Source organism: Pantoea sp. SGAir0418, from assembly GCF_043529865.1.
Genome location: NZ_CP027911.1, coordinates 3,199,057 through 3,660,429 on the forward strand (window position 1 = coordinate 3,199,057; position 461,373 = coordinate 3,660,429).

Below are 461,373 nucleotides of genomic sequence, written 5' to 3' on the forward strand. Positions count from 1 at the left end.
GGTGATGCCAGCCGCGCCGCCAGCGTCGCGCGCTTCTGGCAGCCGCAGCTTAACGTGCCGGTGATTGCGCTTAACGATGACTGGCTGAGCCGGCCGGGTCCGCGCCTGCTGCTGGCAGCAAAACAATTGTGCGAAGCTTTACATCCGACGAAAAATAAAGCATTACCAGACTAAAGATTCGACGATTCATGTCGAAAATCAAATAACAAGGCACAGCGGCCACGTATGCTCTGTGCCCTTTTAGCGCGTAGCGCATTTTGACATCACCAGGATTTCACCATGACCAGAGCGCTGCTGCTGGCCATAGGGCTGATCGTGGCTGCACCGATCGGTGCGGCAACCACCACGGGCTCTATCGCCGTCTCGCTAACGATTTTCTCCCGCTGCGATATCTCACGCCCGAGTGAGCAGACGCTGCCGTCTGTTGACTGCGGCCGACATTTCAGCGCGCAGCCGCGCGTGACACAAAGCGTATTGAACCGCGATGCGTTGCGCCGTGAAACGGCACGCCTGGTGACGATTGAGTGGTAAATCATGGCTGCCAGAACGGCAGCCAGCCCAGCATCAGATGCTGAAAGAGGAACCGCAGCCGCAGGTGGTTTTGGCGTTGGGATTGGTCACGATAAAGCGGGAACCTTCCAGACCCTCGGTGTAGTCAACCGATCCGCCCACCAGATACTGCAGGCTCATTGGGTCAACTACCAGCGCCACACCCTGCTTCTCGATGGTCATGTCGCCGTCATTCATTTGATCGTCAAAAGTAAAACCATACTGGAAGCCACTGCAGCCCCCGCCGGTGATATATACGCGCAGTTTCAGCGCCGGATTCTCTTCATCCGCAATCAGGTTTTTTACTTTTTTCGCTGCTGCATCGGTGAACTGCAGAGGCAGCGCGGCTACGTCGTCACTCATCTTTTACTCCAGGTAAACGTCCAGGTCAGAAAACGACCTCAATTTCGCTATTATCTGCCAGCCGTCCAGTGCAATCAAGTAGCGCCCTTGACACTGTGTGCCGCCAGTTATGGCATAAAGTATAGCAATGTCGCAGGCGCAAGCGGCCGCGCGCCTTTCTTCACCGGCCGCTCTTCCGTAGAATGGCGCCAGATTTTTTCCAGAACAGCAGGAGCCGAACCATGAGTAAGTCAGAAAACCTGTATGCCGAAGCACAACGCCTGATCCCGGGCGGCGTGAACTCCCCGGTGCGTGCCTTTACCGGCGTGGGCGGCGTGCCGCTGTTCATCGAACGCGCCGACGGTGCCTATCTGTATGATGCCGATGGCAAAGCCTATATCGATTACGTCGGCTCCTGGGGGCCGATGGTGCTGGGCCACAATAACGCCACCATTCGCAATGCGGTGATCGAAGCCGCCGCGCGCGGCCTGAGTTTTGGCGCGCCGACCGAGATGGAAGTGAAGATGGCCGAGCTGGTGTGCGAGCTGGTGCCGAGCATGGACATGGTGCGTATGGTTAACTCCGGCACCGAAGCCACCATGAGCGCCATCCGCCTGGCGCGCGGTTTCACCCAGCGTGACAAGATCATCAAATTTGAAGGCTGCTACCACGGCCACGCTGACTGCCTGCTGGTAAAAGCCGGTTCCGGTGCGCTGACCCTCGGCCAGCCCAACTCGCCGGGCGTGCCGGCGGATTTCGCCCGTCACACCCTGACCTGCACCTATAACGATCTCGACTCGGTGCGCGCGGCGTTTGAGCAGTATCCGCAAGAGATCGCCTGTATTATCGTCGAACCGGTGGCGGGCAACATGAACTGTATCCCGCCGCAGCCGGAATTCCTGCCGGGCCTGCGTGCGCTGTGCGATGAGTTTGGCGCGCTGCTGATTATTGATGAAGTGATGACCGGCTTCCGCGTGGCGCTGGGCGGTGCCCAGGCGTATTACGACGTTACGCCAGACCTGACCTGCCTCGGCAAGATCATCGGCGGCGGTATGCCGGTTGGTGCCTTTGGCGGCAGCCGCGAAGTGATGGCTGCGCTGGCTCCCACTGGCCCGGTGTATCAGGCGGGCACGCTGTCCGGCAACCCAATTGCCATGGCCGCCGGTTTTGCCTGCCTGTCGCAGATTGCACAGCCTGGCACCCATGCGACCTTAACCGCGCTCACCGACCAGCTGTGTGCTGGCCTGCTGGCGGCGGCAGAGGCGGAAAATATTCCGCTGGTGGTGAACCACGTCGGTGGCATGTTCGGTATTTTCTTCACCGACGCCGACAGCGTGACCTGCTACGCCGACGTGACGAAGTGCGATGTGGAGCGCTTTAAGCGTTTCTTCCATCTGATGCTGCAGGAAGGTGTTTACCTCGCGCCATCGGCCTATGAGGCCGGCTTTATGTCACTGGCGCACAGCCAGGAAGATATTCAGCGCACCGTCGATGCCGCACGCCGCTGCTTCGCGCAGCTGTAAACCTGTCGGGGCGCCATTCATAGCGCCCCGCTTCACTAAGCGCGCCTTAGCAGCCAGATAAAATACGGCGCGCCGAAGAAGGTCGCCATCAGGCCTGCCGGGATTTGATCCGGGAAGGCCAGCATACGGCCACACCAGTCGGCGAACACCAGCAGGCACCCGCCGAGCAGGCCAGCCATCAGCAATTGCGGCAGCGCGCGACGGAAGCCGAGCATGCGCACAATATGTGGTGCCATCAGGCCAATAAAACTCAGCGGACCGATAGTGAGCGTCGCGGTGGCGGTCAGCGCAGCCGCCAGCAACAGCAGGCTGAAGCGCGATCGGTTTAGCGCCATGCCGGCTGAGCGCGCCGTGGCACTGCCGAGCGGCAGCAGCGTCAGCCAGCGGCTGGCCAGCGGTGCCAGCGCCACCAGTATCATGCCCACGACAGTACTCTGCAGCGCCTGAGTCATTGAGATGTTATACGTCGAACCGGAAATCCAGCTCAGCAATCCGGCCATGCGCGGATCACCGCTCGCCAGCAACACCATCAGTAACGTGACAAACGCACTGTTCAGCGCCATTCCGGCCAGCAGCATGCGTTCCGGTGCAAAACCGCCGCGGCTGGCCACCAGCATAATCACCAGCAGCGTCAGCGCGGCACCCAGCACGCCGGCCGGCAGCAGCCAGGCGACCGCGTTGCCGGGCACAAAGAACAACATGACCACCACCCCGCAGGCCGCCCCGGAGCTGATGCCCAGCACTTCCGGACTGGCCATCGGATTACCAGTAAGGCGCTGAATCAGCACCCCGGCGACGCCCAGCATCGTGCCGACCACCAGTGCCGCCAGCACGCGCGGCACACGCCACGGCAGCAGCTGTTGCAGCATATCGCCGCTGACCCACGTCCAGCCGTGTGCGTCGCGCCCAAACGCAATGCCCGCCAGACTGCACAGCGCCAGAATCATCACGCCCGCCAGGCACCAGCGCAGCACGGCCTGCCGCTCCTGTGGCACTGTGTCGCCGGCATTCATCGCCGGCGGCAGCGAGCCCGTGCGCAGACGCGGCAGCAGCCACAGCAGAATCGGCACGCCAATCAGCGCGGTAGCCGTCCCGGTTGACACTTCACGCCAGTGCGCGGTCAGCCACAGCACGCACTGATCGGCCAGCCACAGCAGCAGTGCGCCAATCAGCGGCGCCAGCAGCAAGCGGCTCAGCAGACGACGCGCCCCCAGCATCTTCGCCAGCAGCGGCGCGAACAGCCCGATAAAGCCGATGATACCGGCGACGTTAACCAGCTGCGCACTGAGCAGGATCGCCAGCGCCAGCGCGGCAATGCGCGCCGCCGACAGCGCCAGACCGAGGTTTTTCGCCACGCCATCATCCAGCCCCATCAACGTCAGCGGACGCAACAGCGCCAGTGCCAGTGCGAACGCCAGCAGCAGGCGCGGCCACAGCAGCGCCACGTTGTGGCCGTCGAGCTGGTTCAGCGCGCCGGTGCTCCACAGAAACATGTTTTGCAGCTGATCGTGATTGAAGATGGCAAAGATTTGATTAACCGCGCCGGCATACAGGCTCAGTACCAGACCGGCGAGGATCAGCGTCACCGGCGACAGACGCTTGCCCCAGGCGATGCCAAACACCAGCACGCCGACCAGCACCGCCCCGCCCATCGCGGCAAACTGCTGCGTCAGCTCCCCGCCCGGCAGCTGCCACAGAGTGGCGACGGTCAGGCCAAGCTGCGCGCCGGAAGAGACGCCCAGCGTGGTCGGCTCCGCCAGCGGATTGCGCAGCACCTGCTGAAACAGCAGGCCCGCAAGGCCAAGTCCGGCCCCAACCAGCAGCGCCAGCGCCAGCCGCGACAGCAGGCTGTAGTGGAACACCACCTGACGGATGTTATCGATATCCGGCGCGAACATCGCCTGCTGCCACTGCGCCAATGGCAGCGCCTGGCGCAGGTTGATAAACGTGAGCGCCAGCGCCAGTAAACTGAGCACGCTGAGCAGCGCGACGGGAAACAGACGGTTGCGCATCAGTGCGACTCCAGCGCGCGTTCCAGCACGCGAATAAATTTGATGGCTGAGTAAGTGGCGCCGTAATACCACACCGCCGGCACCCGCCGGAAACGGCCGGAACGGACAAACGGCAGCGCCTGCCACAGTGCGCTTTGCGTCACCTGCTGCATATCGCGTTCGTTATCGTGATCGAAGCAGATCACCTCAACGTCACCGACCTCCGCCAGCCGCTCCAGACCGACCACCGCACTGCCCCAGAAGTTGGTTTCGCCCTGCCAGGCATTGCGCAGGCCAAGCTGCTCCATCACCTCGAGGAACAGGCTGCCTTTACCGAAGGTAATGGCGTGACGCGGATCCATCAGCGACATCAGCAGCAGCGGACGCTGCGCCCACCGACGTAACCGCTCACGCGCGGCCGCCACTTCACCATCCACCCAGTGCAAATGGGCCTGTGCCTGCGCTTCAAGGCCAAGCCGGGCACCCAGCGCATGCAGCGATGTGCGCGCGGTGGTGAACGGTTTGCCATCGCCGCTGTTGAGGTCAAAGCCCATTGTCGGCGCAATACGCTCCAGCTTATCGACCGCCGGGCCGTAACCGTTGGAGTGCAGGATCAGCGACGGTGCCAGCTGGGTCATCAGTTCCAGATTGGGTTCGGTGCGTAAGCCGAGATCAAGGGTGCCGGCCGGCAAGACCGGGTCACCCACCCAGATGGCGTAGTTGTGCAGATCGGCCACGCCGAGCGGTGCGACGCCGAGCGCCATCAGCAACTCCACCGGCAGCCACTCCAGCGCCAGGATGCGCTGGCTGTCCGGCGGCGCGGCGCGCAGCGGTGCAAGGTTCATCAGCGGTGAGAGCGCCAGCGCGGTCAGCAGACGGCGACGGGAAAGGTCGAACATCACGAGGCCTCAGTAGACAAAGCTGACGGGCGCGCCGCCCTGCGGATGCGGCAGAATGCCCATCGGAATGCCATAAATATCACCCAGCACCCCGGCCTGCATAATCGCTTCCGGTCCGCCTTGCGCGATCACTTCGCCCGCGCGCAGCGCCACCAGCTGGTCACAGTAGCGAGCCGCCATGTTGAGATCGTGCAGTACCGCTATCACCGTCAGGCCGCGTTCGTGGCTGAGGCGCTGAATCAGCGCCAGCACATCAACCTGATGAGCGATATCCAGCGCCGACGTGGGTTCGTCCAGCAGCAGACAGCGGCTGTTCTGCGCCACCAGCATCGCCAGCCACGCACGCTGCCGCTCGCCGCCGGACAGGCTGTCCACCAGCCGCCCGGCGAAGGGTTTCAGTCCAACCAGCGCAATCGCCTCGTCTACCCGATCGCGATCTTCCTGGCCGTAGCGCCCCAGCGCACCGTGCCACGGATAGCGCCCAATCGCCACCAGCTCGCGCACCGTCATGCCCTCTGCCGCGGGCAGCTGCTGCGGCAGATAGGCTACCTGACGTGCAAAAGCTTTACTGCTCCAGGTATCAACCGCTTCACCGTTGAGCATCACGCGCCCTTCGCTGGCGGCATGGTGACGGCCGAGCATCTTCAGCAGCGTGGATTTACCGGAACCGTTATGCCCGATCAGCGCGGTGACTTTGCCCGGGGCGAAAGTCAGCGACAGCGGATGCAGCAGCGTGCGGCCGGGTACACGGAAGCTGACGTTTTCCAGTGAAAAGGTGGTTTCTGCGTGGTGCGGATGCTGCATGATAATCCCTGGTTAACGGGCGCCGCAGCGCCCTGTGTTCAGTATCAGAAGCGGAAGGTGGCGGTACCGACGATCTGGCGCTCTGCGCCCCAGTAGCAGGCGTAGTCGCGGTAGCAGCTGGCAACGTATTCGCGATCGAACAGGTTGTTGATGTTGACGCCGACGGTTGAGCCCGGCAAGCCGAAGCGGCCCAGATCGTATTTCAGTGCGGCATCTACAGTGGTGTACGCGGCGACGTCAAAGTTCTGGTTGGATTTCACGCCATTTTGCTCATTGTCAGCGTACAGGCCTTTGCTTTCACCCACGTAGCGCACCCCGGCACCCACGGTGAAGCCCGACAGGGCGGTTTCATGGAAGGTGTAATCGCCCCACAGCGAGGCCATATGCTTCGGCACCTGCACCGGCGTACGGCCTTTGAGCAAGGTATCTTCGGTGTATTCCGCATCGGTATAAGAGTAAGCCGCCGTCAGGTTGATGTTGGCGTTAAGCGCCGCCTTGGCTTCCAGCTCGACGCCACGTGAGCGAATCTCCCCTCCCTGCACACTAAACTGCAGGCTGTTCGGATCTGCCGTCAGGTTTTTGGTTTTAGTCAGCTGATAAACCGCTGCGGTGACCACAATCGGGCGATCTTTTGGTACGTATTTTACGCCAGCCTCATACTGCTTCGCGCGGGATGGGTCAAAAGGTTTCCCATCAACCGTGGTGCCAGTCGTTGGGATAAAGGATTCGCTGTAGCTGAAATACGGCGCGATACCATTATCAAACACATAGTTCACACCACCGCGCCAGGTAAATGCCTGGTCGTGGTTTTTTACTTCGCTGTTACCGTTACGGTTCAGTGCGGAGGTCATCGCATAATCGTATCGCCCGCCCAGCGTCAGCACCCATTTATTCCATTCCATCTGATCCTGCGTATACAGGCCAGTTTGTTCCTGACGGTTCAGATATTGATAGGGGAAGGCGGCACCCACAGCATCATTACCGTACTGCGGATTAATCGCGTTGATTGGCGCTGCGGAGGCAAAGGCAGCATCAATATCATTACGGGTGCGCTGATAATCAACCCCCATCAGCAGCGTATGATCGACCGCACCGGTAGCAAATTTTGCCTGCACCTGATTATCGACGGCAAACTGATTCAGTTTCTCATCGGAAATGGCTGAACCACGCGTAATCTCTTGTGACTCAGGCAGATAGCCGTTGCCATAAATACTGCGATAATTCGTTTTCAGTTCGGCATAGCGCAGATTCTGGCGCACCGTCCAGGTATCGTTAAAGCTGTGCTCAAAGTTGTAGCCAACCATTTTGGTGTTGCGCGAGATCTTATTGCTGTCTTCGCCTTCATCAAAATTGGTGGGCAGCTTATAGCTGCTGCCGTCCGGCCGGGTGATGCCCACCACGGTGCCTTCGCGCGGCAGCCAGCCGTAATAGCCGGTTTCCGGTTCGTTCTGGAAGTAGGTCAGCAGGTCAAAGCGGGTATTGGCATCGGGACGCCAGCTGAACGAAGGCGCAAGGGTATAGCGCTTCTCTTTGTTCATCTCCTGTTGCGCATCGGCGCTGCGCGCCAGGCCGGTCAGGCGATAGCTGTAAACACCGTCATCATCCAGTGAGCCGCCAAAATCAAAGCCGGTGGAGAACAGGTTGTCGGTGCCCATCTGGAACTGGACTTCACGCAGCGTCTCCTGGGTCGGCCGCTTGCTCACCAGTGATACCACACCGCCCGGGTTGCTCTTACCGTACAGCACCGACACCGGACCGCGCAGCAGCTCCGCGCGCTCGAGGAAGTAAGGATCGATAGCAAATTCGGAGTAGTTGTCACCCTGCAGCTTCAGGCCATCCAGATACTGGTTGGTGTTGGTTTCGCTGAAGCCGCGAATCGACAGCGCGTCGATAACGTCCGAGCTGCCGCGGTTACCGGTCAGCACGCCTGGCGTGTAATTGAACGCACTTTTGACGCTGGTCACCGCATGCATTGACATCTCTTCCTGCGTGACCACCGACACCGACTGCGGATTCTTCTCGATTGGCGTATCGGTTTTGGTGCCGGTCGCGCTGTGTTTAGCGGCGATGGTCGGCGACGGTCCCCATGCGCTCTCCTGCGCGACGCCGCTGCCGCCATCAGCCGTCACCACCACGGTATCTTCGGCCAGCGCCTGCATGCTGAGTGTGCCCAGAGTCAGGGAAATCAATAACGCGAGCGGTCGACGGGTGGTCACCGCGCGCAGAGAACAAGGAAAAGTGTTTCGCGCATTCATAGTGGGATCTCATGAAAATAGAACAATGCAGGCGAATGGAAACGAGAATGATTATTAGACGCACGGATTTTAGGCGAAACCCGGCAAGCACCGCAAGATGTAATGCCTGCTGGCGGTGAGTTTGCCAGCGGATCGCACATATCCATGATCGCGGCTAAAAAAATGGCGGGCAAAGAAAAAGGCGCCGCAGCGCCAGAGGGAGTTAAATTCAGCTTTTATGCAAGGCTCAGGCTGGAGCGCCGCCATGTATCTGGCACCGCCACGTGGTGGTAAAACGCCGGCACTGTACAGGCTCTGAAGGTATAAAGCCGGTGCAGTGCCGGATGGCTTATTTACTGCCAAACATATCTTTAATCCAGCCCGCGACGCCGTCAGAGTCCTTCTGCTCGCCCTGCGGCTGTTGCTGTTGCTGCTGTTGCTGTTCTTGCTGTTGCTGCTGCTGCTGAATCTGCTGCTGTTGCTGCTGGCACAGCGCGTTCGGATCCAGCGCCCACACCGGCAGCGAACGCCAGGTGCTGCTGCCGCTGCCGCAGACAAAGTTACCGGCCGAATCGATATTCATCTGAGTGATATCTTCCGGTGGCGTCAGGACCAGTGGCATCGGCGCCTGGTTGTCGAGGTAGCGACGATAGATCTGCATCGCACCGCTGGCACCGTACAGCTTCGAGGTCTGGTTGTTGTCGCGGCCAACCCAGGTGATCGCCACTTCTTTGCCATCAATACCGGCAAACCAGCTGTCGATCAGGTCATTGGTGGTACCGGTTTTCGCCGCCAGATGCGCACCCGGGAAGCGTGCGCCCAGCGCCCGCGCCGTACCGTGATCGGCCACCTGCTGCATGGTATACAGCGTCAGATACGCCGCCTGCGCCGGCTCAACGCGCTGCGCCTGCGGGAAGCTCTGATACAGCACCGTGCCATCTTCCGCAATTACCGAGCGCACCGCCGACAGCGCAGCGCGGTTACCGCCGCTGGCAATTGACTGGAACGCCTGCGCCACTTCAATCGGCGTCAGATTAAGCGCCCCCAGCAGCATCGCCGGTACCGGATGCAGCTGATCTTTTGGCACGCCCAGTTTGGTCCAGGTATCCACTACCGCGTCGAGTCCCAGCGTCATACCGAGGTTAACGGTTGGCACGTTCATCGAGTTAGTCAGCGCATCCACCAGCATCACTTTACCGCTGAAGCGACGATCGTCGTTCATCGGCTTCCACACCGAACCGTTTGGCTGTTTCAGCGCGATCGGTTCGTCGGCGATCCAGCTGTTCAGGCGATAGCTGTTTGGCTGGCTGAGGGCGGTCAGATAGGTCGCCGGTTTTGCCAGTGAGCCAATCGAGCGACGCGCCTGCAGCGCGCGGTTATAGCCGGCAAACTGCGGATCGGCACCGCCGACCATCGCGCGCACTTCACCACTGAAGCGGTCGACCACCACCATCGCGGTTTCCAGATCTTTCAGCCCGCGCTGTTTCTTCAGCGTGGGAATGCCGTCTTCAACCGCTTTTTCCGCCGCATCCTGCGAAATCGGATCGAGCGTGGTGAAGATCTTCACGCCGGAGAGATCTTTGACCTTATCGCCCAGCTTCGCCTGCAGCTCATTACGCACCATCTGCATAAATGCCGGCTGCGGCGTGATCACCCCACCTTTCGGCTGAACGCCAAGCGGCCGCGCCGACAGCATGTCGTACAGCTCCTGGTCGATCACTTTCTGCTGTTGCAGCAGACGCAGCACCAGGTTACGTCGCTCCAGCGCCAGCTGCGGATTACGCCACGGATTGTACAGCGACGCACCTTTAACCATGCCGACCAGCATCGCCTGCTGATCAAGGCTCAGTTCGTCCACCGGGCGGCCAAAGTAGTACAGGCTGGCCAGCGGGAAACCGCGGATTTGGTCGTTGCCCGCCTGGCCGAGATACACCTCGTTCAGGTAGAGCTCAAGAATGCGATCTTTGCTGTAGCGCGCATCCATGATCACCGCCATATAGGCTTCACGCGCTTTACGCCACAGCGAGCGTTCGTTGGTGAGGAACAGGTTTTTCACCAGTTGCTGCGTCAGCGTACTGCCGCCCTGCACCGCTTTGCCGGCGGTGATATTGGCGAGGAAGGCGCGACCAATCGAGTACGGGCTGATGCCGTCATGCTCGTAGAAGTGGCGGTCTTCGGTGGCGATCAGCGTATCGACCAGCAGATCCGGGAACCCGGCGCGCGGCACAAACAGACGCTGCTCGCCGTTTGGCGACTGCAACATGGTGATCAGCCGCGGATCGAGGCGGAAGAAGCCAAAGTCGCGTCCGGTATCGAGGTTTTTAATCTCGCTCAGCTCGTTGTTGCTGAAGGTGAGACGCGCGTTAATCTGGCCCTCTTTGCTGTCCGGAAAATCAAACGGACGGCGCAGCAGGTCGATGGTGTTGCCTTTCACGCTGAACTCACCCGGACGGGTAATGCGCGACACTTCGCGATACTGCGTGCCTTCCAGCAGCGCAATCATCTCTTTCTTGTCGTAAGCCATGCCCGGTTCGAGGCTGACCATGCGCCCGTACACGGCCGCTGGCAGCTGCCACACTTTACCGTCAATGCGGCTGCGGATTTCCGAATCGAGATAGACGCCCCAGGCGGCCATCACCACGACAAACACCAGGAAGAGTTTAATCAACCAGCCTAACCAGCGGCGTTTGCCACGCGCGGGTCGTTTTCCTTTACCTTTGGGTGGCACCGGCGCACTCTCCTCATCATCTTCGTCAAAATCGTCCTGATCGATATCATCTTCAGGCTCCCTGCGGCGACCCCGGCGCGTAATGTTACGCGGCGGCTTTGGCGCTTTTCCTTTGCGCCCAATAGGTTCGCGATCGTTCCCAGACATGCTTTGTTTTCTCCAGGCATAGCTACGGCAGCGCCGCTACTCTAACTGCTTTCTCGTGCCGCGCATGGCAGAACCCTCTGAATTCGATCCACTGCGGGCTACGAGGAATATTTTTTGGTGCGCCTCGTCGGCAAGGCGCTGGCCGGATCGTCCGGCCACGGATGTTTGGGATAGCGCCCTTTCATCTCTTTCTGCACTTCAGGATACGCACCGCGCCAGAACGCCGCGAGGTCACGGGTGATCTGCAGCGGACGGTGCGCCGGCGAAAGCAGCTCCAGCACCAGCGGAACGCGCCCATCGGCAACCGCCGGGTTCTGCGCCTCGCCAAACATCTCCTGCATACGTACCGCCAGCGCGGGGGGCTTTTCCGCGTCGTAGCGAATCGGCAGGCGACTTCCGGTCGGCACAGTGTAATGAGTTGGCAGCACAGTATCCAGCCGCTGCCGCTGTGACCATGTCAGCAAATGTAATAAAGCGCTGACAAGATTAACGCTCTGCAGCCCTTTTAAATCGCGTACTTTGCCCATCTCCGGCAGCAGCCAGTGCTCCAGCGAGGCCAGCAGCGTGTCATCATCCAGCGTCGGCCACGCCTCTTCCGGCAGCCACTGCGCGGCGCACTGCAGGCGCAGACGCAGCTGCTCTGCCTCTGGCGTCCAGCCGAGCACCGCCAGCCCTTTTTCGCGGATCCAGCGCAGCATCGCCGGATGCAGGATCTCCGGCTCGGGCCGCGCCTGCGGCTGGGCCCGCAGGATCAGCGCACCAATCGCTTCCCGCTTCCACGCGCGCAGCGTGCCTTTGTCTTCATCCCAGTCCACATCGGTGCGCTGCTCCACCAGTTGCGGGCACTGCTGGCGCAGCGCATCCATCTCTACCGGCAGCGCCAGCAGCATGCGTGCATCGGCGCTGCTGGCCCCCTGCAGCAGGCTCGGGGCAATCAGCCACTCATAGCGGCTCAGACCGTCGTGCTCATCCAGCATCGCGCCGATACCATTGGCGAGCTGATAGCGCGCGCTGTCACCGCGACGCTGCGCTAGCCGGTCAGCAAATCCGGCGGCCAGCAGCGCCGGGAAGCGATCGGCGTCAACGTGACCTTCGCGCGCGTTCAGCCGCTGCTGCCAGTGCCGCGCGCGCCGCAGCCACTGCGGTTGTGGCTGGTTGAGCGCATCGCGCAGATCGACACTGCCGCTGCGCGGCGGATCCTCCAGAATCGCCACCAGCAGCGCCGCGCTGGCGATGGCGTGCACATCGTCGCTGGCGGCGCACAGCATCGCCGTGAGACGTGGATCGCTGCCGAGCTGCGCCATTTTACGGCCGCGCGCGCTGAGCCGCCCTTCGCTATCCAGCGCGCCGAGCCGCTGCAGCTGTTGACGTGCCGCCTGCAGGCTGCGCGCCGGTGGACTATCCAGCCATTGCAGCTGAGCCGCGTCCTGACAGCCCCACTGCAGTAAATCCAGCTGCAGCGAGGCCAGATCGCTGGTGAGTATCTCCGGCTCACTCTGCGCCGCCGCACGCAGCGCCTGCTCCTGCGGCAGCAGATGCAGGCAGATCCCCGGCGCCAGGCGACCGGCGCGGCCAGCGCGCTGCGTCATCGACGCCTGGCTGATGCGCTGGGTCAGCAAACGCGTCACGCCGCTGCGCACGTCAAACTGCGCCGCGCGCTCCAGCGCGCTGTCCACCACCAGGCGGATGCCTTCAATCGTCAGGCTGGTCTCGGCGATATTGGTGGCGAGCACCACTTTACGCCGGCCCGGCGCGGCCGGCAGGATGGCTCGCCGCTGTGCCTCCAGCGACAGCGCACCATATAAAGGAGATAAATCCACCTCATCACTGACGCGCGACGCCAGTTCACGCTTCACCCGTTCAATCTCCGCCACGCCGGGCAGAAACAGCAGCAGCGAACCGGGCTCATCCCGCAGCAACTGTGCCACCTCGCGCGCCACTGCCTCTTCAAACCGCTGCTGCGGATTGAGCGAGGCGTAACGTCGAATCACCGGAAAGCTGCGCCCCTGTGACGCAATAAACGGCGCGTCGGGCAGCAGCGTGCGTAGCTGCTGATTATCCAGCGTTGCCGACATCAGCAGAATTTTCAGGTCGTCGCGCAATCCCTGCTGCACATCAAGCAGCAGCGCCAGCGCCAGGTCAGCCTGCAAGCTGCGCTCATGGAATTCGTCGAGGATCACCAGCGATACGCCCTCCAGCAGCGGATCGCGCTGCAGCATACGCGTCAGAATGCCTTCGGTGACCACCAGCAGACGCGTCGCTGCGCTGCTGCAGTTTTCCCCGCGCAGCCGATAACCTACCGTCCCGCCCGGCTGTTCGCCCAGCTGTTCCGCCAGCCGCTGTGCCACGTTGCGTGCCGCCAGCCGGCGCGGCTCCAGCATGATGATTTGCCCCGGCAGCTGCGCCTGTTGCAGCAGCTGTAGCGGCAGCCAGGTGGATTTCCCGGCGCCGGTCGGGGCCGCCAGCAGCACCTGTGGCGACTGCGCCAGCGCGGCCAGCAATGCAGGCAGCACCTCGCTTACCGGTAACTCACTCACACTCAACTCCCACTCTGCCTGTGCTAAGATGGCGCGCATTGTACACCACCCGGCGCCAATTACCGGAGTTCAGCATGGCCACGCAACGACTGTTTTTTGCCCTCGAATTGCCTGATGCCCTCCAGCAACAGCTGGTGCAATGGCGGGCCGATTGCTTCGCCGCAGACGCGGGTAAACCGGTGGCGGCGGCGAATCTGCACCTGACGCTGGCGTTTCTTGGTGAGGTCAGCACGGAAACGGCGGGCCAGCTGCAGCAGCTGGCGGCACGCATCCGCCAGCCGGGCTTTACGCTGGATCTCGATGACGCCGGTCACTGGCCGCGTCCCGGCGTGGTGTGGCTTGGCTGCCAGCGCGCGCCGCGCGGTTTACTGCAGCTGGCCAACCTGCTGCGCGCCCAGGCCGCGCGCCATGGTTGTGCGCAGAGTACGCAGCCGTTCCATCCCCACATTACCCTGCTGCGCCACGCTGCGCAGGCCGTGGCGCTGCCGCCGCGCGGTTTTCACTGGCGCGTTGAGGTGAGCCATTTTGCGCTGTTTGCGTCCAGCTTCACGCAGGGACGCACGCGCTATCGCCGGCTGGCGCGCTGGCCACTGTTATCTGCCGCAGGAGCATAAATGCAGTTCGATCCGCCGTTACAATCAGCCCGCTTAATCACCCGCTATAAACGTTTTTTAGCCGATGTCATTACGCCGGAAGGTGACACCTTTACCCTGCACTGCGCCAATACCGGCGCGATGACCGGCTGCGCCACGCCAGGCGACACCGTGTGGTACTCCACCTCGGCCAGCGCGACGCGCAAATATCCGCACAGCTGGGAAATAACGCAAACCGCGCAGGGTCACTGGATTTGCGTCAATACTCTGCGCGCCAACCAACTGGTGCGCGAGGCGCTGCTGCGCGACGCAATTCCGGAATTATCCGCTTATAGCCACTGCCAGGCTGAGGTGAAATACGGCACGGAAAAAAGCCGAATTGACTTCCTGTTGCAAGCGGAGGGCAAAGCCAACTGCTATATTGAAGTCAAGTCCGTCACCCTTTTACAAAATGGTAAAGGCTATTTTCCGGATGCGGTGACGGCTCGTGGACAGAAACATCTGCGCGAATTAAGCACTATCGCGGCAGAAGGCCACCGGGCCGTTTTGTTGTTTGCTGTTCTGCACACGGGGATTGAGGACGTTTCCCCGGCGCACCATATCGATGCGCAATACGCAGAACTACTGGTACAGGCGCAGCGCTGCGGTGTGGAAGTGTTGGCGTATCAGGCTCAGATTTCACCGGCAGAAATGTTACTTACCCGGCCGTTAACGGTAACGATTAACGCACAGTTGTAATATTTAACGTTATTTGCTGTGATAAGAATGTTCTGAGCGGTGCGCTAAATACGCTGTTCCTCACAGGCTTGTCAAGGTGCGTTCATGAATAATTGCCAACCTTGATTGCTTCTGCTATTTATAGCGGCCTGTTTTTTTCCCTGATGGGAATCGATATGCCCCGCATGCGTCGGGTTGCAGGCAAAGGCTTTCGCAATCTGAAACAGAACGGGTAGTGCGTGTTATCCAGGAGAAACAACATGCAAGAAGGGCAAAACCGTAAAACATCGTCCCTGAGTATCCTCGCCATCGCTGGGGTGGAGCCGTATCAGGAGAAACCGGGCGAAGAGTATATGAATGACGCCCAGCTGAGCCATTTCCGCAAGATTCTGGAAGCCTGGCGCAACCAACTCAGGGATGAAGTAGACCGTACTGTGTCGCATATGCAGGACGAAGCTGCCAACTTCCCGGATCCGGTTGACCGTGCCGCCCAGGAAGAGGAGTTCAGCCTGGAGCTGCGTAACCGCGATCGTGAGCGCAAACTCATTAAAAAGATTGAGAAAACGCTCAAGAAAGTGGAAGACGACGACTTTGGCTACTGCGAATCCTGTGGGGTCGAAATTGGTATTCGCCGTCTCGAAGCGCGTCCGACCGCCGATCTCTGCATTGACTGCAAAACGCTGGCAGAAATCCGCGAGAAGCAGATGGCAGGCTAATGGCCGTTAACAGACTGTCGCCGCACAGCCGGGAAAACCACTGTTTTCCCGCCGTGCGGTGTACCACAGCATGATGTCCGCCACGCTTCCCTGCATCGGGCGTTTCGCCCCCTCTCCTTCCGGTGATCTTCATTTCGGTTCGCTGATAGCCGCATTAGGCAGCTACCTGAGCGCGCGCGCGCAGCAGGGCCGCTGGCTGGTGCGCATTGAAGATATTGATCCGCCACGTGAAGTCGCCGGTGCCGCAACGCGCATCCTGCGTCAGCTGACGCATTATGGGCTGCACTGGGACGGCGACGTGTTGTGGCAGTCGCAGCGCCACGAGGCCTATCGCGCGGCGCTTAGCTGGCTGCGCGAACATCGTCAAAGCTACTTCTGTACCTGCCCGCGCAGCCGCATTCAGCAGCTGGGCGGCTTTTACGACGGTCACTGCCGCGATTTACATCTGCCGCCGGCCGGCGCCGCGCTGCGGCTGCGTCAGCATGCGCCGGTGTATGGTTTTGACGATCGCCTGCGCGGCCATCTGCAGGCGGAGCCGCGTCTGGCGCAGGAAGACTTTATTATTCACCGTCGTGACGGACTGTTCGCCTATAACCTTGCGGTGGTGGTCGATGACCATTTTCAGGGCGTGACGGAGATTGTGCGCGGTGCGGATTTGATTGAACCAACGGTGCGCCAGATTGCGCTGTATCAGCAGTTTGGCTGGCCGGTGCCGGCTTATCTGCATCTGCCGCTGGCAATTAACCCGGACGGTAATAAATTGTCGAAGCAGAACCACGCGCCGGCCTTACCGGACGGCGATCCGCGACCGGTGCTGGTGCAGGCGCTGAGCTTCCTGGGGCAGTCGGTTTTGCCGGGCTGGCAGGACCATGGGCTGGAGGCGTTGCTGGACCATGCCGTTACACACTGGGATAGCGCATCGATTCCGCGGCATGATGCGCAACAACCGGATGAGACGACAACGCCATTCCTAAATGGTTCGCAACAGGCTATGATTAGCCGCTGATTTTATTCACACCCATTTTCTCACTGTCGAGGTGTCCCATTTTTACCCGAGTCGCTAATTTTTGCCGGAGAGTCCTCAAGCGTGATGAGGAGGCCCCTGAAGAGGTGGAAACCGTAAGTCTGATGACCGTTATCCCCCGGGAAAGCCACAATATCTCACGCAAAGATATCAGCGAAAACGCTCTAAAAGTGCTGTATCGCCTGAACAAAGCCGGATACGAAGCCTATCTGGTTGGCGGCGGCGTGCGCGATTTGCTGCTGGGTAAAAAGCCGAAGGACTTTGATGTGACCACCAACGCCACGCCGGAGCAGATGCGTAAGCTATTCCGCAACTGCCGCCTGGTCGGACGTCGCTTCCGTCTGGCGCATGTGATGTTCGGTCCGGAAGTGATTGAAGTCGCCACGTTCCGCGGCCATCACCAGGAAGAGAGCATCGACGATCGCAACGGTTCGCAGCGCGGTCAGAACGGCATGCTGCTGCGCGACAATATTTTTGGCAACATTGAAGATGATGCGCAGCGCCGCGATTTAACCATCAACAGCCTCTATTACAGCGTGGCTGATTTCACCGTACGCGATTACGTCGGTGGCCTGCAGGATCTGCAGGAAGGCATCATCCGCATGATTGGCGATCCGGAAACGCGCTACCGCGAAGATCCGGTGCGTATGCTGCGCGTGGTGCGCTTCGCCGCCAAGCTGGACATGAGCATTGCGGCGGAAACCGCCGAGCCGATTCCCCGCCTCGCCACGCTGCTGAATGACATTCCGCCGGCGCGCCTGTTTGAGGAGTCGCTGAAGCTGCTGCAGGCCGGTTACGGTTATCGCACCTATCTGATGATGCGCGAATACCAGCTGTTCCAGCCGCTGTTCCCGACGCTGGCGCGCAACTTCACCGAACAGGGCGACAGCCCAATGGAACGCATGCTGGCCCAGGTGCTGAAAAACACCGATACCCGCCTGCACAACGATATGCGCGTGAATCCGGCGTTCCTGTTTGCGGCGATGTTCTGGTATCCGCAGCTGGAGTCAGCCGAGCAGATTGCGCAGGAGAGCGGCCTGACCTATTTCGACGCGTTTGCGCTGTCCATGAACGAAACGCTGGATGAAGCCTGCCGTGCGCTGGCGATTCCGAAACGTATCACCACGCTGATTCGCGATATCTGGCAGTTGCAGCTGCGCATGTCGCGCCGTCACGGTAAGCGCGCATGGAAGCTGATGGAGCATCCTAAATTCCGCGCCGCCTACGACCTGCTGGCGCTGCGCGCAGAAGTCGAGAACAACGCCGAGCTGCTGCGCCTCAGCCAGTGGTGGGGCGAGTTCCAGTCGGCGGTGCCGACACAGCAGAAGACCATGCTCAACACCCTGGGTGACGATCCGGCTCCGCGCCGTAAACCACGCCGTCCGCGCCGTCGTCCAGCTGGCCCGCGCCGCGACAGCAACCACAGCGCGTCATGACGCGGGTCTATCTCGCCTTAGGCAGTAATCTCGCCGATCCGCTGCATCAGGTTGATGCAGCGCTGGCCGCGCTGGATGCCATTCCCGATACCCACCGCGTAGCCACCTCCGCGTTTTATCGCACGCCACCGTACGGCCCGCCGGATCAGCCGGATTACCTCAACGCCGTGGTGGCACTGGAGACCACACTGGCCGCGGAAACGCTGCTCGATCACACCCAGCGCATTGAGCTGGAGCATGGCCGGGTGCGCAAAGCTGAACGCTGGGGACCGCGCACGCTGGACCTCGATATCATGCTGTTCGGCAATGCAGTGATCCACACGCCGCGCCTGACGGTGCCGCACTACGATATGCACAACCGCGCCTTCATGCTGGTGCCACTGCTGGAAATCGCGCCGACGCTGCGCCTGCCGAACGGCCAGCCGCTGGCCGGCATTCTGGCGACGCTGGACCGCAGCAGCATCCGCTTGTGGTCCGCCTGACGCGGCAGAATCGCACGCCCGTCGTATCGCCTTTGCAATCAATCCAGTACACTGCGCGCATCAGAAAATGCTGGAGATTGCGATGAAACCCACCACCCTCTCTCACTTACGCCAGCTGAAAGCCAGCGGCCGCAAGTTCGCCACGCTGACCGCCTACGATTTCAGCTTCGCGCGCCTGTTTGCCGACCAGGGCATTCCGCTGCTGCTGATTGGCGATTCGCTCGGCATGACCGTGCAGGGCCATGATTCCACGCTGCCGGTGACGGTCGACGATATTGCTTATCACACCGCCGCCGTGCGGCGCGGTGCGCCTGACGCGCTGGTGATGGCCGACCTGCCGTTTATGAGTTACGCCACGCCGCAGCAAACCTTTGACAGTGCCGCGCAGCTGATGCGTGCCGGTGCCAACCTGGTAAAACTGGAAGGCGGCGCCTGGCTGGCAGAGACCGTGCGCATGCTGACCGAGCGCGCCGTGCCGGTGTGTGGTCATCTGGGATTGACGCCGCAGTCGGTTAATATCTTCGGTGGCTACAAGGTGCAGGGGCGCGATGAAGCGGCAGCCGAGCGCCTGCTGGCGGATGCGCTGGCGCTGGAAGCGGCCGGTATGCAGCTGCTGGTGCTGGAATGCGTGCCGGTCGCGCTGGCTGAGCGCGTCACAAAAGCGTTGTCGGTACCGGTGATCGGCATCGGTGCCGGTAACGTCACCGACGGCCAGATTCTGGTGATGCACGACGCGTTTGGTATTACCGGCGGCCACATTCCAAAATTTGCCAAAAATTTCCTTGCGGAAACCGGCGACATTCGTGCGGCAATTCGCCAGTATATGGCCGACGTTGAAGCAGGCACCTACCCTGCTGCCGAACACAGTTTCCAGTAAATCAGGAGATTTGCAGTGCTGATCATTGAAACGCTGCCGCTGCTGCGCCGTGAGATTCGACGCTGGCGCCAGGCAGGTAAACGCATCGCGCTGGTGCCCACTATGGGCAACCTGCATGAGGGGCATCTGACGCTGGTGGATGAAGCACGCCAGCGCGCAGATATCGTGGTGGTATCGATCTTCGTTAACCCGATGCAGTTTGATCGCGCCGACGACCTGGCGCGCTATCCGCGCACGCTGCAGGACGATTGTGAAAAACTCAATCGCCACAGCGTCGACCTGGTCTTTGCCCCGGCGCCGGCCGATGTCTATCCGCAGGGTCTCGACAGCCAGACGTTTGTTGAAGTCCCGGGCCTCTCCTCGCTGCTGGAGGGTGCCAGCCGTCCCGGTCATTTCCGCGGTGTGGCGACCATCGTCAGTAAGCTGTTTAATCTGGTGCAGCCGGATATCGCCTGTTTTGGCGAGAAGGATTTTCAGCAGCTGGCGATCATCCGCAAGATGGTGGCGGACATGGGCTTTGACATTGACATCGTTGGCGTGCCGACGGTGCGCACCAAAGACGGTCTCGCGCTCAGCTCACGTAACGGCTATCTTACTGCCGATGAACGCAAGCTGGCGCCCGTGCTCAGCCAAGTGATGAACAGCATGGCGCAGCGCCTCAGCAACGGCGAGCGGCACGTGGATGAGATTATTGAGCACGCCGAACAGACGCTGCGCGATCAGGGCCTGCGCCCGGACGGCCTGGCCATCTGCGATGCCGATACGCTGCAGCCACTGACGGTCGACAGCCAGCGCGCAGTGATTCTGATGGCCGCCTGGCTCGGCAATGCGCGTTTGATTGATAATCAGCAAGTGGATCTGACGGTTTAACGCCGTCGTTTATGGGCAGCATGTACCCGCTACACACTGCGCGGTGGAAACCGGCCGCGCACGGGTATAACAAAGGTATCACGCTATGATTCGTACCGTATTACAAGGCAAACTGCACCGCGTAAAAGTGACGCAGGCGGATTTGCATTATGAAGGCTCCTGCGCCATCGATCAGGATTTTCTTGATGCCTCCGGCATTCTGCAATACGAAGCCATCGACATCTATAACGTCACCAACGGCCAGCGCTTCTCTACCTATGCCATTGCCGCCGAGCGTGGCTCAAAAATCATTTCGGTCAACGGTGCAGCCGCGCGCTGTGCCTGTCAGGGCGATCTGCTGATCATCTGTTCTTATGTGCAGGTGGAAGATGAAGTGGCGCGCAGCTGGCAGCCCAAAGTGGCCTACTTCGACGGCGATAACGAGATGAAACGTATCGCTAAAGCGCTGCCGGTACAGGTGGCCTGATCATCCCGCGCGCTGTACTGACAGCGCGCCTTTCCCTTATACGCCCGCCAGCTGCGGCTGCCCTTTGCGCTTCAGCGTAAACAACCAGTCAAACCACCCTTTTGCCCGCAGTACGCACAGCGCCGTTGGCAACGCCAGCGCGACGCTGAACGCCAGCACAAAATGCAGGTCAGCCAGCCACGCAGAGTGGCCGTCGTGGCGCAGCAATTTACTGCACACCTGAATCGCCAGATAGTGCGACAGATAAAACACAATCGAATGGCGGCCAACGTAGTTAATCGCCCGCAGATTGATACGACAGGCCAGCGCAACGAACAGCGGGATGGAGGGCAGCGCCAGCGGCAGCAGCCACGGCGAATGCTGACGCAGCCCGCCCCACAGGCTGAACGCCGCAAGCAGCATAAAGGCGATCAGCGACAGCAGCAGCGGCGTACGACGCTGCGCGAACGCGGCAATATCAATATCCTGGCGCACCAGCCAGTCGGCGCTGTAGAAGAAGGCAAACAGCACCAGCGACTTGTTCAGATGCAGGTTGTCGAAACTGGCAAACAGCGAGTCAGGCGGCACCGGCGGCAGCAGCACCGCACCGGCAACGCACAATGTCAGCACCAGCGCCGCGGGCAGGCGGCGCGCCGGGATAATCAGCACAAAGAACAGAAACAGCGAGTGCAGAAACCAGGTGATATCGCCGCCGCTCAGATGGCCGAGCGCGATGGCCAGCGGCGACTGTGGGTGATTGGCCATCGCGCTGAAGGTCCACTTCAGCCCGCCGTAGATCAGCGCCCAGACGGCAAACGGATAGAGAATGCTGCTGACTTTGTTTCGCAGATAGCGCGCCTGCCCGTGGCGTAAACCGCTGGCGACGAACAGTCCGGAGACAAAGCACATCAGCCCCATACGCACCGGCGCCAGCAGCTGATTCACCAGCTCGTTAAAGGCAGTGAAGTGCCCGGCCTGCTGGTTCACTGCAATCATGCAGTGCAAAAAAATCACCGCCAGAATGCTCATGCCGCGTAAATTATCAATCCATGATACCCGATTCACTCTTCGCTCCCCCGCTGCTTTTTTGGTCAGCGGCCACTATGGGGAAAGCCACGGGCTGAAAGCACAAGACGCGTCTGGAACTGCGAAGAGCAGGTAAAAAAAAGCCGCCGCCGGACGACGCCGGCAGCGGCTTCTTATTCGGAGCTGCGCCTCAGGTGCGCAAGCCGCGTCCGCGCTGAATCAGCGCATACACCAGCACGTAAAACACCACGATAAACGCCACCAGCACTGACAGCGTCAACACCAGCGGAACATCGTTGATGCCAAGGAAGCCATAGCGGAACCCGCTGATCATGTACACCACCGGATTGAGCTTCGACACCGCCTGCCAGAACGGCGGCAGCAGCGCCAGCGAGTAGAATACGCCACCGAGGTAAGTTAACGGCGTCAGCACGAAGGTCGGGATCAGGCTGATATCGTCAAAGGTGCGCGCAAACACCGCATTCAGCAGGCCCGCCAGCGAGAACAGAATCGCTGTCAGCAGCAGCGTGATCGCCACCATCGGCCACGAGAATACGTGGAACGGCACGAAAAACAGCGACACCGCCGTCACCAGCACGCCCACGCACACGCCGCGCGCTACGCCGCCGCCGACATAACCGGCGATAATAATGTGGGTCGGCACCGGCGCCACCAGCAGCTCTTCAATGTTGCGCTGGAACTTGGCGCTGAAGAATGACGAGGCGACGTTGGCGTAAGCGTTGGTGATCACCGCCATCATAATCAGGCCCGGCACGATAAACTGCATATAGCTGAAGCCGTGCATATCGCCGATGCGTGAGCCGATCAGATTGCCAAAGATAATGAAGTACAGCGTCATGGTGATCACCGGCGGCACCAGCGTCTGAATCCAGATGCGGGCAAAACGGTTGATCTCTTTGCTCCAGATACTCTTGAGCGCCACCCAGTACAGATGCGTCATGCGGTTACTCCTGTTTTTCCCTGCGTCAGGCTGACGAACAGCTCTTCCAGACGATTCGCTTTGTTGCGCATGCTGAGCACCTGCACGCCCTGCGCGCTCAGTTGGCTGAATACGCTGTTCAGCCCCTGTTCACGCATCACTTCCACTTCCAGCGTTGAGGTATCAACCAGACGATACTGGAAGCCCTCCAGCTGCGGCAGCGGGCTGCGCGGCGCCAGGTCGAGGATAAAGGTTTCCGACTGCAGCTTGGACAGCAGCCCTTTCATTGAGGTGTTCTCCACCAGCTCGCCGCTCTGGATGATGCCGATGTTACGGCACAGCATTTCCGCCTCTTCCAGATAGTGGGTGGTCAGGATGATGGTGGTGCCTTTGGCGTTCAGCTCTTTCAGGAACACCCACATTGAGCGGCGCAGTTCGATATCCACGCCAGCCGTCGGCTCATCAAGAATCAGTAGTTTCGGTTCATGCATCAGCGCCCGGGCAATCATCAGCCGGCGCTTCATGCCGCCGGACAACATGCGCGCCCGTTCGTTACGCTTGCCCCACAGGTCGAGCTGATTGAGGTATTTTTCCGCGCGCTTGTTCGCTTCGGCGCGTTCCACGCCGTAATAACCGGCCTGATTAACCACAATCTGCATCACGGTTTCAAACGGGTTAAAGTTGAATTCCTGTGGCACCAGCCCAAGCTGCCGCTTGGCGTTGACCACATCTTTCTGCAGGTCATAGCCAAACACGCGCACGCTGCCGCTGGATTTGTTCACCAGCGAGCTGATAATGCCAATGGTGGTGGACTTACCGGCACCGTTAGGGCCCAGTAAGGCATAAAAGTCGCCTGCTTCCACGTTGAGATCGAGGCCTTTCAGCGCCTGTACGCCGCCGGGATAGGTCTTGGTCAGCCCGGAAAGTTCCAGTGCATAAGTCATTGCGAGTCCGTACCCTGTTGTAGTGACATCATAGCCATATGAAATGATAGTGCGCTCGCGTCGAGCGTGCGGGGTTATTCAGCGATAACGGTTGTGAAATCAAAGGAATTGCGCAGAGTGATAACCCACCACACTCTACCACTCTGCGTGCCGCAGGAAAACGCGTGCCGAGCCCGTAAGTCATTGAGTTACGGGCTGCGCATCTTATCGCAGGCGGAGGGAATCAGCCTTGGAAGATTGTGCGGTTATTCGTCCAGCAGCGTAACTTTGCCGATATACGGCAAATGGCGGTAGCGCTGTGCGTAGTCGATACCGAAGCCGACCACGAACTCATCCGGAATGGTAAAGCCGACAAACTCGACCGGCACCTCAACTTCACGACGCTCCGGCTTATCCAGCAGCGTGCAGATCGCCAGCGATTTTGGCTCACGCAGCTGCAGAATTTCACGCACTTTGCTTAGGGTGTTACCGGAGTCGATGATGTCTTCGACGATCAGCACGTCTTTGCCGCGAATGTCTTCATCGAGATCTTTAAGGATTTTCACGTCGCGCGTAGAGGACATGCCGCTGCCGTAGCTGGAGGCGGTCATGAAGTCGACTTCGTGCGCGACATCAATGGCGCGGCACAGGTCAGCCATAAACATGAAGGAGCCGCGCAGCAGGCCGACCAGCACCATTTCGCTGCCGCTGTTGCGGTAGTGCTCGCTGATCTGCTTGCCCAGTTCGGCAATACGGGTTGCGATCTCCTGCTCAGAGATCATCACGTCGACGGTGTGTTTCATTGCATTCGCCTAAGAAGGTTTTCAGAAAGCCGCGCATTCTATCATAGTCGACGCACAGGCTAACGCCGCGCACAGAACGCAAACGTTACCGTGGCGAAATTTATTGCGCTGGCGTTAACTGTAAGCATCCTGCCCGCTCTCTCTGGAGATCCCTATGGCCGCTTCATCGAGTAAAAAAACGCACATCGGCACGCGCGAACTGCATCCGGAAACCCAGATGCTTAATTACGGTTACGATCCGCGCCTGTCAGAAGGTGCGGTGAAGCCACCGGTATTTCTTACATCCACCTTTGTGTTTAACAGCGCCGAAGAGGGTAAAGAATTTTTTGATTTCGTTGCCGGCCGCCAGCAGCCGCCGGCGGGCAAAAGCGGCGGGCTGGTCTATTCCCGCTTCAACCACCCTAACAGCGAGATCGTCGAAGACCGGCTGGCGATCTACGAAGGTGCCGAAAGCGCCGCGCTGTTCTCTTCCGGTATGTCGGCCATCGCCACCACGCTGCTGACCTTTGCCCGTCCCGGCGAAGTGATCCTGCACTCGCAGCCGCTGTACGGCGGCACCGAAACGCTGCTGAGCAAAACGCTGCACGATCTGGAGATCAAAGCGGTGGGGTTCAGCGACGGCACCGACGAAGATAAAGTGTATGAGGCCGCGAAGCTGGCGTGGCAGCGCGGGCGCGTCGCGATGATTCTGATTGAAACGCCGGCCAACCCCACCAACAGTCTGGTAGATATCCAACTGATGCGTCAGGTGGCAGAGGTGATCACCCAGCAGCAGGGCTCCCGGCCGATTCTCGCCTGCGATAACACCCTGCTCGGCCTGCTGTTTCAGCGTCCGCTGCAGCACGGCGCGGATATCTCGCTCTATTCGCTGACCAAATATGTCGGCGGTCATTCCGATTTGATTGCCGGCGCCGCGCTGGGCAGCCGGGCATTAATCAACAAAGTGCGTTCGCTGCGCAGCGCGATTGGCACCCAGCTCGATCCGCACTCCAGCTGGATGATTGGCCGCTCGCTGGAAACGCTGTCGCTGCGCATGGAGAAAGCCGCCAGCAATGCGGAACAGGTCGCGGCATTTTTACGCGATCACGCGCAGGTGGCGAAACTGCACTGGCTGCCCTATCTCGACGCCAGCAGTCCGGCAGGAGAAACCTGGCAGCGCCAGTGCAGCGGCGCCGGTTCCACCTTCTCCTTTGATATCGAGGGCGGCCAGGCTGCGGCATTCCGCTTTCTCAACGCGCTGGCGCTGTTCAAACTGGCGGTGAGCCTCGGCGGCACCGAGTCGCTCGCCAGCCATCCCGCCAGCACCACCCATTCCGGCGTGCCGCAGGAGGTGCGGGAGCGCATCGGCATCACCGACGCGACGGTGCGCCTGTCGATCGGCATCGAACATGCCGATGATTTGATTGAGGATATCCGCCTGGCGCTGGAAGCGGCCGTCAGCTCACCGTAAAGCCCAGCATCATGCCGGTATCTTCATGCTCCAGCAGATGGCAGTGCGCCATATAGGCATTTTCGCTATCGGCGACGTAGTTGAAGCGCACCAGCACTTCACTGCGCCAGCCGTTGACGCTGACCATATCTTTCCAGCCGGCGCGATGCGCCGCAGGCGGCTTGCCGTTCTCGGACAGAATACGGAACTGCGTGCCGTGAATGTGGAACGGATGCAGCATGGCGTCGCCTTCGCCAGAGATGGTCCATTTTTCATATTTGCCCAGCGGCACGGCAAACATGGGCTTTTCCATGTTGAAGGCCTGGCCGTTGATTTTGTTGCCGTTGTGGAAATCATATACGGCGCTGCTGGCAGGGTTGCCCTGATCCATCGCCATATCGCCGTGCTCCATGTTGCCATGATCCATCGCGCCATGGTCCATGTTCATGCTGCCGTGATCCATCGCTTTGCCCGCGCCGTGCTGGCTGCCCATCGCTTTGGCACCGTAGCGCTGCTGCAGCGCCTGCATGCCCTGCTGATCCAGTTGCGGATCCATCATCAGCTGCAGCCAGCGGCTCTGCAGCCCTTCCGTTGCCGGCAGCGGCGGCACATCCACCAGCTGGTCCGGCAGCGTACCGCTGGCCATCACGCGCAGCGGCAGAATCTGCACCAGCGGCAGCGGCTGATCGAACGGCGCCAGCGTCATGCCCATCTGCGTGACCGGCAGCGTTACGATATCGAAGGTTTTGCCGTCTGAAGTATCCACCAGCACTTCAAAGCGCTCGCCCGGCAGCAGCGGCAGGCTCTCCACCTTCACCGGTTCAGCCAGCAGGCCACCGTCGCTCGCCACCACGTACAGCGGACGTTTATCGCTGGCGGCGATGTGCAGCGAGCGCGCGTTGCAGCCGTTGAGCAGGCGCAGCCGCAGCCAGCCGCGCGGCACCGCGTGCTGCGGATACGGCACGCCGTTGGTCAGCATCAAATCGCCAAACCAGCCCACGGCGGCGCGCATGATATCCAGCTGATAATCGATACGCGTGCCGTCCTGAGTGAGCTGCTTATCCTGGAAAATCAGCGGCACATCATCTTCGCCCCACTGCATCGGCAGCCGCAGCTTGCCGGACGCCTCATCTTCCAGCAGTACCAGCCCTGCCAGCCCCTGCGCCACCTGATAGCCGGTTTTGCCGTGCTGATGCGGATGGAACCAGCAGGTCGCCGCCGGTTGATCGGGGGTAAAACTCACCTGACGCGTGGCGCCGGGCGCAATCAGCGCCTGCGGACCGCCATCCACCGCGCCGGGAATTTCCAGCCCGTGCCAGTGCAGCGTGGTGGCTTCCGGCAGGCGATTATGAATATTGACGGTGACGCTTTTCTCACGCTGCAGCCGCAGCGCCGGGCCGAGCAGGCTACCGTTGTAACCCCAGGTTGGGACGGATTTGCCGTTCCACTGGCTGCTGCCGGTCATGGCGGTCAGCGTGTACTGGCCGTGTGCATCGGGCTCCAGCAGCGACGGGATGGGCAACAGCGGGCGCGTAGCGGCCATCAGCGAGCGGCTCCAGAAGGGCAGCGCGCCGGCTGCACTGAGGGCGGCGGTCAGCTTGAGAAAATGACGACGTTGCATATTCATATCCTTATCGTGAATAGGGGCACAGCGTAAACCTTTCCCCTGCGGGAGGGTCAAGCGATGAAAGCGCCCGCCGGGATAAAAAGCGCGCCAGTGGCCCATTTAGCCAAATTTAGCGGAATCCCGGCAATAACTGTGCTAACGTCATTAAATTGTCCCTTGTTGAGAACGATTATGACGAAAAGCATCAAGATCCTGCTGCTGGCGGGACTCCTTGGCTTCTCCTCCACCAGTTTTGCCCTGAGCGAATCCGAAGCAGAAGATCTGGCTGACCTCACCGCCGTGTTTGTCTATCTGAAAAATGATTGCGGCTATCAGGATCTGCCCGACGCGCAGATTCGTAAAGCACTGGTGTTTTTTGCCCAGCAAAACCGCTGGGATCTGAGCAATTACAGCGCTTACAACATGAAATCCCTCGGTGAAGAGAGCTACAAAGATTTGAGCGGTATCGCCATCACCAACGACAAAAAGTGTAAGTCGCTGGCGCGCGATTCCCTCAGCCTGCTTGCCTACGTGAAATAATCCTCCGCCCTGCGCTGCTGTTAACGCCCTGACCGTGCAAGCACGGTCATAATTCGTTATGCTTTTTTCTGGCATTATTGCGCGTTAACAGCATAAGGAGCGCTCCGGCATGGCCGACAAAGAGACCTGGCATGAGACGCTGCATAGCGGCTTTGGCCAATATTTCAGCGTAGACAATCTGCTATACCGCGATAAAACCGCGCATCAGGATCTGGTGATCTTTGAGAACGCCGCGTTTGGCCGCGTGATGGCGCTGGACGGCGTGGTGCAAACCACCGAGCGCGATGAGTTTATCTATCACGAAATGATGACGCACGTGCCGATTCTGGCGCACGGCAATGCCCGGCGCGTATTGATTATCGGCGGCGGCGACGGCGCGATGCTGCGCGAGGTCGCCCGGCATCAGCGCGTTGAGCACATCACCATGGTGGAAATTGATGCCGGCGTGGTGAATTTCTGCCAAACCTATCTGCCTAATCACAGCGCCGGCGCCTTTGACGATCCGCGTCTGCAGCTGGTAATCGACGATGGCGTTAACTTCGTCAGCCAGACGCAGGAACGGTTTGATGTGATCATCTCCGACTGTACCGATCCAATCGGTCCCGGCGAGAGTCTGTTCACCTCGGCGTTTTATGCCGGCTGCAAACAGGCGCTCAATCACGGTGGCGTGTTTGTCGCGCAGAACGGCGTCTGCTTCCTGCAGCAGGATGAAGCGGTCAACAGCCACCGCAAACTCAGCCACTATTTCGCTGACGTCAGCTTTTACCAGGCGGCGATTCCGACTTACTACGGCGGCATCATGACCTTCGCCTGGGCGAGCGACGATCCGGCGCTGCGCCAGCCGGACCTTACGACGCTGCAGTCACGTTTTGCCGCAGCCGGACTGCCCTGCCGTTACTACACGCCAGAGCTGCACATCGGCAGCTTTGCCCTGCCGCAATACCTTTTAAACGCGCTCAGCTGACCTCAGGAGGTGAACCCAATTGCAAAAGCTAAAACTACATGGCTTCAATAATCTGACCAAAAGCCTGAGTTTTTGTATCTACGACATTTGCTATGCCAATAGCGAAGCCGAACGTGATGGCTATATCGCCTATATTGATGAGCAATATAACGCCAACCGCCTGACGGAAATCCTCACCGAGACCTGCTCAATCATCGGTGCTAACGTGCTGAATATCGCGCGCCAGGATTATGAGCCGCAGGGTGCCAGCGTGACGATTCTGGTCAGCGAAGAGCCGATCAATCCGCAGGATATCGATAATTCCGAGCATCCCGGCCCGCTGCCCAATTCGGTGGTGGCGCACCTCGACAAGAGTCACATCTGCGTGCACACCTATCCGGAGAGTCACCCGGAAGGCGGTTTATGTACCTTCCGCGCCGACATTGAAGTCTCGACCTGCGGCGTGATTTCGCCCCTGAAGGCGCTGAATTATCTCATCCACCAGCTGGAGTCGGATATCGTAACCGTGGATTACCGCGTGCGCGGCTTCACCCGCGACGTCAATGGCGTGAAGCATTTCATCGACCATGAGATCAATTCCATTCAGAACTTCATGTCCGAGGATATGAAAGCGATGTACGACATGGTGGACGTTAACGTTTATCAGGAAAACATCTTTCATACCAAGATGTTGCTGAAGGAATTTGATCTGAAGTATTACCTGTTCAACACCAAACCTGAAGAGCTGAGCCCGCAGGAGCACAAGCGCATTACCAATCTGTTGTGGAAGGAGATGCGTGAGATTTATTACGGGCGCAATATCCCGGCGACGGGATTGAAGTTGTTGTAACTCAGCGCCAGCAGTGGGTGAAGGCTGCGCCGCGGTAGCGCAGCGCACGTCATTCACCCGCTGATGCGGGCGGCACATTTACGCGGTCAGCTGCAGGCCAATGCCGCGCTCGCGCAAATCACGGCATACCGCTTCATCAAGGCGGGAATCGGTCACCACATCGGTCAGGCTATCAATCGGTGCCGCGCAGTACAGCGACCATGAGCCATATTTACTGCTGTCGGCCAGCAGAATGCGCCGGCGCGCGTTGACCAGCAGATCCATCTTCAGCCCGGCTTTGTCTTCCGTCGGCGTGGTAATACCGCGCTCAATACTCCATGAGTTACAGCTGACAAACGCAATGTCCGGATTGATACTGCGCAGCAGGCGCCGGCCGTGCTCACCAATGCACGACTGGCTGGAGTCGTCGATGCGGCCGCCGATGATGGTGGTCTCAATCTGTTTAAACTCCGACAAAAACAGCGCAATGTGCAGATCGGCGGTGATCACCCGCAGCTGCAGATGGGTCAGCTGTCGTGCCAGTTCCAGCATGGTGGTGCCGGCATCCAGCACCACCGCATCGCCGGACTGCACATAGCTGGCGGCGAACTGCGCGATGGCCTGCTTCTCCGCCAGGTTACGCTGCATCTTCTCCAGCGTGGTCGGCTGCGTCGGGATAAAGCGGTTCAGCGTGACGCCGCCGTGGCTGCGGCTAATCACCCCTTCCTTGTCCAGCTTAATCAGATCGCGGCGAATGGTGGCTGGCGAAGCAGAAATGGCGCTCACCAGCTGTTCAACAGTGACCAGATTATGACTTTTGAGATAGTCCATAATCTGGTCGAGACGGCTTTGTCCCTTCATATTTCCCTATGCAAGCTGCATCGCGAGTTTAATCGAGATCGCCATGCTCGCAGAGTTCGCTTTACCTGTCCAGGCGATATCAAATGCCGTGCCGTGGTCGGCGGAAGTGCGGATAAACGGCAGTCCCGCCGTGATGTTGACGCCATCGTAAAATCCAAGCAGTTTCAACGGGATATGCCCCTGATCGTGGTACATCGCCACCACCATATCGTACTGCCCCTGCTGGCACTGTAAAAACACCGTATCCGGCGGGCACGGGCCATAGACATCAATGCCCTGCTGCTTCATTGCCTGGATCGCTGGCGTCACCGTGGTGATCTCTTCATCACCAAACAGGCCATTCTCGCCCGCGTGCGGATTGACCCCGGCGACGGCGATGCGCGGTTGGTCATAGCCCACGCGGCGCAGGAAGCTGTCAGCCATGCCGATCACCGTCTGAATACGTTCGCCGTTTAGCGTGTCGAGGAACTTACGCAGCGCGATGTGCGTGGTCACGTGGATCACTTTCAGATGGTCGGTATACAGCACCATGGCGTAATTTTTGGTCTGGGTCAGCTGTGCCAGCAGTTCGGTATGGCCGGGATAAAGGTGGCCCGCCGCGTGCAGCGCCTCTTTGTTCAGCGGGGCGGTGGCAATCGCCTGCACGTCGCCCGCCAGCGCCAGTTCGGTGGCGCGCTTCACGCAGCGCCAGGCCAGATCGCCGGCCTGCTTCTGTACCTTGCCCGGCTGCAGCGCGTCAGGATCGGCCAGCGGCTCATCGATGACGTTAATGATGCCCGGTGCGAAATGCGCATCCTGCACGCTGTCCAGCACGCGCAACTCAGCGTGCGGCGTAATGTTCAGCGCCAGCACCCGACGCAGCGTCGCGGCACAGCCGACCACCACCGCCGGAATGCCCGCCAGCTCCCCTTCTGCCAGCGCTTTAATGATGATTTCCGGGCTGATGCCCGCCGGATCGCCCATGGTCACCGCAATAGTGTTATTCACTCGACTTCTCCTCAATAAAACGAATGGCTTCCGCCAGGGTGTTTTCATCACCAAAGCCACCCGCTTTGGTCATCACCGGCAGGTGTAATTCACTGTTAAGCAGAACCCCGTGCGGCACACAGCCCGCCACCTGGCCCTGAATCTGAAAGCCGCTGGCCCCGAGCGCCTGCGCCACCGCGATGGCCACGTCACCGCCGGAAAGAAACAGGCCGGCAGGCTGAATGTGCGCGCAGACGGCGCGCGTCAGCTGCGCCAGAAACTGGCAGATGCGCTCGCCGAGCTGCTGGCGCGTAATCTGCTGCTGCTGACACAGCTGCGCAATCGCGTGGCGCTGGTCAGCCTGTTGCGTAGTGCGCACCACACAGTGCACGCCCTCGCGCAGCGCCTGGACCATCGCCTGCTGCCAGGCCGCCGCCTGCGGCCATGCCGGTGTGGCAAACAGCTGGCAAATATCAATATCAATCAAGCGGATGTCACGCTGGCTGGCGAGCCGGGCGATTTGCTGCTGCGCCATGGCGCTCATCGAACCGACAATCGCCAGCACCGGGCGAGAGGGCCGCGCAGCAAGATGCGCACCCAGCGCATCGCTTAACCCGGACGCGCCGACCAGCAGCGGACGTTCCGGCAGCGTCGCGGCCGCCGCGATAATAGTGTCGATATCCGCCTGCAGTTCCGCGTCCAGTACCAGCAGGCCCTGACTGGTCGCCAGCCGTGCGGCCAGCATGCCGCTGCGTACCGTGGCAAGATCGATCTGCTCGCCCGGCAGATCGCATTGCATCTGCAGGCGCGTCAGCACGTTACTGCTGGTCACCGGGGTTTTAGGATCGCTGGCAAATTCGGTGTCAGTCAGGCGCTGTTGATGGATCCACACTTCCCCGCCGCGCGTGATGCGGCCCAGCTTAGGCACCGCCGGCACCACCAGCGCCAGCCGTTTCGCGCTGACCTGCAGCGCAGCCGCCACCTCAGCGCCTGGATTGCCGCGCAGCGTTGAGTCAATCTTCTTAAACAGCCAGCCGTGCTGCGCTATCTGCTGATGCGGTTGCATGGCGGCATGCGTGCGGCTGGCGGCTTCCGCTGCGCTGACCGCACGGCTATCGGTGCTGATTACCAGCACATCCGCAACGCCGGCCTCCGGGGGCGTCAGGTTATTGAACAGCACGTGGACGCGCGCGCCAGCCAGCGCGAAGCCGCTGCCTGCGTCGTTGGCACCGGTAAAATCGTCGGCAATCACCAGAACGGGCGTTTTCCATGGCGATGAAGTCATTCTCTCTCCTGTCACGGCCCCTTGCCGTGCTGCATTTGATTATATTCAATCATGATTGATTATATGTGAGCAAGATCAAATTAATTGAAATCGATATCGCCTATAAATTTAGCCTCAGAAAGGGATACACCCCGCACAGCATTGAGCAAACCTAATCATAATGTGCAAAACCGTTATAAGGGCATGACATGAATATCAACAGCACCGTGATCAGTGGCTATCAGGCTCTGAACGATCTCAGCTATTTACTGCAGGATAAGCAGAAGGCGTTGCTGGTCACGGATAAAAACATTCTGGGTATTCCGGCGGTGCAGGCGCTTGTCGCCCGGCTGCAGCAGCAGATCGCCAGCCTGAGCCTGGTTGATACGGTGCCGCCCGAACCGAGCCAGCATGATGTGGCGGCGATTGTTGCGGCTCTGCCGCACGGCGACGTCGATCTGGTGATCGGCATTGGCGGCGGCAGCGTGCTGGATGTGGCGAAGCTGCTGTCCGTGCTGTGCGTGGCCGATGCGCCAACCCTGACGGCCCTGCTGGCCGGTGAGAAGCCGCACACGCGTACCGCTTCTTTACTGATCCCGACCACGGCCGGCACCGGCTCGGAAGCCACGCCCAATGCCATCCTTGCCATTCCGGAGAAAGAGACCAAAGTCGGTATTATTTCGCCGGTGATGCTGCCGGACTACGTGGCGCTGATTCCGGAACTGACCACCAGCATGCCGGCGCACATCGCCTCGTCGACCGGGATTGATGCGCTGTGTCACCTGATTGAGTGCTTCACCGCCACCGTGGCCAATCCGGTGAGTGATAACTATGCGCTGATCGGCATGAAAAAGCTGTTCGCCAGCCTCGAAAAGAACCTTGCCGAACCGGACAACCTGGAAGCACGGCTGAATATGTTGTGGGCGTCCTACTACGGCGGAGCGGCGATCGCCCATGCCGGGACACACCTGGTGCACGCCATGTCGTATCCGCTGGGCGGCAAGTATCATCTGCCACACGGCGTGGCCAACGCCATTCTGCTGGCGCCGTGCATGCAGTTTGTGCGTCCGGCGGCGGTGAGCAAGTTCGCGCAGGCCTACGATCTGCTGCCGGATGCCGATAGTGCACTGGATGAAGAGGCCAAATCGCACGCGCTGGTGGCCTATTTCGCCGCGCTGGTGCAGCGCCTTAAACTGCCGGCCAGCCTGGAAGCACTGGGTATCGGGCCGGATCATCTGCCGTATCTGGTCGAAGCCGCGCTGGACGTGCAGCGCCTGATGAAGAATGTACCGATGAAAGTCAGCGCCGACGATGTGCGCAACGTCTACCTGACGCTGTTTCCGGCGTTAAATCACTCAGCATGAGCGGGGAAATCATGAGCAAAAATATTCAGGGCGTACTGACCGCCATCGTCACCACTTTTGATCGCGACGGAGCCTACAATCCTGCCGCGCAGCGTGAACAGATTCAGCGTCAGCTGAGCGCCGGCAACGGTATTTTCTGCGGCGGCACCAACGGGGAGTTTTTCGTGCTGAACGAGCAGGAAAAGCTGGCGGTGACCGAGACCTGCGTCGACGAAGTAAACGGCACTGCACCGGTGGTGGCGCACATTGGCGAGATCTCGACGCGTGAGACTATCCGGCTGGGCAGGCAGGTGGCAAAGCTGGGCGTGGATGCCGTCTCGGTGATCACCCCTTACTTTGTGCTGCTCAAACAGGAAGAGCTGATTGATCACTACCGTGCCGTGGCCGACGCTATCGACGTCCCGCTGTTTCTCTACAACATTCCGGCGCGCACCGGTAATACGCTGCTGCCGGAAACCGTGCGCACGCTGGCAGCGCATCCCAACATCATTGGCATCAAAGACAGCGCCGGCAGCTACGAAAGCCTGAGCGGCTTTCTGCAGGCAGCGGCAGGTATTGCGCATTTCAACGTGCTGAACGGGCCGGATTCACTGATTCATCAGGGCTTCGTCGATGGCTGTTCCGCCTGTATTTCCGGGCTGGCTAACGTGGCGCCGAAAGAGATTAACGCCATCTGGGCGCGCTTCCATGCCGGTGACATCGCCGGATCGCGCGCCGCTCAGGAGAACGTCACCGGCCTGCGTACCGATCTCTACAGCATTGGTTTTTCCCCGGCGGCGGTGAAAAAAGCCGTGGCGCTGCTCGGCTATGAGGTCGGCGACAGCCGCTATGCGGTGCGCTTCTCTGCGGAGGAAGAGCAGAAGATCCGCCAGAGCGTGAATCAGTATTTGCAGTAAAGCCAGTAAATTCAAAGCACTTACCGCACGCAGCTGTGGTAGCGGCGCGATTCATCGCGCAATACAGGCGCCGCTCCCCCCTGCCGCCATCAGGGTTAGGGTTAATCTGACGGTGGCGGGGCGGATTCAGGCAGCGATGGCTGCTGTTATTAACACCGGGACGCATTTGCTATGAAAGTCATCTGTACTTCACCTTCGTTCGCCCGCTACGACGCCGCGCCGATCGACACACTGCGCCAGCAGGGCTTTGAGCTGATTACGCTGCCCGCCGACGCGCCGCTCAGCGCGCTGGCGCCGCATCTCGCCGACACCGTCGCCCTGATCGTGGCCTTTACCGAGGTCAACGATGCGCTGCTGTCGCTGGCACCGCAGCTGAAAATTGTCTGCAAGCACGGCGTAGGCGTCGATAACATCGACCTCAACGCGACGCGTGCGCGCGGTATTTACGTGACGAACGTGCCGGACGCGAACAAACACGCGGTTGCCGATTTCGCCTTTGCGCTGATTCTCAATAGCGCGCGCCAGATCACCACCGCCGCAATAGAGACCCGCGCCGGCCTCTGGCCGCGCATTTTTGCCACCGATGTCTACGGCAAAACGCTCGGCATCATCGGCCTGGGCAATATCGGTAAGCAGGTGGCACTGCGCGCTAAAGGTTTCAATATGCGCATCCTCGCCTTCGATTTTTACCCCGATGACGCCTTCGCCGCCGAACACGACGTGACGTTTGTCAGCCTCGATCAGCTGACGGAGCACAGCGACTTCATCACCTTACATATGCCGCTCACCGACCAGACGCAAAACCTGTTCGACGCCGCGCGCCTGAAGCGCATGAAGAAGAGCGCGTTTCTCATCAACGCGTCACGCGGTGGCGTAGTGAATGAGGAGGATCTCTACCAGGCATTGCAGGATAACGTGATTGCCGGTGCGGCGGCGGATGTCTTTGTGCAGGAGCCGCTGGCGCAGCATCCGCTGTTCACCCTGAGCAACTTTATCCCCACGGCGCACCTTGCCGGTTATACCGACGGTGCCATCAGCGCCATTGGTGAACGCTGCGTGACGCAGATTGTGCAGTGTATAAAACAGGGCGAACGCCCGATGAATGTCATGAACGGGCTGGCCTGACGCCGCCCTCCTCTGTCACCCTTTTCGCGTGGATAATGATTATGACCAACACCGCACGCTCAACACGCATCAGATGGTGGATCGCCGGCCTGATGTGGCTGGCCATTGCCATTAACTATATTGATCGTACCGTACTCTCTGCCGCCGCACCGCACCTGATCACCGAGCTCGACATCAATCCGGAGATGATGGGCTTTATCATGGCGGCGTTTTTCTGGTCTTATGCGCTGTTGCAGATCCCGGCAGGCTGGTTTGCCGACCGCTTCGGCCAGAAAAAAGGCCTCGGCATCGCTGTCGGCTGGTGGTCGATCGCCACCATGGCAATGGGGCTCGCCACCGGCTTTAAATCGCTGCTGGCGCTGCGTCTGGCGCTCGGCGTGGGTGAAGCAGCGGCTTATCCCAGCAACGCCGGTATTACCGCGCGCTGGTTCCCGGATCGCGAGCGCGCCACCGTCTCCGGCCTGTTCGACAGCGCATCAAAATTTGGCGGGGCCGTCGCCATGCCGCTGATCGTCTTTATGATCGCGCTGTTCGACTGGCGTCTGACCTTTCTGGCGATTGGTGCCGTCGGGCTGATTTGGGTCATCGCCTGGTACTTCATTTATGCCGAGAACCCGGAAGACCATAAAGCGATTAGCACCGATGAAGTGCGCCTGATCCGCGATGGCCAGGCGCAGAAGCACGGCGATAAGAACGTGCGGCCGATGAAGTGGTACAAGCTGCTGCGCTACCGCAACATCTGGGCGATGTGTATTGGCTTCTTCACCATCAATTACACCTCCTACTTCTTTATCACCTGGCTGCCAACCTACCTGGTGAAAGACAAAGGGATGGATTTCCTGAAAATGGGCATGGTGGCGGCGCTGCCGCTGATCTGCGGCATGGTGATTGAGGTGCTGGCGGGCTGGGCGTCGGACCGTATGGTGCATAAAAAAGTGCTGTCGCTGACCGCCACGCGCAAGCTGTTCCTGACGATTGGCCTGCTGATGGCGCTGTGCATCGGGTTCGCGCCGTTCACCGATTCCGTGTTCATGACGGTGCTGCTGCTGTGTATTGCTAAGTCCGGCACCACCGTCGCGGCATCTCAGGTGTGGGCGCTGCCGGGCGATGTTGCGCCCACCAACAGCGTGTCAATTGTTGCCGGGTTGCAGAATACCGTCTCCAATATGGGCGGTGCGGTCGGGCCAATCATTACCGGCGCTATCGTCGGTGCCACCGGCCACTTTACCTGGGCGCTGGTGTTCTCGGCGGTGCTGGTGGTGATCGGAATCCTTAACTACCTGTTCCTGCTCGGTAAGGTCGAACCGATTGTGGATGAGGAACCTTTATCCCACGCCCGTTCCGCCATTAACGGAGTGTAACCAGCGCAACGGCAGTGGCGCCCCGGCTGCGGGCGCCCGTTAACGGCCGGCCATAAACCGGCGATAAGCAGCAATCACCGCAAGAAAATCCTCCACGCCGCAGAACGACAGGCTCTCCTCATCGTAATAAGTCATGCCCTCTTCCAGGCCGTCATCCTCTAACGCCAGCTGATTGGCGCGGATCATCACCTCTTCCTCATCCAGCCACAGCGTATATTCGTGCCCGACGCGCTGCCACTGCTGCTGCGTGCCTTTGACTGCACGCACCGCGGCTTCGACTTCATCCAGCAGCGCAACGTTCTCTTTCACTTCTTCATTGAACCAGTGCCCCACCGCTTCGTGGTCCATCGACATGCGCACCCGGACCTGACCGGTCACGTCACGCAGAAATTCATATTCCATGTTGGCCTCATACCAGTGGCGCGCCAGACGGCACGCTTTCGTGCATTTTGTGCGCAGCGCGCGCAAGAAAGTGGGATCGCGCTCGCATTATGCCTGGAGACGGCGAGGGAAAAAAGCGCATAAAAAAAGGGACGATGCGCTCGTCCCTTTTTCACTGGCAGGGGTATTTTACACCGCAGTCTGGAAAATCACTCCATCCGCTTTTTCAGTGTACTGGCCCAGCTGATCGAAGTTCAGGTAGCGGTAGGTGTCGGCAGCGGTTTTATCCACCTGCACCATAAACTGCTGATACTCGTCCGGCGTAGGCAGTTTACCCAGCAGGGAAGCGACCGCGGCCAGCTCGGCTGATGCCAGGAACACGTTGGCACCGGTACCCAGACGGTTCGGGAAGTTACGGGTCGAGGTGGAAACCACCGTCGCGCCGTCTTTCACGCGCGCCTGGTTACCCATGCACAGTGAACAGCCCGGGATCTCGATACGCGCACCGCTCTTACCAAAGACGCTGTAGTAGCCCTCTTCTGTCAGCTGCGCGGCATCCATCTTGGTTGGCGGCGCTACCCACAGGCGGGTCGGCAGCTGGCCTTTGTGCGCGTCCAGCAGTTTACCTGCCGCACGGAAGTGACCGATGTTGGTCATGCACGAACCGATGAACACTTCGTCGATCTTCTCGCCCTGCACGTCAGACAGCCAGCGCGCGTCGTCCGGATCGTTCGGCGCACACAGGATGGGCTCTTTGATTTCCGCCAGATCGATTTCGATCACCGCTGCGTATTCCGCATCGGCATCGGCTTCCAGCAGTTGCGGATCGGCCAGCCATTTTTCCATGCCCTGAATACGGCGCTCCAGCGTACGACGGTCGCCGTAGCCTTCGGAGATCATCCACTTCAGCAGCACGATGTTGGAGTTCAGATACTCGATGATCGGCTCTTTATCCAGCTTGATGGTACAACCCGCCGCAGAACGCTCGGCCGAGGCATCGGTCAGCTCAAACGCCTGCTCAACTTTCAGCTTCGGCAGACCTTCGATTTCCAGCACGCGACCGGAGAAGATGTTTTTCTTGCCTTTCTTCTCAACGGTCAGCAGGCCCTGCTTGATGGCGTACAGCGGAATCGCGTGCACGAGATCGCGCAGCGTGATGCCCGGCTGCATTTCGCCTTTGAAGCGCACCAGCACTGACTCCGGCATATCCAGAGGCATTACGCCCGTCGCGGCGGCAAACGCCACCAGACCAGAACCGGCCGGGAACGAGATGCCAATCGGGAAGCGGGTGTGTGAGTCACCGCCGGTGCCGACGGTATCCGGCAGCAGCATACGGTTCAGCCAGCTGTGAATCACGCCATCGCCCGGACGCAGCGAGACACCGCCACGGTTCATGATGAAGTCCGGCAGCGTGTGGTGTGTGGTGACATCGACCGGCTTCGGATAAGCGGCAGTGTGACAGAAGGACTGCATCACCAGATCGGAGGAGAAGCCCAGACACGCCAGATCTTTCAGTTCATCACGGGTCATTGGACCGGTGGTGTCCTGAGAGCCGACCGAGGTCATTTTCGGTTCACAGTAGGCGCCAGGACGAATCCCTGCCACGCCACAGGCGCGGCCCACCATTTTCTGCGCCAGCGAGTAACCACGGTTGCTTTCAGCCACATCTTTGGCTTTGGTGAACACATCGCTGTGCGGCAGACCCAGCGACTCACGCGCTTTGGTGGTCAGGCCGCGACCGATAATCAGCGGAATACGGCCACCGGCGCGCACTTCATCCAGCAGCACGTCAGTTTTCAGCGCAAAGGTCGCCAGCAGTTCATTGGTCTCGTGATTGCGTACTTCACCCTTGTAAGGGTAAACGTCAATCACATCGCCCATGTTCAGGCGCTCGACGTCGAGTTCGATCGGCAGCGCGCCGGCATCTTCCATGGTGTTGAAGAAGATCGGCGCGATTTTACCGCCGAGGCACAGACCGCCGCCTTTTTTGTTCGGCACATACGGAATGTCGTCACCCATGAACCACAGCACTGAGTTGGTCGCGGACTTACGTGAAGAACCGGTACCAACCACGTCACCGACGTAGGTCAGCGGGAAGCCTTTCTGCTGCAGAGCTTCAATTTGTTTGATCGGGCCAATGTTGCCAGCATCGTCGGGTTCGATGCCGTCACGTGGGTTTTTCAGCATCGCCAGCGCGTGCAGTGGAATATCCGGACGTGACCATGCATCCGGCGCCGGAGAGAGGTCGTCGGTGTTGGTTTCGCCGGTCACTTTGAACACGGTGGTGGTGATTTTTTCTGCCAGCTTAGGACGCTTGAGGAACCATTCTGCATCAGCCCAGGACTGGAGGATTTTCTTCGCGTGGGGATTACCCGCTTTGGCTTTCTCTTCGACGTCGTAGAAGTTATCGAACATCAGCAGCGTGTGGGACAGTGCTTCAGCGGCAATCGGTGCCAGAGCCTCATCGTCAAGCGCCTCGATCAGCGCATGGATGTTGTAGCCGCCCTGCATGGTGCCCAGCAGTTCGACTGCTTTTTCACGAGTGACCAGAGGAGAGTGGGCTTCGCCCTTTGCGATAGCTGCCAGGAATCCGGCTTTTACATACGCCGCTTCATCAACACCCGGCGGGACACGGTTGACCAGCAGGTCAGTCAGGAATTCTTCTTCACCCGCTGGCGGGTTTTTCAGCAGTTCAACCAGCGCGGCCATCTGGGAAGCATCTAACGGCTTAGGTACGATTCCCTGGGCAGCACGCTCGGCAACGTGCTTACGGTATTCTTCTAGCACGACGTTCTCCTCGCTCTCATTGTATAGCTTTCCGGTGCACCTGTTGATGCTGTCAAACAGTAGGGTGAGGTGCCCGGTTCTGCGTCGGCCAGCATAGCAGGATTTCGGCTGATTGTTAATCCGTTTACAAAAAAGCAACATCCGCGCGTTATTTAGCAGATTTGTCTGCGCTTTGCGCCAGAAGAGAAGCCAGAGCGGCTCTGGTAGTGCCTGTTCGCGCCTGTGCCGGTAGCCAGTGGAGCCAGGTTTTAGCGCGTAATTTGTTGCATCCGGCCCTCACACAGCGAATCCATAACCTGCAATCCCCTTTCAGGCCGGTTCATTCACTTTTGGTTATGTGCTAATGCGCTTGCACTAAACGGCTACCCTTCAGCTTCCCGCACACGTTTTCCTGAGGAAAAATTAATACCACATCACCTGATAAATATTGAACGTGATGCCTTGCGCGTATTTAATTAATTATCAACGCAGTGCCGGTTTAAATTAACCTTTAAACTTAGTCACTCAATTAAAATACACCCTTAAAAAATAACTGCGATTTAAAAAAGAGATAAAAAAATAAAAGAGGAAATGATAAATAAATAGCGTAGACTGCCTGCGGGCGCTTGAGGCTATCTGCCTTAAGATCTGCAAAAGAAATTGAGGTGGATGGTGGAAGGTGAACCGTGCGATTAATTTTCATTAACCGCACGGGTGAGCCACTACCCTACACCCAGACAGTGTCAGGGTAATGGCTTGCTCGTGCTAATGCAAGGAGTAAGTGATTATGAAGGTGAAATTCAGCACGCTGATTATCAGCGGGCTCATCCTGTTAGGTTTATGCCTGGCAAATCGCAGTTCACTGTGTGAATTACGATTGCGGATATTCGCGGCTGAATTATCGGCTGTCATGGCTTACGAAGCACAACAGTAAACTTCAATAGCGGAGGGTCTCCTCCGCTATTCCGGCATCGTTAACGTGTTGCTCCTGCGCCCGCTTTTATCTATTCAACTTACGTTTTCGATTAATAAAAAAACGGCTCCTTACAGGAGCCGTTAATTAACCTAAGCCTCAGGCGAAATTATTTCTTTTTCGCTTTCGGATTTGGCAGGTCAGTAATGCTACCTTCAAACACTTCCGCCGCCAGGCCAACCGATTCGTGCAGGGTTGGGTGCGCGTGGATGGTCAGCGCGATATCTTCGGCATCACAACCCATCTCGATAGCCAGACCGATTTCACCCAGCAGCTCGCCGCCGTTGGTACCGACAATCGCGCCACCAATAACACGGTGCGTCTCTTTGTCGAAGATCAGTTTGGTCATACCGTCTGCACAGTCAGACGCGATAGCACGGCCCGATGCCGCCCACGGGAAGGTGGACACTTCGTAGCTGATGCCTTTCTCTTTGGCTTCTTTCTCGGTCAGACCCACCCAGGCCACTTCTGGCTCGGTATAAGCGATAGAAGGGATCACTTTCGGGTCGAAGTAGTGCTTCAGACCGGAAATCACTTCTGCCGCCACGTGACCTTCGTGCACGCCTTTGTGCGCCAGCATTGGCTGACCGACGATGTCACCGATAGCATAGATGTGTGGCACGTTGGTGCGCATCTGTTTGTCGACGCGGATAAAGCCGCGATCGTCCACTTCCACGCCTGCTTTACCAGCATCCAGACCTTTACCGTTCGGTACACGGCCAATCGCCACCAGCACTGCGTCGTAACGCTGTGGTTCAGCCGGCGCTTTTTTACCTTCCATTGATACGTAGATACCGTCGTCTTTCGCTTCTACCGCGGTGACTTTGGTTTCCAGCATCAGGTTGAATTTCTTGCTGATACGCTTGGTGAACACTTTCACCACGTCTTTATCGGCGGCCGGGATCACCTGGTCAAACATCTCGACCACGTCGATCTCTGAACCCAGCGCATGGTAGACGGTACCCATCTCCAGACCGATGATGCCACCGCCCATAACCAGCAGACGCTTCGGAACTTCTTTCAGCTCCAGCGCATCGGTAGAGTCCCACACGCGCGGATCGTTATGTGGAATGAAAGGCAGTTCGATTGGACGCGAGCCTGCAGCGATGATGGCGTTGTCGAAGTTGATGGTGGTTGCGCCGCCCTCTCCTTCCACTACCAGCGTGTTGGCGCCGGTGAATTTACCCAGACCGTTGACCACTTTCACTTTGCGGCCTTTCGCCATGCCAGCCAGACCTCCGGTCAGCTGAGTGATGACTTTCTCTTTCCAGGTACGGATTTTGTTGATGTCAGTCTGCGGCTGGCCAAACACGATACCGTGCTCTTCCAGAGCCTTAGCTTCTTCGATGACTTTCGCCACGTGCAGCAGCGCTTTTGACGGGATACAGCCGACGTTCAGACAGACACCGCCGAGGGTGCTGTAGCGCTCTACCAGTACGGTTTCCAGACCTAAATCAGCGCAACGGAAGGCTGCAGAGTAACCTGCAGGACCTGCCCCAAGTACCACGACTTGAGTTTTAATCTCTGTACTCATCATGACCTCTTGTTAGATTGCCGGCGGTCAAAAGCGACCCTTTCCCAGGCTCTTGATGCCCTATCTCCACCGGGACATTTCACCGCGAGAGTTTACAGAATTGTTAACAAACTGCCAACCGCGGCAACTCCGAATGCTTACAACAAGGCCGGCATTTGCCGGCCTTGATTAACGTCACATCACCAGACGGCGAATATCAGACAGCATATTGTTAATGATGGTGATGAAGCGCGCACCATCCGCACCGTCGATGACGCGGTGGTCGAACGACAGTGAAATCGGCATCATCAGGCGCGGAGCGAACTCTTTGCCGTTCCACACCGGCTCCATCGCCGACTTAGACACCCCGAGGATAGCCACTTCCGGCGCGTTAACAATTGGCGCGAAGTGCGTGGTGCCGAGGCCGCCAAGGCTGGAGATGGTGAAGCAGCCGCCCTGCATATCGCTGGCGGTCAGTTTGCCATCACGCGCTTTTTTCGACGTCGCCATCAGCTCACGCGACAGTTCAGTGATGCCTTTCTTGTTCACGTCTTTGAACACCGGAACCACCAGACCGTTTGGCGTATCCACCGCCACACCGATGTTGATGTACTTTTTCAGTGTCAGCTTCTGGCCATCTTCCGACAGCGAGCTGTTGAAACGTGGCATCTGCTCCAGTGCCGCGGCGACCGCTTTCATGATGAACACCACCGGGGTGAACTTCACGTCCAGCTTGCGCTTCTCGGCTTCCGCATTCTGCTGCTTACGGAACGCTTCCAGATCGGTGATGTCGGTTTTGTCGAAGTGAGTCACATGCGGAATCATTACCCAGTTACGGCTCAGGTTAGCGCCCGAGATTTTCTGGATACGACCCAGTTCCACTTCTTCGATTTCACCGAACTTGCTGAAGTCCACTTTCGGCCATGGCAGCATGCCCGGAATACCGCCGCCTGCGGCCGCAGCCGGTGCCGCTTCAGCGCGTTTCACCGCGTCTTTCACGTAAGCCTGCACGTCCTCTTTGAGGATGCGACCTTTACGGCCGGTGCCTTTGACTTTCGCCAGGTTAACACCGAACTCGCGCGCCAGGCGACGAATCACCGGCGTGGCGTGCACGTAAGCATCGTTTTCAGCAAATTCGCTCTTCGCATCGGCTTTCGCCGCTGCTGGCGCAGGTGCAGCAGCCGGTTTGGCTTCTGCAGCTGGTGCGGCTTCCTGTTTCGCTGCCGGTGCCGCAGCAGTCGGCGCAGCGCCTTCTACTTCGAACACCATGATAAGCGAACCGGTGCTGACTTTATCGCCGGTAGCCACTTTCAGCGCTTTAACCGTACCGGCAAACGGCGCCGGAACTTCCATTGACGCTTTATCGCCTTCCACCACGATCAGTGACTGCTCAGCCTCAACTTTATCGCCTACTTTGACCAGCACTTCGGTGACTTCCACTTCGTCGCCGCCGATATCCGGGACGTTAACGTCTTTGGCACCCGCAGCCGCGGCTGGCGCGGAGGCCGCCGCTTCTTTCACGGCAGGTTTGGCAGCCGCTGCTGGCGCCGCGCCTTCGGCTTCAAAGATCATGATCAGTGAACCGGTGTTCACCTTGTCGCCTGTGGCGATTTTGATCTCTTTCACCACACCGGCAAACGGTGCAGGCACTTCCATGGACGCTTTGTCGCCTTCGACGGTGATCAGCGATTGCTCTGCCGCCACTTTGTCGCCCACTTTAACCAGAATTTCGGTGACTTCTACTTCGTCGCCGCCGATATCCGGTACGTTAACGTCTTTCGCTTCGCTGGCGGCGGCCGCAGCAGGTGCGGCTTCCGCTGGTTTCTCTTCGGCGGCCGGTGCCGCAGCAGCTGCACCTTCGGCGTCGAAAATCATGATCAGTGAACCGGTATTCACTTTGTCACCGGTCGCGATTTTGATCTCTTTGACCACGCCGGCCTGCGGCGAAGGCACTTCCATCGAGGCTTTATCGCCTTCCACGGTGATCAGCGACTGTTCAGCTTCAACCTTGTCGCCCACCTTGACCAGAATCTCGGTGACTTCAACTTCGTCTGACCCGATATCCGGTACGTTAATTTCGATAGCCATTACTCTCTTACCTCTTAAGCCAGACGCGGGTTAACTTTATCGGCATCGATGTTGAATTTCGCGATCGCATCCGCCACCACTTTCTTCTCGATTTCGCCGCGCTTAGCCAGTTCACCCAGGGCTGCAACCACTACGTATGACGCATCCACTTCGAAGTGGTGACGCAGGTTTTCGCGGCTGTCTGAACGGCCGAAACCATCGGTACCCAGCACGCGATAATCGCTGGCTGGCACGTAGCTGCGAACCTGCTCTGCGAACAGCTTCATGTAGTCGGTCGATGCCACCGCCGGCGCGTCGTTCATCACCTGAGCGATGTACGGTACGCGTGGAGTTTCCGTTGGGTGCAGCATGTTCCAGCGTTCACAATCCTGACCGTCGCGTGCCAGCTCGGTGAACGAGGTCACGCTGTAGACGTCAGAACCGATGCCGTAATCCTTCGCCAGGATCTGTGCCGCTTCGCGCACGTGACGCAGGATAGAACCTGAGCCCAGCAGCTGCACTTTGCCTTTGCTGCCTTCTACCGTCTCCAGCTTGTAGATACCCTTACGGATACCCTCTTCCGCACCCTGCGGCATCGCAGGCATGTGGTAGTTTTCATTCAGCGTGGTGATGTAGTAGTAAATATTTTCCTGCGCTTCGCCGTACATACGTACCAGACCGTCATGCATGATGACTGCCACTTCGTACGCGTAAGACGGATCGTAAGAGATACAGTTCGGGATAGTCAGCGACTGAATGTGGCTGTGACCATCTTCGTGCTGCAGACCTTCACCGTTCAGCGTGGTACGACCGGACGTGCCGCCCACCAGGAAGCCGCGCGCCTGCTGGTCGCCTGCCAGCCACATCAGATCGCCGATGCGCTGGAAACCAAACATCGAATAGTAGATGTAGAACGGAATCATCGGCAGGTTGTTGGTGCTGTAAGAGGTCGCCGCCGCCAGCCAGGAAGACCCTGCGCCCAGCTCGTTGATCCCTTCCTGCAGAATCTGGCCTTTCTCGTCTTCTTTATAGTAAGCAACCTGCTCACGGTCCTGCGGCGTATACTGCTGGCCGTTCGGGCTGTAGATACCAATCTGACGGAACAGACCTTCCATACCAAAGGTACGCGCTTCGTCCGCGAGGATCGGCACCAGACGATCTTTGATCGACTTGTTCTTCAGCATCACATTCAGCGCACGCACGAAGGCGATGGTGGTAGAGATCTCTTTGCTCTGCTCTTCCAGCAGCGCACTGAACTCTTCCAGCGCCGGCATTTCCAGCTTTTCGCTGAACTCAGCCTGACGGGTTGGCAGATAGCCACCCAGCTTCTCGCGCTGGCCGTGCAGGTAGTTGTACTCTTCTGAGCCTTTTTCGAAGGTCACATACGGCAGCTGTTCGATCTTGTCGTCAGCCACTGGCACGTTGAAGCGATCGCGGATGTAGCGAACGCCATCCATGTTCATCTTCTTAACCTGGTGCGCGATGTTTTTACCTTCCGCAGTGTCACCCATACCATAGCCTTTAATGGTATGCGCCAGGATCAGCGTTGGCTGACCTTTGGTCTCCTGCGCTTTCTTCAGTGCCGCGTAGATTTTCTTCGGATCGTGACCACCACGGTTCAGGGCGAAGATCTCTTCGTCTGACCAGTCTTTCACCAGCGCTGCAGTCTCCGGGTATTTACCGAAGAAGTGCTCGCGCACGTACGCACCGTCGCGTGATTTGAAGGTCTGATAGTCGCCGTCAACGGTTTCGTTCATCAGCTGAATCAGCTTGCCGCTGGTATCTTTCTTCAGCAGCTCGTCCCAGCGTCCGCCCCAGATCACTTTGATCACGTTCCAGCCAGCACCGGCAAAGATGCCTTCCAGCTCGTTGATGATCTTACCGTTACCGGTGACCGGACCGTCGAGACGCTGCAGGTTACAGTTGATGATGAATACCAGGTTATCCAGCTTCTCACGGGTAGCGATGGTGATCGCCCCTTTGGATTCTGGTTCGTCCATCTCGCCATCGCCAAGGAAGGCGTAAACGGTCTGCTTAGAAGTATCTTTCAGGCCGCGGTGTTCCAGATATTTCAGGAACTTCGCCTGATAGATGGCGTTCAGTGGGCCGAGACCCATCGACACGGTCGGGAACTGCCAGAAGTCCGGCATCAGTTTTGGATGCGGATAGGAAGAGAGACCGTTGCCGTGGACTTCCTGACGGAAGTTGTTCATCTGCTCTTCAGTCAGGCGTCCTTCAAGGAACGCACGCGAGTAGATGCCCGGAGAAATGTGGCCCTGGAAATAGACCAGATCGCCGCCATCCTGCTCGCTACGCGCGCGGAAGAAGTGGTTGAAGCACACTTCATAAATGGTGGCAGAAGACTGGAAAGACGACAGGTGACCACCCAGCTCCAGATCTTTCTTCGACGCACGCAGAACCGACATAATGGCGTTCCAGCGGATTGCGGAACGGATACGACGTTCAAGAGAGGTGTTCCCCGGATATTCCGGCTCATCTTCGACCGCAATGGAGTTGATGTAGTTGCTGACGGCGTTGCCGCCCGCTGCCACTTTCACACCGCCTTTGCGTGCAGCACTCAATACCTGATCAATCAGATACTGCGCGCGCTCAACACCTTCTTCACGGATGACCGATTCGATCGCCTGTAGCCAGTCACGAGTTTCGATCGGATCCACGTCATTCTGTAAACGTTCTGACATGGGGTGTATTCCTTATCTGTGTCTAATACGTTGAATTATCAGGAGCCTGTCTGCTTGTGCTTTGCTTCTGATTCACAGCACAAGAAGACAGGCCCGTCGTTTATGTCGCACGTTCATTGCCGTGCGTTATTCCTTACGTTGCTGTAAACGACGCAGGGAGCGTTCACGACGGCTCTGCTCCCGACTTCTGTCCAGCAAGATTTCCTCAATGAACGCCAGGTGACGATGGGATGCCTCGCGTGCTTGTTCTGGCTCACGAGCCACAATCGCCTCAAAGATACTGGCGCGGTGACCGCTCACTTTCGCCAGCATTTCGCGGCGAGCGTAGAGCAATTCGAAATTCTGACGGACGTTCTGTTCCAGCATAGGGCCCATCGAACGCAGCAAGTGCAGCAGCACCACATTATGGGCGGCTTCTGTGACAGCGATCTGATACTTCATGACCGCATCGGCCTCAGCATCTAAATCGCCGCTGTCCTGCGCCTGCTGGATGTTGACGTGACAGTCGCGAATACGCTGCAGGTCTTCATCGGTGCCGCGCAGCGCAGCGTAGTAGGCCGCAACGCCTTCCAGCGCGTGGCGGGTTTCCAGCAGGTCAAACTGGGATTCAGGATGTTCAGCAAGCAGGCCGACCAGCGGGTCGCTCAGGCTTTGCCAGAGGTTCTGCTGTACGAAGGTGCCACCACCCTGACGGCGCAGCAGCAGGCCTTTGGCTTCCAGACTCTGGATCGCTTCGCGCAGCGATGGACGTGAGACATCAAACTGTTTGGCCAGTTCACGCTCGGGAAGCAGTTTTTCACCCGGCTGGAGCGTCCCTTCCATAATCAGGGATTCCAGCTGCTGCTCGATTGCATCGGAGAGCTTGGGTTGGCGAATTTTACTGTAGGCCATCATCCCTTCTTATGAGCCAAACGTCCGGAGTAAATTGGTAATACCAATTGAAAAATGGTGCCCGTAAAGTAACAAAGTATTCACCTTGTGTCTATATGGCCCCCCGCACACTTTCACCGCAGACACCGGTTACCGTGCGCTAACTTACCGGGATCTGGCAGAAAAGCGTCTCAGCGCGGCAAATGTTAACAGATTTCACTTTTACCAAACCTTACACTGCATTAGCGCGCATCAGGCTGCGTAGCCATAAGCGAATGCTATTCGTGTTTAAGCCTTATTCATGGCAGAAATAGCGCAAGGGAAGCGCAGAGGATGCTGCTGCTTTTTCAGCCATCTCTCAGCACAAAAAGCAAAAGCAGGTGCAAAGCGGCGCGCTTATCACTATTCTGGTCGCCAGGGTAGCTCAGGCTTGCACACAGCCCGCCGGATACCGTAAAGAAAAACGTACACAGATAGAACAGCCTTACAGTGCGCGCACTGCAGGTGCACAATAACAACATCATGAGGTTTGTATGGAACAACAGCATGGCGAAACGCTGCATCGCGGCCTGAAAAATCGCCATATTCAGCTGATTGCGCTGGGCGGTGCCGTCGGTACCGGTCTGTTTCTGGGCAGCGCATCAGTGATTAAATCGGCCGGTCCGGCCGTGATTCTCGGCTATGCCATCGCCGGTTTTATTGCCTTCCTGATCATGCGCCAGCTCGGTGAAATGGTGGTGGAAGAGCCGGTGGCCGGCAGCTTTAGCCACTTCGCCTATAAATACTGGGGCAACTTTGCCGGCTTTGCCTCCGGCTGGAACTACTGGGTGCTGTATGTGCTGGTGGCGATGGCTGAACTCACCGCCGTCGGCAAATATATTCAGTTCTGGTGGCCGGAATTCCCCACCTGGGCCACTGCGGCTATCTTCTTTGTGGTGATCAACGCCATCAACCTGACCAACGTCAAAGTGTTCGGTGAGATGGAGTTCTGGTTCGCGATTATCAAAGTGGTGGCGGTCATCGGTATGATCCTGTTTGGCGGCTGGCTGCTGTTTAGCGGCAACGGCGGCCCACAGGCCAGCGTCAGCAACCTGTGGAACCAGGGCGGTTTCCTGCCGCACGGCGTTAGCGGGCTGGTAATGATGATGGCGATCATCATGTTCTCCTTCGGCGGCCTTGAACTGGTGGGTATCACCGCCGCAGAAGCCGACAATCCACAAGAGAGCATCCCTAAAGCCACCAACCAGGTGCTGTGGCGTATCCTGATTTTCTACATCGGCTCGCTGGCGGTGTTGCTCTCCCTGCTGCCATGGACGCGCGTCACCGAAGAGACCAGCCCGTTTGTACTGATTTTCCACGAACTGGGCGATGCACTGGTGGCGAATGCGCTCAACGTGGTGATCCTGACCGCCGCGCTGTCGGTGTATAACAGCTGCGTTTACTGTAATAGCCGCATGCTGTTCGGCCTCGCGCAGCAGGGTAACGCGCCAAAAGCGCTGCTGAAAGTGGATCGTCGTGGTGTGCCGGTGGCGACCATTCTGGTGTCGGCGGTAGCCACTGCGCTGTGCGTGTTGATTAACTATCTGATGCCGGGCGAAGCCTTCGGCCTGCTGATGTCGCTGGTGGTCTCCGCGCTGGTCATCAACTGGGCGATGATCAGTCTCGCGCACCTGAAATTCCGTAAGAAGAAAGATCAGCAGGGCGTGACCACCCGTTTCAAAGCGGTGCTGTATCCGCTGGGTAACTGGATCTGCCTGCTGTTCCTGGCGGCCATTCTGGTGATCATGCTAATGACGCCGGGCATGGCGATTTCAGTGTGGCTGATTCCGGTGTGGCTGCTGGTGCTGGCCGTGGGTTATACCGTTAAAAATCGGGTACAGAAAGCCTGATGCTTCACCGGGCCCGGCACGCTGCTGCCGGGCCGATCCGCTTCACACTTTTCCCCGCCCGCGTATTTTGTCCATCATCCTGACCGATTGTTCCCCACCAGGTTACTGATTTAACGCTGATAATTTTTGCTCCACTTGTCGCAGGAGACGACTAATGAAAGGAGCAGCCCTCTCGTTCAGAGAAAAACTGGGATACGGCATGGGTGACGCCGGATGCAACATGATCGGCGGTGCCATCATGCTGTTCCTCAACTACTTCTACACCGACGTATTTGGCCTCGCCCCGGCGCTGGTCGGCACGCTGTTACTGTCAGTACGGGTGCTGGATGCGGTGACCGACCCGATAATGGGCGCAATTGCCGACCGCACACAGAGCCGCTGGGGACGCTTTCGCCCATGGCTGCTGTGGATATCGCTGCCCTACGTGCTGTTCAGCGTGCTGATGTTTACCACCCCGGACTGGAGCTACGACAACAAGGTGATCTGGGCATTTGTCACCTATTTCCTGATGTCGCTGACCTACACCGCCATCAATATTCCTTACTGCTCGCTGGGCGGCGTCATCACTAACGATCCCGGTGAACGCGTCTCCTGCCAGTCATACCGCTTTGTCATGGTGGGCATCGCCACGCTGATCCTCTCGCTGTCGCTGCTGCCGATGGCCGAGTGGTTTGGCGGCGACAACAAAGCGCGCGGCTATCAGCTGGCAATGAGCGTGCTGGCGCTGATTGGCCTGGTGATGTTTCTGTTCTGTTTTGCCACGGTGCGCGAGCGTATTCACCCGGCGGTACCGAGCAACGATGATCTGAAGAAAGATTTGCGCGATGTATGGAAGAACGATCAGTGGGTGCGCATTCTGCTGCTGACGTTCTGTAATGTCTGTCCCGGTTTTATTCGCATGGCCGCCACCATGTATTACGTCACCTGGGTGATGGGCCAGTCGACGCACTTTGCGACGCTGTTTATCAGCCTGGGCGTCATCGGCATGATGCTGGGCAGCACACTGGCGAAAGTCCTCACCGACCGCTGGTGCAAGCTCAAGGTGTTTTTCTGGACCAACATTGCGCTGGCGCTGTTCTCCAGCGGCTTTTACTGGATCGATCCACACGCCACCGTCACCGTGGTAATTGCTTATTTCCTGCTGAACATCCTGCACCAAATCCCGTCGCCGCTGCACTGGTCACTGATGGCTGATGTCGATGACTACGGCGAATGGAAAACCGGTAAACGCATCACCGGGATCAGCTTCTCCGGCAACCTGTTTTTCCTCAAGGTCGGACTGGCGGTAGCGGGTGCCATGGTCGGGTTTTTATTGTCGATGTATGGCTATGACGCAGCGGCGAAACAGCAGTCTGCCAGCGCGCTTAACGGCATTGTGCTGCTGTTTACCCTGATCCCCGGCGTCGGCTATCTGATCACCGCCGGCGTAGTGCGCCTGCTGAAAGTGGACCGCGCGCTGATGCGCACCATCCAGCAGGATCTCGCGCTGCGTCGCGCCAACTTCCATGACCTGTCCGCCCCTGTTCGCCGCGCAACCTCACAACCAGGAGAAATTAAATGAGCTGGCCTAACCCGTTTATTACGCAACGTGCCGATCCGTTTATATTGCGCCACGGCGATGGCTACTATTTTATCGCTTCGGTGCCCGAGTACGATCGGCTGGAGCTGCGCTATGCCAGCACGCTTAACGGCCTGATTACCGCCCCGGCCACAACCGTGTGGCATAAACCGGACAGTGGTCCCTGCAGCGCCCTGATCTGGGCACCGGAACTGCACCTGATTAATGGCCAGTGGGTGATTTACTTTGCCGCCGCGCCGTCCCGCGAAATCAAAGAGGGGCTGTTTCAGCACCGTATGTACGCGCTGGTATGTGACGATGCCGATCCGCTCAGCGGTCACTGGCAGCCGTGCCGCCGCGTGCAAACCCACCTCGATACCTTCGCCCTTGACGCCACCCACTTCGTGCATCAGGGTAAAAACTGGTATCTGTGGGCGCAAAAAGACCCGGCCATTCCCGGTAACTCCAACCTTTATCTGGCGGAATTACTGAATCCGTGGACGCTGAAAACCCAGCCGCTGATGCTCAGCCGGCCGGAGTATGAGTGGGAGTGTGCCGGCTTTAGCGTTAATGAGGGACCGGCGGTAATTCGCCATGGCGAGCGGCTGTTTGTCACCTACTCAGCCAGCGCCACGGATGAAAATTACTGCCTCGGCATACTGAGTATTGACGCGCAGGCCGATCCGCTCGACATCAGCGCATGGCATAAATCGGCGCGGCCGGTATTTGCCACCAGTTGGGATAATCATCAGTACGGTCCGGGGCATAACAGTTTTACCGTGGATGAAGCAGGACGGGATGTGCTGGTGTATCACGCACGGAATTACACCGAAATTGAGGGCGATCCGCTGTGGGATCCCAACCGCCATACGCGGCTTAAATATTTTGCCTGGCGCGAAGACGGCACACCGGATTTCGGCGTGCCGCCTGCCGATCACACTAACGTGCCGTAGATAGTCAGCAGCGCCACTACCACGACCAGCACCAGCGAAACGCGTTTGGCCAGCGCCACGGCAACCCGTGGCGTTTCCACTTTATCCAGATGCGGATCGCGCGCCAGCGAGAACTGCGCCAGGCTGGTCAGCACCTGATACTGTGGACGATGCACATCGCTAAGCGCGGCAAACCATGCCGGCAGCGCACGCTCGCCGTGGCCGAGCAGCGCATAAGCCACACCGGCCAGCCGCACCGGAATCCAGTCCAGCACGTGCAGAATGCGATCGATGCCGGACTGTGCGCGTTCCAGCGGGGAACGGTGTTTTGCCAGCCAACTCTGCCAGGCGCGCAGAAACGCATACCCCACCAGCAACACCGGCCCATACGGGCCACCGACCACAAACCAGAACAGCGGCGCAAGATAGAAGCGGAAATTAATCCAGATCAGCGCGTTTTGCAGCGCCTGCAGAAATTCGCGCTCGCTACAGTCAACCGGCACGCCGTGAATCAGCGTCAGCTCTGCCGCCATCGCCTGATGGGCCGCTTCATCGTCGTGGCTCGCCGCTTTAAGATACTGGTGGTAATGCAGCCGCACCGAGCCGGCACCAATGCACAGCAAACCGACCACAATCCAGAACAGCAGCTGCGCCACGCCAAACAGAATACCCTTCAGGCTCCACACCACCAGCCAGACCAGCAGCATGGCGATCACGGTCATCAGCAGCGTACGCAGCAACGAGAAGCGCTGGCGACCGCGAAACAGCGGCTCAAGCCGATGATCCAGCTGCCAGTGTTCACCTAATTTAAAAAGGCGTTCCCAACCCAAAACTAACAACAAACTAAACAACGTCATACCTGCTCCTGCGGTGTCAGGGGTGCTCCTGCCCGATAGCCTGTTTATAGCGTATCCAGTCAAATGCCGGACCGGGATCGGTCTTGCGTTCCGGCGCAACATCGCTGTGACCGGTGATACGCTGCGGCGTCAGCGGATAATGCTGCATCAGCAGGCGGGTAACCTGCTGCAGCGTAGCGTACTGGTCATCGGTGTAGGGCAGCGTGTCAGTGCCTTCCAGCTCAATGCCCATGGAAAAATCGTTGCAGTTTTCCCGTCCGGCAAACTGCGAAATGCCGGCATGCCAGGCGCGCTGGTCAAAGGAAACATACTGTACCAGCTCACCGTCACGGCGAATCAGACAGTGCGCCGCCACGCGTAACTGGGCGATATCCGCAAAATAGGGATGCGCATCAGCCGGTAGCGTACCGGTGAACAGCTGGTCGATCCACGGACCGCCAAATTCGCCCGGCGGCAGACTGATGTTATGAATGATCAGCAGCGACGGCGCTTCGTTATCCGGCCGCGCATTAAAGTGCGGCGACGGCACCTTGCGTGCGCTCGTGATCCAGCCGTGTTCCAGTTTCATGCCTGTTATCCTGAACAAAATCTGGCTGAGAATACCATGATTCCACCTCGCTGCTTGTGACTTAATGCGTTATGGCATCAGCAAGTTAAGGATACTAAACATTTCACCTGGCGTGGCTGGCAATAGCTGCAAAATCAGGCTAAGGTGAGCGCACGTAATCCGCAGGGTGGAGCCGCAAAATCATGGTGTCGCGTCGTTATAATCCCGAACATCGTCGTCAGGAATTGCTTAAACGTATTCAGCTGGATATCCCGGAAACCGTGGCGCGTGCGCTTCAGGAGGATTTAGGCGGTGACGTTGACGCTGACCGCGACATCACCGCTCAGCTGTTGCCGCAGGCGGCGCAGGCTGAAGCGCGCGTTATCACCCGTGAAGCCGGTGTTTTCTGTGGTAAACGCTGGGTGGAAGAGGTGTTTATCCAGCTGGGCAATAACGTTTCCATTATCTGGCACGTCGAAGACGGCCAACCGCTGGTGGCCGATCAGCTGCTGTTTGAATTAAAGGGACCGGCACGGTTGCTGCTGACGGCAGAACGCACCGCGTTAAACTTTTTGCAGACGCTCTCCGGCGTGGCGACGGCCGTGAACCGCTATGTGGCGCTCTTGTCTGGCAGCAATACCCAGCTGCTGGATACGCGCAAAACCCTGCCCGGGCTGCGCACCGCGCTCAAGTATGCGGTGCTGTGCGGCGGCGGGCAGAATCATCGCCTGGGCCTGTCCGACGCTTTCCTGATCAAAGAAAACCACATCATTGCCAGCGGTTCGGTCAGTAAAGCGGTGGAGAAAGCCCTGTGGCTGCATCCGGATGTGCCGGTCGAGGTGGAAGTGGAAAATCTCAGCGAACTGCAGCTGGCGCTGGCAGCCGGTGCCGACATCATCATGCTGGATAACTTCACGCTGACGATGATGCAGCAGGCGGTTACGCTGACGGCGAAGCGCGCACTGCTGGAGGTGTCCGGCAACGTGACGGAGACGACGCTGCCGCAGATTGCCGCCACCGGAGTGGATTATGTCTCGGTGGGCGCGCTGACTAAGCACGTGCAGGCGCTGGATCTGTCGATGCGTTTTCGCGAAGTCTGACGTAAGGCCATGCCGCCGGTGCTGGCGGCAAAATGAGAGCCGGCTTCCATCATCATGTGGCTTCGCCTGTAACGCGCTACATTGTCTGCGCGCCCCTTTCCGGGATTGAAACGCGCCCCCTTCCGCTTTTCCCCGCCCTTTCTTACCGTTGCGGCTCCACAACAAGGAGCCTCATTATGGATAAACAACGCGGTTTTACCCTGATCGAGCTGATGATTGTCATCGGTATCGTCGCCATCCTCAGCGCCATTGGCCTGCCCGCTTACCAAAATTATCTGCAACGTGCCGCGCTGACCGACATGCTGCAAACCATGGTGCCCTATAAAACTGCCGTGGAGCTGTGCGCCATTGAGCGCGGCGGACCGGCGCAGTGTCAGGCCGGCGAGCGCGGTATTCCCGCCGCCAAAGGCTCGCGCTATGTGGCGAACCTGAGCGTGGTCAATGGTGCCATTACGCTGACCGGCCAGGAGAGCCTGACGGGGTTAACCGTTGCAATGTTGCCGATATGGAATGCGGCGGAAGGCGCACTTAGCTGGCAACGCAGCTGCACCAGCGACAACACCAGCCTGCGCGACAGCTGTCTCGAGCAGTTCCGCTTTGCCGACAAGGAAGAAAACAATGGATAAGCCGGATAGCACCCTGCAGGCGCTGTGTGCCCGCTATCAGGCCGTGATACTGCACCATGACGCCACGCACTTGCGCGTGGCGGTCGCGGACGCGCCAGACCCGCTGTTGTTAGAGGCGCTGCAGTTTGCCAGCCAGTGCGCAGTCGAGGTCGAATGCTGGCCCGCCGCACGGCTGGAGCAGCTGCTGCACCAGCCCGAAAGCAGTGCGGCACCGCGCGAACAGGCCAGCGCCGAGTCCGCCATCCACGCGGTGGATCAGATTCTGCGCCAGGCCATACAGCGACGCGCCTCCGATGTGCACTTTGAACCGCAGCGTCACGGGCTGCGCGTACGGCTGCGGATTGACGGCGTGCTGCATCCGCTGCCGCAGTTACCGGATGCCCCACCCGCCGCCGTGCTGGCACGGTTGAAAATCCTCGGCGGTCTGGATATCGCGGAGCGTCGGCTGCCGCAGGATGGCCAGTTCAGTCTGGAGATGGATGACAAACCGGCGGCGTTCCGCCTGTCGACCCTGCCGGTCAGCCAGGGGGAAAAAGCGGTGGTGCGCCTGCTGCAAAGCGAAAACAGCGCCATTGCGCTCGATAAGCTGGGCATGCCGGTACCACAGCTGCGTCTGCTGAAAAACGCGCTGGCCAAACCGCAGGGGCTGATTCTGGTCACCGGCCCAACCGGCAGCGGCAAAACCTTTACGCTGTACAGCAGCCTGAGCGCCCTCAACGTGCCGGAGAAAAACGTCTGCAGCGTGGAGGACCCGCTGGAAATTCCGCTACAGGGGATTAACCAGACGCAGGTACAGCCACGGAGCGGTCTCGACTTTAACCGCGTCCTGCGCGCGCTGCTGCGGCAGGATCCGGACGTCATTATGATCGGCGAAATCCGTGATGCCGAAACCGCCAGCATCGCCGTAAAAGCGGCGCAGACCGGACATCTGGTGCTCTCAACCTTGCACACCAACTCGACGGCCGAAACCCTGACCCGCTTACGGCAGATGGACATTCCCGGCTATCTGCTTGGCCCGGCGTTACAGCTGGTGGTGGCGCAGCGGCTGGTGCGCCGTTTGTGCGTGCACTGCCGTCAGCCGGGCCAGGCGATTGCCCATCTGCCCGGCGACATGTGGCCCGGCACGCTGCAAACCTGGCGTGCGCCCGGCTGCGATCACTGCTTCTCGGGTTATTACGGCCGCCTGGCGCTGTTTGAAATCCTGCCGATGAGCAGCAGGTTGCAGAACGCCATCTCGGCTGATATGCCGCTGGAGCACCTGCTGACGCTGGCTGCGGAACAGGGAATGAAAACGCTGCTGACCGCCGGGCTGGAAGCGGTGAGCCGCGGTGACACCTCATTCGAGGAGATGCAGCGCGTGGTGGGCCTTGGCAATGGCTAATCGCTACCAGTTTCACTGGCAGGCACTGGACAGTATGGGCCTGCTGCAGGAGGGAGAGTCGCTGCAGCCCACGCAGGATGCCCTGCTCGGCCAGCTGGGCGATCGCGGCATGCTGGTGGTGAGCTGGCAGCGCGGGAAATGCTGGCGCGCGCGCGACTGGAAGTGGCAGCAGAAAATTGACCTGATGCGCCAGCTGGCGACGTTGCTGAAAGCCGGGCTGCCGCTGGCGGAGAGTCTGACATTGCTGGCCAGCGGCCATCCCCATGCAGGCTGGCGCGTGCTGCTGAGCCTTCTGCAACAGCGGGTCATGGCCGGAGAGCCGTTTTCTCAGGCGCTGCGCGCCTGGCCGGATATCTTCCCGCCGCTGTTTCCGGCACTGATGCAGGTGGGTGAGCTGACCGGGCAACTGGACGAGTGCTGCCGCCAGCTGGCACTACAGCAGAGCAGGCAACAGTTTCTGCGCCAGAAGGTAGTGAAAGCGTTGCGCTATCCGCTGTTCATCCTACTGGTGGCGCTGGCGGTCAGCGCCGGGATGCTGCTGTTTGTACTGCCGGAATTTGTTGCGGTGTACGCCAGTTTTGACGCACCGCTGCCGGCCTTTACCGCCGGCGTGATGGCGCTGTCGGCGCTGTTGCAGCAGGCGGCGCTGCCGCTGCTGTTGTGCGGTGTGGCGTCCGGGTGGCTGGCGCGTCTGACCTACCGACGATCCGTTGCGTGGCAAAAGCGCTGCCAGCAGTGGCTGCTGCGGCTTCCGCTGCTGGCCCCGTTGTGGCGCGGCGGTCAGCTCAGCCAGATATATGCGATTCTGCAACTGACGCAGCAGGCCGGACTGACGCTGCTGCAAAGCCTGCAGGCGGTGGAAGTGACACTGGCCGCGCGACTGTGGCGCGATGCCATCGTGGCATTACAGCAGCATATTGCCGCTGGCGCACCGCTGCATCAGGCGCTACAGGGACATCCGCTGTTTACGCCGCTGTGCGCTCAGCTGATCCGCGTCGGTGAAGAGGCCGGTGCGCTTGATGTGATGCTGGCGCGGCTGGCGGAGTGGCACGAAGCGCAAACGCTGACGCGCGCAGACAGCCTCGCCGCTTCGCTGGAGCCATTAATGATGGTGGTGATTGGCGGCATTGTCGGCACGCTGGTGATTGCCATGTATCTGCCGGTATTTGGTCTGGGAGACGCCATACGTTAAACGGGCGCACGCGGCGCCCGTTGCGGCACATCAGCGGTTAAAGACGCGGTTTTCCTGTTCTGCCACACGAATAAAGGTGGTGCGTTTGGTCAGCTCTTTCAGGCGCTCTGCGCCGACGTAAGTACAGGCCGAACGCAGCCCGCCGAGGATATCTTTCACCGTCTCCGCGACCGGTCCACGCAGCGGCAGACGAACGGTTTTACCTTCTGCGGCGCGGTAGCCCGCCACACCGCCCACATGACGTTTCATCGCGGATTCGGAGCTCATGCCGTAGAACAGCATAAACTGCTCGCCCTGCTCTTCAACAAGAGTGCCTTCGCACTCATCGTGTGCCGCCAGCATGCCGCCGAGCATCACGAAGTCAGCGCCGCCGCCGAACGCCTTGGCGATATCGCCCGGCACGGCGCAACCGCCGTCACTGACAATCTGCCCGCCGAGGCCGTGCGCCGCATCAGCACACTCAATCACCGCAGAGAGTTGCGGGTAGCCAACGCCGGTTTTGACGCGTGTGGTGCAGACCGAACCCGGACCGATTCCCACCTTCACAATGTCGGCACCGGACAGAATCAGCTCCTCGACCATTTCACCGGTCACCACATTCCCGGCGCAAATGGTTTTCCCCGGGAAGCTTTCCCTCGCGCGCTGCAGGAAGGCAACAAAGTGCTCGGAGTAGCCGTTTGCCACATCAATACAGATAAAATTGAGTTGGGGCGACAGCGCGAGGATCGCGCTTAACTTTGTGAAATCTGCTTCTGAGGTGCCGGTGGAGACCATCACGTGGCTGAGCACCGTGGCCGGTACGTGCTGGATAAAGGTCTGCCACGCTTCAACACTGTAGTGCTTGTGAACGGCGGTCAGCACGTTAAAGCCAGCCAGCGCTTCGGCCATGGTAAAGGTGCCGACGGTATCCATGTTGGCGGCAATCACCGGAACGCCGGACCAGGCGAGGCCTGAATGTTTGAAGGTGAACGTACGTTCCAGCTCAACCTCGGAACGGCTTTTCAGCGTGGAGCGTTTCGGGCGGATCAATACATCTTTAAAGCCCAGTTTTACATCTTCTTCGATACGCATAGCAGAGTGTCCTGGTTAGTGACGACGAACCGCAGTTCGGGTAGCGCTCACGGCTCCAGTGTCGTTATCATACGCGCCATTCGTTCCGCGACAAGACTGCGAATTTCACTTTATTTAAGCTACAATCCGTTAAATTTAGCTGAGAAAACCGATTGTGATCGGGCTCTCATCACGCTGCGGCAGATGAGAAAAATGTTGAGAGAACGCTATGCCTTTTACCGTTGCACTGACCGGCGGCATTGGTAGTGGTAAAAGCACCATTGCTAACGCTTTTGCCGCGCTGAACGTCGACATCATTGATGCCGATGTGATTGCCCGCGAGGTGGTTGAACCGGGCACACCTGCGCTCAATGCGATTGTGAAACGCCACGGAGAATCGATTCTGACCGCAGAAGGCACGCTTTATCGCGCGCGTTTGCGGGAAATTATTTTCCAGCAGCCGCAAGAGAAAAACTGGCTCAATCAACTGCTGCATCCGCTGATTAACGCCCGTACCCAGCAGCTGAAGGCGCAGGCGACTTCGCCTTACGTCATGTGGGTAGTGCCGCTGCTGGTAGAAAATGGTCTGCAGCATCAGGCTGATCGGGTATTAGTCGTGGATGTCGATGAGGCCACGCAGCTGCAGCGCACCCGCCAGCGTGATGGTATCTCTCTCAGCCAGGCGCAACGGATTCTTGCCGCGCAGGCCAGCCGTCAGCAGCGTTTAGCCTGCGCGGATGATATCATTGATAACAGTGGCACGCCGGAACAGGCTTTGCCGCGCGTTGCTGAACTTCACCAGCGCTATTTGCGCCTGGCAGCAACCGGACGGGATTAATATCATGAGCACAGTGGTTCTGTTTGAACACCCATTGAATGAGAAAATGCGCACCTGGCTGCGCGTGGAGTTTTTGATCAACCAGCTGCACGAAACGCTGCCGGTCAACAGCTCGGTTGCGGCATTGGGTGTGTTTCGTATTATTGGCGACCTGCTGGATATCTTCGAACGCGGCGATATGCGCACCGAGCTGTTAAAAGAGCTGGAGCGTCAGCAGCAAAAACTGCGTGCCTGGCTGGATGTGCCGGGTGTCGATGAACACACCGTCAGCCAGCTGCGCGAACAGCTGAAGCAGCAATCCAGCGAGCTGATGGCCGCGCCGCGCATGGGTCAGCAGCTGCGCGAAGACCGGTTGATTGCCTCCGTACGTCAGCGCCTGAGCATTCCCGGCGGCTGCTGCAGTTTTGATCTGCCGGGTTTACACATCTGGCTGCACCAGCCACAGGCGCTGCGCGATACCCTGGTGAATAGCTGGCTGGCCTCGCTCGATCCGCTGCGCAACAGCCTGACGATGATCCTCAACCTGATTCGTCAGTCAGGCGTGTTTCGCCATCAGACCAGCCTCAACGGCTTTTATCAGGATAACGCCGAAGGGTCCGACCTGCTGCGCCTGCAGCTGACGCTGGAAGATGCGCTCTATCCGCAGGTCTCTGGTCATAAAAGCCGCTATGCCATCCGCTTTTTACCGCTCGATAGCGAACGCGGTGAAGTGCCGGCGCGACTGAATTTTGAATTAGCCTGTTGTTAGAGGATGTTATGCAGGAAGAGATGATTACCGTACCTTGCCCCAACTGCGGTAAAGCCGTGATGTGGGATGAACTCAGCCCGTGGCGCCCGTTTTGCAGCAAACGCTGTCAGTTGATCGATCTGGGTGAGTGGGCCGCTGAAGAGAAACGCATTCCCAGCAGCGGAGACATGACGGAGAGTGACGACTGGAGTGAAGAGCAGCCGTAATCGGCAGGGGCACGCAGCCCCTGAGTTTAAATCTCGCCCGCCACTAAGCGGGCAATCAGGGCGTGGTTGGCAGGTGGAAATTCATCGGCCAGCAAATCACGCTGCTCGACCCAACGCTGCGGCTGACCTTCGCGTCCCCACGGCTCACCCTGCCAGCCCTCCACCAGGAAGAAATGCAGCGTAACACGCAGGTCATCGTAACTGTGGTCGGCCTGACCAATCGCTTTCGCCGCCGTCACTTCAATACCGGTTTCTTCCATCAGCTCACGTTTTAACGCCTGTTCTGCGCTTTCGTGCTGTTCAATTTTTCCGCCCGGGAACTCCCATTTGTTGGCCATGTGCGAGCTTGCTGCGCGCTGGGCAAGAAAGATCTGACGACTGGCATTGCGAATGATGCCCACCGCAACCTGCAGGTGTTTCATAAGCTGGATTCCGCTTGTAGTGAGTGAGCGCTGATTTTAAAGCAGACGCCGGACGATGTTAACTGCTGTCGGCTTCACCGCGATCCTGTCGCACAGATTCCAGTTATTAAGACAGGTCGTAATGATCGCACGGCGCCATGTTGGGAATACTCGCAGCCACTTTACTCTAGCCAGGCCGACTACACATGGAACGCAAACTAACAACGTTTCTGGCGCAAGACGCACAGAAACAGATGAATACCTTACGCCATTTGGTTTTTCACGACATCCTGACGCTCGACAGCGCGCAAAACACCTTAACCTGGTGGCCAGAACAGAAGACCATCCCGCTTAATGAAGCGCAGAAGCGCTTCTTCTCCTGCCTGCTGCTGCGCATCACGTCGAAACGGCAGATTATTGCCACGGTATGGAATGAGAGCTATCCGGGGATCAGCGACAACAACTATCACCAATTGCTGTTTCAGAGCCGGGCGTTGCTGAAACGCTATGGTTTGCCGGATGGGCTGCTGGTTACGCTGCCCTATCATGGCGTGCGGCTGAATGAGGAGAAGCTGATGGCGATTACCCGCTAATCAGCCAAAGAAAAAGGAGCCCGCGGGCTCCTTTTTGTTATCAGGCCAGACGACCGTGACACTGTTTGTATTTTTTACCTGAGCCGCATGGGCACGGATCGTTACGTCCCACTTTCCGCTCACCGCCCTGTGCCGCCAGTGCAGCGGCCGCTGCGGTGTCGTCATCGACGTGACTGAGCTGCTGCTGCTGTGCCAGGCGCTCTGCTTCTTCACGACGCTGCTGCTCCATCGCTTCCACTTCTTCCGGCATCCGCACCTGCACTTTGCTCAGGGTGCTGATCACTTCGTACTTCAGCGACTCCAGCATCGCGGCAAACATGGCGAAAGATTCACGTTTGTACTCCTGCTTCGGATCCTTCTGCGCATAGCCACGCAGATGGATACCCTGACGCAGATAGTCCATCGCCGCCAGATGCTCTTTCCACAGCGAGTCGAGCGTTTGCAGCATCACGCCTTTTTCGAAGTTGCGCATCATTTCTGCGCCGACCACTTCTTCTTTCGCCGCATAGTTTTCGCTGGCGCGGCTCATGATGCGCTCACGCAGCGTCTCTTCATGCAGATCCGGCTCTTTATCCAGCCACTCAGCAATCGGCAGATCCAGATCGAAATCATTGCGCAGACGCTCTTCCAGCCCCGGAACATCCCACATCTCTTCCAGCGACTGCGGCGGAATGTAAGTGTCGATAGTGGCTTTGAACACATCTTCGCGGATGCTGTTGATGGTGTCCGAAACGTCAGAGACATCCAGCAGTTCGTTACGCTGGCTGTAAATGGCGCGGCGCTGATCGTTAGCGACGTCATCGTATTCCAGCAGCTGTTTACGGATATCGAAGTTGCGGCTTTCCACTTTGCGCTGCGCATTAGCAATTGCTTTGGTTACCCACGGATGCTCAATCGCTTCACCCGGCTTCATACCCAACTTACGCATCATGTTGGACACGCGATCAGAGGCAAAGATACGCATCAGCGCATCTTCCATCGACAGATAGAAGCGCGAAGAACCGGCGTCACCCTGACGGCCCGCACGGCCGCGCAGCTGGTTATCGATACGGCGTGATTCGTGGCGTTCGGTACCGATAATGTGCAGACCGCCTGCCGCCAGCACCGCATCATGGCGCAGTTTCCACGCCGCCTTGATGGCTTCAATCTGCTCTTCCGTCGGGTTTTCCAGCGCGGCCACTTCCGCCTGCCAGCTACCGCCGAGCATGATGTCCGTACCACGACCGGCCATGTTGGTCGCGATGGTTACCGCGGCTGGCTGACCTGCCTGTGCCACGATATCCGCTTCGCTGGCGTGGAACTTGGCGTTCAGTACGCTGTGCTTAATACCCGCGCGCGTCAGCTCCTGAGATACCACTTCCGATTTTTCAATCGAGATGGTGCCCACCAGTACCGGCTGACCGTTAGCCGTACAGGTACGAATATCTTCGATAATGGCGTCGATCTTCTCTTTCTCGGTCATGTAGACCAGATCGGCCATATCTTTACGCACCATCGGACGGTTGGTCGGCACCACGATGGTATCGAGTTTGTAGATGGAGCTGAATTCAAACGCTTCAGTATCAGCGGTACCGGTCATACCGGCCAGTTTCTCGTAGATACGGAAGTAGTTCTGGAAGGTGATGGAAGCCAGCGTCTGGTTTTCATTCTGGATCTCCACACCTTCTTTGGCTTCGACCGCCTGATGCAGGCCATCAGACCAGCGACGTCCCTGCATGGTACGGCCGGTGTGTTCATCAACAATGATCACCTCGCCGTCCTTCACGATGTAGTCAACGTCGCGGGTGAACAGTGCATGGGCGCGCAGTGCTGCCGTCACGTGGTGCATCAGCATGATGTTGGTCGGCGAGTAGAGTGATTCGCCCTCATCCATGATGCCCTGACTGACCAGCAGCTCTTCCACTTTCACCAGACCGCGCTCGGTCATGTGCGCCTGACGGGCTTTTTCATCCACCCAGAAGTCACCTTCGCCCTGGAAGTTATCCGAGTCTTCTTTTTCCTGGCGCACCAGGTGCGGGATGATTTTGTTGACCTTGATGTAGAGATCGGAGCTGTCTTCGGCCGGACCCGAGATAATCAGCGGCGTACGCGCTTCATCGATCAGGATCGAGTCCACCTCATCCACCAGCGCATAGTGCAGTTTACGCTGTACGCGCTCTTCCGGACTGAAGGCCATGTTATCGCGCAGATAATCGAAGCCGTATTCGTTGTTGGTGCCGTAGGTGATATCGGCTGCATAGGCAGCGCGCTTAGCCACCGCCGGCATGCCCGGCAGGTTAATACCGACTGTCAGACCGAGGAACTCAAACAGCGGACGGTTGTTTTCGGCGTCACGCTGCGCCAGATAGTCGTTGACGGTCACAACGTGCACGCCCTTGCCGCTCAGCGCGTTCAGGTAGGCTGGCAGCGTCGCAGTCAGGGTTTTACCCTCACCGGTGCGCATCTCCGCGATGCAGCGTTCGTTGAGCACCATGCCGCCGATCAGCTGCACATCAAAGTGGCGCATGCCAAACACGCGCTTACTGGCTTCACGCACGGTGGCGAAGGCTTCGGGAATCAGGCTCTCCAGCGTTTCACCTTTTTTCAGGCGCTCGCGGAATTGATCGGTTTTCGCTTTCAGTTCGTCGTCAGACAGTTTGACGAACTCCGGCTCCATCTTGTTGATGACATCGACCACTTTACGCATGCGGCGCAGAGTACGATCATTGCTGCTACCAAAAACTTTCGTTAACAATTTGATTAACATAATAAATTTATCTCAATTCAGCCGTGACAATACGGGCTGCAAAAGCAAAAAACAGAAAAAGGAAAATAACGTTAGCGTTAAGCAATGAAAGGTCCGGCGCGGATGCCATGAATAGCAGCCTGCCAGTCAGCAGAAGAGTGAACGTTGGGCGAAACATGATGCGCTCGCGACGGCGGTGCCATCGCGGCTAAAGGTTGCGCGGGTGAAGTCAGCAGCGCCTGCAGCGAGTCAATCAGCGCCAGCTTTTGCGCCGCCAGCGGCAATGCATGCTCCGCTTCCGCGGTCGCGGGCGGCGTCATGCTGAATGAGAGATGGCGAATAACGGTGCGGATGGCGTGCTGATGCCAGTAGTCAACGTTGAAACTGGGACGGCGCGCGCTTTCCTGCAGGCGAATCAGGTGATCAAACCGCACCACCTTGCCGGTAAACAGGCTGCTGACCGGCGAATCGCTGCTGGTGGGTTCTGCGCTTTGTGCACAGGCAGGCAGGCCGAGACTGGCCGCCACCATTCCCAACAGGAGATGAGGCCAGAAATAGCGTCTGCCGAGTTGTCGCCAGCGTGAGAAAATCCCGATCACCTTTCGTCCATCATGCCAGTCATTAAGCGCTAAGCCAGAGTTGCGTTACGCACCCTGCTTACATGAGCGCCAGATAATAGCACTTATGTGGGGCTTCGACATCAGGGATTAAAGGGCTTACGGCGGATTTCACGTTTTTTTGCGCAGGGTTTGGTCGCTGGCAACAGGGTTTTGCGAGCGGGATTACAGCTTAGCGGCGGGCAATAAAAAACGGCGGGTTCCACTGACCGGAGAGGGTGTCAGGGAAGCCCGCCGTTTGATGGCTGACTAATTAAGCCAGCACTAAATTTGGCGCTTTGAAGGCCAGTGGCAGTTCAGCTTCGTCTTCGAAGGTCGCCCATTCCCAGGCTTCCTGCTTCGCCAGTACCGCCTGCAACAGTTTGTTGTTCAGCGCATGGCCGGACTTGAACGCAGAGAATGCGCCAATCACGTTATGACCACACATGAACAGGTCGCCGATGGCGTCCAGCATTTTGTGACGCACGAACTCATCTTCAAAGCGCAGGCCATCTTCATTCAATACGCGGAAGTCATCGAGGCCAATCGCACAATCTAAACTACCGCCCAGGCACAGGCCTTTAGACTGCAGATATTCGATTTCACGCATAAAGCCGAAGGTGCGCGCACGGCTAATCTGACGCACAAAGGATTCAGCCGAGAAATTGAGCTGGTAACGCTGCGAGCTTGAGTCGATCGCCGGATGTTTGAAGTCGATGGTGAAGTCGAGTGAAAAACCGTTGTACGGTTTAATCTCGGCCCACTTATCGCCATCTTCAACCCGTACCGTTTGCTTCACGCGCACGAATTTCTTCGCGCTGTTCAGCTCTTCGACACCGGCATCCATCAGCAAATAAACAAAAGGCGCGGCACTGCCATCCATGATCGGAATTTCTGGCGCATCGACTTCAACAATAATGTTGTCGATACCCAGACCTGCCAATGCAGCATTCAGGTGTTCAACCGTCGAAATACGCACGCCTTCATCATTCACCAGGCAGGTACTCAGCATGGTGTCGCGCACGTATTTTGCATCAGCCGGGAAATCAACCGGTGGATTCAAGTCAGTGCGACGATAGATGACCCCGGTATTAGCCGACGCAGGGCGTAAAGTCAGCGTGACTTTTTTGCCGGTATGCAAACCGACGCCAGTCGCCTGAACAATACGTTTTAATGTCCTTTGTTTGATCATCGCATTATCTCGCAATATTACCCATCCGACCGCCAGTATAAATTACCGGCGGGCGAATACTTTAGCACAAAGAGCGGAGAATCCCAATTCTCAGGATATTCTTAGTCTGCCTGTTTACGCAGGAAGGCTGGAATATCAAGATAGTCAGGCTCTTTGCTGGATGACGCTGGCTGGTCATTCACCACTTTCGCGGCCGGTTTCTGCTCCTGCGGCAGCGGCGCCATGCCGTGCTGCTGGTAGCGATGATCCATGACCGGCTGAGTCGCAGGCTTGTTAGTCACCAGGGTGATTTCCGGACGTTTGTCCATGCCGATACCGGTCGCCACCACGGTGACGCGCAGCTCGTCGTTCATCTCTGGATCCAGCGAGGTACCGATAACCACGGTCGCGTTGTCCGAGGCGAAGGCGCGGATGGTGTTACCCACGGTTTCGAACTCATCCAGACGCAGGTCGAAGCCCGCCGTGATGTTGACCAGCACGCCACGCGCACCCGACAGATCGATATCTTCCAGCAGCGGGCTGGAGATCGCCATTTCGGCCGCTTCTTCAGCACGGTCTTCACCACAGGCAACGCCAGAACCCATCATCGCGTAACCCATTTCTGACATCACGGTACGCACGTCGGCGAAGTCGACGTTCATCAGACCCGGACGGGTAATCAGTTCTGCGATACCCTGCACCGCACCTTTCAGCACGTCGTTAGCCGCACCGAAGGCATCCAGCAGAGAGATACCACGGCCCAGCACTTTCAGCAGCTTGTCGTTAGGAATGGTGATCAGTGAATCAACATGCTTGGACAGCTCAGCGATACCCTGCTCAGCAAACGCCATGCGTTTTTTCCCTTCGAAGTTGAAGGGCTTCGTCACCACCGCAACCGTCAGGATACCTAAATCTTTGGCTACTTCAGCCACCACAGGAGCTGCACCGGTACCGGTACCGCCACCCATGCCCGCGGCGATAAACACCATGTCTGCCCCTTCCAGCGCAGAACGCAGTGCTTCGCGATCCTCTTCCGCCGAGGTACGGCCGACTTCCGGGTTAGCACCCGCACCGAGACCTTTGGTGATATTGGTCCCGATCTGAATCGTCTGGCCGACCGCCGTTTTACGCAACGCCTGCGCGTCGGTATTCACAGCGAAGAATTCCACACCTTCGATACGCTCGCGTACCATGTGCTCTACGGCGTTGCCACCGCCACCGCCGACGCCGATGACTTTAATCACCGCGTCATTGGTTAATTCCATAGGTTCAAACATGATTTCTCTCCGTTATGTGCCTGTCGCCTGGAGATCATAAACATTGCCTGATGATCTCCTTTTTCAAAAAATTAAAACTCTTTCTTCAGCCAGCTGTTGATGCGTTTAAACCAATTGCCCACTGAAGCACGTTTTTCCGTTTCTGCATCACCGTTCATGTGTGACTCTTTGCCGTAATGCAGCAGGCCAACCGCCGTCGAGTAGTACGGCTCCTGTGCATAATCCGTCAGGCCGGTGATGTTAAGCGGCTGACCGATGCGCACCTGGGTGTGGAACACCCGCTGTGCACAGGCCGCCAGACCTTCAATCTGCGCCGCACCGCCGGTCAGCACAATACCGGCTGCCAGATGATGCTTCACGCCCTGCTGGCGCAGTTGCTCCTGCAGTTGCAGAATCTCGTCGTTCACCAGATTCAGCAGTTCGGTGTAACGCGGCTCAATCACTTCTGCCAGCGTCTGGCGCTGCAGGCTGCGCGGTGGACGTCCACCCACGCTCGGCACCTCGACGTTTTCGTCTTTGCCGACAATCGAACCCAGCGCACAACCATGACGCACTTTAATGGCTTCGGCGTCGGTTGGCGGTGTGCCAAAGGCATAGGCGATGTCGCTGGTCACCACGTTCCCGGCATAGGGAATCACTTTGGTATGACGCAGCGCGCCGCCGGTGTACACCGCGATATCCATTGTACCGCCACCGATGTCAACAACACAGACTCCCAGCTCACGTTCATCTTCGGTCAGCACCGAAAAACTGGATGCCAGTCCGGCAAAAATCAGTTGGTCAACTTTCAGGCCACAACGTTCAACGGCTTTCACGATATTTTTTGCCATATCGTTGTGGCAGGTGATGAGATGCACCTTGGCCTGCATACGCACGCCGGAAAGGCCAACCGGATTTTTAATGCCTTCCTGATAATCGATGGCGTATTCCTGTGGAATCACATGCAGAATACGATGTTCGTCGCGCACGCGAACGGATTTCGCCGTATGCACCACGTTTTCCACATCATCCTGAGTGACTTCCTCTTCGGAAATCGGAACCATCCCGATTTCGTTCTGACAACTAATATGTTTGCCCGATAAAGCAAGGTATACCGACGAAATCTGGCAGTCTGCCATCAATTCCGCCTGGTCGATGGCGCGCTGAACGCACTTCACCACCGACTCCAGATCGTTCACGCCGCCTTTGTCCATACCGCGGGACGGGCAGCTGCCGACGCCAATAATGTTGACCATACCATCGGGCAGAATTTCCCCAACTAGGGCGGCGACCTTCGCAGTGCCGATTTCAAGTCCTACTACCAGTTTTCTGTCCGTTGCCTTGATCATTGTGGTTTAGCCTGTGCCTGGTTTTGTTGCTGATTACTGTCCTGTGGCTCAATCGGTGCCGGTGCCCAGCCTACTGCGGCGCCGGAGTCATAGCGTAGATCAACATAGCTGATGCGCTGGTTCTGACTCTGGCCCTGCTGCTGCAACTCCGGATAGAGCTCAATAAAACGGTTCAGACGCTTCATGGTATCGCTGCGCCCCAGTTCGATGCGCACATCGTCGCTGGTCACCAGCTGCCACGAGCGCCGCGCCGTCATCGACGCGACCTTCAGGGTAAACTTACTGGCCCGCAGCACATCACTCATGGTGTGATAGCCAGCCAATACCTCTTTCTCACTGCCTTCCGGACCATACAGCATCGGCAACGTCTCTTTGCCGATGTGGCTGGCCGGGACGCTGAAGGAGACGCCATCGGCGTCCACCATGTGCGAGTCATTCCAGCGTGCCACCGGGACAAACTCCACCAGGTTTATCTTCAGCTCATCAGGCCACTGCTTGCGCACGCTAACCTGTTTAATCCACGGTAAACGCTCGATCTGCTGCTGAATAATATCCACATTCTGCGACATGAACGTTCCCGGCGCGCCGAGCGATAAAATCGCCTGACGAATATCATCGTGCGTGGTGTAGTGGGTTTCGCCCGTCACCACCAGCTTCGACAGCGGCAGACGCGACGCATCGTTCATCCACTTCAGCACCACCAGGCCGCCAGCCACCATGATGCCCATCACCAGCAGCAGGAACACGATGCCAAACAGCCGTGCTCCGTTGCTCCGTCCGGAGCGCGCACGCTCCTGAGGTTCGCGATTTCTAACGCGCAGTGCCGCCTGAGACATATCAGTCAGCCAGCTCCAGAATGCGCGCCACCAGTTGCGGGAAGCTGTATCCCGCCTGCTTTGCCGCCATCGGCACCAGGCTGTGGCTGGTCATGCCTGGCGAGGTGTTCACTTCCAGCAGCTGGAAATTGCCGTCACCGTCGACCATCACATCAACCCGTCCCCAGCCGCTGCAGCCTAACGCGCGCCACGCGGCCAGCACTAATGTCTGCAGTTCCGCCTCTTTCTCCGTACTCAGGCCGCTCGGGCAGAAGTATTGAGTATCGTCAGAAATGTATTTTGCTTCATAGTCATAGAACTCGCTGGCGGTCTGAATTCTGATTGACGGCAGAATTTCGTCGCCGACGATGCCCACGGTGTATTCGGCACCGCTGAGAAAAGCTTCCACCAGCACGTCATCATCATGGCGAAACGCCTCCTGCAGCGCGGCTGGCAGCGCTTCCGCCTGGTTCACGCGGCTGATGCCAACGCTGGAACCTTCACAGCTTGGCTTCACAAACAGCGGCAGTCCGAGCGCGGCGATCGACGCCTGCGCTGCAGCATCCAGCCCCTGCTCATACTGCTGGCGCGTCAGCCAGACAAATTTGCCCGCCGGCAATCCCCTGCCCTGCCACAGCAGTTTGCTGCGCAGTTTATCCATGGTGATGGCCGACGCCATGACGCCGCTGCCGGTGTAGGGCAGTTGCAGAAACTCCAGCAGCGCCTGCAGCGTGCCGTCTTCGCCACCGCGACCGTGCAGCGCGATAAACGCTTTGGCAAAGCCCTGCTGCCGGAGGTCCAGCACTGAGACGTCACGGGTGTCGACACCGTGCGCATCAATGCCCATCTCGCGCAGTCCCGCCAGCACCGCGCTGCCGGACATCAGTGACACCTCGCGCTCGGCGGAGGTACCGCCCATCAATACCGCGACTTTCTCAGCCATGGCGCGCCTCCGTGTTCAGAGCCGGCTGCAGCTGAATCTCAGCCAGCTTGCGGGCAATTTTGCCGATGTTGCCGGCGCCCTGCACAATCACCAGATCGTCGCCGGACAGCAGCGGTGCCAGCGCATCCGGCAGCGCTTCGTGCTCGGAGACCAGAATCGGATCGACCTTGCCGCGATTGCGGATGGCACGGCACAGTGAACGGCTGTCCGCGCCCGGAATAGCGGCTTCGCCCGCCGGGTAGACATCCAGCATCAGTAACACATCCACCTGCGACAGCACATTGGCGAAATCATCGAACAGGTCGCGGGTGCGCGTATAGCGATGCGGCTGAAACACCATCACCAGCTTTTTCTCTGGCCAGCCGGCGCGCGCCGCTTTGATGGTGACATCCACTTCGGTCGGATGATGGCCATAATCGTCGACCAGCATCGCGCTGCCTGGCTTACCGTTAACGGCTGCGGTGTCAAACTCGCCCAGCACGTCGAAACGTCGACCGGTGCCCTGGAAACTCTCCAGCGCCGCCAGAATAGCGTTGTCGTCAATGCCCTCTTCGCTGGCAACCGCCACGGCTGCCGCGGCGTTCAGCGCGTTATGGCGACCCGGCGCATTCAGCGTCACGTGCAGCACCGGCTTGTCCTGACGAATCAGGGTGAAGTGGCCCTGCGCGCCGCGCTGTTCGTAGTTTTCGACCCGCACATCCGCATCGTCGCTGAAACCATAGGTGGTGACCTGACGGCCCACGCGCGGAATCAGATCGCGAATCACCACATCGTCCACGCACATCACCGCGCGCCCGTAAAACGGCAGGTTGTGCAGGAAGTTAATAAACGTCTGCTTCAGGTTCTCAAAATCGCCCTGATAGGTATCCATGTGATCCGCTTCGATGTTAGTGACAATCGCCACCATCGGTTGCAGATGCAGGAAAGACGCGTCGCTTTCGTCCGCTTCCGCAATCAGATAACGGCTGCTGCCGAGGCGCGCGTGCGTACCCGCCGCTTTAACCAGACCGCCATTGACGAACGTCGGATCGAGACCGCCTTCCGCATAAATACTGGTCACCATCGCAGTGGTGGTGGTTTTACCGTGCGTGCCGGCAATCGCGATGCCGTGACGGAAACGCATCAGCTCAGCCAGCATCTCCGCCCGGCGGATCACCGGGATACGCTGCTCACGCGCCGCCACCAGCTCCGGGTTGTCCTGCGCCACGGCGGTGGAAACCACGACGACGCTGGCGTCGGTAACATTTTCCGGGCGATGGTTGAAGTAAATGGTCGCGCCCAGCGAGGCCAGATGCTGCGTAACCGGATTGGGCGCCAGATCGGAGCCGCTAATGTGATAGCCTTCGTTCGCCAACACCTCGGCAATACCGCCCATGCCGGCACCGCCGATGCCGACAAAGTGGATGTGCCGGACGCGACGCATCTCGGGCACAATAGAACGCAGTTTTGCCAATTGTTGTGTATTCATCTGTCTCTGTTACCTGTTTTCCCGTTTGCACCTGCATTCAGATGCGGGCCAGTCAAACTGACCGGTTAACTTACTTCGCGACGCGCGCAACCTCTTGTGCCACCCGTTCGGTCGCATCAGGAATCGCGACCTGGCGGGCTTTTTCCGCCATCGCCAGCAGCGTGGCGCGATCCCAGTGGCGCAGCGTGTCTGCGACGGCCGCAGCAGTAAACTGCGGCTGCTCGAAAATTTTGGCCGCGCCGGCTTTTTCCAGCGGCAGCGCATTCCAGTACTGCTGACGATCTTTGTGCTGGAACGGCACGAAAATCGCCGGTAAACCCGCCGCCGCCACTTCACTGACGGTCAGCGCGCCGGAGCGGCACACCACCACATCGGCCCACGCATAGGCTTGCGCCATGTCATCGATAAACTCGGTGACCTTGTGCTGCGGCTGGCCAGCGGCCTGATACGCCTGCTGCACGGTCTCCCGTGCACCTTTGCCGGTCTGATGCCACAACGTGATGGCGTCACCCAGTTCGGCGGCGACCTGCGGCACGATCTGATTGAGGATGCGCGCCCCCTGACTACCGCCAATCACCAGCACGCGAATCGGCCCGCTGCGGTGTGCCAGACGCTGCGCCGGCAGCGGCAGCGCCAGCACATCATTACGCACCGGGTTGCCCACCACCTCAGCAGTGGGGAACGCGCCCGGAAAGGCCTGCATCACTGTGGTAGCGATTTTCGCCAGCCACTTATTGGTCAGCCCGGCAATGCCGTTCTGCTCGTGCAGCACCACCGGGATGCCGCAACTCCACGCCGCAAGGCCGCCCGGCCCGGAAACATAACCGCCCATGCCCAGCACCACATCCGGCTGCCAGTTTTTCATGATGCGGCGCGCCTGGCGCCACGCATTGAAGATGCGCACCGGTGCCAGCAGCAGGGCCTTTACGCCTTTACCGCGCAGTCCGCTGATGCGGATGAAGTCGATATCGATGCCATGCTTTGGCACCAGATCGGCTTCCATCCGGTCTGCCGTTCCCAGCCAGCGCACCTGCCAGCCTTGTTCGATCAGATGATGCGCCACGGCCAGTCCGGGGAACACATGTCCGCCGGTACCCCCTGCCATGACCATCAGCCGTTTACCACTCATCGGGCACCTCGGGTAAACGCCTGGGCTTTTGCCAGACGCGTTTCATAATCTATGCGCAATAAAAACACGATGGCGGTCGACATAATGATCAGACTCGATCCACCGTAACTGATCAGCGGCAGCGTCAGGCCTTTGGTCGGCAGCATACCCGCCGCCGCACCAACGTTAACCAGCGCCTGGAAGCTAAACCACACGCCAATGGAACAGGCGAGGAAGCCGGAAAAACGCTGGTCGATCTCCAGCGCGCGACGGCCAATCGACATTGCGCGAAAAGCGACGAAGAATACCATCAACAGCGCCAAAACCACACCGACATAACCCAACTCTTCACCGATAATTGAGAAGATAAAGTCGGTATGCGCTTCCGGCAGATACTCCAGTTTCTGCACCGAGTTGCCCAGGCCCTGCCCCCAGAACTCACCGCGGCCAAACGCCATCAGCGACTGAGTCAGCTGGTAGCCGCTGCCGAACGGATCTTCCCACGGGTTCCAGAAGGAGGTCACGCGGCGCATACGGTAAGGTTCCGCGATAATCAGCAGCACCACGGCGAAAATGCCGGAGCCGATAATCGCCAGGAACTGCCACAGTTTGGCGCCCGCCAGGAACAGCATCGCCAGCGTGGTAACAAACAGCACCACCACGGTGCCGAGGTCCGGCTGGGCCAGCAGCAGCACCGCCAGCACCACCATCACGCCCATCGGCTTACAGAAGCCCCAGAAGTTGTTCCGCACCTCTTCCACTTTGCGCACCAGATAGCTGGCGAGATAGCAGAACAGCGACAGCTTGGATAACTCCGCCGGCTGAATACGCAGCGGCCCGAGCGCGATCCAGCGCGATGCGCCGTTAACCGAGCTACCGACCACCAGTACGATCAGCAGCATCGCCACCGAAGCCATCAGCATCGCGTTACTGTAGCGCTGCCAAAAATCCATCGGTACGCGCAGCGTCACTAACGCCATCCCCAGCGCCAGTGCGATATAAAAGGCATCACGTTTGGCAAAGTAGAACGGATCGTCGTTAAGACGCTGTCCAACCGGCATCGACGCCGAGGTGACCATGACAAAACCGATAATCGCCAGGCCAAATGTCAGCCACAGCAGCGTGCGGTCATATAGCACCACCGGCGCGTCGTCGTTGTCGCGCGCGCCCATCACCCAATCACGCAGGCGCAGCGAAATAAAACTGGCGATACTGGCTCCGGGAATACGCATCAGCTCAGCTCCTTCGCCAGTTGCGCGAAGCGATCGCCGCGCTGTTCAAAATTACGGAACTGGTCGAGGCTGGCGCACGCCGGTGACAGCAGCACCAGGTCGCCCGCCTGCACCTGCGCGGCAATCTGCGTCATCGCCTGTTCGAGCGTGTCGGTGCGCGTCGCCACTGCCGGACGCAGCGCGGCCAGCGAGTCGCCGTCACGGCCAAAGCAGAACAGCCGCACGTTGTCGCCCTGCAGATAGCGCGCCAGCGGCGTAAAGTCCGCCCCTTTGCCATCGCCACCCAGCAGCAGCCACAGCGTGCCTTTCACCTGCAGGCCGTTAAGCGCGGCTTCGGTGCTGCCCACGTTGGTGGCTTTCGAATCATTAATCCAGCGCACGCCATGCGCTTCGTGCACCAGCTGGAAGCGATGCGGCAGGCCGCTGTAGGTGGTTAACGCTTTCAGGCTGGAGGCGCGCGGGATATTCACCGCATCGGCCAGCGCCAGCGCGGCCAGCGCATTGGTGTAATTGTGCTGCCCGACCAGCTTCATCTCGTCGGTATTAAGGACTTTCTCGCCCTTCACCCGCAGCCAGGTACTGCCCTGCTGCTGGTTGAGGTGATAATCGCCAACGTCGATGCCAAAGCTGACGCAGCGGCGATCGGCGCCGCGCACTGGCATGGTCATGCCATCGTCAGCATTCACCACGCAGATATCCGCGTTTTCATAGATGCGTAATTTAGCGGCGCGGTACTGCTGCATGCCGAGCGGATAGCGATCCATATGATCCTCAGTGACGTTGAGGATGGTTGCCGCCGCCGCTTTTAGGCTGTAGGTGGTTTCCAGCTGGAAGCTGGAGAGCTCCAGCACATACAGCTGCGCCGGCGATTTAAGCAGCGTCAGCGCTGGCAGCCCAATGTTGCCGCCTACGCCCACCTGCCAGCCCGCAGCGCGCGCCATTTCGCCCACCAGCGTGGTGACGGTACTTTTGCCATTGGAACCGGTGATCGCCACAATCGGCGCCTGCGCTTCACGGCAGAACAGTTCGATATCGCCGACAATTTCAATGCCGGCGTCGGCCGCTTCGCTCAGCGCCGGGTGTGCCAGCGCGATGCCCGGGCTGGCGATGATCAAATCGCATGCCAGCAGCCAGTCGCTGTTGATACCGCCAACGTGGCGCTCCACCTGCTCTGGCAGTTTGTCCAGCCCCGGCGGTGACACACGGGTATCCATCACGCGGGGCGTCACGCCCTGCGCGAGGAAGAAATCAACACAGGACAGGCCGGTAATGCCTAATCCAATGATGACGACTTTTCTGCCCCGATAGTCAGCCATGATTAACGTACCTTGAGCGTTGCCAGGCCAATCAGCACCAGCATCAGCGAAATAATCCAGAAGCGCACGATCACGCGCGGCTCCGGCCAGCCTTTCAGTTCATAATGGTGGTGAATCGGCGCCATGCGGAAAATACGCTGACCGCGCAGCTTGAACGATCCCACCTGCAGAATCACCGACAGCGTCTCAACCACAAATACGCCGCCCATGATCACCAGCAAAAATTCCTGACGCAGCAGCACTGCCAGCGTACCCAGTGCGCCACCCAGCGCCAGCGAACCCACGTCGCCCATAAAGACCTGCGCCGGATAGGTGTTGAACCACAGGAAGCCGAGACCGGCCCCGACAATCGCGGTACAGACAATCACCAGCTCACCGGCGTGACGCAGATACGGGATGTGCAGATACTCGGCAAATTTCACGTTACCGGTCGCCCAGGCCACCAGCGCAAATCCCGCCGCGACAAACACCGTTGGCATGATGGCCAGGCCATCCAGACCGTCTGTCAGGTTTACCGCATTACCGGTTCCGACAATCACAAAGTAGGCCAGCACCACGTAGAACAGGCCGAGCTGCGGCATAACATCTTTGAAGAACGGCACCACCAGCTGTGTGGCAGGCGTATCTTTACCGGCGATGAACAGCGCGAACGCCACGCCGAGCGAAATCACCGACATCCAGAAATATTTCCAGCGCGCGATCAGGCCTTTAGTGTCTTTACGCACCACTTTGCGGTAGTCATCAACGAAGCCAATCACGCCAAAACCGACCAGCACCACCAGCACGCACCAGACGTAAGGATTGGACGGATAAGCCCACATCAGCACCGAAACCGTGATGGAGGTCAGAATCATGATGCCGCCCATGGTCGGCGTGCCGCGCTTGCTGAAGTGCGACTCCGGACCATCGTTACGTACCACCTGGCCAATCTGCAGTTTCTGCAGCCAGGCGATCAGGCGCGGGCCCATCCATAAAGAGATGAACAGGGCGGTCAGCAGGCTGACAATGGCGCGAAACGTCAGATAGGAAAAGACGTTAAAGCCGGAATAAAATGCGACCAGATGTTCGGCCAGCCAGACTAGCATGTTCCTTTCTCCTGTAAGCTCTGTACTACCTGCTCCATGGCGGCACTACGTGAACCTTTAACCAAAATAGTGATGTCCGCATGTTGGGACAGCAGCGTGCGTAAACGTTCAGTCAGTTCAGCTTTACTGGCGAAATGTTCGCCCCGGCCGCTGTTTTCACTAATCAAATGGCTGAGCCTGCCGGTGCTCAGCACACAATCAATACCGGCGGCTTTTGCCGCTTCGCCCACCTGACGATGACAGGCTTCGGCTTCGTCGCCCAGCTCACCCATGTCGCCGACCACCATGACGCGGAAGCCCGGCATATCGCCTAGCACCTGCGCAGCGGCGGTCATCGAACCGACGTTGGCGTTGTAGCTGTCATCCAGCAGCAGCTGATTACCGGCGAGGCGAATCGGGAACAGGCGCCCAGGAACGGGCTGTAAGGTTTTAAGGCCAGACTGGATAGCGGTTAACGGCGCGTCAACCGACAGCGCCAGCGCGGCAGCAGCCAGCGCATTAGCGATATTGTGCCGACCCGGCAGCGGCAGCTCGACGGCGATGTCACCGCGCGGCGTGTGCAGGGTAAACAGCGTGGCGTCAGCGCGCAGCACGATATCGCTGGCGCGGAACTCCGCGTCTGCCATCGGCTGCGGCGAAAAGCGCCACAGGGTTTTGTCAGCAAACTGCGGCTGCCAGTTGGGCAGATCGTTGCTGTCAGCGTTGATGATTGCGGTGCCGTGCACCGGTAAGCCGCCAAAGATTTCGCCTTTGGCTTTTGCCACGCCCGCCAGTGAACCGAAGCCTTCCAGATGCGCCGCCGCCAGATTGTTGACCAGCGCGGTTTCCGGACGCACCAGATTGGTGGTGTAAGCGATTTCACCCTGATGGTTCGCGCCCATTTCAATCACGGCATACGCGTGTTGCGGGGTAAGACGCAATAGCGTCATCGGCACGCCGTAATCGTTGTTGAGATTGCCGGCGGTATACAGCGTTTCACCGCACTGGCGCAGAATCGCCGCAGTCATCTCTTTCACGGAGGTTTTACCGGAGGAGCCGGTCAGCCCTACCACGCGCGCTTTCGCCTGCTGACGCACCCAGGCGCCGAGCTGACCAAAAGCGATACGCGTGTCAGCGACCACCACCTGCGGCACGTCAACCGCTAAACGACGGTTCACCAGCAGCGCCTGAGCGCCACTGGCGATAGCGTCGGCGGCAAAATCGTGTGCATCGAAACGTTCGCCCACCAGCGCGACAAACAGGCTGCCTGGGGTGACTTTACGGGTATCCGTGGTGACATCCGCAATAGTGAGATCGCTGCCGTGCAGTTGCCCACCGCTAATCTCTGCCAGGGTTTTCAGCGTAACCGGAATCATGCCATTACCCCCAGCAAACGGGCGACGGTGTCGCGGTCAGAGTAGTCAAGACGGCGGTTGCCGATGATTTGATAATCTTCATGGCCTTTACCGGCCACCAGCACGATGTCGTCGGCGCTGGCCTGCATCACCGCATGGGTGACCGCCTGCGCTCGTCCTGCAATGACGCGAGCCCGGCCCGGATCGAGCAGGCCGGTGAGAATGTCGTTAACAATCGCCGTCGGCTCTTCGCTCCGCGGATTGTCATCGGTGATCACCACGATATCGGCAAACTGTTCGGCAATCGCGCCCATCAGCGGGCGTTTGCCTTTGTCACGGTCGCCACCGCAGCCAAATACGCACCACAGCTGGCCCTTGCAGTGCAGCCGGGCCGCTTCCAGCGCTTTTTCCAGCGCGTCAGGCGTATGTGCGTAATCCACCACTACCGTCGGCTTGTGCGCGGCGGTGAACACTTCCATACGACCGCACACCGGCTGCAGCTGGCTGGCACTGGCCACCAGCGTGTCGAGCGGATAATCCAGCGTCAGCAGTGTCGCCAGCGCCAGCAGCAGATTGCTGACGTTAAAGGCACCCATCAGGCGGCTGTCAAACTCGCCGTTGCCCCAGCTTGAACTGAACTGCACGTGTGCGCCGCCGTCGTGATAATCGATCGCCGTCGCCTGCAGCCAGCGGCCACGACAGCCGGGCTGCAGATTGTTGCCCAGCGTAACGGCCACGGCATCCGGTAATTTTTCCAGCCAGCGGCGGCCCACTTCATCATCAGCGTTGATGATGGCCTCGCCTACCTGATGCTCAGAAAACAGCAGCCACTTGGCCGATTCGTAGCCCTGCATGTCACCGTGATAATCAAGGTGATCGCGGCTCAGATTGGTAAATACCGCAGCGGCAAACGGCAGCGCGGCCACGCGATGCTGCACCAGACCGTGCGAAGAGACTTCCATCGCGGCGACGGTAGCTCCCTGCCCGACCAGGTAGTGCAGAATATGCTGTACACCCACCGCCGAGCCGGTGGTGTTTTCACTCGGCACCAGCTGACCGTACAGGCCATTGCCCACCGTGCCCATCACCGCACCTGTTTCGCCCAGCAGGTTGGCCCACTGCGCAATCAGCTGCGTGGTGGTGGTTTTGCCGTTAGTGCCGGTCACACCAATCAGCTTTAATTTGTCAGCCGGCTGCTGGTAGAAACGCCCGGCCAGCGCGGAGAGGCGCTGCGGCAGTTGGGCCAGATAGATGAGCGGGACGCCGTGCATCTCGCGGATATCACCATCGCTGGCTTCACCTTCAGCCTCGGCAATGACCGCCGCCACACCCTGGGCGATGGCCTGTGGAATAAATCGACGTCCATCAGCATGATGGCCCGCCACGGCGATAAACAGATCGCCAGCAGCCGCAGCGCGGCTGTCCAGTGTCATGTCACGGAGTGGACGCGCCGGCGCGCCAGGCACCCACGGGGCCAGCAAGTCGCGCAGGTTACGATCTGTCACTTGATTCCTCACTTCTCTTATTCTTCACCAACTCGTTTTTATCCACCGTTGGCAGCGCATCCGGTTCAATGTTCATGGTGCGCAGCACACCGCCCATGATGGCGCCAAACACCGGTGCAGAAACCGCACCACCATAATATTTACCGGCCTGGGGATCGTTGATCACCACCACCAGCGCAAAACGCGGGCGACTGGCAGGCGCAACGCCCGCGGTGTAAGCAATGTATTTATTGACGTAGCGTCCGTCCGGCCCGACTTTTTTCGCGGTACCGGTTTTGATCGCGATGCGATAGCCCTTGATGGCGGCTTTAACGCCACCACCACCCGGCAGCGCCACGCTTTCCATCATGTGCATCACGGTTTTCACCAGGTCTTCCGGGAAAACGCGCTCGCCCGCCACCGGCGGGTCAACTTTGGTAATCGACAGCGGGCGGTTGATGCCGTAGCTGCCAATGGTTGCGTAGACTCGCGCTAACTGTAACGGCGTTACCATTAGCCCATAGCCGAAAGAGAAGGTGGCCCTCTCTATGTCAGACCACCGTTGTTTTTGAGGGTATAAGCCACTACTTTCCCCGACCAGCCCCAAATTGGTCGGTTTACCCAGGCCAAAGCGCGCGTAAGTTTCTACCAGCGCTGAGGAGGGCATCGCTAACGCGAGGCGCGAAACCCCGACGTTACTCGACTTCTGCAGAACCCCGGTAAGGGTCAATTCGTTATAGCGCGCCACGTCTTTGATCTCATGACCATTGACGCGATACGGCACGGTGTTCAGAACGCTGTTCTCTTTCACCACGCCGCGCTGCAGTGCGGTCATCACCACCATTGGCTTCACGGTGGAACCTGGCTCGAAGATGTCGGTAATAGCGCGGTTACGCATGACGTCTTTCGGCGTGTTGCTGAGATTATTGGGGTTGTAAGCCGGGCTGTTGGCCATCGCCAGCACTTCGCCGGTGTTCACGTCCACCAGCACCGCAGTGCCCGATTCGGCTTTGTTGAAGGCAACAGCATTGTTCAGTTCGCGGTACACCAGCGCCTGCAGGCGCTCGTCGATGCTCAGCGTCAGGTTGTGCGCGGCGCGGCTATCGACCGAGGAGATATCTTCAATCACCCGCCCGTAGCGGTCTTTGCGCACGGTACGTTCGCCCGGCTCACCGGTCAGCCATTTATCGAAGCTCTTCTCGATGCCTTCAATGCCCTGGCCGTCAATGTTGGTGAAGCCAATCAGGTGGGCAGTGACCTGGCCGGCCGGATAGTAGCGGCGCGACTCCTGACGCAGGTAAATACCGGGCAGCTTGAGCTTTTTCACGTATTCGCCAATCGCCGGGTTAACCTGACGGGCGAGGTAAATAAAGCGCCCTTTTGGGTTGGCATTGACGCGCGCCGCCAGCTGATCCAGCGGGATCGACAGCGCATCCGACAGCGCTTTCCAGCGACTATCGACGGTGACGCCGCCGTGCTCGGTCAGCTCTTTGGGATCGGCCCAGATGGCGTTAACCGGCACGCTTACCGCCAGCGGGCGTCCGGCGCGATCGCTGATCATGCCGCGTGCGGTAGGCACTTCCTGCACGCGCAGCGAACGTAAATCGCCCTCTTTGACCAGCTTATCAGGGCTGATGACCTGCAGCCACGCCACGCGCGACAGCAATCCGCCCAGCGCCAGAAGAATACAGCCGCACAGCAACGCAAAACGCCAGCTTACAAAGCTGGCCTTATCTTCCTGTTTTCTTAACTTCAGCGTTTTGCCTGCGCCGCTCATTGAGGTCTGCGATTCCTTATTTCTGCACCACAATATTTTCCTGTGAAGGATCAACATGCTGCAACTGCAGCTTATCGGTTGCTATCCGTTCTACCCGGCTGTGATCGCCCAGCGCATTCTCTTCGAGGATCAGGTTGCGCCATTCGATATCCAGCGCATCACGCTCCAGCACCAGCTGCTCACGCTGCGCCGTCAGCAGACGGGTCTTATGCGTGGTGGTCACCACCAGCACCGAAGAAACCAGCACGGCGATCAGCAGCAGCAGCGGGATCTTGCCAAAACGCAGCAGATCGCCACCAATGACGCCGGGCAGGCTGTGACGCTCATTGCCAATCACGATGCGGTTCTCTCAGCGATACGCAGGACCGAACTGCGCGCGCGCGGGTTGTCTTTGACTTCGGCTTCGCCAGGAATCAGCTTGCCGAGGGTTTTCAGTTCACGTCCGCCCAGCGCTTTCAGCTGGCTCTCGGTCATCGGAATCCCGGCCGGCACCTGCGGTCCGCGGCTCTGATCACGCATAAAGCGCTTCACCAGCCGATCCTCCAGCGAGTGGAAGCTGATGATGGATAAACGCCCGCCCGGTGCCAGCACCGTTAATGCCCCTTTCAGCGCGATATCGATCTCTTCCAGCTCACTGTTGATCCAGATGCGTATCGCCTGGAAGCTGCGCGTCGCCGGATGCTTAAACTTATCTTTTACCGGCGTTGCCGCCGCAATCAGATCGGCCAGCTCTTTGGTGCGCGTCATCGGCTGTTCCCGGTTGCGCTCGACGATGGCGCGAGCGATGCGTTTCGCGAAGCGCTCTTCGCCGTAGGTTTTCAGCACAAACGCAATATCTGCCTCTTCCGCGCTCTGCAACCACTCGGCTGCCGACTGACCGCGCGTCGGATCCATACGCATATCCAGTGGCCCGTCGCGCATAAAGGAGAAACCGCGCTCGGCGTCATCCAGCTGAGGCGAAGAGACGCCCAAATCCAGCAGCACGCCGTCGATTTTGCCGGTCAGCCCGCGCTCTTCGACATACTCAGCCAGCGCTGAAAACGGCCCGTGCACAATCGAGAAACGTGGATCTTTTATCTCAGCGGCTGCGGCTATGGCTTGCGGATCGCGATCGATCGCCAGTAACTGTCCGTGCGCGCCAAGCTGCGACAGGATCAGGCGTGAGTGACCGCCGCGACCAAAGGTGCCGTCAATATAAATGCCGTCTTCCCTGATATTAAGGCCGTTAACCGCCTCATCCAGCAGCACCGTGGTGTGTTTAAAATTTTCCTGCATAGCTATAGCGACAAGTCCTGCAACCGCTCAGATAAAGGCTCCTGAGCTGACTGTTCTGCGTCAATATCGTCCTTAACTTGTTGATACCAGGTCTGTTCATCCCACAGCTCAAACTTGTTGAACTGTCCAACCAGCATCACTTCTTTGGTCAGGCTCGCATGCTGGCGCAACGTGTTCGCCAGCAGTAAACGGCCTGCGTTATCCATCTGGCACTCGCTGGCATGACCTAACAGCAGACGCTGCACGCGACGCTCGTTCGGATTCATACTGGATAACCGGGCCAGTTTTTTCTCAATAATTTCCCATTCGGGCAGGGTATAAAGCAGCAGGCAGGGCTGATGGAGGTCAATGGTGCAAACCATTTGACCCTGAGACTCTGCGAGCAGCAATTCGCGATAACGCGTCGGCACCGCCAGGCGCCCTTTGCTGTCGAGATTGACTAACGTTGCTCCACGGAACATGCCAGCCCTACCCCTCAGTTACCCGTTTTCACCACTTTATCCCACTTTTTACCACGAAACGAGTTTACGGAGCCGATGAAATCCTTGTCAAGCCGCAACGGCAAGTGAATATCACTCTTTACACCGAATGAAATTAACCGGAGAGAAGAATAAGAGGAGAATGAATGGTCAATTTAAAATTAACCTGATGAATAACAGTATAAAAAAAATTTGCGTCAGATTTATCGGTGAAAATTAGCGCAATTTTACCGCTGCGATTATATTGCCCCAATCTGCGACGGCGGCGGCATTTTAGGGGATTTCTGAAAGGAAGCCCAGCACCATCGCGTCAGCTCTGCTATGCGTGATTGCTGAAGATGTAAACAAATAAGAAAATCCAGCGCCGATAATTCGTTAGCCGGGGCGATGATAATTTACGCTTTTTTACGCCCGTGTGCGTCTGGTTAAATATGGATGAGAGAAATTAGCGCGGGCGACGTCTCGCCCGACGCTTCATTTAGCGCGACGACTTAATTGTCCGCGGCGGAATAAATTACGGCGGATACGGGTTAAACCTGGCTTCGGTTTGCGTGGCTCATCCAGCGAAGCCAGCACCAGCTCGAGCACACGCTCAGCAACATCGCGATGGCGCTGCCCTACCGCCAGCACCGGGCACTCCAGAAAGTCTAATAATTCGTGGTCGCCGAAAGTTGCAATAGCCAGGTCTGTCGGCAAGCGGCCGTCACGCTTCAGCGTTACGTCCATCACCCCCTGCAGCAGGCCAAACGAGGTGGTAAACAGTGCTTCGGGCATCGCGTGGTCTTCGAGGTATTTTTCAAACAGCGTCGCCGCTGCGGCGCGGTCAAAGCTGTTGCAATAGATGAAATCGATCGGGCGCTCATCACCCTGCCACGCCTCGCGGAACCCCATTTCACGCAGGAAGCTGACCGACAGCTCCGGCAGCGCGCCGAGAAACAGCACGTTTTTCACCGGCAGCTGACGCAATTCAGCCGCCAGCGCCTGCGCGTCATCCTGATCGGCACCGACCACGCTGGTGAAGTGTTCACGATCCAGCGCGCGGTCCAGCGCGATAATCGGCAGCGGATCGTTGACCCAGCGCTGATAGAACGGGTGTTCCGGCGGCAGCGACGTGGAGACGATGATCGCATCCACCTGACGCTGCAGCAGGTGCTCAATGCAGCGCATTTCGTTATCCGGCTGATCTTCGGAACAGGCAATCAGCAGCTGATAGCCGCGCTGACGCGCCTGGCGTTCGAGATAGTTGGCGATGCGGGTATAACTGGTGTTTTCCAGATCGGGGATCACCAGACCAATCGAACGGGTGCGTCCGGCGCGCAGGCCTGCAGCCACCGCGTTGGGGTGATAGTTGTACTCACGCACCACCGCCATGACTTTCTCAACGGTTTTGTCGCTGACACGATACTGCCGCGCTTTGCCATTGATGACATAGCTCGCCGTGGTGCGCGACACGCCCGCCAGGCGCGCAATTTCATCCAGTTTCACGATGACACCTTAATTCTGATAAGCCAGGGCTGGCGAAAATGTCCGCAGAGTAGCTAAGGGTAAAAACATTTGTAACATCTAACCGCAGAACAGTACGCTGAGCAACCGCTTTTCATGCACAAGCGGCCGAAGCGCATAAAATAAAAAAACCCGGCATTCCGCCGGGTTAGCTTGAAAACCGATGATAACTTTGCGGTATTAACGCATTACGCGATCGCCGCGTGATACCCCGACGATGCCGGAACGCGCCACTTCAACGATTTCCGCCACTTCGCGTACGGTGTTGAGGAAAGCGTCGAGTTTATCGCTGGTGCCGGCCAGCTGAACCGTGTACAGCGTGGGTGTCACATCGATAATCTGCCCACGGAAAATTTCCGCGCTGCGTTTTACCTCTTCGCGACCGTACCCGCTGGCCTGAATCTTCACCAGCATGATTTCACGCTCGACGTAAGCGCCCTGCCCCAGTTCGCTGACGCGTAACACGTCCACCAGCTTGTGCAGCTGCTTTTCGATCTGCTCCAGTACTTTCTGGTCGCCCACGGTCTGAATGGTCATGCGCGACAGGGTAGGATCGTCGGTCGGCGCGACGGTCAGGCTCTCAATGTTATAGCCGCGCTGGGAAAACAGCCCCACCACGCGCGACAATGCGCCGGATTCGTTCTCCAGCAGAACTGATAAAATACGACGCATAATTAAGTCCTCTCCGTTTTGCTCAACCACATCTCATCCATCGCGCCACCGCGAATCTGCATCGGGTAGACGTGCTCGCTGCCGTCCACCGTGACATCCACAAACACCAGACGCCCTTTTGCCAGCGTATCGAGCGCCAGCTGCAGCTTCTCTTCCAGCTCAGCCGGATGCTGAATCGCGATGCCCACGTGGCCATAGGCTTCCGCCAGGCGCACGAAGTCCGGCAGCGATTCCATATAGGATTGGGAATGGCGGCCGGAGTAAATCATGTCCTGCCACTGTTTCACCATGCCGAGGAAGCGGTTGTTCAGGTTCAGCACCAGCACCGGCAGGTCATACTGCAGCGCGGTCGACAACTCCTGAATATTCATCTGAATACTGCCGTCGCCGGTTACGCAAATCACGGTCTCCTGCGGCAGCGCCATCTTCACGCCGAGCGCCGCCGGCAGGCCAAAGCCCATGGTGCCGAGGCCGCCGGAGTTGATCCAGCGACGCGGTTTATCGAACTGATAGTAAAGCGCGGCGAACATCTGGTGCTGGCCGACGTCCGAGGTCACATACGCCTCGCCGTGCGTCAAACGACAAATGGTTTCGATCACCGCCTGCGGTTTGATTTTGTCGCTGGTACGGTCAAATTCCAGGCACTTGCGGCTGCGCCAGCCTTCAATGCTCTGCCACCAGTCACGCAGGCTGTCGAGCTCCTGCTTCGCCTCGCTCTGTGCCAGCAGCTCCAGCATCTGCGTCAGCGTCTGTCTGGCATCGCCGACAATCGGAATATCGGCGCTGACGGTTTTGGAGATCGAGGTCGGATCGACGTCAATGTGCATCACGGTGGCATTCGGGCAATACTTCGCCAGATTGTTGGTGGTGCGGTCGTCAAAGCGTACGCCGATACCAAAGATCAGATCGGCATTGTGCATAGTCATGTTGGCTTCATAGGTGCCGTGCATACCGAGCATGCCCACACACTGGCGATGCGTGCCCGGGAACGCGCCCAGCCCCATCAGCGAGGTGGTGACCGGAATATTCAGCTGCTCTGCCAGCTGCAGCAGTTCCGCCTCGCAGCCTGAAGTAATGGCCCCGCCGCCGACGTAAATTACCGGCTTGTGCGCCGCCAGCAGCGTCTGCAGCGCGCGCTTGATCTGGCCTTTGTGGCCCTGCAGCGTCGGATTGTAAGAGCGCATGCTGACGGTTTCCGGCCACACGTAAGGCAGCTTGTTGGCCGGATTCAGAATATCTTTTGGCAGATCGATCACCACCGGCCCCGGACGACCGCTGGCCGCCAGCCAGAAGGCTTTTTTCAGCACTGTCGGAATCTCTTCGGTGCTTTTCACCAGGAAGCTGTGCTTCACCACCGGACGCGAAATCCCCACCATGTCGCACTCCTGGAAGGCGTCATAGCCAATCAGCGAGGACGGCACCTGACCGGAGAGGATCACCAGCGGAATGGAATCCATATAAGCGGTCGCAATGCCGGTGATGGCGTTGGTGGCGCCAGGACCTGAGGTGACCAGCACCACGCCGACTTCGCCGGTCGCGCGCGCCAGGCCATCCGCCATATGTACGGCGCCCTGCTCGTGGCGCACCAGCACATGGTCAATACCACCGACCGTTTGCAGCGCATCATAAATATCGAGCACCGCACCGCCCGGATAACCGAATACCTGCTTAACGCCCTGATCGATTAACGAACGGACGACCATTTCGGCTCCTGACAACATCTCCATTTTCTGCCTCCAGGCTTGAGAGCCAGCTGCGCCAGCAAACGCTATCCTGCGTGCCGCTCGCATCTGTCCCTTTATTGCCAATTAAGATCAAAACCTTATGTTTATGCTCAGAAGACGCCATTCATTTCGTCTTCCAGGTACAGGGAATCTACCTGCGTGGATTCTTTTGAGAGTAGGTCGATTACCATAACCGCAGAAAACCCGGCCTGCAAACGCCATAAGGCGGCACGGCGCTGTCAGTGGCAAAAAAGGCACTGACGCGTGATTATCGCCCGGGAGGAATAAACTAATGCGATGGCATAAGGACAGAGGAAAATGCTGGTTTGCAGATTATTTACAGCGTGTTGTAAGAAATATGATTTTCATATTGCCAGCGTGTTTAGCCCACAATTTTTTCCGTTACCGCGTTTCTGGCGTGATTAACTCTTAAATCCCTCTTCCACATCACAATCTGCTAAGCAACAAGCTTTATCTTGTTTTTCCACCTGACGAATAAGCCTTACTAAAAACATATAATTCAGCAACTTAAAATTATCCGCCTTTTTTAAAAGATTTTTTAAAGTGGCATAACGCGCTAAGCCACCGTTAATTAATGGCAATGCTCTGCGATGACCGATAATCCCAGCACATCGCCCTTTTCCGGCCAGAGAAATACCCTTTCACTTAGGGTTGACATCGCCAGGCGAATCCAGTACCAATATGTGCAGCACTCATTTTACGAGGTTTGATTCATGTCACGTTCTTTTCGTCTACTCGGTCTACTACTTAACGCATCCAGTTTGCGCGGTAGACTCGTGGGCGAAATCAACAACTGATTCGAACCTGCTGAAAGTTAAAAAACCCGCGCCACTGCGCGGGTTTTTTTATGCTCGTAGCACCGGCGAAGTCAATGCAAAAGGAAGATGATCATGAGCCAGCAAGTAATAATTTTCGATACCACTCTGCGCGACGGCGAACAGGCATTACAGGCCAGCCTGAGTGTTAAAGAAAAACTGCAGATCGCCCTGGCGCTGGAAAGGATGGGCGTGGATGTAATGGAAGTCGGTTTTCCGGTCTCTTCGCCGGGTGATTTCGAATCCGTGCAGACCATTGCCCGGACCATCAAAAACAGCCGTGTGTGTGGTCTGGCGCGCTGTGTCGAGAAAGATATCGACGCGGCCTACGAATCGCTGCGCGTGGCCGACGCCTTCCGTATTCACACCTTTATCGCCACTTCGCCGATGCATATCGCCACTAAACTGCGCAGCACGCTGCCGGAAGTGATTGAACGCGCGGTGCACATGATTAAGCGGGCGCGCAACTATACCGATGACGTTGAGTTCTCCTGCGAAGACGGTGGCCGTACGCCGATTGACGACCTGTGCCGCATGGTAGAAGCCGCGATCAACGCCGGCGCCACCACCATCAATATTCCGGACACCGTGGGCTATACCCTGCCAGGCGAGTACGCCAACATTATTGGTCAGCTGGTACAGCGCGTACCCAACATCGACAAAGCCATTCTGTCGGTACATACCCATGACGATCTGGGTATGGCGACCGGTAACGCCATTGCGGCAGTGCTGGCCGGTGCGCGTCAGGTCGAAGGCACGCTGAACGGCCTGGGCGAGCGCGCCGGTAACTGTGCGCTGGAAGAGGTGATCATGGCGATTAAAACCCGTCAGCAGATCATGAACGTGCACACCAATATCAATCATCAGGAAATCTACCGCACCAGCCAGATTGTCAGCCAGATCTGCAACATGCCGATCCCGGCCAACAAAGCGGTGGTCGGTTCCAACGCCTTCGCCCACTCCTCCGGCATTCATCAGGATGGCGTGCTGAAGAACCGCGAAAACTACGAAATCCTGACGCCAGAATCGATTGGCCTGCACAAAATTCAGCTGAACCTGACCTCCCGCTCCGGCCGTGCCGCCGTGAAGCACCGTATGGAAGAGATGGGTTACAAAGAGTCCGATTACAACCTGGATACGCTGTACGACGCCTTCCTCAAGCTGGCGGACAAAAAAGGCCAGGTGTTCGATTACGACCTGGAAGCGCTGGCCTTCATTAATAAGCAGAATGAAGAGCCGGAGTACTTCCAGCTGAACGAATTCAACGTGCAGACCGGCTCCAGCGTCACCGCGACGGCGTCGGTGCAGCTGGGCTGCGGCGAAGAGGCCAAAGCCGACGCCGCCACCGGCAACGGTCCGGTTGATGCCGTCTACCAGGCTATTAACCGTATCACCGGCTTCGATGCTGAGCTGGTGAACTACAAGCTGACCGCGAAAGGCCACGGCGAAAACGCGCTGGGTCAGGTCGATATCGTCGTTAACTACAACGGACGCAAATTCCACGGCGTGGGCCTGGCGACCGATATCGTCGAATCCTCAGCGAAAGCGATGGTGAATGCCCTGAACAACATCTGGCGGGCAAAGCAGGTCGAAAAAGAATTGCAGCGTAAATTTAAAGATCAGAAGGAAACGGTGTAACTATGACTCAGTCTTATCATATTGCGGTAATGCCAGGCGACGGAATCGGTCCGGAAGTGATGGCGCAGGCCATGAAAGTTCTCGACGCGATTCGCGCGCGCTTCGATATGCGCATCACCACCAGCGAATATGATGTCGGCGGTATCGCCATCGATCGTCACGGTGAACCTTTACCCGCCGCCACCGTGGCCGGTGCTGAGCAGGCCGATGCCATTCTGTTCGGCTCGGTCGGCGGTCCAAAATGGGAACACCTGCCGCCGGCTGGCCAGCCTGAGCGCGGTGCGCTGCTGCCGCTGCGTAAACACTTCAAACTGTTCAGCAACCTGCGCCCGGCGGCGCTGTACAAAGGTCTGGAAGCATTTTGCCCGCTGCGCAGCGACATCGCTGCCCGCGGCTTCGATATCCTGTGCGTGCGTGAGCTGACCGGCGGCATCTATTTCGGCCAGCCGAAAGGCCGCGAAGGCAGCGGCGCGCATGAACGCGCTTTTGATACCGAGGTCTATCACCGTTTCGAAATCGAGCGTATTGCCCGCAACGCCTTTGAAGCTGCGCGCAAGCGCCGTAATAAAGTGACTTCCGTTGATAAGGCTAACGTGCTGGCGACCTCGGTGATGTGGCGTGAAATCGTCAACGAAGTGGCAAAGGATTATCCGGATGTGCAGCTGAGTCATATGTACATCGACAACGCCACCATGCAGCTGATTAAGGATCCGTCGCAGTTTGACGTTTTACTCTGCTCGAATCTGTTTGGTGACATTCTGTCGGACGAGTGCGCGATGATCACCGGCTCGATGGGCATGCTGCCTTCGGCCAGCCTGAATGAAGAGGGATTCGGCCTGTTCGAACCGGCGGGCGGTTCCGCACCGGATATCGCCGGCCAGAACATTGCTAACCCGATTGCGCAGATTCTGTCGCTGGCGATGCTGCTGCGTTTCAGCCTGAACGCTGACGCCGCTGCGGATAGCATTGAGCGCGCGGTAAGCCGTGCGCTGGAAGCGGGCCATCGCACCCGTGATTTGGCCGGTGACGGCCCTGCCGTGAGCACCGATGAAATGGGCAGCATCATTGCCGGTTACATCAGCGAGGAAAAATAACAAAATGAAAAGCTTATACCAGAAGTTATTTGATGCACATGTCGTTCACGAAGCGCCAGACGAAACGCCGTTGCTGTATATCGATCGTCACCTGATTCACGAAGTCACCTCGCCGCAGGCGTTTGACGGTCTGCGTGCGCACGGCCGTAAAGTGCGCCAGCCGTCGAAGACCTTTGCCACCATGGATCACAACGTTTCCACCCAGACCAAAGACATCAACGCCTCGGGTGAAATGGCGCGTATCCAGATGCAGGAGCTGATGAAGAACTGTGCTGAGTTCGGCATTCAGCTGTATGACCTGAACCACCCGTTCCAGGGAATTGTGCACGTGATCGGTCCTGAGCAGGGCATGACGCTGCCGGGCATGACCATCGTTTGCGGCGACTCGCACACCGCAACGCACGGCGCCTTCGGTTCCCTGGCGTTCGGTATCGGCACCTCCGAAGTGGAGCACGTGTTCGCCACCCAGACCCTGAAACAGGGCCGGGCGAAAACCATGAAGATTGAAGTGCTGGGCGAAGCTGCGCCGGGTATCACCGCCAAAGACATCGTACTGGCGATCATCGGTAAAACCGGCAGCGCCGGCGGCACCGGTCACGTGGTTGAATTCTGTGGCCCGGCGATTGAAGCGCTGAGCATGGAAGGCCGCATGACGCTGTGCAACATGGCGATTGAGATGGGCGCCAAAGCGGGCCTGGTAGCACCGGATGACACCACGTTTGCCTATCTGAAAGACAAGCAGTTTGCGCCGAAGGGCGAGCAGTGGGAGCAGGCGGTGGCTTACTGGCGCACCCTGAAGTCCGACAGCGACGCGCAGTTTGACGCCGTTGTGACGCTGAATGCTGCCGATATCGCGCCGCAGGTCACCTGGGGCACCAATCCGGGCCAGGTGATGGCCGTGGATCAGGCCATCCCGAATCCGGCCTCGTTTGCCGATCCGGTTGAACGCGCTTCCGCCGAGAAAGCGCTGGCCTATATGGATCTGCAGCCGGGCATCAAACTGACTGAGGTAGCGATCGATAAAGTGTTTATCGGTTCCTGCACCAACTCACGTATCGAAGATCTTCGCGCGGCTGCCGCGATCGCCAAAGGCCGCAAAGTGGCGCCGGGTGTGGTTGCGATGGTGGTGCCAGGTTCTGGTCCGGTGAAAGCGCAGGCTGAAGCCGAAGGCCTGGACAAAATCTTCCTCGAAGCCGGTTTTGAGTGGCGTCTGCCGGGCTGTTCGATGTGCCTGGCAATGAATAACGACCGTCTGAATCCGGGCGAGCGCTGTGCCTCAACCAGTAACCGTAACTTTGAAGGTCGCCAGGGTCGCGGCGGTCGCACCCATCTGGTGAGCCCGGCGATGGCTGCTGCGGCGGCGGTAACCGGTCGTTTTGCCGACATTCGTGAATTGACTCAGGGAGCTTAAGCCATGGCGAACAAATTTACCCAACACACCGGGATTGTGGCCCCACTGGATGCCGCAAACGTCGACACCGATGCCATCATCCCGAAGCAGTTTTTGCAGAAAGTGACGCGCACCGGCTTTGGCGCGCACCTGTTCCACGACTGGCGTTTTGATGATGATGCCGGCACCCAGCCAACCGCCAGCTTCGTGCTGAATAAGCCGGAGTTCAAAGGCACCAGCATCCTGCTGGCGCGCGAGAACTTTGGCTGCGGCTCCTCGCGTGAACACGCGCCGTGGGCGCTGACCGACTTCGGTTTTCACGTGGTGATTGCGCCGAGTTTCGCCGACATCTTCTACGGTAACAGCTTCAACAACCAGCTGCTGCCGGTGAAGCTGAGCGAAGAGCAGGTCGATGAGATGTTCAAACTGGTGGCCGCGCAGCCGGGTATCCGCTTCACCGTGGATCTCGAAGCGCAGACCGTCACCGCCGGCGACAAGGTTTACCACTTTGAAATCGACAGCTTCCGCCGTCACTGCATGATCAACGGCCTCGACAGCATTGGCCTGACGCTGCAGCATGAAGCGTCCATCGCCAGCTACGAATCCAGCCAGCCAGCGTTTCTGCGTTAAGGTTTACCCGGTGCGCAGCAATGCGCACCCTACAGCAAACGCGTCAGTAATTTGGTCGCCATTTATGGCGACCTTCAATCTCCACACCGCCCTCACCGCGCATCGCGCACCCGCGCCGCCAGCACCAGCGCCACCACCGCCATCACCAGCGCCAGCCAGTAAACCGACTCATGGCCAAAGCGCTCACTCAGTATCCCCTGAATCAGGCCGGCGATAATCAACCCGGTTGAAATCGAGGTGGTGAACATGGTGGTCGCCGCACCGGCACGGCCCGGCATCAAATCCTGAAACCACAGCATACCTATGCCGGCGATGATGCCGATAAACGCGGCGTTAAATAGCTGCAGCACCATCAGCGCGGTTTGAGAACGGAACAGCACCAGCCCGAGATAAAACACAATCGCCGCTACCAGCGCCAACAGCATCAGCTTGCGCTTGCCGTAGCGCTTCGCGTAATGGCCGGCCAGCAGCATGATCGGAATCTCCAGCCCGGCGGCGGTGCCCATCAGCAGACCCGCCAGCTTCTCCGGCAGGCCAAGGGTTGCGCTGATATACAGCGGCATATCAATGATATACATGGTATTACACGCCCACATCACCACCGAGGCGATAAACAGCAGCCGCACCTGGCTGTCTTTCCACGGGCTGAGCTGCATCAGCACCTGCTCCGGCGTAGCGGCGATGCGCGGCACCGAGGGCAGCGTGCGCCAGATCAGCAGCATACTCAGCAGAAAAATCACCGCCGCCACGCAGAATAGCGTGACGAAGCCGTAGTTGAGCGCCAGCGCGAACGACAGCGGCGGCCCAATCACCCACGCCAGCGACAGCTGCGCGCGCATCACCGAACTGAACATCACTACTTCACGCGCCGACTGATCGGCATATTCACGCGCCAGCGCGAAGATCTGCGGAATCGCCACGCTGGCCAGCGCCGACAGCAGCACGCCGAGGGTGATGAGCGTCAGATAGTGACGGTTAAAGGCAAACAGTAGCGCGTTGGCCACCGCCATCAGGCAGCAAAACAGGACCAGATGACGGCGATCGCCACGGTTATCCGAACGCTTCGCCATCAGCAGGCTGATTACGATCCCGGCGACGGCGTTGATGGTAAAGAACAGGCCGACCCAGAACGGTCGCACCTGCACCTCGCGCGTCAAAAACAGGCTGAGCGTCGGCGCCTGTAACGCCCCCGCCACGCCGACCATAAACGACACCGCCATAAAGGAGAGGTAAACCGGATTCAGGCGGCGCGGCCGCGGTAACAGCGATTTCATGCAGAAATCCCTTTGAGGAAAAAGACCGGGAAAAAACAGCGTAGAAGATTCCACAGCAAAACGAAAAAAGCCAGCAGAGAAAAACTCCGCTGGCGGTGAAATTGCACCCTACTCAGAAAAGGTTCCACGTCGGCGGAACCGCTGGCAGAGCGCCATTCATTGCTGAATGCCTCCCGCTCTTCCATTGCCCGCCAGTATGCCTCTAATATGGGGCAGGAAAAACTGAGCGAAGTCGAGAAGGAGTTCCCCTTTTATGTCCTCTGCGCGTCTGCAACAGCAATTCATTCGCCTGTGGCAACACTGTCAGGGCCAGGATCAGGAAACCACGCTGAGCGAACTGGCCGAACTGCTGCACTGCTCACGCCGCCACATGCGTAACCTGCTGAACGCCATGCAGGCGGCGGGCTGGCTGATCTGGCAGGCTGAAGCCGGTCGCGGTAAACGCTCGCTGCTGAGCTTCTGCTACACCGGACTGGCGCTACAGCAGCAGCGCGCAGAAGACCTGCTGGAGCAGGATCGCATCGACCAGCTGGTGCAGCTGGTGGGCGATAAAAACCAGGTGCGGCAGATGATTGCCGCGCACCTTGGCCGCAGCTTTCGCCAGGGCAAGCATATTCTGCGCGTGCTCTACTACCGGCCCTTGCCTAACCTGCTGCCCGGCTCGCCGCTGCGCCGTTCAGAAACCCACCTGGCGCGTCAGATATTCAGCGGCCTGACGCGTATAAATGAGGAAAAGGGGGAAATCGCCGCCGACATCGCCCATCACTGGCAGCAAACCTCTCCGCTGCACTGGCGCTTCTTCCTGCGGCCGGCAATCCGCTTTCATCATGGCCGCGAGCTGGAGATGGAGGATGTCATCGCCTCGCTGGAACGGGTGCGCAGCCAGCCGCTGTTTTCGCATATCGACCAACTGCACTCGCCGGCGCCGTGGACGCTGGATATCCATCTCAGCCAGCCGGACTGCTGGCTGCCGTGGCTGCTGGCCAGCGTCAGCGCCATGATTCTGCCGCGTGAATGGCCGACACTGCGCCACTTCGCCCGTCAGCCCATTGGCACCGGTCCGTACAGCGTGGTGCGCAATCAGCAAACCCAGCTGAAAATCGCCGCGTTTGATGACTACTTCGGCTACCGCGCGCTGATTGATGATGTCTCGATCTGGGTGCTGCCGGAGATCAGCGATGAGCTGGTCTACGCCGGTGTAAAACTGGAAGGCGAAAACGACGACGAAAAATCGGAAGAGAGTCGCCTCGAAGAGGGCTGCTATTTTCTGCTGTTCGATCAGCGCTCTGAACGCGGGCGCGATGCCGGTTTCCGCCGCTGGGTGAGCGATCTGCTTAACCCTATCGCGCTGCTCAATCATGCCGGCGTCGGCTATCAGCGCTACTGGTTCCCGGCTTATGGCCTGCTGCCGCGCTGGCACCATCGGCGCGATATCACCCCAGCCCACAAGCCCGACGGCGTGACCCAGCTGACGCTCAGCTGGTACAGCCACCACGTCGAACACGAGGGCATCGCCAATGCGCTGCGGCCACTGCTGGCGCAGCAGGGCGTTGAGCTGATTACCCGTGAAGTGAGCTACGAAAGCTGGTTCGACGGCGCGGGCGAGAGTGACATCTGGCTGGGCAGCGTCAACTTTACCCTGCCGCTCGACTACGCCCTGTTCGCTCAGCTCTACGAGCTACCGCTGATGCATCACTGTATCCCGCTGGACTGGCAGGCCGACGCCGCGCGCTGGCGAGAGAAAGCGCTGCCGCTGGCGGAGTGGAGCAAACAGCTGGTAAACAGCGACTATCTGCATCCGCTGTTTCATCACTGGCTGCTGCTGGAGGGCCAGCGCAGCATGCGTGGCGTGCGACTGAACACGCTCGGCTGGTTTGACTTCAAGTCTGCCTGGTTCGCCCCGCCGGAGCTGTAAAAAGGGCAGCATCGGACAACACGACCGGCAGGTGAACCTTTCGCGTTGTCCTGTAAATGTCTAGAATATGTCGTTCTCAACGGGGTGCCGGTTAACTGGCTGAGAGAGACCCGTCGAACCTGATCCGGCTCGTACCGGCGTAGGGATTTGAGATGCTCCGCCCTCAGATCCTTTGCGACGCAACCTTACCTTCTTCTTAAGGAACGCAAAGTGTTAAATAAAGTTCTGCCCCTGTTGCTGCTGATCGCGGCGCCGGCTCTGGCGGCCAAACCCGTCCTCACCGTGTATACCTACGACTCGTTCGCCGCCGACTGGGGCCCCGGTCCGGCAGTGAAAAAAGCCTTTGAGGCCCGGTGCGGCTGTGAGCTGAACTATGTGGCGCTGGAGGATGGCGTATCGCTGCTTAATCGCCTGCGTATGGAAGGAAAGAACAGCAAGGCCGACGTGGTGCTGGGGCTGGACAATAACCTGATTCAGGCGGCGGAAAAAACCGGCCTGTTCAGCAAAAGCACGGTGGATACCCGTGCACTGCAGCTGCCGGACGGCTGGCACAATGACACTTTTATCCCGTTTGATTACGGCTACTTCGCGTTCGTTTACGACAAAAACAAGCTAAAGAATCCGCCGCACAGCCTGAAGGAGCTGGTCGAAAGCCCGGAAAAATGGCGGGTGATTTATGAAGACCCGCGCACCAGCACGCCGGGGCTCGGTCTGCTGCTGTGGATGCAGAAAGTGTACGGCGATGACGCGCCGGCGGCCTGGCAGAAGCTGGCCAGCAAAACCGTGACCGTCACCAAAGGCTGGAGCGAAGCTTATGGTCTGTTCCTCAAAGGCGAAAGCGATCTGGTGCTGAGCTATACCACCTCGCCGGCTTACCACATTATTGAAGAGAAAAAGGATAACTACGCCGCCGCGCCGTTCAGCGAAGGCCATTATCTGCAGGTAGAAGTGGGCGCGCAGCTCGCCAGCAGCAAACAGCCGCAGCTGGCGCAGCAATTCATGCAGTTTATGGTGTCGCCAGCGTTTCAGCGCACCATTCCCACCGGCAACTGGATGTATCCGGTGATCAAAAGCGATTTACCCGCCGGTTATCAGGCGTTGCCGGTGCCTGCGAATGCGCTGCAATACACCCCGACAGAGGTGGCTGACCATCGCGCGGCGTGGATTAGCGCGTGGCAGCGCGCCGTCAGCCGCTGATGCCCGGCTGGCTACTGCCCGGAGCGCTTAGCGCGCTGCTATTATGTGCGGTCGCGCTGCTGGCGCTCGGTGCCCTGCTGCTCGCCGCGCCGGCCACCGACTGGCGCGCGCTGCTCACTGACAGCTATCTGCACCATGTGCTGGCGTTCTCCTTTGAGCAGGCGCTGCTGTCAGCGCTGCTCTCGGTGCTGCCGGCCATTCTGCTGGCCCGCGCGCTCTATCGCCGCCGCTTTACCGGCCGCACGCTGCTGCTGCGCCTGTGCGCCATGACGCTGGTGCTGCCGGTGCTGGTCGCCGTATTCGGTCTGCTGAGCGTCTACGGGCGCAGCGGCTGGCTGGCGCAGCTGTGCACCACAGTCGGTATCGATTATCACTTCTCGCCCTATGGCCTGCAGGGTATTTTGCTGGCGCACGTGTTCTTTAATCTGCCGCTGGCGACGCGCATGCTGCTGCAGGCGCTGGAGAGCATTCCCGGCGAGCAGCGCCAGCTGGCGGCGCAGCTCGGTCTGCGCGGCTGGTCGCTGTTTCGCCTGCTGGAGTGGCCGTGGCTGCGCCGTCCGCTGCTGCCAACGGCGGCGCTGATCTTTATGCTGTGCTTCGCCAGTTTTGCCACCGTGCTGGCACTGGGCGGCGGTCCGCAGGCCACCACGCTGGAGCTGGCCATTTATCAGGCGCTTAGCTTTGATTACGATCCCGGCCGCGCCGCGCTGCTGGCACTGTTGCAGCTCGGCTGCTGTCTGCTGCTGGTGCTGCTTAGCCAGCGCTTCAGTAAAGCGATTCCGGCCGGTAGCCAGACGGTGCGCGGCTGGCGCGATCCGCAGGATTCCTGGCACGCACGCATCGCGGATACGCTGCTGATTACGCTGGCACTACTGTTACTGCTGCCACCGCTGGCGGCGGTGCTGGTCGACGGCTTACGCGGCGGCATTGCCGGCGCGCTGCAACAGCCCGCGCTGTGGCAGGCCACGTGGACGTCGCTGCGCATCGCACTCGGTGCCGGTGTGCTGTGCGTGCTGCTGACCATGATGCTGCTGTGGAGCAGTCGCGAACTGCGCCAGCGTCAGCAGCGCTTCGCCGCGCAGGCCATGGAACTCAGCGGAATGCTGATTCTGGCAATGCCGGGCATCGTGCTGGCGAGCGGGTTCTTTCTGCTGTTCAACGCCACCGTTGGCCTGCCGCAGCGTGCCGATGCGCTGGTGATCTTCACCAACGCGCTGATCGCCATCCCCTACGCCATGAAAGTGCTGGAAAATCCGATGCGCGATCTCAGCGCGCGCTACGCTCAGCTGTGCGCCTCGCTGGGCATCAGTGGGTTTACTCGCCTGCGGCTGATTGAACTGCGGGCGCTGAAACGTCCGCTGGCACAGGCGCTGGCTTTTGCCTGCGTGCTGTCGATTGGGGATTTCGGCGTGGTGGCGCTGTTCGGCAGCGCCGATTTCCGCACCCTGCCGTTTTATCTGTTCCAGCAGATTGGCGCCTATCGCGGTGCCGATGGCGCGGTAACCGCGCTGCTACTGCTGCTGTTATGCCTGCTGCTGTTTACGCTGATGGAAAAATTACCGGGTCGCCATGCTGACACTGAATAACCTTACTTATCTCTACCTGCATCTGCCGATGCGCTTCAGCTTTAGCGCACAGGCCGGTGAACGTCTCGCCATTCTCGGCCCGAGCGGCGCGGGCAAAAGTACCCTGCTGAGCCTGCTCGGCGGCTTTCTGCCGGTGAGTCAGGGCAGCCTGCTGATCGATGGCATCGACCACACCCGTAGCGTGCCTTCCGCGCGGCCGGTATCAATGCTGTTTCAGGAGAACAATCTGTTTCCGCACCTGACAGTGCAGCAAAATCTGGGGCTGGGCCTGCATCCCGGCCTGAAGCTGACGCGCGAACAGCAGCAGCAGGTACAGCAGATTGCGGAGCAAACCGGGCTGGAATCGATGCTGACGCGTCTGCCCGGCCAGCTCTCCGGCGGTCAGCGACAGCGCGTGGCGCTGGCGCGCTGCCTGCTGCGCAATCAGCCGGTACTGCTGCTGGACGAGCCGTTTTCGGCACTCGATCCGGCGCTGCGCAGCGAGATGTTACAGCTGGTGCGCGCGGTGTGCGAGGCGCGCACTATCACGCTGCTGATGGTGTCGCACAGTCTGGAGGATGCGCAGCAGATTGCGTCACGCAGCCTGGTGATTGTTGACGGTCGGGTGTACTGGGATGGCAGCACCGCCAGCCTGCTGCGCGGAGAAAGCCCGGCGGCCGCCATCCTTGGCGTATCACCGCGTTAAGCGAAGAACACTTTCCACAGCAGCTGCAGGAAAATCGGCATCATCGGGTGGAACAACAGTGCAATAAAGGCACCCACGCCGATGAGCGCCATCAGCGGAGCCAGCCAGCGCAGCCGCGCCAGTGGCAGATAAGGCGTGGCCCAGTCGACGCTTTTGCCGCTGCGCCACCAGCGCCACAGCAGCCAGCCGCCGATCCACAGCAGCAGCGCCACCGCCAGTAGCAGCCATTTGAAGCTGTCGCCCTGCGCCGCCTGCGGCACGTCGATCGCCACGCCCGCCAGAATGCCCGGCATCAGGTAAGCCGGCGGCCACAGGATGCAGCCGATAATGTTCGGCGGCAGGAATTTACGCACCGGCAGCTCCAGCATGCCGGCCGCCAGCGGAATCAGCGGACGCGTCGGTCCGACAAAGCGCCCCACGAGGATGGTAAACATGCTGTGCTGATGCAGCGCGTGCTCGGTTTTATCCAGCAGCCCTTTGTATTTTTGCAGGTATTTCCAGCGGTGCAGCGGTCCCTGGAATTTCCAGCCAATGCCGTACGACACCCAGTCGCCAATCAGACAGCCGGCCAGCCCGGCGGCCCACGCCGGATAGAGCCCGATTTGTCCGCTGCCCACCAGCGCGCCGAGGCTGGCCATCAGGACCGTTCCCGGCAGCAGCAGGCCGACAAACGCCAGCGACTCAAGAAAGGTCACCAGCGCCACGGCAATCAGCGCGTACTCCAGCGATTGCGTAAACAGGTGTTGGATCCAGGCTTCCATAACTATCCTCTGCGGAATATAGAGGCTGGATTGTCCTGAGACAGCCCCACAGCGTCAAGCAATTCCCCGCGCTGCCGCACGCCCGCGCCGCACAGACGACGGCACCACCGGCAGTACACTGTATAAACATCCATGATATACTGAAATGAATTCATTCTCCGGAGTTAACGTGACCGAACCGCGCGCAGGATTTTTGCTGACTCGCCACTGGCGGGATACCCCGACCGGCAGCGAAGTGGTGCTGTGGCTGGCCACCGACCAGGGCCCGCAGCGCCTGGTGCTGCCTGCGCAGGAGTCAGTGGCGTTTATTCCCCGGGAGTTTCAGGCGCAAACCGAAGCGCTGATTCGCGACGAGCGCCATACGCGCCTGCAACCGCTGGATCTGAAAGATTTCCGGCGCCGACCGGTGCTGGGACTCTATTGCCGCAGCCACCGACAGCTGCAAAGCATCGAAAAACGCCTGCGTGAAAACGGCATTGCGGTGTATGAAGCAGATATCCGCCCGCCGGAACGCTATCTGATGGAGCGCTTTATCACGGCACCGGTGTGGTTCAGCGGCGAGCCGCGCGGCGACAGCCTCGTCAACGCGCGCCTCAAGCCGCATCCCGATTACCGTCCGCAACTGAAATGGGTGTCGCTCGACATCGAAACCACCGAGCACGGCGAGCTGTACTGCATCGGGCTGGAGGGCTGCGGCCAGCGCCAGGTGTATATGCTCGGCCCGCCGAACGGTGATGCCAGCCAGCTGGATTTTGAGCTGATTTACCTCGACAGCCGGCCACAGCTGCTGGAGCAGCTTAACGCCTGGTTCGCCCGTCACGATCCCGATGTCATCATCGGCTGGAACGTGGTGCAGTTCGACCTGCGCGTGCTGCAAAAACATGCCGACCGCTACGGTATTCCGCTGCGTCTTGGCCGTCAGCAGCAGCCGCTGGAGTGGCGCGAGCACGGCTTTAAGCCCGGCGTGTTCTTCGCTCAGGCCAGCGGCCGGCTGGTGATTGACGGTATTGAGGCGCTGAAATCGGCGTTCTGGGACTTCGCCTCATTCAGCCTGGAAGCGGTGTCGCGCGAGCTGCTGGGCGAAGGCAAAGCCATCAACAATCCGTGGCAGCGCATGGAAGAGATCAACTGGCGCTTTGCCCACGACAAACCGGCGCTGGCCACCTACAACCTGAAGGATTGCGAGCTGGTTACGCGTATTTTCCAGCACACCGCCATCATGCCGTTTTTGCTGGAGCGCGCCACCGTCAATGGCCTGGCGGTGGATCGCCACGGCGGATCGGTGGCGGCGTTCAGCCACCTGTATATTCCGCGAATGCACCGCGCCGGCTTTGTCGCGCCTAATCTCGGCGAAGTGGCACCGGAAGCCAGCCCTGGCGGCTACGTGATGGATTCGCGCCCCGGACTGTATGATTCGGTGCTGGTGCTGGATTATAAAAGCCTCTATCCGTCGATCATCCGCACCTTTCTGATCGATCCGGTCGGGCTGGTCGAAGGCCTGGCGCATCCGGACGACGCCGATTCGGTTCCCGGTTTTCGCCACGCGCGCTTTTCGCGCCGCACCCACTGTTTACCGGCGATTGTCGGGCAGATCTGGCAGGGGCGCGAGGCCGCCAAACGTGACGGCAACCAGCCGCTGTCGCAGGCGCTGAAGATCATCATGAACGCTTTTTATGGCGTACTCGGCACCAGCGCCTGTCGCTTTTTCGATCCGCGCCTCGCCTCGTCGATCACCCTGCGCGGTCACGCCATCATGCAGCAAACGCGTGAGCTGATTGAAGCCGAAGGTTTTGACGTGATCTACGGTGACACCGATTCCACTTTTGTCTGGCTGAAAAGCGCCCACAGCGAAGCCGATGCCGCCGCGATCGGCCAGCGGCTGGCCGGGGTGGTCAATCGCTGGTGGCAACAGCATCTGCAGCAGACTTACGGTCTCGACAGCGCGCTGGAGCTGGAGTATGAAACCCACTTCAGCCGCTTCCTGATGCCAACCATACGCGGGGCCGAACAGGGCAGTAAAAAGCGCTATGCCGGACTGATTCGCCGCGACGGCGACGAACGGCTGGTGTTTAAGGGGCTGGAATCGGTGCGCACCGACTGGACGCCGCTGGCGCAGCAGTTCCAGCAGACGCTGTATGGCCGCATCTTCCGCGGTGAACCCTGGCAGGACTACATTCGCGACACGGTGGCACAACTGCTGGCCGGCGAGCTGGACGATCTGCTGGTGTATAAAAAGCGCCTGCGCCGGCCGCTGAAAGATTACGAACGCAACGTGCCGCCCCACGTGCGTGCCGCGCGCCTCGCCGATGAACATAACCGTAAACTGCAGCGTCCGCTGCAGTATCAGAACGGCGGATCGATCCGCTACGTCATGGCCACCGCCGGGCCGGAGCCGCTGGAAGCGCGCAGCACGCCGCTGGATTACGATCACTACGTCAGCAAGCAGCTGCAGCCGATCGCCGAAGGGATTTTACCGTTTGTCGGCGATGACTTTGCTACACTGATCACCGGGCAACTGGGGCTTTTTTGACAGGTGACGAATGCCCTGCCATCCAGTACCATAGCGCCCTTCCTGATTCTCACCGCGTGCACCAGCTGACCAGATAACTGTCTGGCGGTGGGGTATTGTCTGAGAGCAGGTGAACGTCTTTCTATCTTTTAGAGAATCGAGCAAAAAATATATGGTTTTTACACTGGGTCAACGCTGGATTAGTGATACGGAAAGTGAGCTGGGACTGGGGACAGTCGTGGCGCTGGATACGCGCATGGTCACACTGATGTTTCCCGCCACCGGCGAAAACCGCCTCTATGCCCGTAATGATTCTCCGGTCACCCGCGTGATTTTTAATCCGGGTGATACCGTCACCAGCCACGAAGGCTGGCAGATGCAGGTTGATGAAGTCCGCAACGAAAACGATTTAGTGACTTACATCGGCACGCGTCTTGATACCGACGAAAGCAACGTGGTGCTGCGCGAAGTGATGCTCGACAGCAAACTGGTGTTCAGCAAACCACAGGATCGCCTGTTTGCCGGCCAGCTGGACCGCATGGATCGCTTTGCCCTGCGCTTCCGCGCACGCAAATACCAGAGCGAACAGTATCGCCTGCCGATCAGCGGCCTGCGCGGCATGCGCACCAACCTGATTCCGCACCAGCTGCACATCGCGCATGACGTCGGTCGCCGCCACGCACCGCGCGTGCTGCTGGCCGATGAAGTCGGCCTCGGTAAAACCATTGAAGCCGGGATGATTATCCAGCAGCAGCTGCTGGCCGGACGCGCCGAGCGCGTGCTGATCGTGGTGCCGGAAACCCTGCAGCACCAGTGGCTGGTGGAAATGCTGCGCCGCTTCAACCTGCGCTTTGCCCTGTTCGACGACGATCGCTACACCGAAGCGCAGCACGACAGCGACAATCCGTTTGATACCGAGCAGCTGATTATCTGCTCGCTGGATTTTGTCCGCCGCAACAAACAGCGGCTGGAGCTGCTGGCCGAAGCTGACTGGGATCTGCTGGTGGTCGACGAAGCGCACCATCTGGCGTGGAGCGAAGCCGCGCCGAGCCGCGAATATCAGGTTATCGAACAGCTGGCGGAAAAGACCGCCGGCGTGCTGCTGCTGACCGCGACGCCGGAACAGCTCGGCATGGAGAGCCACTTTGCCCGTCTGCGCCTGCTGGACCCGAATCGTTTCCACGATTTCGCGCAGTTTGTGGCCGAGCAGCAGCACTACCGCCCGGTGGCTGACGCCGTCAGTACGCTGCTGGCCGATCACGCCATTAGCAAAGAGGAGATGAACCTGATCAACGACCTGGTCGGCGAGCAGGACATCGAGCCGCTGCTGCAGGTGGCGAACAGCGATCGCGACGGCAAAGACGACGCGCGCAAAGAGCTGATTTCGATGCTGATGGATCGCCACGGCACCAGCCGCGTGCTGTTCCGTAACACGCGTAACGGTGTGAAGGGCTTCCCGAAACGCGAACTGCATCAGATTCGCCTGCCGCTGCCGGCGCAGTATCAGACGGCGATTAAAGTCTCCGGCATTATGGCGGCGCGCAAAACGGCGGAAGAGCGCGCGCGCGACATGCTGTATCCCGAGCAGATTTATCAGGAATTTGAAGGCGACAGCGGCACCTGGTGGAACTTCGACCCGCGCGTTGAGTGGCTGATGGGCTACCTCACCAGCAACCGTAAAGAGAAAGTGCTGGTGATTTGCGCCAAAGCGGCCACTGCGCTGCAGCTGGAGCAGGTGCTGCGCGAGCGCGAAGGCATCCGCGCCGCGGTGTTCCATGAAGGACTATCAATTATCGAACGCGACCGCGCGGCCGCCTTCTTCGCTTCGCAGGAAGATGGCGCCCAGGTGCTGCTGTGTTCGGAGATCGGCTCGGAAGGGCGTAACTTCCAGTTCGCCAGCCGGCTGGTGATGTTCGATTTACCGTTTAACCCGGATCTGCTCGAGCAGCGTATCGGCCGTCTCGATCGTATCGGCCAATTGCATGACATCCAGATTCTGGTGCCGTGGCTGGAGAAAACCGCCCAGGCGGTGCTGCTGCGCTGGTACCACGAAGGGCTGGACGCGTTTGAGCACACCTGCCCGACCGGCCGCACCATCTACGACAGCGCCTACCCGCAGCTGATTGAGTATCTGGCCGCGCCGGACAACCCGCAGGGGCTGGACGACTTTATCGCCCAGAGCCGCAAACAGCATGACACGCTGAAGGCGCAGCTGGAGCAGGGGCGCGACCGTCTGCTGGAGCTGAACTCGAACGGCGGCGAAGCCGCGCAGGCGCTGGCTGATGCCATCGGCGAGCAGGATAACGACACCGAGCTGGTGAACTTTGCGCTCAACCTGTTTGATATCGTCGGGATCAACCAGGAAGATCGCAGCGATAACCTGATCGTCCTGACGCCGTCGGACCACATGCTGGTGCCGGATTTCCCCGGCCTGCCGGAAGATGGCTGCACCGTAACCTTTAACCGTAACCAGGCGCTGTCACGCGAAGATACCCAGTTCATTACCTGGGAACATCCGCTGATTCGCAACGGTCTCGACCTGATTCTCTCCGGCGATACCGGCAGCTGTGCGCTGTCGCTGCTGAAGAACAAGGCGCTGCCGGTGGGCACGCTGCTGGTAGAGATGATCTATGTGGTCGAAGCACAGGCGCCGAAACACCTGCAGCTTACCCGCTTCCTGCCGCCCACGCCGGTCCGCCTGCTGATGGATCGCGCCGGAAATAACCTCGCCGGGAAGGTGGAGTTCGAAAGCTTTAACCGTCAGCTCAACGCAGTCAATCGCCATACCGGCAGCAAGCTGGTGAACGCGGTGCAGCAGGATGTGCATCACATTCTGACGCAGGCGGAAAAAGTCATCGTGCCGGAAGCGCAGGCGCTGATTGCGGCGGCCAAAGCCGAAGCCGATGAGAAGCTGAGCGCCGAGCTGTCGCGCCTCGAAGCGCTGAAAGCGGTCAACCACAACATCCGTGATGATGAGGTTGATGCGCTGGAGAGCAACCGCGAGCAGGTGCTGGCCAGCCTCGGTGAAGCCGGCTGGCGGCTGGATGCGCTGCGTCTGATCGTTGTGACACACCAATAATCGCTGAGGCCGCGCTGAATCATGCTGATGGAACCCTACAATCCGCCGCTCGACCCCTGGCTGCATATTCTGTATCAGGACGAGCACATCATGGTGGTTAACAAGCCGAGCGGTTTGCTGTCGGTGCCTGGCCGCCTTGAGGAGCACAAGGACAGCGTGATGACGCGCATCCAGCGTGATTTTCCGCAGGCGGAGTCGGTGCACCGGCTCGATATGGCCACCAGCGGTGTGATTGTGGTGGCGCTGACCAAGGCGGCTGAGCGCGAGCTGAAGCGGCAGTTTCGCGAGCGCGAGCCCGCGAAGCAGTACGTGGCGCGCGTCTGGGGACATCCGGCAGCGGAACAGGGCATGATCGATCTGCCGCTGATTTGCGACTGGCCTAACCGGCCGAAGCAGATGGTGAGTGTGGAGCTGGGTAAGCCGGCGCAGACGGAGTATCAGGTGCTGGCGTATGACGCCGATAACAGCGCGCGGGTGCAGTTGAAGCCGATCACCGGCCGTTCCCACCAGCTGCGCGTGCATCTGCTGGCGCTGGGGCATCCGATTCTCGGCGATCGCTTCTATGCCCATCCCGAGGCGTTAGCCATGGCGCCACGCCTGCAGCTGCACGCCGAATCGCTGACCATTACCCATCCGGCGTTTGGCAACAGCATGACGTTTCGCCAGCCGGCTGATTTTTAAGGGGCCGCCGCCCCTTATTTAAAGCCCTTCTCTTTGCGAATCAGGTCGTACGCGGCCTGAATCTCCTGCGCTTTCTGCTTCGCCATCTCCATCATCTCCGGCGGCAGACCTTTCGCCACCAGCTTATCCGGATGGTGCTCGGCCATCAGCTTGCGGTAAGCGCGCTTGATGGTGGTGCTGTCGTCGCTGCTTTTCACCCCCAGCACGCTGCAGGCATCTTCCAGCGTAGGGCCACGTTTCGCCTGCTGATAAGCGCCGCCGCCATACGACGAACCGCCACCAAACTGCTGACCGCCCTCCATCATGCGCAGGAACTGATCGAACTGCGCGCGGGAAATCCCCAGCTCTTCCGCGATAACGTACAGCACCTGACGCTCGTTGGGATGCAGCGAACCATCAGCAAACGCCGCCTGGATTTGAATTTCCAGAAACATCCGAATCAGGTCAAAACGGCCAAAGCAGGCGCTGCGCAGCTCGCGCAGTTTATTACGTAACGGATATTCGCTCTGCTTACCTTCACGAAACGCACGCTGTGCCGCGGTGCGCGCCTCGCCATGCAGCTGCATGCGATCCATAAATAAAGAGGCAATCTGGATATCCGCTTCGGTGACGCGCCCTTTTGACTTGGTCAGATGGCCCATCACCTGGAACGTGGTGCTGAAGAACAGTGTCTGACGCGCCTGGTTATTGGCGAAGTAGCCCTGTCCTTTTACGCTGCGCACTTTGTCAAACAGATGACCAATGATCAGACCCAGTACGATGCCCCAAAAGCCTGCTCCGGAAAGTAAGCCGAGAGCCAGACCAATAACTTTTCCCCAGTAGCGCATAAACTCCTCAATTCGCCATGCTTGCGGCTGAAAATTGCATTATCATACCTGTCATTTATCTCCGCGCCTAACGGCAACGCAGGCAGAGCAGGATTAACACTGGCGCAACGCCGGGCGGTACGTTAGTCTCTGTCCGGATTGTCGGCATGATGCCAGTTTTCATGGAATTATCGAAACCGCGTATGAAAAAACGTATACCTACCCTGCTGGCTACCATGATTGGTGCAGCGCTTTATAGTCAGCATGCACTGGCCGACGATCTGATGTCGCAGTGTATGCTGGGCGTGCCGAGCTACAACCGTCCGCTGGTCAGTGGCGACGCGAATTCGCTGCCGGTAACCATCAACTCTGACTCAGCAAAAGGGAACTATCCGAACGACGCGGTGTTCACCGGTAATGTTGATGTGCAGCAGGGGAATAGCCGTCTGGTTGCCGACGAGATGCAGCTGCATCAGCGTCAGCAGGACGGACAAACGACGCCGGTGCGTACCGTCGATGCGCTGGGTAATGTGCACTATGACGACAACCAGGTCATCCTGAAAGGTCCGAAAGCCTGGTCCAATCTGAACACCAAAGACACCAACGTGTGGAACGGTAATTATCAGATGGTCGGCCGTCAGGGTCGCGGTGATGCTGACCAGATGAAACTGCGCGGTAATAACCGCTATACCATTCTGGAAAACGGCAGCTTTACCTCCTGTCTGCCGGGTTCCAACAGCTGGAGCGTGGTCGGTTCGGAAGTGATTCAGGACCGTGAAGAAGAAGTGGCGGAGATCTGGAATGCGCGCTTCAAGCTCGGCAACGTGCCGGTGTTTTACAGCCCGTATCTGCAGCTGCCGATTGGCGACCGCCGCCGCTCCGGCTTCCTGATCCCCAACGCGAAATACGGCAGCAACAACGGCTTCGAATTCATGCTGCCGTACTACTGGAACATCGCGCCTCAGGCCGATGCCACCATTACGCCGCACTACATGAGCAAGCGCGGTCTGCAGTTGCAGAACGAGTTCCGCTACCTGACGCAGTTTGGTGCCGGCCTGTTAGAGCTGGACTATCTGCCGTCTGACAATCAGTACAACAAAGATAAAGCCGCGCGACCGTCGGTGCAGAACGACAGCAACGACGACCGCTGGCTGTTCTACTGGCGTCACTCCGGCGTCTACGATCAGCACTGGCGCTTCAACGCGGACTACACCAAAGTCAGCGATCCTTATTACTTCAACGATCTTGATTCGAAGTACTACAGCTCGACTGACGGCTACGCCACGCAGAAATTCAGCGTAGGCTACGCTGATACCAACTGGGATGCGACGCTGTCCAGCAAAGACTTCCAGGTGTTTGGTAATACCAGCAGCCAGAACGTGTACCGGGCGATGCCGCAGCTGGATGTCAATCTGTACCAGAACGATATCGGGCCGTTTGACGGTCGCATCTATGCGCAGGCGGTGAAGTTCACTAACGTCAGTAACCGAATGCCGGAAGCGACGCGTTTGCACATCGAGCCAACGCTCAACCTGCCGCTGTCCAACGGCTGGGCCAGCCTGGATACCGAGGCAAAGCTGCTGGCGACGCATTACCAGCAGGATAACGTTAACTACTACAACGAAAATATCGATACCACCCGCACCAATCAGCTGAAAGAGTCGGTCAACCGTACCCTGCCGCAGTTCAAGGTAGATGGTCGCCTGGTATTTGACCGCAATATGGACTGGGCCGAAGGCTACACCCAGACGCTGGAACCGCGCGTGCAGTACCTGTATATCCCGTACCGCAACCAGAGCAACATCTATCCGTACGACTCCACGCTGCTGCAGACCGACTACACCGGCCTGTTCCGCGATCGCACCTACAGCGGCCTCGATCGTATCGCTTCGTCTAACGAAGTGGCGACCGGCGTGACCACGCGTATTTATGATAACGATCTGGTTGAACGTTTTAACGTTTCCGTGGGTCAAATCTACTCGTTTACCCCGTCTCGTACCGGCGTAAACCAGACGAATAAAGAAGATGATACCGGTAGCCTGGTGTGGGCGGGTGATACTTACTGGAAAGTCAGCGATCGCTGGGGCGTGCGCGGTGGCTTGCAATACGATACGCGGCTGGACAACGTTTCCCAGGGCAATGCCATTGTGGAATACCGTCGTGATGCCGACCGTATGGTGCAGCTGAGCTACCGCTACAGCAGCCCGGAGTATGTGGCGCAGGCGTTGAATAACCCCAGCTATGTCACTAACCCGATCTACAAAAACGGTATCTCGCAGGTGGGCGCCACGGCCAGCTGGCCGATTGCCGATGCCTGGTCGCTGGTGGGGGGTTACTACTATGACACCCGCAACAGCCGTCCGGCCGAGCAGCTAGTCGGTCTGCAGTACAGCTCCTGCTGCTACGCCATTCGTCTGGGTTACGAACGCAAGATCAACGGTTGGGAAAACAACGACAGCAAGTATGACAACCAAATCTCATTCAACATTGAGCTGCGTGGTCTGAGTTCTAACTATGGCTTAGGCACCAATGAAATGCTGCGTCAGGGCATCATCCCTTATCAGCGCGCTTTCTGATGTTGTGATATTTGACAGGCTATCCCGCAGTGCGGAAACAACAATGGATAAAGTATGAAGAACTGGAGAATGCTGATTCTTGGTGTGGCGATCACCGCTAACACTGCGTTCGCAGCCCCACAGATGGTCGATAAAGTTGCCGCAGTCGTGAACAACGGCGTGGTGCTGGAAAGTGACGTAGACAACATGCTGCGCACGGTGAAGTCACAGGCGCAGCAGGCTGGTCAGCAGCTGCCGGATGACAAAACCCTGCGTCATCAGATCCTTGAACGCCAGGTCATGGATGCCATCATTCTGCAGATGGGCGAAAAAGCCGGTCTGCAGGTGAGCGATCAGCAACTGGATCAGGCGATCCAGAACATCGCCGCGCAGAACCGCATGAGCGTTGATCAGCTGCGCAGCCGTCTGGCCTATGACGGGATGAACTACAACGATTATCGCGCGCAGATCCGCAAAGAGATGTTGATCTCTGAAGTGCGTAACAATGAAGTGCGTCGTCGCGTCACCATTCTGCCGCAGGAAGTGGATACGCTGGCTAAGCAGATTGGCTCGCAGAATACCCAGGGCACCGAACTTAACATCAGTCAGATTCTGCTGCCGCTGCCGGAAAATCCAACCCAGCAGCAGGTTGATGACCAGGAAGCGCTGGCGCGTCAGCTGGTGGGTGAACTGAAAGGCGGTGCCGATTTCGGTAAACTGGCCGTGACCTACTCTGCCGATCCGCAGGCGCTGAAAGGCGGCAACATGGGCTGGGGCAAAATTGAAGAGCTGCCAACGCTGTTCTCGCAGGCGCTGAGCAGCGCGAAGAAAGGCGACATCGTCGGCCCAATCCGCTCCGGCGTTGGCTTCCATATCCTGAAAGTGAACGATCTGCGCGGCGAGAGCAAAAACATTTCGGTCACCGAAGTGCATGCCCGCCACATTCTGCTGAAGCCGTCACCGATCCTTACCGACGATCAGGCACGTCAGAAGATTGAACAGATCGCTGCAGACATCAAGAGTGGCAAAACCACCTTCGCCGCTGCCGCGAAACAGTTCTCCGACGATCCGGGTTCCGCGAACCAGGGCGGCGACCTCGGCTGGGCGTCACCGGAAATCTACGATCCGGCGTTCCGTGATGCGCTGCTGAAGCTGCAGAAAGGCCAGGTCAGTGCGCCGGTGCACTCCTCCTTCGGCTGGCACCTGATTCAGCTGCTGGATACCCGTCAGGTGGATAAGACCGATGCCGCGCAGAAAGAGCGCGCGTACCGTCTGCTGTTCAACCGTAAGTTTGCTGAAGAAGCGCAAACCTGGATGCAGGAACAGCGCGCCAGTGCTTACGTGAAGATTCTGGATGGCAATGGTCAGTAATTATCGTGTGGCGATCACGCCCGGCGAACCCGCCGGGATTGGTCCCGATCTCGCCGTTGCGCTGGCTCAGCGTAACTGGCCGGTTGAGCTGGTGGTGTGCGCAGACGGCGACGTGCTGCGCCAGCGCGCGGCTCAACTGGGTTTGCCGCTGACGCTGCGTGACTATCAGCCCGGCGTGGCACCACAGCCGCAGCAGGCCGGTACGCTGACGCTGCTGCCCATCGCGACGGCGCAGCCGGTGACCGCCGGCGAACTGACGGTCGCCAACGGTCATTACGTACTGGAGACGCTGGCCCGCGCCTGCGACGGCTGCCTCAGCGGCGAGTTTGCCGCGCTGGTGACCGGGCCGGTGCACAAAGGCGTGATCAATGACGCCGGCATCCCCTTCACCGGTCACACCGAGTTCTTCGCTGAGCGCGCCGGTGGCGATCGCGTGGTGATGATGCTGGCGACCGAAGCGTTGCGCGTGGCGCTGGCCACCACGCATCTGCCGCTGAAAGATGTCGCGGACGCCATCACCCGTGACAGTCTGCATGAAGTCATCACCATCCTGCATCAGGATTTGCAGCAAAAGTTTGGCATTTCGCAGCCGCATATCTTTGTCTGCGGCCTCAACCCGCATGCTGGCGAAAGCGGTCACATGGGCCGGGAAGAGATCGATACCATCATCCCGGCGCTCGACGAACTGCGCCAGCAGGGCCTGCAGCTCACCGGTCCGTTACCGGCCGATACGCTGTTTCAGCCGAAATATCTGCAGCATGCCGATGCGGTGCTGGCGATGTATCACGACCAGGGCCTGCCGGTGCTAAAATTTCAGGGATTTGGTCGCGCGGTGAATATCACCCTCGGCCTGCCATTTATCCGTACCTCTGTTGACCACGGCACCGCGCTGGAACTCGCCGGTCTGGGCAGCGCAGAGCCGGGCAGCTTTATTACGGCGCTTAACCTCGCCATCACTATGATCAAGAGCAGTAATGAATAATCGCGTCCATCAGGGGCACTACGCCCGTAAACGTTTCGGGCAGAACTTCCTGAACGATCAGTACATTATCGACAGCATCGTCTCCGCTATTCATCCGCAAAAGGGTGAAGCCATGGTGGAGATTGGCCCAGGGCTGGGTGCGTTAACCGAGCCGGTGGGCGAGCGTCTTGATGCGCTGACTGTCGTCGAGCTGGACCGCGACCTTGCCGCGCGTTTGCAGACGCACCCGTTCCTCGGTCCTAAGCTGACGATTTATCAGCAGGATGCGATGACCTTCGACTTCTCTGCGCTGTCAAAGGAGCAGGGTCAGCCGCTGCGCGTGTTCGGCAACCTGCCGTACAACATCTCGACGCCGCTGATGTTCCACCTTTTCAGCTATACTGGTTCGATTAAAGATATGCACTTCATGCTGCAGAAAGAAGTGGTTAACCGTCTGGTAGCCGGCCCGGGCAGCAAAGCTTACGGGCGTCTTAGCGTGATGGCGCAATATTATTGTCAGGTGATTCCGGTGCTGGAAGTGCCACCACAATCGTTCACCCCGCCACCGAAAGTGGATTCGGCGGTGGTGCGTCTGGTGCCCTTTACCCAGCCACCGTATCCGGTCAGCGATGTGCGTTTACTGAGCCGTATCACCACCGAAGCGTTTGGTCAGCGACGCAAAACCCTGCGTAACAGCCTGGGACACCTGTTCACGGCCGGTGCGCTGGATGAACTCAACATCGACGCCTCGCTGCGGGCAGAAAATGTCACCGTGGCGCAGTATTGCCAGCTGGCAAACTGGCTGGGCAATCATCAGGCTGAATCTGCGGAGAACTGAGTGCATGAGTGAACTGGCCCGCGTTTGTGTTCAGGTACTGAGTCAGTATGTGGAATCGCAATCCTCTCCCGATGAGGATCGCTACGTGTTTGCCTACACCATCACCATCCGTAACCTCGGGCGCAACAGCGTGCAGCTGCGCAGCCGCTACTGGCTAATCACCAATGGCAACGGGCGCGAGACCGAAGTGCAGGGTGAAGGCGTGGTCGGTGAGCAGCCGCATATCGCGCCCGGCAATGAGTTTCAGTACACCAGCGGTGCGGTTCTGGAAACGCCGATGGGCACCATGCAGGGACACTATGTGATGATCGACGAAGAGGGCGAGACCTTCCACGTGGAGATTCCGGTGTTCCGCCTCGCGGTGCAAACCCACATTCACTAATTCCTCTTCCGCCCGGCCAGTCCGGGCGGCGCGTTTTGATCGGACTGACTTAATGAGTACATACCTGATTGGCGATATTCACGGCTGTTATGACGAATTACGTGCGCTGCTGGCGCAGGTCAATTTCGATGCGCAGCAGGACGAGCTCTGGCTGACCGGCGACCTGGTGGCGCGCGGTCCGGGTTCGCTTGAGGTACTGCGCTACGTCAGGTCGCTCGGAGACTGTGTGCGCATAGTGCTGGGCAACCATGACCTGCATTTGCTGGCAGTGTATGCCGGTATCAGCCGTAACAAGCCCAAGGATCGCCTGACGCCCCTGCTGGAAGCGGACGATGCCGACGAGCTGATTAACTGGCTGCGTCGCCAGCCGCTGCTGCAGGTGGATGAAGAGAAAAAGCTGCTGATGGCGCATGCTGGCATTACGCCGCAGTGGGATCTGGAGACGGCACAGCAGTGCGCGCGCGAAGTTGAGGCGGTCTTATCCAGCGACAGCTATCCGCTGTTTCTCGATGCCATGTATGGCGACATGCCGAACAACTGGACACCGGAACTGAGCGGACTGGCGCGCCTGCGTTTCAGCACCAATGCGCTGACGCGCATGCGTTTCTGTTTCCCCAATGGTCAGCTCGACATGATCTGCAAAGAGGCGCCCGCCTCAGCGCCGCCGCCGCTGAAACCGTGGTTCCAGGTGCCCGGCAAAATCAGCAGCGATTATACGCAAATCTTTGGTCACTGGGCTTCGCTGGAAGGAAAAGGCACGCCAGAGCATGTGATCGGCCTCGACACCGGCTGCTGCTGGGGCGGAACGCTGACCCTGCTGCACTGGGAGAGCGGCCAGTATTACACCCAGGTCTCGAACCGTGACCAGGCCATGGCGGAAAGCGCGGTGAATGCGCCCTCCCCCCTGAGCGATATGCAGTAAACAAAAAGCCCCGCGATGTTAGCGGGGCTTTTTTTTGGTCACCATAAATGGCGACCCTACAACGACCATCTGTACCGTGACAGCCATCAGCCTGATATTGCACGGGTTTATCGCGTCAAAAACAGCGCTTGATCCCTGCCTTTGCAGGCTGCGCATTCATGCGCACCTGGCCACTCTCAACGGCGGCGATCCAGAATCTCAAAGCAGTAACTGTGCGAATTCTGCGCATCGGCATCGTGGAACTCACTGAACGTCGACTGCCACTCGTCCGGCTCGTAATCCGGGAACTGGGTGTCGCCTTCCACTTCCGCATCGATATGCGTCAGATAGAGACGATCGGCGCGCGCCAGCATCTGCGCATAAATCCGGCCACCACCAATCACCATGATCTCTTCTGCCTCACCCGCTGCGGCAATTGCCTCTTCCGGCGACGTCACCCAGGTCACGCCGTCATGGTTGCCGGGCTGGCTGCTGACCACAATATTCAGACGTCCCGGTAACGGGCGACCAATCGATTCAAAGGTCAGACGGCCCATAATCACCGGTTTGTTCAGCGTGTTGCGCTTGAACCACGCGAGGTCGGCAGGCAGGTGCCATGGCATGGCGTTTTCCATGCCAATAATACGATCTGCTGCCAGTGCCGCGATCAAACTAATCATGTTAAAAGACCTACAGGAAAAAAATTGGCGCAATGATACGTAAAGGTGAAACTTTCGTCGATAGGACGACCGTGCTATTTACGTAAAGCCCGCTTGGCTCGGCGTTTTGTCTGACCGACAGAGTTTTACTCCGGCTTTGCGGCTGTTAGCGGAAAGAGCCGCCAGAATTCGCGGTGAAGGCGCTACAACTCAGGGTGATGCTCCGCGCTGACCGCGCGCTGTGTAAAGAAAAGCGCACTGTGCCCGCCCCAAAAAAAACGGCTCCCGCAGGAGCCGTTGATTTACGCATCAGAAATCGTAGCGCAGGCGCACCAGATTAACGTTGCCCAGTGATTTATCGGTACTGGAGGTGATCACGTACTCGTAGTCGACGCGGAAACCGTAGTCGAGCTGCGCGCTGACGCCCACGCCGTTATCGATACGCTTGTAGTTACGTCCATTGACGAACTCCAGGCGATCGCCCATGAAGTACGGCTGGATGCTCTTCACAGCATACTGGCCGATCGGGAATTTATAACCGGCGAAGTATTCAACGCCCCACGCATCATCCGCGAAGTAGTTGTTAACGGTGTTGAGTTTGGTTGGCGAGAAGTTCTGATACCAGCCTGCACCGGCGGACAGCGTCCAGTTGTCCGGCGTCCAGCTCAGCGCGGTGCCGTAGATATTCTGGTCGTAACGCTTGCTGTCACCATTGCCCGGATTGCGGATATCCGCGCGGGTGTAGTTCCACGCGGTGCCCCACGCCAGATCTTTGGTGATGTGATAGTTCACACCCAGCGAACCGCCGCCCTTACGCTTGTAGCGCAGGCCGTTGCCCGGCAGATAGTCGTCATCTTCAAACAGATAAGCGGCATAGACATCCGCATCGCCAAAGGTGTTTTTATACTTCAGCATCTTGCGCGAGCGGTAAGATCCGTCGTAGTCACCGTTGATGCCGTTGCCCGGTGCCTGGGCCAACATATCGTAGTCCCAGATATCGGTTTTAGCGCCGACGACATCGTAATAAACGCTGTTCTGCTGGCCAAAATAGAGCTCGCCCAGCGATGCGCTTTTGAAACCGGTATACAGCTGGCGACGCGTGGTGTTGTGGGCACCGTCCGCATAGTGGTTATCCCAGCCCCACCAGGCCGGGAAGTTAACGCCCAGCTCGTAGTAACCCACCCAGCTGACATCGTCAAACAGGTAGTAGTTGGCGCTGAAGCGGAAACGTGAACCGCCGTCGTAGCCGTTACGCTTATACGATTTATCGTTAACCCCGTTCTGATGCAGATACTGCGGACGAATACTGCCGCCCACTTTGAAATCAAGACGGCTAAGCGGATCGCCGGCCTGCGGATCCTGCTTCAGCAGGGTGATTTCCGCCTGACTGGCGAGAGGTGCAGCAACAAGTAACGCAGCCACTGCGCTGAGAGTGAAAGCACGCATTTTCATTTTTATATCCCGTAAAGGTGAGCGCTCTATGATTGAGCAGCGGAATAGTACGGTGCGCTTAGCGGAGAGGTATTTATAATTTTGTGCGGATGCGCCTGAATGTAACTGGTTTCGCATCAACTGATAAAAATTATGTCAAATCAATAGATTTGTAACGTATAACCTTATGCAGCACAGGCAAAACAGGCCAAAAAAAACGGCCCGCGCGGGGCCGTTTAGTCACAGAGCAGGCGGTTTAGCCTTTAATCTGCGCGTGCATTTCCTGCACCGAAATCACTTTTTCGGTCGGATCCGCATTCAGCGCCATCGCGGTAGCAAAACCACCGTTCAGCGTGGTGTCGTAATGCACTTTGTACTGCAGCGCGCTGCGGCGAATCAGTTTAGAATCCTCAATCGCCTGGCGTCCTGCGGTGGTGTTGACGATGTAGGTGTATTCACCGTTCTTCAGGCGATCCTGAATGTGCGGACGCCCTTCGTGCACCTTGTTCACCAGGCGCGGATTGATGCCGGCTTCACCCAGCACCACGGCGGTACCGTGCGTCGCATCCAGCTCGAAGCCAAACTTCTGCAGCTTCGCGGCCAGGTCAACAATACGTTTCTTGTCGCCTTCACGCACCGACAGCAGCGCACGCCCCTGCTTCTTCATATTGCTCTGCGCGCCCAGCATGGCTTTGCTGAATGCTTCTGCGAAAGTGCGGCCCACGCCCATCACTTCACCGGTCGAACGCATTTCCGGACCAAGAATCGGGTCCACGCCCGGGAATTTATTGAACGGCAGTACCACTTCTTTCACCGAGTAGTACGGCGGAATCACCTCTTCGGTCACGCCCTGTTCAGCCAGGGTTTTGCCAGCCATCACGCGCGCAGCCACTTTCGCCAGCGGCACGCCGGTGGCTTTGGAGACAAACGGCACGGTACGCGCGGCACGTGGGTTCACCTCAATCAGGTAAACTTCGTTGTCCTTGACCGCAAACTGCACGTTCATCAGGCCACGTACGTTGAGTTCGAACGCCAGCTTTTCCACCTGCTGGCGCATCACGTTCTGAATCTCAGTGCTCAGGGTGTACGCCGGCAGCGAACAGGCCGAGTCACCAGAGTGCACGCCCGCCTGCTCAATGTGTTCCATGATGCCGCCAATCAGCACGCGTTCGCCGTCGCAAATCGCATCGACGTCCACTTCCACCGCGTCATCGAGGAAGCGATCCAGCAGCACTGGCGCATCGTTGGACACGGACACCGCAGTCTGGAAGTAGCGCTTAAGATCCACTTCGTCATAGACGATTTCCATCGCCCGGCCGCCCAGCACGTAGGAAGGACGCACCACCAGCGGATAGCCAATCCCTGCGGCTTTCTCTACCGCCTGTTCCAGCGTCGCCACCGTGGCGTTAGCCGGCTGTTTCAGTTTCAGGCGATCCACCGCCTGCTGGAAGCGCTCACGGTCTTCCGCGCGGTCAATGGCATCCGGACTGGTACCAATCACCGGGACGCCAGCCGCTTCCAGCGCGCGCGCCAGCTTCAGCGGCGTCTGGCCACCGTACTGCACGATAACGCCTTTTGGCTGCTCGATGCGCACGATCTCCAGCACGTCTTCCAGCGTTACCGGCTCGAAGTAGAGACGGTCTGAGGTGTCGTAATCGGTTGACACGGTTTCCGGGTTACAGTTGACCATAATGGTTTCGTAACCGTCTTCACGCAGCGCCAGCGCCGCATGCACGCAGCAGTAATCGAACTCAATGCCCTGGCCGATACGGTTTGGCCCGCCGCCCAGGATCATGATTTTGTCGCGATCCTGATTAGGATTGGCTTCGCACTCTTCTTCATAGGTGGAGTACATGTAGGCGGTGTCCGTGGCGAACTCTGCCGCACAGGTATCCACGCGCTTGTAAACCGGATGCAGGTTGAACTGATGACGCAGCTTGCGGATTTCACTCTCCGCCACGCCCGCCAGCGTTGCCAGACGCACATCGGCAAAGCCTTTACGCTTCAGCGCACGCAGGAAATCCGCGCTCAGCGAGTTGACACCTTCGCGCGCCACCTGCTCTTCCAGGCGCACCAGCTCTTCAATCTGCACCAGGAACCAGCGGTCAACGTTGGTCAGGTTGAACACGCCGTCGACCGACATGCCGGCACGGAACGCATCAGCGATATACCAGATGCGGTCAGAACCGGCATCTTTCAGCTCGCGGCGGATACGGGTCAGGGCTTCGCCATCATCCAGATCCACTTTCGGGTCGAAGCCGCTGGCGCCCACTTCCAGACCGCGCAGCGCTTTCTGCATCGACTCCTGGAACGTGCGGCCAATCGCCATCACTTCACCAACCGACTTCATCTGCGTGGTCAGACGGTCATTGGCACCGGCAAACTTCTCGAAGTTGAAGCGGGGAATCTTGGTGACGACGTAGTCGATGGACGGCTCGAACGAGGCCGGCGTACGGCCGCCGGTGATGTCGTTCATCAGTTCATCGAGGGTAAAGCCCACCGCCAGCTTGGCCGCGACTTTGGCAATCGGGAAGCCGGTCGCTTTCGAGGCCAGCGCTGAAGAGCGCGACACGCGCGGGTTCATCTCAATGACGATCAGGCGGCCATCTTTCGGGTTCACCGAGAACTGGACGTTGGAACCGCCGGTTTCGACACCGATTTCACGCAGTACCGCCAGCGAGGCGTTACGCATGATTTGATACTCTTTGTCGGTCAGCGTTTGGGCAGGCGCCACGGTGATGGAGTCACCGGTGTGAATTCCCATGGCGTCAAAGTTTTCGATCGAGCAGACGATGATGCAGTTGTCGTTTTTATCACGCACCACTTCCATCTCGTACTCTTTCCAGCCAATTAGCGACTCATCAATCAGCAGCTCATTGGTTGGCGACAGATCGAGGCCGCGCTCGCAAATCTCTTCAAACTCTTCGCGGTTGTAAGCGATACCGCCACCGGTGCCGCCCATGGTAAATGACGGACGAATGATGCACGGGAAACCGACCTCTTCCGCTACTGCCAGCGCTTCTTCCATGGTGTGCGCGATACCGGAACGTGCGGTATCCAGGCCGATGCTCTTCATCGCCACGTCGAAGCGGCGACGGTCTTCGGCTTTATCAATCGCATCGGCGGTGGCACCAATCATGGTCACGCCAAACTCGGCCAGCACACCCTGGCGCTCCAGCTCCAGCGCACAGTTCAGCGCGGTCTGGCCACCCATGGTCGGCAGCACCGCATCCGGGCGCTCTTTTTCAATGATTTTACGCACCACTTCCCAGTGGATAGGCTCGATGTAGGTCGCATCCGCCATTTCCGGGTCAGTCATGATGGTGGCCGGGTTAGAGTTCACCAGAATGACGCGGTATCCCTCTTCACGCAGCGCTTTACACGCCTGCGCACCTGAATAGTCGAATTCACATGCCTGGCCAATCACAATCGGGCCAGCGCCAAGGATCAGGATAGATTTTATGTCAGTACGTTTTGGCATCGTGGGCTCCTGATTACTTCGCGTTAGAACGGTAAGCTTCGATCAGTTCGATAAAGTGATCGAACAGCGGCGCCGCATCGTGCGGGCCTGGGCTGGCTTCCGGATGTCCCTGGAAGCTGAACGCCGGTTTGTCGGTGCGGTGAATGCCCTGTACGGTCTGGTCAAACAGGGAAACATGGGTCACACGCAGGTTAGCCGGCAGGTTGGTTTCATCGACGGCAAAACCGTGGTTCTGCGCGGTGATCATCACGGTGTTGTTATCGAGGTCTTTCACCGGATGGTTGCCACCGTGATGGCCAAGCTTCATCTTCACGGTTTTCGCACCGCTGGCCAGCGCCAGCAGCTGATGGCCAAGGCAGATACCAAACACCGGAATGTCAGTTTTCAGGAAAGCCTGAATCGCGCTGATGGCGTAGTCGCACGGCTCCGGGTCGCCAGGGCCATTCGACAGGAAAATCCCGTCCGGATTCAGCGCCAGCACTTCATCAGCCGGCGTTTGCGCCGGGACAACCGTCAGGCGACAGCCGCGATCCACCAGCATGCGCAGGATGTTGCGCTTGGCGCCGTAGTCATAAGCCACCACGTGGAACGGCAGCGCGTCAGCGCTTTGCTGCTCGGGCAGGCCGCCTTTCAGCGCCCAGCTCCCTTGCTGCCATGCGTAGGTTTCCGCCGTAGTCACTTCTTTCGCCAGGTCCATGCCTTTCAGGCCCGGAAACGCCTGGGCTTTCTGCAGCGCCAGCGCCGCATCCGGGCTGTCGCCAGCGATGATGCAGCCGTTCAGCGCCCCTTTCTCACGCAGCAGGCGCGTCAGTTTGCGCGTATCGATATCGGCGATACCGACAATATTGTTGCGCTGCAGATAGGCTGACAGGCTCTCTTCGCTACGGAAGTTGCTGGTAATCAGCGGCAGATCGCGGATGACGAGGCCCTGAGCATGGATTTGACTGGATTCTTCATCGGCGGCATTGGCACCAACGTTGCCGATATGAGGATAAGTGAGGGTGACGATCTGGCGGGAATAGGAAGGATCAGTGAGGATTTCTTGATAACCGGTCATTGACGTATTGAAAACGACCTCCCCCACTGCCGATCCCGTTGCCCCGATGGCCCGACCGTGGAATTGGGTTCCGTCTTCCAGAACCAAGAGCGCTGACTTAATCAAAACATCCTCCAGGGAATAAACAGTCACAATATCTGCATATTAATTCAAAATGATGCGCTGAATCAATGCAAAAACCGCCTGACCGCTCGATTTTTGGCAAATTGCGCGCATTCTAATGATCGACCTGGTGATTGTCTACCCTGAGTGGTTATTTTTTTGTATATTTCGGGCTACTGAATGTTAAAAGTGAAGCAAGGCGACAAAATAGTGAGAGATCTCCGATAAATAATCGGTTGCCTGACGCAATTAATGGCAAAACACCGGCTGACTGCGTAAATTTTTGACCAAATGGTCAAAAAAAGCCATCTGACACGAGAAAACGCGCAGATAAATCATAAAAATAAGAACCAAAAACAAAAATAACAATCAGATCGCCATTTTACAGACAAAATAAAGGGCAATGAAAACATTGCCCTGTTCAATCAATATCTTACCGATTGAAATAACCACATCACGATGGTTCACAACACTCACAACATCGATAAATCCAGCACATCACGCATATCATAAAGGCCGGATTTTTTATCTTTCAACCATGCGGCGGCTTTAACGGCCCCATTGGCGAAGGTCATGCGGCTGGAAGCCTTGTGCGTAATCTCTACGCGCTCGCCGATATCCGCAAACATCGCGGTGTGCTCACCGACAATATCGCCCGCGCGCACGGTGGCAAAGCCGATGGTTTGCGCCTTGCGCTCGCCGGTATGGCCTTCGCGCGCGTAAACCGCGTGCTCATCCAGCTTCCAGTGCATGGCGTCGGCAATCGCCTCTCCCATCGCCAGCGCCGTACCTGATGGCGCATCCACTTTGTGGCGGTGATGTGCTTCCACAATCTCGATATCCGCATAGTCGCCCATCACTTTCGCCGCCTGCTGTAACAGGTTAAGCACCAGATTGACGCCGACGCTGAAGTTCGCGGCAAACACGATGCCAATCTCTTCAGCCGCTTCACGGATGGCTGCCTTACCGGCTTCATCAAAACCGGTGGTGCCAATCACCATCGCTTTTTGATGCTGACGGCAGAACGCCAGATATTCCAGCGTGCCTTCCGGACGGGTGAAATCGATCAGCACATCGAAATCATTCACCACCTGCAGCAGATCGTCGGTCACCCGTACGCCGGTTTTGCCGATTCCCGCCAGTTCACCGGCATCCGCCCCCAGCAGCGAGGAACCGCTGCGCGCCAGCGCCGCGCCTAACACCACGCCTTCCGCCTGCTGTGCGGCCTGAATCAGATTGCGTCCCATGCGACCCGGCGCACCAACAATAGCAATGCGGATTTCACTCATATTTATTCATTCCTGATACAAAACTATGCATGCAAAGCGTAAACAGGTTAACGGTCAGATAACAGTCACGCCACAATAATAACGGGATAATAAGAATTTTAGGCCAGCCGCGATAGATTATCAGTAAAAGCAATCCCGCCCGCTGGAAGTCACGGCTGAGGTGACAAAGGATAAAGAAAAGGCCGAACATTGTCGGCCTGTTTCTGTCAGCAAATTGAAGTGCTTACTGCACGTTGCGTACGTCGACGCGCAGCTCTTTCGGCACTTCAAACACGATATTCTCTTCACGGCCAATCAGCTCGATCGCCGCTTCGCCGCCCAGCTCACGCAGGCGCTGAATCACCTGCTGCACCAGAATATCCGGAGCTGAAGCGCCGGCGGTAACGCCGATACACTGCACACCTTTGACCCACTCTTCCTGAATATCATCCGCAGAATCAATCAGCTTCGCCAGCTTGCCGGCACGCTGCGCCAGCTCCGCCAGACGATTCGAGTTGGAGGAGTTTTTCGAGCCCACCACCAGAACCACCTCCGCATCCTGCGCCAGCACGCGCACCGCTTCCTGGCGGTTGGTGGTGGCGTAGCAGATATCATCCTTACGCGGTCCGATGATTGCCGGGAAGCGCTGACGCAGCGCATCGATCACGTCCGAGGTATCATCCACCGACAGCGTGGTCTGCGTCATAAAGCACAGGTTGTTTTCATCTTTTACCTGCAGCTTAAACACATCCTCTGGCGACTCCACCAGATACATACCGCCGTTCGGGTTGCTGTACTGACCCATGGTGCCTTCCACTTCCGGATGGCCGGCGTGGCCGATGAGGATCGCTTCCACGCCTTTACGGCTGGCACGTGCCACTTCCATATGCACCTTGGTCACCAGCGGACAGGTGGCGTCAAACAGCATGGTGAGGCTGCGCGCTTTCGCTTCGGCGCGTACCGCCTGGGAAACGCCGTGTGCCGAGAAAATCAGGATGGCGTTGTCCGGTACTTCACTGATCTCTTCAATGAAGATCGCACCGCGCTCGCGCAGACTGCTGACCACATAGCGGTTATGCACCACTTCATGACGCACGTAGATTGGCGCGCCATACATCTCCAGCGCCCGCTCGACAATGCTGATGGCGCGGTCGACGCCTGCACAGAAACCGCGTGGGTTAGCTAACAGGATTTGCATCGCTGGCCTCCAGCACCGGATCGATCTCCAGCACTTCAATCTCGAATTTAATGCGCTGACCCGCCAGCGGATGGTTGAAATCGACGGTAATCGAGTCACCGGAAATTTCACGAATCACGCCCGGCATTTCGCTACCGCCCATGCCGCTGAACAGCATGATGGCACCGACTTCCGGCTCGCCCGCGTCGATGAAATCACGGCGCGAGAAGTACTGGATCAGATCCGGGCTGGCAGCGCCAAAGGCGTCTTCCGGCTCCAGCGTAAAGGCGTGCTGATCGCCCACTTTACGCCCGACCAGCTCCTGCTCCAGCGCCGCCGACAGGCTGCCATCTCCCAGACGGAACAGCGCAGGCTTGCCGTTGGCGCGCGTGGATTCAGCCGTCGAGCCATCCTCCAGCTTCAGTGTAAAATGCACCAGCAGCGCGCTGTCGCGCTGAACGATGTCTGTCATCTGTTACCCTTATTTATTCGTGACCTGTTTGCCTTTCGGGCTGAGAAAGCCCTCCAGCACCACCAGCGCCGCACCGATGCAGATTCCGCAGTCGGCAATGTTAAAGGTGGCGAAGTGCCAGTCACCGACATAGAAGTCGATAAAGTCGACCACAAAGCCGTGCCAGGCACGATCAAACAGGTTACCCAGCGCCCCGCCAATAATCAGCGCGTAGGCAATGTTGGTTAATTTATTGCTGGCGCGATTGCGATACATCATTACCAGCAGCGACACCACAATGGCGATGGCGATACCGGCAAAGAACCAGCGCTGCCAGCCGCCTTTGTCTGCCAGGAAGCTGAACGCCGCGCCATAGTTGTGCGCGTAGAACAGGTTCAGGAACGGCATCAGCGGCTGAGTTTCATGCAGCATCATGTTGTTCATGACCCACTGCTTGCTGGCAAAATCGACCACGATCACCACCAGCACCAGCCATACCCAGCGCAGTCCGGTTGAGCACAGTTTACTCATCAGGCAAATTTCCGCACTTCACCGTTTCCGGCTACGTTGGTGTAGCAACGTCCACACACCGCAGCATGCTCCGGATTCTGGCCGACGTCAGTAGTGTAATGCCAGCAGCGCGGACATTTCTCGCCTTCTGCTTTATGCAGCGCGATTTTCAGACCTTTTAACAGCTCGCTCTGCTGCGCTTCGTCGCTGGCCGTCACGTAATCCGCCACGGTCGCGCCCGAAGTCAGCAGCACGAAACGCAGCTCATCGCCCAGCGCCTGCAGCTTCGCTGCCAGTTCCGGATCGGCGTACAGCGTGACGGTGGCTTCGAGTGCGCCGCCGATGCGCTTGTCGCTGCGCGCCTGCTCGATCACCTTATTCACTTCACCGCGCACTTTCAGCAGCTCTGCCCAGTACGCATCGTTCAGCGCTTCATCCTGCGCCAGACCAAACAGGCCCTGATACCACTCTTCGGTGAACACGTACTGTGGACGCTCACCAGGCAGATAGCCCCAGATCTCATCCGCGGTGAACGACATGATCGGCGCCATCCAGCGCACCAGCGCTTCAGCGATATGCCACAGCGCGGTCTGGCAGCTGCGACGCGCCAGGCTGTCGCCCTTCGCGGTGTACTGACGATCTTTGATCACGTCGAGATAGAACGAGCCCATCTCGATGGAGCAGAAGTGCATCAGACGCTGCACCACTTCGTGGAAATCGTAGTTCTCGTACGACTGCACGATGTCCTGCTGTGCCGCCAGCGCACGGCCTACGGCCCAGCGATCCACCACTACCATTTCTTCCGGGCTGACGCAGTCGGTCGCCGGGTTGAAGCCAGCAAGGTTCGCCAGCAGGAAGCGCGCGGTGTTACGGATACGGCGATAGCTGTCGGCGGCCCGTTTCAGGATTTCGTCAGATACCGCCATCTCACCGGAGTAGTCGGTTGAAGCCACCCACAGACGCAGAATATCCGCACCCAGCTTATCCATCACGTCCTGCGGTGCCACGGTGTTGCCGATGGATTTCGACATTTTGCGGCCCTGACCGTCGACGGTGAAGCCGTGGGTCAGTACCTGACGGTAAGGCGCTTTGCCTTTCATCGCCGTGGAGATCATCAGCGACGACATGAACCAGCCGCGATGCTGATCCGAGCCTTCCAGATACATATCCGGTGCGTGCCCGTCAAATTCTGGACGCGCATCCACTACCGAGAAGCTGGTCGATCCGGAGTCAAACCAGACGTCGAGGGTATCCGGCACTTTGACGTAGTGATCGGCGTCATCGCCCATCAGATCGCGCGGATCGAGATCCCACCACGCCTGAATACCGTCCTGCTCGACGCGCTGCGCCACTTTCTCCATCAGCTCCAGCGTATCCGGGTGCAGCTGCTCGCTCTCTTTATGGACGAACAGCGCCATCGGCACGCCCCAGGTGCGCTGACGCGAGATGCACCAGTCCGGACGGTTAGCGACCATCGCTTCGATACGCGCCTGGCCCCAGTCCGGGATCCACTGCACGCCTTTGATCTCTTTCAGCGACTGCGCACGCAGGCCTTTCTGATCCATACTGATAAACCACTGCGGCGTAGCACGGAAGATGATCGGCGTTTTATGACGCCAGCAGTGCGGATAGCTGTGCAGCAGTTTTTCCACGTGCAGCAGCGCGCCTTTCTCCTGCAGCAGCGCAACGATCATGTCGTTGGCTTTAAATACGTTAACGCCATCCAGGGTTGGATAGGTGCCCGGCAGATACGCGCCGTCCGGTCCGACCGGGTTAGCGGTTTCGATGCCGTACTTCTGGCCGATCACATAGTCATCCGGACCGTGGCCTGGCGCGGTGTGCACCGCACCGGTACCGGCGTCCAGCGTGACGTGCTCGCCCAGCACCACTTTCGACTGGATCTGCTCGAGGAACGGATGCTGGAACAGCTGCAGCTCCAGCGCGGCGCCTTTGCACTCGCCCAGCACCTGCCACTCGCTGATGCCCGCGCGTTTCAGCACCGATTCCACCAGATCTTTCGCGAGGATCAGGCTGCGGCCGGCAATCTGCACCAGCTGGTAGTCGAATTCCGGATGCAGCGAGATGGCGCGGTTTGCCGGCATGGTCCACGGCGTGGTGGTCCAGATAACCAGTGAAACCGGGCCTTCTGACGCCGCAACGCCAAACTTCGCGCGTACCGCATCGGCGTCCAGCGCGTTAAACATCACGTCGATAGAAGGTGAGGTTTTGTCGTAATACTCCACTTCCGCTTCCGCCAGCGCGGAACGGCAGTCCATGCACCAGTGCACCGGCTTGGCGCCTTTGTGCAGATGGCCATTACCGATGATCTTGCCCAGCGCGCGAATGATGTTGGCTTCGGTCTGGAAATTCATGGTCAGATAAGGACGATCCCAGTCGCCGAGCACGCCAAGGCGGATGAAGTCCTTCTTCTGGCCTTCAACCTGCTCCGCCGCGTAGTTGCGGCAGGCTGCGCGGAATTCAGCTGCGCTGACTTTCTCGCCCGGCTTGCCAATCATCTGCTCAACTTTGTGCTCAATCGGTAAGCCGTGGCAGTCCCAGCCGGGAACATACGGCGAGTCAAAGCCCGCCATGCCTTTCGACTTAACGATAATATCTTTCAGAATCTTGTTAACTGAGTGACCAATATGAATGCTGCCGTTCGCATACGGAGGGCCATCATGCAGGATAAAGGTTTTTTTCCCTTTTTTGGCTGCGCGGATGATGCCGTACAGGTTGTCATCATACCAACGTTGCAGCATTCCCGGTTCGCGTTTGGCCAGATCGCCACGCATCGGGAACCCCGTTTCCGGCAAATTCAGGGTAGATTTATAGTCACTCATCAGATTCTCGGTTCCGTATTTCGGTCATTAAACCGGTGTTTTTAGCCCAAAAAATTGGCGGGCCGTCACCACATCTTTCGCAATTTGTTCTTTCAGCGCGTCCAGCGAAGCGAAACGCTGTTCGTCGCGAATCTTCTGCTTCAGCACCACCTCAATGTGGCGCCCATAAAGATTCATATGTGTGTCGAGCAGGTGAACTTCAAGCTGCTGACGCAGACCTTTTACCGTCGGGCGCGTACCAATGTTTGCCACGCCGGGAATCGGCTGCTCGCCCAGCCCCAGCACTTCTACCGCAAAGACACCTTTTACCGGCGTCACGGTGCGACGAAGCGGGAGATTGGCGGTCGGGAATCCAATGGTGCGTCCCAGTGCATCACCGTGCACCACGCGGCCAGAAATACTGAACGGATGACCGAGCAGCTGCTGCGCCTGAGCAAAATCGTCCTGCGCCAGCGCCTGACGTACCGCCGTACTGCTGATACGTTTGCCGCCATCACAATAGGTCTGGGTGCTGATGACCTCAAAGCCATACTCCGCACCGGCTTTCTGTAATAACAGGAAATCCCCCTGGCGACCAGCGCCAAACCGGAAATCATCCCCCACTGCGAGGAATTTCACATTGAGCTTGTCGACCAGCAGTTCGCTGATAAAGCTTTGTGCTGAGTGTGCCGCAAAACGGCGATCGAAGCGCACGCACACCACGGCATCAACGCCGGCCAGTGCGAGATATTTGAGCTTTTCACGCAGACGCGTCAGGCGCGCCGGCGCTTTGTCGCCGGCAAACAGCTCCAGCGGCTGTGGCTCAAACAGCATCACCACCACCGGCAGGTTGCGTTTACGTCCTTCGGCAATTAACTCCGCCATCAGCGCCTGGTGGCCGCGATGCACGCCGTCAAAATTACCAATGGTCAGGACGCAGCCGCGATGCTGCTCTTTCAGATTGTAAATACCGCGGATAAACTTCATGGCTGACTCAAACCGGTGGAAATCGGCGGATTATACCCTTGAATAGCGTTCAGGTTAACCCGTCTGCGTGCCTTTCCTGCGCCTGATTCAGCGTCAGGCGCCCGCTGGCTGGCGGCTCCGGCCCCATCACAACAATTTTGTTGCGAAATACTGTATTCAGAGCGGTGTTGCTGGTAGAATCTTGCGCCATCAATTACGTAAGCGGGTGTCGTGGTTAAAACGACGCTTTATTGCACAAATCCATTGACAAAAGAAGGCGCAAAAGGCATAGTCCTCGGCCTTTGATTTGTCCATATAGAACACATTTGGGAGTTGGACCTTGGCTAATATCAAATCAGCTAAGAAACGCGCCGTAACATCTGAGAAACGTCGCAAGCATAACGCGAGCAATCGTTCTATGATGCGTACTTTCATCAAGAAAGTATACGCGGCTATCGCAACCGGCGACAAAGCTGCTGCGCAGAACGCATTCAACGAAATGCAACCAATCGTGGACCGTCAGGCTGCTAAAGGTCTGATCCACAAAAACAAAGCTGCACGTCATAAAGCAAACCTGACTGCTCAGATCAACAAACTGGCTTAATCGCCGTCTGTTTATCGCTTTGTTAAAAGAACCGGCGCTTCGCCGGTTTTTTTATGCCTGCGATCCGTGGCTGAACAGCGCGCTGAAGTCGCGATGGCAAATGCGCTGCACCGCCGGATGCTGAATCATGCGCCCGGCAAAAATAACGTGATACTCCTCCATCACCGTCTCCAGCCTGCCGATCTCGCGCACGCTATCGTCACGATAGACGTCATCCCCGTACAGCGTCGGTGCGACAAAGATCGCATTGTTCTGCGCGCCAAACGCCTTCATCAGCGCCGCATCATCAAATTCACCGAGAATCTCAACCTGTAACCCCTGGCTGTGGATCCAGTTCAGCAGCTTGCGCCCCAGCATCGAACGCCGGCCGGGCAACAGCAGGCGCCGCTGCTCCAGACAGGCCGGAAACGGCAGCTCAGGCAGTGGCGCATTACACCAGAAGCTAACCGGACATTCGCCGAGCTTGACCGAAAACAGCCCGGCCTGCTGGGTTGAATCTATCGGGCAGTCGGAGAGGATCATATCCAGCTTATGCTGGCTGAGCTGCTCCAGCAGCATTTCATGCGTTGATTCAAAGCAGCGCAGCTGAATTTTCTCGCCGGCCATCACCACCGTTTCCAGCACCTTGCTCACCAGCTGTTTTGACAGCGCATCCGCCACGCCAACATCAAACAGCAGATGCGACTCCTTGCGGTAGTTAACGATATCGAGCATTTCCTGGCTGAGCATAAACATGCGATCGGCATAGCGGAACACCAGCTGCCCCAGCTCGGTGGGCACCAGGCCGCGCCCCTGACGGCGAAACAGCACGCCATTCAGCTGCTCTTCCAGCGCTTTGATCTGGCCGGTTACGGTCTGCGGCGTGAGGCACAGCACTTCAGCGGCGCGCACCACCGAACCGGTTTTGCACACCTGCCAGAAGTAGTAGAGATGATTAAAATTGAGCTGATTCATACCATAAAGGAGGCTTGCGCCTCTCCTTATTAGCGCAGTTTGATGCGCAGCAGCGTATAACCTATCACCGCCGACAGCAGTGAACCGCTAAGAATGCCCAGCTTCGAGAACGTCACCAGCTGTTCATGCGCGGCGTCAAACGCCAGCGAGCTGATGAAGATCGACATGGTAAAGCCGATACCGCACAGCACGCCGATTGCCATAATGTCGCGAATGGTGGTGCTGCCCGGCAACGCCGCCAGCCGCAGCTTCACCGCCAGCCAGCAGAACAGCGTGATACCTAACGGTTTACCAATCAGCAGACCGAGGATAATGCCAAGCGGCTCCGGCGACAGCACATCGCCAAAGGTGATGCCGCTGAGCGAGATGCCGGCGTTGGCGAACGCGAACAGCGGCAGGATCAGCCAGTTCACCCACGGCATCAGCCCGTGCGCCAGGTGCTCAGCCGGTGAGTGTCCCTCTTTTTCCTCCAGCGGCACAAAGAAGCCCACCACGACGCCCGCCAGCGTGGCATGCACGCCGGACTTCAGCACCGCGGTCCACAGCACCACGCCCACCAGCATATACACCGCGATGTTGCGTACGCCGCAGCGATTGAGGATTGCCAGCAGCACGATGGCACCGGCTGCCACGCTCAGCGACAGCACCGACAGATCGCTGGTGTAGAACAGCGCAATAATCACGATGGCACCGAGATCGTCAATGATCGCCAGCGCCATCAGGAACACTTTCAGCGCCGCCGGTACGCGACTGCCAAGCAGCGCCAGCACGCCGAGTGCAAAGGCGATGTCGGTGGCGGTCGGGATGGCCCAGCCGTTGCGGGCAATGTCGTTATCGTGGTTGAACAGAAGGAAGATGAGCGCCGGTGCGACCATCCCACCCAGCGCTGCAATCACCGGGAAGATGGCACGATCGCGGCTGGCCAGCTCGCCGCTGATCAGCTCGCGCTTCACTTCGAGGCCAATCAGCAAAAAGAACAGCGCCATTAGCGCATCATTAATCCACAACAGCAGATTTTTGCTGATATCCAGCGCGCCGAAGCGAATTTGTACCGGCTCCGCCAGCAGGTTTTGATAGCCCTGCGCGGTGGCAGCATTATTGGCCAGCACCATCGCCGCCACGGCCGCCAGAATCAGCACCATGCCGTTACTGGCGTCACTTTCGATAAAGCTTTTCAGCAAGCTTCGAATACTACGGGGTTTGTTCACAACTCCTCCTGAGCAGAGACATTTGGTGGAGAAGTTTAGCGGCTGAGACACCTCGTTAAAAGCAGCTTATGTCTCGTTTATTACTCGGAATTTCCGAGCAAAGGCTTAAAACGGGAAATGAAGGGGTGCGCGGGCACGATAAATCGCGCCGCGACGGAATTGAGCGGCTGGCAGATTCTTTACTTAACCGGCGTGAAGGAAGCCAGGCGCGCCATCAGGCCTGATGGTTGGTGCAGGTCAGCAGCGTCACGTCATCGCTATGCTGCTGGGGCAGCGCATTGTCGCCGGCAATCTCGTGCTGGGCGCAATGCGGCTGATGCGGATGCAGGCCGCCTGGCGGTGAGAAAGGCTCAGCCATCTGGGCACTTGCCAGCGCGGAAAACGCCACAAGCGCTGTTGAAAGTAACAACGGTAGAAGTCGCATAATTTTTTGTCTTTTCACTATAACGGTCCGGAATGGACCAGGCATGCAGGTGATAATCCAGCCTGAGAGGTAGCAAACAGTGTTTTCCACGGTCAGTCAGGTTTCAGTGAAGGATTTTACGCCACTCAGGCGCAGGAATTTATAAAATCGTGCGGTTTATCACAGTTTACCGCACGATTTATGCATTATCCGACTTTGACCGGAATGTAAAAGGTGCCCTGCAGCAGATCCGGCGTGCTGTAGCGGAGATCGAGCTTAATCAGGTCCTTGCCCGGCCGCCGCGCCACGCCGAGCGCAGGCAGATGGTTGTAGTACACCTCTGCGGTGAACGCATTGATCTCTTCCGGCGCGCCGTGCCAGTCAATCTCCGCATACAGTCCGCTTTCACCGGTCCAGTTCTGTACATTGCCGGTCAGCACGTCGGCGTACTGGCTCTCCAGCGCCTGAAACAGGCTGATATGCTGCTGATCGCTGGAGTTAACCCCCGGGCTGAACTGAAAACCCAGCCAGCCACGCTGCACGTGCTGGCCGGCGAAGGCGATGAAATCACGCGTATGCTGCGCCACCACGTGATTGTGGTGGTCAATGTATTCGCCGAAGCGGCACTCCCACTCGATCACTTCTCCGCACAACTTCAGCTCCGGCTTCTCTGCCAGGCGCGCACTCACCCACTGCCGCTGAGTTGAGATGCGGCTGTGGAAGTCTTTCATCTGCATCTCAGGAATGCGGCGGTAAGCACCCGGCGTCATGGCGAAGTGGCTTTTGAACACCCGGGTAAAATTTTGCTGATTATCAAAGCCAAACCGCACGGCGATATCGATAAGCGGCATGCTGGTCAGGCGCAGCGCCATGGCAGCGAGCGTCAGGCGACGTTTGCGCGTGTACGAGGCCAGCGTCTGGCCGGTCATCTCTTTGAACATGCGCTGCATGTGCCACTTGGAGTAACCGGATTTCAGGGTAATCAGATCGATGTTGAGCTCGTCGGTCAGATTGGCCTCGATCCAGTCCACCAGATCGTTGATGTACTGTTTTTTCAGATTCAGGCTGAGCATTTTTTTTAATTGAATGGGTTGGGAAAGGCGGTGCTTTTGCGTAATCCGTCACATAAATATAACAAAATCGTATGGATAACGTAAGGAAGAGTAAAGACAGCGAGACGCGAAAAGCATTAATTGCTTAGGTAACTAACCTTTTATCGTCTTAACGGCATCGCATCATTGAGCAGTGATTTGCCTGCGCACCCTGTGAAAATCGTGCATCACCTTGTCAGGTCGCCATTGAGGGCGACCGATAATACCGGGCAGGCGTGCCTGCCCTCATCGACCACTCAGTGCGAACGCATGCCCGCTGCCGTCATCATCATACGAAACAGTGATGCCACCACGCCCAGTGCCAGCACGCTTGCGCCGTAGATGATTACTAACCACAGCACGCGCTTCCACCAGGGGGCTTTCGTTTCAGTGGGGTTGCTCATATTGCTGACCTCGGTTTGCATCTCAGTGGTATCCTTCGTCGGCTTTGATTTTTCCGCGGAACACGTAGTAACTCCAGAAGGTGTAACCCAGAATCACCGGAATAATCAGTAAGCTACCGACCAGCATAAAGGCCTGACTCTGCGGCGGTGACGCGGCGTCCCAGATGGTGATCGACGGCGGAATAATGTGCGGCCACACGCTAATACCGAGGCCGGAGAAGCCGAGAAACACCAGCGCCAGCGTCAGCAGGAACGGCGAGTAGTGCGCCTCACGCTTGATGGCGCGCACGATTCCCCACGAACACAGCAGCACCAGCACCGGTACCGGCAGGAACCAGAACAGGTTAGGACGGCTGAACCAGCGGTGCGCAATCGCATCGTGGGTGAACGGCGTCCACAGGCTGATGATGCCGACAATCAGCAGCAGCGCGATCACCAGCGGTGTCGCCAGCGCGGACATCTTACGGTGCAGCTCATGTTCGGTTTTCATGATCAGCCAGGTACAGCCCAGCAGCGCATATGCCACCACCAGACCGACGCCGCAGAACAGCGGGAACGGCGCCAGCCAGTCCATCGCCGAGCCAGCAAACTCGCGCCCTTTCACCGGGAAGCCGTCGATAATCGCACCGACCGCAACGCCCTGACTGAAGGTCGCCAGCAGTGAACCGGCGATAAATGATTTATCCCAGAACGCGCGGTGTTCTTCCGTGGCCTTGAAGCGGAACTCAAACGCCACGCCACGGAAAATCAGGCCAATCAGCATCGCGGTGAGCGGAATGGCCAGCGCATCGGCAATCACCGAATAGGCCAGCGGGAACGCACCGTACAGACCGGCACCGCCCAGCACCAGCCAGGTTTCGTTACCATCCCACACCGGCGCAACGGTATTCACCATCATGTCGCGCTCAACCGCATCTTTATTGAACGGGAACAGGATACCGATGCCAAGATCGAAGCCATCCATCACGATATACATCAGGGTGGCGAACACGATAATGGCGAACCAGATAATGGAGAAATCGATCATTTATTTACCCTCCTGCGGTTCGTTCAGACTCTCATGGGCCGCAGAAAGCGGACGCGCAGGTGTTTTATCCTGCCCCGGACCACCGTGGCGCACATCTTTGCCCTCGCCGGTCAGCGGACCTTTCTTGATCAGACGCATCATGTAAACGTAGCCGACACCAAACACCGACGAATAGACGAGGATGAAGGCCAGCAGGCTGATGCTCATATGCAAATCACCGTGCGCCGACACCGCATCAATGGTGCGCTGCACGCCGTACACCACCCATGGCTGACGACCAATTTCCGTGGTAAACCAGCCGGCAAGAATGGCGATCAGGCCGGACGGCCCCATCAGCAGGGCGAACCACAGGAACGGCCGGGAGTTATACAGCCGCTTTTTGTAACGCAGCCATAGGCTCAGCACGCCGAGGGTGATCATCAGCAGGCCCATGGCCACCATGACGCGGAACGACCAGAAAATCACCAGCGAATTCGGGCGGTCCTCTTTCGGGAAGCTCTTCAGCGCCGGGACCTGTTTGTCCAGGCTGTGGGTCAAAATCAGGCTGCCAAGGTACGGCACTTCCAGCGCATATTTGGTGCGCTCTTCATCCATATCCGGAATACCGAACAGAATCAGCGGCGTCGCTTCCCCCGGCGGGTTTTCCCAGTGGCCTTCAATCGCCGCAATTTTTGCTGGCTGATGCTCAAGGGTATTCAGGCCGTGCGCATCGCCGATCATCGCCTGAATCGGCGCAACGATCAGTGCCATCCACAGTGCCATGGAGAACATTTTGCGGATTGCCGGGTTATCGTTACCGCGCAGCAGATGCCACGCGCCAGACGCGCCAACAAAGAAGGCGCTGGCGAGGAAGGCCGCCACCGACATATGGAACAGGCGGTACGGGAACGACGGGTTGAAGACAATCTTAAACCAGTCCTGCGGCACCACGATGCCATTCTCTATGATGTAGCCCTGCGGGGTATGCATCCAGCTGTTGGACGCGAGGATCCAGAAGGTCGAGATGATAGTGCCGAGCGCAACCATGCAGGTGGCAAAGAAGTGCAGGCCCGGTCCAACACGGTTCCAGCCAAACAGCATCACGCCGAGGAAGCCCGCTTCAAGGAAGAAGGCGGTGAGCACTTCATACGTCAGCAGCGGACCGGTAATACTGCCGGCAAACTGCGAGAAGCCACTCCAGTTGGTACCAAACTGATACGCCATCACCAGCCCGGACACCACGCCCATACCGAAGTTAACGGCAAAGACTTTGGACCAGAAGTGGTAGAGATCGCGATAGGTCTCGTTACGGGTTTTCAGCCACATGCCTTCGAGCACCGCCAGGAAACTGGCGAGACCGATGGTGATGGCCGGGAAAATAATATGGAAGGAAACAGTAAAGGCGAACTGAATCCTGGCCAGGTGGAAGGCATCTAATCCAAACATTGCTTACCTCTTTGCCACAAGATTGCACCGAATTTTTACTTATAATTAACAAGTTTGACGCACAAAATTATTATTTCGTGACGTCGGAAGAGATTCACGCCAATTGTAAGGCAAGCGGCGAGAACAAAAAGAAACAGTGGGAATGGCTAAAACTATAACAGTATTTTTTGATTTCGATCATTGTTTTCACCAGAAACTACTTGTTTAAAATCACTAAGTTAAGGTTAAAGCCCGTGATTTATTGTGACAATCTTGTTATTAAGCAGAGCGAGAGGAAAAGGCGTTAATCTGGTAACTGGCTAATTTATCTGTTAATTACTGAGCAAGACAAAACGGCAGAGGACCGCACCGTTACGTTACGCTGTAAAATTTCCTGCACAGTCGCCAGAAAGAAAGTTTGTTAATTAAAAGATAATTTTTATAGACCAAAAAGAAATTAATTTGCTGCCTTTCGGTGACATTCTGTGAGCCATCGCGCATTAACCCGCTGGGGCATGGCATTTGCCAGCGGCGTCAGGCTGTGCTTTGTTAAAGCAGCACAGTCCGGTTAATCAGCGAAGGAGAGGTTATGACCCGTCTTACCGCCCAGGATTTTCCCCAGGAACTGCTTGAGCTTTATGACTACTATGCGCACGGTCGCATCAGCAAGCGCGAGTTTCTCTCGCTGGCCGCGAAGTTCACCATCGCCGGCATGACCGGAGCCACCCTGCTCAGCGCCATGAGCCCCAATTATGCGCTGGCAGAGCAGGTGTCGTTTACCGACCCTGATATCAACGCCGAATACATTCACTACCCGTCGCCCCAGGGACATGGCGAGGTACGCGCTTATCGGGTGCGCCCGACTCACGCCAGCGGCAAGTTGGGTGCCGTGGTGGTGGTACACGAGAATCGCGGCCTGAATCCTTACATTGAAGACGTGGCGAGACGGGTCGCCAAAGCGGGCTATGTCGCGCTGGCGCCGGATGGCTTAAGTTCGCTGGGCGGCTATCCGGGCAATGATGAAGAGGGCCGTGCGATGCAGGCCAAAGTCGACCCGACCAAACTGATGAACGATTTCTTCGCGGCGGTCGATTTCCTGATGCAGCATCCCGAGGGGAACGGCAAGGTCGGCATCACCGGCTTCTGTTATGGCGGCGGCGTAGCAAATGCGGCGGCAGTGGCGTTTCCTGAGCTGGCCTGCGCCGTGCCGTTCTACGGCCGCCAGCCAAAAGCGGAAGATGTGGCGCGCATTCAGGCGCCGCTGCTGCTGCACTATGCCGCGCTGGATAAAGGCATCAACGAAGGCTGGCCAGCCTATGAAGCCGCCCTGCAAGCCAGCCACAAAACCTATGAAGCGTATATTTATCCCGGCGTGAATCACGGCTTTCACAACGACTCAACGCCACGCTATGACAAAGCTGCCGCAGAACTGGCATGGGGTCGCACACTCGGCTGGTTTGAGAAATATTTGCACGCCTGAGCCTGGCGCGCCGCGACGGCACTCACGCTGTCTGCGGCGCTTTAATGATGCGGTGGACATTGCTTTCCAGCCAGTCGGCGAGGCCGATGACCTGCCCTTCCACCTCATGGCCCAGCGCCGTCAACCGGTACTCCACGTGCGGCGGCACCACTTCATAGGCGATACGCTCAATGAAGCCATCCTCTTCCATGTAGCGCAGCGTCTGCGCCAGCATGCGTTCACTGATGCCACCAATCCGGCGGCGCAGTTCGCTGAAGCGCAGCGTTTCAGCGCGCAGCGCCAGTAACACCAGCACACTCCAGCGGCTGGTAATCCGTTTTAACACTTCACGTGACGGGCAGTTCACATTGAGCAATTCACCACGGGAAAATTTATCACTCAGGTTTTCAGCCATTTACATCACTCCGCTCAAACTAACAAATCTGTAAGTACTTACTAAAAGTTAGTTTATCTCGTAGGCTGTTTCCATACCAGTTCAACCTGAGGAAAAACACCATGATTGCGATAACCGGAGCCACTGGCCAACTGGGCCGTTTAGTGATTAATGCCTTGCTGAAGAAAGTACCGGCCAGCGAGATCATCGCGGTAGTACGTTCACCGGAAAAGGCGCAGGACCTGCAGGCGCTCGGCGTCGCGCTGCGTACCGCAGATTACAACCAGCCACAGACGCTGCAGGGCGCCTTTGCCGGCGTGCAGAAAGTGCTGCTGATCTCCTCCAGCGAAGTGGGCCAGCGCGAAGCCCAGCACCGGGCGGTGATTGATGCCGCCAAAGCGGCAGGCGTGTCATTTATCGCGTATACCAGTCTGCTGCATGCTGATACCTCGCCGCTGGGTCTGGGCGTCGAACACCGCGCCACCGAAGCGTTGCTGCAGGCTTCAGGCATCCCTTATGCCCTGCTGCGTAACGGCTGGTACAGCGAAAACTATGCGGCCAGCATCGCACCGGCGTTAGCGCATCATGCCTTTATCGGCGCGGCGGGCGACGGGCGCATCGCGTCGGCGGCGCGCGAGGATTATGCTGCCGCGGCGGCAGAGGTGATCAGTCGTGACGATCAGGCCGGCAAAGTGTACGAACTGGCCGGCGATGACAGCTATACGCTGGCAGAATTCAGTGCGGAGATCGCCCGCCAGTCCGGCGAACAGGTGGAGTACGTTAACCTGCCGCCTGCGGAATTCAGCGCGGCGCTGATCGGAGCCGGTTTACCCGCGCCGCTGGCCGAACTGCTGGCGGATTCCGACGCCGGTGCCGCTCAGGGCGCCCTGTTCGACGACAGCCACACGCTCAGCAAACTCATTGGCCGCCCGACCACACCGTTCGCCGCGGTAATTAAGGCCACGCTGGCAAAGTAAGGCGCTGATAGCGCCCTCACCTGCGGTGAAATCCGGGGTGAGGGCGACGAAAAGCCCTCTTTTCCCCGTCTCGTTTGCCATCAAATGATCAACCTCTTCCCGCTTTTTTGCCGTCATCACTGACGATTTTCTTATTTACAGATAAATCTGTTCATTTATTTAAAGCTTCATCTGAAACACTGCTTTCAATTCCTGAAATATAGGACGTTGTATTCGCTGAAAAAAGCCTAAAATAGTCGATCAATCGACAAGATTTATTACGTTCATAGATATTTCGCATTGTTGTCTCATCGGGTCAGAGATCTATAATTTGTCCTTTGAGCAACCAGGCAATTTCAGGAGGCCGCTATTAATACTAACCACCAGCAACGTCAAGCTTTCGGAGAACACGAAGCCCATGCTGATCTGGGGTATCAATACGATCCTCACGAGTTTATCCGCGAAGGTATGCAGGATTCGGAGCCGGAACCCGAGCTGATCGAAGGCCTGCCTGCGCCTGATGCGCTGACGCCTGCCGATCGCTATCTGGAGCTGTTTGAGCACGTGCAGACGTCACGTATTTTTGCCGACAGCAAAACGTTTCCGGACTGCGCGCCTAAATTCGATCCGCTGGATATTTTAATCCGCTATCGCCGCCGCAAACGCTCGGCGGAGTTCGACCTGGAAAAATTTGTCCACGAGCATTTTTATTTACCGCAGGTCAATGAGAGTTTTTATGTTTCCAATCCGGATAAAACCCTGACGGAACATATTGACGATCTGTGGCCTGTGTTAACCAAAATGCCGCAGCAGCATTTACCGCATTCGTCGCTGCTGCCGCTACCGAAGCCCTACGTGGTGCCCGGCGGGCGTTTTGGTGAAACGTATTACTGGGACTCCTACTTCAGCATGCTGGGACTGGCCGAAGCGGGCCGCGACGATCTGCTGCGTCATATGGCGGATAACTTCGCCTGGCTGATTGATAACTACGGTCACGTGCCGAATGGCAACCGTACCTATTACCTCAGCCGCTCGCAGCCGCCGGTGTTCGCGCTGATGGTCGAGCTGTTTGAAGAGGACGGCATTCGCGGCGCGAAGCGCTATCTTGACCAGCTGATGAAAGAGTATCAGTTCTGGATGGACGGGGCTGGCGAGCTGATGCCGCACCAGGCCTATCGCCATGTGGTGCGCATGCCGGATGGTTCGCTGCTCAACCGCTACTGGGACGATCGCGACACGCCGCGCGATGAGTCGTGGATGGAAGATGTGGAAACCGCCAGCAAATCGCGTCGGCCGGCCAGCGAGGTCTATCGCGATCTGCGCGCCGGTGCCGCTTCCGGCTGGGATTACTCCTCGCGCTGGTTGCGCGATCCACAGCGTCTGGCCAGCATTCGCACCACCCAGTTTATTCCGGTGGATCTGAATGCGTTTCTCTACAAGCTGGAGCTGATGATCTCGACGCTGGCGCACGCGAAGGGCGAAGAACTCACCGGCCTGGCGTGGCAGAAGAAAGCGGATGCGCGCAAGCAGGCGATTCATCGCTATCTGTGGGACAACACCGCAGGCGTGTACCGCGACTACGACTGGCGACGTGAACGCTTTGGTGCCTTTACCGCAGCGGCGGTGGTACCGCTGTTCCTGGGGCTGGCTTCACCGGAACAGGCGCATCTGCAGGCGGTGGCGCTGCGCCAGCTGCTGCTAACGCAGGGCGGCCTGGTGACCTCCATGGTGGAGAGCGGCGAGCAGTGGGATAAACCCAACGGCTGGGCACCACTGCAGTGGATGGCGGTGGTCGGACTGAATAACTACGGTGAAGAGACGCTGGCAACCGAGATTGCGGTTAACTGGCTGACCACGGTGAAGAACTTCTATTCGCTGCACCATAAGCTGGTAGAGAAGTACGATATCAGCGGCGACCGCGCCCGCCCGGGTGGCGGCGGTGAGTATCCGCTGCAGGACGGCTTCGGCTGGACCAACGGCGTCACCCGTCGCCTGCTGGCGATGTACGGGCATTTGCTGGCGGACTGATAATGCGGTTGGGTGTGGTAGCAGGCGGGATACTGCGGCCTGATGCCCTCACCCTGGCCCTCTCCCTGTACAGTCCGGGGACATGGCAGACAGGTGTTCGGGGACATAGTGAACACTTTTTAACATCCTTTACCCATGGTGATCGACTTTTTCTTCAGGTCGATCACCCCCACTTTTGTGCTGTACCACCACACCTCGTAATAACCGTCTTCCCCCGTCTCCTTCAGCCCCACACGCTCTCCCCTGAACGCCTTGCCCGCCTTCAGGCTGAGTCCTTTTACGCTCAGCTTCCCGCTGATATCCACCTTCCTGACCATCACGCCCTCGTCGTATTCCGGTGGCGCTACGCGCCCGCTGTACTGCCGCGATGAGGGCTGATAGCGCGACGCCGGCACCGCCATCTCCAGCGCCTCATGCGGGCGCTCGAGATTGTAGACCGTCCGCCAGTGGTCGAAGGCGCGCTGCAGCTCACCGCTGTCCGCGAACCACTTCCCCTGCAGCACTTCCGCCTTCAGGCTGCGGTGAAAGCGCTCCAGCTTGCCCTGCGTCTGCGGATGATACGGCCGCGAGTGTCCCACCCGGATGCCGTGGCGCATCAGCCACAGCTCCACTGCCGTCCAGGTGCCGGTGGTGTCGCCCCACGGCGAGCCGTTGTCCATCGTCATCCGGTCCGGCAGGCCGTAGCGCTCAAAGACGCTGACCAGCTGCTCCTGTACCGTCTCACGCCGTTCGTCGGCGCAGTGTACCAGGCACAGCGAGAACCGGGAGTGGTCGTCCAGCAGGGTAAGCGGGTGGCAGCGGCCGCCGCCAAAGGGAAAGTGGCCCTTAAAATCCATCTGCCAGAGCCGGTTCGGGGCCGTATGCTCAAACCGGCCGGTGGCCGGGACGTCCGGCGCTGCGCCCGGCAGCAGGCCGTGGCGGGCCATCAGGTTGTGGACGGTGCTGAAGGCCGGCATGCGGTGCCCGCGGTCTTCGAGCCAGCGCTTAATCTTGCGGGCCCCCCAGTGCTGATGAAGCTCGTGCGCCATACGCAGAAGGTCAGTGATGTCGTCAGATGAGCGGCTGGGTGAGTGACGGGGCGCGCGGGAGCGGTCCTGAAGGCCGGACGGTCCTTCCTCCTCCCAGCGGCGAAGCCACTTGTAGCCGGTGGCGGGAGATATGCCGTAGCGGCGGCACAGCTCGCGGATGTTCGCCCCGTCTTGCGAGGCGAACAGAACAAACTCAGTACGTAATGACATGGTATCTCTCGCATCCCAGGGCATAAGCGACTCCATAAACGGGTTCTTATGCCTAAGTTGTAAGTGTCTACCATGTCCCCGAACAAGTGTTCACGATGTCCCCGGACTGTACACTCCCACCGGGAGAGGGAAACGCTGCCATATGCAGGAACGCTGCCATATGCAGGACTGAGACAGCCCAGGTTAATTCAAGATCCAATGCCCCGCTCGATCGGTCCCCTCTACCACCGGGAGAGGGAAACGCTGCCACATGAAGGACTGAGACAGCCCAGGTTAATTCAAGAGCCAATCCCCCGCTCGATCGGTCCCCTCTCCCGCGGGCGGGAGAGGGTTAGGGTGAGGGGAAAAACGCACTCCCCCTTAATTCCCCTGCAAAAACGCCAGCAGATCCGCATTCAGCTGGTCCTGATGCGTCACCGCAAAACCGTGCGGGCCATTCTCATACACTTTCAGCTGCGAACCCGCAATCATCTCGTGCACCAGCTTACCGGTGGCTTCAAACGGCACCACCTGGTCATTACTGCCGTGGATCACCAGCGTCGGCACATCCACTTTGGCAATATCCGCACGGAAATCCGTCTCAGAGAACGCGGTCACGCAATCCAGCGTACCTTTCAGCGACGCCAGCAGCGCAATGTTCAGCGTCTGCGTCAGCACCCCATCGGAAACCGTCTGGCCCGCGTTGGTGCCGTAAAACGGCGTGGCGAACTCTTTGATAAACTGCGCACGATCCTTCAGCAAACCCGCTTTGATCCCGTCAAACACCGCTGATTCCACCCCTTCCGGGTGATCGTCGGTTTTACCAAAAATCGGGGTAACGGCGCCCAGCAGCACCAGTCCTTTCACTTTCGCGGTACCATAACGACCGATGTAGCGTGACACATCCCCGCCGCCCATCGAGAAGCCCACCAGCGTCACCTCATCCAGCTGCAGGTGCTCGATCAGGCCGTGAATATCGTCGGCAAAAGTGTCGTAATCGTAGCCTTCCCACGGCTGATCGGAGCGACCAAAGCCGCGGCGGTCAAACGCGATGACGCGATAGCCGCGCTCGGCGAGGAAGTTGAGCTGGCTGTCCCACATATCGGCATCCAGCGGCCAGCCGTGGCTGAACAGCACCGGCTGCCCCTTGCCCCAGTCTTTGAAGTACAGGTTTACGCCGTCTTTAGTCTTGAATGTGCTCATGTTTTTTCTCCGTTAGTCAGTGATGTTGTGTCTGGCAATCAAACTAGCGTGGGATGCTGGAAAAACCTAAAGCAGAGATTTTGACAACTTGTGCAAAGATTTTTGCTAAGCCCTGCCGTCAAAAATCCTTGTACAAGTTGGCCGATTTTTTCCGCTATCTCCTGACGGGCGAGCTTCGTATCGTGCTCTCATCGCACACTGACAGGAACAGCCTGATGAACCAGCCAAATCCACAAACAGCGCGCAGCGGCGCGTTTTCCCCTTTCGCCTACGGGCTTTTCGCCGTGATCTGGACCGCTTCGGTGCTCGGCAATACCGGTAGCTTTATCCGTGACGTCGCCAGCGCCTGGCTGATTACCGGACTGTCGGATAACCCAACCGCCGTCGCGCTGATGCAAACCGCCGCCACCCTGCCAGTGTTCCTGTTGGCGCTGCCGGCCGGCGTGCTGTCGGATATTGTTGACCGCCGCCGCCTGCTAATTGTGGTGCAGCTGCTGATGGCCAGCGTCAGCGGCACGCTACTGCTGCTGTCGCACAACCACTGGCTCACCGTTGAATGGCTGATCGGCCTGACCTTTGTCGGCGGCGTCGGCGCGGCGCTGTTCGGTCCGGCATGGCAGGCCATCGTGCCGGAACTGGTACCCCGCCATGAGCTGAAAAATGCCGTAGCGCTCAACTCGCTGGGCATCAATATCGCCCGGGCGATTGGACCGGCTACCGGCGGCCTGCTGCTGGCAAGTTTAGGTGCTATGGCCGCTTACGGTGCCGATGTCGCCAGTTATTTTTTCGTCATCGCCGCGCTGCTGTGGTGGAAACGCCCGGCGAAAGCCGCTACCGCGCTGAATGAGCACTTCTTTGGCGCTTTCCGCGCCGGGCTGCGCTATGTGAAAGCCAGCCGCGAACTGCACCGCGTACTGTTGCGCGCCGCGCTGTATTTTGCCTTCGCCAGTGCCATCTGGGCGCTGCTGCCGCTGGTGGCGCGCACCATGCTGCACGGCAGCGCGGGCTTTTATGGCTTGCTGCTTGGGGCCGTCGGTGCCGGTGCCATTGCCGGCGCGCTGCTGCTGCCGCGCCTGCGTGCCCGGCTGAGCCATGATGGACTGATGCTGCTCTCCGCCGTGCTCAGCGCGCTGGTCATGGTAGCGCTGGCGCTCAGTCCGCCGCAGTGGCTGGCGCTGCTGCTGATGCTGGTTCTGGGCACCGGCTGGATCATCGCGCTGACGACTCTCAACGGCGTGGCGCAGGCGGTGCTGCCCGACTGGGTGCGCGGTCGCGGGCTGGCGGTCTATCTGATGGTGTTCAACGGCACGCTGGCGGGTGGCAGTCTGGCCTGGGGGCTGATCGCCCAGCACATGGGTCTGGCGCCAACGCTGATGCTGGCCGGCGCGGCGCTGCTCATCACGGCGCTGCTGGCAAAACGGCTGGCGCTGCCGGCGGGCGAAGCGGATCTGCAGCCGGCGCAGCACTGGGCTGAACCGGTGGTGAGCGATGCGGTGGATATCCGCCGTGGCGCCGTACTGATCCAGATTCGCTACCGTGTTCCCCAGGCCGATCGCGCCGCTTTCCAGCACGCCATGCACAAACTGGCGCAGGCGCGACGCCGTGACGGTGCCTATGCGTGGGGATTAATGGAGCAGACCGACGATGCCGGAGCGCTGCTGGAGTGGTTTATGGTGGAGTCATGGCAGGAGCATTTGCGTCAGCACCAGCGCGTCTCGCGCGCCGATGCTGAGTTACAGCAGGCGGTACTGCAGTACCATCAGGGTGATGAACCCCCGCAGGTCAGCCATCATATTGCGCTGTGATCAGGCTGGCGCGTAGATGTCACTCAGACCGGGCAGCGTCGGCAGGCGCTCGCGCCACCAGATAGCCGCGTTGCCGCAGGCGCTCTCATTCCACGCCAGATAGGCGATATCGCGCCGGCACTCGCTGTCCAGTTGGCGCGCCACCAGCGCACCGCTCGCCAGGTGCGGGCGCGCCAGGTAAAGCGGCAGATAACCACAGCCGAGCCCGGCAAGATGCGCCTGCAGTTTGGCCGGGAAATCATGCACGCTCAGCGTCTTCTGCTCATCCAGCACGCGTAAATCCATCCCGGCACCGTGGCGGGATGAATCATGCACCGTGACCGCGCGATACTGGCGAATCTGTTCGCGCAGCAGCGGTTCGGGCTCCGCCGCCAGCGGATGGTCAGGAGCGACAGCGAACACATACTCCAGCCAGCCCAGCGGCTGGCAGACAATCTCTTTGCGCGTGGCGGGTTCCTGAACCGCGCCAAAGACAATGTCCGCTTCGCCATAGTGCAGCGCTTCCCAGCAGCCAGCCAGTACGTCCTGACGGAACTGCAGCTGGGTGTGCGGGTGCTGCTGATAAAATTCGTCAATCAGCGGTGTGAGGATGCTGAACGGCAGCGAAGCATCCACGCTGATGGTCAGCAGACTCTCCCAGCCGCTCTCCACGTAGCGCGCCTGCTGCTCCAGCTCGTTCACCGCACGCAGCAGCGTCCGCCCTTTTTCCAGCATCAGACGGCCGGTCGGCGTGAATGTGGCGCGATGGCCGGAGCGATCGAGCAGCGTGATTTTTAAATCGCTCTCCATCTTCTGCACGGTATAGCTTAACGCCGACGCGGTTTTGAACAGTCGCGCGGCCGCAGCGGCAAAGGTGCCATGACGATCGAGCGCATCCAGAATCAGCAGCGCCTCCAGATTTAAACGCATTCCCTACCCTCCGTAAAAAAAGTTGAACGACAACGTAAAAACAATCCGTTATCAATAACTGCTGTCATTTCGTATTTTTTTCCTCATCGGCGCAAGCATTTTTAACCGCGCATTAACACGGTGGCTGAGGGCCGCTACGCTTAATTTAACGGAGAGAACAGAATGACGACCGCATCCCTGATTTTTACCAACGGTAAGTTTCACACCGTCGACCGCGCAAACCCGCTGGCCACCGCCGTAGCCATCAAAGACGGCAGGTTCCTCGCCGTAGGTAGCGAAGCGGACGTCATGCGCTTTGCCGGCAGCGACACGCAAATCATCGACGCCAAAGGGCACACCGGCATCCCCGGCCTGAACGATTCCCACCTGCATCTGATTCGCGGTGGCCTCAACTACAACCTTGAGCTGCGCTGGGAAGGCGTGCCGTCGCTAGCCGATGCGCTGCGTATGCTGCGCGATCAGGCACTGCGTACGCCGTCACCGCAGTGGGTGCGCGTGGTCGGGGGCTGGAGCGAGTTCCAGTTTGCTGAGCGCCGCATGCCGACGCTGGACGAAATCAACGCCGCCGCGCCCGATACGCCGGTCTTCATTCTGCATCTGTATGACCGCGCGCTGCTCAATCGCGCCGCGCTGAAAGTGGTGGGCTACACCAAAGAGACCCCCAACCCGCCGGGCGGCGAAATCCAGCGCGACAGCAATGGCAATCCGACCGGCATGCTGATCGCCCGTCCTAATGCCATGCTGCTGTACGCCACGCTGGCGAAAGGGCCCAAACTGCCGCTGGAACAGCAGGTTAACTCGACGCGTCAGTTTATGCGCGAGCTGAACCGCCTCGGTCTGACCAGCGCCATCGACGCTGGCGGCGGCTTCCAGAATTACCCGGACGATTACGACGTGATCGCCGAACTGCACGCGAAAAAGCAGCTGACGGTACGCATCGCCTATAACCTGTTCACCCAGCGGCCCGGCCACGAGCTGGAAGACTTTGAGAAGTGGACCGATATGCTGAAGCCGGGCCAGGGCACCAATTTCCTGCGCCACAACGGTGCCGGTGAAATGCTGGTGTTCTCGGCGGCGGACTTCGAAGATTTCCTCGAACCGCGCCCGGATCTGGCACCCGGCATGGAAGATGAGCTGGAGCGCGTGGTGCGTCACCTGGTGGAGCATCGCTGGCCGTTCCGCTTGCACGCCACCTATAACGAATCAATCAGCCGCATGCTGGATGTGTTTGAGAAGGTGAACCGCGACATTCCGTTCAATGGCCTGCACTGGTTCTTCGACCATGCGGAAACCATCACTGAAGCCAATATTGAGCGGGTAAAAGCGCTCGGCGGCGGCCTGGCGGTGCAGCATCGCATGGCTTTCCAGGGAGAATACTTTGTCGATCGCTACGGTAAAGAGGCCGCGAAGCAGACGCCACCGGTGGCGCGCATGCTGGAGGCCGGCGTGCCGGTCGGCCTCGGTACCGATGCCACCCGCGTCGCCAGCTATAACCCGTGGACCGCACTGTACTGGCTGGTTTCAGGCCGTACCGTCGGTGGAATGCAGCTGTACGATGACAACGCACGCATCGACCGTGAAACCGCGCTGATGCTGTGGACCAAAGGCAGTGCCTGGTTCTCCAGCGAGCAGAGCGCCAAAGGTGAGATCAAAGTCGGCCAGCTGGCGGATCTGGTGCTGTTATCGAAAGATTTCTTCAGCGTGCCGGAAGAGGAGATCAAAGGCATTGAATCGGTGCTGACGCTGGTGGATGGCAATGTGGTGTATGCCGCCGGCAGCTTCACGCCGCTGGCACCGCCGCCGGTACCGGTGTTGCCGGAGTGGTCGCCGGTGGTTACCGTGCCCGGTCACTACCGCAGCGCCCCGCCGCAGACCAGCGGCCGCGCCGCGCGGATGCCGCAGGTACACCAGTGCAGCGGCCCCTGTGGCGTGCACAGCCACGCTCATGATGTCGCGCGCCAGTCATCGGTGCCGGTGTCAGACAATAACGCGTTCTGGGGTGCGCTGGGCTGTTCCTGTTTTGCGTTTTAAGTGATCAAGGGGTGCGGGCGCTGGCCCTCACCCCGCCGATATATTGCCTGCCAGGCCAAAGCCCTGCTTACCGTTTCTCTTAATCTGGTACATCGCGCCATCCGCCCGGGTCAGCGCGTCATCGAAGCTGTCGCGCCGGTGTACCGGGGCGATACCGATCGAAGCACCAATCCGCGCATGACCATTGTCGACATCAAACGGCGTCAGCGCCGCATCCAGCACCGCCTGCGCCAGAATGCGCACCTTCGGGTAATCAATCAAAAACGGCAGCAGCAGCACGAACTCATCGCCGCCAAGCCGCCCGACGATGGCCTCTGACGGCAGCAAATCGCGGATGCGCTGGCTGAGCTGAATCAGCACCTCGTCACCGCTGCGATGGCCGAGCGTGTCATTGACATGCTTGAAGTTGTCGAGGTCGATAAACGCCACGCACAGCGGCCCGGCGCGTTGCAGCTGACTAAAATGCGCCTGCAGCGCGTGGCGGTTGGGCAACGCGGTTAACGGGTCGTGATGCGCCAGCAGGGAGAGCTGGGCTTCGTAATTCTTCTCTTTGGTCATGTCGATATGGGTGCCGGTCACTTTGAGCGGATTACCCTGCTCGTCCCACTCGCTGACGCGGCCGCGATCCAGCACCCAGGTGATTTTGCCGTTCTTGCCGATCATACGGTGCAGCGCCTCGTAATAGGGCGCGCGTCCTTCAATATGATCGTAAAAGGCGCGCAGCACCTCATCGGCATCTTCCGGATGCAGGCACTCGCGCCAGGCATCAAAGCGCGCTTTGGTTTCTTTCGCCTGAAAGCCGAGCATCGCGCCCCAGCGCCGGTTAAAAATCACCAGCTTGCCGCTGGGAATATCCAGCTGCCACAGGCACAAGCCGGTGCCGTCCAGCGCCGCGTTCAGCTTATTACGCGCGTCGTGCGCCAGGCGCTTGAGGCGCGCATTGTGCTTTTTCAGGTTCTGAATCTGCTGGCGCAGCGCTTCTTCGGACATGGTTGATCGCTGGAGAGAAAATAAGGGCTATTTTGCCTGCACGATAGATTCTGTAAATAAAACAAATGAAAAGGCGATTAGCGTCGGAAAATTGCGCCGGGTTCAGCAGGAATGGCGAAGCAACGCGGTAATTTCAGCAAACAAAACTTACACTTACTAAAAATAGCAGCGCGCTTCGCTTCGGCGCGCCGGCGAAACCTGGCTTTCACCAGGAATTTTCTCTCCTGTTTTTAAGAAATTTCTTAAGCGCGATTTAAGTCCACTTGTATTAAGTCGCTGTTGAAGGATGCCTGACGCGCAACGTGCCGTCAGAGAAGAAGCGCCGTCATGGTGGCAGCGCGCGCAACCGGTCCAGCGAGTGAAACCATCCGTGAGTAAACGCATCCTCAGCCTCCTTCTGTTACTGGGTTTTTGCCTGTCTGCCTGGGGTGCAACCACGTTAAATTTCTCGCCGCGCTATGGCCTGGTAGCACCGGAAGTCACGCTGTCGCCGCAGAGCCAGCAGTGGCTGAAACAGCACTCTGTACTGCGCGTCGGCGTGTGGAACAATCCGCTGCCGCCCTATTCCGTGTCGTTTGAAGCCAATACCTACGAAGGACTTTCGGCCGATTATCTGGCCATCGTGGCGAAGGCGTTAAATCTGCCGGTGAAAATCAAGGTGTATAAAACCCGGCTGGAGCTGGTGGATGCGCTCAACGACGGTGAAGTCGATCTGATTCCTTACTATACGCTGGCCGCCAATCAGGATACGCAGCTGGCGCTGAGCCTGCCGTATTCACTGGCGCGCAGCGTATTAATCAGCAAACGTAACGCGACCTTCGACAGTGAGCTGAAAAATAGCCGCTATCGCCTGCTCTATTACGGTGATGCAGAACTCAAAGCGCTGCTGCACAAGCGCTATCCGCGCGCCACGCTGGCGCCGGCCGCGCCGCCGCTGTGGGCCTACACCGACACCGCGTTTAGCGAAAACACCCTGTTCTGGAGCAACAGCGCCACTCAGCGCTTTCTTTCGCATCGCGGCCTGCAGAATGTGATTGAAGCGCACAGCACGCCGTACACCAACGATGTCGACGCGCGCTTTGCCAGCAACAGTGCCAATCTGCCGCTGATCGCAGCCATTGATGAAATCCTGAAAAACATTCCGCTGCGCAACGCGGTACAGATCGCGGAAGCCTGGAGCCTGGATTATCAGTCGGTGGTTAAAAACCATCCGCTGGATCTCAGCGACAAAGAGGCCGCGTGGCTGGCAGAGCACCGCGAGATCACCGTTAACTACGATCCTTCGCATACGCCATTTACCTTTATTGATAACCGCCAGCGCGTGGTCGGCCTGAGCGTGGACCTGCTGAAAATGATTTCCCAGCGCACCGGCATTCGCTTTCGCTACAACCCGATTCAGGGGTTGAGCAACATGCGCGATACGCTCAACCGCCAGCGCGATGCGATTATCGCCGTCAGCGACGCTACCGCGCAGCAGGACGACAAAATCCGCTACACCCGCTCTTACATCTACTCGTCGTGGGTAGTGGTGACGCGCAAAGACAGCCCGTGGAAAAGCTTTGATGAGATGGCGGGCAAGCGCGTCGGTATCTATGAGCGCGCCTACTATCGCTACGATTTACGTGAGCGCTGGCCGGGCATCAACTTTGTCGAAAATGGCGTGTCGATCGATTCGCTCGGTCAGCTACTCGATAAGCAGCTGGATGGCTTTATCGTGCCGTACGAGTCGTCGCTGTTTCTGCTCAACAATCACTTCAATGACAGCTTCAAAGTGGCGTTTGTCGCGCCGCTGCCGATGTTCCGCATGGCGATGGCGGTCAATGGGCAGGATCAGGTACTGCTGTCGATCCTTAACAAAGCGCTGTCCGATATTCCGCAGCCGACCATGCAGTCGCTGATGGAGCGCTGGATAAAATACACGCCGCCCGCTACCAGCACCTCGTGGCAAAGCTATCGCAGCTATATATTGCGCATCGTCGCCGTGGCCGGGCTGGGCCTGCTGTTTTTCCTGTGGCGTAACCATCTGCTGAAAGCCTCGCTGGCCAAACAACGCGAGCACGAGCGTGAAATCAGCGAGCAGCTGGCGCATATCGAAGCGCTGATGGCCGACCTGCGCAAAGCCAACGAAGTCGCGGTGCGCGCCAGCGAAGCGAAAAGCACTTTCCTGTCGCACATGAGTCATGAAATCCGCACGCCGCTGGCGGCGCTGATTGGCCTGCTGGAAATCGAGCATCTCGGCCAGAGTAATGAACAGCAGCGGCAGAAAAACATTGATGTCGCCTGGGAGTCGTCGCGTTCGCTGCTGTCGCTGGTGGGCGATATTCTCGACCTGGCAAAAATCGAATCCGGGCATTTCAGCGTGCAGCTGCAGCCGATGTCGCTCAGTGAAGTGGTGCGGGATTGCGAAGCGTTGTTCCGCCAGGTGGCGCTCAACAAGGGGCTGGCGCTGAATATCGTGCTGGAGCTGGAGCAGGACCAGGTGCTGTTTGACCCGGTGGCGCTGAAGCAAATTCTCTCCAATCTGGTGAGCAACGCCATCAAGTTTACCTCGCACGGCGCAGTGGAAGTGGCACTGTATCAGGCAGATAGCGCGCTGCCGGAATATGTGCTGGAGGTGAGCGACAGCGGAGTTGGCCTGTCAGAAGAGCAGCAGCAGGCGATCTTCGAACCGTTCATTCAGGTCGATCAGGGCAGCAATCGCGCCAGCGGCACCGGTCTGGGCCTGAATATCTGCCGTCGCCTGGCGGTAATGCTCGGCACCGAGCTGCACGTCGAGAGCGAACCGGGTGACGGCAGCGTGTTTATGCTGCGCTTCCGCGCGGAAGCGGCGCGTATTGAGCATGAGCAACCCGTTCTGCCGCAGCCGGTGGAGCCCGCTAAGCAGGCTGCGCTGCGCATTCTGATTGTCGATGACAACGCCACCAACCGCCTGCTGCTGGCCCAGCAGCTGCGCTACGCCGGGCATCATGTGCTGGTGGCCGACAGCGGTGCAGCCGCGCTGGCGCTGTGGCGCGAGAATCAGCCCGATCGCGTGATTACCGACTGCAACATGCCGGAGATGGACGGCTTCGAATTCACCCGCCAGCTGCGCGCCGAAGAGAAACGTCTGGTGCGACGCGCGGTGCCGGTTTACGGCCTGACAGCCATGGCGGAGGAGCGCGTGGCGCAGCTGGCGCAGGACGCCGGCATGAACGGTTGTTTGTTTAAACCGCTGGAGCGCGCGCAGCTGCTGCAGGTGATCACCGGCGCGCCGATGAACCCGACGCGCGACGATACCCTGCTGACGCTGGAAAATCTGGCGGCGAATAATCCGCAGGCGTGGCGCGATCTGGTCACCACCGCGCGCCAGCAGAACAGCTACGATCTCGCCCAGCTGACGCAGGCGGTGGCTGCGAACAATTTTGCTTCGGCGCGTCACGCCGCGCATCAGCTACTCGGCAGTGCCCGAATGCTGCGCGCCGAGGCTTTACAACATCGCTGCCGCGCCGCCGAACAGGCAGCGGAGCATCAAGATAGTGCGCTATTACAGCAGCTGCTGCCGGAGGTCGCCGGGGCGGTGGCCGAGCTGGATGCGCTGTTCCTGCGTGCCCTGGAAACGCCCATTCCTGAAGAGGTGATTTAATGAAAGAGAGCGCAATCTGGCAGATTGCCGTGCTGGACGATCATCCGCTGATCGGTAAAGCCATGCAGTACCGTTTAGCCCAGGAATCGCAGCTCGATCTGGCCGGGGCCTTTGCCCAGCGCCAGCAGCTGATGACCTTCCTGCAGCGCCACCCGATCGACATCCTGGTACTGGATTACATGCTGGGTGAAGACCAGCTCGACGGACTGCAAATGGTGAAGCAGCTGCGCCTGCACTATCCGCAGCTGAAGATTCTGGTGTCGTCCGCGGTGGAGAAACCGGCGATTGTTCAGCTGTTGCTGAAAGCCGGCGTGCAGGGATTTGTCGGCAAAAGCCACGATCAGGAAGTGCTGATCGATGCCATTCATCAGATCTGTCGCGGCAAGCGTTTCCTGACGCCGGACATGATGCTGGAGCTGGATAAATTCCAGGAGAGCGACCGTGAAATGCACGACTACCTGACGCCGCGCCAGGCGGGTGACGACATCACCCTGTTGTTGCGCGAGCTGAGTCCGCGCGAAATCGAGGTGATTCGCTGCTATCTGGATGGGTTGAGCATTACGCAGATCGCCGGTAAATACGCACGCAGCCGCAAAACCATCAGCGGTCAGAAGCAAACCGCGCTGCGCAAACTGGGGCTGCGTTCGGACCTGGAGCTGTTCAAGTACAAGCAGTACTTCAACCAGCTGGTGACGGCGCAGTAACCCGCCGCAATACGGATAAACCCGGTTCTGTGACACGGATCAAGACTTAGTCGCTGCGTAATGCTGCCTCTGTGAATTCTAGTATGGTAGCTTAACACTTATCATACAGACACGATGACGGTGGATGACATAATGCAACTGACAATGCGGTGGTTTGGTCCGAAGGAAGATAAGGTTTCGCTGGAATATATTCGCCAGGTGCCGGGCGTACGCGGCGTGGTGGGCGCGCTGTACGATGTGCCGGTGGGCGAAACCTGGCCGCAGGAGAAGATCCAGGCGCTGGTCGATCAGGTACATGCGGCCGGACTGACGGTCGAAGTAATTGAGAGCGTCAACATTCATGACGACATCAAGATCGGCCTGCCGAGTCGCGATCGCTACATCGCCAATTATCAGCAAAGCATCCGCAACCTGGCGGCCGCCGGGGTAAAAGTGATCTGCTACAACTTCATGCCGGTGTTCGACTGGATGAAGACGGATATGAATTATGTGCTGCCGGATGGCTCCATCACCATGGCCTTCGAGAAGCAGGGCATTGATAAAAGCCTCGACGAGGTGGTGAAAGAGGTGCTGGGCAGCGCCAACGGCTTCGCGCTGCCGGGCTGGGAGCCGGAACGGCTGGCAAAAGTTCAGGAGCTGTTTGCCCAATATCAGGACGTAGATGACGCGAAGCTGCGCGAAAACCTCGCCTATTTCCTCAAAGCGGTGATCCCGGTGTGCGAAGAAGTGGGCGTGAAGATGGCGATCCACCCGGACGATCCGCCGTATTCGATCTTCGGTCTGCCGCGCGTGGTGAAGAACCGCGACGATCTCGACTGGATCTGTAACGTCGTCGATTCTGAAGCCAACGGCATCACGCTGTGCACCGGATCGATTGCCGAGGATCCACAGAACGATGTCTATGCCATTCTGGCCGAATTCTCGCGCCGCAAGCGCATTCCGTTTGCCCACGTGCGCAACATTAAGATCATCCGCGATAAAGATTTCTACGAGTGCGCGCATCCGACGGAGTATGGCTCGCTGGATATGTATAACGTGCTGCAGTCGATGTATGACAACGGCTTTGACGGCTATATCCGTTCAGATCACGGGCGCTTTATCTGGGGCGAAACCGGGCGCCCGGGCTACGGTTTGTACGACCGCGCGCTGGGCACCACTTATCTGCTGGGCCTGTGGGAAGCGCTGAGTAAGCGTTAATGGGTTACGATCTGGCGCTCACCCTTGCGGCTTTTTCAGTAACGGCACCAGCAGCGCCGCGACGAAAAATCCTGTCATGATCAGCCAGAACGCGTCGGAAAAAGCCTGGGTGCGCGCTTCACGCAGCGTCAGCGCCGCCAGCGACTGCAGCGCGGCCGTATGCGCGGCATCCGGGCTCAGGCCGCTGGTCATCAGCGCCTGAGCGCGCCCCTGCAGAAAATCACCCAGCGTCAGGCTGGCGCTGTTGAGGTGATCCGCCAGCCGGCTAAAGTGCAGGTTGGTGCGGTCGTTGAGCACCGTACCGCACAGGGCAATGCCAATCGCGCCGCCAAGGTTGCGCATCAGATTAAACAGGCCAGACGCGAGCTTCAGGCGGGCCGGTGGCAAACGGCCCAGCGTCAGCGTTACCGTCGGTGCCACGGCAAACTGCTGCGCCATACCGCGAAACGCCTGCGGAAACAGCAGCTCCTTCGCGCCCCAGTCATGGGTAATCGGCACAAAGAAATGCATCGACAGCGCAAAACAGATCAGCCCCGCCGCCAGCAAAATACGCAGATCGACGCGGTTCGCCAGCCAGGCATACAGCGGGATCGACAGAATCTGAAACACCCCGGTGGAGAAGATCGCCAGTCCAGTCTCCAGTGCGCTGAAGCCGCGCACCTGGCTGAGAAACAGTGGCGTAAGGTAAATGGTGGCGAAGATCCCCACGCCCGCCATAAACGAGAAGTAGCAGCCGAGGCTAAAGTCGCGGTCCTTGAGCGCGCGTAAATCGACGATCGGTTTGGCATGCCGCAGCGTGCGGATCACAAACAACACGCCCGCCGCCAGCGCAATCCAGCCGGTGGTGGCAATGGTGTCATCATCAAACCAGCCCCAGCGCGGCCCCTCTTCCAGCGTATATTCCAGACAGCCGAGCGCCAGCGCCAGCAGCACGATGCTGAGATAGTCCGCACCGCGCAGCAGTTCGCGGTTGGGCGCGTCGATGTTCACCAGCAGCGGAACCGCAATGGTGATGTAAATACCGGGAATGATGTTGATAAAAAACAGCCAGTGCCAGCTGAAGTTATCGGTGATCCAGCCGCCAACGGTCGGGCCGAGCGTCGGTGCCAGCGACGCCAGCGCGCCGACGGTCGCGGCAGCAATCACCCGCTGCCGGCCCTGGAAAAAGGCGAAGGCGGTGGTGAAAACCAGCGGGATCATTGAGCCACCCGCCAGCCCCTGCAGCGCACGGAACGCGATCATGCTCTGAATGTTCCACGCCCAGCCGCACAGCAGGCTCATCAGCGTAAAGCCACAGGCCGAGGCGGCGAACAGCCAGCGCGTAGACAGCACGCTGGCCAGCCAGCCGGAGAGCGGAATAATGATGATTTCGGCGATCAGGTAGCTGGTCTGCACCCACACGGTTTCATCATCCCCCGCCGACAGGCCACCGCCAATGTCGCGCAGCGAAGCTGAGACAATCTGGATATCCAGCAGTGCGATAAACATGCCGATGCACAGGGTGGCAAAGGCGAAAACTTTCCGGCTGACCGGCATCTGCGCGGGCGCGATCGGCGCGGCGACCACGCGGCTCATTGCGCGCTGCGCTCATCGACGGTCACGGTCACCGACAGTCCCGGACGCAACAGCCCGAGCGTGGCCGCATCGCCATCCAGCGCAATGCGCACCGGCACGCGCTGGACAATTTTGGTGAAGTTACCGGTGGCGTTTTCCGCCGGCAGAATGCTGAAGCGCGAGCCGGTCGCAGGCGACAGGCTGGCGACATGCCCGCTGAAGGTGCGGCCCGGCAGCACGTCCGCGACAATTGTTGCCGTCTGGCCTGGCCGCATGTGCGCCAGCTGGCTCTCTTTGAAGTTGGCGTCAATCCACAGCCCCTGCGCCGGCACCAGCGACAGCAGCTGCGTGCCGCTGCTGATATACGAACCAGCCCAGGCGCGGCGATTGCCAATTACGCCATCAAACGGCGCGCGGATAGCGGTGTATTCCAGATTGAGCTGTGCCAGTGCCAGGTCGGCCTGCGCCTGTGCCAGCGCGGCGTGCGTCTGCTGCTCGCGCGCATCCAGCACCTGCAGCTGACGTTCGGCGACCGCGCGATCGGCACGGGTTTTGCCTTCCTGCGCCAGCGCCTGATGGTAATCGGCCTGCGCATGATCGCGAATCTGCTGCGACACCGCAGCGCTGCTCACCAGCGCGTCATAGCGGCGCTGGTCGGCGGTGGTTTTCTGCGTCACCGCCTGCGCCGCCAGCAGCGCAGCACGCGCGCCGTCGATGGTGGCCAGCTGGAGCTGGCGCGTGGCGGCGATATCCTGCAGCGCCGCCTGCTGCGCGGCGACTTCGCCCGCCGCACGGTCAACCGCCGCCCGATAGTCGCGGTTTGCCATTTCTCTCACATGCGGAACTCAACGTTATCGCAGATCTCGGCGGTCAATCAGCAGCGACGTTCTATGAAGGCATTAACGCTGAACCTCAGCCGCAGCAGCAGCAGCAGTCAATCCAACCTGATTACAGTGAAGGTTCAGTGTTGCCAGTGGCAACACCTGAACTCACTCCCGGCATCATTGAGCCACGCGTGCTGAAACTGCCGGGAATTGGTGCGCTGTTTCTGGTTGGTGATGATGAGCAATCGCAGGAATGGCTATCGCGAAACGCTGGACTGCTCAAGCGACGTGGTGCGGTTGGGATGGTGGTGAACGTCAGCAGCTCGTCATCATTGCAGCAATTGCGCCAGATTGCGCCCAATCTCCAGCTGGCTCCGGTATCAGGTAGCGATCTGGCGCGCCGCCTCAAGCTGGAACATTACCCGGTGCTGATCACCGAGCATTCAGTGAGCCAGCAGGTTTCAGCCGAGTGATGGGATTCGTCGGATTGCATGGAATCCCCCACGCAGCGCTGATGCTCCTCCCTCTGTTCTTCGTCCTTTTTCTGGCTCTGCTGCGCGCTTACTGGTGCTGGCGTAATCTGCATCACACCACGCTCAGCATGCCTGAATCCAGCCAAAAGTGAGTCACTGCTATGAGCGATCGCTATGTCATTGAAGCACTACTGCGTCCCGCAGTTGAGTTCAACACCACGCTGGTAGCCGCCACCGCCAGCTATGTTTGTGTTGCAGCGCCCTGGGCTGTCGCGCTGTCGCCTTCGGTGAGTTATGTCACCGCTACGGGCTTTGCGGTGCTGGCCGTCGTACGCGCCCGTCAGGGGTGTCAGGTGATCAGGTATCGCAGAAATCTACGCCGATTGCCGCGCTATGTGATGACCAGCCGCCAGGTTCCAGTAAGCAATCACCGGCTGTTTTTGGGTAAAGGTTTTCTTTGGCAGCAAAAACACACTCAGCGCCTACTCGATACGCGTCGGCCAGAAGTCGAAAAGTACGTGCAGCCAGCGAAGGTCTATCAGATCGCGCGCAGGCTTGAACGTGCGTGCGAGCATTCTCTGCCCTGGCTGTCATCGATGATTTCGGCTGATACGCCGATGAACCCGGTTCGCCCGCTGCCACCGGTTGGTGGCAATCCGGCGCTGCACGGCATTGAACCGAATGAGCGCGATGTATCAATGGATCTACGAGAGCGCGTTGGGCATACGTTAGTCGTTGGCACCACGCGCGTGGGCAAAACACGGCTGGAGGAGTTGCTGGTTACGCAGGATATTCGGCGCGGCAATATCACCATCGTCTTCGATCCCAAAGGCGATGCCGATTTGCTAAAACGCATGTGGGCTGAAGCGCACCGCGCCGGTCGTCAGGATGACTTCCACGTTTTCCATCTTGGCTGGCCAGAGATCTCGGCTCGTTACAACGCGGTTGGCCGCTTCGGGCGCGTGTCGGAAGTGGCTTCGCGCATTGCTGGTCAATTAGGCGCTGAAGGTAACAGCGCCGCGTTTCGCGAGTTTGCCTGGCGATTCGTGAATATCGTAACGCGCGCGCTGGTTGCGCTTGGCCAGCGCCCCGATTACTCGCTTATCCTTCGCTACGTCACCAACATAGGCGAGCTCTATCAGCGCTACGTGGAACATCTGGTTGATAAGCATTTGCCGGAGCTGCGCAGCAAAATTGAGAATGGCAGCAATGTGCTTAAGGAAAAAGATCTGCCGCGCAATATGCAGGGGCAGTCAAACGCCACGCGCATTTGGGCAATGGAGCTGGCGCTAAGTTCTGAAGCCGGTAAAAAGCTCTACGATCCCATTCTGGAAGGTCTTCGCTCAGCTGTACGTTACGACCGAACCTACTTCGATAAAATCGTCGCCTCATTGCTGCCGCTGTTGGAAAAACTCACCACCGGCAAAACGGCGGCGCTGCTCTCGCCTGACTATAAAGACCTCGACGATCCGCGCCCGATTTTCGACTGGCAACAGGTGATTCGCCAGCGCGGCATCGTTTATGTCGGGCTGGATGCGCTTTCTGACAGTGAAGTCGGCGCTGCCGTTGGCAACAGCATGTTTGCTGATTTGGTGAGTATCGCGGGGCATATCTACAAGCACGGCATCAATGATGGCTTACCGGAAAATGGCGACGGCAAGCTGCCGATCAGCCTGCACTGCGACGAGTTCAATGAACTGATGGGCGATGAGTTTATTCCGCTTATCAACAAAGGCGGTGGCGCGGGCATCGAAGTGACGGCGTACACCCAAACAATTTCTGACATCGAGGCGCGCATTGGTAGCAGCGCCAAAGCTGCGCAAGTCACGGGCAACTTCAATACGCTGATCATGCTGCGCGTGCGTGAGAACCGCACCGCCGAGCTGCTCACCAGCCAACTGCCTGAAGTGGATGTGTATTCCAAAACTCTGGTTTCGGGGTACACCGATATCACCAACCAAGAGCAAGGCACTGATTTCACCTCCAACACGCAGGACCGCGTGAGTATGGTGAAAACGCCGATGCTCACTCCGGCTGACATCATCAATCTGCCCAAAGGCCAGGCGTTCGCACTGCTGGAAGGCGGCCAGCTATGGAAGATTCGTATGCCACTGCCCGCTGCTGATAAAACCGATTTGATGCCGGAAAGCCTGGAGAAAATCGCTGCTGAAATGCGCCGTAATTACCGCACCAGCGAAGCATGGTGGTCTGGTGCTGCTGGCGCAGAACCGCCGGGAGGTGAATAATGCCACCACCAAACACCACTGCACCGCCCGCCCGCGTTCAGCAGCCTAAAGAGCATGGCTTTCTGTTTAATCTGCTATGGGAATGGCCGTGGAAGCTGATTGGCATGCTGCTGGCTTCGCTGTTTTTTAGCCTGGTAATGGAGTACATCGGTATTGCATTCTTCTGGCCAGAACAAGGTGCAGCGCATAGCCAGCAGGTAATGCAGATCGAGAGCGGCTATCTCTCCACTGAGTTTACGCGCAGCCTGCTACTGTCACAGCCCACGGTGACGGTCACTACCGGGGTAACACAGGTTTATCAGTGGCTGGTTGTCGATAGCGGCCTGCAGGGATGGATTGCCCAGCAAAATCAGGCAATGGAAAGCGGCGGAAATGCTGTTGCTGCCGGATTGAGTGCCGGTAGCCGCTGGCTGGCATCGGCTCTGCAAGAATATATGCTGGCGACGGTTTATGTCGCTGTGGTGACATTGATTCGTGTGACGATTCTGGTGTTATCAATACCGCTGTTTCTGATGGTGGTGTTGGTCGCTGTAGTTGATGGTCTGGGGCGGCGAGACCTACGGCGCTACGGCGCGGCATATGAATCCAGCTTTGTTTATCACCATGTCAAACGCTTCGTTAAACCCGCGTTCTATGTGCCCTGCATGGTGTATCTGTCGTGGCCATCGGCTGTGTACCCAAATCTGTTATTGCTACCTGCTGCGCTGATGTTGGGAATGGCGCTGGCGGTGTTAACCGCATCGTTCAAGAAATACCTCTAAGCTGGACGACAGCGTGCAAAGCTCGACTTTGTGCGCTGTCGTCAGCAGGCAAGCCGCATAGGCGGCGCGACAGGTAAAGTTAAATTAATGCTCCATACTGTCAATTTATAAATTAGGGCTGAAAATAAAGTAGACATCACTCATTTTCATGAATTAACATCGAAATGAATGCGGAACTCACTATCAACTATAAAGATTCACTTATAAAATAAAATGTTAACTACTGATGAACTAATTAAATCTTATGAAGGCTACTACCTTCTTGTAGGAAAAAATGGAAGTGGTAAAAGTAGCATGCTAAATTTCTTGTCAGAAGATATATATGAGCGAGGATTAGACACGATAACAGTTTCAAACACACTGTTCGATAAGTTTAAGTTACATCCTAAAAGTCAGAACTACAGTTATATTGGCAATCGTATAGGGAGATATTTCCCCCAGCAAGCAATTAAGAATAGCCTTTCTAGTAACAATGAAATTGTCATGAATAAATTTTTTAGCGTACTTGATTATTTGGGTTATGATCAGTTGTTAGGGATTAGAATAAACTTCAAAAAGAAATTCATTAACTCAACTAGGTACGGGCGCGATTCGAAAGGTAATGCATACCCAATATATTATGATTATTCTGATGAGGTAATTGATGATGAGTTGAAATTTTCCATCGACAGAGCAATTAATGAATCAGTAAGAACGCGCGGCGGTATTCTGTGGTTAGAAAGTGAAAGCAGTTCATTTAGTGAAGGTTTTTTTTCGGATTTTTACAAATTAATTCAGAGTGAAAAGCTACTTAAGAGAGCTGGTTTCATATCTGGCATTGATATTTATTTAGGCAAGAATGGAAGGCAATTTCCAGTAAATCATGCTAGTTCAGGTGAGTTGTCGTTCATTGCTTTATTACTTCATCTTGCTTTAAATTTAAGAGGCAAGTCTTATCTCTTTATCGATGAGCCAGAAAACAGCCTTCATCCTAAATGGCAGTCGGATTACTTCTCACTATTAAGGGGGGCCATAGGCTATAATGAATGTACGGTAGTAATAGCTACACACTCACCTCTTATTATTTCGTCAATGATTAGTAATAACAATGTGTCAGTATATAAAAGACTTAATTCCGACTTTGTTAAAATGCACGATAATGATGCCAATGCAGAAGAGGTATACCTTAATTATTTTGACACGCTAACACCAAAAAATAGAGCTCTTTCAAATAGGTGCGTTGATATACTTGACGATTTCACAGAGGGTAAAATCGGAAAAGAATTAGCTAAAAGCAGGATTGAATATTACAAGCACCTTACTGAAGATGAGGCACAGCAAGAATTTCTTTTCGGAGTGACAAATCTTATTGATGATATATCCTTCAACAAGAAGGAGTCATCATAATGCCCCTGGAATTTACGGATGAAGAAAAGATATTAATTACTCTTTCATTAAAAAAAGGTTATAAGTTCTGGGATGATAAAAAGCTAGACAAACTTAAAAGAAAAATAAAAAATCACCTTAGAGATATTCAACGTGAGTGCTGCTGTTACTGTTGCAGGAGTTTTGATGATGAATTCAATATGGTTTTGGATATAGAGCATATTATACCTAAATCTAAGATTGAAACAGAGATGTTTGAAATCCTTAATCTCGCAGTGTCTTGCAAAAGATGTAATATGAGAATAAAAGGCGAGAAAGTAGATTTCATTGAGGGTGGCTTTGATGAATTTAAAAGGGGCAATCAATATTACTTACCTGAAAAATATAAGTTTTTACACCCCAACTTAGATTCCTGGGATAACCATTTGGCATATAATATTAAACAGCTCAACAGAAACAAAATAGTTTACTATGACATTCTAAATGACAGCAGCAAAGGGAAATACACTAAGGATTACTTTGAACTTGCAAAAATCCAAGTTAACACCTTTGATGAGGCCCAGGACGCTACTGAAAGGAAAGTTCCTGAAAGCCCTGCTGTTGCAAGAGCTTTCAATAGTCTTTTAAAACGTATGTTTAATTTATAGCGCCGGGAAAATTGCCAGTTTAAACATCTATGTATGTGAGGCCTGGCTTATAAATTTCTCATTGAGACGTTTTGTTTTAATGGCCAATCAACAGCAAACAGCATGCATATAATCAACCCCTTCATAGGAGGGTATTGTCATGCTTGTATTTTCAAAGAGATTAACACAAAAAATATCTGTTAGTTTATGTCTTATTTCATTATCGGCATTTGGCGCAGAATTTGACGAACTCGCCACTACCCAACGTCTACTAGACCAAGTCCAGCTCTCACTCGATCGCGCCCGCACCGTCGCCGCGCAGTCCGATCCCAATAGCCGCCGCCGTTACCTGTTCGACTATAAGAAAGCTAACGAGGACCTCAACACCATGCGTGCTGGCATTGATCGCTACACGCAGCCCTCGCGTGCGCAGCCGCTGGATTACGGCAAGGTCAGCGGCGACTACACGCGAGGCCGTCCGCTATGGCGATGACCGCCGCGCAGATCAACGCGTTTAAAACGGCATCCGGCAACATCGATATTAGCGTTCTGTATCTGGTGTCCGTTGGGCTACTACTGTGCGTGCTGTTTCTCTGGGCAGCATGGGCGGCGGTGGATGTCTGGCATGGCTGGGCAAACACCAAAGTTCGGGATGCCGCGCTTGCCCGATTTGTTATCCGTTCTGTGGCTTTATTGATCGTCTGCATCTGGATGTTCGCCAGTTAACGCAGACATTTTCGAAGTGCCTTTACCCGTCAAAGAGGAATGTTCCATGAAATCAAAGTTTGTTCGCTTGTCTCGCTTTAAAGACCGTCAGGTTATGCGTCTGGGTTCCGGATTGATTCTGGCTTGGTTGTCCTGCAAACCGGCGCTGGCCGATCTGCCTTCGGTTGAAGCGCCGGAATCCAGCGGTGGCACTGGCCTGATGGGCCAGATCAAAGGCTACGCGCAGGACTTCATTGTTTTCGCCGGTTTGCTGGTCTGTGCCGTGGCATTTATCAACGTCGCAACCAGCGCGGTGCATACGTTCGTTGAAGTGCGTAACGAGCGCGCCACCTGGACCAAGTTTGGTTCCATCGTCGCAACCGGCGTCGTGTTGTTGGTCGCGACTATCTGGCTGCTCGGTCAGTCTGCCGAAATCATTCTGTAAGGGGATAAGCATGCAGACCATCCGTTTCCTGCCCGATCGACTGAATGCCGAACCTGTCGTGTTTCGCGGTTTCACCACGCCGGAATTGGGGCTGGCGGCATTGATTGGATTAGCGGTTGGTGGCGTGGTGTGTCTGCCGTTTTTTCCACTGGTCGGCTGGGTCATCATCCCGACCGGGATGCTGCTCATGCCGCTGCTACTCATTGCGTTTGGCGGGCGCTGGATGGCCCGCCTTAAACGCGGCAAGCCTGAAAACTACATCTGGCAGCGGCTGGAGGAGAAGAAACGCCGGATGGGCTATGGCGATCGTTCTCTCATCATCAGCTCACACAGCTGGTCCTTGCGCCGTACACCTAAGGGAGCCGGAAAATGAGCCAGTTCCGCAACGCTATTCAACGCAGCGATCAGCACATCAAGTCGCTGCGCATCGCCTGCGCTTTCCTCATTCTGTTGGTGCTGATCACGTCATCTGGCTGGATGCTAGCGCCACGCAGCATGACCATTCATAACCCGCCAGACTTGCGCACCGGCAGCACGCGCCCCTGGTGGGAAGTGCCGCCGTCATCGGTTTACGCCTTTGCCTTCTATATTTTCCAGCAGCTTAATGCCTGGCCAAAAAACGGTGAGGTGGATTACCCCGCCAAAATTCGGGCGCTGTCGCCTTACCTGACGCCGGGCTGCAAAGACTTTCTGGAAAGAGATGCCACCGAGCGCACCAACCGCAACGAGCTGATTGACCGCGTGCGCGTGGTGTACGAAATCCCCGAGCGCGGCTACAGCACCAAAAGCGTCACTGTGCGCGACCGCGACAACTGGGTTGCGCGGCTGGATTTGGTAGCCGACGAGTATTTCCATACCGAGCCGGTTAAGCGCGCGATGGTGCGCTACCCGATGAAGGTCACGCGCTGGAATGGCGATCCCGAAACGAATCAGTTTGGCCTGGCGCTGGATTGCTACGACGGCATGCCGCAGCGTCTGGAGGCCGCGCCGCCTGCACCTAAGCCTGAGCATAAGGGGATGTTTTGATGAATACGCTCACCAGATTGCATGTTGCCTGCAGGCTGATGTTCGCGGTGTTGCCAGTGGCAACACTTACACCGAATCCGGTTCAGGCAGTTGAATTGATGAAGTGGGAGCGCATCCCGTTGCAGGTCACGCTCAAGGTTGGCCAGGAGCGTGTGGTATTCGTCGATAAAAACGTGCGCGTAGGCATCGCGCCAGCGCTGAAGGGTAAGCTGCGCGTGCTAAGCACCGGCGGCGCGGTGTACCTGAAAGCGAACGAAGCGTTTTCCCAGACCCGCGTCCAGCTGCAGGATGTGGAGAACGGCGAGATCATCATGCTCGATGTCACCGCAGGCGCGAAAGGCTCTGCCGAGTCGGTAAAGCTGGTTTATGAAGCTGGCGACAGCGAGGCTGAAGCCAGTCCTGAGCAAGCTGAAGTCGCCAAAGAAGAGAAGAAAGTCAGTTATTCTGCGCCGCTGCCGGTGCTGCTCACGCGTTACGCGTCGCAGCGATTGTATGCGCCGCTGCGCACGGTTGAGCCGGTTCCCGGCGTGCGTTCGCTGCCGCTACATTTACCCAGCCGTGTTACCACGCTCTATCCCGCTGAACCGTTAGAGATCCAGCCTATCGCCGCATGGGCGGTGCAAAGCCAGAACGTGGTGGCGTTTCGCGTGCGCAACATGACCAGCCGTAAAATCGTTCTCGATCCCCGCTCGCTGCAGGGCAAGTTTGTTTCCGCCACTTTCCAGCACCGTTTCCTCGGTTTAGTCGGCACGCCTGAAGACACTACCATGCTCTATCTGGTGATGGATTCGCGCCCCGAAAACGCATTGATTCCAGAAGCGAAGGTGAGCCGCAAAGCGCGAGGTAAACACCATGCAGATTAAATCGAACACGCTGGTCAAAGTGCTGGTGCCGGTCTTCCTGCTCGCGGGCGTCGCGGTGGGCATGAAAAGTTGCAGCATCAAGAATGAAACTGAGAAAACCAGCGCCACGCCAGAAAAGCCCAAAGCGCTGGCCGATCTGACGCCTGCCGAGCTCAAGGCGCTGGGCGTCGAGGGCGATACGCCGGAAGACACGCTGCGCACGCTGGTTGGCACGCTGAAAACCATTCGCGGTAAGCAGGAAACGCTCGACCGCCAGAACCTCAATCTGGTGAAAGAGAATGACCGCCTGCGCACGCGTAACCAGAACGTTGCTGGTCAGGTTAATGAGGCGGTGGCGAATTACCAAAAACTTGCCGAAGACCGCCGCCAGCAGCTGCAGCAGGAACAGCAATCCCTGACCAGCAAAGTGCAGGAGCTGAGCAACCAGTTGGCCAAGCGCATGGCGTCTGATAAGCAGGATCAGAACAACAGCGATATTCCACTGGGGCTCGGTCTGGATGATGTTGCCAGTGGCAACACTAATGATGGCGTGATGTGGGTTTCACCCAGCGATCAGCGCAGCAGCGGCACGGGCGCGGGTTCAGCTCCCGCCGATGGCAAAGCGGCAATCGGTGGATTCCCGACATCGTTCCTCGGCGATAACGCGCTGAGTAAGAGCAAAAGCAACTACGAGCAAAAGGTGAAAGGCTACTCCAACAGCCAGAAAGAAGAGGAAAGCACTGAGCCGGTTTATACGCTGCCGGAAAACTCCACGCTGATTGGCAGCAAAGGCATGACCGCACTGCTGGGCCGCGTGCCGATTAATGGCACCGTCACCGATCCTTATCCGTTCAAAGTGCTGATTGGCCGCGACAACCTCACTGCCAACGGCATCGAGCTGCCCGATGTGGAAGGCGCGATTGTTTCCGGCACCGCGTCAGGCGACTGGACGCTTTCCTGCGTACGTGGCCAGGTGAATTCCATCACCTTCGTCTTCAGTGATGGCCGGGTTCGCACGCTGCCGCGCCCGGATAACAACGGTAAGAGCAACGGCCAGGATGGTAGCAAGAAGCAGGATGGCGGCATCGGCTGGATCTCGGATGAGGCCGGTATTCCCTGCATCAGCGGCACGCGTAAATCCAACGCATCAACTTACCTGCCAACGCTCTTCGCACTTTCCGGCGCTGCCGCTGCCGGTGAAGCGCTCAACGAAAATCAGCGTACCGGGCAAACCAACGCTTACGGCGGCGTGACCTCTACGCTCACCGGTGATGCCGGACAGGCCGCGATGGGCAAAGCGATTGCCGGTGGCGTCGGTGATGTTTCCGAATGGGTGAAACAGCGTTATGGGCAGACGTTCGACGCGGTGTATGTACCGCCCGGCGCGAATCTGGCCGTTCACATCACGCAGCAGCTGGCGATCGATTACGAAGATAAAGGCCGCAAAGTGCGTTACGACTTCAGCGTGCCGGGTAATGCCGCGCGCATCGGACTGGACTAAGGGGATTGCGAATGAACAGAGCATTTATGCCGGTCGTGTTCGCCACGCTGGTTTCAGTTCTTTCAGGCTGCAGCACGTCGAAAGATGAAATGCTGCCAGCGGGCGACAGCAACATGCTGGAGCTGTGGCAAGGCAAAGGCGCGAGCGGTTCGGCTCAGCGTGGTGCGCAGGGACGTGAAGCGCTGCGCCGCCCGCTGAGTGAAACGGAAGATCAGCGTGCCGACAAACTCGACCATTCATACAGCCGCACGCAGGAAAGTGAGATCACGCAACAATTCCCGCGCCTGCCGAATCCCGACATGGTGATGTACGTGTTTCCGCATCTTGCCGGTGGCAACTCGCCGGTTCCCGGCTACAGCACGGTGTTTCCGTTTTACAGCCAGGTGCAGTACGCCTTGCCGGGTGAGCGCACGGAGGATCTGTAATGATGTTTTCCCTGTTTAAAAAGCCCGCTTCAGAAGCCAGCAACCTCCCTGAAAGCAGTCAGCCGCAGCCACTGCCGCGCCCCGGCAAAATGACGGTGCAGGATGAAGCCGCGCTGTATCACGCCAAACCTTCCATCATTGATTACCTGCCTTGGGCCGAGTATCTGCCGGAAGATAAATGCCTGCTGCTTGATGATGGCGTTTCGGTCGGCGCGGTTTATACCATCACGCCGATTTCATCCGAGGGGCGCACCGCCGCGCGCCTGGAGGAAATCCGCGATCAGGTGGAAGATGCGCTGCAGGACAGCCTGGAAGAAGACGATATCTCGCCGTGGGTGGTGCAGTTCTTTTGTCAGGATGAAGACGATCCCTCGCCCTATCTGAACACGGTCAAAGAGTACGTAAAACCCTGGGCGCGCGGCACTGAATTCACCAACGCCTGGCTGAGTGAAACCGAGCGCCATTTGCGGGACATCGCCATTCCAACCGGCTTGTTCCGCGACACGCTGGTCACTGGTCAGCCGTGGCGCGGGCAGCAGCGCCGCACGCGCATGGTGATTTATCGCTGGGTGCCTGGTGCTGCCAAAGGTGTGAAAGATGTTCACGCGCTGCCACCTGTAACCATGCTTAATCAGGTTTGCGACCGGCTGGCGGCATCACTCGGTGCGTCTGGCGTTGCCTGCCAGCGCCAAACCGGCGCACAGATTCATGAATGGCTGCTGCGCCTGTTCAATCCCGATCCGCAGCATGGTTTGAGCAAAGAAGCGTTTTACGCCGCCGCGAAACATCATGATGCGCAAGCTGACGAGCTGCCGATGACCAACGATTTTGCCGAAACGCTGTGGTACACGCCGCCGCGTTCGGATGTGGAGAACGGCATGTGGTGGTTCGACGGTAAGCCGCATCGCGCCATTGCCATTGAGCGTCTGCGCCGCCCGCCTGAACCCGGCATGCTGACGGGCGAAATGGCGCGCGGCGAGCACATTAACGCGCTAATGGATCTGCTGCCTGAAGGCACAGTGGTTTCACTGACCATCGTTTCCCAGCCGCAGGACGTGCTGGAAAGCGACTTCATCAAGCTGGCCAAAAACGCCGTGGGTGAAAACACCGAATCCGGGCGCGTGCGCGAGGATGTGCGCGAAGTGAAAGAGTATCTTGGCCGCCGTCACAAGCTTTATCGCGGCGCGCTGACTTTCATGCTGCGCGGCAACGATCTGGCAGACCTCAACCGACGCCAGCAAAACATGTCGGCGGTTCTGCTGACCGCTGGCTTGCAGCCGGTTCGACCGGAATATAACGTATCGCCGCTGAACACCTGGCTGCGCGCACTGCCGATGTGCTTCAATCCTCAGAAAGATCGCCGCCACTGGTACACGCGCCTGACGTGGGTGCAGCATCTGGCTGGTTTGCTGCCGGTGACTGGCCGCGCCACCGGCAGCGGTCATCCCGGCTTCAGCTTCTTCAATCGCGGCGGTGAACCGCTGACCTTCGACCCGATGAATAAACAGGACCGCACGCAGAATGCGCATATGCTGCTGTTCGGACCAACCGGTGCGGGCAAGTCTGCCACGCTCTGTGCGACGCTTTCCCAGCTGATGGCCATTCATCGCCCACGTCTGTTTATTGCTGAAGCCGGTAACTCGTTTGGCCTGTATGCAGACTATTGCGAAAGCCTTGGCCTGACGGTGAATAAAATCAGCATTCGTCCCGGCTGCGGTGTCAGCCTGGCGCTGTTCGCCGACGCGCATCAGTTGCTCGACCTCAAACCGGAGCAGCTGCAGCTCAACGAAGCTGATATCCCTGACGCCGATGAAGACGATGGCGATGAACAGCGCGACATTCTCGGCGAGATGGAAATCGCCGCGCGCATGATGATCACCGGTGGCGAAAAGCGCGAAGAGGAACGGTTAACACGCTCTGACCGTGGCCTGATCCGTGAAGCCATTATGATGGCGGCGCAGACTAGCTACGACGAATCGCGCCAGATGATTGCTGAAGATCTGCAGACCGCGCTGTTTGCCATCGCGCGTGATAACAGCGTGGACAGCAGCGGCCAGCCTTTGCTGACCGAACGCCGTCGCGCGCGTGCCGATGAGATGGCCGGTGCGATGTCGATGTTTACCAGCGGCTTCGAAGGTGAGCTGTTTAACCGCCCCGGCACGCCGTGGCCGGAGGCTGATGTCACGCTTATCGATTTGGGTACGCTGGCGCGCGAGAACTATGGCGCGCAGATGGCGCTGGCGATGGTTTCCCTGGTGAACACCATTAACAACATCGCTGAGCGCGATCAGTATCTCGACCGCGAAATCGTCTTTGCCATTGATGAAGCACACATCACCACTACCAATCCGCTGCTGTCGCCGTACATGACCAAAGTGGTCAAAATGTGGCGTAAGCTCGGTGCCTGGCTGTGGATGGCGACGCAGAATCTGGCGGATTACCCGGACATCGCCGAGAAGATGCTGAACATGGCCGAATGGTGGCTGTGCCTGACGATGCCGCCTGATGAAGTGGAGCAAATCGCGCGTTTCAAGAAGCTGAGCGATGAGCAAAAATCGGTGCTGCTTTCCGCCAGTAAGCTGCCGCGCTGTTACACCGAAGGTGTTGTGCTGTCGAAGAAAACTGAAGCGCTGTTCCGGGCTGTGCCGCCCAGCCTGTACCTCGCTCTTGGCATGACCGAGAAAGAGGAAAAAGCCGAACGCCGCAAGCTGATGAGACAACATAACTGTAGCGAACTGGAAGCTGCAGTGATCGTTGCCCGCCAGCTCGATGCGGCGCGCGGCCTCAAGTCAGCCGCCGCTTAAACCGGGAGCTTTATGCTGGAACTCAAATATCCCATTCCCCGCATTACCACCACGATTTCCCTCAAGGCGGCGCGCACGCTATTCACGCTGATGCCGCAGGGCGAACCGGAAATTCTCGCCAGCGATCTGGCGCTGCTCGACAGATTGTGTGATGAAATCCGTTCGCGCGTGAATCCGCCCGTAAAAATCACCAGCCATCCGCAGCGCGTCGGCAGCCATTCCTGCCTCGCGCTGCACTTCAAAGGTAAGCTATGCAGCTCGATTGATCTGCTGATTACAGTGAATAGCCATCTGAGCTGGCCAACAGAAGATGACTATCACCACCCGCGCTGGTACATGACCATTGTTGACGCCGCCGATCTGCTGTATCTCCAGCTTTATCTGGCGCATAAACTTTCAGCAAAGCACACGAAATGACGCCTGTTTCGGAGCACTCTCGCTTGTGAAGTCGTGCCAGAATTTGCATAGTCTGCACCGTCCCCGACCCAAAGGTTACACCTACCTGGCGTAGTTGTTCTGCACCCCTTCGGGCCGGGGACATTTAATTCCCTTCATCCGACACAGAGTTGTTTGCTGTACTCGACTCACATCCGGCGCACCGTTATGGCTTCTCTCACTTTGTGGAGTAAGTCTGATGAAGTCGCTGATCCCACTCTTGTTCCTTTGCTCAATATCTCCCGGTTTTGCCGCCATCACCGTGTTCACCACGGCTGGCCATCCGGCCATTAATGCTGATGCCGATACGCGCATAGTGTTTCTCGATGCGCCCGATCGGCAACAGAATGCAATGTTTGGCCAGCTCAGCAGTGAACCCGCAGCTGCTGCGCAGGATGCCAAAAGCGGCCTGCAGCGCATGAGCGCGGATCAACAGCAGCAGTTGGTGGAAGCCTGGCGCGGCGTTATCGCGGCGTGGAAGTTGGGAATTGAAAAATACCCGGCGGTGGTCTTCGATGATGTGGACGTGGTGTATGGCACAACCGATGTGGACCTGGCGAAAAACATCCGGGCACAAGGTGGCCACCCATGATGCGCGCGAAGCTGGCCACTACCGCGCTGCTGTTTGCCGCGATGCAACCGGCAGCCGAATCCGCGATCACCAGCGCGCAGATCATCGCCAGCGCGGTGTCGCCGTCCTGCATCAGTTGGCGAGTCAGCGGCATCTGTTACTGGCTGTTCTGCACACCGTGGGGCTGCAAGGTGCGCACATCGGTTAAAGTGACGCACTTTATCCCGGAAGCAGTGGTTTCAACGTATGCCCAACCCGGCGCGAATCCCTGGAAGGAAATGGCGTTCGTCAGTCAGACGGCTGGCGGGCTTGAAAACGGTATGTACGGCGTGCAAGCCGGTGGCGGCAATGAGGAGCTGAAAGCGCCGGGTAAACGTAAAACCAATCTGCACTTCAAATACGCTGACGCAATTGGCCATCCGGCTACTTCGCTGATTGGCGGCAGCATCTCCGGCTACTCCTGCGAGAGCGCAGCGACGCCACTGAATCCTTATTTACTCAGTACACTCGATACGCTGGCGTGGCGCAGCGGCATACCTGAATCGCTTTACCCGGAAGCACTGGTGCCAGGCATGCGCGAAATCGGCAGCCAGGCAACGGCCAATATGTGGAGCAACGTCTATCCGCGATCGGGCTTTGTTACGCAGACCGATGACGACAAAGCCGCCGCCGTGGTGGCGCAGCGCGTAGCCGACATCATCACCCGCACCGGCCAGCCGCACGTCTATCAAACCCTCAAAGGAAATCCTTCTCCCGGCTACTGGCCGCCCGGGCCGGTTGAGGAAAATACCGGATTCAAAAACCACAAATGGCAGAGGTTGTCTCCGCAGCTCAGCGAAAACTGCGCCGTATTCCCGGATGGCAACTTCACTGCAGCCGTTGATGGAAATCAAGCCTTCGCGCTCTGGCAGCCTTACAGCTGTTGTAAACGACGCGGCCAGACCTTCCTTTACAGCACCGATTTTGGAGGTGAATCATGATCGCGCGCATCTGGTTTACGGCGTCTGCGTTGCTGATCGCAACCAGCGCCCAGGCGTTTGACGTTTCACTGCCGCAGGTTCAGGACAGCAGCATGGGTTATGGCAAGAGTGCCAGCGGCGCGGTTTCGGACAAGTTGTTTTATACCCTCGGCGGCGGCTCGGTGATATCGCAACCGGCGACGCGCAGCAACATGCGCAAGCTGGGGCTGGACGTTGGCTGGAGTTCAGATCTGCAGTGCGGCAACTTCGACCTGAAAACCACTGTCGGCAATCAGCTCAATGGGATGACCAACGGCTTCAAAAACCTGATGGGCGATGTGGTTCAGGGTGCAACCGGCGCAGTGGCCAGTTTGCCCGCGATGGTGATCCAGCGCGCTAATCCCGGCCTGTATGAAATGCTCACCAACGGTGTGCTGCAGGCCAATGTGGCATTCGACAAAGCTCAGCTCAATTGCCAGAACATGGCGAAGCGCATGGTGGATTTCTCCGACTCCAGCAAGTGGACGCAGCAGGCCGCGATGGATGAGTACAAAAAGCTGGTAAACAGCGGCGATGCGGATGCGATACGCGTGAACGATGCCGGTGAAAAAGTGACGGGAGAATCAGGCAGCAACTGGGTTGGCGGTGAAAAACGCGGTGGTCGCGGCCAGCGCGCGATCCGTCCGACTCATGACCTGTCTGCCGCTGGCTACAACATGATGAATAATCTGCCGGTCAACAGCACCGGCAGCGTCAGCGGCGACAGCTGCACGGGTGGCAGCTGCGGTAAGTTCTCCAGCTCCGAAGAAGCAGCGGCTGCAGTGGTAAAAGTGCTGGGCGATCGCTCGATTCGCACCTGTAAAGATGCCGCGCAATGCACCGATGGCGATATCGATCAGCAACCTGGCGCCAGCGTCGCCGGAACCGGCTTTTCACCGATGCTGGAAGAAGCCACGCGCATCAATGGCGAGCAACTGGTGAAGCTGGTTAATGGTGCGGAAAAACCCAACGCCGAGAACCTGGCGAAATTGCGCACCGGCAGTCTGGCGATCACCAGCGGTGTGATCAAAGCGCTACAGCGCGACCCGGACAATGCGGCGCTGGTTGGCCGTCTGGCGGGTGAACTGGCAATGGCTGACACTGTTGAAACTGCGCTGCTGATGCGCCGCATGATCGTGACCGGCCAATCGGAGCCGAATGCAGCCGCAATGCCTGAAGCGCTGCAGGAAGGCGATCGCCGCGTGGAGTCGCTCGATCGGGAAATCAATGCGCTCAAGAATGAAATGGAGCTGAAGCGCGAACTGGCGCGTAACTCCGTGCTGACCATCATTGACCGCGAAAACAATCGCGCCACAACGAATCCGCAGCGCCAGCCGCATGAGAACACTGATTCGCGCTTCAATCAGCTTTCCGCGCCATCCGGGGAGGAGTGAGATGCGTAAATTCCTGAAGGTTCTCGCGTGCATGGTGTCGTTCACTGCGATTTTCTGCGTAGTGATTGCGACGGTAATGTCAGCCAGCGAGTCACCGGATGCACCGGCACAGTTGATGCGCTGGTTTGAGAAAACATGGGTGCTCTGGCTGACGTGGCGGCTGATTATCTATGCGGTGACGGCTTACTTCACCTTCCAGTGCTGGCAGCGCAAGAAATCAGATCCCGTGTGGCGGCGCGCCATTCTGCGCATTGGCGGCATTGGCGCGCTCTATATCGCCATTATGGAATGGGTGCTTTATGCCTCAACGGGAGGCCACTGATGACGACGAATAGCTATCTGGAATTTTTCCTCACCCTGCTGGGTTGGATCATCAACAACGGCATCTGGAATCTGCTGATCGCCACCGGTCTGTTCGAGCTGCCTTTGGTGTTCAAAGTGGTGGGGATCTGGCTCAAGGTGCGCGAAGAAGGCGATGACGAAGGCAATAAAGGCAAGCTTTCATTGCCGCGCATCGAGAACGCGCTCTACAGCGCGTTTTTTGTGATGCTGATTTGCTGCCTGCCGATCATCAACGTCAGCCTAGACAGCATTCAATACGATGAATCCCGCTCCAAGAGCTGCGGCACCTGGACGCCCAAAGCGCCAGATAAAAGCGGTTATTCGACGATCATCAGCAGCATGGACGGGCAAACGGCAGCAGCGCCAATTTGGTGGGTGCTGATGCACAAGCTGTCCAAAGGCATCACTCAGGCAGCTGTGGCCACCATTCCCTGCCGCCCGGATTTACGTCAGCTGCGCTTTGAAGTTCAGCACACCCGCATCAGTAATCCGGCGCTCGCCGCCGAACTGCAGGACTTCACTAACGATTGCTATGCACTGGCGCTCTACCTATGGAAGCAACAGGATCAGGGGCAAACGAAAGAAGAAGACGAGCTACGCGATGTTGAGTGGTTGGGTAGCAGTACATTTTTGAACGGCAGCGGCTATTACGATCAGCTGCAGTCGAAGACGCCACGCGCGTCATTCCCCTGGAACGAGAGCCGCGACAGCGGCAGACCGGACACCGGGCGCGGCGGCTATCCAACCTGCCGCGAATGGTGGTCCAGCGCTGACACCGGATTGGAGGCGCGTGTAGTCGATCAGGCGTCACCTGGCATGTGGCTGCGCATGTCAGCTGCATTGAAAATGATGGGCAAGGACAACACCGAATACAAAGAGAGCATTGTTCGCCGCCTTGTGAGCCCGGAGAGTTTGACCGTTTCGCAGAATGGCCGCACCTATGCCGGTTATGGCGGCAATGCTGATTTCACGTTGGATAACTCCGCCAGCCGCATTGGTGGTATTGCGGGAATGTCATTAGGCAGCTTAGCTGCGTTTCCGGCATTCGATGCGATGCGCCAGGCATTACCGATGGTTCAGGCTTTATTATTGATGGCCATTTACGTGATGCTTCCATTGATATTGGCGTTCGGTAGTTATGAATTTAAAACTGTTATTACCGTCAGCTTTGTGGTGTTCGCGCTTAATTTCCTGACATTCTGGTGGGAACTGGCGCGCTGGCTGGATAGCTGGCTGATGGAAGCCCTTTATAGTTCTGATACGCATAGCCGCTGGAATGCGGCTGGCTTCCAGAATAGCTCTGATGATTTGATTATGAACTTTGTTATGGGGGCGATGTTTATTGTGTTGCCTGCGTTGTGGATGGCTGCATTTTCATGGGCAGGAATAAGAATTGGTGAAATAGCACGGATGGCAAGTGATGGTGCATCAAGTGTTAAAAATGCAGCTGGTAGTGCTGGTGAAACAATTAGCTCTAAAATCTCATAGTAAATTATGAGCCAGTTGAACCATCAGATCCATTAGAGCCATTGGAACCGTAATTGTGGTCATTTTCTTGTTTTTCTGCACCCTCTTTATTTGTAGAAGAAGGAAATACGTTTACTCCGCAGATTGCGGTTCCAATTGCTATTGAGATAGCCATAGCGAAAACACTACCTGAGATAATGCTCAAAGCTAAAAGTATTAGTAAAAATAGAAGCACTGTTTTTGCCAAATTAAACCGAACATTCAGCCTGCGGCTGACAGTCATCGATAGTGAACTTAAAGCAGCCGAAGACTTTCCAAATATCACATGAATGAAATTATGTTGTGACTTCCTGTTGTTGTTCATCACTTCCCCCATATGAAAATTCACCCTTTCGGTACAAATCTGCTGCCCATTGCAAGGCTTGCAATTTGATTTAAGTTTGACCATTTCTGGCGATATTGCTAGTGTTTTAATCGTTGCCATAGTTGTTTACGCAACCAACAAAGCCCTCATGACCTGAAAGGGGCACCCCAGCGGCGGTCATCAGCGAAAGTTTCAGCAGCCTGTGAGAAACGCCATTTGGCGGCTGCATCCGGGATAACCGGCAAAGCTACTCAACCTTTGCAAGTAGCGGGCAAAAGCAACGTCCAAGGTTTCCACTACATCACTACGGTTCAATAAACTTCATCCCATCGATACGAGCTACAGCGCACGGCCAGTTTGCGTGATCGTTTCCGCCATTTGGAACATTTGGCGACGAACGAACCTCGCAAATACAGGCAGAAGTTGCGCGGCGTCACTTGCGTTGGCGCGTAGCAACAACCAAGTGACGCGCGCAGCGCGTATACGTCAACACCACGTAATACGGACTTCTGCGACGACGCTTACCGTCTGACCAACACGTAATTCGTTATTACAACCATCAACCACCCCAGCATTCAGTGAACGTTGGCAACTTATTTGAGGAGAAATTCAACGCGATATCAAGGCGACGTCAGCGACCCTGACGGACGGAGGCGTCCTGAGAAATCAGGAACCGGCATTAGCCGCGATCAGCTCTGAGAGCTGTGGAGACCTCGCAACAACTCAACATTTCGCCGCCCCGATGCACAGATATCCGCTGAGACGCAGGAAGCGCAACCTGAAACCGTGCCGTCGGGGTAGAGATGTTTATTTGGAGGATGTATGTCGCGAGGAAATAAGCAGTTCAGCAAACAGCTGGTGACGTTGGCCAGACAATCTGGCGGCAGTTTTAAAACCGTTGCCGATCGTTCGCGCATAGCAGCACGGCTGGCCGAGCAGATGTTGAAACTCAATATCCAGATCAGGGACGTGAACCATATCAAGACCCATCACATCGAGCATTACGTGCGTAACCGTCTGGCGGATGATATCTCAAAACGCACGCTGCAGAACGAAATGGCGGCGCTGCGCGCGATTCTGACCACTGCAGGCAGAACTAAACTTGCCGATCCGAAGCATGAAAAGTTGAGTAACGATGCTCTCAATCTGTCAGGTGCCAGTCGAGCCGGATCAAAGACGGCGATTACGGACGAGCGCTTTCACGAGGCGCTCGCCCTCGTACGTAGTAAAGACGAAGGTGTCGCGTTGGCGATGGAGATTGCGCGTTATATCGGATTGCGAACGGAAGAAGCGGTGCAGTCGGCTAAATCACTAAAGACGTGGCAGCAGGCGCTGGCGCGTGGGGATGAACGGTTGCGCGTCGTGTTTGGTACGAAAGGTGGTAGACCGAGAGATACTACGGTCGTCAAGCGCGATGAACTGGTGCGAAGCTTGAATGCAGCAGTAGCGTATTCGGCAGAACATAGCGGCAAGTTAGTTGATACAGCTGGGCTTAGGAGCGCGATCGAGCGATACCGAAATGTGGTCAGAAATTCTGGACTAACGGGCAAAGAAGCACCGCATAGTTTGAGATATGCATATTCTCGAGAGGCTACCGAGTGGCATATGAAAAACGGCCTCAGCAGGAAGGAAGCTGAGGCGATGGTTTCGATGGATTTGGGACATGGGGACGGAAGAGGTAATTACATAGCTAAAATATATAACTTATAGTTTATTCCAAAATTTCAGTTCGGGTATCAGTAAGCTGTGGCTACTATTAGCGAGATCTTCTTTTTCTGTATTGCTCATAATTTGATACTTAATCAAGAGTGGTTTAAATGTATCTCCTCTCACAAATGAAGAATTATAAAAAAGTAGCACCAACTCTTGGTTTGATAATTGAGCGCAAATGAGCTTAATATAGAAATCCTTGTCGTTGTATTCTGACTTATCTACGAACCCCATTAAGTGATACAACCATCTAAAGTAATGACCAAGATGCCTTCCATATTCATCCCAGAATCGCTCATACTGAGAGCTCAAATAACCCCTATTAAATAAATCTTCAGAAAGCTCTATTTTTTTAAATTTATATTTTACTTTCAATGCATCATTCATGGTTTTAAATGTTGCCCGCCCGACAGTTTCTTCATCGCGCATTAATATTGGATTGTACTCGCTAACATTAATATCTTTAGTTATTTCATTAAGATGATTTAACATCTGAAAAAAATGATTTTCAAATACTTGACGCTTATTATTTGAGGACTGCTCTCTTAGGTTGATCAGTAGCCCAACAAATCCTAATGCAGTAAATAGGCATGTTATCACCCCGAAGCTATCTCCAAACATGCCAGCTCTTTCCATAGAATAAACATCAATGGGTCTTGTTTTATATAAAACAAAAATTGCATACAGTATCACTATTAATATAAGTATGATGTATAAATATCTTGGACCATATATTTGGAAATGTTTTTTCATGGGGTATGTCTTCCTTGCTTTAGTAATACATGTCAATTAATATCAAGAAAGTTTCGACAGCTTCACGGACCTGAAAGAAGCGCCAAAAGGTGGTCCCAATACTCGCACACCTTTAGAGCGGGTGCCATCCACGATGGTAAAGGTTCTCTCATCACATCGCCGCAAGGCTCGCATTACCCACCCTGACGGGGATTTTATCCCGTTAGCGGATAAATCCCCCATACAAACAATCTGGAGGATTTATTCATGGGCTATGTTCACTCATATCACCAAGTGAAGTCTGTACCCAACGATCAATGGCTGCTGTTGACCACTATGGTCGCCAACGTCTTTTTGCTTGCTCAAAACCGCTACGTACCCGGTTTTTTAACCCAATGGTCATTTGCACTGCTGACGGCAAATATCCGTTACTTAAACCTAGTGAACTGCTCGTTGAAGGACTCGATGGCCAACCGGCGATTACGTTCAACGGTGAAGAGCGCCTGGACTCGTCATATGAAACTTTTCACCTCGGCCAGCATTCATCGGGCTGCGGTTTCTGTAAAACCACGTTCCTTTGGAAACCATGCAGACCATACGATTTCTTGGTCAAAGCAACGTTGCTGATAGCACACCGCTTCTGTCCGGGATGCTACGACATAAACTCAGATGGCACGATGGATGAATGGGCCAACGTTCAGGTTTGGCTAACGCTCAACTTAGGCGGTAAGTGGCCAATCCCTGAATCCATCGCACAACAAGACGAATAATTTCGTCTTCATTTCACCAACCACCCTGTGGCGTATTTCTTCGCCATCAGGGGAAGAGATGCGCCTTTCGAGGAGTATCTTATGCCTACCAAACGCAAACCCCGTAAATCCCAAACCAATCACGTTGATCTATACCAGCAGGTGACTGACAGAATCGTCGCTTCAATTGAACGCGGTGTTTTGCCCTGGCGCAAACCCTGGCGAGACAGCAAGAGATCAGCAGAATCACCTATACCATCCAACGCTGCGACACGGCGACACTACAATGGCGTGAACATCATGCTGCTGTGGCTGTCGGCTGAGGAGCAAGGCTTTCAGTCCAACCGCTGGCTAACTTGGAAGCAGGCTCAGGCACTTGGCGGCCATGTTCGCAAAGGTGAGAAATCGACCATCGCAGTTTTCTTCAAGCCGTTTGAAGTCGAATCTACAGACAAAACTGGCCAGAAGCGTGTAAACGCACAAGGTGAAACCGTGATGGAACAACGCATCATGTTGCGTAGCATTCAGCTATTCAATGTGCAGCAGTGTGATGATTTGCCCAAGTCCTTTTCAGTACCAACCGTCGCACTCGACTACCAGGAAGATGACGAGTTAGATGCCGATACACATGGGCAAATGATTGAAATCCTAAATGCAACTGGCGTTAAGATCACTTCACTTGAGCAGAACCGCGCGTATTACAACTCTGCAGCTGACCGAATTGTTTTGCCGAAAATGTCGCAGTTCTTTACCAGCGCAGATTACTGGTCAACTCTGCTGCATGAACTGGTGCATTCAAGCGGCCATCATAAGCGCCTGAACCGGGAAGGCATTACTTCGACAACGCGAAAGTTTGGCGATCCCATCTATGCGTTTGAGGAGCTGATTGCTGAATTGGGCAGTGCTTTTCTCTGCGCGCAGCTTGGTGTGTATGGCGAAGTGCAGCACGACAGCTATATCGATCACTGGTTGAAGATATTGAAGTCGGACAAGAAAGCGCTGTTCCGCGCTTGTCGTCAGGCTCGTGAGGCATCGGAATATTTGCTTCAGCCGCTTGGCGAACAAGTTGAAGAAGACGCAGCCTGAAACCAAACCATCCTCTTCTGAGGATGGTTTCTTTTTTTTGAGCGGCAATTAAATCGCATTTTCCAAAAATGATTTTAAGCTGTGATTACTTGCAGTCTGGAACGATAGTGCCTCCGATCTGGAGGTGAAACATGTTCCCAAAACTACAAAATAGATTCAGACGCAGCACCTTTCAGCCATCGTTGCCGGTTAAACGACAAGGCTACTTCACACCGCAAAACCATCAGCTGCTGCTGGGCACGCCATCGCGCCAGGCTCTGCTGAAAAAAATCTGGCAGAACTCGTTGCTGACCAAATCCGCCTATGACGAATTTTGCCTGCAACCGCTTCAAACTTTGGCCGAGCGTTATCAAAATTTGCCTGCAGTGCGTATCGCGGACTGGAATATCGAAGGTGGATTACTGGATCTCACTCTGCAGCTAATCGTTACCACGCTGCAGTTATCGAAAGGCATGGTGTTTCCTGCCAGTGCTGCACCTGAAGATCAGGCCGCGCAGTCCAGCCATTGGAACTGCGTCGTATTTTGGCTGGCTCTTTACCGGCACGTTCCCGAGTTACTTTGCATTGAAGCTGAACTGGAAGATGGCCAAATCTGGTATCCACTATCGAACGCGCCGGGTATGCAATATCGCTTCAAAGTGAACCCGCAACCCGAATTACCAACAAAAGACAACATTATCCGGCTGGCATTTGCTGCCTCAATGTTGCCTAAAAGCGCGATAAATTGGATGGAAAAACTGCCCAATGTGAGAGATTGCCTGTTTCTTGAACTGGCCGGAATTAATTCCGCAGAAAAGCAGGTCCATTTATTACTGAATAAAGCGCAACTGAATTCAGTGCCACGTGAATTACATTCCGTAGAAATAGTTCAGGAAAATGGGTCAGATTCATATGCGGAAAAAGTTAACGATCAACCCGCAGAAATCCCCGTGGAATGGTATAGCGACACTACTCATGACGAATACATTAATCAGGGTTATGTTATTGAAAGTGGCTATTTAGCTACTGCTGAAATAGAAAATAGCCGCTACAGCTCTGAAAATATCGATCATGGTTCTGATATAGATAAGTTTTACATCCAGAATGGTAGTCAAGTTAGTGCGAATAATTCTGATAATGCACAAAACCAAGCCTACGGATCTTCTGAAAGTGATGAAAAATACGTCAACAAAGTTTACCTAACGCAGCGGCGTGATCCAGAATCGATCCCCGTCACACCTGAGAACACCTCACAGATTTCTAAGAAACAGATTGGCGAGGCGTTTTGGTCCTGGCTGGTTGAGGGTCTCGAAAAAGGAACGATAGCGTGCAATGAAGCAGATTCACGCGTGCAACTGGTCGCTGGTTTTGTTTTCCTGCTTGTACCGGGCATATTTTATCGATATCTGAAGCAAACCGGTCAGTCTGCTGATGAACGTGAAAACGTTCAGGCAGGGTTTGAAAGACTTAACCGACATCGGCGTAACAACGGCAAGCGTTTTACGTTTGCCACTCTCTACAACAGTGCCGACCGTAACGGCCCTTATAAACGTGTGAAAGGCTATCTGGTCAAATCCACGATGATCATCCGTAGTTCTGATGTGCCGGATGATAGTCAGTTCCTCGTGGTTCCCTGACGCTTTTCTGGAAGGTGTATGGAGGAGAGCTGCTGCCCAAAGGGTGGTATTTTAATTGCTGATCGAAGGAAAGGTTATGAGTCAGGTTGATAGCGATACAAGCTGGGATTCGTTGTTGGATGAATATTTTTTCGTAAAATTTCTTCGCCCCCATACGGAGTGGAGTTACCGAAAAGTAGTCAATGGTTTTAGGAAATATTATGGGCTTGATAGAACGCTCAGTGAGATAACTCGGCGCGATGTTCAGGAATGGCGACGGCATGTTATTAATGTGGAAGGTTCATCTGCCGTCACCTGGAATAACAAAGTAGCTCACATGCGTGCCATCATTAATTATGCCATGAAAGCGAACCTCATCCCTCAGACTGAAAACCCGTTTAATGAGGTTTTAGTCCGGGCTGATAACAAGCGTAAAAAAACATTATCTAAAACGCAGCTGACCCGTGTCTATCTTCTAATGCAGCAGCATGTTGATTTAGACACTGATCTTTCAATAGCTGAGATGAAGCGCTGTGCATTGCATCCGGCATGGTTCTGGACCACAGTTTTGGACACTTTGCGCTATACCGGCATGCGCATAAATCAATTGATGCATGTGAGGTTGATGGATATTAATCTTGAAGAGAACTGGATCGAGCTGCGCCTCGACGGCAGTAAAACGCACAGAGAGTGGCGTGTTCCAATTGTTGGTCCATTAAAACCTCAGCTGCAACTACTGATTAAGCGGGCAATTGAAAATGGTGCCGAATCAATTAGCGCTATTTTTGATGTTAATAGGTTCTTAGGTACTGAGAAAGATAGAGAAAATCTACCGCCGGTTGCCACACTACAGCCGGTAAAATCATTTTTTCGACGATTATCTAAAGAGTGTGGCTTTGCTGTTTCTCCCCATCGTTTCAGGCATACATTAGCGACTGAGCTTATGAAATCACCTGATCGAAATTTACAGATGGTTAAAGGATTGTTAGGGCATAGGAGTATTACCACGACGATGGGATATATCGATATTAATTTGGACGTGACATGTAGAACGCTGGAGTCTGAATTGGGTTTATATTTAGACAAGCATTCAATCAGATAAAAACTTTAGGCGCATTATACAATAAGTAATGCGCCTATTTATCTTTGGATTAAAAAATTAAACTAATAGCCTGAGTCGTCCATTTTGAACTCAAAAAATCGTTCGTGAATACTACTGCATTGCCTGGGATGGTATTGTTGGCTACTTCGTAATTTCATTCCGCTCTCGACGAAAACCCAATTAAATCAACGCCAACTCCCATTTTATTACATTATCAGAGCGGATTTACCATTTTGAAGTACACTTCAATTTACTAATCTGTATATGAAAATTAAGTGGTAGACGTTCATAAGTTATTAATCCTCCCAACGTGAACAATACACACATCATCACTTTATAGTGATGTACGTATACCCGCTGTACCAAAATGACGCTTTTTAACCTACCACTCCGGCTCGAAAGGCTACAAACCATTTGACGGGCTTAATTCTGTTGTAGCCAGCGCTGAACGCCCTTTGATGCAGAGTCAATTGCGCCTGCCAGATAGCCTGAGAACTGCGGCGACCATTCACTGGCAATACCCGTTATCTCGCCAGTCCATTCTCCCCTGGCGGGCAGTTGCTCAGGCACTGCGTGCCCGGCTTCCTGCAGGAGATCAAATTCCGTTGCAGTAAACGGATCGGCCGACCAGTCTTTTATATACTCAGCCTCAGGCTCTGCCGCATCCTGGCCAAATAAACGCACAAGTTGCTCCCGGCAGAGTCCTTTGAGCACAGCTTCAGTGACGGTCCGCCTCGATTTTGCCGGTACGCCAATAAAACCAAAAAGCACTATTTTACCCGAATCTGGCTCGGATACGTCGTGGATCTCAACCATTGGCCCCACGCGGCTCCCTGCATTCCCTGAAAGCTGTCGTGCATGCAAAAAGTCTGTTTTATATACAGCGACATATTTCGCATGGGGAGCCATCCATGTCGGGGTTTTCCGCCAGTTTGAAAGCAGTCGTTCCGGCATCGCCGGTTTGAAATCTATTTCAGCTGCCAGGGCAGGAGGCAAAGCGAGGAAAACATGCTCACCGTAAAACACGGCTTTATTACTGCCTTCTGACCGGGTATGGACCTGCACTTCCTTACCGGACCGGGAAACAGCCACCACCTGATGGCCGGTTTTAATCTTCTCAACCGGGATCTGATTTTTGAGTGCCGCCGTCAGCGCCTGCATTCCTCCCTTCAGCCTGAAAGACGCCGGGGAGCTCTCCCATGCCGGGTAGCGTTCGGGGGGAATATTCAACTGGCGTTCGTAGAGCATGTCACCCGGACGGCCATGCGCTATTGTCGAAAGGTTGAGCCGATCAATCAGGTGCGCGAAGTCCGGCTGAATATCAGGCCAGAACCACGCTGCCCCCATATCTACAGGAAAACCTGCGGAGGTGCCCGCCAGTTCCAGGCCTGACAGCACGCGGCCGCCCGTTCTGTCACGGGCTTCAAGTATTACATAATCCACGCCCGCTTTTTCAAGAAGCGTGGCGGCATAAAGGCCGCTTATACCCGCACCAATAATAACAACGCTCTGCTTCAAAATGTCGCTCCGGTAAAGGTTATCGGGCTGAGATGTCCCGTTTTCAGATAAAAAAGTGCACCAGAGGCGGTGGCCATCAGAGCAGGCATATCGCCCGGTGGAAACCGCAGCCAGCTTCCTGCCTCATAGCACCCTTCCGGCGCGCCAAGTTGCCCTTTCAGAAGAAGGAGTTCTGCACCACCAACAAGCGGCGCCCAGAAGACTCGCTCGCCCGGAGCAAGCTTCTGGAGCAGAACGGTTTCAGAAGGACCGGAGAATAAGGAGCAGATTTGTCTTTGCGGCTGACCGTGCCAGTTAGCAGCCTCCTGCGTATTTATCCGGACCGGCTGGCGTTCATCGGCAGACATCTGACGCAGCTTGACGAAAATGGTTGTGCCGTCGCGGCTTGAGGGTTGGTGAGACGAACCGTCCGGACTGCGCAGGTACCAGCCGGCGGGGTGATCGACGCCGTTTTCGGTAAAAGTCCCCTCGAGCACCAGAATCTCCTCTCCGCCGGGATGGCTGTGTGCAGGAAATTCGGATCCGGGCGCATACCTGACGAGGCTTGTTGCGCGCGCCTTCTCATGACCAATCCGGTCAAGCATTATGCGTTCAACGCCGGGCTGGGGTGAAGGTACCCACTGATAATCATCCGGAGTAATTATCGCACGCTGCGAAAAATCAGAATTCAGTAACATCATAGTTAGTGATTAGACGGCCCCATAAAGAGCCGTCTGCAGGCCTATTTGTTTGGCAGGTTATCGTACACATCCAGAGCACGCGCGGTATACGTCAGCGCTGCGCCGGTGTTCAGGTTAATGGCAACAGCCAGCGCTTCGGCGATCTCTTCACGCGTCGCACCGTGCTTAACCGCAGCGTCCACGTGTACGGCCAGGCAGCCGTCACAGCGGGTGGTCACGGCTACGGCCAGCGCAATAAGCTCATGAGTTTTAGAGTCAAGGTGCTTGTTTTCAGATGCACCCTTATCCATCTGCTGAAAGCCTTTCATAAACTCAGGCTGCAGTTTGGCAAATTTTCCAATGGTGGCGAGCAGACCACTGCGATATTCGTTCCAGTTTAAGAACATTCAAAACTCCGGTTTATTGTCTCAGGAATCATTAATTAAATGACGTCGTAAATACATCCGTTTTAACAACCGGCCTGTAGTCACTGTCGTTGAAGGCGATTATCAGTAAGCCTGACAGCATCAACAAATCAGATAATCTTGCGGAGCAGAGAAGAAATTCTATGTCGTAGCTTGTCGAGAAATAACCATTACGCGCCCGGGATGACTGCCGAGGCGGCGTAATGCCTGAGGGGGACAGTTTATGAACGATCTAAGACGACATCCTGAAGAAGCCAGTCATGAAAAACTTTTACTTCATCACGCATGACTTTTTGCTGCGGGGTGACCAGATAATAGGACCATCTGAGCGGCCACCGGTGGTCGGGATGCAGCTGAACCAGCTGCCCTGTTTCGATAAGGTTCTTCACCAGAGCATACCGGACAATAGCTACACCCCTGCCGCTCAAGGCCGACAGGATGACTGCGGAGGTGGAATTAATATGCAGCCCGCTTTCCAGCGCTTCGTGTGCACCGACCGCCATCAGTACATCATCCCATGACGGAAAATCCGCCCCCGGATGCGGCGTGTCATCGTGTATAAGTTTTTGCGTGGCGAGCCATTCACTGCAGGCCATTTTCCCGGGTGGCAACAGACGCGGGCTGCAGACCAGCACGGCTTCTTCATCCATCAGCCAGGTTTTATTCACGCCTGGCCAGTCGCCCTGACCGCAGCGAATACCGATATCCGCTTCCCCGTGTGATACGTCCATCAGTTTTTCGGTGACGTTAAGCCGCAGATCGATACTTTCGTTAGCTTCTGAAAATCGGTTCAGGCGATCCATCAGCCAGTTCATCACCAGTACCTGAGATGCCGTCACCACCACCACCGAGCGCGACCGGCGACCGCGAAGCTTGTTTAGTCCGGTTTCAAGTTTGTCGAGTCCCTGCGTGATGTCCTGTAGCGCCTCCTGCGCTTCGTCAACCAGCGTCAGCCGCTCTTTTCCTGAGCGGGTGCGGTGAAGAAGCGGGTGCCCTACCCAGTCTTCCAGCGAGCGTACCAGCTGGCCAACTGCAGCGGGCGTAACGCCCAGCTCCTGTGCCGCGCCGGTAAAGCTGCCGTGCCTGGCGGTGGCTTCAAAAGCGTGCAGCCATTTAAGTCGGTTTAGCGATCGCATTATGGGCATCCTGATTCATAATTTTCCTCAGTATACGCCAGCGAGAAAGATTTTCTTTCCTGAGTCGCAATTTCTTCTCAGTCGTCAATCATACGCCCGGGTGGCATTCTGATTTCACACGATGAGGAGCACGCCTTTTCATTAATGACAACCATATGAATTCAAAGAGGTTAGCGATGAACGCATCTTTTGCTGGTAAAAAACTGTTAGTGGTCGGCGGTACAAGCGGTATGGGCTTCGAAACGGCGAAGCTGGTTCTGAAAAACGGTGGAAGCGTTGTGCTGGTTGGCAATCGTCAGGACAAAGCCGAGCAGGCCCGCCAGGCGCTGGCTGCGGATGGTCAGGTCTCCATCATCGTTGCCGACCTGATGAAAGAAGAAGGTATGCAGCACGTTGTTAATACTATCAATGCTGAACATAAAGATATCAGCCTGCTGGTGAATGCAGCCGGTGTGTTCTTCCCTAAACCTTTCGTCGACAATGAGATGTCCGACTACGACATGTATATGGACATTAACCGCGCGACCTTCTTCATTACCCGCGACGTGGTACGCAATATGGTCGAGGGCGGTATCAAAGGTTCAATCGTCAATATCGGTTCAATGTGGGCCCAGCAGGCTATTGGTGCTACTCCTTCTGCTGCATATTCGATGGCTAAAGCCGGTCTGCACGCGTTGACTAAAAACCTGGCCATTGAGCTCGGCGGAAACGGCATTCGTGTTAATGCGGTTTCTCCGGCCGTCGTACACACACCAATTTACGAAGGCTTCATTCCAAAAGACGATGTGAAGAATGTGATGAATAGCTTTGACAGCTTCCACCCGATCGGTCGCGTGGGTACGCAGGTCGATATCGCTGAAACCGTTGCCTTCCTGCTTTCTGACAAAACTGGCTGGGTCACCGGTGCTATCTGGGATATCGATGGCGGCGTGATGGCTGGCCGTAACGCCTGATGACCATGCCGCACGCGCTTACCCGCGTGCGGCACTGGAGTAATTATGCAAATCCAGACTGCGCATTATGACCTTGTCTCCACCTGGCAGGGGGGCATGGCCAGCCGGACGCTCTGCCAGTGCCTTTCCTCAGACAACGATCCGCCTGCACTGCAAAGTCACGTTATCGATTCCGATGAACCGGTTTCGCTGGGTGGCGAAGGGCTGGCTCCTGACCCTCAGGAGCTAATCCTTGCTGCGTTTAATGCCTGCATGATGGCTTCTTTTATTCAGGAAGCCAGAGCTGAGGGTTTCGTCCTTACCCATCTTGCAATACACACTGACGGGCACCTTCCGAAGAGTATACCGGCATTCGGCGGCAGAGCTGCGGAGGATGCTTCCGGCAGGCTTAAGTATGTCATCCACGTAAGCGGTGACGGCACGGTACATCAGCTTGAAGGGATTCATCAGCGAGTGATTAACGCTTCCCTGAACCGGTGGTTACTGGCCCAGAATATGCTGATCGAAGGTGACTTAGTACAGTGCTGACGCGGCTGGAGCGTTCTGCACATCTGTCTGGTGATAAAGAGACAGTGGAACCCGTTGCAACCGTTGTCGCCTGTAACAGGCGTGTCTCGTTTTCTTGTCGTCCTCGCCATCTGATAATCCCCATTATTAACGGTGCAATTAATGAACAAAAAATATCGCGCTATGCAGATCGTTGCTCCCGGAGTGCTGGAAATGACAGAGCGGCCGATACCCGCTCCCGGTCCGGATGAGGTGCTCATCAGGATTGAAGCGTGCGGAGTATGCGGTGCCGATCTCCGGGACGCGGAAAAAGCGCCGCAGGAGGGCCAGCCGGGCCGTATACCGGGTCATGAAATCGTCGGATTTATTGCCCGGAAGGGGGACAGCGTGCCCGATATCTGGCAAACCGGTCAGCGGGTAGGAATCGGGCGACTGGGCGGGTACTGTCAGCACTGCAGGCCCTGCCGCAGCGGACTGTTTCATCTCTGTGAAAACCAACTGACGCCGGGTCTCAGCTGCGATGGCGGCTACGCAGAGTACGTTGTCATGCGCCATACCGCGCTGATAGCCATACCCTCAGCGCTCTCTTCCGTGCATGCCGCACCCATCCTTTGCGCCGGTACCGCTACTTTCAACGCGCTGCGTAATTCTGGCGCCATGGCAGGCGACCGGGTGGTGGTTCTCGGAATGGGGGGGCTTGGCCACATGGCCGTTCAGTACGCCTGTAAAATGGGTTTGGAGGTGACTGTGATTGCGCGGGGGAGTGAAAAAGAGCGAGCGGCCTTTGAGCTGGGTGCGCATCACTACATTGATGCACTCGAGGAAAACGCACCAGAGCGCCTGAAAAACAACGGGGGTGTGGATTTTATTGTGGCAACGGCACCGGCTTCAGATACGGTTTCAACCCTCCTGTCCGCCCTGGCCCCAAGGGGAAAAGCGATACTGCTGGGTACCGGACAAACGCCGCTGCAGATCACGCCTGGTATGATGATCGGCGCTGAACGTACCCTGACAGGATCCTTCGTCAGCACACCAGTGCAGACTGAGCGCGCACTGCAGTTCAGCCACCTCTTTCAGGCTTTACCCGTTACAGAACCGCTGACCTTTGAGCGTGCAAACGAGGCTCTCAACAGACTCAGGATGGGTCAGGTCCGCTACCGGATAGTACTCACCATGAATCAGGATAATTAATCACATGTCCGCAGAACATTTCCTGCCTGTAGCAGAGCAGAAAAATAATATTATTCGTCTATCGGCCGCTCAGGCTCTCGCTGGCGCTAACTCGGTGGTCTTCTACGCCACGGGCGCCATTGTCGGCAACACTATTGCTCCCAGCGGCGCGCTGGCAACGTTGCCCATCACCATGTTTGTTATAGGAATGGCGGCCTGCATCCTGCCATTAGGCGCACTGGCGCGAAAGAAGGATCGTAAGGCCGCATTCATGGTCGGCACCGGAGCGGGCGTTATTACCGGCCTGGCTGCTGCCCTCGCCGTCGTCGTTGGCTCATTCCTGTTATTTTGCATTGCTGCATTTTTGGGTGGTGCATATGCAGCCGTTGCGCTCAGCTTTCGTTTTGCCGCTACGGATGGCGTCACGCCCGAACGCCGCGCCCGGGCTCTGTCGCTGGTTATGGGGGGCGGAGTAATTGCTGGTGTGGTTGGTCCTATGCTGGTTTCAGGAACGATGCACCTCTGGTCGCCTCATACCTTCGCCATCACATTTCTCGCTCAGGCTATCGTAGCCGTCATTTCGGCATTCATACTCAAAGGCGTCAAAACTGCGGAACCGGTCGGTGCGATAAAAACGGGTGGACGGCCTTTACGCGAAATTGTTCGTCAGCCTGGATTTGCCAGAACAGTGTTCAGCGGTGCGGTAACCTATATGGTGATGAACTTCCTGATGACGGCAGCACCACTCTCGATGCATATGCACGGCATTTCTCAGCAGGCGTCCAATCTCGGCATCCAGTGGCATGTTATTGCCATGTACGGTCCGGGTTTTTTCACCGGCAAATTAATCAACCGCTTTGGCGCCATGCGTGTCGCCGCTGCGGGTCTGCTTATTACTGCAAGCTCAGTCCTGGCCGGTCTCGGTGGAACCGATATTTTCCACTACTGGCTTTCGCTGATTCTGCTGGGTCTGGGCTGGAATTTTGGCTTCACCGGCGCATCGGCGAAGATCATTGAATATCACAGTCCCGATGAGAAAACCCAGGTCCAGTCCCTGAACGATTTTGTGGTGTTTGGGGTGATGATCGTTGGATCATTTTCTTCAGGTGCTCTGCTCAGTCTTTACGGCTGGAACGCCGTGCTGTGGGGATCCTTAATTCCCATCGGGCTAGCATTTTTAGCTATTGTTAACGAGTTGCGGGCAAAACGGCAGAATAAATCCAGCTTCTGAGGCAGTTTTATCTGCTGCCTGGAAGCAAGTTATGTTGATGTAAAAGGTATCTAAAGCCCAAAGTCCAGAAGCATGACTTTGGGCATACTTGTCTCTTGTTCATTTTACCCACATTAAAGGAGGCAAGAAGCTTCCCCAGTAAGATGATTAATTAATCAGGATTGTATTTTTAAATTTCTTCCTGCACAGACACCAAAAATAATCATAATTACAGAAAGAAGCACCCCAATATACAGGACTTCTGACCAGTTCCCGGTTAATGTATGTATTCTGCCCGCAACAGCAGGGCCGAAAGCACCAATTAAAAAGTTGACACATTGGGCCATGCCAGACAGTGAAGCAGCCTGCTGAGGGTTGGTACTTCTCAGTCCGATAAACATCAGGGACAGTATAAGAGCTCCCCCACTCCCCATACCAAACATAAATGCCCATGCATAAGAAAGATCAGGAATTAAAGCGAATCCAAGCAGCGCTACGCACTGGAAGAGGCATAATACAGCTGTAATAAATTTCTGATCTTTTCTTATGGCAACTATTGATCCCAGTATCAGACCCGGCACTATCGAAGCGCACTGCATGAAACCATGGATTGATCCTGCAGTTTCTTTAGAATTTCCCGCATCGGTTAAAACGGAGGGGAGCCAGGTCACAATTGCGTAAAATATTATTGAGTTGAGGGACATAAATATAGTGACCTGCCAGGCCAGCCATGAACTCCAAACGCTTTTTCCTTTCTTCATCGGCGTAGCCACGGCGCCAGCCTGCTTACCAGATTTATTCAGTCTGCTATACAGCAGTGCTAAGCCCAGAACAGGAAAAATTAATGTGCACGCCAGAGCTACTTGCCACCCGAATCTGTTCATTAAAGGTATTGCAGTTGCTGAAGTCACAGCAGCAGAAACCCCGATCGCCACCCCATACTTACCCGTTATACTGGCAACTTTATCTGAAAAATCGCGCTTTACCATCCCAGGGAGCAGAACGTTACCAACGGCAATGCTAACGCCTATAAGTAACGTACCGCTATAAAGCTGCCACTCCTGCCCCATAGAGCGAAGAATAATCCCTGACACCATGATTAAGAGTGCAAAAAATATAGTTTTTTCAAATCCAAATACTCTGGCAAGGTTTCCAGCAAACGGAGCAATCAGCCCTAATGCTACTAATGGTAACGTTGTTAAAAAGCCAGCCATTGTTGTAGTGAGATTAAATTCCGACTGTAATGTTTGAATCAAAGGTCCTACACCTAATATAGGTGCACGTAATGTTGTAGCAATTACAAGGATTACAGCCGTAAGCAATACAGGATGTACCATGCCTGACGGGACATCTAATTTGGTTTTCATGATTGGTCTCATTTCCAAGTTTGAAAACTAAAGATAGCTTTTTGGATATTCGTAGGATATAGATATTATGACTACTTATACCTAAAAAAGGACAATATTGTTCATGATCCCTCCAATTATGCCGCTGGAATGGAATTTCGATGAAGCGGAGACTTTCGGTCCTGTAGCTGGCATGAAAATCCAAGCTTCTGATAAAGAGGGATTTCCTTTACATAAACATCCTCAGGGGCAGCTTGTCATATCCTTAAAAGGAGCGGTGTCATGTGAAGTTGCTCACGAGTTATGGGTCGTTCCGCCACAATGTGGCGTTTGGATCCCCTCCAATACTCCTCACAGTATAAGCACGACTTCTGAAGCTAAATTATGCATGTTATACATCAGGCCAGAATCATCAACTTTGCCCGATAAATGCTGCACAATTGCAATTTCCCCACTTGTGCGTGAACTTATTTTAGATATTACAGATCAATTCTCAGAATATTCAGAAAATAGCTTAACTTATCGCAAAGCTTCAATTCTTCTGGAAGAACTCGCTACAATGCCTCAGGAGAATTTTTGCCTGCCCATTTCTGATGATCCAAGGCTGTATAAAATGTTAAAAACCCTCGCGGATAATCCCGATGACCGTCGCACGCTTTCTGCTTGGAGTAGCACGCTTGCAATGAGCCACAGAACACTTGCAAGGTTAATAGTAAAGGAAACAGGCCTGACATTTGGTAAATGGCGCCAGCAACTTCATCTGGTAATTGCATTGAGACAACTTGCCTCAGGAGAGTCGGTCCAAAATGTAGCTGGCCAATTAGGTTATGATTCGGTTAATGCATTTATCACTATGTTTAAGAAATTCACAGGAAAGTCGCCAGGTAAATACTTTCAATGAACGATTTTATCCTCGTCTGTTATAAAACACCCTCATACCATCACGCGATTTTACGAGCGTTAATAGCAAAAATGACACTCGGATGAATGAGCCTATGAGCATCGTCTGCTAACCAAAATAGATGAGAAGAGCGTCTAATGAGAATGAGCCAATAAACCTTACACTAAATACTATAAGCCATTGGGTGACTGCATTCATGTATTTTCGTTGGCTCGACGAAAAGTAACTATGCTGACTGATGCTGCCGATGAAGGTATAATACCATTAACAAATTTACCTTCTGTCTTTAATTAACACAAAAAAATTCAATATCACCCGCAAAAATGCTTGTGGGTGATATTTATTATATATTTAAAACTTATAAGTCAGAGATGCAAAGATCGACCTTCCTGTACCATACGCTCCCTGATCATAAAAACCCAGGACGCTGTAATATTGTTTATCAAACAAATTGGCAATATTAACTTGCGCAGTTAGTGCATCGCTAATGTCGTAACGAGCGTATAAATCTACTAATGAGTATGACCCCTGGTTAATGCGGACATCTTCATCGTTGTAGCTGATGTCAGTATAAGTTCTGTTCTGCCATCTCAGACCACCACCTACGCTAAGTCGGTTGTTAAAGATAACCGGTTTAAACGAGGTAAAAGCTTTAACCGTTGTGCGAGGTAACTGCGTATTGATGCTGCTGTTGTCGGCGGTGTCCATGACGTAACGTGTAAAACCTAAACTAACATCCCATCCTGGCATCAGGGTACCGTTAGTCTCAATTTCGAATCCTTTGCTAATGGCTTTATTAGATGCAACATAAGCCTGATCAGAAGAGTTATTCACATAATTCGAACCATCAGCAACGGCAATGTTAGATTGTTCAGTGCGGAATATGGTGAATGATGAAGTGAATTTATCGTCCAGCGTTGACGCTTTAACTCCTGCTTCATAGTTTTTGCCATCCAACGGCTTCAAATATGAGCCATCTTGATTACGATATGTCTGAGGGCTAAAAATTCCAGAATAGCTGGTATATAGCGAATAATAATCGTTGATATCATAAACGATGCCCGCGTAAGGTGTTACCTTACTTTGCGTAGTACTATCAGAGCCCGTTGTTCTCCAGTCAGTGAAACGTCCACCTAAAATAAGCTTGGCCTGATCCGTAAGGTTTAATCTGCTTGTTGCATACAGGCTGCGCTGATAAATACTCTCAGTACCCTCATCGTTGTAGGGTCCCCAATCAGGCTCAGCGACATCACCAATAAATGAATAGATATTTTCAACAGTGAATTTTTTTCTATCGGTTCCGTATGAGTGATTTCTTTGACGACTAGCGCTAGTCCCAATAACTAATTCGTGCTCTCTGCCAAAAAGCTCAAACGGGCCCTTAGCATATGCATCAGCAGAATAAACTCTACGAGAAGAGAGATATTTGGCTGAAGTATAAGTTACGTTTCCTGTTGAAGCATCGGGCGAATCACTAAACGACGCGAGTTTCTCATCCGCTTTAGTTTCTGAGTAAGAGCTGTTTACCTTGAATTCCCATCCATTATCTAAAAAGTGATCAAGAGTAATAAAAACGCGATTATTGGTAGCTGTCCAATGCGTCCAGTTAGGGGCGGTGTTAAATGATCGAGGCCAACTTATACGATTCCCGGCAGAATCAAGGTAGGACCATCCTCCCCATGTCGAGGCACTTGGCTTAGATTTCTGATAATCATATCCGATACTCAGTACAGTATTCGTACCCAAATTGGCATCGATCACACCGTAAAAAAGCTGATTTTTTTTACTGTATCTATCTAATTGTGAGTCTGCATCCTGGAGGGTTGTGATGAAACGCCCCCGAATATCGCCATCTTCAGATAATGGAGTGCTGACATCTAAGGTAGTGCGATATTGATTCCATGATCCGACACCTGCACTTACTGAGCCAGTAAACTCTCTGCTTACAGCATGTTTTCTTACCATATTCACAGTTGCGGAAGGGTTTCCCGTGCCTGTAAGCAAGCCATTTGCTCCTCTGACAACTTCCACACGATCATAAATGGATAGGTCCATATTTGTATCGAGATATGAACTTATTGAGCCTGTTGTAGTAGGCAATCCATCATAGGAAAGATTATCAATACGATATCCACGCGACCAGTAAGTATAACGTTCAGAATCATAACTGCTTTCAGATATTCCTGTCGTATTTTTAAGGGCATCACCAATTGATTGCATGTTCTGATCTTGTATACGTGCAGGTGTTATAATTGAAACTGATTGTGGCGTTTCTTTAATGGATAAATCCAGTTTTGTTGCGGCCGTAGACTTGTCAACCGTGTAGTTTCCCGAAGATTCTCCAGTAACAGTTAAAGTATCGTTACTATTTTCCGCATAAGTATAGGAGCCAAATGAAATCAGGCTTAATACACACGAGGCTTTGATTAAATTACAATTTATAGCTATTATTCTTCTCAACGCTAAATTCCTTTTGATTTATAGCAAGCATAAATATTTTGCACATTCTTAAATGTGATATTTAACTAAAGCATCACCTACATATAATTTAATTAATATTTAGTTTTTGCATGGCTGCAATATAAATATTTATTCATTCTCAATTAAATTTCAGGTGCGCTCTGGAGCACACTTTTTGCTTAAAAACAAATGATAATCATTCCCATAATCTATTGATTGGAAGCGATTCCTGATGTCGCGTTATCGACAAACTATATCGATAACGCGACAAATCAGCAGCCTGAAGCTGAGAAATGACTGAAGGTTCATGCAAGAGGTGTTGTTTTTTGGGGCACACTTGTACCCGACAAATAGGTAATTGAAGTGAAGGACGTCGCACGTGCATTCATCGTACAGCTTAATTTGGTACTTCATCTTCCTCATTAGTGATTAATGATTTCAGACGTATGGTGCAGAGCGTCATAGTAGAAATAACGCGCTGCACCCATTCAATTAACTCTGTCCCGGATAAGATAGGTAGCTCATTCCGGTGATCCATTCAGGCACGGATTCATACGCCACATAATCTGGTCGCGCGCCTTTCATTGCTCCCATTAGTGCAACCCAATTGAGTGCTTCGTGTCCTCCATGACCACCGCGTTCTTCCACCTCTGCGTAGGTCAAAGCACGCATGTATTCAACATCACCAGCTTCAAAACGCTCAAGCATTTCCCGGTCCCACTCTTCATTGACAAGTGGGTGACTTTTGCCGAGTGGCCATTCCATTTTGCTCATCATATCGATTTCATACTGCGCAAAATCAGTATAAAGAGAAGGATCGTTGACCAGGGCTTCTTTACCGATGGTTTGATAGACTTTCATGCGTTGCAGCAGTTCGTCATCTTCCGGTGCGCCTTCAGTCCAAACTGGCGGCCAGTGCGACAATCCACCTGTTGCCAGGAAATGAACATGGTAGTCATCTGGCAGCGAGTCAACTATCTCACGGACTTTAAGGCCCAGGTCATAAGCACGTGAATAAGGCATCAGCGGAGGTGAGAACACATTGATATAGACTGGTACGACGGGAATATTGAACTCAGGATTAATAAAATGAAGTGGCATCATGAGATTGTTACCATACTCAATGGCACCCATCCGTGTTGCTTCAAAACCGCCATGGATAAGCTTTTCGAGCAGTGTCGTTGCTATTTCTGCGTTACTGGCAATACTATGCTGCTTATCAAACTTTAAAGCTTCCATCATATATTCGGCTGGACCAATGTTGGCATCACTAATTGGCACAGCCAACGTTGGCATTAAATTACGGAAGTTGTTTTCGAAATGGTCATCAAGAAAGGCGATGATGAGATTAGGTTTAGTATCATCGATGCATTTTTTTAAGCGGCCATGAATATCTGCGAGTCTTTGGCGTTGTTCAACAGATGGAGCATCTGCCCAGCCTAGAGCACCTGGTACATGGGACATGCTGATAGCACTAACAATCTTAGCCATTTTGTTACCTCAATAATTTAGTGTTTTCCGCTATCGGAAATGAACGTCGGAAAGAGCCCTTTTCCACATTAAGCGGAAAAGGCTCATTATTAAATTAAGAAAAACAACCCTAAGAGACTTAATCTAATCAGAAATTATTACCAACTAGACTATCGTATTAGTCAGCTCACCAATTTCCCTCATCGACACAGTGACTTCATCACCCTTCGATAAATATTTAGGCGGATTGAAACCCAAGCCAACACCGGCAGGTGTTCCAGTGGCAATGACATCACCAGGTAATAAAGTAATGTTTTGCCCAATTGTTTTAATCAACTCAGGAATGTTGAAAATTAAGTCGGAAATAGAAGCTTCCTGGCGTTTTTCACCGTTAACTGTGCAAACAATCTTTTGCTCAGAAGGATGCCCGAATTCATCCGCTGTTATAATCACAGGGCCCATTGGACAGAAGCCATCAATACCTTTGCCAAGAATCCATTGGCTGTGCTGTTTTTGCAAGTGACGTGAAGTTAAATCATTCACCAGCGTATAGCCAAAGACATATGACATTGGATCATCTGACTCTTTCACACGCCCTTTCTTACCCAGGACTACTGCCAGTTCCGCTTCGTAATCAATAGTGTTGTAAGGATCCAGAGTACTATCAATACTGTCACCGGGTCCGCTGATCGAGGTAGACGGTTTGGTAAAGATAATCGGATGCGATGGCACATTTCCAGCTGCAGCGCTTGAGTCGTAACCGCTGTTACCAAACTCTTCTGCATGGGCATAATAATTTTTCCCGACACAGAAAATATTACGGCGGGTTTCGGGAATGGGCGCAAGCAACGTAACATCGCTCAGGTTAATGTCTGCCGAATGATTTCTTTCACTACAAAGCTCAAGTTCTACCTTCAGCTCTGAATATCGCTCGATGAGCACATTCATATCATTGGTTTTGACAATGCCTGATATGTCTACAATTTTTCCGCTTTTATTGATAAGGCCAATCTTTTTTTCACCTGACAGAATATAAGTCAACAGTTTCATACATCACCTTTTAATAAAAACATTTTAATCACGAGCACGCGCTATCGCTTCGACTTCAAGCAGAAAATCTTCTTTTACCAAGCGGTCCACTACCAATAAAGTATTTGGTGCATAATCAGAGGTTGCAAAGACTTTAGGAAAGAGTTCTTTTCGTTTCAACATAAACTTTTCAATATGCTGAGAAGCAACCAAATACGTTGTAAATTTAGCGATATCATTAAAATCACATCCTACTGCTTTAAGTACATCACTCAGGTTTTTGAAGACCTGATCAAATTGCGCGTCAAAATCGCCTTTTCCAACCACGCTTCCGTCCAAGCCAACGGACAGCTGTCCGGAAATAAAATAGAGATCGCCTGCACGGACTTTCGTCAGACTGGAATATAATCCCTGTGCGGGGCTGATGTTTTCAGGGTTAAGATATTCAACTTTATCAGTCACAATATAATCCTTCATTTCTAGGGTTTAATTAACAACTCAAAAATGGGCAACAGAACTCCCTCAGGGTAATATCCTGTAAGATTCAATTGCACACTTTGCTACAAAGATTCAGAGCCGGTATTTAATGAAAATTACCATCAAAACACTAATTAATTTTCTGTGCCCCGGCGACGTAAGCGGTCAAGGACTACAGCCAGAATGATGACTATTCCTACCGCAAGTGTCTGGTAATAGGCCGATACACCAATCATGTTCATTACATTCGACAATAGCGTGAGAACCACGACACCGGTGATTACCTGCCTGATATTGCCTGCCCCGCCAGCAAGCGCGACGCCGCCTAATACCACTGCTGCAAGTGATTGCAATGTCAGGTTAGCTGCTGCGATAGGCTGCGCTGAACTTGTCCAGGCAGTAAGCACAATTGCGCCAGTACCGGCACAGAATCCGCTCACCATGTAAACCAAGACTGTTACGAAGCGCACGTTAATGCCTGATTTTGATGCCGCCGACACGTTCGATCCGATTGCATATACATAGCGGCCAAACAGCGTAAATTTCAGCAACACCGCGACCATTACCGTTAGCGCGACCGCTATCCATACCAACATTGGCAGGCCTAATAATGTGTCGTAGCCAACTGCCTGAACATAGGCAGCAGGAACATCATAAATCGGCACACCACCCGATAAAATCAGCGCGATAGCTTGCGCCACCGAGAGCATGCCAAGTGTTATCACCAAAGGGGACGTTTTGAAGAAAGCGATAATAAAACCCGATACCGCTCCGGTCATCGTTCCGGTAATCAACATGGCCAGTAAACCTGCTGCTATTCCGTACTGATTCATGATCATGATACCCGCGACACCGGCAAGAGACATCGCTGACGATAAAGAGAGATCGAGACCACCTCTTATTACTGCCACAGCCTGACCAAGCGAAATAATCAATAAAGGCGCCAGCTGGCATGCAAGATTGACCGCATTACTCACGGTAAAGAAGCGCGGCTGGATGAAGCCAGCGACTGCCGCAGTCAACACCACCAGGAGAGGAAGCATCCAGTCAGAAAGTGAAAAATATCTATTTTTCATCATCTTTTCTGTAGATATAAAGCCCATTTCTTTGCTTGTAGTCATGACACAAACTCCTGTTCATTCTCTGAATGAAAGCGGGTTGTAACCTCGGTTTCTTTCTGGCCCACGACATCTGCAATTATGGAAGCTTTGTCATTTTCATCCGGGGCAGAGTAAGTTTTTACAATGCTGCCGTGAAACATGGTCCACACTGTATCGCTTAACATCATGGTTTCGGCCAGGTCACTTGAAAGCATCAACACAGAAACACCTGATGACGCAAGCGCACGAATTCGTTGATGAATTTCATGCTTCGCATCAATATCTACTCCTGCCGTGGGCTCTTCCAGCACCAGAATTTTTTGGGCACATGCCATGGCTCTGGTGAGCAGAACCTTCTGCTGATTACCCCCGCTGAGGCTGGTTAGCAGATCCTGCTTACTGCCATACTTGACGCCGGATTGCTTCAATAGCTCATCCGATTTCATCTCAGTCTGACGCGTATTTAACATGCCGCAGCGGGTATATTGTTTGAGCTGCGTTATCATGAGATTTTCACTGATGGTCAACGACGCATAAACGCAATTGCTCGCTCTGCCTGCAGGAAGCCACGCGACCCCGTGACGTAAGGCTTCAGAGACACCGCTCGGCTTCCAGCGCTGACCTTCCATCCGGAAGGAAATGCCGTCATGCGCCTTACCGGGTATGAAACCAACCAGCTGCTGCAGCAAAACGTCTCCACCACAGCCGACTACCCCGTAGATGCCGACAATCTCTCCCCGCCCGATAGTGAATACCCCACGACCGCCACTGGCTTTAGGTACATTTTCGATATCAATAAGAGGTGCATAGGTGTTGCATCCTCTTCCATGAATAAAAAGGTTTTCCGGCTTCTTGCCGGTTAAACGCGTCACAATTAAGTCGCCGGTGATATCACTGTTCATCGGAAATGCATCAACGACCTGGCCATTACGCATAATGGTGACACGATCGCTTACTGCAACAACGTCATCAATGTGATGTGTAACCAGCACAGAGGCGATACCAGCAGTACGTAATCTTCTCAGTACGTTAAAAAAGTTTTCTTTTTCCACCGCGCCAAGCATAGCTGTGGGCTCGTCAAAGATAATGACGCGTGGATGGGACATGAGAGACTTACCGATCTCAATGAGCTGCTGAATAGCAACCGGGTATGCACTAACCGGACGTTCAATATCCAGCTCATCCAGGCCCAGCTGGGAAAGTACTTCACGCACTCTTTTCGTTTCTACCTGCCTGCGGGTCAGGGAAAGCAGAGTCTTCCCGTTCTCAGAACCCAACCACAGGTTGGCCCGAACTGACAAGCTCGGCGCGAGAGATAATTCCTGATAAACCATCACTACGCCCGCATGACGGGCTTCGCGGGAACTGCTAAATGAAACTTGCTCATCGGCATACCAAATAACGCCTTCATCAGCTGAATACAGCCCGCTGATGATTTTGCCGATCGTTGATTTCCCCGCACCGTTTTCACCTAAAACACAATGTATTTCACCCGCCTGAAACTGAATCGAGACATTTTTCAGCGCCTGCGTTGCACCGAAACGCTTACTTAATCCACTAACTCGCAACAGTGGTGATGGCGCGTTGCTCTCTGATGCAATATCCGCCTGAATCTTCTGCATGATGAACTCCTCAAAACGTGCTATTGCATCGACGGAATTTTCCAATCTTCAGGAACAATTTCATATGTCTCAAAGGGATGTGTCGAGACATTGGATTTATCAATGACTTTGTTGGGAACATTGAAGTGGGGATAGTTGAGACCGTCTGTTCCAGGAGCTGCTAGGTCAGGCATCGGTTTATTTTCCATTGCCCGTATAGCGTACTGCACGATCAGGCGTCCCATAATGATGCCCGGCTCAGACACTACGGCCAGTAATCTTCCGTCTATGATCATAGGCGCCGCACTCTTAACCATCGCGGAGCTCACTACCGGCGCCTGACGGTTTTGCTGGCGCACCGCCTGCGCGGCCCCCATGCCCAGTGTTATTTGCGGTGTATAAATAAAATTGATATTTGGGTTGCGCAACAGTAGATCAGAAGCCTTGGTTAACCCTTCCTGAAGATCGATATTACCGCCAAAACCCGTTTCAACTAATTCAACTGGAGTAGCGCACTTCTTAGCTTCTGCTTTGAAACCTTCATAACGCAATCGAACCCACTCAGCCCCTGCGGGGCCGGGAATCATAGCCACATTTTTAGATTTCTCTGGCGATTTACAAACTGCATCCGCCATCAGACTGCCGATGTGGGTATCATCCTGTAGCACCCCGAAATCAATGTTCTTACTGTTCACGGGAATGCCTACAGCGGCCACTTTCATGCCACTGGACTTCAATGACTTGATAATAGGATCAAACCCATTAAATGCCGCCGGTGCCAGAACGGCTACATCAGTACCCATGCTCTTAAACGCTTCGAGTTGGGCAAACTGTTCACGGACATTGCCGTAGGCTCCAGCAACCGATACCTGGACGACATCGACACCAGTACGTTTGGCTTCGTCAGTAATACCGTAAATAATCCCTTTATAAAAATCATCGTTAAGATGAACTACGGTGACACCCAGTTTAAAGGGCTTCTCCACTTTCATTTCAGGAATTATTCCAACCAGACGATCTTCTTCTGCATGTGCTGCAAAACTAAAAATAATTGATGCCAGTAAACAGGAAGACTTTAACGGTAACGCTTTTTTATTGAATCTCGAAAGCCAGCTCATTTTAATTCCCTCGTTCAATACTTATAAAGGCCAGGTTATTAACTTCTGGAGAAAAAACCTGTGTAATGAAAGAATGACTTAATATCCAACCAGAACTTTTATCGATTCTGTTAAAAGCAAAATTCGCCTTTCTTACAGACATAACAAGTCAATCATCTTCCAATTGAAAGATACTTGTTATTAATTGATTTAAATAAAGGCGTCCGATGCCGTTATAACCTCCTGCTTCAAGATGCAGTGAATTAAAAAAGTTGTTTCACTGCAGCCATAAAAGCATCATTCCTTTCCAACACCACTGAGTGAGAGCAATTATTCAGAATCTGTAAATCAGCATATCTGATATTTTTTGCAAGTATCTCAGAGCTACTTGCAGGAAAAGGAATATCTTCACGGCCATGTAACATGATCACCGGGCATTTAATCGCTGAGAGCGTCTCTTTACTAAGAGTCGTTTTTTCAACATACTGTTGCGGTTCACCGGTGAACATTTCATCAAAATATTCTGCATATCCTTCCTGGAACACAACGGGTTCCCGCGCGCTTATGTAGTCATTATCGATAACTGATTTATCGTGGATAAGAGTACTAAGTGTAGAAATGAGTTCATCGCGATTTTTTGGGCAGCGCCAGATTCGCTGCGTTGCTTCAGACGCTTTAAAAGGTGCACCAATCGCGCCAGTCGTCAATACCGCCTTAACGCGGGAGTCGCTTGCGGCAACATTCAGCGCAATAGCAGCAGAAATTGAATGACCAATTAATCCTATTTCATTTACACCGATGACATCGATCATGGCTTTAGCCTGTCGAATCCACATCTCAAAATCGAAATAGGGTTTTTCAGCTTTACGATTGCTAATGCCGAAGCCAATAAGATCAAGAGCGTATACATTAAAATTCTCGCCTAATGGTTCGAGAATACGTCCCCAGTTACCCAAACTGGATGCTCCAGGTCCTGAACCATGTATGAGTAATAATGTTTTTCTGCCTGCTGAACCCTTGCCAATATCAGCGTAATAGTAGCCTGCTTCTATTCCTTCAAATTCAAATGAGGACTTCTTCACTGTCACGTACATAAAAACTCCTGGCGTGCTCATGTGGGTCTGAAATCAATAATACGCAACAAAAATGATTTATGAAGAAGAAAATGGATTTTTTGTGACATCATAGATATTTCGTATGAATATCCTTCTTACAGATGCTGTGCTATTATGTAATCAAAATCGTTCAAACTGTTTTCAAGCTCATGAAAATAATGAACATTCCTGGAGAGGGATTATGAAAAGCTCAAAAGAAGGAAAATCGTTAAACGAGACGATTTATGCATCTCTACGGGAGTTGATACTCACGGGACAGCTCGTTCCGGGTAGGAAACTCAAAATCTCTGAACTCGCTGGTCGCTTTGACGTTAGTCTTAATGTGGTGCGTGAAGCACTAAACAGATTGACCGGAGAACTTTTGGTAGAGGTGGCTCCGCAGCAGGGATTCAGCGTGCGAGGCCTTTATCAGGACGAGCTTATCGATCTCACTGAGCAAAGGGTCACGTTTGAAAGTATTGCGCTGCGTAAGGCAATTGCTTCCGGTGACATTGAGTGGCAGGGACGTCTAATCGCTTCCAATCATCGTCTGATTCACACACCGCAAACACTGCCCGAAAGCCCGGACAAGCTCAATCCCGACTGGCATAGCCGACATGAGGATTTCAACTTTATCATGATGGAGAACTGTGGCAGTAAATGGCTGTTCCTCATGATTAAACAACTCGCAGAAGCTTACCTGATTTATCAGCGCGTCCTGCTACCGGTTGTTCCTGACCAGGGGGAGCGCAATACAGACCATAACGAACTGCTCCAGGCCATACTTGATGGTGATGCAGAAGGTGCAGTATCTATCCTCACTGAACACCTTAACCAAACCCGGGACGTGATGCTAAACGTTTTAAACGTTACAGCGCCTTCTGGTATTGGCAGACGAATCACTCATTAAAAGATGTTGAACATGGATAAACAGCAAACCCGACAGCTCCGAGCGGTACATGTCAGCCACGTGAGCGATATTAACCCGCGTATGAAACGCATCTGTCTTACCGGTGAATCTGTTGCAGCATTCGCAGAAGCGCTACCGGCGGCATGGGTAAAAGTATTTTTTACTCCACCTAATGAACCTGAAGGACCGGGGCGCGCCTATACTATTCGACGTATTTGTCCTGTAATCAATGAGTTGGTTCTGGACTTTGTTCAACACGGTGAAGGCCCGGCGGCCAGCTGGAGCCGATCTGCTAAGGAAGGCGATATCATCAGAATCGCTGGTCCTCGTGAAGGTATCGCTTTAAAAGGCATCCAGTCATTGCTCTTGTTTGGCGATGAAACGGCAATACCGGGAATTTTTGGGATCATCGAAGCGTTAGACGAAAACGTCACTGTTCAGGTTTTCATTGTGAAAGAGACAGAGGCCTCTTATGCTCCGCCTCATACCCTCGCTGCTTTATCGCTGAATTGGCTCAAAGGTGATGAGGATTTGGCAGCTCAGGTTACATCCTGGATTCAGAACAACAGCCCTGATCATGTTTGGGGAGCTGGAGAGCACAGTGTGGTCATCCCGCTGCGAAAACATCTTTTTCAGACATTTGGCCGAAGCAGGAAAGACACTACTATTACGGCTTACTGGAAATCAGGTGAAGCTGATCACCGTGATAACGCTGAGTAATCTCGCATCATTTGCTTTTAAACCATAAACCCAACAGCACTGCCCCCAAGATCATCGGGCCAGTGCTGTTTTTGTTATGTTTCTCTTTGCATTAACCCTGAATCTGGTTCATTTTTCCCTTCACAGCTGCACAGATCCGCTTTAACCCCTCGGTCAAAACGCTACGCGGGCAGGCCGGATTAAGTCTGATAAACGCATCGGCATTGTCGACAAAACCGTTTCCGGAAACCACCAGGACATTGGCCTCGTTTATGAAGAAATCGCCCAGTGCCTTGCCTTTCAGCCCTAAAGCAGAACATTCAATCCACATCAGATAAGTGCCTTCGCAGTCAATCATCTTCAATAAAGGCGCATGTTCCTGTAGATAACATTCGGCAAAATCAATGTTGCTTCTGATATAGGTGCGCACTTCATCCAGCCACTGATGGCCTTCTTTGTAGGCTGCCGCAAAACCAATCATGCCAAAAATATTGGGCCGTTTACTGTCGCGCGACAAGCAGTCCAGTTCAAACTTCTTTCTGAGTTCGGGATTCGCAATCACATTAACCGAGATCTGCAGACCCGCCATGTTGAAAGTTTTGGTTGGAGACATGCAGGTTATCGTGTTTTGCAGTAATGCGTCACTTAATGAGGCGATACTTATGTGCTTCCTGTTGCCAAATATCATGTCGCAATGAACTTCGTCGGAAACAATAACTATATTATTTCTAAGACAAATTTCGCCTATACGAAGCAGCTCATCTTCTGTGAGCACCCGACAGGTTGGATTATGTGGATTGCATAATATAAGCATTTTCGCCCGGGGGGATTGAGCTTTGACTTCCAGATCGTCGAAATCAATGCTGTATTTCCCATCGCGGTATAACATTGGGTTATGCGCTGGAACTCTTCCGTTAGAAACGGTAAGTTCGGTAAACAACGAAAACGCAGGCGTTTGAAAGATCACTTCATCGCCAGGTTCCGTTAGCACCCGCACGGCACCACCAATTCCAGCAATCACGCCTGGTGTATAGCTAATCCATTCGCGCTCGATATCCCAGCGATAATGCTTCTTAGACCACTCGATAAAAGAATCGAAATAATCACCAGCTGGCTGCACATATCCATAAAGGCTAAAGTTTGCGGCGTTTGTGACCGCCTTAACAACAGGTTCGGCTGTACGAAAATCCATATCAGCCAGACCCAGCGCAACAGTATTGCTGTCTTTACAATCTCGCAATTTATAAGCGGATGTATTCCGGCGGTCGATAACCTCATCAAAATTACTGCTCATGCTCATTCCTCTTAACTATGTGAAATCTCTTTTAGGCTGCTTCCCTGCTGATCATTAACTTCTTCAAATTCTTCATCTGAATATTTATTAAGACTTATGCCGCATAAGCCATAAACCAGCTCAAGCACAATCATGGTGATGTTGAAGAACATGAACGGGATAATAGCGATAAGCGGGACACCCAACGTTGCAGCGATAAACGTACCGTTCAGGCTCCACGGCACCATCATGCTCAAACAATCAGTGAAGTTACTGACTGCACGTGAGGCGTTTTCTGGGCGGTAACGAAATTTTTTATATAAAGGTGCCATTAGAGTGGCATTCATAATCATTGAAAAATAATTAGCTGCTACAAGAGACGAACACACCGCACATCCGGCAAATGTTGACGTAATTAACCCGACGCGTGAATGAATTACGTTGCTCATCGAATCAATGATTTTTCCCAGGATACCGCTGCCTTTGAGAATGCCACCCATACCTAATGCAGCAACAACAACGCCTATCAACTCCAGCATGCTGGAAATGCCACCGCGGTTGAGGATGGGATCAAGAAATTTATTGCCTGTTTCGATGCTGACACCGGTTGCGAGAAAATTACCGACCTCAGAAAATGAATGGCCTTGGTAGAACACGGATATAAACGATCCGACGAAACAGCCAACCATGATTGCGGCTACAGCCGATTGTTTACAGGCCAGTAAACCAATAACAACAGCCAGAGGGATAAGTGTAATCCAGCCGATATTGAAGGTACTCGCAAGTGACGACAGCATGTTATTGGTTGCCTGAACATCCATTGAAGCATCAGAAAAATAGAAACCTACAACTGTGTACAGTGCTGCCGATATGATAACGCCAGGAACCGCAACGCTTACCATGTGTTTTAAATGTTTCATTAATGGCACGCCAGCGATAGTGGAAGTCAGCAGCGGCGTATCTGCCACTGGCGAAACCAGATTTCCTACACATGAGCCTGATACGACTGCCCCGGCAACAATGCCTGGTGAAATACCCATTCCCATGCCAATCCCCATCATAGCGACACCAACCGTACTGACGGTTCCCCAGTTTGTACCCAGTGGCAGAGAAATGAGCATGGAGATCAGGAAAGCAACTACCAGAAAATATTTAGGAGAAATTAATTCTAAACCCCAGTAAATGAGTGTTGGGACCGTACCCGCACTGATCCAGACGGCTATCATGCAACCAATAGCCAACAACAGGGCAAATAATCCTGCACCGACTTTAATCATTTCATATACGTCTTTCTCAATCTCTTTAGGGGAATAACCTAACTTCCACGCAAAAGGGACCAGAATAAGCCATGAGAAAAACAATGTCGTTACAATAGGAATGCCGAGTAAACTCATTGATGCCACAATGAATAAGATCAATACTACGATAGTCATCAACGCGAAATTCAGTGATGGCTGTTTTTTAGGCTGCGCCTTTATATCCTCTGCTATTTCCATCGTCTTGGCCCTTCATTTGAGTAGGTTAATATGTCCAAATCAATGAGACATAAGCGGTCGTAACACCAATATATGCATTGTTTTTTTGATGATTATTCATGGCGGCTTCATGCCAGTTCCAGGTAATGAATTACATTTTTGAAATACTCATAATGTTGATATGAATTGATAATCGCTACTTTTTATAAGCGATAACCTCGATCTCAACCTTTGCACTTTTCGGCAATTTAGCAGCTTCTATACACGACCTGGCGGGCGCTGCTGAGCCTGAAAAGTACGAACTATATACCTCATTGAATTCAGCGAAGTCAGCTATATCAGCAAGAAAACACGTAGTTTTAATCACGGTACTAAGCGATGCTCCACTCTTTTCAAGGACTGCTTTGACGTTTTCAAGCGATTGTATTGTCTGTTCTTTGATACCACCTTCCGGGAACAGCATGGTTTCAGGTACCAGTGGTAGTTGCCCTGAAGTAAATACCAGATCACCGAACATAATCCCCTGCGAATAGGGACCTATAGCTTCAGGAGCATTTGAGGTGGCAATAGCTTCTTTTTGATTCATTATGTGTTCTCACTGTTATTAAGTTTAAATTCACGCAGGTATTTATAAATTGCATTTTTTGAAATACTTAACTTCTCTGCCACAATATTTGCCGACTCTTTAAGTTCAAATATTCCGCTTTCATAGAGATTGTAAACAATAGCGCGAGTACGCAATTTTTTATTAATTCTTTGATCATTATCAACCTCACTTATCGCTCTGCAGGTTGATTCATTAATTAGCTCTTGAGGATTTGAACTGAAATTTTCAGGTAGTAATCCATTGAGTATATGGTCAGGCATTAACGTTTTAACCAGTTCAGGAAAGGGAACTGAAACGTTAATGTTCACACAAAAAAGACCGATAGGTTTTTGACTTTCACCTGCTACTACACAAGTTGTCGATTTAAGTAATTTACCTTCTCTGTTGCGCGTGAAATAGCTGCGAGAATTCACCTCACCCGTCTGATTAAACTGCCTAAGCATTTTCAAACCCATATCAGTGATCGGCGAGCCCACCTCACGATTGGTATGGTGCCCATTTACGATCTTCACCACCGAAGCATCAAGACTTTCAAATGAGTGCAATACCACTTCACAGTGAGATCCAATAAGGTCTGCGACCATGTCAGCAAGCCGAAAGTAGGATGTCATGTGTTCATGATCCTTTTCGGTAAAAGCCATACTGCGCTGTATCTCGTTGTCATCAATATTCATAAATAACCATAAAATGGATTTTATTTGATTTTATGGATTATAAATAACACACAAAAAAGCAACATAAACATACTTAAAACTTATGACACCAATCACATCATTTTTAATAAAGGCATTAAAATCAATAAGTTGTATAATTTTGGTTAAAAACTTATCGTTTCAAAAGTGGACTTTTGTTTACTTTGTCTATGTCAAAAATTCCCCTTTTGTTCACCTTGGGATAAGGCGTCGGACTGATTTACAGGGTTGACGAATGAAGTGGGCACAGTGAGAAATAACAAAGAGCGTTGGGAAGAGCTTTGTTGGGGAACCTCGAAAAGGTACGCCGGAGGGAAAAAGGGCACCATCAGGTACCCTCCAATTTATCCAACAATTACGCGAGCTCTGTTTTAGCGGGCAAGAAGATAGCCATAAGCCCAACCAGGGGCAGGAAGGCGCAGATTTTGAAAACAGTAGCAATGCCAGCGTAATCAGCCACGACGCCAAGGCCTGCTGCGCCTAAGCCGCCCATGCCGAAAGCGAAGCCGAAGAACAAGCCGGAGATCATTCCAATCCGTCCCGGCACCAGTTCCTGTGCAAATACCAGAATTGCCGAAAACGCAGAAGACAGTACCAGACCGATAATGATGGAAAAAAGACATGTCATTTCGAGGTTCAGCCAGGGTAATGCCAGGCTGAATGGAGCAGTTCCCAGGATTGAACACCAGATAACTTTTTTACGTCCAAAGCGATCACCAATCGGCCCGCCGATGACCGTTCCTGCAGCAGCGGCGAAAAGAAAAGCAAATAGATATAGCTGTGCGCTCTGAACAGGCAGTCCAAATTTCTCGATTAGATAAAATGTGTAGTAACTGCTGAGGCTGGCTGTATAAACAAATTTAGAAAAGATCAGTACCAGTAGTACGCTGATGCCGATGATCACTTTTCTACGTGGAAGAGAGGACACAGCCCGAGCTGTTATCGACTTAGATGCAGCTGCATGCTGTGCAGCGTACCAGCGGCTCACCTGTAACAGAATAACTATCGCCAGCATGGCGGCCAGCACAAACCATGCGACATGTCCTCTTCCATAAGGGGCGACAACCACCGCTGCCAGCAGTGGACCTAAAGCACTTCCCAGGTTACCACCAACCTGGAAAAGCGATTGTGCCAGCCCGTGCCTGCCGCCCGACGCCATTCTGGCCACACGAGAGGATTCAGGATGGAAAACAGATGATCCTGTTCCCACTAATGCTGCGGCAATCAACAGCGCCGGGTACGACTCAGCCAAAGCCAGCATCACTAAGCCCAGTAAAGTGAAACCCATACCCACCGGCAGTGAACGTGGCTGCGGATGTTTATCGGTAAACATCCCAATTAGTGGCTGGAATAAAGATGATGTCACCTGAAAAGTTAAAGTGATCAATCCAATTTGCACAAAGCTCAGTGAGAATTCTGGTTGTAGCAACGGGTAAAGCGCCAGAATCAGCGACTGGATCATGTCGTTAAGAAGGTGGGCAGCGCTAATAGCACCCAATACACCAAATGATGTGCGAGGCAAAGCCAATGATTTTGCCGTGACAGACTTGTTGTAACTCATTTTTTAACCCCGAAAAATATTATCTGAACCCTGATTTCCGAAAAATAAAACGCAGAAAGCCCGGCATATGCCGGGCCTTTATCTGGCTGTAATGACTTATAAAATGTTGCCCGCGGCATACCGTTAGTCGGACCCTTTCTTGGACATGATCGCAAACACCAGATTCACCGCGACTAATACAATTGCTCCAAGCAATACGAATGCCAACTTGAGCCCCGTAAAATGCGCGGCATAACCAATCAGCGCTGGCCCCATTAATACGCCCAGATATCCCAGGATACTGGCTGATGCAATGGCAAGCGAAGCTGGCATAGATTTTTGTCTGCCTGCAAGAGAGAACAGCACCGGCACAACGTTACCTGCAGCAAATCCGGCCAGAGCCATCGAAGCGAGTACTGCATAGAAGGACTGCACTTCAGCGGTGAGGAAAATGCCTGCAGCAGTGATAAGAACACCTGACAGAAGCATAGTTTTCTCGCCAAGCAGTGTAACGATGCGGTCACCAACAAAGCGGCTTAGAGCCATTGCTATCGCGAATACCACATATCCGATACCTGAAACATTCGCCGCGACCTGCTTAACCTGAATCAGCAAAATTGCGCCCCAGTCCAGCATCGCACCCTCCGCCAGGAAGATGATCATTGCCAGCACGCCAATTGCAACCACCTTACCGCGTGGAATGACGAACAACGGATGTTCTTCTTCTGAACGGGTATTCAGGAATCCACGTGCAGCGAGTGATATACATACAAGGATCAGTGCTGCCGCCATTGCTGCCGCAAAGACGATATGCAGGCCTGTAGCAATCAGGAGGGTGACGAAGCTCGCGCCCGCCAAGCCACCAATACTGTAAAATCCATGGAAGCCAGACATTAAAGGCTTGCCAGCTGCATTTTGCACTTCAGTGCCATGGATATTGGCAGCTACGTCAATCGCACCGATTGAGCATCCGAACAGCAGTAAAGTCAGTCCCAGGGTCAACGGGGTCGAAACATGCGCCAGCAATGGCAACGCAATAATCAGGCCCAGCGCTCCTGCAATAATGATCTTTTTACTGCCGATTTTTCCTGCAAGTCCACCTGCAGTAGGCATGCCAATTACAGCGCCTAACCCCAGACAAAGTAAAACCGTACCCAGCATCGCTGAGTCTGCATTAATACGTTGCTGCGCAAACGGAACCAAAGGTGCCCAGCATGAGAGGCCAAATCCCGCGATGAAAAATGCTATACGCGTTGACCACTTCGCTCTGCTTAAATTAAGCTGCTTTTGCTCAGCTCTGGATGAAACGGCCGACTTCTGGCCGTTCCATGAAACATCTGACTGACTCATAATTTAATTACCCATGATTAAAATTCTTTCGTGTAAGTATGATACTCATGGATGCATTGGTGTGATTCATCTATAATGACCAAATATGTCGATAACACGCCACATTGTTAAAAACCCAGATGATGCAGAGTCCGCAGTTGTTGGCCAGTCGGAAAGTTCGGCGCCTTATACCAGCGATTTGCATAGCCATCAGCGTCATCAACTGATTTTTGCTACCCGTGGGGTGGTACATATGGTGACGTCTGAAGGAGAGTGGATACTGCCTACCAGTCGAGCTTTGTGGATCAGTGGCGGCACAAAACATGCATTAACGGTTAAGCGACCATCGCACATCAGCATCTTGTATATAAAACCTGAAATCAATCCGTTCCCTGACTCAGAACGCTGCCGGGTTGTTGAGGTTTCGCCTTTAGTACGTGAACTGATATCCGCCTGCGCTAATCATCCATGGGATTACAAACCAGAATCGCCTGAGTCACGTCTGGCAGATGTGTTGATTGATCAGATCAGATTGCTGAGTAATTCCCCCCTTGATCTTATGATGCCTACAGATGAGCGAGCCCTGCGTGTGGTAGAGATTCTTAAGCGCGACCCAGGCAACCGCTCCACATTACATGAACTGGCAAGGGAGGCTGGTGCCAGCGGTCGAACGATTGAACGTCTGTTCACGCGAGATACTCACATGTCATTTGGTGCGTGGCGGCTTCGCCATCGAATGCTGTATGCCGTTGAAAGGCTCGCTTATGGTGAAAACGTTACCCGGGTAGCACTGGAAGCCGGTTACGAATCTTCATCGAGTTTTATCGCGTCCTTCCGCTCTATGTTTGGCACCACGCCTTCGCGCTATTTTGGTTAAATGAAAGCGGTTAAGCGCGCCTGATTAGCCATAAAAAGAACGGTACCCCCACTAACGCAGCAACCAGACCAGCCGGAAGCTGAAAAGGAAAAATGAGCATTCTTCCTAACCAGTCTGACCCAACCATTAGGGCGCTACCGGCTACGGCAGATATTACCAGTTGAGCTGATGCACTTCGGTAACCGAGCGCCCGTGCTGTATGGGGGGCCATTAAGCCAACAAAGCTGAGTGGTCCGACTATGAAAGTGGAGGTTGCAGTGAGAACTGCAGCAACACACATTATGGATAGCCTGCTTGCTGTTAGTGGCATGCCTGCTGATCTGGCTATCGACTCGCCTAACGGCAGCAGCGTAAGCCACCTTCTTAATAAAGGGGTAATAAGACCCAGCGCAGCGGCAACAGCTAAAGCTGACCACGCTTTTGACGCTGAAATACCATATGTCGATCCCGCAAACCAGGTAAGTAGTGTCGATACACGTGGATCACCGCCAGCCAGCATTAACATTAACAAAGCCATAAAGGCTGCATTAAGTGCCATTCCTGCCAGCATCATCCTTTGAGCAGAAAAATTACGGTAACCAGCAAGGGTGGTAACGGTGAATAAGGTGATGACAGACCCGAGGCAACCCGCAGGTAAAAGCCAGCCGCTCAGATCTCCGGGAACGAGCATAATAACTATCACCAGACCTGCCGCGGCCCCTGTGCTCACACCGACAACTTCCGGACTGGCGATCGGATTACCGGTTAAACGCTGGATCAGGCAGCCAGCAAGACCAAGCATTGCTCCTGCAGCTAACGCGGCTACGACACGTGGAAGCCTGAAATCCAAGGTTGATTGTGAAGACCATTGCCAGCCTGAACTGTTTTGCCCTAAATACAAAGCAAGCGTTATCAGCAGAAGCAGTACAGTTATCCCGACAGCCAGCCCGGTGCTTAATTTTCTTTTCTTCTCAGGAAAATCACCCGCAACGGGCGCCTTAGGCTGCATGTTTTCTCTCAGGCGCGGTAATAACCATAATAGCGCCGGCGCACCAAGAAGAGCCGTAACGGTGCCGGTCGGCACTTCTCGCCAGATTAGCGACAACAGAATGACCGCTTGATCTGAAATAAATAAAAGCAGTGCACCGACGAAAGGCGCAGCAACAATCAATTGGTTCAAGCGTCGCGCACCGAATAAGCGTGCAATAAGTGGGGCAAACAATCCGATAAAACCAATGATCCCCGAGGTTGTAACCAGTGCCGCAGTAAGACACACAGCGATGAATAAAGAAACGAAGCGCACAACATGCAGGCGCAGACCAAGATTCCGGGAAATGGAATCGTCCATGCCGAGTAGCGTAAGAGGCCTTATCAACAGGAAAGACAGTAGGAAAAAAATCAGCAATTGCGGCATAAGTTTGACTACATTTCCCCAGCCGTTTTGCGTTAGTGATCCTGTGCCCCACAAAAGTACACTCTGTAGTCTCTCATGAAAGTAGAGCCCGATAAGCTGAGAGACAGCGCTACAATAGAGTGTCATGACGAGCCCCACCAGAATGAGTGATACCGGCGAAAGCCTTTTACCTCGAATGACGATGGCCACCAAAATTCCCATGGCCATGGCACCATAAAGCGCACCTGCATAGGGGGTAATCAGTTGACCACCCCACAATGTGGCGAGCGTCATTCCAAGTTGAGCACCGTTCGCAACTCCCAATGTGGAGGGTTCAGCCAGCGGGTTTTGTAGCACCTGCTGAAACAAAAGCCCAGCCAGGCCGAGGCCTGCGCCAGTGAGTAACGACATGACTATTCGAGGTAACAGGGTATCGTGAAAGAGAACCTGTGAAATCACGTTGTTATCAGGGGCGATCAGTCCCGAAAGCCAGACATGCACCGGTAACACATTGCTGAGGTTAAACCCTGCCAGCAACAACGCTACGGCTAGGGATAATGAGATGATGCTTATACGCTGGGTTTTCATATTTTGTTCAGAAGACTTTTGAGAAGATGGCAGAAGCGCAAAGCAGTAAGCGGTCCTCCGTAGTACCAGAGCCCAGGCACCCTATGAAATTGTCCGGAGCGAACAAATGGCATAGCTTTCCAGAGTGCCGTTGAGGCCAACTCATTCATGACGGCTTCATCGTTTTGCTCTGTAAAACAAATAACATCGGTATGAACTATCGAAGCAAGTCGCTCAATACTGACAACCGCGCTTCCCCAGAAGTTGGTTTCGCCCTGCCATCCCCCCGGAATCTCTGCCCCTGTCATAACATCCATAAAAAGGCTGTTTTCGCCAAAAACCAGCGCATGTCTTGCGTCAACCAACGCCATGAAAAGCAGAGGACGCTTGATTTTGTCTGCTGCGGCCAGGCGTAATGATGCTATGTCCCGTTCCAGCCAGGCCAGAACTTCACGTGCAGTCTTTTCTTTACCGATTTTTGCAGCCAGAGACAGCAGCGCAGTGCAGGTAGTTGAAAGCGGATGACCATTTTTATCACTGAATGCAATGGCCATCGATGGGGCGATAGCGTCGTAGAGTGTTGGCGGTGGGCCATACCCTTCTGCATAAACGATCAGAGCCGGCTTGAGTGCAGCCATCAGTTCGAGGTTAGGCTCGGTACGTAAACCCAGCTCAGTCACATCTTCTGACAACACCGGCTGCTGAACGAGGGACCGGTAATTGGCAGCTTCAGCCACAGCAAGTGGCATTACACCTAAGGTAAGTAACATCTCCAATGGTAGCCACTCTGTAACCACAATTCCTGAATCTGTGTGCGGTGAACTGGTTACCATTTGAGCGTCGACAAATGGAGAGAACATTGTCGTAACAGCGAGCATACGCAGCATATGACGCCGGCCAGGATCAATTGAAGTGGATATTACTTTTTTACTGGACATAACTGACCGGGTGCCCTTTACTCGGGTGCAAGAAAGTTCCCATCAATATTCCATAGATCCCTTTCAAAACTTCAGTCTGCATAAGTTCATGTGGGGCGCCCTGTGCAATAATTCCTCCTTTTCTGAGGGCAACAAGGTGGTGACAATAGCGAGCCGCCATGTTGATATCATGCAGCACCGCGATGACGGTTACTCCCTTAGCGGATGACAATTGCCTGAGCAATGTAAGCACTTCTATTTGATGACCAACATCAAGCGCAGAGGTAGGTTCATCAAGCAAAAGACAACGCGTATCCTGTGCAATAGCCATTGCAATCCATGCTCGCTGCCGTTCACCCCCTGACAGAGAGTCCACATATCGATCAGAGAGGTTGTTCAACCCTGCTGCAGTTAAAGCGTCATTAACTATAGCCCGGTCTGTCGCTTTAAAACGGCCCAGAGCTCCATGCCAGGGGTAGCGACCAAGAGATACAATCTCATATACAGTCATACCCTCAGCTGCGGGTAGCTGTTGCGGGACATAAGCTACCTGACGAGCAAAATCGGAGGATGACCAGGACTCCAGAGGTTTCCCGTTCAGCAGTAGCATTCCTGAGGTTGGCTTATGATGGCGGCCTAACAACTTAAGCAGGGTCGATTTGCCGGACCCATTGTGACCAATAAGACCTGTGAACGCCCCCACAGGAAATGACAATCTTGAACCATGAAAAAGTGGTTTTCCTGATATAGAAAACTCAGCGTCGCAAACATTAAAACAAGCAGAAGACATTCGACACATTTCCATTTAAATCATTGTGGATTATCAGCCTCCCTTCAACTTTGTGTGAGGGCATCGCATATCCGGAATGGCTTTTAAAGGCAGGATATGGGCATATCCTCTTCCGAAATCACAAGTTCCTAATCACACTCGTCGGGATAAAGTAGAACGAATAGAGAATGATTATAAGAATGGTTTTTATTTACTGAGTAGCGTAGATTTTTGACCTCTTTAAGTAATGAAGTCAGCCAAAAATCGTAATTTATACTTTAATCAATTAATTAATACACAAATAACGCTATTGCGACAATGTATGTGGATAAAACGACAATGAATGTGTTGCACTAAAATTGGCTTAAACCGACTTGATCCCAATAGGACACCGCCAGAACTGAATTAATTCTATGTGTACTGCTCCTCAACATCGCTAAAGCGACAATGTATAGTTTTAAGACGACTAATTTTCTGGCTGAAAGAAATACTAATGATCATAAGATCAAGGATTTACCGAAAAACCTTAGTTAAAATATAATTATGAATATTGGCTCTGACATGTTGAATAAAAAATTGAGAAGGCCTATTATCTGCCATTCACCGTGCAGGTGAACTCTCAGTTCGGCACATATTATCAGAGAAACCGTCAGGTTCTTAACTATATATAGCTAATTGAGATGAATTCATACAGAACCCTCTTCAAATACTCGAACCCATATTCGGGATATATTTACAGTATAGCCTCCGCAAAAGAAATATTTCCGCAGTTGCACACTTTGGTTTGATGCGAATCGCAGACATATATAATTTCTTTCACGCCAGTTAAAGGTGTTGTCTTCAATTTTTATTCAAATCTCAGTTATATGCGATTTTTTATTGTTTAGCATTTAACTGAAAATATAATCTTTTAAATATTTTATAGAGTATAAAATGACAGAATTTAAATTTCATCATAACCTTCACGAGAATATTAAAAGCCAAAACATCCTTATTAGTGGTGCAGGTATAGCTGGTTCAACTCTGGCCTTCTGGCTAAGCAAAATGGGACATAAAGTTACGGTAGTCGAACGTGCCCAGACTTTACGTCTATCAGGTCAAACCGTTGATATCAGAGATGAGGGCTGTGAGGTAGTATCCCGCATGGGAATAATGGATGAAATTCATAGCTTAATGACGCGTGAAGAGGGTTTACGATTCGTAGATAGCAGTAATCAGATACAAGCTGAATACCCTAGCGCGGGTGGGAAAAAATCGTTTGTTACCGACATTGAGATCCTTAGAGCTGATCTGTCAAATCTCCTTATGAGAAAAACAGAAGATAATGTTGAATATGTCTTTGGTGATAACATTACAGATATCAGTGAAAGCACAAACGGAGTTGACGTAAGTTTTGAACACTCTCAAATTAGATCTTTTGATTTGTTATTGATTGCAGAGGGAATGAGGTCTCGTACCCGTAAAATTATATTTGGTGAGGTCCCTGTAAAACATATCGGACTTTATACTGCATATTTTGCTATACCCTATGAGCCTCAAGATGGAACCTGGGTACGCTGGAGCAACTGCCAAGGGGGAAAATCAATTTTACTACGCCCTGATCAAGGGAGGACGACTCGCGCTTATCTCTATGTTCGTAGCGACGAGCGAGGTATAGATCTTAAGGGACGATCAGCAGTCAATGATTTTATCAAACGTAAATTCAAAGATGATAATTGGGAAGCTCCACGTATTCTTGCGGAACTTAACAAATCAGATGACATCTTCTTTGAAGATCTTGGTCAAATAAAAATGCCGGCTTGGTCTAAAGGTCGTGTTGCTGTTGTTGGTGATGCTGCTTACTGTGCTACACCTGTAAGCGGAATGGGAACAACACTTGCAATCGTAGGCGCTTACATCCTTGCTCAGGAATTGAATCGAAATAGTAATTATCAAATGGCATTCGAAAGTTATGAAAACAGGATGCGGCCTTATGCTGAAAAAGCTCAAAAGATTAATCCCTGGACAATAAGGTTGGAACAACCCTCTACTCGTTTAGGAATTAGCTTTTTTTATAAATGGAAGCGTTTAGAAAGGACTTCAATAATGCAATTTTTTATGAGACCTTTCACACCCAAACCGGAACCTGAAACTTTCCTTGATTGAATTGATAAAAATAGTAATAAAATCAATTTCACCAAAAAAAGAATGATTTAAAGTTAATAGCAGCACCTGCATAAGGTGTTGCTGACATGCCCCATGATTAGATACAGCGCTCACTTAGTAATGTCAGATCCTTGACCCTGAGCCCGAATATGTTCCATGCATAATCAGGAATAACCGGCTTCAGGTTGGTTGCTTATTCTGGCAACCGGAAGATTTTTAATACATGACCGTATAACGTTTTGAAGGCGCGAGTCGGTAAATAGAATCATGAACAAATGACTGGCTTGGCTAAGAATTTTTTACTAAGCGAACAGGTGCATACTACAACGTGGAGCGTAAAAGGGATGGCTTGAGAAAATGTAAGGCTCATTTTGATGGGCGGCATCAATGGCAATCGCTGGAAGGGGGTAAGTAAATCTAACGAAACTTGAGGTTTTGTTGACAGATGCGACAATGATTGCAATTATTTACGCCAACGAGAAAAGGGCATCAGCTCGAACTGATACCCTTTCTTGAAGATTTTTATGTTCAATGTTGGATGATGCATCTGTCAATGCAGTCACCGTTGCTTTGAACACCATCTTCGTTTAGACACCCGTTAGAGATCTCACTTCTAACCAGTGTGCTTCGATGTATGGTGCCCGGACGCGGAATCGAACCACGGACACGGGGATTTTCAATCCCCTGCTCTACCGACTGAGCTATCCGGGCAACGGGGCGCATTAAACCTTACTCGCGCCGTACCGTCAAACGCTTTTCGGTAAAAATCAGCTGACTGCTGCCTTTTGCAGCAACCGCCGGACCCGATGGTAAAAACCTGCGCAACCGGGCTATTTAGTGGTGGATTTTTAGCCACCCACGCCGATAACCGTGCTGACATCCCATAACCATAATAAGGTCCACTATGTTCAGCACTATTACATCGGGAATCCTGTCGCGCCTCGCGTGGCAGAAACGCAGTCACAGCAGCGCAACGCTCAGTTCGCTGCAGGAGGCCATCGCCATGGTCGAGTTTACGCCTGATGGTCACATCCTCACCGCCAACGCGCTGTTTCTGGAGCGCATGGGCTACACGCTGGCAGAAATTGTCGGCCAGCATCACAGCCTGTTCTGCACGCCGGATATGGTGCAGTCATCGCAGTATCGCGAGTTCTGGCAGCGTCTGAATCGCGGCGAAGGCTTCAGCGATAAGTTTTTGCGCGTGGCGAAGCACAGCCGTCCGATCTGGCTGGAAGCCAACTACGTACCAGTGCAGGATCGCCACGGCCGGGTGATCAAAATCGTCAAGCTGGCGAGTGATATCACCGCGCGCATCATGGATGCGCAGGAGCAGCGCGCCATGACCACCGCCATTGAGCGCTCGATGGCGGTGATTGCCTTCAACCTCAAAGGTGAAGTGCTGATGGCCAACGATAACTTCTTTAATACCATGGGCTATCGCGCTGATGAGATCATCGGTCGCCATCACAGCCTGTTCTGTCCGCCCGAAATGCGCACCAGCGAGGCCTATCGCCGCTTCTGGCACAAGCTCAATCAGGGTGAATACATCTCCGGCCAGTTCGAGCGCGTCAATAAGCAGGGCAATACCGTCTGGCTGCGCGCCACCTATAATCCGGTGTTTAACAGCGCCGGCGAGCTGTACAAAGTGGTGAAGTTCGCCACCGACGTTACCGCGCAGGTGGAAAAGAACCAGCTGGAGCGCGAAGCAGCGCAGCAGGCATGGCAAACCGCGCTGCACACCAGCGAAAGCACACAACAGGGTGCGGCGGTCATTGAGAACAGCGTGCAGAATATCAATGCGCTGGCCAGCGAACTGCACGGTATTTCTGGTGATATCAATGATCTGAGCGACTCTTCCGATCGCATCGGCGCCATCGTGGAGAGTATCCGCCGTATTGCCGACCAAACCAATCTGCTGGCGCTCAATGCGGCAGTGGAAGCCGCGCGCGCCGGTCAGCATGGCCGCAGCTTCGCCGTGGTCGCCAGTGAAGTGCGCACCCTCGCGGCGAACATCAATCGCGCCACCAGCGAAATCGAAAATCGGGTGAGGCATAACCACCTGCTGGCGGATAAGGCGCAGAAAGGCATCGCGTCGAACCTGAAACGTGCCGATCAGGGCGTAGTGCTCGCGCAGCAGGCGGGCGGAGTGATTGCCGAAATTCGCGGCAGCTCCAGTGAGGTGGTGCGCGCCATCAGCCACGTCGCCGATGCACTAAAAGCCCCGCAGTAAGCGCAGCGTCGCATGCGGGCCGGCGGTGACATAAAAGTGTCATCGCCGTGCCGTAACCTAAGATTATTCCTAATCAACGCCAGACTCTTTCTCATGCAGCAGCCTGATTTCCGCACCGGGCTTAGCGCCCTGACGGGTCGTGCCCGCGCGCGTTCGCTGTGTATTGCGGTGCCGTTCGTCACGCCAGCGATGGACAACACGGCGGTAATGGCGCTGTTTAGCGAACACAAAGATTTGATTGGCCTGCCGGTGGTGGAAAACGGCACGCCGTTCGGCATGATTAACCGCCACATCTTTCTGTCGCAAATGACGCGCCCGTTCTTCCGCGAGCTGTACGATCGTAAAAGCTGTATCGCCTTTATGGATAAGCAACCGCTGGTGATCGATGCCGAAACCGAACTCGATCGGGTCGCGCAGCAGGTGGTCGCCAGCGGGGATAAATCAGTGACCGATGGTTTTATCGTGACTGAACAGGGCCGCTATATTGGCATCGGCCTCGGTATCGACCTGATTCGTACCGTCTCCGATTTGCAGGCACAGCAGCATCAGCAAATTTTACAGAGCATCGATTACGCGCGGGTGATTCAGGACGCGATGCTGGACCGCTCGCGGCAGCAGATGGCGCAGCAGCTGAGCGACTGGTGCCTGCACTGGCAGCCGCGCGACGGCGTGGGCGGCGACTATTACGCCTTTCACCGCGACGAGCACGGCTGGCTGGCGCTGATTGCCGACTGCACCGGCCACGGCATTCCCGGCGCGTTTATGACGGTGATTCTGCATGCGGCGCTGGAGCGTGCGCTACAGCACAACCATCGTACGCCGTCTGCCCTGCTGCAGGCGCTTAACCGCCACATCAAACAAACCCTGGGCCAGCTTAACGCCTCGCAGCAGACCTCGCTGTCCAACGACGGCTGCGATGCGATTGCGCTACGGCTGGAGACGGCCAGCCATCAGCTGAGCTGGGCCAGCGCGCGCATGCACGCCGTGCTGCAGCCGGTTCAGGGTGAAGCCGCCGCGCTGCAGGCCGATCGCGTCGGCGTTGGCTACACCGATACGCCGCACGACTATTGCTGGCCGCAGCAGCAGCGCACACTGCAGCCCGGCGATGTGCTGCTGGTAATGAGCGACGGCGTGACCGATCAACCCGGCGGCGCGCGGCAGATCATGTTCGGTAAAAAGCGGATTCAGACGGTCATTGCACAACATAAAACCCTGCCGATGGCCGAGCTATCCACGGCGTTTGCGCAGGCATTTCTTCACTGGCAGGGCAACCAGCCGCGACGCGATGACGTCACCTGGTTTGGCCTGCGTTATTAACGAGCCTCTTATGCATCCAGCTTCCACCGGCACGCACCTGCCGCCCGACAGCGTTGCGCTGCACTATACCGGCTTCTTTTCGCCGCAGAACATCACCGCGATGGGTGAAGTGATCAAAGTGTTTCTGGAAAACCAGCAGGCCCCGCTGAAAGTGCGCCGCCGGCTGTTCTCCAGCTTTGTCGAGATTGTGCAGAACATTCTGCGCTATTCGCAGGACAGCCGTACCCTGAGCCATGCCGAACAGCACTATCGCTTTGGCACCGTAACGCTGCACGTAGATGGCGATAGCTATGTGCTGGAGAGCAGTAATCAGGTCGAACAGGCCGCCTGCGAGCAGCTGCGCGACTGGCTCGATCTGCTGCGTACCATGAGTAACGACGAAATTAAGCAGGCCTACCGTGTCGGTCTGCGCACCGAGAGCCCCGCCACCAGCAAAGGGGCCAATATCGGTTTGCTGACGCTTGCCCGTGATGTCAGTGAACCGCTGGAGTATGAACTGCGTCCGCTGCCCGCCAGCGGCTACGCCACGTTTTGGCTTAAAGCCACCATTCACCAGGATTGAGGTTGTATGCAAAACCTGATTATCGCTGCCACTGAAAGCACGCCCGAAGTGAGTTTTGATTTTGCCACCCGCCAGTTTGTGCTGCGCGGCGAGTCGTGGCCGGAGAACGCGGCGGCGTTTTATCGCCCGCTGCTGGATGCCCTTGAGCAGTGGCAACCCACCGACAACGACGCGGTGGTCGTCACTATCGCGCTGCGCTACTTCAACAGCTCCAGCACCAAAATGCTGTTCAGCCTGTTCGATCTGTTTAACCAGCTGGCGCAGCGCGGTCAGCGCGTCACGCTGAACTGGCTGTTTGATGCGGAAGATGACATCGCGGAAGAGTTTGGTCAGGAACTGGCGCTGGATTTTACCGATCTGCAGGTTAATCTGCAGGCGGAACTGGCGTCATGATGGACCTCAATGAGCTGTTCCGTGAAGAGAGCGAGGTGCTGAATCGCTCACAGCATGTGGCGGCGCAAAACACGCTGAGCGCGCAGGATTACCGCGAGGCGCTGCTGCACCTGAATCGCCACTATCAGCGCCTGATGCGCGAAACCTGGCGGCTGATCTCCCGCAGCGATCGCGCGGAGCGCGAGCTGAACCGCGTGAATGAGCAGTTAAACCAGCTGGCGCAGGAGCTGGAGTACAAAGCCAGCCACGATCCGCTAACGGCGGTGTGGAATCGCGGCGCGATTATTCAGCGCATCAGCCAGACGCTGGAGAGCGGTCCGGCGGCACTGATCATTCTGGATATCGACCACTTCAAGAAGATCAACGACGAATACGGCCATCCGATGGGCGATAAGGTGATTTGCGGGCTGGTGACGCGCATTCAGGCGCACTGCCCGGCCGGCGCCAGCATTGGCCGCATCGGCGGCGAAGAGTTTACCGTGCTGCTGCCGCACTATCGCCTGTCCGACGCGGTGATTGTCGCCGGTGCGATCCACGCCTCGCTTAACGCCTCGCCGCTGGCGGTGCTGCCGCAGCAACTGGTGACCGCCAGCCTCGGCGTGAGCTACGGCAAGCCGGGCTCCGATTTCGACACGCTGTACAGCAATGCCGATGCCGCGCTCTACGATGCCAAACACCACGGTCGCAACCGGGTATTTTTCCGCTGATCAGTGCACCTGCGCGGTGCTGGCCGTCTGCATCGGCACGCTGCTATCCGGCGGCGGCAGGAAGATATGGTCGAGGATATTGCGCATCACCGGCGCGGCCGTAATACCTTCGTTACCGCCGTTTTCCAGAATCAGCGCCACCGCCACCTGCGGGTTGTTAAACGGCGCAAAGGCGGTATAGAAAATGTGGTCGCGCAGGCGCACCGGGATCATCTTTGCGTTGTAAGTCTGGTTCTGCTTCAGGCTAAACACCTGCGACGTACCGGACTTGGCGGCGATGCCGTACGGCGCGGTATGGAAATATTTATAACCGGTGCCGTTAGGCGCGTTGGCCATACCAAACATGGCGTGGCGCACCAGCGACCAGTACGGTGATTTCGCATCGCCAATCTGCGGCTGCGGCGCGGTCGGTTGGTAAACCTGCTGCCAGGTGCCGCGCTGTGCTTTAGCCAGCAGGTGCGGATTAATCACCCGGCCGTTATTGATCAACGCCACCATGGCTTTCACCATCTGAATAGGCGTGGCGATCCAGTAGCCCTGGCCGATGCCCACCGATACCGTATCGCCCTGATACCACGTATGTTTATGCACTTTCTGCTTCCATTCGCGGCTCGGCAGCAGCCCGGCGTACTCTTCATTCAAATCGATACCGGTAGGTTTGCCGTAGCCGAACTGGCTGAGCATGCTGTGGATGCGGTCGATGCCCATCATGAACGCCACCTGATAGAAGAAGGTGTCGGCGGACTCTTCAATCGCTTTGGTGACGTCGAGCATGCCGTGGCCGGACTTTTTCCAGTCGCGGTATTTGCGATCGGTGCCCGGCAGCGTCCAGGTGGGCGCGCCAAAGAAGGTGGTGCCAGGCGTAATCACTTTGCTCAGCAGCGCCGACATCGCCATGTAGGGTTTTACCGTCGATGCCGGTGGATACAGCCCCTGGGTAACGCGATTGATCAGCGGCAGGTTTTTATCCTGCAGCAGCGTTTTATAGGCTTTGTAGCTGATGCCCTTCACGAACGGGTTGGGATCGTAGCTTGGGCTGGAGACCATCGCCAGCACGCCGCCATCGTGCGGATCCTCAATCAGCACCGCCGCACGCTGCCCGGCCAGCTGGCTCTCCACATACTGCTGCAGATGCAGATCCAGCGTCAGCCAGATGTTTTTGCCTGCTACCGGCGGCACCTCTTTCAGCACGCGCACGATGCGGCCGTGGTTATCCACTTCCACTTCCTGATAGCCGGTTTTGCCGTGCAGCAGAGATTCGTAGTAGCCCTCAATGCCCTGCTTACCGATGTTGTGGTCGGCGGCGTAATTCTCCCCGACGCCCTCGGCATTGAGCCGCTTGTAATCGTTATCGTTAATCTTCGACACGTAGCCGACCACGTGCGCCAGATCGGCGCCGTACGGGTATTCCCGATCCTGATAGGTATCAATGGTGACCCCGGTGAAGCGGAACTGATTGACCGAGAAGCGCGCCACCTCTTCGTCGGTGAGCTCGGCCTTCAGCTCCACCGGTTTATAGCGGCTGCTCTGCTTCAGTTCATGCTCAAAGGTTTCGATATCATCCGGTGTCAGATCGACGATGCGCGTCAGCGCCTTCAGCGTCGCCTGCATGTTGTCGATTTTGTACGGCGTGACGAGGATGTCGTACCAGGTGACGTTGCGCACCAGCGGGATGCCGTTGCGATCGAAAATCAGCCCGCGCGTTGGCGCAATGGGGATCATTTTGATGTCGTTCTCGTTGGAACGCGTCTGGTAATAGCTGTGCTGATCCACCTGTAAGCGATACAGGTTGATGCCAAGAATGGTGAAGCAGATAACAACCAGGGCAAACGCCACCAGCGCGCGGCGCACAAACAGTTTCTCTTCGGCTTCGAAATTGCGGAAATTCATCAGGGGCTTAGTCTCTTCATTATCACGCTAATGATAGGGAGAGATCGCCGCAGAGCCAGCAGGAAGATGCACAAGCCTGGGTAAAAGTGTGTCAGATGTTTACGGTGGGGCTGCTGTGTCAGGAATGCGGGGCAGGCCGATGACCGGGCATTAACCGTTGCCCGATCGGTCCCCTCTCCCGCGCGCGGGAGAGGGTTAGGGTGAGGGCGAAGAAAAACCCAGGAAAATCAATCCCCCAGCAGCACCGACTCCAGCGCGATCTTAATCATATCGTTGAACGTCGTCTGACGCTCTGCCGCGGTGGTTTGCTCGTGCGTACGGATATGATCCGACACGGTACAGATGGTCAGCGCTTTGGCACCAAACTCTGCCGCCACACCGTAGATGCCGGCCGCTTCCATCTCCACACCGAGGATGCCGTACTTCTCCATCACGTCGAACATCTGCGGGTCCGGCGTATAGAACAAATCAGCGGAGAAGATGTTACCGACGCGCGCGTCCACGCCCAGCGCTTTAGCCGCGTCAACCGCGTTACGCACCATGTCGAAATCCGCGATGGCGGCAAAATCGTGATCCTTGAAACGCATGCGGTTAACTTTTGAGTCGGTGCAGGCACCCATACCAATCACCACATCACGCAGTTTCACGTCTGCACGCACGGCACCGCAGGAACCCACACGAATGATCTTCTTCACGCCGAAATCGGTGATCAGCTCTTTGGTGTAGATCGAGCAGGATGGAATACCCATACCGTGGCCCATCACGGAGATTTTGCGGCCTTTGTAAGTCCCGGTGAAGCCCAGCATGCCGCGTACGTTATTCACTTCGACCACATCGTCGAGGAAGGTCTCGGCAATGTGTTTTGCACGCAGCGGATCGCCTGGCATCAGCACCACGTCCGCGAAATCGCCCATTTCGGCATTAATATGAGGAGTTGCCATTGTTGTTCTTCCTTATCAAAAAGTGGTGGCTGTTTTACAGCAAGCTTTTGCCGTAGTCCATGCTGGACAGGCCAAAATAGCTGGCGATGGTCTGGCCGATATCGGCGAAGGTATCGCGGTAACCCAGCGAGCCCGGTTTTACTTCTGGACCATAGATCAGAATCGGGATGTGCTCGCGCGTGTGCTCTGTACCGTGCCAGCTCGGATCGCAGCCGTGGTCAGCGGTGAGGATCAGGATATCGCCCTCTTTCACCAGCGCCATCAGCTCCGGCAGACGACGGTCAAACAGCTCCAGCCCACCGGCATAACCGGCGATATCGCGGCGATGGCCCCAGGTCGAGTCAAAATCGACGAAGTTGGTGAACACTATCGAGTTGTCCGGCGCCTTCTTCATCTGCTCAATGGTGGCATCAAACAGCGCATCCAGACCGGTGGCTTTGACCTTTTGCGTGATGCCCTGCTCCGCGTAGATATCAGCGATTTTACCCACTGAAATCACTTCGCCGCCCTTCTCATCCACCAGCTTTTTCAGCATGGTTGGTGCCGGGGGTTCGACCGCCAGATCGTGACGGTTACCGGTGCGCTGGAAGTTACCGGCTTTATCGCCGACAAACGGACGCGCGATCACGCGTCCAATGTTATAGCCGCCGTTGGTCAGCTCTTCACGGGCAATTTCACACAGCGCGTACAGGCGATCGAGGCCAAAGGTCTCTTCATGACAGGCAATCTGGAACACTGAATCTGCCGAGGTGTAGAAAATCGGCTTGCCGCTTTTCATGTGTTCCTCGCCCAGCTGGTCAAGAATTACCGTGCCGGAGGAGTGGCAGTTGCCGAGGTAGCCCGGCAGATCGGCGCGTTTTACCAGCGTATCCAGCAGCTCCTGCGGGAAGCTGTTCTCTTTGTCGCTGAAGTAGCCCCAGTCAAACAGCACCGGCACCCCGGCGATTTCCCAGTGGCCGGACGGCGTATCTTTGCCCGAAGAGAGTTCGCTGGCGTAGGCGTACGCGCCGATAATTTCCGCCTGCGGATCCAGTCCCGGCGGGAAGCGGCCGGTAGAGAGTTCCGCCGCTTTGCCAAGGCCGAGCGCGGTCATGTTGGGCAGATGCAGCGGACCTTCGCGGCCTTCATTGGCGCGGCCTTCAAAGCACGCTTCGGCGATATGGCCGAGCGTATCCGATCCTTCATCACCGAATTTATCGGCGTCTTTGCTGGAACCAATCCCGAAGGAGTCGAGAACCATAATAAAAGCACGTTTCATGCAAGTCTCCTGCGCCATAGCGCGATGACAAGTCAAAAAAAAGCGATCAGATCAGTATACCCGAACGGCCGCTGCCTGGCACGCAGTTACGCCACTATTCGCTGATGCGGCGATACACCACCGGCGTGGCCTCCGGAGCGTGGTCGCTGAGCGTTATCGCCGCTTTCACTGCCGCAGCGGCCTGCTGCCACTGTGCTTCCGATGCGGCATGAATCACCGCCAGCGGCTGCTGCGCATTGACCTCTCTGCCCAGCGTGATCATGTCGCTGAGGCCCACGCTGTAATCAATGCTGTCGCTGGCGCGCTGACGGCCACCGCCCAGCGCCACCACCGCCATGCCCAGCGCCCGCGTGTCCATGGCGCTGACGATGCCGGGACGATCGGCGTACACCGCTTTGCTCAGCATCGGTGCCGGCAGGTAGCGGTCCATCTGCTCGATGAAATCCGTCGGGCCGTTCTGCGCCGCCACCATGCGGGCAAACACCTCAGCCGCTTTACCGTTATCCAGCACCTGCTGCAGTTTTTGCCGCGCTTCGGCTTCGTTCGCCGCCAGTTTGCCGGAGATCAGCATCTCAGCGCACAGCGCCAGCGTGACTTCCAGCAGCCGCGGATTGCGCGCCTCACCGGTGAGGAAATGCACTGCTTCGCGCACTTCCAGCGCATTACCGGCGCTCGATGCCAGCACCTGATTCATGTCGGTGAGCAGCGCGGTGGTTTTGCATCCCGCACCGTTGGCGACGCCGACAATCGCCTGCGCCAGCTGCTGCGAGGCCTCAAAGGTTGGCATAAACGCCCCGGATCCGACTTTGACATCCATCACCAGCGCGTCTAATCCTTCGGCTAATTTTTTGGCGAGGATCGAGGCGGTGATCAGCGGAATAGAATCCACAGTGGCGGTGATATCGCGCGTGGCGTAGAACCGCTTATCCGCCGGCGCCAGCGAATTGGTCTGACCGATAATGGCAACGCCGACCTGTTTGATGATCTGACGGAAGCGATCGTCGCTGGGGAAGATATCGAAGCCGGGAATGGCTTCCAGCTTATCCAGCGTGCCGCCGGTGTGACCGAGGCCGCGCCCGGAAATCATAGGCACGTAGCCGCCGCAGGCCGCCACCATCGGACCCAGCATCAGCGAAGTGACATCGCCCACGCCGCCGGTCGAGTGTTTATCAACAATCGGTCCGTTGAGATTCAGCGCCTGCCAGTTGAGTACCGTGCCGGAATCGCGCATCGCCATGGTCAGCGCCACGCGTTCTTCCAGGTTCATGTCGTGAAAATAAATCGTCATCGCCAGCGCGGCGATTTGCCCTTCAGATACGCTGTTATCACGCACGCCGTTGATGAAAAAGCGGATTTCCGCTTCGCTCAGCGGCTGGCCGTCGCGTTTTTTACGAATAATTTCTTGTGGCAGGAACAAGGTTGCCTCCCCGGAAAAGCGATCTATCGCTGAATGACAGCCGCCAGATGCGCAGCAATACGCACCTGACGGCAGTGACACCGTGGGCCGCCATTTTAGCGACCGCGTGGATCAATAACCGGCTTTGCTGGTCGCCGTAGCGTGACCCAGGGTATTCAGCAGGCTGGCTAACAGGCTGGAAGCGCCAAAGCGGAAATGACGCGCATCCGCCCAGCCGCTGCCGAGGATATCGTCGGCCAGCTGCAGGTAGATAGCGGCATCTTCCGCCGTGCGCACGCCGCCAGCCGGTTTGAAGCCCACCTGCTGCTGCACGCCTTTGTCACGGATTACCTGCATCATGATCGCCGCCACCTCTGGCGTGGCGTTGACCGGCACTTTACCGGTAGAGGTTTTGATGAAATCCGCGCCGGCATCGATCGCGATTTCGGACGCCGCACGAATCAGCGCTTCCTCTTTCAGCTCGCCGGTTTCGATGATCACTTTCAGCAGCACGTTCGCCGCCGCACAGGCCTCTTTACAGGCTTTTACCAGCGCAAAGCCGACGTCACGGTTACCGGCAATCAGCGCGCGGTACGGGAACACCACGTCAACTTCATCCGCGCCATAGGCGATTGCCGCACGGGTTTCCGCCAGCGCGATGTCGATGTCGTCGTTACCGTGCGGGAAGTTAGTGACGGTCGCGATACGAATTTCCGGCGTGCCCTGCTCGCGCAGCGTCTTACGTGCAATCGGGATAAAGCGCGGATAGATACAGATCGCCGCCGTGTTACCGGCCGGTGATTTCGCCTGATGGCACAGCGCGATCACTTTTTCATCGGTGTCGTCTTCGTTCAGGGTGGTCAGGTCCATCAGTTGCAGCGCGCGCTGCGCGGCCGCGTTCAGATCGGTCATGGTGCTCTCCAAAGTCAGGCCGGTGAAATCTGCTCACCGGAGAATGTGATAATTATAACAACCCACGCCGCGTGGAATTGCGAGGCTTGTCACAAGGAAAAGGAAACCGCGCTCTGATATACATGCATTTAGCGATTTTAATCACATTAAATCGCTATTTTGCCGAACAGCGCGGCATGATGCGATTGTGATTATTATCACAAATGTTGCCGCAAAAAGGTATCGGATATCGTTAAAGCGTAGTTAATTTGCGACAGAGCGGGAGTTGTCAGCACATCATCAGAAGTGGCAGAGGCGTTGCAGCGACGCGATTCATCGCGCAAGAAATTGCGCCGCTGGCACAATTGCAACGGCCATTAACCGTGATGGCGCTATTAGATAAAGTGAGAGGGCGGCAGGCGCAGGATCAATACTCAATCCGGCAGGGCGAACAAACGCAGGCTGTTGTGCCACAGCGCATCGGCGATCTCATCGGGCGGTTCCGGGCGCAGCTGGCACAATACTTCGAACACATTACGCGCGCGCTCCGGGCGATTTGGCTGGCCCTGAAAACCGTGCAGCGGCATATCCGGCGCATCGGTTTCCAGCAGCAGCGCCTGCAATGGCAGGCTGGCGATGGTGTGGCGGGTTTTGCTGGCGCGCGTATAGGTAATGGTGCCGCCGACACCAATCGCGTAGCCAAGGGCGATGAAACGCTCCGCCTGCTGCTGGCTACCGGCAAAGCCGTGCACCACGCCGCGTCGCGGCACGTCGTGACGGCGCAGATGCTGCGCCAGCTGATCGTGCGTACGTCGCGAATGCAGGATCACCGGCAAATCATAGCGCCTTGCCAGCTTCAGCTGCGCCTCCAGCAGCCGGGTTTGCCGCGCAAAATCCGGCGCTTCCATATACAGATCCAGCCCGATTTCCCCCATCGCCACGCGTTTTGCATCCGGCGTTTGCAGGTACTGCTCAAGGCGATCGAGATCGTCATCCTGATGTTGCGCAATATTGATCGGGTGCAGCCCGAGCGCGCTATACAGCGCCGGATGCTGCTGCGCCAGCTGGCTCACCACGGCAAAACGGCTGGCATCCACGCACGGCACGATGATGCGTTCCACGCCCGCCTGCGCCGCCTGCGCGATACTGTGTTCGGCAGCGGTGACGAATGGCGGAAAATCAAAGTGGCAGTGGGTGTCGATAAATCTCATGCCAGCGATCCTGCATCGTAGTCGGCGTCATTGCCCGCCAGCGGCGGCGTGCTGACCGGCCGGTTATCTGGCGCGTTGGCGACGGCGGCGGGCGGCGTCACGGCAATCGGTCGCGCCAGCGGTTCAGCATCGCTCAGCCACTGGCCCAGCGTCGCCAGGAAATAGCGCCCGCTGCGGCGGCCCAGATGATAATCCTGATTCAGCGACGCCAGACGACTGCCCAGCGCCATGCTGGCCAGCGGCTTTGGCGGAAAGATTTCAATAATGCGCAGATTATCCGGCGGCTGTTCAATAAACTGCTGAATCTGGCGGTAGCTCTCTTCGTGCTGATGCAGGATATTGATCATCGGCTGCAGGGCGCTGTCGCTCAGCCAGCGCTCCATGCGTTTAAACCACTTCGGCGTATACGCCATCTGTGACGGCACGGTACGGATCACCACAATGGTATCGGCGCCACGCCGCGCCGCTTCGCGCACCGGAATGGCGTCGCTGATGCCGCCGTCGAGATAGCTCACGCCATCCATCAACACGCCGCTGCGGTAGAAACCGGGGATCGCGCTGGAAGCCTTAATGATGTCATGCCAGGTCAGGTTGGTGGGATTGAAGTACTGCGCGCTGTAATCATCGCTGCGGCAGGCGCACATGTAAAATTCGCTGCCTTTGGCAAACAGGCTTTCGGCGCTGCTCAGCGCCAGCGGGAACTCCTGTTTAGTGATATCCACCAGCCAGTCGAGATCGATCAGGTGGCCACCGCGCACAAAACGCAGCGGATCGAAAAACAGTTTACTGGTGGTGTAACGGGTAATCACGCGCCGCGCATAACCGGGCTGAGCACAGACAAAGGCTGAGAGGTTTTGTGCCCCGGCTGAGGTGCCGAGCATCAACTGAAAGGGGTTGAAGCCTGCGCGCTGAAATTCATCCAGTACGCCCGCCGTGAAGATGCCGCGTTGTCCGCCGCCTTCGCAGACCAGCGCGATTTTTTTGGATTTGAATGGCGTGAGTGCTAGTGGCTCAAAGGTGTCCAGCGACACCGGGATGCGTATTCCCAATGGATGTCCCTCAGTGTTTGCTGCTCTGAGGGAGGCGCTCAATCAGCATCCCGGAGAACCAGTCATTGTCATTCCCTGACCAACCGCATTCTGCAATCGTCGCGGCGCACCTTCAATGGTGGCAATGACTGGCCTCCGCTTTATGTGACTAGCGGGTTAACATGGTTAACGCAGTGGGTCAGGGTCGTTTGCGCCCGGTAAACAGGCTCACGAGGAACAGAATAATACCGACAATAAAGACAATTTTAGCTGCCCATGCTGCCGTACCCGCCAGACCGCCAAAACCTAATGCTGCAGCAATCAGAGCGATGACCAGAAAGATAATACCCCAACGAAACATAAGCCTCTCCTTTACCATAGTGAAAATCGAACTGCTTATTCTTCACATCACTGTTTTAATACGGAACGGCACCGTTGGTGATGCCGTTCCGGTTGCGTTAAGATTTCACCTTGAGGTCATTCTTCACGCTTTTCACGCCTTCAATGGCTTTGGCGATCTTCTCAGCCCGATCGGACTGGGCCTGATTCGCCACTTCCCCGGACAGCTGTACCACGCCATCGGTGGTTTCCACCTTCACGTTGCGCGATGGCACAATGTCATCTGCTAGAAGTTTAGCTTTTATTTCACTGGTGGTTGCTGCATCACCTGCATAACCTTTCAATGAACTCTGTTTGCTGTCTCTGACGTGTAGTTTGTCGCTGACGGATTTAACCCCTTCCACCTTCTGCACCAGCGCCACAGCCTTCTCAGCCTGGTCCTGCGAGGTGACAAAACCGCTCAGCGTAACCACGCCCTGCTGCGTTTTGACGGAGATATCCGTACTTTTAATCGCTTCATCGTCCACCAGCGCGGCTTTGGCTTTGGCGGTGATGCCGCTGTCATCCATAAAGCCATCGACTTTTTTCATAGAACTATCGATTTTGGAACCCGCGCTGCTGCTGGTATCAGCCGCCATTGCCGCGCCGCTTAACAGTGCAGTACCGGCCAGTGCAGCAATCAGGGTTTTAGCAATCTTAGTCTTATTCATCGATATCATCCTTCTATCAGTTAACTCACTCGCAACCGCGAATGCGCCAGCAACACACCACGTTGCTGCGTGATGGACGTAATCAGACCTACAGGTCCGTTTTCTCGTCCGACAGAATAATCATAGTAGGGATTACAGCTTTTGCTGGCTTTTGTGGTTGATATCTCGCCAAAAAGCGATAACCGCAGCGCAATTAAGAGGAGTCTGTATCGGAGAAAACCGGGCGGCGGAAAGCAGCAGCCCGGTGGAGACGGCGAACTTAGTGTTCGCGCGTTTTACGGAAGGTCACGTCAGGATAGCGCTCCTGCGTGATGTTGAGGTTGACCATGGTCGGGGCGATATAGGTGAGGTTGTCACCGCCATCGAGCGCCAGGTTGATCTCGTTTTTGCGCTGGAAATCGTCGAACTTCTTCGCGTCGCTGCATTCAACCCAGCGGGCGGTCGACACGTTGATGGCCTCGTAAATCGCCTCAACGTTGTACTCGCTCTTGAGACGCGCCACGACCACATCAAACTGCAGCACGCCCACCGCACCCACGATCAGATCGTTGTTGTGCACCGGACGGAACACCTGCACGGCGCCCTCTTCCGACAGCTGGACCAGCCCTTTCAGCAGCTGTTTCTGCTTCAGCGGATCGCGCAGGCGAATGCGACGGAACAGTTCCGGGGCGAAGTTCGGAATACCGGTGAACTTCATGGTTTCGCCTTGGGTGAAGGTGTCGCCAATCTGGATGGTGCCGTGGTTATGCAGGCCGATGATATCGCCCGGATAAGCTTCTTCAACGTGCGAACGGTCGCCCGCCATGAAGGTCAGCGCATCGGAGATCACCACATCTTTACCGGTGCGTACCTGACGCAGTTTCATGCCCTTCTCATATTTGCCGGACACCACGCGCATAAAGGCCACGCGGTCACGGTGTTTCGGGTCCATGTTGGCCTGAATCTTAAACACGAAGCCGCTGAACTTCTCCTCTTTGGCTTCGACTTTGCGGGTATCGGTCTGGCGCGGCATTGGCGCCGGCGCCCAGGCAACCAGACCATCCAGCATGTGATCGACGCCAAAGTTGCCCAGCGCGGTACCAAAGAACACCGGCGTGATTTCGCCGCTCAGGAACAGCTCTTTGTCGAACTCGTGCGATGCGCCCTGCACCAGCTCCAGCTCGTCGCGCAGCTGCTGCGCCAGCTCTTCGCCGACGGCCGCGTCCAGTTCCGGGTTCGCCAGCCCTTTTACCACGCGCACTTCCTGAATCGTGTGGCCTTTGCCGCTCTGATACAGGTAAGTTTCATCGTTGTAGAGGTGATACACGCCTTTGAACAGCTTGCCGCAGCCAATCGGCCAGGTGATCGGCGCACAGGCGATTTTCAGCTCGCTCTCGACCTCATCCAGCAGTTCCATCGGATCGCGAATGTCGCGGTCCAGTTTGTTCATAAAGGTGATGATCGGCGTGTCGCGCAGACGGGTCACTTCCATCAGCTTGCGGGTACGATCCTCAACCCCTTTCGCGGCGTCGATCACCATCAGGCAGCAGTCCACCGCCGTCAGCGTACGGTAGGTATCTTCCGAGAAGTCTTCGTGCCCGGGGGTATCCAGCAGATTAACCAGGCTGTCGCGATAGGGGAACTGCATCACCGAGGTGGTGATGGAGATACCGCGCTGCTTCTCCATCTCCATCCAGTCTGATTTGGCATGCTGGCTGGAGCCGCGACCTTTAACGGTACCGGCGGTCTGGATCGCCTGTCCGAACAGCAGGACTTTTTCGGTGATTGTGGTTTTACCGGCGTCCGGGTGCGAGATGATCGCAAAGGTACGGCGGCGCGCCACTTCTTCTAAAAAGGGAGCAATAGACATGAGTGAATTCTTCTTCAGGGCAACGCGCGAGCGGCGCGCTGCGAATAAATCATTCCGGAGCCAGTCCGGCGGATAACGGTGCCAATGGCGACGCATGCGCGTCGGGTCACAGCAGGGTGTGTGCGATCTACATTGGCGGCAGTCCGGTTATCCCATCAGCATTGAGGCGGCATAGCATACAATATTTCAGCAGGCGGGGGAATCTGCGGCAGGATGAGACGATGCTCGCGCAGTTCAGGACATGTCTTGTAAACACTAAGCGATGTCTGGCTGAGAATGCCTGTCCGGAACCGTCACCCCGGCAAGGACAGCAAAATGACTCTACAGCTTAACCCACAAACCTACAGCCCGTCGCACCGAAACGCCGCCCTGTCGTCGCCCGCGCAGATGTACCGCAAACCCTGCGAGATGCTGCTGATCAACGCGCCGGATAACCCAGTCGTGCCTGCCACCGGTCGCGCTGATTTTTCCCGCAGCAGCCTGCCAGCGCACCTGCATTATCTGCTCACGCCGCGCCCCGGTTTTTCTGCCGGTCAGCATTTTGTCCCGGAGTATCCATACATGCTGGACGCCGCGCTGTCGGTCACCGCCCGCCGGGGCGCGGTGTCGTTAGCACCGTATCACGCCGACAGTGACAAGTGCGCGCTGGTGATTGAGCGGCAGACGCTGGTGAAGTTTGATTTGCCGCCACTGCACGATTTGGTGCTGAGCTACATCGGTCTCAACACCTACTTTAGCGAAGTGCGCTTCTACAACTGTGCCGGACGCATCGTGGCGTTTCGTCGCCTGAACGCCAGCAAAAAGCGCCACGAAGTGTTCTGCTTCGCTGGCATGAAGCCGGTCTCACTGGTGATTGAGACCAGCCAGCACAGCTCGATTTTGCTTGATGAGATGGTGTGGAACCAGACCGTAGGCGCGGGCGCGCGCTGAGGTGCGTTATCCCAGCATGCGCACCACTGCCGCCTTGAAGATTTTCACACCGATCTCCAGCGAACTCAGCTCAAAGCGCATCTGCGGATGGTGCAGTCCCGGCACCAGATTGGTTCCCAGCCCCCAGAAACCGGCTTTCACCTGCGGATTTTTCACCGGATAGTAGAAGAAATCCTCGCTGCCCGGCGTGGTTTTCGCCGCCAGTAATCCCTGCTCGCCGAGCACATCGACAATCGCGGCGCTCAGCAGCGCGGTGGCATCGGCATCAATTTCCGCCGCCGGCATCTCTTTCAGCACCACCACTTCAGCGGTTGCGCCCAGCGCGGCCACGCTGTGCTGAATCGCCTGGCTGACTTTCTCTTTAAGCAGTTCCATCGGCGCGTTCTCCTGCGAACGCAGATCCCACACCACGCGCGCCTCGTCCGGCACCGAGTTGGTCACGCCGGCGTCGCACAGGAAGCGCGTCGCTTTTACGCTCCAGGTGAGGCCCGGTGCCAGATGAATGCTGTTCACCGCCTGCACCGCCTGGACTGCCGCATCAAGCGCGTTGACGCCGAGATGCGGTCGCGCGGCATGGGCCGGAACACCTTTAATGGTGGCCTCCAGCGTGCTGCACGCTGAATAGATCACCGCAGGCGTCGCCTGCCCGACCTGGCACTCCTCCAGCGGGCGCAAATGGAAGCCGAGGATCATCTCCACGTCATCCAGCGCGCCGCCCTCAATCATCGCCAGCGCGCCGGCCCCCAGCTCTTCAGCCGGCTGGAACAGCAGCTTCAGCCGCCCTTTTTTAATAGCGCCTTCCTGCAGCAGCTCCTGCGCGGCGGTCAGCACCACCGACGAGTGGCCGTCATGGCCGCAGGTATGGCGGGCGCAGGCAACGCCGTCGATCACGTGCCCGAGCGCATCCATGTCGGCGCGCAATGCCAGCACCGGGCCCGGCACGCCGCTGTCGATCTCCGCCACGATGCCGGTGGTCTGGTTGATGCCGCGCGTGACCTTAATGCCAGCCTGTTCCAGCTGGCCGGCGATGTAGGCCGAGGTTTTAACTTCCTGAAACCCCAGCTCGGGGATTTCATGCAGAAAATGGTAGTGATCGAGAACTCTGGACACCGTTTCGCTCCTAAACAAAAAAACGCATCACGAACATAGCGATAACCGCATTGATAATGCTGGTGAGCATCAGCAGCGGCCAGTATTTTTTCGGCACATCAGCAACGCCCAGCAGGCGGCCCATGTACTGCAACTGTGACCCCATAAGAAAAATCGCCGGCGCGAGGATGGTGATGTCGGTACCGCTCAGCAGGCCTTTCGCCATCAGGCTCACCGCCACCCCGACGCTGGCCGAGGATGACAGCCATGCGGTCAGCAGCACGGTGATCGCCTCGCCGGGCAAACCGAAAATCCCCATCAGCGGCGCAAACGCGTGGCCAAGAAACTGCATGATGCCGAGCAGATTCAGCACTTCCGCCAGTACGTAGGCCATCACCACATTGGGCATCAGATTGTGAATAGCAATATGGAAGCCTTTACGCGCGCCGACAATAAAAATATCAAACGGATTATTATTGACCCGCGTCTGTACGTTATTTGACATCAGCAAAATCCTTCTTATAAACACTGTTTAACACAAAACGGACAAATGCCGCACCGACGAATTTCAGCACAAACATCAGCAGCAGCGGAATAATGATTGGTGCACTCATGGACGCAAATAGCGCCGAGCCAATGGCAAAATAATTATTGATCAGTCCGGCACCGGAATATTGCCAGGCGCTCATCACCACCAGCTCTTTTTTACCAATTTGCTGCTGATCCGCCATCTCTTTGGTGAGCGCCGCGCCGGCATCGGTACTTTGCAGATCGGTAATCAGCGCCAGGCCGCAGCGTCCCGGCAACCCCATCAGCGGTTTCAGCAGTGGCGTCAGCAGCGTGTGGGCGGCACGAATCGCGCCGTAGTGGGTGAAAATCTCCAGCACGCCCAGCGCCAGCATCACAGTGGGTGCCAGCGACAGCGCGAACAGGAAGCCGGCTTTAGCGCTGATGCCGCCGGCGCCGAGAAAGGTGGAACCTGATTCTTTGATGGTGCCAAAGCTGCCGCCCAGCGTGGTGAAATCAAACGCGCCCAGCCAGCTAAAGCCTTCGACCTTATAAAGCAAACCGGAAAAAAACAGTATTGCCAGTATCAGCGCGAGATAATTTCCGGCGCTTGCCGTGACCGTTTGTGGCGCGGCCATGATTTTTTCTTCAGACATCTTTTCTCCTGCTGGCCCTATTTCTGCCAGACGTGGTTGCAATATACGGAACTATTTACCAAGCAGGATTTATGCCAACGCGCACTTTCTTTAATTTCGCTATGGCTAATTTTGTTCAGTAACAAGCAGCAGCCGGAATAAGCGTTTATATCGCCGTGCCAGCTTTATTGCTGGTCGCGCCAGTGCTTATTTTATCGGCGGGTTGACTGGCGAAGAAGTGATCGGTGCAGTTGTACGCTGCACCGCCAGCAGGCAACGCAGCTGCACTAAAACAGTGCTGCGGACTGTGAATGAAAATTAGTCAAAGTTGAGAATTCTTCGCATTCAACTAGCGGAATAATTCCATTTATAATCAATAAGATAAATTCAACTTTTTTACGAAAAAACCTTCACAAAAAAGTATAGATTGATGCATAATTCGCCGTACTTCACCTGACAAATTAAAAAGGACTCAGCCATGTTAACCGCTGAAATGACCTCACGCCTGAACGACCAGCTTAACCTCGAATTCTTCTCCGCCAACCTCTATCTGCAGATGAGTGCCTGGTGCAGCGACAAAGGCTTCGAAGGTGCCGCCTCCTTCCTGAAAATGCACTCGCGCGAAGAGATGCAGCATATGCAGAAGCTGTTTGATTACGTCAGCGATGCCGGTTCACTGCCGGTGCTGGGCAGCATCGCCGCGCCGGCGGTGAGCTGGACCTCGCTGAATGACGTACTGGAAGAAGCGCTCAAGCACGAGCAGCTGATCACCAGCAAAATCAACGAGCTGGTGCACGCCGCGCTGACTTCGCAGGATTACTCCACCTTTAACTTCCTGCAGTGGTACGTTGCCGAGCAGCACGAAGAAGAGAAGCTGTTCAAAACCGTGCTGGACAAGCTGGCGCTGGTGGGCAACAAAGGCGAAGGTCTGTTCCTGGTGGACAAAGATCTGGGCCGCATGAACGTCGAAGGCCACGGCCAGTAAAAATAATAAAGATTATGCACAGCAGCATGCACAACGCCCGACCCTGTCGGGCGTTTTTTTTGTGCTTACTCCAGCGCCTTCAGTCTGAGCTCCGACGGCTGTGGCCGGCCAAACAGGTAGCCCTGAAACAGCGTACAGCCCTCTTCGCGCAGGCGGACAAACTGCTCATTACTCTCCACGCCCTCTGCGGTGATCTGAATATCCAGGCTGCGGCTCATGCCGGTAATCGCGCGGATGATCGCCAGCGCCTCGCGGCTGTCGCCCATATCATTGATAAATGACTTGTCGATTTTGATCTTATCGAACGGGAACGAACGCAGATAGCTGAGCGACGAGTAGCCGGTGCCGAAGTCGTCGAGCGCAATCTGCACGCCCAGCGTTTTCAGGCTCTGCAGCGTGCGGATATTGCCGAGCGTATCATCCAGCAGCACCGATTCGGTGATCTCCACCTCCAGCCGATGCGGCGCCAGGCCGGATTCGCGCAGCGCGCCCTCCACCACAGATACCAGCGAGCTGTTCTTAAACTGCAGCGGCGACAGGTTGACCGACACCGACTGTTCGGTTTCCCAGCTCTGCGCCTCGCGGCAGGCTTCGTACAGCGCATAGGCGCCGAGCATATGGATCAGCCCGGTCTCTTCGGCAATCGGAATGAAGTCATTCGGCATGATCAACCCTTTGATCGGATGATGCCAGCGCATCAGCGCCTCATAGCCAATGATGCCGGTCTCGTTGGTGATCGGCTGATAGTAGAGCTTGAGCTGCCGTCCGGTGATCGCCTCGCGCAGATCGTTCTCGATCACCCGGCGGCTGCGCGCCACATTATCCATCTCCAGCGTAAAGTGCTCATAGCGGTTACGGCCGTTACGCTTGGCTTCATACAGCGCCATGTCGGCGCAGCGCAGCATGTGTTCCGGCGTATTGGTGGCCTGCGAAGTCAGCGCGATGCCGACGCTCAGCCCGACCGACAGGTTGTGGCCTTCAACATTCACCGGCGGGCGGATCGCCTCGATCAGGCGCTGCGCCACAATCGCAGCCTCATCGGCATTCCGCACGTTGGGCAGCACGATGGCAAACTCATCGCCGCCGATGCGCGCCAGCGTGTCCTGATCGCGCAGTACGCTGCGCAGCCGCTTCGCCACCACCCGCAGCAGATCGTCACCGATTTGATGCCCCAGCGCATCGTTCACGTTCTTGAAGTTATCCAGATCGAGGCACAGCGTGGCGCTGGTCTGGCCCTGCTGCTGATCGACACGCAGCGCCTCGCTCAGCTTCTGGCGAAACAGGATGCGGTTCGGCAGGCTGGTAAGATTATCGTGATGCGCCATGTGACGAATGCGCGCATCGGCTTCGCGCTGATCGGTGACGTCTTCCACAATCAGCATCACGTAATTCTGCCGCATGTCTTTGCCGCTGATGGTGGTGGCGCGCGTGTGCAGCACCCGCTCACCGCCAGCGGTCAGTAACAGCTGCTCGCGCGCGTGGATGCCCTCGCTGCGCAGCGCGATATCCGCCAGGCTGTTGAAGTAATCACTCAGTTCCGCCGACATACATTCGTGTGGCCGCTTATGCATAATCAGCGACTTACTGAAGCCAAACAGCTGCTCGGCTTTGTCATTGACCATCAGGATTTCGCGGCTGATGGCGTCTTCGACGATCACGCAGGAGGGAATGTTGCTGATGATGGTGTCGAGGAAGCCGGAAAGCTCCGACATTTTGGCGCTCTGCGCCTGCGCCAGATCGCGCGCGCGCAGCAGCTGCTGCTCGTGCTCACGCCGCTCGGTGACGTCGCGGGTGATCTTGGCAAAGCCGATCATTTTGCCCTCTTCATCATGAATCGCGTCAATCACCACATGCGCCCAGAAGGCGGAGCCGTCTTTGCGGTAGCGCCAGCCCTCGTCCTCAAAGCGACCGGTTTTCAGCGCGATGCCCAGATTGGCATCCGGCGTACGCGCCTGACGTTCCGGTGAGCCGTAGAACACGGAGAAGTGCTGGCCCACGATCTCGTCAGCCATGTAGCCTTTGGCGCGCTGCGCGCCGACGTTCCAGTTCACCACCCGGCCCTGTAAATCCAGCATGTAGATGGCGTAATCCGTCACGCCTTCCACTAACAGGCGGAAGGTTTTCTCGTATTCACGCTGCTTGCGCAGCAGCGCCTGCTGTTCGGTGCAGTCGCGGGTGATTTTGGCATAGCCGATCAGTTTGCCGGCGTCATCGCGAATCGCGTCGATGATCACGTGCGCCCAGAAGGCGCTGCCGTCTTTGCGATAGCGCCAGCCCTCATCTTCAAAGCGACCGGTTTTAAACGCGGTGGTGAGGTTGCGTTCCGGGATATGGTTCAGGCGATCCTGGGCGCTGTAGAAGCGCGAGAAGTGCTGGCCGACAATCTCTTCGGCCACGTAGCCTTTGGCGCGCTGCGCGCCGGCGTTCCAGTTTTCGACATTGCCGTCGAGGTCGAGCATGTAGATGGCGTAGTCCGTTACGCCTTCAACTAATAAACGGAAACGCTGCTCCTGTTCCTGTTGTTTACGCTGCTGCGCCTGCTGTTCGGTGCAGTCGCGGGTGATTTTGGCAAAGCCCAGCAGTTCGCCGTACTCATCGCGGATGGCGTCGATCACCACGTGCGCCCAGAAGGCGCTGCCGTCCTTGCGATAGCGCCAGCCTTCGGTTTCATAGCGCCCGGTGGCGGTGGCGATGGCCAGACCGCGCTGCGGCGCGCCGTTGCGCCGATCCTCTTCACTGTAAAACAGCGCAAAATTCTTCCCGACGATCTCTTCGGGGGTATAGCCTTTGGCGCGTTGCGCCCCGGTGTTCCAGTTAGCCACCGTGCCATCCGGCTTAATCATGTAGATGGCGTAATCCACCACGCTCTGCACCAGTAGCCGGTACATTACGTCAGAGTTATTGTTCATTGTTGTTCGCCTATGCTGGCCTGGTCTCGATGCGCAGTTAAGATAATTCTTAATCTTCAGGCAGACTTAAACGCAAAAGCGCATCGCTTACAAGCGCAAATCATCCGCAGACAAAAGTTGGTAGTGTGGTTATCGGCAGTGGCGAGAAAATGTTCAGTGGGATAGTGGATTTATTGCGCAAAGTTGACAGCACGCCACACGGAGATTCTCCGGCGGCGTGCTGTCAGGTGGCATTAACTGACGTCATCTGGCGCGTTCAGGTTAAGTGCATGCCGATATAGCGCTCATAACGCGCGGGTTTCACGCGAGACAGATCGACCAGCACCAGACCATCAATGCAGTGATTGAAATCCGGATCGCTGCCGAAATCGATAAACTGCACGCCGCCCGGCTCGCACACTTCCGAATACTGTTTGTACAGCGTCGGAATCGCGGTACCGAGATTAGCCAGCAAATGCTTGAGACGCCGCAAATCGTCGGCGTAGTTATCGCCGGTGAACTGCGCCAGCACCTCCGGCAGCGACGCCGGATAAGGGCGGCGCGACTTCGCCAGCGGCAGGTCGGTCGGAAAGTAGAGACGGTAAAATGCCACCAGCAGATCGCGCGCCGCCAGCGGCATGGTGCCGGAGATTGATACCGGACCGAACAGGTAGCGCGTCTGCGGATAGCGCGCAATGTAAGCGCCGATGCCCATCCATAAATAATCCAGCCCGCGCTTGCCCCAGTAGGCAGGCTGAATGAAGCTGCGCCCCAGTTCCAGCCCCTGCTGAATAATCGGCAGCATGCGCTCGTCATAGTGGAACAGGCTGTCGCTGTAGATGCCCTGCAGCCCGCGCCGTGCCAGCTGCTCGGCGCCGGGAATAAAACGGTAGGCCCCGACAATCTCCAGCGCCTCGTCATCCCATAAAATCAGGTGATAGTAATCATCGTCATACTTGTCGAGATCGCGCCGCCTGCCGCTGCCCTCGCCCACCGCACGGAAGGCGATTTCGCGCAGCCGGCCCAGTTCACGCAGCAGCGGCACCCAGCTGGCCCCGTTGCGCCGCCACAGGTATATCTGTTTGCCGTCCGGCAGCGTCCCGAGCCGTTCACTCTCCAGCAACGCTTTTTTCAGCTCAGCGCGATCTTCCGGGCGGGCGATGGCGGCTTCAGTAAGAAACAGACCGCGCCGTCCCTGACCGATGCGGTACAGATGCTTGCGCAGCCGCTTCGCCAGCTCTTTGCCCGGCGTATGGCCATCGTGCCAGTTGGCGAAAGGAATCTGCTCGCCGATATGCAGTTTGATGCGCGTGCCGCGCTGGCGGAACATTTCGCGCACCAGCATCAGCAGCGCCAGCGGTGCCGCCACCTTCGCCGCGGCGTAAAACGCCAGGCTGTTACGTCCCACCACGTGCACCGGAACCAGCGGCGCGCGGGCGCGGGCAGCGAGGCGCAGAAAACTGTGGTGCCAGTGGCGATCGCGCACGCCGCGGCTCGACAGGCGCGAGACTTCACCGGCCGGGAAGATAATCAGCGCGCCCTGGTTGTCGAGATGCTGCTGCATGCGCGTCAGCTGCTCGCGGCTGGTGCGGTTGCCCATGTTATCCACCGGCAGCATCAGGTTATTGATGGGCTCCAGCATCATCAGCATGCGGTTGGCAACGATTTTCACGTCGCGCCGCACCTGCGATACTGCCGCCAGCAGCGCCAGGCCGTCCAGCGCGCCAAGCGGATGGTTGGCGACGATCACTACCGGCCCGTGCGTCGGGATCTGTTCAAGGTCGCGTTCGCTGAGCTCACAGCGCACATCCAGGTGTTCCAGCACCTGCTCCACCATATCCACCCCTTTCAGATGCGGATAGCGCTGGGCAAAGTCCTGAAACTCTTGTTCACGCACCGCCCACTTCAGCAGGCTTTTCTGCCAGTGCGCTGGCTGCTGGCCTGGCCAGTAAGTATTGAGAAGCTGATCAACGGAAAACATGGTGCACCTTTTTTATACGCAGCGGTTTATTCCCCTGACGTTAAAACGGCTTGTTTTCAGATTTATGACCACGGCAGATGCGGACAGGAAAAAGTATCAGCGCGCTTTGTGCTGGCGCATAAAAAAGTCAAATTTACCTTAAATGAGAATTTTCCAGACAGGACTTAAATCTTATTCTTAAGACCCGTGAATTAATCTGGTCACACCTCTGCTAATGAATTTTCATCGGTGTTTATTCCTTGCGTTCTTTTTTTTGTTTATTTTTGGACTACACATATGATTCATTCGGTATTTATAGTTGATGACCACCCATTAATCTGTGCGGGTATTCAGGCACTGCTGCACGCTTATGACTATTCGGTTGCGGGCATTGCCAACAAAGGCGATTTATTGATTAGCGAATTACATCATGCGCAGCCAGACGTGGTGCTGCTGGACCTGACCATGCCCGGCCGCGCGGGCATTCCGCTGATTGCCGACATTAAACGTATTTTGCCGCAGCAAAAAATCATTGTTTTTACCGCCTCAGAAAGCCTGTTTTATCAACGCTGTTGCCTGCAGTTAGGGGTAGAAGGCTATGTGTGTAAACGCGGCGATTTGGAAACTTTATTGACAGCAATAAAAGAAGTCGAGCGCGGAAAACGTTTTTATCCTGTTACGCACAGCGCAGCGGATGCCGCCGAACTGATTGAAAGCGAGAAATTGATGAGTTTAACGCGCCGCGAATTGATTGTGCTGGTGAAACTGGCCTCCGGGATGAGTAATAAAGAGATCGCCTCACAATTACAGCTGAGCAGTAAAACCATCAGCACTTATAAAATTAAAATTCTGCGTAAGCTCGGCCTGAAAGGGATTAGCGGAATTAATACGGCAGCGCGCGCCAATGAGCTGGTGTGAGTCAAACCCGGCCCGGTCCGCCAGCGTGACGACCGGGCAGCAGGTCAGAGCTTGAGCGGCGGCAGCTGAGAGAACACGCTCAGCAACCCTTTACTCCACAGCTGGCGGATCTGGGAAAAGTAGGGATGCTGTTCGGTGATGTGGTACTGCTCGCTGTCGCTAAAGCTGTCGCTGTGGTAAACCATCGCGTCGAGCGGCAGGCCGACGGAGATGTTACTCGCCAGCGTCGAATCCATGGAGATCAGCGCACACTGCATCGCCTGGCTGAGCGAGGTCTCATAGCGCAGCACGCGGTCAATAATTGGCTTACCGTATTTGCTCTCACCAATCTGGAAGTACGGCGTGTCGACGCTGGCTTCAATAAAGTTGCCCTGCGGATAGATCTGGAACAGCCGCGGCTCTTCGCCGCGAATCTGCCCGCCCAGCAGCAGCGTGCCGCCAAACTCCTCGCCGTCGCGCGCAATCACTTCACGCAGCGTGGCGCCTACCAGCAGCGCAATGTCGTACAGCGAACGCCCGTTGAGCAGATTGGGTTGTTCGCTGTCGTTACAGTTGCGCCGCAGCAGGCTCATCACGCTCTGCGTCGTCGCCAGATTGCCGGCGCTTTGCAGCACCAGCGTGCGCTCATCATCCACCTGAAACACATGCAGTTTGCGAAACGAGGAGATATGATCCACGCCCGCATTGGTGCGTGAATCCGAGACAAAAATCATCCCGGCCGATAAACGCATTGCCACACAATAAGTCATAGTTACGCCTGTTCCGATTACTGCTGCCCGTGCACCTGTTGCACCGCAGCCACCGCCAGCATATCTTCACCGCCGCCGCCCAGACGAATGCCGCGCACCGGACAGGCATCGAGATAGTCGACGCCCACCGCCAGCCGCAAATGCTGCCGCGTACTGCGCGTGTTATTGGTGATATCAAAGCTGTGCCAACTGCCATCCAGCCAGGCTTCAACCCAGGCGTGGGTAGCAACGTGTTCAACGTTGTCAGTATACAGATAGCCACTGACGTAGCGCGCCGGGATCCCCAGGCTGCGACAGCAGGCGAGAAACACGTGGCTGTGATCCTGGCAAACGCCGCTGCCGGCAGCAAACACTTTCGCCGCGCTGTCGCTCACCGCAGTGCTGCCGGGCCGGTACGGCATCTTCAGCAGCAGCTCGTCCATCAGCTTCTCCAGGCTGGCGAGCGGTTTTTCCGCCTGCCAGTAGCGCTGGGCGAAGTCGCGGATCGCCGCGTCCGGCTGGGTCAGCGGCGTAGCGCGCAAAAACACCAGCGGCGACAGCGTCGACTGCGGATCCGGCGCCAGCTCGCTGGCATCCAGAATCTCGACCACGCCGCGCGCGGCAATCTCCAGCAGCTGATGCGGCCTGTCCAGCGTCAGCACGTGCAGCACGTTGCCGTAAGCATCCAGCGTGCGCGTCGCCTCACACGGCAGATCGAGCTGCCACGACAGCACCTGCTGGTGCACCGAATTCTGCGGCGTCAGGCGCAGATACTGGGTGCTGAGTTTTACCTGCTGCTCATAGGCGTACCAGGTTTTATGCTCAATGTTCAGTCTCATTTCGCCTCCAGATAGGTGTGATTGATGCTCTCCGCCAGCGCGTTGATGCGGCTGAGAAAATGGTCCAGCCACGGCTGCAGGCCGTCGCGCGTCAGGCTTTCCCAGGTGCTGAAGCGCATCTCCGCCAGCAGGACGGTACTGAGATAGCGCGGGCGATCTTCGCCGCTGCTGCCGATCTGCTCGAGCTGGAGGACGATCTCTTCAATACAGGAGTGCAGCGAGCGTGGGCTCTCGCTGCGCAGGATCAGCATTTCGTTGACCAGCGGCGGCATCAGCTGCTGCTTAAAGATGGCGTTGTAGGCTTCACGCGCCGATACCGCGCGCAGCAGACTGTCGAGGCAGTAATATTCCCGTACCGTGTCGGGATGCTGCTCCAGCAGCTGCTGGTTAACGCTCAGCAGCCGCGCGGTACCGTCGCTGCGCTCCATCAGTGTGCCGAGACGGATAAAGCGCAGCGCATCGCCGCGCAGCAGCGTGCCGGACATCGCGCCGCGAAACAGATGCGAACGCTCTTTCACCCAGTCAAAGAAGCTGTCGGCACCGGCCGGCGAGATGCCGCGGCGGCGCGTGTTGCGCATCTCAATCCACGTCGAGTTAATGCTCTCCCACACTTCGGATGACAGGCTGCCGCGCACCGCGTGCGCGTTGTTCCACGCCGCCTGCCAGCAGCTGAAAATACTGCTCGGGTTGCGCTCATCCAGCGCGAAGAAGTTAAACAGCTGCGGCATGGTGCAGCGCCCGTTGAGGGTTTCAAACAGCTGACGCGTGCCGGTCAGGTTGAGCGGCAACAGCAGTTCGTCGCCCTGGCGATTGCGCACCGGCATCAGCGACAGGCGATGGGTCACATCCAATACCCGGGCAAGTTGTTCTGCGCGCTCCAGATAGCGCGCCATCCAGTAAAGGCCACTGGCCGTCCGGCTTAGCATGATGTGTCATCCTCCAGCACCCAGGTGTCCTTGGTGCCGCCGCCCTGCGACGAGTTCACCACCAGCGAGCCTTCGGTCAGCGCCACGCGCGTCAGGCCGCCCGGCACCAGCCGGATATCCGCGCCGTACAGCGCAAAAGGCCGCAGATCGATATGGCGCGGCGCCAGACCGTTGTCGATAAAGGTCGGGCAGGTGGAGAGCGACAGCGTATCCTGCGCGATGTAATTATCCGGCCGCGCCAGCAGCCGATCGCGAAACTCGCTCAGCTGCTGCTGGCTGGCGACCGGGCCAATCAACATGCCGTAACCGCCGGCACCGTGCACCTCTTTCACCACCATCTGCGCCAGATTGGCCAGCACGTAGCTCAGATCCTGCGGCTTACGGCACTGCCAGGTGGGCACATTGTTGAGGATCGGATCTTCATCAAGGTAGTAACGGATCATCTCCGGCACGTACGGATAGATCGACTTGTCATCGGCGACGCCGGTGCCGATCGCATTGGCCAGCACCACATTGCCGGATCGGTATACCGACAGTAATCCCGGCACGCCGAGCATCGAATCCGGCCGGAAGGCGAGCGGATCGAGAAAGGCGTCATCCACGCGGCGATAGATCACATCCACTTTGCACGGCCCGGCGGTGGTACGCATCAGCACCGCGCCGTCTTTGACGAATAGATCGGCGCTCTCCACCAGCTCCACGCCCATCTGCTGGGCGAGAAAACTGTGTTCGAAGTAGGCGCTGTTGAAACGTCCCGGCGTCAGCACCACCACCACCGGATCGTTAACCGGCGAGCTTTCGCGCAGCGTCTGCAACAGGTGCGACGGATAGCGCTCCACCGGCGCGATATGCTGCGCGGCAAACAGCTCCGGATAGAGGCGCATCATCATTTTGCGGTTTTCCAGCATGTAGGAGACGCCGGACGGCGTGCGCAGATTATCCTCCAGCACGTAATAGTCGCCATCGCTGTTGCGTACCATATCAACACCGGTAATGTGCGCGTAGATCTGGCGATGCAGATCGACATCCTGCATACAGGGCTGATACTGATCGTTAACCAGCACCTGCTCGGCCGGCACGATGCCGGCTTTGAGAATATATTGCTGATGGTAGATATCGTGCAGGAAGGCGTTGAGCGCCTGAACGCGCTGGCGAATGCCGCGTTCCAGCATCGCCCACTCGCTGGCAGGAATGATGCGCGGCACGCTGTCGAACGGGATCAGCCGCTCGGCACCGCCATCGTCACCGTAGACGTTGAAGGTGATGCCAACGCGATGAAACAGTAGTTCTGCCTCTTCACGTTTACGCGCCACCGCCTCTTTGTCCGCCTGTTGTAACCATTCCCAGTAATGCTGATAGTGAGCGCGGTGCTGACCGTCGCTCTGCAACATCTCATCGTAGAAGGTTGATGCTATCTGGTCGCGTGCTTTCATGATTTACCCGGCGCTTGTCAGAGGACCTGACTTCTCTCCTGCACAAAGTGTGCCAGAGGCCCGCCGCCGCAACGGCACGCGTGCCCCAAAAGCGGAGCCGCGCCGGATAATCGTTGCCTTGCACCTTACTGGTGCATCAGCTGCTGCGCCACTGGCAGCCAGATTTCGGTCATTGCTCCTTCGCCGCCGGTAAACGGGTCGCGATCCGGCAGCGGCACGCGCTGGATCTGCTCTTTCGACGCGCGCAGCCGGGAAGGTTCGTCGCGCACGGTTTCCGGTGACATCCCTTCAGGATAGGCGCCAACGGTGAAAAAGTCGTCGGAGGCAAACACCTGTTTATGGCCCACGCCGGCCGGGATCAGCACCGCATCCCCTTCACGCAGCGTCACCATGCGGCCGCTGTCGCCGCCAAACAGCACTTCCGCCCAGCCCGCGCCGACGCCCAGTACCTCATGGGTATTGGGATGATAGTGGGTGTAAGGAAAAATCGGCGCGCGCCACGCCGCAGGCCAGCCGCTGGCGCTAAAGGTTTTTTCAAACCAGGCCGCGCTGTCCTCCTCCTCTTCCGGCACCACGCACGGCCAGATGATCAGCGGCAGCGGATTATTGGGTACACCGCCGGACGGCAGCGATAACATTAAATGCTGCGGGTTACCTGACGATCCCGCGGAAAAGGTACCGGCGGCGAAAGACATCAGTAACAGCAGACTGGAAGATTGGGCAGACATACTCTTTCTCCGGATAGCCACGTTGCCTAATTGTGGCAAAGCCACCGGGCATTGCAATGTGCGCACACCGGCAAAATTCACATAAAAGAATGATTTAGCTTACTAAAGCCAAATTACTTATTAACATATTTAACATTTCGTGGCATGCCGTTGCGCGCCTCGTTTACCCGGCATCTGCCGCAGCAAAAAACAGGCAAAAAAAACCGGTGGATTTCGCCACCGGTAGAATCAACAGTTGATTCAAAGGCACTGACAGGTTATCGCAGGCGGTCAGCGATGGGTTTCACTACGTTCTCCCCTTCACGACCATAAAACTGAAACAGCGTCTCGGCGGCCGCCTCGGTGAGCACCATGATTTCAATGCGGCGGTTACGTGCGCTGAGCGGATCGGCTTTGTCCAGCGGCATACGGGACGACATGGCATTCACCTGCAGCACGCGCGCGCTTTCCAGCCCGCCGCGCTCCAGCGCGCGCCGCGCCGCCAGCGCACGGTCACCGGAGAGATTCCAGTTGTTGTACGCCGCGTTGCCGCTGTACTGCGCGGCGTCGGTGTGGCCGCTGATCATGATTTTGTTGTCGATACGGTTAAACACCGGACCGAGTTCGGTCAGCAGGCGCTGATAAAACGGCGTCAGCACTGCGCTGCCGCGCGGAAACATCATGCGATCCTGGTCATCCTGAATCAGGATACGCAGCCCCTGCGGCAGGGTTTCCAGCGTCAGCAGGTTCTGGGCGTGATAGCTGTTGATGATGCTCTGGATCTGCTGACGCAGCTGCGCCAGTTCGGCGTCGGAGCGCGACAGCACGCTGTCCAGATCTTCCTTAGCCTGATTGGCGTTGCTGTCGCTGTTTTCCGCGCTGGTGTCACTGACGGTGGCACCCTCGGTCGGCGGCGCAATCGCCAGCGTTTCACCAATGATGGCGGAGCCGCGTCCGGTTTCGACATCGAACGGATTAAAGCCGGAACCGTTAAACACCGAGGTGCCGTTAAGCTGCGCGACGATCTCTTTACGCTCGTCTTCGGTGACGGCGCCCATGATCAACTTTGTGGTGGTGACCAAAGGGGCCGAGCGTATTTCTGAAGTGTCGGCGCGCTTCACCCTCGACGCGCTGCCGGGCAAACAGATGGCGATCGACGCCGATCTCAACGCCGGGCTGATCAATCAGGAACAGGCGCGCGTGCGGCGTCAGGATGTGGCCAACGAAGCGGACTTCTACGGCGCGATGGACGGTGCCTCCAAGTTTGTGCGCGGTGACGCCGTCGCCGGCATCATGATCCTGCTGATCAACGTTCTGGGCGGCATCCTGATCGGCGTATTCAAACACGGTTTACCGGCCGGCCAGGCGTTCGAACAGTATGTGCTGCTGACCATCGGTGACGGTCTGGTGGCACAGATCCCGTCGCTGTTGCTGTCGACGGCGGCGGCGATCATCGTGACGCGTATCAGCGACGGCGCTGACATGGGCGAGGAAGTGAAGTCGCAGCTGCTGGCGAAACCGGCCACGCTGTATACCGCCGCGGGCGTGATGTTTGTGCTGGCGATTGTGCCGGGCATGCCGCACATGGTGTTCCTCGCCTTCACCGCCCTGCTGCTGTTCGCCGCGTGGCGCCAGAGCCGCGTGGTGCAGAAGCCGACGCAAAGCCATGTCGACATGGAAGCCATCAATCAGGCGCTGGCGCAGCCGGACGAACAGCCGACCATCAGCTGGGACAATATTCCGCTGGTCGAGCCGATCGGCCTTAATCTGGGCTACAAGCTGGTCACGCTGGTGGATAAAGGCAAAGGCGCGCCGCTGACCCAGCGTATGCGCGGCGTGCGTCAGGTGGTGTCAGAAACCAGCGGCGTGCTGCTGCCGGAGATCGCCCTGCGTGAAGATTTCCACTTAAAGCCGTCGCAGTACGCCATCAAGATCAACGGCGTTCGCACCGCGGTGGGCGAAGTGCACGCCGACCGCCTGATGGCGCTGCCGACGCCGGATCAGTACGGTGAGATCGACGGCCTGCTGGATACCGATCCCGCGTACGGTATGGCGGTGACCTGGATCCTGCCGGAGCAGAAAGCCAAAGCGCTGAATCTGGGGTATCAGGTAGTCGACTGCGCCAGCGTAGTGGCCACGCACGTCAACAAAGTGGTGCGCGAAAACCTGCCGGAGCTGTTCAACTACGATGATATTACTCAGCTGCATCAGCGGCTGGCGAGCGTGGCGCCGAAGCTGTCAGAGGATCTCAACGCCGCAGTGAACTACAGTCTGCAGCTCAAGGTGTATCGTCTGCTGCTCAACGATCAGGTATCGCTCAAGGACATCACCACCATCGCCACCACGCTGCTGGAGAGCGTGGCGATCACCAAAGATCCGATCCTGCTGACCTCCGACGTGCGTTACGCGCTGCGCCGCGCCATGGTGGCGGCGATTGCGCCGGACAACAAACCGCTGTCCGCCTATACGCTGGATAACAACCTGGAAAACCTGCTGCTGGCAGCGCTCAATCAGGCGCAGCAGGGCGGCAAAGTGGCGCTGGACAGCTTCCCGGTCGACCCTAACATTCTCACCCAGCTGCAGAGCACGCTGCCGGTGATGATGGAGCAGCTGAAAGCGCAGAACCTGACGCAGGTGCTGCTGGTGACGCCGCAGCTGCGGCCGCTGATTGCGCGCTACGCCCGGCTGTTCGCCAGCGGGCTGAATGTGCTGTCGTATAACGAGGTGCCGGACGATGCCAATCTGCAGATTGTCGGGCAGGTGAGCTGATGCGTTGCGGAAAACTGTTATAAAAAAACACCGCTGATCTGTCTCTGCCGCCCTTCACTGTTATGTGGTTTACTGGCAGGCAGTGATATTCAGAGGTGAATAATGGACGCGATTAAACAAATTCTGATCGATGAAATCGACACGCTCAACCGCGAAGAGCGGCGCGATAATCTGCCGCGTTTTAGCTTTAACTTCCTGAAAACCCATCCGGGGCTGTGGGGCGTGATGTACCTGTGCTACGGCCTGTGCGTGGCGCTGATTTTCTCGACTGAGATGCTCGGCTGGCCAGCCTTCTGGTTCGCCACGGTGTTCGTGCTGGTGATGAGTTTTCTGATGCTGCTGGACATCAACCCGAAATACCGCTTCGAGGACATCGATACGCTGGATCTGCGTGTGTGCTACAACGGCGAGTGGTATTACGTGCAGCCGGTCTCACAGCAGGCGCTGGACAAGATCCTGGAGAATCCGGGTACGCCCGAGCGCGTGCGCAGCGGCATCGATCGCCTGATGCAGCAGAAAGGGGAAGTGGATTTTTATGATGTCTACTACCTGACCTGGGGCCATCAGCGCGCCGCGAAGATTTGATCGGGCAAATTCATTCCTGCTTCCATGGTATTTATAAGCCTTTAATGACTCACTGCTTAATTACTACCCCCTGCGTCTTTACACAGAAGGTATGCGAAGCTAAAGAGGGTAGTAAGACAACGCCTGAAGGCTGGGTCAGGAAGTTTCGCCGCGCGCACCAAATCAAAACGCCGGCACGCCGCTGTGAAAGCGCAGCTCAGCGTCCGGCTCGCTGATCAAGCGCGCTTCCGCTGCCCCAATCGCCCGCACGCGCGGCGCGATATCCTTCGGTGAAATCTGTGCCGCCAGCGTCAGGTAATCCTGATAGTGGCGCGCTTCGGAACGCAGCAGTGAGATGTAAAACTTCTCCAGCTGCGCATCCAGGTGCGGCGCCAGGCTGGCGAAGCGCTCGCAGGAACGCGCTTCGATATACGCCCCGCAAATCAGTTTATCCACCAGCGTATCCGGTTCATGGGTAGTCACTTCACGCAACAGCCCTTTGGCGTAACGGCTGGCGGTGATCTTGCGATAGGGCAAACCGCGCGCCTGCATGATTTCCCACACCTGATAAAAGTGGTGCAGCTCCTCTTTGATCAGCAGCACCATCTTTTCCACCATCTCATCAGCCCATGGCAGTTCATTACGCACAATGATGCTTTTGCTGAGATTCTTGTGGGCATTGATAAAATCGCTGTCGTGATTCTCGCCGAAAATAAAATCTTCGTACGGCTGCAGCCACGCCAGAATCGTGTCGCCGCTGGGTTTATCCGCGACGTATTTGCGGATCAGCCACACCGCGGTCTGCGCCGCTTTCAACTCGCATACCATGTGATCGGTAAGCAGCAACGTGAGATTTTCCGGCTTGCGCGCTTCATCAATCCACGCCTGCGGCGTGCGGCACTGTAAAAACTGGTGAATGGGGTCTAATAGCGAAGCGTAATTCATCGGAGGTTCTTTGCTGGCAGGAAAATTACCGGGCGGCATGTGCCGCCCGTCAGGGCTTAGTGACGCACACCGTCATCGTCTTCGTCGTCGATCTCTTCGCCGTCGTCTTCATCTTCGGCATCCGGATCTTCAAAGTAGGTGCCCCAGCCGTCGTAATCGACGTTGTATTTCCCGACCAGATTCACCAGCTGCTCGACCTGCGCGTCAATCAGCTCCGGCTTCAGCGCCGATTCGCTCAGGATGTCGACGCACATCACGGTGCTGCCGTCTTCCAGCTCCAGCTCTTCCGGCTCGGTGACTTCATAGCCCAGCTTGAAAGCGTCAACCGCGGCCTTCTCCAGCGAGTCGAAGTTGTTGCAGGAGAGATGATGCTCGATGGTGTAAAGCGCATCCGGATCGCTGCCGTCTTCCAGCAACTCTTCAATGATCAGGCGCGTCTCTTCGCGCTGTTCTTCCAGCAATGCTTCGTATGCCATGGGCGTGTCCTCAAAATGGTGGCAGTGAATGCAATTATTTTCCCACACTGCCTCGCGCGCCACTACACAAAACAGAAAGTTTCTTATCGCTGGGGTTGAAAATGCATATTCATACAGTTAGATTGAATTTTAATTCATTATTGATGTAATGCGGAGCGCAGTATGAGTCAGCTGTATTCGAGACATTTCCTGAGATTGCTGGATTTCACCCCAGCCGAAATCACCGGTTTGTTATCACTCGCCAGTGAATTAAAACAGGCAAAGAAAAACGCCAGCGAAACCCAGTACCTGAAAGGCAAAAACATCGCGCTCATCTTCGAAAAAGACTCGACCCGTACCCGATGCTCTTTCGAAGTTGCCGCCTACGATCAGGGCGCTAACGTCACCTATCTCGGCCCGAGCGGCAGCCAGATCGGCCATAAAGAGTCGATGAAAGACACCGCGCGCGTACTGGGACGCATGTATGACGGCATTCAGTATCGCGGCTACGGTCAGGCGCTGGTAGAGACGCTGGCCGAATATGCCGGCGTGCCGGTGTGGAACGGCCTGACCACCGAGTTCCATCCGACGCAGCTGCTGGCTGACCTGCTGACTATGCAGGAGCATCTGCCGGGCAAAGCGCTGAGCGAGATGACGCTGGTCTACGTCGGCGATGCGCGCAACAACATGGGCAACAGCATGCTGGAAGCGGCGGCGCTGGTGGGGCTGGATCTGCGGCTGGTGGCACCGAAAGGCTGCTGGCCAGAAGAGGAGCTGGTGGCGCAGTGCCGCGCGGCAGCGCAGCACACCGGCGGCAAAATCACCCTGACAGAAGAGATTGCCGAAGGCGTGCAGGGTGCTGATTTCATCTATACTGACGTCTGGGTATCGATGGGCGAAGCGAAATCGGTGTGGGAAGAGCGCATCGCCCTGCTGCGTCCTTATCAGGTTAACAGCGCGATGCTGGCGCTGACCGGCAATCCGCAGGTGAAATTCCTGCACTGCCTGCCCGCGTTTCATGATGACCAAACCACGCTCGGACGGCAGATGGCCGAACAGTATGGTCTGCACGACGGCATGGAAGTCAGCAACGAGGTGTTTGAATCCGACCATAGCGTGGTGTTTGACCAGGCGGAAAACCGCATGCACACCATTAAAGCGGTGATGGTGGCGACGCTGAGTCAGCGCTAAGCCTGCGCGGCGCAAACGTTTACCTCGCGCGTGATTTCTGCTTGATGCGGCTCAGTGAATGCGTATAATGCGCCACAATTTGCCGGAGGAAACATGCAACAGCGCAGCGCACAATTTGCCGCTCCCGTACGCCTGAATGCAGGCGGCGCACCTGTTTCTTTCCGTCATTCATCGATCGCCAGAAAGCCCCTGTAAAGGGGCTTTTTTTTGTCCGCAATCCGGCAGCGCAGAGGAGAGAGCTATGGCCAACCCGCTATATCGCAAGCACATTATTTCCATCAACGACCTCAACCGCGATGAGCTGGAGCTGGTGCTGCATACCGCCGCCCAGCTGAAAGCCCATCCGCAGCCGGAGCTGCTGAAACACAACGTTATCGCCAGCTGCTTCTTTGAGGCCTCAACGCGCACCCGCCTGTCATTTGAAACCGCGATGCACCGGCTGGGCGCGTCGGTGGTGGGATTTGCCGACGGCAGCAACACCTCGCTGGGCAAGAAAGGGGAAACCCTCGCCGATACCATCTCGGTGATTGGCACCTATGTGGATGCCATCGTGATGCGCCATCCGCAGGAAGGGGCGGCGCGGCTGGCCACGGAGTTCTCGGGCGGCGTGCCGATCCTTAACGCCGGTGACGGCGCCAACCAGCATCCGACGCAGACGCTGCTCGATCTGTTCACCATCCGGGAAACCCAGAGCCGCCTCGATAACCTCAACGTGGCGATGGTCGGCGACCTGAAATATGGCCGCACCGTGCATTCGCTGACCCAGGCGCTGGCGAAGTTCAGCGGCAACCGCTTCTACTTCATCGCACCGGATGCGCTGGCGATGCCGTCCTACATCACCGATATGCTGGATGAACAGAACATTGCCTGGTCGCGCCACGACAGCATCGAAGAAGTGATGCCGCAGCTGGATATTCTCTACATGACGCGCGTACAGAAAGAGCGTCTCGATCCCTCAGAGTATGCCAACGTGAAAGCGCAGTTCATCCTGCGGGCAGCCGACCTGGCCGGTGCGCGCGATAACATGAAGGTGCTGCATCCGTTGCCGCGCATTGATGAGATCACCACCGATGTCGACAGCACGCCGCACGCCTGGTATTTCCAGCAGGCCGGCAACGGCATCTATGCCCGCCAGGCCCTGCTGGCGCTGGTACTGAATAGCGAACTGGCACTGTAAGGAGCAGAACGATGACCCACGATAACAAACTGCAGGTTGAAGCCATCAAACGCGGCACGGTGATCGACCATATTCCGGCGCAGGTCGGCTTTAAGCTACTGTCACTGTTCCGCCTCACCGAAACCGATCAGCGCATCACCATCGGCCTTAATCTGCCGTCGGGCGAGATGGGGCGTAAGGATCTGATCAAAATCGAAAATACTTTTCTGACTGATGATCAGATCAATCAGCTGGCGGTGTACGCGCCGCACGCCACGGTGAATCGCATTGATGAGTATGAAGTGGTGGCGAAGATCGCACCGACGCTGCCGGAACGCATCGAGCGCGTGCTGACCTGCCCCAACGGCAACTGCATCAGCCGCAGCGAGCCGGTGTTCTCCAGCTTTGCGGTGAAACAGCGTGACGACGATGTGCACCTGAAGTGTAAATACTGCGAGAAAGAGTTCGCGCGCCACGTGGTGCTCGGTCACTGGTAATCGCCCGTTTCCTCCCTATAATGGGGCGAACATTTTCGCGGCGGGCAAGGGTTCGCCGCGCATGCCTAAGGAGAAACAATGTCTCGCGAAATCAGTACTGAAAAAGCCCCGGCAGCGATTGGCCCGTACGTCCAGGGCGTGGATCTCGGCAGCATGATCATCACCTCCGGCCAGATCCCGGTCGATCCGGCCACCGGTGCGGTTCCGGACGACATCGCCGCGCAGGCGCGTCAGTCGCTGGAGAATGTGAAGGCGATTGTGCTGGCCGCTGGCCTGCAGGTGGGCGACATTGTGAAGACCACCGTGTTCGTCAAAGACCTGAACGATTTCGCCACGGTCAACGCCACCTATGAAGCGTTTTTCACCGAGCATCAGGCCAGCTTCCCGGCGCGCTCCTGCGTGGAAGTGGCGCGTCTGCCGAAAGACGTGAAGATTGAGATCGAAGCCATCGCGGTACGTCGCTGATTTAGCGGTCATCAATCACCCAGCATGCAGGGGGCGTATCCGTGCGCACCTGGCGAGATCGCCTGGTCGTCATCAATGACGACCCTGCATAGTTCGTGACTTCCGATCTTCCCTATCTCGACGATCGCAGCAGTTTCTCCAGTGGTCGCACCAGCGCCAGCACCGTTTCATCCTGCACCTGCGCCGCCGCATCCAGCTGGGCGTGCATCTGCGCCACCTCGCCTGCACCGTAGGCCTGGTTGCGCTCCAGCGCGTTCACCAGATCCAGCCCCATCCGGCTCAGCTCTGCGACCTGGCGCACCTGCGGCTGCAGTGCTTTCAGCTGATAATTGCCCAGCACCAGCGGCATCACCGCATCGCTGTTGCGCTGCCAGCGCTGCAGCTGAAGGCGCAGGGCGCTGGCGGCAGCGTGATCGCCGCGATTAGCAATCAGCGCATCCACCTGCTTATCCAGCAGCCGCACCGGCTCGCTCTCGGCTGGCAACACGTCCGCCAGCCGGTTCAGCGGCTCAAAATAGTCATAATGCCCGGCCTGAAACTTCAGGTGCTGGCGGGTGTAATACTGCGCGGGTTCCAGCACTTCCGCCAGCACGCGCAGCGGAGTGATATCGCTGCTGTTGGCCAGCCGCATCATCTGCACCTCGGCCTGCTGATGCTGCTGCAGGCCGACCGACACCGTCCCCCAGCGATCAATCGCGCTGAGCCGCTGGTACATATTCTCGCTGTCGGTCACATCCTGCGCCGACCACAGCCGCTCCGCCACCACAAAGGCGCGCGGCCACAGCCGTGTATCAATCACCCGGCTATTCACGTTCTCCGCCCACAGCGCCGCTTCACCGCCCAGCAAATCACGCTGCAGCTGAGCGGGCGTGGGCAGTACCGGAGCAATACCGGCCGGTATCTGCGCCAGCCTGCTGCCTGTGGTCGGATAGCGCACGTTGCCCACCAGCACGTAGCCGGTCAGGTTGTCACGCGTCAGCGTCACCACCGGCTGAAACGGCCCCATCCAGCTGTCGACGCTGAAGGTCAGCTGCGTCGGTGATAGCCAGCGAATGTCGCTGACCTGGCGTCGCGCCTTGCCGCTGAAATCGATAAAACCGCGCCAGCCGTTTTTGCCCTCAATCAGGGTGAAACTGCCCTGCACCGCGCTGCCTTTCAGACGCGGCATAGTGAACTGCCAGCTTTGCGCCTGATCGTCGGCGCGCAGTTGATCGACGCCGTTCAGCCCCTGCGGCCAGAGCTCGTTGCGATAGTGATACGCGGCGCTCTGCGGCTGGTCGAGATAAAAACCGGTGGAAAGAATGCCGCGATACCCCTGCTTTACCACTTCGCTCAGCGCGTCCTGCCCCTGCCACGACTGAATCACAATACTTTTCGGCAGGTCGGGATGGTACACCTCATCCCAGCCAAGCATGCGCCGCTGATGCGCGGCGAGAATCTTCTCCACCCGCTGGTTGAACCACGCCTGCAGCGCATGGGCGTCCTGCAGGCCGTGGTCGCGCATAAACTGCTGAATCTTCGGTGAGGCGTTCCACTGACTGGGATCGACTTCATCCCCGCCGGTGTGAATGTAGGGATCGGGAAAGATCGCCGCGACTTCGCCAATCAGCGTATCGATAAAGCGAAACACCGCTTCATTGCTGGGATCGAGCAAGGGTTTAAACACCCCCCAGCCGCGCTCCATGGCATACGGGCCCGGCGCGCTCATCAGCTCCGGCATCGCTACGGCCAGGGCAGAAGCATGGCCGGGCAGATCGATTTCCGGCACCACGCGCACGCCGCGTTGGGTGGCATAGTGCACCAGCTCGCGCATTTGCTGCTGGCTGTAGAACAGCCCATCACTGGCCTGCAGCTGCAGCTGCGGATAGTGACTGGAAGCAAAGCGCCAGCCCTGATCGTCGGTCAGGTGCCAGTGGAACACGTTCATGCGCGCCGCGGCGATACCATCAATCTGCCGCTTGAGGGTTTCCAGCGGCAGGAAGTGGCGCACCGGGTCGATCAGCACGCCGCGCCACGGGAAGCGCGGCCGATCGTCAATGGTGACAAAGGGAATTTGCGTGCCGCTGGCGGTGTTGGCGATCAGCTGCAGCAGGGTTTCCATGCCGCGCATCGCGCCAAAACGGGTTGGTGCCTGCAGCAGTACGCCACTGCTGCTGACCTCCAGACGGTAGCTTTCGTCGCTGTCCGGTTGCGGTAGCGGATCGACCGCGTCGGCAATCCGGATCTGAATGGCGGGACGATCGCTGGCTGGGCTGGCGGGCAACAGCGCCCAGCCGGTTTGCCGCGCAATGCGGGCGCGCCAGCGCGCTTCGGCCCCTTCCAGATGATCGCCGGTGATGTGCAGCGAAAATTGCGGCGTCAGGGTAAACGCGCCACCGCCTGCGGGCTGCGTCACCTGCTGTGGCCACGGCATCAGCGGCAGATCGCCTGCCGGTGCGGCCTGCGTGGAAAACGTCAGGGAACACAAAACGGCCAGCAGCGTACGGGGCAGAAGCATGGTGGGCATCCTTGTAAGGCAAAACGATGGGCCGGAAATGGCGCAAAACGCTCATTAAACCTGTTTCGCAACGCAAAGCAAGTTGCAACCGGCTGAAGTTTGCCCGGCTTAAAACTTTTCAGTGTAGCGGCTGTTGACCACTGCACGGCTTTCAGGCGCTGGCCGCGCTTCTTTGCGACAGGTCAAAAACAGTGCGATTAATTCCCTCTGAAACACCACATGTTGCGATTACACTCCTTAAAATTATCTACATGTAGTTTTCAGCGGAGAAGGGAAGATGGCAACGGTAGTGATTAAGCGTGACGGCTGCAGGGTGCCGTTTGATGCCCGGCGCATTGAAGCTGCAGTGCAGGCCGCCGCGCAGGCTGCCCAGGTTGACGACCTGGCCTGGTGCACGACGGTCGCTCAGCAGGTCAGCGCGCAGCTGGCAACCCAGGCTGAAGTCGATATTCGCGACATCCAGTGTGCCGTGGAAGAGGCGCTGATGAGCGGACGCTGGCCGCAGCTGGCGCGCGCCTATATTGAATACCGTCACGACCGCGATCTGGCGCGCGAGCAGCGCGGCAAGCTGCACCATGCCATTCGCGGCCTGGTGGAACAGACCAACGCGGCGCTGCTCAACGAAAACGCCAACAAAGACAGCAAAGTGATCCCGACGCAGCGCGACCTGCTGGCCGGCATCGTGGCCAAACATTATGCCCAGCAGCAGTTGCTGCCGCGCGATGTGGTGCTGGCGCACGAACGCGGTGAGATCCACTATCACGACCTCGACTACTCCCCCTTCTTCCCGATGTTTAACTGCATGCTGATCGATCTGCACGGCATGCTGACGCACGGCTTCAAAATGGGTAACGCCGAGATTGAACCGCCAAAATCCATCGCCACCGCCACCGCGGTGACGGCGCAGATCATTGCGCAGGTCGCCAGCCATATTTACGGCGGCACTACCATTAACCGCATTGACGAAGTGCTGGCACCGTTTGTCACCCTCAGTCTCGACAAGCATCGCCAGATTGCCCGCGAATGGCAGATTGCTGACGTGGAAGCTTACGCGCGCGCGCGCACGGAAAAAGAGTGCTACGACGCGTTTCAGTCGCTGGAGTACGAGGTCAATACGCTGCACACCGCCAACGGCCAGACGCCGTTCGTCACTTTTGGCTTTGGCCTCGGCACCGACTGGGCGGCGCGCCTGATTCAGCAATCGATTCTGCGCAACCGCATTGCCGGGCTGGGCAAAAACCATAAAACCGCAGTGTTTCCTAAGCTGGTGTTTGCCATTCGTGAAGGCGTCAATCGCCGCGCCGGCGACATCAATTACGACATCAAACAGCTGGCGCTGGAGTGTGCCAGCAAGCGCATGTATCCGGATATTCTCAACTACGACAAAGTGGTGGAAGTCACCGGCTCGTTCAAAACGCCGATGGGCTGCCGCAGCTTCCTCGGCGTTTACGAGGAAAACGGCGAGCAGATTCATGAGGGCCGCAACAACATCGGCGTGATCAGCCTCAACCTGCCGCGCATTGCGTTAGAAGCCCAGGGAGACGAAGCCCGCTTCTGGACGCTGCTGGATGCGCGCCTGGCGCTGGCGAAGCGGGCGCTGATGACCCGCATTGCCCGGCTGGAAAAAACCAAAGCGCGCGTCGCACCGATTCTTTATATGGAAGGTGCCTGCGGCGTGCGGCTCAATGCGGACGATGAGGTGGGCAAGATCTTTCGCAACGGCCGCGCCTCGATCTCGCTGGGCTATATCGGTCTGCATGAAACACTCAACGCGCTAAGCGGCAACGCCGTGCATCCGTATGATGCCGCGCACCTGCGCGCAACCGGCATGGCGATTGTGACGCATCTGCGCAAAGCGGTGGATGCGTGGAAAGCGGAAACCGGCTACGGCTTTAGCCTGTACAGTACGCCCAGTGAAAACCTGTGCGATCGCTTCTGTCGCCTTGATGCCGCCGAATTTGGCGTAGTGCCGGGCGTGACCGACAAGGGCTATTACACCAACAGCTTCCATCTCGACGTAGAGAAAAAGGTCAATCCGTACGACAAAATCGACTTTGAAGCGCCCTATCCGGCCATCGCTAACGGCGGCTTCATCTGTTACGGCGAATACCCCAACATTCAGCACAACCTGCGGGCGCTGGAAGATGTGTGGGATTACAGCTATGACCGCGTGCCCTATTACGGCACTAATACGCCGATCGATGAGTGCTACGAGTGCGGCTTCAGCGGCGAGTTCAGCTGTACCAGCAAAGGCTTTACCTGTCCGAGCTGCGGCAATCACGATCCGGCGCGCGTTTCGGTCACGCGCCGCGTCTGCGGCTATCTTGGCAGCCCGGATGCGCGGCCGTTCAACGCCGGCAAGCAGGAAGAGGTGCAGCGCCGCGTCAAACACCTTGATACCGGACAGCTGGGATGATGCACATTCATCGCTACTACGATGTGGATATCGTGAATGGTCCCGGCACGCGCTGCACGCTGTTTGTCGCGGGCTGTGAACATCAGTGCCGCGGCTGCTACAACCAGAGCACCTGGCGGCCTGACTCCGGCGTGCCGTTTACGCTGGCCATGGAGGAGCAGCTGATCGCCGATCTGCAGGATCGCCGCATTCCGCGTCAGGGGCTGTCGCTGAGCGGCGGCGATCCGCTGCATCCGCACAATGTGCCGCATATTCGCCGGCTGGTGAAGCGCGTGCGGCGCGACTGTCCGGATAAAGATATCTGGCTGTGGACCGGCTACACCCTGGCGGAGCTGACGGCGGCGCAGCGTGAAGTTATTGCGGAAATCGACGTGCTGATTGATGGACGTTTCATCGAAGCGGAAAAAGATGCGCGGCTGCTGTGGCGCGGCAGCCGCAATCAGACTATCTGGTATCTACGCCAGCCACAGTGCGAGGATGCCGAGCAGCATGCCGCTGACGGCCACGCCGCAGAAGGCGATCCACAGCGCGCGCGGCGGGAACGCGCGATGCAGCATCAGTAACGACGGCACGCTGACCGCGGGCAGCGTCACCAGCAGCGCCAGCGCCGGTGCGATGCCCATGCCCGCCAGCATCATGGTTTGCACAATGGGGATCTCGGCGGCGGTAGGGATCACAAACAGGCAGCCGGCGATGGCCATCAGCATCACCCAGAACAGCGTATTCCCTACCGCGCCGTCCGCGTGCGGAAACAGCCAGACGCGCGCGGCGCCGAGCAGCAGCACCGCCACAATGTAGAGCGGAATGGTGTTACAGAACAGCCGCCACATCACGCGCAGCCAGCGCGTCACAAACCGTTCATGGCTTTCTTGCGGCAACAGCGGCGCGGCAACGGCGGTTTCCGGCACGCTGCGCTGCACCAGCATGGCAATGCCCAGCACCATCACCCCACCCGCCACCAGCCGAATGGCGGCAAACTGCCAGCCGAGCACAAAGCCCATAAACACCAGCGTTGCGGGATTGAGCAGCGGATTCGCCAGCCAGAACGCCATCGCCGCGCCGCTTGAAACCTGCGCCTGGCGCAGGCCGACGGTCACCGGCGCGGCACAGCAGCTGCACATCATGCCCGGCAGGCCAAAACCGGTGCCGACCAGCGTGGCCCCCAGCCGGTTGCTGCCCATCAGGCGCAGCAGCCAGCGGCGCGGAATCAGCACCTGCACCAGCGAGCCCAGCACCACACCGAGCACCGCGGCTTTCCACACCGCGAGAAAATAGACCATGGCGTAATCCAGCGCGGCGCGCCACGGCGAATCTGCGGCATTGGCAAGAATAGAGCGGCCGATGGAATGGGTTTCTGCGGCCGTGAAGGCTTTGCCATAGTAAGGCTGCCATTTTACGTACCACAGGCCGATAAGCACCACGGCGAGGAACAGCAGCGGTTTCCACCAGGCGAAGCGGGCCGCTGGTGCAGGTGAGGCGAATTGGGTCATGACCGGTTCCGTATTCAACTGAATAACGTATGCCGCGCGGAGGGCGCGACGCAGATCCCACAGTGTTATTCAGGTTATGCCCGTGTGCCAGCGTCGTCACGCTTAAACTTGATCTGTCTCCGGAATTTAACCAATCCCGCCTGCGCCGGCTGGCTTGCGTTTCCGCGCTCAGGGTCCAGACTTGTCTGTTGAAACGTGTCACGCACAGCAGGTGCGTGACCAGCAAGGAGGAGAAAGATGAGCAAGAAAATAGCGGTTCTGATTACCGATGAATTTGAAGACTCAGAGTTTACCTCACCAGCCGAGGCCTTCACCAAAGCGGGCCATGAAGTGGTCACCATTGAGATGCAGGCGGGCAAAACCGTGAAGGGAAAACAGGGCAAAGCCGAAGTCAAAATCGACAAGGATATTGACCATGTCAGCCCGGCCGAGTTCGACGCGCTGCTGCTGCCCGGTGGTCATTCGCCTGACGCGCTGCGCGGTGACGATCGCTTTGTCACCTTTACCAAAGAGTTTGTCGCCAGCGGCAAACCGATTTTCGCCATCTGTCACGGTCCGCAGCTGCTGATCAGCGCGAACGGCGTGCGCGGTCGCAAAATGACCTGCGTGAAAGCTATCGCCATCGATTTGCGTAATGCCGGCGCGGACTTTTACGATAAAGAGGTGGTGGTTGATGATGACAAGCTGGTTACCAGCCGCACGCCTGAAGACCTGCCCGCGTTTAACCGCGAATCCCTGCGCATTCTGAACGCAGCGTAAGACGGTCGCCCGGTGCGCCTGTGCGCGTGCCGGGCTAACGCTGCCAGACAATCTTTTTGCCAAACCCCAGCGCGTTATCGGTCATTTTCAGCTCATCCAGCATAATTTCCCACAGCGGCGCGGTGACTTTTTTTGCCACCGGAAAGCGCGACTGATAGGCCTTCAGCGCCTGCGCCTCATCGGTCAGTTGTATACGCCCGCGATACTGCACGCCTTTAATCAGCAGCACCGTTTTCGGCTGGCCGTTCACCGTGCCGGCGACGCGTGGATGACGCGCCATCAGCGCGCCGTGGCGCGTATCGGCTTCGGTCATCAGCCAGAACGCCATACGCGCTTCATCGAATACGTAGAAACAGTTGGCGCACCATAGCGCATCGCCGTCGCTGGCACACAGCGACAGCACGTGCTGCTTTTTCAGATAGCGAATCAGATGAGAATGGTCAGACAAGAGCAACTCCGTGCGTTGATAGCGATGCGGCCGCAGGCGCGTTACACTGCCCGCCAGCACATGAACGAGGTTTGTAAATGGAACAGGGCTGGCAGCTGTATATGCTGCAAACCGCCGCCGGGATGCTTTATACCGGCATTACCACTGACGTCAACCGTCGCCTGCAGCAGCACCAGCAGGGGCGCGGTGCCCGTGCGCTGCGCGGCAAAGGTCCGCTAACGCTGGTGTTTCACTGCGCGGCCGGCGATCGCGCGGCGGCTTCCCGGCTGGAGTATCAGGTAAAACAGCTGAGCCGGGCGCAGAAACTGCTGCTGGTTGCCCAGCAGCCGGCCTGCTTAACGGCGTGGTTTAGTCGATACGATTGAAAGGTGCCGAGAAGGCGATCAGCCCTTCTGCCCCATCAAACGCATCGTCCGCCAGTTTATACACCTGAAACGCCGCTTCGCTGCCGGGCCAGCGGCAGTGCAGGCCGTGACGCGCCGCCGGTTCAAAGCCGAGCGGATTGTAGAACTGCGGATCGCCCAGCACCACCACGGCGCTGTAGCTGAACTCATTGAGCGAATCGAGCCCTTCATACACCAGCTGTTTAGCAATGCCCTGACTGCGCACCGAGGCATCAACCGCCAGCGGCGCCAGCGCCACCCAGTTACGATCCTCGCCCTGCAACGTCACCGGACTGAAGGCCGCATAACCCAGCACCTGGCCTTCGTCATCGGTGGCCACCACGCCCAGCGTGAGTAAACCGTCTTCACGCAGCTGCTGTACCAGTTCCGCTTCGGCTGCGGTGGCAAAACTGCGCTTTAACAGGCTGTCGATGCCTGCCGCGTCCACACCAATTTCAGTACGAATCAACATGAGATCCCCGCGCGCGCCTCAGCGGCCTTCGCGTCCTGTGTCATTCCTGCCTCAACAAAAGCAGCCAGCTGCAGCAACCCCGTGCGCAATGGCGTGGGCATGGCGTCCAGTTCTATGGCATCCATCAGATTCTTCACCTCCAGTCCCAGCTCCGTGTCGCCCTCAATCACCAGACGGCGCTGAAAGAACAACATATCGGGGTCGGCTTTGCGTGCTGCTACCAGCAGCAGATCGTTGGCTTCGCCACGAAACCAGACATCTGCTTCGGCGTCGCGCGAAACGGTCAGGCGCCCGTCCTGCAGCGTGGTGATCCAGCGCAGATTGACGTCCGCGATCTCAATGCCGAGATAGCGCCCTTGCAGAAAGTCTAACTCACCTTCAGCCAAAGCATGACGAAATTGCCAGTTTAGGAGTTGTTGCAAAACCGTTTTTTTCACGGCGAATGGTGTTAGCGACACCGGTAAAGCGAGGAATTCCGGCCCTTTTTCAATTAACAGGCCGCGTAAGCGTGCGAACATGCGCTGCACTCCCTTGAGAAAATTTTATCTATATTGCCACATCCGTCGGCTTTCGCCTCAACCGGGATCAAGGAAATCGCCCCGCGTCTGTGCGAAAATTCTCCATTCCGCCCTGGCAATCCCGCTTTCACTGCCTTAAATCAACATTGCAGCACCTGCGCTTCCTTACACTCAACGGCGTTCAGAATCCGGGGGAGGAAATTGTATGGAACTGCTGTGTCCGGCGGGGAATTTACCTGCGCTGAAATCGGCGGTGGAGCACGGCGCTGACGCGGTGTACGTCGGCCTGAAAGATGACACCAACGCCCGCCACTTTGCTGGCCTCAATTTTACCGATAAGAAACTGGCAGAAGCCGCGCGCTTCCTGCATCAGCACCGGCGTAAACTGCACGTGGCGATCAACACCTTCGCCCATCCTGACGGCCTTAACCGCTGGCAAAGCGCCATTGACGTCGCCGCACAGAACGGTGCCGATGCGCTGATTCTGGCCGATATCGCCACGCTGGAGTACGCCGCCAGCCGCTATCCGCAGGTTGAACGTCACCTTTCAGTGCAGGCGTCCGCTACCAATCTGCAGGCCATTCAGTTTTATCACCGCCACTTTGCGCTGAGCCGCGTGGTGCTGCCGCGCGTGCTGTCGATGCACCAGGTGAAGCAGCTGGCGCGCGAAACGCCGGTGCCGCTCGAGGTGTTCGCCTTTGGCAGCCTGTGCATCATGGCCGAAGGCCGCTGCTATCTCTCGTCGTGGCTGACCGGCGAGTCGCCGAACAGCGCGGGTGCCTGTTCACCGGCCAAATTTGTGCGCTGGCAGCAGACGGCACAGGGCATGGAGTCGCGCCTGAACGAAGTGCTGATTGACCGTTACGCCGCCGATGAGAGCGCGGGCTATCCAACGCTGTGTAAAGGACGCTACGAGGTGGATAACCAGCGCTATCACGTGCTGGAAGAGCCCACCAGCCTCAATACCCTGGCGCTGCTGCCAGAACTGCTGCGCGCCAATATCGCGTCGGTGAAAATTGAGGGACGCCAGCGCAGCCCGGCCTATGTGGCGCAGGTGGCTAAAGTGTGGCGTCAGGCGATCGATCGCTGCATGGCCGATCCGCAACAGTTCACGGTGCAGGCGCCGTGGATGCGCGCGCTCGGTGAACTTTCTGAAGGCAGCCAGACCACGCTCGGCGCCTATCACCGCGACTGGCAATAAGGAGACCGTATGAAATACGCCATCGGCCCGGTGCTGTGGTACTGGCCAACCGCCACGCTGGAGCAGTTTTACCAGCGCGCCGCAGAAAGCAGCGCAGAGATTGTCTACCTCGGCGAAGCGGTGTGCAGCAAACGCCGCGCCACTGCGTTCAGTCAGTGGATGGAGATGGGCCGCACGCTGGCGGCCAGCGGCAAACAGGTGGTGCTGAGCACGCTGGCGCTGCTGCAGTCGCCTTCGGAAGTCAAAGAGCTGCGCCGCTATGTTGAAAACGGTGAGTTCTTACTGGAAGCCAACGATATTGGCACCGTGAACATGGCGGCAGAGCGCAAACTGCCGTTTGTCGCCGGTCCCACCCTGAATGTGTATAACGCGCAGACGCTCCAGCTGCTGCTGCAGGAGGGCATGACGCGCTGGTGCATGCCGGTGGAGATGTCACGCGACTGGCTGATCCAGCTGTTGCAGCAGTGCCATGACGCTGGCCTGCGCGACCGGTTTGAGGTTGAAGTGCTCGGCTATGGCCATCTGCCGCTGGCGCTGTCGGCGCGCTGCTTTACCGCGCGTTCCGAAAACCGTGCCAAAGATGATTGCCAGACCTGCTGTATTGATTATCCCACCGGGCGCCGCGTGCTGTCGCAGGAGGGCCAGCAGGTATTTGTCCTGAACGGCATTCAGACCATGAGCGGCTACTGTTACAACCTTGGCAACGATCTCGCCGGTATGCACGGCTGGATCGATATTGTGCGCCTGTCGCCGCAGGATGAGAGCACGCTGGCACAGGTTGATCGCTTCCGCGCTAACGAAGCGGGTGAAGCGCCGCTGATGATGGCGCGCGGCAGCGACAGCAACGGTTACTGGCGCCGCCTGGCCGGAATGGCGCTGGATAGCGGCGGTTAAAGGCACATTCCGGCTATATTCCTGCCGTTATTAGCAGTTTTAATATGGGTAATGATGCGTAATACTGACTGGTGCAGGTTTACTTATCACCTGCGCCATCCTTTGCTGGAGTACCCATGTCTGAGAAGAAAACTGTTCGCCTGTCCGTACTGGATCTGGCCCCCATTCCGCAAGGCTCGTCTGCGCGCGATGCCTTCCATAATTCGCTGGCGCTGGCGCGTCAGGCTGAAGCCCTTGGCTTTCATCGCTACTGGCTGGCCGAACACCACAACATGACCGGCATCGCCAGCGCCGCAACGTCTGTGCTGATTGGCTATCTCGCCGCTAACACCGAAACGCTGCGCCTCGGCTCCGGCGGGATCATGCTGCCCAACCACGCACCGCTGGTGATTGCCGAACAGTTTGGCACCCTGGAATCCCTCTACCCCGGCCGTATCGATCTCGGACTGGGCCGCGCGCCCGGCTCCGATCAGCGCACCATGCTGGCGCTGCGCCGTCATCTTTCGGGCGCCCAGGCCGACAGCTTCCCGGAAGATGTGGCCGATCTGATCCGCTGGTTCGATGCCGAAGAGGGCGAACATCCGCCGGTGCAGCCGGTGCCTGGCCTCGGACTGAAAATTCCGGTGTGGCTGCTGGGTTCCAGCCTGTATAGCGCGCAGCTGGCGGCGCAGCTTGGTCTGCCGTTTGCCTTTGCTTCGCACTTCGCGCCAGACCTGCTGTTGCAGGCGCTACACCTGTATCGCGAAAAATTCCAGCCCTCTGCGCGTCTGGCAAAACCTTACGCTATGGTGTGCGTCAACGTGGTGGCGGCAGACAGCGATCGTGATGCGCGCTTCCTGTTCACCTCGATGCAGCAGCAGTTCATTAATCTGCGTCGCGGCAAGCCCGGCCCGCTGCCGGCGCCGGTGGAGAACATGGATAACCTGTGGTCGCCGTCCGAACAGTATGGCGTGCAGCAGGCGCTGAGCATGTCGGTGGTGGGCGATAAAGATAAAGTGCGCCACGGCCTTGCCGCGCTGCTGCGCGAAACCCAGGCGGATGAGATCATGGTCAACGGCCAGATTTACGATCCGCAGGCGCGCCTGCGTTCGTTCGCGCTGGCGATGGAAGCCGCACGCACGCTGTAAGCCTTACTGCGGTGGGGAGAGTAGTCCTTCCGGCCCCACCGCCATCTTGCGCACATCGCGCGCCGGAGACTGGCCATAAAAACGGCTGTACTCCCGGCTGAACTGCGACGCACTCTGATAGCCCACCCGATAGCCCGCCGTCCCGGCATCCAGCTTCTCAATCATCATCAACCGGCGCGCTTCGTTGAGCCGCAGCTGCTTCTGATACTGCATCGGCGTCATCGCCGTAACCGCTTTAAAGTGATGGTGCAGCGATGAAATGCTCATGCCAACGCTGCTGGCCAGCTGATCCACCTTCAGCGGCTGATGAAAGTTTTCGCGCAGCCAGCGCGCCGCGCGCGCCACTTTGTTGCCCGGGCGCTCGGTCAGCGCCATGTTCAGAATGCGCGGCCCTTCCGGCCCGGTCAGCAGGCGATAGAAAATCTCCTGCTCAATCAGCGGTGCCAGCGCGGCGATATCCTGGGGCTGATCCAGCAGCGCCACCAGCCGCATCACCGCATCCACCAGCGGTGGCGCGACTTTATGGACGGTAATGCTGCGTTCGGGGGCAGCGCTGCCAATCTGCTGCGGCGGGAAATGCTCCAGATAGCGCAGCAGACGCGCTTCGTTGATGGTGATGCCGACGCCAAGACAGGGTTTCTCTGGCGTCGCCAGCACCACGCAGGACTGCACCGGCATGTCCATGGTGACCAGCAGCAGATCGCCCGGCCCGTAATGCATCACATCATCGCCCATGCGCAGTGCTTTCTGGCCCTGGGCCATCAGCGCAAACCCCGCCCAGCTGGCAATGTGCGCCAGGCTGGAGGGGTGCGAGCTGCGGCCAAAAGAGAGAAAATCAATCGCGCTGGCGGTGCGCCCATCCTGCTGCGCGTGACGGGCAATCATCGCCACCAGCTGCTGCCACTGTTCCTGATGAATCATGCGTTATGCACTCCGCGATGAAAAATCACTGAATCCCCATTCTTACCTGCCGATGCGGTTGCGCCTAGTCCCTGCGCCACAGATTTGCAGGATCGTGCAAAAAGCTTGCAGGATTGCGCTACCGCACAAAGCGGCAACAGCGCATGCTTTACTCACCCGAAATCTCAGGTGGAGAGACACAATGCAAGCACTTGAAGGCAAAATTGCGCTGGTGACGGGCGCGTCGAAAGGCATTGGCGCCGCCATCGCCATGACTTTCGCCGCGGCCGGCGCCCGGGTGGTGGTGAATTATCGTCAGGATGAAGCGGGCGCGGCGGATGTGGTGACCGATATCTGCGCGCTGGGAAGCGACGCCATCGCCGTACAGGCCGATATATCCCGTGAAGCTGACGTGCAGCGCCTGTTCGCCAGCAGTATTGCGCAGTTTGGCGCGCCAGACATCGTGGTCAACAACGCCGGCATGTTTCACCATGGCGACTTCGCCAGCCTCAGCGTCAGCGACATGCAGCAGCAGCTCAACGTCAATCTGCTCGGTACGCTGCTGGTGTGCCAGCAGGCGGCGCAGCATTTCCCGGCGCGCGGCGGCTGTATCATCAACCTCAGCGCGCTAAACAGCCAGCGCAGCCTGCCCGGCTCGGTACTGTGGTCAGCGACCAAAGGCGCAATCGATACCTTAACGCAGGGGCTGGCACGTGAGCTGGGCCCGCGTAATATTCGCGTCAACGCGCTGGCGCCGGGGATCATTCTGACCGAAGGGCTGCTGGCAGCGAAAAAAATGAATGCGGAATTTAAAGCGCAGCTGATCGCGGCCACGCCGCTGGGACGCTTTGGCCTGCCGGAGGATGTGGCGCAGGTGGCGCTGTTTCTGGCGTCGGAAGAGTCGGCTTATGTTACCGGTGAGCGGGTGCTGATTGCCGGCGGCGTGTAAAGCCCGCGTTACAGACATAAAAAAAGGACGCTTGCGCGTCCTTTTTATTTTTAAGCGATTAACGCTCATGCATCACGGCGACGTGGTGCAGCTGCACCTTCGTCGCGACGTGGGCCACGGCCACCTTCACGGCTGAAACGTCCGCCTTCACGACCGCCTTCGCGACGCTCAGAGAAACGACGAGGTGCGCCACCTTCACGGTTGCCACCCTCGCGGTTACCACGACGCTCACCACCGAAGTCACGACCGCCGCTACGACGCTCGGTGCGCTCGTGTGGCTGTGCATCGCCCAGCAGCTGCATATTCATCGGCTTGTTGAGAATACGCGTACGCGTGAAGTGCTGCAGGACTTCACCCGGCATGCCTTTTGGCAGCTCGATAGTGGAGTGAGTACCAAACAGCTTGATGTTACCGATGTAACGGCTGCTGATGTCGCCTTCGTTAGCAATCGCGCCCACGATATGACGCACTTCAACACCGTCGTCACGGCCCACTTCAATGCGGTACAGCTGCATTTCGCCAACGTCACGACGTTCGCGACGTGGACGATCGCCACCTTCGCGGCTGTCACGGCTGTCACGACGTGGACGGTCGCCGCCACGCTCATCGCGATCGCGGAATTCACGACGCTGTGGACGTGGTGCATCCGGTGGCAGAATCAGTGGACGTTCGCCCTGCGCCATTTTCAGCAGTGCAGCGGCCAGCGTTTCCATATCCAGCTCTTCTTCTGGCTGCATTTTAGCCAGCAGCGCACGGTACTGATCCAGATCGCTGCTTTCCAGCTGCTGCTGAACTTTGGCAGCGAACTGCGCCAGACGACGCTGACTCAGCAGCTCGGCGTTAGGCAGCTCAACTTCCGGAATAGTCAGCTTCATGGTGCGTTCGATGTTGCGCAGCAGACGACGCTCGCGGTTCTCAACAAACAGCAGCGCACGGCCAGCACGACCCGCACGACCAGTACGGCCGATACGGTGCACATACGATTCGGCATCCATCGGGATGTCGTAGTTAACCACCAGGCTGATACGCTCAACGTCCAGACCACGGGCCGCAACGTCAGTCGCGATCAGGATATCCAGACGACCGTCTTTCAGACGCTCCAGCGTCTGCTCACGCAGCGCCTGGTTCATGTCACCGTTCAGCGCGGCGCTGTTGTAGCCGTTACGCTCCAGCGTTTCTGCGACTTCCAGCGTGGCATTTTTGGTGCGCACGAAGATGATGGCAGCATCGAAGTCTTCCGCTTCGAGGAAGCGCACCAGCGCGTCAGACTTACGGCCGTAAGCGGTCCAGTAAGACTGAGAAATGTCCGGGCGTGTAGTGATGCTGGACTGGATGCGCACTTCCTGCGGATCCTTCATGAAACGCTTAGTGATACGGCGAATCGCTTCCGGCATGGTTGCAGAGAACAGTGCGGTCTGATGACCTTCCGGGATCTGCGCCATGATGGTTTCAACGTCTTCGATGAAGCCCATACGCAGCATTTCATCGGCTTCGTCCAGTACCAGACCACGCAGGCTGGACAGGTCCAGGGTACCGCGTTTCAGGTGATCCAGCAGACGGCCCGGGGTACCAACCACGATCTGTGGACCCTGGCGCAGTGCGCGCAGCTGCACGTCATAACGCTGGCCACCATACAGGGCCACGACGTTGATACCGCGCATGTGTTTAGAGAATTCTGTCATCGCTTCAGCCACCTGAACCGCCAGTTCGCGGGTCGGCGCCAGCACCAGGATTTGCGGTGCGCGGACAGAAGGATCAACGTTGTTCAGCAGCGGCAGCGAGAACGCTGCTGTTTTACCACTACCGGTCTGCGCCATACCCAGCACATCACGGCCCGCCAGCAGGTGAGGAATACACTCAGCCTGGATTGGCGATGGCTTAACGTAGCCCATACCGTTCAGTGATTCGAGGATGTCGGCGTTCAGGCCCAGATCAGCAAAAGTGGTTTGAATATCAGTCATGTAGTACACGTGCCTCTTAGATTGCGGCGGCCAGTCTACATAACTCGTCGTGAAAACTTTCAGTCATTTTCATCAAAAAGTGTGAACCGGCTCAAATTAGAAGTTTTGACGAACAGAAAAGCCCTCACCTGTTCAGGCGATGACTTTACGGGTAAATCAGGCAATAAAAGTTCGTCAGCTATTGCTGGTCAGATTCTGATAAATCGTCTTGTGTCTGGCCGAGTTGCGCCAGTTCCAACAATGCGTATCGGTGTTCAACAAAGTTATTGACGTTGTTGGCCACCGCCAGTTTGAACAACGCTTTCGCGTCGTCCTTCTCCCCCAGACTTAGGTAGTACTTACCTAAATAGAAGTTGGTTTCACTGAGATGTTCAGCGAGCGAGGTGTTATCCGTTGCGTCCGCCTTGAGACGTTCCATCAATGTTTTTTCACTGATGTCGCCCAGGTAGAACTCGACAATATTCCATCCCCATTGGTCCTTAGCCGCCTTATCGTAACGCTGTTGGAGCGTCACTTTTGCCTTATCGGCGTCCATCTCGCGTTCAACGAGGTAGAGCCACAGGCTGCGGAACGGATCGTTAGGATCGTCTTGATAAAACGCCAGCAGATCATCTTGCGCTAACTTGTATCGACCGCCGTAATAGAGGGCGATACCACGGTTTAAATGCGCATAGTTGTAAGTTGGATCAAGCTCAAGTACAGAATCAAACGCTTCATAGGCAGCATCGAAATTGCCTGCCTGCGTTAAGTAAATGCCGAGATAGTTAAACACTTCCGGCATATCCGGTCTGATAGACAGCGCTTGCGAGAAATCGTTCCGCGCTAGTGCCCTCAGACCCAAACTATCATACAACACTCCGCGCTCATATAACAGCTGTGCGCGTTCATCATCGGTCAGGGCCCGACTGGCAAGAATTTGTTCCATTCGCGCCAGAATAACCTCTTGCTGCAGTGTGGGCTGCAAAGGTACTGCCAGAACTTCGTTCTTACGCCAATTGGAGTTGCTGCATCCTGCCAGCGTGATAGCTGTCGCAACAAAACACCAGCGCAAAAAAGGCTTCATTTCCCACTCCCGAATACAAACATTGGGATAACCATCCTGTCATCCGCCTGCTATGCACAAGGGTTCCCGCCCTCGCGATGATACCCGTCCTGCTTCAGCTAACTGGTGCGCTGACCAGCGCGCGACGCATTTCGGGTATACAAACACCGCTCCCCGCCAGCTGGCAGGGAGCGGCTGATCAGGAAAACGCTTACTCAGCGTCAGGTGCACTCACCGCAGCGGTTTCTTCTGCTGGCTTCTGCTCTGTCGCTTCTTTGATGCTGAGACGAACGCGGCCCTGACGATCCACTTCCATCACTTTAACTGGCACTTCCTGACCCATCTGCAGGTAATCGGTCACTTTCTCTACGCGCTTGTCGGCGATCTGAGAAATGTGTACCAGACCTTCTTTACCGCCGCCGATCGCCACGAAGGCACCGAAATCAACGATACGGGTCACTTTACCGGCGTAGATACGGCCCACTTCGATCTCAGCGGTGATCTCTTCGATGCGGCGAATCGCTTCTTTGGCTTTCAGGCCGTCGGTCGCTGCGATCTTCACGGTGCCATCATCTTCGATTTCGATGGTGGTGCCGGTCTCTTCGGTCAGCGCACGGATAACTGAACCGCCTTTACCGATGACGTCTTTGATCTTGTCTGAGTTGATCTTGATGGTGTAGATGCGCGGCGCGAACTCGGAGATCTCCTGACGCGGCGTGCTGATCGCCTGTTCCATCACGCTCAGAATGTGCAGACGCGCACCCTTGGCCTGATTCAGTGCCACCTGCATGATTTCACGGGTGATACCTTCAATTTTGATGTCCATCTGCAGCGCGGTGATACCTTCACGGCTACCGGCTACTTTGAAGTCCATATCGCCGAGGTGATCTTCGTCGCCGAGGATGTCAGACAGCACCACGAACTTCTCGTCTTCTTTCACCAGCCCCATCGCGATACCGGCAACGGCCGCTTTGATCGGTACGCCAGCGTCCATCAGTGCCAGCGATGCACCGCACACGGAAGCCATAGAAGAAGAACCGTTCGATTCGGTGATTTCAGACACGACGCGCACGGTGTACGGGAACGCATCCTGTTTAGGCATCACTGCCAGCACGCCACGCTTCGCCAGACGGCCGTGACCAATTTCACGACGCTTCGGTGAGCCAACCATACCGGTTTCGCCCACGGAGTACGGAGGGAAGTTGTAGTGGAACAGGAAGCTGTCAGTACGCTCGCCCATCAGCTCATCGAGATTCTGTGCGTCACGCGCGGTACCGAGGGTGGCAGCGACCAGCGCCTGCGTTTCACCACGGGTAAACAGCGCAGAACCGTGGGTACGCGGCAGTACGCCAGTGCGCACATCCAGACCACGGATCATATCTTTTTCACGGCCATCGATACGCGGTTCGCCGTTCAGGATACGGGTACGCACCACGTTCTTTTCCAGGCTGTGTACGATGTCACCGATTTCGGCATCATCCAGCGTTTCGTCTTCAGCCAGCAGTGCGGCGATGGTTTCGTCTTTGATGACGCCAACCTGCGCATAGCGCTCCTGCTTGTCAGTGATGCGGTAAGCATCGCTGATGCGCGCTTCGGCCAGGGCGGCAACGCGTGCGATCAGCGCATCGTTCGCCGGCTCTGGCTGCCAGTCCCAGCGTGGTTTGCCGGCTTCGGCCACCAGCGCATTGATGTTTTCAATCACAACCTGCTGCTGGTCGTGGCCGAACACCACAGCACCCAGCATCTGGTCTTCGGTCAGGATGTCCGCTTCAGATTCCACCATCAGCACTGCATTCTGCGTACCGGCAACCACCAGATCCAGACGAGACTGTTTGATCTCATCGGCGGTTGGGTTCAGCACGTACTGATCGTTGATGTAACCGACGCGTGCCGCACCGATTGGGCCGTTGAACGGAATGCCAGACAGTGACAGCGCAGCAGAAGCACCGATCATCGCAACGATGTCCGGGTTAACCTGCGGGTTCACGGATACCACAGTCGCGATAACCTGTACTTCGTTAACAAAACCTTCCGGGAACAGCGGACGCACCGGGCGGTCAATCAGACGCGCAATCAGGGTTTCGCCTTCGCTTGGACGGCCTTCACGACGGAAGAAGCTGCCCGGAATACGGCCAGCGGCGTAAGTACGCTCCTGATAGTTCACCGTCAGAGGGAAGAAGTCCTGACCGGCTTTGGCTTTTTTCTGGCCCACGACGGTAACGAATACCGCGGTGTCGTCCATGCTTACCATTACTGCTGCGGTGGCCTGGCGCGCCATCATGCCGGTTTCCAGCGTGACGGTATGCTGACCATATTGGAATTTGCGTACGATCGGGTTCAGCAAAATTTAAGTCCTTAAATTCGTGGCAAAGCCTGCTCGGCCCGCCGGGGATTACCGATCTTTAGTTGCATCCTCGCGACTAATGACAACCCTTAACCGCCCCTGCGGTAAAGCCTCTCATTAGCCGCGCGAACCTCTGCAAGCAAAGATCACTCTCAGCAACAATACATGAGTTTGGTCCGGATTGCTGTGGATTGCTCGAAAAAAGGGGCCATAAAGGCCCCCTTTTCGCGAAACTCGCACAAATCTGATCGCCAGATGCGGTTTTTTGCATACTGCATGCGCTACATCGTTGATCAGATTCTTCAGACTTAGCGACGCAGACCCAGGCTTTCGATCAGGCTGGTGTAACGTGCAACGTCTTTACGCTTCAGGTAGTCCAGCAGCTTACGACGCTGGGATACCATGCGCAGCAGACCGCGACGGCTGTGGTGGTCTTTCTTGTGCTCAGAGAAGTGACCCTGCAGGTGGTTAATCTGAGCAGTCAGCAGAGCAACCTGAACTTCAGTTGAACCGCTGTCGTTAGCGCCACGACCGTATTTAGCAACGATCTCTGCTTTAGCTTCTACGCTTAGAGACATAATAAACTCCAGTAAAAAATGAATGTATGGGTGCCGATCTCTAATTCAGCAGCCCGCTTTTAAAGCCGCGCTATTCTACTCTTCGCCCGGTAGCAACGCAAATGTGCTGTAACGGCCAGCGGTAATACGCGGTCAGTCGGCAAACTCCACCACCAGACGACGCGGTGCCACGCGACCATCGTCGGCGATTTCCGCCATGCCGATAAATTTCTGCTGCTCACCTTCGGTCACCCGCACCAGCCCGCTGGCCGGCGCGTTTTCCGCCTGGACCGGCATGCCCTGTTTGAACCAGGCCGCGATCGGCGTGGGCAGATTGACCGCTGGAAAATCTTCCGCCGGGCTGTCCATTGGCAACAGCAACGCGTCCAGCGGTGCGTAATCCGGCGTTTCCGCCGCATTAACCTGCGCCGCCAGCGCCTGCAGCTGTTCCAGCGTCATCATGCGCGCAATCGGGTAACGCGCCACCTGCAGACGGCGCAGCATGATCACGTGTGCGCCGCAGCCGAGCTTCTCACCTAAATCGTCAATGATGGTGCGAATGTAGGTGCCTTTGGAAACATGGATTTCCAGCTCCAGCTCGTCGCCCTGCCAGCGAATAAACTGCAGTTCAAACACGGTAATCGGTCGCGCTTCACGCGGCACGGTGATGCCTTCGCGCGCATATTCGTACAGCTTGCGGCCCTGATACTTGAGCGCCGAGAACATGGTGGGCACCTGCAGCGTCTCGCCGCGAAAGCTCTCCAGCGCGGCGTCCAGCTCAGCCTGGCTGAAGGTCACCGGCCGCGTTTCAACGATATTGCCGTCCGCATCGGAGGTATCGGTGCGCTGGCCCAGACGGGCAATTACGCGGTAACGCTTGTCCGAATCCAGCAGATAGCGGGAAAACTTGGTGGCTTCGCCGAGACAAATCGGCAGCATACCGGTGGCCAGCGGATCGAGCGCGCCGGTATGGCCCGCCTTGTTAGCATTAAACAGGCGTTTTACTTTTTGCAGCACATCGTTGGAGGATGCGCCCTGGTGTTTATCCAGCAGGAAAACACCGTGGACATCACGACCACGGCGACGAGGACGACTCATCAGTCCTCCTTGTCGTCTTCCGCCGGGCTTTCACCCCGTCGCTCAGCATCGTTTCTGATCACGTTAGACACCAGATTCGACATGCGCATCCCTTCAATCAGCGAGTTATCGTAAAAGAAGGTCAGCTCCGGCACGATGCGCAGACGCATCGCTTTACCGAGCAGAATACGGATGTAGCCAGACGCTTCTTTCAGCGCTTTGAGGCCATTTTTCACCGCTTCTTCATCCTGGTCGTTCAGGAAGGTCACGAACACTTTGGCATACGCCAGATCGCGTGACACCTCAACGCCAGACACGGTGACCATCATACCCAGACGTGGGTCTTTGATTTCGCGCTGCAGGATGATCGCAATCTCTTTCTGCAACTCCTGCGCCACGCGCTGTGGGCGACCAAACTCTTTCGCCATACTATTTCTCCCAAATAATTCGGGAGGCCAGAGGCCTCCCAAATTGCATCACATCGACCAGCAATTACTCGATGGTGCGTTTAACTTCAATCACTTCGAACACTTCGATCATATCGCCAACGCGAACGTCGTTGTAGTTCTTAACGCCGATACCACACTCCATGCCGTTACGCACTTCGTTGACGTCATCTTTGAAGCGACGCAGAGATTCCAGCTCGCCTTCATAGATAACCACGTTGTCGCGCAGTACGCGGATCGGATTGTGACGTTTGATGTTGCCTTCGGTGACCATACAGCCGGCAATCGCGCCAAATTTCGGTGACTTGAACACGTCACGGACTTCGGCCAGACCGATAATCTGCTGTTTGAACTCCGGTGCCAGCATGCCGCTCATGGCTGCTTTCACTTCGTCAATCAGGTTATAGATGACGGAGTAGTAGCGCAGGTCAACGTTTTCAGCGTCAATCACGCGACGCGCAGAGGCATCAGCACGCACGTTGAAGCCGAGGATGATCGCGTTGGACGCAGCGGCCAGGGTGGCGTCGGTTTCGGTGATACCGCCCACGCCAGAACCGATAATCTTCACCTTCACTTCGTCGGTGGAGAGTTTCAGCAGCGAGTCGGAGATCGCTTCCACAGAACCCTGTACGTCGGACTTCAGGACGATGTTCAGCTCGGACACTTCGCCTTCGGTCATGTTGGCAAACATGTTTTCCAGCTTGGATTTCTGCTGACGCGCCAGTTTGACTTCGCGGAATTTGCCCTGACGATACAGCGCCACTTCACGCGCTTTCTTCTCGTCACGCACCACGGTCGCTTCGTCACCCGCTGCCGGCACACCGGACAGACCGAGGATTTCCACCGGAATCGATGGACCCGCTTCCAGCACTTCGCGACCCAGTTCGTCACGCATCGCACGCACACGGCCGTATTCGAAGCCGCACAGTACGATATCGCCCTTGTTCAGCGTACCTTCACGCACCAGCACGGTTGCTACCGGACCACGACCTTTGTCGAGGAACGATTCGATCACCACGCCGCTCGCCATACCCTGACGAATCGCAGTCAGCTCCAGTACTTCCGCCTGCAGCAGAATCGCGTTCAGCAGGTCGTCGATGCCGGTACCGGCTTTCGCCGAGACGTTAACAAACATGTTCTCGCCGCCCCACTCTTCCGGAATGATACCGTACTGGGTGAGCTCGTTCTTCACGCGATCCGGATCGGCTTCTGGCTTGTCGATCTTGTTCACTGCCACGACCACCGGCACACCGGCTGCTTTCGCGTGCTGGATAGCTTCGACAGTCTGCGGCATCACGCCATCGTCAGCCGCCACCACCAGGATAACGATATCCGTGGCCTGCGCACCACGTGCACGCATTGCGGTAAACGCGGCGTGGCCCGGGGTGTCGAGGAAGGTGATCATGCCGTTATCGGTTTCAACGTGATACGCACCGATGTGCTGGGTAATCCCGCCCGCTTCGCCGGAGGCGACTTTGGTGGAGCGGATGTAGTCCAGCAGCGAGGTTTTACCGTGGTCAACGTGACCCATGATGGTCACGACCGGCGCACGGCTTTCCTGCGCAGCATCGGTATCACGATCGTCCATTACCGCTTCTTCCAGCTCGTTCTCGCGGCGCAGGATCACTTTGTGACCCATCTCTTCGGCCACCAGCTGGGCGGTTTCCTGGTCGATAACCTGGTTGATGGTCGCCATGGCACCCATCTTCATCATCGCTTTAATAACCAGCGAGCCTTTCACCGCCATTTTGTTGGCCAGTTCGGCAACGGTGATGGTTTCGCCAATGATGACGTCACGGTTCACCGCCTGAGCAGGTTTGTTGAAGCCCTGCTGCAGCGTGCTTGGTTTACGATGTTTGCCACCTTTACCGCCGCGTACCTGAGCACGCGCTTCTTCACGGTCAGTTTTGGCTTCAGAGTGCTTGTTGCCTTTTTTGGCCGGACGCGCTGCCTTGGTGGTGCGGGTGCGACCACGACCGCCTTCGACTTCGCGATCGTTTTCGTCTTCTGCCTGACGGGCATGAGTTGAAGTAGTGACGTGATAGTCGCCCTTATCTTCTTCCTCTGGTTTTTCCCATTCAGCGGCTTTCTCTTCGGCCAGACGACGGGCTTCTTCCGCCGCGCGGCGCGCATTCTCTTCCAGCTTACGGCGCGCTTCTTCTTCCGCTTTACGCTTCAGTTCGGCGGCTTCAGCTTCACGACGGGCTTTGTCAGATTGCGCAGCCTTGGTCATTTCGTCGGTAGGTTGATTAGTCACTTTCTCATTTTCCGCTGCTTCACGCTTAGCCTTGTCAGCGGCTTCGCGCTTGGCTTTCTCTTCGGCTTCACGTTGCGCTTTTTGTTCAGCTTCGCGACGGGCTTGTTCTTCAGCCTCGCGACGCGCCTGCTCTTCCGCTTCACGCTGCGCCTCGGCTTCTGCTTCCGCCTGAGCTTGCTCAGCGTCGGCATCACCTTTCACGTATGTGCGCTTTTTGCGGACTTCGATTTGCACCGACTTACTTTTACCCCCGGTGCCTGGAATATTCAAGGTGCTGCGCGTTTTGCGCTGCAACGTCAGTTTGCCTGAACCGGTCTGACCGTGCTCACGATTCAGGTGGGACAGTAAGGTCTCTTTCTCTTGCTGGGATACGGCGTCGTTTTCAGACTTACGGATCCCTGCATCAGCAAATTGCTGTACCAGGCGATCGACCGGAGTCTGAATTTCGGCGGCCAGCGATTTTACGGTTACATCTGTCATGCTGTTCCTTCCTGTTATTACGCGTCATCGCCGAACCAGCAGATATTACGTGCAGCCATAATCAGCGCACCGGCTTTCTCATCATCCAGCCCTTCAATATCTGTCAGATCGTCAACACCTTGCTCAGCGAGATCTTCCAGCGTGCAAACGCCTTTTGACGCCAGGCGATACGCCAGCGCACGATCCAGGCCTTCAAGATTCAGCAGGTCCTCAGCAGGTTCCTGATTACCAAGGCTCTCTTCTTTCGCTAATGCCAGGGTGGTTAACGCATTTTTTGCTCGTTCACGCAGGGCTTCAATGGTCTCTTCGTCGAGGCCGTCGATTTCCAGCAGCTCGTTGATTGGCACGTAAGCCAATTCTTCCAGCGAAGAGAAGCCCTCTTCCACCAGAACGGTGGCGAACTCTTCGTCGATGTCGAGATGTTTAGTGAACATATCGATCGCTGCATGGGCTTCGGCCTGATGCTTCGCCTGCAGATCATCGACGGTCATCACGTTCAGCTCCCAGCCGCTCAGCTGGGATGCCAGACGCACGTTTTGGCCATTACGGCCAATCGCCTGAGCCAGATTGCCGGCTTCAACAGCGATATCCATGGTGTGATTGTCTTCATCCACCACAATTGACGCCACATCGGCAGGTGCCATGGCGTTAATCACGAACTGTGCCGGGTTGTCGTCCCACAGCACGATATCAATACGCTCGCCGCCCAGCTCGCTGGACACCGCCTGCACGCGCGCACCGCGCATACCGACGCAGGCACCGACCGGATCGATACGTTTGTCGTTAGTTTTTACCGCAATTTTGGCGCGTGAACCCGGATCGCGCGCTGCCGCTTTGATCTCGATAACTTCTTCGCCAATCTCCGGCACTTCAATGCGGAACAGTTCGATCAGCATCTCTGGTTTGGAGCGGGTAACGAACAGTTGCGCACCACGCGCTTCCGGACGCACGGCATACAGCACGCCGCGAATACGGTCACCCGGGCGGAAGTTTTCACGCGGCAGCATGTCTTCACGCACAATCACCGCTTCGGCGTTGTTGCCGAGATCCAGTGAAATGTTGTCGCGATTCACTTTCTTCACCACGCCGGTGATGATTTCGCCTTCCTGCTCGCGGAACTGATCGACCACCATCGCGCGCTCGGCTTCTCGCACTTTCTGGACGATAACCTGTTTCGCGGTCTGCGTGGTGATACGGTCGAAGGTGACAGATTCGATCTGATCTTCAACATAATCGCCCAGATTGAAGGCTTCATCTTCAAAGCGTGCTGCTTCCAGCGTGATCTCGCGCGTTGGCTGCGTGACTTCTTCTACAACCACCCAGCGACGGAAGGTGTCGAAATCGCCGCTGCGACGGTCAATGCTGACGCGCACGTCGATTTCCTGCTCATACTTCTTCTTGGTCGCAGTGGCCAAAGCGCTCTCCAGCGCTTCGAAGATTTTCTCACGCGGCAGGGCTTTTTCGTTAGAAACGGCTTCTACTACAGCTAAGATCTCTTTGTTCATCCTGGTTAGCCTCAATCCGGACTTTTAAAAGTGGGGGACCAGGTTCGCTTTCTGAATGTTGCTCAGCGCGAACACTTCATCGTTACCCTCAACGGTTACCGTGATCATCTCGCCTTCGACAGACTTGATGATGCCCTGCCATTTACGGCGGTTCTGCACGGCCATACGCAGTACCAGGCTCACCTCTTCGCCAGCGAAACGCGCATAGTGCTCCGCGGTGAACAGAGGGCGATCGAGACCCGGTGAGGAAACTTCAAGGTTGTAAGCCACCGTAATAGGATCTTCCACATCCATTACAGCGCTGACCTGGTGGCTAACATCGGCGCAATCATCAACATTGATACCCTCTTCACTATCAATATAGATGCGCAAGGTTGATGTGCGACCACGAATGAACTCGATACCGACCAATTCGTAGCCAAGCGCTTCTACCGGAGCAGAGATCAACTCTGTCAACTTTTGCTCTAATGTGGACAAGCCCACCCCCAAGACATAAAAAAAGGGCCTAAAGCCCAGTGTTACGATTTCCTGATAACAAAAAACCCCGAAAATTCGGGGCTTTTTGTGACTGGACCCTGTATGCCGCGATGCGGCTTCGGCACACCATCCAGCAGAATTTTTTTCAAAACTGACTGCGGATGCGTCCGTCGATGCATACAGTATATTTGAAAAAGAACTCTAAGGGAAAGTGGTTGCGGGGGCCGGATTTGAACCGACGACCTTCGGGTTATGAGCCCGACGAGCTACCAGGCTGCTCCACCCCGCGTCCGAAAACGTGGCGAATATTACGCCGATCTTGCGAAAAATGCAAGTTATACTGAGATTTGGTACCGAGGACGGGACTTGAACCCGTAAGCCCAATCGGGCACTACCACCTCAAGGTAGCGTGTCTACCAATTCCACCACCTCGGCACTTCACTGACTGCGACGATACGATGTCGCTTTAGCGCTGACGATCTTACTGCGGAATATCATTGCCCGGCGTTGCCGGTTTAGCTGGCTGAGTCTGCTGTTGAGACTGAGCCGGCGCGCTGAGGTTTTCCCACTCGCTTCCTTTGGAAGTCTTGTTACTGTTCAGGTTGCCCAGAATCAGACTGATGATGAAGAACAGCGTAGCCAGTACCGCGGTCATGCGAGTCATGAAGTTACCAGACCCGGTTGAACCAAACAGCGTACCAGAAGCGCCTGCACCGAATGAGGCTCCCATATCAGCGCCTTTGCCTTGCTGCAGCATGATCAGACCAACGAGGCCAATCGCTACAATAAGGAAAACAACCAACAGAGCTTCGTACATAATCAACCTGTTTCCTTGCGCGTTATCCGCACAGTTAAAGCTTCAACCAATATTGACGGGGAGTCTCGTCATCACCCATCAGAAGCGGGTGTGAATACTAACCAAAGGCGCATACCTCTGCAAGCGCAATTTACACGAAGTTTTGCGATTGCGGAAAAAAGCGCCATCCCGGTGATTTTACAGGCGGAAAGCAGCAAACTGACCGCCCGTAACGCGGTTAAACCGCTTTTACCGCATCGGCAATTTTGTGCGCCAGTTCGGTCACCTGCGCCTCATCCTCGCCTTCCACCATCACGCGAATCAGCGGCTCAGTGCCGGATTTGCGCAACAGCACACGCCCGCGCCCGGCCAGCGTTTTTTCCACCTCTGCGGCAGCCGCTTTGACGCTGTCGCTCTCCAGCGGATCGTGGCTGCCGCTGAAACGCACATTCACCAGCACCTGTGGCAGCATCTTCATGCCGCTGCACAGATCGTGCAGACTCATGTGGTTGCGCACAATCGCAGTGAGTACTTGCAAACTTGCTACAATGCCGTCACCGGTGCTGATTTTATCCAGCAGGATCACGTGGCCGGAGTTCTCTGCGCCCATGCGCCAGCCCTTCTCCTGCATTTTTTCCAGCACATAGCGGTCGCCCACTTTGGCGCGGGTAAACGGAATCCCCAGCTGTTTCAGCGCCAGCTCCAGCCCCATGTTGCTCATCAGCGTGCCGACCACGCCGCCACGCAGCTGGCCCTGACGCAGCGCTTCACGCGCGATGATGTAGAGAATCTGGTCGCCATCCACCTTCTGTCCAAGGTGATCCACCATCATGATGCGGTCGCCGTCGCCGTCATAGGCCAGGCCGAGATCGGCTTTTTCATCCAGCACGCGCTGCTGCAGCTGACGCAGATCGGTAGCGCCGCACTCTTTGTTGATGTTCATGCCGTCCGGCTGCACGCCGATGGCAATCACTTTTGCGCCCAGTTCACGCAGCACATTCGGCGCGATGTGATAGGTCGCGCCGTTGGCGCAATCCACCACAATCTTCAGTCCGTTCAGGCTAAGCTCGCTGGGGAAAGTGCCTTTGCAGAACTCGATGTAGCGCCCGGCGGCATCAACGATGCGGCTGGCACGGCCCAGTTCAGCGGATTCCACGCAGGTCAGCGGCTTCTCCAGCTCCAGCTCAATGGCGGCTTCAACGTCGTCCGGCAGTTTGGTGCCTTCGGCAGAGAAGAATTTGATGCCGTTGTCGTCAAACGGGTTGTGCGACGCGGAGATCACGATGCCCGCCTCGGCGCGGAAAGTGCGCGTCAGGTAGGCAATGGCCGGCGTGGGCATCGGGCCGGTGAAAGCCGCAGACAGCCCGGCAGCCGCCAGACCGGCTTCCAGCGCCGATTCCAGCATGTAGCCGGAAATACGGGTATCTTTACCAATCAAAACTTTGCGCGAGCCGGAACGGGCCAGCACTTTGCCGGCAGCAAAACCCAGCTTCAACACAAAGTCCGGGGTAATGGGCGCTTCACCCACTTTGCCGCGAATCCCATCAGTACCGAAATATTTACGATCGCTCATGCCTTTATCCTTTTGCTCTCCGTGTCGCCTCGACGATGCGCATCGCTTCGACAGTTTCTTTAACGTCATGCACGCGAATAATCTGCGCGCCCTGCATGGCGGCGATCACCGCACAGCTCAGGCTGCCGGTCAGGCGCTGTGCCGGGCCGACGTTTAACAGCTGGCCAATCATCGACTTACGCGACATACCCACCAGCAGCGGCAGGCCGTGATGGTGAAAATCACTGAGATGCGCCAGCAGCTCATAATTGTGGCTGAGATTCTTACCGAAACCGAAGCCCGGGTCGAGCAGTAGACGCTCTTTTTTAATGCCGGCCGCTTCACAGCGGGCAATCTGCGCAGCGAAGTAAGCGTCCACTTCGCTTACGATGTGCTGATATTCCGGTGCCTGCTGCATGGTGCGTGGTTCGCCCTGCATGTGCATCAGGCATACCGGCAGACCGGTCTCTGCGGCGGCCTGTAACGCACCCGGCTCGGACAGCGAGCGGATATCGTTGATGATGTGAGCGCCCACTCGCGCGGCTTCGCGAATCACTTCTGCTTTTGACGTATCCACCGAAATCCACACTTCAAAGCGCTGCGCAATGGCTTCCACCACCGGGATCACCCGCGCCAGTTCCTCTTCCACTGAGACTTCATCGGCACCGGGACGGGTTGATTCGCCGCCCACATCGATAATCGTGGCACCGGCATTCACCATCTCGTTGGTGTGCGTGAGCGCGTCGACCAGCGTGTTGTGCGTTCCGCCATCAGAAAAGGAGTCCGGCGTGACATTTAAAATTCCCATCACATGGGGAAACGACAGATCGAGATGGGTATCACGGGCGTACAACTTCATGGCGAAAATCTCCCTGAGGAATCACTGGATTGTGGAATGTAAAAAACCCCGGACCAGCCGGGGTTTTTGCTTAGGAACAGGCCTGTTACTTGTCGAACTGTTCTGACATGGTGTTGCCTGGGTTTGGCGTACGCGGTTCATCAACCGGACGTGGCGCCTTTGGCGTACCGTTGCTGTCAGAATTGTTGCTGCCTGGATCTTCCCAGCCCGCTGGCGGACGCACTTCGCGGCGCGCCATCAGGTCGTCGATCTGCGGTGCATCAATGGTTTCATACTTCATCAGCGCGTCTTTCATCGCGTGAAGGATGTCCATGTTCTCACCCAGAATACGGCGTGCACGCTGGTAGTTGCTGTCGATCAGGTGCTTAACTTCCTGGTCGATGATGCGTGCCGTTTCGTCCGACATGTGTTTGGCTTTCGCCACTGAACGGCCGAGGAACACTTCACCGTCCTCTTCCGCATACAGCAGCGGACCGAGTTTTTCCGAGAAGCCCCACTGCGTCACCATGTTGCGCGCCAGGTTGGTCGCCACTTTGATGTCGTTTGAAGCACCGGTAGAAACGTGTTCCGCCCCGTAGATGATCTCTTCTGCCAGACGACCGCCGTACAGCGTTGAAATCTGGCTCTCCAGCTTCTGACGGCTGGCGCTGATCGCGTCGCCTTCAGGCAGGAAGAAGGTCACACCCAGCGCACGGCCGCGCGGGATAATCGTCACTTTATGCACCGGATCGTGTTCCGGCACCAGGCGACCAATAATCGCATGGCCCGCTTCGTGATACGCGGTGGATTCTTTCTGCGCTTCCGTCATCACCATGGAGCGACGTTCCGCACCCATCATGATTTTGTCTTTCGCTTTCTCGAACTCGACCATCGACACTACGCGCTTGTTGCCACGCGCAGCGAACAGCGCCGCTTCGTTGACCAGGTTCGCCAGGTCCGCACCGGAGAAGCCCGGCGTACCACGTGCGATAATCGCGGCATCAATGTCGGTTGCCAGCGGCACGCGACGCATATGCACTTTCAGAATCTGTTCACGGCCGCGCACGTCTGGCAGACCTACCACCACCTGGCGGTCAAAACGGCCTGGACGCAGCAGCGCCGGGTCCAGTACGTCCGGACGGTTAGTCGCGGCGATGACGATGATGCCTTCATTGCCTTCGAAGCCATCCATCTCAACCAGCATCTGGTTCAGCGTCTGCTCACGTTCGTCGTGACCACCGCCTAAACCGGCGCCACGCTGACGACCCACCGCATCGATCTCATCAATAAAGATGATGCACGGTGCCGCTTTCTTCGCCTGCTCGAACATGTCGCGCACACGTGATGCACCGACACCGACGAACATTTCTACGAAGTCAGAACCGGAAATCGTGAAGAACGGTACTTTCGCTTCGCCGGCGATCGCTTTCGCCAGCAGCGTTTTACCGGTACCCGGAGGGCCCACCATCAGCACGCCTTTCGGGATTTTACCGCCCAGCTTCTGGAAGCGGCTCGGCTCACGCAGGTATTCCACCAGCTCACCCACCTCTTCTTTTGCTTCGTCGCAACCCGCAACGTCAGCAAAGGTGGTTTTGATCTGGTCTTCGGTCAGCATACGGGCTTTGCTCTTGCCGAAGGACATCGCGCCCTTGCCGCCGCCGCCCTGCATCTGCCGCATAAAGAAGATCCACACGCCAATCAGTAGCAGCATCGGGAACCAGGAGATGAAGATGGAAGCCAGCAGGCTCGGCTCTTCCGGTGGTTCACCCACAACTTTGACGTTTTTGGTCAACAGGTTATCGAGTAACTTGGGATCGTTGACAGGAATGTAGGTCGTGTATTTATTACTGTCTTTTTTGGTTACGTTGATCTCACGCCCGTTAATACGTGCCTCGCGGACCTGATCCTGGTTCACTTCCGACAGGAAGGTTGAATAATCAACCCTACGGCCATTCGACTCGCTGGGCCCAAAGCTCTGGAATACTGACATCAGCACGACCGCGATGACTAACCAGAGAATCAGGTTTTTCGCCATGTCACTCAAGGGATTAACCTCATATTACAACGGTGTTAACAGACAGCGTAGGGTACTATATATCCTTCATACCTGGAATCGCGGCGCTGATGATTTTGCCTGTTTAGCCTGAAACTCAGAATTACGCATCAGAATAAACGCCGTTTCGCCTTGCTTTGATTCCGGTATGGAGGGCTACAGTTTGCGCCCTGTCGCCACAATGTACACTTCGCGCGAACGTGATCGCGAAGCGTCCGGCTTACGAATTTTCACTTTCGTAAACAGGGAGCGAATTTCCCGCAGGTATTCATCGAAGCCATCTCCCTGAAACACTTTCACTACAAAACTGCCGCCAGGTGCCAGTACATCCCGACACATTTCTAACGCCAGTTCAACTAAATACATGGAACGCGGGATATCGACTGCAGGCGTACCGCTCATGTTCGGCGCCATGTCCGACATCACCACCTGCACTTTCTGGTCGCCCACGCGCTCCAGTAACGCTTTCAACACCGCTTCGTCGCGAAAATCGCCCTGCAGGAAGTCAACGCCAACGATGGGATCCATCGGCAGCAGATCGCAGGCAATAATACGGCCACCCGAACCAATCTGTTGTACCACATATTGCGACCAGCCGCCGGGCGCAGCGCCCAGGTCAACCACGGTCATACCGGGTTTGAACAGCTTGTCACCCTGCTGAATTTCATCCAGTTTAAACCAGGCGCGCGAGCGCAACCCTTTTTTCTGTGCCTGTTGCACATATTTATCGCTAAAGTGTTCCTGAAGCCAGCGACTGGAACTGGCCGAACGCTTTTTACCCGTCATAATATTTCCAGTTAAATCGTCATCGTAGCGATAAATCAGCACGCAATGGGTCGCGTTGATTTGGCGATATACCCGAGATGGCGGTAGAATGAACCGTTTTCAATCCCTGAGTAAGCAAAAAATACGATGAATCTGAGTACCAAACAAAAACAGCACCTGAAAGGCCTTGCCCATCCACTGAAGCCAGTGGTCATGCTGGGCGGCAATGGCCTGACTGAAGGCGTGCTCGCCGAGATCGAACAGGCGCTCGAACATCACGAATTGATCAAGGTAAAAATTGCCTCGGAAGATCGTGAAACCAAGCAGCTGATCGTGGACGCTATCGTGCGTGAAACTAAGGCAAACAACGTTCAGGTCATCGGCAACGTGCTGGTGCTGTATCGCCCTGCCAAAGAGCGCAAAATTACTCTGCCACGTTAAGCGTACCGTTACGGCTCGTCCGACGGGCAGAGAAAGTGCCATGCTCCTGCATGGGATAAAAGGCCGCAGCGCGGCCTTTTTCCTTTCTTTACAATATGCAGCTACGCATTTCAAAGCGTAGCAATATCTTAGATGTATTCCACTTTCAGCACTTCATATTCCACATCGCCGCCTGGGGTTTTAACAATAGCCACGTCATCGGCCTCTTTGCCCACCAGACCGCGCGCCATCGGCGAATTCACGGAAATCAGGTTCTGTTTAAAGTCCGCTTCGTCGTCGCCGACAATCCGGTAAGTAAACTCTTCATCGGTATCGACATTCAGCACGGTGACGGTGGCGCCAAAAATCACGCGGCCGGTTTTCGGCATGGCGGTCACGTCAATCACCTGTGCATTGGAGAGCTTGGCTTCGATCTCCTGAATACGCCCTTCGCAGAACCCCTGTTCTTCGCGCGCGGCGTGGTATTCGGCATTCTCTTTCAGATCGCCGTGCTCACGGGCTTCGGCGATAGAGGCGATGATGCGCGGACGCTTAACGGTTTTCAGTTCGTTCAGCTCTTCACGCAGCTTCTCAGCGCCTTTCAACGTCATCGGAATCTGATTCATTTTGGCTCCTCGTCATCTATCCTGGTTAACGGCGTCATCCTGACCGGTGACAGCAGAAGATCGGCTTCTGCGGCGCGTAACCTCTTTTCACAAGCAAAAGAATCCTGACCCGGAAAGCTTTCCGGGTCAGGTATCGGTTTTGCATTTTGATACGTATTTTACCCCAGAGTTCCCTGTGGGTCATTGTTTACTTTGCACCGTCCGGGGACATAGTATTGACGCCTTCACCCGTCAGTTACCGCGAGATTATGCGATTTTCACGACTTGTTACCGGATTAACCTGTGCGTTTATGCTGCAGGCACAAGCAGCACCCGTTGAAGAATACATGCAGTATTTGCCAGACGGCGCAAACCTGGCGCTGATGGTACAAAAAGTGGGCGCATCCACCCCGATAATCGACTATCACGGCAAACAGATGGCGTTGCCGGCCAGTACCATGAAAGTGATCACCGCGCTGGCGGCACTGCTGGAACTGGGCCCGGACTTCCGTTTTCAGACCACGCTGGAGACCAAAGGCGCGGTCAGCGATGGCACCTTAAATGGCGACCTGGTGGCGCGTTTTGCCGGCGATCCGACGCTTAGCCGCCAGGATCTGCGCAATATGGTGGCGGCGCTGAAAAAGCAGGGCATCAACCATATCAAAGGTAATCTGGTGATCGACACCTCGGTGTTCGCCAGTCACGATATGGCGCCAGGCTGGCCGTGGAACGATCTGACACAGTGTTTCAGCGCCCCGCCAGGTGCGGCGATTGTTGATAAAAACTGCTTCTCGGTTTCGCTCTACAGTGCCAATACGCCCGGCGAAAACGCCTTTGTGCGCATCGCCTCTTACTATCCGGCGCACATGTTCAGTCAGGTGCGCACGATCGGACGCAACAGCGGTGACGGGCAGTATTGCGAACTGGACGTGGTGCCCGGCGAGCTCAATCGCTACACGCTGACCGGCTGTATGCGCCAGCGTGCGGAACCGCTGCCCCTGGCGTTTGCCGTGCAGGATGGCGCCGCGTGGGCCGGCGAGATCCTTAAAGCGCAGCTGCGCGACGCCGATATTGATTACAGCGGCCATTTAGTGCGCCAGACGCAGGTGACGTCACCGGGTACGGTGCTGGCCTCGACGCAGTCCGCACCGCTGCACAACCTGCTGCACACCATGCTGAAAAAGTCAGACAACATGATCGCCGATACCGTGTTCCGCACTATCGGCCATCACTACTTTAACGTGCCGGGCACCTTCCGCGCCGGTTCGGATGCGGTCAGGCGTGTGCTGCGCGAAAAAGCCGGCGTCGACCTCGGCAACAGCATTCAGGTGGATGGATCCGGCCTGTCGCGTCACGACCTGATCGCGCCGGATACTATGATGCAGGTGCTGCAGTTCATCGCCAAAAATGACGCCACGCTGAATTATATTTCGATGCTGCCGCTGGCGGGTTATGACGGCACGCTGCAGTATCGCGGCGGTCTGCACGAAGCGGGGCTGGATGGCAAAGTGTCGGCAAAAACCGGTTCGCTGCAGGGCGTCTATAATCTGGCTGGGTTCATCACCACGTCGAGCGGTGCGCGCGTGGCCTTTGTCCAGTTCCTCTCTGGCTATGCGGTACCGCCGGAAGACCAGAAAACGCGGCGGATTCCGCTGGTGCGCTTTGAGAGCCGGCTCTATACCGACATTAACAAGAACAACTAATGAAACTGTTGATCGTTGAAGATGATGCGTTGTTACAATCGGGCCTGGCGCAGGCGCTGAGCAGCGAGGGCTACGCCGTGGATTGCGCTGGCAGCGCGGCGGAAAGCAACGCCCTGCTGCGCAGTAGCCAGTACAGCCTGATCGTGCTGGATCTCGGCCTGCCGGATCGCGATGGCGCCACGTTGCTGCGCCAGTGGCGGCGCGACGGCATCGCGGTGCCGGTGCTGATCCTGACCGCGCGCGATGCGCTGGAGGATCGCGTCGACGGGCTGGACGCCGGTGCCGACGATTACCTGGTCAAGCCGTTTGCGCTGGCAGAACTGCAGGCGCGGGTGCGCGCGCTGATCCGCCGATATCAGGGGCACAGCGACAACCTGCTGCAGCAGGGCGATCTGACGCTCAATCTCAGCTCGCAGCAGGTACTGCTGGAGAATCTGCCGCTGGAGATCACCCCCAAAGAGTTCGCCCTGCTCACTCGCCTGCTGATGCGCGTGGGGCAAAATGTGCATCGCGAAACGCTGCAGCAGGATCTCTACAGCTGGAACGACGATCCCGGCTCCAACACTTTAGAAGTCCACATTCATAATCTGCGCCGCAAGCTGGGGAAAGATCGCATCAAAACCGTGCGCGGCGTTGGCTACCGGCTGGAACTGCGCGAATGAACAGCATGCGTCAGCGGTTACTGATCATGCTGGCGCTGATTCTCCTCACCTGCCAGGTGATGAGCGCCATCTGGCTGTGGCATGAAAGCCGCGAACAGATCAGTTTCCTCGTCAATGAAACCCTGTCGGCCCAGGCGCGTAACGATCGTGTGGAGAATGAGATCCGTGAGGCCATCGCTTCGCTGTTGCTGCCTTCGCTGGTGATGGTAAGCCTGACGCTGCTGCTGTCGTTCTGGGCCATCAACTGGATTATCCGTCCGCTCAAATCGCTACAGGACAGCCTTGCCCACCGCTCTGCCGACAACCTGACGCCGCTGCCGATTTACTCCGAGATGGATGAAATCGTTGCGGTCACCTCCTCCATCAATCAACTGTTTTCCCGTCTCGATCACACGCTGCAGCAGGAGCGATTATTCACCGCCGATGCCGCGCACGAGCTGCGTACGCCGCTGGCCGGGCTGCGCCTGCATCTCGAGCTTCTGCATCAGCAGCAGGTGCCGCAAAGCGCCATGCTGATTGAGCGCATCGACCAGCTGATGCACACCGTCGAACAGTTGCTGATGCTGTCGCGCGCCGGTCAGGCGCTGGCGGGCGGCCACTATCAGCAGCTGCAGTGGCAGCGCGACATCATGCAGCCGCTTATGCCGGAAATGGCGGAACTGTACGCCCAGCGTCAGCAGACGCTGCACTGGCCCGACGGCGACGAGGTGCCGCAGCAGGGTGAAGCGGTGCTGCTGCGCCTGATGCTGCGCAATTTGCTGGAGAACGCGTCGCGCTACAGTCCGGAAGGCAGCAGCGTGCAGGTGAAGCTGCGTCAGGTACAACAGCAGGTCTGGGTTGAAGTGTGGGATCAGGGGCCGGGTATTGATGCCGATGCGGCAGAAGAGCTGACGCAGGCGTTCCGGCGGCGCGATCAACGCTATGGCGGCAGCGGCCTGGGCCTGAACATTGTGCTGCGAATTGTGCAGATGCATCGCGGCAGGCTGGAACTGGTGAACCGCGAAGACAGCAGCGGACTGGTCGCCCGCTGCTGTTTGCCAACGCAACTGATTGGCTGAGCGCCATCAGAAGTGGGTGTTGAGGCTCATATAGTAAGTACGGCCTGATTCGTTATAGGTATTGGCACCGGCACCGTAGAGATAAGCGCCGGTGGTGGCGTTACCGGTGGTTTGCGCATTGCCCTCACGGAAGTGGCGCTTATCGAACAGGTTATCGATGCCCAGCGTCACGCTGGCGTACTTATTGATATCGTAAGTACCGCTCAGGCCGACAATCGAGTACGGGCTCACTTTGTCGGTGGCGCTGCCGGTGACCGGCTGTCCTTTGTAGTCGTACTTCTTCGGCGTCTGGGTGCCGTACCACGTCAGGGTGGTTTGCAGCGACAGATCCTGCGTTGCCTGCCAGCTCAGCGTCGAGTTCAGCGTATACTCCGGAATGATCGACAGACGATCGCCGGTCTCCTTGTTCTTGCTCTGCAGCATGTAGGTGAAGTTGTTATTCCACATCACGCTGTCAGAGAAAGGAACATTGACCGTACCTTCCAGCCCTTCCACCACCGCTTTCGGCACGTTCTCCCAGCGATAGATATCCGTGGTGCCGTTAGAGGCTTTACCTGAAGGCGCATAGCCGGCTTCAATCTTGTTGCGGTAATCGTTACGGAACCAGGTCAGACCGGCCTGATAACCTTCATGCTTCCACTCCAGCCCAACTTCTTTATTGATGCTGTTTTCCGCTTTCAGATTCGGATTACCCTGCAAATAGCAGGCGCCGGTGCTGGCGGCGCAGCCCTGGCCGTTGCTGTACAGCAGGTAGTTCGGGTTCGTCTGGTACAGACTCGGCGCTTTGTAGGCCCGGCCAATCCCCATCTTCAGCGTGAAGTCATCGCCCAGCCCCTGCGACAGGTTAAGCGACGGGCTCCAGTTGTTGCCAACGATGGAGTGATGATCGAAGCGCAGCGCCGGCGTCAGCATGGTGCTGTCGGTCAGCTCCATGTTGTCTTCGGCAAACAGGGAGAAAATCTCCGCCTGGGCATAAGGACTGCGGCCGGTGCTGGCGATGCCTGGCACAGCGCCGTTGCTGGCAGCCTGGGTGGTCGACGAAGGATCTTTCATGCGCTGCTGGTTCCACTCGGTGCCCAGCGTCGCGGTCTGATTGACGCCCAGCTCAAACGGCAGGCTGATTTCACTGTGCAGCAGCACATCGTCCAGCTGAATGGTATTGAACCCGCTGTTGGAGAAAATCCCTTCCGTGCCGCCCGCCAGACCTTCATTAATGCGCGTATTGCGGGTTTTTTCGTAGCGCGCCCAGCTGCTGGTGCTGATGCCGTTATCCCACGCGCCGGTCCATTTCAGTGAAATATTCTGGCGATACAGACGGTTGGTTTCATCGCCGTACAGGCTCTTCACCAGCGCGTTAGTGTTGGTGTTCTGCGTATCGCCCGCGTACAGGTTGCCCTGACGACTGTAACCGGCCTGCAGCTCCAGCGTCTGCATGGGGGCAAACGCCCAGCTCAGCAACGCATTGATGTCTTTGTTTACCGAGCCTTCGCGGCCTGCCGGGTAGCTGCCGGCATAGCTGCCGGTGCGCGCTGCCGCATGTCCTTCATTGATGTCGTACGCGTCGGCCTGAGTTTTGGCTAAACCGCCATACAGCCGGAAGTTGAAGTCGTCGCCCAGCGGCCCTTCAAGGCTGAAGTTGGTGCGTTTGGTCGCCCCTTCCGATTTGTGTTCCGGCGCGTTGAAGTAGGTATTCCACGAACCGTGCCACTGCTGATCGCTGTACTTTTTGGTGATGATGTTCACTACACCGCCCGCCGCGCCGTTACCGTAGCGCACCGCGGCCGGCCCGCGAATCACGTCGATGTGATCAATCATCTCCGGCGGCACCCAGTTGGTATCGCCGCGCGTATCACGCTCACCGCGCCAGCCGAGACGCACTGAGTTACGGCTGGTGATCGGCATGCCGTCCACCATGATCAGGGTATTTTCCGGTCCCATGCCGCGAATATCGATCTGACGGTTGTTGCCGCGCTGGCCGCTGGTCGAGTTACCGGTCAGGTTAACCCCCGGCATGGTACGGATAATTTCTGAGACATCGCGCGCCGGTGGATGCTTTTTGATCTCATCGGCGGTGATGGTGGAAACCCCCTGTGCCTGCAGCGTCTGCTGCTGGGCCGTCACCATTAAGGTGCCACCGTCCATCGCGCTGGCATCGGGAGAAGAGGCGTTGCTGGAAGTCGTCTTGCTGGAAGTCTCTGCTGCCCAGGCGCTGCCGGAGAGCAGTGAGGCGCTGAGCCCCAGTTCAATCAAAATAGCGAAGGTTAACCGCGAGTAATGCTTCATTTTTTTCATTCCTGGAAGGCCAGTTCTGCGCCACAGCGGAGTGACTGGCGAGCCGGTGAGAAGATCCCTGTCTTTATCGCGCAGCCGTTCACACCTGGCAGGGCCATCCTTTGCTGAATCCCATGACTTACCGGGTGCCAGACGGAACGTGCGTGCTCATTTTGAGCGCAGTCACCCTATTGCAAATGCAAATAATTATCAATAGTATTATTTATCAATCCTATGTAAACCTCCCCGTACAGACGGCGACTGGCAGCCCCTATGACCTGGCGAAATGATGGAATTGGTAGCGAAGCCTGGTGGCAGGAGCAACAGACTCAGGGCATTCCGCGCATTGAGCCGCAGCAGGATGGCACCTGTCTGGTGACCTTCTTCTGGCGCGATCCGCAAGGCAGTGAAACCACCTCCCACACCCAGCGCGTGTGGATCAACATCACCGGCGTGACCGATCACCATCAGCGGCGCCCGCCGCAATCGCTGATGCGCGTCGCCAGTAGCGATGTCTGGTACTGGCAAACCGTGCTGCCGTCACACTGGCGCGGCAGCTACTGCCTGATGCCGGATCGGCAGGCCAGCGATTTCAGCGGCGAGCCTGACATGCATGCGCTGCGCCATTGGTGGCGCGAAAAATTCCCTGCCGCGCAGGCCGATGCGCTCAATCCGCTGCGCAGCTGGTCCGGCGGACGCGGCATGGGCGTGTCACTGCTGCACCTGCCTGACGCGCCCGACCAGCAGGTGTGGCGTGCGGTGGATGAGGGCCGCGCCCCGGCGCTGACGCTGCAGGAGCAGCAGTGGGACAGTGCGCTGCTCGGCAATCGTCGACGGGTGTGGCTGTACGCCACAGGCGAGGCGCAGCACGGCCCGCGTCCGCTGGCGATACTGCTCGATGGTCAGTTCTGGGCGCAGCAGATGCCGATTGCCGGACCGCTGCAGCAGCTGACGGCCGCGGGCAAGCTGCCGCCGGCGGTCTACCTGTTTATCGACATTATCGATCGCGAACACCGCAGCCGCGAGCTGCCATGCAATCCGCAATTCTGGCAGGCGGTGCAGCAGGAGCTGTTGCCGCAGGTGGCACGCTGGATGCCGTACGATGCGCAGCCGGCGCGCACGCTGGTTGCCGGACAAAGCTTCGGCGGTCTGGCCGCGGTGTTTGCCGCGCTGCACTTTCCCCACACCTTTGGTAATGCGCTCAGCCTGTCCGGCTCCTTCTGGTGGCCGGAGCGTGGTAACCCGCATGGCTGGCTGCTGCAGGCGCTGGACCATGGCCTGGCACCTCGCCAGCCGCTGCGTTTCTGGCTGGAAGCAGGCCAGCGTGAAGGCCTGATTCTGCAAGCCAATCAACAATTACAACAACAACTTACCGCTGCCGGCTATCAGGTGCATTACCAGCCGGTAGAGGGCGGCCATGACGCGCTGTGCTGGCGCGGTGGTCTGCTCGACGGTCTGCAAGCTTTGTGGCGCAATCCAAATTCATTCATCACGCCAGACGTGAACCGGAGCGACAGTAAATTCTCTGATGAACGACACTATGATTGACCAACAAACTCTGCCGCTGGTGGCGGCGCAGCCTGGCATCTGGATCGCCGACCAGCTCAGCCGCCATCACAACGCCTACGCGGTCGCGCACTTTGTCGAACTGCGCGGCGACATCAACAGCGCGCTGCTGGCGCAGGCCATCGTCGACGGCATGCAGGAAGCCGATACCCTGAATATGGCGTTCGGCGAAATCGACGGCGAGCCGCTGCAGTGGCCGCAGCCGCAGACCTTCAGCCTGCCAGACATCGTTGATCTGCGCGGCGAAGCGGATGCCGCTGCCGCCGCACGCGCCCTGATGCGTGCCGATATGCAGGGTGACCTGCGTGTGCTGAGCGGCGCGCCGCTGTGGCACCATCGTCTGTTCCGCCTCGGCGAGCAGCACTGGTTCTGGTATCAGCGCTATCACCATCTGGTGGTGGATGGCTTCAGCTTTACCGCGCTGACGCGCCGCATCGCCAATCTGTACAGCGCCGCCGTACAGCACCAGCCGCCTGAGCCGACACCGTTTATTCCGTTCAGCGCCGTGGTTGACGAGTATCAGCGCTATCAGCAGTCGGCGTCTTACAGCCGTGACGGCGAATTCTGGCGCGAAAAAGGCCGCGCCCTGCCCGCGCCCGCCTCGCTGTCTCCGCTGCCGCTGGCCGGTCAGAGCGCCAGCACCGATCTGCTGCGCCACAGCGTTACGCTGGATCGTCACCGCTTCCAGACGCTGACCAGCCAGCATCCACAGCACAGCGCCGCCGATCTGGCCTTTGCGCTGGTAGCGCTGTGGCTGGCTCGCCTCAGCGGACAAAATGATTTTGCTGCCGGCTTCATCTTCATGCGCCGCATCGGCTCCGCCGCGCTGTGCGCCACCGGTCCGGTGATTAACGTGCTGCCGATGGCGGTGCATTACCAGCCGGGACAAACGCTCGGCGATCTCGCCGCTCAGCTGGCCGCGGAAGTGAAAAAAATGCGCCGTCATCAGCGCTACGATGCTGAACAGGTGCAGCGCGATCTCGGCCGCCTCGGCGATAGCGATCCGCTGTATGGCCCGGTGATCAACCTGAAGATGTTTGACTACCAGCTCGATTTCGCCGGCATTGAAGGCATCACGCATCAGCTGGCCTCCGGCCCGGTGCGCGATCTGGAAATCGCGATTTACCTCAGCGAGCACGGCGATCTGACGCTGGAGCTTCTCGCGAACGCGCAGCGCTATGCTGCGGAGACGCTGCAGCGCCATGCCAGCCGCTTTGCCCTGCTGCTCAGCCAGCTGGCCGCGCAGCCGCAGCGCGCGCTGGGCGAGCTCGATCTGCTGACGCCAGCGGAGCAGCAGCAGATTGCGGCCATCAATCAGACTGCCCATCCGCTGCCAGCGGAAACCCTGGCGTCGCTGCTGGCGCAGCAGGCGCAGCGCACCCCGGACGCACCGGCACTTGCCGATGCGCAGCACCAGCTGAACTATCGCCAGATGCAGCAGCAGGTATTCGCGCTGGCGGCCGATCTCAGTGCGGCCGGCGTGCAGCGGGGTGATATCGTCGCCGTGGCGCTGCCGCGTTCGGTGCAGCTGTCGCTGGCGCTGCAGGCCATTGTGACGCTCGGGGCCGCTTATCTGCCGCTGGATACCGGCTATCCGGACGAGCGGCTCCAGCTGATGCTGGAAGACGCCGCGCCCAAAACGCTGATTACCGCTGCCGCGCTCAGTGCCCGCTTCCGCGCCATCGCGCCGGTCAGTCAGCTGCACTTTGACACCCTGTACAATGCCGAACATGCACCGGCACCGGCCAGCTCGCCGACGCCGCAGGATGGCGCGTACATCATCTATACCTCCGGCTCTACCGGCCGGCCGAAAGGCGTGCTGGTCGGCCATCAGGCGATCGTTAATCGCCTGCTGTGGATGCAGGATCGTTATCCGCTGCAGGCGGATGACGTGGTGCTGCAGAAAACGCCGAGCAGCTTTGATGTCTCGGTGTGGGAGTTCTTCTGGCCGCTGCTGGTCGGCGCGCAGCTGGTGATGGCGCCGCCGGATGCACACCGCGATCCGGAAGCCTTACAGCAACTGTTTGCCCGCTACAAAGTCACCACCACGCATTTCGTACCCTCGATGCTGGCGGCCTTTGTCGCGGCGCTCGACCACCCGGCCGCGATAGCGTGCTGCGCCAGCCTGCGCAATGTGTTCTGCAGCGGTGAAGCATTGCCCACCGATCTGTCGCGCAGCTGGGAAACATTGACCCGCGTGCCGCTGCACAATCTGTATGGGCCGACCGAAGCGGCCGTTGATGTCAGCTGGTATCCGGCGTATGGCGCGGCGCTCGCCGCTGTCGATGGCCCAAGCGTACCGATCGGCTTCCCGGTGTGGAACACCGGCCTGCGCATTCTTGATGCGCAAATGCAGCCGGTGCCGCCGGGCGTGGCCGGCGATCTCTATCTTACCGGCATTCAGCTGGCGCACGGCTATCTCAACCGGCCGGAGCTGACCGCCAGCCGCTTTATCGCCGACCCGTACGCCGCTGGCGAGCGCATGTACCTGACCGGCGACGTAGCGCGCTGGCTGGACAACGGTGCGGTGGAGTATCTCGGGCGCAGCGATGACCAGCTGAAGATCCGCGGTCAGCGCATTGAGCTGAACGAAATTGATCATGCGCTGTGCGCCCAGCCCGGCATTGAGCAGGCGGTGACGCATGCGGTGGTGCTGGGCAGTGCGGCGGCACAGGGCGATGCGCGTCAGCTGGTGGGCTACGTGGTGGCGCCTCAGCCGGTGGATGGCGACGCGCTGCGTCAGGCGCTGGCACAGCAGCTACCGGCACACATGGTGCCGGTGGCCATCGTCCAGCTGGAGGCGCTGCCGCTCAGCAGCAACGGCAAACTGGATCGCAAAGCGCTGCCGCTGCCGCAGTGCACCACGCAGCGCCAGGGGCGCGCGCCACTGCCCGGTTTAGAGAGCACGCTGGCCGCAGCGTTCTGCCGCCTGCTGGCCTGCGACACGATCGGTGCGCAGGATGATTTCTTTGCGCTCGGTGGCCATTCGCTGCTGGCGATGCGCCTGGCTGCGCAGCTGCGCCGCGAGCTCCAGCTGCCGGTTTCGGTTGGGCAGATCATGATCGCCCCGACGGTGGAAAAACTGGCGGCGCTGCTGAGCGATGGACAATCCCATCAGCAGGCGGGCTTTGAAGCGGTGCTGCCGCTGCGTAAAGGCAGCGGACCGACGCTGTTCTGCTTCCACCCGGCGTCCGGCTTCGCCTGGCAGTTCAGCGTGCTGCAGCGTTACCTTGACCCACGCTGGTCACTGGTCGGCATTCAGTCGCCTGACACGCAGGGACCGCTGAATCAGAGCGCGCACCTCGATGAGGTCTGTGAGGCGCATTTGCGCACGCTGCGCGAGGTACAACCGCACGGGCCATACTATTTCCTCGGCTACTCGCTGGGCGGTACGCTGGCGCAGGGCATTGCTGCCCGGCTGGAAGCGGCGGGTGAAGAGGTCGCCTTCCTTGGCCTGCTCGACACCTGGCCGCCGGAAACGCAGAACTGGGATGAGAAGCGCGGCGAGAATGTGCTGGATCCGGCGGTGCTGGAGGAGGTGAATCGCGAGCGCGAACAGTTTATCGCCGCGCAGCGCCATCAGGCCGGTGAAGAGATGCAGGCCATGTTCGATACCATCGAAGCCAACTACGCCAGCTCGGTGCGTCTGCTGGCCACGGCGCGCAGCGCACGCTTCGGCGGCCGCGCTACGCTGTTCCTCGCCGAACAGACGCAGCAGCCAGGCCAGGATGCGCGCCGCGCCTGGGCGCCCTATGTCGGTGAGCTGACGGTGTGGCCGATGGATTGCGCCCACGTCGAGATTATCTCGCCTCGCATGTTTGAGCAGATCGGGCCGCTGTTGCAGCAGTTGCTGGCGTAGCGGTTTTGCCCTCACCCTCTCCCTGTACAGTCCGGGGACATGGCAGACAGGTGTTCGGGGACATAGTGAACACTTTTTAACATCCTTTACCCATGGTGATCGACTTTTTCTTCAGGTCGATCACCCCCACTTTTGTGCTGTACCACCACACCTCGTAATAACCGTCTTCCCCCGTCTCCTTCAGCCCGACACGCTCTCCCCTGAACGCCTTGCCCGCCTTCAGGCTGAGTCCTTTTACGCTCAGCTTCCCGCTGATATCCACCTTCCTGACCATCACGCCCTCGTCGTATTCCGGTGGCGCTACGCGCCCGCTGTACTGCCGCGATGAGGGCTGATAGCGCGACGCCGGCACCGCCATCTCCAGCGCCTCATGCGGGCGCTCGAGGTTGTAGACCGTCCGCCAGTGGTCGAAGGCGCGCTGCAGCTCACCGCTGTCCGCGAACCACTTCCCCTGCAGCACTTCCGCCTTCAGGCTGCGGTGAAAGCGCTCCAGCTTGCCCTGCGTCTGCGGATGATACGGCCGCGAGTGCCCCACCCGGATGCCGTGGCGCATCAGCCACAGCTCCACTGCCGTCCAGGTGCCGGTGGTGTCGCCCCACGGCGAGCCGTTGTCCATCGTCATCCGGTCCGGCAGGCCGTAGCGCTCAAAGACGCTGACCAGCTGCTCCTGTACCGTCTCACGCCGTTCGTCGGCGCAGTGTACCAGGCACAGCGAGAACCGGGAGTGGTCGTCCAGCAGGGTAAGCGGGTGGCAGCGGCCGCCGCCAAAGGGAAAGTGGCCCTTAAAATCCATCTGCCAGAGCCGGTTCGGGGCCGTATGCTCAAACCGGCCGGTGGCCGGGACGCCCGGCGCTGCGCCCGGCAGCAGGCCGTGGCGGGCCATCAGGTTGTGGACGGTGCTGAAGGCCGGCATGCGGTGCCCGCGGTCTTCGAGCCAGCGCTTAATCTTGCGGGCCCCCCAGTGCTGATGAAGTTCATGCGCCATACGCAGCAGCTCAGTGATATCGTCAGATGAGCGGTTGGGTGAGTGACGGGGCGCGCGGGAGCGGTCCTGAAGGCCGGACGGTCCTTCCTCATCCCAGCGGCGAAGCCACTTGTAGCCGGTGGCGGGAGATATGCCGTAGCGGCGGCACAGCTCGCGGATGTTCGCCCCGTCTTGCGAGGCGAACAGAACAAACTCAGTACGTAATGACATGGTATCTCTCGCATCCCAGGGCATAAGCGACTCCATAAACGGGTTCTTATGCCTTAGTTGTAAGTGTCTACCATGTCCCCGAACAAGTGTTCACGATGTCCCCGGACTGTACATCCCGGCGGGAGAGGGAACCGCATGGCAGAAAACGTTTAAACAACAGCCCTTTCTTCCGCCTTAGCGCCCGCGCCCCAGCGGCACAATCATTGGCGTATGCGCCACCGGATCCTCAACAATCACACAGCGTAACCCGTATACCTGCTCAATCAGCGCCGGCGTCACAATCTCGCCAGGCTTGCCCTCGGCAATGATCTTCCCGTGACGCATGGCGATCAGATGGGTGGCGTAGCGGCAGGCGTGATTAAGGTCGTGCAGCACCACCACCAGCGTACGGCCATGCTGCTGATTGAGCGTCTGCATCAGCTCAAGCAACTCAATCTGGTGGGTTATATCCAGCCAGGTGGTGGGCTCATCCAGCAGCAGCAGCGGCGTCTGCTGCGCCAGTACCATGGCAATCCATACGCGCTGACGCTGCCCGCCGGACAGGGTATCGACCGCCTGTTGCGCCAGATCCGCCACGCCGGTGGCCAGCATCGCCTGCTGCACCGCCGCTTCATCCTCTGCGCGCCAGCGGCCAAACAGCGACTGATGCGGATAACGCCCGCGTGCCACCAGTTCGCTCACGCTGATGCCCGCCGGTGCGTTCGAACTCTGCGGCAGCAGGCCAAGACGGCGCGCCACCTCTTTGGTGGGATAACGTGCAATCGCCTCGCCGTCCAGCAGTACGTCACCTTTCAGCGGTGCCTGCAGGCGGCTGAGAGTACGCAGCAGAGTGGATTTACCGCAGGCGTTAGGGCCGATAATCACGGTCAGCTCCCCTTGCGGAATCGCCACCGAGAGATTTTCCGCCACCACTTTTTTGTCATAACCCAGCGTCAGGCCTTCGCCATACAGCCGTGAAGGAATATCGATCATTGGCGTCGCGCCTCCCGCACCAGTAACGCAATCAGATAGAGTCCGCCCAGGCTGACGGTAATCACGCCAACCGGCAGTTGATAAGGCAGGAACAGATGCTGCGCGGCATAATCGGCGGCGCACAACAGCAGCGCGCCGCACAGCGCCGCCAGCCATAATGCGCCTTTTTCCCCGCCGCTCAGCCGGCGCGCAATCTGCGGGGCCAGCAGCGCCACGAACGAGATCGGCCCCGCCAGCGCGGTGGAGGCCGCGGTCAGCAGCACGCCCAGCAGCATCAGCCACAGGCGGCTGCGCTCCACCGGCACGCCGAGCGCGCAGGCGGTGTCGTCGCCCATCTCCAGCAGACGCATGCGGCGCGTTAACAGCGCCACCAGCAGCAGCGACAGCAGCAGCACCGTCACCACCGGCGGCGTTTTCGCCCAGGTGATGCCGTTAAGCGAGCCGGCGCTCCACAGCCCGGCGCTGAGCGCCGACTCCAGCGAAGCGCTGATAATCAGCCAGGCATTGAGCGCCATCAGCAGCGCGCGCACGCTAATGCCCACGATGATTAACCGAAACGTTTCCACCCCGTTGCGCCAGGCAAACAGATACACCAGCGCAGCCGTCGCGATACCGCCGATCAGCGCGGCCCCGGTCATCGCGGTGATGCTCTGATTAAACAGCACCAGCGCCACCAGCACGCCGCTGTAAGCGCCGGTATTGAAGCCGAGGATATCCGGGCTGCCGAGCGGGTTACGCAGCAGCGACTGAAAAATCGCCCCGCTGACACCCAGCGCCGCACCGATCAGCAGCGCCATCAGCACGCGCGGCAGCCGCCACTCCACCACAATCAGCTGCACATTAGCCGCTCCCTGCCCGCGCAGCGCCTGCCACACCTGCTCCGCCGTAATCGGCAGCGCACCGCGCGTCAGCGCCAGCCACGTCAGCAGCGCACACGCTACTAGCAGCCAGCCGCCATGCAACCAGGCACGCCGCGTCATAATCCACCTCGCCCGCGCTGGCGCCGCACCAGCAAAATCAGCATCGGCGCGCCAAGGATGGCGGTCACAATTGAGACGCGCAGTTCGCCCGCCACCATTATCCGCCCCAGAATATCCGCCGCCAGCAGCAGCGCCGGGGTGATCAGCGCCGTCGCTGGCAGCAGCCAGCGGTGATCGTTGCCCACCAGCCAGCGGGCAAAATGCGGCGTCATCAGGCCGATAAAAGCGATCGGCCCGACGGCGGCGGTCGCCGCGCCGCTCAGTAAGGCAATCGCCAGCAGGCCCAGCAGTTGGGTGCGCACCACGCGCGTGCCCAGCGCCGCCGCCATATCACCGCCCATGCTCAGGCTGTTCAGCGACTGCGCCAGCCCCAGCGCCAGCGCCGCACCGGCCAGCACCGCCGGGCTCAGGGTGCGCAACACGCTGAAATCGCGGATATCCAGCGAGCCGCTCTGCCAGAAGCGCAGGTGATCGTAAATGTCCGGATTGAGCAGCGACAGGCCGGAGGTTAAGCCCTCCAGCACCGCCGCCAGCGCCACGCCTGCCAGCGTCAGACGCACCGGATTGACGCGCCCGCCGCCCATCGCGCCAATCACCGTCATCAGCAGCGCCGCCAGCAGTGCACCGCTGAAGGCCAGCGTCAGCCACTGCAGCGGGGAGTCCGCCCCCAGCAGCGCGATGCCGAGCACGATGGCAAAACCGGCACCGGCGTTCACGCCCAGAATGCCCGGCTCGGCCAGCGGATTACGCGTCAGGCTCTGCATCAGCGCGCCAGCCAGCCCCAGCGCCACACCCGCCAGCAGACCGGCCAGCGTGCGCGGCAGGCGCGCATCGCGCACGATGATGCACTCCGCGCTGGAGCAGGAAGCGGTGAGAGCGTGATACACATCGGAAAGCGGTATTGATTTGGCACCCAGCATCAGACTGAGCGCCATGAGGAGCAAAAGCAGAATCCCTGAGCCTGCTAATGCACGGATCTGGCGCATAGCGTTCTAAACCTTCACTGTTCGACGTCGTTGCGGTGCAACGTAATGTGATAATGATATTTGTTATCGTTATTACTCGCGTTTGCCTATGTTACCATGAGTCGCCTCGCGGATGATGAGGAAAATTGGTGCAAAAAGGCGAAACAATGAACAAACCCTCTCACTTTATCGATCTCTCATTGCTGAAAACCCACGCGGCGTTTCGCGCGGTGTTTATTGCGCGTTTTATCTCGATTGTGGCGCTCGGTATGCTGGCCGTTGCCGTGCCGGTGCAGATTCAGCAGATGACCCATTCCCCGCTGCTGGTGGGCCTCGCCGTCACACTGTCCGCTGCCGGCATGTTTACTGGCCTGCTGACCGGCGGCGTGCTGGCCGATCGCTATGAGCGTAAGACGTTGATCCTGCTTGCCCGCACCACCTGCGGGCTGGGCTTTGTCGCGCTGGCGATAAATGCCGCGCTGCCCGCGCCTTCGCTGCTGGCGGTCTATCTGCTGGGCTTGTGGGACGGCTTTTTTGGTGCGATTGGCGTCACGGCGCTGCTGGCCGCTACGCCAGCGCTGGTGGGGCGCGAAAACATCATGCAGGCCGGTGCCATTACCATGCTGACGGTGCGCTTCGGCTCGATTTTATCGCCGGCAATTGCTGGTGTGGTGATCGCGCACGGCGGCGTGCTGTGGAATTACGGACTGACCGCCTTCGGCACGCTGCTGACGGTACTGACGCTGCTAAAGCTGCCTGCGCTGCCCCCGCCTCCGCAGCCGCGCGAGCATCCGTTGCGGGCGCTGGCAACCGGCGTGCAATTCCTGTTCGCCAGCCCGCTGGTCGGCATGGTGGCGCTGACCGGTGCGCTGGTAACGCTGGCCAGCGCCATCCGCGTGCTGTACCCGGCGCTGGCACCGCACTGGTCAGTCAGCGCCGACCAGCTCGGTATGCTGTACGCCGCCGTGCCGCTCGGTGCCGCCGTGGGTGCATTTACCAGCGGCAGGCTGAAACAGGCGGCGCGCCCTGGGCGGCTGGTGCTGGGCAGTGCCGTGGCCGGTTTCGTCGCCCTGGGCCTGTTCAGCCTGATGCCGACGCTGTGGCTGGCGCTGCTGTGTCTGGCGGGCTTCGGCTATTTCAGTGCCATCAACAGCCTGGTGCAATACGCGATGATTCAGCTGCTGACGCCGGATCATCTGCTGGGCCGCATCAACAGCCTGTGGACGGCGCAGAACGTGTGCGGCGATGCCCTCGGCGCCGCGCTGATTGGTGCCCTCGGTTCGTGGCTGTTACCGGCGCAGGCTGCCGCGGCGTTTGGCTGTGCCGCGACACTGCTTGGCGTCATGATGTGGCTGGTGATGAAAGGATTGCGGCGCTATCAGGCGCCCGCGCCCGTGCTGGCGCAGCAAACATCATGATTTGACGAACAGCTGATGCAGACGCGTCAGCAGATTGCTGGCGCTGTAGTAATCCAGGCGGAAGGTGTCGATGCCCAGCGCATAGACCTGCTTATCGCGCACCGCCGCGTTTTGTGCCAGGAACGGGTTGCTCAGCACTGACTGCGCGGTTTTGTCATCGCCGGCAAACAGCAGGAAGCTGTGACCGGTCAGGCTGGCGGCGAGATTCTCGCCCGAGAGCTGAATAATGTCTTTGCGCTGGCCCATGCTGTGCCCCTGTTGCGTGCCGGCCGGCGGCTGCGCCAGGGTAAAACCGAGCTGCTGCAGCAGTTTGCCCTGCGCCGATGCGGCGGTCCACAGATTCACTGCCCGGCCATCACCGTTCCATACCATCGCGGAGACCGGCTGCGGCGGCAGCGTAATGGCCTGCTTCAGCGCCGCTTCGCGATCGTCGAACTCTTTTACGCGCTGCGCCGCCTGTGCTTCATGGCCGGTGGCCTGCCCCAGCAGCGTAACCACATCCTGCCAGCTCTTATCGTCGTAGTTGACCACCAGCGTGGGGGCAATGGCGGACAGCTGACTGACCAGCTTCAGGGCGGAGTCATTACCGGTGGCGCTGACGATGATCAGATCCGGGGCTTGCGCCGCAATCGCCTCGGCGCTCGGCTCACCAATGTACAGCCGCTTAACGTGGCGCTGTTTTGCCACCTCGCCCCACTGACGGAAGAAGCCCTGATCGTCGGCCAGGCGGCTTTTCGGTGCGGTCGCGCCTGAGGCGATGACCGGCGCGTCAATCGCCAGCAGCGAGCCGGTCAGCGTGACGCTGGTGGAGACAATGCGCTGCGGTGCCTGGTTAAGCGTTACCGTTCTGGTCGCGCCCTGTACGCTGCGCGGCCATCCCTGGTCGGCCCGCGCTGTCCATGACAGTGACTGGAAAATGAACAACAGGACAGCCATGCCCCATAAACCGCATTTATTCATAAGTTTTGATCCACCTTTTAGCTTAATGCCTGGCCCGGCGTCAGCCGCCGCTTACGTCTGACAGCACGGTAAATCCCGCGAATGGATTGACTCTTTGCCCCTTTCGACGTAGGTTACAGAGCCATAATAAAAATGATAATCATTCTTAATAATCTTATCATTTATAGGTGAAAATTATGGTGGAAAGCTCCACGTTTGAAAATGCCTGGCTGAAGGATTTTTCCGCGCTGTGCCGCGGTTTCCTTTTCACCTCGCCATGGCGCAGCCTGGCCACCCAGGGCTGCTATACCACGATCAACACGCCGGTGGGCGATGCCGCGCTGCTGCAGGGCGACTTTCAACAGCAGCTGCGCCAGCACTTTGCCGCGGCGAAAAAGCAGGGGATTGCCAATCCGCTGCTGGTGGGCGCGATTCCGTTTGACGTCAGCCAGCCAGCGTCGCTGTTCATACCCGAATCCTGGCAGAGCTTTAATCGCGCCGACCTGCAACAGGCGCTGCCGGTGCAGCAGAGCGATCTGCCGGCAGTGCGGCGGCGGACGGCAGTGCCGGATCACGCGGTATTTACCCGCATGGTGGCCGACGCCGTTGCCACCATCCAGCGCGGCGATCCGGACAAAGTGGTGCTGTCGCGCCTGATGGATATCGTCACGGAGCAGCCGGTGGATACCGCCGCGCTGATGCAGCGCGTGATCGCGCAAAATCCCAATAGCTACCATTTCCATCTGCCGCTGGCGGAAGGCGGTGCGCTGGTGGGCGCCAGCCCGGAACTGATGCTGCGTAAACAGGGGCGCGATTTCTCCTCCTGCCCGCTGGCCGGCTCGGCACGCCGCCATCATGACGACGTCAGCGCCGATCGCGCGGCAGGTAACACCCTGATGGCGTCAGCCAAAGATCGCCACGAACATCAGCTGGTGACCGACGCGATGCGCAGCACGCTGCAGCCGCGTAGCCGCCTGCTGTCAGTGCCTACCGTGCCGTCGCTGATCACCACCGCCACGCTGTGGCATCTGGCGACGCAAATCGATGGCGAAGTGCAGGATGAGCGCGAAAACGCGCTGTCGCTGGCTGCGCTGCTGCACCCAACCCCTGCCCTGAGCGGCTTCCCGCACGCCCGCGCGCAGCAGCTGATTCAGCAGCTCGAACCCTTTGATCGCCAGCTGTTTGGCGGCATCGTCGGCTGGTGCGACAGCGAAGGCAACGGCGAATGGGTGGTGACCATTCGCTGCGGAACGGTAAACGGCACGCGCGTGCGGCTGTTTGCCGGCGCTGGCATCGTCGCCGACTCGCAACCGGAATCAGAATGGCGTGAAACGGGTGTGAAGCTGGACACCATGTTGCGCGCTTTTGGACTGCAATAAAGGAACAAGCATGAGCATTCCCTTCAGCCGCTGGCCGGCACATCTGGCCGCGCGCTACCGCGAAAAAGGCTACTGGATCGACGTGCCGCTGACCGACATCATCGACCGCCATCGCGAAAACGACGCTATCGCCGTGATCGATGGCCCTTTACAGCTCAGCTACCGCCAGCTGGCGCAGCGCAGTGATAATCTGGCGGCGGCGCTGCAGCGGCGCGGTTTACAGCGCGGTGACACGGCGCTGGTGCAGCTCGGCAACGTGGCCGATTTTTACGTTACGCTGTTTGCCCTGTTTAAGCTGGGCGTGGTCCCGGTGTACGCGCTGTTCAGCCATCAGCGCACTGAACTGCTGGCCTATGCGCAGCAGATTGCACCGAAACTGCTGATCGCCGATCGCCAGCACGCGCTGTTTGCCAGCGACGACTTCATCGCCACGCTGTGCGAGGCGCAGCCCACGCTGCAGCAGGTGATCCTGCGTAACGACGCGCAGGCGGAAAATACGCTGGCGTCGCTGCAGGATGAAGCGGCTGGCGATTTTATCGCGACACCGACGGCCGCCGATGAAGTGGCGTTTTTCCAGCTCTCCGGCGGCAGCACCGGCACGCCGAAGCTGATTCCGCGCACCCACAACGACTACTACTACAGCATCCGCGCCAGCGACGAGATTTGTCACATCAACGCCGACACGCGCTATCTGATCGCCCTGCCCGCGCCGCATAACTTCGCCATGAGTTCCCCCGGTTCGCTCGGGGTGTTCTATGCCGGTGGCCAGGTGATTCTCGCCGCGGATCCCAGCGCCACGCTCTGTTTCCCGCTGATTGAGCAGCACCAGGTGACCGATACCGGACTGGTGCCGCCGGCGGTCAGCCTGTGGTTGCAGGCAATTCAGGAGTGGGGCAGCAACACAGCGCTGGCCTCGCTGCAGCGCATTCAGGTGGGCGGAGCCAAACTGGGAGAAACGCTGGCCGCACGCATTCAGCGTGAAATCGGCTGCCAGCTGCAGCAGGTGTTTGGCATGGCGGAAGGGCTGGTTAACTACACGCGCTTCGGCGATGACGAGCAAACCATTCTGACTACCCAGGGGCGTCCGATTTCGGAAGATGACGAAGTGTGGGTGGCCGACGAGAACGGCAATCCGCTGCCGCCAGGCCAGGTGGGTCGCCTGATGACGCGCGGCCCTTACACCTTCCGGGGCTACTACAACAGCCCGGAGCACAATGCCGCCAGCTTCGACGCCAACGGTTTTTACTGCTCAGGCGATCTGATTGAGATCAACGCTCAGGGTTACATCACCGTACAGGGACGCGAAAAGGATCAGATCAACCGCGGTGGCGAGAAGATCGCCGCAGAAGAGATCGAAAACCTGCTGCTGCGCCATCCGGATGTGATCCACGCCGCGCTGGTGTCCATGCATGACGAGCTGATGGGTGAAAAGAGCTGTGCCTTCATTGTGGCGCGCCAGCCGGTGAAACCGGTCGCGCTGCGCCGCCATCTGCGCGAGCTGGGCATTGCCGAATTCAAACTTCCCGACCGCATTACCTGCGTCGACGCCCTGCCGCTGACCCCGGTAGGCAAAGTGGATAAAAAACGTTTACGCCAACAGCTTGCTGAGTAGACGCAAGCCTGATTTTTTCCGGAGATTGTAATGGCTATTCCAAAACTGACGTCTTATGCGCTGCCCGCCGCCACTGAGCTGCCGGCTAACAAAGTACAATGGGCGCTGGAGCCGCAGCGCGCGGCGCTGCTGATTCACGATATGCAGGCCTATTTCCTCAACTTCTGGGGCGAAGACAGCCCGCTGGTGAATCAGGTGGTGGAGAACATTTCCCGCCTGCGCGCTTACTGTAAAGCGCAGGGCATTCCGGTGTTCTATACCGCCCAGCCCAACCAGCAAAGCGATGAGGATCGCGCGCTGCTGAATGATATGTGGGGACCGGGGCTGAACAAACATCCGGATCAGCAGAAGATCGTCGACGCGCTGGCACCGGATCAGGACGATCAGGTGCTGACTAAATGGCGTTACAGCGCGTTCGTGCGCTCGCCGCTGGAGTCTATCCTGCAGGAAATGGGCCGCGATCAGCTGATCATTACTGGCGTGTATGCCCACATCGGCTGCCTGACCACCGCCACCGACGCCTTCATGCGTAACATCCAGCCGTTCATGGTGGCCGATGCGCTGGCCGACTTCTCGCGCGACGAGCATATGATGGCGCTGACCTACACCGCAGGCCGCAGTGGCAAGGTGGTGATGACCGCCGACCTGATGCCGCTGCCACAGAGCAAGGACGCGCTACGCGCGCTGATTCTGCCGCTGCTGGAAGATGATGACGTGCCGGAAGATGATGAAAACCTGATCGATTATGGGCTGGATTCGGTGCGCGTGATGGCGCTGGCGGCGCGCTGGCGTCAGGTGCACAGCGATATCGACTTCATCAGCCTGGCGAAAAACCCCAGCATTGATGGCTGGTGGGCGCTGCTGTCACGGGTGCCAGCATAATGAGTGCCTGTTTTGATTTCAGCGGAAAAATTGTCTGGGTGACCGGTGCCGGTAAAGGCATCGGCTACCACACCGCGCTGGCGTTCCATCAGGCCGGTGCGCAGGTGACCGGTTTTGATTTGCACTTTGGCCAGGATGACTATCCGTTTGCCACCTGCCAGCTGGACGTCGCCGACAGTGCTGCGGTGCGCGATTGCTGTCAGTCACTGCTGGCCAGCCAGCCGCGGCTGGATATCCTGGTGAACGGCGCAGGCATTCTGCGCATCGGCAGCACCGATGCGCTGTCTTTCGCCGACTGGCAGGCGTGCCTCGCCGTGAACGCCGGCGGCGCGTTTAACCTGTTCCAGCAGACGCTGCCGGTCTTCCGCCAGCAGCGCGCTGGCGCGATTGTCACCATCGCCTCTAACGCCGCGCACGCCCCGCGCCTTGGCATGTCAGCCTATGGCGCGTCCAAAGCAGCACTGCGCAGCCTGTGCCAGACGGTTGGCCTTGAGATGGCACCGTATGGCGTGCGCTGCAATATTGTCTCACCGGGATCAACCGATACCGATATGCAGCGCAGCCTGTGGCATACGCCGGAAGCCGAGCAGGAGATGATCAACGGTTTCCCGGATCAGTACAAACTGGGGATCCCGCTGCGTAAGATCGCCCAGCCGCAGGAGATCGTGAACAACATCCTGTTTTTGGCCTCGGATCTTGCCAGCCACGTGGTGCTGCAGGATATTGTCGTGGACGGTGGCGCAACGCTGGGAGCCTGAGGCATGGCAATCTGGAAACGTACGGTGGATCTCGCCACGCTGAATCAGCTGGGCGATAACTCGCTGGTGGCGCATCTGGGCATCGTGTTTACCGCGATCGGTGACGATTATCTGGAGGCCACCATGCCGGTAGACAGCCGCACGCAGCAGCCGTTTGGTCTGCTGCACGGCGGCGCGTCGGTGGTGCTGGCGGAGTCGATGGGCTCCATTGCCGGTTACCTGAGCGTGGAAGAAGGTAAAAGCGTGGTGGGCATTGAGGTGAGCGCCAGCCATCATCGGGCGGTGAGCAGCGGCGAGGTGCGCGGTGTTTGTCGTCCGCTGCATCTTGGCGCGCGCAATCAGAGCTGGCAGATTGAGATACGCAATGGTCGCGATCAGCTGTGTTGCAGTTCGCGGCTGACGGTGGCGGTGCTGGGGTAGGTTTGGCTCCTCTGCGGCCTGATGCCCTCACCCTGCCCTCTCCCACGGGGAGAGGGAATGATGGTGCGGCCTGGTGCTTTCTCCTGCGGGGAGAGGGAATGTTTGTGCGGGCTGGTGCTTTCTCCTGCGGGGAGAGGGAATGTTTGTGCGGGCTGGTGCTCTCTCCCACAGGGAGAGGGATGATGGTGCGGGCTGGTGCTCTCTCCCACGGGGAGAGGGAATGTTTGTGCGGGCTGGTGCTCTCTCCCACAGGGAGAGGGATGATGGTGCGGGCTGGTGCTCTCTCCCACGGGGAGAGGGAATGATGGTGCGGGCTGGTGCTCTCCTGCGGGGAGAGGGATGATGGTGCGGGCTGGTGCTCGGCGCTAAACAGCAATAAAAAAAGCGGCCATCTGGCCGCTTTTTTCGCTGACATCAACGCTGATAAATGATCTCGACGCCTTCGTCGTCGTCTTCATCCCAGTCGTCATCCCAGTCTTCGTCTTCTTCCACTTCCTGAGCATTTTCCAGCGCTTCACGGTGGTAATCATCCCACATGAAGGCCACTTTCTCTGGCTGCTTCGCTTCTTCTTCCGCTTCTTTTGGATTCGCGATGATAAAGCTCATCACATCCCAGCACAGCTCATTGACACCATCACGGCTGGCAGCGGAGATCAGATAGTATTTCTCATCCCAGCCCAGCGCTTCGGCAATCGCTTTAGCGCGGCTTTCCGCCTCTTCACGGCTCAGCAGGTCGGTTTTATTGAATACCAGCCAGCGCGGTTTCTGGTACAGATTGTCGCTGTATTTCTCCAGCTCGCCGAGAATGATGCGGGCGTTCTCTACCGGATCGGATTCGTCGATTGGCGCGATGTCGATGAGGTGCAGCAGCACACGGCAGCGCTCCAGATGCTTGAGGAAGCGAATTCCGAGACCCGCGCCTTCCGCTGCGCCTTCAATCAGGCCGGGAATGTCGGCGACCACGAAGCTCTTTTCGCTGTCCATACGTACCACGCCGAGGCTTGGCACTAAGGTAGTGAACGGATAATCCGCCACTTTTGGCTTCGCCGCTGATACCGCGCGGATAAAGGTCGATTTACCAGCGTTAGGCAGACCCAGCATCCCCACGTCTGCCAGCAGCATCAGTTCCAGCTGCAGGTCGCGCTTCTCACCTGGCGTGCCCATGGTTTTCTGACGCGGCGTACGGTTCACGGACGATTTGAAGCGGGTGTTGCCCAGACCGTGCCAGCCACCCTTCGCCACCATCAGCTTCTGCTCATGGCGCGTCATGTCGCCCAGCGTTTCGCCCGTGCCCTGATCGATCACGCGCGTACCGACCGGCACTTTAACAATGATGTCTTTACCGCGTTTACCGGTACAGTCACGGCTCTGGCCATTCTGGCCGCGTTCGGCGCGGAAAGATTTTTCGAAACGATAATCGATCAGGGTGTTGAGGTTTTCATCCGCCAGCAGGTAAACATCACCGCCGTCACCGCCGTCACCGCCGTCCGGTCCCCCTTTGGGAATGTACTTCTCGCGGCGGAAGCTGACGCAACCGTTGCCACCATCACCCGCGACCACCAGGATCGTCGCTTCATCAACAAACTTCATTTTTTATCTCCGTCACACTGTCGTTTGCGCCACGCTGCGGGCGACAAACGGGTCCGCCAGGGTCTTCTGCGCTGACCGGCGGCGGATAATACAGGATTGGCAAAGCCATGTGTACATAAAGTGTACAGCAAACTGAGGCGCAAGGTCAGCGTGATTGCCGTAACCTGCGGCAGAATGTAAAAAGCCCCGCAAAGCTGCGGGGCCTTCCATTCGTGTGTTCAGACGTTAATCGTCTGCGGCACAACAACCTTACTCAGCAACGATGCTGATGTATTTACGGTTGTTAGGACCTTTAACTTCGAATTTAACTTTGCCGTCTGCGGTAGCAAACAGAGTGTGGTCACGACCACAACCTACGTTGTTACCGGCGTGGAATTTGGTACCACGCTGACGAACGATGATGCTACCTGCCAGAACAGATTCACCACCGAAACGCTTAACACCCAGACGTTTTGCATTGGAGTCGCGACCGTTACGAGTCGAGCCACCAGCCTTTTTATGTGCCATTTGTCAGATCTCCTCTTACGCGCTGATCACAGTGATTTTCACATCAGTGAACCACTGACGGTGACCAGCTTGCTTACGGTAGTGTTTACGACGACGAAACTTAACGATTTTAATTTTCTCGCCACGACCGTGAGCAACAACTTCTGCCTTGATCACACCGCCTGAAACCAGTGGCGCGCCGATTTTCACGTCTTCGCCATTTGCAATCATCAGAACCTGGTCGAACTCGATGGTTTCACCGGTTGCGATGTCCAGCTTTTCCAGGCGAACGGTCTGACCTTCGCTTACTCGGTGTTGTTTACCACCACTTTGGAAAACCGCGTACATATAAAACTCCGCTTCTGCGCATGCCTTTCTGTTCATCAGGCGGCGCGATAAATATTCACAATAGGGCGCGAATTCTACGCAAAACTCCAGCAGAAGACAAGTGCACTTTGCACTCTCTTGCAGAAAAAAAGCGCAGGACGAATGCAAACGTTTCTCAACCCGATTTTTCAAGTACAATCAGTAACAGATTACCTGAACTCACGCTGGGTAAAAGCGCTTACCATGCAGAAAACGAGTCAAAGCTGAACAGACGAATGAACTTAGAACAGATTAACGAATTAACCGCGCAGGACATGGCGGCCGTCAACCAGACCATCCTCGACCAGCTGAATTCAGATGTCTCACTGATTAACCAGTTGGGCTATTACATCATCAGCGGGGGAGGCAAACGCATCCGTCCGATGATCGCGGTGCTGTCAGCACGCGCGCTGAATTATCAGGGATCGCTGCATGTGACCAATGCGGCGCTGATCGAATTTATCCACACGGCGACGCTGCTGCACGATGATGTGGTGGATGAATCCGATATGCGCCGTGGCAAAGCCACCGCTAACGCCGCGTTCGGCAATGCGGCGAGCGTGCTGGTCGGGGATTTTATCTATACCCGCGCCTTTCAGATGATGACCAGCATGGGATCGCTGAAGATCCTCGCACTGATGTCCGAAGCGGTGAACGTGATCGCCGAAGGGGAAGTGCTGCAGCTGATGAACTGCAACGATCCGGATATCACCGAAGAGAGCTACATGCGGGTGATCTACAGCAAAACCGCCCGCCTGTTTGAAGCCGCTTCGCAGGCTTCGGCGATCCTCGCGGAGGCCACGCCAGCGCAGGAGAAAGCGCTGCAGGATTATGGCCGCTATCTCGGTACGGCGTTTCAGCTGATCGACGATCTGCTGGATTACAGCGCCGACGGCGAGACGCTGGGCAAAAATACCGGTGACGATCTGAGCGAAGGTAAGCCGACGCTGCCGCTGCTGCACGCCATGCACAACGGCACGCCCGAGCAGGCGCAGATGATCCGCAAGGCGATCGAAGAGGGTAATGGCCGTCATCTGCTGGAGCCGGTGCTGGCGGCAATGCAGCAAACCGGTTCGCTGGAATGGACGCGCAAACGCGCCGAAGAAGAGGCGGATAAAGCCATCGCCGCGCTACAGGCACTGCCAGAAACGCCGTGGCGCAGCGCGCTGGAAGCGCTGGCACACATGTCGGTGCAGCGCGATTTCTGACCTGCTACGGGGCCGTCCGGCCCCGTTTTTATTTCTCCCCCCTGCTCTGCCGGTCTGATTACATTCCCTTGCAGCATTTTTGCGAAAAACTGCGCAGTTTCGTGCACAGGCAAAACAATTACTGGAAACATATGGAAATTATTTGCTATAAAAATCCGGATTTTTCCAGTTATCTCTGCGCAGGAGAGCCACAGCGCTGCAGAGATGGAGCACTAACACGGACACGGAGAAGAGAGTTATGCATGCAAGGAGAGAAGACTGGCATCCAGCAGATATCATTGCGGCCCTGCGCAAGCGCGGTACGTCACTGGCCGCCCTGTCACGTCAATCTGGCCTCAGTTCATCGACGCTGGCCAACGCGCTGTCACGCCCCTGGCCTAAAGGTGAATGGCTGATCGCCACGGCGCTAAAGGTCCATCCTTCCGAGATCTGGCCCAGCCGCTATTTTGATCCGGTCACACAGCGTCTGCTGGATCGTAAAAAGCGCATTCGATCGCCCCAGGATCTGAAAAAGATCGTCTCACGCGGGTAAAGCAAAAAAAAACCAGCCACGCTGTCGTGACTGGTTTTCATGCCTGGCAATCAGGACAAAGGATTACTCGCCGCTGACGCGCTCGATGTTGGCGCCTAACGCTTTCAGCTTGTCTTCAATGTGCTCGTAGCCACGATCGATGTGGTAGATACGATCCACCAGCGTCGCACCTTCTGCAATGCAGCCTGCCAGTACCAGACTGGCTGACGCACGCAGATCGGTCGCCATCACCTGCGCGCCGGACAAGGTTTCAACACCGTGACAGATAGCGGTGTTGCTTTCGATTTCGGCGTGCGCACCCATACGAATCAGCTCCGGGATGTGCATGAAGCGGTTTTCGAAGATGGTCTCGGTAATGACGCCGGTGCCTTCAGCCACCAGGTTGAGCAACGTAAACTGCGCCTGCATGTCGGTCGGGAAACCCGGGTGCGGTGCGGTACGGATGTTAACCGCTTTCGGACGCTTGCCGTGCATATCCAGGCTCACCCAGTCTTCGCCGACTTCAATCTCCGCACCCGCGTCACGCAGTTTCGCCAGCACGGCGTCCAGCGTGTCTGGCTGCGCATTGCGGCACACCACTTTGCCGCGCGAGATAGCGCCGGCCACGAGAAAGGTGCCGGTTTCGATACGGTCCGGCAGCACACGATAGACACCGCCGCCGAGGCGCTCAACGCCCTCAATGGTGATCTTGTCGGTGCCGGCGCCGCTGATTTTCGCGCCCAGCGTGTTAAGGAAGTTTGCCGTGTCGACAATCTCCGGCTCACGCGCCGCGTTTTCAATGATGGTGGTGCCCGTCGCCAGCGTTGCGGCGCTCATGATGGTCACGGTCGCGCCCACGCTGACCTTATCCATCACAATGTGCGCGCCCTTCAGGCGGCCATCCACAGAGGCTTTAACATAGCCCTCTTCCAGTTTGATCTCGGCACCCAGCTGCTCCAGGCCGGTAATGTGCAGATCGACCGGACGCGCACCAATCGCACAGCCGCCCGGCAGAGAAACCTGGCCCTGGCCAAAACGCGCCACCAGCGGCCCCAGCGCCCAGATGGAGGCGCGCATGGTTTTCACCAGATCGTACGGCGCACTGAAGACATTAACTTCGCGCGCATCAACGTGGACCGAACCATTGCGTTCCACGCGCGCACCGAGCAGGCTCAGCAGCTTCATGGTGGTATCGATGTCACGCAGCTTCGGCACGTTCTGAATCTCTACCGGCTCTTCAGCCAGCAGCGCAGCAAACAGAATCGGCAGCGCAGCATTCTTCGCCCCGGAAATGGTCACTTCACCGCTTAAACGGGTGGGGCCTTGCACACGAAATTTGTCCATTAACACGGCTCTCAATTATCTATCAACAAAACAGCCAGAGTGGCGCTTAGAAACCGTTGAGTTTACGGTCGCGCGCCCACTCGGCTGGGGTATAAGTCTTGATGGACACCGCATGAATACGGTTATCCGCAATGTATTCCATCAGCGGCGCGTACACAGCCTGCTGTTTCTTTACGCGGCTCAGCTCGCCAAACATTTCGCCCACGGCAATGACCTGGAAATGGCTGCCATCGTTGCTGAGAACATGTACTTCTTCTAACGGCAGCGCCTGCATTAGCACGGCCTGAACTTCACTATTTTCCATCGCTCATTGCTTCACTTGATAATAATAAGGCGGATATCTTAGAGGAAAGCGCCTGACTCTTAAATACGCAAAAGCCCCTGAAAAAATCAGGGGCTTTGTCAGCAGCGCCGTTAATCAGGCGATTTGTTCCGCAGAAACAATAATCTGCTGCAGGTTGTACAGCTTGATTAACGAGTCGAGCTTATCGGTGATACCACTGAAAAGCGGCGTTGTGCCCTGCGCCCGCGCGATTTCGCGCAGATGCACCAGCAGCGCCAGCCCGGCAGAATCAACCCGATCGAGCGCCGCCACGTCAATCGTGGTGATACCGGCCATGGCGCTGTCACGCGCCTGCCACAGCGCCAGCAGCGTATCGCGGTCCAGTTTGCCGCTCAGGGCCAGCGTGCTGGCAGTGCGCTGCCAGCGTAACGGTTCGCTCATTATTGCTGCTTGTCCAGGGTGATAGGCTGCGCGGCATAGGTTTTCAGCTGCGCAGTCAGGCCGTCGATGCCTTTGGTGCGCAGCAGATCGCTCCACTCATTCTGTTTGGTGGTGATCATGCTGATGCCTTCGGCAATCATGTCATAAGCCTGCCAGTTGCCGGTCTGGCTGTTCTTGCGCCACTGGAAATCAAGGCGCACCGGCGGACGACCGTTGGGATCGATGATGGTGACGCGAATCGCCACGATATTGGCATCGCCAATCGGCTGCTCAGGCTGAATCTGGTAAGTCTGGCCGTGGTACAACGCCAGCGCCTGACCATAAGCCTGCGCCAGGTAATCCCCGAACGCGGCAAAGTAGGCGTCGCGCTGCGCCGGTGTGGCTTCGCGGTAGTAACGGCCCAGTACCAGCGCCCCCGCGTATTTAATCTGCACGTACGGCAGCAGCTCCTGGCGCACGATTTCGCGCAGGTAATTCGGATCCTGCTTAATCTTCGGCTGTTCGTTCTTCAGGCGGGTAAAGGTCTTCTCCGCCGCTTCGTTCATCATTTTGTACGGATTGCTCTGGTTGGCATCCGCTGCGTTTGCCGCCAGCGGCGCGATGGCCAGCAGGGCCACCATCAGGAAACGTTTTAACATCGTGTTGTACCTCTCTGGGTTATTCCGTTGTAGCAGGTGCTGCCGGGGCACTCGCGCTGGCGGCGCCCGACGATTTCTCATTGTCCTTGTTGTCGCCGCTCTTGTAGAGGAACTGGCCGATCAGGTCTTCCAGCACCAGCGCCGATTTGGTATCCCGCAGCGTGCCGCCATCTTTCAGCATCGCCGAGCCAAGCTCCGGATCGTCAAAACCTAAGTTGAGCGCGAGGAATTGCTCACCCAGCAGACCCTGGGTGCGAATCGCCAGCGAGCTGGTGTCAGGAATTTTATTGGCATACTGTTCGCTGATGTCCATGGTGACGCGCGGCGACAGCGTTTTGTCATCCAGTGAAATGTCGGTGACGCGGCCAATCACCACGCCGCCAATTTTCACCGGCGAGCTGACTTTCAGGCCGCCGATATTATCGAAGGTGGCGTATAGCTTCCACGTTGGCTCGGTGCCCAGCGATTTAAGATCGGCGACGCGCAGGCTGAGGAACAGTAGCGCCAGCAGCGCAGCCAGCATAAACACGCCAACCCAGATTTCGTTTTTTTTGCTTTGCATTGCATTAATTCCCAAACATCAGTGCCGTCAGCACAAAATCCAGTCCAAGCACCGCTAGCGAAGCATGGACTACGGTACGCGTCGTCGCGCGACTGATCCCTTCCGAAGTCGGGATGGCGTCATACCCATTGAACAGCGCGATCCAGGTCACCGTGATGGCAAACACCGCGCTCTTGATCAGGCAGTTGATCACATCGGTACGAAAATCCACCGCGTTCTGCATCGCCGACCAGAAAAAGCCCGGGTCGATGCCTTTCCAGGCCACCCCGACCAGCGCGCCACCGGCAATGCCCACCGCGGTAAAGATCAGCGCCAGCAGCGGCATACTGATAAAGCCGGCCCAGAAGCGCGGCGAGACCACGCGGCGCAGCGGATCAACCGCCATCATCTCCATGCTGGAGAGCTGCTCAGTGGCTTTCATCAGGCCAATTTCCGCAGTGAGCGCCGAACCGGCGCGCCCGGCAAACAGCAGCGCGGTGACTACCGGCCCCAGTTCGCGCAGCAGCGACAGCGCCACCAGCATGCCCAGGCTGGTTTCCGCGCTGTAAGTGGTGAGTACCAGATAGCCCTGCAGCCCCAGCACCATGCCAATGAACAGGCCGGAGACCACAATGATCAGCAATGACAGCACGCCCACGCTGTACAGCTGCTTCACCAGCAGCGGCGCATGCTTACGAAACGCCGGTTTACCCACCAGCGCATGGAAGAGCATTAAGCCCGCCCGGCCAAAGGCCGCACAGGTGTTAATTCCCTGACGCCCAAATGACGCCAGTGCCTGTAGCCACATCAGTTTAGCTTCTCCCTGTGCGGGTCAGATCGCTGAGGTAATCCCCGGCAGCGAAGCGGAACGGCACCGGACCATCCGCATGACCCTCAATAAACTGGCGCACGCGCGGATCGGGATTCTCCCTCAGCTGCGGCGCACTACCCTGAGCAATAATCTTTTGCCCGGCAACAATATAGGCATGGTCGGCAATGCTCAAGACCTCCGGCACATCGTGTGAAACCACAATGCAGGTGACGCCCAGCGAATGGTTAAGCTCATCAATCAGCTTGACCAGCACGCCCATGGTAATGGGATCCTGGCCGACAAAGGGTTCGTCGAACATGATCAGCTCCGGCTCCAGCGCAATTGCACGCGCCAGCGCCGCCCGGCGCGCCATGCCGCCGGAGAGTTCGGCTGGCATCAGCTGCGCTGCACCGCGCAGTCCGACGGCTTCCAGCTTCATCATTACCGTGCTGTGCAGCAATTCCGCTGGCAGCCGGGTGTGTTCGCGCAGCGGCCAGGCAACGTTTTCATAGACGTTAAGGTCGGTGAACAGCGCACCGGACTGGAACAGCATGCTCATTTTTTTACGCACGTCATACAGCTTACGGCGCGACAGCGTCGGAATGTTCTGGTCACGAAACCAGATCTCACCTTTGTCCGGCTGCAGCTGCCCGCCAATCAGGCGCAGCAGGGTGGTTTTACCGATGCCGGAAGGGCCCATAATCGCCGTGACTTTGCCCGCCGGAACGGTCAGCGAAATGTCGTCGAAGATGGTGCGATTGCCGCGCGTAAAACTGACGCCACGAACCTCAACCAGATTCGTTTGCTGCTGGATCATCATTACCTCTTTAAACGGATCGGGCGTAATTAACGTGGTGGATGGTAGCCTGGTAAACCACAATGCACGATAGTTTTACAGAAACTTACCCGTCCGGTGTGGCGAAAACGGCCTTAAAATTTACTTTTGCCTCTCAGACAGTCAAAATCAGCGCCTGATTCCGCACGCGCACTGCTTTTACCTGTCGGACAAGGTTTGCCGGCACCGTTATCCATCAAGGATTTTTCATGTTCGTAGCCACTGCCCTGCTGTTTATCGGATTGATTTTACTGGCTTACGGAGCTGACCGCCTGGTGTTCAGCGCCGCGATCCTGTGTCGATCCCTTGGCATTCCCCCGTTGATCATTGGCATGACGGTGGTGAGCATTGGCACTTCACTGCCGGAACTGATCGTCTCGTTCTCTGCCGCACAGCATGGTCAGATGGATTTAGCCGTGGGTACCGCGCTGGGCTCGAACATCACCAATATTCTGCTGATTCTGGGTGGCGCTGCGCTGCTGCACCCTTTAACCGTACACTCCAATCTGATTCGCCGCGAACTCCCTCTGCTGCTGCTGGTCTCACTGCTCAGCGGCATCATGCTGTTTGATAACCAGCTCAGCCGGCTGGATGGCGTGGCACTGCTGCTGCTGGCGCTGGGTTATCTGCTGGTGGCGATCCGCATCGCCCGGCGGGCCGAGCGCGATAATAATGACACCCTGACGCGTGAACAACTGGCGGAGCTGCCGCGCGACGAAAGCGGCAACACGGTGGCGTTTCTCTGGCTGGCGGTGGCGCTGATTATTCTGCCGATGTCGACGCGCATGGTGATCGACAACGCCACGGTGTTTGCGGATTACTTCGGCGTTAGCGAACTGGTGATGGGACTGACGCTGATTGCTGTCGGTACCAGCCTGCCGGAACTGGCCACGGTGCTGGCCGGCGCGCTGAAAGGCGAAGACGATATCGCCATCGGCAACCTGATTGGCGCCAATATCTTCAATCTGGCGATTGTGCTGGGCCTGCCGGCGCTGGTGCATCCCGGCGCGATCGATACGCACGCCTTTGCGCGGGATTACTGGATTATGCTGGGCGTCAGCGTGCTGTTCGCCCTGCTGTGCCTGCTGCGCAAGCGCCGCATCGGCCGCATAGCGGGCACGCTGCTGTTAGGTGGATTTATCGTGTGGGTGCTGTGGCTGTGGCTCAGCCCCACGCTTATCGCAAGCTATTAAGGATGACTGACCATGTCACATCAGCAACCGGATTTCGACTTCCAGCAGGCAGGTAAAGCGGTACTGCGCATTGAACGCGAAGGGCTGGAACAGCTCGATCAGTATATTAACGCCGACTTCAGCCGCGCCTGCGAAATGATCTTTGCCTGCCGTGGCAAAGTGGTGGTGATGGGCATGGGCAAATCCGGCCATATCGGCAAGAAGATGGCCGCCACCTTCGCCAGCACCGGCACGCCGGCGTTCTTCGTCCACCCGGGTGAAGCCAGCCACGGCGATCTCGGCATGGTCAGCACCAACGATGTGGTGATCGCCATCTCGAACAGCGGCGAGTCAGGCGAAATCCTCGCGCTGATCCCGGTGCTCAAACGGCAGAAAGTGCAGCTGATTTGCCTGACCAGCCGTCCGGAGAGCGCCATGGGCCGGGCTGCCGATGTGCATTTATGCGTGAAAGTACCGCAGGAAGCCTGTCCGCTCGGGCTGGCACCGACCTCCAGCACCACCGCCACGCTGGTGATGGGCGATGCGCTGGCGGTGGCGCTGCTGGAAGCGCGCGGCTTCACGCAGGAAGATTTCGCGCTGTCGCACCCGGGCGGCGCGCTGGGGCGCAAACTGCTGCTGCACGTCAGCGACATTATGCACAGCGGCGATGAAATTCCCCACGTCACCCGTGACGCCTCACTGCGCGACGCGCTGCTGGAAATCACGCGCAAAAACCTCGGCCTGACGGTGATTGTCGACGACCTGATGAAAATCGAAGGGATTTTCACGGACGGTGACCTGCGCCGCATCTTCGATATGGGCATCGATTTCCAGTCGGCCCGCATCCAGGATGTGATGACGCGCGGCGGGATTCGCGTGCGCCCTAACCTGCTGGCGGTGGACGCGCTTAATCTGATGCAAAACAAAAACATCACTGCGCTGCTGGTGGCCGATGACGATCGCCTGCTCGGTGTGGTACATATGCATGACATGCTGCGCGCTGGCGTGGTCTGAACGGGAAACAACAATGAGTGCTGAAACCACGATGGTCGACACCTGCTACGGCCCGGTGAGCGCCGACGTGATGGCGCGGGCGGCCAACATCCGCCTGCTGATTTGCGATGTCGACGGCGTGATGTCCGACGGCCTGATTTACATGGGCAACAGCGGTGAAGAGCTAAAGGCCTTTAACGTGCGCGACGGTTACGGCGTGCGCTGCCTGCTGACCTCGGACATCGAAGTGGCTATTATTACCGGCCGTCGCGCTAAACTGCTGGAAGATCGCTGTAAAACGCTCGGCATTACGCATCTTTACCAGGGACAGTCGGATAAGCTTTTGGCCTGGCGCGAACTCCTGGATAAACTGTCACTATCGGCAGACCAGGTCGCGTATATTGGTGACGACCTGATCGACTGGCCGGTAATGGCACAGGCGGGTCTGAGCGTGGCCGTCGCCGATGCGCATCCGGTGTTACTGCCGCGCGCGCATTACGTGACGCGCATTGCTGGCGGTCGCGGTGCAGTACGTGAGCTATGCGACCTGATTTTGCTGGCGCAGAACAAATTTGAGGATGCCAAAGGGCAATCAGTATGAGTAAAAGCAGGCGTTGGATAACGCTGATTCTGGCGCTGATCGCCCTGGTGCTGATCGGCTGGAATCTTACCAACCAGGACGACAGCGCCACGCCGGTGGCGACCAACGATCAGGCGCCGACCTACACCAGCGCCAACTCCAGCACCGTGGTGTATAACCCGACGGGTGCGCTGGCCTATAAGCTGGTCTCGGATAAAGTGACCTACTTTTCGGCCGAAGAAGTGAGCTGGTTCGATAATCCGGTGATGACCACTTACGACGAAAACAAAGTGCCCACGTGGTCGGTTCGTGCTGACAAGGCAAAGCTGACGAAAGATCGTATGCTGTATCTTTATGGCCACGTTGAAGTACACACATTGACGCAGGATTCCCAGCTTGAGCGCATCATCACGGATAATGCTCAGGTTAATCTGGTCAGCCAGGATGTGACGTCTGACGATCAGGTCACCCTATTTGGCCGCAGTTTTAACTCCACTGGCATGAAGATGCGCGGCAACCTACGGACAAAGAATGCCGAGCTGCTTGAAAAGGTCAAAACCTCCTATGAAATTCAAAATGAACAAAAATAGCCTTAAGTTGCTGCTGGTGAGTGCGCTGCTGGCAACCAGCCTGCCGGCGCTGGCGTTAACGGGCGATTCGGACAAGCCGGTTAACATCGACTCGGTGAACCAGGCGCTCGATTTGCAGGGTAACGTCGCCACCTTTACCGGCAACGTGATCGTGACCCAGGGCACCATCAAAATTACCGCCGATAAAGTGGTGGTAACGCGTCCGGGCGGCGACAGCAACAAAACCATCGTTGATGCCTACGGCAATCCGGCTACCTTTTATCAGATGCAGGACAACGGCAAACCGGTGCAGGGTCACGCCGCCAAACTGCACTATGAGCTGGCCAATGATTTCGTCGAGCTGACCGGCAACGCCTTTATCGAGCAGCAGGACAGCAACATCAAAGGCGATCGCATCACCTATCTGGTGAAAGAGCAGAAAATGCAGGCCTACAGTCAGGGCCAGAGCAAGCGCGTCACCACCGTGCTGGTGCCGTCGCAGCTGCAGGATAAAAACGGTTCGTCTGCGAGCCCCAAAAAGAGTAACTGATCGCTATGGCCACATTAGTCGCTGAAAACCTGGCGAAAGCCTACAAAGGCCGTCGCGTAGTAGAAGATGTCAGCCTGCAGGTGAAATCCGGCGAGATTGTCGGCCTGCTGGGCCCCAACGGGGCCGGTAAAACCACCACTTTCTACATGGTGGTCGGCATCGTGCCGCGTGATGCCGGCCGCATCATCATTGATGAAGAAGATATCAGTATTCTGCCGCTGCATGCGCGCGCGCGGCGCGGCATCGGTTATCTGCCGCAGGAAGCGTCGATCTTTCGCCGTCTGAGCGTCTACGACAACCTGATGGCGGTACTGCAGGTGCGTGACGACCTGACGGAAGAGCAGCGTCAGGATCGCGCCAATGAGCTGATGGACGAGTTCCACATCGGCCATCTGCGCGACAGCATGGGCCAGGCGCTGTCGGGCGGTGAACGTCGCCGCGTCGAGATTGCCCGTGCGCTGGCCGCCAATCCAAAGTTTATCCTGCTGGATGAACCTTTTGCCGGCGTTGACCCCATCTCCGTTATCGATATCAAAAAGATCATCGAACACCTGCGTGACAGCGGCCTCGGCGTGCTGATCACCGACCACAACGTGCGTGAAACGCTCGCGGTGTGTGAGCGCGCATATATCGTCAGCCAGGGCCATCTGATTGCCCACGGCACGCCAGATGAAATTCTTGCAGATGAGCAGGTTAAGCGGGTTTATTTGGGCGAAGAGTTCAGACTCTGATAAGGTGTCGGCATACCCGACATTTGCTTAGGAAATTCTAGCCGGATTATGAAGCAAGGTTTGCAACTCAGGCTCAGCCAACAGCTGGCGATGACCCCCCAGTTGCAGCAGGCAATCCGCTTGCTGCAACTCTCTACGCTTGAACTCCAGCAGGAACTGCAACTGGCGCTGGAAAGCAATCCGCTGCTTGAACAAACCGATCTGCACGATGAAGTCGACGCCCGCGAATTTCAGGAGAACGAGGCGTTAGATACCCGTGAGGCACTCGAACAGAAAGAGATGCCGGAAGAGCTGCCGCTCGATGCCACCTGGGACGAGATCTACACGGCCGGTACGCCCTCCGGCACCGGCACCGATTACCAGGACGACGAGCTGCCGGTGTATCAGGGTGAAACCACGCAGTCGCTGCAGGACTATCTGATGTGGCAGGTAGAACTGACGCCGTTCACCGACACCGACCGCGCCATCGCTACCTCCATCGTCGATGCCATTGACGATACCGGTTATCTCACCGTCAGCTTACAGGACATTTGTGACAGTATTGGTGACGAAGAGCTGACGCTGGAAGAGGTGGAAGCGGTGCTGAAGCGCGTACAGCGTTTCGATCCGGTGGGCGTCGGCGCACGCGATCTGCGTGACTGCCTGCTGGTGCAGCTGTCGCAGTATGCGGCCGATATGCCGATGCTGAACGAAGCACGGCTGATCGTCAGCGAGCATCTCGACCTGCTGGCTAACCACGATTTCCGCAGCCTGATGCGCGTTACGCGGCTGAAAGAAGAGGTGCTGAAGGAAGCGATGCTGCTGATTCAGTCGCTCGATCCGCGCCCCGGGCAGTCCATCAATACCAGCGAGCCCGAGTACGTGATTCCCGATGTGCTGGTGCGCAAGACTGGCACACGCTGGACGGTGGAGCTGAACGCTGACAGCCTGCCGCGCCTGAAGATTAATCAGCATTACGCCGCGATGGGCGGTTCTGCGCGTAATGACAGTGACAGTCAGTTTATTCGCAGCAACTTACAGGAAGCCCGCTGGCTGATTAAGAGCCTGGAGAGCCGCAACGACACGCTGCTGAAAGTGACGCGCTGTATTGTCGAACAGCAGCAGGCGTTTTTTGAACAGGGTGAAGAGTATATGCGTCCGATGGTGCTGGCGGATATCGCCCAGGCCGTGGATATGCATGAATCCACCATTTCCCGCGTCACCACGCAAAAGTATTTGCACAGCCCGCGTGGCATTTTTGAACTGAAGTATTTTTTCTCCAGTCACGTCAGCACCGAAGGCGGTGGCGAAGCCTCGTCGACGGCGATCCGTGCACTGGTGAAAAAATTAATCTCCGCGGAAAATCCCGCAAAACCCTTGAGCGACAGCAAACTGACCTCCATGTTATCTGAACAGGGCATCATGGTGGCGCGACGTACGGTTGCTAAGTATCGCGAGTCTTTATCTATACCGCCATCAAACCAGCGCAAGCAGCTGGTTTGACCGAAACAAGAAGGAAGACCTATGCAGCTAAACCTTACCGGACTGAATGTTGAGATAACCGACCCACTGCGCGAATTTGTAAATAACAAATTTGCCAAACTGGAACACTATTTTGATCGTATCAATCAGGTTTATATTGTTCTGAAAGTGGAGAAGGTGACGCAGATTGCGGAAGCAACCCTGCACGTCAACGGCGGGGAGCTGCACGCCACATCGGAAGCGGAAGACATGTACGCGGCCATCGACGGGCTGATTGACAAGCTGGCCCGTCAGCTGACCAAACACAAAGACAAACTGAAAAAACACTAACCTTCACGCTTGCAGAGTGCTGACGGGTTCAGCACTCAGAGGAGAAATGGGGCGGGTCACCGCCCCGTTTTGTCATCTGCGCAAGCGCCTGCAGTCACCTGCCCTGCCCGTTCGCGGTGTCCCGGTACGTGCCTTACGGCTATGTGAACACGCAAGTGAAACGATGATGAACAACGATCTGACACTGGAATTGAGCGCGGTCCTTTCGCTGGACTGCACCCGCAGCGGCGTACACTGCCAGAGTAAAAAGCGCGCGCTGGAAATTATCAGCGAGCTGGCCGCTAAGCAGCTCAATCTGCCGCACCAGACGCTTTTTGAAGCCATCCTGACCCGTGAACGCATGGGCAGTACCGGCATTGGCAACGGCATCGCCATCCCGCACGGCAAGCTGGAGGAGGATACGCTGCGCGCCGTTGGCGTGTTTATCAGCCTCGACCAGCCTATCGCCTTTGACGCCGTCGACAACCAGCCGGTTGACCTGCTGTTTGCCCTGCTGGTGCCCGCAGACCAGTGCAAAACCCATCTGCACACCCTGTCGCTGGTGGCGAAACGCCTGGCGGATAAAACCGTCTGCCGCCGTTTGCGCGCGGCACAGAGCGATGAAGAGCTCTACGCCATCATTACAGAAGCTCAGGAAGATCACGCTTAAGCGACAGACACTTTTACCGGCCTGCGTGCCGGTTTAACACGGGAGAAATGTGATGGTGCTGATGATCGTTAGCGGTCGGTCAGGCTCAGGAAAATCAGTCGCGCTGCGCGCCCTTGAGGATATGGGCTTCTACTGTGTCGATAACCTGCCGGTGGTGCTGCTGCCGGAGCTGGCGAACACCTTAACCGAGCGCAATATCTCAGCGGCGGTTAGCATTGACGTGCGCAACATGCCGGAATCACCGGAGGTGTTTGAGCAGGCACTGAACAATCTGCCGGAAGCGTTCTCGCCACAGCTGCTGTTTCTGGACGCCGATCGCAATACGCTGATCCGCCGCTACAGCGACACGCGCCGCCTGCATCCGCTCTCCAGCAAAAATCTGTCGCTGGAAAGCGCCATTGATGAGGAAAACGATCTGCTGGAGCCGCTGCGCTCGCGTGCCGATCTGATCATCGATACCTCAGAGATGTCGGTGCATGAGCTGGCAGAAATGCTGCGCACGCGCCTGCTGGGCAAGCGTGAGCGTGAACTCACCATGGTGTTTGAATCCTTCGGCTTCAAGCACGGCATCCCGATCGACGCCGATTACGTGTTTGACGTGCGGTTCCTGCCTAACCCGCACTGGGATCCGAAGCTGCGTCCGATGACCGGGCTCGATCGTCCGGTGGCGGCCTTCCTCGATCGTCACACCGAAGTGCACAACTTTATCTACCAGACGCGCAGCTATCTCGAGCTGTGGCTGCCGATGCTGGAAACCAATAACCGCAGCTATCTGACGGTGGCGATTGGCTGTACCGGCGGTAAGCACCGTTCGGTCTACATTGCCGAACAGCTGGCAGACTATTTCCGTTCGCGCGGTAAAAATGTGCAGTCCCGTCATCGCACCCTGGAAAAACGCAAATCATGACCGTGAAGCAAACCGTTGAGATTCGAAATAAGCTGGGTATGCATGCGCGCCCGGCGATGAAGCTATTTGAGCTGGTGCAGAGTTTTGATGCGGAAGTGCTGCTGCGTAACGAGGCCGGTACCGAAGCCGAAGCCAGCAGCGTGATTGCGCTACTGATGCTCGACTCCGCTAAAGGCGGTCATATCGAAATCGAGGCCAGCGGCCCGCAGGAAACCCAGGCGCTGGCCGCGGTCATTGAGCTGTTTGAAGCCGGTTTTGACGAAGACTAACCGCGTCAGTGCAGCTGGTAACGGTTGAGAAAACCCTCGCCGCCCAGCTGGCGCATCTGGCGCATAATCCACTGCTGGCGCTGACGAATGTAGCCGGACGGTGCATCCGCGCGGAAGCGAATCGGATTCGGCAGCACCGCCGCCAGCAAAGCGGCTTCCGCCATGCTCAGCCGACTGGCAGGCTTGTGGAAATAGCGCTGCGATGCCTCTTCCACACCAAACACTCCATTACCGAATTCCGCAATATTCAGGTACACCGTCAGAATGCGGCGTTTGGTCCATACCGTTTCCAGTCCCACCGTCAGCCCGGCCTCCAGCCCTTTGCGCACCCAACTGCGGCCATCCCACAAGAACAGATTCTTCGCCGTCTGCTGAGACAGCGTTGAAGCGCCGCGCATCCGTTCGCTGCCGTCATTGTCCAGCACCTGCTGAATGGCATGCACGTCAAAGCCCCAGTGCTCAGGAAACTTCTGATCTTCCGAGGCGATCACCGCCAGCGCCATCCACGGTGAAATCTCATCCATTCCCACCCAGTCTGAATGGGCGACATAATCGAAGCGTCCGCTGAACCACGCGCCAAGCTGCCGCTCCACCATTACCGCCGAAAACGGCACCGGCAAAAATGCGAACAGCACAATACCGGCCAGCCACAGACCCAGCCATGCCAGAAGCACCCTGCCAGCCAGCCGCTTCAGGCGCTGGACCATCTTCCCTTTACTCTTACTCATGCAATCGTCTCTTACCGGTTCCCTGGATTAATCAATTACTCAGGTCATGATTTCAAATAGCGGTGATGCAAGCCGGAATTTTATCTCTGCGGCATCGCGACCACCAGCCAAACTCATTGCGCGGGCAACCATCGTTCCTCTATTAGAGCCAGTCGCATCAAGCACTTCCGGCAAAAAGGAATCGGTTCCATGCAGAAAAATCGCGCAGCGCCCACGGGCATAAATACTTAACCGATTGTGATACTGCTCACGTTAAACCTTTCACGATGTTTAACTATCATCTTTAGTAGTCAGTGAAGATGTTCATTGACAACCGAGACCATTCTGAAAAACACGGCGCAAATAGCGACAATTACGCTTCAGGCCAGGGCTCAACCTGTAAAACGTTTTACCGCCCATCCGGTTTACGCTAACCGTTCAATGCCCGAACTGGAACTTTCAGCCGGGGGTTTCCAAAACGTTTTGGATAACCGCGGCAAAATCTGGTTATTCATTATTAGAATCAATAACATGAGCATAAAAACGGCCGTTGCGCTGCGCTTTTTGCCGTTTCCCTTCGCTGCGCAGCGCTTTCCGGACCGCGACTGTGGGAAAACCAGGCAAAAAACCGAACATTTGCTCAAAAATAGTGCAATACGCTAAAGAAATTGATTCCTTGCTTGACTGTGTCAGCAAATTAATGTTTTCTGTATTTAAACGCTGCTCAACATCACACAATTTAATGAATCTTGTCACAAGCTGTGGCGAATTTGCTAAGGTGATTTTGAAGCGTTAACCAATACCACGCTGTTGCTTTTGTATTCGATTTCTAATAATAGCAGCAGCGCCCATTTCCCTGGTGTTGGCGCAGTATTCGCGCACCCCGGTTTCGACTGGGGTCATTTTTTTTCTGGCCCGCGCTATTTTTCCCGCTCCGCAACCCAGTTCCGTAATACTTCAACGTCGTGCCGCCACTCGTGCTTCAGCTCGTCGACCCACTCCTGCACGTTATCCCACCAGGCCGGCAATTCCGGTGACTGAATCTGTTTCGCCAGCTTCTGCAGATGCAGCAGGCCGACGGAGCCCGCCGCGCCTTTGATCTTGTGCCCCTCTTCGGCGATGCCCTTCTGGTCACGCGCCATCATGTTGGAGTCCAGCACCTCAAGATAACCCGGCATCATCTGCTCGAACATCGTCAGGCTTTGGGTGATCAGCCCCGGACCAACCAGCTCGATATACTGCTCCAGCATGTCGACATCCAGCAGCGTGCGTGACTGTTCCGCGTCGGCGTCACTCACCACCGCTTCCGCTTCGGCCTGGTAATCCCAGAATTTCTTGATCATCGCGGTCAGCGCCGGCACCGCCAGCGGTTTGCTCAGCACATCGTCCATGCCGGCATCGAGATACTCTTTTTTATCCTTCAGCACATTGGCAGTCAGCGCCACCAGCGGCGGCAGCGTCACGCCGGCGTGCTGCTGATGAATGGCGCGCGACACATCGAGGCCGGTCATGTCCGGCAGCTGGATATCCAGCAGCACCAGGTCGAACTCCAGCGGATCGAACATCGCCAGCGCCTCACCGCCGGTCATCGCCACCTCCACGCTGCAACCCAGCTTCTCCAGTACTGAGCGCGCCACAATCACGTTGAGCTCAATATCTTCTACCAGCAGCACGTGCAGCGCCGGCAGCGGCATGCTGTCGTCCTGATCCTCATCTTCCACTTCATCCGCCACGCGCGGCGCATGGATTTCCACGGTAAAGCACGAGCCCTGACCCGGTGCGCTGCTGACGGTAATATCGCCGCCCATCGCCTGCGCCAGCCGGCGTGACACCGCCAGGCCAATTCCGGTGCCGGTGGCCGGTTTACCGCCGTGCTGATCTTTCACCTGGTAATACATGGCGAAGATTTTGTCCTGCTCTTCCTGCGGAATGCCCATCCCGGAGTCCTGCACCTCAAAGTGCAGCGTTTCGTCCTGGCGATAAGCGACGCGCACCACGATTTCGCCCTGCCGGGTAAACTTCACCGCATTGCCAATCAGGTTCCACAGAATCTGGCGCAGGCGCGTGCCGTCGGCGGAGATCTTGTGCGGCAGCGGCAGTTCCGGTGCCATGACGAACTTCAGCCCTTTCGGCTGCGCCAGCAGGCCGGAGAGGTTTTCCAGGTCGGCGAGGAAGCCGGTGAAATCCAGCGGCTGGTTATCCAGCTGCACTTTGCGCCGCTCAATCTTGTCGACTTCAATCACATCATTAAAGATGTTGCCGAGGGTGATGGCCGAGACGTGAATGGTTTTCAGGTACTTCAGCTGCTCCTGATTAAGATCGGTATCCAGCAGGATGCGGCTCAACCCGACGATGCCGTTAAGCGGCGTACGCAGCTCGTGGCTGATGGTGGAGATAAAGGTGGTCTTTTCACGGCTGGCGTTCTCCAGCGCGTCCTGATAGCGCTTACGCTCGGTAATATCGCGTCCGAAGCCCATCAGACCGCTGCGCTTACCAACGCGGTCGTAATACGGCACTTTGCGGATTTCAAAGCAGGCTTTGCGCCCGTCCGGATACTGCAGCCACTGTTCATAGGTGAGCGACACATTGTGGCGAAACACCTTCTCATCGGTCTCCAGCACTTTGGTGGCGGCATCTTCGTCATAAATGTCGCGCGGCGTCAGGCCAATCAGCTGCTTCTCACTCAGGCCGGTGAGCAGTTCCATGGCGCGGTTACAGCCAGAGAACTGTTTGTCGATGTTGCGATAGAACACCAGGTCGGGCGAGGCATCGAGGAACGAACGCAGGAAGGAAGATTGCTGCTCCAGCTCAATCTGCGCCTGTTCACGCCGCGTCATCTCTTCGCGCAGCTTATCCATCACCTGCTCGCGCGCCTGCTCTGCTTTAATACGGTCGCTGATTTCCTGGTTCAGCTGGCTGATGGTCTCTTTCATCTGCTGATTCAGTTCAAGGTCGCGCGTGCGCATCTCCTCCAGCTTGTCCACCAGCTTCGACAGCCGCTGGCGCGACTCCTCCAGCTGATCGACCACCACGGAGAGAAAGTAGACCGCCCACGGGGTAATCAGCAGGCCAAAAAACACTGAACGTACGACGTCGATACTTTCAACGTGGCCACGCAGCACCATGGTGACCGCCATCTGCACTACCATTGCCAGCACCACCAGCGCCGAAGCCAGCAGCAGCGAAAACCGCACCAGCCCGAGCTTGACCATTAAATCCACGTAGTACTGTGCTAAAAGACGAATCTGTTTCATCACGCGCTCCCTGAACGAATCTGGCTCATCATAGCGTAATTATCCGCGCGCTGCGCCGCCGCACGCGCCGTGCGGACTGACTTTACGCCCTGTTATGGTGCAGCAGCGCGGCGTTTCGCCGACGTTCGCGCCTTTATGCCTAAAGCGCTTGACTAATTCTGCCAACTGAATAATCTGGAGGGCCGCGCTTTTGCGGGTCCCGGTGCCGCGTGCCCGGCGCATCCGCTTTCTGCAGCCATCCCTCCTGATGGTTGCCTTCCGTTATTGCATATCCATTCAGCTTAAGTGCTGTTTTAATCACACCCTGGTTAATTAATTTTACTAATGGCAACCGCGTTTTGATTCAAATGTTCCGCCATAAGAAAAACAGATACATGCTGTGCACGAAACGGTCCAAACAGAATTTTGTGCTGGCATCCCCACATTCAACAGCATGGTCTGGAAATATGAGGCCGATCACACAGTGAGACGGCTCACACTTCATAAGGGAATCAGAAAGGTCAGATTGACATATATTTACGTAATAAAAACATAATAATCATACAGTTAAATCGCAAAAAGGCTGATTAACCGTAATAAAGCTGGCTATTTGACCTGAGTTCGCTTTCCCGATAAGTTGGAATTCCGCTGGATGCTTTCCAGTCGGGACTGTGTCTCGGCATATCTATGCAGCAAGAAGACTCCCTCTGGATGCAAGTTATCTCCCTTAGAGACCGGATTTTATGGACAGCCAATCAAGGACGTGAATCAGTGCCTTGATTGTCGTTGTCCGGTGTTGCGACGTCCGCGTAAAAGCGCGCGAAAACAAATTGATACAGCACGCAGCAGCGCTCTGTGCCTGAAATAATGCAGGTAATGTCTAAAGCAGTTTAAGGAGACCCTCAATGTCCACTCAACAACCTAACCCCTGGGGTTTGTATGATCCATCAGCAGGAAGCGACAGCTGTGGTGTAGGTTTTATTACCCGCAAGGACGGCGAGCAGACCCATGAAATCCTGCAGATGGCGCATAGCGCCCTGTGCACGGTACCGCACCGTGGCGGGATGTCTGCAGAGGGTGTGGGCGATGGTGCAGGCGTTAACGTTGACCTCTCCCTGAACTTCTTCCGTAAGCTGACCGGTCAGGCGCTGGAAGCGGGCCGCTTTGGCGTGGGCAACTTCTTTGTGCCAAAAGATGCGGCGCTGCGCGCGAACGCAGAGCGTCTGGTTGAAGAGACGCTGGCCGCTTACAACTTCCCGGTGCTGCTGAAGCGTGATATGCCGCTGGACAACAGCGTCACGCGCCCGGCCGCACAGCAGTTCCAGCTGCCGATCGTGCAGTGGGTGTTTGCCGCACCGCAGGACGTTACCGAGCAGAGCGACTTCGAGCGCCACATTTACCGTGCGCTGCTGGACATCGAAGCACGCGCTTTTACCGAAAGCGAATTCGGCGGCCTTTATCCGCTGTCGCTGTCGTCGCGCACTCAGGTGTTCAAAGCCCGCCTGAACTCCAACGAAGTGATTCCCTACTTCAAAGATCTGACCGATCCCGATCATCAGGTGCGCGGACTGTTTTTCCATACCCGCTTCTCCACCAATACCGATCCGCATACCACGATGGCGCAGCCGTTCCGTCTGATGGCGCACAACGGTGAGCTGAACACGGACCGTAAAAACCGCATCGCGGAAGCGGCACTGATGCTGGCGCGCGGCAAAAAGATCGTGCGGCCAAAAGGCCAGTCTGACAGTTCACGTCTCGATCAGAGCATCCACAGCCGTCTGATGGAAGATAACCTCGATCTGATCAACGCCGTGGTTTCAATGATGCCGCCGGCGTGGGAAAACGACACCTCGCTGTCGGCTGAAGTGCGCGCCATGCTCGAATACTTCTCGCTGTATGAAGAGAAGAACGACGGCCCCGCCGCGCTGATCTTCGGTAACGGCGAAGTGATTGGCGCACGGCTGGACCGTCTTGGTCTGCGTCCGCTGCGCTCCGTAGAAACCGCTGAATACATCGGTGCGATGTCAGAAGCCGGCCAGATCGCCTTCCCACCGGAGAGCGTGCTGCGCCGTGGCCGTATCGAAGCTGGCGGCATGCTCTATTACGATCACAAAGAGAAACGCTCTTACACCACCGTGCAGGCGCTGGAAAAGCTGGCGGCAGAAAAAGATTATCTCTCCCTGGTGCAGGCGGCACGCGTTGAACTGCAGCAGCTGCCGGAAGTGCCGGCAGATAAACTCGGCTCACCGCTGCGCTATCGCGGCGACCTGAAAACCTATCAGCGCTTTGTGGCTTACTACTACAACCAGGAAAGCTTCAAATTCATGATGGACCCGATGCTGCAAACCGGCGCTGAGAAGATCTCCGCGATGGGTTACGGCAACGCCATCAATGGCCTGTCCGATCATGAAGGCGGCATGGCGCACTACTTCTCGCAGCGCTTTGCACAGGTCACCAACCCGCCGCTCGACTCCATCCGTGAAGCGGACGGCATGACGCTGCGCGTGGCGCTCGGCGCTAAACCGCACCTCGGCCGCAGTAAAGGCCAGCAGATCATCGTGCCAAGCCCAATCCTGACGCACCTGGACATGCTGCGTCTGCGCGAGCAGAAAGTGGCGCCGTATGCGCGCTTCGAGATGCTGTATGAGCCGGTGATCGGTAAAGACATCGTCAGCCGCGCCGCCAACGCCAAAGCGCTGGAAAACGCTATCGATAACCTGGCGCAGCAGGTGGTGGATTTTGCCCGTCAGCAGGGCGGCATCGCGGTGATCACCGATCGCCATATCTCTTCAACTCATGCGGCCATTCCGATGCTGCTGATGGTGTCGGCCATCAACCAGCGTCTGGTGCAGGAAGGCCTGCGTCTGGATGTGTCACTGGTGGTCGAGAGCGGCCAGAGCATCTCCTCGCACCATATCGCCGCCACGCTCGGCTTTGGCGCCTCTGCCGTGTATCCGCTGGGCGTACAGATGCGTGCAGAAGAGAAGTTTGGCGAAGGTGAAGAAGGCAACAAAGCGTTCAAACGCTATGCCAAAGCGGCAGAAAAAGCGCTGATGAAAACCATGGGCAAAGTGGGCCTGTGTACCGTTGAGAGCTACAGCTGCGGTGAGTTCTTCGAGCCGAACTTCCTCGATACCGAAGATCCGGTGCTTAAGAAATATTTCCCGAATATCAAAACTCCGGTGGGCGGCGCGGGCTTCCCGGCCATCGCGCAAATGGCGGTGGACTGGCACCAGAGCGCACTGAAAATTCAGGGCGAAGCCGAAGTGCCACTGCTGGGTCTGTTCAAAGAACGTTCTGAGGGTGCGGGCCACTCGTATGGCACCATCGCAGTACGTACCTTTATTGATATGACAGAGCAGCCGATTCGTTTCGCCGACAAAGCGCGCGAAGAGGACAACTTTATCCGTCTGATGACGCTGGCCAGGCTGGATAACGCGTTCAGCATCAAAGCCGAGTCGTTTAAAGACAGCAGCTTCGAGCGCATCCCGAATGCGGTGATCGACAGCTTTGCTATCACGCCGGATTACCGTCAGTTCTCCAGCCTGATGCACGCTGAGCGTAAGCGTCGTCCGGCGGCACTGCGTGACATCCTCGCGCTGCCGTGCGATCTGACCCACGTGGACAGCGAAGCCGAATTTGGCCGCAAGCTGGGCCGCTACTCGCTGGTCAACAACGGCTTCGCCATTCGCGGCCTGCGCTGCGAAGCGGTGAACGGCAGCCTCAACCAGTTTGAGCTGCGTCTGATTGATGCCATTGCCGGCCTGAAGCCGGAGAGCGAGCGTCTGGCCGCGCTGTCACGCGCGCTGAAAACCCGCTTTAACGATGAGATCGAAAGCAGCAGCATCACTGAAGGCGTGTTGCACATTACCGCTTACGGTCAGGCAGCAGACTATCTGGCAAAAATCTTTACCGCGCTGCCTTCGCTGCCGCTGGAAGAGGTCCAGCCGGCGCACGAAATCACCCGTACCTTCGCCTCAGGCGCCATGAGCCACGGCGCGCTGGTCGCGCCGGCGCACGAAGCGGTGGCGCACGGCACCAATATGGTGGGCGGAATGAGTAACTGTGGTGAAGGTGGCGAACACTATTCACGCCACGGCACCATTCGCGCATCGCGCATCAAACAGCTGGCATCTGGTCGTTTCGGCGTGTGGGCGGCTTATCTGGCCGACCCGATGCTGGAAGAGCTGGAGATCAAAATTGGCCAGGGCGCTAAACCGGGCGAAGGCGGTCAGCTGCCAGCACCGAAAGTGACGGTGGAGATTGCGGCCGCACGTGGCGGTACGCCGGGTGTTGAGCTGGTATCACCGCCGCCGCATCACGATACTTATTCTATCGAGGATTTGGCGCAGCTGATCCACGACTGTAAAGCGGCGCGCGTGCGCGTTATCGTCAAACTGGTGTCGTCTGAAGGCATCGGTACTATCGCAGTCGGCGTGGCAAAAGCCGGCGCAGACGTCATCAACGTCGCCGGTAACACCGGCGGCACCGGCGCGGCGTCGGTCACCAGCCTGAAATACACCGGGCGCGTGGCAGAAATCGGTATCGCCGAAGTACACCAGGCGCTGTGCGCTAACGGGCTGCGTGACAAAGTGCAGCTGCGCTGCTCCGGCGCACAGCAGACCGGCAGCGACGTGATCAAATCAGCGCTGCTCGGCGGCGACAGCTTCGAGTTCGGCACCACCGCGCTGATGATGCTGAAATGCGTGATGGCGAAAAACTGTAACGTCAAATGCCCGGCTGGCCTCACCACTAACGCTGAAGCCTTCGATGGCGATCCGCGTCAGCTGGCGCAGTACTTCATCAACGTGGCGCAGGAAGTGCGTGAGTTCCTCGCACGCCTCGGTCTGCGTTCGCTGCGTGAAGCGCGCGGCCGCTCTGACCTGCTGCACCTGATGGATCATCCGCTGGAAGTGGGCAAACTCGATCTGCGCGCCATGCTGACTGTGGTGCCGGAGCAGAAGATCGCTCAGCCGGTGTATCTGGAAAAAGATTTCGAGCTGGACGATGGCTGGGTAGAAGAGCTGAAAACGCAGCTGGTTGATGCTGCCCGCCGCGAGATTACGCTGGGTAACGGCGTAACGCTGAACAACCGTAACAAGAGCGTTGGCGGTCAGCTGGCGATCGATATTGAGCGCATGCTGAACCACGAGCTGTCGGCGCAGCAGCTGGCGGCGCTGCCGGCGGTACTGCAGGATGACCGTGGCCGGAAATATCTGGCACCGCGCACAGTGCAGATTGATACCCGCGGGTCAGCCGGTCAGTCATTTGGCGCGTTCTGCAACGACGGCATGCAGATGAAGCATTACGGCACCTGTAACGATGGCGTCGGTAAAGGTCAGTGTGGCGGCGAACTGGTGGTGATGTCACCGGGCGGCGGTGCACAGGACAGCGACGGCAACGTGCTGATCGGTAACTTTGCGCTGTTCGGCGCGACCGGCGGTCGTCTGTTTGTTCAGGGCCAGGCCGGTGACCGTTTCGCCGTACGTAACTCAGGCGCCACCGCGGTGGTGGAAGGCGTCGGCGACTTCTGCTGTGAATACATGACTAACGGCGCGATTCTTAACCTCGGCACCTTTGGTAAAGGTTTCGGTAACGGCATGAGCGGCGGCTTCGCCTATCAGTACGATCCGTACCGTTCCCTGGCCGCGCACGCCGCCGGTGATTCGGTGCTGTTCGGCTCCATCGCTGACGAAGACGAAATGGCGCAGGTGCACAAGCAGGCAGTGCTGACCATGCTGCACTGGCACCTCGAAGCCACCCAGTCGCCGCGCGCGGCATGGCTGCTGGAGAACTGGGAAACCGAGTGTCAGCACTTCGTTTATGTGATGCCGCGCTCGCTGCTGCTGTATCAGGACGGCGGTGAAATCCTGAAAGCGAAAACGCGTAAGGATTTGCTGGAAGAGCTGTCCACGTCGCTGGCCGCGCATCAGGTTGCCAAGTTCAAATCAGCCTGGCGTGCGGGCAAAACCATCGCCGACGGTGCGGTACCGGCCTACGGCGCGACCGATACGCAGGAGATGTTTGTTCTGCTGAATAACTACACTGTTCTGAGCTTCGCGCAGCAGCTGGCGCTGGGCAAACTGCCGAAAGGCACAGCGGTGGAAGACGCGGCAGTCGAGAAAGCGGTTCGCAACCTGCTGATGACCGAAGATTTCGCGCTGGTCAGCAAGCTGCAGCGTCATGCCCGTGCGGCCATTGAGAACTACAGTGATGATGAGCTGGCAAGCCTGATCGCCGCCAAGCGTATGTCGGATTACAAAGCCGCGCTGACGCAGCGTAACATTCGCTCCATGGACAGCCTGGCAACCTATGGCTGGATCATTTATCAGGACGCCTGCAATCGTGAGGTACTGGGCCATCTGCCTGATTTTGAAGAGCTGTTTGCACGCGCCGCACTGCCAGAGATTGCCGCCGCGGTCGGGAAACTCTCCTGATTGCGCTGCGAAAGAAGATTGATGACGATAAAACGGTTTGAGTACTGATATCCATGAAGATTCCTTACATTCCTGAAGACGCGCCGTTTAACGGCGAACAGAAATACTGGCTGGCGGGGTTTCTCGCCGGTCTCCACTCGCGCCTGCTGGTATTAGAAGACAAGCAGACCGCACCGGCAGCGGGCGCCAGCGCCACCACCCAACTGCATATTCTGTTTGGTTCCCAGACCGGTAACGCCGAAGCGCTGGCGCAGACCGCAGCCAAGGCGGCGCGCGCTAAAGGCCTGGTGCCGGTAGTGCAGGCACTGGGTGAAGTGGATCTGGATGTGTTCGCCACCATGCGTCATGTACTGATCGTCACCTCCACCTACGGCGAAGGCGAAATGCCAGACAACGCACAGCTGTTCTGGCAGGCCATCTCAGCCAGCACCGCGCCGCGTCTGGAGCAGATGCACTTTGCCGTGCTGGCAATCGGCGATACCGGCTACGACGGTTTCTGCCAGGCCGGTAAGTTCATTGATATGCGCCTGGAGCAGTTGGGGGCGAAACGCGTGGTGGATCGCATCGACTGCGACATCGATTACGAAGAGCCTTCCAGCGAGTGGATTGGCAGCGCCATGCCACAGTTTGCCGCCAGCGCGGGCAGCAGCGGCACGGTGCTGGAGAGCGCGCCGGAAGCGCCGGTAATCCCAGGCAGCAACAAGCAAAACCCATACGCGGCGGCGCTGGTGACCAATAAGCGTCTGTCCGGCGAGCAGTCCGCCAAAGATATCCGTCACTTCGAATTTGACCTGAGCGACAGCGGCCTGAAATACGAAGCCGGTGATGCGCTGGGCGTGATCCCGGTGAACGATGCCGGGCTGGTGAGCCTGCTGCTGAGCGAGCTGAAAGCCGACTACGAAACCCCAGTGCCGGGCTTTGACCGTAACCTCGGCGATCTGCTGACCTATCAGTTCGAGATTTCTGAGCCGTCGCGCAAGCTGATTGAGTGGGTCGGACAGCACACCACCAACCAGGAGCTGCTGCACGTCCTGCAGCACGACGATAAAGATACGCTGGCCAACTGGCTGTGGGGCAAAGATACGCTGGATCTGCTGCAGCTCGAGCTGAAGCGTAATCTGTCGGTGCCGGAGCTGGTGGCGATGCTGCGTCCGCTGCAGCACCGTGCTTACTCCATTTCGTCCAGCTCGAAGGCGCACCCTAACCAGGTGCATCTGACCATCGCTTCCGTGCGCTATCACAGCGGTGGCCGCGAGCGTAAAGGCGTGTGCTCCACCTATCTGGCTGAACGCGTGCGTCGCGGAGAGAAGCCGGCGATCTTTATTTCGCCGAACAAAGCGTTCCGCGTGCCGGCGAACAATAACGCCCCGCTGATCATGGTCGGTCCGGGTACCGGCATCGCGCCGTTCCGCGCCTTCCTGCAGGAGCGCCAGGCGACCGGTGCTGAAGGTAAAAACTGGCTGTTCTTCGGCGACCAGCATCAGGAACATGATTACATTTATGCGGATGAGCTGGCGGGCTGGCAGCAGAGCGGTCTGCTGACGCATCTTGACCTGGCCTTCTCCCGCGATCAGGAAGAGAAGATTTACGTGCAGAACCGCATGCTGGAGAAAGGCGCTGAGCTGTACGCCTGGCTGCAGGAAGGCGCCTACTTCTACGTCTGTGGCGATGCCTCACGCATGGCTAAGGATGTCGACGCCGCGCTGTATGAAGTGGTGCGTCAGTTCGGTGGTCTTTCCAGCGAGCGTGCCGCAGCCTATATCGATCAGCTGAAGAAAGATAAGCGTTATCTGCGCGACGTTTATTAAGATGGGTACAAAGGGAGCGCTACGCTCCCTTTGGTCTGCCGCGCGCTAAGCCGCGCTGCGACACAGGCATAAAAAAACGGGCTAGTCAGCCCGTTTTTTATTTTCCGCGATTTACTTCACTACGCGCAGTGAAGGACGTCCACCGCGCGGCGGCGGTTCGTCATCCGGTGAAGAGTCGTCATCCGTCGCATCGTCCGGACGGTCACCATCAATCACCGACATCAGCGTCTCTTCCTGGCCGCCTTCCTGCTCGTCGCCGGACAGCTCATACGCAGGCTCCGGTTCGAACATGGTGCCGGCGCCGTTTTCGCGCGCGTAAATCGCCAGCACCGCAGCCATCGGCACGGATACCTGGCGCGGCACGCCGCCGAAACGCGCATTGAAGCGCACCTGATCGTTGGCAAGCTCAAGGTTACCCACCGCGCGCGGCGCGATGTTCAGGACAATCTGTCCGTCACGAGCGTACTCCAGCGGCACCTGTACGCCAGGCAGATTGATATCCACCACCAGATGCGGCGTCAGCTGGTTGTCGAGCAGCCATTCATAAAAGGCCCGCAGCAGATAGGGACGGCGGGCAGTAAGTTGCGACATTTCCATAGATTAGCCCCGGGCTTGCAGGCGCATTTCACGTTCGGCTTCCGTCAAAGAAGCGAGGAAGGAGTCACGTTCAAATACGCGCGTCATGTAGCCTTTCAGCTCTTTCGAACCTGCGCCAGCCAGATCCACACCCAGCTGCGGCAGACGCCACAACAGCGGCGCCAGATAGCAGTCAACCAGGCTGAACTCTTCGCTCATAAAGAACGGCGTACGTGAAAACAGCGGCGCGATGGCCAGCAGCTCTTCGCGCAGTTGCTTGCGCGCGGCATCGGCTTCGGCACCGCTGCTGGTTTCAATGGTACGCATCAGGCTGTACCAGTCCTGCTCAATGCGGTGCATCATCAGACGGCTTTCACCGCGCGCGACCGGATAAACCGGCATCAGTGGCGGATGCGGGAAACGCTCATCGAGGTATTCCATGATGATGCGGGATTCATACAGCGTCAGTTCACGGTCGACCAGCGTTGGCACAGTGCGATACGGGTTGAGGTCAATCAGATCCTGCGGCAGATTATCCGTTTCAACCTGCTCGATCTCCACGCTGACGCCCTTCTCAGCCAGCACGATACGTACCTGATGGCTGAAAATGTCAGTCGGACCAGAAAACAGCGTCATTACCGAACGTTTGTTGGCAGCGACAGCCATGAAAACCTCCAAGTTTGTTCACAAAAAAATACTGCGAATAGCCAACCACGCGGCGACTCACCTGCTCATCAGATTCGCACACAGCCGGGCGTTACGGGCATTGTCCGGTCGTCCCGACAGGAGCAGTATGCACAACGCCGCGACTCGCGGGCGCAAAGTGTCAGTCAGTTTACCAGATTTTAAGCAGCTTGTGGGGCGGGGATAATCATTTGCGGGCAAAATGCGGGGAAAGCTCGCGTTTTTGCGCTGAAAAAGCCGCGATTCAGGCAATAAAAAACCCGCCGAAGCGGGTTTTTTGAGCCAATTGTAACTGCCGAAGCAGCCAGCAATTAACGCTTGGAGAACTGTGGACGACGGCGTGCTTTACGCAGACCGACTTTCTTACGTTCAACCTGACGCGCGTCACGGGTAACGAAGCCCGCTTTACGCAGTTCAGAACGCAGAGACTCGTCGTATTCCATCAGAGCGCGGGTGATACCGTGACGGATCGCACCAGCCTGACCAGAAATACCACCACCTTTAACGGTGATGTACAGGTCCAGTTTACCAACCATATCAACCAGCTCCAGCGGCTGACGCACGACCATGCGTGCAGTCTCACGACCGAAGTACTGCTCCAGAGAGCGCTGGTTAATTACGATGTTACCGCTACCCGGCTTGATAAAGACGCGAGCGGCAGAGCTTTTGCGGCGACCAGTGCCGTAGTTTTGAGTTTCAGCCATTGCCTATAATCCCGATTAAATGTCAAGAACTTGCGGTTGCTGCGCCGCGTGGTTGTGCTCGTTACCTGCGTAAACTTTCAGTTTACGGTACATAGCACGACCCAGTGGGCCTTTTGGCAGCATGCCTTTAACCGCGATTTCAATCACACGCTCAGGACGGCGTTCGATCATCTCTGCAAAGGTCGCTTGCTTGATACCACCGATGTGGCCAGTGTGGTGATAGTAAATCTTGTCGTTACGCTTGTTGCCGGTTACAGCAACTTTGTCAGCGTTCAGAACGATGATGTAATCACCGGTATCAACGTGCGGAGTGTATTCCGCTTTGTGCTTACCACGCAGACGGCGCGCCAGTTCAGTCGCCAGGCGACCCAGGGTTTTGCCAGTTGCGTCAACAACATACCAGTCACGCTGTACGGTTTCTGGTTTAGCTGTAAAAGTTTTCATTGAAAAGCTTACCCAAATAAAAGTTACACGTTGGTGAAATCCCAAACGCTAAGTTAACGATTGAGGCTCACACGACCAATTCGCCCAGCAAGCCCACCCCCTCAGGTAGAGTTACCGGATCACACAGTTTTCCGGGAAAAGAAAGCCTGTGCTGTAACGTGGGGTCGCAAGATTATAGAGAAGTCGAATCTAAAGATCGACTCTTTTTGCGCCCGAAGCGGTGATTTCTGTTTGCCCCTCAGGGCAGGTGCGGCAGGCGAAGATACTCCTCGCTCTGCATCTCCTGCAGGCGCGACAGACAGCGCTGATATTCGAATTTCAGCCGCGTGCCCTGATAGATTTCAAACAGCGAGGTTTCTGCCGCCACCACCAGCTTGACGTGGCGCTCGTAGAACTCATCCACCAGCGCGAGGAACCGCCGCGCCTGGTCTTCCGTTTTGTAAATCATCACCGGCACATCGTACAGCAGCACGCTGTGGAAGCGGCGCGACAGCTCAATGTAATCGTGCTGGCTGCGCCCCTCACCGCATAACGCGAGGAAGTTGATGGCCAGTACGCCTTCGTGAACGCCGAGCGTCGGCAGCTGGCGATGGTTAATCTCCAGCACCGGCGCGTCGCCGCGCGGTTTACCGGACAGCGCGCTGAACATGCGCTCCATCTCCGCGTGCGTTGCGTCGTTAAGCGGGAAATTCCACAGATGGGCCGATGTCAGGGTGCGCAGGCGATAATCAATGCCGGCATCGACATTCATCACATCGCAGTGGCGCTTGATCTGCTCGATAGCCGGCAGAAAACGCGCCCGCTGCAGGCCGTTGCGGTACAGCTCATCCGGCGGAATGTTGGAGGTCGCCACCAGCGTAATGCCGCGGGCAAACAGCGCTTCCATCAGGGTACCAAGCAGCATTGCGTCGGTAATGTCGGAGACAAAAAACTCGTCGAAACAGAGAATATCGGTTTCCGCTTTGAAACGGTCAGCGACAATCAGCAGCGGGTCGCTGTGGCCCTGCAGCTGCGTTAACTCTTCGTGCACGCGCAGCATGAAGCGATGGAAATGCAGACGCAGTTTGCGATCGCCAGGAATAGACTGAAAAAACAGATCCATTACCCAGGTTTTACCGCGTCCGACGCCGCCCCACATATACAGGCCACGCACCGGCGCTTCATGGCTCTCCGGCGCTTTATTCATCAGCTTTGATAAGCGGCCAAACAGCCCTTTAGCTGCCGGCTGCGGCTGCTGCTGGCGGGCAATCAGGCCTTGCTGAATGCGATCTAAACGGGTGATGGCGTCACGTTGTACATCGTCCGGACGAAACTCGCCCTGCGACAGCGCCTGCTCATAGCGCGCAAGCGGAGATGAGGTTTGCATGGTTCTCTCAGAATCCCTGAAAAAGTCCGAATCACGTGTCGGTTGTCGAAAATTAGGCCGCTCTACACTAAGCGATACAGCCCGAGGATTCCACTTCCGATGGATTAACGGGTATAGTGGCTACTATTGAAGTTGAAACAGAAGCAATGCCCTACGAAGCAACGGAAATTACACGGGAGTCATTATGACCTGGGAATACGGGCTGATTGGTTTAGTGATTGGCATTATTGTCGGCGCGGTAGCGATGCGTTTTGGCAACAAAAAGCTGCGTGAGCAGCGCAGCATGCAGTACGAACTGGAAAAATCCAAAGCGGAGCTGGCGGATTACCGCGAAGAGCTCACCAACCACTTTGCGCGCAGCGCAGAGTTGCTGGACAACATGGCGCGCGACTATCGCCAGCTGTATCAGCACATGGCGAAAGGGTCGAATGACCTGCTGCCAAATCTGCCGGGCGAGAAAAACCCGTTTGCTTACCAGCTGACGGAAGCCGAGGCCGATAACGACCAGGCGCCGGTGCAGATCCCGCGCGACTACTCTGAAGGCGCATCGGGCCTGCTGCGCAGCGGCGAACGCACCACCCGCAGTTAATCCTTTTGGGGCACAGCATGGCTGTGCCCTTTTTGTTTTCCGAACGCTTATTACCAATAACTGTCACACTTCTTTTATCCCCCTTTTCGCAGCGAGAGCGTCATAGCAATGAAAAAACCAGCACGACTGTTAAGCGCATTAGCCTTGAGCATTGGGATGAGTCTGGCGGCGACGCCGGGTGCCATGGCCACGTTGCCGGCACAGATTCAGGGACAAGCACTGCCAAGCCTGGCACCGATGCTGGAAAAAGTGCTGCCGGCGGTGGTCAGCGTGCATGTCGAGGGCACCGACAGCGGTCAGCAGGGCCAGGATATTCCCGAGCCGCTGAAGCGCTTCTTTGGCCAGGCGCCCGGGCAGTCTCAGCCACAGCCGTTTGAAGGGCTGGGTTCCGGCGTCATCATCGACGCAGCTAAAGGCTACATTCTGACCAACAATCACGTGGTAAACGGTGCGGATAAAATCAGCGTGCAGCTGAGTGATGGCAACGAATATGACGCAAAGCTGATTGGTCATGACGAGCAAACCGACATCGCGCTGATTCAGGTAGAAGGCGCAAAAAACCTCACGCAGGTGAAAATTGCTGATTCTGACGCGCTGAAAGTGGGTGATTTTGCCGTGGCTATCGGCAACCCGTTCGGCCTCGGTCAGACGGCGACGTCCGGCATTATCTCGGCGCTGGGCCGCAGCGGGCTGAATCTGGAAGGGCTGGAGAACTTTATTCAGACCGATGCCGCCATCAACCGTGGTAACTCTGGCGGCGCGCTGGTGAACCTCAACGGCGAGCTGATCGGCATTAACACCGCCATTCTGGCGTCGAGCGGCGGCAACATTGGTATTGGCTTTGCCATCCCCAGCAACATGGCGATGAACCTGGCGCAGCAGCTGATTCAGTTCGGCGAAGTGAAGCGCGGACAGCTCGGGATCAAAGGGACAGAAATGACCGCCGATATCGCGAAAGCGTTTAACGTCGATGCGCAGCGCGGGGCATTTGTCTCTGAAGTGCTGCCGAAGTCGGCGGCGGAACAGGCGGGCATCAAAGCGGGCGACATCATTACCGCCATTAACGATAAGCCAATCACCAGCTTTGCCGAACTGCGGGTGAAAGTCGGCACCACGCCGCCAGGCCAGCAGGTGAAAATCGGTCTGCTGCGCGATGGCAAACCGCTGACGGTGACCGTAACGCTGGAACAGAGCGCGCAGAGTACCGCCAGCGCCCAGCTGATGTCGCCAGCGCTGCAGGGCGCCACGCTCAGTGACGGCAATACCAAAGCCGGCGATAAAGGGGTCAAAGTCGATACCATCGAAAAAGGCACGCCGGCAGAACAGGTTGGCCTGCAGAAAGACGATGTGATTGTCGGCGTCAACCGTACGCGGGTGCAGAGCCTCGCCGAGATGCGCAAAGTGCTGGAGGGCAAACCGCCGGTACTGGCGCTGAACGTGGTGCGCGGCGACGAGAGTATTTACCTGCTTCTGCGATAATCCTCGCAACGGGCGGACAAGCAGGTGTTTGTCCGCCCTTCTCGTGCTATTCTGCCCTGCGATCAACTCTTGCCTGAAATAACACCATGTTTCTTAAACTTTTACGTTCTGTGGTGATGGGCCTGATCGTGGCGGGTTTACTGCTTGTCGCGATCCCGGCGCTGCGAATGGGCAGCAACGTCACCTTTGATCACGACAGCAGCGCCGATGAAGCGCCCTTCAGTTTCAATCAGGGCGTGCGCCGTGCTGTGCCGGCGGTGGTCAACGTCTATAACCGCAGCGCGCACGGTAACAATAATCGCGGCATTACCACGCTCGGTTCCGGCGTCATCATGAACGCGAAAGGCTACATCCTCACCAACAAACATGTCATCAATAACGCTGACCAGATTATCGTCGCGCTGCAGGACGGACGCTTTTTTGAAGCGACGCTGGTGGGCTCCGACGCCATGACCGATCTGGCGGTGTTAAAAATCAGCGCCTCTAATCTGCCGGTAATCCCGATTAACGCCAAACGTGTCGCGCATATTGGTGATGTGGTGATGGCGATTGGCAACCCGTACAACCTCGGCCAGACGGTCACCCAGGGCATCATCAGCGCCACCGGCCGCATCGGTCTGAGCTCCTCCGGTCGGCAGAACTTCCTGCAAACCGATGCCTCGATCAACCAGGGGAACTCCGGCGGCGCGCTGATTAACTCGCTGGGCGAGCTGATGGGCATCAACACGCTGACCTTCGACAAAAGCAACGACGGCGAAACTCCGGAAGGCATTGGTTTTGCCATTCCGACCGCGCTGGCGACCAAAATTATGGATAAGCTGATTCGTGATGGCCGGGTGATCCGCGGTTATATCGGTATTACCGGGCGCGAGCTGCCGCCGCTGCACGGTCAGGGCAGCAACCTCGATCGGGTGCAGGGCATTATTGTTAGTGAAGTGACGCCGGGCGGTCCGGCGGATCGCGCCGGCATTCAGGCCAATGATGTCCTGCTGCAGGTAAACGGTAAGCCGGCGCTGTCCGCGCAGGAGACCATGGACCAGGTGGCGGAAATCCGCCCTGGATCGGTGATTGATGTGCAGGTGCTGCGCAATGAGCAGAAGATGACGCTGCCGGTTACCATCCAGGAGTTTCCGGAAGCGGCCAATAATACCTCGCCGTAAACGCACCCGGCCGCGGACAGCGCCATCGATGAGCCGCGGCCGGGTGTGCAGAACCGCGGCGTAACTAGCTGCGATCGACCGGGAAAGCGATCACCTCACTGAGCGCATCGGCCTTCAGCGCCAGCATAATCAGGCGATCCACGCCCAGCGCCACGCCGGAACAGGCCGGCATGCCGTGCGCCAGCGCATCCAGCAGGTAAGTATCAATCGGATGCTGCGGCAAACCGCGCGCAGCGCGACGGCGATTATCCTGCTCAAAACGCTGACGCTGTTCACGACTGTCGGTCAGTTCGCGGAAACCGTTGGCCAGCTCCACGCCTTTGTAATAGACCTCAAAACGCTCTGCCACGCGGTGATCTTCGGTACTGATCTCCGCCAGCGCCGCCTGACTGGCCGGGAAGTGATAGACGAAGCACGGCTTATCAAGACCAATTTTCGGTTCCACGCCCAGCATAAACAGCAGCTGCAGTAGCGTGTCGCGATCGTCTTCGCGATTCGCCAGCTCGCCCTCACCCAGCTTTTCCGCCGCTTCGCGCAGCTGCGCCTTGTCCGCCGACAGCGGATCGATCTCCAGATGACGGATAAACGCCTGCTGATACGATAGCGATTCGGCGCTGTCGCACTCCAGCACCTGCTGCAGCAGGTCGTCGACTTCGTTCATCAGCCGATACATGTCGTAGTGCGGCCGATACCACTCCAGCATGGTGAATTCCGGATTATGGTGGCGCCCGGCCTCTTCATTACGGAAGCAGCGCCCCATCTGATAAATCGGGCCGCTGCCCGCCGCCAGCAGGCGCTTCATGTGATATTCCGGACTGGTCATCAGCCACAGATCGCGCCCGTCTGCCGCGCCAGGTCCGACGAAGCGCGTCTGGAATGGCACCAGGTGGATGTCGGTGATCGTCGCCTGGCTCATGGCAGGCGTATCCACTTCCAGTACGCCGCGATCGGCAAAGAAACGCCGGATTTCCGCCAGGATGGCGGCGCGTTTCAACAAATTGGCAATGGGTGCGCTCGGCTGCCAGCTTGCCGTTTCGCTCATGGTGATGACTCCTTATACAGACAAGGGGAGGAAGTCTACCCGTATTGCTGACGGCAAACAACGGCACCGCCGTCGCGGCAGGCAGTTTCAGAAATCACAGGTGCAGGCAGGACAACAGGAGGAAGAGAAAGCCGGTACGAAAGCAGGTTTCGCACCGGTTTTAGTTACTGCGCGCTGCGCTGAATTGCCTGACCGCCCGCTTCAACATCTTCGCCTACGCCACGCGTGGTGTTACAGGCAGAAAGCAGCGAGGAAAGCACCAGTACCGAGAAAATCGCGACAATACTTTTCTTTAACATAGCCATATCCTTGTTGGTTGCAGTAAAAGTACAGCTTTTAAAGCATAGACCGGATACGCCATGATGGCGGTTAAGCTGCTGAAAAAAGACGCGGTGCGGGGAAGAGCGCGGAAATAAAAAAGGCGCATCGATGATGCGCCTGATTTGACGATTATTTTACGCGGGAAACGTATTCGCCAGAGCGGGTGTCCACTTTTACCACTTCGCCAATCTGTACGAACAGTGGCACTTTGATCACAGCGCCGGTAGACAGCGTCGCTGGCTTGCCGCCGGTACCGGCAGTATCACCTTTCAGACCTGGGTCAGTTTCGGTGATTTCAGCTTCGATGAAGTTCGGTGGCTGAACGGCGATCGGTTTATCGTTCCACAGGGTTACGATACACTCGGCGTTGTCCTGCAGCCATTTGGTCACGTCGTCCAGCACCTTGGCTTCAACCTGATACTGTTCGAAGGTTTCAGGGTGCATGAAGTAGAAGAAGTCACCGTCGTTGTAGGAGTACTGCAGCGTCATGTCACGCACGTCTGCGCCTTCGGCGGAGTCGGTAGACTTGAAGGTTTTCTCAACGCGTGAACCGGTCAGCAGACGACGCATTTTAACACGTGCAAACGCCTGGCCTTTACCCGGCTTAACGAATTCACTGGATTCGATGGCATACGGTTCGCCTTCGAACATGATTTTAAGACCGGCACGAAAATCGTTGCTAAGATAAGTCGCCATAAAGGCCCTCTGTAGATATTAACTGGTAATAGCCAAAAAAATGGCACACATTGTAACCCTAAATCCCCCCGTCAGAGAAGATTGGTTGCAGCAACTTGCTGATGTTGTCACCGATCCTGCTGAATTACTGCAACTTTTAGCCCTCGAAAACCACGCGGATCTGGCAGCCGGGAGCGAGGCACGCCGTCTGTTCGCCCTGCGCGTACCGCGCGCCTTTATTCAGCGCATGCAGCGCGGCAATGCGCAGGACCCGCTGCTGCTGCAGGTGCTGACCAGCCGTCAGGAGTTTACCGATGCGCCGGGCTACAGCACCGATCCGCTCGATGAGCAGAGCAGCGTGGTGCCGGGCTTACTGCATAAGTATAGAAACCGCGCGCTGCTGCTGGTCAAGGGCGGCTGCGCGGTGAACTGCCGCTACTGCTTCCGCCGGCATTTCCCCTATCAGGATAATCAGGGCAACAAGCGCAACTGGCAGGCGGCGATTGATTACATTGCCGCCCATCCCGAGCTGGACGAGATCATCTTCTCCGGCGGCGATCCGCTGATGGCGAAAGATCAGGAGCTGGCGTGGCTGATTGGCGCGCTGGAAAACATTCCGCACCTGAAACGCCTGCGCATTCACAGCCGGCTGCCGGTAGTGATCCCGGCGCGCATTACCGAAGGGCTATGCCAGCTGCTGGCGGATACGCGTCTGCAGGTGCTGCTGGTCAGCCACATCAACCACGCGCAGGAGATTGACGAGGCGCTGCGCGAACGCATGCAGAGGCTGAAGCGCGCCGGCGTCACCCTGCTGAACCAGAGCGTGCTGCTGCGCGGCGTTAATGACGATGCGCAGACCCTGGCACAGCTCAGCAATGCGCTGTTTGATGCCGGCATCCTGCCCTACTATTTACATGTGCTGGATAAGGTGCAGGGGGCGGCGCACTTCTTTGTGCCGGATGAGCAGGCGCGCGCGCTGGTGCGGCAGCTGCTGACCATGGTGTCGGGCTATATGGTGCCGAAGCTGGCGCGGGAAATTGGTGGTGAGCCGAGCAAAACGCCGCTGGATCTGCAGCTGCGTCAGGAGTGACGTTCCCTGCCAGCTGCCCGGTGCGCATGAATGCGCACCCTACAGTATTCCTGTGGCGGCACCATCACCGCAGGAGCCATTGATGGCGACCGCGCAGGGACTGAACTCAAAAACAAAAAAGCCGCTCTCGCGGCTTTTTTATTGCTGCTCTGCCATTACGGGCACTTATACACCTGACCCGACATTTTGCTGTCGAGCGGGGCAAAGGCAGACAGCAGGTTCTGCGTCGGGCTGGTGGCACCATAAATTACGTTGCCGCCCATCTCCGCTGCGCGGTTACGCAGGTCGTTGGCCGCACCGCGCAGTGAACTGCCTTCACCGCCTGAACCGGTCAACCAGTTGCTCTGCGAGCCGGTAACATTGCCCAGCAGCTGACATTGGCTGCCTGGCTGTTGATCAACAAAGGTGACACGTTCGCCGGCGGCACTCAGTTGGTTGGAGGTGCTACAGCCCGCCAGCAGTAAGGTACCGACTGCCAGTCCGAGCGAGAGGTTAATCCGCATTATAATCCCCATTTATTATCATCAGTGTCGGGCGGCAGCGTAGCAGAAAAGCGCACATTTTTTCTGAACATTCATTGCCCTAAACCCGCAAAGCCGAAGTATTGCGCCCTTACTTATACCTTGTTCGCCGGCAAAAGAAAAACCCCCGACCGTTTCCGATCGGGGGTTTCTCAACAGCTCAGACGTTCAGGGCAATTACATCATGCCGCCCATGCCGCCCATACCACCCATGCCGCCAGCGCCAGCACCTAAGTCAGGTGCGTCGCCTTTCGGCAGGTCGGTGACCATCGCTTCGGTGGTGATCATCAGACCGGCCACAGAAGACGCGTACTGCAGCGCAGAACGGGTCACTTTGGTTGGATCCAGGATACCGAAGTCGATCATGTTGCCGTACTCTTCGGTCTGCGCGTTGTAACCGTAGTTACCGTCGCCCGCTTTCACGTTGTTAGCAACCACAGATGGCTCTTCACCGGCGTTAGAAACGATCTGACGCAGTGGCGCTTCCATCGCACGCAGAGCAACCTTGATACCGACGTTCTGGTCTTCGTTCTGACCTTTCAGGCCAGATGCTGCGATTTTCGCCGCAACACGCACCAGCGCGACACCACCACCGGCAACCACGCCTTCTTCAACCGCAGCACGGGTAGCGTGCAGGGCATCTTCAACGCGTGCTTTCTTCTCTTTCATCTCAACTTCAGTCGCTGCGCCTACTTTCAGTACGGCTACACCGCCTGCCAGTTTTGCAACGCGCTCCTGCAGTTTCTCTTTGTCGTAGTCAGACGTCGCTTCTTCGATCTGCTGACGGATCTGCGTCACGCGGCCAGAGATTGCGCCCTGATCGCCCACACCATCGATGATGGTGGTGGTGTCTTTGTTGATCACCACGCGTTTTGCCTGACCCAGGTCTTCCAGCGTCGCTTTTTCCAGCTCCATACCGATCTCTTCAGAGATCACGGTACCGCCGGTCAGGATAGCAATATCCTGCAGCATCGCTTTACGACGGTCGCCGAAGCCCGGTGCTTTCACCGCAGCCACTTTCACGATACCGCGCATGGTGTTGACCACCAGCGTAGCCAGCGCTTCGCCTTCCACGTCTTCTGCGATGATCAGCAGTGGTTTGCCGGCTTTCGCCACAGCTTCCAGCACTGGCAGCATTTCGCGGATGTTAGAGATTTTCTTGTCAGCCAGCAGGATGAATGGGCTTTCCAGCTCCACTGCACCGGTTTCTGGCTTGTTGATGAAGTACGGAGACAGGTAGCCACGGTCGAACTGCATACCTTCAACCACGTCCAGCTCGTCCTGCAGGCCGGTACCTTCTTCAACGGTGATCACGCCTTCTTTACCCACTTTGTCCATCGCCTGAGCGATCAGGGTACCGACGCTTTCATCGGAGTTGGCAGAAATGGTACCTACCTGCGCGATAGCGCGGGAATCCTGGCATGGTACAGACAGGGTTTTCAGCTCTTCAACGGCTGCTGCAACGGCTTTATCGATACCGCGCTTCAGATCCATTGGGTTCATGCCCGCCGCGACGGCTTTCAGGCCTTCGTTGACGATAGCCTGTGCCAGAACGGTAGCGGTGGTGGTGCCGTCGCCTGCTGCGTCGTTAGCTTTAGAAGCGACTTCTTTCACCATCTGCGCACCCATGTTCTCGAACTTGTCTTCCAGCTCGATTTCACGTGCCACAGAAACACCATCTTTAGTGATGGTCGGTGCACCAAAAGATTTATCCAGAACCACGTTACGGCCTTTCGGGCCCAGGGTAACTTTTACTGCATCTGCCAGTACGTTCACGCCACGCAGCATTTTTACGCGTGCGTCATTACCGAATTTTACGTCTTTAGCTGCCATTTCAAATATCCCTTAAATTCGTTTCGTTCAGTGAATTACGCGTAAATTACGCTTCAACAATCGCCAGAATGTCGCTTTCAGAGATGATCAGAACTTCTTCGTTGTCGATTTTCTCAGTCTTGGCACCGTAGCCTTCGCTGAAAATCACCAGATCACCCACTTTTACGTCCAGCGGCTTCACGTCGCCGTTTTCCAGGATGCGGCCATTGCCAACAGCCAGTACTTCACCGCGGGTTGATTTGCCTGCTGCAGAGCCGGTCAGAACGATACCGCCAGCAGATTTGGCTTCAACTTCTTTACGCTTGACGATAACGCGATCGTGCAACGGACGAATTTTCATTTGATAGCTCTCCTTTGAGAAGTCCAATCATTCATTTTTGGGTTGAACGCCGGGCTTGAGGGTTCCGGCCTCGTGGAGAGAGAGATAGGGGCAGAAAAGGGGCTTTCAAGGGCAAAAAAATAAAAAATTTTCGTTTGCGTAACAGATGACGAAAAAGACAGCAAAAAGGGCGGCTTACGCCGCCCCGCTTACATTCAGCGATCTTTATCGTGGCCGATACGATCCTGATCTTTGCGCTCAAACTCGCCGTCCATGGTGACGCCGCTGTCCGGGCCCTGCCCCGGGCCGCGCCATACGCGCAGGTGCGGCATCAGCTTCAGCGTCAGGTGCTTCTGTACCGGCGGCAGCAACAGCAGCAGGCCGAGGAAATCGGTGAAGAAGCCCGGCAGCAGCAGCAGAAAACCGGCGATGATCAGCGACACGCTTTTAATCATCTCCGCCGCCGGGCTCTCGTTACGCGCCAGCTTCTCCTGCATCAGCATAAAGTTCTTCATGCCCTGATTTTTCACCAGCGACACACCAATGCACGAGGTAAAAATCACCAGCAGCATGGTCAGCAGCACGCCGAGCGCGTGCGCCACCTGGATAAAAATCGAGATCTCAATCCAGGCCAGAACAAAAAAAATCACTAACGGTAACCAGCGCACCGATATCTCCTGTGAGTCGTGCCGCCACGCAGCGTGCGGAGCAGCAAAATTGAAGGGTCAGCATGACCATAACGTATGAGATGGGCACGCGGCCGGGGAAATTCAACCGCCGCTATTAAATTTATGCCACTGACTTAAAATTGCGAAGTACATCACATATCGTTATTACCGCTGGGCCAGCAAATGTCCGTAAAGTGATCTGTGCACAAGCATTTCTGCAGTGACAGAATATGATCGTGCTCGCCAGCCCGAAGATGGATAAAATGTCGGCACTGGTATTCCACGACAATATAATTGCTTCACCTGCACGTTATTCGCCGCCCATCCATTCCGGATGCCCGGCAGTAACACAGCAGCAATAATAAGAAGGTAATCATGGCGAACAACATTCGTATCGAAGAAGACCTGTTAGGCATGCGTGAAGTTCCGGCAGATGCCTATTACGGTGTTCATACTCTGCGTGCGATTGAGAACTTCTATATCAGTAACAGTAAAATCAGCGACATCCCTGAGTTTGTTCGCGGCATGGTGATGGTGAAAAAAGCCGCCGCGCTCGCCAACAAAGAGCTGCAAACCATCCCCCGCCACATCGCCAACACCATCATTCAGGCCTGTGATGAAGTGCTGAACAACGGTAAGTGCATGGACCAGTTCCCGGTTGATGTCTATCAGGGCGGCGCGGGCACCTCGGTCAACATGAACACCAACGAGGTGCTGGCTAACATCGGGCTGGAGCTGATGGGTCACCAGAAAGGTGAATATCAGTACCTCAACCCGAACGATCACGTGAATAAGTGTCAGTCCACTAACGACGCTTATCCTACCGGTTTCCGCATTGCGGTTTACGCCTCAATCCTCAAACTGCTCGACGCGATTGGCCAGCTGAGCGAAGGTTTTCAGCGCAAAGCGGTGGAGTTTGAAAACATCCTGAAGATGGGCCGCACCCAGCTGCAGGACGCAGTGCCGATGTCGCTCGGTCAGGAGTTCCACGCGTTTAACGTACTGCTGAACGAAGAGACGCGCAGCATTCTGCGCACCGCCGAACTGCTGCTGGAGGTTAACCTCGGCGCCACGGCGATCGGCACCCGCCTCAACACGCCGGACGGCTACCAGCAGCTGGCGGTACAGCGCCTGGCGGAAGTCAGCAACCTGCCGGTGGTGCCCGCCGAAGATCTGATTGAAGCCACCTCAGACTGCGGCGCTTACGTCATGGTGCACTCAGCGCTGAAGCGCCTGGCGGTGAAACTGTCGAAAATCTGTAACGACCTGCGCCTGCTGTCATCCGGTCCGCGCGCCGGCCTGAACGAAATCAACCTGCCGGAACTGCAGGCCGGTTCTTCGATCATGCCAGCGAAAGTTAACCCGGTGGTACCGGAAGTGGTCAATCAGGTGTGCTTCAAAGTGATTGGCAACGACACCACGGTGACCATGGCTTCCGAAGCCGGCCAGCTGCAGCTCAACGTGATGGAACCGGTGATTGGCCAGGCGCTGTTTGAGTCGATCAGCATCCTGACCAACGCCTGCTACAACCTGCTGGAAAAATGCGTTAACGGCATCACCGCCAACAAAGCGGTCTGTGAAGCCTACGTGTTCAACTCCATCGGTATCGTCACTTACCTCAACCCGTACATCGGCCATCACAACGGCGATATCGTCGGAAAAATTTGTGCTGAAACCGGTAAGAGCGTACGCGAAGTGGTGCTGGAACGCGGTCTGCTGACCGAAGCAGAGCTGGATGATATTTTCTCCATCCAGAACCTGATGCACCCGGAATACAAAGCCAAACGCTACACCGACGAAAACGAACAGTAATCCGTTCCGGATCAAGTCGTCTGAAGCACGCCTGTATACAATACGGCGTGCTTTTTTATTTTGACGTCTATAACTAAAGTGGCTGCGTGTGGCGGCACTTCAGGGAGTGAAACTATGGTAGTGGTGGAATTGCTCATTGTCCTGCTGGCGATCTGGTTGGGTGCGCGCCTCGGCGGCATCGGCATTGGCTTTGCCGGCGGTTTAGGCGTGCTGGTGCTGACGCTGGTTTGCGGCATGAAACCCGGCGCGATCCCGTTCGATGTCATCGAGATCATTATGGCGGTGATTGCGGCCATCGCCGCGATGCAGGTGGCCGGCGGCATGGATTATCTGGTCGGGCTGGCGGAACGCCTGCTGCGCCGCCATCCGCGCTATGTCACTTTCCTTGCGCCGCTGGTGACCTATGCAATGACGTTGCTGGCGGGTACCGGGCACACCGCTTTTTCAACTCTGCCGGTGATTGCGGAAGTGGCCAAAGAGCAAGGCGTACGCCCTTCGCGCCCGCTGTCGATAGCCGTAGTGGCGTCGCAAATCGCCATCACCGCCTCGCCGCTTTCAGCCGCGGTGGTATTTTTTGCCTCGATTCTTGAACCGCGCGGCGTCAGTTATCTGGCGCTGCTCGGCGTCGCGCTGCCTGCCACCATGCTGGCCATTTTCTGTGCCGCGGTGATCACCAACTTCCTCGGCAAAGAACTCAAAGAAGATGACGTCTATCAGGCGCGCCTGGCGAAAGGTGAAGTGACGCTGCGCGGTGAGCAGGTTTATCACATCAAGCCGGGTGCCAGACGCGCGGTGCTGCTGTTCCTGATCGGTATTGCGGCGGTCGTGCTGTACGCGACGGCGATCAGCGACAGCGTGGGCCTGATCAGCAATCCGGTGCTGCCGCGTAACGAAGCCATTGTGGTGTTTATGCTGACGGTTGCTACGCTGATTTGCCTGACCTGCAAAGTGGAAACCGGTGAAATCCTCAGTGCCAGCACGTTTAAATCCGGCATGAGCGCCTGTATCTGCGTGATGGGCGTCGCCTGGCTGGGCGATACCTTTGTCAAAGCGCACCTCAGCGACATCCAGACGCTGGCCGGCGACATGCTGCAGAGCTATCCGTGGATGCTGGCGCTGGTGCTGTTCTTTGCTGCCACGCTGCTCTACTCGCAGGCGGCCACCACCAAAGCGCTGATGCCGGCGGCACTGATGCTCGGCGTGTCGCCGCTGGCGGCGGTCGCCTCCTTCGCCGCGGTGTCCGCGCTGTTCGTGCTGCCCACCTACCCGACGCTGCTGGCCGCGGTGGAGATGGACGACACCGGCTCGACCCGCATTGGAAAGTACGTGTTCAACCACTCGTTTATCATTCCCGGCGTACTGGCAATTACCTTCTCGGTGGCGTTTGGCTTCCTGTTCGGCAGCCTGATTCTGTAGCGTCGTGGTTACATCCTGAAAACCTCGTGGCGCAGCGGCCGTGTTATCATCGCGGCTTCTTCGCCACCGGAGCTGATTAATTCGTCATGGCTGCTCGATTTTCCCGCCTGCTAAGCCTGTGCCTGGCACTGCTGTTTTGCCTGTCGGCACAGGCCAGCCTGTTCTCGCCCACTACCAATAACCGCTTTGTGCCGGTCGATCAGGCCTTTGGCTTTGATTTCAGCCAGCAGGGCCATCAGCTGACGCTGAGCTGGAAAGTGAAGGACGGCTATTACCTCTATCGCCAGCAATTCCACATCAGCGCGCAACACGCGCAGCTGGCGCCGGTCACGCTACCGGCGGGCCAGCCGCACGAAGATGAGTTTTACGGCAAGAGCGAAATCTATCCGCAGGACGTACAGCTGCCGATCACCCTGCGCCAGGCCGATGCCGGTGCAACGCTCAGCGTGACCTATCAGGGCTGCGCCGCGGCCGGCTTCTGCTATCCGCCGGAGACCCGCTCGGTGCCGCTGACGGCGATGGCTGCCGATAGCGCCGCGCCGGTAATCGCGGCATCACCGGCCGCTGACCGCACGCCGCTGCCGTTTTCGCCGCTGTGGGCGCTGCTGATTGGCATCGGCGTGGCCTTTACGCCGTGCGTGCTGCCGATGTATCCGCTGATCTCCGGCATCATTCTTGGTGGCCAGCGCCGCTACTCACTGGGCCGGCTGTTCGCCCTCGCACTGGTTTACGTGCAGGGCATGGCGCTGACTTACACCCTGCTCGGTATGGTGGTGGCAGCGGCGGGGCTGCGTTTCCAGGCTGCGCTGCAGCATCCTTACGTGTTGATCGGCCTTTCCGTGCTGTTTGTGCTGCTCGCGCTGTCGATGTTTGGCCTGTTCACGCTGCAGCTGCCTGCCAGCCTCCAGACGCGTCTGACGCTGTGGAGCAACCGTCAGCAAGGCGGATCGCTGGCGGGCGTGTTTATGATGGGCGCATTGGCAGGCCTGATCTGCTCACCCTGCACCACCGCGCCGCTCAGCGCTATCCTGCTGTATATCGCGCAGAGCGGTAATCTGTGGGCCGGTGCCGGCACGCTGTGGCTGTACGCCTTCGGCATGGGACTGCCGCTGATTGCTGTAACGATGTTCGGCAACCGGCTGCTGCCGAAAAGCGGGCCGTGGATGCAGAGCGTGAAAGAGGGTTTTGGCTTTGTGATTCTGGCGCTGCCGGTGTTTCTGCTGGAGCGCGTGCTGGGCGATATCTGGGGACTGCGGCTGTGGAGTCTGCTCGGCGTGGCATTTTTTGCCTGGGCGTTCAGCCTGAGTCTCAGCGCGCGCGGCACAGCGCGCGTGCTGCCGATCATCATGCTGGCGGCCGCGCTGGTGGTGGCGCGCCCGCTGCAGGACTGGGCATTTGGCAGCAGCAGTACGCAAAGCGTCGCGCACCTGCCGTTTCAGCGCATCAGCAGCAGCCAGCAGCTGGATAGCGCATTACAGCAGGCGCAGGGCCGTATCACCATGGTCGATCTCTATGCCGACTGGTGCGTGGCCTGCAAAGAGTTTGAAAAATACACCTTCAGCGATGACGGCGTGCGCGGTGCCCTGAGCAACGTGCAGCTGCTGCAGGCTAACGTGACAGCCAACAACGCGCAGGATAACGCGCTGCTGCAGCATCTGCAGGTGCTTGGCCTGCCGACCATCCTGTTCTTTGATGCGCAGGGCAAAGAGATTGCCGATTCACGCGTCACCGGCTTCCTTAACGCCGCGGATTTCCGCGCCCATTTGCACAATCTGCCGCGTTAAACGAAACTGGTTGCACGACACTGCCCGGGCGCACGCGTTCGGGCCCGCATTCCGGAGGAGAGTCTTTTGCAACGCGAACAGATCCTTGAGCATGCGCTGAATGTGCTCGAACAGAGCGGCCTGGCCGCGACCACCTCGCTGCAGCAGCTGGCTGGCGAAAGAGGCCTCGCCAGCGATCAGCTGGAGCGCTACTGGCCCGATCGCGATGCCCTGCTGTATGACGCGCTGCGCTTTCACGGCCAGCAGATCGACAGCTGGCGCCGCCAGGTGCAGCTGGATGAGCGCCTCAGTGCAGCACAAAAGCTACTGGCGCGTTACGACGTGCTGGCAGAGCACGTCAGTAAAGGCCGCTTTCCTGGCTGCCTGTTTATTGCCGCCTGCAGTTTCTATCCCCAGCCGGATCAGCCGGTGCACCAGCTCGCCGAACAGCAGAAGCGCAGTTCCTGGCAGTTCACCCATGAAATCCTCGTCGACCTGGCGCTGGACAACCCCAGCATGGTGGCCGATCAGATGGAGCTGATCCTCGAAGGTTGTCTGAGTAAGCTGCTGGTGAAGCGCAACGTGCAGGATGTCGCTACCGCGCGGCGTCTGGCTGAAGATGTGCTGAGCATCGCGCTGTGCCGGCAAAACGGTGCGCTGGCGTAGGCTTTTTGTTCAGCCTGCCTGAAAAGCAGGCAATCAGTCACGATTGCTACGCTTTTTTTACGAAACCCGTTGACGGCTGTGAGCCATTAGGGTTTAATGCGCCCCGTTGCCCGGATAGCTCAGTCGGTAGAGCAGGGGATTGAAAATCCCCGTGTCCGTGGTTCGATTCCGCGTCCGGGCACCACTATTCAGAAAACCCAGCCTTATGGCTGGGTTTTTGCTTTTCTGCGTCGGCATATTGATTCGCTACATTGCCGGTCTTAGCGCTAAAAATTTGCAGCTGTATCGCTGCTATTTCTCTCTTTCCAGTCCCCCATTTGCGCGACGCGTCGCACACTTTTGCGATTGCGCCCAAACCTTTCCAGCGAATTGCGCCACCGGTCACGCCGCGTTGCGCGTGTCGATGTTAAAAAACTGTTAATCGTAGTACCTGCCTGCCGTCGTGGCGTTTGTCCTTAACTCAGCGTCTGCTGCATCTCACCGTGCCGGACGCTTTAGATACACAGAATCGTGTCGCCAGAGGGAGTAATCGTGAACCTTCGTCGCCTTAAATATTTCATCAAAATCGTCGACGCGGGCAGCCTGACGCAGGCCGCTGAAAGTTTGCATATTGCGCAACCAGCGCTAAGCCAGCAGCTTGCCACGCTGGAGGGAGAAGTGAATCAGCAGTTACTGATCCGCACCAAACGCGGCGTAACGCCTACCGAAGCGGGGAAAATGCTTTACCATCATGCCTTCACTATTTTGCATCAGTGCGAACAGGCACAGCGCGCCATTGACCAGATCGCCGCAGCAACTGCAGAAGGCATGCGCAGCGGCTCCCAATAAAGCACGGATGCCGCCCCGCTGCCTCGCACTCCGGTTAAATTTCGTCAGCCAGTCAGCACTCAACCCACACCGCACCGGCATCCGCCGATTTGACACACTGTTCCACCCAGCGTACCCCCATCAGCCCGGCGTGCACGTCCGGATACCAGAAGTCCTGCAGGAAGGCGTGATCGCCGCGGTCGGTGGCGTCCATCGCCAGCGCAAAACGGCGATAGAGATTCGACCAGGCTTCAAATAATCCTTCGGGATGGCCGCCACCAATACGGTCATCGGCCAGCGCGCTGGCGTGCAGATAGCCCATGCCGCGCTCAAGAATCTGCACCGGCTCGCCCTGCACTTCATAGCGCAGCTGGTTTGGCTGTTCGTCCCACCACTCCAGACTGGCTCGGGCCCCCACCACGCGAATTTTCTGGCCGTGCATCGATCCGCAGTTCACCGCTGACGCCCACAGCGTACCAACCGCACCGTTGTCGTATTCCATCATCACAAAGGCGTTATCTTCCAGCGGCGCACGCGAGGCCACAAAGCTCTGGCGGCTGCACAGCAGACGTTTTATTTGCAACTGCGGCAACAGAGTTTCAGCGATAAACAGCGGATGGGTGGCCAGATCGCCCAGCACATAGCTCGGGCCGACAAAACGCGGATCGACGCGCCAGCGGGTGCTGGCGTTCTGTAGCTCCACAGCTTCGTGATGAAAGCCGTGAGCAAACTGCATGTTCACAATGCGGATCTCACCCAGCAGCCCGTCAGCAATCATGGTGCGCGCCTGCTGAATCAGCTGATGGCCGGCATAACCGTAGGTCACGCCGATGATCTTCTGCTGCGCTTTACACAGTTGCTGCAGTTCCTCAGCTTCAGCGGAGGTGAAACACAGCGGTTTTTCACACACCACGTGCAGCCCGGCGCTGAGCGCGGCGCGGCAGATAGCAAAGTGCGTATTGTTCGGCGTGGCGATGGAGACGGCTTCAATGCCATCAGCACGCGCGGCTTCCGCATTAAACAGGGTTTCGTAATCGCTATAGCAGCGCTCGGCCGCCACGCCCAGCGCGCGACCAAACGCTTGTCCGCGCTCCGCATCAATATCAAACGCACCCGCCACTAAGGTGAAGTTGCCGTCGCGTAAAGCAGCGGAACGGTGGATGTAACCGATCTGGCTGGTGCCGCCGCCGCCCACCATGCCCCAGCGCAGCGCGCGATCCAGTACTTTGCTCCCGTTAATCATGCTGTTCTCCTCAGAATCCGATGGAATGCAGGTAATGCAGGCTGGCCGTGACGTCCTGCAGACTGGTGGCGGCGTTGCGCGGATCGCGCTCCTGCTCAATGGTGATCCAGCCCTGGTAGTGACGTTCAGCGAGAAACGCCCGCAGCGCCGGGTAATCAATCGCGCCCTGGCCAAGCGGGCACATCACGCCCTCGGCACAGGCAGTAAAAAAGTCGACGCCGCGCGCAATCACATCGCGCCAGACGGCCGCATTAATGTCTTTGAAATGCAGATAGTCGATGCGCGACCAGTAGCGTTGCAGCCAGGTCTGCGGATCCATGCCGGAATAAAAAAGATGGCCGGTATCGAGACACAGTCCGGCGACCTCGTGCGGGATGTCCTGTACCAGCTGCTCCAGTTCATCAGCAAACTCAATACAGCCACCGGCATGAGGATGAATCACCGGTCGCACGCCGTAGTCATGCCAGGCGATGTGACTGAGCTGAGTGATGTGCTGCATCATGCGCTGCCAGTCCGCAGGTACCAGACGTGGCGCTTTCTCCGTCTGGCCGGCAAATTGCGCCCGCTGCGGGTTGCCGAAATCGATAATCACCAGATAGGGCGCGGGCCGGTTATCACCGTGCGTGCGTGCCGCGCACGGCACCTGCGACAGGTTGCGGCAGATGTTGTGCGTCAGCTCAACCATCGCCGGGAAATTCGCCTCGCTGACCAAATCATCAAAAATGGTGCCGGCCACCAGCGACAGCTGATGCGCTTCCAGCTGCTGGCGCAGTTCGGCGGCATCGGTCGGCAGATAGCGCCACGGCCCGAGTTCAATGCTGCGGTAACCGGCCTGGGCCGCCTCGCGCAGCACCGTTTGCCATGGCGGCAGGAAAGGATTGTCAGGATCGTCTACGCCCCAGCTGCAGGGCGCATTGGCAATGTGTAGGGTCATGATGGTTCCTTATGATGAGGGCTGGCGTCAGTATCAAATAGATATTTCACCAACCTCAATCATGGAACTTTCATTCTTTGATAGCGATCATAAATTTAATTATCAAATTTTTGATAATTTTTTATCAAATGCTGTCGTCATGCGCGCTGGTGTGGCTGTCGCCCGGTGAGCGATAACAAAGGGTGACTGCGCAACGCCTCAGACATTTTCCCGCATGACGATCTCAAACGGCAGGGTGACCTGAGAAAAATGGTCGCTGCGCTCAGCGTGACGTTGCAGTATGGTTTGCGCCAGCTGTCGTGCCATGTCAGCGATCTGATGGCGCAGCATCACCGTGATGGTGCCATCTATCAGCGCCAGGTCGCCGTCATTGACCGGGCCGTGACAAATCAGCGCCACCTTCCGCTGCGGCTGCTCACGCAGCGCCTGAACGACCCCTTCAATGCCACCGCACGGCGCGTAAATCAGCGCCAGATCGGCATGTTGCTCCAGCAGCTGGCGGGTCGCCTGATAACCACCGGCAATCGATTCGTGGGTTTTGAGCGGTTCCAGCACGCGCCGCGCACTGTCCTGCTCGCGCAGATACGAGCGAAAACCACTCTCGCAGTTCTCCTGACAGATAAAGCGGTGATCCCCCAGCAGCACGCCCGCCGGACCCGGCTGATGCAGCAGATGGCTGGCGATCCAGCCCGCGCTGCGCCCGGCTTTCTGATTATCCAGGCCGAAATAGCCAGCATGCCCACAGGGCGAAAAGTCAGAAAACAGCGCGTAGACGCGCACGCCCTGACGCGAAACATGTGCTATCGCGTGGCGGATCAGCGGATGATCCAGCGCCACCACGCCGATAGCCTCCACCTGCTCAGCCAGCCGGTAGAGCGAATCCACCACCGCTGCCACCTCATCAATCTCGTGCCAGACAAACAGCGGCTCGCTGCCGGCCGGATGAAATGGCTGCGTCTGCTGGCGCAGCGCATCAGTTAGCGTTTGATAAAAAGAGTACGAAGCCGACAGCAGGATAAACCCCATGCGCAGCGTCACGCCGTCGCTCTGCGCACTGAGCGGGGCGTGGCTACTGCGGTAACCCAGCCGATGCGCCGCTGCCAGTACTTTCTGTTCGGTCTGCGCCCGCACCGGCGCGCGGCGATTGAGCACCCGATCCACGGTGGCGATCCCCACCCCGGCAGCGGCGGCAATCGCGCTCATGGTAATTTTGCTCATCGTTAAGCCCTTTAATGATAATAAACTATCAAAAATAATGCCTGACGTTATGCTTTCAAGCCATATAAGCCGGTGTTTATCCCTCAGTAAATGAGTAAATCCTCTCATTCTTTTGATCGCTGTCGCACAAATACCATCATTCGTTTCATTTCTCACGCAAATAGAATAATTATTTGGCAAACGATCGCCGCAGCGGGTCGCCGGCACTGATGGAAATGCATCAGCAAAGCATTAGAGCCGGTGCCGGGCTGTTTTTATAGTTGACGCGACACCAGCCGCCGATTGCGGTGGTGGGTAACGTAACGCGCAGGAGAACAACAATGAAAATCGCTTTTGATGTGGATGTTATCCGCGATCTCGGCATCACGCGTATGGTGCATCAGGTCGCGGAGTGGGGTTATAAATACATTGAACAGTCGCCGCATCCGCAGATCAATCCGTTCTATAAACACCCAAAAGCCAGCCGGGAGATCATGCGCGAGTACAAAAATGCGCTCAACGCTACCGGACTGGAAATCTCCTCGTTTATCACCGTCTATCGCTGGTCGGGACCGGATGAGCTGCGCCGGCAGGCGGCGCTGAAAAACTGGAAGCGAATGATTGAGATTGCCGTGGAGATGGGCGTGCAGGTGATCAATACCGAGCTCTCCGGTAACCCGAACGAGCCGGAAATCTGCGAAGAGATGTTCTATCGCTCAATGGACGAGCTGCTGCCGATTTTCGAGCGAGAGGGGATTCGCGTGGAAATTCAGGCGCATCCGTGGGATTTTTGCGAAGAGAGCAATGAAACGGCCGATATCGTCAAGTCGTTCCGCAGCGACAACGTCAAATACATCTACAGCGCACCGCATACGTTCTACTATGACAAGGGCAAAGGCGACGTGAAGAGTATGCTGCATTACGCTGGCGACGATCTGTCGCACATGCTGATTGCCGATACCATGAACCACACCAAACACTGTCGCTATATCGTTAACCCGCCGGGTGTCGATGCCACTATCCACCAGCACGTGGCTGTTGGCGAAGGTGAGGTGAATTTCGACGCGCTGTTCGAAGCGCTGCGCGAGATGGATTTCGCTAACCGCCACTATAAAGTGGGCGGCGAGTCGATTATCTCCGCCGCGCTATTTGGCTATCCGGAGAAGATGAAGTATCAGGCTGTGGAAACCCGCGAGCTGATTGAGCGCGAGCTGCTGAATCTGTAAATCGCCCGCACAATCAACCCCTTTCCCGCCAGCGATAAAGGGGCGCACAATCAGCCCCCTCTCCCACTAAAGAGAGATGGATGCACAATCAGCTCCCTCTCCCGCCTGCGGGAGAGGGTTGGGGTGAGGGCAAACGCCATCGCCCACTCCCCATCACACCGTCACCCACTCCACCTCAACAAACTCGCCGCGCGTCAGCGACAGCTGCGCCGCTTCCGCGATGGCCTGCGCGCGCAGCCCGTCAATCAGCCCCGGCAGACCAGCCACTTTCTCGCCGCCAAGATGGCGCACAAACGCATCGAGATGGCTGTAATAGGTCTCCTGTACCCGGCTGAACCAGTCCGCATACAGCCCCGGCTGGCGGATGTGCTGCCCCTGATACAGCGTTGCACCGCGCACCGCCTGGCTTTCCGACGCCAGCATGCCCAGACTGCCCATCACGCTGATGCGCTCGTCATAACCGTAAGCGGTACGACGGGCATTATCGAGCTGCGCCAGCGCACCCTGCTGCAGGCGCATAATCAGCACCGAGGTATCGACGTCAATGTCGCGGATCGCCGGCATCGCCAGCGCGGCACCGAGCGCGCCCACGGTGACCACTTCATCCTCAGTTAGCCAGCGCAACAGATCGAAAAAGTGGATGGCCTGGTCGCGCATCTGTCCGCCGGACGCCTGCAGATAGCTCAGTGGCGGCAGTTCAGAGGCGCGGCACACCATCTGGATGAGCTCGCTGCGTCCAATCACGCCCTGCTGCAGCTGGGCTTTCAGTTGTGCATGGCTGCGATCAAAACGCCGATTAAACCCTACCGTCACCGGCACCTGCAGCGGGGAGATGCTGGCTACTACTTCCCGGGCGCGCGACAGCGACAAATCGATCGGTTTTTCACAGTACACCGCTTTGCCCGCCAACACCGCCTGCTCCAGTAGCGGGGCGTGGGTCGGCGTCGCACTGGCAATCAGCACCGCATCAATGGCCTCACTGCTCAGCGCCTGCGGCACGCTGGCGGCCCGCGCCCCAAACTGCTGTGCCAGCGCGGCGGCGCGCGCGGTGTCGATATCGCACACCAGCGCCAGCTCAACGCCGGGATGGCGCGCCAGGTTTGCGGCATGCACCTGGCCAATAAATCCACAGCCAATCAAGGCAAAACGTTGCGCACTGCGCATGATAACGCTCCTGTTGCTCACACTTCGGCATCGTCGGTCTTGTCAAAATATCGCTTTCTGGCAGGCTGTCTGAACGCGGTTTTTGATGGAATTCACTCAGATGAAAACAATGACGCTGGCCGAACTGGCTAAGCGGGTGGGCGTGGGCGTCGCCACGGTGGATCGGGTGCTGAACGACCGGGGCGGCGTGTCGCCCGCGATGACGAAAAAAATTTTACTGGCGGCGCGCGAAGCGGGTTTGAAACGCATCCTGCCGGAGGAACACCGCCACGCGTGGCAGATCGAAGTGCTGCTGAGCGGTAACGGTTCCTTCTTCTTTCAACAGCTGGCGCAGGATTTTGCCCGGCTGGCAGATGAGCTCGGCTATCGTCGCCTGCGGCTGCACCGCACGCTGATTCCGGAGCATGCGCCCGAAAAGCTGGCGGCGCATATCGAAGCCAGCAGCAAAAAGATGGACGGGCTGATTGTTTTCGCCCATGAAAATCCGCTGATTTACGCGGCGCTTGAGGCCTGTAAAGCGCGTGGCGTACCGGTCATCACGCTGGTGGCCGATCTGCCTGAAGCGCCGCGCCTGTGTCATGTCGGTGTTGATCAGCTGAAGGCCGGACGCACTGCCGCGCTGATGCTCGGCAGCATGCTGCCCGTGGCGGGAGATGTGGTGCTGGTTAGCGGTCGCGCCGATTACGCCGCGCACCGTCTGCGCATCGAAGGGTTTCAGGCAGTGCTGGCGGAGCGCTTCCCGCATCTGCGGCTGCGGGAGATCATCGCAGGCCAGGACGAGCGTGAGCGCATCAGCCGGCTGCTGGAGAAAACGCTGGCCGCATCGCAGCAGATTGTCGGCTTGTACAATACCGGCATGGGCAACACGCAGATTCACGAAGCGCTGGCGCGCCACCGGCTGTGCGGCAAGGTGGTGTATGTTACGCACGAACTTTACCAAACCACCCGTGAGCTGCTGGCCAAACGCGTGCTGACGCTGACGCTCGATCAAAACACTCTGCGTCACGCACAACTGGCGCTGACGCTGCTGCTGCGACATCTGGAAGAGGGTGAGCAACCAGAGACCTATCAGCCCGGCAAAGTCGACTTTATGCTGTTTACGCAAGAGAATTTTGCCTGATTCGATTTTGTCTTTTATCGCCAGCGCGGTTAAATCGGCGTGATAGCGTGCTGCTACACTCAGTAGCAGCAAAAATCTTCTCACAACAAGGCGAACGCATTATGTCGGAAAATCAGTATCAGCCCGCGAAAGTCTGGACCTGGGACCCGGAAGCCAAAGGTAACGGGGCGAAGACTAACCGTCCAACCGCCGGGCCGACGCATGAGCAAACGCTGCCGGTCGGTAAGCATCCGCTGCAGCTCTATTCGCTGGGGACGCCAAACGGCCAGAAAGTGACCATTCTGCTGGAAGAGCTGCTGGCGCTCGGCGTGCAGGAAGCGGAGTATGACGCCTGGCTGATCCGCATCGGCGACGGCGATCAGTTCTCCAGCGGCTTCGTTGAGGTTAACCCCAACTCAAAAATTCCGGCGCTGCGCGACCACTCGATCACGCCGCCACTGCGCGTGTTTGAATCCGGCAATATCCTGCTCTATCTGGCAGATAAATTCGGCCACTTTATTCCCTCTGACGTGGCGGGCCGCACTGAAACCCTGAACTGGCTGTTCTGGCTGCAGGGATCCGCGCCCTACCTTGGCGGCGGTTTCGGCCACTTCTATCACTACGCGCCCGAAAAAATTGAATACGCCATTAACCGCTTCACGCTGGAAGCCAAACGTCAGCTTGATGTGCTGGATCGCCAGCTGGCGGACCACCGTTTCCTCGCTGGCGACGAATATACCATTGCCGATATCGCGACCTGGCCGTGGTACGGCAATCTGGTGCTGAACAACCAGTACGGCGGCGGTGAATTCCTCAATGTGCAGTCGTACAAAAATGTGGTGCGCTGGGCAAAAGAGATTGCCGACCGTCCGGCGGTGATCCGCGGGCGTAAAGTGAACCGGGCATTTGGCGCCGAGCCGCAGGATCAGCTGCTGGAACGGCACGATGCGAGCGATTTTGATACCAATACTGAAGACAAACGTCAGGCGCGAGGCGAACAATAATGGCCGCATATGTCGTTATGATTAAAGACGAAACGCTGGATAAAGATGAGCTGGCCACCTATTCGCAGAAAGCCGGCGCGGCGCGTGGCGATCACCACATCACGCCACTGGCGTTTTACGGCGATCTGGAGGTACTGGAAGGGCGCGATGCTGAAGGCGTGGTGGTGCTGCAGTTTGAAGATGCCGAGGCCGCCAAAGCCTGGTACTTCAGCCCGGCCTACCAGGAAGCCAAAGCGCATCGCCTGAAAGGCGCCAACTACCGCGTACTGCTGGTGAACGGCGTGGCGTAATGGATGACGTAACCCGTTGCTAAGCACGGGTTATCCGCGGCGCGATCCCTCGCGCCGCGATTAAACCCAGCGCGGTTAATCCAGCGTAATCCGCACCACGCTATCCGGCCCTTGCGGCGAGCGATCTTTATTGAGCCCCTGCTTCACCGTCACGTACAGCGTCTGACCATCTGGCGACACCAGCAGGCTGTTAGGGTGGGTCGGCAGCGTCCAGCTATTTTTCACTGCGTAAGTCGTCGCGTCCAGCTGCAGCACTTTGCCGCCGAGTCGCTGGCTGATGTAAATCTCGTTGCGCTTCGCATTGAATTTGATGCCAAGCGAATCGCCGACATCCAGGCGTTTGATCACCTTACCGCTGCGCTCATCAAATACCAGCGTGGTTTTGCCCTTAGAATTGTCAGTGACGTACAGGCGGCCATTGGCGGCATCTTCCGCCAGATTTAACAGCAGATACTCCTTGCCATCGCCTGGCGTCCAGCGCTGCTCAATTTTGTGACTGCGCGGATTAATCACCAGCACTTCGCCACTGCCGTTCGCCGCGTAAATACGGTCGGTTGACGCCGAATAGAGCAACCCGGTCACCCACTTACCGGCGTTTTTGATGGTGGTTTTCAGCCGCAGCGTATTCGCATCGACCACCCAAATCATCGCCGGATTCTCAATCGCACCGATGTACAGCAGGCCGTCATGCAGCAGGATTTCACGCGCGCCAACCGGATTGCCTTTGTCGTTTTTCAGGCCAAACAGCAGACGCTGCAGCACTTTACCGCTTCTGGCGTCCACTTTCGTCACGCCACCGTCCAGCGTGTTGGTAATGTACAGTACGCTGCCGTCCGGTGAAGCCGTCATGCCAAAGTTTTTCAGATCGGTATGGGTTTCGCCCAGCGTCGCCAGCGTGCGGGCATCCAGACGATACAGCACGCCACCGTTGACGGTTTTAAATGCCTGCGCGCTGGCCACATACAGCGCAGCCGGATCGCCCGGCACATAGGCCATTTCATACAGGCCGTCGCCCAGTTCACGCTGCTGTACCTTCTCCGCTGCCGCTGGCTTAGCCGCGGCGGCAGGCGCTACTGATTTTTTAGCCGGCGCCTGACAGGCGCTCAGGCTCATGGCTGCCAGCAGCGCCAGAGCCAGCGCGGTGGCGCGCGTGCGTAATGATGAAATCATTGCTGTCTCCGGTAAGGACCGATGGGTTACCTGCGCGAGCAGGAAGCATAAAAAGGAATGAGAATCATACGCATTATTGTATCAGTCGTAAATGTGCCTGATCGGTGGCAGGAGGCGCAGAGCTGCGCTGCGTCAATGCCCTCCCCTCAAATTGCTACTTGTAGTATGCTTGACGGCATTCCTGCCACAGATGTTGATTTAAAAAATGATGGTTCCTGACTATTTAATCAGTGTGTTGCTAACGGCCCATAACAGTGAAAAATTTCTGCCTGACACGCTGGCGAGTTTAGAAAAGGCCTGTCATGGTGTTGAGCAGTATATTGAATTTATTCTTATCAATGACGCATCCGTCGACAACACAGCAGCGTTACTCGATGATTTTTCCCGGCGGCATCCGCAGGCGAAAGTATTTAATATTGATTACCGCAACATTGGCCGGGTGCGTAATTTTGGCGTTCAGCAGTGCAGCGGTGAATATATTACGATGCTGGATGGCGACGATCAGTTGCTGGCCGACGCCCTCGCCGATATTGTCTGCTACCTGAAAAGCCATCGTCCGGACGCACTGTTCACGGCGCTTAATGAGGTATATGAATCCCGGCCTCAGCACATCACATGGCAGGGCCTGCAGGCGGAAACACTGTCACGGCATCAGGCCATTGAAAAATTCCTGATCCATCGCGATTTGCAGGCGCACTTTATCGGTCAGTTTATTAAGCGCACCATGCTGCTGGCACATCCCTTCCCGGATTATACCTGCTACGAGGACGCCTGGCTTTTCCCGGAAATCCTGGTCAGCAGTGATGCAATCGCTTATAGCCGCCAGAGCCCTTATCTCTATTTTAAACGCGGCAACAGCTTATCCAGCCAGCTGGATAAACACAAAATTTCACTCTTAGTGAGCGCAACGCAGCATATGGATGAGGTGTTGCAGGAGCGCTATCGCAATCTGCTATCCTGCCACTGGATTAATATTGCACATAAACATCGGCAAGCCCTGGATAATCCTGACGACAGAAGGCAGGTTATTGAGGCGATCACTAAAATCAGGCCGCTGTCTTTTCTTTTCGATAGTAAAATCAGAACCAGCTTTAAAAAGAAATATCTGGCTCTGAAGTTAAACAAACCGCTGTAACTACCGGGCGCTATGCCAGCGCCGGTTTATCAGGACGATGCTTTCTCAGGCGGATGAATCATGGCATAGCTGATGATAATCGCCATCACCAGGATTAGCACCGAACCACTCTGAATTAACACCGTGTCGGTCAGCCCGAAGATGATAATTGACAGCGGCAGCAGCGTTAATCCGGCGACGCCGCGGCGTGCGGCTACTATCAGCAGCACCAGGTAAAAAATCAGCAGGGAAAGTGCGCCAGCGATCCCCTGCAGCGAAAGCGTTTCAAGGAAATCATCGTGCAGGTGATACATGACGTTTTTATACGCTTCGGGATTGTGGCGCTCATGCTGCGTGATGTATTCCCGCGCTTTTGCCGTGCGCTGATCCGGACTTTGCCCCAGCAGCGACCACGAAACGCTGTGCCAGCCGCCTTTCCAGATAGAGAAACGGGCGCCAATCGAGGTGTTATTGTTGGTCTGATAAGTATCAACTTCATTGTGGATGCTGTCTAAGCGCTGCCAGACGCTGCCCGGCATAAATAAAGCGCCCACGATAATAAACAGCGCTAACACCACCAGCGAAAGTTTACCCGCCCAGCGGTGGGTAAAATAAAACCAGGCCAGATAAATGAGTGGCAGGGTTAATACGCCGGCGCGTGACTCGGTCAGAATCATCAGCATCATATTCACGACAAAAACCGCGCTGAATAAGACCATTTGTCCGCCGCGATGGGTGATGACCCGGTGGCCGGTATACAAAGTACAGAGCGCCAGCGCGGTAATCAGATAAGAGACGGTACCGGCGGAGTCGGTCAGCAATCTGATGCGGGTCAGCGTTTTTGCGTGTTCACTGATAGCGAAACCTAACGTCACCAGCAGCCCGACAAATAAGATGGCGCTGCAGGTTATCAGGAGTGGACGGCTAAGGTAGTGGCGCCAGGCGACGATAAAATAGCTGAGAAAAGCCGCGATAATAAACAGCTTACCGCCCTGGAAGTAGTTATTCACCACATCACTGAATTCAGCGTGGGAAAACATCTTTGCCCAGATGAGCCTGACCAGCCCAATCAACAGCAGCGGAAGCGCTACCGTTATGGCCGTTTTATCTGTTAGCCACTGTTTTTTCACCGCCAGAATTACTAAATACAGAGCCACCAGATAACTGGAAAAATAGAACATTTTGCGCGGTAAGGCTTCAACCACCAGTGACGACGCCAGCGCGATACTCAGCAGCACAAAACAGAGCTGGTAAATATTTTTTCCCGTCATCAGCTGTCGAAAAGCGTGAGCTTGCACTTAACAATACCTCATCTTGATATGTTTCAGGCGCCACAGCATGGCCTGCCACCATCTTTTTTGACGAAAAAGCGACTTATACATTCTTTTTGCCTGCTGCACATTGGCTGGCTGGTCAAACGCCATGGTGGACAGCGGTGAATCCTGATAAATATCGCGATAATGGTGAACCACAAACTGTTGATTCCATACCTGCCAGGGCTTATCCGCACCGGCATAATGAATCAGGCAGGTTTCCGCCGGCACGTCGAGCGTATAGCCATGATCGTCATGGGCCAGCATGGTCAGGGTATTGAAGCGAGGAGAAACAAAGGTCACTTTATCTTCCAGTAAAATATTCAACGCATCTTGATCGAGATACTGGAAGTTTCTCCCGTGTTCGGACAGTAAAGTAAACGCGCGTTCGCTGATATTGTCAGCGCGCCATTGCGCCACATCAATCAGCATCATACCGGCGTTAAAATAGCGCTCGCCGCGCAAGCCGGCATTCTTCGCCAGTACCGGCTGCAGCGAGGCAATTTCACCGACCACCAGCGCAACCGCCTCAGGGCCGGTCGGGATCTGCCACAGTTCATTGAGCGGATTAATGCACACCATATCGGCATCAAGATAAAGCAGTTTTTCCGCCTGCGGCAAAATCAGCGGTGCCAGAAAGCGATAGTAGGTCGCACGGGTAAAAAGTTCGGTGACCGGCAGCGTGGCAAACAGCTGGTCCGGCAGATGATGCAGCGTCACGCCGTGGCGCGATCCCTGAAACAGCCTGGCGAGCCGGGGGTTATCGGCCGGTGTCAGTTCTGAAGAGATCAGATGGAAATGATACACGCGGTCTCCGGCGTGTTTCATGATGGACAGAATCGTGATTAGCGCATGCGCTTTAAACTTTCCGTCAACGCCAAAAACAATATGTTGATCGCTCTGTACCGGAAAAAGTGGTTCGGCGTTTATTTCCTGAAGAACATCATGATTCATTGCGCGCTTCTCTGCTGCGGAGCGCTACACTCCGTAACCACTTAATATGTAGACAATAAAATTGGGTTTACCAAAACGGTGAAAAGATTACCATTTTGGTAAACCCAAAGAAAGCGTAGCACGATAAGCCAGGAGTTTTCGCAGACGAGACATAATCAGCCTCTTCCATCCTGTTTTTTACGATGGGAGAGGCACGCTGGAGAATAAAACTACAGCGACGCGCCGCCGCAAATTACCAGCTCCTGCCCGGTAATGGCAGCGGCAGCCGGCGATAGCACAAAACCAGCCAGCGCGGCCACCTCTTCGGGATGGATATAGCGTCCGATAGGCGGCAGTTTCGGCGGCGAGCTGGCGCGGTCCGGCTGCAGCAGCATCGGCGTGGCGGTGGCACCGGGAGCAATCACATTGACCGTAATGCCCTGCGGAGCCAGTTCGGCGGCCCAGCTGCGCGCCATGCCCACCATCGCCGCCTTGGTGCTGACATACTGGCTGCGATTCGCCGCGCCGCGTGACGTGCGGCTGCCGAGCAGCAGAATACGATCGCCGTGGCCCATCTGCGGCAGCAAGGTGTTGGCCATGATTTGCGCCACCTGCACGTGCAGATACCACAGCCGCGCCCCCTGCTCTTCCTCCAGCTCACCCAGCGGCGCGGCCAGCATCATGCCTGCCGCGTGCACCAGCGCATCCACCTTCGCCAGCCCGGCCAAAGCCCGTTTCAGCTGACCGGCGTCAAACAGGTCGACGCTGACGGAGGTAAACGCCGGATGATCTTTCTCCACCGGCGTACGGCTAAAACCGGTGACCTGCCAGCCCTGCGTCAGTAGCTCATCGGCAATCGCCGCACCAATGCCGGAACTGACACCGGTCACCAGCGCATGGCGGCTCATGCTTTGTCCCTCACCCAGTTCTCCTCCACGCGCACGTACTTGATGGCCTGGCGAAAATAGGTGTAGGCAATGTGCAGTGCGCCGTCCGCGCTCTGCTTAATGCTGGGATAGGAGAACTCACGGTTCAGTTTCTGCTGTGAATTGTTGGTCATGCAGTAGCCGTCCCCCTCATCCAGATTACGCTGCCAAGGCCAGCTCACTCCGCCATCGGCAGAAATAGCCAGCGTCATCGGTGCGCGCGGAGCCCCCCAGAAGGCGGTACGTGCGCCCTGAACCACCGGCTGCGCCGCCACGGCCACCGCGGCGTCATCTTCGTCTTCGATTTCGTCGTACAGTGACAGGCGACGCTCGCTGGCATCGCGCGCGCTCATGGCGTTAAACACCAGCGCCAGATGGCCGTTGTGCAGCGTGGTCACCTGAATCGATGAGTTATTATTTGGCAGATCGGTCGCCTGCGGCGTGCTCCAGCTTTCACCGCCGTCGTCCGAACGACTCTGGTAGATATAATCAGCCCAGCGGCTGCGATACAGCGCCAGCAGGCTGCCATCCTGCAGCAGCGTAATGTTCATGTGCACGCAGCCGAGGCTGTCCGGCACCGCCACATCGCGCCAGCTCTGTCCTTTGTCACTGGAGATTTTTACCGCACTGATGTCATCGTTGCCCACCCATTTCACTCCCGGCTGGGTGCGACAATAGAACACCGGCAGCAGCCAGTTACCGTTCGGCAGCACCACCAGCGGCTGGCGGATAAACGTGCCCGGCTGATCGAGCAGCGTATCGATGGCACTCCAGCTGTGACCCAAATCGTGTGACTGGCGATAGCGCACAATTGCCGTGTCCTGATTACCGGACTTCTGCGCGGTCCACAACAGCCACAGCACGTTATCCGGATCGAGAAACAGCACCGGATTCTGTTCCGATCGCGCCGGATCGTCGGATAACTGTTGAGGATCGCTCCACTGCGCGCTGCCCTGCGCCAGCCGCGAGCACCACACCGAAATATCCGCGATGCCTTCCTGCGTGCCGCCAAACCACACGCACAGCAGGTCGCCGTTTGGTAACGGCAGCAGATTAGCGGCGTGGTTCTGCGGACAGACCGAAGGCAGCATCGCCGTGAGCTGCTGCGCGTCCTGCGCGTGCGGATGAAGCTTACCGTTACGTTCGACGGTAATGGTTGAGTCGGTCATGTCAGGCTCCACTGTTTTGCATTGATGAATCAGGTGCATTTTTGCGCTGCGGCTGGCGTGACGGGATCAGGCGGTCAATCAGCATGATCACCGCCGGTGTGACCAGCGCGACGTACATATTGTTGATGCCGAACGGATCGCCCAGCAGATACCACAGCGAGGTCATGACGCAGGCACCAATCAGGCCGGCGTTCGCGCCGCGCGTACTTTTATAAAACGGCAGGTAGAAAGCGATGATCGCCACCACCGAAATTGACAGGCGGATGGCGCGGGTAAAGAACGATAGCTTCAGCACTTCCGGTACGAACAGCACGAAGATCAGCGGCAGAAAACCGATCAGCAGTGACAGCCAGCGCGTCATGCGAAATTCGCGTTCCGGCGTCGGATTACGGTATGGCACATAAAAGTCTTTCACCACCAGCGAAGCGATGGCCAGCGCCACGGTGCTGACGCTGACAAAAATCGAGGCCACCAGCGAGGTGGTGACAATCCCTGCCAGCCACGGGCTCATGTCCTGCAGGAACACCGGCAGCGCGTACAGGCTGTTAATCTCCGGATGCAGATACTTTGCCGCCACGCCAATCAGCGCAATGGCGATGGCAATCGGCATACAGAAGAAGAATGCGACCCAGGTGGCGCGCTTCGCAGACGCCGCACTTTTGGTCGAGGCGATAGCCTGAATCACAAACTGGGTGCAGAAGATCGACCCGATGGTGCCAATCATCCAGGCAAAAATGGTGCTGGCGCCCACGTTACCGTCCCAAGTCCAGTAAAAGTGCGGCATCTCTTTGATCATCGGGCTGACGCCGCCGGTCATGTGCAGCGCCACGCCGAGAATGACCAGAATACCGATATATTTCAGGCCGCTGTGCAGCAGCGTCACCCAGGCGATGCCTTTCATGCCGCCGAACATAAAATAGAAGGTGCTGACCAGCGCGGTGATCACCGCCGCCGTGGTGAGATCAAGGTTCAGTACCGTAGAGATCGCCGCCGCACCGCTGACATAGTTACCGACGTTCACCAGCAGCAGCGCGTAGATCATGATGATAGAAATAATATTTTTGGTGGAGTTGCCATAGCGCTCGGCAATCGCGCCGGAAATGGTAATTTTGCCGGTATTGTAGATGCGTTTGACCAGCAAAAAACCAAACAGCGGAAAGCCGATAGCGGCACCGATCACCGACCAGGACGCGGCAAAGCCATCCTCAAAAGCCGCCTGCGCCGTACCGATGGTTGACTTGGCGCCAATGTATTCAGACATCAGCATCACGCCGACCACAAACGCTGGCATCACGTTTGAACCCGCCATAAAGTCGCCGCTGTTTTTACTGCGCAACCGCCAGGTCAGCCAGGTAGTGAACAGGATGTAGGCAATGACAATCCCGACAATAATCACCATCCCTTCTGCAGAGAACTGTTTCATGTTGGCCTCATTGATAACGTAGGGTCGTGGTGCGTGCCGGGCTTCACACGCACCGTTAATGAGGCGGCCATGATTATTGTTGTTGCGTCGCTGCGCTGGCTACCCCGCACCGTGCAAAATGATTTACTTCACTCAAAAATGAATAAATTTACGCACAGGCAGGGCAATTTATAGATTAACTGGCGTTTAATTAGTTTGATCATGCTCACAAACAGTCAAATGTGATTAATAATAATCAAATTTAACTGTGCGAGATAACGAGGCAGACTGCGTACCTGGCCACGGCCACCGCGCCGGGCAGCCGCGAACGTCAGGCGAGACTGTCGTTTTCCAGTTTCTGCCGTTTGCGCAGATGAGGGAACAGCGCCATCCACAGCGCCACGACCACCAGGGTGCCGACACCGCCAATCGCCGCTGCGGGCACCGCACCGAACCATGCGGCCAACAGGCCGGATTCGAACTCACCCAGCTGGTTAGAGGTATTGATGAAAATGGCGTTGACCGCGTTGACGCGCCCGCGCATCTCATCCGGCGTGTCCAGCTGCACCAGCGCGCCGCGAATCACCATGCTCACCATATCGAAGCCGCCGAGTGCCGCCAGCGCCAGCAGCGAGAGCCACAGCTGCGTCGATAGCGCAAATACCAGCGTAGCCAGACCAAAACCGGCTACCGAGCCAAACATGATCATGCCCACGTGCTTTTCCAGCTTGTGACGGCTGAGCCACACCCCGACCAGCAGCGCCCCGACCGACGGGGCACCGCGCAGCATGCCCAGCCCCCACGGACCGGTATGCAGAATATCCTGGGCGAAGATCGGCAGCAGCGCCGTGGCGCCGCCCAGCAGCACGGCAAACAGATCGAGCGAGATCACCCCAAGCACATCTTTGCGCTCGCGGATGAAGCGGACACCGGCAAACATAGTGCTGAGGCTGGCCGGAATACGTGCCTGCGGCGGTCGTTCGTAGCGCAAACGGCTGACCAGCACAATCGACAACAGATAGAACAGCGCCGAAACACCGTACACCACCTCCGGCCCGGCCACGTACAGTAAGCCGCCCAGCGTCGGACCGACAATCACCGCCGCCTGACCGCCCACCGAGCTGGCCGCCATGGCGCGCGCGAGGATGGGCGGCGGTACCAACGCTGGCAGCATTGAGGTGATTGCCGGCCACTCCAGCGCTTTGGCCAGCGAAATCAGGAATACCAGTCCCCAGATTTCAATCCGGCCCGCCCAGTGCAGCAGCGTCAGCGCCACCAGCCCGAGCAGCGCCAGCCACTCAATCAGCTGCCCCAGCAGCACGATGCGGCGACGGTCATACTGATCCGCAAGGTGACCCGCCGGCAGCGCCAGCAATACCGAAGGTAAAAATTGCATCAGACCGATCATGCCCAGCGCCATAGCACTGTGGGTAAGCGCATAGATTTGCCAGCTGACGGCCACGGAGAACATCTGAAAACCAAACGATGAACAGGTACGCGCCAGCCAGAAGGCGACGAACGACCTGTGTCGCAGCAGCGAATCTTCCGCTGCGGTGACCGGTGAACCCATAGTTTTATCCCATCCTGAAGCAGAACCGGCCGGCGTCATGGCACCGGCCTGGTGAAAAGCCACCATCGGCTTTCCTTATGTTTTTCACGCCATAGAGTGCGATAACTGACCGGAGCAGGCAATGGCTGGATGTGCGCTGTAAAAACAGGTGTTTATACGGATTCAGGGTTAAAGCTGGCGCGCAGAATATTAGCAGACTGATTGTTTTACTGTGAAAATAGTCAAAACATTCCAGATAATTCAATAAAACGTTAATTACCGCCAGCACAACGCTTTTTATCTCTTTATCAGAAACAGCTAAAAAAGGTGATCTTTGCCGGCGAATCGATCTATATTGCCCCCTGTGATAATCACAGCAGTCTTCCCGTCCTTATAATAATTAAGACGCTATCGTTCATTAATTTATTCATAGAGATAAATGGAAAACAATTCATACCATCCTTATGTCACTGAGCGTGTCTGTCGCTTCGACGGCACACCTATCGGCGCATGTTATTCAGCGTCCTTAATGCATTGCGTGCCGGAACGTGATGCATTACTTCATGAAGGCGAGATAATTACTCAACATTATCAGTCAGCGGATGCTGCGGGATTAATAATTATTCCACTGGCGGGAAATAGCGTGATGTCCTTTTTGCATGACGTGGATAATTATTCCAGCCTGCAACATGAGAATGTAAGGCTGGCGATCAACTATGCCACTTTACGTCAGGCCGGATCCGCCTTACGCGCTGTGGCGTCTCGTTTTTCCTTATGGCTTTACGATCTCGCGCCGCCGGGAACCGAGTGGAAAAATATTACCGATTTTCCCTTCAGCGGTATTGTTCTGAGCGATGACTTCTTCCGCGAAAATTATCTCAAGTTCAGCTTTCCTTTTCTGCTCGCTTCGCTGCGGGAAACACAAGCAGAGGTAATATTACGTACGCCCCAGCTCCAATTACCGGCCGAAGATTACCTGCATTTACAGCTAAGCGGCTGGCAAACGCAGCGGAGCTGTCATCCGCTCTTCCCAGGGTAAACGTTTACACAAAATTCTGCGCATCGGCGTTATCACCCGATTACGCCGGACAGGATGGTGCAATATCCTCATAAAATGTCGTGTCACTGCCTGATAAAAAGAGCAAAGCGCTAAAAAAATCAAACCTGTTAACGTTTTTAAGATAAAATTTAACGCAAAGGGATCATCCTGCTTAACGGAAAAGCACTGACAGAACACCTTAAGTCACTTCGTACTCTATGTCGGGATACAGCCTAATCGGTTGTTTCCTTTGATTTTATGGCAAAGAAAGAGGTCAATATTATGGGGAAAGCTTCCTCATCTTTTGGCGTAATTCGCTTCCTGACGGTGCTGTTTGCACTGCTGACGGGCGCATTTATGCTGATTGGCGGCGTTTGGTTAGCCGCCATTGGAGGTTCCTGGTACTACGTTATTGGCGGTGTGATTATGCTGATCACCGCTGTTCTGCTGTGGCGCCGTAGCGGTTCCGCACTGCTGCTGTATGCCCTGTTGCTGCTGGCAACGCTGGTGTGGGGCGTATGGGAAGTCGGCTTCGACTTCTGGGCGCTGGCTCCACGTACCGACGTGCTGGTAATCTTCGGTATCTGGCTGATTCTGCCGTTTGTGTATCGCGGTCTGAATCATGCGGGTAAAGGTGCGCTGGGTGCGATGGCCGTTGCGCTGGTAGCCAGCGTACTGGTGCTGGCGTGGGCAGTATTCCACGATCCGCAGGAGCTGAATGGCAACCTGCCGGAAGCCGCTAACGTCCCGCAGGCCCAGCCGCTGAGTAACATCAACGATGCTGACTGGCCAGCCTATGCGCGTGACCAGCAGGGCACTCGCTTCTCGCCGCTGAAGCAGATCAACACCAGCAACGTGAAAGAGTTGCAGGTTGCCTGGCAGTTCCAGACCGGCGATCTCAAAACCGCCAACGATCCGGGTGAAATCACTGACGAAGTGACGCCGATTAAAATCCGCGACACGCTGTACCTTTGCTCGCCGCACCAGATTCTGTTTGCGCTGGATGCGACGACCGGTAAGCAGAAGTGGAAATTCGATCCGGGCCTGAAGCCGAATCCTACCTTCCAGCACGTGACCTGCCGCGGTGTTTCATACCATGAAGTGCCTGCTGCTGCCGATGCCGCCAACAGCCAGCCTGCGCTGTGCTCACGCCGCATCTACCTGCCAGTGAACGACGGTCGTCTGTTCGCGCTGGATGCCGATACCGGTGCCCGTTGCCCATCCTTTGGCAACAACGGTGAGCTGGATCTGCAGCACAAGCAGCCGGTACAGACGCCAGGCCAGTATGAGCCGACGTCACCGCCGGTTATCACTGACACCACCATCGTCATTGCTGGTGCGGTCACCGATAACTACTCTACCCGTGAGCCGTCTGGTGCCATCCGTGGCTTCGACGTCAACACCGGTAAACTGCTGTGGGTGTTCGACCCGGGCGCGAAAGATCCTAACGCGATTCCGGCCGATGAACACACCTTCACCATGAACTCGCCGAACTCGTGGGCGCCGGCGGTATACGATCCAAAACTGGATACCGTTTACCTGCCAATGGGCGTTTCCACTCCGGATATCTGGGGCGGTAACCGCACACCAGAGCAGGAGCGCTACGCGAGCAGCGTTCTGGCGCTGAACGCCACCACCGGTAAGCTGGTGTGGTCGTATCAGACCGTGCACCACGATCTGTGGGATATGGACCTGCCGTCACAGCCGACGCTGGCCGATATCACGGACAAAGATGGCAACACCGTACCGGTGATTTATGCCCCGGCGAAAACCGGTAACATCTTTGTGCTGGATCGTCGTACCGGTAAGCCGGTCGTGCCTGCACCGGAGACGCCGGTACCGCAGGGCGCGGCGAAAGGTGACCACGTGGCACCGACCCAGCCGTACTCCGAACTGACCTTCCGTCCGAAGCAGAACCTGACGGACAAGGACATGTGGGGCGCGACGATGTATGACCAGCTGGTGTGCCGCGTGATCTTCAAGCGTCTGCGCTACGAAGGTCCGTTCACGCCGCCGTCTGAGCAGGGTACGCTGGTGTTCCCGGGCAACCTTGGTATGTTCGAGTGGGGCGGCATCGCGGTTGATCCCCATCGTCAGATCGCCATCGCTAACCCAATGGCGCTGCCGTTTGTGTCTAAGCTGATTCCGCGCGGTCCGGGCAACCCGATTGAACCACCGCAGGGCGCAGAAGGCGGTTCCGGTACTGAAACCGGCATTCAGCCGCAGTACGGTGTGCCGTTTGGCGTCGAGCTGAACCCGTTCCTGTCGCCGTTTGGTCTGCCGTGTAAACAGCCGGCCTGGGGTTACGTTTCAGCGATCGACCTGAAGACCAACGAAACCGTGTGGAAGAAACGTATCGGTACCGTTCGCGATAGCGCACCGGTTCCGCTGCCGTTCAAAATGGGTATGCCAATGCTGGGTGGCCCAATCACCACCGCCGGTAACGTGTTCTTCATCGGCGCGACCGCAGATAACTACCTGCGCGCGTTCGATACCAACACCGGTGAGATGCTGTGGCAGGCTCGTCTGCCAGCGGGTGGCCAGGCTACGCCGATGACCTATGAAGTGAATGGCAAACAGTACGTTGTCATCGCGGCCGGTGGTCACGGTTCGTTTGGTACCAAGCTGGGCGATTACGTGATTGCCTATGCGCTGCCAGATGCGAAGTAATTTTTCGCACTGAAGTAAAAAAGCGGGCAATGCCCGCTTTTTTTATATGCCGGTCGGCATTACGGTCGATCTGGCGGTCAGGGTTTACGCAGCACCCGCGCATTCAATAGCGCGCACAGCGCCATAATCACGCAGGTGGCGAGAAACACCGGGCGCATACCAAACGCGCCGCCGATAAAGCCACCGAACAGCGGGCCGCTCACCTGGCCGACATACTGGGCTGAGGTCGCATAGCCCAGCATTTTCCCGACCTGCCGCTGCGGCACATTATGACGAATCAACGCCGTCACGCAGGGCATCAGGCCGCCCAGCGCCATCCCCATCAGGAAACGCAGCACCACCAGTTGCCATGCCGCGCTAATAAATGCCTGCGGAATCAGCAGCAGCGCGCAGACCAGCAGGCCATAAATCAGCACGCGCGCATGTCCGATGCGGTCGGCCAGCCGGCCAAGGCGCGGCGCGGAGAGAATGCTGCCCAGCGCGGCGGCCGCCATCACCAGCCCGGCCGTCACCGTCACCGCGTGATCACCGTGCACAAACTGCGCGATATACAGCGTGATAATCGGCTCAATCGACATATTGGCAAAAATCAGCAGCATGCCCGACAGCCACATCAGCCGTACCACTGGCCGGTTGATCGACGCCTCCGGCTCATCCCCCTCCCCGGCTGCGGCTTTCTTCGCCGCACGTGGCGCTTCTTTCAGCAGAAAAGTGGTGGCGAGAAACGCGAGAAAAATCACCGCACCGGTGAGCCAGAAAGTGTGGCGGATACCGATCAGCGGTGGCAGCACGCCGCCCAGCAGCGGGCCGACCACGTTACCGGCCATGATGCCGGAGGACAGCACGCCCAGCGCCCAGCCGGTCTGCGCTTTCGGCGTTTGCGCCGCCACCAGAATGGTGGAACCCGACGCATAGCCGCCGAGCAGGCCGGCCAGCAGGCGCAGCGCCACCAGCTGCCACGGCGCGGTGGCCATACCAATCAGCGACATGGCGACGGCCATTCCGAGGCTGGCGCGGATCAGCATCAGCTTGCGGCCATAGCGATCCGCCAGTTTGCCCCACAGCGGTGCCGTCAGCGCCGCGCTAAGAAAGGTGGCACCGTAGGCGGCGCCTGACCAGCGCGCAATTGCTGCCGGTTCCTGTACGCCCAATTGCTGCACATAGAGGGGCAGAAAGGGCAGCAGCAGGGTCATGGCGACGATAGTGCTGAACGAGCCCAGCACGCAAACCCACAAATTGCGCCGCCAGTGTTGCTGCTCAGGCGCTAACGCGATAGAAGAGTGCGACATAGTGATATCCCTGTTTTTGGCTTTTTTAGCAGGCTATCAGCGGTAGCACACAGAAAACAGGGAGAAGCGGATATTTGCCAGCCAGCGCGCTATTGTTGCCAGAAAACAACAATCATGACGCACCCAGCGCGGTGATCAGCGCGTCGCAGAGTAAGGTGATCGGTGACGAGGGCTGCGGCTGCTCTTTCAGCAGCAGGTAACTGTGCAGGCGATCCATCTGCCATTCCGGCAGCACCTGCTGAATCTCGCCGCGCGCCAGCGCCTCCTGCGTCATATAGGCGGGCAGATACGCCACGCCGGTTCCGGCCAGGGCCGCATTAAGCAGCGCCATGCTGTTATTCGCGCGAAAGCGGCTGTGCACATCCAGCGCCAGGCGCTGCTTATCACGGCGAAACGGCAACGCCGCTGTGTGTGCCGGGCCGTGAAACAGCAGCAGATCGTGGCGCATCAGACGTTCGGGATGATCGATGGCCGGATGCGCGGCCAGATACGCTGGCGACGCATACAGTCCCCAGTCAATGCTGCTCAGTTCGCGGTAGTTTGCGACTTCCGGCGCACGCGCGCGGATCACAATCGCCACGTCCGCACTGGGCTGCGGATCGTCGCTGGTGGTCAGTTCGAGATCGACGTTGATGTGAATGTGACGGCGGATAAAGGTATTCAGCGTCGGCACCACGCACTGGCAGCCGAAGGTGATCGGCGCCTGCAGCCGCACGTTGCCGGCAGGCTGCTGATGCACCTGCTGCACAAACGCGTCGGCGCGATGCATCTCTTCCAGCATGCGGGTGCAGAACGGATAGTAAGCCTGACCCAGCTCGGTCAGCGCCACTTTGCGCGTGGTGCGCTGCAGCAGTTTGATACCCAGCCGCACCTCCAGCCGGGCAATTTCGCGGCTGACGTGCGATTTTGATACCCCCAGCGTACGGGCCGCTTCGCTGAAGCTTTGCCGCTCAACGACGCGCGCAAACAGCATCATGGCGGTGAGATTATCGCTGTTGTCCATGTTCTCTGGCTGATTCGAAAGAGTGAGAACCGCAGCTTAAAAGCAAAAACGCGAATGCGCACCCGATTTCCCGTTACGCAGCGGCCACGGAAAATCGGGCGAGGGATGTCACACCGCCACCGCTAGCGGAAACAGCAGGCGATCCGGCTCGACGCGACGCTGACGCCGCAGCTGGCCTGGCGTGACGCGAAAATAATTTTTAAAGGTGCGGGTGTAAGCCTGTTGGGTATCAAAGCCGTAGCTCATCGCTACCTGCAGAATCGCCTCATCACTGTTGATCAGCGTGAGCGCTGACTCAGTCAGCCGGCGCTGGCGAATGTATTCTGCCAGGGAAAAACCGGTGTGCTGACGGAACAGACGTTGCAGATGCCAGCGGGAATACCCCGAGCGGCGTGCTACTTCATCCAGATGCAGATCGTGCCCTAAGTTTTTTTCAATCCACTCCAGCAAACTACGGATAAATTCGCGCTGATTCATGACTTCCTCCGGCGTCGGTAAAATGTCCAGTGACGTCACTGTAGCGCGTTAAATTTATCCCTTAATTAGCAGAAAATTAGCGCAGAATTAGCAAGCAAAAAAACGGCTTTCCCGACGAAACAGCGCACCAGGTTAATTCTGCGCTAATTATCGGGCGCTACACTGCGACAAGTTATTCAGGAGGGCATCATGCGTGTGCTGCTGGTAGAAGATGATGAAATGATCGGCGCCAACCTGCAGCAGGCGCTGGAGGCCGCCGGCTGGTCGGTGGACTGGGTGCGTGACGGCGTATTTGCCAGCAACGCCTGGCAGGAAGGCGGTTACACCTGCGTCCTGCTCGATCTCGGTTTACCGCGTGAAGATGGCATCAATGTGCTGCGCCGTGCGCGCACGCGCGGTGACATGACGCCGGTGCTGGTGCTGACCGCGCGTGATACCGTGCAGCAGCGCATCCAGGGCCTGGACAGTGGCGCCGATGACTACTTACTCAAACCCTTTGATCTGCAAGAGGTTCTGGCGCGTATGCGAGCCATCACCCGACGCCGCCACGGTGCGGCGGACTCCCTGCTGGGCAACGGCGACGTGCAGCTCGATATGATGACGCGTGAAGTGCTGTACAAAGGCCAGCGTGAGCAGCTAACCGCACGTGAATACGCCCTGCTCTATGCGCTGCTGGAACGTCCGGGGGCGATCCTGTCGCGTGAGCAGTTAGAAAACCGCATCTACGGCTGGGGCGAAGAGGTCACCAGCAACGCCGTGGACGTGCTGATTCACGGCATGCGGCGCAAACTCGATAACGAAGTGATTCGCAACGTGCGCGGTCTGGGCTGGCGGGTGCCGGCAATATGAGATCTTTTACGTTTATGCGTTCGCTGCGCAACAAACTGCTGGCCACGCTGGTGCTGCTGCATCTGGCGATGATCGGCGGTGTCACCTGGTATTTCTACCACTGCTATGGCGACATGATGGGCACCATGAAGGACGACCAGCTCGCCAAAATTGCCGATGCCTGGTCAAGCAGCCAGCGCATGCCGGCACTGATGCCGATGGTGATGCAGCAGGAGAAGCTCAAAAGTACCTATATCGTTCAGCTCTGGGACACCAATAATCACCTGCGCGCCAGTTCCTGGCCGGCGCTGCATGCGCCCCTGCAGAGCAAAAAAGGCTGGTCAGATTTAAAAGTTGGCGACTGCGGCGATGACTGCCAGTGGCGCGTTTACACCCGACCCGGCGAGCTGGGCAGCGAGATCGGCAATATTCAGGTGCTGCACAACGTCGGCTACATGAAGAGCCTGATGGTGAAACGCGTACTCTCCGCCATCATTCCGCTCATCCTGATGATGCCGCTGTCGCTGCTGGTGATTTGGCTGGTGGTACGGGCCATTACGCGCGATCTGCGCGTAGCGTCGCGCCAGATTGCGGCGCAAGAAACCCTGCATCCGCACAGCGTGTCGCCGGACGGTCTGCCGGACGAAGTGCTGCCGCTGGTCGATGCCTATAACTCGCTACTGGATAAACTACGCGCGGCCTGGTCGTCACAGCGCCAGTTCCTTGAGGATGCCGCGCATGAACTGCGCACGCCGGTCACCGCCGTCACGTTACAGCTGGAGAACCTGCGTCAGCACATCCTGCCGGGCGAAGCCAGCCGCCAGTTTGATCAGCTGGAAGCGGGCGTCACGCGCACGCGCCATCTGGTGACGCAGTTGCTGAATATCTCACGCCAGGAGGATCAGTCCGTGGTCGCCAGCGTCGAGACCATTGAGCTTGATGACCTGCTGAAGGAGAGCATTGAGCAGCTGATGGTGGTGGCTGACAAGCGCGGCATTGATATCGGCTTCAACGGCACTGCGCACTATCGTCTGCACGCCAGCCGCTCAGATCTGCGCAGCCTGTTCGATAACCTGATCGGCAACGCCATGCTGCACACGCCGGAGGGCAGCCTGGTGGATGTGCTGCTGCATCGCGTCGGTCATCATACGGTAGTGGATATTGTCGATAACGGCCCCGGCATGCCGGAGTCGTTTATTGAGCGCGCCTTCGATCGCTTTACCCGCTCGCCGGATGTCCAGGCGCAGGGCAGCGGCTTAGGATTGTCGATCGTGCGCAGCGTGGCGCAGAAGCATCAGATGCAGGTGGCGCTGTCGAATTGCCTTAACCCGCAGGGTGAAGTGTGTGGCCTGCAGGTGCGCGTAACCCTTCCCTGACGTCTTTCCTCTCCGGCGCGATAATCCGCGCCGGCTATTTTCTTCTCCTGCCAGTTCTCTGCGTATCCCGACAACGTAAACGGTTGCGGGGTTCCGTTCGTTACACGGCCTTTATGTGATCAACTTCACATATTTACTGAATCCAAATGCAACACTTTTTGACAAACGTGATCAAAATCTATTTTCTATCGCTCTGTTACAGGCACATTACGCGGGCCTGAAAATCCGGCGCGTCAGACCGGCGACAACAGCACACTGCCCATCCCCTGGGATCGATTTCACCCGATCGCAGCATTTGCGCGGCGATCACGAGCAAGTGGTTAAAAAATAATGAAATTTAAAACGTTGATAGCAGGGGCCTTACTGGCCAGTAGCTGGACCGGCGCCGCACAGGCGGCGGAAAGCGATCCGCAGTACCTTTCTGACTGGTGGCATCAGAGCGTGAACGTGGTAGGCAGTTATCACACCCGCTTCGGACCCCAGTTCAACAATGATGTGTATCTCGAATACGAAGCCTTTACTAAAAAGGACTGGTTTGATTTCTACGGCTACCTTGACCTGACCAACTTCTTTGGCGTGGGTAATAGCAATGCCAACGGTATTTTTGACCACGGTTCGCCGATGTTCATGGAAATTGAGCCACGCTTCTCCATTGATAAGCTGACCGGCACCAGCCTGGCGTTCGGACCGTTCAAAGAGTGGTACTTCGCTAACAACTACATCTACGACATGGGTCGCAACAGCGACAGCCGTCAGAATACCTGGTACATGGGTCTGGGTACTGACATCGATACCCATAGCGATATCGGCCTGTCACTGAACGTGTACGCGAAATACCAGTGGGAAAACTACGGTGCGGCGAACGAAAACAGCTGGGATGGTTATCGCTTCAAGGTGAAATACTTTGTGCCGATTACCGACCTGTGGGGCGGCAAGCTGAGCTATATCGGCTTCACCAACTTTGACTGGGGCTCCGATCTGCGTGACAAGTCTGACCGCTCGCGCACCAGCAACTCGATTGCCTCCAGCCACATTCTGTCGCTGAACTACGATCACTGGCATGTCTCTACCGTGGCGCGTTACTTCCACAACGGCGGCCAGTGGGCTGATGGCCAGGAGCTAAACTTCGGCAACGGTCCGTTTGAAGTGAAATCAACCGGCTGGGGTTACTACCTGGTGGTGGGTTACAACTTCTAAACCGCTTCCGGCGTGGCCGCTCACCATCGCGGCCACGCCAGTCGGTTACGCCTGTGGCTTCACCACGTTGATGCGCCATGGGATGCCAAACTTATCGATAAACATCCCGAAGCCGTTCGACCAGAAGGTTTTCTGCCATTCAGTGGTCACTTTGCCGCCCGCAGAGAGCTTATCAAACCAGGCTTTACCCTCCGCTTCATCTGGCGTGGCCAGGCTCACCGCATAACCGGCATGCTCGGACGCCGGTGGCTGGGCGGTATTGCCATCACTCAGCATCAGCTCGCCCTGACCAATGCGCAGATGCGCATGCATAATCTTTTCCGGCGGCAGCGGCGGCGCCGACCGATCGCCCACCTGCTCGCCCTGCTCCGGCATATCACCAAACGTCATTTTTTGCAGAATTTCGCCGCCGGTGGCCTCCAGATAGAAGGCAATGGCTTCTTCACAGCGGCCATAGAGAAATAAATAAGGACTCACCTGCATCGTAACCTCCGTTGAGAGTGCGTTAACGCGTGTCGTACACCTAAAGTGTAGACGATGCAGTTTTTCGCCCGTCACGGCTGGCAGTAGCGGCGGAACAGCTGCGCCATGTAAGCGCTCATCGGCGTCAGCGCGGTGTCTTTACGCTGAATCAGATAGAAGGTGGCTTTCGGCAGCGGATCGTCGAGATCCAGCGCGATCAGCTGCCCGCCGTGCGTAGGGTCTTCAATTACGTCGCGCGAAATGATGCTGACAAAATCACTCTTCGCCACCAGGCTGGTGCAGGCCATAAAGGTCTCGCAGGTCACCGCGATTTTGGGTGCCATGCCGCGCTCACCGAACAGGTCATGCAGCAGTCGGTAATAACTGCCCTGCGGCGTCGGCATGGTCCAGTTGCAATGTTGCAACTCGGCCAGCGAGCGCGCATGCGCCATCGGATGCCCTTTACGCATCACCACCTGATACTCGCGCTGCATCAGCCGCTCGAAAATCAGCTCCTGATCGAAGTGATGCCGGTCGTAGGTATTGATGGTGAAATCCAGCGCGCCCTGACGCAGTTCATGCACCATCGACACCAGCTGGCCCTCAACGATACGCACTTTCACCAGTGGATATTCACGATGAAACTGGGTTATCACCTGCGGCATCACGGTACGCGCAATGCTGCCGCCCACCCCAATATTCACTTTGCCACCGGCCAGACCGAGCCGCTGCTGGATATCCTCCTGCGCCACGCGCAGTTCCTCCAGCACCAGACAGGCATGACGAAAAAAGGTTTCACCGACATCGGTCAGCATCACGCCCTGCTGACGACGCTCGAACAGGCGCGCGCCCAGCGCCAGCTCCAGTTCCTGAATCGCTTTGGTTAATGCCGGCTGCGACAGGCCCGACAGCCGGCTGGCGGCGCGAATACTGCCCTGGCGCGCCACGTCAACAAAGGCGCGCAGCTGATGAAGTTTGAGATTGGCCGCCATGATCAGGTGATAACCGTTGTCTATCGGTCACAAGATATTCGCATCTTATGCGCCCTAATACCATTGTGTAGATTCGGTTGAATGCATAAAAAACCAACACTAAGGAACAGCCGATGAACACCCTTTCCGACCTCGTCAACGCGCGGATACCGCAGATGCAGACATGGCGCCGCGACCTGCACCAGTATGCTGAATCCGGCTGGCTGGAGTTCCGCACCGCCACGCTGGTGGCGGAAGAGCTGCATCGTCTTGGTTATCAGCTGCAGCTGGGCCGAGAGGTGATTGATGCCGATGCGCGCATGGGTCTGCCGTCTGCTGAAGTGCTGGCGCAGCAGGAAGCGCGGGCGCTGCAGCAGGGCGCGCTGCCACAATGGCTGCCCCACTTCTCCGGCGGTTTCTGCGGCGTGGTGGCAACGCTGGACACCGGACGTCCCGGTCCGGTGATGGGCTTTCGTGTTGATATGGACGCGCTCGACCAGACGGAAAGCGCCGCCGCCGATCACCTGCCCACGCGCGAAGGCTTCGCCTCGTGCAATCCCGGCATGATGCACGCCTGCGGCCACGACGGTCACACCACCATAGGTCTGGCGCTGGCGGGCGTGCTGATGGCGATGAAGCACCAGCTGAGCGGTCGCATAAAACTCATTTTTCAGCCGGCGGAAGAAGGCGTACGCGGTGCCAAAGCCATGGTGGCCGCGGGCGTACTTGATGATGTCGCTCTGTTCACCGCCATTCACCTCGGCACCGGCGTGCCGCCCGGCGAGATCGTCTGCGGCAGCGACAGCTTTCTCGCCACGACCAAACTGGACGTGCGTTTTACCGGGGTCGGCGCGCATGCCGGAGGCAAACCGGAAGAGGGACGCAACGCACTGCTGGCGGCGGCGCAGGCCACGCTGGCGCTGCACACTCTGCCGCAGCACAGCGGCGGCGTGGCGCGCGTTAACGTTGGTGTCTTACAGGCCGGCAGCGGACGCAACGTAGTGCCGGATGTTGCGCTGATGAAGGTGGAAACGCGCGGCGCGAGTAATCAGGTCAACGACGATATCTATCAGCAGGCGCTGCGCGTGATTGCCGGTGCCGCGGCGATGTACGGCGTTGAGCACGAGGTCACGCTGATGGGCGGTGCACGCAGCTGCACGCCGAGCCCGGCGTGGGTCAGTTTTATCCATCAGCAAGCCGAAGCGCTGGGTCTGTTCAGTTCGGTGATAGACAGCAAACAGCAGGCGGCCGGTTCCGAAGATGCTACCTACATGATGGAGCGCGTACAGCAGCGCGGCGGCCAGGCGTCTTACGTCATCTTCGGCTGCGAGCTGGCGGCGGGCCACCACAATGCGCGGTTCGACTTTGATGAAGCGGTGATGGCTACTGCCGTGCAGATGCTGGCTACGCTGGCGCTTAACCAGACGCAATTCGGCGGTGCCCGATGAGCGCACACGACTTCATCGATCGCTACATCGACCAGCACCAGGCGCGTTTCAGTGCCCTCAGCGATGCCATCTGGGACGTGCCGGAAACCCGTTTCGAAGAGACGCAATCGTCTGCGCTGCTGGCCGATGCGCTGGCGCAGGAGGGGTTTGAGGTCGAGCGCGGCGTTGGCGGTCTCGACACCGCGTTTATCGCCTCAATCGGCCACGGCCAGCCGGTGATCGCCATCCTCGGCGAGTTTGATGCGTTGGCCGGCCTGAGCCAGCAGGCGGGCTGCGCCACGCCTGAGCCGCTGGTGGAAAACGGCAATGGTCACGGCTGCGGCCACAACCTGCTCGGTACCGCCGGCCTGGCCGCCGCTTTCGCCATCAAAGCCTGGTGGGCAGAACAGGGCGGACGCGGCACGCTGCGCTTTTACGGCTGCCCTGGCGAGGAGGGCGGCTCGGGTAAAACCTTTATGGTGCGCGAGGGGCTGTTTGATGATGTCGATGCTGCCGTGACCTGGCACCCGGAAGGCTTCAGCGGCATGTTCAACCTCAGCACCCTCGCCAATATTCAGGCGGCGTTTCACTTCAAAGGCGTGGCGGCGCATGCCGCTAACTCGCCGCATCTCGGGCGCAGCGCGCTGGACGCGGTGACGCTGATGAATACCGGCGCAAATTTCCTGCGCGAGCACATCGTGCAGGAGGCGCGCCTGCACTATGCGGTCACCCAAACCGGCGGCGTATCGCCCAACGTGGTGCAGGCCGATGCCGAAGTGCTGTACCTGATTCGCGCGCCGCAGCTCGACCAGGCCCAGGATATCTACCAGCGCGTGATCAACATCGCCAAAGGCGCAGCGCTGATGACCGATACGCAGATGACGGTACGTTTTGATAAAGCCTGCTCCAACTATGTGCCCAACCGCGCGCTGGAAGCGGTGATGGAACGTAATTTGCACCATTTTGGTCTGCCGCACTACAGCGCGCAGGAACAGGCATTTGCGGCAGAGATCCGCGCCACGCTGAGCAAAGACGATCTGCGTAACGCGCGACTGAATGCGGCGCGCACCGGCGGCGAAGCGGGTATCGCCTGGGCTGAGGCGCTGGGGGATAAAGTGCTGATGGATGAGGTAGCGCCGTATGCGGTCACCCGCGAGTTGCTGTACGGCTCAACCGACGTTGGGGATGTGAGCTGGGTAACGCCGACGGCGCAATGTTTTGCCCCCTGTTTTGCCTTCGGCACGCCGCTGCACACCTGGCAGCTGGTGGCGCAGGGCCGCACGCCGATTGCCCACAAAGGGATGTGCCTTGCCGCCAAAGTGCTGGCCGCCACCGCGCTGACGCTGTTGCACGATGATGCCGCGCTGGCGCGTTGTCGTGAAGAGTTTGACCGCGTGCGCCACGAGCAGCCGTACGTGTGCCCGATTCCGGCCGGCGTGCAGCCATCGACATTATAAAGCGAAGCGCACTGGCCCGTAGCGGCGCGATTTATCGCGCGGGTTTAACAAGACGCGCAATAAATTGCGCCGCTACAGGCTGGTGTGAAAGGTCACTCCGCAACACATGCGGAAGCAGTAAATAAAAAAATAAAAAATAACAGCCCTTCCGGGCATGCAAATACAACATGACGAGGATCTACCGATGGAAGTGATGACCGAAAATCGCAGCCCCGGCAAGCTGTTCAGCTGGATTGAGCGGGTCGGCAACAAAGTGCCGAACCCGTTCTTACTGTTTGTCTACCTGATCGTGGTGCTAATGATCGCCACCGCGCTTCTCAGCAGCCTTGATGTGGCCGTTAAAAATCCGGCCAATGGCGAACTGGTGCGGGTCAATAACCTGCTCAGCGTGGCGGGCATTCAATGGATCCTGCCCAACATCATCAAAAACTTCAGCGGCTTCACCCCACTGGGCTCCATTCTGGCGCTGGTGATCGGGGCCGGGCTGGCGGAAAAAGTCGGGCTGCTGCAGTCGCTGATGGTGAAAATGGCGTCGCGCGTCAGCCGTCGCTACGCCAGCTATATGGTGCTGTTTATCGCGTTCTTCAGCCATATCTCTTCCGACGCCGCACTGGTGGTGATGCCGCCGCTCGGCGCGCTGATCTTCCTTGCCGTCGGGCGTCATCCGGTGGCGGGCCTGCTGGCGGCGATAGCCGGCGTCGCGTCGGGTTTTACCGCAAATCTGCTGATCGTCACCACCGACGTACTGCTCTCCGGCATCAGTACAGAGGCCGCCAAAGCGGTCAGCGACACGGTCCACGTCAGCGTGATCGATAACTGGTTCTTTATGGCCAGCTCGGTCATCGTGCTAACCGTGGCCGGCGCGCTGCTGACCGATAAATTTGTCGAACCGCGCCTGCCCGTCTGGAACAGCGGCCACCACGATCGCCTGCCACCGCTGACGGCGCAGGAGAATCGCGGCCTGAAAGCGGCCGGTCTCGCCGCGCTGGTGTTCATCGGCGTGATGGCGCTGCTGGTGGTGCCGGAGCATGCGCCGCTGCGCAACCCGAAAACCGGCGGGATCATCCCTTCGCCGTTTATTCAGGGCATCGTGCCGATCATCATCCTGTTCTTCTTTGTGGTGGCGATTGCCTATGGCGCGATGACACAGCAGATTCGCCGCGCTGACGACATCCCCCGACTGCTGGTTGATCCGATGAAGAGCATGGCCGGCTTTATCGTCATGGTGTTTCCGCTGTCGCAGTTCGTGGCGTTCTTCAACTGGAGCAACATGGGCAAGTTTATGGCCATCGGCCTGACCGATATGCTGGAGAGCGCCGGCATCAGCGGTGCGCCGGCCTTTCTCGGCCTGATGTTCCTCTCGGCGTTTCTGTGCATGTTTATCGCCAGCGGCTCGGCGATCTGGTCGATCCTCGCGCCGGTGTTTGTGCCGATGTTTATGCTGCTCGGCTTTCACCCGGCGTTTGCCCAGATGATTTTCCGCATCGCCGATTCCGCCGTGCTGCCGCTGGCGCCGATGTCGCCGTTTCTGCCGCTGTTCCTCGGTTTCCTGCAGCGCTATCAAAAAGACGCGCAGCTCGGCACCTACTATGTGCTGATCTTCCCGTATCCGCTGGTGTTCTTTGTGACGTGGATCGCGCTGCTGCTGGTGTGGTATCTGCTGGGCCTGCCCATCGGTCCGGGCGTTTATCCGCATCTGCCCTGACCTGGCGCCATGGACGGCGTACCGCTTTCTGTGAACTGCAACGCACGTTGCCAAAATGTCACCGCTGCGCCTCTCGGCAACCCCGGACGAATTGATTATTCTGCTATTTCTTCGCTTGCTAACGGTTAATGATTTCTGACAAACCACCACCGGGCGGATCCTGCAAACACCGAGGTAACAATCATAATGACAACCACCTATTCGACAGGGGTGGCGACCGATCGCATCGCGACCGAACGCCAGACGCTGGCCGGGCGCATCGACGCTCTGCCCTCTTCCGCCGGGCTGTGGCGCTTTATTACGCTGCTGGCGCTCGGCGGCTTCTTCGAGCTGTACGATCTGTTTGAAACCGGCTACATCAGCGCCGGGCTGGTCGCCGCAGGCGTGTTCCACACCGGCACCGCGGGCGTGTTTGGTATCGCCGATCAGGCGGCGTTCGCCTCGGCGACCTTTCTCGGCCTGTTTGTCGGTGCCAGCCTGCTGACGCCCTATGCTGACCGCTTCGGCCGTCGCCTGACTTTTATGTGCGCGCTGGCGTGGTACGGTGCGTTCTCACTGCTGATGGCGTTCCAGCACAGCGCGGAGATGATTATTCTGTGCCGCTTCCTGGTCGGCATCGGTCTGGGCGTCGAGCTGGTGACCATCGATACCTATCTGTCGGAGTGGGTGCCGGCCCATCTGCGCAGCCGCGCGTTTGCCTTCTCTTTTTTCGTTCAGTTCCTGTCGGTGCCGACGGTGGCGCTGATGTCATGGTGGCTGGTACCGCAAACCCTGCTCGGCCTCGAAGGCTGGCGCTGGGTCGTAATCGCCGGTGCGCTGTGCTCGCTGGTGATCTGGTTTATCCGGAAAAACCTGCCGGAGTCGGCGCGCTGGCTGGCGCAGCAGGGGCGGCATCAGGACGCGCACCGGGTGCTGAGCGAGATGGAAAAACGCTGCGGCATCGCGCCGGGAGACGATTTCTCTCAGCGTGATGCGGCGGCACAGCTGCCGAAAAAAGGGCGCTTTAGCGAAATCTGGGCACCGGCTTATCGCCAGCGTACGCTGATGCTGGTGGTGATGAACTTCTTCCAGGCGATTGGCTTCTTCGGCTTCGGTAACTGGCTGCCGGCGCTGCTGTCCGGCAAGGGGGCCACCGTCACCCACAGCCTGCTGTACGCCTTTTTCATCACGCTGGCCTATCCGCTCGGCTCGCTGATCTGCAGCCGCTACGCCGACCGGCTGGAAAACAAATGGCAGATCGTTTTTTCATCGCTGATGACGGTGGTGTTCGGCACGCTGTTCGCGCTGACCAGCAATCCTCTGCTGATGGTGGTGTGCGGTTTCCTGATCACCTACAGCAACGCCTGGCTGACCTTCAGCTATCACGCCTATCAGACCGAGATCTTCCCGACGCACATTCGTGCGCGCGCCGTTGGCTTCTGCTATTCGTTCAGCCGGCTGTCGACCGCTTTCAGCAGTATTCTGATTGGCCTGATTCTGCAGTATGCCGGCAGTCAGGGCGTGATCGTGTTTATCGTGCTGAGTATGCTGATGGTGATGCTGTCGGTCGGGATTTACGGGCCGAAGACGCGGGGGCTGGATCTGGAGAACATTTAAACCGGATGGGCGCAAGGTGGGCGGCGGCCGGTTCAGCCCGGCAATGCGCACCCTTTGGAGCGGCACGATTAATCGCGCGATAAATCGCGCCGCTACGTCCTGGTGCAAACCTTTGGGGGCGTTTCCGCCCCGCCAGATTTACACCAGTTCGGTTTTCACCCCTTCCTGGATCAGCACGTCGGCATCGACGCCGCTGTGGCTGTAAACCTGATACTTCACGCCAGCCACCGTGGTGCTGCCCTGCTGTTTCACCCAATCGCCCACGTCACCGCCGTCGCCGAGGATGTCATCCAGTTTCACCACGTCCTGCGCATCGCCTTTGATCAGCAGCTGGGTTTTGCCGTCTTTCACGAACAGATCCTGACTTCCAACCTGCAGGATATCGTCAACCGTTACGCTCAGGACGTTTTTGCCGTGACCCGTCATATCGATGGTGCTGCCCTGCTTGCCCTGCGCCAGCACATCGCTCAGGGAAACGGCGAATTCATCGCCCAGGGTGATGACGGCAGGAACATCAAAGGCGGTGATACCGACATGATCATCATGCATGCCCCATTCAACGTCACTGATGCGCACGCCGCCCGGATTGTTCACCGAATCCACTTCAGCCGGATTGACGCGCACCACGGCTGAACCGATCAGCTTACCGGCCGGCGCGTGGTACTCGACAATGTCGCTTCGCAGGGTGCCCGGATGCGCCTTTAGCTCATAGCTGTGCAGCAATTTACCTTGTGTGTCATAGAAATCGATGTAATTGCCTTTGCTGTGCACATAATCCGATTTCAGCACCACTTTCTCCGCCACGCCGTCGAAATCCAGCTTCATCTGGCCGCCACGGCCAACAATGATTTCGCCATGCTTCAGCGTTTTTTGCTCGCCGCCGATATTCGGTCCTTTAATCAGCGTCATTTTCAGACTGTCGTCGATGGTATAACTGACCCCGGTTTTAAAATCGATATAGCGCGGATGACCGTTAGCGTCTTTCACCAGATCAGGTTGTCCACGAACCCGGCTGATTTCTTTAACCCCGATGTTATCGATAGCGAAATCGTTGCCGTTACCGTTATTAACCTCATTGGTTACCGCCACGCGAACCACTTCTGTTTTGCTGGCGGTATACAGTCCGCTGAAATGATTCCAGGCAGCATCCAGCCCCATGTTGGGAATCACTTTCTGTCCATTAACGTCCAGACCGATTTTCGGTTTCAGGCTACCGCCAGGAATACGGTAGCCATCAAAATCGAACTGGTAGGTTTTACCCGCTTCGACCTGAATATAGCGATAAACCACTTCTCCTTTGAATCCGTTGGTGTTTGAACCGTTGGTCATGGAACCCAACTCATAAGAGGAATTGCCTGCGCTCCAGCGCTTAACCCCGATGTTGTCATTTTTGTGATACAGACCGCTGGCGATCCAGCCCTGCTGGGTACCGTCGTTGAAATTCCACACTAGCCCCTTGTGATCGACCTTCGGCGGATCGACATTGATCTCCAGCAGAAAGGTTGGCGCATTCACATCACGAATGGCGCTATCACTGACCTGAAATTGCGTCAGTCCTTTCCACGGCGAGCGATCGTAAGACTGGTAGCTCCAGTTACCCGTAGCATCCGCTGTGACCGAGTCCATTAATACCCAGTGGCCCTCAATATGGCAGCCGAAAATGTACACCACCTTATTGGGTGCAGACGTGCCTTTCAGGGTTGGCGTCATATCATCGGTGATATCACCGCTTTTCAGCTGGCCCTGCTTTGGTCCGCTATCATCCCACGCAGAAATAATCTCCGTCTTGCCGGAGATAATCGTCAGGTCGAAAACGTCGGCGGCGGCGTCACGCACCGGGCTGTCTGAGACCTGGAACTCATATTTGCCAAAGCCGCCGCGTAACGCGCGCACTTCGCTTTGCCAGTGACCATGAGAATCCGCAACGGCGCTGCCGAGCGTCACCCATACCCCGTTCACGTGACGGGCATAGATATAAACCACGCTGTTTGCTGCAGCATGGCCTTTCAGCGTTGGCGTCAGATCATCAGTGACATCGCCCTGATGCAGCACGCCGGTCTGCGCGCCAAAATTATCCCAGGCAGAAACGATACCGGGTTTTTCCGGCACCATGTTGAGACTGAACACCTCGGCGCTGGTGTCGCGATCGGGGGTTTTGGCAGCCTGAAACTCATAAGTGCCGTATCCCCCGCGCAGCGCGCGCACTTCCGTTATCCAGTTGCCCCAGGCATCGGCCTTAACACTGCCTAACACCACCCAGTGGCCATCAATATGCCGCGCATGGATATACACCATGCTGTTGGCTTCGGCTTTGCCCTGCAGCGTCGGTGCCATGTCATCGGTGGTGGCGCCGTTGATTAATTTGCCCTGCTCGGGCCCGACATTATCGTGTGCCGCGTCAATGGTGGGCTTCAGGCGGGTACCGTTATCTGACACATACAGGTCGAACAGCGGCGCAGCGGGATCGCGCGTCGGGCTGTTACTGGCCTGGAAGTGATACGGGCCGGCACCGCCATCCAGTCGGGCGATTTCCACCTGCCAGTGGCCAAAGGCATCCGCCTGGGTGCTGCCTTTCAGCCACCAGCTGCCGTTTTCGCGTGTGGCATACACGTAGACGATACTGTTGGCTTCCGCCGTGCCTTTGAGCGTGGGCGTGAAGTCATCGGTCAGCGCGCCGTTTTCCAGTTTGCCCTGTGCCGGGCCAAAATTATCCAGCGCATACTCAATCTTCACCGGCGCGGTGGGCACCACCGTATAGGTAAACGGCTCGCTCGCATCGCTCAACTCACCACGGTTATTTTGCGCGCGGGTGGTAATGGTGTTTTCACCGTAGCCCAGCAGATCAACGTTGCTTTCCCAGCGCCATTGCCCGTCAATCACCGGTGCCACGCCGACGCGTACCCCGTTGACGAAGATGATGACGTTTTCTGCATCCAGCGGCGCGTTGCCGCTCAGGCGCGGGCTGCGATCGTCGCTTTCGCTACCGGCTTTGATCACACCGGTGTTCACCCCTTCATTATCATAGACTTCCAGCAGCTGCGGCTTATCGATGCGCGGCGAATTGACGTAAAGCGTATAGACCGGGGAATCAAAACTGACCTGGCCGAATTTATCGGTGGCGGTGACGTACAGGCGCTGTTCACCGTCACTCAGTTCCGGCGTAATGGTCCACTGGCCGTTTTTCGCCGCCTGCACGCTGCCAACCAGCACGCCGTTGCTGTACAGGCGGACAATGCTGTCCGGCTCGGCATAACCGGAAATGGCTGGCGTTTTATCATCGGTGAAGCCTTTGTTGCCAACCGGGCCCTGCACCGGTCCGAAATCATCCAGTACGCGCATAATTGCCGGCATATCGGGCGGGCTGAGATCGACTTCCAGCCGCGTCTGGAACGGAATCCCGGCGTTGCCGGCCCGGTCGAAAAAGCGGATGGTGAGATTGTGGCTCCCCTCTTCCAACCGCAGCGGCAACTGATACTCCCAGCTGCCGTCCGCGTTTACCTGCGTAGTAAACAGCTGGCCGTTAATGGCAAATTCGATATAGCTGACGCTCTTATCTTCAACCCCCCCTTTCCAGTATTGATAAGGTGAATTGACGTAGTTCTCCTGCCCCGGTTTGGTCGGGTCGTAATAGCCTACAGACATATGGTCATCCTTTTCGCCAGAGTTAATATCGTTAAAGTAACGCTTAATAAGCGGCAGGGATTTTTAAACGTGGGGGAGAAATCTCTTACAAGAAACGTCTGAAAGGAAAATCTAAGATAATGAATTTTAGTGGGATTTTTCGCACCCTTCAGGCCATGAACCGCGCCATGACCTGAAGGAAATGCTTAAGACAGGCTTACTGCTTTTCCAGCACCCGGATATCCGCGCTGCCCTGTTTTAGCTGCACGCTGTCATCCTGGCGCAGTTTCGCCACCTGTTTCGCCGTGACTTTGGTCTGCACGCCGTTGCCCCAGCTGCTGCGGATAAAGTTCACCACATCAGCCACCTGGCTGTCGTTCAGACGCCAGCCAAACGCCGGCATAGTGATCGCGGTCGGTGCGCCTTTCACGCCCGGCAGCGTGCCGCCTACCAGTACGATGTGAATCAGCGACGTCGGATCCTCTGCCATCACCACCGGATTACCGCGCAGTGCCGGATAGAAGCGTTGATAGCCGCTGCCGTCGGTTTTATGACACGCCGCACAGCTGTCGACATACACGCCGGCACCCGGCTGGCTGTCGTCACCTTTCCACAGCGCCCGGGCCACTGCGTCATCCTCACGGAACACCGCCTGAGACGGATCTTTCGCGCCGAGCGATTTCAGGTAACGGGCAATCGCGCTGATATCCGCATCGCTGAGATACTGCAGGCTGTGCTGCACTACCTCGGTCATGCCACCAAACGCCGCCGTGTGATCGTTACGGCCATAGCGCAGGAACTGCTGCAGATCCGCTTCGCTCCAGCGCCCCAGGCCATCGCGGTTGTCACCGCGCAGGTTGCTGGCGGTCCAGCCGTCAATCGGCGCGCTGCTACCGGCAAGATAATCATTGCCCTGACCGTTATTCAGCGCTTTCTCCTGCATGGTGAAGCTGCGCGGCGTGTGGCAGGCACCGCAGTGGCCCAGCCCTTCCACCAGATAGCGACCGCGTGCCAGCGCCGGATCTTCCTGCGCGGCCGGCTGGAACGCCTTCACATCTGGCGCAAACAGGCCGCGCCAGATCGCCAGCGGCCAGCGCATCGACAGCGGCCACGGAATGTCGCTCTCTTTGTTAGCCTGCGCCACCGGCGCCACGCCGTGCATGAAGTAGGCATACAGCGCCTTCATGTCGTAATCGCTGACCACCGCATAAGATGGATACGGCATCGCCGGATAGAGCGTGTCGCCGTTTTTCGCCACGCCATGACGCACCGCTTTCTGGAAGTCGTCATAGCTGTAGTCACCAATGCCGGTTGCCTTATCCGGCGTGATATTGGTGGAGTAGATGGTGCCAATCGGCGTCGCCATCGCCAGGCCGCCGGCAAACGGTTTACCGCCTGCGGTGCTGTGGCAGGCGACGCAGTCACCGGCGCGCGCCAGATACTCACCGCGCTGCACCAGCGCATCGGCGGCGGTGTCCTCCGCCAGCGCGGCGAACGACAGGGTGCCCAGCAACAGGGCTGTTAAACTTTTGATCATCGCCATGTTCCTTATGCCTGTACCAGCGGGCCGGGGTTTTTCAGATACTGTTCACGAATCGCTTTGGCGGACCAGTAGCTCAGCGCCGCCACCATGCCGGTCGGGTTGTAGCCCAGTCCCTGCGGGAAGGCAGAAGCGCCGGCGACAAACACGTTCGGCACATCCCAGCTTTGCAGATAGCGGTTCACCGCGCTGGTTTTAGGATCTTCGCCCATGATGGCGCCGCCGCTCATGTGCGTGGTCTGGTACACGGTGGTATCGAAATGGGCACCCGGCCCTTTCGCGCCGCCAATGATCATCTTCGGATTCATCGCTTCGGTGATTTTGCGCATCTTGCCGATCATGAACTGCGCCATTTTGATGTCGTTGTCCTGCCAGTCAAAGGTCATACGCAGCAGCGGCTGGCCGTAAGCATCTTTGTAGTTGGGATCGAGATCGAGGTAGTTAGCGCGATACGACTGGTGCGCGCCGTGCGCATCCATCGACACGTGATGGTTATAGGTATCCGCCACCGCCGCTTTCCACTGGCTGCCCCAGTTCGGCGTGCCTGTTGGCGTCGGCAGGCCGGAGATCGGCTTGGTGCCCGCCTGGTTGACCCAGAACGGTGAACCGCCGACAAAGCCGTACGGACCATGGTCAAAGTTATCGGCGTTGTAATCATCCACCGCCACACCGGCGCCACCGGCACCGATAAACGGATTGGTGGTGGTGTTTTTATCAAACAGCGCCTTCAGCGTGGAGATGTTCTGGTAGGCAAAGTTACGGCCGACCACACCCTCGTTGCTGATAGGGTTGTACGGCTTGCCGATACCAGACAGCAGCATCAGGTGCACGTTGTGGAACTGGAAGGCGGAGAGGATCACCAGATCCGCCGGTTGCTCCACTTCACGTCCCTGACCGTCCAGATAGGTGACGCCGGTCGCGCGTTTTTTATCGTCGGTCAGATTGACGCGCAGCACATACGCGTTGTTGCGCAGCTCAAACTTCGGCTCCTGGCGCAGCGCGGGCAGAATGTTAACGTTCGGCGACGCTTTGGAGTACATGTAGCAGGCGTAGCCGCTGCAGTAGCCGCAGAAGTTGCACGGCCCCATCTGCGCGCCGTAAGTATTGGTGTAAGGACCGGAGGTGTTGGCCGACGGCATATCGTAAGGATGATAGCCCACCGACTCCGCCGCCTGGGCAAACAGCTGTGCCGACCAGGTGCGCTTCTGCGCGGGCAGCGGGAAGTCGCTGGAGCGATCCGGCGCATACGGGTTGCCGCCTTTCTCTTTGCCCACCACTTTGCCCTTGATTGACCAGGCGCTGCCGGAGGTGCCGAACACTTTTTCCGCCTGATCGAAGAACGGTTCCAGTTCGTCATAGCTGACGCCGAAATCCTGAATGGTCATGCCTTCCGGGATAAAGTTTTTGCCGTAACGCTGCTCGTAGTGACTGCGCAGGTTCAGCTCGACCGGGTCGACGCGGAAGTGCACGCCCGACCAGTGCAGGCCGGCGCCGCCGGTGCCGGTGCCCGGCAGGAATGCCGCCAGCTGACGATACGGTACGGCGGTTTGTGAGGCATCGTGACGGATAGTCACAGTGCTTTTTGACAGATCCTGGAACAGCTTTTTGCGGATGTTATAAGTCAGTTCATCAATGGACTGTGGATAGGATCCATCCGGATAGGTATCGCGATGCGGCCCGCGCTCCAGCGCCACCACATGCAGACCGGCCTCGGTCAGCTCTTTCGCCATGATCGCCCCGGCCCAGCCGAAACCGACGATCGCCACATCCACTTTTTTTAACGTATTTGCCACGGTTACGCCCTCTCGCCGCGAATATCAACTGACGGGAACGGATAACGTTCGCCGCGCTCTACCCAATCCATAAAGTCGGCGCGTGCGCCAGGGAAGCCGATCAGCTTCCAGCCCACCATGCCCTGATTGCCGCCGTGGATCGGATCGCTGAAGTAGCCCTCGCGGGTGTTTTGCAACAGAAAGGCGAAGAAGGTTTTGGCCGGCACCTGCGGGAATTGTGCGCTGCCGTTTTCGAAGGCGCTCAGTAGCGCGTCCTGCTGCGTGGGCGTCAGCTCAGCAAATACCTTGCCGTGCTGCTGTTTGCTCCAGCCATCGGCATCGGCCAGGCCGAGACGGTAGATCTGCTGCGGCACCAGTGGCAGCTGATAGCCGAGCTCTTTTGGCAGATCCGGATTGAACGGTCCCTGCATATACCAGTTGCTGCCGCTGGCATACGGCGTATTCATCTGGCGATCGATAAACTCCGGTACGCCGGCTTCCAGCGCGCCAGGACCACGTTCATCGTTGGGGATCAGGCGCGCCACGGCGGCTTTGATGAAGGCAAACTCTTCGGCGGTAAACCACACCGGTTGATACTCGCGCGCCTGCTGCGGCGCAGCGGCCGACGACGCTGCCGCACCGGCGGCCATTGGCGCGACCAGTGCGCCCATCGCCGTACTGCCTACCGCCATTGCCGGCGCCAGGGTGATGGTTCTCAGCAGGAAATCCCGGCGAGTGTGACCCTTTTTTTCTTCTGACATGACATTGCCTCATTACCGCATATAATGCGGCATGAAAGTTAAGTAGTTGCGTTGTAATGATTTTTATTGGCGTTTTAAGGGATACAGCAAGACTGTTACCGGTAACAGTTGGCGTAGTGTAACACCATCGCCGTTAATAATTTAGTTTCCCGAAACAAATGAGCACAAAAAACTTAACAACTAACTCTGCCGCTTTACATAAAAGCGGCGATGCTGTCATCGTCGGATACAACCGACAACAGACAGATAAATGCCGGAAGCGGTATAAAGAGTACACACAACAGCGGAGTGCCTATGTTTAAGTCCTATTTTCCGCGGCCGGCGCTGTTTTTCAGCTCGGCCGCGATTTGGAGCCTGATTGCCATTTTTGCCTGGTTTGGCTTTTTCAATGATTTTCCGGCGCGCTTTCCCGCTTTGCAGGCGGCGATGCAGCAGCCGCTGCCGACCAACGCCAGCCGCTTTATCCACGCCAGCCAGCTGTGGTTTTATGCCTATTACTGGATCATGGGCGGCGCCTTTGCGCTGGTGTGGCGCATCATCGACAACCATCCGTGGCAGCGCTGGTCGGTATGGGGATCGTTACTGATTATCTTTGTCACCTGGTTTGGCGTGCAGGTTGGCGTCGGCGTTAACGCCTGGTATGGTCCGTTTTACGACATGATTCAACAGGCGCTGACCAAAGCTGGCTCGGTGAGCATCAATCAGTTCTATGTGCAGGTACTGGCGTTTCTCGGCATTGCGCTGATCGCGGTAGTGATCGGCGTGATGAACTCGTTTTTCGTCAGCCACTGGGTATTCCGCTGGCGTACCGCGATGAACAACTACTACATGCATAACTGGCAGCGCCTGCGTCTGGTAGAAGGTGCCGCACAGCGTGTGCAGGAAGACACCATGCGCTTCGCCAGTACGCTGCAGGACTGGGGCATCAGCTTTATTCAGGCCATCATGACGCTGGTGGCGTTTCTGCCGGTGCTGGTGACGCTATCGCATCACGTGAAAGAAGTGCCGATCCTCGGCAATATCCCTTATGCGCTGGTGATCGCCGCGCTGCTGTGGTCGCTGTTTGGTACCGCGCTGCTGGCGCTGGTGGGGATTAAACTGCCGGGGCTGGAGTTCCGCAATCAGCGGGTGGAAGCCGCGTACCGTAAAGAACTGGTGTACGGCGAGGACGATCCGCAGCGCGCCGCGCCGCCTACGGTGCAGGAGCTGTTCAGCCGCGTGCGTCACAACTATTTCCGCCTCTATTTCCACTATCTCTATTTCAACATCACGCGCATTCTCTATCTGCAGGTGGACAATGTGTTCGGGCTGTTCGTGCTGTTCCCTTCCATTGTCGCGGGCACCATTACGCTGGGGCTGCTTAACCAGATCACCAACGTGTTCGATCAGGTGCGCTCGTCGTTCCAGTATCTGATTACGTCGTGGTCCACGCTGATTACGCTGATGTCGATCTACAAACGTCTGCGCAGCTTTGAGCAGATTCTGCAGGATATTCCGCACGAAGAGATGCTGCGCGAAGCCTCGGAGTAAGCGGAAAAGGCTCGGAGGCAGAACCGCACTGTACTCCGACATCACTCAGAACAGTCCCCTCTCCCGCCCGCGGGAGAGGGTTAGGGTGAGGGCGAACCCCGCACCCATCCGCCCCATTTTCAGCCCGCCAGCACCGCAAACACCTTCTCAATCGCGTACGCGCCCGGATCCTTCACGCCATCCAGACTCTGCTGATTCAGATAAGCCGAACGGCCCGCCTTCGCGCTCTGCATCTGCGCCGTCGCATCGGCACCCTGTTGCGCAGCGGCCGCCGCATCCGCCAGCGATTCACCCGCCGCTAACGCTTCCAGTGCCGGCTGCAGCGCATCCACCAGCGTGCGATGTCCCGGCTGCGCGCCGCCGTAGTGCTTCATCCGCTCCAGTCCATGCATCAGCGCCTGCGGCAGCGTGCTGCCCTCTTCCAGCTGCTGTCCGGCCGAAGTAAACAGAATCGACATCAGCACTCCGCTCGATCCGCCCATCACCGTCGCCAGCTGTTCGCCCACCAGCGCCAGCAGCGTAGGCAGCTCATCCAGCGGCAACTGCTGTTCACGCAGGCCGCGCTGGATTTTCTTCGCGCCGGCGGCAAAGGTCGAGCCGGTATCGCCATCGCCGACTTTGGCGTCCAGCGCATTCAGCTCGCTCTCCAGATCGATCAGCGTCTGCGTCACGCGCTCAACCACCTGCGCCACTTCAGCGTTATCAGAAGGATCGAAATCCAGCACGCTGCCGATGCGTTCAGCGCGCTGCAGGCTGATGGGCGCAAAGTCGTACATCGGCGTCCAGCCCAGCACCTGCACCGGCGCATGCAGCGCCTCGAAAAACGCCTCTTCCAGCGCCAGCAGCGTCAGCGAAAACCCTTTCATATCCAGCGCGCTGACCAGCGTTGCCGGGCCAATTAAATGGGTGATGCGCGCCGCCAGCGGCGACTGCAGTACCTCGCGCGTGAGCAGCGCCAGCTCCAGCTGGGAAAAGCCGCCGAGATTGTTGATCATCAACAGCGCCTGTTTGCCGTCGGGCAGCGCCTGCGCCAGCTGATCGGTCATGATGCTGGTAATTTTGCGGCTGTTTTGCGTATCCAGCGTGATCACGCCCGGCTCACCGTGAATGCCCATCCCCAGCTCGCTATGACCGGCTGCCACGCGATCGTCGCGCTTTTCACCCGGAATGTGACAGGTGGCAAACGCCAGGCCGATGGAGGACGTGGCGTCGATGGTGCGCTGCGCCAGCGCTTTAACCTCGTCGAGCGATTGGCCGTGCTCCGCAGCGTAGCCGGCGATTTTGTGCACCAGCACGGTGCCGGCAATGCCGCGCGGCTGCGGATTTTCCGGCAGCGCGATATCGTCCTGCACCATCACCAGCTCCACCTTGTAACCAAGATTTTTCGCCTTTTCCGCTGCGAGGCCAAAGTTGAGCCGGTCACCGGTGTAGTTCTTCACAATCAGCAGACAGCCCGCCTCACCGGTGACGTTAACGATGGCGTTCAGCACCGCATCCACGCTCGGCGAGGCGAAGATATCGCCGCACACCGCAGCGGTCAGCATCCCTTTGCCGACAAAGCCCGCATGCGCCGGTTCGTGGCCGGAGCCACCGCCGGAAATCAGTGCGACTTTGCTTTTATCCCAGTCCGAACGCACCACCACGCGAATCTCATCGCCCAGATCGAGACGGGTCAGGTTGTGCCACGGTGTGCTGAGTAACACGCCTTCGATCGCTTCGTTCACCAGATCGTTTTTTTCATGCATAAAAAACTGGCTCATTGCACTCTCCCCTTAGGTGTTGTCGTCCTAAAGGTAGCGTAAGCCGGGCGGGAAAGGGGGGATCAAGGCCGGAAATGCAAAGGGCGACACACGTCGCCCCTGAGTTTCGGATAATTACGCCCTACAGCGCGATGCGTAACACGCTGTCCGGGTTTTTTGGCGGTTCCTTGCGTGAGCCCGGCTGCTTGATGCTGACGAACAGCGTGTTGCCATCGGCGGAGAGCGCCAGGCTGTTCGGCAGGCCCGGCGCTTTCACCGTGCGTTTCACTTTATAGCTGCTGGCATCGATGATGCTGATCTCACCGGTTTTACGGTGCGTGACATACAGCTCGTCACGGTCAGCATTGAACAGCACCGCCAGCGATTCCGGTACCTCAATACGCTGAATCACCTGCTGTGTCCGGGTATCCAGCACCAGCACCTGCGGCTGCTTCGCATCGCTGAGGAAAGCGCGGTGGCCTTTGCTATCCAGCGCAATGTTCAGGAAAAAGTGCTCTTTATCACCGTCAATTTTCTGGCGCTTTTCAATCGCGTTCAGGCGGGTATTGATGGTGACCAGCTCGCCATCGGCATTGGTGACATACAGTTTCTGCGCGGCGGCATCCAGCGCCAGCCCGGTGCCCATTTTGCCGGTATTCGGGATAGTGCTGATGAGCTGCAGCGTTTTGCCGTCCACCACCCACACCACGCTTTGCGCGCCGAGACCGGTGATGTACACGCGATTGGTTAGCGCATCCGCGACCAGTTCACGCGGCTGCAGCGGACGAACCGTGTCACCGCGCTTGCGGCCATCCAGCACCAGCGTGTTGATCACCTTACCGCTGCTGGCATCCACTGCGGTCAGCGCACCGTTGACCGTGTTGCCGAAGTACAGCACGTTGGTGTGCTGATTGATGGCGGCACCAAACGTTTTCAGGTCGGTATTGATGGTTTGTTTCACCGCCAGATTCTGCGGATCGAGACGGTAAACGGTACCGCCCTGCGGGTTGCCGGCGTTTTGCGCCGTGGCGAGGAACAGCGCGTTGTCGCTGTTGCTGAAGGCCAGTTCATAGGCGCCTTTGGCGATCGGCTGATTGAGCGGCTGCGTTTCCGCCGCCTGCAGCGCGCTGCAGGACAGCAGCGCCGTGGCCACCAGTAGCGGACGCAGCGCCCACTGCATTGTTTTATTCGCTTTCATAACTTCTCCATAGCAAAACCACCGCCGTGCGGCAGTGAAATGAAAGCCCGACATTGCAACCAATAGGAAATTCAGCCCGAGGCGAGCCGATAAGGATGTTAGTTTTTGCGAATAATAATCATTTATGCGGAAAAGGGACAGGGATTTATGGCGTTAGCAACGCCGCCAGGGCACCCGAAGGCACCCTGTCAGCACAGAGGGTAAGGCAAACTTATTGGGTCAGTTCTGCGGTCATGTGAACGCCGTTGTTGAAGTTGGCTTCAGTCACTTTGTAGGAAGCACCAAGTTCCTGGGCTTTAGCAGCGATTTGCGCTTCAGCACCGTCAAGCGTAGAGGCGGTAGCGGTCACGCTTTGCGCGAAGCTGGCAAATGGCAGAACAGAGAGAGCAATAACAGCAGCAAAAGTTTTGATAGTTTTCATGGTCATTTCCTTAATGATGTTTGATTGAATAAGGCGACATCGCCTTGATGTGAGATATAGTAGGCCGGCAACCGATCAAAAAAAAGCGCAGAGATTTGCCTAAGTCATTCGAATATTTTGACTATAAAAAGCACATTTAGCGCAACCTGTGCGCAAAGGGTTAAAAAACCACGGTTTGAATAAAAGGCAGGATTTATTGCTGCGATTGGTGAGACCAGGCATCGGCGGCAAAAGCGGCGCCGCGACCCCCCTGAAGCGAGTCGCGGCGCGCCGGATGGCGGTAAACGGATTTAACCGTGATGCCGCACGCGGGTAAAGATGGTGATGGCGGCCAGCAGCATCAGCACGCCGCTGGCGAGGAATACGCCGCCTGCACCCTGCAGATCGAACATCCAGCCACCGGCTGCCGCACCGGCGGTGATCGCCAGCTGAATAGTTGCCACCAGCAGTCCGCCGCCCGATTCGGCGTCGTCCGGCACCGCGCGCGACAGCCAGGTTGACCAGCCAGTCGGCATTGAACCAAACGCCAGCCCCCACAGCGCGACGCCGCTCGCCACCAGCCAGGAGACGTGGCCAAAGCTCACCAGCAGTACCGCCGTCACGCTCATCACCAGCGCCATGCCGGTCAGCGTCAGCGACACGCTGCGCGTCACCAGCCACGCGGCCAGCGAGGTGCCGAAGAAGTTCGCCACGCCGAACGCCAGCAGCACCAGCGACAGCTGATTCACATTCAGCTGCGCGCTGGTTTCCAGGAACGGACGCAGATAGGTAAAGAAGGCAAAATGGCCGGTAAACATCATGATCACCGCCAGCATGCCCCAGCGCATCACGCTCTGACGCAGCAGGTCCAGCACGCCGCCGCTGCGCGCTTTGTTCTCCGGCGGCATCGACGGCAGGGTGAAGAACTGCCAGAACAGCGCCAGCACGCCCAAAACACCGGTCAGCAGGAAGATATTACGCCAGCCAATCAGCCCGCCAAGATAGCTGCCCAGCGGCGCGGCAATGATGGTGGCCAGCGAAATACCGCTGAACACAATCGACAGCGCGCGCGGCACCTGATCGGCGGGCACCAGCCGCATGGTAATGGCGGTCGACAACGTCCAGAAGCCGCCAATCGCCATGCCGAGCAGCACGCGCGCCAGTAAAATCATCGGCAGATTTTCGGCAAACGCCACCAGCAGCGCCGAGGCGATGAGCAGCAACGTGAACGCCAGCATCACCAGGCGGCGGTCGAGGCGGCGCGTGACGTTACCAATCACCAGGCTGGTCAGCAGCGCCACCAGCGCGGTAACCGTGACCGTCTGGCCCGCCTGCCCTTCGCTGACGCGCAGCGAGTCGGCAATCGGTGTCAGCAAGCTCACCGGCAGAAATTCTGCGGTGATCAGGCCGAAGACGCCAAACGCCATGGCGAACACCGCGCCCCATGCGGGTTTCTCTACCGCAATGCTTGTTTCCACTACTTCAGTATCCAGACTCATCTGCGATCCCCATCACAAAATATCAGGCTGTAAGCATAGAGAGACGACGCAAGACGATCTATGATACAGAAACTTTGTTTTTTGATAATTCGTCTGGATTGTATGAGCCGCTATGAAGATTTGACCAGCGAACTGCTGATGGGCATGCGCCTGTACGGCGTCAAATATCAGCGCATCGCGCTGCATGCGCCGTTTGGCCTGCAATATGATGACGCGCCGGGCAAGGCGCAGCTGCACTTTGTTGGCCGCGGCTCGCTGCTGATTCGCTCCGCTTCCGGCACCGTCTATCCGCTGCAGGCGGGCGATGCGCTGCTGATTCCGCACGGTAAGCCGCACGCGCTGATCTCCGGCGAAGATGCGGTGTGCGTGCCGATCGCTACCTTTAACAGCAAACCCATCTGCGACAGCGTGTGCGCCATCAACGATGCGCCGGACGCGGATGCCTGCCCGGACGACAGCGATGTGATTTTATTCAGCGCCTGCATGGCGTTTGAGCTGGGCGGCATGCAGCCGCTGGTGCACACCATGCCGGACGTGATGCTGGTCAGCACGCTGCTGGCGCAATACCCGGAGATCCAGCCGATTCTGGATGCCATGGAGCGTGAAACGCGTCAGCGCAAGGCGGGCTTTGCCGGCATTTTGTCGCGGCTGGCCGATGTGGTGGCGGCGCAAATTGTGCGGGGCTGGGTGGAGAATGGCTGTGGTCAGGGCAGCGGGCTGGTGCAGGCGCTGCGCGATCCGCGCCTCAGCCCGGCGATGGCGGCCATGCACCGCGCGCCCGGCGAAAACTGGACGGTGGAGCGGCTGGCTCGCGAATCCGGCAGTTCACGTTCGGTGTTTGCCGCGCGCTTTCAAAACGCCACCGGCATGACGCCGCTGCGCTACCTTACCGAACTGCGCATGCGTCTGGCGGTGGAGCGCATAGTTAACGATGGCGAAGCGGTGGAGAGCGTGGCGTTCCACCTCGGTTACGGTTCACTGGCCGCCTTCGGTCGCGCCTTCAAACGCATTGTCGGCACACCGCCCGGCGCACTGCGCGCCGGACGTGAAGCGTCGTGAAACTTAGCGAAACACGCTGATCGCTTCAACCAGCCGGTTGGCCTGATGCGCCATTCGGCCGGAGGCTTCTGCGCCTTCCGCCACGCGCGCCGCGTTCTGATGGGTGATGTCGTCGAGATCCTCCACCGCGCTACTGACTTCGCTCAGCGCGATGGATTGTTCGGCCGTCGCCGCGCTGATTTGCGCGATCAGGGCGGTGACATTCTGCACCTGATCGACCATCGCCTGCATCGTGTGGCCGGCCGCATCGGCGTGATCGCTGCCCGACTGCACGCGGCCGGCGCTGGTTTCCACCAGGTTTTTGATCTCGCTGGCGGCTTTGGCGCTGCGCTGTGCCAGACTGCGCACCTCGCCCGCCACCACCGCAAAGCCTTTGCCCTGCTCACCGGCACGTGCCGCTTCCACCGCCGCGTTCAGCGCCAGAATATTGGTCTGGAAAGCGATGCCGTCAATCACGCTGGTGATGTTGGCGATACGCTTCGAGCTATCGGCAATTTCCGCCATCATGCCGACCATCTCCTGCATCACTTCACCGCCTTTGATCGCCGCTGCGCTGGTGCTGGCCGACAGCGTATTCACTTCGCTGGCGGTTTCCGTATTGCTTTTGACCGTGGCGGTCATTTCGTTCATGGTCGCCGCCGTTTGCTGCACGTTCGCCGCCGCCTGCTCGGTGCGACGGCTCAGTTCATCATTGCTGCGCGCGATGGCGTCGCTGGCGCTCAGGACGTTGATCGCCTGGCCGCTGACGTCATCCACCAGCCAGCGGAACATCAGGCCCAGCTGGCCGATAGCGCGCTGCGTCATGCCGATCTCATCCACCCGATCTATGTGCTCGACTTTGTGGCTGGCGCCGGTGGCCACGCTCAGCGCCTGACGGCACATGCGCTCCATCGGGCGCGAGATCTGCTGCTCCAGCCACAGGCTGGCCAGCAGCAGCAGCCCGGCCATGCCGCCGCTGAAGCAGCCGATCGCCAGGGGTGCCATGCCCAGCAGCCAGACGCCCAGTATCGACAACGGCAGCAGCACGATCAGCGTGCTGCGGATGCGCCAGCGCAGCGGCAGCGTTTTCAGCACTGAAGTCAGTCGCCGCCAGCCGCTGCCAACAATCAGCCCTTTATGGAAGCGACGCCCTTTGGCACGCCCTTCACGAAAATCACGGTACAGCGTCTCGCACTGACGGACCTCCTCCGCCGACGGTTTGGTGCGTACCGACATATAGCCCTGCAGCTTGCCCTCGCGCACCACCGGAATGGCATTGGCGCGCACCCAGTAGTGATCGCCATTCTTGCGCCGGTTCTTGACCAGCGCGGTCCAGGGTTCGCCCTGCTTCAGCGTGCTCCACATATCGGCGAACGCTTCCGGCGGCATATCCGGATGACGCACCATGTTGTGTGGCTGGCCGTTGACCTCTTCCGGGGTGAATCCGCTGACCTCAATAAAGGCGTCGTTGGCGTAGGTGATGTGGCTGTTGAGATCGGTGGTCGACATCAGCGTGGCGCGATCGTCGAAGACGAATTCACGCTGGGTGATGGGCTGGTTATTACGCATGTGTGAGTCCTTGCAAAACGCAGGCTGAAGAGAAATCGATAATACTTTTTTACCTTTTCGGCAGCACAATGGCCTGGCTTTAGCGCGGCTATTTAATTTTTGTTCTTAATAAAGCCGGAGTGCGCGGCGCTTCACAGTTCTGGCCGCGGGCGGGATCGATAAAAAATCATTTAGGGTAAATGAGATCGAGCTTTGGCTGAGTACGATAAGTTTGTCAGTTGAACCTCAAACTGTTCGACAATCGTTGCACATTTGGTAGCGGCGCAATTTATTGCGCGATAAATCGCGCCGCTACAAATTTTGTGCGATTTGCGGCTGCCCTGACCGGTCGGCATTACACCGTTCACGGCGACCGCGTCATGCGCACGTACTGTCAGAACTGCCAGCGCACGCCGAGGTTGTAACGCCAGCCTCTGGCGCCGTTGCCGTCGATCTCCTTGCGGTAATCCGCTTCGGCGTACAGCGACACATCCTGCTGCAGCGTCACCGTGCCGCCGGCGCCCACTTCCCACATCTGGCCAAAATTACCGCTGCTGAAGCTGGCGCCGAGCGCCGGATTATCGGCAGCCGACACCGATGTCTGCGCCGTACCGCCCCAGCCTTTGTAATAATTCGCGCGCAGATAAGGCGTGTACTGGCGGTTGCTGTCATCGGTCCAGCTGCGATCGAGACGCGCACCGAGACGGCCAATCGTCTGGTGATAATCGCCATAGCGCACCTGGTTATTGTCCTCATCCGTGAAATCGTTCATGTTCAGTTTCAGGTACATCAACTGCGCCTGCGGCTCCAGCTTGTAGCCCTCGCCGAGTTCAAACGGATAACCGCTCTCCAGCGAGGCGGTCCAGCCGTGGCCCTTCAGCTTTGCCTCGCGCTGCTGGCGCGCAATGTCGGTTTCACCACGATGCCAGTCAAACGACAGCACACCGTCGAGATAAAAGCCGCTCTGGCGCTGCCAGGTGCCGTACAGCGCCAGGCTGTCGCTGTCAAAACTGGTGCTGCTGTAACCGTCTGCCGCCTGCGGACGGATGCGCGTATTGCCGCGCGTGTAGGCCACGCCGCCGCGCAGGCTGTCCTGCTCACCGTCGAGACGCAGCAGGTTGCCGCCAAGCTGCACCGCGCTTTAGTCGAGGTCAAACCCGTAGCCGTAATCGCTAAAGCTGCGGTCGCTTTTGTATTTCAGGTTCGAGCCGATATAGCGCAGGAACATCTCACCGCCTTGACCCGCCGGGCGCGTCTGCTCGTGACGCAGTTCGCCAAGACGCTTGTGCAGGTCATCAATAATCGCGGCGGTGTAATAGGCGAGGCCAACCGGTGCTGAAATGTACGAGGGCACCTGCGGCACCACCGCCGGACGCGCATCGTAGCGCTGTGGCGTACCAAATCCGCTGGTAACCAGCGCCGGCTGGCAGCTGTCGCTATCCTCGCAAACGTAGTAGTTTGCCAGCCGGTAATCCCAGTAATTGTTGCCGCTGCCGCTCAGCAGGCGCTGCGCCGGATCGCTGCTGCCCGGCGCGAAGCTGTACAGCCGGTACTGCCACGGTCCGGCACCGAGATAGCCATCCCTGAGCGCAAAGCTGTTCTGGCCGGCGTTGCCGCCCACCTGCGCCAGCGAAATGCCTTCATTGCCCTCAATGCCGCCGTTGCGGTTGCGATCGGTGAGCGCCGCGCTGCTTGCCGCATCCAGCCTGACGTTGAGCAGCGTGGTGCCGCTAGCGTTACCGCTGACGTTGATGTGGTCGGTGAACTGGTTGCTCAGCGCGCCGCCGTCATTCAGGCGGGTCACCAGATTCGCCTGACCGCCCATCGACGCCAGCGAGCCGTTGATGTCCAGCGTATTGCCCGGCGAACCGCCGCCATTGGTGAGATCCAGCGTGCCGCTGTTATTCACCTGCAGCGAATCCGCTGTGCCGCCCGCCAGCGTAGGATGCACGTTGTCACCGGCATACAGCGTTGAGCGCCTATCAATGTTGATGGTGCTGTGCGCCAACTGCAGATTGTCGGTCAGCGTCCAGCGGCTATCCGCGAAGTTAATGATGCTCCAGCCGCTGCCGAGGTTAACGCCTTTGCTCAGGTCATCCGCGCTGAAGCTGCCGCCGCGCGCCGTAATCTGGTCAAAGGTCAGGCTGTTACCGGTGCCGTTGCCGCTGGTGAGATGGTAAGTAGTGCTGAGATCGACGCCGCTGACGTCGGCGATATTGTTGTTGTCTGCGCCCATGGTCAGGCTGCCGTTGAGCGTACCGCCGGTCCAGCGGAACGTGTCGCTGCCGCCGCCAGGATTGATGTCGCCCAGCACGTCACCCTGCGTCAGCAAAATCACATCGTCGGCGTTACTGCCCGCCACCGCCACGCTTTGCGCCGTGGCCGTCACGATAGTACCGAGGTTCTCGAATACCGTTTTGCCGCCGCGCAGATCGACCACCGGTGCCGTCAGACTGCTGGAGCGCAGCGTGCCGCGGTTGACGATGGTGCCGGCGGTGCTGGAGACCAGTGCCGAACCGCCTGCCGCATTGCTGATATTGACGCTGGCGGCGGTGACGATATTTCCCGTGGTGTTGGCGCGAATCCCGGTGCCGCCGGCGCCGGTGACATTGAAAACGTAACCCGAACCCAGCGTCAGATCGCCGCCGGTGGTCGATCCATCGGCGTTGGCGATGGTCAGGCCGTTACCGCTGCCGGATACATGGGTGGTCACGGTGGAGGCGGGATCGAACGCGACGGCGGTGCGGATGCCGTTGCCATCGCCGACGTTAAGCATCAGGTTGCTCAGGCTCACGTTGTCCAGCTCCGCGCGGTTTTCGATGCCGTTGCCGCTGCCCAGTACGTTGATGGTGGCGTCGCGCGCGCTGAGCGCCGCCGCGCCGCTGTCGAGCAAAATGCCATGCGCCGTGCCGCGCGTGGTGATCAGCGTATCGCTGCCGGTCAGTGCCAGCTGCGCACCGTCGCTGATGCGCACGCCGGCCACGCCGTTATCGACATTGATGCTGCCGCCCTGCGCCAGCGTGGTGCCGCTGCCGCCGACATCTAACCCGGTGCCGCTGCTGACGTTAACCACGCCATTATTGGTCAGCGTGCTGCCGGCGCGCGAGCGCATGCCGATGCTGTTGCTGCCGGTCAGCGTCAGTGCGCCATTGTTCTCCAGTGCCGCGCCGTTGGTCAGGTCAAAGCCAACGGCACCGTTGCCAGCGCCGCTGATGCGGGCGTTGCTGGTGACGCGGGTGGCGGCAGCGCTGCCGTCCAGCGCATTACTGAGATCGCTGCGCAGCGTATTCACCAGCACGCCCACCGCGTTGTTGCCGCTGAGCGTGATGGTGCTGCTGCCGTCAAGCGTCGCCGCTGCGCCGCCCTCGACGCGCACGGCGGTGCTCTCCTCGCCGCTGGCGGTCAGATTGAGGTTGGCGCTGTTGAGGTTACTGCCGCTGCCGGAAACAATCACGCCGGTGCTGCTGGCGGCGCTGGCGCTCAGGCTGTTCGGCGTGCTGAAGCTCAGTGCCGCGCCGTCGTCAAGGCGGTAGCCGGTCGAACCACGCGTGCTGACATCCAGCGCGCTGGTGGCGGCGCGAATGCGCGATCCGTTACCCGCAGCGTGATAGGCGATCTGCTCGCTATTGTTAAAGATCGGCGTCGATCCGGCGGCGATATTCACCAGCGCACCGTCCAGCGCTTCGGCGCCGATGGCACCCCTGCCGTTGAGCGTGAGCGTACCGCCGTTGAGGTTCGCCACCGCCTGGCTACCGCTGGCGCTGACGCCGCGCGTACGGCGGGTGCTGCTGCCGCCATTCACGTCGATGTTGCCGCTGTTGCTGGCGATGGTGGTGAAGGTGCTGCCCGCGCTGTTCACCGCGATACCGGTGCCGCCGTCGCTGATGCTTATATTGCCGCTGTTACTGCCGGTCGCCCCGCTCTCCACGCGCAGGCCGGTGGTATTGGCCCCGCTGAAGTTGATGTTGCCGCTGTTGCTGAGCTGCGCGCGGTTGCGCGCCAGATAGCCGGTGATGCCGTTTTGCGCCGAATTGAGTTCTGCGGCGGAGGTCAGCCGCGTGCTGGCGACCGGCGCACGGCTGTTGGCACCGGTCAGCGTATGTTTCTGCCCGTCGGCAATCGCGCCCGTGGCGTTGCTGCCACTGAGGGTAATGGTGGTCGCCGCGTCAATGTTGCCCTGCGCACCGCCCTCGATATTGATGCCGATGGCGCCGGTGCCGCTGACATTGATCGTGGCGTTATTGGTCTTCACCAATGTTCCGCCACCGCCGGTGCCGTTCACCGCCACCGCACCCGCGCCGGAGGCGGTCAGCGTGGTATTAGTCCCGTCAAACGTCGCGCCCTGTTCGATGCGGAAGAGCGTCGAGTTAGTGGTGGTGACGTCAAAGGCGTTGTTGTCGTCCACGTTGATCAGCGCATTCGGGCCATAGGCAAAAAAACCAATTTGATTGCTGCCGGTGCTGAAGCGGGGAATGGCATTCTGCGTGACGTTAACCGTGGCGTTGCCGCGCGCGTGCACGCCAATTGCGCCGTTGCCGGTGAGGTTAATCGGCCCGTCCACGTTCGCTGCAGCAGTGCCGCTGCCCTGACCTTCCACCCACACGCCAAAGTTGCGCGTGCCGCTGGCCGGATCGGCTCCGCCTGCCACGTTGATGGTCCCGGTGGAGCTGGCGGCGGCGCTGTTACCACTGGTGGCCAGCACTTTCAGGCCGGTGCCGTTAACGCCGTTGAGGTTGATGGTGCCGCGATTCTCCAGCGTACCGTTGCTGTTAGTGACCAGCATGCCGACATTCTCGCGCGGCACGCGCGCAGCGCTGCCGTTGACGTCGATGGTGCCGCTGTTGATCAGCGTGGCATTGCTGGCACCGCTGACCGACATCCCGGCGGCGTTCTGTACGCGCGAGCCAATCACAATCGCCCCGTCGTTGGTGGCGCTACCGTTGGCCAGCAGCGCAATGCCGCTGGTCAGCCCGCTCTGGTTCAGGGCGGTCTCCGCCACGTTGTCGCTCAGGCTGTTCTGCGCGCCTCGCCCGAGATAAATCGTGCCGCCGCTGTTGTTGGTAAATCGGCTGCTGTCGGTGGTGAGCAGCACGCCGGAGGTGGTGCCGCGCGCGCTGGAACCGTTGACGCCCACGTTGATATTGCCGCTGTTGCTGGCCTGCGCATTGGCATCAAGACGGATGCCCGCCACGCCGTTGGTCAGATTGCTGCCGGTGGTACCGAGGTTAAGCACGCCATTGTTGGTGAAATCACCGCCGTTTTGCACCGTTACCGCCGTGGCGTTGTTGCTGGCCGCGCCGACGCCGGTGCCATCAATACGGTTGAGGAAACCGCCGTTGATGACGCCGCTGCTGCTGTTGGTAGCCGTCGCGCCATCCAGCGCCAGCGCGGTGCCGCGGCTCGCCAGTTTCCCGTCGATGGTAGCATTGGCCCCATTGGCCACGCGTACCGCGCCATCGCTGGCCCCTACCACTTCCAGCGTTTTACCGGCGGCGATAGTGACCTGCGAACCGGCGCCTTCAGCATTGATCACCACGCGGCTACCTATCGGCTGCGTCACTTCATCCGGCGCAGTGGCGCTGACGTTATAGACAATATCGCCGTTGGTGATAGTGACCGCCTGATTGAACGCGCTGAGGTAGCTGGCCGGCGCGAGATTGCCGGCCTGCAGCTGGCTCACCAGCCAGTTATTGTAGCTTTGCAGCTGGCTGGCATTGGTGACGTTGAAGGCGGTGGTTTTGCCGTCCAGCGTCTGCACGCTAAAGCTGCCGTTATAGGTCGCGAGATTTTGTACCGCCAGGCTATCGGTCACCTGGCCGCCGGAGACGTTGGCTGCAGAACCGTTAAAGGTGATGCGGTTGTTGTTGTTCCAGTTGAGGGTGCCGCCGTTACTGACCTGAAACAGCGTGGTGTTTTTGGCCGCCATGGTCCAGGCGTTGGTGCTGGCGCTGCTGTTGGCGTTAGCCTGACCAATGCTGACATCCAGCGAACTGCCGCTGCCGCTGACGTCGGCGATGCGCGCGTCGATATACTGATTGTCATTCACATTTTGCAGATCCGGCACCACCGTGCTGGCGGTAACCGGTGCCTGCGCCACCAGGCTGGCGGAATCAAACACCTGAAAAGTGGTGTTGCCGCCGGTAGTGGGATCCGGCACGGTGATGGCGAGGTTTTGCGGACCGGGATCGAGACGTGCCTGATTAAGGTATTGTGCGCCCGCCGCGATGGTCACCTGGCCGAGCGTGGTGTTGACCGCCCCGTCAATGCCCGGCTCAAATGCCTGATTACCGGTTAAGGTTGCGCTGCCGCCGTTAACGATCAGCGCGCCGCTCTGCTGGTCGTTATCGCGCGGATTATACGCGCCCAGTGTTGCCGCTTCCCCCACGCCGGGGAAATAAAACACCGCCTGCGCAGCGACGATCCCTAGCGCAATGGGATTCCGGATGAATCTCATACAACCTCCAGTAACAAGCAATCAGCGACGCTGTGAAAGGACAGCGAAAAAAGAACAAAGGTGCAGATGGGCGAACTCTATTTTCACAAAACGAATCAAGTGGTTAATTATGGGCACAGAGGGTGCCGCTGATGCGTGAAAATCAGGAGAAAGCTGTTGCTTATATAGACTTTATGGCTGCACAGATCAAAAGCGAGCCCGGAGATATTTATTGGAATGAAATAAGAATTTCGCAGGAAATGAAAAGCTATAACCCTGGTTTAAATAAGGCTTATAGTGATAACCTATTAATAACACGTGATTTATCTTCAGCCACTCCAGTTAAGTCTGGATGGGTGATAATTCTCACGCTCAATAATAAGCCCCGCTAACGAAATGCTGCAATTGTGAGCTATCCCACAATTGCAGCAAAATCATGCATTTAATGACATCAGACCTCTTGACGGTCTGCTGACGCGGGCTTTTCTAACTTAAATCAACGTTTTTGGTGCCGCCCCACCAGGTAAAGACGAAGCCGCCGATCCACGCCACGATCAGCCCCACCAGATAGACCGCCATACCGGCAAAGATGCCCTGCGAAGAGGTCATCAGCGGCAGCGTCACCAGTCCTGACGGGCCAAACACCGTGTTCATGCCCACCGGCAGACCGAGCCACGCCACCAGCCCGATAAAGAAGCCGCCCAGCGCACCGCCGAAGCAGGCGGTAATAAACGGTTTAAGACGCGGCAGCGTCACGCCATAGATGAGCGGCTCACCGACGCCCAGCAGACCCGGCACGATGGCGCCTTTAATCTGGCTGCGCAGCAGCGAGTGCTTGTCGGCTTTGCACCACAGCGCCAGCGAAGCGCCGACCTGACCGGCTCCGGCCATGGCGAGTATCGGGAACAGCGAATTGAAACCCTGGGTTTCCATCAGCGCAAAATAGACCGGAATAAAGCCCTGATGAATGCCGAACATCACCGCAATCAGGAATAAGCCGGCCAGAATGGCACAGCCGAACGGGTTATTGTTCAGGTGGATAAACAGCCACGACATGCCTTTAAACAGCTCGCCGCCAATCGGCATGATCACCAGGAACGTCACCGCGCCGGTAATTAACAGCGTCAGCAGCGAAGTGAGGATCATATCGAGATTATCCGGGATAATTTTGCGCAGCTGTTTCTCCAGCCAGGCACCAAATATCGCCGCCAGCAGCACGCCAATAATATTGCCGCGCGGATCGATAGTCAGGCCGAAGAAATCCTGCATGCCGCTGTAATAGCCGACGGTCGCGTTCGGCACATAACCCAGCACAAACAGCGAGGCGATAATCGCGCCGTTCACGCCGGTGCCGCCAAACGCTTTCTGCGCGTTATAGCCGATTAAGATACTGAGGAAGGTGAACAGTCCTTTGCCGAACACCTTCATATAAGCCACGGTGTCCAGCAGCCAGCGGGCGTGTTCCCCGGGCTGATTAAGATGAAACACCTGCTCAATCAGCGTGGCAAACCCCAGCAGCAATCCGGCACCGATAAAGCCCGGGATCAGCGGGGTAAAAATGGTGGCAAAGCAGGAGAGAAAACGGTGCAGCGCGCTGGTTTGCTTCGCTTTCATCTGCTGCTTCTGCGCGCTGGCAATGCTGTGCAGATCGCCCGGCGCCTCTGGCGTGGCGCTGTTCAGCATCGCCTGCATTTTTTCCGCTGCGGTTTGCGCTTTGCCAGGGCCGAGCACAATCTGCAGCTGGGCATCGCTGTCAATCACGCCCAGCACGCCGGGCAGCGTTTTCAGCCGGGCGCTGTCGACCCGCGCGGCATCGGCCAGCGTCAGACGCAGACGCGTCATGCAGTTACCGCAGTGCACGACGTTGCCTGCGCCGCCGACCGCCTGCAGGATATCGCGTAATAAGCTTTCAGTGATCGCCGCCATCATTGCGCTCCTGCGTGGTGTAATGCCTGGCGGATAAAGCCGTGGTTCTGCGCCAGCAGCGCCTGCGCGTCATCGGCGTTCAGGTCCGCCAGTATCATCACAATGGCGGTTTTACAGTGGCCGCCGCACGCTGCCAGCGCCTGCTGTGCGCGGGCATCGTCACATTCGGTGGCCTGCTTAACGATGTTGATTTGCCGCTGCACCAGTTTCTGATTGGTGGCTTCTACGTCGACCATCAGGTTGCCGTACACTTTGCCGCTGCGGATCATGGCGCCGGTGGTCAGCATATTGAGCACCAGCTTCTGCGCGGTGCCGGCTTTCATGCGTGACGAGCCGGTGACCACTTCCGGGCCCACCACCGGCGTCAGGGCGACGTCCGCCGCCTGCGACATGGCGCTGTTGGGATTACAGGTCAGCGCGGCGGTGAAGGCGCCCTGCTGCTTCGCCCAGGCCAGCGCACCGAGCACATAAGGTGTGCGGCCGCTGGCAGCAATGCCGACCAGCACATCGCGCGCCGAAAAGTCGATATCTTTTAAATCCTGCGCGCCCTGCTCGCGGTTGTCCTCGGCGTTTTCCACCGCCTGTAAAATGGCGGTATGGCCGCCGGCGATCAGCCCGACCACCTGACTGCGCGGCGTACCGAACGTGGGCGGGCATTCGCTGGCATCGAGAATACCGAGACGGCCGGAGGTCCCGGCACCGCAGTAAATCAGACGTCCGCCCTGGCTGAATGCCGCCGTGATGGCATCCACCACCTCAGCAATCTGCGGCACGATAGCTTCCACCGCCAGCGCCACTTTTTTGTCTTCATCGTTAATGACGCGCAGCATCGCTTCCGTGTTCAGCTCGTCAATGTTCTGGCTCGCCGGGTTGCGGCCCTCGGTGATCATCTGGCTCAGATCAATGTTCATGTTCGCTCCCTTCAGGAATAATTTATTCTTGAAACTATATATCATATAGAATTGTTAATTCCTCCTGCTCAGGTCAATTTTTTTGCCTTTTGCGGCAGCGGACATAAAAAAACCCGCCAGAAGGCGGGTTCAGTCAGAGAGCGTGTCGCTTAGCTGGCATTTTGCGTGCGCAGCTGCAGCTCGTAGGCGGCGGCCTGTTTGGTATCAAACTGGTTTTCCCAGCGGGCAATAACCAGCACCGCCAGCGCGTTACCGATGACGTTGAGCGCGGTGCGCGCCATGTCCATGATACGGTCGACGCCGGCGATAAACGCCAGACCTTCCAGCGGAATACCAACGCTGCCCAGCGTGGCCAGCAGCACCACAAACGAGACGCCCGGCACACCTGCGATGCCTTTCGACGTCACCATCAGGGTCAGCACCAGAATGATTTCATCAGTGAGCGACAGGTCAATGCCGTACAGCTGGGCGATAAAGATCGCCGCAATGCTCTGATACAGCGTTGAACCATCCAGATTGAACGAATAGCCGGTTGGCACCACGAAGCTGGTGATCGCCTTCGGCGCGCCGTAGGCTTCCATCTTCTGCATGATGCGCGGCAGCACGGTCTCTGAGCTGGAGGTGGAATACGCCAGAATGAGCTCATCTTTCAGAATGCGCATCAGGGTCGTAATACGCAGCTTGCAGAAGCGCGCCACCGCCCCCAGCACCACGAACGCAAAGAACAGAATCGCCACGTACACCAGCAGCACCAGCTTGGCCAGCGGGTAGAGCGAGGCAAAACCGAAGTTAGCAATGGTGACGGCAATCAGTGCAAACACCCCGACCGGCGCATAGCGCATGATCATGTGCGTCACTTTAAACATGGTTTCGGAAATAGAACGGAATACAGTCACCAGCGGATCGCGATGCTCCGACGGCAGCGCAGACAGTCCCATGCCAAACAGTACCGAGAAGAAGATAATCGGCAGCATGTCGCCTTTGACCAGCGAGGCAAAAATATTCTGCGGGATCAGCGATAGAATGGTGGTCACCAGGCCATGTGGCGCTCCCTGCACCGCTTCCGTTGTGGCTTCGTATTTAGAGATGTCCACCGTTGCCAGCGTTGACATATCAATGCCGCTGCCGGGTTGGAATACGTTGGCCAGCGTGATGCCGACCACAATGGCAATGGTGGTAATCACTTCAAAATAGATGATGGTTTTCACACCAATCCGCCCGAGCTTTTTCGCATCACCCACGCCGGCGATGCCGACAATCAGTGAGGAAATAACAATCGGCACCACAATCATCTTGATCAGATGAATAAAGATGTCGCCGGCAGGAGTAAGAATGTTAGTGATTAACCATTCACGATCGTCTGGCTGATTATGCAGCACGGTTCCGACGATAACGCCGAGAATCAGGGCAATCAGAATCTGCCACGCGAGGGTGAGTTTAAAACCTTTCATAACGCGTTATTTCCTCAGTTAAAACCCCTTTGCTCTGCTGCGAAGGTGCAGAAGACATTACACACAGGGAAGTGAGCAAAAGCCCGATAAAATAGAGGGTTATAATGGACTGCATCGGTTACCGCTGCGCCGGCATTATGCGCCCGCGCGATGATGCAGCCTGAGTTGATACCTGCTGAACAGGGCCGAGATAAGTACCATTTTCACTAAGGTAAATGCAACCCCTGGGGCGATAGCTTAAATCCTGCACAGCCAGGCAGCATAAAATGCTGCTGACATGCGCCTGTCATAACTCGCTGTTATGAAAAGTGTTAATTCGATAATTTTCCGCATAGCTATTCAGGATTGCTGAAAAAACGTGCCGGTCTGTTTGCTGCTTATTTAACCGGCTGGTTCATAATTTTATTGATCCAGCCAGTGGTTTTGCCTCATTTCCTGCGCCGGTAAACAGATTGAATTGGGTGACTTTTCAGCCTTACACAAGGTCGTGATCCAGACTGCAAAACAGAAACAAAGCCCGGCCTCACTCTTCAATTAACCTTTGATTGACATATGATTAACATCTTCAAGGAGGTCAGCCATGAGCCAAATACACAAGCATCCCGTACCCGCTGCCATTGCAGCGAATGCCCTGATAAATGCCGATCAGTATGCGGCGCTGTATCAACAGTCGGTTGACGATCCTGAGGCCTTTTGGGGCGAACAGGGCAAAATCCTCGACTGGATGACGCCCTACAGCAAAGTGAAAAATACCTCGTTTGCCCCCGGCAATATTTCGATTCGCTGGTATGAAGATGGCGCGCTGAACCTTGCCGCCAACTGTCTCGATCGCCACCTGGCTACGCGCGGCGATCACCCGGCGATTATCTGGGAAGGCGATGACGCCAGCGAAAGCAAAACCCTGACCTTCCGTGAACTGCACGCCGACGTCTGCCGCTTTGCCAACGTGCTGACCGGCCTTGGTGTGAAGAAAGGCGATGTGGTGGCGATCTACATGCCGATGGTGCCGGAAGCCGCGGTCGCCATGCTGGCCTGCGCGCGCATCGGCGCCGTGCACTCGGTCATTTTTGGCGGCTTCTCACCTGAAGCGGTGGCCGGACGCGTAGTGGATTCCAGTGCAAAACTGGTGATTACCGCTGACGAAGGCGTGCGTGCCGGACGCAGCATTCCGCTGAAGAAAAACGTGGATGATGCGCTGAACAATCCAAACGTCACCAGCGTGAAAAACGTGGTGGTGTTCCAGCGCACCGGCAAAGAGACCTGCTGGCGCGAAGGCCGCGATCTGTGGTGGCATGAACTGATGGCGAAAGCCAGCGATCAGCATCAGCCGGTGGCGGTCGAGGCCGAACATCCGCTGTTTATCCTTTATACCTCCGGCTCCACCGGCAAGCCGAAAGGCGTGCTGCACACCACCGGTGGTTACCTGGTGTATGCTGCCACCACCTTCAAATATGTTTTTGATTATCATGAAGATGATGTGTACTGGTGCACCGCCGACGTGGGCTGGATTACCGGGCACAGCTATCTGATCTACGGTCCGCTGGCCTGCGGGGCCACCACGCTGATGTTCGAAGGCGTACCCAACTGGCCACAGCCCAGCCGCATGGCGGAAGTGGTGGATAAACATAAGGTCACGCTGCTGTACACCGCGCCAACCGCTATCCGCGCGCTGATGGCCGAGGGTGATAAAGCGATTGCCGGCACCCAGCGCAGCAGCCTGCGCATCATGGGATCGGTCGGCGAGCCCATCAACCCGGAAGCCTGGGAGTGGTATTACAAAAAGATTGGCGACAGCCGTTGCCCGATCGTCGATACCTGGTGGCAGACCGAAACCGGCGGCTTCATGATTACGCCGCTGCCCGGTGCCACCGAGCTGAAGGCCGGCTCGGCCACTAAACCGTTCTTTGGCGTCCAGCCGGCGCTGGTGGATAACGAAGGTAATACGCTGGACGGTGCCACCGAGGGTAACCTGGTGATTGTCGACTCATGGCCCGGCCAGGCACGCACGCTGTTTGGCGATCACGATCGCTTTGAGCAAACCTACTTCTCGACGTTTAAAAATCGCTACTTCAGCGGTGACGGCGCGCGCCGTGACGACGATGGCTATTACTGGATCACCGGCCGCGTCGATGACGTGCTGAACGTCTCCGGTCACCGGCTTGGCACGGCGGAGATCGAGTCCGCGCTGGTCTCGCATCCAAAAATTGCCGAAGCCGCGGTGGTGGGGATTCCGCACAGCATTAAAGGCCAGGCGATCTATGCTTATATCACGCTGAATCACGGCGAAGAGCCGTCGCCAGAGCTGTACAGCGAAGTGCGCAACTGGGTGCGTAAAGAAATCGGCCCGATTGCCACGCCAGACGTGTTGCACTGGACCGATTCGCTGCCAAAAACCCGCTCCGGCAAAATCATGCGCCGCATTCTGCGCAAGATCGCCGCCGGCGATACCAGCAACTTTGGCGATACTTCAACGCTGGCCGATCCGGGCGTGGTGGAGAAATTGCTCGAGGAGAAACAGTCGATCACCATGCCATAACCGGCATTGACCCGGCGGAGAGTATCAGCCTGTCCCCGGCAGGCAGCTCTCCGCTCTTCCATCCTTACGCCGTATGCTTTTCACCATCGCACAACCTTTATAACTAGAATATTCAGCCAGTTAAATCACGTTGCCGTGAGTTTTCTGTCTGCCTTGCCTCTGGAGAAAATGTGATGAACGAAGCCCTGAACCAACAGGAAGCCGTCTGGCAACAAATCGAAAGCAATCCGCGTTTTCAGGAGCTGGTGCACAAACGTCAGTCGTTTGCGCTGCTGCTCAGCCTCATCATGCTGGTACTGTACGTCGGCTTTATTCTGCTGATTGCCTTCGCGCCCGGCTGGCTCGGCACGCCCTTGCACGCCGGCACCAATGTGACGCGCGGCATCCCCATCGGCGTCGGCCTGATTGTGGTGTCGTTTCTGCTGACCGGCGTTTATGTCTGGCGCGCCAACGGCGAGTTTGATCGTCTGACCAAACAGATTGTCAGCGAGGTGAAATCATGAAGCGCCTGCTCTCCGCCTCGCTGGCTATCGTACCAGCCAGCGTATTTGCCGCCGATGCCATTACCGGCGCGGTGCAAAAACAGGCCACCAACTACGAAGCGATCATCATGTTCGTGGTCTTCGTGGCGGCCACGCTCGGCATTACTTACTGGGCGTCCAAACGCACCCGCTCGCGCAGCGATTACTACACTGCCGGCGGCAACATCACCGGTTTCCAGAATGGCCTGGCGATGGCCGGTGACTTTATGTCGGCCGCCTCGTTTCTCGGTATCTCTGCGCTGGTCTACACCTCCGGCTACGACGGGCTGATCTACTCGCTCGGCTTCCTCGTCGGCTGGCCCATGATTCTGTTCCTGATTGCCGAACGCCTGCGCAACCTGGGCCGCTATACCTTTGCCGATGTGGCGTCCTATCGCCTGCAGCAAAAGCCTATCCGCACCCTTTCCGCCTGCGGTTCGCTGGTGGTGGTGGCGCTGTATCTGATAGCGCAGATGGTGGGTGCCGGTAAGCTGATCCAGCTGCTGTTCGGTCTCGACTACCACATCGCCGTGGTGCTGGTCGGCATTCTGATGGTGCTGTACGTGCTGTTTGGCGGCATGCTCGCCACCACCTGGGTGCAGATTATCAAAGCGGTGCTGTTGCTGTTTGGTGCCAGCTTCATGGCCATCATGGTGATGAAAGCCACCGGTTTCAGCTTTAATACGCTGTTTACCGAGGCGATGGCGGTGCATCCGAAAGGAAGCGCAATCATGCAGCCAGGCGGTCTGGTGAAAGACCCGATCTCCGCGCTGTCGCTCGGTCTGGGCCTGATGTTTGGCACCGCCGGCCTGCCGCATATTCTGATGCGTTTCTTCACCGTCGCCGATGCGCGGGAAGCACGCAAAAGCGTGTTCTGGGCCACTGGCTTTATGGGCTACTTCTACTTCCTGACCTTTATTATCGGCTTCGGCGCGATTCTGCTGGTCGGCGCTAATCCGGCCTTCAAAGACGCCAGCGGCGCGCTGATTGGCGGCACTAACATGGCGGCAGTGCATCTCTCCAATGCGGTCGGCGGTAGCCTGTTCCTCGGCTTTATCTCGGCGGTAGCCTTCGCCACCATTCTGGCGGTGGTGGCCGGACTGACGCTGGCCGGTGCTTCGGCGGTGTCGCATGACTTGTATGCCAGCGTGATCCGTAAAGGTCAGGCCACCGAGCGTGAAGAGCTGCGGGTGTCAAAGATTACCGTGCTGGTGCTGGGCGTGGTGGCGATTGCGCTGGGGATTCTGTTTGAGAAACAGAATATTGCCTTCATGGTCGGCCTGGCGTTCTCGATTGCCGCCAGCTGTAACTTCCCGATTATTTTGCTGTCGATGTACTGGTCAAAGCTGACCACGCGCGGCGCCATGGTGGGAGGCTGGCTGGGCCTGCTGACGGCGGTGGTGCTAATGATTCTCGGCCCGACCATTTGGGTGCAGGTACTGGGACACGCAACGCCAGTCTATCCGTATGAGTATCCGGCGCTGTTCTCGATGCTGGTCGCGTTTGTCGGCACCTGGCTGTTTTCTATTACCGATCATTCCCAGCAGGGGGCGCTGGAGCGGGCGAAATTCCGCGGACAGTTTATCCGTTCACAAACGGGCGTCGGGATTTCGCAGGGGAAAGCGCATTAAGATTGAGAGGGTGCGGTGACTGACCAGGTCGCCATTGAAGCGGTGCAGTAATTGACCAGGTCGCCATGAATGGCGACCCTACAGAATTTCGTAGGGTGCGCATTCATGCGCACCTGGTCCCGTCATCAGAAACGCAGCGATGCACCGACGTACGGGCCGTCGACCAGCACGTTATCTTTGCGGTCGCCTTTGTTGTTCAGCTCAATGTACTGATAGCCAACGCGCAGGTTCAGCAGCGAAATCGGCGTAAAGCTCAGGCCGCCTGAGGCTTCTTTATAGCTGTCCAGACGATCGGAGAACGCTTCCGGCGCATAGTAATATTCGCCGTACAGGCCCCACATGCTGTTGAAGTTATACTGCGCACCGGCACCCAGCGCCACGGTGAAGCCATCACGGCCATCTTCCGGATGGGTGAACAGCGCTTTCGCCGTTGGTGCCACGCGGAAATCACCCACATCCAGGTTATACCCCATACCAAGGCCGTAGGTGCTGCCGTCGTGATCGCTGCGCAGCCAGTTGCCTTTCAGAAACAGACCCGGTGAAGCGGTGCCGAGGCCAAGGTTCAGGTTGGTGCTGTGCTCACCCACGTCAACACTGCCCTCAATCGCCTGCGCGCCGCCGCTCAGCAGTGCCAGACCTAAAACGCTTCCCGTAACAAGTTGCTTAAACATAACAATCCACTCCATGAAGGACACATAATTCGGCGCAAAGGGTAAACAGCGCGGCGACATGACACAACTTTATTTGGAAAGCTTTACGTAAAAATGGGTTACAGCGGGCAGAAACTGACCGCATCCGATAACATGCAGGGCGATGCGGGCGCAGATTTGCCCGTCAGGCATGCCACAACAGCTGTCCCAGCAGCGGGGCCAGCAGCACCGTGAGCACGCCGGAGAGCATCATCACCAGGCTGGAGACCACGCCCTCCTGCTGGCCGAGCTGATAAGCGCGTGCCGTGCCGGCTCCGTGCGAGGCCGCGCCAAAGCCGGCGCCCTTCGCCACGCCCTGCTTAATCGCGATGCGTAAAAACAGCACGTCGCCCACCGCCATGCCAAACACGCCGGTAATCACCACGAACAGCGCGACCAAATCGGGCTGGCCGCCTATCGGCTGGGCCGCTGCCAGCGCAAAAGGCGTGGTGATGGAGCGCACCGCCAGACTGCGCTGGATGCTCTCCGGTAACGTCAGCAGCCGCGCCAGCCATACCGAACTGCACACGGCCACCAGCGTGGCGGTGATCACGCCCACGCTCAGCGACAGCCAGTGGCGGCGGATAATGTGCAGGTTTTCGTAAACCGGCACCGCAAAAGCCAGCGTCGCCGGCCCCAGCAGCCACAGCAGCCAGTGGCTTTCGGCGATGTAATCCTGCCAGCTGACGTGCGTCAGCAGCAGCAGCGCCACCAGCACCAGCGGCGTTAACACCAGCGGCATCAGCAGCAGCGTGGGCCTGCGCCGGTACAGGCGTTTATTGAGGTAGTAAACCAGCAGCGTCAGCGCCAGACACAACAGGCTAATGATAAAGTCAGTCACGATCGCCCTGCTTACGCGCCGCGCGCGCCAGTTCGAAGCGGTATAAGCGATCGACCACCAGCGAGGTGGCCGCCAGCACCATCAGCGTACTGACGGCGATCACCACACAGATGCGCCAGCCTTCACTGCGCAGCAGGTCGCTGTAATTCACCACCGCCACCACCGCCGGAATAAAAAACAGCAGCATTTCGGCCAGCAGCCAGTTGGCCCCGGCTTTAACCCAGCGCAGCGGCACGATACCGCTGACGATCAACAGTAACAGCAACACCATACCCACGACGTTGGCCGGTAACGGCAGATGCAGCCAGCTCACCAGCTGACCGCTGGCAACGAACAGGGCGATATACAGCACCAGCTGCAGCGGCACCGTGACGCGTTGCAGGATATCCGTGGTGCGCGGACGAAGCGCGGACGCCATTTCTCTCTTCCCGTTAAAAATTCAGGGTTGCAGTATAAATCCTCGCCAGAGTGTGAAAGAAATGAATTAAAATTATTCAAACTATGCCAAAAAGGAATGCTTATGGACGTGCGTGCGCTGCGTTACTTTACCGAAGTGGTGCGTCAGCAGAGCTTTACCCGCGCGGCGGAGAAGCTGTTCGTGACGCAACCCACCATCAGCAAAATGCTGCGCCAGCTGGAAGAAGAGCTGGGCTGTACGCTGCTGCTGCGCGAGGGACGCAAGCTGCATCTCACCGACAGCGGCCAGGCGGTATATCAGCGCGGCCTGGCGATTTTGCAGGAGTTTCATCAGCTGGAGGCGCAAATCAGTGACATCAACCAGCTGAAAACCGGTGAGCTGCGGCTCGGCATTCCGCCGATGGTCGGCATGCAGATTGCCGGATCGATCTCCGCGTTCCGCCGCCGCTATCCCGGCGTACAGCTGAAAATCTCCGAATTTGGTGGCCTGACGGTGCAGCAGGCGGTGCTGAGCGGCGGGCTGGATATTGCGCTGACCGCCTTGCCGATTGATGCGGAGCTGCCGCTGAACATGCTGGAACTGATGCGCCATCCGCTGTGCGTGCTGCTGCCGCGCAGCGCGCGCTGGCTCAACCGCACCAGCCTGACGCTGGCCGAGCTGGCTCAGCATCCCCTGCTGATCCTCAACGAAGAGTTTTCGCTTAACCGCCAGCTGATGAAAGCGTTTCAGCGCCAGGGAGTGATGCCGGATATCGCGCTGCGCAGCGCGCAGTGGGATTTTCTTGCCGCGATGGTGCAGGCGGATATGGGGCTGGCGATCCTGCCGGAGCCGATCTGCCAGCGGCTGGATAAACAGGCCTTGCTGTGGCTGCCGCTGGAGTCGGAGCTGCAGTGGCGTCTGGGGCTAATCTGGCGCGAAGGCAGTTATCTGTCGCGCAGCGCGCAGGCGTGGATTGCCTGCTGCCGTGAACACTGGCCGGATAACGCGCCACGGCTATCGCTGTAACAAAGCGGCCGCCCTGTCTGTCAGGCGGCCGCGGGATCGGAGAGCAGCAAAACGCGGCGGCTATTCCTCTTTTTCTATCAGCAACGCTTCCAGCAGGTCGAGATCGCGCAGCAGGCGCTGCATGGTCTCGTTGGAGATCTGCTGGGTGGCGCGCAGATGATAAACCTCGGCACGCTCGGCGCGCAGCGCGGTCAGGCGGAAACGGCGCTCCAGATTTTCCGCAAACAGCGCCTGTTCCATATCATCTTTGCCATCGACGCGACGACGCAGATTACCAATCACCCGCAGGCTGACCTCTTTCAGCAGCTCAGGATCGATGTTCTCTTCAGCGTCGTTTTCCAGTCGCTGCTCCATTTTGTGCAGGCTTTCGATCGCCACGCCGGCCATCGCGGCACGCGCGCTCTGGATTTCGCGACGGTGCCCCACTTTGTCGTGGCTCTCCATGCCGCGCAGCAGAATCGGCAGCAGAATCACGCCGACAAACAGCGAGAACAGAATCACGCCGGTGGCGATAAACACCAGTTCGTAGCGCGCCGGAAAAGGTTCGCCGTTGCTGAGTAACAGCGGAATCGACAGCACACCGGCCAGCGTGATAGCACCGCGCACGCCAGCAAAAGAGGCGATCAGCAGTTCACGCAGCGAGTAGCTGGAGAACTCCAGCGGCTTCTTCTTCAGCAGGCGCAGGCTGGTGCGCTTCATGATCCACAGCCAGCCGAAGCGCACGATCATCAGTGCCGCATAGACCAGCCCGACGTCGGCGAACAGCATCCACAGCTCGACGTTAGGATCGGCGTTCGCCTGAGCAATCGAGGTGGAGAGAATGTCCGGCAGCTGCAGGCCCAGCATCAGGAACACCATGCCGTTGAACACAAACTCCAGCATCTGCCATACGCTGTTGGCGCGCAGGCGCATTGCCAGCGGTGCCTGACGGATGATGCCGGAACGGGTGATGGTCATACCGGCCGCTACCGCCGCCAGAATGCCGGAGACGCCGAGGTGTTCAGCAATCAGATAAGAGGCGAACGGCAGCAGCAGCAGCAGTACGGTTTGCGTTGCCGGGTCGTCACCGCTCCAGCGGCTGAGCAGGCGCAGCGAACGACCGTACAGCCAGCAAACGGCGACACCGGCCACCAGGCCGCCAATCGCCACTTTAAGGAATTCGACACTGGCGCCGCCCCAGGTGAACACCATGGTGCCCATCGCCACCGCGACGGCAAACTTGAGTGACACCAGGCCCGACGCGTCATTCATCAGCGCCTCGCCCTGGACAATCGACATGATCTTTTTCGGGATGCGCCCTTCGCCGACGATGCCGGAGAGCGCCACCGCATCGGTCGGTGACAGCACCGCCGCCAGCGCGAACGCCGGAATCAGCGGAATGCCCGGCACCAGCCAGTAAATCAGGTAGCCGATACCGACCACGGTAATCAGCACCAGCACCAGCGCCAGGCCGATAATTTCACGGCCGTGATGCAGAAACTCGTTGATCGGCGTTTTCCAGCCATCGGCAAACAGCAGCGGCGGAATAAACAGCACGAGGAACAGTTCGGGGTCAAAATCGACGTGCAGACCAAAGGTTGGCCAGGCCAGCAGCGCGCCGGCCGCGATCTGTACCAGCGGGAGCGGGATCTGAAACGGCAGGATACGTGCCGCAACGCCGGACAGCGAAACCACCAGCGTCATGATGAGAATAGTAAAGAAGATTTCCATGCTTTCCTTAGGCGAATCATATTAATCGAAGCGATGTTGCGTCGGAAAGTGTAAAACAAAACGCCGCCCGGCGGGGCTACCCGATGTGCGGCGTGTGCGATAAAGAGAATAATTCGGACTGACGCCCGGATTGCGGTCAGATAGCCCAGCCGCCCGCGTAGAACGCCACCAGCGCCACAGCAATCACCACCGTGCCAGCGTTGAGCTTGCGCCACTCGCCGGCAAACAGGCGGCCAATCACCAGCGCGGCAAAGCCGAGCATGATGCCGGTGACGATGTTGCAGGTCAGTACGATGAATACCGCCGTCAGCAGGCCAGACATCGCATCGACGAAATCATTGAAGTCGATTTTGGCCACGTTGCTCAGCATCAGCAGGCCGACATACATCAGCGCGGGTGCGGTGGCATAGGCCGGAACCAGATAAGCCAGCGGCGACATAAACAGAATCAGCAGGAACAACAGACCCACGACAATCGCTGTCAGGCCGGTTTTACCGCCGGCGGCAGTACCCGCAGCGGACTCGATATACACTGCGGCGGGCGAGGCACCCACCAGTCCGGCAAACAGGCTGCTGATAGAGTCGGTGGTCAGCGCGCGACCGCCATTGATAATCTGGCCCTCTTTATCCAGCAGGTTCGCCTGCCCGGCCACCGCACGAATGGTGCCGGTGGCGTCAAACACCGCGGTCATCACCAGCGCCAGCACGCTCGGCAATACCACCGGCTGCAGCGCGCCCATGATATCCAGGCTAAACATTGCCGACTGGCCGCTGGCATCACGCAGGCTCGGCATGGCAAACAGCCCCTGCCACTTTACCGCCGGGTCGAAAATCAGCCCAAGCAGCGAAATCGCAATGATGGTCAGCAGAATGCCGCCCGGTACCCGCCGTTTTTCCAGACCAAAAATCGCCGCCAGCCCGATCAGCGCCATGATCACCGGGAAAGAGGTGAAGTGACCAAGCGCCACCGGCAGGCCTGCCGCCGGGTTTTTTACCACCAGACCAATGCCATCGGCGGCAATCAGTAGCAGAAACAGGCCGATGCCGACGCCGGTGCCGTGCGCCACGCCCATCGGCAGGTTACGCAGAATCCACGCGCGAATGCCGGTCACGGAAATCAGCGTGAACAGCAGGCCCATCAGGAAGACCGCGCCCAGCGCCACCGGCACGCTAATGTGCTGGCCCAGTACCAGGCTGAACGCGGTGAAGGCGGTCAGGGAGATGGCGCAGCCAATCGCCATCGGCAGGTTGGCCCACAGTCCCATGATGAGGGAGCCAAAGCTGGCCACCAGACAGGTAGCGACAAACACCGCCGTCGGTGAGAAGCCCGCTTTACCGAGCATGCCAGGAACCACGATGACTGAATAAACCATCGCTAAAAAGGTGGTGAGGCCAGCCAGCACTTCCTGCCGCACGCTGCTGCCGCGTGCTGAAATGTGGAACCAGGCGTCCAGTTTTCCCCTGGCCGGGCGTGATTCGCCAGACATAGTTATTCCTCTGTGTTTTTTAAGATATAGGTCACCGCGCGGCTCGCGTTTGCGCATCATCCTGGTGAAGATGTCTCAGAGAGAAAAGCAGGCAAACGATTACGTGGCCGCGTATTCCAGGTCAAAAAGGGGTGACGCGGAAAAAAGGCAAACGATTATCTGGCGTTTGGGGTGGCGTTTTCAACTGCTAATCACCTGGCAGGCAGGATAATGCGCAGCTCTGGCGCCATTATGGCTGGCGTTACGCTAGCGGGAGCAGGAAATCACGGAGGAAAAAGGCTGGCATTTCAGATGGTTTGCTGCGGTGCCGCGACAGCGCGTCGCGGCGTCCTGTTTCGTTGCGTTACCGCTGCGCCTCAGCCGTTATTGAACTGAATCGGGCCGCCCTGCTCCAGCGCGCGCTGCCACGCGGCGCGCTGCTGCATATTCTCCAGCCAGCGCGCCGTGGCGGGCATCTCACCCAGCGCGCCGCGCATCTGCAACGCCAGCAGCGGAAAACTCATCTGCACATCGGCAATGCTGAAGCGTGAACCGGCAAAAAAGCGCTGCTGGCTCAGATGCTGCTCAATCACGCGCCCGTGGAGCGCCAGCTGCTTGTTCAGCCACGCTTTCTGAATGCCTTTACTCAGCGCCACGCCGGCCGGGCGCAGCAGCCACGGCACCGGCTTTTTACCAAGCTGAGCAAACACCAGCTTCATCATCAGCAGCGGCATCAGCGAACCTTCAGCATAGTGCAGCCAGTAACGCGCCTGAATTTGCTCCTCTTCCTCATGCAGCGCCAGCAGATGCTCGCTGTCATACTTTAGCTGCAGATATTCGAGGATGGCGCCCGATTCGGCGATCACCCGATTGCCATCGGTAATCACCGGCGATTTACCCAGCGGGTGCACTTTCTTTAATTCGTCCGGCGCCAGCAGGGTATTTTCCCGCTGATAGCGTTTGATTTGATACGGCACCGCCAGCTCTTCCAGCAGCCACAGCACCCGATGAGAACGGGAGTTTTCCAGATGGTGAACGGTAATCATGCGCGATTCCTTGCTGCTAAGGGTTGGCATCTAGTATAGCGGATTAACGCTGCGGCTCGTCCTGTTGCGGATCGAGCAGGACCGCTCCGGAGCCCTGCTGTCCCAGACGGTCACCCGGATTGCGCAGCGGGCAGTCGCGCATCGACAGGCAGCCGCAACCAATGCAGCCGTCAAGATCGTTGCGCAGACGCGTCAGGGTTTCGATGCGTTTATCCAGCTCTTCGCGCCAGTGCTGCGTCAGCGCGTCCCACTCCTGCGTCGACATGCGCTTATTCGCCGGCACGTGCATCAGGCTGTCGCTGACCGTCGCCAGCGGAATCCCGATGCGCTGCGCAATTTTGATGATCGCCACGCGGCGCAGCACATCACGGCTGTAGCGGCGCTGATTACCGCCATTGCGCGTGCTGCTGATCAAGCCTTTGCTTTCATAAAAGTGCAGTGCCGATACCGCCACGCCGCTGCGTTTCGCCACTTCGCCCGGCGTCAGCACCGGTTTCGGGTAATTGCGTTCTTTTTTCATTTAGGGCCTTTACCTCAAGTTAACTTGAGGAATTATACTCGCACCCCAGCAAAACAGCGAATTTCAAACCAGGCGATAACCTTGCAGAAGGAACAGGCTATGATGCAACAGGAAATCATCCATTCACTGACTAACTGGATCGATCAGAATCTGGATAAAACATTGTCGATTGATGAAGTGGCGGCAAAATCGGGTTACTCGAAATGGCACCTGCAGCGTATGTTCCGTACGGTTACGAAACAAACGCTGGGTGGTTATATTCGTGAACGCCGTCTCACGCTGGCCGCCGAAGCCTTGCGTCAGACGCAGCGTCCGGTATTCGACATTGCGATGCAGTACGGCTACGACTCGCAGCAGACGTTTTCGCGCGTGTTCCGCCGTCAGTTCTCGCAAACCCCTACCGCTTATCGTCACAGCATGCGTCGCCAGGCGATGGTGCAGCGTCCGCGTCTGGTCAACTTTGACTGCAGCGAAGGCATGAACAGCTTTGCCCAGCGCACCACCGGCGAGTGCTGCCCGGTACGCTGAAGTCAGTGCGCCCCACGCGGGCGCGCCTTTCCCCTCCTCTTCACCTTCCTCCAGCCCTTTCTTTGCCTGCCATACCAGGTCTAAATTTTGTTCAAATTTTCAAATCCAGTGATATAATGTGACCCAAGTCACAGATTCAAGCTGTATGAAGACGACAGAAGGGCTTCCCTGACCTCCCTTTTCTGCCGCCAGTGATGTCCGATGAATGTCAGGGATATTACTGATCTCAAGAGGTTTTTCGCCGATGGCTACGTTAACTACCAGTCTGATCGTCATGCGTTGGGAACTGCTCAGCGCGGTAATGATGTTCTTCGCCAGCACCATGAAAATTAAATTGCGTCAGAACAGCCACCACGTGATGGCGCTGATGTGCGGCGGCGTGGGCGTAGCGATGTCATGCTGGTTTGTTACCGGTCTGCTCGGCATTACGCTGAGCATGGAAAACGTGCATAACTTTATGTCCATCACCAAAGAAGCGTTTATTCAGGTGATGAGCCAGACACCAGCCGACTGGCCAATGCCGTAAACGCGGCGCATAAAAAACCCCGCTAAGCGGGGTTTTTTATTTTGCTGTGTGATTTCAAATTTTCTTCAATACGGCTGGAAGTGGCACTTCCGGCACCGTGACGTCCGATCTCTGCGTATCGCGACGATCCTGAATCCACATATCACCCATCATCTGATTAAGTCCCCGATCCAACCCGGTGACCAGCCCGGCGCCTGGCGTGAACGTCAGCTCACCGAAGTAGATCTGTTCGCCATCGATATACCAGTCCACGCGCACATAATCGAAGTCGCTGGCCAGCGTTTTACTCAGCGCCAGCGCGTGCTGCAGCTGTGGCAGCAGCGGTGACACATCCAGCCCGGTATCACGAATTTTGTGATACGCCTCGTTAAGATTGTTGACGTAAAAGTTCATCGACAGCAGCGGATTACAGCGGTTGTAGATCACCTGCAGCACATATTCAAAATTGCCGTCGCGCTTGTTGAACATGTGAAACTTGTAATCGATCGGCGCGGTTTTGCCATCGCCGATGTACTTCTCTACCAGAATGCGCGGCTTAATATAGCGATAGTGAATCTCGCGCGCCTCGTTGGCGAAGTCGGTCTTCAGCCAGCGCTGGCAGTCGCTGATAATCTGCTGTTTTTTCAGCGCATCCGGTTCTTCCAGCAGGATCTCGACCATGTTGGAGCCGTGATTCGGCTTAATAACCGTGTTCTTCCAGCTCGGCAGCGTATGCAGTGAGTGCGGATCGCTGGTCTCATAAACCAGCGGAATCAGATACTCACTGCCCACCTTTTCGGCAATGTACTCACGCACCGAAAACTTGTCCGACAGGCGGCCATAACACTGGTAGTCGCCGTAGACGAATTTGCGATACAGCACTTTCTCATTGAACACCTTCGGCTGACGCAGGTTCGGCAGCTTACGGAATTTGTGAAAGTAGTAGATGCGATCCTGGTAAGCCCAGGGCATCTTTTTGATGAAATACTGTACGCTTCTTCTGAGTTCGTCTTTCAACCTGATCATATCTGACCTCATTTGTAGGTTTTGTAGTTGAGTGAGGAAACCTGAATTTTTTGGATGACGCCGTTTTTGAAGAAGTAATTCATTACGGTCAGGGACAGTAACTCCGTGATGAAGACGCTCCAGGCGGCACCCATGATGCCGTAGCCCTGGATCAGCCACCACGACAGCGGCAGGCTGATGACCATCAGACAAATGATCTTCTTCAACAGATAGTTAAACCCGCCCTCTTTCACCATGTAGCGATAAGCGACGGTCCCCATTGCCGAAAAGCAGGTTGCTAACGACAGTAACGTAATGAGACTTCCGGACTGTGTGTACTCGTGACCATATAAAGCGATGATGATTTTTTCGCCGTACAAGGCGATCACCGCTAATAACAGCAATGAAACTCCCATGACATAGCCGTTCAGCCGCGCGGTGAGCTTGATCGCGGCTGCTCCACGCTCGCGGAAAATCTCCGAGAAGCAGGAAGTGATGATGGCAACCGGGATAAAAATCCAGGAAGCCGAAATGGTATTCGCGGCGGCGAACAGGCCAAGGTCGCGCGCTGAGGCGATGCCCGCGAGGAACATCTGTGCGGCTTTCACCTGCACCGAGATAAAGATGCTGGAGATGGCCAGCGGCAGGCCGGCATACATCAGGTAGCGCAGGTAGGTGGTGCGCTTGTCCTGCGGCGGTGCCAGATCCTGATGTTCGCGATAGAAATTGACGCGCTTGATGGCGTACGGCACCAGTGTGACGGCCACAATCGAGGCGGTGAGCCACAGTGGATTGAGATGCAGCCAGGCGATGGTGAAGCTCATGGCAAAGCCCAGCAGCAAGCCGGCCGAGTTAGCAATGGTATTGAGCCGCGACGCCAGCCGCGCATTGTTATAAACGCTGAAGGTGTCCTGGGTGACAAACACCGACGAGATAAACGAGGCCAGTGCAAACGCAAGGAAGTTTTCCTGCATGTTGTACCAGACCCAAATCAACACCGGGATTGATGTCAGCAACAGCAGCACCAGGCGCATGGTCCGCGCCACGGTCATCAGCCGCAGGCCTTTCGGCGCACTTTTGCTGATGCGCTTGAACAGGATGGTTTCGGTACCAAAAATCGCCACGGTTTGCACCATGGAGAACAGCGAGGTCGAAAACGCCATTTGACCAAACACCGTTGGGCCAAAGGATTTTGCCACGTAGGAGGTCACAAATATGACGCCGAATACCGAGACGATCTTCTCAGACATCATCCAGGCGGCATTAGACATTACGCTCAATTTCATTGACTGGTCCTTAGTATTACGTACAGCAACTGCTTTTCGGTACAACGTCCTTGAAATGAATTAACAAGCGCTCAGTGGGCCTGACACAATTTAATAACTTCAAACCAGGCTGGTCCGAAAAATGAGACTCGCGTCAGAGTTTAGCGATTAAATTCAGGAAAATTCCGATTAAACCTGGTGCGAAGCCCGATGGATGTAAACGATTTCAACCCGAATTCAGGACAAAAGTTCACAGGCATATCCTGAGTTTTTTGCAAGCAGGCTATGCCGAATTTCCAATGATTGTCGTATTTTTCTGCATTTGGGATGGAATGAATCTATATCAAAAACCCAGCACCAGGAAGGCGTTCAATGGCATTCAGAATAAAATAAGATTTATCCCATGATGATATTTATTCTAAATAACTTAATTTAACCCTCGCAATTCTAATCGCGCACTTTAATACTGCATTAATACCGTTTTTGCAGTACCAGATATTAATACAGTAATTCTCATCCACTAATTGATAAGAAAGGTAAGAGCATTTATGAGAAAGTCACGATATAGCGAAGAGCAAATCACAAATGCCATTAAAGCTTCTGAAACGGGAGTGAAAGTCAGGGAGATTTGTGAGGAGCTGGGCATTTCCGAGGCCACCTTCTATAGCTGGAAGAAGAAGTTCTCCGGGCTTTCTTCAGAGGAGGGTCGCAAAATCAAGGAGTTGGAGGATAAACTGCAGAACCTTACGCGCGAGCTGCAGACCCTGAGCTCCGACAAGGAGATGCTGCAAAGCGTGCTGAAAAACTTCTTCACTACGAATGAAAAGCGTCAGGCGGTCAACTTCCTGCAAACCACTTTCGACATCGGTACCCGTCGCAGCTGTCGTTTACTGGATATTAGCCGTAGCGTTTATCATTACCCTTCCGGTTCCGATAATCGCTAATACCATTGAGGCCGATGTTATATGACTTAATGCTGAGATTTGTTCTTACCAGAAGAGATGAAGATCATTAAATTCGGCATTCGCTACATAACAATTCGAACCACTTTTTCCTGATGAATGCCATCACGGAATCACTTCCTTTTTTGCGGTAAAATTGATTCACACCAGCAAAAGCCTCGCGTTTCAAGCCATTTAGACTTAGCCCAATCTCATTTTGGTGAGATTGGTGCTTAGTCTATTACTTCACGATTACTAATAATCAGACCTGATCACAGACAATTCTGTTAAGCGTTAATGAACAACACGGTGTAACCGCTCACACATTGGCTCAGTTTTAAACTGGATCTGGCCGCTGCGTTTATGATCGCTTTGACGATCAGCGCTAGTCGGTTAACTCTTAAACCACACCAGGAATACTCCGGTTCAAAAACGTTATGATGTTTAAACTATAAAGCCGAAAAACGGTTATCCACGGTAAATACTGCGCTTAAATCCATCGTCATCTTTAATCTTTTTTTCTGGCAGCTGTTGGGAATCATTCTTAACAATGCCGGTAACGCTTAAGGCTAAGGTGGCTTCTCACGCTGGTATTTCAGTGCCACAGCCGGGTAAAAATCCGATTGGCGGAGAGTTTTTTACGCGCTAAACCGGCGAATTGTTGCCCGATATGCGCTTTTTTTATCCCTCCGGAACGCTAAAAGGCACCCAGAGTCGACCTTTTACCGTGCTGACGGCAGGAAGTTTTATAGCGGAAGAGAATGAAAACCGGGCGGCTGTAGCGCTCGTCGGTTATATAGCGTGCGCGTGGCGGCCAGTATCAGGTCACTGAGGCGGGATTATCGGCTGGTCAAATTCCTAAAATATCAGGGGAAAGCGCTGCTTAGTGGATCACTCAGCAGCGAGGCAGGGTTAAGGAAGTGCGGTCAAGCGCTGCGGTTTAATGCGCATGGCATAGATCACGCCAACAATCAGACAGCCGATACCGATGCTGGTGAGCAACGGTGGCCAGCTCTGGCGGTAAATAAAGGTCCACAGCAGGCCAGAGAGCGTTTCGAATACGATGAGCGGCCCCATCACCACCGTTGGCAAACGCTGACTGGCGGCATTCCAGCACAGCGCCGCCAGCCATGAGCAGAACAAACCAATCGCCAGCATCAGCCAGATAAAACGCGCCGGCTGCGGGCCGAACGGCAAAGCGAAATCGGGCTGCTGCCAGTGAATCTGCAGGCTCACCAGCCCATAAAACACCAGCGCCAGCGGCAATGTCACCAGCCCCTGCGCGGTGGCCCAGCTCGACGGTTTATGCTGAGGGTGTTCGCGCAGCCAGCGCGCATTGCGCAGCGGATACCAGGTCCAGCACACCACTGCCAGCACCGCCAGCAGCAGGCCACTCAGGTAGCCCCAGAGATCAAATGCCGGCCCCTGCCCGTGCAGTTCCGCCGCGTTAACGCAGCCCAGCCCGGCAGCAATGATGACCAGCGCGGGCATCAGCCGGCGCCATGGCAGGCGCCCTTCGAGATGGCCGTAACAGAGGTTAGCGGTGACGGTGATCACCACCGGCAGCGTGCCGATGATCATGGTTGATACCGGTGCGCCGGTGCGCTGAATCGCACTGGCGAGGCAGGCGTAATAGAGCAGATTGCCCACCAGCGACAGCTTCACCGCCTCCGTCCAGTCCGGGCGCGTCAGCTGTTTTAGCCGGCGCCGGCTGAGCCACGCCAGCGGCAGCACCACCAGACCAAAGGCAACATAGCGACCCGCCGATTGCAACGTGCCCGGATAATCGGGTATCAGCAGCGGCCCGACAAAAATCATGCCCCACATCAGCCCCGCCGCGAGGGCAAACACTATTCCTGCAAACATACACCTTTCCTTTATCTTTAATCCGCCACAGTGTGGCGCAGGAAAAGGTGAAAGGCTTGTAGCAGATTGCGGTTAACGTCCGCTGAACACCTGCTTTTGATAGCGTCCCGGCGTGATGCCGTAGCGATGGGCAAACGCCCGCGTCAGATGCGCCTGGTCGGTGAGGCCAACCGCCGCCGCCACACTGGCGGCGCTCTCGCCCTGCGCCAGCCGCTGTTTGGCTTCGAACAGGCGGAAGGCCATCAGCATTTGATGGGGAGTGACGTGAAAGTGTTGTTTGAAACTGCGCAGAAAATGCCACGGCGACAGCGATACCAGCGCCGCCAGCTCCTCCAGCCGCACCGGCTCTGCCAGGTTATCGCGCAGCCAGGCTTTTACCACATCAAAGCGGTGGGCGCCTTCGCGCGGCCGCGCGACGCCCTGCTGCGCCAGCGGACGCAGCCACTCCAGCAGATCCAGCAAAGCGCCCTGCCGCTCCAGCGCGCTTTGCGCCTGCCACATCTGTGCCAGCGCGTGGGAGAAAGGTTGCGCCAGACGAGCATCGGTGCGCAGCGCATCACTGAACCACCAGTTGCGATCGCCGGTTAGCCGATCCATCTCCGCCGGATCGATATAGATCATGCGATAACGCCAGCCTTCGGCGCAGGCCGATTCACCGGTGTGCAGTTCATCGGGATTCATCATCACCAGCGAATGCACCGGCGCGACATAATTGGTGCCGCGGTAGCGAAAGCGCTGCGCGCCGGATTCAATGGTGCCAATCCCGAAGGCTTCGTGGGTATGGGGCTCAAAAGCGTAGCGGGAGATGTGCGCCTGATAAAGCTCAATGCCCGGCAGCTCAGCAAAGTGCTGAAACTGCGCACGATCCTGCTCACAGGGAAAGACTTCGGGAACCACCGTCACCACACACCTCCATACGCTATCAGGCAGTAAGCATGCGCGGCGCGCACCAAAAAAGCAAAGCCCAATCGCTTTACGCGCCTACCCGTTCAGCGCGACACTGGGGCCTGACCTATAAAGGAGGCGACAATGGCACAACGGGTGGTAATGGTAGTGGATATGCAAAATGGCGTGCTGGCAACGCCGCGTTACGACCGCGCCGGACGCTGCGCGCGCATTAATCAACTGATGGCCGCCGCCGATCTGGTCATTTTTATTCAGCATAGCGGGCCGGATTTAGCCGTTGACTCCGCAGACTGGCAAATAGTCGCCGAACTGGAACAACCCGCCGACGCGCTTTACATCACCAAAACCGCCTGCGACAGCTTCTGGCAAACCGGGCTCGCGGCGCAGCTTGAACAGCATCAGATTGAAAGTTTTGTCATTTGCGGCTGCGCCACCGATTATTGCGTCGATACCACCATCAAAGTCGGGGCCAGCCTTGGCTATCACATCACCGTGGCGGCCGACGCCCACACCACCGCCGATCGCACTTATGTGTCAGCGCAGCAGCTCATTAATCAGCACAACGAAGTGTGGGCGGATTTGATCATGCCGGGCAATCCGGTGCGGGTTAAAACCACGGAAGAATTACTGCGGGAGTGGCGCGCGCATTAAGGGTTGCGCTATTGAAATAATCTGACAAGTGTCAATAATAGAGCATGACACTTGTCTGTATGGAGTTTTTCACATGCGAGCTTATATTCCTCAGCCTGGAGCCAATGACAACGCGCTGTGGCGGGTTGCAGGCCTGCCTCCACGTGGTATTGAGTTAACGCGTATGCTGGAAGCCGGTTTGCCGGTGGCCGTCATTGATGATATCCGTCACTGGTCGGCCATGACGCGCGCCGAAATCATGAAGGTCACAGGGATTAATGAACGCAACATTGCCCGTCGTAAAAGCACGGGTAAAAGTCTGTCACCCGACGAGAGTGAACGTGTCGCCCGCTTCGTCCGCGTGATGGATGCCGCCGTTCAGCTTTTTGCTGGTAATAAAGAAGAGGCCACCCAGTGGCTGAGCCGACCGGTGAAAGGGTTAGGCAATGTTGCGCCCATCACCTTACTGACGACGGAGAGCGGTGCGCTGGATGTTCTCGATTTGATCGGCCGTCTGGAGCACGGTGTTTTCTCGTGATTTTTTATCGGCTGACGAAGAGCCAGTATGCGGCTGAAGCCTGGTCCGGTTATGGGGCAAAACAGTATGGTGGACGCTGGAATCATAAAGGCTATCCCACCGTTTATGTTGCCACGTCGGTGTCACTCGCAGCACTGGAAGTGCTGGTCCATATCGGAAGAGAGTCGGTGCTGGATGAGTACACCTTATTCAGTATCGACATCCCGGATGCAGAAGTTGCCTATCTTGCTGAAGCATTTTTGCCGCCGGACTGGCGTCATGATCCAGCGCCACTCTCGACAATGGATCTCGGCACCGGCTGGCTGCAATCCGCTGAAGGCGCCGCGCTGATGCTACCTTCCACGATTATCCCGATGGAAAACAACGCCATTCTGAACCCTCTCCATCCTGCCTTTAGTGACTATCTGCCGGGCGTGAAAGCGTTACCGTTTATGTTTGATCGCCGGCTTATCAGGACATAAAAAAACCCTCGCAGAAGCGAGGGCTGGATAACGCGGTGATCGGTGCGCCAATCAGAACGGGATATCGTCGTCGAAATCCATTGGTGGTTCGTTGTTCGCCGGTGCGCTCTGCTGCTGTGGACGCTGCTGCGCGCCGCCGCTGAACTGGTTGCCCCCACCCTGTGGCTGCTGCGGCTGGCCCCAGCCGTTATTGTTGCCGCCGCCCTGGCCGCCCATCGGTGCGCCACCGCCGTTGCCGCCCTGCTGACGGCCGCCCAGCATCTGCATGGTGCCGCCCACGTTCACCACCACTTCGGTGGTGTATTTGTCCTGGCCGCTCTGGTCCTGCCATTTACGGGTGCGCAGCTGGCCTTCAATGTAGACCTGCGAACCTTTACGCAGATATTCGCCGGCGACTTCAGCCAGCTTGCCGAACAGCACGACGCGGTGCCATTCGGTGATCTCTTTGTTTTCACCGGTTTGCTTGTCGCGCCAGCTCTCTGACGTGGCCAGCGTAATGTTGGCTACCGCGCCACCATTCGGCATGTAGCGCACTTCCGGATCCTGACCCAGATTCCCGACAAGAATCACTTTGTTTACGCCACGACTGGCCATGTTGCTGTCTCCCGATGAGTTGATGCTAAAAGTCTAAGCGAAAAATTGTATCACGTCACAATGACGCTTCCCACTTTCGAGCGGGATTCCAGTTTTTCGACCGTGACAGGATAGCAAAAACACTGGATATTTATTCAGTTTATTTTTTGTGCCATAATGATGCGTTTCTGCTGGTCGTGCTGGCAAGGCATGGCGAGCGTTGCCTAATCCGGGAAAGGTGAATGGATAAGATTGAAGTCCGCGGTGCTCGCACCCATAATTTGAAGAATATCAACCTGATCATCCCACGCGACAAGCTCATTGTAGTGACCGGTCTGTCGGGTTCCGGTAAGTCTTCGCTGGCATTTGATACGCTGTATGCCGAAGGCCAGCGCCGCTATGTTGAATCGCTTTCTGCCTATGCGCGCCAGTTTCTTTCCTTAATGGAGAAACCGGACGTAGACCACATCGAGGGGCTGTCGCCTGCCATTTCCATTGAGCAGAAATCGACGTCGCACAACCCGCGCTCGACCGTTGGCACTATCACTGAAATTCATGACTACCTGCGTCTGCTGTTTGCCCGCGTGGGCGAGCCGCGCTGTCCGGATCATAACGTCACGCTGGCGGCACAAACCGTCAGCCAGATGGTCGATCAGGTCCTGGCGCAGGAAGAGGGTCGGCGCCTGATGCTGCTGGCGCCGGTGGTAAAAGATCGCAAAGGCGAGCACACCAAAACGCTGGAAAATCTGGCGGCGCAGGGCTACATCCGCGCACGTATTGATGGCGAAGTGTGCGATCTGTCGGATCCACCCAAGCTGGAGCTGCAGAAGAAACACACCATTGAGGTGGTGATCGATCGTTTCCGCGTGCGTGACGATCTGGCGACGCGTCTGGCCGAATCCTTTGAAACGACGCTGGAACTGAGTGGTGGCACGGCGATCGTCGCGGATATGGACGATCCCGATACCGAAGAGATGCTGTTCTCGGCCAACTTTGCCTGCCCGGTGTGCGGTTACAGCATGCGTGAGCTGGAGCCGCGCCTGTTCTCGTTCAATAACCCGGCCGGTGCCTGCCCGACCTGTGACGGCCTCGGCGTTCAGCAATATTTCGATCCCGATCGCGTGGTTCAAAATCCGGAGCTGTCACTGGCCGGTGGCGCCATTCGCGGCTGGGATCGCCGTAACTTCTACTACTTCCAGATGCTGCGCTCGCTGGCGGAACATCTGGATTTCGATGTCGAAGCGCCGTTCAATAGCCTGAGCGACAAAGCGCGCGAAGTGATTCTGTACGGCTCCGGCAAAGAGAACATTGAGTTCAAATATATCAACGATCGCGGCGATACCTCGGTGCGTCGTCATCCGTTTGAAGGCGTGCTGCATAACATGGAGCGCCGCTACAAAGAGACGGAATCCAACGCGGTGCGCGAAGAGCTGGCGAAGTTTATCAGCAACCGCGCCTGCGCCAGCTGTGAAGGGACGCGCCTGCGTCGTGAAGCGCGCCATGTGTTCGTGGAAGACACCAACCTGCCGACCATCTCGGATATGAGCATCGGCCACGCCATGGACTTCTTCCGCAATCTCAAGCTGAGCGGCCAGCGCGCCAAAATCGCCGAGAAAGTGCTGAAGGAAATTGGTGACCGTCTGAGCTTCCTGGTCAACGTTGGCCTGAATTATCTGTCGATGTCGCGTTCAGCGGAAACGCTGTCCGGCGGTGAAGCACAGCGTATTCGTCTGGCGAGCCAGATTGGTGCCGGTCTGGTTGGCGTCATGTACGTACTGGATGAACCGTCCATCGGTCTGCATCAGCGCGACAACGAGCGCCTGCTGTCGACGCTGATTCACCTGCGCGATCTCGGTAATACCGTGATCGTGGTTGAGCATGATGAAGACGCGATTCGCGCCGCTGACCATATTATTGATATCGGTCCGGGCGCTGGCGTGCACGGCGGCCAGGTGGTAGCAGAGGGCGATGTGCATGCCATCATGGCGCACGAAGATTCTCTCACCGGTCAGTTCCTCAGCGGCAAGCGTGAAATCGCGGTGCCGGCAGAGCGGGTGAAAGGCGATCCGTCCAAAGTACTGAAACTGAGCGGCGCGCGGGGTAATAACCTCAAGGATGTCACGCTGACGGTTCCGGTTGGGCTGTTTACCTGTATCACCGGCGTGTCCGGTTCCGGTAAATCGACGCTGATTAACGATACGCTGTTCCCGATTGCGCAGCGCCAGCTGAATGGTGCCACCAGCGGTGAAGCTGCGCCGTATCGCGAGATCGCCGGGCTGGAGCATTTCGACAAAGTGATCGACATCGATCAGAGCCCGATCGGCCGGACGCCGCGCTCAAACCCGGCCACCTACACCGGGATTTTTACCCCGGTGCGTGAACTATTTGCCGGCGTGCCGGAAGCGCGTTCGCGCGGCTACAATCCGGGCCGCTTCAGCTTTAACGTGCGCGGCGGCCGCTGTGAAGCCTGTCAGGGCGACGGCGTAATTAAGGTCGAAATGCACTTCCTGCCGGACATTTATGTGCCGTGCGATCAGTGCAAAGGCAAACGCTATAACCGCGAAACGCTGGAGATTAAATACAAAGGCAAGAGCATTCACGAAGTGCTGGAGATGACCATCGAAGAGGCGCGTGAGTTCTTTGATGCGGTACCTGCGCTGGCGCGTAAGCTGCAGACGCTGATTGATGTCGGCCTGTCGTATATTCGTCTTGGCCAGTCGGCAACCACGTTGTCCGGCGGTGAAGCGCAGCGCGTTAAGCTGGCGCGTGAGCTGTCGAAGCGCGGTACCGGTCAGACGCTGTATATTCTCGATGAACCGACCACCGGCCTGCATTTTGCCGACATCCAGCAGCTGCTGGAAGTGCTGCATCAGCTGCGCGATCAGGGCAATACCATCGTGGTGATTGAGCACAACCTTGACGTGATCAAAACCGCTGACTGGATTGTCGATCTCGGTCCGGAAGGCGGCAGCGGCGGTGGTGAAATCCTGGTGGCCGGTACGCCGGAAACCGTTGCACAGTGCGAAAAATCGCATACTGCACGCTTCCTCAAGCCGATGCTGAAAAAATAGGTTTAACGCGCCGCACCCGCTGTTGCGGCGCGTTTTTTCTGATCTCGCCACGGCTCACCGCTCCGGTTACTCGCCAGCCGGTGCCATTGTCTGAATGCCTTAGCAAATGCAGAAACAGGCAAGAAACAGACAACTTCAGGCATATACGCATCGCGTCCCGCTGACTATTCTTACTGCGTTCCTTTTGGCGCCGCTGACGCGCCTCTGTCCTTCAGTGTCATCACTGAACGGACCCCTCGCAAAAAATACTCACGACACATCTGACTGGAGACACCATGAATATTACGCATGCCTATGCCGCACAGGACGCGAAAGCCAAACTCGCCCCGTTCGATTATAAGCCGCGCGAACTGCGCGCTCATGATGTGCAGATTGAAGTGTTGTACTGTGGCGTCTGCCACTCGGACCTGCACCAGGCGCGCAACGAATGGCGCAACACCGTATTCCCGGTGGTGCCAGGCCATGAAATCGTGGGTCGCGTCACCGCCGTTGGCGCGCACACGCACAAATATAAAGTGGGCGATTTAGTCGGCGTCGGCTGTATGGTCGACTCCTGCCGCAGCTGCCCAAGCTGTCAGGAAGGACTCGAGCAGTACTGTGAAAACGGCTTTGTTGGCACTTACAACGGCCAGGATCGTGAAACCGGCGCCATCACCTACGGCGGCTACTCCACCAGCATGGTGGTTGATGAAAGCTTTGTGCTGCGCGTACCGGAAAACCTCGATCTGGCGGGCGTTGCGCCGCTGCTGTGCGCCGGTATCACCACCTATTCCCCGCTGCGTCACTGGAATGTCGGTCCCGGTAAAAAAGTCGGTATCGTTGGTCTGGGCGGTCTCGGCCATATGGGCGTGAAGATCGCGCATGCGATGGGTGCGCACGTGGTGCTGTTCACCACGTCACCGTCAAAAATTGAAGATGGCAAACGCCTCGGCGCTGACGAAGTGGTGATTTCGAAAGAGGCTGACCAGATGGCACAACATACCAACAGCTTCGACTTCATCTTAAATACCGTCGCCGCGCAGCACGATCTCAACCCGTTTATCGCCCTGCTGAAGCGCGACGGCAACATGACGCTGGTCGGCGCGCCGGAGCACGATCATCCGGCGCCACAGGTGTTTAACCTGATCCTCAAGCGTCGCAGCATTGCCGGTTCACTGATTGGCGGTATCGCCGAAACCCAGGAGATGCTGGATTTCTGCGGCAAGCACGGTATCACTTCGGATATTGAGCTGATCGCCATGAACCAAATCAACGACGCCTACGAGCGCATGCTGAAAAGCGACGTGAAGTATCGCTTCGTGATTGATATCAACACCCTGCGTGAAGAGTCTGCGGCTTAATCAGCGCGTCTCATCATCATGGCTGACGCCCGCCGCGCGCGTGGCGTCAGCCTGTTGCCATGACGCATCAACCAGATAGTAAATCTGCGAATCTTTCAGCGATCCATCCAGCCACAGCGTGCTCCAGTGCGACTTATTGAGATGTTCACTGGGAAACACATCATGGTGTTCATCGCGCAATAACTCCGCCAGCGCAGGCGAGGTTTTCAGCGACAACGCCGGTCGCCCTTCAACGTCATGCACCATGGCAAACAGCACGCCATCGCTTTTCACCTGGGTTGCGTCCCACTCATCTTTATAACTTTGTGAAGCGCCCGGTTTGCTCATGCAGTAGGTCAGTAAATCCGACGTGTTCATGCTTTTATTCCCCTTGTAAGGTGGCGACGATGCGCCGCGCGCCGCCGTGTACCCGATGTTCGCCCAGCCAGATCCCCTGCCAGGTGCCGAGCAGCAGTTTGCCGCGGCTGACCGGGATCAGCAGCGATACGCCAAGCAGTGACGATTTGATGTGCGCCGGCATGTCGTCAGCGCCTTCATAGTCGTGCTGATAGGGCGCATCCTCTGGAACGTGCCGCAGAAAGTGCTGCTCCATGTCGCTGCGCACCGTAGGATCGCAATTTTCATTGAGCGTCAGCGACGCTGAGGTGTGCTGCAACAGCAGATGCAGCTGGCCGATGCGCAGGTCCGTTAAGCCATTAAGCTGGCCGACAATCTCGTCGGTGATCAGATGAAAGCCGCGCGCCTTCGCGCTCAGCGTGAGATTTTGTTGCTGCCACATGCCACATTCCTGGGTTAAACCGTTTACTTAAGTGTGCAGCATGTCGGCGAAAGGTAAACCCTTCAGCGGGAAAAAGCGGCAGAGCGCTTGCTCTGCCGCCGGCACATCAGTCGCTCAGCTTGTCAGCCAGCGCTTTTACCGTGGTGATATCGTCCTGCGTTACCGCCGCCAGACGCGTGCCGTACTCGCTATCGGCCTTATAAAAGAACGAGAGCATCGCCAGCCGGCTTTGCGCGTCGGCGCTTTTCAGCGCGCCACCGAGCGAGGTGATCAGATCGCCCCGCTCTTTCGCGTTAAAGGAACGATACAGCTCCCCTGCCTGGCGGAAATTCTGCGGTTTGGCGATCATCGCCTGCTGCGTACTGCCGCTAAGCGGCGTATGGCTGTAACGCGCGCTTTGCAGCTCTTCACGCGGATAGATGCGGCTGGGCTGATAATTGACGCCCTTGTCATCAGCATTACCGCTGTCCATCAGGCCATCCTGATTGCCGTTGCTGACCGGCACGCGCGGCGCGTTCACCGGCAGGCTGAGGCCGTTCGTGCCCACGCGGTACAGCTGGGTATCGGCATACGAGAACAGGCGGCCCTGCAGCAGGCGATCCTCCGACGGCTCAATGCCCGGCACCAGGTTGGACGGCGCCATCGCCACCTGCTCGGTTTGCTGGAAGAAGTTGTCGACGTTGCGATTCAGCACCATCTGCCCGACTTTCACCTCAGGCACGTTCGGCCAGATTTTGGTGGAGTCGAGCGGATTGAAATCGAACTTATCCAGTTCACTGGCTTTAATGGTCTGAATGTAGAGATCCCACTTCGGAAACGCTTTGCGGTTAATCGCCGCCACCAGATCTTCAGTCATGTGGCTGTAACTGCGGCCCTGGATCGCTGCCGATTCAGCCGGATCGAGGTTGCGTTCGCCCTGCAGCGTTTTCCAGTGAAATTTCACGTAGTGCACTTCGCCCTGGCTGTTCACAAACTTGTAGGCGTGCACGCTGTTACCGTCCATTTCGCGATAGGTCGCCGGCGTGCCCATGTTGGAGAACAGCATGGTGAGCGCGTGTGTGGCTTCCGGTACGTGGGAGAAGAAATCGAAGGTGCGCGCATCGTTATCGAGGTTAGTGCGCGGATCCGGTTTAAACGCGTGCACCATATCAGGGAACTTGATCGCATCGCGGATGAAGAACACCGGCAGGTTGTTGCCCACCAGATCCCAGTTGCCCTGGCTGGTATAGAATTTGGTGGCAAAACCACGCGGATCGCGCAGCGTTTCCGGCGAATGCTTGCTGTGCACCACGCTGGAGAAGCGCACAAAGACCGGCGTCACCGTTCCCGGTTTAAACACCTCAGCGATAGTCAGATCGCTGATATCTTTGCTGGCGCGAAATTCACCGTGCGCGCCGGTGCCACGCGCGTGCACCACACGTTCCGGAATACGTTCACGATCAAAGCGCTGCAGCTTTTGAATCAGCTGCACGTCCTGTAACAGCACCGGGCCATTGGCGCCGGCAGTTTGTGAATTCTGGTTATCGCCGACCGGCGCGCCGTTGTCACGCGTCAGCTCAACGGCCGCAGCAGGCAGTGCGAGCGCCAGCGTCATGGCAATGCAGAGGGGTTTCAGTGCGGAAGGGAAATAGCTCATGGGCGGTTCCTTATTGTGATTGGCGAGCGCTCTGGCAGTGCGCCAAAGCGCGCCGGCAAAAATAGCGCCCTCACTAACAGGAACACACAAGACCCGTCCCGATTACCCGGGGTTAAGGTGTTATAGCCATGCGGAATGCGGCCGCCAGCCAGCATGGTTGGCAAAGAGAAGCGTGGAAAAGCGGGGTGCGGCAGAAGGTACAGCGGGAACAGACAATGCGTGGATGGCTGAACGAATGCCTGCCAGCCGCGCGGCTGACAGGCATCGCGTCAATTACATTACGGCAGCAAACGCCTCAGCTACCTGATTGACGTTGCGGCTGTTGAGACCGGCGACACACATGCGGCCGCTGGCGATCAGGTACACGCCGAACTCTTCGCGCAGGCGGTCCACCTGCTGCGCGCTCAGGCCGGTATAGCTGAACATACCGCGCTGCTTCAGCAGATAATCAAAGTTTTTGCCGGGCAGTTTACTGTTCAGCACATTAACCAGCACCTGGCGCATTTCGATGATGCGCAGGCGCATCGCTTCCACTTCCGCCAGCCAGTTGTTGAGCAGCGCTTCGTCGTTCAGCACGCAGGAAACCACCTGAGCACCGAAGTTCGGCGGGCTGGAGTAGTTGCGACGTACGGTCGCTTTCAGCTGACCCAGCACGCGTGCCGACTCTTCTGCGCTGTCGCAGACAATCGACAGGCCGCCAACGCGCTCACCGTACAGCGAGAAGATTTTCGAGAAGGAGTTGCTCACCAGCGCCGGCAGGCCCGCCGCGGCAATCACGCGAATCGCGTAAGCGTCCTCTTCCATACCGGCACCAAAGCCCTGGTAGGCGATATCGAGGAACGGGATCAGCTCCTGCGCTTTCAGCACCTCAACGGTTTGATCCCACTGCGCGTTGGTCAGATCCGCACCGGTCGGGTTGTGGCAGCACGGATGCAGCAACACGATGGATTGCTTCGGCAGCGTTTTCAGTTTGGCGATGAAGGCATCGAACTTCACGCCGTTGGTGGCGTCGTCGTACCACGGGTAGGTGTTAACGTTAAAACCGGCACCGTTAAAGATCGCCACATGGTTTTCCCATGTCGGATCGCTGACCCATACGCTGGCGTCCGGGAAGTAACGCTTCAGGAAATCTGCGCCCACTTTCAGCGCGCCGGATCCGCCCAGCGTCTGGATGGAAGCAATGCGCCCCGCCTGCAGCATCGGGTGCTCTTTACCAAACAGCAGCGGCGCAATGGCGTTACGATATGGACCCAGCCCTTCCATTGGCAGATAGAGCGAAGCCTGATGTGGCTGCGCCTGCAAACGCTCTTCCGCGGCGGCCACCGCCTGCAGCTGAGGAATGATGCCGGCTTCGTTGTAATAGAGGCCGATGCTCAGATTCACCTTGTGGTCACGCGGGTCCTGTTTGAAGGTTTCCATCAGCGACAGAATCGGATCGCCAGCATAGGCATCAACGTTTTGAAACACGGTGCAGATCTCCATGATTATTCATAAATGTGTGGGTCGACGTCATCAAACAAAATAGCGGCCGGGACGGTGATTCATGGCGATGATGAGATTGAGCATCACCGCGCCGGCAATGGAGGCCAGCAGCATCGGCAGCGATACCACAAAAAGCGAGGCCAGTACCACACAGGTATCCAGCGCCATTTGCAGTTTGCCGGCGCGCAGACCAGAGCGATCCTGCAGCCAGAGCGCCAGAATATTGATACCACCGAGGCTGGCTTTGTGACGAAACAACACTATAAACCCAATTCCCATCACCACGTTACCGAACAATGTCGCATAAAACGGATTTAGCGCAGAAAAATGGATAAACAGCGGGTGCAAATGGGTGAACAGCGATACCAGCCCCACCGCACAGAAGGTTTTCAGGGTAAATTCCCAGCCCATGCGACGAATGGCCAGCCAGTAAAACGGCAGGTTAATCACAAAGAAGGCGCTGCCGAACGAGAGCGGCGACAGGTAGCTGATGAGAAAAGCCACGCCCGCCGTACCGCCGGTCAGCGCGCCCGCCTGTTTCAGCAAAATGACGCCAAACGACACCATCAGCGTGCCAAGCACGATAGCCAGCGCATCTTCTGTACGGGTGTGGGGAATGCGGGAAGGTTGTACAGCGTTATCCATGGCGCGATCTCTTTGCAAATGATGGCGTTCATTTGCAAAAAACGCACCACATCGGCGGCTTCCTGTCGCCGCCGATGGGTGCCAGCGATTATCCAATTGATAACTAAGGCGCTTTATTGCAGGTTTATGTGCATCAATCTGCCGTACAATAATCGATTCATGCACAAATTAGGTTTCTGGTGCGCGTTTTACGCGAAAAATGGCAGAAATCTGCACCACACTGGCACATCATGCACTCTTTTGGCGCACTTTGTGCTCGGGGATCATCATCAAGCCGTTCTCTTTTAAACGGTTGAGTACCACCGAGGTTTTCACGTGCGCCACGCTTTGATGACCAGCGACGAGCTGACTGATCAGCGCGCTCAGCGCCGCTAAATCGGCCACCGCGACTTTTAACAGATAGTCGGCGTCGCCGGTGGTTTTGAATGCGTCGACAATCGCCGCTTCCTGCTCCACCATGCGGTGAAAACTCTCTTCGTAATCGGGCGTGTGATTTTTCAGTCGCACCTCGATCAAGCCGACCATGCCCAACCCTACCGCGTCCGGCGAGAGCCGCGCGTGATAGCCGAGAATAAGATTTGCCTGTTCGAGATTAATGCGCCGGCGTGAACATTGCGACGCCGAAAGTCCGACTAAATCACTGAGTTCCTGGTTGGTAAGGCGGCCGTTAGATTGTAGTAGTGTCAGTATCTTAAGGTCGTAATCGTCTACCTGAGTCATTCTGTGTCCACAGCGTTATAGGATTCGCTTTGCTACAGATAACCTGATAATTGACGAGGTTGTCCAACACTATTTTCTGATGACGTGAAATGCATGCACAAATCGTGCATGCAACTGCGGAAGCGCGATTATTCGTCGTCGTATTGCGGTCCGGCGTAGTTATCAAAGCGTGACCACTGGCCGTTGAACGTCAGACGTACTGTGCCGATCGGGCCGTTACGCTGTTTACCGATGATGATCTCGGCGATGCCTTTCAGATCGCTGTTTTCGTGATACACCTCGTCACGATAGATGAACATGATCAGGTCCGCATCCTGCTCGATCGACCCCGATTCACGCAGATCCGAGTTAACCGGACGCTTATCGGCGCGCTGCTCCAGCGAGCGGTTAAGCTGCGACAGCGCCACCACCGGTACATTGAGCTCTTTCGCCAGCGCTTTAAGCGAGCGTGAGATCTCGGCGATCTCCAGCGTACGGTTGTCAGAGAGCGCCGGTACGCGCATCAGCTGCAGGTAGTCGATCATGATCATGCTCAGGCCGCCGTTTTCACGGAACACGCGGCGCGCGCGTGAACGCACTTCGGTAGGCGTCAGGCCGGACGAGTCATCGATGAACATGTTCTTCTTTTCTAACAGGATGCCCATGGTGGCCGAGATGCGCGCCCAGTCTTCATCCTCCAGCTGACCGGTACGGATACGCGTCTGATCAACGCGCGACAGCGAGGCCAGCATACGCATCATCAGCTGTTCGCTGGGCATCTCGAGACTGAAAATCAGCACCGGTTTGTCTGTCAGCATGGCGGCGTTTTCGCACAGGTTCATGGCGAAAGTGGTTTTACCCATCGACGGACGCGCCGCGACAATGATCAGATCTGAACCCTGCAGACCGGCGGTTTTCTTGTTGAGATCCTGATAGCCGGTATCGACGCCGGTCACGCCATCGTGCGGCGTTGACACCAGCGCTTCAATGCGCGATACCGTCGCTTCGAGGATCTGCTCGATATTTTGCGGGCCTTCATCCTTATTGGCGCGCTGTTCGGCAATTTTAAAGACGTTGGATTCAGCGAAATCCAGCAGCTCTTCGCTGCTGCGGCCCTGTGGATCGTAACCGGCGTCAGCGATCTGATTGGCCACCGAAATCATCTCACGCACTACCGCACGTTCACGCACGATGTCGGCATAAGCACCGAGATTTGCCGCACTTGGGGTATTTTTTGCCAGCTCGGCCAGATAGGCAAAGCCGCCCGCCATCTCCAGCTCACCGCGCGTTTCCAGCGACTCTGACAGGGTGATCAGATCGATAGGCTGACCGGCTTCCAGCAGGCGCTGCATTTCGGAGAAAATCATGCGGTGCGAGCGGTTGAAGAAATCTTCCGCGACCACGCGCTCGGAGACGTTATCCCAGCGTTCGTTATCCAGCATCAACCCACCGAGCACCGACTGCTCCGCTTCGAGAGAGTGCGGCGGCATTTTCACGCCTTCGAGCTGCCGATCGCGGGGTTCGTTCGATTTGTTGGTGGGTTTATTTCCTGCCATAGTGAATGCATTACCGATCGTGAAAGGGACGCGCAAGTATACCGTCCCAGGATGAACAATCACAGGAGTCAGAATGGCAAAGCGAATTCAGTTCAACCAGCACGGCGGCCCGGAAGTATTGCAATGGGTCGATTTCACACTAGCCGATCCCGCCGACCATGAAGTTCAGGTGGAGAACAAGGCGATTGGTATTAACTACATCGATACCTACGTGCGCAGCGGATTGTATCCGGTCTCCTCGCTGCCGTCCGGCCTGGGCACTGAAGCGGCAGGCATCGTGAAAAAAGTGGGCAGCGCGGTTTCGCGTTTCAAGCCGGGCGATCGCGTGGTGTATTGCCAGGCCGCGCTGGGTGCCTACAGCGAGCTGCACAATGTGGCGGAAGATCGGCTGGTGATTCTGCCGGACAGCATCAGCTTTGAGCAGGCTGCGGCCTCTTTCCTCAAGGGCCTGACGGTGCAGTATCTGCTGCGTCAGACGTACAAAGTAAAAGCCGATGAAATTTTCCTGTTTCATGCCGCCGCGGGCGGCGTGGGCCTGATTGCCTGCCAGTGGGCGAAAGCGCTGGGCGCGCATTTGATTGGCACCGTCGGGTCTGCGGAGAAAGCGCAGATCGCCAAAGATGCCGGCGCCTGGGCCACCATCAATTATCGCGAAGAGGATATCGCCCAGCGCGTCAGCGAACTGACCAACGGTGAAAAAGTGGCGGTAGTCTACGACTCAGTGGGCAAAGATACCTGGGAACCCTCCCTCGACAGCCTGCGCCGCCACGGCCTGATGGTGAGCTTTGGTAATGCCTCCGGCCCGGTGACCGGCGTTGACCTCGGCATTCTCAACAAGAAAGGCTCGCTGTTTGTCACCCGCCCATCCCTGTTTGGCTATATCACCAACCGTGAAGAGCTCGATCGCGCCAGCGGCGAACTGTTTTCGCTTATCGCCAGCCGCGCTATTCAGCTTAACGTGCCGGAGCAGCAGAAATTTGCCCTGAGCGATGCGGTACGTGCGCATCAGGTGCTGGAGAGTCGTGCCACTCAGGGTTCCAGCCTGTTAATTCCCTGATAGCAGAAATGATGAAGGGCTTCCCGAAGGAAGCCCTTTTCTTTCTTTTTTATAGTTCGCGCTGGTGTAGGGACAGCGGCGATGAATTCGTCTGAATTTCTTTACCTATCCTGACAGAAAACATAAGTAAAAAATATGTTTAATTGCGAATTCGTACTAAGCAATCACCAACTCTGTGATCGTAACCGCATTTAACGCCAGCTTCTCTTCTCTAAGTCGCTGATTTTCCTTTTCAGCCGGTTAAGCTTCACCTCTCCCTGCGGCGTGGTAAATGCGCGATACAGCCACACGGCGACCACCGCCAGCACCAGCCACGGCAACAATTTTATAACAAGCGCAAACAGCCCGCCGAGAAACATCACCACGGTGGCCACCAGCAGCGCGGCGATTACGCCCAGCAGCGATACGCCAGTCAGCAGCAGCATCATAAAAAAGCCGATAACGAATAATATTTCCACGAGCGCTCTCCTGTATCAGTAATGCAGAAGGTATTACAAGATACGTGCCAGGTCGTGCCAATCGCTAAGCCATTGAATTATCGCTTTGATGCAGGACAGAGGAGAAGTTGATTTGGTGAAATTGACTAACTGGTGGTGAATTAAAAACCGCACGACGAAACCGTGCGGTTTAAACCGTCCTGCCAGCCTGACCAGGCCCGCTCGCGGGATCAGGCTTCCTGCACGATGCGGTCAGCCACCAGCGCCAGCGCCGCTTCCAGCACGCGGACGTCTGCGCCCGGTTTGTGGGCATTTTCGCTCAGATGACGGCGCCACTGGCGCGCGCCGGGAATGCCCTGGAACAGGCCCAGCATGTGGCGCGTAATGTGTCCCAGATAGGTGCCCTGTGCCAGTTCGGCTTCGATGTAAGGGTACATGGAACGCACCACGGCGACCGGATCGGCCACCGGTGTCTCGCGGCCAAACAGCTGGCGATCAACCTGCGCCAGAATGCCGGGATTTTGATAGGCCTCGCGCCCCATCATCACGCCGTCCAGGTGCTGCAGATGCGCTTTGGCCTCATCGAGCGTCTTAACGCCGCCGTTAATGGCTATGGTCAGCGCCGGGAAATCCCGCTTCAGCTGATACACGCGCGGATAGTCGAGCGGTGGAATTTCACGGTTCTCTTTCGGGCTGAGACCCGACAGCCACGCTTTACGCGCATGAATAATGAACGTATCACAACCGCCCTGCTGCGCCACGGTGCCGACAAAATCGCACAGGAAGGCGTAGCTATCCTGGTCGTCAATACCGATGCGGGTTTTCACCGTGACCGGAATGCTGACCACATCGCGCATCGCTTTGATACAGTCCGCGACCAGCGCCGCCTCACCCATCAGGCACGCGCCAAAACGGCCGTTCTGTACCCGATCGGAAGGACAACCGACGTTCAGGTTGATCTCATCGTATCCACGCGCTTCTGCCAGCTTTGCACAGGTTGCCAGCGCGGCCGGATCGCTACCGCCCAGCTGCAGCGCCAGCGGATGCTCCGCCTCGCTATAGGCCAGATAGTCGCCTTTGCCGTGGATGATGGCACCGGTGGTCACCATTTCGGTGTACAGCAGCGTGTCGCCGCTCAGCTGACGGTGAAAATAGCGACAGTGACGGTCGGTCCAGTCCAGCATCGGGGCGATGGAGAAACGTTGCGAAGAGAATGTATCGGTCATGAAACGCAGTAAATCCGCAGTTAAGTGATGAGAAACTGCGCAATGATATCACAGCTGTGACGGGCGACACAGCCGCCCGTCATCGTGTGGTCAGAAGTTAAACCCGAGCTGCACCATGGCGCCCCAGGTATTGTCTTTGCCGACCGAACCGGCCAGGTCCAGATGCACCGCATTGTTGAACGGCGACACGCCGAGACCGGCCGTAAACACATCGGTGTCATTCGACTTCATATCCGCGCGATAGCCGGCACGCAGCGCCAGCCAGTCCAGCACGCGATATTCACCACCCACGCCAGCGTACTGACTGC

At 57.2% G+C, this 461,373-nt stretch carries 404 protein-coding genes, 4 tRNA genes, 4 pseudogenes and 1 riboswitch (2 of these 413 cut by a window edge); of the genes and pseudogenes, 184 read left to right on the forward strand and 228 right to left on the reverse strand.

Annotated elements, in window-relative coordinates:
* Together btuF and C1N84_RS15055 are read left to right on the forward strand one after the other, a co-directional pair.
* A protein-coding gene (gene btuF / locus C1N84_RS15050; protein ID WP_058774800.1) for a vitamin B12 ABC transporter substrate-binding protein BtuF crosses the window boundary here: on the forward strand, positions 1-174 show its 3' end. The gene continues 633 nt to the left of window position 1, outside the view; only the last 174 of its 807 coding nucleotides appear in the window; the start codon falls outside the window, past its left edge; its stop codon occupies positions 172-174.
* A gap of 105 nt (positions 175-279) precedes the next feature.
* Positions 280-531: a hypothetical protein gene (locus C1N84_RS15055; protein WP_021507500.1), complete on the forward strand. Its 252-nt coding sequence runs from the start codon at positions 280-282 to the stop codon at positions 529-531.
* 33 nt (positions 532-564) lie between these two features.
* On the opposite strand, the gene erpA is transcribed toward C1N84_RS15055, so the two are convergent.
* Positions 565-912 (reverse strand): iron-sulfur cluster insertion protein ErpA, encoded by a 348-nt coding sequence (erpA, locus tag C1N84_RS15060; protein ID WP_021507501.1) that lies wholly within the window; start codon positions 910-912, stop codon positions 565-567.
* 221 nt (positions 913-1,133) lie between these two features.
* Between erpA and hemL the strand changes: the two genes are divergently transcribed.
* On the forward strand, positions 1,134-2,414 hold the full coding sequence (hemL, locus tag C1N84_RS15065; protein ID WP_264441620.1) for a glutamate-1-semialdehyde 2,1-aminomutase: 1,281 nt from the start codon (positions 1,134-1,136) through the stop codon (positions 2,412-2,414).
* Positions 2,415-2,449: 35 nt separating this feature from the next.
* Here hemL and fhuB (C1N84_RS15070) read toward each other — a convergent pair whose 3' ends face one another.
* The 6 genes from fhuB (C1N84_RS15070) to hrpB form a co-directional block, all read right to left on the reverse strand.
* Entirely contained in the window at positions 2,450-4,426 is a 1,977-nt protein-coding gene (gene fhuB, locus C1N84_RS15070; RefSeq protein ID WP_264441621.1) for a Fe(3+)-hydroxamate ABC transporter permease FhuB, read from the reverse strand.
* Entirely contained in the window at positions 4,426-5,304 is an 879-nt protein-coding gene (gene fhuD / locus C1N84_RS15075; protein ID WP_264441622.1) for a Fe(3+)-hydroxamate ABC transporter substrate-binding protein FhuD, read from the reverse strand. The genes fhuB (C1N84_RS15070) and fhuD (C1N84_RS15075) overlap by 1 nt, the downstream gene beginning before the upstream one ends.
* A gap of 9 nt (positions 5,305-5,313) precedes the next feature.
* On the reverse strand, positions 5,314-6,108 hold the full coding sequence (fhuC, locus tag C1N84_RS15080) for a Fe3+-hydroxamate ABC transporter ATP-binding protein FhuC (RefSeq protein ID WP_021507505.1): 795 nt from the start codon (positions 6,106-6,108) through the stop codon (positions 5,314-5,316).
* Positions 6,109-6,152: 44 nt separating this feature from the next.
* On the reverse strand, positions 6,153-8,363 hold the full coding sequence (gene fhuA, locus C1N84_RS15085; protein WP_264441623.1) for a ferrichrome porin FhuA: 2,211 nt from the start codon (positions 8,361-8,363) through the stop codon (positions 6,153-6,155).
* 328 nt (positions 8,364-8,691) lie between these two features.
* Entirely contained in the window at positions 8,692-11,217 is a 2,526-nt protein-coding gene (mrcB, locus tag C1N84_RS15090; RefSeq protein WP_264441624.1) for a bifunctional glycosyl transferase/transpeptidase, read from the reverse strand.
* A 98-nt stretch (positions 11,218-11,315) separates the two neighbouring features.
* Positions 11,316-13,793: an ATP-dependent helicase HrpB gene (gene hrpB / locus C1N84_RS15095; RefSeq protein WP_264441625.1), complete on the reverse strand. Its 2,478-nt coding sequence runs from the start codon at positions 13,791-13,793 to the stop codon at positions 11,316-11,318.
* A gap of 35 nt (positions 13,794-13,828) precedes the next feature.
* On the opposite strand from hrpB, the gene thpR reads away from it, so the two are divergent.
* The 9 genes from thpR (at position 13,829) to panD (ending at position 20,935) form a co-directional block, all read left to right on the forward strand.
* Positions 13,829-14,368: an RNA 2',3'-cyclic phosphodiesterase gene (gene thpR, locus C1N84_RS15100; RefSeq protein WP_058780461.1), complete on the forward strand. Its 540-nt coding sequence runs from the start codon at positions 13,829-13,831 to the stop codon at positions 14,366-14,368.
* Positions 14,369-15,085, forward strand: coding sequence for a DNA/RNA nuclease SfsA (sfsA, locus tag C1N84_RS15105; protein ID WP_021507511.1), 717 nt, complete (start codon positions 14,369-14,371; stop codon positions 15,083-15,085).
* 239 nt (positions 15,086-15,324) lie between these two features.
* Positions 15,325-15,780 (forward strand): RNA polymerase-binding protein DksA, encoded by a 456-nt coding sequence (gene dksA / locus C1N84_RS15110; RefSeq protein ID WP_021507512.1) that lies wholly within the window; start codon positions 15,325-15,327, stop codon positions 15,778-15,780.
* Between the two features lie 70 nt (positions 15,781-15,850).
* A complete protein-coding gene (gene gluQRS, locus C1N84_RS15115) occupies positions 15,851-16,786 on the forward strand; it encodes a tRNA glutamyl-Q(34) synthetase GluQRS (RefSeq protein WP_394541657.1) in 936 nt (311 codons plus the stop codon).
* 38 nt (positions 16,787-16,824) lie between these two features.
* The gene (gene pcnB, locus C1N84_RS15120; RefSeq protein WP_206543568.1) at positions 16,825-18,240 is read left to right on the forward strand and encodes a polynucleotide adenylyltransferase PcnB; all 1,416 of its coding nucleotides are present in this window, start codon (positions 16,825-16,827) and stop codon (positions 18,238-18,240) included.
* Positions 18,237-18,722 carry a 2-amino-4-hydroxy-6-hydroxymethyldihydropteridine diphosphokinase gene (gene folK, locus C1N84_RS15125; RefSeq protein WP_058780459.1) on the forward strand — a complete coding sequence of 162 codons (486 nt, stop codon included), beginning with the start codon at positions 18,237-18,239 and terminating at the stop codon, positions 18,720-18,722. Before pcnB ends, folK begins: the two co-directional genes overlap by 4 nt.
* An 82-nt stretch (positions 18,723-18,804) precedes the next feature.
* Complete coding sequence (panB, locus tag C1N84_RS15130; protein WP_058780480.1) at positions 18,805-19,599, forward strand: 3-methyl-2-oxobutanoate hydroxymethyltransferase; 795 nt, start codon at positions 18,805-18,807, stop codon at positions 19,597-19,599.
* Positions 19,600-19,614: 15 nt separating this feature from the next.
* Complete coding sequence (gene panC / locus C1N84_RS15135; protein WP_264441626.1) at positions 19,615-20,469, forward strand: pantoate--beta-alanine ligase; 855 nt, start codon at positions 19,615-19,617, stop codon at positions 20,467-20,469.
* A gap of 85 nt (positions 20,470-20,554) precedes the next feature.
* Positions 20,555-20,935, forward strand: a complete 381-nt coding sequence (panD, locus tag C1N84_RS15140) for an aspartate 1-decarboxylase (RefSeq protein WP_021507518.1) — start codon at positions 20,555-20,557, stop codon at positions 20,933-20,935.
* A 36-nt stretch (positions 20,936-20,971) separates the two neighbouring features.
* On the opposite strand, the gene C1N84_RS15145 is transcribed toward panD, so the two are convergent.
* The 4 genes from C1N84_RS15145 to hpt all read right to left on the reverse strand — a co-directional run bounded on the left by C1N84_RS15145 (position 20,972) and on the right by hpt (position 24,606).
* Complete coding sequence (locus tag C1N84_RS15145; protein ID WP_215786548.1) at positions 20,972-21,979, reverse strand: acyltransferase family protein; 1,008 nt, start codon at positions 21,977-21,979, stop codon at positions 20,972-20,974.
* A gap of 151 nt (positions 21,980-22,130) precedes the next feature.
* Positions 22,131-22,901, reverse strand: a complete 771-nt coding sequence (locus tag C1N84_RS15150) for an ABC transporter permease (RefSeq protein ID WP_021507520.1) — start codon at positions 22,899-22,901, stop codon at positions 22,131-22,133.
* Entirely contained in the window at positions 22,898-23,824 is a 927-nt protein-coding gene (locus C1N84_RS15155) for an ABC transporter ATP-binding protein (RefSeq protein WP_021507521.1), read from the reverse strand. Before C1N84_RS15155 ends, C1N84_RS15150 begins: the two co-directional genes overlap by 4 nt.
* A gap of 245 nt (positions 23,825-24,069) precedes the next feature.
* On the reverse strand, positions 24,070-24,606 hold the full coding sequence (gene hpt / locus C1N84_RS15160; protein WP_021507522.1) for a hypoxanthine phosphoribosyltransferase: 537 nt from the start codon (positions 24,604-24,606) through the stop codon (positions 24,070-24,072).
* A 154-nt stretch (positions 24,607-24,760) separates the two neighbouring features.
* Between hpt and C1N84_RS15165 the strand changes: the two genes are divergently transcribed.
* A complete protein-coding gene (locus C1N84_RS15165) occupies positions 24,761-26,056 on the forward strand; it encodes a cystathionine gamma-synthase family protein (protein ID WP_394541658.1) in 1,296 nt (431 codons plus the stop codon).
* Here C1N84_RS15165 and cueO read toward each other — a convergent pair.
* Entirely contained in the window at positions 26,043-27,656 is a 1,614-nt protein-coding gene (gene cueO / locus C1N84_RS15170; protein ID WP_058774811.1) for a multicopper oxidase CueO, read from the reverse strand. The genes C1N84_RS15165 and cueO overlap by 14 nt on opposite strands.
* Positions 27,657-27,833: 177 nt before the next feature.
* Between cueO and C1N84_RS15175 the strand changes: the two genes are divergently transcribed.
* From C1N84_RS15175 to speD, 3 genes are all read left to right on the forward strand, one after another.
* Positions 27,834-28,181 (forward strand): YacC family pilotin-like protein, encoded by a 348-nt coding sequence (locus C1N84_RS15175; protein ID WP_021507525.1) that lies wholly within the window; start codon positions 27,834-27,836, stop codon positions 28,179-28,181.
* Between the two features lie 109 nt (positions 28,182-28,290).
* Positions 28,291-29,145, forward strand: a complete 855-nt coding sequence (gene speE / locus C1N84_RS15180) for a polyamine aminopropyltransferase (RefSeq protein ID WP_264441628.1) — start codon at positions 28,291-28,293, stop codon at positions 29,143-29,145.
* A 19-nt stretch (positions 29,146-29,164) separates the two neighbouring features.
* Positions 29,165-29,974, forward strand: a complete 810-nt coding sequence (speD, locus tag C1N84_RS15185) for an adenosylmethionine decarboxylase (RefSeq protein WP_058770602.1) — start codon at positions 29,165-29,167, stop codon at positions 29,972-29,974.
* Between the two features lie 78 nt (positions 29,975-30,052).
* Here speD and C1N84_RS15190 read toward each other — a convergent pair whose 3' ends face one another.
* From C1N84_RS15190 to C1N84_RS15200, 3 genes are read right to left on the reverse strand one after another with little or no spacing between them, the layout of a single operon-like run.
* The gene (locus C1N84_RS15190; protein WP_394541659.1) at positions 30,053-30,814 is read right to left on the reverse strand and encodes a DeoR/GlpR family DNA-binding transcription regulator; all 762 of its coding nucleotides are present in this window, start codon (positions 30,812-30,814) and stop codon (positions 30,053-30,055) included.
* Positions 30,815-30,820: 6 nt separating this feature from the next.
* Positions 30,821-31,849, reverse strand: a complete 1,029-nt coding sequence (locus tag C1N84_RS15195) for a D-threonate 4-phosphate dehydrogenase (protein WP_394541660.1) — start codon at positions 31,847-31,849, stop codon at positions 30,821-30,823.
* Positions 31,794-33,065: a D-threonate kinase gene (locus tag C1N84_RS15200; RefSeq protein WP_282954723.1), complete on the reverse strand. Its 1,272-nt coding sequence runs from the start codon at positions 33,063-33,065 to the stop codon at positions 31,794-31,796. Before C1N84_RS15200 ends, C1N84_RS15195 begins: the two co-directional genes overlap by 56 nt.
* A 188-nt stretch (positions 33,066-33,253) precedes the next feature.
* Here C1N84_RS15200 and C1N84_RS15205 point away from each other — a divergent pair, with 188 nt between their 5' ends.
* The 4 genes from C1N84_RS15205 to C1N84_RS15220 all read left to right on the forward strand — a co-directional run bounded on the left by C1N84_RS15205 (position 33,254) and on the right by C1N84_RS15220 (position 37,790).
* Entirely contained in the window at positions 33,254-34,408 is a 1,155-nt protein-coding gene (locus C1N84_RS15205) for an iron-containing alcohol dehydrogenase (RefSeq protein WP_394541661.1), read from the forward strand.
* An 11-nt stretch (positions 34,409-34,419) separates the two neighbouring features.
* Positions 34,420-35,304, forward strand: a complete 885-nt coding sequence (locus tag C1N84_RS15210; protein ID WP_264441630.1) for a dihydrodipicolinate synthase family protein — start codon at positions 34,420-34,422, stop codon at positions 35,302-35,304.
* Positions 35,305-35,475: 171 nt separating this feature from the next.
* A complete protein-coding gene (locus C1N84_RS15215; protein WP_264441631.1) occupies positions 35,476-36,429 on the forward strand; it encodes a phosphoglycerate dehydrogenase in 954 nt (317 codons plus the stop codon).
* A gap of 41 nt (positions 36,430-36,470) precedes the next feature.
* Entirely contained in the window at positions 36,471-37,790 is a 1,320-nt protein-coding gene (locus C1N84_RS15220) for an MFS transporter (RefSeq protein ID WP_058780450.1), read from the forward strand.
* Between the two features lie 39 nt (positions 37,791-37,829).
* Here C1N84_RS15220 and yacL read toward each other — a convergent pair whose 3' ends face one another.
* Together yacL and acnB are read right to left on the reverse strand one after the other, a co-directional pair.
* Positions 37,830-38,192, reverse strand: coding sequence for a protein YacL (gene yacL, locus C1N84_RS15225; RefSeq protein ID WP_058770707.1), 363 nt, complete (start codon positions 38,190-38,192; stop codon positions 37,830-37,832).
* A 168-nt stretch (positions 38,193-38,360) separates the two neighbouring features.
* A complete protein-coding gene (acnB, locus tag C1N84_RS15230; protein WP_152999258.1) occupies positions 38,361-40,958 on the reverse strand; it encodes a bifunctional aconitate hydratase 2/2-methylisocitrate dehydratase in 2,598 nt (865 codons plus the stop codon).
* 766 nt (positions 40,959-41,724) lie between these two features.
* Between acnB and C1N84_RS15235 the strand changes: the two genes are divergently transcribed.
* Complete coding sequence (locus tag C1N84_RS15235) at positions 41,725-41,871, forward strand: Hok/Gef family protein (protein ID WP_021314460.1); 147 nt, start codon at positions 41,725-41,727, stop codon at positions 41,869-41,871.
* Between the two features lie 148 nt (positions 41,872-42,019).
* Here C1N84_RS15235 and lpdA read toward each other — a convergent pair whose 3' ends face one another.
* The 4 genes from lpdA to pdhR all read right to left on the reverse strand — a co-directional run bounded on the left by lpdA (position 42,020) and on the right by pdhR (position 49,083).
* On the reverse strand, positions 42,020-43,444 hold the full coding sequence (gene lpdA / locus C1N84_RS15240) for a dihydrolipoyl dehydrogenase (RefSeq protein WP_021507536.1): 1,425 nt from the start codon (positions 43,442-43,444) through the stop codon (positions 42,020-42,022).
* Between the two features lie 174 nt (positions 43,445-43,618).
* Positions 43,619-45,511 (reverse strand): pyruvate dehydrogenase complex dihydrolipoyllysine-residue acetyltransferase, encoded by a 1,893-nt coding sequence (gene aceF / locus C1N84_RS15245; RefSeq protein ID WP_215480884.1) that lies wholly within the window; start codon positions 45,509-45,511, stop codon positions 43,619-43,621.
* A gap of 14 nt (positions 45,512-45,525) precedes the next feature.
* On the reverse strand, positions 45,526-48,192 hold the full coding sequence (gene aceE / locus C1N84_RS15250; RefSeq protein WP_021507538.1) for a pyruvate dehydrogenase (acetyl-transferring), homodimeric type: 2,667 nt from the start codon (positions 48,190-48,192) through the stop codon (positions 45,526-45,528).
* A gap of 126 nt (positions 48,193-48,318) precedes the next feature.
* On the reverse strand, positions 48,319-49,083 hold the full coding sequence (gene pdhR, locus C1N84_RS15255; RefSeq protein ID WP_021507539.1) for a pyruvate dehydrogenase complex transcriptional repressor PdhR: 765 nt from the start codon (positions 49,081-49,083) through the stop codon (positions 48,319-48,321).
* Between the two features lie 512 nt (positions 49,084-49,595).
* On the opposite strand from pdhR, the gene aroP reads away from it, so the two are divergent.
* The 3 genes from aroP (at position 49,596) to C1N84_RS15270 (ending at position 53,462) form a co-directional block, all read left to right on the forward strand.
* On the forward strand, positions 49,596-50,951 hold the full coding sequence (gene aroP, locus C1N84_RS15260) for an aromatic amino acid transporter AroP (RefSeq protein WP_021507540.1): 1,356 nt from the start codon (positions 49,596-49,598) through the stop codon (positions 50,949-50,951).
* A 154-nt stretch (positions 50,952-51,105) separates the two neighbouring features.
* Positions 51,106-52,512 carry a glycoside-pentoside-hexuronide (GPH):cation symporter gene (locus tag C1N84_RS15265; protein ID WP_264441632.1) on the forward strand — a complete coding sequence of 469 codons (1,407 nt, stop codon included), beginning with the start codon at positions 51,106-51,108 and terminating at the stop codon, positions 52,510-52,512.
* Positions 52,509-53,462, forward strand: a complete 954-nt coding sequence (locus C1N84_RS15270) for a glycoside hydrolase family 43 protein (protein WP_125308869.1) — start codon at positions 52,509-52,511, stop codon at positions 53,460-53,462. The genes C1N84_RS15265 and C1N84_RS15270 overlap by 4 nt, the downstream gene beginning before the upstream one ends.
* Here the strand turns inward: C1N84_RS15270 and ampE are convergent.
* A complete protein-coding gene (gene ampE, locus C1N84_RS15275; RefSeq protein ID WP_031279700.1) occupies positions 53,444-54,298 on the reverse strand; it encodes a beta-lactamase regulator AmpE in 855 nt (284 codons plus the stop codon). The two genes, C1N84_RS15270 and ampE, sit on opposite strands and share 19 nt — an antisense overlap.
* Positions 54,299-54,314: 16 nt before the next feature.
* Entirely contained in the window at positions 54,315-54,866 is a 552-nt protein-coding gene (gene ampD, locus C1N84_RS15280) for a 1,6-anhydro-N-acetylmuramyl-L-alanine amidase AmpD (protein WP_104094010.1), read from the reverse strand.
* 182 nt (positions 54,867-55,048) lie between these two features.
* On the opposite strand from ampD, the gene nadC reads away from it, so the two are divergent.
* The 4 genes from nadC (at position 55,049) to hofC (ending at position 59,144) form a co-directional block, all read left to right on the forward strand.
* Positions 55,049-55,945, forward strand: a complete 897-nt coding sequence (gene nadC, locus C1N84_RS15285) for a carboxylating nicotinate-nucleotide diphosphorylase (protein WP_264441633.1) — start codon at positions 55,049-55,051, stop codon at positions 55,943-55,945.
* A 176-nt stretch (positions 55,946-56,121) separates the two neighbouring features.
* On the forward strand, positions 56,122-56,571 hold the full coding sequence (gene ppdD / locus C1N84_RS15290) for a prepilin peptidase-dependent pilin (protein WP_058759497.1): 450 nt from the start codon (positions 56,122-56,124) through the stop codon (positions 56,569-56,571).
* Entirely contained in the window at positions 56,564-57,952 is a 1,389-nt protein-coding gene (gspE, locus tag C1N84_RS15295; RefSeq protein WP_058770613.1) for a type II secretion system protein GspE, read from the forward strand. Before ppdD ends, gspE begins: the two co-directional genes overlap by 8 nt.
* On the forward strand, positions 57,945-59,144 hold the full coding sequence (gene hofC / locus C1N84_RS15300; RefSeq protein ID WP_021507547.1) for a protein transport protein HofC: 1,200 nt from the start codon (positions 57,945-57,947) through the stop codon (positions 59,142-59,144). Before gspE ends, hofC begins: the two co-directional genes overlap by 8 nt.
* A gap of 30 nt (positions 59,145-59,174) precedes the next feature.
* On the opposite strand, the gene C1N84_RS15305 is transcribed toward hofC, so the two are convergent.
* Positions 59,175-60,215, reverse strand: coding sequence for a GMP reductase (locus C1N84_RS15305; protein ID WP_150360697.1), 1,041 nt, complete (start codon positions 60,213-60,215; stop codon positions 59,175-59,177).
* 208 nt (positions 60,216-60,423) lie between these two features.
* Between C1N84_RS15305 and coaE the strand changes: the two genes are divergently transcribed.
* The 3 genes from coaE to yacG are packed head-to-tail and all read left to right on the forward strand — an operon-like array spanning position 60,424 to position 61,986.
* Positions 60,424-61,032: a dephospho-CoA kinase gene (gene coaE, locus C1N84_RS15310; protein ID WP_058780442.1), complete on the forward strand. Its 609-nt coding sequence runs from the start codon at positions 60,424-60,426 to the stop codon at positions 61,030-61,032.
* A gap of 4 nt (positions 61,033-61,036) precedes the next feature.
* Complete coding sequence (gene zapD / locus C1N84_RS15315; RefSeq protein WP_058759493.1) at positions 61,037-61,780, forward strand: cell division protein ZapD; 744 nt, start codon at positions 61,037-61,039, stop codon at positions 61,778-61,780.
* A gap of 8 nt (positions 61,781-61,788) precedes the next feature.
* Complete coding sequence (gene yacG, locus C1N84_RS15320; RefSeq protein ID WP_058770616.1) at positions 61,789-61,986, forward strand: DNA gyrase inhibitor YacG; 198 nt, start codon at positions 61,789-61,791, stop codon at positions 61,984-61,986.
* A 26-nt stretch (positions 61,987-62,012) separates the two neighbouring features.
* On the opposite strand, the gene mutT is transcribed toward yacG, so the two are convergent.
* Positions 62,013-62,408: an 8-oxo-dGTP diphosphatase MutT gene (gene mutT / locus C1N84_RS15325; protein ID WP_058774821.1), complete on the reverse strand. Its 396-nt coding sequence runs from the start codon at positions 62,406-62,408 to the stop codon at positions 62,013-62,015.
* 185 nt (positions 62,409-62,593) lie between these two features.
* Here mutT and C1N84_RS15330 point away from each other — a divergent pair, with 185 nt between their 5' ends.
* Positions 62,594-62,980, forward strand: coding sequence for a winged helix-turn-helix domain-containing protein (locus C1N84_RS15330; protein WP_021507552.1), 387 nt, complete (start codon positions 62,594-62,596; stop codon positions 62,978-62,980).
* A gap of 40 nt (positions 62,981-63,020) precedes the next feature.
* Here the strand turns inward: C1N84_RS15330 and secA are convergent, their stop codons facing one another.
* The 22 genes from secA to C1N84_RS15440 form a co-directional block, all read right to left on the reverse strand.
* Positions 63,021-65,726 (reverse strand): preprotein translocase subunit SecA, encoded by a 2,706-nt coding sequence (gene secA, locus C1N84_RS15335; RefSeq protein WP_059010287.1) that lies wholly within the window; start codon positions 65,724-65,726, stop codon positions 63,021-63,023.
* Positions 65,727-65,803: 77 nt separating this feature from the next.
* Positions 65,804-66,304 carry a secA translation cis-regulator SecM gene (gene secM, locus C1N84_RS15340; protein WP_031279702.1) on the reverse strand — a complete coding sequence of 167 codons (501 nt, stop codon included), beginning with the start codon at positions 66,302-66,304 and terminating at the stop codon, positions 65,804-65,806.
* A 271-nt stretch (positions 66,305-66,575) separates the two neighbouring features.
* On the reverse strand, positions 66,576-67,493 hold the full coding sequence (gene lpxC / locus C1N84_RS15345) for a UDP-3-O-acyl-N-acetylglucosamine deacetylase (RefSeq protein WP_031279703.1): 918 nt from the start codon (positions 67,491-67,493) through the stop codon (positions 66,576-66,578).
* A 101-nt stretch (positions 67,494-67,594) separates the two neighbouring features.
* Positions 67,595-68,749, reverse strand: coding sequence for a cell division protein FtsZ (gene ftsZ / locus C1N84_RS15350; RefSeq protein WP_021507556.1), 1,155 nt, complete (start codon positions 68,747-68,749; stop codon positions 67,595-67,597).
* A gap of 71 nt (positions 68,750-68,820) precedes the next feature.
* On the reverse strand, positions 68,821-70,077 hold the full coding sequence (gene ftsA / locus C1N84_RS15355) for a cell division protein FtsA (RefSeq protein WP_013507861.1): 1,257 nt from the start codon (positions 70,075-70,077) through the stop codon (positions 68,821-68,823).
* Positions 70,074-70,913 carry a cell division protein FtsQ gene (gene ftsQ, locus C1N84_RS15360; protein WP_058780440.1) on the reverse strand — a complete coding sequence of 280 codons (840 nt, stop codon included), beginning with the start codon at positions 70,911-70,913 and terminating at the stop codon, positions 70,074-70,076. Before ftsQ ends, ftsA begins: the two co-directional genes overlap by 4 nt.
* 1 nt (position 70,914) lies before the next feature.
* A complete protein-coding gene (locus C1N84_RS15365; RefSeq protein ID WP_211726685.1) occupies positions 70,915-71,835 on the reverse strand; it encodes a D-alanine--D-alanine ligase in 921 nt (306 codons plus the stop codon).
* Positions 71,828-73,303: a UDP-N-acetylmuramate--L-alanine ligase gene (gene murC, locus C1N84_RS15370; protein WP_031279704.1), complete on the reverse strand. Its 1,476-nt coding sequence runs from the start codon at positions 73,301-73,303 to the stop codon at positions 71,828-71,830. Before murC ends, C1N84_RS15365 begins: the two co-directional genes overlap by 8 nt.
* Before the next feature lie 70 nt (positions 73,304-73,373).
* Positions 73,374-74,432: an undecaprenyldiphospho-muramoylpentapeptide beta-N-acetylglucosaminyltransferase gene (murG, locus tag C1N84_RS15375; protein ID WP_059010288.1), complete on the reverse strand. Its 1,059-nt coding sequence runs from the start codon at positions 74,430-74,432 to the stop codon at positions 73,374-73,376.
* Positions 74,429-75,643, reverse strand: a complete 1,215-nt coding sequence (gene ftsW / locus C1N84_RS15380) for a cell division protein FtsW (RefSeq protein WP_021507561.1) — start codon at positions 75,641-75,643, stop codon at positions 74,429-74,431. The genes murG and ftsW overlap by 4 nt, the downstream gene beginning before the upstream one ends.
* Positions 75,643-76,959, reverse strand: coding sequence for a UDP-N-acetylmuramoyl-L-alanine--D-glutamate ligase (gene murD / locus C1N84_RS15385; RefSeq protein ID WP_264441634.1), 1,317 nt, complete (start codon positions 76,957-76,959; stop codon positions 75,643-75,645). Before murD ends, ftsW begins: the two co-directional genes overlap by 1 nt.
* Before the next feature lie 2 nt (positions 76,960-76,961).
* A complete protein-coding gene (mraY, locus tag C1N84_RS15390) occupies positions 76,962-78,044 on the reverse strand; it encodes a phospho-N-acetylmuramoyl-pentapeptide-transferase (protein WP_021507563.1) in 1,083 nt (360 codons plus the stop codon).
* The gene (gene murF / locus C1N84_RS15395; protein WP_264441635.1) at positions 78,038-79,399 is read right to left on the reverse strand and encodes a UDP-N-acetylmuramoyl-tripeptide--D-alanyl-D-alanine ligase; all 1,362 of its coding nucleotides are present in this window, start codon (positions 79,397-79,399) and stop codon (positions 78,038-78,040) included. The genes mraY and murF overlap by 7 nt, the downstream gene beginning before the upstream one ends.
* Positions 79,396-80,883 (reverse strand): UDP-N-acetylmuramoyl-L-alanyl-D-glutamate--2,6-diaminopimelate ligase, encoded by a 1,488-nt coding sequence (gene murE, locus C1N84_RS15400; RefSeq protein ID WP_394541662.1) that lies wholly within the window; start codon positions 80,881-80,883, stop codon positions 79,396-79,398. The genes murF and murE overlap by 4 nt, the downstream gene beginning before the upstream one ends.
* Entirely contained in the window at positions 80,870-82,639 is a 1,770-nt protein-coding gene (locus tag C1N84_RS15405) for a peptidoglycan glycosyltransferase FtsI (RefSeq protein WP_021507566.1), read from the reverse strand. The genes murE and C1N84_RS15405 overlap by 14 nt, the downstream gene beginning before the upstream one ends.
* 16 nt (positions 82,640-82,655) lie before the next feature.
* Positions 82,656-82,976 carry a cell division protein FtsL gene (ftsL, locus tag C1N84_RS15410; RefSeq protein ID WP_021507567.1) on the reverse strand — a complete coding sequence of 107 codons (321 nt, stop codon included), beginning with the start codon at positions 82,974-82,976 and terminating at the stop codon, positions 82,656-82,658.
* Complete coding sequence (rsmH, locus tag C1N84_RS15415) at positions 82,973-83,914, reverse strand: 16S rRNA (cytosine(1402)-N(4))-methyltransferase RsmH (protein WP_021507568.1); 942 nt, start codon at positions 83,912-83,914, stop codon at positions 82,973-82,975. The genes ftsL and rsmH overlap by 4 nt, the downstream gene beginning before the upstream one ends.
* 2 nt (positions 83,915-83,916) lie before the next feature.
* Complete coding sequence (gene mraZ, locus C1N84_RS15420) at positions 83,917-84,375, reverse strand: division/cell wall cluster transcriptional repressor MraZ (RefSeq protein ID WP_021507569.1); 459 nt, start codon at positions 84,373-84,375, stop codon at positions 83,917-83,919.
* Between the two features lie 492 nt (positions 84,376-84,867).
* On the reverse strand, positions 84,868-85,878 hold the full coding sequence (cra, locus tag C1N84_RS15425) for a catabolite repressor/activator (RefSeq protein ID WP_010615604.1): 1,011 nt from the start codon (positions 85,876-85,878) through the stop codon (positions 84,868-84,870).
* 198 nt (positions 85,879-86,076) lie between these two features.
* Positions 86,077-86,568 carry an acetolactate synthase small subunit gene (gene ilvN, locus C1N84_RS15430; protein ID WP_010615603.1) on the reverse strand — a complete coding sequence of 164 codons (492 nt, stop codon included), beginning with the start codon at positions 86,566-86,568 and terminating at the stop codon, positions 86,077-86,079.
* 2 nt (positions 86,569-86,570) lie between these two features.
* Positions 86,571-88,295 carry an acetolactate synthase 3 large subunit gene (gene ilvI, locus C1N84_RS15435; protein ID WP_031279705.1) on the reverse strand — a complete coding sequence of 575 codons (1,725 nt, stop codon included), beginning with the start codon at positions 88,293-88,295 and terminating at the stop codon, positions 86,571-86,573.
* A 419-nt stretch (positions 88,296-88,714) separates the two neighbouring features.
* A complete protein-coding gene (locus C1N84_RS15440) occupies positions 88,715-88,894 on the reverse strand; it encodes a hypothetical protein (RefSeq protein WP_132466716.1) in 180 nt (59 codons plus the stop codon).
* Positions 88,895-89,026: 132 nt separating this feature from the next.
* On the opposite strand from C1N84_RS15440, the gene leuL reads away from it, so the two are divergent.
* The 5 genes from leuL to leuD all read left to right on the forward strand — a co-directional run bounded on the left by leuL (position 89,027) and on the right by leuD (position 93,880).
* Positions 89,027-89,110, forward strand: coding sequence for a leu operon leader peptide (leuL, locus tag C1N84_RS15445; protein ID WP_125308910.1), 84 nt, complete (start codon positions 89,027-89,029; stop codon positions 89,108-89,110).
* A gap of 93 nt (positions 89,111-89,203) precedes the next feature.
* Complete coding sequence (gene leuA / locus C1N84_RS15450; protein WP_021507571.1) at positions 89,204-90,766, forward strand: 2-isopropylmalate synthase; 1,563 nt, start codon at positions 89,204-89,206, stop codon at positions 90,764-90,766.
* A 2-nt stretch (positions 90,767-90,768) separates the two neighbouring features.
* The gene (leuB, locus tag C1N84_RS15455) at positions 90,769-91,860 is read left to right on the forward strand and encodes a 3-isopropylmalate dehydrogenase (protein WP_058759633.1); all 1,092 of its coding nucleotides are present in this window, start codon (positions 90,769-90,771) and stop codon (positions 91,858-91,860) included.
* Positions 91,861-91,864: 4 nt separating this feature from the next.
* A complete protein-coding gene (gene leuC, locus C1N84_RS15460; RefSeq protein ID WP_058759634.1) occupies positions 91,865-93,271 on the forward strand; it encodes a 3-isopropylmalate dehydratase large subunit in 1,407 nt (468 codons plus the stop codon).
* A 3-nt stretch (positions 93,272-93,274) separates the two neighbouring features.
* Entirely contained in the window at positions 93,275-93,880 is a 606-nt protein-coding gene (gene leuD / locus C1N84_RS15465) for a 3-isopropylmalate dehydratase small subunit (RefSeq protein WP_021507574.1), read from the forward strand.
* Positions 93,881-93,972: 92 nt separating this feature from the next.
* On the opposite strand, the gene C1N84_RS15470 is transcribed toward leuD, so the two are convergent.
* Positions 93,973-95,154, reverse strand: coding sequence for an MFS transporter (locus C1N84_RS15470; protein WP_264441636.1), 1,182 nt, complete (start codon positions 95,152-95,154; stop codon positions 93,973-93,975).
* Between the two features lie 253 nt (positions 95,155-95,407).
* Between C1N84_RS15470 and sgrR the strand changes: the two genes are divergently transcribed.
* The 4 genes from sgrR to thiQ all read left to right on the forward strand — a co-directional run bounded on the left by sgrR (position 95,408) and on the right by thiQ (position 100,537).
* Entirely contained in the window at positions 95,408-97,069 is a 1,662-nt protein-coding gene (sgrR, locus tag C1N84_RS15475) for an HTH-type transcriptional regulator SgrR (RefSeq protein WP_058770626.1), read from the forward strand.
* Positions 97,070-97,139: 70 nt separating this feature from the next.
* A riboswitch (TPP riboswitch) is annotated at positions 97,140-97,233 on the forward strand.
* Between the two features lie 46 nt (positions 97,234-97,279).
* Positions 97,280-98,266 carry a thiamine ABC transporter substrate binding subunit gene (gene thiB, locus C1N84_RS15480; protein WP_264441637.1) on the forward strand — a complete coding sequence of 329 codons (987 nt, stop codon included), beginning with the start codon at positions 97,280-97,282 and terminating at the stop codon, positions 98,264-98,266.
* Entirely contained in the window at positions 98,242-99,852 is a 1,611-nt protein-coding gene (thiP, locus tag C1N84_RS15485) for a thiamine/thiamine pyrophosphate ABC transporter permease ThiP (protein ID WP_394541663.1), read from the forward strand. Before thiB ends, thiP begins: the two co-directional genes overlap by 25 nt.
* Positions 99,836-100,537, forward strand: a complete 702-nt coding sequence (gene thiQ, locus C1N84_RS15490; protein ID WP_264441639.1) for a thiamine ABC transporter ATP-binding protein ThiQ — start codon at positions 99,836-99,838, stop codon at positions 100,535-100,537. Before thiP ends, thiQ begins: the two co-directional genes overlap by 17 nt.
* On the opposite strand, the gene C1N84_RS15495 is transcribed toward thiQ, so the two are convergent.
* Positions 100,534-101,298: a DedA family protein gene (locus C1N84_RS15495; protein ID WP_021507580.1), complete on the reverse strand. Its 765-nt coding sequence runs from the start codon at positions 101,296-101,298 to the stop codon at positions 100,534-100,536. The two genes, thiQ and C1N84_RS15495, sit on opposite strands and share 4 nt — an antisense overlap.
* Before the next feature lie 169 nt (positions 101,299-101,467).
* Here C1N84_RS15495 and polB point away from each other — a divergent pair, with 169 nt between their 5' ends.
* The 3 genes from polB to rluA all read left to right on the forward strand — a co-directional run bounded on the left by polB (position 101,468) and on the right by rluA (position 107,567).
* A complete protein-coding gene (polB, locus tag C1N84_RS15500; protein ID WP_058780431.1) occupies positions 101,468-103,828 on the forward strand; it encodes a DNA polymerase II in 2,361 nt (786 codons plus the stop codon).
* 151 nt (positions 103,829-103,979) lie between these two features.
* A complete protein-coding gene (gene rapA / locus C1N84_RS15505; protein WP_394541664.1) occupies positions 103,980-106,886 on the forward strand; it encodes an RNA polymerase-associated protein RapA in 2,907 nt (968 codons plus the stop codon).
* Between the two features lie 21 nt (positions 106,887-106,907).
* Positions 106,908-107,567, forward strand: a complete 660-nt coding sequence (gene rluA / locus C1N84_RS15510) for a bifunctional tRNA pseudouridine(32) synthase/23S rRNA pseudouridine(746) synthase RluA (RefSeq protein WP_021507583.1) — start codon at positions 106,908-106,910, stop codon at positions 107,565-107,567.
* A gap of 14 nt (positions 107,568-107,581) precedes the next feature.
* Here rluA and djlA read toward each other — a convergent pair whose 3' ends face one another.
* A complete protein-coding gene (gene djlA / locus C1N84_RS15515) occupies positions 107,582-108,394 on the reverse strand; it encodes a co-chaperone DjlA (RefSeq protein WP_021312869.1) in 813 nt (270 codons plus the stop codon).
* 182 nt (positions 108,395-108,576) lie between these two features.
* Here djlA and lptD point away from each other — a divergent pair, with 182 nt between their 5' ends.
* The 6 genes from lptD to apaH are packed head-to-tail and all read left to right on the forward strand — an operon-like array spanning position 108,577 to position 115,402.
* On the forward strand, positions 108,577-110,949 hold the full coding sequence (gene lptD / locus C1N84_RS15520; protein ID WP_230857095.1) for an LPS assembly protein LptD: 2,373 nt from the start codon (positions 108,577-108,579) through the stop codon (positions 110,947-110,949).
* 54 nt (positions 110,950-111,003) lie between these two features.
* Positions 111,004-112,299 (forward strand): peptidylprolyl isomerase SurA, encoded by a 1,296-nt coding sequence (gene surA, locus C1N84_RS15525; protein ID WP_031279707.1) that lies wholly within the window; start codon positions 111,004-111,006, stop codon positions 112,297-112,299.
* Positions 112,289-113,281 carry a 4-hydroxythreonine-4-phosphate dehydrogenase PdxA gene (gene pdxA / locus C1N84_RS15530; protein WP_264441640.1) on the forward strand — a complete coding sequence of 331 codons (993 nt, stop codon included), beginning with the start codon at positions 112,289-112,291 and terminating at the stop codon, positions 113,279-113,281. Before surA ends, pdxA begins: the two co-directional genes overlap by 11 nt.
* Positions 113,274-114,098, forward strand: a complete 825-nt coding sequence (gene rsmA / locus C1N84_RS15535; RefSeq protein WP_021507587.1) for a 16S rRNA (adenine(1518)-N(6)/adenine(1519)-N(6))-dimethyltransferase RsmA — start codon at positions 113,274-113,276, stop codon at positions 114,096-114,098. The genes pdxA and rsmA overlap by 8 nt, the downstream gene beginning before the upstream one ends.
* Positions 114,099-114,102: 4 nt before the next feature.
* Positions 114,103-114,480, forward strand: a complete 378-nt coding sequence (gene apaG, locus C1N84_RS15540; protein ID WP_021507588.1) for a Co2+/Mg2+ efflux protein ApaG — start codon at positions 114,103-114,105, stop codon at positions 114,478-114,480.
* Between the two features lie 52 nt (positions 114,481-114,532).
* Positions 114,533-115,402 carry a bis(5'-nucleosyl)-tetraphosphatase (symmetrical) ApaH gene (gene apaH, locus C1N84_RS15545; RefSeq protein ID WP_058780428.1) on the forward strand — a complete coding sequence of 290 codons (870 nt, stop codon included), beginning with the start codon at positions 114,533-114,535 and terminating at the stop codon, positions 115,400-115,402.
* A gap of 176 nt (positions 115,403-115,578) precedes the next feature.
* On the opposite strand, the gene folA is transcribed toward apaH, so the two are convergent.
* The 10 genes from folA to ribF form a co-directional block, all read right to left on the reverse strand.
* On the reverse strand, positions 115,579-116,061 hold the full coding sequence (folA, locus tag C1N84_RS15550; RefSeq protein WP_031279709.1) for a type 3 dihydrofolate reductase: 483 nt from the start codon (positions 116,059-116,061) through the stop codon (positions 115,579-115,581).
* A gap of 288 nt (positions 116,062-116,349) precedes the next feature.
* Positions 116,350-117,492 (reverse strand): porin, encoded by a 1,143-nt coding sequence (locus C1N84_RS15555; protein ID WP_058780427.1) that lies wholly within the window; start codon positions 117,490-117,492, stop codon positions 116,350-116,352.
* A 235-nt stretch (positions 117,493-117,727) separates the two neighbouring features.
* On the reverse strand, positions 117,728-120,952 hold the full coding sequence (gene carB / locus C1N84_RS15560; RefSeq protein ID WP_021507592.1) for a carbamoyl-phosphate synthase large subunit: 3,225 nt from the start codon (positions 120,950-120,952) through the stop codon (positions 117,728-117,730).
* Between the two features lie 13 nt (positions 120,953-120,965).
* A complete protein-coding gene (carA, locus tag C1N84_RS15565) occupies positions 120,966-122,114 on the reverse strand; it encodes a glutamine-hydrolyzing carbamoyl-phosphate synthase small subunit (RefSeq protein WP_031279710.1) in 1,149 nt (382 codons plus the stop codon).
* Between the two features lie 470 nt (positions 122,115-122,584).
* Positions 122,585-123,400, reverse strand: coding sequence for a 4-hydroxy-tetrahydrodipicolinate reductase (gene dapB / locus C1N84_RS15570; protein ID WP_058759647.1), 816 nt, complete (start codon positions 123,398-123,400; stop codon positions 122,585-122,587).
* Positions 123,401-123,623: 223 nt separating this feature from the next.
* Positions 123,624-124,577, reverse strand: a complete 954-nt coding sequence (gene ispH, locus C1N84_RS15575) for a 4-hydroxy-3-methylbut-2-enyl diphosphate reductase (RefSeq protein WP_021507596.1) — start codon at positions 124,575-124,577, stop codon at positions 123,624-123,626.
* Positions 124,558-125,028 carry an FKBP-type peptidyl-prolyl cis-trans isomerase gene (fkpB, locus tag C1N84_RS15580; RefSeq protein WP_021507597.1) on the reverse strand — a complete coding sequence of 157 codons (471 nt, stop codon included), beginning with the start codon at positions 125,026-125,028 and terminating at the stop codon, positions 124,558-124,560. The genes ispH and fkpB overlap by 20 nt, the downstream gene beginning before the upstream one ends.
* Before the next feature lie 9 nt (positions 125,029-125,037).
* Entirely contained in the window at positions 125,038-125,538 is a 501-nt protein-coding gene (lspA, locus tag C1N84_RS15585; RefSeq protein ID WP_021507598.1) for a signal peptidase II, read from the reverse strand.
* Positions 125,538-128,357: an isoleucine--tRNA ligase gene (ileS, locus tag C1N84_RS15590; protein ID WP_088516070.1), complete on the reverse strand. Its 2,820-nt coding sequence runs from the start codon at positions 128,355-128,357 to the stop codon at positions 125,538-125,540. The genes lspA and ileS overlap by 1 nt, the downstream gene beginning before the upstream one ends.
* A gap of 27 nt (positions 128,358-128,384) precedes the next feature.
* Positions 128,385-129,323: a bifunctional riboflavin kinase/FAD synthetase gene (ribF, locus tag C1N84_RS15595; RefSeq protein ID WP_058774845.1), complete on the reverse strand. Its 939-nt coding sequence runs from the start codon at positions 129,321-129,323 to the stop codon at positions 128,385-128,387.
* 319 nt (positions 129,324-129,642) lie between these two features.
* Between ribF and rpsT the strand changes: the two genes are divergently transcribed.
* The gene (gene rpsT, locus C1N84_RS15600) at positions 129,643-129,906 is read left to right on the forward strand and encodes a 30S ribosomal protein S20 (protein WP_013507813.1); all 264 of its coding nucleotides are present in this window, start codon (positions 129,643-129,645) and stop codon (positions 129,904-129,906) included.
* A gap of 51 nt (positions 129,907-129,957) precedes the next feature.
* Here rpsT and nhaR read toward each other — a convergent pair whose 3' ends face one another.
* The 7 genes from nhaR to C1N84_RS15635 form a co-directional block, all read right to left on the reverse strand.
* Positions 129,958-130,860 carry a transcriptional activator NhaR gene (gene nhaR / locus C1N84_RS15605; protein ID WP_104093991.1) on the reverse strand — a complete coding sequence of 301 codons (903 nt, stop codon included), beginning with the start codon at positions 130,858-130,860 and terminating at the stop codon, positions 129,958-129,960.
* A 29-nt stretch (positions 130,861-130,889) separates the two neighbouring features.
* Positions 130,890-132,068: a Na+/H+ antiporter NhaA gene (gene nhaA, locus C1N84_RS15610; protein WP_059012758.1), complete on the reverse strand. Its 1,179-nt coding sequence runs from the start codon at positions 132,066-132,068 to the stop codon at positions 130,890-130,892.
* 214 nt (positions 132,069-132,282) lie between these two features.
* Positions 132,283-132,426, reverse strand: coding sequence for a hypothetical protein (locus C1N84_RS15615; protein WP_021507604.1), 144 nt, complete (start codon positions 132,424-132,426; stop codon positions 132,283-132,285).
* 251 nt (positions 132,427-132,677) lie between these two features.
* Positions 132,678-133,544, reverse strand: a complete 867-nt coding sequence (locus C1N84_RS15620) for a helix-turn-helix domain-containing protein (protein ID WP_058759653.1) — start codon at positions 133,542-133,544, stop codon at positions 132,678-132,680.
* 275 nt (positions 133,545-133,819) lie between these two features.
* Positions 133,820-133,987: a DUF2474 domain-containing protein gene (locus tag C1N84_RS15625; protein ID WP_064511421.1), complete on the reverse strand. Its 168-nt coding sequence runs from the start codon at positions 133,985-133,987 to the stop codon at positions 133,820-133,822.
* 1 nt (position 133,988) lies between these two features.
* Complete coding sequence (gene cydB / locus C1N84_RS15630; protein ID WP_058759654.1) at positions 133,989-134,993, reverse strand: cytochrome d ubiquinol oxidase subunit II; 1,005 nt, start codon at positions 134,991-134,993, stop codon at positions 133,989-133,991.
* A complete protein-coding gene (locus C1N84_RS15635; RefSeq protein WP_021507608.1) occupies positions 134,994-136,418 on the reverse strand; it encodes a cytochrome ubiquinol oxidase subunit I in 1,425 nt (474 codons plus the stop codon).
* A gap of 568 nt (positions 136,419-136,986) precedes the next feature.
* Here C1N84_RS15635 and yghX point away from each other — a divergent pair.
* The gene (yghX, locus tag C1N84_RS15640; protein WP_059012760.1) at positions 136,987-137,877 is read left to right on the forward strand and encodes a YghX family hydrolase; all 891 of its coding nucleotides are present in this window, start codon (positions 136,987-136,989) and stop codon (positions 137,875-137,877) included.
* Positions 137,878-137,899: 22 nt separating this feature from the next.
* On the opposite strand, the gene C1N84_RS15645 is transcribed toward yghX, so the two are convergent.
* Positions 137,900-138,271 (reverse strand): winged helix-turn-helix transcriptional regulator, encoded by a 372-nt coding sequence (locus C1N84_RS15645; protein WP_021507610.1) that lies wholly within the window; start codon positions 138,269-138,271, stop codon positions 137,900-137,902.
* 101 nt (positions 138,272-138,372) lie between these two features.
* On the opposite strand from C1N84_RS15645, the gene C1N84_RS15650 reads away from it, so the two are divergent.
* Both C1N84_RS15650 and treF read left to right on the forward strand, forming a co-directional pair.
* On the forward strand, positions 138,373-139,227 hold the full coding sequence (locus C1N84_RS15650; RefSeq protein WP_059012762.1) for an SDR family oxidoreductase: 855 nt from the start codon (positions 138,373-138,375) through the stop codon (positions 139,225-139,227).
* 348 nt (positions 139,228-139,575) lie between these two features.
* The gene (gene treF / locus C1N84_RS15655) at positions 139,576-141,234 is read left to right on the forward strand and encodes an alpha,alpha-trehalase TreF (protein WP_058759659.1); all 1,659 of its coding nucleotides are present in this window, start codon (positions 139,576-139,578) and stop codon (positions 141,232-141,234) included.
* A gap of 119 nt (positions 141,235-141,353) precedes the next feature.
* Here treF and C1N84_RS15660 read toward each other — a convergent pair whose 3' ends face one another.
* Positions 141,354-142,508, reverse strand: coding sequence for an IS481 family transposase (locus C1N84_RS15660; RefSeq protein ID WP_264441493.1), 1,155 nt, complete (start codon positions 142,506-142,508; stop codon positions 141,354-141,356).
* Between the two features lie 324 nt (positions 142,509-142,832).
* Positions 142,833-143,654 (reverse strand): alpha/beta fold hydrolase, encoded by an 822-nt coding sequence (locus C1N84_RS15665; protein ID WP_010616452.1) that lies wholly within the window; start codon positions 143,652-143,654, stop codon positions 142,833-142,835.
* A 215-nt stretch (positions 143,655-143,869) separates the two neighbouring features.
* On the opposite strand from C1N84_RS15665, the gene C1N84_RS15670 reads away from it, so the two are divergent.
* A complete protein-coding gene (locus C1N84_RS15670) occupies positions 143,870-145,459 on the forward strand; it encodes an MFS transporter (RefSeq protein WP_088516066.1) in 1,590 nt (529 codons plus the stop codon).
* On the opposite strand, the gene C1N84_RS15675 is transcribed toward C1N84_RS15670, so the two are convergent.
* Complete coding sequence (locus tag C1N84_RS15675; protein ID WP_021507614.1) at positions 145,460-146,368, reverse strand: LysR family transcriptional regulator; 909 nt, start codon at positions 146,366-146,368, stop codon at positions 145,460-145,462. It lies immediately after the preceding gene.
* Between the two features lie 162 nt (positions 146,369-146,530).
* On the opposite strand from C1N84_RS15675, the gene C1N84_RS15680 reads away from it, so the two are divergent.
* Positions 146,531-148,399, forward strand: a complete 1,869-nt coding sequence (locus tag C1N84_RS15680; RefSeq protein ID WP_264441643.1) for an amidohydrolase — start codon at positions 146,531-146,533, stop codon at positions 148,397-148,399.
* A gap of 27 nt (positions 148,400-148,426) precedes the next feature.
* On the opposite strand, the gene C1N84_RS15685 is transcribed toward C1N84_RS15680, so the two are convergent.
* Positions 148,427-149,389, reverse strand: coding sequence for a sensor domain-containing diguanylate cyclase (locus C1N84_RS15685; protein ID WP_058770643.1), 963 nt, complete (start codon positions 149,387-149,389; stop codon positions 148,427-148,429).
* A gap of 370 nt (positions 149,390-149,759) precedes the next feature.
* Between C1N84_RS15685 and C1N84_RS15690 the strand changes: the two genes are divergently transcribed.
* The 3 genes from C1N84_RS15690 to uxuA all read left to right on the forward strand — a co-directional run bounded on the left by C1N84_RS15690 (position 149,760) and on the right by uxuA (position 154,912).
* Complete coding sequence (locus tag C1N84_RS15690; RefSeq protein ID WP_264441644.1) at positions 149,760-153,011, forward strand: transporter substrate-binding domain-containing protein; 3,252 nt, start codon at positions 149,760-149,762, stop codon at positions 153,009-153,011.
* Positions 153,011-153,715, forward strand: a complete 705-nt coding sequence (locus tag C1N84_RS15695; protein WP_021507618.1) for a response regulator transcription factor — start codon at positions 153,011-153,013, stop codon at positions 153,713-153,715. The genes C1N84_RS15690 and C1N84_RS15695 overlap by 1 nt, the downstream gene beginning before the upstream one ends.
* A 132-nt stretch (positions 153,716-153,847) precedes the next feature.
* Positions 153,848-154,912 (forward strand): mannonate dehydratase, encoded by a 1,065-nt coding sequence (uxuA, locus tag C1N84_RS15700; protein ID WP_125311502.1) that lies wholly within the window; start codon positions 153,848-153,850, stop codon positions 154,910-154,912.
* 18 nt (positions 154,913-154,930) lie between these two features.
* On the opposite strand, the gene C1N84_RS15705 is transcribed toward uxuA, so the two are convergent.
* A complete protein-coding gene (locus C1N84_RS15705; protein ID WP_238561194.1) occupies positions 154,931-156,487 on the reverse strand; it encodes a DHA2 family efflux MFS transporter permease subunit in 1,557 nt (518 codons plus the stop codon).
* A pseudogene (locus tag C1N84_RS15710) lies at positions 156,484-157,287 on the reverse strand (HlyD family secretion protein); the annotation flags it as partial. The gene C1N84_RS15705 and the pseudogene C1N84_RS15710, both read right to left, overlap by 4 nt.
* Here C1N84_RS15710 and C1N84_RS15715 point away from each other — a divergent pair.
* The 20 genes from C1N84_RS15715 (at position 157,287) to C1N84_RS15810 (ending at position 175,737) form a co-directional block, all read left to right on the forward strand.
* Positions 157,287-157,763 carry an integrating conjugative element protein gene (locus tag C1N84_RS15715; protein ID WP_394541665.1) on the forward strand — a complete coding sequence of 159 codons (477 nt, stop codon included), beginning with the start codon at positions 157,287-157,289 and terminating at the stop codon, positions 157,761-157,763. The pseudogene C1N84_RS15710 and the gene C1N84_RS15715 sit on opposite strands and share 1 nt — an antisense overlap.
* Before the next feature lie 161 nt (positions 157,764-157,924).
* Positions 157,925-160,009, forward strand: coding sequence for a type IV conjugative transfer system coupling protein TraD (gene traD, locus C1N84_RS15720; protein WP_058959263.1), 2,085 nt, complete (start codon positions 157,925-157,927; stop codon positions 160,007-160,009).
* Positions 160,009-160,770, forward strand: coding sequence for a TIGR03747 family integrating conjugative element membrane protein (locus tag C1N84_RS15725; RefSeq protein ID WP_058959262.1), 762 nt, complete (start codon positions 160,009-160,011; stop codon positions 160,768-160,770). Before traD ends, C1N84_RS15725 begins: the two co-directional genes overlap by 1 nt.
* Positions 160,771-160,983: 213 nt before the next feature.
* Entirely contained in the window at positions 160,984-162,156 is a 1,173-nt protein-coding gene (locus C1N84_RS15730) for an AAA family ATPase (protein WP_072226478.1), read from the forward strand.
* Complete coding sequence (locus C1N84_RS15735; RefSeq protein WP_264441651.1) at positions 162,156-162,782, forward strand: HNH endonuclease; 627 nt, start codon at positions 162,156-162,158, stop codon at positions 162,780-162,782. The genes C1N84_RS15730 and C1N84_RS15735 overlap by 1 nt, the downstream gene beginning before the upstream one ends.
* A 139-nt stretch (positions 162,783-162,921) precedes the next feature.
* Complete coding sequence (locus C1N84_RS15740) at positions 162,922-163,254, forward strand: integrative conjugative element protein, RAQPRD family (RefSeq protein ID WP_058959259.1); 333 nt, start codon at positions 162,922-162,924, stop codon at positions 163,252-163,254.
* Complete coding sequence (locus C1N84_RS15745) at positions 163,245-163,487, forward strand: TIGR03758 family integrating conjugative element protein (protein WP_008107119.1); 243 nt, start codon at positions 163,245-163,247, stop codon at positions 163,485-163,487. The genes C1N84_RS15740 and C1N84_RS15745 overlap by 10 nt, the downstream gene beginning before the upstream one ends.
* 46 nt (positions 163,488-163,533) lie before the next feature.
* Positions 163,534-163,911: a TIGR03745 family integrating conjugative element membrane protein gene (locus tag C1N84_RS15750; protein ID WP_175501691.1), complete on the forward strand. Its 378-nt coding sequence runs from the start codon at positions 163,534-163,536 to the stop codon at positions 163,909-163,911.
* Positions 163,912-163,921: 10 nt separating this feature from the next.
* Positions 163,922-164,284 (forward strand): TIGR03750 family conjugal transfer protein, encoded by a 363-nt coding sequence (locus tag C1N84_RS15755; protein ID WP_034892368.1) that lies wholly within the window; start codon positions 163,922-163,924, stop codon positions 164,282-164,284.
* Complete coding sequence (locus tag C1N84_RS15760; protein ID WP_058959258.1) at positions 164,281-164,937, forward strand: PFL_4703 family integrating conjugative element protein; 657 nt, start codon at positions 164,281-164,283, stop codon at positions 164,935-164,937. The genes C1N84_RS15755 and C1N84_RS15760 overlap by 4 nt, the downstream gene beginning before the upstream one ends.
* Positions 164,937-165,800, forward strand: a complete 864-nt coding sequence (locus C1N84_RS15765) for a TIGR03749 family integrating conjugative element protein (RefSeq protein ID WP_394541666.1) — start codon at positions 164,937-164,939, stop codon at positions 165,798-165,800. Before C1N84_RS15760 ends, C1N84_RS15765 begins: the two co-directional genes overlap by 1 nt.
* Entirely contained in the window at positions 165,790-167,280 is a 1,491-nt protein-coding gene (locus tag C1N84_RS15770) for a TIGR03752 family integrating conjugative element protein (RefSeq protein WP_058959256.1), read from the forward strand. Before C1N84_RS15765 ends, C1N84_RS15770 begins: the two co-directional genes overlap by 11 nt.
* Before the next feature lie 11 nt (positions 167,281-167,291).
* Positions 167,292-167,705 (forward strand): TIGR03751 family conjugal transfer lipoprotein, encoded by a 414-nt coding sequence (locus tag C1N84_RS15775; protein WP_058959255.1) that lies wholly within the window; start codon positions 167,292-167,294, stop codon positions 167,703-167,705.
* A complete protein-coding gene (locus C1N84_RS15780; protein ID WP_374754029.1) occupies positions 167,705-170,509 on the forward strand; it encodes a conjugative transfer ATPase in 2,805 nt (934 codons plus the stop codon). Before C1N84_RS15775 ends, C1N84_RS15780 begins: the two co-directional genes overlap by 1 nt.
* Positions 170,510-170,521: 12 nt before the next feature.
* A complete protein-coding gene (locus C1N84_RS15785; protein WP_058959254.1) occupies positions 170,522-170,926 on the forward strand; it encodes a hypothetical protein in 405 nt (134 codons plus the stop codon).
* Positions 170,927-171,143: 217 nt separating this feature from the next.
* On the forward strand, positions 171,144-171,536 hold the full coding sequence (locus tag C1N84_RS15790) for a TIGR03757 family integrating conjugative element protein (protein ID WP_058959253.1): 393 nt from the start codon (positions 171,144-171,146) through the stop codon (positions 171,534-171,536).
* A complete protein-coding gene (locus C1N84_RS15795; protein WP_264441652.1) occupies positions 171,533-172,495 on the forward strand; it encodes a TIGR03756 family integrating conjugative element protein in 963 nt (320 codons plus the stop codon). The genes C1N84_RS15790 and C1N84_RS15795 overlap by 4 nt, the downstream gene beginning before the upstream one ends.
* Positions 172,492-173,907, forward strand: a complete 1,416-nt coding sequence (locus C1N84_RS15800; RefSeq protein ID WP_058959251.1) for an integrating conjugative element protein — start codon at positions 172,492-172,494, stop codon at positions 173,905-173,907. Before C1N84_RS15795 ends, C1N84_RS15800 begins: the two co-directional genes overlap by 4 nt.
* A 31-nt stretch (positions 173,908-173,938) precedes the next feature.
* Entirely contained in the window at positions 173,939-174,229 is a 291-nt protein-coding gene (locus tag C1N84_RS15805; protein WP_264441653.1) for a hypothetical protein, read from the forward strand.
* Positions 174,229-175,737, forward strand: coding sequence for a conjugal transfer protein TraG N-terminal domain-containing protein (locus tag C1N84_RS15810; protein ID WP_264441654.1), 1,509 nt, complete (start codon positions 174,229-174,231; stop codon positions 175,735-175,737). Before C1N84_RS15805 ends, C1N84_RS15810 begins: the two co-directional genes overlap by 1 nt.
* A 4-nt stretch (positions 175,738-175,741) precedes the next feature.
* Here the strand turns inward: C1N84_RS15810 and C1N84_RS15815 are convergent, their stop codons facing one another.
* Positions 175,742-176,200 (reverse strand): hypothetical protein, encoded by a 459-nt coding sequence (locus tag C1N84_RS15815; RefSeq protein ID WP_264441655.1) that lies wholly within the window; start codon positions 176,198-176,200, stop codon positions 175,742-175,744.
* 702 nt (positions 176,201-176,902) lie between these two features.
* On the opposite strand from C1N84_RS15815, the gene C1N84_RS15820 reads away from it, so the two are divergent.
* Positions 176,903-177,790: an integrase domain-containing protein gene (locus C1N84_RS15820; RefSeq protein ID WP_394541667.1), complete on the forward strand. Its 888-nt coding sequence runs from the start codon at positions 176,903-176,905 to the stop codon at positions 177,788-177,790.
* Here C1N84_RS15820 and C1N84_RS15825 read toward each other — a convergent pair.
* Entirely contained in the window at positions 177,785-178,543 is a 759-nt protein-coding gene (locus C1N84_RS15825) for a putative phage abortive infection protein (RefSeq protein ID WP_337023993.1), read from the reverse strand. The genes C1N84_RS15820 and C1N84_RS15825 overlap by 6 nt on opposite strands.
* 246 nt (positions 178,544-178,789) lie before the next feature.
* On the opposite strand from C1N84_RS15825, the gene C1N84_RS15830 reads away from it, so the two are divergent.
* From C1N84_RS15830 to C1N84_RS15845, 4 genes are all read left to right on the forward strand, one after another.
* Entirely contained in the window at positions 178,790-179,149 is a 360-nt protein-coding gene (locus C1N84_RS15830; RefSeq protein ID WP_264441657.1) for a hypothetical protein, read from the forward strand.
* 224 nt (positions 179,150-179,373) lie between these two features.
* The gene (locus tag C1N84_RS15835; protein ID WP_058959244.1) at positions 179,374-180,357 is read left to right on the forward strand and encodes an ArdC family protein; all 984 of its coding nucleotides are present in this window, start codon (positions 179,374-179,376) and stop codon (positions 180,355-180,357) included.
* Positions 180,358-180,488: 131 nt separating this feature from the next.
* On the forward strand, positions 180,489-181,973 hold the full coding sequence (locus C1N84_RS15840; RefSeq protein WP_058959243.1) for a TraI domain-containing protein: 1,485 nt from the start codon (positions 180,489-180,491) through the stop codon (positions 181,971-181,973).
* 76 nt (positions 181,974-182,049) lie between these two features.
* Complete coding sequence (locus tag C1N84_RS15845; protein WP_058959242.1) at positions 182,050-183,054, forward strand: tyrosine-type recombinase/integrase; 1,005 nt, start codon at positions 182,050-182,052, stop codon at positions 183,052-183,054.
* 423 nt (positions 183,055-183,477) lie between these two features.
* Here C1N84_RS15845 and C1N84_RS15850 read toward each other — a convergent pair whose 3' ends face one another.
* The 4 genes from C1N84_RS15850 to C1N84_RS15865 form a co-directional block, all read right to left on the reverse strand.
* Entirely contained in the window at positions 183,478-184,572 is a 1,095-nt protein-coding gene (locus C1N84_RS15850; protein WP_058959241.1) for a flavin monoamine oxidase family protein, read from the reverse strand.
* On the reverse strand, positions 184,569-185,252 hold the full coding sequence (locus tag C1N84_RS15855) for a cupin domain-containing protein (protein ID WP_082678093.1): 684 nt from the start codon (positions 185,250-185,252) through the stop codon (positions 184,569-184,571). The genes C1N84_RS15850 and C1N84_RS15855 overlap by 4 nt, the downstream gene beginning before the upstream one ends.
* Before the next feature lie 41 nt (positions 185,253-185,293).
* A complete protein-coding gene (locus tag C1N84_RS15860; protein WP_058959240.1) occupies positions 185,294-185,638 on the reverse strand; it encodes a carboxymuconolactone decarboxylase family protein in 345 nt (114 codons plus the stop codon).
* 239 nt (positions 185,639-185,877) lie between these two features.
* Entirely contained in the window at positions 185,878-186,792 is a 915-nt protein-coding gene (locus tag C1N84_RS15865) for a LysR substrate-binding domain-containing protein (RefSeq protein WP_058959239.1), read from the reverse strand.
* Positions 186,793-186,968: 176 nt separating this feature from the next.
* Here C1N84_RS15865 and C1N84_RS15870 point away from each other — a divergent pair, with 176 nt between their 5' ends.
* From C1N84_RS15870 to C1N84_RS15885, 4 genes are all read left to right on the forward strand, one after another.
* Positions 186,969-187,745, forward strand: a complete 777-nt coding sequence (locus C1N84_RS15870; RefSeq protein ID WP_058959238.1) for an SDR family NAD(P)-dependent oxidoreductase — start codon at positions 186,969-186,971, stop codon at positions 187,743-187,745.
* 45 nt (positions 187,746-187,790) lie between these two features.
* Entirely contained in the window at positions 187,791-188,273 is a 483-nt protein-coding gene (locus C1N84_RS15875) for an OsmC family protein (protein ID WP_058959237.1), read from the forward strand.
* A 141-nt stretch (positions 188,274-188,414) separates the two neighbouring features.
* On the forward strand, positions 188,415-189,443 hold the full coding sequence (locus C1N84_RS15880; RefSeq protein WP_264441658.1) for an alcohol dehydrogenase catalytic domain-containing protein: 1,029 nt from the start codon (positions 188,415-188,417) through the stop codon (positions 189,441-189,443).
* A 4-nt stretch (positions 189,444-189,447) separates the two neighbouring features.
* Positions 189,448-190,653, forward strand: a complete 1,206-nt coding sequence (locus C1N84_RS15885; protein ID WP_394541668.1) for an MFS transporter — start codon at positions 189,448-189,450, stop codon at positions 190,651-190,653.
* 155 nt (positions 190,654-190,808) lie between these two features.
* On the opposite strand, the gene C1N84_RS15890 is transcribed toward C1N84_RS15885, so the two are convergent.
* A complete protein-coding gene (locus C1N84_RS15890; protein ID WP_058959234.1) occupies positions 190,809-191,999 on the reverse strand; it encodes an MFS transporter in 1,191 nt (396 codons plus the stop codon).
* Between the two features lie 103 nt (positions 192,000-192,102).
* Here C1N84_RS15890 and C1N84_RS15895 point away from each other — a divergent pair, with 103 nt between their 5' ends.
* Positions 192,103-192,879 carry an AraC family transcriptional regulator gene (locus C1N84_RS15895; protein ID WP_058959233.1) on the forward strand — a complete coding sequence of 259 codons (777 nt, stop codon included), beginning with the start codon at positions 192,103-192,105 and terminating at the stop codon, positions 192,877-192,879.
* Between the two features lie 351 nt (positions 192,880-193,230).
* On the opposite strand, the gene fhuE is transcribed toward C1N84_RS15895, so the two are convergent.
* From fhuE to C1N84_RS15935, 8 genes are all read right to left on the reverse strand, one after another.
* On the reverse strand, positions 193,231-195,339 hold the full coding sequence (gene fhuE / locus C1N84_RS15900) for a ferric-rhodotorulic acid/ferric-coprogen receptor FhuE (RefSeq protein ID WP_264441660.1): 2,109 nt from the start codon (positions 195,337-195,339) through the stop codon (positions 193,231-193,233).
* Between the two features lie 492 nt (positions 195,340-195,831).
* Positions 195,832-196,830 (reverse strand): DODA-type extradiol aromatic ring-opening family dioxygenase, encoded by a 999-nt coding sequence (locus C1N84_RS15905; protein WP_058959231.1) that lies wholly within the window; start codon positions 196,828-196,830, stop codon positions 195,832-195,834.
* A gap of 144 nt (positions 196,831-196,974) precedes the next feature.
* The gene (locus tag C1N84_RS15910) at positions 196,975-197,859 is read right to left on the reverse strand and encodes a fumarylacetoacetate hydrolase family protein (RefSeq protein ID WP_058959230.1); all 885 of its coding nucleotides are present in this window, start codon (positions 197,857-197,859) and stop codon (positions 196,975-196,977) included.
* A 24-nt stretch (positions 197,860-197,883) separates the two neighbouring features.
* Positions 197,884-198,300: a RidA family protein gene (locus C1N84_RS15915; RefSeq protein WP_153012250.1), complete on the reverse strand. Its 417-nt coding sequence runs from the start codon at positions 198,298-198,300 to the stop codon at positions 197,884-197,886.
* Positions 198,301-198,449: 149 nt separating this feature from the next.
* On the reverse strand, positions 198,450-199,436 hold the full coding sequence (locus C1N84_RS15920) for an ABC transporter permease (protein ID WP_082678089.1): 987 nt from the start codon (positions 199,434-199,436) through the stop codon (positions 198,450-198,452).
* Positions 199,433-201,037 (reverse strand): sugar ABC transporter ATP-binding protein, encoded by a 1,605-nt coding sequence (locus C1N84_RS15925; protein WP_058959228.1) that lies wholly within the window; start codon positions 201,035-201,037, stop codon positions 199,433-199,435. The genes C1N84_RS15920 and C1N84_RS15925 overlap by 4 nt, the downstream gene beginning before the upstream one ends.
* Before the next feature lie 20 nt (positions 201,038-201,057).
* A complete protein-coding gene (locus tag C1N84_RS15930; protein ID WP_264441662.1) occupies positions 201,058-202,134 on the reverse strand; it encodes a substrate-binding domain-containing protein in 1,077 nt (358 codons plus the stop codon).
* A 242-nt stretch (positions 202,135-202,376) separates the two neighbouring features.
* A complete protein-coding gene (locus C1N84_RS15935) occupies positions 202,377-203,207 on the reverse strand; it encodes an alpha/beta fold hydrolase (protein ID WP_058959226.1) in 831 nt (276 codons plus the stop codon).
* Positions 203,208-203,409: 202 nt separating this feature from the next.
* On the opposite strand from C1N84_RS15935, the gene C1N84_RS15940 reads away from it, so the two are divergent.
* Together C1N84_RS15940 and C1N84_RS15945 are read left to right on the forward strand one after the other, a co-directional pair.
* A complete protein-coding gene (locus C1N84_RS15940) occupies positions 203,410-204,117 on the forward strand; it encodes a GntR family transcriptional regulator (RefSeq protein WP_058959225.1) in 708 nt (235 codons plus the stop codon).
* A 12-nt stretch (positions 204,118-204,129) separates the two neighbouring features.
* Positions 204,130-204,837, forward strand: coding sequence for a siderophore-interacting protein (locus C1N84_RS15945; RefSeq protein WP_167347089.1), 708 nt, complete (start codon positions 204,130-204,132; stop codon positions 204,835-204,837).
* 91 nt (positions 204,838-204,928) lie between these two features.
* Here the strand turns inward: C1N84_RS15945 and C1N84_RS15950 are convergent, their stop codons facing one another.
* The 6 genes from C1N84_RS15950 to C1N84_RS15975 form a co-directional block, all read right to left on the reverse strand.
* Positions 204,929-206,110: a MalY/PatB family protein gene (locus C1N84_RS15950; RefSeq protein WP_264441663.1), complete on the reverse strand. Its 1,182-nt coding sequence runs from the start codon at positions 206,108-206,110 to the stop codon at positions 204,929-204,931.
* Between the two features lie 11 nt (positions 206,111-206,121).
* Positions 206,122-207,585 carry a Na+/H+ antiporter NhaC family protein gene (locus tag C1N84_RS15955; RefSeq protein WP_058959222.1) on the reverse strand — a complete coding sequence of 488 codons (1,464 nt, stop codon included), beginning with the start codon at positions 207,583-207,585 and terminating at the stop codon, positions 206,122-206,124.
* A gap of 175 nt (positions 207,586-207,760) precedes the next feature.
* Entirely contained in the window at positions 207,761-208,150 is a 390-nt protein-coding gene (locus C1N84_RS15960; RefSeq protein ID WP_058959221.1) for a RidA family protein, read from the reverse strand.
* Positions 208,150-208,845, reverse strand: coding sequence for a helix-turn-helix transcriptional regulator (locus C1N84_RS15965; protein WP_264441665.1), 696 nt, complete (start codon positions 208,843-208,845; stop codon positions 208,150-208,152). The genes C1N84_RS15960 and C1N84_RS15965 overlap by 1 nt, the downstream gene beginning before the upstream one ends.
* Positions 208,846-209,218: 373 nt before the next feature.
* Complete coding sequence (locus C1N84_RS15970; RefSeq protein WP_058959219.1) at positions 209,219-210,424, reverse strand: MFS transporter; 1,206 nt, start codon at positions 210,422-210,424, stop codon at positions 209,219-209,221.
* A 123-nt stretch (positions 210,425-210,547) separates the two neighbouring features.
* Positions 210,548-211,753 (reverse strand): MFS transporter, encoded by a 1,206-nt coding sequence (locus C1N84_RS15975; RefSeq protein WP_072226474.1) that lies wholly within the window; start codon positions 211,751-211,753, stop codon positions 210,548-210,550.
* A gap of 85 nt (positions 211,754-211,838) precedes the next feature.
* Here C1N84_RS15975 and C1N84_RS15980 point away from each other — a divergent pair, with 85 nt between their 5' ends.
* Positions 211,839-212,609, forward strand: a complete 771-nt coding sequence (locus C1N84_RS15980; RefSeq protein ID WP_072226472.1) for an AraC family transcriptional regulator — start codon at positions 211,839-211,841, stop codon at positions 212,607-212,609.
* Positions 212,610-212,619: 10 nt separating this feature from the next.
* On the opposite strand, the gene fhuB (C1N84_RS15985) is transcribed toward C1N84_RS15980, so the two are convergent.
* Genes fhuB (C1N84_RS15985) through C1N84_RS15995 form a run of 3 tightly spaced genes read right to left on the reverse strand, consistent with a single transcriptional unit; the run spans position 212,620 to position 216,255 of the window.
* Entirely contained in the window at positions 212,620-214,569 is a 1,950-nt protein-coding gene (gene fhuB / locus C1N84_RS15985; RefSeq protein WP_058959217.1) for a Fe(3+)-hydroxamate ABC transporter permease FhuB, read from the reverse strand.
* The gene (gene fhuD / locus C1N84_RS15990; RefSeq protein WP_264441666.1) at positions 214,566-215,486 is read right to left on the reverse strand and encodes a Fe(3+)-hydroxamate ABC transporter substrate-binding protein FhuD; all 921 of its coding nucleotides are present in this window, start codon (positions 215,484-215,486) and stop codon (positions 214,566-214,568) included. Before fhuD (C1N84_RS15990) ends, fhuB (C1N84_RS15985) begins: the two co-directional genes overlap by 4 nt.
* On the reverse strand, positions 215,476-216,255 hold the full coding sequence (locus C1N84_RS15995) for an ATP-binding cassette domain-containing protein (protein ID WP_374754028.1): 780 nt from the start codon (positions 216,253-216,255) through the stop codon (positions 215,476-215,478). Before C1N84_RS15995 ends, fhuD (C1N84_RS15990) begins: the two co-directional genes overlap by 11 nt.
* Positions 216,256-217,167: 912 nt before the next feature.
* On the opposite strand from C1N84_RS15995, the gene C1N84_RS16000 reads away from it, so the two are divergent.
* Entirely contained in the window at positions 217,168-218,379 is a 1,212-nt protein-coding gene (locus tag C1N84_RS16000; protein ID WP_264441667.1) for an FAD-dependent monooxygenase, read from the forward strand.
* A gap of 635 nt (positions 218,380-219,014) precedes the next feature.
* Here C1N84_RS16000 and C1N84_RS16005 read toward each other — a convergent pair.
* Positions 219,015-219,090, reverse strand: a tRNA-Phe gene (locus C1N84_RS16005).
* A 193-nt stretch (positions 219,091-219,283) separates the two neighbouring features.
* Between C1N84_RS16005 and C1N84_RS16010 the strand changes: the two genes are divergently transcribed.
* From C1N84_RS16010 to C1N84_RS16030, 5 genes are all read left to right on the forward strand, one after another.
* The gene (locus tag C1N84_RS16010; protein ID WP_264441668.1) at positions 219,284-220,609 is read left to right on the forward strand and encodes a methyl-accepting chemotaxis protein; all 1,326 of its coding nucleotides are present in this window, start codon (positions 219,284-219,286) and stop codon (positions 220,607-220,609) included.
* Between the two features lie 93 nt (positions 220,610-220,702).
* Positions 220,703-221,926, forward strand: coding sequence for a SpoIIE family protein phosphatase (locus C1N84_RS16015; protein ID WP_141496221.1), 1,224 nt, complete (start codon positions 220,703-220,705; stop codon positions 221,924-221,926).
* A gap of 10 nt (positions 221,927-221,936) precedes the next feature.
* Positions 221,937-222,488 carry a SiaB family protein kinase gene (locus C1N84_RS16020; RefSeq protein WP_088516049.1) on the forward strand — a complete coding sequence of 184 codons (552 nt, stop codon included), beginning with the start codon at positions 221,937-221,939 and terminating at the stop codon, positions 222,486-222,488.
* A 6-nt stretch (positions 222,489-222,494) separates the two neighbouring features.
* Positions 222,495-222,881 (forward strand): DUF1987 domain-containing protein, encoded by a 387-nt coding sequence (locus tag C1N84_RS16025; protein ID WP_264441669.1) that lies wholly within the window; start codon positions 222,495-222,497, stop codon positions 222,879-222,881.
* Positions 222,878-223,588, forward strand: a complete 711-nt coding sequence (locus C1N84_RS16030; protein WP_021507652.1) for a GGDEF domain-containing protein — start codon at positions 222,878-222,880, stop codon at positions 223,586-223,588. Before C1N84_RS16025 ends, C1N84_RS16030 begins: the two co-directional genes overlap by 4 nt.
* On the opposite strand, the gene mrdA is transcribed toward C1N84_RS16030, so the two are convergent.
* From mrdA to prfC, 10 genes are all read right to left on the reverse strand, one after another.
* Positions 223,589-225,478, reverse strand: coding sequence for a penicillin-binding protein 2 (gene mrdA / locus C1N84_RS16035; protein ID WP_264441670.1), 1,890 nt, complete (start codon positions 225,476-225,478; stop codon positions 223,589-223,591).
* 227 nt (positions 225,479-225,705) lie between these two features.
* Positions 225,706-226,419: a purine-nucleoside phosphorylase gene (deoD, locus tag C1N84_RS16040; RefSeq protein WP_021507654.1), complete on the reverse strand. Its 714-nt coding sequence runs from the start codon at positions 226,417-226,419 to the stop codon at positions 225,706-225,708.
* A gap of 34 nt (positions 226,420-226,453) precedes the next feature.
* Positions 226,454-227,677: a phosphopentomutase gene (gene deoB, locus C1N84_RS16045; RefSeq protein WP_021507655.1), complete on the reverse strand. Its 1,224-nt coding sequence runs from the start codon at positions 227,675-227,677 to the stop codon at positions 226,454-226,456.
* 94 nt (positions 227,678-227,771) lie between these two features.
* Positions 227,772-229,094 (reverse strand): thymidine phosphorylase, encoded by a 1,323-nt coding sequence (gene deoA, locus C1N84_RS16050; RefSeq protein WP_104188047.1) that lies wholly within the window; start codon positions 229,092-229,094, stop codon positions 227,772-227,774.
* A 111-nt stretch (positions 229,095-229,205) separates the two neighbouring features.
* Positions 229,206-229,985, reverse strand: coding sequence for a deoxyribose-phosphate aldolase (gene deoC / locus C1N84_RS16055; RefSeq protein WP_058770662.1), 780 nt, complete (start codon positions 229,983-229,985; stop codon positions 229,206-229,208).
* Positions 229,986-230,398: 413 nt separating this feature from the next.
* Positions 230,399-231,175: a TatD family hydrolase gene (locus C1N84_RS16060; protein ID WP_059009415.1), complete on the reverse strand. Its 777-nt coding sequence runs from the start codon at positions 231,173-231,175 to the stop codon at positions 230,399-230,401.
* A complete protein-coding gene (locus C1N84_RS16065) occupies positions 231,172-232,224 on the reverse strand; it encodes a patatin-like phospholipase family protein (RefSeq protein ID WP_031279725.1) in 1,053 nt (350 codons plus the stop codon). The genes C1N84_RS16060 and C1N84_RS16065 overlap by 4 nt, the downstream gene beginning before the upstream one ends.
* A gap of 178 nt (positions 232,225-232,402) precedes the next feature.
* Positions 232,403-232,564 carry a DUF1328 domain-containing protein gene (locus C1N84_RS16070; protein ID WP_007893192.1) on the reverse strand — a complete coding sequence of 54 codons (162 nt, stop codon included), beginning with the start codon at positions 232,562-232,564 and terminating at the stop codon, positions 232,403-232,405.
* Positions 232,565-232,661: 97 nt separating this feature from the next.
* Positions 232,662-233,252: a molecular chaperone OsmY gene (gene osmY / locus C1N84_RS16075; RefSeq protein WP_021507660.1), complete on the reverse strand. Its 591-nt coding sequence runs from the start codon at positions 233,250-233,252 to the stop codon at positions 232,662-232,664.
* 259 nt (positions 233,253-233,511) lie between these two features.
* On the reverse strand, positions 233,512-235,101 hold the full coding sequence (gene prfC, locus C1N84_RS16080) for a peptide chain release factor 3 (protein WP_021507661.1): 1,590 nt from the start codon (positions 235,099-235,101) through the stop codon (positions 233,512-233,514).
* A 315-nt stretch (positions 235,102-235,416) separates the two neighbouring features.
* On the opposite strand from prfC, the gene C1N84_RS16085 reads away from it, so the two are divergent.
* Positions 235,417-236,031 carry a hypothetical protein gene (locus tag C1N84_RS16085; RefSeq protein WP_264441671.1) on the forward strand — a complete coding sequence of 205 codons (615 nt, stop codon included), beginning with the start codon at positions 235,417-235,419 and terminating at the stop codon, positions 236,029-236,031.
* Positions 236,032-236,037: 6 nt separating this feature from the next.
* Here C1N84_RS16085 and C1N84_RS16090 read toward each other — a convergent pair whose 3' ends face one another.
* From C1N84_RS16090 to C1N84_RS16100, 3 genes are read right to left on the reverse strand one after another with little or no spacing between them, the layout of a single operon-like run.
* A complete protein-coding gene (locus C1N84_RS16090) occupies positions 236,038-237,141 on the reverse strand; it encodes a M20 peptidase aminoacylase family protein (protein WP_058759555.1) in 1,104 nt (367 codons plus the stop codon).
* Between the two features lie 10 nt (positions 237,142-237,151).
* A complete protein-coding gene (locus C1N84_RS16095; RefSeq protein ID WP_021507664.1) occupies positions 237,152-237,625 on the reverse strand; it encodes a YjiG family protein in 474 nt (157 codons plus the stop codon).
* Positions 237,615-238,283 carry a nucleoside recognition domain-containing protein gene (locus C1N84_RS16100; RefSeq protein ID WP_021507665.1) on the reverse strand — a complete coding sequence of 223 codons (669 nt, stop codon included), beginning with the start codon at positions 238,281-238,283 and terminating at the stop codon, positions 237,615-237,617. Before C1N84_RS16100 ends, C1N84_RS16095 begins: the two co-directional genes overlap by 11 nt.
* A gap of 457 nt (positions 238,284-238,740) precedes the next feature.
* Here C1N84_RS16100 and ftnA point away from each other — a divergent pair, with 457 nt between their 5' ends.
* Entirely contained in the window at positions 238,741-239,247 is a 507-nt protein-coding gene (gene ftnA / locus C1N84_RS16105) for a non-heme ferritin (RefSeq protein ID WP_058759556.1), read from the forward strand.
* Between the two features lie 65 nt (positions 239,248-239,312).
* Here the strand turns inward: ftnA and C1N84_RS16110 are convergent, their stop codons facing one another.
* Together C1N84_RS16110 and C1N84_RS16115 are read right to left on the reverse strand one after the other, a co-directional pair.
* Positions 239,313-242,156, reverse strand: coding sequence for a sensor domain-containing protein (locus C1N84_RS16110; protein WP_264240860.1), 2,844 nt, complete (start codon positions 242,154-242,156; stop codon positions 239,313-239,315).
* A gap of 256 nt (positions 242,157-242,412) precedes the next feature.
* Entirely contained in the window at positions 242,413-244,116 is a 1,704-nt protein-coding gene (locus C1N84_RS16115; RefSeq protein WP_021507668.1) for a lysophospholipid acyltransferase family protein, read from the reverse strand.
* 228 nt (positions 244,117-244,344) lie between these two features.
* Between C1N84_RS16115 and C1N84_RS16120 the strand changes: the two genes are divergently transcribed.
* Entirely contained in the window at positions 244,345-245,013 is a 669-nt protein-coding gene (locus tag C1N84_RS16120; RefSeq protein WP_264441672.1) for a response regulator transcription factor, read from the forward strand.
* Between the two features lie 44 nt (positions 245,014-245,057).
* Here the strand turns inward: C1N84_RS16120 and C1N84_RS16125 are convergent, their stop codons facing one another.
* From C1N84_RS16125 to C1N84_RS16150, 6 genes are all read right to left on the reverse strand, one after another.
* Positions 245,058-245,762, reverse strand: coding sequence for a proteasome-type protease (locus tag C1N84_RS16125; RefSeq protein WP_031279727.1), 705 nt, complete (start codon positions 245,760-245,762; stop codon positions 245,058-245,060).
* 17 nt (positions 245,763-245,779) lie between these two features.
* Positions 245,780-246,580, reverse strand: a complete 801-nt coding sequence (locus tag C1N84_RS16130; RefSeq protein WP_264441673.1) for a transglutaminase family protein — start codon at positions 246,578-246,580, stop codon at positions 245,780-245,782.
* The gene (locus C1N84_RS16135; RefSeq protein ID WP_264441674.1) at positions 246,577-247,506 is read right to left on the reverse strand and encodes an alpha-E domain-containing protein; all 930 of its coding nucleotides are present in this window, start codon (positions 247,504-247,506) and stop codon (positions 246,577-246,579) included. The genes C1N84_RS16130 and C1N84_RS16135 overlap by 4 nt, the downstream gene beginning before the upstream one ends.
* The gene (locus C1N84_RS16140; protein WP_021507673.1) at positions 247,500-248,939 is read right to left on the reverse strand and encodes a circularly permuted type 2 ATP-grasp protein; all 1,440 of its coding nucleotides are present in this window, start codon (positions 248,937-248,939) and stop codon (positions 247,500-247,502) included. The genes C1N84_RS16135 and C1N84_RS16140 overlap by 7 nt, the downstream gene beginning before the upstream one ends.
* Before the next feature lie 125 nt (positions 248,940-249,064).
* Positions 249,065-249,667: a hypothetical protein gene (locus tag C1N84_RS16145; RefSeq protein WP_021507674.1), complete on the reverse strand. Its 603-nt coding sequence runs from the start codon at positions 249,665-249,667 to the stop codon at positions 249,065-249,067.
* Positions 249,668-249,924: 257 nt separating this feature from the next.
* The gene (locus C1N84_RS16150; RefSeq protein ID WP_264441675.1) at positions 249,925-250,704 is read right to left on the reverse strand and encodes an OmpA family protein; all 780 of its coding nucleotides are present in this window, start codon (positions 250,702-250,704) and stop codon (positions 249,925-249,927) included.
* Here C1N84_RS16150 and C1N84_RS16155 point away from each other — a divergent pair.
* Both C1N84_RS16155 and C1N84_RS16160 read left to right on the forward strand, forming a co-directional pair.
* Positions 250,703-252,415: pseudogene (locus tag C1N84_RS16155) on the forward strand (flagellar biosynthesis protein FlhA); the annotation flags it as partial. The gene C1N84_RS16150 and the pseudogene C1N84_RS16155 sit on opposite strands and share 2 nt — an antisense overlap.
* Before the next feature lie 102 nt (positions 252,416-252,517).
* Positions 252,518-253,000, forward strand: a complete 483-nt coding sequence (locus C1N84_RS16160) for a YlaC family protein (RefSeq protein ID WP_021507677.1) — start codon at positions 252,518-252,520, stop codon at positions 252,998-253,000.
* A gap of 162 nt (positions 253,001-253,162) precedes the next feature.
* On the opposite strand, the gene C1N84_RS16165 is transcribed toward C1N84_RS16160, so the two are convergent.
* Both C1N84_RS16165 and rraB read right to left on the reverse strand, forming a co-directional pair.
* Positions 253,163-253,924, reverse strand: coding sequence for a tRNA isopentenyl-2-thiomethyl-A-37 hydroxylase MiaE (locus tag C1N84_RS16165; protein WP_264441677.1), 762 nt, complete (start codon positions 253,922-253,924; stop codon positions 253,163-253,165).
* A gap of 56 nt (positions 253,925-253,980) precedes the next feature.
* Positions 253,981-254,400, reverse strand: a complete 420-nt coding sequence (gene rraB / locus C1N84_RS16170; RefSeq protein ID WP_010615961.1) for a ribonuclease E inhibitor RraB — start codon at positions 254,398-254,400, stop codon at positions 253,981-253,983.
* A 162-nt stretch (positions 254,401-254,562) separates the two neighbouring features.
* On the opposite strand from rraB, the gene argF reads away from it, so the two are divergent.
* The 4 genes from argF (at position 254,563) to ridA (ending at position 257,688) form a co-directional block, all read left to right on the forward strand.
* Positions 254,563-255,570: an ornithine carbamoyltransferase gene (gene argF / locus C1N84_RS16175; protein WP_021507679.1), complete on the forward strand. Its 1,008-nt coding sequence runs from the start codon at positions 254,563-254,565 to the stop codon at positions 255,568-255,570.
* Between the two features lie 241 nt (positions 255,571-255,811).
* Positions 255,812-256,747 carry an aspartate carbamoyltransferase gene (gene pyrB / locus C1N84_RS16180; RefSeq protein ID WP_021507680.1) on the forward strand — a complete coding sequence of 312 codons (936 nt, stop codon included), beginning with the start codon at positions 255,812-255,814 and terminating at the stop codon, positions 256,745-256,747.
* An 11-nt stretch (positions 256,748-256,758) separates the two neighbouring features.
* Positions 256,759-257,223, forward strand: coding sequence for an aspartate carbamoyltransferase regulatory subunit (gene pyrI / locus C1N84_RS16185; RefSeq protein ID WP_010615964.1), 465 nt, complete (start codon positions 256,759-256,761; stop codon positions 257,221-257,223).
* A gap of 78 nt (positions 257,224-257,301) precedes the next feature.
* Positions 257,302-257,688, forward strand: a complete 387-nt coding sequence (ridA, locus tag C1N84_RS16190) for a 2-iminobutanoate/2-iminopropanoate deaminase (RefSeq protein WP_010615965.1) — start codon at positions 257,302-257,304, stop codon at positions 257,686-257,688.
* A gap of 112 nt (positions 257,689-257,800) precedes the next feature.
* On the opposite strand, the gene C1N84_RS16195 is transcribed toward ridA, so the two are convergent.
* Positions 257,801-260,185 (reverse strand): beta-N-acetylhexosaminidase, encoded by a 2,385-nt coding sequence (locus tag C1N84_RS16195; RefSeq protein WP_264441678.1) that lies wholly within the window; start codon positions 260,183-260,185, stop codon positions 257,801-257,803.
* A 277-nt stretch (positions 260,186-260,462) separates the two neighbouring features.
* Here C1N84_RS16195 and nrdD point away from each other — a divergent pair, with 277 nt between their 5' ends.
* Positions 260,463-262,601: an anaerobic ribonucleoside-triphosphate reductase gene (gene nrdD, locus C1N84_RS16200; protein WP_394541669.1), complete on the forward strand. Its 2,139-nt coding sequence runs from the start codon at positions 260,463-260,465 to the stop codon at positions 262,599-262,601.
* A pseudogene (gene nrdG, locus C1N84_RS16205) lies at positions 262,598-263,062 on the forward strand (anaerobic ribonucleoside-triphosphate reductase-activating protein); the annotation flags it as partial. The gene nrdD and the pseudogene nrdG, both read left to right, overlap by 4 nt.
* On the opposite strand, the gene C1N84_RS16210 reads toward nrdG, so the two are convergent.
* Positions 263,057-264,091 carry a permease gene (locus C1N84_RS16210; protein WP_104188025.1) on the reverse strand — a complete coding sequence of 345 codons (1,035 nt, stop codon included), beginning with the start codon at positions 264,089-264,091 and terminating at the stop codon, positions 263,057-263,059. The pseudogene nrdG and the gene C1N84_RS16210 overlap by 6 nt on opposite strands.
* A gap of 237 nt (positions 264,092-264,328) precedes the next feature.
* Between C1N84_RS16210 and C1N84_RS16215 the strand changes: the two genes are divergently transcribed.
* On the forward strand, positions 264,329-264,850 hold the full coding sequence (locus tag C1N84_RS16215; RefSeq protein ID WP_021507686.1) for a type 1 glutamine amidotransferase domain-containing protein: 522 nt from the start codon (positions 264,329-264,331) through the stop codon (positions 264,848-264,850).
* Positions 264,851-264,884: 34 nt separating this feature from the next.
* Here C1N84_RS16215 and C1N84_RS16220 read toward each other — a convergent pair whose 3' ends face one another.
* On the reverse strand, positions 264,885-265,298 hold the full coding sequence (locus C1N84_RS16220) for a YhbP family protein (RefSeq protein WP_058774879.1): 414 nt from the start codon (positions 265,296-265,298) through the stop codon (positions 264,885-264,887).
* 77 nt (positions 265,299-265,375) lie between these two features.
* Here C1N84_RS16220 and C1N84_RS16225 point away from each other — a divergent pair, with 77 nt between their 5' ends.
* The gene (locus tag C1N84_RS16225) at positions 265,376-265,663 is read left to right on the forward strand and encodes a GIY-YIG nuclease family protein (RefSeq protein WP_021507688.1); all 288 of its coding nucleotides are present in this window, start codon (positions 265,376-265,378) and stop codon (positions 265,661-265,663) included.
* Here C1N84_RS16225 and C1N84_RS16230 read toward each other — a convergent pair.
* Positions 265,647-266,153 carry a GNAT family N-acetyltransferase gene (locus C1N84_RS16230; RefSeq protein WP_021507689.1) on the reverse strand — a complete coding sequence of 169 codons (507 nt, stop codon included), beginning with the start codon at positions 266,151-266,153 and terminating at the stop codon, positions 265,647-265,649. The genes C1N84_RS16225 and C1N84_RS16230 overlap by 17 nt on opposite strands.
* The gene (locus C1N84_RS16235) at positions 266,147-266,671 is read right to left on the reverse strand and encodes a ubiquinone anaerobic biosynthesis accessory factor UbiT (protein WP_058759570.1); all 525 of its coding nucleotides are present in this window, start codon (positions 266,669-266,671) and stop codon (positions 266,147-266,149) included. The genes C1N84_RS16230 and C1N84_RS16235 overlap by 7 nt, the downstream gene beginning before the upstream one ends.
* Positions 266,672-266,876: 205 nt before the next feature.
* Between C1N84_RS16235 and C1N84_RS16240 the strand changes: the two genes are divergently transcribed.
* The 3 genes from C1N84_RS16240 (at position 266,877) to C1N84_RS16250 (ending at position 269,893) form a co-directional block, all read left to right on the forward strand.
* Positions 266,877-267,872 carry a ubiquinone anaerobic biosynthesis protein UbiU gene (locus C1N84_RS16240; protein ID WP_058759571.1) on the forward strand — a complete coding sequence of 332 codons (996 nt, stop codon included), beginning with the start codon at positions 266,877-266,879 and terminating at the stop codon, positions 267,870-267,872.
* 9 nt (positions 267,873-267,881) lie between these two features.
* Positions 267,882-268,766, forward strand: a complete 885-nt coding sequence (locus tag C1N84_RS16245) for a U32 family peptidase (RefSeq protein WP_058770682.1) — start codon at positions 267,882-267,884, stop codon at positions 268,764-268,766.
* 116 nt (positions 268,767-268,882) lie between these two features.
* A complete protein-coding gene (locus C1N84_RS16250; protein ID WP_211725286.1) occupies positions 268,883-269,893 on the forward strand; it encodes a luciferase-like monooxygenase in 1,011 nt (336 codons plus the stop codon).
* A gap of 3 nt (positions 269,894-269,896) precedes the next feature.
* Here C1N84_RS16250 and C1N84_RS16255 read toward each other — a convergent pair whose 3' ends face one another.
* Positions 269,897-270,814, reverse strand: coding sequence for an AraC family transcriptional regulator (locus C1N84_RS16255; RefSeq protein ID WP_021507694.1), 918 nt, complete (start codon positions 270,812-270,814; stop codon positions 269,897-269,899).
* 181 nt (positions 270,815-270,995) lie between these two features.
* On the opposite strand from C1N84_RS16255, the gene C1N84_RS16260 reads away from it, so the two are divergent.
* On the forward strand, positions 270,996-271,742 hold the full coding sequence (locus C1N84_RS16260; protein WP_021507695.1) for an SDR family NAD(P)-dependent oxidoreductase: 747 nt from the start codon (positions 270,996-270,998) through the stop codon (positions 271,740-271,742).
* A gap of 65 nt (positions 271,743-271,807) precedes the next feature.
* Here C1N84_RS16260 and C1N84_RS16265 read toward each other — a convergent pair whose 3' ends face one another.
* The 17 genes from C1N84_RS16265 to rlmE all read right to left on the reverse strand — a co-directional run bounded on the left by C1N84_RS16265 (position 271,808) and on the right by rlmE (position 289,913).
* Positions 271,808-273,703, reverse strand: a complete 1,896-nt coding sequence (locus C1N84_RS16265; protein ID WP_058759574.1) for a DEAD/DEAH family ATP-dependent RNA helicase — start codon at positions 273,701-273,703, stop codon at positions 271,808-271,810.
* Between the two features lie 16 nt (positions 273,704-273,719).
* A complete protein-coding gene (gene yrbN, locus C1N84_RS16270; RefSeq protein WP_098053093.1) occupies positions 273,720-273,776 on the reverse strand; it encodes a protein YrbN in 57 nt (18 codons plus the stop codon).
* Between the two features lie 105 nt (positions 273,777-273,881).
* Positions 273,882-274,766, reverse strand: coding sequence for a lipoprotein NlpI (gene nlpI / locus C1N84_RS16275; protein WP_021507697.1), 885 nt, complete (start codon positions 274,764-274,766; stop codon positions 273,882-273,884).
* 190 nt (positions 274,767-274,956) lie between these two features.
* Positions 274,957-277,089: a polyribonucleotide nucleotidyltransferase gene (gene pnp / locus C1N84_RS16280; RefSeq protein WP_021507698.1), complete on the reverse strand. Its 2,133-nt coding sequence runs from the start codon at positions 277,087-277,089 to the stop codon at positions 274,957-274,959.
* Between the two features lie 308 nt (positions 277,090-277,397).
* A complete protein-coding gene (gene rpsO, locus C1N84_RS16285) occupies positions 277,398-277,667 on the reverse strand; it encodes a 30S ribosomal protein S15 (protein WP_010615981.1) in 270 nt (89 codons plus the stop codon).
* 132 nt (positions 277,668-277,799) lie between these two features.
* Positions 277,800-278,744, reverse strand: coding sequence for a tRNA pseudouridine(55) synthase TruB (gene truB / locus C1N84_RS16290; RefSeq protein ID WP_058780382.1), 945 nt, complete (start codon positions 278,742-278,744; stop codon positions 277,800-277,802).
* The gene (gene rbfA, locus C1N84_RS16295; protein WP_021507701.1) at positions 278,744-279,151 is read right to left on the reverse strand and encodes a 30S ribosome-binding factor RbfA; all 408 of its coding nucleotides are present in this window, start codon (positions 279,149-279,151) and stop codon (positions 278,744-278,746) included. Before rbfA ends, truB begins: the two co-directional genes overlap by 1 nt.
* 64 nt (positions 279,152-279,215) lie before the next feature.
* Complete coding sequence (gene infB / locus C1N84_RS16300) at positions 279,216-281,906, reverse strand: translation initiation factor IF-2 (protein WP_021507702.1); 2,691 nt, start codon at positions 281,904-281,906, stop codon at positions 279,216-279,218.
* Positions 281,907-281,923: 17 nt separating this feature from the next.
* On the reverse strand, positions 281,924-283,411 hold the full coding sequence (gene nusA / locus C1N84_RS16305; protein WP_021507703.1) for a transcription termination factor NusA: 1,488 nt from the start codon (positions 283,409-283,411) through the stop codon (positions 281,924-281,926).
* A 24-nt stretch (positions 283,412-283,435) separates the two neighbouring features.
* On the reverse strand, positions 283,436-283,888 hold the full coding sequence (gene rimP, locus C1N84_RS16310) for a ribosome maturation factor RimP (RefSeq protein ID WP_031279732.1): 453 nt from the start codon (positions 283,886-283,888) through the stop codon (positions 283,436-283,438).
* 212 nt (positions 283,889-284,100) lie between these two features.
* A tRNA-Met gene (locus tag C1N84_RS16315) sits at positions 284,101-284,177 on the reverse strand.
* Positions 284,178-284,236: 59 nt separating this feature from the next.
* Positions 284,237-284,323, reverse strand: a tRNA-Leu gene (locus C1N84_RS16320).
* Between the two features lie 46 nt (positions 284,324-284,369).
* Positions 284,370-284,705 (reverse strand): preprotein translocase subunit SecG, encoded by a 336-nt coding sequence (secG, locus tag C1N84_RS16325; protein ID WP_010617340.1) that lies wholly within the window; start codon positions 284,703-284,705, stop codon positions 284,370-284,372.
* A 217-nt stretch (positions 284,706-284,922) separates the two neighbouring features.
* A complete protein-coding gene (glmM, locus tag C1N84_RS16330) occupies positions 284,923-286,257 on the reverse strand; it encodes a phosphoglucosamine mutase (RefSeq protein ID WP_021507705.1) in 1,335 nt (444 codons plus the stop codon).
* 4 nt (positions 286,258-286,261) lie between these two features.
* Complete coding sequence (gene folP, locus C1N84_RS16335; protein WP_058780381.1) at positions 286,262-287,095, reverse strand: dihydropteroate synthase; 834 nt, start codon at positions 287,093-287,095, stop codon at positions 286,262-286,264.
* 85 nt (positions 287,096-287,180) lie between these two features.
* On the reverse strand, positions 287,181-289,109 hold the full coding sequence (gene ftsH, locus C1N84_RS16340) for an ATP-dependent zinc metalloprotease FtsH (protein WP_021507707.1): 1,929 nt from the start codon (positions 289,107-289,109) through the stop codon (positions 287,181-287,183).
* 174 nt (positions 289,110-289,283) lie between these two features.
* Positions 289,284-289,913, reverse strand: coding sequence for a 23S rRNA (uridine(2552)-2'-O)-methyltransferase RlmE (gene rlmE, locus C1N84_RS16345; RefSeq protein ID WP_021507708.1), 630 nt, complete (start codon positions 289,911-289,913; stop codon positions 289,284-289,286).
* A 126-nt stretch (positions 289,914-290,039) separates the two neighbouring features.
* Between rlmE and yhbY the strand changes: the two genes are divergently transcribed.
* Complete coding sequence (gene yhbY, locus C1N84_RS16350) at positions 290,040-290,333, forward strand: ribosome assembly RNA-binding protein YhbY (RefSeq protein ID WP_010617345.1); 294 nt, start codon at positions 290,040-290,042, stop codon at positions 290,331-290,333.
* Between the two features lie 128 nt (positions 290,334-290,461).
* Here the strand turns inward: yhbY and greA are convergent, their stop codons facing one another.
* Positions 290,462-290,938 carry a transcription elongation factor GreA gene (gene greA / locus C1N84_RS16355; RefSeq protein WP_021507709.1) on the reverse strand — a complete coding sequence of 159 codons (477 nt, stop codon included), beginning with the start codon at positions 290,936-290,938 and terminating at the stop codon, positions 290,462-290,464.
* Between the two features lie 248 nt (positions 290,939-291,186).
* On the opposite strand from greA, the gene dacB reads away from it, so the two are divergent.
* Genes dacB through pmrB form a run of 3 tightly spaced genes read left to right on the forward strand, consistent with a single transcriptional unit; the run spans position 291,187 to position 294,340 of the window.
* Positions 291,187-292,620 (forward strand): serine-type D-Ala-D-Ala carboxypeptidase, encoded by a 1,434-nt coding sequence (gene dacB, locus C1N84_RS16360; RefSeq protein WP_031279733.1) that lies wholly within the window; start codon positions 291,187-291,189, stop codon positions 292,618-292,620.
* Positions 292,620-293,282 carry a two-component system response regulator PmrA gene (gene pmrA / locus C1N84_RS16365; RefSeq protein WP_021507711.1) on the forward strand — a complete coding sequence of 221 codons (663 nt, stop codon included), beginning with the start codon at positions 292,620-292,622 and terminating at the stop codon, positions 293,280-293,282. Before dacB ends, pmrA begins: the two co-directional genes overlap by 1 nt.
* The gene (gene pmrB / locus C1N84_RS16370) at positions 293,279-294,340 is read left to right on the forward strand and encodes a two-component system sensor histidine kinase PmrB (protein ID WP_125309456.1); all 1,062 of its coding nucleotides are present in this window, start codon (positions 293,279-293,281) and stop codon (positions 294,338-294,340) included. Before pmrA ends, pmrB begins: the two co-directional genes overlap by 4 nt.
* Positions 294,341-294,346: 6 nt before the next feature.
* Here the strand turns inward: pmrB and C1N84_RS16375 are convergent, their stop codons facing one another.
* Entirely contained in the window at positions 294,347-296,623 is a 2,277-nt protein-coding gene (locus tag C1N84_RS16375) for a TonB-dependent siderophore receptor (RefSeq protein WP_264441685.1), read from the reverse strand.
* A 261-nt stretch (positions 296,624-296,884) separates the two neighbouring features.
* Between C1N84_RS16375 and fes the strand changes: the two genes are divergently transcribed.
* Both fes and C1N84_RS16385 read left to right on the forward strand, forming a co-directional pair.
* Positions 296,885-298,159, forward strand: coding sequence for an enterochelin esterase (fes, locus tag C1N84_RS16380; RefSeq protein WP_264441686.1), 1,275 nt, complete (start codon positions 296,885-296,887; stop codon positions 298,157-298,159).
* Positions 298,152-302,036, forward strand: coding sequence for an enterobactin synthase subunit F (locus C1N84_RS16385; protein ID WP_264441687.1), 3,885 nt, complete (start codon positions 298,152-298,154; stop codon positions 302,034-302,036). The genes fes and C1N84_RS16385 overlap by 8 nt, the downstream gene beginning before the upstream one ends.
* Positions 302,037-302,112: 76 nt before the next feature.
* On the opposite strand, the gene C1N84_RS16390 is transcribed toward C1N84_RS16385, so the two are convergent.
* The 4 genes from C1N84_RS16390 to fepD form a co-directional block, all read right to left on the reverse strand.
* Positions 302,113-303,267, reverse strand: coding sequence for an IS481 family transposase (locus tag C1N84_RS16390; protein WP_211727363.1), 1,155 nt, complete (start codon positions 303,265-303,267; stop codon positions 302,113-302,115).
* A 138-nt stretch (positions 303,268-303,405) separates the two neighbouring features.
* Entirely contained in the window at positions 303,406-304,203 is a 798-nt protein-coding gene (locus tag C1N84_RS16395; protein WP_058780378.1) for an ATP-binding cassette domain-containing protein, read from the reverse strand.
* Positions 304,200-305,183 carry an iron-enterobactin ABC transporter permease gene (fepG, locus tag C1N84_RS16400; protein WP_264441688.1) on the reverse strand — a complete coding sequence of 328 codons (984 nt, stop codon included), beginning with the start codon at positions 305,181-305,183 and terminating at the stop codon, positions 304,200-304,202. The genes C1N84_RS16395 and fepG overlap by 4 nt, the downstream gene beginning before the upstream one ends.
* On the reverse strand, positions 305,180-306,169 hold the full coding sequence (gene fepD, locus C1N84_RS16405; protein ID WP_264441689.1) for a Fe(3+)-siderophore ABC transporter permease: 990 nt from the start codon (positions 306,167-306,169) through the stop codon (positions 305,180-305,182). The genes fepG and fepD overlap by 4 nt, the downstream gene beginning before the upstream one ends.
* A gap of 146 nt (positions 306,170-306,315) precedes the next feature.
* Between fepD and entS the strand changes: the two genes are divergently transcribed.
* Complete coding sequence (gene entS, locus C1N84_RS16410) at positions 306,316-307,566, forward strand: enterobactin transporter EntS (protein ID WP_125309464.1); 1,251 nt, start codon at positions 306,316-306,318, stop codon at positions 307,564-307,566.
* Here entS and fepB read toward each other — a convergent pair.
* Positions 307,561-308,526, reverse strand: coding sequence for a Fe2+-enterobactin ABC transporter substrate-binding protein (gene fepB / locus C1N84_RS16415; protein WP_125309466.1), 966 nt, complete (start codon positions 308,524-308,526; stop codon positions 307,561-307,563). The two genes, entS and fepB, sit on opposite strands and share 6 nt — an antisense overlap.
* 176 nt (positions 308,527-308,702) lie before the next feature.
* On the opposite strand from fepB, the gene C1N84_RS16420 reads away from it, so the two are divergent.
* From C1N84_RS16420 to C1N84_RS16440, 5 genes are read left to right on the forward strand one after another with little or no spacing between them, the layout of a single operon-like run.
* Positions 308,703-309,884, forward strand: a complete 1,182-nt coding sequence (locus C1N84_RS16420; RefSeq protein WP_211726559.1) for an isochorismate synthase — start codon at positions 308,703-308,705, stop codon at positions 309,882-309,884.
* Between the two features lie 10 nt (positions 309,885-309,894).
* Complete coding sequence (locus C1N84_RS16425) at positions 309,895-311,496, forward strand: (2,3-dihydroxybenzoyl)adenylate synthase (RefSeq protein WP_264441691.1); 1,602 nt, start codon at positions 309,895-309,897, stop codon at positions 311,494-311,496.
* Positions 311,497-311,526: 30 nt separating this feature from the next.
* The gene (locus C1N84_RS16430) at positions 311,527-312,378 is read left to right on the forward strand and encodes an isochorismatase family protein (protein ID WP_264441692.1); all 852 of its coding nucleotides are present in this window, start codon (positions 311,527-311,529) and stop codon (positions 312,376-312,378) included.
* Positions 312,378-313,136, forward strand: a complete 759-nt coding sequence (gene dhbA, locus C1N84_RS16435) for a 2,3-dihydro-2,3-dihydroxybenzoate dehydrogenase (RefSeq protein ID WP_058759589.1) — start codon at positions 312,378-312,380, stop codon at positions 313,134-313,136. Before C1N84_RS16430 ends, dhbA begins: the two co-directional genes overlap by 1 nt.
* Positions 313,137-313,139: 3 nt before the next feature.
* A complete protein-coding gene (locus C1N84_RS16440) occupies positions 313,140-313,556 on the forward strand; it encodes a hotdog fold thioesterase (protein WP_021507726.1) in 417 nt (138 codons plus the stop codon).
* A gap of 414 nt (positions 313,557-313,970) precedes the next feature.
* On the opposite strand, the gene cgtA is transcribed toward C1N84_RS16440, so the two are convergent.
* The 3 genes from cgtA to rplU form a co-directional block, all read right to left on the reverse strand.
* Complete coding sequence (gene cgtA / locus C1N84_RS16445) at positions 313,971-315,146, reverse strand: Obg family GTPase CgtA (protein ID WP_264441693.1); 1,176 nt, start codon at positions 315,144-315,146, stop codon at positions 313,971-313,973.
* A gap of 249 nt (positions 315,147-315,395) precedes the next feature.
* The gene (gene rpmA, locus C1N84_RS16450) at positions 315,396-315,653 is read right to left on the reverse strand and encodes a 50S ribosomal protein L27 (RefSeq protein ID WP_006121751.1); all 258 of its coding nucleotides are present in this window, start codon (positions 315,651-315,653) and stop codon (positions 315,396-315,398) included.
* A 15-nt stretch (positions 315,654-315,668) separates the two neighbouring features.
* On the reverse strand, positions 315,669-315,980 hold the full coding sequence (rplU, locus tag C1N84_RS16455) for a 50S ribosomal protein L21 (protein ID WP_021507728.1): 312 nt from the start codon (positions 315,978-315,980) through the stop codon (positions 315,669-315,671).
* Between the two features lie 254 nt (positions 315,981-316,234).
* On the opposite strand from rplU, the gene ispB reads away from it, so the two are divergent.
* Both ispB and C1N84_RS16465 read left to right on the forward strand, forming a co-directional pair.
* Complete coding sequence (gene ispB / locus C1N84_RS16460; RefSeq protein ID WP_021507729.1) at positions 316,235-317,206, forward strand: octaprenyl diphosphate synthase; 972 nt, start codon at positions 316,235-316,237, stop codon at positions 317,204-317,206.
* Between the two features lie 238 nt (positions 317,207-317,444).
* The gene (locus C1N84_RS16465) at positions 317,445-317,738 is read left to right on the forward strand and encodes a helix-turn-helix domain-containing protein (RefSeq protein ID WP_021507730.1); all 294 of its coding nucleotides are present in this window, start codon (positions 317,445-317,447) and stop codon (positions 317,736-317,738) included.
* 63 nt (positions 317,739-317,801) lie between these two features.
* Here C1N84_RS16465 and murA read toward each other — a convergent pair whose 3' ends face one another.
* The 7 genes from murA to mlaF all read right to left on the reverse strand — a co-directional run bounded on the left by murA (position 317,802) and on the right by mlaF (position 322,592).
* Positions 317,802-319,061: a UDP-N-acetylglucosamine 1-carboxyvinyltransferase gene (murA, locus tag C1N84_RS16470; RefSeq protein WP_021507731.1), complete on the reverse strand. Its 1,260-nt coding sequence runs from the start codon at positions 319,059-319,061 to the stop codon at positions 317,802-317,804.
* A 46-nt stretch (positions 319,062-319,107) separates the two neighbouring features.
* A complete protein-coding gene (ibaG, locus tag C1N84_RS16475) occupies positions 319,108-319,365 on the reverse strand; it encodes a BolA family iron metabolism protein IbaG (protein WP_007886637.1) in 258 nt (85 codons plus the stop codon).
* A 114-nt stretch (positions 319,366-319,479) separates the two neighbouring features.
* Positions 319,480-319,785 (reverse strand): lipid asymmetry maintenance protein MlaB, encoded by a 306-nt coding sequence (gene mlaB, locus C1N84_RS16480; RefSeq protein WP_021507732.1) that lies wholly within the window; start codon positions 319,783-319,785, stop codon positions 319,480-319,482.
* A complete protein-coding gene (gene mlaC / locus C1N84_RS16485; RefSeq protein ID WP_021507733.1) occupies positions 319,785-320,423 on the reverse strand; it encodes a phospholipid-binding protein MlaC in 639 nt (212 codons plus the stop codon). Before mlaC ends, mlaB begins: the two co-directional genes overlap by 1 nt.
* 19 nt (positions 320,424-320,442) lie before the next feature.
* The gene (mlaD, locus tag C1N84_RS16490) at positions 320,443-320,985 is read right to left on the reverse strand and encodes an outer membrane lipid asymmetry maintenance protein MlaD (protein WP_021507734.1); all 543 of its coding nucleotides are present in this window, start codon (positions 320,983-320,985) and stop codon (positions 320,443-320,445) included.
* A 4-nt stretch (positions 320,986-320,989) separates the two neighbouring features.
* Positions 320,990-321,772, reverse strand: coding sequence for a lipid asymmetry maintenance ABC transporter permease subunit MlaE (gene mlaE, locus C1N84_RS16495; RefSeq protein ID WP_021507735.1), 783 nt, complete (start codon positions 321,770-321,772; stop codon positions 320,990-320,992).
* Between the two features lie 4 nt (positions 321,773-321,776).
* Complete coding sequence (gene mlaF, locus C1N84_RS16500) at positions 321,777-322,592, reverse strand: phospholipid ABC transporter ATP-binding protein MlaF (protein WP_021507736.1); 816 nt, start codon at positions 322,590-322,592, stop codon at positions 321,777-321,779.
* A gap of 227 nt (positions 322,593-322,819) precedes the next feature.
* Between mlaF and C1N84_RS16505 the strand changes: the two genes are divergently transcribed.
* From C1N84_RS16505 to npr, 11 genes are all read left to right on the forward strand, one after another.
* A complete protein-coding gene (locus C1N84_RS16505) occupies positions 322,820-323,803 on the forward strand; it encodes a calcium/sodium antiporter (protein WP_264441695.1) in 984 nt (327 codons plus the stop codon).
* A gap of 12 nt (positions 323,804-323,815) precedes the next feature.
* Positions 323,816-324,796, forward strand: a complete 981-nt coding sequence (gene kdsD / locus C1N84_RS16510; RefSeq protein WP_021507738.1) for an arabinose-5-phosphate isomerase KdsD — start codon at positions 323,816-323,818, stop codon at positions 324,794-324,796.
* 13 nt (positions 324,797-324,809) lie between these two features.
* The gene (kdsC, locus tag C1N84_RS16515) at positions 324,810-325,376 is read left to right on the forward strand and encodes a 3-deoxy-manno-octulosonate-8-phosphatase KdsC (protein ID WP_021507739.1); all 567 of its coding nucleotides are present in this window, start codon (positions 324,810-324,812) and stop codon (positions 325,374-325,376) included.
* The gene (gene lptC / locus C1N84_RS16520) at positions 325,373-325,945 is read left to right on the forward strand and encodes an LPS export ABC transporter periplasmic protein LptC (RefSeq protein ID WP_021507740.1); all 573 of its coding nucleotides are present in this window, start codon (positions 325,373-325,375) and stop codon (positions 325,943-325,945) included. Before kdsC ends, lptC begins: the two co-directional genes overlap by 4 nt.
* Positions 325,920-326,474, forward strand: a complete 555-nt coding sequence (gene lptA / locus C1N84_RS16525) for a lipopolysaccharide ABC transporter substrate-binding protein LptA (RefSeq protein WP_031279739.1) — start codon at positions 325,920-325,922, stop codon at positions 326,472-326,474. Before lptC ends, lptA begins: the two co-directional genes overlap by 26 nt.
* A gap of 5 nt (positions 326,475-326,479) precedes the next feature.
* A complete protein-coding gene (lptB, locus tag C1N84_RS16530) occupies positions 326,480-327,205 on the forward strand; it encodes an LPS export ABC transporter ATP-binding protein (protein WP_010618248.1) in 726 nt (241 codons plus the stop codon).
* A 48-nt stretch (positions 327,206-327,253) separates the two neighbouring features.
* Complete coding sequence (gene rpoN, locus C1N84_RS16535; protein WP_031279740.1) at positions 327,254-328,687, forward strand: RNA polymerase factor sigma-54; 1,434 nt, start codon at positions 327,254-327,256, stop codon at positions 328,685-328,687.
* Between the two features lie 21 nt (positions 328,688-328,708).
* The gene (hpf, locus tag C1N84_RS16540) at positions 328,709-328,996 is read left to right on the forward strand and encodes a ribosome hibernation promoting factor (protein WP_010618250.1); all 288 of its coding nucleotides are present in this window, start codon (positions 328,709-328,711) and stop codon (positions 328,994-328,996) included.
* A 166-nt stretch (positions 328,997-329,162) separates the two neighbouring features.
* Positions 329,163-329,645 (forward strand): PTS IIA-like nitrogen regulatory protein PtsN, encoded by a 483-nt coding sequence (gene ptsN, locus C1N84_RS16545; RefSeq protein ID WP_031279741.1) that lies wholly within the window; start codon positions 329,163-329,165, stop codon positions 329,643-329,645.
* Between the two features lie 52 nt (positions 329,646-329,697).
* Positions 329,698-330,552 carry an RNase adapter RapZ gene (gene rapZ / locus C1N84_RS16550; RefSeq protein ID WP_021507744.1) on the forward strand — a complete coding sequence of 285 codons (855 nt, stop codon included), beginning with the start codon at positions 329,698-329,700 and terminating at the stop codon, positions 330,550-330,552.
* Entirely contained in the window at positions 330,549-330,821 is a 273-nt protein-coding gene (gene npr / locus C1N84_RS16555; protein WP_058759594.1) for a PTS phosphocarrier protein NPr, read from the forward strand. Before rapZ ends, npr begins: the two co-directional genes overlap by 4 nt.
* A 5-nt stretch (positions 330,822-330,826) precedes the next feature.
* Here the strand turns inward: npr and mtgA are convergent, their stop codons facing one another.
* Positions 330,827-331,549 carry a monofunctional biosynthetic peptidoglycan transglycosylase gene (gene mtgA / locus C1N84_RS16560; RefSeq protein WP_031279742.1) on the reverse strand — a complete coding sequence of 241 codons (723 nt, stop codon included), beginning with the start codon at positions 331,547-331,549 and terminating at the stop codon, positions 330,827-330,829.
* 306 nt (positions 331,550-331,855) lie between these two features.
* Here mtgA and C1N84_RS16565 point away from each other — a divergent pair, with 306 nt between their 5' ends.
* Entirely contained in the window at positions 331,856-332,191 is a 336-nt protein-coding gene (locus tag C1N84_RS16565; protein ID WP_104188002.1) for a hypothetical protein, read from the forward strand.
* A gap of 257 nt (positions 332,192-332,448) precedes the next feature.
* On the opposite strand, the gene arcB is transcribed toward C1N84_RS16565, so the two are convergent.
* Entirely contained in the window at positions 332,449-334,782 is a 2,334-nt protein-coding gene (arcB, locus tag C1N84_RS16570; protein WP_394541670.1) for an aerobic respiration two-component sensor histidine kinase ArcB, read from the reverse strand.
* Between the two features lie 884 nt (positions 334,783-335,666).
* Here arcB and C1N84_RS16575 point away from each other — a divergent pair.
* Both C1N84_RS16575 and C1N84_RS16580 read left to right on the forward strand, forming a co-directional pair.
* Complete coding sequence (locus tag C1N84_RS16575; protein WP_264441699.1) at positions 335,667-341,198, forward strand: glutamate synthase-related protein; 5,532 nt, start codon at positions 335,667-335,669, stop codon at positions 341,196-341,198.
* A 53-nt stretch (positions 341,199-341,251) separates the two neighbouring features.
* Entirely contained in the window at positions 341,252-343,006 is a 1,755-nt protein-coding gene (locus tag C1N84_RS16580) for a sulfite reductase subunit alpha (protein WP_058770697.1), read from the forward strand.
* A gap of 111 nt (positions 343,007-343,117) precedes the next feature.
* On the opposite strand, the gene sspB is transcribed toward C1N84_RS16580, so the two are convergent.
* The 5 genes from sspB to zapE all read right to left on the reverse strand — a co-directional run bounded on the left by sspB (position 343,118) and on the right by zapE (position 346,780).
* Entirely contained in the window at positions 343,118-343,603 is a 486-nt protein-coding gene (gene sspB, locus C1N84_RS16585; protein ID WP_021507752.1) for a ClpXP protease specificity-enhancing factor, read from the reverse strand.
* A 3-nt stretch (positions 343,604-343,606) separates the two neighbouring features.
* A complete protein-coding gene (sspA, locus tag C1N84_RS16590; RefSeq protein WP_021507753.1) occupies positions 343,607-344,248 on the reverse strand; it encodes a stringent starvation protein SspA in 642 nt (213 codons plus the stop codon).
* 329 nt (positions 344,249-344,577) lie between these two features.
* Positions 344,578-344,970, reverse strand: coding sequence for a 30S ribosomal protein S9 (gene rpsI / locus C1N84_RS16595; RefSeq protein ID WP_021507754.1), 393 nt, complete (start codon positions 344,968-344,970; stop codon positions 344,578-344,580).
* Between the two features lie 15 nt (positions 344,971-344,985).
* On the reverse strand, positions 344,986-345,414 hold the full coding sequence (gene rplM, locus C1N84_RS16600) for a 50S ribosomal protein L13 (RefSeq protein ID WP_021507755.1): 429 nt from the start codon (positions 345,412-345,414) through the stop codon (positions 344,986-344,988).
* Between the two features lie 238 nt (positions 345,415-345,652).
* Positions 345,653-346,780, reverse strand: coding sequence for a cell division protein ZapE (zapE, locus tag C1N84_RS16605; RefSeq protein ID WP_058759600.1), 1,128 nt, complete (start codon positions 346,778-346,780; stop codon positions 345,653-345,655).
* 184 nt (positions 346,781-346,964) lie between these two features.
* On the opposite strand from zapE, the gene zapG reads away from it, so the two are divergent.
* From zapG to degS, 3 genes are all read left to right on the forward strand, one after another.
* Complete coding sequence (gene zapG / locus C1N84_RS16610; RefSeq protein WP_021507757.1) at positions 346,965-347,369, forward strand: Z-ring associated protein ZapG; 405 nt, start codon at positions 346,965-346,967, stop codon at positions 347,367-347,369.
* A 108-nt stretch (positions 347,370-347,477) separates the two neighbouring features.
* On the forward strand, positions 347,478-348,848 hold the full coding sequence (gene degQ, locus C1N84_RS16615; protein WP_031279744.1) for a serine endoprotease DegQ: 1,371 nt from the start codon (positions 347,478-347,480) through the stop codon (positions 348,846-348,848).
* An 86-nt stretch (positions 348,849-348,934) separates the two neighbouring features.
* On the forward strand, positions 348,935-350,008 hold the full coding sequence (gene degS, locus C1N84_RS16620) for an outer membrane-stress sensor serine endopeptidase DegS (protein WP_021507759.1): 1,074 nt from the start codon (positions 348,935-348,937) through the stop codon (positions 350,006-350,008).
* Between the two features lie 64 nt (positions 350,009-350,072).
* On the opposite strand, the gene epmA is transcribed toward degS, so the two are convergent.
* From epmA to efp, 3 genes are all read right to left on the reverse strand, one after another.
* Positions 350,073-351,050 carry an elongation factor P--(R)-beta-lysine ligase gene (gene epmA, locus C1N84_RS16625; RefSeq protein ID WP_021507760.1) on the reverse strand — a complete coding sequence of 326 codons (978 nt, stop codon included), beginning with the start codon at positions 351,048-351,050 and terminating at the stop codon, positions 350,073-350,075.
* Positions 351,051-351,214: 164 nt separating this feature from the next.
* Positions 351,215-351,349 (reverse strand): entericidin A/B family lipoprotein, encoded by a 135-nt coding sequence (locus C1N84_RS16630; RefSeq protein WP_031279745.1) that lies wholly within the window; start codon positions 351,347-351,349, stop codon positions 351,215-351,217.
* Between the two features lie 151 nt (positions 351,350-351,500).
* Positions 351,501-352,067: an elongation factor P gene (gene efp, locus C1N84_RS16635; RefSeq protein WP_021507762.1), complete on the reverse strand. Its 567-nt coding sequence runs from the start codon at positions 352,065-352,067 to the stop codon at positions 351,501-351,503.
* A 40-nt stretch (positions 352,068-352,107) separates the two neighbouring features.
* On the opposite strand from efp, the gene epmB reads away from it, so the two are divergent.
* Positions 352,108-353,136, forward strand: a complete 1,029-nt coding sequence (epmB, locus tag C1N84_RS16640) for an EF-P beta-lysylation protein EpmB (protein ID WP_058759602.1) — start codon at positions 352,108-352,110, stop codon at positions 353,134-353,136.
* Between the two features lie 155 nt (positions 353,137-353,291).
* Here epmB and C1N84_RS16645 read toward each other — a convergent pair whose 3' ends face one another.
* The 4 genes from C1N84_RS16645 to C1N84_RS16660 all read right to left on the reverse strand — a co-directional run bounded on the left by C1N84_RS16645 (position 353,292) and on the right by C1N84_RS16660 (position 356,477).
* Positions 353,292-353,639 carry a DUF4156 domain-containing protein gene (locus C1N84_RS16645; RefSeq protein WP_021507764.1) on the reverse strand — a complete coding sequence of 116 codons (348 nt, stop codon included), beginning with the start codon at positions 353,637-353,639 and terminating at the stop codon, positions 353,292-353,294.
* A gap of 195 nt (positions 353,640-353,834) precedes the next feature.
* Positions 353,835-355,490: a chaperonin GroEL gene (groL, locus tag C1N84_RS16650; protein WP_021507765.1), complete on the reverse strand. Its 1,656-nt coding sequence runs from the start codon at positions 355,488-355,490 to the stop codon at positions 353,835-353,837.
* A gap of 46 nt (positions 355,491-355,536) precedes the next feature.
* On the reverse strand, positions 355,537-355,830 hold the full coding sequence (locus tag C1N84_RS16655; protein ID WP_021507766.1) for a co-chaperone GroES: 294 nt from the start codon (positions 355,828-355,830) through the stop codon (positions 355,537-355,539).
* 194 nt (positions 355,831-356,024) lie between these two features.
* Positions 356,025-356,477 (reverse strand): FxsA family protein, encoded by a 453-nt coding sequence (locus C1N84_RS16660; protein ID WP_021507767.1) that lies wholly within the window; start codon positions 356,475-356,477, stop codon positions 356,025-356,027.
* A 375-nt stretch (positions 356,478-356,852) separates the two neighbouring features.
* Between C1N84_RS16660 and aspA the strand changes: the two genes are divergently transcribed.
* From aspA to C1N84_RS16690, 6 genes and pseudogenes are all read left to right on the forward strand, one after another.
* Positions 356,853-358,289, forward strand: a complete 1,437-nt coding sequence (gene aspA / locus C1N84_RS16665) for an aspartate ammonia-lyase (RefSeq protein ID WP_021507768.1) — start codon at positions 356,853-356,855, stop codon at positions 358,287-358,289.
* A 114-nt stretch (positions 358,290-358,403) separates the two neighbouring features.
* Positions 358,404-359,705: an anaerobic C4-dicarboxylate transporter gene (locus C1N84_RS16670; RefSeq protein ID WP_058759604.1), complete on the forward strand. Its 1,302-nt coding sequence runs from the start codon at positions 358,404-358,406 to the stop codon at positions 359,703-359,705.
* An 86-nt stretch (positions 359,706-359,791) separates the two neighbouring features.
* The gene (locus C1N84_RS16675; protein WP_264441704.1) at positions 359,792-361,489 is read left to right on the forward strand and encodes a protein-disulfide reductase DsbD; all 1,698 of its coding nucleotides are present in this window, start codon (positions 359,792-359,794) and stop codon (positions 361,487-361,489) included.
* A gap of 66 nt (positions 361,490-361,555) precedes the next feature.
* Entirely contained in the window at positions 361,556-362,134 is a 579-nt protein-coding gene (locus C1N84_RS16680) for a division control transcriptional repressor DicD (RefSeq protein ID WP_238561227.1), read from the forward strand.
* Positions 362,135-362,242: 108 nt separating this feature from the next.
* A tRNA-Phe gene (locus C1N84_RS16685) sits at positions 362,243-362,318 on the forward strand.
* A gap of 347 nt (positions 362,319-362,665) precedes the next feature.
* Positions 362,666-362,920, forward strand: a pseudogene (locus C1N84_RS16690) (LysR family transcriptional regulator); the annotation flags it as partial.
* Between the two features lie 94 nt (positions 362,921-363,014).
* Here C1N84_RS16690 and C1N84_RS16695 read toward each other — a convergent pair.
* A complete protein-coding gene (locus C1N84_RS16695) occupies positions 363,015-364,184 on the reverse strand; it encodes a Gfo/Idh/MocA family protein (RefSeq protein ID WP_264441705.1) in 1,170 nt (389 codons plus the stop codon).
* Positions 364,185-364,194: 10 nt separating this feature from the next.
* Positions 364,195-365,118: a sugar phosphate isomerase/epimerase gene (locus C1N84_RS16700; RefSeq protein WP_264441706.1), complete on the reverse strand. Its 924-nt coding sequence runs from the start codon at positions 365,116-365,118 to the stop codon at positions 364,195-364,197.
* Between C1N84_RS16700 and C1N84_RS16705 the strand changes: the two genes are divergently transcribed.
* Complete coding sequence (locus tag C1N84_RS16705; RefSeq protein WP_193751842.1) at positions 365,117-365,287, forward strand: hypothetical protein; 171 nt, start codon at positions 365,117-365,119, stop codon at positions 365,285-365,287. The genes C1N84_RS16700 and C1N84_RS16705 overlap by 2 nt on opposite strands.
* Positions 365,288-365,316: 29 nt before the next feature.
* Here C1N84_RS16705 and C1N84_RS16710 read toward each other — a convergent pair whose 3' ends face one another.
* Entirely contained in the window at positions 365,317-366,336 is a 1,020-nt protein-coding gene (locus C1N84_RS16710; protein ID WP_264441707.1) for a LacI family DNA-binding transcriptional regulator, read from the reverse strand.
* Between the two features lie 320 nt (positions 366,337-366,656).
* Between C1N84_RS16710 and C1N84_RS16715 the strand changes: the two genes are divergently transcribed.
* Positions 366,657-367,541, forward strand: a complete 885-nt coding sequence (locus C1N84_RS16715; protein ID WP_264441708.1) for a sugar phosphate isomerase/epimerase family protein — start codon at positions 366,657-366,659, stop codon at positions 367,539-367,541.
* A 153-nt stretch (positions 367,542-367,694) separates the two neighbouring features.
* Here the strand turns inward: C1N84_RS16715 and C1N84_RS16720 are convergent, their stop codons facing one another.
* A complete protein-coding gene (locus tag C1N84_RS16720) occupies positions 367,695-368,705 on the reverse strand; it encodes a Gfo/Idh/MocA family oxidoreductase (RefSeq protein ID WP_264441710.1) in 1,011 nt (336 codons plus the stop codon).
* Positions 368,706-368,805: 100 nt separating this feature from the next.
* Here C1N84_RS16720 and C1N84_RS16725 point away from each other — a divergent pair, with 100 nt between their 5' ends.
* The 3 genes from C1N84_RS16725 to C1N84_RS16735 all read left to right on the forward strand — a co-directional run bounded on the left by C1N84_RS16725 (position 368,806) and on the right by C1N84_RS16735 (position 371,098).
* Complete coding sequence (locus C1N84_RS16725) at positions 368,806-369,825, forward strand: LacI family DNA-binding transcriptional regulator (RefSeq protein WP_264441711.1); 1,020 nt, start codon at positions 368,806-368,808, stop codon at positions 369,823-369,825.
* A 101-nt stretch (positions 369,826-369,926) separates the two neighbouring features.
* Complete coding sequence (gene yghU, locus C1N84_RS16730; RefSeq protein ID WP_211726550.1) at positions 369,927-370,808, forward strand: glutathione-dependent disulfide-bond oxidoreductase; 882 nt, start codon at positions 369,927-369,929, stop codon at positions 370,806-370,808.
* Positions 370,808-371,098, forward strand: coding sequence for a DUF1330 domain-containing protein (locus C1N84_RS16735; protein ID WP_021507781.1), 291 nt, complete (start codon positions 370,808-370,810; stop codon positions 371,096-371,098). The genes yghU and C1N84_RS16735 overlap by 1 nt, the downstream gene beginning before the upstream one ends.
* Positions 371,099-371,173: 75 nt before the next feature.
* On the opposite strand, the gene C1N84_RS16740 is transcribed toward C1N84_RS16735, so the two are convergent.
* A complete protein-coding gene (locus C1N84_RS16740; protein WP_394541671.1) occupies positions 371,174-372,268 on the reverse strand; it encodes a YncE family protein in 1,095 nt (364 codons plus the stop codon).
* Between the two features lie 205 nt (positions 372,269-372,473).
* Here C1N84_RS16740 and C1N84_RS16745 point away from each other — a divergent pair, with 205 nt between their 5' ends.
* Complete coding sequence (locus tag C1N84_RS16745; protein WP_264441713.1) at positions 372,474-373,403, forward strand: glycosyltransferase family 2 protein; 930 nt, start codon at positions 372,474-372,476, stop codon at positions 373,401-373,403.
* Between the two features lie 29 nt (positions 373,404-373,432).
* On the opposite strand, the gene C1N84_RS16750 is transcribed toward C1N84_RS16745, so the two are convergent.
* The 6 genes from C1N84_RS16750 to C1N84_RS16775 form a co-directional block, all read right to left on the reverse strand.
* Entirely contained in the window at positions 373,433-374,680 is a 1,248-nt protein-coding gene (locus C1N84_RS16750) for an O-antigen ligase family protein (RefSeq protein ID WP_264441714.1), read from the reverse strand.
* Positions 374,681-375,649 carry a glycosyltransferase family 8 protein gene (locus C1N84_RS16755; RefSeq protein WP_394541672.1) on the reverse strand — a complete coding sequence of 323 codons (969 nt, stop codon included), beginning with the start codon at positions 375,647-375,649 and terminating at the stop codon, positions 374,681-374,683. It abuts the gene before it with no gap.
* Between the two features lie 209 nt (positions 375,650-375,858).
* On the reverse strand, positions 375,859-376,536 hold the full coding sequence (locus tag C1N84_RS16760; protein ID WP_021507786.1) for an SDR family NAD(P)-dependent oxidoreductase: 678 nt from the start codon (positions 376,534-376,536) through the stop codon (positions 375,859-375,861).
* Positions 376,533-377,723, reverse strand: coding sequence for a sialidase family protein (locus tag C1N84_RS16765; RefSeq protein ID WP_264441718.1), 1,191 nt, complete (start codon positions 377,721-377,723; stop codon positions 376,533-376,535). Before C1N84_RS16765 ends, C1N84_RS16760 begins: the two co-directional genes overlap by 4 nt.
* 1 nt (position 377,724) lies before the next feature.
* Positions 377,725-379,146 (reverse strand): sodium:solute symporter family protein, encoded by a 1,422-nt coding sequence (locus tag C1N84_RS16770; RefSeq protein WP_125311526.1) that lies wholly within the window; start codon positions 379,144-379,146, stop codon positions 377,725-377,727.
* A 310-nt stretch (positions 379,147-379,456) separates the two neighbouring features.
* A complete protein-coding gene (locus C1N84_RS16775; RefSeq protein ID WP_031279748.1) occupies positions 379,457-380,695 on the reverse strand; it encodes an MFS transporter in 1,239 nt (412 codons plus the stop codon).
* 418 nt (positions 380,696-381,113) lie between these two features.
* Between C1N84_RS16775 and C1N84_RS16780 the strand changes: the two genes are divergently transcribed.
* Both C1N84_RS16780 and C1N84_RS16785 read left to right on the forward strand, forming a co-directional pair.
* Positions 381,114-381,713: a hypothetical protein gene (locus C1N84_RS16780; RefSeq protein ID WP_394541673.1), complete on the forward strand. Its 600-nt coding sequence runs from the start codon at positions 381,114-381,116 to the stop codon at positions 381,711-381,713.
* A gap of 282 nt (positions 381,714-381,995) precedes the next feature.
* The gene (locus C1N84_RS16785) at positions 381,996-384,383 is read left to right on the forward strand and encodes a glucose/quinate/shikimate family membrane-bound PQQ-dependent dehydrogenase (protein WP_058770114.1); all 2,388 of its coding nucleotides are present in this window, start codon (positions 381,996-381,998) and stop codon (positions 384,381-384,383) included.
* Between the two features lie 77 nt (positions 384,384-384,460).
* Here C1N84_RS16785 and C1N84_RS16790 read toward each other — a convergent pair whose 3' ends face one another.
* The 3 genes from C1N84_RS16790 to C1N84_RS16800 form a co-directional block, all read right to left on the reverse strand.
* Positions 384,461-385,672, reverse strand: a complete 1,212-nt coding sequence (locus tag C1N84_RS16790) for an MFS transporter (protein WP_264441720.1) — start codon at positions 385,670-385,672, stop codon at positions 384,461-384,463.
* 112 nt (positions 385,673-385,784) lie between these two features.
* Positions 385,785-386,675 (reverse strand): LysR family transcriptional regulator, encoded by an 891-nt coding sequence (locus C1N84_RS16795; RefSeq protein ID WP_058770045.1) that lies wholly within the window; start codon positions 386,673-386,675, stop codon positions 385,785-385,787.
* A 108-nt stretch (positions 386,676-386,783) separates the two neighbouring features.
* Positions 386,784-387,152 (reverse strand): helix-turn-helix domain-containing protein, encoded by a 369-nt coding sequence (locus tag C1N84_RS16800; RefSeq protein WP_021507794.1) that lies wholly within the window; start codon positions 387,150-387,152, stop codon positions 386,784-386,786.
* 189 nt (positions 387,153-387,341) lie between these two features.
* Here C1N84_RS16800 and C1N84_RS16805 point away from each other — a divergent pair, with 189 nt between their 5' ends.
* The 3 genes from C1N84_RS16805 to C1N84_RS16815 all read left to right on the forward strand — a co-directional run bounded on the left by C1N84_RS16805 (position 387,342) and on the right by C1N84_RS16815 (position 390,553).
* Positions 387,342-388,001, forward strand: coding sequence for a response regulator (locus tag C1N84_RS16805; protein ID WP_021507795.1), 660 nt, complete (start codon positions 387,342-387,344; stop codon positions 387,999-388,001).
* A complete protein-coding gene (locus C1N84_RS16810) occupies positions 387,998-389,356 on the forward strand; it encodes a sensor histidine kinase (protein WP_058759279.1) in 1,359 nt (452 codons plus the stop codon). The genes C1N84_RS16805 and C1N84_RS16810 overlap by 4 nt, the downstream gene beginning before the upstream one ends.
* Positions 389,357-389,686: 330 nt before the next feature.
* Positions 389,687-390,553 carry a nucleoside-specific channel-forming protein Tsx gene (locus C1N84_RS16815; protein ID WP_021507798.1) on the forward strand — a complete coding sequence of 289 codons (867 nt, stop codon included), beginning with the start codon at positions 389,687-389,689 and terminating at the stop codon, positions 390,551-390,553.
* A gap of 45 nt (positions 390,554-390,598) precedes the next feature.
* Here C1N84_RS16815 and yjdN read toward each other — a convergent pair whose 3' ends face one another.
* A complete protein-coding gene (yjdN, locus tag C1N84_RS16820; RefSeq protein ID WP_058774910.1) occupies positions 390,599-391,036 on the reverse strand; it encodes a VOC family metalloprotein YjdN in 438 nt (145 codons plus the stop codon).
* Between the two features lie 71 nt (positions 391,037-391,107).
* On the reverse strand, positions 391,108-392,007 hold the full coding sequence (locus tag C1N84_RS16825; protein WP_394541674.1) for a LysR family transcriptional regulator: 900 nt from the start codon (positions 392,005-392,007) through the stop codon (positions 391,108-391,110).
* Between the two features lie 113 nt (positions 392,008-392,120).
* Between C1N84_RS16825 and C1N84_RS16830 the strand changes: the two genes are divergently transcribed.
* The 4 genes from C1N84_RS16830 to C1N84_RS16845 all read left to right on the forward strand — a co-directional run bounded on the left by C1N84_RS16830 (position 392,121) and on the right by C1N84_RS16845 (position 398,171).
* Positions 392,121-393,434, forward strand: coding sequence for an amidohydrolase (locus C1N84_RS16830; RefSeq protein ID WP_264441721.1), 1,314 nt, complete (start codon positions 392,121-392,123; stop codon positions 393,432-393,434).
* On the forward strand, positions 393,431-394,870 hold the full coding sequence (locus tag C1N84_RS16835) for a M20 family metallopeptidase (RefSeq protein WP_264441722.1): 1,440 nt from the start codon (positions 393,431-393,433) through the stop codon (positions 394,868-394,870). Before C1N84_RS16830 ends, C1N84_RS16835 begins: the two co-directional genes overlap by 4 nt.
* A 184-nt stretch (positions 394,871-395,054) precedes the next feature.
* Complete coding sequence (abgT, locus tag C1N84_RS16840; RefSeq protein ID WP_150360480.1) at positions 395,055-396,575, forward strand: p-aminobenzoyl-glutamate transporter; 1,521 nt, start codon at positions 395,055-395,057, stop codon at positions 396,573-396,575.
* Positions 396,576-396,761: 186 nt separating this feature from the next.
* Positions 396,762-398,171 (forward strand): MFS transporter, encoded by a 1,410-nt coding sequence (locus C1N84_RS16845; RefSeq protein ID WP_021507804.1) that lies wholly within the window; start codon positions 396,762-396,764, stop codon positions 398,169-398,171.
* Positions 398,172-398,309: 138 nt separating this feature from the next.
* Here C1N84_RS16845 and C1N84_RS16850 read toward each other — a convergent pair whose 3' ends face one another.
* The 4 genes from C1N84_RS16850 to C1N84_RS16865 all read right to left on the reverse strand — a co-directional run bounded on the left by C1N84_RS16850 (position 398,310) and on the right by C1N84_RS16865 (position 405,865).
* Positions 398,310-401,813 carry an Ig-like domain-containing protein gene (locus C1N84_RS16850; protein ID WP_394541675.1) on the reverse strand — a complete coding sequence of 1,168 codons (3,504 nt, stop codon included), beginning with the start codon at positions 401,811-401,813 and terminating at the stop codon, positions 398,310-398,312.
* Positions 401,814-402,009: 196 nt separating this feature from the next.
* Positions 402,010-403,329 carry a c-type cytochrome gene (locus tag C1N84_RS16855; protein WP_264441724.1) on the reverse strand — a complete coding sequence of 440 codons (1,320 nt, stop codon included), beginning with the start codon at positions 403,327-403,329 and terminating at the stop codon, positions 402,010-402,012.
* Positions 403,330-403,340: 11 nt separating this feature from the next.
* Positions 403,341-405,125 (reverse strand): GMC family oxidoreductase, encoded by a 1,785-nt coding sequence (locus C1N84_RS16860; RefSeq protein ID WP_264441725.1) that lies wholly within the window; start codon positions 405,123-405,125, stop codon positions 403,341-403,343.
* Positions 405,126-405,127: 2 nt separating this feature from the next.
* A complete protein-coding gene (locus C1N84_RS16865; protein WP_058774918.1) occupies positions 405,128-405,865 on the reverse strand; it encodes a gluconate 2-dehydrogenase subunit 3 family protein in 738 nt (245 codons plus the stop codon).
* A 294-nt stretch (positions 405,866-406,159) separates the two neighbouring features.
* Here C1N84_RS16865 and sbmA point away from each other — a divergent pair, with 294 nt between their 5' ends.
* Positions 406,160-407,395: a peptide antibiotic transporter SbmA gene (gene sbmA / locus C1N84_RS16870; protein ID WP_152391410.1), complete on the forward strand. Its 1,236-nt coding sequence runs from the start codon at positions 406,160-406,162 to the stop codon at positions 407,393-407,395.
* Between the two features lie 119 nt (positions 407,396-407,514).
* On the opposite strand, the gene C1N84_RS16875 is transcribed toward sbmA, so the two are convergent.
* The 4 genes from C1N84_RS16875 to C1N84_RS16890 form a co-directional block, all read right to left on the reverse strand.
* The gene (locus C1N84_RS16875) at positions 407,515-409,155 is read right to left on the reverse strand and encodes a dihydroxyacetone kinase subunit DhaK (protein ID WP_264441726.1); all 1,641 of its coding nucleotides are present in this window, start codon (positions 409,153-409,155) and stop codon (positions 407,515-407,517) included.
* Between the two features lie 121 nt (positions 409,156-409,276).
* Positions 409,277-410,332 (reverse strand): 7-bladed beta-propeller protein YncE, encoded by a 1,056-nt coding sequence (locus C1N84_RS16880; protein ID WP_264441727.1) that lies wholly within the window; start codon positions 410,330-410,332, stop codon positions 409,277-409,279.
* A gap of 211 nt (positions 410,333-410,543) precedes the next feature.
* The gene (locus C1N84_RS16885) at positions 410,544-410,753 is read right to left on the reverse strand and encodes a YdgH/BhsA/McbA family protein (protein ID WP_058757538.1); all 210 of its coding nucleotides are present in this window, start codon (positions 410,751-410,753) and stop codon (positions 410,544-410,546) included.
* A 290-nt stretch (positions 410,754-411,043) separates the two neighbouring features.
* The gene (locus C1N84_RS16890) at positions 411,044-412,231 is read right to left on the reverse strand and encodes an MFS transporter (RefSeq protein ID WP_058757539.1); all 1,188 of its coding nucleotides are present in this window, start codon (positions 412,229-412,231) and stop codon (positions 411,044-411,046) included.
* Positions 412,232-412,333: 102 nt separating this feature from the next.
* Between C1N84_RS16890 and C1N84_RS16895 the strand changes: the two genes are divergently transcribed.
* Entirely contained in the window at positions 412,334-413,290 is a 957-nt protein-coding gene (locus C1N84_RS16895) for an AraC family transcriptional regulator (RefSeq protein WP_394541676.1), read from the forward strand.
* 3 nt (positions 413,291-413,293) lie between these two features.
* Here the strand turns inward: C1N84_RS16895 and C1N84_RS16900 are convergent, their stop codons facing one another.
* The 3 genes from C1N84_RS16900 to C1N84_RS16910 all read right to left on the reverse strand — a co-directional run bounded on the left by C1N84_RS16900 (position 413,294) and on the right by C1N84_RS16910 (position 421,271).
* Positions 413,294-414,838: a methyl-accepting chemotaxis protein gene (locus tag C1N84_RS16900; RefSeq protein WP_394541677.1), complete on the reverse strand. Its 1,545-nt coding sequence runs from the start codon at positions 414,836-414,838 to the stop codon at positions 413,294-413,296.
* 373 nt (positions 414,839-415,211) lie between these two features.
* Positions 415,212-415,952 (reverse strand): autotransporter outer membrane beta-barrel domain-containing protein, encoded by a 741-nt coding sequence (locus tag C1N84_RS16905; protein WP_394541678.1) that lies wholly within the window; start codon positions 415,950-415,952, stop codon positions 415,212-415,214.
* Positions 415,953-415,958: 6 nt separating this feature from the next.
* Positions 415,959-421,271, reverse strand: a complete 5,313-nt coding sequence (locus tag C1N84_RS16910; protein ID WP_394541679.1) for a beta strand repeat-containing protein — start codon at positions 421,269-421,271, stop codon at positions 415,959-415,961.
* 131 nt (positions 421,272-421,402) lie between these two features.
* Between C1N84_RS16910 and C1N84_RS16915 the strand changes: the two genes are divergently transcribed.
* A complete protein-coding gene (locus C1N84_RS16915) occupies positions 421,403-421,642 on the forward strand; it encodes a hypothetical protein (RefSeq protein ID WP_238561247.1) in 240 nt (79 codons plus the stop codon).
* A gap of 94 nt (positions 421,643-421,736) precedes the next feature.
* Here C1N84_RS16915 and murP read toward each other — a convergent pair whose 3' ends face one another.
* From murP to gltP, 3 genes are all read right to left on the reverse strand, one after another.
* Positions 421,737-423,176, reverse strand: a complete 1,440-nt coding sequence (gene murP, locus C1N84_RS16920; RefSeq protein WP_125309300.1) for a PTS N-acetylmuramic acid transporter subunit IIBC — start codon at positions 423,174-423,176, stop codon at positions 421,737-421,739.
* Positions 423,176-424,087, reverse strand: coding sequence for an N-acetylmuramic acid 6-phosphate etherase (murQ, locus tag C1N84_RS16925; protein ID WP_058780882.1), 912 nt, complete (start codon positions 424,085-424,087; stop codon positions 423,176-423,178). Before murQ ends, murP begins: the two co-directional genes overlap by 1 nt.
* A 149-nt stretch (positions 424,088-424,236) precedes the next feature.
* On the reverse strand, positions 424,237-425,538 hold the full coding sequence (gene gltP / locus C1N84_RS16930; RefSeq protein WP_021507820.1) for a glutamate/aspartate:proton symporter GltP: 1,302 nt from the start codon (positions 425,536-425,538) through the stop codon (positions 424,237-424,239).
* Between the two features lie 580 nt (positions 425,539-426,118).
* Between gltP and acs the strand changes: the two genes are divergently transcribed.
* The 3 genes from acs (at position 426,119) to C1N84_RS16945 (ending at position 430,226) form a co-directional block, all read left to right on the forward strand.
* Positions 426,119-428,074, forward strand: coding sequence for an acetate--CoA ligase (acs, locus tag C1N84_RS16935; protein WP_264441731.1), 1,956 nt, complete (start codon positions 426,119-426,121; stop codon positions 428,072-428,074).
* A gap of 173 nt (positions 428,075-428,247) precedes the next feature.
* Positions 428,248-428,577, forward strand: a complete 330-nt coding sequence (locus C1N84_RS16940) for a DUF485 domain-containing protein (RefSeq protein WP_021313201.1) — start codon at positions 428,248-428,250, stop codon at positions 428,575-428,577.
* Positions 428,574-430,226: a cation acetate symporter gene (locus C1N84_RS16945; protein ID WP_021507822.1), complete on the forward strand. Its 1,653-nt coding sequence runs from the start codon at positions 428,574-428,576 to the stop codon at positions 430,224-430,226. Before C1N84_RS16940 ends, C1N84_RS16945 begins: the two co-directional genes overlap by 4 nt.
* 125 nt (positions 430,227-430,351) lie before the next feature.
* Here the strand turns inward: C1N84_RS16945 and C1N84_RS16950 are convergent, their stop codons facing one another.
* The 3 genes from C1N84_RS16950 to C1N84_RS16960 form a co-directional block, all read right to left on the reverse strand.
* Positions 430,352-430,897, reverse strand: a complete 546-nt coding sequence (locus C1N84_RS16950) for a YfaZ family outer membrane protein (protein ID WP_031279754.1) — start codon at positions 430,895-430,897, stop codon at positions 430,352-430,354.
* A 163-nt stretch (positions 430,898-431,060) separates the two neighbouring features.
* Positions 431,061-431,756, reverse strand: a complete 696-nt coding sequence (locus C1N84_RS16955) for an LrgB family protein (RefSeq protein ID WP_021507825.1) — start codon at positions 431,754-431,756, stop codon at positions 431,061-431,063.
* Entirely contained in the window at positions 431,749-432,174 is a 426-nt protein-coding gene (locus C1N84_RS16960; protein ID WP_021507826.1) for a CidA/LrgA family protein, read from the reverse strand. The genes C1N84_RS16955 and C1N84_RS16960 overlap by 8 nt, the downstream gene beginning before the upstream one ends.
* Positions 432,175-432,276: 102 nt before the next feature.
* Here C1N84_RS16960 and C1N84_RS16965 point away from each other — a divergent pair, with 102 nt between their 5' ends.
* Complete coding sequence (locus C1N84_RS16965) at positions 432,277-433,179, forward strand: LysR family transcriptional regulator (protein WP_394541680.1); 903 nt, start codon at positions 432,277-432,279, stop codon at positions 433,177-433,179.
* Positions 433,180-433,239: 60 nt separating this feature from the next.
* On the opposite strand, the gene C1N84_RS16970 is transcribed toward C1N84_RS16965, so the two are convergent.
* From C1N84_RS16970 to soxR, 4 genes are all read right to left on the reverse strand, one after another.
* Entirely contained in the window at positions 433,240-434,889 is a 1,650-nt protein-coding gene (locus C1N84_RS16970) for a Na+/H+ antiporter (protein ID WP_264441733.1), read from the reverse strand.
* Between the two features lie 136 nt (positions 434,890-435,025).
* Positions 435,026-436,375, reverse strand: a complete 1,350-nt coding sequence (locus C1N84_RS16975) for an NCS2 family permease (RefSeq protein ID WP_058757550.1) — start codon at positions 436,373-436,375, stop codon at positions 435,026-435,028.
* Between the two features lie 356 nt (positions 436,376-436,731).
* Positions 436,732-437,400, reverse strand: a complete 669-nt coding sequence (locus C1N84_RS16980) for a glutathione S-transferase family protein (protein ID WP_264441735.1) — start codon at positions 437,398-437,400, stop codon at positions 436,732-436,734.
* A 43-nt stretch (positions 437,401-437,443) separates the two neighbouring features.
* Positions 437,444-437,920, reverse strand: a complete 477-nt coding sequence (soxR, locus tag C1N84_RS16985; RefSeq protein WP_021507832.1) for a redox-sensitive transcriptional activator SoxR — start codon at positions 437,918-437,920, stop codon at positions 437,444-437,446.
* A 99-nt stretch (positions 437,921-438,019) separates the two neighbouring features.
* Here soxR and soxS point away from each other — a divergent pair, with 99 nt between their 5' ends.
* Positions 438,020-438,448, forward strand: a complete 429-nt coding sequence (gene soxS, locus C1N84_RS16990) for a superoxide response transcriptional regulator SoxS (RefSeq protein WP_058757551.1) — start codon at positions 438,020-438,022, stop codon at positions 438,446-438,448.
* A 244-nt stretch (positions 438,449-438,692) separates the two neighbouring features.
* Positions 438,693-438,974 (forward strand): YjcB family protein, encoded by a 282-nt coding sequence (locus C1N84_RS16995; protein ID WP_010618515.1) that lies wholly within the window; start codon positions 438,693-438,695, stop codon positions 438,972-438,974.
* A gap of 54 nt (positions 438,975-439,028) precedes the next feature.
* Here C1N84_RS16995 and C1N84_RS17000 read toward each other — a convergent pair whose 3' ends face one another.
* A complete protein-coding gene (locus C1N84_RS17000; RefSeq protein WP_031279756.1) occupies positions 439,029-439,979 on the reverse strand; it encodes an ATP-grasp fold amidoligase family protein in 951 nt (316 codons plus the stop codon).
* 8 nt (positions 439,980-439,987) lie between these two features.
* Positions 439,988-441,244 (reverse strand): oligosaccharide flippase family protein, encoded by a 1,257-nt coding sequence (locus C1N84_RS17005; protein WP_021507835.1) that lies wholly within the window; start codon positions 441,242-441,244, stop codon positions 439,988-439,990.
* Between the two features lie 527 nt (positions 441,245-441,771).
* Here C1N84_RS17005 and C1N84_RS17010 point away from each other — a divergent pair.
* The gene (locus tag C1N84_RS17010) at positions 441,772-442,167 is read left to right on the forward strand and encodes a transposase (RefSeq protein WP_031279757.1); all 396 of its coding nucleotides are present in this window, start codon (positions 441,772-441,774) and stop codon (positions 442,165-442,167) included.
* 909 nt (positions 442,168-443,076) lie between these two features.
* Here the strand turns inward: C1N84_RS17010 and C1N84_RS17015 are convergent.
* Positions 443,077-444,030 carry a DMT family transporter gene (locus C1N84_RS17015; RefSeq protein ID WP_104093916.1) on the reverse strand — a complete coding sequence of 318 codons (954 nt, stop codon included), beginning with the start codon at positions 444,028-444,030 and terminating at the stop codon, positions 443,077-443,079.
* A gap of 72 nt (positions 444,031-444,102) precedes the next feature.
* A complete protein-coding gene (locus C1N84_RS17020) occupies positions 444,103-444,933 on the reverse strand; it encodes an AraC family transcriptional regulator (protein WP_058757554.1) in 831 nt (276 codons plus the stop codon).
* A 126-nt stretch (positions 444,934-445,059) separates the two neighbouring features.
* Between C1N84_RS17020 and C1N84_RS17025 the strand changes: the two genes are divergently transcribed.
* From C1N84_RS17025 to C1N84_RS17035, 3 genes are all read left to right on the forward strand, one after another.
* Complete coding sequence (locus tag C1N84_RS17025; RefSeq protein WP_264441737.1) at positions 445,060-445,587, forward strand: isochorismatase family protein; 528 nt, start codon at positions 445,060-445,062, stop codon at positions 445,585-445,587.
* A gap of 73 nt (positions 445,588-445,660) precedes the next feature.
* Positions 445,661-446,104: a type II RES/Xre toxin-antitoxin system antitoxin gene (locus C1N84_RS17030; protein WP_058757556.1), complete on the forward strand. Its 444-nt coding sequence runs from the start codon at positions 445,661-445,663 to the stop codon at positions 446,102-446,104.
* A complete protein-coding gene (locus C1N84_RS17035) occupies positions 446,101-446,565 on the forward strand; it encodes an RES family NAD+ phosphorylase (protein ID WP_058774932.1) in 465 nt (154 codons plus the stop codon). Before C1N84_RS17030 ends, C1N84_RS17035 begins: the two co-directional genes overlap by 4 nt.
* Before the next feature lie 51 nt (positions 446,566-446,616).
* Here C1N84_RS17035 and ssb1 read toward each other — a convergent pair whose 3' ends face one another.
* On the reverse strand, positions 446,617-447,159 hold the full coding sequence (ssb1, locus tag C1N84_RS17040; RefSeq protein ID WP_021507842.1) for a single-stranded DNA-binding protein SSB1: 543 nt from the start codon (positions 447,157-447,159) through the stop codon (positions 446,617-446,619).
* A gap of 221 nt (positions 447,160-447,380) precedes the next feature.
* Here ssb1 and uvrA point away from each other — a divergent pair, with 221 nt between their 5' ends.
* On the forward strand, positions 447,381-450,209 hold the full coding sequence (gene uvrA / locus C1N84_RS17045) for an excinuclease ABC subunit UvrA (protein ID WP_021507843.1): 2,829 nt from the start codon (positions 447,381-447,383) through the stop codon (positions 450,207-450,209).
* Between the two features lie 275 nt (positions 450,210-450,484).
* Complete coding sequence (locus C1N84_RS17050; RefSeq protein WP_058780888.1) at positions 450,485-451,549, forward strand: NAD(P)-dependent alcohol dehydrogenase; 1,065 nt, start codon at positions 450,485-450,487, stop codon at positions 451,547-451,549.
* On the opposite strand, the gene C1N84_RS17055 is transcribed toward C1N84_RS17050, so the two are convergent.
* The 7 genes from C1N84_RS17055 to dnaB all read right to left on the reverse strand — a co-directional run bounded on the left by C1N84_RS17055 (position 451,550) and on the right by dnaB (position 458,345).
* A complete protein-coding gene (locus C1N84_RS17055; protein WP_021507845.1) occupies positions 451,550-451,906 on the reverse strand; it encodes an MmcQ/YjbR family DNA-binding protein in 357 nt (118 codons plus the stop codon).
* Positions 451,907-451,910: 4 nt separating this feature from the next.
* A complete protein-coding gene (locus tag C1N84_RS17060) occupies positions 451,911-452,327 on the reverse strand; it encodes a secondary thiamine-phosphate synthase enzyme YjbQ (protein ID WP_264441738.1) in 417 nt (138 codons plus the stop codon).
* Between the two features lie 106 nt (positions 452,328-452,433).
* Positions 452,434-453,921: a catalase gene (locus C1N84_RS17065; RefSeq protein WP_394541851.1), complete on the reverse strand. Its 1,488-nt coding sequence runs from the start codon at positions 453,919-453,921 to the stop codon at positions 452,434-452,436.
* Positions 453,922-454,236: 315 nt separating this feature from the next.
* The gene (locus C1N84_RS17070) at positions 454,237-455,430 is read right to left on the reverse strand and encodes an amino acid aminotransferase (RefSeq protein ID WP_031279758.1); all 1,194 of its coding nucleotides are present in this window, start codon (positions 455,428-455,430) and stop codon (positions 454,237-454,239) included.
* 45 nt (positions 455,431-455,475) lie between these two features.
* Positions 455,476-456,090, reverse strand: coding sequence for a YitT family protein (locus C1N84_RS17075; protein ID WP_141496162.1), 615 nt, complete (start codon positions 456,088-456,090; stop codon positions 455,476-455,478).
* 228 nt (positions 456,091-456,318) lie between these two features.
* The gene (locus C1N84_RS17080; protein ID WP_058757562.1) at positions 456,319-456,810 is read right to left on the reverse strand and encodes an Lrp/AsnC family transcriptional regulator; all 492 of its coding nucleotides are present in this window, start codon (positions 456,808-456,810) and stop codon (positions 456,319-456,321) included.
* Positions 456,811-456,938: 128 nt separating this feature from the next.
* Positions 456,939-458,345 (reverse strand): replicative DNA helicase, encoded by a 1,407-nt coding sequence (dnaB, locus tag C1N84_RS17085; protein ID WP_021507851.1) that lies wholly within the window; start codon positions 458,343-458,345, stop codon positions 456,939-456,941.
* A 73-nt stretch (positions 458,346-458,418) separates the two neighbouring features.
* Between dnaB and C1N84_RS17090 the strand changes: the two genes are divergently transcribed.
* The gene (locus C1N84_RS17090; protein ID WP_058774935.1) at positions 458,419-459,402 is read left to right on the forward strand and encodes a quinone oxidoreductase; all 984 of its coding nucleotides are present in this window, start codon (positions 458,419-458,421) and stop codon (positions 459,400-459,402) included.
* Between the two features lie 191 nt (positions 459,403-459,593).
* Here the strand turns inward: C1N84_RS17090 and pspG are convergent, their stop codons facing one another.
* The 3 genes from pspG to C1N84_RS17105 form a co-directional block, all read right to left on the reverse strand.
* Positions 459,594-459,860: an envelope stress response protein PspG gene (pspG, locus tag C1N84_RS17095; protein WP_058770016.1), complete on the reverse strand. Its 267-nt coding sequence runs from the start codon at positions 459,858-459,860 to the stop codon at positions 459,594-459,596.
* A 209-nt stretch (positions 459,861-460,069) separates the two neighbouring features.
* Positions 460,070-461,065, reverse strand: coding sequence for a tRNA dihydrouridine(20/20a) synthase DusA (gene dusA, locus C1N84_RS17100; protein WP_132465722.1), 996 nt, complete (start codon positions 461,063-461,065; stop codon positions 460,070-460,072).
* Between the two features lie 90 nt (positions 461,066-461,155).
* A protein-coding gene (locus tag C1N84_RS17105; protein ID WP_262264525.1) for a conjugal transfer protein TraF crosses the window boundary here: on the reverse strand, positions 461,156-461,373 show its 3' end. Its footprint extends 1,030 nt past the window's final position; the window shows 218 of its 1,248 coding nt (coding positions 1,031-1,248); its start codon lies beyond the right edge, outside the window; its stop codon occupies positions 461,156-461,158.

What these genes read in the sequence shown, in the direction of transcription:
- C1N84_RS15055 (WP_021507500.1), top strand. Translation starts at nt 280, where the DNA reads ATGACCAGAGCGCTGCTGCTGGCCATAGGGCTGATCGTGGCTGCACCG.
- erpA (WP_021507501.1), bottom strand. Translation starts at nt 912, where the DNA reads ATGAGTGACGACGTAGCCGCGCTGCCTCTGCAGTTCACCGATGCAGCA.
- hemL (WP_264441620.1), top strand. Translation starts at nt 1,134, where the DNA reads ATGAGTAAGTCAGAAAACCTGTATGCCGAAGCACAACGCCTGATCCCG.
- fhuB (WP_264441621.1), bottom strand. Translation starts at nt 4,426, where the DNA reads ATGCGCAACCGTCTGTTTCCCGTCGCGCTGCTCAGCGTGCTCAGTTTA.
- fhuD (WP_264441622.1), bottom strand. Translation starts at nt 5,304, where the DNA reads ATGTTCGACCTTTCCCGTCGCCGTCTGCTGACCGCGCTGGCGCTCTCA.
- fhuC (WP_021507505.1), bottom strand. Translation starts at nt 6,108, where the DNA reads ATGCAGCATCCGCACCACGCAGAAACCACCTTTTCACTGGAAAACGTC.
- fhuA (WP_264441623.1), bottom strand. Translation starts at nt 8,363, where the DNA reads ATGAATGCGCGAAACACTTTTCCTTGTTCTCTGCGCGCGGTGACCACC.
- mrcB (WP_264441624.1), bottom strand. Translation starts at nt 11,217, where the DNA reads ATGTCTGGGAACGATCGCGAACCTATTGGGCGCAAAGGAAAAGCGCCA.
- hrpB (WP_264441625.1), bottom strand. Translation starts at nt 13,793, where the DNA reads ATGCGCGCCATCTTAGCACAGGCAGAGTGGGAGTTGAGTGTGAGTGAG.
- thpR (WP_058780461.1), top strand. Translation starts at nt 13,829, where the DNA reads ATGGCCACGCAACGACTGTTTTTTGCCCTCGAATTGCCTGATGCCCTC.
- sfsA (WP_021507511.1), top strand. Translation starts at nt 14,369, where the DNA reads ATGCAGTTCGATCCGCCGTTACAATCAGCCCGCTTAATCACCCGCTAT.
- dksA (WP_021507512.1), top strand. Translation starts at nt 15,325, where the DNA reads ATGCAAGAAGGGCAAAACCGTAAAACATCGTCCCTGAGTATCCTCGCC.
- gluQRS (WP_394541657.1), top strand. Translation starts at nt 15,851, where the DNA reads ATGATGTCCGCCACGCTTCCCTGCATCGGGCGTTTCGCCCCCTCTCCT.
- folK (WP_058780459.1), top strand. Translation starts at nt 18,237, where the DNA reads ATGACGCGGGTCTATCTCGCCTTAGGCAGTAATCTCGCCGATCCGCTG.
- panB (WP_058780480.1), top strand. Translation starts at nt 18,805, where the DNA reads ATGAAACCCACCACCCTCTCTCACTTACGCCAGCTGAAAGCCAGCGGC.
- panD (WP_021507518.1), top strand. Translation starts at nt 20,555, where the DNA reads ATGATTCGTACCGTATTACAAGGCAAACTGCACCGCGTAAAAGTGACG.
- C1N84_RS15150 (WP_021507520.1), bottom strand. Translation starts at nt 22,901, where the DNA reads ATGACGCATCTGTACTGGGTGGCGCTCAAGAGTATCTGGAGCAAAGAG.
- C1N84_RS15155 (WP_021507521.1), bottom strand. Translation starts at nt 23,824, where the DNA reads ATGACTTATGCACTGGAACTTTCCGGGCTGACCAAGACCTATCCCGGC.
- hpt (WP_021507522.1), bottom strand. Translation starts at nt 24,606, where the DNA reads ATGAAACACACCGTCGACGTGATGATCTCTGAGCAGGAGATCGCAACC.
- C1N84_RS15165 (WP_394541658.1), top strand. Translation starts at nt 24,761, where the DNA reads ATGGCCGCTTCATCGAGTAAAAAAACGCACATCGGCACGCGCGAACTG.
- cueO (WP_058774811.1), bottom strand. Translation starts at nt 27,656, where the DNA reads ATGCAACGTCGTCATTTTCTCAAGCTGACCGCCGCCCTCAGTGCAGCC.
- C1N84_RS15175 (WP_021507525.1), top strand. Translation starts at nt 27,834, where the DNA reads ATGACGAAAAGCATCAAGATCCTGCTGCTGGCGGGACTCCTTGGCTTC.
- speE (WP_264441628.1), top strand. Translation starts at nt 28,291, where the DNA reads ATGGCCGACAAAGAGACCTGGCATGAGACGCTGCATAGCGGCTTTGGC.
- C1N84_RS15190 (WP_394541659.1), bottom strand. Translation starts at nt 30,814, where the DNA reads ATGAAGGGACAAAGCCGTCTCGACCAGATTATGGACTATCTCAAAAGT.
- C1N84_RS15195 (WP_394541660.1), bottom strand. Translation starts at nt 31,849, where the DNA reads ATGAAAACACCCTGGCGGAAGCCATTCGTTTTATTGAGGAGAAGTCGA.
- C1N84_RS15200 (WP_282954723.1), bottom strand. Translation starts at nt 33,065, where the DNA reads ATGACTTCATCGCCATGGAAAACGCCCGTTCTGGTGATTGCCGACGAT.
- C1N84_RS15205 (WP_394541661.1), top strand. Translation starts at nt 33,254, where the DNA reads ATGAATATCAACAGCACCGTGATCAGTGGCTATCAGGCTCTGAACGAT.
- C1N84_RS15210 (WP_264441630.1), top strand. Translation starts at nt 34,420, where the DNA reads ATGAGCAAAAATATTCAGGGCGTACTGACCGCCATCGTCACCACTTTT.
- C1N84_RS15215 (WP_264441631.1), top strand. Translation starts at nt 35,476, where the DNA reads ATGAAAGTCATCTGTACTTCACCTTCGTTCGCCCGCTACGACGCCGCG.
- C1N84_RS15220 (WP_058780450.1), top strand. Translation starts at nt 36,471, where the DNA reads ATGACCAACACCGCACGCTCAACACGCATCAGATGGTGGATCGCCGGC.
- yacL (WP_058770707.1), bottom strand. Translation starts at nt 38,192, where the DNA reads ATGGAATATGAATTTCTGCGTGACGTGACCGGTCAGGTCCGGGTGCGC.
- C1N84_RS15235 (WP_021314460.1), top strand. Translation starts at nt 41,725, where the DNA reads ATGAAGGTGAAATTCAGCACGCTGATTATCAGCGGGCTCATCCTGTTA.
- lpdA (WP_021507536.1), bottom strand. Translation starts at nt 43,444, where the DNA reads ATGAGTACAGAGATTAAAACTCAAGTCGTGGTACTTGGGGCAGGTCCT.
- aceF (WP_215480884.1), bottom strand. Translation starts at nt 45,511, where the DNA reads ATGGCTATCGAAATTAACGTACCGGATATCGGGTCAGACGAAGTTGAA.
- aceE (WP_021507538.1), bottom strand. Translation starts at nt 48,192, where the DNA reads ATGTCAGAACGTTTACAGAATGACGTGGATCCGATCGAAACTCGTGAC.
- pdhR (WP_021507539.1), bottom strand. Translation starts at nt 49,083, where the DNA reads ATGGCCTACAGTAAAATTCGCCAACCCAAGCTCTCCGATGCAATCGAG.
- aroP (WP_021507540.1), top strand. Translation starts at nt 49,596, where the DNA reads ATGGAACAACAGCATGGCGAAACGCTGCATCGCGGCCTGAAAAATCGC.
- C1N84_RS15265 (WP_264441632.1), top strand. Translation starts at nt 51,106, where the DNA reads ATGAAAGGAGCAGCCCTCTCGTTCAGAGAAAAACTGGGATACGGCATG.
- C1N84_RS15270 (WP_125308869.1), top strand. Translation starts at nt 52,509, where the DNA reads ATGAGCTGGCCTAACCCGTTTATTACGCAACGTGCCGATCCGTTTATA.
- ampE (WP_031279700.1), bottom strand. Translation starts at nt 54,298, where the DNA reads ATGACGTTGTTTAGTTTGTTGTTAGTTTTGGGTTGGGAACGCCTTTTT.
- ampD (WP_104094010.1), bottom strand. Translation starts at nt 54,866, where the DNA reads ATGAAACTGGAACACGGCTGGATCACGAGCGCACGCAAGGTGCCGTCG.
- nadC (WP_264441633.1), top strand. Translation starts at nt 55,049, where the DNA reads ATGGTGTCGCGTCGTTATAATCCCGAACATCGTCGTCAGGAATTGCTT.
- ppdD (WP_058759497.1), top strand. Translation starts at nt 56,122, where the DNA reads ATGGATAAACAACGCGGTTTTACCCTGATCGAGCTGATGATTGTCATC.
- gspE (WP_058770613.1), top strand. Translation starts at nt 56,564, where the DNA reads ATGGATAAGCCGGATAGCACCCTGCAGGCGCTGTGTGCCCGCTATCAG.
- hofC (WP_021507547.1), top strand. Translation starts at nt 57,945, where the DNA reads ATGGCTAATCGCTACCAGTTTCACTGGCAGGCACTGGACAGTATGGGC.
- C1N84_RS15305 (WP_150360697.1), bottom strand. Translation starts at nt 60,215, where the DNA reads ATGCGTATCGAAGAAGATGTAAAACTGGGCTTTAAAGATGTATTGATC.
- coaE (WP_058780442.1), top strand. Translation starts at nt 60,424, where the DNA reads ATGCCTTTTACCGTTGCACTGACCGGCGGCATTGGTAGTGGTAAAAGC.
- zapD (WP_058759493.1), top strand. Translation starts at nt 61,037, where the DNA reads ATGAGCACAGTGGTTCTGTTTGAACACCCATTGAATGAGAAAATGCGC.
- yacG (WP_058770616.1), top strand. Translation starts at nt 61,789, where the DNA reads ATGCAGGAAGAGATGATTACCGTACCTTGCCCCAACTGCGGTAAAGCC.
- mutT (WP_058774821.1), bottom strand. Translation starts at nt 62,408, where the DNA reads ATGAAACACCTGCAGGTTGCGGTGGGCATCATTCGCAATGCCAGTCGT.
- C1N84_RS15330 (WP_021507552.1), top strand. Translation starts at nt 62,594, where the DNA reads ATGGAACGCAAACTAACAACGTTTCTGGCGCAAGACGCACAGAAACAG.
- secA (WP_059010287.1), bottom strand. Translation starts at nt 65,726, where the DNA reads ATGTTAATCAAATTGTTAACGAAAGTTTTTGGTAGCAGCAATGATCGT.
- lpxC (WP_031279703.1), bottom strand. Translation starts at nt 67,493, where the DNA reads ATGATCAAACAAAGGACATTAAAACGTATTGTTCAGGCGACTGGCGTC.
- ftsZ (WP_021507556.1), bottom strand. Translation starts at nt 68,749, where the DNA reads ATGTTTGAACCTATGGAATTAACCAATGACGCGGTGATTAAAGTCATC.
- ftsA (WP_013507861.1), bottom strand. Translation starts at nt 70,077, where the DNA reads ATGATCAAGGCAACGGACAGAAAACTGGTAGTAGGACTTGAAATCGGC.
- ftsQ (WP_058780440.1), bottom strand. Translation starts at nt 70,913, where the DNA reads ATGTCTCAGGCGGCACTGCGCGTTAGAAATCGCGAACCTCAGGAGCGT.
- C1N84_RS15365 (WP_211726685.1), bottom strand. Translation starts at nt 71,835, where the DNA reads ATGGCTGAGAAAGTCGCGGTATTGATGGGCGGTACCTCCGCCGAGCGC.
- murC (WP_031279704.1), bottom strand. Translation starts at nt 73,303, where the DNA reads ATGAATACACAACAATTGGCAAAACTGCGTTCTATTGTGCCCGAGATG.
- murG (WP_059010288.1), bottom strand. Translation starts at nt 74,432, where the DNA reads ATGAGTGGTAAACGGCTGATGGTCATGGCAGGGGGTACCGGCGGACAT.
- ftsW (WP_021507561.1), bottom strand. Translation starts at nt 75,643, where the DNA reads ATGCGTATTCCCGGAGCCAGTATCGCCAGTTTTATTTCGCTGCGCCTG.
- murD (WP_264441634.1), bottom strand. Translation starts at nt 76,959, where the DNA reads ATGGCTGACTATCGGGGCAGAAAAGTCGTCATCATTGGATTAGGCATT.
- mraY (WP_021507563.1), bottom strand. Translation starts at nt 78,044, where the DNA reads ATGCTAGTCTGGCTGGCCGAACATCTGGTCGCATTTTATTCCGGCTTT.
- murF (WP_264441635.1), bottom strand. Translation starts at nt 79,399, where the DNA reads ATGATTCCGGTTACGCTGAAAACCCTGGCAGAGATTAGCGGTGGGCAA.
- C1N84_RS15405 (WP_021507566.1), bottom strand. Translation starts at nt 82,639, where the DNA reads ATGAGCGGCGCAGGCAAAACGCTGAAGTTAAGAAAACAGGAAGATAAG.
- rsmH (WP_021507568.1), bottom strand. Translation starts at nt 83,914, where the DNA reads ATGCAGGAAAATTTTAAACACACCACGGTGCTGCTGGATGAGGCGGTT.
- mraZ (WP_021507569.1), bottom strand. Translation starts at nt 84,375, where the DNA reads ATGTTCCGTGGAGCAACGTTAGTCAATCTCGACAGCAAAGGGCGCCTG.
- ilvN (WP_010615603.1), bottom strand. Translation starts at nt 86,568, where the DNA reads ATGCGTCGTATTTTATCAGTTCTGCTGGAGAACGAATCCGGCGCATTG.
- ilvI (WP_031279705.1), bottom strand. Translation starts at nt 88,295, where the DNA reads ATGGAGATGTTGTCAGGAGCCGAAATGGTCGTCCGTTCGTTAATCGAT.
- leuL (WP_125308910.1), top strand. Translation starts at nt 89,027, where the DNA reads ATGTCACGTTCTTTTCGTCTACTCGGTCTACTACTTAACGCATCCAGT.
- leuA (WP_021507571.1), top strand. Translation starts at nt 89,204, where the DNA reads ATGAGCCAGCAAGTAATAATTTTCGATACCACTCTGCGCGACGGCGAA.
- leuB (WP_058759633.1), top strand. Translation starts at nt 90,769, where the DNA reads ATGACTCAGTCTTATCATATTGCGGTAATGCCAGGCGACGGAATCGGT.
- leuC (WP_058759634.1), top strand. Translation starts at nt 91,865, where the DNA reads ATGAAAAGCTTATACCAGAAGTTATTTGATGCACATGTCGTTCACGAA.
- leuD (WP_021507574.1), top strand. Translation starts at nt 93,275, where the DNA reads ATGGCGAACAAATTTACCCAACACACCGGGATTGTGGCCCCACTGGAT.
- C1N84_RS15470 (WP_264441636.1), bottom strand. Translation starts at nt 95,154, where the DNA reads ATGAAATCGCTGTTACCGCGGCCGCGCCGCCTGAATCCGGTTTACCTC.
- sgrR (WP_058770626.1), top strand. Translation starts at nt 95,408, where the DNA reads ATGTCCTCTGCGCGTCTGCAACAGCAATTCATTCGCCTGTGGCAACAC.
- thiQ (WP_264441639.1), top strand. Translation starts at nt 99,836, where the DNA reads ATGCTGACACTGAATAACCTTACTTATCTCTACCTGCATCTGCCGATG.
- C1N84_RS15495 (WP_021507580.1), bottom strand. Translation starts at nt 101,298, where the DNA reads ATGGAAGCCTGGATCCAACACCTGTTTACGCAATCGCTGGAGTACGCG.
- rapA (WP_394541664.1), top strand. Translation starts at nt 103,980, where the DNA reads ATGGTTTTTACACTGGGTCAACGCTGGATTAGTGATACGGAAAGTGAG.
- rluA (WP_021507583.1), top strand. Translation starts at nt 106,908, where the DNA reads ATGCTGATGGAACCCTACAATCCGCCGCTCGACCCCTGGCTGCATATT.
- djlA (WP_021312869.1), bottom strand. Translation starts at nt 108,394, where the DNA reads ATGCGCTACTGGGGAAAAGTTATTGGTCTGGCTCTCGGCTTACTTTCC.
- lptD (WP_230857095.1), top strand. Translation starts at nt 108,577, where the DNA reads ATGAAAAAACGTATACCTACCCTGCTGGCTACCATGATTGGTGCAGCG.
- surA (WP_031279707.1), top strand. Translation starts at nt 111,004, where the DNA reads ATGAAGAACTGGAGAATGCTGATTCTTGGTGTGGCGATCACCGCTAAC.
- pdxA (WP_264441640.1), top strand. Translation starts at nt 112,289, where the DNA reads ATGGTCAGTAATTATCGTGTGGCGATCACGCCCGGCGAACCCGCCGGG.
- rsmA (WP_021507587.1), top strand. Translation starts at nt 113,274, where the DNA reads ATGAATAATCGCGTCCATCAGGGGCACTACGCCCGTAAACGTTTCGGG.
- apaG (WP_021507588.1), top strand. Translation starts at nt 114,103, where the DNA reads ATGAGTGAACTGGCCCGCGTTTGTGTTCAGGTACTGAGTCAGTATGTG.
- apaH (WP_058780428.1), top strand. Translation starts at nt 114,533, where the DNA reads ATGAGTACATACCTGATTGGCGATATTCACGGCTGTTATGACGAATTA.
- folA (WP_031279709.1), bottom strand. Translation starts at nt 116,061, where the DNA reads ATGATTAGTTTGATCGCGGCACTGGCAGCAGATCGTATTATTGGCATG.
- C1N84_RS15555 (WP_058780427.1), bottom strand. Translation starts at nt 117,492, where the DNA reads ATGAAAATGCGTGCTTTCACTCTCAGCGCAGTGGCTGCGTTACTTGTT.
- carB (WP_021507592.1), bottom strand. Translation starts at nt 120,952, where the DNA reads ATGCCAAAACGTACTGACATAAAATCTATCCTGATCCTTGGCGCTGGC.
- dapB (WP_058759647.1), bottom strand. Translation starts at nt 123,400, where the DNA reads ATGAGTGAAATCCGCATTGCTATTGTTGGTGCGCCGGGTCGCATGGGA.
- ispH (WP_021507596.1), bottom strand. Translation starts at nt 124,577, where the DNA reads ATGCAAATCCTGTTAGCTAACCCACGCGGTTTCTGTGCAGGCGTCGAC.
- fkpB (WP_021507597.1), bottom strand. Translation starts at nt 125,028, where the DNA reads ATGACAGACATCGTTCAGCGCGACAGCGCGCTGCTGGTGCATTTTACA.
- lspA (WP_021507598.1), bottom strand. Translation starts at nt 125,538, where the DNA reads ATGAGTAAACTGTGCTCAACCGGACTGCGCTGGGTATGGCTGGTGCTG.
- ileS (WP_088516070.1), bottom strand. Translation starts at nt 128,357, where the DNA reads ATGAGTGACTATAAATCTACCCTGAATTTGCCGGAAACGGGGTTCCCG.
- ribF (WP_058774845.1), bottom strand. Translation starts at nt 129,323, where the DNA reads ATGAAGTTTATCCGCGGTATTTACAATCTGAAAGAGCAGCATCGCGGC.
- nhaR (WP_104093991.1), bottom strand. Translation starts at nt 130,860, where the DNA reads ATGAATCAGCTCAATTTTAATCATCTCTACTACTTCTGGCAGGTGTGC.
- C1N84_RS15615 (WP_021507604.1), bottom strand. Translation starts at nt 132,426, where the DNA reads ATGGCTGAGCCTTTCTCACCGCCAGGCGGCCTGCATCCGCATCAGCCG.
- C1N84_RS15620 (WP_058759653.1), bottom strand. Translation starts at nt 133,544, where the DNA reads ATGCTCAGCCTGAATCTGAAAAAACAGTACATCAACGATCTGGTGGAC.
- C1N84_RS15625 (WP_064511421.1), bottom strand. Translation starts at nt 133,987, where the DNA reads ATGCAAACCGAGGTCAGCAATATGAGCAACCCCACTGAAACGAAAGCC.
- cydB (WP_058759654.1), bottom strand. Translation starts at nt 134,993, where the DNA reads ATGATCGATTTCTCCATTATCTGGTTCGCCATTATCGTGTTCGCCACC.
- C1N84_RS15635 (WP_021507608.1), bottom strand. Translation starts at nt 136,418, where the DNA reads ATGTTTGGATTAGATGCCTTCCACCTGGCCAGGATTCAGTTCGCCTTT.
- yghX (WP_059012760.1), top strand. Translation starts at nt 136,987, where the DNA reads ATGACCCGTCTTACCGCCCAGGATTTTCCCCAGGAACTGCTTGAGCTT.
- C1N84_RS15645 (WP_021507610.1), bottom strand. Translation starts at nt 138,271, where the DNA reads ATGGCTGAAAACCTGAGTGATAAATTTTCCCGTGGTGAATTGCTCAAT.
- C1N84_RS15650 (WP_059012762.1), top strand. Translation starts at nt 138,373, where the DNA reads ATGATTGCGATAACCGGAGCCACTGGCCAACTGGGCCGTTTAGTGATT.
- C1N84_RS15660 (WP_264441493.1), bottom strand. Translation starts at nt 142,508, where the DNA reads ATGGAGTCGCTTATGCCCTGGGATGCGAGAGATACCATGTCATTACGT.
- C1N84_RS15665 (WP_010616452.1), bottom strand. Translation starts at nt 143,654, where the DNA reads ATGAGCACATTCAAGACTAAAGACGGCGTAAACCTGTACTTCAAAGAC.
- C1N84_RS15670 (WP_088516066.1), top strand. Translation starts at nt 143,870, where the DNA reads ATGAACCAGCCAAATCCACAAACAGCGCGCAGCGGCGCGTTTTCCCCT.
- C1N84_RS15675 (WP_021507614.1), bottom strand. Translation starts at nt 146,368, where the DNA reads ATGCGTTTAAATCTGGAGGCGCTGCTGATTCTGGATGCGCTCGATCGT.
- C1N84_RS15680 (WP_264441643.1), top strand. Translation starts at nt 146,531, where the DNA reads ATGACGACCGCATCCCTGATTTTTACCAACGGTAAGTTTCACACCGTC.
- C1N84_RS15685 (WP_058770643.1), bottom strand. Translation starts at nt 149,389, where the DNA reads ATGTCCGAAGAAGCGCTGCGCCAGCAGATTCAGAACCTGAAAAAGCAC.
- C1N84_RS15695 (WP_021507618.1), top strand. Translation starts at nt 153,011, where the DNA reads ATGAAAGAGAGCGCAATCTGGCAGATTGCCGTGCTGGACGATCATCCG.
- uxuA (WP_125311502.1), top strand. Translation starts at nt 153,848, where the DNA reads ATGCAACTGACAATGCGGTGGTTTGGTCCGAAGGAAGATAAGGTTTCG.
- C1N84_RS15705 (WP_238561194.1), bottom strand. Translation starts at nt 156,487, where the DNA reads ATGAGCCGCGTGGTCGCCGCGCCGATCGCGCCCGCGCAGATGCCGGTC.
- traD (WP_058959263.1), top strand. Translation starts at nt 157,925, where the DNA reads ATGAGCGATCGCTATGTCATTGAAGCACTACTGCGTCCCGCAGTTGAG.
- C1N84_RS15725 (WP_058959262.1), top strand. Translation starts at nt 160,009, where the DNA reads ATGCCACCACCAAACACCACTGCACCGCCCGCCCGCGTTCAGCAGCCT.
- C1N84_RS15730 (WP_072226478.1), top strand. Translation starts at nt 160,984, where the DNA reads ATGTTAACTACTGATGAACTAATTAAATCTTATGAAGGCTACTACCTT.
- C1N84_RS15735 (WP_264441651.1), top strand. Translation starts at nt 162,156, where the DNA reads ATGCCCCTGGAATTTACGGATGAAGAAAAGATATTAATTACTCTTTCA.
- C1N84_RS15740 (WP_058959259.1), top strand. Translation starts at nt 162,922, where the DNA reads ATGCTTGTATTTTCAAAGAGATTAACACAAAAAATATCTGTTAGTTTA.
- C1N84_RS15745 (WP_008107119.1), top strand. Translation starts at nt 163,245, where the DNA reads ATGGCGATGACCGCCGCGCAGATCAACGCGTTTAAAACGGCATCCGGC.
- C1N84_RS15750 (WP_175501691.1), top strand. Translation starts at nt 163,534, where the DNA reads ATGAAATCAAAGTTTGTTCGCTTGTCTCGCTTTAAAGACCGTCAGGTT.
- C1N84_RS15755 (WP_034892368.1), top strand. Translation starts at nt 163,922, where the DNA reads ATGCAGACCATCCGTTTCCTGCCCGATCGACTGAATGCCGAACCTGTC.
- C1N84_RS15760 (WP_058959258.1), top strand. Translation starts at nt 164,281, where the DNA reads ATGAGCCAGTTCCGCAACGCTATTCAACGCAGCGATCAGCACATCAAG.
- C1N84_RS15765 (WP_394541666.1), top strand. Translation starts at nt 164,937, where the DNA reads ATGAATACGCTCACCAGATTGCATGTTGCCTGCAGGCTGATGTTCGCG.
- C1N84_RS15770 (WP_058959256.1), top strand. Translation starts at nt 165,790, where the DNA reads ATGCAGATTAAATCGAACACGCTGGTCAAAGTGCTGGTGCCGGTCTTC.
- C1N84_RS15775 (WP_058959255.1), top strand. Translation starts at nt 167,292, where the DNA reads ATGAACAGAGCATTTATGCCGGTCGTGTTCGCCACGCTGGTTTCAGTT.
- C1N84_RS15780 (WP_374754029.1), top strand. Translation starts at nt 167,705, where the DNA reads ATGATGTTTTCCCTGTTTAAAAAGCCCGCTTCAGAAGCCAGCAACCTC.
- C1N84_RS15785 (WP_058959254.1), top strand. Translation starts at nt 170,522, where the DNA reads ATGCTGGAACTCAAATATCCCATTCCCCGCATTACCACCACGATTTCC.
- C1N84_RS15790 (WP_058959253.1), top strand. Translation starts at nt 171,144, where the DNA reads ATGAAGTCGCTGATCCCACTCTTGTTCCTTTGCTCAATATCTCCCGGT.
- C1N84_RS15795 (WP_264441652.1), top strand. Translation starts at nt 171,533, where the DNA reads ATGATGCGCGCGAAGCTGGCCACTACCGCGCTGCTGTTTGCCGCGATG.
- C1N84_RS15800 (WP_058959251.1), top strand. Translation starts at nt 172,492, where the DNA reads ATGATCGCGCGCATCTGGTTTACGGCGTCTGCGTTGCTGATCGCAACC.
- C1N84_RS15805 (WP_264441653.1), top strand. Translation starts at nt 173,939, where the DNA reads ATGGTGTCGTTCACTGCGATTTTCTGCGTAGTGATTGCGACGGTAATG.
- C1N84_RS15810 (WP_264441654.1), top strand. Translation starts at nt 174,229, where the DNA reads ATGACGACGAATAGCTATCTGGAATTTTTCCTCACCCTGCTGGGTTGG.
- C1N84_RS15815 (WP_264441655.1), bottom strand. Translation starts at nt 176,200, where the DNA reads ATGGCAACGATTAAAACACTAGCAATATCGCCAGAAATGGTCAAACTT.
- C1N84_RS15820 (WP_394541667.1), top strand. Translation starts at nt 176,903, where the DNA reads ATGTCGCGAGGAAATAAGCAGTTCAGCAAACAGCTGGTGACGTTGGCC.
- C1N84_RS15825 (WP_337023993.1), bottom strand. Translation starts at nt 178,543, where the DNA reads ATGAAAAAACATTTCCAAATATATGGTCCAAGATATTTATACATCATA.
- C1N84_RS15830 (WP_264441657.1), top strand. Translation starts at nt 178,790, where the DNA reads ATGGGCTATGTTCACTCATATCACCAAGTGAAGTCTGTACCCAACGAT.
- C1N84_RS15835 (WP_058959244.1), top strand. Translation starts at nt 179,374, where the DNA reads ATGCCTACCAAACGCAAACCCCGTAAATCCCAAACCAATCACGTTGAT.
- C1N84_RS15840 (WP_058959243.1), top strand. Translation starts at nt 180,489, where the DNA reads ATGTTCCCAAAACTACAAAATAGATTCAGACGCAGCACCTTTCAGCCA.
- C1N84_RS15845 (WP_058959242.1), top strand. Translation starts at nt 182,050, where the DNA reads ATGAGTCAGGTTGATAGCGATACAAGCTGGGATTCGTTGTTGGATGAA.
- C1N84_RS15855 (WP_082678093.1), bottom strand. Translation starts at nt 185,252, where the DNA reads ATGATGTTACTGAATTCTGATTTTTCGCAGCGTGCGATAATTACTCCG.
- C1N84_RS15860 (WP_058959240.1), bottom strand. Translation starts at nt 185,638, where the DNA reads ATGTTCTTAAACTGGAACGAATATCGCAGTGGTCTGCTCGCCACCATT.
- C1N84_RS15865 (WP_058959239.1), bottom strand. Translation starts at nt 186,792, where the DNA reads ATGCGATCGCTAAACCGACTTAAATGGCTGCACGCTTTTGAAGCCACC.
- C1N84_RS15870 (WP_058959238.1), top strand. Translation starts at nt 186,969, where the DNA reads ATGAACGCATCTTTTGCTGGTAAAAAACTGTTAGTGGTCGGCGGTACA.
- C1N84_RS15875 (WP_058959237.1), top strand. Translation starts at nt 187,791, where the DNA reads ATGCAAATCCAGACTGCGCATTATGACCTTGTCTCCACCTGGCAGGGG.
- C1N84_RS15880 (WP_264441658.1), top strand. Translation starts at nt 188,415, where the DNA reads ATGAACAAAAAATATCGCGCTATGCAGATCGTTGCTCCCGGAGTGCTG.
- C1N84_RS15885 (WP_394541668.1), top strand. Translation starts at nt 189,448, where the DNA reads ATGTCCGCAGAACATTTCCTGCCTGTAGCAGAGCAGAAAAATAATATT.
- C1N84_RS15890 (WP_058959234.1), bottom strand. Translation starts at nt 191,999, where the DNA reads ATGAAAACCAAATTAGATGTCCCGTCAGGCATGGTACATCCTGTATTG.
- C1N84_RS15895 (WP_058959233.1), top strand. Translation starts at nt 192,103, where the DNA reads ATGATCCCTCCAATTATGCCGCTGGAATGGAATTTCGATGAAGCGGAG.
- C1N84_RS15905 (WP_058959231.1), bottom strand. Translation starts at nt 196,830, where the DNA reads ATGGCTAAGATTGTTAGTGCTATCAGCATGTCCCATGTACCAGGTGCT.
- C1N84_RS15910 (WP_058959230.1), bottom strand. Translation starts at nt 197,859, where the DNA reads ATGAAACTGTTGACTTATATTCTGTCAGGTGAAAAAAAGATTGGCCTT.
- C1N84_RS15920 (WP_082678089.1), bottom strand. Translation starts at nt 199,436, where the DNA reads ATGACTACAAGCAAAGAAATGGGCTTTATATCTACAGAAAAGATGATG.
- C1N84_RS15925 (WP_058959228.1), bottom strand. Translation starts at nt 201,037, where the DNA reads ATGCAGAAGATTCAGGCGGATATTGCATCAGAGAGCAACGCGCCATCA.
- C1N84_RS15930 (WP_264441662.1), bottom strand. Translation starts at nt 202,134, where the DNA reads ATGAGCTGGCTTTCGAGATTCAATAAAAAAGCGTTACCGTTAAAGTCT.
- C1N84_RS15935 (WP_058959226.1), bottom strand. Translation starts at nt 203,207, where the DNA reads ATGTACGTGACAGTGAAGAAGTCCTCATTTGAATTTGAAGGAATAGAA.
- C1N84_RS15940 (WP_058959225.1), top strand. Translation starts at nt 203,410, where the DNA reads ATGAAAAGCTCAAAAGAAGGAAAATCGTTAAACGAGACGATTTATGCA.
- C1N84_RS15945 (WP_167347089.1), top strand. Translation starts at nt 204,130, where the DNA reads ATGGATAAACAGCAAACCCGACAGCTCCGAGCGGTACATGTCAGCCAC.
- C1N84_RS15950 (WP_264441663.1), bottom strand. Translation starts at nt 206,110, where the DNA reads ATGAGCAGTAATTTTGATGAGGTTATCGACCGCCGGAATACATCCGCT.
- C1N84_RS15955 (WP_058959222.1), bottom strand. Translation starts at nt 207,585, where the DNA reads ATGGAAATAGCAGAGGATATAAAGGCGCAGCCTAAAAAACAGCCATCA.
- C1N84_RS15960 (WP_058959221.1), bottom strand. Translation starts at nt 208,150, where the DNA reads ATGAATCAAAAAGAAGCTATTGCCACCTCAAATGCTCCTGAAGCTATA.
- C1N84_RS15965 (WP_264441665.1), bottom strand. Translation starts at nt 208,845, where the DNA reads ATGAATATTGATGACAACGAGATACAGCGCAGTATGGCTTTTACCGAA.
- C1N84_RS15970 (WP_058959219.1), bottom strand. Translation starts at nt 210,424, where the DNA reads ATGAGTTACAACAAGTCTGTCACGGCAAAATCATTGGCTTTGCCTCGC.
- C1N84_RS15975 (WP_072226474.1), bottom strand. Translation starts at nt 211,753, where the DNA reads ATGAGTCAGTCAGATGTTTCATGGAACGGCCAGAAGTCGGCCGTTTCA.
- C1N84_RS15980 (WP_072226472.1), top strand. Translation starts at nt 211,839, where the DNA reads ATGTCGATAACACGCCACATTGTTAAAAACCCAGATGATGCAGAGTCC.
- fhuB (WP_058959217.1), bottom strand. Translation starts at nt 214,569, where the DNA reads ATGAAAACCCAGCGTATAAGCATCATCTCATTATCCCTAGCCGTAGCG.
- fhuD (WP_264441666.1), bottom strand. Translation starts at nt 215,486, where the DNA reads ATGTCCAGTAAAAAAGTAATATCCACTTCAATTGATCCTGGCCGGCGT.
- C1N84_RS15995 (WP_374754028.1), bottom strand. Translation starts at nt 216,255, where the DNA reads ATGTCTTCTGCTTGTTTTAATGTTTGCGACGCTGAGTTTTCTATATCA.
- C1N84_RS16000 (WP_264441667.1), top strand. Translation starts at nt 217,168, where the DNA reads ATGACAGAATTTAAATTTCATCATAACCTTCACGAGAATATTAAAAGC.
- C1N84_RS16010 (WP_264441668.1), top strand. Translation starts at nt 219,284, where the DNA reads ATGTTCAGCACTATTACATCGGGAATCCTGTCGCGCCTCGCGTGGCAG.
- C1N84_RS16015 (WP_141496221.1), top strand. Translation starts at nt 220,703, where the DNA reads ATGCAGCAGCCTGATTTCCGCACCGGGCTTAGCGCCCTGACGGGTCGT.
- C1N84_RS16020 (WP_088516049.1), top strand. Translation starts at nt 221,937, where the DNA reads ATGCATCCAGCTTCCACCGGCACGCACCTGCCGCCCGACAGCGTTGCG.
- C1N84_RS16025 (WP_264441669.1), top strand. Translation starts at nt 222,495, where the DNA reads ATGCAAAACCTGATTATCGCTGCCACTGAAAGCACGCCCGAAGTGAGT.
- C1N84_RS16030 (WP_021507652.1), top strand. Translation starts at nt 222,878, where the DNA reads ATGATGGACCTCAATGAGCTGTTCCGTGAAGAGAGCGAGGTGCTGAAT.
- mrdA (WP_264441670.1), bottom strand. Translation starts at nt 225,478, where the DNA reads ATGAATTTCCGCAATTTCGAAGCCGAAGAGAAACTGTTTGTGCGCCGC.
- deoD (WP_021507654.1), bottom strand. Translation starts at nt 226,419, where the DNA reads ATGGCAACTCCTCATATTAATGCCGAAATGGGCGATTTCGCGGACGTG.
- deoB (WP_021507655.1), bottom strand. Translation starts at nt 227,677, where the DNA reads ATGAAACGTGCTTTTATTATGGTTCTCGACTCCTTCGGGATTGGTTCC.
- deoC (WP_058770662.1), bottom strand. Translation starts at nt 229,985, where the DNA reads ATGACCGATCTGAACGCGGCCGCGCAGCGCGCGCTGCAACTGATGGAC.
- C1N84_RS16060 (WP_059009415.1), bottom strand. Translation starts at nt 231,175, where the DNA reads ATGAGATTTATCGACACCCACTGCCACTTTGATTTTCCGCCATTCGTC.
- C1N84_RS16070 (WP_007893192.1), bottom strand. Translation starts at nt 232,564, where the DNA reads ATGTTTCGTTGGGGTATTATCTTTCTGGTCATCGCTCTGATTGCTGCA.
- osmY (WP_021507660.1), bottom strand. Translation starts at nt 233,252, where the DNA reads ATGAATAAGACTAAGATTGCTAAAACCCTGATTGCTGCACTGGCCGGT.
- prfC (WP_021507661.1), bottom strand. Translation starts at nt 235,101, where the DNA reads ATGTCTATTGCTCCCTTTTTAGAAGAAGTGGCGCGCCGCCGTACCTTT.
- C1N84_RS16085 (WP_264441671.1), top strand. Translation starts at nt 235,417, where the DNA reads ATGACTCTACAGCTTAACCCACAAACCTACAGCCCGTCGCACCGAAAC.
- C1N84_RS16095 (WP_021507664.1), bottom strand. Translation starts at nt 237,625, where the DNA reads ATGTCAAATAACGTACAGACGCGGGTCAATAATAATCCGTTTGATATT.
- C1N84_RS16100 (WP_021507665.1), bottom strand. Translation starts at nt 238,283, where the DNA reads ATGTCTGAAGAAAAAATCATGGCCGCGCCACAAACGGTCACGGCAAGC.
- ftnA (WP_058759556.1), top strand. Translation starts at nt 238,741, where the DNA reads ATGTTAACCGCTGAAATGACCTCACGCCTGAACGACCAGCTTAACCTC.
- C1N84_RS16110 (WP_264240860.1), bottom strand. Translation starts at nt 242,156, where the DNA reads ATGAACAATAACTCTGACGTAATGTACCGGCTACTGGTGCAGAGCGTG.
- C1N84_RS16115 (WP_021507668.1), bottom strand. Translation starts at nt 244,116, where the DNA reads ATGTTTTCCGTTGATCAGCTTCTCAATACTTACTGGCCAGGCCAGCAG.
- C1N84_RS16125 (WP_031279727.1), bottom strand. Translation starts at nt 245,762, where the DNA reads ATGACTTATTGTGTGGCAATGCGTTTATCGGCCGGGATGATTTTTGTC.
- C1N84_RS16130 (WP_264441673.1), bottom strand. Translation starts at nt 246,580, where the DNA reads ATGAGACTGAACATTGAGCATAAAACCTGGTACGCCTATGAGCAGCAG.
- C1N84_RS16135 (WP_264441674.1), bottom strand. Translation starts at nt 247,506, where the DNA reads ATGCTAAGCCGGACGGCCAGTGGCCTTTACTGGATGGCGCGCTATCTG.
- C1N84_RS16140 (WP_021507673.1), bottom strand. Translation starts at nt 248,939, where the DNA reads ATGAAAGCACGCGACCAGATAGCATCAACCTTCTACGATGAGATGTTG.
- C1N84_RS16145 (WP_021507674.1), bottom strand. Translation starts at nt 249,667, where the DNA reads ATGTCTGCCCAATCTTCCAGTCTGCTGTTACTGATGTCTTTCGCCGCC.
- C1N84_RS16150 (WP_264441675.1), bottom strand. Translation starts at nt 250,704, where the DNA reads ATGGGCGCCGTCACCGAAGACGAGCGTAAAGAGATCGTCGCGCAGCTT.
- C1N84_RS16160 (WP_021507677.1), top strand. Translation starts at nt 252,518, where the DNA reads ATGGACGCGATTAAACAAATTCTGATCGATGAAATCGACACGCTCAAC.
- C1N84_RS16165 (WP_264441677.1), bottom strand. Translation starts at nt 253,924, where the DNA reads ATGAATTACGCTTCGCTATTAGACCCCATTCACCAGTTTTTACAGTGC.
- rraB (WP_010615961.1), bottom strand. Translation starts at nt 254,400, where the DNA reads ATGGCATACGAAGCATTGCTGGAAGAACAGCGCGAAGAGACGCGCCTG.
- argF (WP_021507679.1), top strand. Translation starts at nt 254,563, where the DNA reads ATGAGTCAGCTGTATTCGAGACATTTCCTGAGATTGCTGGATTTCACC.
- pyrB (WP_021507680.1), top strand. Translation starts at nt 255,812, where the DNA reads ATGGCCAACCCGCTATATCGCAAGCACATTATTTCCATCAACGACCTC.
- pyrI (WP_010615964.1), top strand. Translation starts at nt 256,759, where the DNA reads ATGACCCACGATAACAAACTGCAGGTTGAAGCCATCAAACGCGGCACG.
- ridA (WP_010615965.1), top strand. Translation starts at nt 257,302, where the DNA reads ATGTCTCGCGAAATCAGTACTGAAAAAGCCCCGGCAGCGATTGGCCCG.
- C1N84_RS16195 (WP_264441678.1), bottom strand. Translation starts at nt 260,185, where the DNA reads ATGCTTCTGCCCCGTACGCTGCTGGCCGTTTTGTGTTCCCTGACGTTT.
- nrdD (WP_394541669.1), top strand. Translation starts at nt 260,463, where the DNA reads ATGGCAACGGTAGTGATTAAGCGTGACGGCTGCAGGGTGCCGTTTGAT.
- C1N84_RS16210 (WP_104188025.1), bottom strand. Translation starts at nt 264,091, where the DNA reads ATGACCCAATTCGCCTCACCTGCACCAGCGGCCCGCTTCGCCTGGTGG.
- C1N84_RS16215 (WP_021507686.1), top strand. Translation starts at nt 264,329, where the DNA reads ATGAGCAAGAAAATAGCGGTTCTGATTACCGATGAATTTGAAGACTCA.
- C1N84_RS16225 (WP_021507688.1), top strand. Translation starts at nt 265,376, where the DNA reads ATGGAACAGGGCTGGCAGCTGTATATGCTGCAAACCGCCGCCGGGATG.
- C1N84_RS16230 (WP_021507689.1), bottom strand. Translation starts at nt 266,153, where the DNA reads ATGTTGATTCGTACTGAAATTGGTGTGGACGCGGCAGGCATCGACAGC.
- C1N84_RS16235 (WP_058759570.1), bottom strand. Translation starts at nt 266,671, where the DNA reads ATGTTCGCACGCTTACGCGGCCTGTTAATTGAAAAAGGGCCGGAATTC.
- C1N84_RS16240 (WP_058759571.1), top strand. Translation starts at nt 266,877, where the DNA reads ATGGAACTGCTGTGTCCGGCGGGGAATTTACCTGCGCTGAAATCGGCG.
- C1N84_RS16245 (WP_058770682.1), top strand. Translation starts at nt 267,882, where the DNA reads ATGAAATACGCCATCGGCCCGGTGCTGTGGTACTGGCCAACCGCCACG.
- C1N84_RS16250 (WP_211725286.1), top strand. Translation starts at nt 268,883, where the DNA reads ATGTCTGAGAAGAAAACTGTTCGCCTGTCCGTACTGGATCTGGCCCCC.
- C1N84_RS16255 (WP_021507694.1), bottom strand. Translation starts at nt 270,814, where the DNA reads ATGATTCATCAGGAACAGTGGCAGCAGCTGGTGGCGATGATTGCCCGT.
- C1N84_RS16260 (WP_021507695.1), top strand. Translation starts at nt 270,996, where the DNA reads ATGCAAGCACTTGAAGGCAAAATTGCGCTGGTGACGGGCGCGTCGAAA.
- C1N84_RS16265 (WP_058759574.1), bottom strand. Translation starts at nt 273,703, where the DNA reads ATGACTGATATTCAAACCACTTTTGCTGATCTGGGCCTGAACGCCGAC.
- nlpI (WP_021507697.1), bottom strand. Translation starts at nt 274,766, where the DNA reads ATGAAGCCTTTTTTGCGCTGGTGTTTTGTTGCGACAGCTATCACGCTG.
- rpsO (WP_010615981.1), bottom strand. Translation starts at nt 277,667, where the DNA reads ATGTCTCTAAGCGTAGAAGCTAAAGCAGAGATCGTTGCTAAATACGGT.
- truB (WP_058780382.1), bottom strand. Translation starts at nt 278,744, where the DNA reads ATGAGTCGTCCTCGTCGCCGTGGTCGTGATGTCCACGGTGTTTTCCTG.
- rbfA (WP_021507701.1), bottom strand. Translation starts at nt 279,151, where the DNA reads ATGGCGAAAGAGTTTGGTCGCCCACAGCGCGTGGCGCAGGAGTTGCAG.
- infB (WP_021507702.1), bottom strand. Translation starts at nt 281,906, where the DNA reads ATGACAGATGTAACCGTAAAATCGCTGGCCGCCGAAATTCAGACTCCG.
- nusA (WP_021507703.1), bottom strand. Translation starts at nt 283,411, where the DNA reads ATGAACAAAGAGATCTTAGCTGTAGTAGAAGCCGTTTCTAACGAAAAA.
- secG (WP_010617340.1), bottom strand. Translation starts at nt 284,705, where the DNA reads ATGTACGAAGCTCTGTTGGTTGTTTTCCTTATTGTAGCGATTGGCCTC.
- glmM (WP_021507705.1), bottom strand. Translation starts at nt 286,257, where the DNA reads ATGAGCGATCGTAAATATTTCGGTACTGATGGGATTCGCGGCAAAGTG.
- folP (WP_058780381.1), bottom strand. Translation starts at nt 287,095, where the DNA reads ATGAAGTTGTACGCCCGTGATACCCATCTCGATCTGTCGTTTCCCCAT.
- ftsH (WP_021507707.1), bottom strand. Translation starts at nt 289,109, where the DNA reads ATGGCGAAAAACCTGATTCTCTGGTTAGTCATCGCGGTCGTGCTGATG.
- rlmE (WP_021507708.1), bottom strand. Translation starts at nt 289,913, where the DNA reads ATGACGGGTAAAAAGCGTTCGGCCAGTTCCAGTCGCTGGCTTCAGGAA.
- yhbY (WP_010617345.1), top strand. Translation starts at nt 290,040, where the DNA reads ATGAATCTGAGTACCAAACAAAAACAGCACCTGAAAGGCCTTGCCCAT.
- greA (WP_021507709.1), bottom strand. Translation starts at nt 290,938, where the DNA reads ATGAATCAGATTCCGATGACGTTGAAAGGCGCTGAGAAGCTGCGTGAA.
- dacB (WP_031279733.1), top strand. Translation starts at nt 291,187, where the DNA reads ATGCGATTTTCACGACTTGTTACCGGATTAACCTGTGCGTTTATGCTG.
- pmrA (WP_021507711.1), top strand. Translation starts at nt 292,620, where the DNA reads ATGAAACTGTTGATCGTTGAAGATGATGCGTTGTTACAATCGGGCCTG.
- pmrB (WP_125309456.1), top strand. Translation starts at nt 293,279, where the DNA reads ATGAACAGCATGCGTCAGCGGTTACTGATCATGCTGGCGCTGATTCTC.
- C1N84_RS16375 (WP_264441685.1), bottom strand. Translation starts at nt 296,623, where the DNA reads ATGAAGCATTACTCGCGGTTAACCTTCGCTATTTTGATTGAACTGGGG.
- fes (WP_264441686.1), top strand. Translation starts at nt 296,885, where the DNA reads ATGACCTGGCGAAATGATGGAATTGGTAGCGAAGCCTGGTGGCAGGAG.
- C1N84_RS16385 (WP_264441687.1), top strand. Translation starts at nt 298,152, where the DNA reads ATGATTGACCAACAAACTCTGCCGCTGGTGGCGGCGCAGCCTGGCATC.
- C1N84_RS16390 (WP_211727363.1), bottom strand. Translation starts at nt 303,267, where the DNA reads ATGGAGTCGCTTATGCCCTGGGATGCGAGAGATACCATGTCATTACGT.
- C1N84_RS16395 (WP_058780378.1), bottom strand. Translation starts at nt 304,203, where the DNA reads ATGATCGATATTCCTTCACGGCTGTATGGCGAAGGCCTGACGCTGGGT.
- fepG (WP_264441688.1), bottom strand. Translation starts at nt 305,183, where the DNA reads ATGACGCGGCGTGCCTGGTTGCATGGCGGCTGGCTGCTAGTAGCGTGT.
- fepD (WP_264441689.1), bottom strand. Translation starts at nt 306,169, where the DNA reads ATGCGCCAGATCCGTGCATTAGCAGGCTCAGGGATTCTGCTTTTGCTC.
- entS (WP_125309464.1), top strand. Translation starts at nt 306,316, where the DNA reads ATGAACAAACCCTCTCACTTTATCGATCTCTCATTGCTGAAAACCCAC.
- fepB (WP_125309466.1), bottom strand. Translation starts at nt 308,526, where the DNA reads ATGAATAAATGCGGTTTATGGGGCATGGCTGTCCTGTTGTTCATTTTC.
- C1N84_RS16420 (WP_211726559.1), top strand. Translation starts at nt 308,703, where the DNA reads ATGGTGGAAAGCTCCACGTTTGAAAATGCCTGGCTGAAGGATTTTTCC.
- C1N84_RS16425 (WP_264441691.1), top strand. Translation starts at nt 309,895, where the DNA reads ATGAGCATTCCCTTCAGCCGCTGGCCGGCACATCTGGCCGCGCGCTAC.
- C1N84_RS16430 (WP_264441692.1), top strand. Translation starts at nt 311,527, where the DNA reads ATGGCTATTCCAAAACTGACGTCTTATGCGCTGCCCGCCGCCACTGAG.
- dhbA (WP_058759589.1), top strand. Translation starts at nt 312,378, where the DNA reads ATGAGTGCCTGTTTTGATTTCAGCGGAAAAATTGTCTGGGTGACCGGT.
- C1N84_RS16440 (WP_021507726.1), top strand. Translation starts at nt 313,140, where the DNA reads ATGGCAATCTGGAAACGTACGGTGGATCTCGCCACGCTGAATCAGCTG.
- cgtA (WP_264441693.1), bottom strand. Translation starts at nt 315,146, where the DNA reads ATGAAGTTTGTTGATGAAGCGACGATCCTGGTGGTCGCGGGTGATGGT.
- rpmA (WP_006121751.1), bottom strand. Translation starts at nt 315,653, where the DNA reads ATGGCACATAAAAAGGCTGGTGGCTCGACTCGTAACGGTCGCGACTCC.
- rplU (WP_021507728.1), bottom strand. Translation starts at nt 315,980, where the DNA reads ATGTACGCGGTTTTCCAAAGTGGTGGTAAACAACACCGAGTAAGCGAA.
- ispB (WP_021507729.1), top strand. Translation starts at nt 316,235, where the DNA reads ATGAACTTAGAACAGATTAACGAATTAACCGCGCAGGACATGGCGGCC.
- C1N84_RS16465 (WP_021507730.1), top strand. Translation starts at nt 317,445, where the DNA reads ATGCATGCAAGGAGAGAAGACTGGCATCCAGCAGATATCATTGCGGCC.
- murA (WP_021507731.1), bottom strand. Translation starts at nt 319,061, where the DNA reads ATGGACAAATTTCGTGTGCAAGGCCCCACCCGTTTAAGCGGTGAAGTG.
- ibaG (WP_007886637.1), bottom strand. Translation starts at nt 319,365, where the DNA reads ATGGAAAATAGTGAAGTTCAGGCCGTGCTAATGCAGGCGCTGCCGTTA.
- mlaB (WP_021507732.1), bottom strand. Translation starts at nt 319,785, where the DNA reads ATGAGCGAACCGTTACGCTGGCAGCGCACTGCCAGCACGCTGGCCCTG.
- mlaC (WP_021507733.1), bottom strand. Translation starts at nt 320,423, where the DNA reads ATGTTAAAACGTTTCCTGATGGTGGCCCTGCTGGCCATCGCGCCGCTG.
- mlaD (WP_021507734.1), bottom strand. Translation starts at nt 320,985, where the DNA reads ATGCAAAGCAAAAAAAACGAAATCTGGGTTGGCGTGTTTATGCTGGCT.
- mlaE (WP_021507735.1), bottom strand. Translation starts at nt 321,772, where the DNA reads ATGTGGCTACAGGCACTGGCGTCATTTGGGCGTCAGGGAATTAACACC.
- mlaF (WP_021507736.1), bottom strand. Translation starts at nt 322,592, where the DNA reads ATGATCCAGCAGCAAACGAATCTGGTTGAGGTTCGTGGCGTCAGTTTT.
- C1N84_RS16505 (WP_264441695.1), top strand. Translation starts at nt 322,820, where the DNA reads ATGTTCGTAGCCACTGCCCTGCTGTTTATCGGATTGATTTTACTGGCT.
- kdsD (WP_021507738.1), top strand. Translation starts at nt 323,816, where the DNA reads ATGTCACATCAGCAACCGGATTTCGACTTCCAGCAGGCAGGTAAAGCG.
- kdsC (WP_021507739.1), top strand. Translation starts at nt 324,810, where the DNA reads ATGAGTGCTGAAACCACGATGGTCGACACCTGCTACGGCCCGGTGAGC.
- lptC (WP_021507740.1), top strand. Translation starts at nt 325,373, where the DNA reads ATGAGTAAAAGCAGGCGTTGGATAACGCTGATTCTGGCGCTGATCGCC.
- lptA (WP_031279739.1), top strand. Translation starts at nt 325,920, where the DNA reads ATGAAATTCAAAATGAACAAAAATAGCCTTAAGTTGCTGCTGGTGAGT.
- lptB (WP_010618248.1), top strand. Translation starts at nt 326,480, where the DNA reads ATGGCCACATTAGTCGCTGAAAACCTGGCGAAAGCCTACAAAGGCCGT.
- rpoN (WP_031279740.1), top strand. Translation starts at nt 327,254, where the DNA reads ATGAAGCAAGGTTTGCAACTCAGGCTCAGCCAACAGCTGGCGATGACC.
- hpf (WP_010618250.1), top strand. Translation starts at nt 328,709, where the DNA reads ATGCAGCTAAACCTTACCGGACTGAATGTTGAGATAACCGACCCACTG.
- ptsN (WP_031279741.1), top strand. Translation starts at nt 329,163, where the DNA reads ATGAACAACGATCTGACACTGGAATTGAGCGCGGTCCTTTCGCTGGAC.
- rapZ (WP_021507744.1), top strand. Translation starts at nt 329,698, where the DNA reads ATGGTGCTGATGATCGTTAGCGGTCGGTCAGGCTCAGGAAAATCAGTC.
- npr (WP_058759594.1), top strand. Translation starts at nt 330,549, where the DNA reads ATGACCGTGAAGCAAACCGTTGAGATTCGAAATAAGCTGGGTATGCAT.
- mtgA (WP_031279742.1), bottom strand. Translation starts at nt 331,549, where the DNA reads ATGAGTAAGAGTAAAGGGAAGATGGTCCAGCGCCTGAAGCGGCTGGCT.
- arcB (WP_394541670.1), bottom strand. Translation starts at nt 334,782, where the DNA reads ATGAAACAGATTCGTCTTTTAGCACAGTACTACGTGGATTTAATGGTC.
- C1N84_RS16575 (WP_264441699.1), top strand. Translation starts at nt 335,667, where the DNA reads ATGTCCACTCAACAACCTAACCCCTGGGGTTTGTATGATCCATCAGCA.
- C1N84_RS16580 (WP_058770697.1), top strand. Translation starts at nt 341,252, where the DNA reads ATGAAGATTCCTTACATTCCTGAAGACGCGCCGTTTAACGGCGAACAG.
- sspB (WP_021507752.1), bottom strand. Translation starts at nt 343,603, where the DNA reads ATGGAAATGTCGCAACTTACTGCCCGCCGTCCCTATCTGCTGCGGGCC.
- sspA (WP_021507753.1), bottom strand. Translation starts at nt 344,248, where the DNA reads ATGGCTGTCGCTGCCAACAAACGTTCGGTAATGACGCTGTTTTCTGGT.
- rpsI (WP_021507754.1), bottom strand. Translation starts at nt 344,970, where the DNA reads ATGGCTGAAACTCAAAACTACGGCACTGGTCGCCGCAAAAGCTCTGCC.
- rplM (WP_021507755.1), bottom strand. Translation starts at nt 345,414, where the DNA reads ATGAAAACTTTTACAGCTAAACCAGAAACCGTACAGCGTGACTGGTAT.
- zapE (WP_058759600.1), bottom strand. Translation starts at nt 346,780, where the DNA reads ATGCAAACCTCATCTCCGCTTGCGCGCTATGAGCAGGCGCTGTCGCAG.
- zapG (WP_021507757.1), top strand. Translation starts at nt 346,965, where the DNA reads ATGACCTGGGAATACGGGCTGATTGGTTTAGTGATTGGCATTATTGTC.
- degQ (WP_031279744.1), top strand. Translation starts at nt 347,478, where the DNA reads ATGAAAAAACCAGCACGACTGTTAAGCGCATTAGCCTTGAGCATTGGG.
- degS (WP_021507759.1), top strand. Translation starts at nt 348,935, where the DNA reads ATGTTTCTTAAACTTTTACGTTCTGTGGTGATGGGCCTGATCGTGGCG.
- epmA (WP_021507760.1), bottom strand. Translation starts at nt 351,050, where the DNA reads ATGAGCGAAACGGCAAGCTGGCAGCCGAGCGCACCCATTGCCAATTTG.
- C1N84_RS16630 (WP_031279745.1), bottom strand. Translation starts at nt 351,349, where the DNA reads ATGTTAAAGAAAAGTATTGTCGCGATTTTCTCGGTACTGGTGCTTTCC.
- efp (WP_021507762.1), bottom strand. Translation starts at nt 352,067, where the DNA reads ATGGCGACTTATCTTAGCAACGATTTTCGTGCCGGTCTTAAAATCATG.
- epmB (WP_058759602.1), top strand. Translation starts at nt 352,108, where the DNA reads ATGGCACACATTGTAACCCTAAATCCCCCCGTCAGAGAAGATTGGTTG.
- C1N84_RS16645 (WP_021507764.1), bottom strand. Translation starts at nt 353,639, where the DNA reads ATGCGGATTAACCTCTCGCTCGGACTGGCAGTCGGTACCTTACTGCTG.
- groL (WP_021507765.1), bottom strand. Translation starts at nt 355,490, where the DNA reads ATGGCAGCTAAAGACGTAAAATTCGGTAATGACGCACGCGTAAAAATG.
- C1N84_RS16655 (WP_021507766.1), bottom strand. Translation starts at nt 355,830, where the DNA reads ATGAAAATTCGTCCGTTGCACGATCGCGTTATCGTCAAGCGTAAAGAA.
- aspA (WP_021507768.1), top strand. Translation starts at nt 356,853, where the DNA reads ATGGCGAACAACATTCGTATCGAAGAAGACCTGTTAGGCATGCGTGAA.
- C1N84_RS16670 (WP_058759604.1), top strand. Translation starts at nt 358,404, where the DNA reads ATGGTAGTGGTGGAATTGCTCATTGTCCTGCTGGCGATCTGGTTGGGT.
- C1N84_RS16675 (WP_264441704.1), top strand. Translation starts at nt 359,792, where the DNA reads ATGGCTGCTCGATTTTCCCGCCTGCTAAGCCTGTGCCTGGCACTGCTG.
- C1N84_RS16695 (WP_264441705.1), bottom strand. Translation starts at nt 364,184, where the DNA reads ATGATTAACGGGAGCAAAGTACTGGATCGCGCGCTGCGCTGGGGCATG.
- C1N84_RS16705 (WP_193751842.1), top strand. Translation starts at nt 365,117, where the DNA reads ATGATGGTTCCTTATGATGAGGGCTGGCGTCAGTATCAAATAGATATT.
- C1N84_RS16700 (WP_264441706.1), bottom strand. Translation starts at nt 365,118, where the DNA reads ATGACCCTACACATTGCCAATGCGCCCTGCAGCTGGGGCGTAGACGAT.
- C1N84_RS16710 (WP_264441707.1), bottom strand. Translation starts at nt 366,336, where the DNA reads ATGAGCAAAATTACCATGAGCGCGATTGCCGCCGCTGCCGGGGTGGGG.
- C1N84_RS16715 (WP_264441708.1), top strand. Translation starts at nt 366,657, where the DNA reads ATGAAAATCGCTTTTGATGTGGATGTTATCCGCGATCTCGGCATCACG.
- C1N84_RS16720 (WP_264441710.1), bottom strand. Translation starts at nt 368,705, where the DNA reads ATGCGCAGTGCGCAACGTTTTGCCTTGATTGGCTGTGGATTTATTGGC.
- C1N84_RS16725 (WP_264441711.1), top strand. Translation starts at nt 368,806, where the DNA reads ATGAAAACAATGACGCTGGCCGAACTGGCTAAGCGGGTGGGCGTGGGC.
- yghU (WP_211726550.1), top strand. Translation starts at nt 369,927, where the DNA reads ATGTCGGAAAATCAGTATCAGCCCGCGAAAGTCTGGACCTGGGACCCG.
- C1N84_RS16735 (WP_021507781.1), top strand. Translation starts at nt 370,808, where the DNA reads ATGGCCGCATATGTCGTTATGATTAAAGACGAAACGCTGGATAAAGAT.
- C1N84_RS16740 (WP_394541671.1), bottom strand. Translation starts at nt 372,268, where the DNA reads ATGATTTCATCATTACGCACGCGCGCCACCGCGCTGGCTCTGGCGCTG.
- C1N84_RS16745 (WP_264441713.1), top strand. Translation starts at nt 372,474, where the DNA reads ATGATGGTTCCTGACTATTTAATCAGTGTGTTGCTAACGGCCCATAAC.
- C1N84_RS16755 (WP_394541672.1), bottom strand. Translation starts at nt 375,649, where the DNA reads ATGAATCATGATGTTCTTCAGGAAATAAACGCCGAACCACTTTTTCCG.
- C1N84_RS16760 (WP_021507786.1), bottom strand. Translation starts at nt 376,536, where the DNA reads ATGAGCCGCCATGCGCTGGTGACCGGTGTCAGTTCCGGCATTGGTGCG.
- C1N84_RS16765 (WP_264441718.1), bottom strand. Translation starts at nt 377,723, where the DNA reads ATGACCGACTCAACCATTACCGTCGAACGTAACGGTAAGCTTCATCCG.
- C1N84_RS16770 (WP_125311526.1), bottom strand. Translation starts at nt 379,146, where the DNA reads ATGAAACAGTTCTCTGCAGAAGGGATGGTGATTATTGTCGGGATTGTC.
- C1N84_RS16775 (WP_031279748.1), bottom strand. Translation starts at nt 380,695, where the DNA reads ATGGGTTCACCGGTCACCGCAGCGGAAGATTCGCTGCTGCGACACAGG.
- C1N84_RS16780 (WP_394541673.1), top strand. Translation starts at nt 381,114, where the DNA reads ATGGAAAACAATTCATACCATCCTTATGTCACTGAGCGTGTCTGTCGC.
- C1N84_RS16785 (WP_058770114.1), top strand. Translation starts at nt 381,996, where the DNA reads ATGGGGAAAGCTTCCTCATCTTTTGGCGTAATTCGCTTCCTGACGGTG.
- C1N84_RS16790 (WP_264441720.1), bottom strand. Translation starts at nt 385,672, where the DNA reads ATGTCGCACTCTTCTATCGCGTTAGCGCCTGAGCAGCAACACTGGCGG.
- C1N84_RS16795 (WP_058770045.1), bottom strand. Translation starts at nt 386,675, where the DNA reads ATGGACAACAGCGATAATCTCACCGCCATGATGCTGTTTGCGCGCGTC.
- C1N84_RS16800 (WP_021507794.1), bottom strand. Translation starts at nt 387,152, where the DNA reads ATGAATCAGCGCGAATTTATCCGTAGTTTGCTGGAGTGGATTGAAAAA.
- C1N84_RS16805 (WP_021507795.1), top strand. Translation starts at nt 387,342, where the DNA reads ATGCGTGTGCTGCTGGTAGAAGATGATGAAATGATCGGCGCCAACCTG.
- C1N84_RS16810 (WP_058759279.1), top strand. Translation starts at nt 387,998, where the DNA reads ATGAGATCTTTTACGTTTATGCGTTCGCTGCGCAACAAACTGCTGGCC.
- C1N84_RS16815 (WP_021507798.1), top strand. Translation starts at nt 389,687, where the DNA reads ATGAAATTTAAAACGTTGATAGCAGGGGCCTTACTGGCCAGTAGCTGG.
- yjdN (WP_058774910.1), bottom strand. Translation starts at nt 391,036, where the DNA reads ATGCAGGTGAGTCCTTATTTATTTCTCTATGGCCGCTGTGAAGAAGCC.
- C1N84_RS16825 (WP_394541674.1), bottom strand. Translation starts at nt 392,007, where the DNA reads ATGGCGGCCAATCTCAAACTTCATCAGCTGCGCGCCTTTGTTGACGTG.
- C1N84_RS16830 (WP_264441721.1), top strand. Translation starts at nt 392,121, where the DNA reads ATGAACACCCTTTCCGACCTCGTCAACGCGCGGATACCGCAGATGCAG.
- C1N84_RS16835 (WP_264441722.1), top strand. Translation starts at nt 393,431, where the DNA reads ATGAGCGCACACGACTTCATCGATCGCTACATCGACCAGCACCAGGCG.
- abgT (WP_150360480.1), top strand. Translation starts at nt 395,055, where the DNA reads ATGGAAGTGATGACCGAAAATCGCAGCCCCGGCAAGCTGTTCAGCTGG.
- C1N84_RS16845 (WP_021507804.1), top strand. Translation starts at nt 396,762, where the DNA reads ATGACAACCACCTATTCGACAGGGGTGGCGACCGATCGCATCGCGACC.
- C1N84_RS16850 (WP_394541675.1), bottom strand. Translation starts at nt 401,813, where the DNA reads ATGTCTGTAGGCTATTACGACCCGACCAAACCGGGGCAGGAGAACTAC.
- C1N84_RS16855 (WP_264441724.1), bottom strand. Translation starts at nt 403,329, where the DNA reads ATGATCAAAAGTTTAACAGCCCTGTTGCTGGGCACCCTGTCGTTCGCC.
- C1N84_RS16865 (WP_058774918.1), bottom strand. Translation starts at nt 405,865, where the DNA reads ATGTCAGAAGAAAAAAAGGGTCACACTCGCCGGGATTTCCTGCTGAGA.
- sbmA (WP_152391410.1), top strand. Translation starts at nt 406,160, where the DNA reads ATGTTTAAGTCCTATTTTCCGCGGCCGGCGCTGTTTTTCAGCTCGGCC.
- C1N84_RS16875 (WP_264441726.1), bottom strand. Translation starts at nt 409,155, where the DNA reads ATGAGCCAGTTTTTTATGCATGAAAAAAACGATCTGGTGAACGAAGCG.
- C1N84_RS16880 (WP_264441727.1), bottom strand. Translation starts at nt 410,332, where the DNA reads ATGAAAGCGAATAAAACAATGCAGTGGGCGCTGCGTCCGCTACTGGTG.
- C1N84_RS16885 (WP_058757538.1), bottom strand. Translation starts at nt 410,753, where the DNA reads ATGAAAACTATCAAAACTTTTGCTGCTGTTATTGCTCTCTCTGTTCTG.
- C1N84_RS16890 (WP_058757539.1), bottom strand. Translation starts at nt 412,231, where the DNA reads ATGAGTCTGGATACTGAAGTAGTGGAAACAAGCATTGCGGTAGAGAAA.
- C1N84_RS16895 (WP_394541676.1), top strand. Translation starts at nt 412,334, where the DNA reads ATGAGCCGCTATGAAGATTTGACCAGCGAACTGCTGATGGGCATGCGC.
- C1N84_RS16900 (WP_394541677.1), bottom strand. Translation starts at nt 414,838, where the DNA reads ATGCGTAATAACCAGCCCATCACCCAGCGTGAATTCGTCTTCGACGAT.
- C1N84_RS16910 (WP_394541679.1), bottom strand. Translation starts at nt 421,271, where the DNA reads ATGAGATTCATCCGGAATCCCATTGCGCTAGGGATCGTCGCTGCGCAG.
- C1N84_RS16915 (WP_238561247.1), top strand. Translation starts at nt 421,403, where the DNA reads ATGCGTGAAAATCAGGAGAAAGCTGTTGCTTATATAGACTTTATGGCT.
- murP (WP_125309300.1), bottom strand. Translation starts at nt 423,176, where the DNA reads ATGGCGGCGATCACTGAAAGCTTATTACGCGATATCCTGCAGGCGGTC.
- murQ (WP_058780882.1), bottom strand. Translation starts at nt 424,087, where the DNA reads ATGAACATTGATCTGAGCCAGATGATCACCGAGGGCCGCAACCCGGCG.
- gltP (WP_021507820.1), bottom strand. Translation starts at nt 425,538, where the DNA reads ATGAAAGGTTTTAAACTCACCCTCGCGTGGCAGATTCTGATTGCCCTG.
- acs (WP_264441731.1), top strand. Translation starts at nt 426,119, where the DNA reads ATGAGCCAAATACACAAGCATCCCGTACCCGCTGCCATTGCAGCGAAT.
- C1N84_RS16940 (WP_021313201.1), top strand. Translation starts at nt 428,248, where the DNA reads ATGAACGAAGCCCTGAACCAACAGGAAGCCGTCTGGCAACAAATCGAA.
- C1N84_RS16945 (WP_021507822.1), top strand. Translation starts at nt 428,574, where the DNA reads ATGAAGCGCCTGCTCTCCGCCTCGCTGGCTATCGTACCAGCCAGCGTA.
- C1N84_RS16950 (WP_031279754.1), bottom strand. Translation starts at nt 430,897, where the DNA reads ATGTTTAAGCAACTTGTTACGGGAAGCGTTTTAGGTCTGGCACTGCTG.
- C1N84_RS16960 (WP_021507826.1), bottom strand. Translation starts at nt 432,174, where the DNA reads ATGGCGTCCGCGCTTCGTCCGCGCACCACGGATATCCTGCAACGCGTC.
- C1N84_RS16965 (WP_394541680.1), top strand. Translation starts at nt 432,277, where the DNA reads ATGGACGTGCGTGCGCTGCGTTACTTTACCGAAGTGGTGCGTCAGCAG.
- C1N84_RS16970 (WP_264441733.1), bottom strand. Translation starts at nt 434,889, where the DNA reads ATGGAAATCTTCTTTACTATTCTCATCATGACGCTGGTGGTTTCGCTG.
- C1N84_RS16975 (WP_058757550.1), bottom strand. Translation starts at nt 436,375, where the DNA reads ATGTCTGGCGAATCACGCCCGGCCAGGGGAAAACTGGACGCCTGGTTC.
- C1N84_RS16980 (WP_264441735.1), bottom strand. Translation starts at nt 437,400, where the DNA reads ATGATTACCGTTCACCATCTGGAAAACTCCCGTTCTCATCGGGTGCTG.
- soxR (WP_021507832.1), bottom strand. Translation starts at nt 437,920, where the DNA reads ATGAAAAAAGAACGCAATTACCCGAAACCGGTGCTGACGCCGGGCGAA.
- soxS (WP_058757551.1), top strand. Translation starts at nt 438,020, where the DNA reads ATGATGCAACAGGAAATCATCCATTCACTGACTAACTGGATCGATCAG.
- C1N84_RS16995 (WP_010618515.1), top strand. Translation starts at nt 438,693, where the DNA reads ATGGCTACGTTAACTACCAGTCTGATCGTCATGCGTTGGGAACTGCTC.
- C1N84_RS17000 (WP_031279756.1), bottom strand. Translation starts at nt 439,979, where the DNA reads ATGATCAGGTTGAAAGACGAACTCAGAAGAAGCGTACAGTATTTCATC.
- C1N84_RS17005 (WP_021507835.1), bottom strand. Translation starts at nt 441,244, where the DNA reads ATGAAATTGAGCGTAATGTCTAATGCCGCCTGGATGATGTCTGAGAAG.
- C1N84_RS17010 (WP_031279757.1), top strand. Translation starts at nt 441,772, where the DNA reads ATGAGAAAGTCACGATATAGCGAAGAGCAAATCACAAATGCCATTAAA.
- C1N84_RS17015 (WP_104093916.1), bottom strand. Translation starts at nt 444,030, where the DNA reads ATGTTTGCAGGAATAGTGTTTGCCCTCGCGGCGGGGCTGATGTGGGGC.
- C1N84_RS17025 (WP_264441737.1), top strand. Translation starts at nt 445,060, where the DNA reads ATGGCACAACGGGTGGTAATGGTAGTGGATATGCAAAATGGCGTGCTG.
- C1N84_RS17030 (WP_058757556.1), top strand. Translation starts at nt 445,661, where the DNA reads ATGCGAGCTTATATTCCTCAGCCTGGAGCCAATGACAACGCGCTGTGG.
- ssb1 (WP_021507842.1), bottom strand. Translation starts at nt 447,159, where the DNA reads ATGGCCAGTCGTGGCGTAAACAAAGTGATTCTTGTCGGGAATCTGGGT.
- uvrA (WP_021507843.1), top strand. Translation starts at nt 447,381, where the DNA reads ATGGATAAGATTGAAGTCCGCGGTGCTCGCACCCATAATTTGAAGAAT.
- C1N84_RS17050 (WP_058780888.1), top strand. Translation starts at nt 450,485, where the DNA reads ATGAATATTACGCATGCCTATGCCGCACAGGACGCGAAAGCCAAACTC.
- C1N84_RS17055 (WP_021507845.1), bottom strand. Translation starts at nt 451,906, where the DNA reads ATGAACACGTCGGATTTACTGACCTACTGCATGAGCAAACCGGGCGCT.
- C1N84_RS17060 (WP_264441738.1), bottom strand. Translation starts at nt 452,327, where the DNA reads ATGTGGCAGCAACAAAATCTCACGCTGAGCGCGAAGGCGCGCGGCTTT.
- C1N84_RS17065 (WP_394541851.1), bottom strand. Translation starts at nt 453,921, where the DNA reads ATGACGCTGGCGCTCGCACTGCCTGCTGCGGCCGTTGAGCTGACGCGT.
- C1N84_RS17075 (WP_141496162.1), bottom strand. Translation starts at nt 456,090, where the DNA reads ATGGATAACGCTGTACAACCTTCCCGCATTCCCCACACCCGTACAGAA.
- C1N84_RS17080 (WP_058757562.1), bottom strand. Translation starts at nt 456,810, where the DNA reads ATGACTCAGGTAGACGATTACGACCTTAAGATACTGACACTACTACAA.
- dnaB (WP_021507851.1), bottom strand. Translation starts at nt 458,345, where the DNA reads ATGGCAGGAAATAAACCCACCAACAAATCGAACGAACCCCGCGATCGG.
- C1N84_RS17090 (WP_058774935.1), top strand. Translation starts at nt 458,419, where the DNA reads ATGGCAAAGCGAATTCAGTTCAACCAGCACGGCGGCCCGGAAGTATTG.
- dusA (WP_132465722.1), bottom strand. Translation starts at nt 461,065, where the DNA reads ATGACCGATACATTCTCTTCGCAACGTTTCTCCATCGCCCCGATGCTG.